Source organism: Clostridium budayi (genome assembly GCF_055396605.1).
The window spans coordinates 1162399-1623771 of the sequence record NZ_AP042456.1; the positions used below are offsets into that span (position 1 = coordinate 1162399).

Genomic DNA, 461373 nt, shown 5'->3' on the forward strand with positions numbered 1-461373 from the left:
AAATGAACGAAAATAGTTTAATACTTAGATTACTTGCAAATAGAGGAATTTCAACTAAAGAAGCAGCTTCTCTTTTTCTTAATGGTACAATTTCTGATATGCACGATAGTTTTTTATTAAAAGACTTAAAAGAAGGTGTAAGTATCATAAAAAATGCCATTGAAAAAGGGAAGAAGATAATAATTTATGGTGACTATGATTGTGATGGGGTTTGTAGTACAACAATTCTTTATAAAGGCTTAAAAAGATTAGGCGCAAATTTTGATTACCATATTCCAAACAGAGAAAGTGAAGGATATGGAATGAGCAAAGATAGAATAAAGATTTTAAAAGAAGAAGGCGCAGAAGTACTACTTACTTGTGATAATGGTATATCTGCCTTTGATGAAGTAAGTTTTGCTAAAGAACTTGGACTAGAAGTTGTATTAACAGATCATCATGATATACCTATAATCGAAGAAGATGGAGAAAAGCATAAATGTTTTCCAAAAGGTGATGCAGTAATAAATCCTAAAAGAGAAGATTGCATGTATCCTTTTAAAAATCTATGTGGTGCAGGGGTTGCATTTAAATTTATTCAAGGACTTTATAGAGAATTTTCAATAGATTTAGATGAAAGTATAGAACTTTTAGAATTTGCAGCAATTGCAACTGTATGTGATGTTGTAGATTTAATAGATGAAAATAGAATAATAGTAAAAAAAGGTTTAGAACTTATAAATAATACTACAAATAAAGGATTAAAAGCACTTATAAAAGTGAAAAATCTAGAAGATAAACCAATATCAGAATATCATTTTGGTTTTGTTATAGGACCTTGTATAAATGCAACTGGAAGACTAGAAATTGCAGATATATCAGTAGAACTTTTAATAACAGAAGATGAAGAAAGAGCAAAAGAATTAGCTTATAAATTAAATGAATTAAATGAAAAAAGACAAGAACTTACAGCTGAAAGTACAGAAAAAGTAATAGATAAGGTTGAAAGGACTCTTGGAAAAGATGAAAGAGTAATAGTAGTTTATGAAGATACTATACATGAAAGTATTGCAGGTATTGTTGCTGGAAGAGTTAGAGAAAGATTTAATCTTCCAAGCATAGTATTAACAGAAGGGAAAGAAATGCCAAAAGGTTCTGGAAGATCAATTGAAGAGTATAATATGTTTTTAGAACTTTCTAAGTGCAAGCATCTTATGAATAAATTTGGGGGGCACCCTATGGCAGCTGGACTTTCTGTATTAAAAGAAAACATACCATTATTAAGAAAAGAATTAAATGAGAGATGTCAATTAAAAGATGAAGATATAATTCCAAAAGTTATAATAGATGCGCCATTAAAGCTTCAGTATATAAATAAAGAACTAGTAAATAAGCTTTCTTTAATGAGACCTTTTGGAAAAGGAAACTGGAGTCCTGTATTTGCAGATAAAGATATAACAGTAAAAAGAGTTATATTTATGGGGAAAGATAAAAATTTCTTAAGATTTAAAATGGAATTTTCAAATGGAATGCAAATAGATGGAGTCAATTTTAATAAATACGAAGAATTTAAAAATCTTTATATTGATAAATATGGAGAAGAAGAGTTTTTAAAATTACAAGATACAGGATATTGTAATTTTAAAATGGATATATTATATTATCCTGAGATAAATGAATTTAAAGGAAATTCTACCATTCAATTATCAATAAAGAGTTTCAGATTATAAATAAGCCTATATAATATATTATATAAATAGATAAAATTGTTATAAAGACATATAAGGAGTGGATATTTTTTGAGTAAATATAAAATAATTATGACTGGAGGGGGAACTGCAGGGCACGTTACCCCAAATTTAGCATTAGTACCATCATTACAAGAAGAAGGATTTGAAATAAAATATATAGGAAGTAAAGATGGGATAGAGAAAGAAATTATAACAAGCAATAATATTCCATACTATGGCATTTCATCAGGTAAACTTAGAAGATACTTTGATATAAAGAATTTTACTGATCCATTTAAAGTTATAAAAGGTATTCATGAAGCTAGAAAAATATTATCAAAAGAAAAACCAGATGTTATATTCTCAAAAGGAGGATTTGTTACAGTTCCAGTTGTTATAGCAGCTTCAATGAAGAAGATACCTGTAATAGCACATGAGTCTGATATTACACCAGGACTTGCTAATAAATTAGCATCACCATTTTGTGATAAATTATGTGTGACATTTAGGGAAAGTTTACAGTTTGTTAAAAATAATAAAGGAGTCTTAACAGGAAGCCCAATAAGAAAAGAAATTTTATCAGGATCAAAGGCGAAAGGTAAGGAAATTTGTGGCTTTAAAAATGATAAAGATATAATTCTTATAATGGGGGGGAGTTTGGGGTCAAAAGTTATAAATGACAACATAAGAAAGAATATAGATAATATTCTGAAAGATAACAATATTATACACATATGTGGTAAAGGTAATATTGATGAGTCTTTAAAGAAGTTAGATGGCTACAAGCAATTTGAATATGTAAGTGATGAACTTAAACATTTAATGCAATCAGCAGATTATATAATTTCAAGAGCTGGAGCTAACTCAATATTCGAATTTTTGGCGCTTAAGAAGCCTACACTTTTAATTCCACTATCTAAAAATGCAAGTAGAGGAGACCAAATTTTAAATGCAAACTCATTTAAAAAGGAAGGTTTCTCATTAGTTATGCAAGAAGAAGAGCTTCAAGAAAAAGGAATCTTAGAAGGAATTAAAATGTTAAAAGAAAGTAAACAAGATCTTATAAAAAATATGAATGAAAGCAAGCTAAATGATGGAGTAAAAGAGATTATAAGTGTGATAAAAAGTAGCATTACAAGATAATAATATAAATCTAAATAATGTAAAAATAAAAATGAATAAATAACAGGATAATTTCAATTGGAAACTTGCAAATTTAAAATAGTGTTATATAATAAAAGAGACGGTTTTTTGTTTAATGTATTGAAACATTATTAAGAAATATTTTAAACAAAAATATCAAAGCGATATTAAATAAAATTGTATTTTATTTGGTTAATGTATAATTTTATTTACTATATATTACTCATTAGGAAGTTTAAAAATGGACTTTTTATTAATTAAAGAGTTTTGTTTTTAATTTTTATAATTGAAAGAGGGGTCACGCGATGAGAAAAATGAAAACTATGGATGGTAATACTGCTGCTGCTCATATATCTTACGCATTCACAGAAGTTGCAGCTATCTATCCTATAACACCATCATCACCAATGGCAGAACACGTTGATGAATGGGTAGCACAAGGAAGAAAGAACATATTCGGTCAACCTGTTAAAGTAATGGAAATGCAATCAGAAGCTGGTGCTGCTGGAGCAGTTCACGGATCATTACAAGCTGGTGCATTAACAACTACTTACACTGCATCACAAGGTTTATTATTAATGATACCTAATATGTACAAAATCTCAGGGGAATTACTTCCAGGAGTATTCCACGTATCAGCTAGAGCATTAGCTACTTCAGCATTAAACATCTTTGGAGATCACCAAGACGTTATGGCTGCAAGACAAACAGGATTCGCTATGCTTGCTGAAGGTTCAGTACAAGAAGTAATGGATTTATCAGCTGTAGCTCACTTATCAGCTATCAAATCAAGAGTTCCATTCTGTAACTTCTTCGATGGATTCAGAACTTCACACGAAATCCAAAAGATTGAAGTTTTAGATCAAGAAGAATTAAAACCATTAGTTGACATGGAAGCTTTACAAGCATTCAGAGATAGAGCTTTAAATCCAAATCACCCAGTGACTAGAGGTACTGCTCAAAATCCTGATATCTACTTCCAAGAAAGAGAAGCTGTTAATAAGTTCTACAATGCTGTTCCAGACATCGTTGAAGGATACATGGCTGAAATCACTAAGTTAACAGGAAGAGAATATCACTGCTTCGATTACTACGGTGCTGCTGATGCAGATAGAGTAATCATCGCAATGGGATCATGTACAGACGTATGTGAAGAAACAATAGATTACTTAAATGCAAACGGACAAAAAGTTGGGGTTGTTAAAGTAAGACTTTACAGACCATTTGACGTTGCTAGATTAAGAAAAGCTATACCAGCTACAGTTAAGAAGATAGCTGTTTTAGATAAGACTAAAGAACCAGGATGTAACGGAGAACCATTATACTTAGACGTTATGAGTGCATTCTACGGTGAAGAAAACGCTCCTGTTATAGTTGGTGGTAGATACGGATTAGGATCAAAAGATCCAAACCCAGGTCACATCGCTGCTGTATATGAAAACTTAGCTAAAGACGAACCAAAGAACGGATTCACAATCGGTATAGTTGATGACGTAACTAACACTTCATTAGAAGTTCACGAAGATATCGATGCTACTCCAGAAGGAACTACAGCTTGTAAGTTCTGGGGACTTGGATCAGACGGTACAGTTGGTGCTAACAAGAGTGCTATCAAGATTATCGGAGACCATACTGACATGTATGCTCAAGGATACTTCTCATATGACTCTAAAAAATCAGGTGGTATAACAGTATCACACTTAAGATTCGGTAAGAAAGCAATCAAATCACCTTACTTAATAAACAAAGCTGATTTCGTAGCTTGTCACAACCAATCATATGTTTACAAATATAACGTTCTAGAAGGATTAAAGAAGAATGGAACATTCTTATTAAACTCAATCTGGAGCCCAGAAGAAGTAGAAGAACATCTACCAGCTTCATACAAGAGATATATCGCTGAAAACAACATTAAGTTCTATACTTTAAATGCTGTTAAGATAGCTCAAGAAATCGGTCTTGGCGGAAGAATCAACATGATAATGCAATCAGCTTTCTTCAAGTTAGCTAACATTATCCCTGTAGAAGACGCTGTTAAATACTTAAAAGATGCTGTTGTAACTTCATACGGTAAGAAGGGACAAAAAGTTGTTGATATGAACAACGCTGCTATCGATAAGGGAATCGAATCAATAGTTGAAATTAATGTTCCTGCATCATGGAAAGATGCTAAAGATGAAGTTGTAGCTGAAACTAAGGAAAGACCAGAATTCGTTAAGAAAATCGTTGACCCAATGAACAGACAAGAAGGATTCGATCTTCCTGTATCAGCATTCGATGGAATGGAAGATGGTACTTTCGAACAAGGTACTGCTGCATTTGAAAAGAGAGGTATCGCTATAAACGTACCTGAATGGGATAAGGAAAAATGTATCCAATGTAACCAATGTGCTTACGTATGTCCACATGCAGTTATAAGACCAATATTATTAAATGAAGAAGAAGCTAAAAATGCTCCAGAAGGATTAAAGATGGTTCCTGCTAAGGGAATTAAGACTGAATCACCAATGAGCTATGCAATGGCTATTTCACCACTAGACTGTACTGGTTGCGGAAACTGTGCTCAAGTATGTCCAGCTCCAGGAAAAGCTTTAGTTATGAAGCCAGCTCATACACAAGAAGGAGAAGCTATAACTTGGGATTACCTAATAGATGAAGTTTCACCAAAAGCTAACCCAATGAACAAGAAAACTGTTAAGGGTAGCCAATTTGAAAAGCCATTATTTGAGTTCTCAGGAGCTTGTGCTGGATGTGGAGAAACTCCATATGCTAAGCTTATAACTCAATTATACGGAGATAGAATGATGATAGCTAATGCTACTGGATGTTCATCAATCTGGGGAGGATCAGCTCCTTCAACTCCATACACAACTAACCATAAAGGATACGGTCCTGCTTGGGCTAACTCATTATTCGAAGATAATGCTGAATTTGGATTAGGTATGTTCTTAGGAGCAAAAGCTATAAGAGAAAGATTAGTTGACTTAGCTAACGAAGCTATCGTTTCATTAGAAGAAGGAGAAGCTAAAGAAGCTCTTAAAGCTTGGGTTGAAAATGTTGAACTTGGAGAAGGAACTAGAGATAGAGCTGATAGAGTAGTAGCTGCTTTAGAAGGATTAGATAATGAATTTGCTAAAGAAATCTTAAAAGAAAAAGACTTCTTAGTAAAACCATCACAATGGATCTTCGGTGGAGACGGATGGTCATATGATATCGGATTCGGTGGAGTAGATCACGTACTTGCATCAGGAGAAGATGTAAACATATTTGTATTCGATACAGAAGTTTACTCAAATACTGGTGGTCAATCATCAAAAGCAACTCCAACTGCTGCAATAGCTAAATTCGCTGCATCAGGTAAGAAGACTAAGAAGAAAGACCTTGGAATGATAGCAATGACTTACGGATACGTATATGTTGCTCAAATTTCAATGGGAGCTGATAAGAACCAAACTCTTAAAGCAATAGCTGAAGCTGAAGCTTACCCAGGTCCATCATTAATAATCGCTTATGCTCCATGTATAAACCATGGTATAAGAATAGGTATGGGTAACAGCCAATTAGAAGCTAAGAAAGCTGTTGAATGCGGATACTGGGGTATGTACAGATACAACCCACAATTAAGAGGAACTGATAAGAACCCATTCGTTCTTGATTCAAAAGAACCAACTGGAGACTTTAAAGAATTCTTAATGGGAGAAGTTAGATACGCTTCACTTGCAAAAGCATTCCCAGAAGCTGCAGAAGCTTTATTCGAAAAGACTCAAAGAGATGCTATGGAAAGATTAGAAGGCTACAAGAAATTAGCTGGAAAATAGTATTTTAATAAAAAGACTTAAGTGAGATTACTCACTTAAGTCTTTTTTTTATAAAAATAATATAGTGATGCTTTAAAAATTTACAAAATAGTTATTAAAATGAAAGAGTTGAAAAGTAGTACTTATACAAAGTATAATTAAATTAAATATTCTAAAAAATTATTAAAAAATAAGGAGAATAATATGCCAAGAAGAATTTTGTATTTAAATGATGTTATAGATATAGAAATTTTTCAAAAAATACAGGATGATATAGCAGAAGCTACAGGCATTTCTATAATAACAGTTGATTATAAAGGTAAACCTGCAACAAAACATAGTAAATGTAGTGAATTTTGCAATCTTATGAGAAAAAATGAGAAATTCTCAGAACTTTGTGAAAAATGTGATTCTAGAGGAGGGTTAGAAGCCGCTAGATTAGAAAGACCATATATATATAGATGTCATAAAGGGCTTGTAGATTTTGCTACACCTATAATAGTAAATGGTCAATATTTAGGATCAGTAATGGCAGGACAAGTTCTTACAGAAGAAGAAAATTTAGATTTAGAAAATATAGTTAATGGAAAAGATGATTTTAAAAACCTAGAAGAAAAAGAAGAACTTTTAAAGGCATATAAAAAATTACCTGTATTTAAATTTGAAAAAGTTCAATCAATTGCAAATATGATGTTCCACATAAGTAATTACATAGTAGAAGAAGCAGTTCTTAAAATGGCTCAAAAAGAATTAAATGATAAAAACATAAAATTTATTGAAGCTAAAAAGGAAAGAGCTGAACTTGAAAAAGAATATGAAGCTTGTAAATTAAAAGCATTACAAGCACAAATAAATCCACATTTTTTATTTAATGTTCTAAATAGTATATCAGCGCTTGCAATAATAGAAGAGGCACCAAAAACTCAAGAAGTCATATATAATTTATCAAATATGCTCAGATATACACTTAAAAAAGCAGATAAAGTAGTATCTATAGAAGAAGAATTAAAATATATAGAATCATATTTAGCTCTTCAAAAAGTTAGATTTGGTGATAGATTAAATTATGGAATAGATGTAAGTGATAATATTAAAAATCAAAAGATTCCATTTATGAGTATACAAACATTCGTTGAAAATTCTATAGTTCATGGATTAGAAGGAAAAGAAGATGGTGGAATAATAAATATATTCTCAAATGAAGATGAAGATAGTTATACTTTATGCATAAAAGATAATGGTACAGGAATAACAGAGAATATATTAAAAGATTTAAAAGATGAATTAGAATATAGATATGGAAAAGATTTAGATAAAATAGGAATAAATAATGTAAATAAAAGAATGGCTAAATACTATGGGGATGATTATAAAATAGAAATAGAAAGTAAAGTTCGTGAAGGTACTTTAGTAAAAATTATCTTTAAAAAAGATAAATAGTTAGGATGGTGCATACATATATGCTTAAAGCAATGATTATTGATGATGAAGAGCTAGAGAGAAGGGCATTAAAGATTATTTTAAAAGACCTAGATAGGTTAGAGGTCGTTGCTGAGGGGAGTAATGGAAGAGAAGCCATAGAACTTGATAAGGAATTTGAACCAGACTTAATAATAATGGATGTAAAGATGCCTGGATTAGATGGATGTAAGGCAGCAGAAATAATTAAAGGGCGAAATGAGAATAAAATAATAATAATGATAACAGCACATGATGATTTTGATTTAGTTAGAAAAGCGTTAGTAGTTGGAGTTAATGACTACATATTAAAACCAGTAAGCCCAAAAGAACTTATAGAAAACATTGAAAAGTTAATTGTTAATTTAAAAATTAACAAGAATGAAACGATAAATTATAAACAATCAAGTTGTAACATAGATGAAATTAAGTCTCCTATTGAAAATGCACTAGAATATATAGAAGATCATGTTGAAGAAAATATTAACTTAGAGAGTATAGCTAGTATATGCAATTTAAGCTCATGTTATTTTAGTAAGCTGTTTAAAAAAGAAGTAGGAGTTAATTTTAAAACGTACATAAATAATAAAAAGCTAGATAAAGCTAAAGAAATGCTTAAAAATACGGATATACCAATACTTAATATAGCATTAGATTTAGGTTTTGATGATTGTGGCTATTTTATAAGAGTATTTAAAAAGAGTGAAGGAGTAACTCCTAAAAAATATAGAGAAATAAATTAAAAAAAGCGAATTTTTTGATGTTAATAAAATAAATTGATGTCAAAAAAATCGCTTTTTTTAGTTGTGAAATAAAAATTTTTCCATTAAATAGACTGAAAATATTAATTAATTTAATAAATAGTGAAAAAATATAACTTTTTGGTCATTTCCCTATATAAAATGACCAAAAAGTAACATTCTATTTTGAATAAAAATAAATATTACTATTAAATTGATAAAAATTAAACAATTTAATTCAAGAAGAAGACAAGATTTTATAATGGAATTTAAAGTGATTTAGATTACAATAAAGACATCGATAAAAAAATAACAAGTTATATTAAATATAAAACTTATGTATAAGGGAGGAAACTTAAAGTGAAATCAAAAAGATTCGAGGCTTTAGCAAAACGTCCTGTAAACCAAGATGGTCTAATTGGTGAATGGCCGGAAGAAGGTTTAATAGCAATGGGAAGTCCAAATGACCCTAAATCTTCTATAAAAATAGAAAATGGTGTAGTTGTAGAACTAGACGGCAAAAAAAGAGAAGACTTTGATATGATAGACAGATTTATAGCAGATTATGCAATAAATCTTGACTATGCAGAAGAAGCTATGAAATTAGACTCAGTAGAAATTGCAAGAAAATTAGTTGATATAAATGTTGGAAGAGATGAAATAGTAGAAATAACAACAGCAATAACTCCAGCAAAAGCTGTAGAAGTTATGGAACATATGAATGTTGTTGAAATGATGATGGCACTTCAAAAGATGAGAGCTAGAAAAACTCCATCAAATCAATGTCACGTAACAAACCTTAAAGATAATCCAGTTCAAATTGCAGCAGATGCAGCAGAAGCTGGAATAAGAGGTTTCTCAGAACAAGAAACTACAGTTGGTATAGTAAGATATGCACCATTTAATGCACTTGCAATACTTATAGGTTCACAAGTTGGAAGAGGTGGAGTTTTAACTCAATGTTCAGTTGAAGAAGCTACAGAACTTGACCTTGGTATGAGAGGACTTACAAGTTATGCAGAAACAGTTTCAGTATACGGAACTGAATCAGTATTCACAGATGGAGATGATACTCCATGGTCAAAAGCATTCTTAGCATCAGCTTATGCTTCAAGAGGACTTAAGATGAGATATACATCAGGAACAGGTTCAGAAGCATTAATGGGATATGCAGAAGGAAAATCAATGCTTTACTTAGAATCAAGATGTATCTTCATAACAAAAGGTGCTGGAGTTCAAGGACTTCAAAACGGTGCAGTTAGTTGTATAGGTATGACAGGTGCAGTTCCATCAGGAATAAGAGCAGTACTTGGAGAAAACTTAATAGCAGCAATGCTTGACATAGAAGTTGCATCAGCTAACGACCAAACTTTTTCACATTCAGATATAAGAAGAACAGCAAGAACATTAATGCAAATGCTTCCAGGAACAGACTTCATATTCTCAGGATATAGTGCAGTTCCAAACTACGATAATATGTTTGCTGGATCAAACTTCGATGCAGAAGATTTTGATGATTACAACATATTACAAAGAGACTTAATGGTAGATGGTGGATTAAGACCAGTATCAGAAGAAGAAACAATTGCAATAAGAAATAAAGCTGCAAGAGCTATTCAAGCTGTATTTAGAGAACTTGGATTCCCTAAAATAACAGATGAAGAAGTAGAAGCTGCAACATATGCACATGGAAGTAAAGATATGCCTGAAAGAAATGTTGTAGAAGACTTAAAAGCAGCAGAAGAAATGCTTAATAAGAGAATAACTGGATTAGATATAGTTAAAGCATTAAGCCAAGGTGGATTTGATGATGTTGCAAACAACATATTAAACATGCTTAAGCAAAGAGTAACAGGAGACTATCTTCAAACATCAGCTATACTTGATAACGACTTTGATGTTATTAGTGCAGTTAATGATGTAAATGACTATAAAGGACCTGGAACTGGATACAGAATAAGCAAAGAAAGATGGGAAGAAATTAAAAATATTCCTAACGTAATAAATCCAGAAGATATCGAATAAGAAAGTGGTGAATAATATGGAGAATAAAGTAAATGAATATGTTATACCAAAGCTTACACTTAAAGAAGTAGGTGAAGCTAAAGTCGGAACAAGATCAGACGAGGTTGTAATAGGACTTGCACCAGCTTTTGAAAAGTTCCAACATAGAACATTAGTTAATGTAGAACATACTGATATATTAAGAGAACTTATCGCAGGTATAGAAGAAGAAGGATTACATGCAAGAGTTGTTAGAATAGTAAGAACTTCAGACGTTTCATTTATAGCAAATGATGCAGCAAAATTAAGTGGTTCAGGAATCGGAATCGGAATACAATCAAAAGGAACTACAGTTATCCACCAAAAGGATTTACTTCCTTTAAACAATTTAGAATTATTCCCTCAAGCACCACTATTAACATTAGAAACTTATAGATTAATAGGTAAAAATGCAGCAAAATATGCAAAGGGAGAATCACCAACACCAGTTCCAACAAAGAATGACCAAATGGCTAGACCTAAATTTATGGCAATAGCAGCGTTATTCCACATAAAAGAAACTAAGCACGTAGAACCAGGTGCAAAACCAATAGAAATAGAAGTTAAATTCTAAATTATAGGGAGGCATAATAAGGATATGGCAAACGAAAAAATGAGTCCTAAGGACTATCCATTAGCAATTAAAAGACCAGAAGATATAAAAACTCCAACAGGAATGAATCTTCAAGATATAACTTTAGAAAATGTTTTAAATGGAGATGTTAAACCAGAAGACGTTAGAATATCACCTGAAACATTAGAAATGCAAGCTCAAATAGCTGAAGGTATGAATAGACATGCAATAGCAAGAAACTTAAGAAGAGCTGCTGAACTTATAAAAGTTCCAGATGACAGAATATTAGAAATGTATAATGCTTTAAGACCATTCCGTTCAACAAAAGAAGATCTTTTAAATATTGCAGATGAACTTGAACATAAATATGGTGCAAAAGTTAACGCTGAATTCGTAAGAGAAGCTGTAGAAGTATACGAAAAGAGAAATAAGTTAAAACAAGAATAAGATACTTCTAACAAAAAGCAGGAGGACACAATGAAAATAATTGCAGGTGTTGACATTGGTAATGCTACTACGGAAGTAGCATTATCAAAGGTCGAAAATGGAAAGATTGAATTCCTTTCAAGTGGAATCGTAGGAACAACTGGAATAAAGGGTACAGAAGATAATATAGAAGGTGTTTTTGATTCATTAAAACAAGCACTAAGAAAAGTATCTTTAACATTAGAGGATTTAGATTTAGTTAGAATAAATGAAGCAGCACCAGTTATTGGTGATGTTGCTATGGAAACTATAACAGAAACTATTATAACTGAGTCAACAATGATAGGACATAATCCTCAAACTCCAGGTGGAATAGGAATTGGTATAGGAAAAACTATATATATTGAAGATTTAGATAATATAGATCTTGAAAATCTTGAAGATGAGAATGAATTTATTCCGATTATATTAAGTAGGGTTAATTTCTTAGAAGCAGCAGCTAGATTAAATGCTGCAACTAGAAGAGGAGTTAATATTACAGCGGCAATCGTTCAAAGAGATGATGGAGTACTTATAAACAATAGATTAGATAAAAAAATACCTATAGTTGATGAAGTTATGTTACTTGAAAAAGTTCCAGTAGGGATGAAAGCTGCAGTTGAAGTTGCAGCACAAGGTGATGTAATTGAAAATCTAGCAAATCCATATGGAATTGCAACAGTATTTAATCTTTCATCAGAAGAAACTAAACTTATAGTTCCTATATCAAGAGCACTAATAGGAAATAGATCTGCTGTAGTTATTAAAACTCCAAAGGGAGACGTAAAAGAAAAGAAAATCCCTGCTGGAAAAATTAATATAGATGGATTAAAACGTAAAGAAAGTGTAGATGTAGAACACGGTGCATCAAAAATAATGGATGCAGTAAAATTATGTGTACCTATACAAGATGTTAAAGGTGAAGCTGGAACTAATGCCGGTGGAATGCTTGAAAGAGTAAGACAGGTAATGGCAAACCTTACAAAACAAAAGATAACAGATATAAAGATACAAGACCTTTTAGCTGTTGATACTTTTATACCTCAAAAGGTTAAAGGTGGACTTGCAGAAGAATTTTCCCTAGAAAATGCAGTCGGAATAGCAGCTATGGTTAAAGCCGATAAACTTCAAATGCAAATGATAGCTGATGAACTTGAAAAAGAGCTTAAAGTGCCAGTTGAAGTTGGTGGTGTAGAAGCTGATATGGCTATTCGTGGAGCACTTACAACTCCTGGAACTAGCACTCCTCTTGCAATACTTGATATGGGGGCTGGATCAACTGATGCTTCAATCATAAATAAGAATAATGAAATATCATCAATTCACTTAGCAGGTGCTGGTAATATGGTAACAATGCTTATCAAGTCAGAACTTGGACTTGAATCATTTAACTTAGCAGAAGAGATTAAAAAATATCCATTAGCTAAAGTTGAAAGTTTATTCCATATAAGACATGAAGATGGAACAGTTGAATTTTTTGAAGAACCATTAGATCCTTCAGTATTTGCTAAAGTAGTAATATTAAAAGATAGAATGCTTGTTCCAATTGATGGACAAACATCTATTGAAAAAATAAGAAATATAAGAAGAAGTGCAAAAGAAAAAGTATTTGTAACTAACTGCTTAAGAGCACTTAGCATAGTTTCACCAACAGGAAGCATAAGAGATATAGAATTCGTTGTTTTAGTTGGAGGATCATCTTTAGACTTTGAGGTACCTCAATTAGTTACTGATGCATTATCACAATATGGTGTAGTAGCTGGTCGTGGAAACATTAGAGGAACAGAAGGTCCAAGAAATGCTGTTGCAACAGGTCTTATATTAGCTTGTGAAGGAATGGAGTAATTATTATGGCAATGGTGATGAAGGCATATGAATACGAAATACCTTGTATATATTTATATTATGAAGAAGGATTAAATGATGAATCTTTATTTAATGAAATATTATGGGGTATAGAGGAAGAAGGTATACCTTTTAAAGTAGAAAGCTTACAAGTAAACAATTCATGGGAGCTTAGTCATTTAGGTGCTACTAAATCTAAGCTAGCAGTTGGAATTGGAATTGATAAGAATGGAATAATAACACTTACACATAATAAATTAAAGAAAGATAAACCATTATTTACTGCAAACTTAAAAGATGATGGAACAGTCTTAAGAAAACTAGGAGCAAATGCTGGTAGGTTAGTTAAAGGTATAGCATTTAAATAAACTTATAGGAGTGATAGTTTATGTCAAAGATATACACTAAAACTGGTGATAAAGGAACAACTTCACTTTTTGGAGGAAGCAGAGTAAACAAAGATAGTTTAAAAGTTGAAGCTTATGGAACAATAGATGAAGCGATCTCTTATATAGGAGTAGCTCATTCTAAAATAGATGTTAAGGAATTAAAGGAAGAATTAAATCATATACAAAAAAGATTATTCACATTAGGTGCTGAACTTGCAAGTGATGAAAAAGGAATGTCTTATTTAAAAGATTTAATTAGTAAAGAAGATATAGAAAACCTTGAAAAATTAACAGATAAATATATGGATATTGCAGGTCCTATGACAGAATTTGTAATACCAGGTAAAAATGAAGCTTCAGCGCACTTACATGTAGCTAGGACTATAGTTAGAAGAGCGGAAAGAAGAATGGTTACACTAAATGCTGAGCAAGGACTTAGAGAAGAGATTAGAAAATATACTAATCGTTTATCAGATACTCTATTTGCTATGGCAAGATACTTAGAAGAAACTAAATAACAGGAGGGATATATACTATGAAAAAGTTAAATGAAGTAAAAGAATTAAGTTTAGAAATAGTAAAAGAAATGGCTAAAGCAGCTGAAGCTAAAGCTACAGAAATAAATGTTCCTGTAATTTTTGCAGCAGTTGATAAAGGAGCTAACTTAATGTTAATGCACAGAATGGAAGATGCATTTATAACAAGCATTGATATAGCTATAAATAAAGCTTATACAGCAGCTTGTTTAAAACAAGGTTCACACGAAATTGCAGAATGTGTACAGCCAGGTGAAAGCCTTTATGGTCTACAACTTACAAACAACCAAAGAATTGTACCATTTGGTGGAGGATTCCCAATAATAGTAGATGAGCAAGTAGTTGGAGCAGTTGGAGTAAGTGGTGGAACTGTAGAAGAAGATATGTCAATAGCTAAAGCTGCAGTTGATGCATTTTACAACTTATAAAAGCTTAAAAGATTCAAAGTTTAATTATTTTGAATGTTAATCAATATAACAACAAAAAACAACTTTTAGGAGGAAAATGAAATGAGAATGTACGATTATCTAGTACCAAGCGTTAACTTCATGGGCGCAAATTCAATATCAGTAGTTGGAGAAAGATGTAAAATATTAGGCGGAAAGAAAGCTTTAATAGTTACAGATAAATTCTTAAGAGGATTAGAAGGTGGAGCAGTTGATTTAACTGTTAAATATTTAAAAGAAGCTGGAATAGAAGTAGCATTCTATGATGGTGTTGAACCAAATCCAAAGGATACAAACGTTAAAGATGGATTAAAAGTATTCCAAGATGAAAACTGTGATATGATCATAACAGTTGGTGGAGGAAGCTCACACGACTGTGGTAAAGGAATAGGTATTGCAGCTACTCATGAAGGAGATCTTTATGACTATGCAGGAATAGAAACTTTAACTAATGCATTACCACCAATCGTAGCAGTTAATACTACAGCAGGTACTGCAAGTGAAGTTACAAGACACTGTGTTATAACAAATACAAAAACTAAAGTTAAATTCGTTATAGTTAGCTGGAGAAACTTACCATTAGTTTCAATCAACGACCCAATGTTAATGGTTGGTAAGCCAGCAGGACTTACAGCTGCAACAGGAATGGATGCTTTAACTCACGCTATCGAAGCATACGTATCAAAAGATGCTAACCCTGTAACAGATGCTGCTGCAATCCAAGCAATCAAATTAATATCAAACAACTTAAGACAAGCAGTTGCCCTAGGAACTAACTTAGAAGCTAGAGAAAACATGGCATACGGTTCATTATTAGCTGGTATGGCATTTAACAATGCAAACTTAGGATATGTTCACGCTATGGCTCACCAATTAGGTGGATTATACGACATGCCACACGGAGTAGCAAACGCTATGCTTCTTCCACATGTTGAAAAATACAACTTAATAGCTAACCCACAAAAATTCGCTGATATAGCTGAATTCATGGGAGAAAACATAGAAGGATTATCAGTTATGGATGCTGCACAAAAAGCTATCGATGCAATGTTCAGATTATCAGCTGATGTAGGAATTCCTGCAAGACTTAGAGATATGGGAGTTAAGGAAGAAGACTTCGAATACATGGCAGAAATGGCATTAAAAGATGGAAATGCTTTCTCAAACCCAAGAAAAGGTAACGAAAAAGATATAGTTAACATATTTAAAGCTGCATTCTAGTTTAAAATATTAAAACAAATAACCCCTTTAGGCTTTAGTTTAAAGGGGTTATTTTAATAAAAAATTCTTCATAAATAAGGAGGACTTATAATGAATATATCAACTTTTATGGCAGAACTTATAGGAACAGCCATCTTAGTTTTACTAGGAGATGGTGTTGTTGCAAACGTAGTACTTAAGAAATCTAAAGGATTTAACTCAGGCTGGATGGTTATAGCATCAGGATGGGCCTTTGCAGTAGGAGTACCAGCATACATATTTGGAAGTATAAGTGGAGCGCATTTTAACCCAGCTGTTACAATAGCTCTTGCAGTAACAGGAAAGTTTGCATGGTCACAAGTACCAATGTATATTTTAGCTCAATTTATAGGTGCAGTATTAGGATCAGCACTAGTACTTTTAACTTATTATCAACATTTTGAAGCTACAGAAGATCAAGCTGCAAAGCTTGGAGTATTTTGTACAGCTCCAGAAATAAGAAGTAATACTTGGAACTTTATAAGTGAATTTATAGGAACATTTATATTAATGTTTGGAATAATTGGTATTACAGCACATCCATTTGCAGATGGTGTACAACCACTTGCAATATCAATACTTATTTGGGCAATTGGACTATGTCTTGGAGGACCAACAGGTTACGCAATAAATCCAATAAGAGATTTTGGTCCAAGATTTGCTCACTTTATTTTACCTGTACCAGGAAAAGGATCTTCAGATTGGGGTTATGCATGGATTCCAGTAGTATCTCCAATATTAGGAGCAATAGCAGGTGCTTTAGTATATGGAATAATATTTTAATTACATTTAAAAGTGACTTTTTAGTCACTTTTTATTTATTTCTTATAAAATTTTTAAAATTTACTTTTAATTTTAATTAAATAAGGGTACAATTAGGATATATTGTTAAGCAATTTTTAAAACCTAAGGAGGAAGAAAGAATGGATAAAGAATTAAATAAATGTGGATGTGGAAATCACGAAGAAAATCACGAATGTGGATGTGGACACGACCACGGACATGATCACGGACATGAGTGTGGATGTGGAGAAGACCATCACGATCACTTTGTAGTAGATTTAGTTGATGATCAAGGAAATACAATTTCATGCCCTATAATAGATGCATTTGAATTTGAAGGAAATGAATATGTATTAGCTAAAAATATGGAAGATGATTCAGTTTATCTTTTCAGAGCTTCAGAAGAAACTGAAGAATTAATAGTTCCAGAAGAAGATGAATTCGAAAGAGTTTCAACTTACTATAACGAAACATTAGTAGAAGAATAGAACTTAAAAAGAGAGTGGATTATCCACTCTCTTTTGTGAATATAGAAAATTAAAAGTAATTTACAAAAAAGTACAAAAATGGTATAGTCATTATAGATTAGGAAGGTGCTAGAATATGAAATATGCAGACTTACATATACATTCTACCTTTTCAGATGGCAATTTAACACCGGAGCAAATCCTAGAGGAAGCTAAACAAAAAGGAGTAAAATGCATTTCTATAACTGACCATGATTCTATCGATTCGCAATATATAATAAAAAATAATAATAGCGATGTAGATATTATACCTGGTATAGAATTAAGTACAGAAATAAATGATTGTGAAATACACATATTAGGTTATTTTATGGATATAGAAGATGAGAATTTAATTAAAACAGTTGAAAGTTTAAAAAATGCACGAATTAATAGGGTAAAAAGTATTTTAAATAAACTTAAAGATGAAGGGATACATTTAGACTTTGAAGATATAGTAAAAGGAAACTCATCTGTAGGAAGAGCTCATATAGCACATGAAATTGTAAGAAAAGGATATGAGGATAATTATAAGACTGCTTTCTCAAAATACTTAATAAAAGGTAAAAGTGCCTATGAAAAAGGTCAAAAATTAAGTTATAAAGAAGCATTAAGAGTAATTGAAGAGAGTAATGGAATTGCAGTACTTGCACATCCAGGGAAAATATATAAAAGTATGGAAGTTGAAAAAATAATTAGGGAACTTAAATGCTATGGTCTTAAAGGGATTGAAGTATATCATCCAAGTCATAGAAAAGACCAAATTAATTTACTTTACAATTTAAGTAGAAAGTATAAACTTCTTATTACAGGTGGAAGTGACCTCCATTATACTGGAAGCAATGAGATTTTTATAGGATCACAAGGTATTAATGAAAGTTTATTAAATAAATTATTATTGTGTAGCAAAAATAGGAAGAAATAAAAAGGGGCGAAAATAAATGAAATTATCTAAGAAAGCAGAGGATATATCACCATCAATAACATTAGCAATAACTGCAAAGGCAAAAGAACTTAAGGAATCAGGGGTTGATGTTATTAGTTTTGGAGCAGGTGAACCAGATTTTAATACTCCTTCTAATATAATAGAAGCAGCTTATAAGGCTATGAAAGAAGGAAAAACTAAGTATACAGCTACTTCAGGTATTAAGGAGTTAAAAGAAGAAATATGTAAAAAGTTTTTAAGAGATAATGGACTTAAATATGATTTAGATCAAATAATAGTATGTACAGGAGCAAAGCAATGCCTTGCAGATGCATTTATGGCTATATTAAATGAGGGGGATGAAGTTATAATTCCTACTCCTTACTGGGTAAGCTATCCAGAACTTGTTAAAATAGCTGGAGGAGTTCCTGTATTTATGGAAGGTTCTATAGAAAATCATTTTAAATATGAAGTAGAAAAGTTAGAAAATATAGTAACTTCAAAAACTAAAGCAATAATAATAAATAGTCCAAATAACCCAACTGGAACTATATATAATAAAGAAGAACTTTTAGGACTTGCAAAGTTTGCTGAAAAACATAATCTTATAATTATAGCAGATGAAATATATGAAAAGCTAATATATGATGGGGAAAGACATATTAGCATTGCTTCATTAACTGATTATGCTTATAATAATACAATTGTTATTAATGGATTATCAAAAGCAGCAGCAATGACTGGTTGGAGAATTGGATATGCAGCAGCAAATAAAGAGATAATAAAACTTATGACTAGTATACAAAGTCATATGACTTCTAATACTAATTCAATTACACAATATGCGGCTATTGAAGCGTTGAGCAATACGGAAGATAGTTTAAATAAAATGGTTAAAGAATTTGATAATAGAAGAAAGTATATGATAAATAGATTAGACTCTATAAAAGGAATAAACTATATACTTCCAAAGGGAGCCTTTTATATAATGGTAAATGTAAGTGAATTTTATGGTAAATCCATAAATGGAGAAAAGATAACAGATTCATTATCATTTTCTAAAGAACTTCTTAAAGAAGAAAATGTAGCCGTAATTCCTGGAATAGGCTTTGGACTTGATGATTATATAAGATTATCATATGCAACATCTATGGAAAATATAGAAAATGGAATAGATAGAATAGAAAAGTTTTTAAATAAGCTTAACTAAATAAAATTTGTTTAAAATAAAGATGAGGCGTTTTATTACGCCTCATTTTTTATACGACATAATTTTCAAAAAAAGTATTTTTTATTTACATATGGATAGAAATTTATAGGAGATATATTATATAATGTATCTAAGTATATTATATTTGGAGGAATTTATGATAAAGTTAGCAATATTTGACGTAGATTTTACAATAACAAAAAAAGAAACATTAATGCAATTTTTTAAATATATGGTACTTAAAGATAAAAAGAATATTAGATTTTTACCAAGGGCTATATTTTCAGGTATTATGTATGGAATAGGAATTTATGATGAAAGAAAGGTTAAAGAAACTTTTCTTAAATTCATAGATGGAATTTCAGAAGAACAATTAAAAGAGCTAGTTAAAGGTTTTTATAACGATGTTTTAAAAGATATTTTGTATGAAGATGCAATAAATATGATTAGAGACTTAAAAAGTAAAGGATTTAAAATTTATTTAATATCAGCTTCACCAGAATTTTATTTAAATGAATTTTATGGAATTGAAGAAGTAGATAAAATAATAGGAACTAGATTTAAATTTAAAGATGGTAAATTTTTAAGACAAATGGATGGAACGAATTGTAAAGGGGAAGAAAAAGTTAGAAGACTTATGGAAGTATTAAAGAAAGACAATATAGAAGTTAACTTTAAGGAATCATATATGTTTTCAGATTCTTTATCTGACAAACCTTTATTAGACTTAGTTGGCCATCCATATTTAGTAAATTATAAAAAGAAACATGAAATAGAAATTCTTAAATGGAAATAGTGTTTTAAATATTGTGTGGTATGGGACCAAAATATATTAGGGGAATATTTTTAAGGAGGAGTTTATGGGGATTTTAAAAATATTAGTTTTTAAAACAAATAATAAAATGCTTGCGGCTGATATAAATGATATAGAAAGAATAATTAAATATGAAGAGGCTACATATATACCAGATATGCCACCATTTGTAGAAGGCGTCATAAATTATGAAGAAAAAGTTATTCCATCTATTAATCTAAATAAAAAACTAGGACTTAATGAAGAAAATCTTGAAAGTAGAAAAATAATAGTTATAAGGAGAGAAGAAAAAAGGTTTGCAGTAGTAGTTGATAATGTATGTGAAGTTTGTGAAATAAAAGAAAAATCGATAGAAGATATACCAATTAATAATTTTAACATAAAAAAAGATTATATAAAGGGTTTAATAAATTTAAATGAAAATATAGTAATTTTATTAAACTTATTTAAGATTCTTACAGAATCAGAAGAAAAAATTATTTTTTTAGGTGATATAACATGATTTTGAAAGATAAAGTAGTTGGACTATCTGAAATATATGTAGGAAAAGACGGAGAAAATATAATAACTGTAGGTCTTGGATCGTGCTTAGGCGTAATAATATATGATTATAAAAACAAAATATTTGGACTTGCACATATAATGCTAAGTGATAGTACCAAATTTAAAAATGTACAAAATATAGGTAAATACGTTGACTTAGCTATACCTGAATTAATTAGACAAGTAATTAGAAAGGGTGCTTTAAGAGAAAATTTAAAATGCAAGTTAATTGGAGGAGCATCTATGTTTAATTTCTCTGATACAAGACTTACAAGTGATATCGGAAAACGCAATGTAATAAAAGCAAGAGAAGTTCTTTTAAAAGAAAAAATAGAAATTATATCAGAGGATGTATTTGGAACAAAGGGGAGAACAATTACTATAAATACTTCAACTGGAGAAACCTTTGTAAGAACTGTTGGAGGAGAAGTTAAGGTAATATAATCTAATAGTATTAAAAAGTCATATTATAGTATATTAAAGGGGTTTATGTATGGAACAAAATATTCTATACAACTGGGCATATAATGAGTTTAAAATAAATTTGTATTGCTATAAGCAAGCTCAAATAATTAGAAGAATAAGCAATCTTATGTCTAGATGTAATTGTGTTACCGAAGAAGAATATTTGAAATTATTAAAAAAAGATTTTAAAGAGAGAGAAAAATTTCGTAACTTTTTAACTATAAATGTAACAGAATTTTATAGAAACCCAGAGCTTTTTTATGAATTAGAAAAAGAATTAAGAGGATATATTAGGAAAAATAAAAGACCTTTAAAAGTATGGAGTGCAGGGTGCTCGTCAGGATGCGAAGCTTATACATTATCAATAATGTTACATGAGATAGATTTTAGAGCAAATTATAGTATTATAGCAAGCGATATTGATAAAGACATCCTAAATAAGGCGAAAATTGGGGTCTATACAGAAAAGGAAGTAAAAAATATACCTAAAAATATAAAAAATAAGTATTTTATTAAAAAAAATGATAAATATTGTATTCATAAATATTTAAAAAGAAGAGTTTTATTTAAAATATTAGATTTAATAAATGATGATTATGAAGGGAATTTTGATTTAATTATATGTAGAAATGTATTAATATATTTTAATTTAGACACGAAAAACAAAATTTTGAAAAAGTTTAGTGAATCCTTAATGCCTGGAGGTTTACTTTTTATTGGAGCAACAGAGAGTCTATATAATTATAAAAATTATGGATTTTCTAAAGTTTCTACATTTATATATAGAAAATTATAGGGGGAGAATTTATGGATGTATCTCAATATATGAGTATTTTTTTAGAAGAGGTTATGGATAATCTTCAAAGCTTAAATGAGTCGTTATTAGAATTAGAAAAAAATCCTCAAAATATAGAAAAGATAAATGAAATATTTAGAATAGCTCATACAATAAAAGGAATGGCAGCAACAATGGGTTTTAATAAAATGACTGAGCTTACACATAAAATGGAAGATGTTTTATCAAAATTAAAAAATGGAGAATTTGCAGCCAATGAAGAGATAGTAACTATATTATTTAGGTGTTTGGACATTTTAGAAAAATCAATAAGTAGTATAAGTGAATCAGGTGAAGAAATAAATGATATTAAAAATATGTTAGATATATTAGAGAAGATAAAATCCGAGAATAATTATAAATCTAGGTCAGAAGAGATTAAAGGGGAGGATTTTGCTTTAAATGAGTATGATATATCAGTAATAAAGCAGGCGTTAGATAGCGGTTATAATGCGTATGAGATAGATATTAATCTTATGCAAGACACTTTATTAAAATCAGCAAGAGCATTTTTAATAGTTAAGGAACTTGAAGAGAGTGGTGAAATAATTAAATCATCTCCAACAACTAGTGATATAGAAAATGAAAATTTTGATTTTAATTTAAAGTTTATATTACTTACCACAAATAATAAAGAAAAAATTAATGGAATAATAAGAAATATATCAGAAATAAAAGCGTTTACTATAGATGAAATTAAAATAGATAATAATTTAGATAATGAAAAAAGTACCAATAAAAATACTAATAATGTTAAAAAGGATTATAATAAGATAGAGAAAAAAAAGGAAAATTATAAGAGAGTATATCAATCTGTACGTGTTGATTTAAATAAAATAGACAATTTAATGAATATGGTATCAGAACTTGTTATATATAAAACTAGATTTAATGAAATTACATCTTCTATAAAATCTCAAGAATTAGATGAACTTATGGAACAGTTAGGGAGAACAACAGGGGATATACAAGATTTAGTTATGAAAATTAGAATGTTACCTTTAGATATTGTATTTAGTAGATTTCCTAGAATGATTAGAGATATAGCTTTAGGCATTAATAAAAAGATAAATTTATACATTGAAGGGGAAGATACAGAATTAGATAGAACTGTAATAGATGAAATAGGAGAGCCTTTAATTCATATATTAAGAAATGCTGCAGATCATGGAATAGAAGATAAAGAAGAACGAATAAAAAAAGGAAAAAGTGCTATTGGTACAATAAAAATTATAGCTTATCAAGAAGATACAAAAGCAATTATAAAAATAACTGATGATGGTAAGGGAATAGATGTAAAAAAAATAAAAGAAAAAAGTGAAAAACTAGGGATATGTACAGAGGGGTTAGATGATAAGAGTATAATAAATCTTATATTTACAGAAGGATTTAGTACAAGTGATTCAGTTACTGATTTATCAGGTAGGGGAGTTGGTATGAGTATTGTAAAAAACAAAATATCATCTCTTGGAGGTAATATTGAAATTTCAAGTATACCTTCTGTTGGAGCAACATTTACAATAACTCTTCCGCTAACACTTCAAATAATAAAGGCATTACTTATTACTGTTGGTGAAGAAAAGTTTGCAATATCTCTAGGTTTTGTAGAAAGAGTAATACAGTTTAATGAGGAGAATGTTAAAACTGTAAATAATAAAGAAGTTATTTTTGATAGGGATAAAATAATACCATTTGTAAGACTAAGCAAGAAACTTAGTATAGATGAAAGTAATAGTAAAAATAAGTTCGTTGTTATAGTTAAAGCACATGAATTAAATTGTGGAATTTTAGTTGATTCTTTAATAGGACAACAAGAAATAGTAATAAAACCTTTAGGAAAAATGTTAAAAAACATGAAAGAATATATAGGAGCAACTATATTAGGAGATGGATGTGTAACGTTGATATTAGATGTTACTTATTTACAAAATGGTTAAATGGGAGGGGTACTATGGAAAATTTGAATTTTACGCCAATTCAATTAGATGCACTTAAAGAAATTTTTAACATAGGAGCTGGTAATGCAGCTACATCACTATCTATATTAATTAATAATAATATAGAGATGTCTGTACCATATGTTAACATAATAGATTTTAATACTATATATAATGGTGAATTAAATAGGGAGGTTTTTGGAGTAGCGGTTAGGGTTTTAGGAGATATACCGGGAAATATATTAATTATTTTTGATTCTAATGCAGTTTTAGAACTTAATAAAATATTACTTGGAGACAATAATAAAGAAGAATTTAATGAATCATTACTTGGGGAAATTGGAAATATTTTATCATCAAGTTATATGAATTCTATATCAGAGTTTACTGGGATTAAGATATTACCATCTGTTCCAGCCGTTACAAATGATTTATTAAGTACTATACTAGGAACTATGTTTTTAGAATCAGGACAATTCTATGACTATGTTCTAGATATAGAAACGATTTTTAAGGGTAAAAAAGAGATTTTTTCAGGGATGAATTTTTATTATATTCCTGAACTTCAATCTTTAGAAAAAATACTAAAATCAATATGTATACAATGAAATTTGGAGGAATTTTTATGATAAATATTTTAATAGTTGATGATGCTGCATTTATGAGAATGATGATTAAAGATATATTAGAGAAGAATGGGTTTAATGTTATAGGAGAAGCAAGTAATGGTTTAGAGGCTGTAGAACTTTATAAGAAAGAGAAACCTGATATTGTTACTATGGATATAACTATGCCAAAGGTTGATGGCATAGAAGCTGTAAAATTAATAAAGGAATATGATAATGAAGCGAAAATAATAATGTGCTCTGCAATGGGGCAGCAAGCTATGGTTATGGACGCAATTAGAGCTGGTGCAAAAGATTTTATAGTTAAGCCATTCCAGGCAGATAGAGTAATAGAGGCAATAAATAAAGTTATATTAGCAAAGAGTGCTCTATAGAGAAGAAAGGGAATTTATAATGCAGGTTGTAGTTTTTTCAATAGAAAAATCGTATTTTGCTATAAATACTAATGTTGTTCAAAGTATAAATAATATAATGAAAGTAACTAAAGTACCAAAATCATCAAAATTTATTAAAGGATTGATAAATATAAGAGGAAGTATTAAAACATTAGTAAACATAAATTTAATATTAGATGTAGCTGAAAATTCACCAAAAGAAAATATAATTATCTTATCACTTAAAGATGAAGATATAGCAATAGAAGCTGATTTTGTAAAAGAAGTTGTAGAAATAGAAGAAAAAGATATTGAAGTTTTAGATGAATGTGATAAAGATTATATGCTTGGAGTTTTAAGAAGGAATAATGATCTTATAACAGCTTTAGATATGGAAAAATTAATAAAAAATATTATTTAAACATAAAACCGTGTAATTTTAAAATTACACGGTTTTTTTATTAGTTATTCATTATAACGTTAGTTAATGGTGGTATAACTTGTTTCTTTCTTGAAAGAACTCCAGGTAAGAATGCCATAGAATCTTCTAAAGTGACATTGAAAGTTTTTTCAACTAAATCTGGTCTCTTTCCTCCAACAAGTATTTGTGAACCTTCGTTTAATATATCTGTTAAAAGTAATAATACCATATCAAATGATGATTCTTCAGCTTTCTTGTTCATGTAAGCTAACATTTCATCTTTTAAAGGCATAAATCCTTCAATATCCATTGTATTTACTTGAGCAACACCTATTTTAATGTCTCCCATAGTAAATGGCTTAAAGTCTTGATTGAATATTTCTTCAACAGTTTTTCCTTGAAGAGAAGTACCTGCTTTAAACATTTCTTTAGCAAATTCTTCTAAATTAATTCCAGCTATCTTAGCAAGCTTTTCGCAGATAACTTTATCTTGAGGAGTACAAGTTGGACTTCTGAATAATAAAGTATCTGATATTATTGCACCGCATAATAAACCAGCAATTTCTCTTGAAGGGTTAATACCATTTTCAAAATAACTTTTTGCAACTATTGATGATGTACTTCCTATTGGTTCATTTCTAAAGAAAATAGGACCGTTAGTTTGTATGTCAGCTACTCTATGGTGGTCTATTATTTCAAGAATTTCGGCATCTTCAAGTCCAGGAACTGATTGACCTCTTTCGTTATGGTCTACTTGAATAACTTTTTTCTTGAAGTTTGAAATAAGATGATATCTTGACATTGTTCCAACAACTTTTCCTTCTGAATCAACAACAGGATAGCTTCTGTATCTAGTTTCAAGCATAGTATCTTTTACTTCATCAACTAAATCATCAGTTGTGAATGAAACTATATCATCCTTAATCATAACATATCTAACAGGGACACTTTGTATTATAAGTCTTGAAGCTGTAAATGAATCGTGTGGAGTTGATATTACAGTTATTCCAGATTCTTTAGCTTTTACTAAAAGTTCATCATTTAATTTAGTTGAACCTGTTAGTACCATTAAAGAAACTTTTTCATTTATTACTTCTTCTTGGATTTCAGGTCTATCTCCAAGTATAACTATATCACCAGCTTCTACATGTTCTTTCATTGAATCTGGTTGCATAGCAGCAACACAAATTTTACCAGGGAACACTTTAACATTTTCATTAATGTATTGTGCTGAAGCTGAAAGAGTATCTATAATATTGTCTATAGAAGTTTTACTTTCGCTTAATATTTTATTATCCCAAATATCCATGTATGATGATGTTAAATTTGATATTGATAAAAGTCCTATTAAATGATCGTTAGAGTCAGCAACAGGAAGAGTTTTAACATTCTTTTCCTTCATTATGCTCCAAGCCATTTTTAAAGATATATCAGCTGAAATTGGGCTAATATTATCTATTTCTAAATCTTCAACCTTTAATTTAACAGTTTCTAAAAACTCTGGTGCTTTTACATTAAAGTAATCTAATATAAATTGAGTTTCACGGTTTACATTTCCAAGTCTAACTGGAACTGCTGGAATTTCACCAGTTTTGTTCTTAAATTCGGCATATGAAATTGCGGCACAGATTGAGTCTGAATCCGGATTTCTATGACCAGTAACATATATTACGTTTTTCAAAGAAACTACCTCCTTTATCTTATGAAATAACAAATATAATTGTAAATCCTAAACAAAAAAATGTAAAGTATAGTAATAGTAAAAATTCTCATAAGTTTAAAACTTTTAAATATATATATATAAGAACGCTAAAAAGGAGGAACTAATAAAGTGGTACAGGAACAAAATATTATTCCCGGACTTACAACGAAAGAAGCAGAAAAAAGATTGAAAAGTTTTGGACTTAATGAATTAGAACATAAAGCTAAGACATCACCAATTAAAATTTTATTAGCACAATTTAATGATTTTATGGTGTGGGTGCTTATAGGAGCAACGATAATATCAGGCTTTATGGGAGATACTGCAGATGCAATAACTATACTTATTATTGTTATAGTGAATGCACTTCTTGGATTTTTCCAAGAGTTTAAAACAGAAAAATCATTAGAGGCACTAAAAGATATGGCAGCGCCAACTTGTAAAGTATATAGAGATGGTAAAATAAGCGTTATTAACTCAAAGTACTTAACAATTGGAGATATAGTAGTATTAGAAGCAGGAGATAGAATACCAGCAGATGGAGAATTTATAGAAGGAACTGGAATTGTAATTGATGAATCTTTATTGACAGGAGAATCGGTTGGAGTTAATAAAGATGTAAACAAAGGAAGTAATACAGGCTTTATGGGTACAAATGTTTTAAAAGGTAAAGGTCTATTTAAAGTTATAGAAATTGGAATGAAAACAGAAATGGGTAAAATTGCAGATCTTCTTCAAAATATAGAAGAAGAAAAATCACCACTTAAAGAAAAGCTAGATTCACTTGGAAAAGTACTCGTTGTTATATGTCTAGTTATATGTGCAGTTGTTACTGTACTTGGCATAATAAGAGGAAATGAAATTGGCGAAATGTTTATGCTTGGTGTATCTTTAGCAGTTGCAGCTATTCCAGAGGGACTTGCAGCTATTGTAACTGTTGCCCTAGCTCTTGGAGTATCTAGAATGCTTAAGAGGAAGGCTTTAGTTAGAAAACTTCCAGCAGTTGAAACATTAGGGTGTACATCTGTAATATGTTCAGATAAAACAGGAACATTAACTCAAAATAAGATGACCGTAAAAGAAATATATATTAATGGGAAGATAGTAGAACTTCAAAATAACAAAATAAAAGATATTAAGGGAATTAATATGTTAAAAAATATATTAGTTCATTGTAATGATTGTAATGTGGATAGTAAAAATAAAAATTTAGAAAAAGCTTTATGTGGAGATCCTACTGAAACTGCATTAGTTAGAATGTTCTTTACTAAAGTAAATGATGTAAAAGAATTTAGAAGTAGAGCTAAAAGGATATTTGAAATACCATTTGATTCAACAAGAAAAATGATGTCTGTAATAGTTAAAGAGGACAATAAAGAAATATGTTATGTTAAAGGGGCACCAGAGAGAATTTTAGAAAGATGTAATTATATATATGAAGATTCTATTGTAAAACCTCTTACATTCCAAAAGAGAAAGTTAATAGAAAACAGTTTAGAAGCTATGTCTTCAAGAGCATTAAGATGTATAGGAGCTGCATATAAAGAAACTGGACTTGCAAATGATGAAAGAATAGAAAAAGATTTAATATTTGTAGGATTTGCAGGAAGTATAGATCCACCAAGAGTTGAAGCTAGAGATGCAGTTTTAAAATGTAAATTAGCAGGAATAAAACCTGTAATGATTACAGGAGATCATAAAAACACTGCCCTTGCAATTGCAAAATCTTTAAACATATGTAAGAATGAAGAGCAAGTTTTAACAGGTAAAGAAATCGAGGCCTTAAGCGATAAGGAATTAATTAAAAAAGTAGCAGATATAAGAGTGTTTGCAAGAGTTTCTCCTAATCATAAATTAAGAATTGTAAAAGCATTTAAAGCTAGAGGTAATATTGTTGCAATGACAGGCGATGGAGTTAATGATGCTCCTGCAATAAAAGAAGCTGATATTGGAATTTCAATGGGGATTTCAGGAACAGATGTAACTAAAGAAGCTTCATCAATGATACTTATGGATGATAATTTCAGTACTATAGTTGCGGCAGTAGAAGAAGGTAGAGTAATTTATGATAATATAAGAAAGTTTATAAGATATCTTCTATCATGTAATTTAGGGGAAGTTTTAACTATGTTTTTAGCATCATTATTTACGCTTCCAAATCCACTTACACCAATACAAATATTATTAGTAAATTTAGCAACAGATGGCCTTCCTGCAATAGCACTTGGAGTAGATCCGGCAGATAGTGATATTATGAGGCAACAACCTAGAGATAAAAAGGAAGGTATCTTTTCTAGAGGATTAACCGAAAAGATAGTAATTAGAGGTGCATTAATTGGTTTATGTACACTTTTAGCATTTATGACAGGTAGATATTATGGAATGAATCTTGAAACCTGTAGAACTATAGCATTATCAACATTAATAATGTCTCAGCTTTTCCACGTTTTTGAATGTAGGTCAGAAAGACATTCAATTTTTGAAATAAAATTATTTACTAACCCATATTTAGTTGGAGCAGTATTAATTTCTATAGGACTTCTTTGTTCAATATTATATATACCATTCTTAGGTGGTATATTCCACACAGTGCCACTAATGCTTAAACATTGGACAATAGTTTTATTCTTCTCAGGAATAATAGCATTTATAAATAGTGTATATTTATTTATAAAAACAAAATAACTATATTTTAAAGGGATCAGTTTTAATATTGATCCCTTATATTGTATAATTAAAATAAAAAGAGGTGATTTTAATGATTAAACATATTGTAATGTGGAAATTAAAAGATGATAACAAAGAAGAAAATGCTAAAAAAATTAAAACTATGCTTGAAGGATTAAAGAGTGAAATTAAGGAAATAGAAGAAATAGAGGTTGGAATAAATATAAATAAAAGCGATGCTTCTATGGATGTTTGTTTAGTATCAGTATTTAAAAATTTAGAGGATTTAGATATTTACCAAAATCACGAAGAGCATGTTAAGGTTGCTACATTTGTTAGAGAAGTTTCTAAAGAAAGAAAAGTAGCAGATTTTGAAATATAAAAAAGAGATAGAATTTTTATTCTATCTCTTTTAATTATCTTTGTCTCATTCTTGTAGCTGATTGTCTTGCTTTTTTTATTTGAGAGTGGTCTATTGGTATTAAATCTCTCTTAGTAGTTAAGTTAAGTATATTTTGAACTTGAATAATTTCTGAATCCTTCTTACCCTTAACACCTTTAAGTCCCATAATCATGACTTTATGTCCTTTATTTACTGGAATAAAATCAGGTTTTTTAAACCATCTATTTTTTTTGTATCTACACTTAACAGCGCCTCTACCAGCATCTGGCTTAATTATCATATTAACTATTAATTTATTAATAATAATATAATTCTTTTCTTCAGTCTTAATTGATATAACAGTACCAGCAGTACTAGTTATTCTATCTCCATATTTTTGGAAGTAAGAATCTCTAAAATATTTATCAAATTTATCTTTTAATCCCATAAACAATTCTCCTTTATAAAAAAATACATAAGTCCATCTTGGATAAATCTATTATAACAAATAGTATTATAACATAAAAAAAAAATTAATAAAATATAAAATTAACATAATGTTAAAGACAGTATATAGTTAGGAAATACTTAATTTAAAAATAAGTAAAATAATTTTTTTGTTAAAAGACATATTATTGTAATAAAAATATTATATAATAAAATAGTGAAATATATTTATAATTTATTATGTAAATTATAATGTTTTTTGGGGAGAGATTTAATGGATAAATTATTATATGGTATTACTAATAAAGTGATAGAAAGCTATAGATTAGCAAAAAATAAATTAAGATATGATGGAGAATATATCAATCATTTTACATCATTAGTGTTTAGAGAAAATGAAAATATAAATATAGATAAAATAAAAGAAATAAGAAAATATATTAAAGCTAATACAAGTAAAATGTCTAGTTTTAGAGGCGATATTTTATATATGCTTTCAATACTTATAAGTAAACAAGAAGATTACTTAAAGTTTTCAGATAAGCTTATATATGCAGGCGAAATTTTGAAAGATAACGATTTCAAAGAAGGTGCATATTTAGCATTATCATCATATGCATTAGCTAAGTATGGTGTATATGAAAATTACAATAAAATAGTATCTTATATAAAGGATATTTATAAAACACTTAAAAAGGAATATAAAAATTTTGTAGGAGAAGATGATTACTTAGTATGTACTTTACTTGCAATAGAAGCTAGTGAAAAGATGAGTAACGTAAATGAAATGGGAGCTTATATTCAAAGTGTATTTAATTATTTTTCAGATTTAGAAGATTACTCTAAAAATGATCTTCAAGGAATTGCAAGTAGTATACTTTTAAATAAAAATGTAATGGCACCTTACAAAGCTAAAAATATAATTAAAATATTTGATAGAAATGATTTAAAAATAGCAGATGAGGTTCTTCCTTTAATAGGTGTAGTATCAAGAGGAGACGATGCATTTAAGTATGTTAAAAAGGTAAAAGATGTAATTGAATGTTTATGTGAAGAAGAAGCAGAATATACATTTTATATGGATAAAACATTTAGAACATTACTTGGTATATTTATAGTTGAAATTTATGAAAAGGAAAAAGAAACTTTTTCAAATAAGTATTTAGAAGAATTATTATGTTTTGTAATATATTCATTTATAGTAAGTAAAAATCAAGGATTATTTGAGGAAGTACTGGCATAAGGAGTACAATTTTTATAATGAAAAAAACTATATTACATGTTGATATGGATGCATTTTTTGCATCCGTTGAACAAAAAGATAATAAAAACCTTAGGGGAAAACCTGTTATTGTTGGTGGCGTAAGTGAAAGAGGAGTTGTTTGTACTTGCTCTTATGAAGCTAGAAAATATGGAGTTCATTCAGCAATGCCAGCATTTTTAGCGAGGCAAAAATGTCCTAATGGAATTTTTGTAAGAGTTAGATATGATAGATATAAGGAGATCTCAAATAGAATATTTAAGATATTTAAAGAAGTTACTCCTTTAGTTGAACCTTTATCAATAGATGAGGCTTATTTAGACCTTTCTTTAAGTAATATAAAAGATGGAAGGGAAGCTGCAAGCTATATAAAAAAAAGAGTTTATAATGAACTTGGTTTAACACTATCTATAGGTATATCTTATAATAAATTTCTAGCAAAACTTGCATCAGATTGGAATAAGCCAAATGGAATTATGGAAATAAATGAAGAGATGATTCCAAATATATTATTTCCACTATCTATATCTAAAATATATGGTCTTGGTAAAAAGTCTGTAACGAAATTAAATAATATGGGATTGTTTAAAATAGAGGATTTATATCCATTATCTAAGGAATTTTTCTATGAATATTTAGGGAAGCAAGGAATAGAAGTTTATGAGAGGATAAGAGGTATTGATAAAAGAGAAGTTAAAGTTTTTAGAGATAGAAAGTCAGTTGGAAAAGAGAGAACTTTAAAAAATGATACAGATAACAAAGAAGAGCTTTTAAAATATTTAGATGAGTTTTCAAAAGAAATATCATCTATACTAAAATCTAGAGATAAATATATTAAAACTATAACATTAAAATATAAAACTAGCTCATTTTGTAATCATACAAGAAGCAAAACTTTAAATGATTATATAAATAATAAAGAAGACATATTTAAAGTTTCAAAAGAACTTTTAAATGAAGAAGTATTTAATGAATCTATAAGACTTATAGGCCTTAGTGTATCTTCTTTTAAAGAAGGATTAGAAGAGCAGATATCGTTATTTTAAATTATAATAAGATATATTTAGATAAAATACGACAAATGCTGTTTGACAACATATACATAATAGTTCTATAATCATCTTAAAGACAGTATGTAAAGGAGTGCAAAAAAATGCAAAAAAATGAATTAGCAAAAATGATAGATCATACTATGTTAAAACCTGATGCAACAAAAGCATCTATAGAAAAATTATGTAAGGAAGCTTTAGATTATAATTTTGCTTCAGTTTGTGTTAATCCATCAAGAGTAGCAGAATGTTATTCAATGCTTAAAGATAGCGATGTAAAGGTATGTACAGTTATAGGATTCCCTTTAGGGGCTACAACTACAGCAGTTAAAGTTTTTGAAACTGAAGATGCTATTAAAAATGGAGCAACTGAAGTTGATATGGTAATAAATATAGGAAAGCTTAAAGATAAAGATTATGACTTTGTAAAGAAAGATATACAAGCTGTTGCAGATGCTGCAAAAGGAAAAGCTTTATCAAAAGTTATAATAGAAACATGTCTTTTAACTAATGAAGAAAAAGTTATAGCTTGTAAATTAGCAAAAGAAGCAGGAGCAGATTTTGTTAAAACTTCAACTGGATTCTCAACAGGTGGAGCTACAGGTGAAGATATAAAGCTTATGAGAGAAACTGTTGGAAACGATATGGGAGTTAAGGCTTCAGGTGGAGTAAGATCAATAGAAGATGCTGAAATTATGATAAAAAATGGAGCATCAAGAATTGGTGCATCAGCTTCAATTGAAATTTGTGAAGGAAAAGTTTCAACTAGCGATTATTAATATATAAATAAAAAACCTAAGGGAGATAAGTCCCTTAGGTTTTTTTATTTTTATATAAATTAAAAAAACTATATCTAAAATGGAGTTATTCGAATATTAATATATTATATAAAATTATGAATAAGGAGGGTTAACTAAGTAAATTTAAAAATAAGCTTAGAGGAGCATTGTATGAAGAGAGAATTAACTTTAAATGAGATAATCTACAATATCGAGTATAGTGATGAAGGTAAAAGTATAAATTATGTTGATATTAAAGAAATGATAAACCCATATAAAGAAATTAAAAGAGCACTTAAAATAAAAAGAAGTGGATATAACTTATATGTTATAGATTCGTTTTCAAATGATAAAATAGATGGGTTAGTTGATCTAGTTAAAAATGAATACAAGTCTTTAAAACCTCCTTCAGATATATGTTATGCAACTCTTGGAGATTGTAAAAAACCGTTTCCTATATTTTTAACTTCAGGAAAAGGTAATCTATTAAAAAAAGGTATAAAAAAATTAAAAGAAGATTATACAATAAGTTTTTTAGACTTTTTAAATGTTTCATCTGATGATGAGAAAGATAATATAATAGAAGAAATACATCTTCAGAGAAATAAATATATAGGAGAACTAGTTGATATGTCAAAAGTCGAAGGGTTTGATGTAAAAGCAACTGGTGGTGGATTTGCATTTATCCCCTTAAAAGAAGGAGAAATAATGACTGAAAAAGAATACGACTGTTTAGAGAGAGAAGATAGAGATGTAATTCTTCAAAAAGCAAATAAACTTAAGAAAAAAGCAGAAGTAATATTAGAGGATTTAAAAGAGTTAGAAGTTAGTTCAATTGAAAAATTAAAGGATATATTAAAAAAATATTTAGAAGAAAGTATGGAAAATACTAAAGATGATTTATTATTAGAATTTATAGCAGATGATGATGCTTATAATTATTTAGAAAATTTATATTTTAATATAGAAAATGATTTAATAGAAAACTACAATATAGATATAGAAGATGAAGAAGCAAAGATAGAAGATATTCTTTCAAAATATGATATTGAAGTTTTAATTGACAATTCTGAAAAAAAATGTCCACCTGTAATTTATGAGGATGATCCAAATAGTATAAATCTTCTTGGAAATATAGAATATGAAAGTCAAAATGGTAATTATATAACTGACCTTTCATTGATTAATCCAGGTTCTCTTTTAGAGGCTAATGGTGGATGCTTAATTATAAGACTATCAAGACTTATATCTAATGTAAATAGCTATTATTATTTAAAGAAGGCACTTATATCAGGTAAAGTTTGTTTTGATAGTAATAGAAATTGTTTAGAACTAGTATCAATAAATGGTTTAAAGCCAGAAGCTATACCTATTGATGTGAAAGTAATACTCATTGGAGACTATGAAAGCTACAATATACTATACTCTAATGATGAAGAGTTTAAAACACTATTCCCATTAAAGTGTGAAGTAAAAGAGGAAATAAGAAAATCTGATGATGTATATAAATTAATGAGAAATTTTATATTAGATAAAATTAAAGATATGAAGCTTTTAAATGTAGAAGAAGACGGAATTAAATCTATAATAAGATTTTTAGTTAGAGAAGTATCAAATAGGGAAAAGATAAGCGTTGATTATAATAAAATAGAAAATATATTAGTTAAAGCAGATATTATAGCAAAAGAAAATAATAGCAATATAGTTACTAAAAAAGATATAGAAGATATACTATACAAAGAAGAAGATATAGAAGATGAATATTTAGGTATGTATAAAGATAATAAAATATTTATAAATACAGAAGGAAAAGTTATAGGTAATATAAATGGTCTTGCGGTTTTAGATACAGGAACGTATAGATTTGGAAAACCACTTAGAATAACTTGTGTAGCTATTAAAGGAAGTGGTGAAGTTATTGATATTCATAAAGAGGCAAAGTTAAGCGGCAAAATACATGAAAAATCAATAAAAATATTAAAGTCTCTTTTAAGTTCTAAAATATCAAAATATACGAGCCTTCCAATAGATCTCCATGTAAGCTTTGAACAAAGCTATGGATTAATTGAAGGTGATAGTGCATCTGTTGCGGAAATGGTCGTTATGTTATCTGCAATAAGCAAAAAGGGAATAAAACAAAATATTGCAGTTACAGGATCACTTAATCAATTTGGTGAAGTACAACCAATAGGTGGAGTAAATGAAAAAATTGAAGGATTTTTCAATGTATGCAAATCAGTTACTAGTTATAAGGGCAAAGGAGTTTTGATACCAGCTACTAATAAAGATGAGCTTATATTGAAACCAGAAATAGAAGATGCAGTAAAAAAAGGTGATTTTCATATTTATGTAATGAGTAACTTAGAAGATGCTATAGAAACTTTAATTTTAGATGAGGATGAAAGTGTAGAGAAATTTTATTCTTTAATTCAAGAAGAGATTAAAAAATACAAAGAGTAATTAGGGAAGGTATTATGTGTATTCATAATACCTTTTTATTATTTATATAATTTGGATTGACTTAAATTATAAATATATGTTAAAATATGGAAGAAAAGAACAGAAAAAATTTAGGGGAGGTGAATTACTCTAAAGGAGCCTTTAGGGTAAACTATATGTATCTTAAGTTTGATAAAAGTTTAGATAGTTTAATTGTACATTTAATTGGCGAATTAGATCATCATAGTGCTGAAGAAGTTAGGGTTAAAATTGATGATAGAATAGAAAGAGATAACATAACAAAAGTTATTTTAGATTTTAGTAAAGTAACGTTTATGGATAGTTCAGGAATTGGTGCTGTAGTTGGTAGGTATAAAAAGGTATCAGCAAAGGGTGGAAAAATTTGTGTTGCAGATGTTAATTGCAGTGTAAATAGGGTTTTTGAATTATCAGGACTATTTAAGATTATAAAAAAATTTGATAATGTGGATGAGGCAGTAAGGTGCATTTAAATGGAGGGGTTTTCATGTATGATAATAAAATAAGTATTGAATTCTTAAGTAAATCTCAAAATGAGGCTTTTGCAAGAGTTGCGATTGCAGCTTTTGTTTCACAGTTAGATCCAACAATTGAGGAAATAACTGATGTTAAAACAGCAGTTTCAGAAGGGGTTACTAATTCAATAATTCATGGTTATGAAAATAGTGAGGATGGAATAGTAAAAATAGATGCTAAAATTAAAGGAAAAGAAGTTGAAATCGTAATATCAGACTTTGGAAAAGGTATAAAAGATATAGAACAAGCAAAAGAACCTTTATATACATCAAGACCTGACCTTGAAAGATCTGGAATGGGCTTTACTGTTATGGAAAGTTTTATGGATAGCCTAGAAGTATATAGTGAAGAAGGAAAAGGTACAAGGGTGGTTATAAAGAAAAATTTTAGTGCAGAGTAAGTTAGGGGAAATAGTATGGATAATGAGAATTTAAAAAGAGAGGAATATAATTATGACCATAATTCTGAACTCTTAACTTTAGCAAAAAAAGGTGATCAGAAAGCATTAGATAGACTTATTGAAATGAATTTGGCTTTAGTATCATCTATAAGCAAAAAGTTTTTAAATAGAGGGTATGAATATGAGGATATTTATCAAATTGGTTCAATTGGATTAGTCAAAGCTATAAATAATTTTGATCCATCATTTAATGTTAAGTTCTCTACTTATGCAGTGCCTATGATTATAGGAGAAATAAAAAGATTTTTAAGAGATGATGGTATGATAAAGGTAAGTCGTAACTTAAAAACTCTTGCAAGAAAAATTCATTACTGTAAGGAAGAACTTACAAAAAAATTAGATAGAGATCCAACAATAGACGAACTTTCAGAGTATTCAGGAGTGAATAAAGAAGACATTTTAATTGCAATTGAATCAGCATCTAGTATGCAATATCTTTATGACACAATTCATCAAGATGATGGTTCGCCAGTATTACTTATAGATAAAATAAGCCAAAAGGGTGGAGAAGATGATAGTGCTATGATAGATAGGATAGCGCTAAAGGAAGCTATAGGTACGTTAGATTTAAAAGCTAGGCAGATTATAATGCTTAGATATTTTAAAGATAAAACACAAGTACAAGTAGCTAAGATGCTTGGAATAAGTCAAGTTCAAGTATCTAGAATAGAGAAGAAAGTACTTCTTAAAATGAGAGAAAAGTTAAAAGAATAATATTCAAAGTTGCTTTAAAGAATACTTTTTAGCAACTTTTTTTAATATAATACTTCTTTGTAACTTTTGTTACAGATTTATATATGAGTAATTTAGTATACTTTGAATTGCGAAAAGGAAAAACGAACTTATACATATATCGTATATAAATTTAAGGAGGAAATTTTAATGGGAATGTTTTGTTTTCAATGTCAAGAAGCAGCAGGATGTAAAGGCTGTACTGTAAGAGGTGTTTGCGGAAAGACTGAAGAAGTAGCAAAAGCACAAGATATTTTACTATACGTTACAAAGGGACTAGCTATAGTAAGCAATGCTGGAAGAAAAGTAGGCGTAATCGACGATTCGGTTGATAAGTATATAATAGAAAATTTATTTACAACAATTACAAATGCAAATTTTGATAAAGAAATGATATTAGATAGAGTTAGAGAAACTTTAAGACTAAGAGAAGCTTTAAAAAATAAAGTTGTAAATAAGGGAGGAAAACTTGGAGAAGTTGTTTTCCACGGAGGATTCTTAAGAAAGTTATTTAACATGCAAAAAGAAGAAGTAATAATAAATGATTCAGTTCTTTTTAGCGCAAGTGAAGAAGTAAAACTTCTTGAAAAAGCATCAAAAGTTGGTGTTTTATCAACAGAAGATGAAGATATAAGAAGTTTAAGAGAGCTTATAATGTATGGATTAAAAGGATTATCAGCATATATGAAGCATGCTATGAACTTAGGATATAACGATAGAGAAATACATGGATTTATAGCAAAGGCTCTAGAAAAGACTTTAGATGATAAATTAACAGTAGATGATTATGTAGGTCTTGCATTAGAAGCTGGTAAATATGGGGTAGATGGAATGGCTTTATTAGATAAAGCTAATACTGAAAGCTATGGACATCCAGAAATTACAAAAGTTGATATTGGAGTTAGAAAAAATCCAGGAATTTTAATATCAGGACACGATCTTAGAGATTTAGAAATGTTATTAAAACAAACAGAAGGAACAGGCGTTGACGTATATACTCACGGAGAAATGCTTGCAGGACAATACTATCCAACATTTAAGAAATATAAACACTTTGCAGGAAACTACGGTAATGCATGGTGGTTACAAGATAAAGAATTTGAATCATTTAATGGACCAATACTTATGACAACTAACTGTGTAGTATTACCTAAAGATTCATATAAAGATAGATTATTTACAACAGGTGCAACTGGAGTTCCAGGATGTAAGCATATAAATGCTAATAAAGATGGAGAAAAAGATTTTAGTGAAATTATAAAGTTAGCTAAAAAATGTAATGCACCAACTGAAATAGAAAAAGGAGAAATAGTTGGAGGATTTGCACATAATCAAGTATTAACATTAGCTGATAAAGTTGTTGATGCAGTAAAAACTGGAGCTATAAAGAGATTCTTCGTTATGGCAGGTTGTGATGGAAGAATGAAATCAAGAAATTACTACACAGATTTTGCAAAGAAACTTCCAAAAGATACTGTAATTTTAACAGCAGGATGTGCTAAATATAAATATAACAAATTAGATTTAGGTGATATTGGTGGAATTCCAAGAGTTTTAGATGCAGGACAATGTAATGACTCATACTCATTAGTAGTAATTGCATTAAAACTTGCTGAAGTATTCAAAGTTGATAGTGTAAATGAATTACCAATAAGCTATAACATTGCATGGTATGAACAAAAAGCTGTAATAGTATTACTTTCATTATTACACTTAGGCGTTAAGAATATTCACTTAGGACCAACACTTCCAGCATTCTTATCACCAAATGTTACTAAAGTATTAGTTGAAAACTTTGGTATCGGTGGAATAACAAATGTTGAAGATGATATGAAAATGTTTATGGAACAATAATTTTATATTTTTAAAAGATAGCTTCTACTCATAGAAGCTATCTTTTTTTTTATTCACTTAGGATATATTTTCCAGTGTTATATTTAAAATTCTACAAATAATAAAAATATTAATAATGAAAGGAGATTTTTATTGTGAGAGTAAAAAAACCAAAAGAAAAATATATAAGACAAAAGTTTGATAATCTTGCAACTGAAAGTGAACCTAAACCACAACTGTTAAAAAATTGTATTAGAGCATTTTTGGTTGGTGGATTAATATGTGATATAGGAGAACTTATATTAAATGTTTTAGCTTCATTTGGAATTGAGCAAAACGAAGCTGGAATAATAACATCAATTATATTAGTATTTTTAGGTGCACTTTTAACTGGCATTGGAATCTACGATAAAATTGCAAATTATGCAGGAGCAGGTACTGTAGTTCCTATAACAGGTTTCTCAAATGCAATAGTTGCACCAGCTATTGAATTTAAAACAGAAGGTTTTGTATTTGGTGTTGCAGCTAAGATGTTTACAATAGCAGGGCCAGTATTAGTATATGGAATAGGAAGTTCTGTAATAGTAGGTATTATTTATTACCTATTTATAATCTAATAAATTTTATATTACTAAGGAATTGGAGTGGAATGCGTTTTGGAAAAGGTAAAAAGAGTAGGTAAACAAACAATAAAGTTAAAAAATCCACCAAGTATAATTGCGACTTATTCAGTAGTAGGTCCAAAAGAAGGAGAAGGACCTTTAAAATCATATTTTGATGAAGTGTTAAGTGATGATACATGTGGTCAAGATAGTTTTGAAAAAGCAGAAAGTGAAATGATGCATACAGCAATAACAAGTTGTATACAAAGAGCAAATTTAACTCCTGCTGATATAAACTATTTATTTGCTGGAGATTTATTAAACCAAATAATCTCATCAGGTTTTGCTGCAAGGCAACTTGAAATACCATTCTTTGGACTATATGGAGCATGTTCTACAATGTCTGAGTCATTAGGGCTTGCAGCACTTATAATGGATGGAGGCTTTGCTAATTATGCAATAGCTTCAACATCATCACATTTTAGTGCAGCAGAGAGACAATTTAGATTTCCATTAGAATATGGGTCTCAAAGAAGTGCTACGGCACAATGGACAGTAACTGGTTCTGGAGCTATGCTTTTAGGATACAAAGAGAATTTTCCAAAGATTACTTATGTTACAACTGGAATTGTAAAAGACTATGGAATTAAAGATGCTAATAATATGGGAGCAGCTATGGCGCCTGCTGCTGTAGATACACTATATAAACATTTTAAAGATACTGGAAGAAATCCAGAATATTACGACATAATTACAACAGGAGACCTTGGTAAAGTTGGTAAGAGTATAACTGATAAGCTTATATTAGAATATGGATATGATATTAAAGCAAATCATGTAGATTGTGGGGATATTATATTTGATAATGAAACTCAAGGAACTGGCTCAGGCGGAAGTGGCTGTGGATGTTCAGCTGTTGTAAGCGCAGGATATGTATATAAGAAGATGATGAGAAAAGAAATAAAAAGTGCCCTTATAATATCAACAGGAGCACTTATGAGTCCTACATCTTCTCTTCAAGGAGAAAGTATACCAGGAATAGCTCATGCTGTAGCAATTGAAATGGAATAGGAGGAGAAGAGAATATGTATATGGAATATATAAGAGCTTTTATAGTTGGAGGGCTTATATGTGTTATTGCACAGATTTTAATGGATAAAACAAATTTAACTCCAGGAAGAATACTAGTTTTATTTGTAACTTTAGGTGTTATACTTGGAGCATTTGGAATTTATGATAAGCTTGTTGAATTTGCAGGTGGAGGTGCAACTGTACCTCTACCAGGCTTTGGAAATTTATTGGCTAAATCAGCAATAAAAGAAGTAAGGGAAACAGGACTTATAGGTGCGTTTACTGGAGGGATAAAAGGAGCCGCTGGAGGAATTACAGCATCTATCTTCTTTGGGTATATAATGGCATTAATTTTTAAACCAAAGACTAAATAATAAGTATATAATAAGGACAATTTTGGCAATACTTTAAGCAATGAGGTGAAAAGTATGTCATTTAGAAATTTAGGAAAAGTTAAATTACCTATTTTATATATAGCAGTAACTTTTCTTATAAGTAGTTTATTTTATAGATATTTAAATAGTGATTTATGGCTAGCTTTTATTATAGCTAGCTTTTTATTTTTATGGGTATTATTAAAAGAAAATATAGAGTTTTTAATATTTATATTTGTAATTTTTATAGTTGGAATATGTATTAATATTAATTTTTATAATATAAAAGTTAATAGTACTGAGAAAGTTTTAATCGAAAGAAAATACTCTTATGGAGGAATAGGAAGCATAAATTCAAGAAAAATATTTTTAAATGGAAATTTAAAAGATTTTAAAGAAGGGGAAGAAGTAATTTTAAAAGGTGAATTTAAGAGAAATGTAGATAAAGAAACTGGAATTATTGGAGAGTATAAAATAAAAGAAGGAAACGTTAATAGTAAAAGTATATACACGAAACTATCTAAAATAAAAGATACCTTTAAAAAGAAGTTAGAAGAAAATATAGGTTTTAGAAAAGCATCGCTAGTCACATCTATTACATTTGGAAGAGATGATGCTCTAGATAGTGAAGATGAATATGATATGAAAAATTTTGGAGTTATACATGCATTAAGCGTATCAGGTCTTCATGTAGGGATAGTATTTTTAATATTTAAAAAGTTATTTAGAGAAAAGGTATCACTATTTATAACGTTTATATATGTAATTATGACAGGGGTAGCTTTCTCAAGTCTTAGGGCATTTATAATGCTGTTTTGTGCTAATCTAGGGGTTATGGTTAAGAAACGGTATAATTCTCTTGGAGGACTATCTTTAAGTGCTATAATCATATTCTTTATTGCGCCATATTCAGTATTTACATTAGGATTTTTATTATCTTTTGGAGCAACTCTTGGAATAATATTATTTAATAAAGAATTAAATAGAAAATTATATAAACTACCTAAATACTTAAGAGAAGGGGTAAGCATATCATTATCAGCTCAAATTTTTACTATACCTTTATTAATAATATTCTTTAATGAATTATCTATAAGTTCTATAATTGGTAATCTAATTTTAATTCCTATTATAAATGCTATATTAGTGCTTGGGATAATACTTATTTTAAGTATTAAGATACAATTTTTATTTGATTTTTTTAGTTTTTTAATATTAAATAGTATAGATTTTTTAGATAATATTATGTATGGTCTAAAAGAATTAACACCATCTTTAATGTATTTAAATGAGAGCTATGGATACTTTTATATAACTTTATTAATTGCATTTTATTTATATAAAAGAGGAGTAAAAAAGGGAGTAATGATTCCTTTAGCCTATATTATTTTTATTATGATTAATTTATATAGTATAAATCCAAAAATAATTTATAAAAAAGAAGGAGCGTTACTTTTATCTTATAGAGGGGATAGGATAGTAGTATCAAACAAAAAAAGTAATATAGAGAATTTAAAAAGTAAAACTAATGCAGATGAAGGTATTAACGAATTTAGAAAGATTAATATTAAAGATGAATGTTATTTAAAAAAAGAAGATAGTGAGTATATTCTTTATTTATACGGAAATAAATATAATTTAAACATAAGTAGTAAATCAAAAAATGAATCAGAATATGGTATAATAAATTTCAAAGATAAGGATGTAAATGAAATTATAATAATAGGTAAAAATCTGTTGTATAAGTAAAACAGAATCGAAAGGTGATTGCTTTGATTAATTATGAAACATTAGAGAAGGACATAAAATTAAAAAAAATTAAAAATTCGTATGTATTTTGTGGCCCAGATGAAGAACTTATAAAAGAAAGTATAGGGAAATTAATAAAGCCTTATATAGATGATAGTCTTATGGATTTAAATTTTATAAAGTTTGATGGGGTACAGTGTACCTTTGATGAGGTTATGAATGCTTGTGAAACATTACCTTTTATGGCAGAAAAGAAGGTAGTTTTAATTTATAGATGTGCATTTTTAAATGATAAATTAGATGCTCAAAGTAAAAGTTTTTATAAGGAAATGAAAGAATATCTAAAAGACATGCCAGAACAAACAATACTTATTATGTATTATGTTTTTAAAGATAAAAGGGATACTGCTAAAAAGAATAAAAATATAATGGGGCTTGATAAGTTAACTACAGTAGTTCAAGTTGATAAATTAAAACGTGATGGATTTTATAAAAGAGTTGAATTAATGTTTAAAGAAAATAATAGAAGTATAAATAAAGTACAACTTAGATATTTTTGTGAAAAACTTCCTATGAATCTTCATATAGCAAGAAAAGAAGTGGAAAAGATATCAGATTATACATTAGGGCGTGAAATAGATAAAAAAGATATAGATCTTTTAATCCCAAATAAAAGTGAAGATGATGTTTTTGATTTAGTAGATCTAATATCACAAAGGAAAATAGAAAAAGCAGTTGATATTTTAAATGAACTTTTATTTAAAGCAGAGCAACACATGTTAATAATAATAACTATAGAAAATCAGTTTAAAAGACTATATGATATAAAAATTGGACTTTTAAAAGGTAAGAATGTACAAGATTTTATGAAAGAATTTAGAATACCACAATTTGTTGTTGAGAAACTAATACAACAAAGTAAGAAATTTTCTTTAAAACAACTAGAAAAAATATTAAGATTATGTATTGAAACAGAAAATAAATTAAAAAGTAGTACTATAGATAAAAAAGGAGAATTAGAAATTTTCCTTCTATCAATTGCAATGGTAAAGAAATAAAGAAAACTCACCTAAATATTTAGGTGAGTTTTATGTTATTTTACAATATTTAAATAAAGTAAATAACCGACCTAAAAAGGTCGGTTTATGTTACTATGCCATAGCATTTAACTTTGCAGCTAATCTTGATTTCTTTCTAGCTACTGTGTTCTTGTGTAGAACTCCCTTAGAAGCAGCCATATCTAGTGACTTAGTAGCTTTAACTAATAAAGCGTTTGCTTCTTCAGCATTTTTAGCTTCAACAGCAGCTTCGAACTTCTTTATAGCAGTTTTTAAAGCTGATTTAACCATTCTATTATTTAAAGTTTTAGTTTGAGTAACTTTAATTCTTTTTTTAGCTGATTTTATGTTTGCCATTACTTTTCACCCCCTCTAAATTTTATAGGGCCTCTCTGCAGTTTCTGGGGAATCTGCGTACGAGTTTACATTCAACAAACCATATTATAGCATTGAAGTTTATTATATTCAAGTATTAAATTTAAACAAAAAGGAAAAATAATTTAGAATACATAAATTTTTAAGAGGTGAGAGTATGTTAAACTTTAGAACAGACCTTGCAATAGAGGCAAAAGAGCATTATGCAAAAGAACATAAAAATGAAATAGATGGAGTAATTGTAGAAGAAGAAATAATTAATGACAGCAAAGTAACTAAAGTAAAAATAGAAAGTGAAGAGGGTGCAAAAAAACTTGGTAAACCTATAGGTAATTATATTACTATAGATATTCCAGAGCATACTGTATATGATGGAGAATTAATGGATGATTTATCAAAGGCAGTTGGAATTAGTTTAAAAGATCTTGTTGGATTAAGTGAAGATAAATTAGTTTTAGTAGTTGGTCTTGGAAATAGAAAAGTAACACCGGATGCATTAGGTCCAAAGGTTGTTGATAAAATAATGATAACAAGACATCTAAAAGAAGTAATGCCAGATACTATTGATGATTCAATAAGACCAGTATGTGCTATAGCACCAGGTGTTCTTGGAATTACAGGAATAGAAACTGGGGAAGTAATAAAAGCTTTAGTAGATAAAATTAAACCTGATATGGTTATATGTATTGATGCATTAGCATCAAGAAGAATTCAAAGAGTAAATAGAACTATACAAATTAGCGATACAGGAATTTCACCAGGTGCTGGAGTTAATAATCATAGAATGAAAATTAATGAAGAAACACTAGGAATTAAAGTTATTGCAATTGGAGTTCCAACAGTGGTTGATGCAGCAACTATTGCAAATGATAGTATAGATTTAGTAATTGATGAATTAATAAGTCAATCAGAAGAAGGATCAGATTTTTATAAAATGATAAAAAATATAGATAAAAATGAAAAGAGTGCACTTATAAAAGAACTTCTTAATCCTTATGTTGGGGATTTAATGGTTACTCCAAAAGAAGTTGATTTAGTTATAGACTCTTTATCAAAGATAATTTCTAATGCAATAAACATTGCAATTCAACCAAATTTAGAAATGGAAGATATAAATAAGTTTATGAATTAAATTTTAAAATATATAATGTAATTTAGATAGAATAAAAAGATCAGAATATAATTCTCGTATTTTTAATTAAAAATTAAATAATAATTATGTAAAACCCCTCATATATATATAATTATAGGAGGGGATTTTTAGTGAGAGGAAATAAGTATAATAGAAATAAAAAGGGAAATATGGATATTGGGATATTTGTAGTACTTGCCCTTATAGTTTTATTTTTTGCAAGGTGTATATATATTTTATCTAATAATGATGAAAGAGGAGGTCTTGCATATGTTCAATTACTTAACTTTACAATGCCAATTGTAGAGAACCAAGTATATAATAAAGATGAATATTATGAAAATAATTTTTCGATAAAAAATATTTGCTTAGAGGCTGTTGGTCTTAAAAATATTAGTCCTTTAAAGATTGTTATGAATGAAGTTCCTATATTTAAAGATGAAGAATTAGAAGGTCATAGTAGCGGAGAACTTGTTGAGTACAAACCATTTGAATTAGATTCAGAGTCTATATCCCGTTATACAGATAGTGAAAGAAAAAATCTTTACAATCCTAAACTAAAAAAAGAATTAGATAAAAGTAAGCCTGAAGTTTTAATCTATAATACTCATACAAGTGAAGGATATGTAGAAAGTTCTAATTTTACTGATAATCCAAATCAAAATGTTGTGGGAGTTGGAAATATAATTGCAAAAGAATTAGAAGAAAAGTATGGAATATCAGTTATATATGATAAAACTAAGCATGATAATTCATATAATGATTCTTATGGAAGGTCAAGAGAAACTGTAAAAAGATATTATGATAAATATGGTGATACATTTAAATTGGTTATAGACCTTCATAGAGATGGTTTAGATAGGAAAAAGGCAAATGATACAACGAAAAAAGCTTTTACAACAACTATAAATGGAGAGAGTTTAGCAAAGATAAGTTATGTTAATTCTAAAAATAGTTCTAAATATGCAGCAAACAGTAAAGTTGAAAAAGAGATGTCTAAAATAACTAACTCACTATATCCAGGACTTGCGAAACCTACAACTATTTATAACAATGGAGTAAAAGCATTTAACCAAGATATTTTTAGTAATTCAATACTTATAGAAGTTGGAGCAAATATAAACACATCACAAGAAGCTATGAATTCAGCTAAATATATAGCTAGAATAATTGCAGAGTATATAAATGGTAAAAAGTGAATAAATATATAAGGTTTTGACCATCATTAAATAATAGAAATATTTAATGAGGTGAATTTATGATAATTAAGAAAAAAAGAATTAAATTAATTACAAGTTTTTTTATAGTAATTTTATTTATAACTATTGTAAGTTTAGTTAATATAAATATGATAAATACAAAATCTCTTTCACCTATAGGAAATACTTATGATAATTTTAAACTTGTAAGTTCAGAATTCGGTGAAGATTTTAATGGATTTATACAAGACAAGTCAAACATTAAAATTTATGAAAATAACGGAGAATTTATAGTATCATTAAATAATAAAAAAATAAAAATAAAAGAAGAGTCAAAAATTATAAATGGTATTAAAAGCATAATTTTAAGTATAGGAAATGGTTTCTCAAAAATTTTTTCGATGATAGAAGAATTTACTACGAAAATTTTATAACAAAAGAAATAAATAAAGAGCAGTTATAAGCCCATAAATTATTGACACTTAAGGTACAAAGTGTGTTATAATTTAGCTTGACTTTAATATATGGGGGTGAAATAACTGCCTTTGTTTTAGAAAGGGTAGTTTTATATATGAAAAATGATAGACAAAAATTTATTAGAAATTTTTCAATAGTAGCACATATAGATCACGGTAAATCAACATTAGCAGATAGATTGTTAGAAATTACAGGTACTTTAACTAAGAGAGAAATGGAAGAACAAGTACTTGACAATATGGAACTTGAAAAGGAAAGAGGAATAACAATTAAGTCTCAAGCTGCAAGACTTATATACAGAAGAGAAAATGGAGACGAATATATATTAAATTTAATAGATACTCCAGGGCATGTAGACTTTACATACGAAGTATCAAGAAGTTTAGCTGCTTGTGAAGGAGCTGTATTAGTTGTTGATGCAACTCAAGGTATTCAAGCTCAAACTTTAGCAAATTGTTATTTAGCACTTGATAATGATTTAGAAATTACTCCTGTTATAAATAAAATAGACCTTCCATCAGCAAGACCTGATGAAATAAAACAAGAAATAGAAGATGTAATAGGAATTCCAGCTGATGAAGCACCTATGATATCAGCTAAAACAGGATTAAATGTAGAAGATGTATTAGAAGCTGTTATACGTGATATTCCAGCACCAAGCGGAGATGAAAATGCACCACTTAAAGCTTTAGTATTTGACTCATATTATGATACTTATAAAGGCGTTGTAAGTTATGTAAGAATTATAGATGGTGTTGTAAAGCCAGGAACAAAAATTAAGTTTATGGCAACAAATAAATCATATGATGTAACAGAAGTTGGGGTATTTACTCCAAAGCTTATGGCAACAAATGAATTAAGAGCTGGAGATGTTGGCTATATAACTGCATCTATTAAAAATGTAAAAGATGCAAGAGTTGGGGATACAATAACAGAATCAGGAAGAGAAACTGAGGAAGCACTTCCAGGATATAAGCCAGCAATTCCTATGGTTTACTCAGGAATTTATCCAGTTGATGGAGCTAAATATGAAGAATTAAAAGAATCATTAGAAAAGCTTCAAATCAATGATGCTGCATTGAATTTTGAACCAGAAACTTCAGTAGCTTTAGGTTTCGGATTTAGATGTGGATTCTTAGGATTATTACATATGGAAATAATCCAAGAAAGAATAGAAAGAGAATTTAATTTAGATATTATAACAACTGCGCCATCTGTTATATATAAAATAAAGAAAACTGATGGAGAAGTTTTAGATATTACAAATCCAACAAATCTTCCAGAAATGAGCGAAATAGATTATATGGAAGAACCAGTTGTTAAAGCTTCAATAATAACTCCAACAGAATATGTAGGAGCAGTTATGGAACTTTGCCAAGAAAGAAGAGGAAAGTATATTGATATGCAATATATGGAGGAAACAAGAGCTGTAATTAATTATGATATTCCTCTAAACGAAATAGTTTATGATTTCTTTGATACTTTAAAATCAAAGACAAGAGGATATGCATCATTAGATTATGAATTCAAAGGATATGAAAAAGCAGATCTTTGTAAGCTTGATATTCTTCTAAATGGTGATATAGTTGATGCGCTTTCAATGATAGTTCCAAGAGAAAGAGCTTACCATAAAGGAAGAGCAATTGCAGAAAAGCTTAAAGAAATAATTCCAAGACAATTATTCGAAGTTCCAATACAAGCTGCAATAGGTGCTAAGATTATAGCTAGAGAAACAGTTAAGGCTATGAGAAAAGACGTACTTGCTAAATGTTATGGTGGAGATATCTCAAGAAAGAGAAAGCTTCTTGAAAAGCAAAAAGAAGGTAAGAAGAGAATGAGACAGGTTGGATCAGTTGAAGTACCACAAGAAGCATTTATGTCAATTTTAAAAGTAGATTAGTTAATTTAAGTAAAGTAAACTCTAAAATTATTTTAGAGTTTACTTTTTTCTTATATAAATGAATATAATTTATATTTAATGTATAATTGAAGTAAGGGGGTAGAAGGATGTTTTTAAAAGAATTTAATAAAGAGGAAGCTAAAGCGTTTATAAATTTAGTAAATCAATTTGCAAATGTAGATGATAATTTCGCAAAAGAAGAAGAAAAACTTATAAAGGAATATAAAAATGAATTAAATATTGAAGAAGATTACGACTTAGTATTAGGTTATGACGATGTAATATCTATATTAAGGAGAAGTTCTGAGAGAATAAAAAAGATAGTTTATTTTGAATTAGTTGGTCTTGCTTTAATAGATGGAAATTATGAGGATATAGAAGTAGATTTTTTAGATAAAATAGCAATAGATCTTGATATAAATAGAGCTATAAAAATAGAATTTGCTAACTTTTTCTATAATTTTAAAGAGTCATCTGAGTTAACATTATCTGAAATAAAAGCAAAGGATATAGACAATTTAGAAGAAAAGGCAAGGGCATTATTATAGAATATTTATTAAAAATAGGATTTTGATGAATAAAAAATTCATTAAAGTCCTATTTCTTTTATACTTAGTAAATAAAATATATATTTTGTTATAATAATAAGAAATGTATTGTAAAGGAGAATTAGTATGAAAAAAGTTTCATTATATGTGCACATACCATTTTGTAAGCAAAAATGTTTTTATTGCGATTTTAAATCATATGCAGGAATAGAAGAATTAGAAAATGATTATATAGATGCATTAATTTTAGAAATAAGAAATAAATGCAAAGGATATTTAATAAAAACTTTATTTATTGGAGGTGGGACACCTTCATATTTAAGTGAAAATAATCTTTCAAAACTTCTTAAAGAATTAAATAAATTATCTTTTTTAGATGATGCAGAGAAAACAATTGAGTGTAATCCAGGAACATTAAGTGATGAAAAGATTAAGATAATAAAAGAAAATAGTATAAACAGAATAAGTATGGGACTTCAAACAACCAAAAATAATTTATTAAAAAATATAGGTAGAATACATACTATAGAAGAATTTAAGGCAAATTATAAAAGGGTTCGTGAACTTGGAATAGAAAATATAAATATAGATATTATGTTTGGACTTCCAAATCAAAGTTTAGAAGATTATAAAGAAACATTAGAAGATATAATTAAATTAAATCCTGAACATATTTCAGCATATAGCTTAATAATTGAAGAAGGGACATATTTTTATAAACTATATGAAGAAAATAAATTAAATGTTCCGAATGAAGATGATGAGAGAAGGATGTATGAAATAACTAAAGAAATTTTAGAAGATAATAATTATAAACAATATGAAATTTCAAATTATGCAAAAGAAGGCAGAGAGTGTAGACACAATAAAGTGTATTGGGAACTAGATGAATATATAGGTGTTGGTGTATCTGCAAGTTCATTTATAGACGAAAAGAGAATAAAAAACATAGACAATATAAAAGAATATATAGAGAGAATAAATAGTAATATAGATGTTTCAGAAAGTATTGTAGCTAATAGTTTAAAAGAAGATATGGAAGAGTTTATGTTTTTAGGGCTTAGAATGATAGAGGGTGTGTCAATAGATAAATTTAAAAATAAATTTTCTAAAGATATAAATGATGTATACGGAGATATTATAAATAAAAATAAAAAAATAGGTCTATTAGATGAGAAGGATGGAAGAATATATTTAACTGATAAAGGGATTGAAGTATCAAATTGGGTTATGAGTGAATTTATATTATAATACTAGAAAACTGAAGCAAATAAAAGAAAAATAAGGATAATTTAAAAATATTGCTATTAATTTCTGTTTAAAGGTAATTATTATAATTGACAAAAATATTCAACGATAATATTATTTAACTATAGTCATTAGCACTCACTACTAACGAGTGCTAACAAATAGAGGTGATTGTATGGTTATTGATGATAGAAAAATTAAAATATTAGAAGCTATTATCAATGATTACATTAAAACTGGAGAACCAGTAGGTTCTAGGACAATTGCAAAAAATCACGACTTAGGAGTAGGTTCTGCAACTATAAGAAATGAGATGTCAGATCTTGAAGAGATGGGATATTTAGAACAGCCTCATACATCAGCAGGAAGGATACCATCAAGTAAAGGATACAGGTTATATGTAGACAGCATGATGGATAAACCAATTCTAAGTAAAGAAGAAGACTTAAAGATAAAAGAATATGTTTTAAACTCAGCAATGCTTGAAGTTAATAAAATAGTTAAAAATGCAAGTGAATTACTTTCAGAATTAACTCATTTAACTTGTGTTGTTAAAACTCCTTCTATGAGCATGAGTACATTAAAATCAATTCAAATAGTAAGGATGGATGATCAAAATCTTTTAGCTGTTATAGTTACTGATGGAGGACTTATTAAAAATCAAATAATAAGAGTTAATGAGGCACCATCTGTAGAAGTTTTAAGTGGTATAAACAAAATATTAAATCAAAGACTTGTACATCTTTCTATTGAAGAAATTAATTTAGAAGTTATAAATAACTTAAAATTAGATTTACATGGATATGATGAAGTATTCAATGCAATGCTACCTGCGCTTTATCAGTGTTTAAAAGAAGATGATACTTCTAGAGTGTTTATGGAGGGTACAACAAATATATTTAATTATCCTGAGTATAATGACATAGAAAAGGCAAAACAAATATTGTCACTTCTTCATAATAAGGATTGTGTCGTTGAACTTATAGAACCAGAAAGTGATATAACTATAAAAATTGGTGATGAAAACTATATTCCAGAAGCTAAGGATTGTAGTGTAATATCAGCAGAATATTCACTAGGTGATAGTGCTAAAGGTACTATTGGTTTAATTGGACCTAGAAGAATTAATTATTCAAAGGTAATTGCAATAATGGCTCAAGTAATGAAAGAATTAAACAACACTTTAAGAGGGTCGTCAAAGAAATAAAAGAGATGAGGTGCTAAAAAGAGATGATGAAAGATAATGAAAATCTAGAGAGTTTAGAGAATCAAGAAAGTAGCATAGAAAATGAAGATGCTAACTCAAATGAAAATGTTGATATAGAAGAAAATACAGAAGACTTAAAAGAAGAGGCTCAAGTTTCAGAAGAGAAGAAAAAAGAAGAGGATGAGTTAAAAATGTTTAAAAAATATAAAGATGAAAACAAAAAATTAACTAACGAACTTGAGACTTTAAAAGATAGACTTTTAAGAGTTTCTGCAGAATATGAAAACTACAGAAAAAGAACTACAAAAGAAAAAGAAGGAATTTATACAGATGCTTGTATAGATGTTTTAAAAGAAATAGTACCAAACCTAGATAACTTAGAAAGAGCTTTAGAAGCAAATGGTAACATAGAAGATATGAAAAAAGGAGTTGAAATGACTCTTAAGGGCTTTAGAACGGCTTTAGAAAAGTTAGGTGTTGAAGAAATAGAAACAAAAGATGGCTTTGATCCAAATTTCCATCAAGCAGTAATGCATATTCAAGATGAAAATTTAGATGAAAACTCAGTCGCTGAAGTATTCATGAAAGGATACAAAAGAGGCGATAAAGTAATAAGACATTCAGTTGTTAAAGTTGCAAACTAAATTATTTAAATTGAATAAATTAAATTGATTATAACAAACACTAATTTGTGTTAAGGAGGAATAGATTATGTCAAAAATAATAGGTATTGATTTAGGAACTACAAATTCATGTGTAGCAGTTATGGAAGGTGGAGAACCAGTTGTTATAACTAACTCAGAAGGTTCAAGAACAACTCCTTCAGTTGTTTCATTCCAAGCAAATGGTGAAAGATTAGTAGGTCAAGTAGCTAAAAGACAAGCGATTACAAACCCAGATAAAACAATAATCTCAATAAAGAGACATATGGGTACTGATTATAAAGTAGATATTGATGGAAAAGGATATACTCCACAAGAAATATCAGCAATGATACTTCAAAAATTAAAGGCTGATGCAGAAAGCTATTTAGGAGAAAAAGTAACTCAAGCAGTTATAACAGTTCCAGCATACTTCAATGATGCTGAAAGACAAGCAACAAAAGATGCTGGTAAGATTGCAGGACTTGAAGTTTTAAGAATAATAAACGAACCAACTGCTGCATCACTTGCATACGGATTAGAAAAAGCAGATCACGAAGAAAAAGTATTAGTATATGACCTAGGTGGTGGTACTTTCGATGTATCTATCTTAGAACTTGGAGATGGAGTATTTGAAGTATTATCAACAAACGGAGATACAAAACTTGGTGGAGATGATTTTGATAACAAAATCATGGATTACATCGCAGATACATTCAAAGCAGAAAACGGAATTGATTTAAGACAAGATAAAATGGCACTTCAAAGATTAAAAGAAGCTGCTGAAAAAGCTAAGATTGAATTATCATCATCAACTCAAACAAACATCAACTTACCATTCATTACAGCTGATGCAACTGGTCCAAAACATATCGATATGAACTTAACTAGAGCTAAATTCAACGAATTAACTCACGACTTAGTTCAAAGATCAATTGAACCAATGAAAAAAGCTATAGCTGATGCTGGAATTTCAGTAGGTGACATAGATAAGATATTATTAGTTGGTGGATCAACAAGAATACCAGCTGTTCAAGAAGCAGTTAAAAACTTCACAGGAAAAGAACCTTCAAAGGGAATAAACCCAGATGAATGTGTTGCAATTGGTGCAGCTATTCAAGCAGGTGTATTAACAGGAGAAGTTAAAGACGTATTATTACTAGACGTTACACCATTAACATTAGGAATTGAAACTTTAGGAGGAGTAGCAACTCCACTTATAGAAAGAAATACAACAATCCCAGCTAAGAAGAGCCAAATCTTCTCAACTGCTGCAGATGGTCAAACATCAGTTGAAATTCACGTAGTTCAAGGTGAAAGACAAATGGCTGCAGATAACAAGACATTAGGAAGATTCACATTATCAGGAATTGCTCCAGCTCCAAGAGGAATCCCTCAAATCGAAGTTACATTTGATATAGATGCTAACGGTATCGTTAAAGTATCAGCAATGGATAAGGGAACTGGTAAAGAAGCAAACATCACAATAACAGCTTCAACTAACTTAAGTGAAGATGAAGTAGATAAGGCTGTTAAAGAAGCTGAAAAGTTCGCTGAAGAAGATAAGAAGAGAAAAGAATCAATAGAAGTTAAGAACAATGCTGATCAAGTTGTATATCAAACTGAAAAGACTTTAGAAGAACTTGGAGATAAAGTTTCAGCTGATGATAAAGCAAAAGTTACAGCTAAATTAGAAGAAGTTAAGAAAATAAAAGATTCAGATGATATAGAAGGAATCAAGAAAGCAATTGATGAATTAACTCAAGAATTCTATGCAATATCATCAAAGATCTACCAAGAAGCAGGAGCACAACCAGGAGCAGAAGGTTTTGATCCAAACAACATGGGTGGAGCACAAGGAACTAACGAAGCACCACACGATGATAATGTTGTAGATGCTGATTTCAAAGTAGAAGATGATAAATAATAAATAAGACTATAAAAAATATATAGTTTCTTATATAATAAGTAGAGGGAAGGCGGAGATAATATTAGTCTTCCCTCTTATAAAGTCTAAAATTGGTGGTGAAAATAGATGGCAAGTAGAGATTATTATGAAATTCTCGGATTAGAAAAGGGCGCAAGTGACGCTGAAATTAAGAAAGCCTTTAGAAAGCTAGCTATAAAATACCATCCTGATAAAAATCAAGGAAATGCTGAAGCAGAAAAAAAGTTTAAAGAAATAAATGAAGCTTATCAAGTACTTTCAGATCCAGATAAAAAAGCTAAGTATGATCAATTCGGAACAGCTGATTTTGATGGAAGCGGATTTGGAGCAGGAGCTGGTGGATTTGGTGGCTTCGATTTCTCAGATATGGGAGGATTCGGAGACATATTTGATACTTTCTTTGGAGGCGGAGGCGGTTCAAGTTCTGCTAGAAGAAATGGACCAAGAAGAGGCGCTGATATAGAATATACTATTAGATTAACTTTTGAAGAGGCTATAAAAGGTGTAGAAAAAGAAATATCAATTACAAGAAATGAAAATTGTGAAACTTGTAATGGATCAGGTGCTAAGCCTGGTACTACACCACAAACTTGTCCAGTATGTCATGGATCAGGTCAAGTTAGAGTACAAAGACAAACTCCACTTGGAAGTTTTGTAAGTACAACTACATGTGATAAATGTCATGGTACAGGTAAAATAATAGAAGAACCATGTTCAACATGTAAAGGAAAAGGTCAAGTTAGAAAGACAAGAAAAATAAAAGTTAATATACCAGCAGGTGTTGATACTGGAAATGTAATACCTCTTAGAGGACAAGGCGAACATGGAACTAATGGTGGTCCAGCAGGAGATCTTTATATAAAGATAGTAGTTGTACCTTCTAAGCAGTTTACAAGAAGAGGGGTTGATATATATGTAGATACACATATATCAATGGCAAAAGCAGCACTTGGAACAGAAATAACTGTTGAAACTGTAGATGGAAATGTTAAATATACAGTGCCAGCTGGAACTCAATCAGGAACATTATTCAGATTAAAAGGAAAAGGTGTTCCAAGAGTTAATGGAAGTGGAAGAGGAGATCAATACGTAAAAGTTATAGTTGATATTCCAAAGAAACTTAATGATAAGCAAAAAGAAGCTTTAATGATGTTTATGGAGGCTTCAGGCGAAAAGGTTGAAGGCGCTAAAGAGGGACATCATAAAAAAGGATTTAAAGATTTATTTAAATAAAAAGAACTGCTAGGTTTCTCTAGCAGTTCTTTTAATATAATTAAAATGAACTAAGAGTATTTTCTGGGAAATATTGGTTTAAAATATAAGTGGTATTTAAATCTACTAACTTGACATTAGTTAGAGAAAAAGGTTAAAATTATTTATTAAGTTCACTAATGAAAGAGAAAGGAATGAATTTTCATGGAAGGAACATGGATAGAAGTTAAAGTACTTACAACAAGTGAGGCTGTTGAGCCTATTTCAGGAATATTTTATACATTAGACTGTAAAGGGGTGTCAATAGAAGACCCAAATGATATATTAGGAAGAGAACAAGGACCATTAACTTGGGATTTTGCAGATATAAATGTTTTAGAACATAAAGGAGAATATGCAGTAGTTAAAGGATATTTCTCTGATGAAGATAATATAGAAGAAGTAGTTACATATGTAAAAGAAAAAGTTAAAGAAATAAAAGACATGGGATTTGACGTTGGACGTGGGGAAGTTTTAGTTGAAAAAACTCACGAAGAAGATTGGGCAAATAACTGGAAAAAGTATTATAAACCTTCAAAGGTTGGTGAAAAGATAGTAGTTAAGCCTATATGGGAAAACTATGAAAAGAAAGATGATGAATTAGTTGTTGAATTAGATCCAGGAATGGCATTTGGTACAGGAGATCACGAAACAACTAGAATGTGTATTCAAGCTTTAGAAAAGTATGTTGAAAAAGATAGTACTGTATTTGATGTAGGAACAGGTTCTGGTATACTTGCAATAGCAGCTGCAAAGCTTGGTGCAAAAAAAGCTGTAGGAGTTGATTTAGACCCAGTTGCAGTAGAATCAGCAAAAGAAAATGTTTCATACAATAATTTAGATAATATAGAAGTTTTATATGGAAATTTAGTTGAGGTTATAGAAGGAAAGGCTGATATAGTTGTTGCAAATATTATCGCTGAAATAATATGTATTCTTATAGATGATGTAAAGAGAGTATTAAAACAAGGCGGAATGTTTATAACATCTGGAATAATCCATGAAAGAGTTAAGATGGTAACAGATAAATTAGAAGAAAGCGGTTTTGAAGTTATTAAAGTTAATAAAGATGGAGAATGGAACTGCATAATAGCAAAAGCTAAATAAAGGTTAGGTGAGGATTAAATGCATAAATTTTTTACCCCATCAGAATATATAGTTGAAGATCTTTATGGGAAAATAGTTGGGGAAGATGTTAAACACATATATAAGGTGTTAAGACTACAAGAAGGAGAAAAAGTAGTTTTAAATGACTGTAATGGAAATGAATATTTAGCTAGAATTAAAGATGTATCTAAAACAGAAGTTAATTTAGATATAATTGAAAAATTAGAATTAAATAATGAAAGTGATATAGAAATAGTACTATTTCAAGGTATGCCAAAAGCACAAAAAATGGATTTAATAGTTCAAAAAGGTACAGAACTTGGAATAAGTAAATTTATCCCTCTTATTACTGAAAGAGTAGATGTTAAGCTTAAAGGTGATTTTAAAAAGTTAGATAGACTAAATAGAATAGCACTTGAGGCTTGTAAGCAAAGTAAAAGAAGTATTATACCAGAGGTTTTAAACCCTATAACTTTAGAAGAATTAATAAAAAATATGAGAGATTTTGATTTGATAATTGTACCTTATGAAAATAAAGAAGATTATGGAATAAAATCTCTTATGAAAGATATAGATAGAGAAAATATAAAGAGAATTGGTATAGTAGTTGGCCCTGAGGGCGGATTTGAGGAAGATGAGATTTCAAAATTGAAGGGAGAAGGAGCATATATAATTACTCTAGGAAAAAGAATTCTTAGAACTGAAACAGCAGGATTTGTTGCAACTTCACTACTTCAATATGAATTAGGAGATCTAGGAGGAATTATTTAATGAAAGTTGCATTTGCTACATTAGGTTGCAGAGTTAATATGTATGAATCAGAAGCTATGACAGAAAAATTCATAAGAGAAGGATATGAAGTAGCTGAATTTACAGATAAATGTGATGTTTATGTTATAAATACATGCTCTGTTACTAATATGGGAGATAAGAAATCAAGACAATATATAAGTAGAGCTAGAAGATTAAATGAAGATGCTATAATTGCAGTTGTTGGATGCTACTCTCAAATAGCACCTAAGGAAGTTGCTACTATAGAAGGAGTAGACGTTGTTTTAGGTACTAGAAATAAGGGAGACATAGTTTATTATGTAAATAAAGCTATGGATGAGAAGAAGCCACAAATTCAAGTTGGAGCTGTTTTAAAGAATAAACAATTTGAACAACTTAAAATAGAAGAATATAGAGATAAAACAAGAGCATTTTTAAAGATACAAGATGGATGTAATAGATTCTGTGCTTACTGTTTAATTCCATACACAAGAGGAGCAGTATGTTCAAAAAGCTTTGAAAATGTTATAGCAGAAGTTAAAGAACTTGCAGCACATGGATTTAAAGAAGTTATATTATCAGGTATACATACAGCGTCATATGGAGTAGATTTAGAAGGTGATATAGACTTAGTTAAAGTCTTAGAAGAAATAGAAAATATAGATGGAATAGAAAGAGTTAGAATTGGTTCAATAGAACCATCATTCTTTACTGATGAAGTAGTAGAAAAGATAAAGAAAATGAAAAAGCTTTGTCCACAATTCCACCTTTCACTTCAAAGTGGATGTAATGCTACTTTAAAGAGAATGAATAGAAGATATACTGCTGAAGAATACGAAAATATTGTTAATGTATTAAGAGATAACTTAGAAGATGTTTCAATAACAACAGATGTTATTGTAGGTTTCCCAGGAGAAACAGATGAAGAGTTCAATGAAACTTATGAATTCTTAAAGAGAAATAAATTAACAAAAACTCATATATTTAAGTTTAGTCCAAGAACTGGAACAAAGGCGGCTCTTATGGAAAATCAAGTAGATGGAAATAAGAAAGAAGAAAGAAGTAAAAAACTTATTGAGTTAAATAATATTAACGAAGGTAACTTTACAAAAGGCCTAGTAGGTAAAACAGTAGGAGTTTTAATAGAACAAGAAGTTAAAGGAAAAGAAGGCGTATTTGAAGGTTATACAAAAAATTACGTTAAAGTTCATGTAGAAGGTGCAACTAAAGATGATATATCAAAAATAATAAAAGTTAAAATTTTATCATCAAATGGTGACTATGCATGCGCAAACGTGGTAAAATAATATAGTAGTATATATAAAAGGAGGTGAACTTATGTCAGATTGTATTTTTTGTAAAATAATAAGTGGAGAAATTCCATCAAAAAAAATATATGAAGATGACATGGTGTATGCTTTCCATGATATAAATAAAGAAGCACCTGTACATTTCCTAGTTATACCTAAGGAACATATAAAGAGTGCTAATTATATTACAGAAGAAAACTCAAAAGTTATTGCACATATATTTGAAGTCATAAATAAAATAGCTAATGAAATGGGTATTGCAAAAGACGGATATAGAATTGTAAATAACTGTGGAGTTTTAGGTGGGCAAACAGTAGATCATTTACACTTCCATATATTAGGTGGAAGGGAATTAAAATGGCCACCAGGTTAAATTTGTTTAATGAAATTGTTGACACAATCAATGTCAATATTGTATAATATAGCTTGTGTTATTAAGCCCGTAGCTGATTGAATTGATAATTTAAGCTAGCGGAGGGAGGGATAATAGATGTCAGAAATAAAAGTTGGAGAAAACGAAACACTTGAAAGTGCGTTAAGAAGATTTAAAAGAAAATGCGCTAGAGCTGGAGTTCTTTCAGAAGTTAGAAAGAGAGAACACTACGAAAAGCCAAGCGTAAAGAAGAAAAAGAAATCAGAAGCTGCAAGAAAGAGAAAGTTCAAGTAGTATTTTGAAAGAAGGTATATGAAGATGCCAACAATTAAAGAGAGACTTCAAGAAGATTGGAAAACTGCTTTAAAGGCAAAAGACAAATTTAAAGCTAATGTATTAAGTACAGCTAAATCTGCAATTTTACTTTGCGAAAAGAATGGTGAAAATGTTGATGATGCAAGAGTAATTGAAATATTAGCTAAAGAAGTCAAGCAAAGAAGAGAAGCTGTGCTTGAGTTTGAAAAAGGTAACAGACAAGATTTAGTAGATGAAGCAAATGCTGAAATAGCTATCTTGCTAGATTACCTTCCTCAGCAATTAAGCGAAGAAGAAATTTTAGAAATCGTTAAGGAATCAGCTATAACAGTGGGTGCAAGTAGCATAAAAGACATGGGAAAAGTTATGGCATTAGTTAGACCTAAAACAGTAGGTAAAGCAGATGGCAAACTTGTAAGTCAATTAGTAAAAAATTATTTAAATAATAATTAAATAATAAATAACAAGAAAGGCTCATAACTTGGGCCTTTTTGTTATATTAAAGAAGATAGGCAAATTTTAGCCTATCTTTTTTTATTTAATAAAGTAATTTTAAAAATACTTAGCTTTAATATAAATATATAGTTTTTTTATGTAAATTTTATTAAATGGAATGAAAAGGAGATAAAAATCATAAATTACAATGATAGAAATAATATTGGAGGGGTATTAGAAGTGAAAGAAAGTTTATTTAATATGCGAAATGAACTTGTAGAAAAATTAGATTTGCCGAAAGATGTGATGCTTAATTTACCTAAAATAACTGTAATAGGAGATGAAGAAATACTTATAGAAAATCATAAGGGAATTGAAAGCTTTGAGAATGAATTTATAAAGATAAAAACAAAATGTGGTGTTGTTGAAATAACTGGGAAGAATTTTGAAATTTTATATATTGCAGCTGAAACAATTGTTATTTCTGGAAAGTTTAAATCAATTAATTATGAGGATAATAAGCTATGAACTTTGATTATAGGAAATTGTCTATAATAACTTTAGAGATAAGTGGAATGAATACAGAACAAATATTAAATAGTTTATGGAAAAATAATATAAGCTTAGATAACATAAGAAAAGTAAATGCAGTTACAATAAACGTTGATATATATGGAGAAGATTATGAAGAGGCAAAAAAGATAATAAAGAGAGCTAAAGGAAAGGTTAAAATAATAAAGAGACGTGGACATATAGTGAAAATATCAAGAGCAAAAAAGAGAATGTCATTTTTAATTGGTGGAATTATTTTTTTATTTATAGTATTTTCATTGTCAACTAGAATTTGGGCGATAGATATACAGACAGAAAAAAATGTTTCGCCATATGATATAAGAAAATGCTTAAATGAATTTGGTATAAGACAAGGTCTTAAAAAATCACAAATTAATGTATATGAACTTGAAAAAAAGCTAGAAGATAGTAGCAAAGAGATATTATGGGTAAGAGCTAGGATGGAAGGGTCTAGTTTAAAGGTTATAGTGGAAGAAAAGGTAAATCCACCAGAACTTTTAAGTCATAAATCAGGAGAAATTGTAGCCTTAAAAGATGGAGAGGTAAAGAGAATTTTCACTGAGTTTGGAACTCCTGCTGTAATACCTGGACAAATAGTTAAAAAAGGTGATACATTAATATATCCATATGAGGGAACAGGAGAACAAAGCTTTGAAGTAAATCCAAGTGGAAGTATTATTGCTAATGTGTTTTATGAAAGAAGTTTAGAGGTTAAGATTTCAGGTAAAACCATGGAGAGAACGGGCGAAAAAGCATCTGATATGTATCTAAATTTATTTGGAAAGAAAATTTACTTAAAAAAAGCTACAAATTCATTTAGCAACTATGATAAAATAGAGAATAAAGATGGAATTTTACAATCGAATACTTATTATGAAATTGAGGAAAAAGATATAAATTTAAATAAAGATGAAGTAGTAAAAGAATCACTTAAAAAACTTGAAGAATTCCTTATAAAGGATTTAACTAATGAAGCTAAAATTGTAGGAAGAGAATATGATGTTCAAGATATTGGTGATGGAAAGATAAAAATTATTGCACAATTTGCAGTGGAAGAAGATATATCATCATAAACAATAAAGCTATATGTTAGTTGATAAGAAGGTGGTAAACTTGATATTAAAAAGAGAAAAAATTAAATTTAGCCCTAAAGAAAAATATATAAGATATTTAGTAAATATAATAACAATAATAATAACTTATTTATTGCTTGTAACAGCTGTTGCACCAAAGCAATATGATTTAAAGGAAGGCGATATAGCAAGGGTTGATATAAAAGCTCCAAGAGATACTGTAAATGAGCTTGCAACTCAAGAGAGAATCAAGGAAGCTACGGAAAAAATTGATAAGCCCTATACATTAAAGGGAGAAGTGCAAAATGAAGCATTAAATAATGTGGATAATATACTTAAAAAGGTTATCAATTTAAATGCTACCTTAGATGATGAAAAAGAAAAGTTAAAGGAATTAGAAAAGTTAAACAATAAGAGTTTAGATAATGAAGATTATTTAATACTTTTAAAATTATCTCAAGAAAAGCTAAATGATATTAAATTTGAACTAAATGGAATAATAAATGAGGTATACCAAAAAAATATAGAGTATGGCAATGAAGAAAGTATAAGTTCTGCGATAAGTTTAGCACAAAAAAGAATAAATGAAATGGATGTTTCAAATAGTGTTAGAAATGTTTTGAAAAAGATTGTAATACCAGAAATAAAGCCAAATTTCTTTTATGATAAAGAAAAAACAGACGAACTTATAAAAGAGGTACAAAAAAGTGTACCAAAAGTAATAGTTAAAAAGAACCAAACTATAGTTAGTGAAGGTGAACCTATAACAGCAGAACAAATAGATGTTCTCAAGGATCTAGGGCTTTTAGATCAAAGTGGAGGTACTAGTTTTTTAATAATATATATTGTCCTTGCAGTATTTGTTGTTGTTGTATTTTTAACTCAGTATATATACATTGCAAAGAATCATAAAAAAGTATTTAAAAACACAAAACTTATAATACTTATAAATATTATAAACATATTTAGTTTTTTACTTGCAAGAATAATTGGAGGTATATATCCTTCAGTAATTCCACTTGCTTGTGCGCCTATGCTTATTGCACTACTAATAGATTATAAAATATCCATGGTTGTTTGTAGTATAAATGTGATTATAATAGGTGCTCTTGTAAACTTTAATCCCCAAATAATATTACTTGGCATACTAAATGCAATACTAGGGGCAACTGGTCTTAGGAAAATGCAACAAAGAAATGATATATTCTACTCATCAATTTCACTTATGGTTATGAGTTTAATACTTTCATTTACAACAGGAGTATTAATTTCTAATAACTTTAGTGAAATAATAGTGTTTAGTTTATTAGCAGCTGTAGGTGTAGCATTTTCTGCTGTACTTACTATTGGATTACTTCCATTTTTAGAATCAAGTTTTGATGTAGTAACAACTTTAAAATTATTAGAATTATCAAATCCTAATAATCCATTACTTAGAAAACTTTTAATGGAAGCGCCAGGCACATATCATCATAGTATGCTTGTTGCTAATTTAGCCGAGATGGCAGCAGAAGAAATTAATGCAAACCCTGTAATTGCAAGGGTAGGGGCATACTTTCATGATGTTGGTAAAACAAAGAGACCATATTTCTTTGGAGAAAATCAAATAGGCAAAGAAAATCCTCATAATAAAATAAATGCAAATCTTAGTACGTTAATAATAATATCTCACGTAAAAGATGGGGTAGAACTTGCTAAGGAATATAACTTGCCAGATGTAATTAAGGATATAATAGAACAGCATCATGGTACTACATTAGTTAAATATTTTTATTATACAATGAAAAATAATGCGGAAAATCCAGAGGATGTAAAAGAAGAAGACTTTAAGTATCCAGGACCTATTCCAAGTAGTAAAGAAGCTGGTATAATAATGCTTGCAGATAGTGTAGAGGCTGCTGTAAGGTCTATATCTGAACCAACTAAAGGTAAGATTGAAGAGATGGTAAATAACATTATAAAAGATAAGCTTTATTCAGGACAGCTTGATAACTGTGATTTAACTTTAAAAGATTTAGAGAAGATAAGAAAATGCTTCCTAAAAACATTAAATGGTATTTATCATCAAAGGATTGAATATCCTACTGAGAAAAAAGTCAAGAATAGTTAATAACATGGGGAAGTTTATAAAGCTTCCCCTGATTTATTTAAATACATATTAAAGAAGGAGAGTAAAAATGATTTACGTAGATAATAGACAAGAAAAAATAAAAATAGATGAAGAATTTCAAAATAAACTTGAAGAGGTTATAAATTTTGCATTAAAGGAAGAAGAAGTTACAGTTAAAGCTGAAATATCAATGTTATTTGTTGATAATGAAGAAATAAGAGAAATAAATAATGATACTAGAGGAATTGATAGAGCAACTGATGTATTATCATTTCCTATGTTAGACTATGAAGATAAAAAAGTATTTAAGGAGATGTATAAAGATAAAGAATTTAATGAAACATTTATGGATGGGGAAGAATTAGTTTTAGGAGATATAGTTCTTTCACTAGAAAGAGCTTTAGAACAAAGTGAAGAATATAATCATTCATTCACTAGAGAGGCTTGCTACTTAGTTGTTCATTCAGTTCTACATTTATTAGGATATGACCACATGGAAGATGAAGATAAAAAGGTAATGAGAAAAAGAGAAGAAGAGATTTTAGGTAAATTAGATATTACAAGATAAAATTAATAAAAGGGTGATAAGTATGAGATTAAAAAAGATGGTCGATAGTTTTAATCATGCTATAGATGGAATTATATATACTGTAAGAACACAAAGAAATATGAGAATTCATATGATAATTACACTATTTATCCTAATGGCATGTCTTTTGTTTGATGTATCTAAAGGGGAATTTTTAATACTTGCTATTACAATAACTATGGTAATTGGAGCAGAACTTTTTAATACTGCAATAGAAGCTACTGTTGATATGACAACTAATTATTATCATCCACTTGCTAAAATAGCAAAAAATGTAGCAGCTGGAGCTGTGCTTTTAACTGCAATAAATGCTGTATGTGTAGGGTATATTATATTTTGGGATAAGTTATCTACAATTTCCCTTGTGCTATTAAATAAAATAAAAGGATCACATCCATATACGATTTTTATTGTTCTTGTTATTGTGTCAATTTTAACTGTAATAATTAAAGCTATATTTGGTGAAGGAACTCCATTAAAAGGAGGTATGCCAAGTGGGCATAGTGCATTATCCTTTTCAATAGCTACAGCAATATCACTAATTACAGAAGAACCTGTATGTATAATGCTTAGTTTTTTAATGGCTTTAATAACAGCACAAAGCAGAGTAGACTCAGAAGTGCATTCTACCTTTGAAGTTATAGTAGGAGCTTTATTTGGTATTTTAATAACACTTCTTATATTTACTATGTTCAAACTGTAAAGCTTTGTTAGAATAACTTTTTTTAATCATGTATTAGTGTTATAATAAATAGCACACAATAAGTATTAGAATACACAATATTTGAAATGAGGGATAGTATATGGCAAACATGAATTTAATAAGAGAGGCAATCAAAGTAAGAGAGAAGGCATATTGTCCTTATTCAAACTTTAAAGTTGGTGCTGCTGTTTTATTTGAAGATGGTAACATCTACACTGGTTGCAATATAGAAAATGCATCATTTGGTGCAACAAACTGTGCTGAACGTACAGCTATATTTAATGGTGTTAGTAATGGTAATAGGGTTATTAAAGAGATTGCATTAATAGGTGACACTAATAGTTATACTTATCCATGTGGTATATGCAGACAAGTAATTACAGAGTTTGCAGAAAACGAAAATATAAAGATTTATATAGTTAAAAACGAAAATGATTTTATAGAAAAAACATTAGAAGAAATAATGCCTGGATCATTTTCAAAGAGAGATCTAGAGTAGACTTAGGAGGAAATATGTTTAAATCAGGATTCATTTCAATAGTAGGAAGACCAAATGTTGGTAAATCAACACTTATGAATTATATAATGGGTGAGAAACTTTCAATAGTTTCAAATAAACCTCAAACTACAAGAAACAATATACAAACAATATTAACTACAGACGATTATCAAATGGTGTTTGTAGATACACCAGGTATTCATAAACCAAAGCATAAATTAGGTGAATACATGGTAAACTCAGCAAAGGATTCAACTAAAGATGTTGATCTTATACTTTTCTTAACTAATCCAGGAGAAGAAATAGGAAGAGGAGATAAATTCATTTTAGAAACATTAAGAGGAAAAAATGTTCCTGTATTTTTAGTTTTAAATAAAATTGATGAATTTACTCAAGAAACAGTTGCTAAAAGCTTAGCTGATTTTTCAAATGAATTTGATTTTAAAGAAATAATTCCAATATCAGCTATGAAAGGTAAGAATGTAGATAAGTTATTAGAACTTATGGCTAATGAATTACCAGAAGGACCTAAGTATTATCCAGAAGATATGATTACAGATGTTCAAGAAAGATTTGTAGTTTCAGAAATAGTTAGAGAAAAGGCTCTTAGAACATTAAGAGATGAAATACCACATGGTATTGCTGTTGATGTAATTCAAATGAAACAAAAAGAAAATGGAACTTATCACATAGAAGTAGATATAATATGTGAGAAAGATTCACACAAAGGAATAATTATAGGTAAAAATGGTCAAACATTAAAAAAGATTGGTGAAACTTCAAGATATGAATTAGAAAGATTCCTTAGAACTAAAGTTAACTTAAAAACTTGGGTTAAAGTTAGAAAAGACTGGAGAGATAATCAAAACTTACTTAAGGAGCTTGGTTATAAGAAATTAAAGTAGTTTTGGGGGGCTGATTTAGTTGTCATTATTTAAGACAAGTGGAGTAATAATTAAGACCCATGATTACAAAGAAAATGATAAACTTATTTGGTTGTACACAGAAAAGCTTGGAAAAATAACAGCTATAGGAAGAGGGGCAAAGAAAAATAAAAGTAAGCTCTTTGCCATAACTCTTCCACTGTGTTATGGGGATTATATGGTCTTTAAAGGGAAGAATTTATTTAATCTTCAAGAAGGTAAAATAATTAATTCATTTCAAGGTCTTATGGGGAACTTAGATAAGCTTACTTATTCATCGTATTTGTGTGAATTAATAGACATAGCACTTATGGATGGGGAAAGTAATAGAAGTTTATATAGAGATTTTGTAACTACATTATACTTGTTAGATACAGATGCTATTGACTATGAACTTTTAATTAGGGCTTTCGAACTTAGATTATTAAGAGCTACTGGATATGGACTTATATTAGACAAATGTGTTGCTTGTAAAAAGAAACTAAAGGTTTCAAATTATATAAGTTTATCAAATTTTGGTGGCGTATGTGATGAATGTCCTAAAACTCATGGTTTACATATATCAAAGGGAGCTTATAATGCACTTAGGTTTTTATTAAATACTAACTTGGAAAAGATATATATGTTAAACTTATCTAAAGAAATAAAAAAAGAAATAGAAAGAGTTACGACATTTATAATTTCATCAAACTATGCTAAAAAACCTAAAAGCTTAGAAATGCTAAATTATTTAAAGGAGTGATAATTTATGAAGGATATAACATTAGAAAAAGTAGACCAAATAAGAGAAAGAACTGGAGTTAGCTATGAAATAGCTAAAGAAGCTTTAACTATTAATAAAGGCGATTTATTAGAAGCATTAATATATATAGAAAATAATGTTGTAGTTCCATTTGCTGAAACAGAAAAAGTTAAAGAAGAAAATCCAGAAATTACGGGGGAAGAAAAAGACGAAACTGTAGAGGAATTTAAGACTTGGCTTAAAAGTGTTATAGAAAAGGGAAATATAAGCAGAATTAAGATTAAAAAAGATGATGCAGTATTAGTTGATGTACCTGTTAATGCAGGAATAGCAGCTGCTGTTATAGCAGTTATTCTTCCACCAGTCTTAGCATTTGGTGTTATAGCGGCTGTTGCAACTAAAATAACAATAGAAATAACAAGATGTGATGGTTCAGTAGAAGTAGTTAATAAATATGTTAAAAAAGCTGCTTCAGAAGCAAAGGGTAAGGCATCAGAATTTGCTGGTATAGTTAAGAATAAAATTAATAATACTAAGTTTGATTTTATAAATAAGAAGTCAAATAAAGTAAAGTCTCATGGTGAAGATGAAACTGTTTATACTTATACTGTGAATTTCAAAGATGAAGAATAAATGGAAGAAAATAGGAGAAAAATAGAGAGATTATAAAGTTAATAAGAATAAATAAGGAATATTCGATAGATTTGTTGGATTTTTCAGAAAATTTAGTATAGTCAAATAATAATTACATGGTATAATTAGTATATGATTAAAAAATTTAACAATTGAATCATTTATCTGAATATTCCTTTTTAGGTTGAAAAGAGGGATATATTTGAAACTGTCAGCTAGACAAGAAGAAATAATTAGATTAGTTAAAGAAGGACAGCCTATAACTAGCGAGGCTTTAGCAGAAAAACTAGGAGTAACTAGGGCTGCACTTAGAGCAGACCTTGCAATTTTAACAATGCTAGGAACATTAGATGCAAGACCAAAGGTTGGTTATGTATATTCAAACAAACCAAAGAGTAGCTTGGTACATGAGTATATAAGTGAGATTAAAGTTTCAGACATTATGTCAAAACCATCAGTAGTCAATGAAAGTACTACAGTGTACGATGCAATCGTATACTTGTTCTTAAATGATGTTGGTACTATATTCGTTGAAAATGAAGGACTTTTGACAGGAGCTGTATCAAGAAAAGATTTTCTAAAGATTGCTATTGGAGGAACTGATATTCATCAAGTTCCAATTGGAGTTATAATGACAAGAATGCCAAATATTATATGCGGTAATGCTGATGATGCGGCGTATGATATAGCAAGAAAAATCATTGATCATGAAATAGACAGTATTCCAATAGTAGAAAAAATTATGGTAGACAATAGGGAACAATACAAAATAGTGGGTAAAGTATCAAAAACTAACGTTACAAAGTTATTTGTCAGATTAGGCGAGAGTAAATAATTTTTATTAAGCAAACTACGGAGCAAATAGAAAAATAGTTCCGTTAGTATATATAACATTAGTATTGAACGGAGGAGTATTGAGATGGAGAAAAAGTACGTTTACCTTTTTAAAGAAGGGAATGCATCAATGAGAAATCTTTTAGGCGGTAAAGGGGCAAATTTAGCTGAAATGTCTATTCTAGGAGTTCCTGTTCCACAAGGATTTACAGTTACAACTGAGGCTTGTAATAAATATTATGAGGACGATAAAGTTATAGCACCTTCAATAATTGAAGAGATTGAAATTGCAATGAAAGAGCTTGAAAAAGAAACAGGAAAAGAATTTGGAAGTACAGAAAATCCATTACTTGTTTCAGTAAGATCAGGAGCAAGAGTTTCAATGCCAGGTATGATGGATACAATATTAAACTTAGGTCTTAATGATGTAGCAGTTGAAGCTATGGCAAAGCTTACTAACAATCCAAGATTCGCTTACGATTCTTACAGAAGATTTATTCAAATGTTCTCAGATGTTGTTATGGGTATAGAAAAGAGATTATTTGAAAATAAAATCGACGAGATAAAAGAAGCTAGAGGAGTTGAATTTGATACAGAATTAACTGCTGATGACTTAAAAGAACTAGTAGATCAATATAAAGTTATATACAAAAAAGAAAAAGGTGAGGATTTCCCACAAGATCCAAAAACTCAATTAATAGAAGCTGTAACAGCTGTATTTAGATCATGGAATAACCCAAGAGCAATAGTATATAGAAGATTAAATGATATTCCAGGTGAATGGGGAACAGCTGTAAACATTCAACAAATGGTATTTGGAAATAAAGGAGAAACATCAGGAACAGGTGTAGTATTCTCAAGAAATCCTGCAAATGGTGAAAAAGAAATATATGGTGAATATTTAATGAATGCACAAGGTGAAGACGTTGTTGCAGGAATTAGAACACCACTTCCAATAAAGAAACTAGAAGAACAAAACCCTGAAATCTATAAACAATTTATAGATATTGTAAATACATTAGAAAACCACTATAAAGATATGCAAGACATGGAAATAACTATAGAAGAAGGTAAACTATACTTCCTTCAAACAAGAAACGGAAAGAGAACAGCTCAAGCTGCACTTAAAATAGCTGTTGATTTAGTAAATGAAGGAATGTTAACTAAAGAAGAAGCAATATTAAAGGTTGAACCAAAACAATTAGATACTTTACTTCATCCAGCATTCTATGATGAAGACTTAAAGAAAGCATCACCAATAGCTAAAGGACTTCCAGCATCACCAGGAGCTGCGTGTGGATTAATAGCATTCACTGCAGAAGAAGCTAAGGAAAGAACTGCAAAAGGTGAACAAGTTGTTTTAGTAAGACTAGAAACTTCTCCAGAAGATATTGAAGGTATGATAGCAGCAGAAGGTATATTAACTGTAAGAGGGGGAATGACTTCTCATGCAGCTGTTGTTGCTAGAGGAATGGGTACATGCTGTGTAGCTGGTTGTGGAGCATTAAAAGTTAATGAAGAAGCGAGAACATTAGAAGTTAATGGAAAGGTTTATACAGATAAAGACTTTATTTCAATAGATGGAACAACAGGAAATATATATGGCGAAAAGATAAAGACTGTTACTCCAGAAATAACAGGACATTTTGCTACATTCATGGAATGGGTAGATAGTATAAGAAAATTAAAAGTAAGAACAAATGCAGATACACCAAGAGATGCAAAACAAGCAGTTGAATTTGGTGCAGAAGGTATAGGTCTTTGTAGAACAGAGCATATGTTCTTTGCAGAAGACAGAATATTAGCAGTTAGAGAAATGATAATTGCTAAAAATGAAGATGATAGAAGAAAAGCACTTGCTAAAATCTTACCAATGCAAAGAGCTGACTTTATTGGAATATATGAAGCACTTAAAGGAATGCCTGCAACTATAAGACTTCTAGATCCACCACTACATGAATTCTTACCTCACACAGAGGAAGATATTTTAGCATTATCTAAAGAATTAGATATTGATGTTGAAAAAATTAAAAATGCAGTAGATGAAAAACATAAATTTAATCCAATGATGGGACATAGAGGATGTCGTCTTGCTGTAACTTATCCAGAAATTGCAGAAATGCAAACTAGAGCTATAATTGAAGCTGCAATTGCAGTTAATGTTGAAAGAGGATATAATGTTGTTCCTGAAATAATGATTCCTTTAATTGGAGAAGTTAAAGAATTAAAATTTGTTAAAGATGTAGTTGTAAAGACTGCAGAAGAAGTAATGAAAGAAAAAGGAACAAACATTGAATATACTGTAGGAACTATGATTGAAATACCAAGAGCTGCACTTACTGCAGATGAAATTGCAAAAGAAGCAGAATTCTTCTCATTTGGAACAAATGATTTAACTCAAATGACATTTGGTTTCTCAAGAGATGATGCAGCTAAGTTCTTATCATCATATTATGATAATGGAATATATGAACAAGATCCATTTGCTAAACTAGACCAAACAGGCGTTGGACAATTAGTTAAAATGGCTGCTGAAAAAGGAAAGAGTACAAGACCTAATATTAAGCTTGGAATATGTGGAGAACATGGAGGTGACCCTTCATCAGTTGAATTCTGCCATAATATAGGATTAAACTATGTATCATGTTCACCATTTAGAGTTCCACTTGCAAGACTTGCAGCAGCACAAGCACAAGTTAAAAATAATAGATAAAAATAAAACAGCTTAGATTAATTTCTAAGCTGTTTTTATTATTAATATAATTTAAATCCATATTCACTTTCTATTCTTGGAATAATTTTTTTCATAAATTTTAAATGGAAGTAAACTGTTTCATTAGATTTCTTTAATAATGTTAAGAAAGAATATTTATTACACTTTCTCATATTCTTATAATAATCTCTAGATACTTTCCAAAATCTTTGAGGAAAAGCTATATAGGATAAAATATATCTAATATCAGATTGAGATAGTGGATGAATTTCATTATATTCTCTTAATATTGATAAAGTAAGTTCAATATTAAATAAAGTAGAATCACGCCTTAATAATCTTCTTAATAAATAGGATAAATCACGTGCAGAATAATCAAGTTTACATTTATCTAAATCTATTACCCAAATATTTTTTTCAAAATCAAATATTATATTTTTATTTACGTAATCTCCATGGCATAAAGATTTAGATAGTTCATTGCAATCTATGTTTGAAGATATTAATAATGAATATTTTGATAGTTTTAAATTATCATCATAATGCTTTAAGAATTCATTAGAAAAGGGGTCTTTAATTTTATTAGCTAACTTATAGTTTTCAATTAATTGTTCATGATGTTTTGATATTGATATGTAATAATCATCAAATCCTTTTCTGTTCTCACTACCTTTAATTGGAAAGAAATTTTTACTGCAAGAATGAATTCCAGCTATTTGTCTAGATGATGTTAAAACATGATTTACATTATCAAAGTCACATTTTACTCCATTAATCCAAATTGTAAGTATAAAGTACATATCATTAAATTTAACATATTTATTTCCATCTAATGAATTTAAAAGTTTTGGAGTTTTAATACCATTTTGCCAAAGCCATTCTAAAGCAGAGTACACAAATAAGAGGTTAGCTTCATCAAAGTAAACCTTTTTTAAGCAGTAACAATTACCTTTATAACAAACTTTATAGACGGCACGTTGCTTATCTGTGTTTTTAAACTTAACAATATTAACTTTAGCATTTTCTAAACCATAATGGATCAGTACATTATCTTTTATACTTTGTTCTGAAAATATATCTATAACATCAAATTTTCTGCTATCTATTACCATAAAAATCATACTCCTTATATAATTGCTTATTATTATTTTATTAATCAAGAATATGAAATAGAATAAGATAAATTTAAATAATAAATTTAAAATTATTGCAAATAATAAATTATAGTAATAATTAAAGGAATTTAAAGATAAATATAGAATGATTGATAAGAGGTGAATTTATATGGATATAAGAGAGAAAATTGAGAGATTTGAAATGTTGACATTAAGAGAGGTTGCAAAACATTCAAAAAATTCGCTAGGTAGAAAAAGACATGAAGAGAATGAGAATGTAAGAACATGTTTTATGATTGATAGAGATAGAATAATACATTCAAAGGCTTTTAGAAGATTAAAAGATAAAACGCAAGTTTATATAAGAACTAAAGGAGATCATTATAGAAATAGATTGACTCATACATTAGAAGTTTCTCAGATTGCAAGAACAATAGGAATAGGAATTGGACTAAATGAATATTTAATAGAAGCAATAGCTTTAGGTCATGATTTAGGTCATGTTGCATTTGCACACAATGGAGAAGAAGTATTAAATGAATTTTTAAACGAAGGGTTTAGACACAATGAGCATAGTGTTAGAGTTGTTGAAAAGTTAGAAAAAGAAGGCAAAGGACTTAATCTAACGAAAGAAGTTATAGATGGGATATTAAAACATAGTGGACTTTCAAAAAGTAAAAGTAGCAATGCAATGACTTTAGAAGGAATAGTTGTTAAATATTCTGATAAAATTGCTTATATAAATCATGATATAGATGATTCTATAAGAGCTAATCTTTTAAAGGAAGAAGATCTTCCAAAAGATATTATTAAAGTTTTAGGAAAAACTCATTCAGAAAGAATAGGGACTTTAGTTTCGGATTTTATAGAGGAATCTAATAAAAATTTAGATAATGGAATATTAAAAGTTTCATTAAGTGATGAAAAGGATGAAGCGATGAGAGAACTTAGAAAGTTCATGTTCAAAAATATTTATTTAGGAGATATTTTAAAGGAAGAAAGAGAAAAGGCTAAATTTATATTAGAGCAAGTTATAAATTATTATGTTAAACATCCAGAAAAAATGCCAAAGCTTTACAGGGATATTGTAAAAGAAGATGGGGTAGATAGAGGAGTAAGTGATTATATAGCGGGCATGAGTGACGATTATTGTCTAAATAAGTTTAACGAAATATATGTTCCAAAGTTAGTAATATACTAAAACAGAGAATAAAATATACAAAATTAGGAAACATAAAATTATCGGATAAAAAGAAGGAATTTCGATATTTAAGAAGAATAAGTATTAAAGACGGAATAAAAAAAATAATTATAAAATTATATGCAAATAAAAGAAGGAATATTGAAAAAAATGTCGAATAAAATATAAGTTGCATAAAAAAGCTTAGGAGGGAGTGAAGCTCCTTGCATATTACAGAAGAAACAATTGAAAGAATTAAGCAAGAAAATGATATTGTCGATATTATCTCAGAGACAGTAAAGTTAAAAAGATCAGGTCGTAATTACATGGGACTTTGTCCATTTCATAATGAAAAATCACCTTCTTTTAGTGTTTCACAAGATAAACAAATATATAAATGTTTTGGATGTGGAGAAGCTGGTAATGTACTTACATTTGTAATGAAAAATAGAAATCTAAATTTTATAGAAGCATGTAAGGTTCTAGCTGAAAAAGCTAATATCAGATTAGATCTTGGTAATGGAGAAGAAAGTAAAGTAGTAAAAAAGAAAGAACTTTTATATAAAGTGAATGTAGAGGCTGCAAGATACTTTTTCTCTAATCTTCAAAGAGATAAAAATTCTAAAGAATACTTCACAAATAGAGGCATAAAAGAAATAACTATAAAACGATTTGGTCTAGGTTATGCAAAAGATGGGTGGCAAAACTTAAGAATTCACCTTAAGAGAAAAGGCTTTAATGATGAGCTTATGCTTGAAGCTGGTCTTGTTTTAAAAAGTCAAAAGGGAACTATTTATGATAGATTTAGAAATAGAGTAATGTTTCCTGTATTTAATAGCAAAGGTAATGTTATTGGTTTTGGTGGTAGGGTTTTAGACGATTCTAAACCTAAGTATTTAAATTCACCAGAAACATTAGTTTTCCAAAAAGGAACTAATCTTTATGGATTAAACTTTGCTATAAAACATAAAAATGAAGAGAGATATTTTATAATTGTTGAAGGATATATGGATTTAATATCACTTCATCAGTATGGAATAACAAACGTAGTTGCATCTTTAGGTACAGCACTTACTACTAATCAAGCAAGATTACTTAAAAGATATGCAGATAAAGTTATAATCTCATACGATGCAGACTTTGCAGGTCAAACAGCAACATTAAGAGGACTTGAAATCTTAAAAGAAGCTGGATTTGATGTTAGAGTTCTACAAATTCCACAAGGTAAAGATCCAGATGAATTTGTAAGAAGTAATGGAAGAGATGCTTTCTTAAAGTTAGTTAATAAAGCAGAAAGTCTTATTTCTTATAGATTAAAAAAAGCAAAGGATGGAATAGACTTTAAAGATAAAAGTTCGCTTATAGAGTATGGAAATAGAGTTACAGAAATTCTGGCAAATTTAAACCCTGTAGAGAAGGATATATACGTAAAAAGTATATCAGAAGACACAGGAATTAAAGAGCAGTCACTATATGACTTAATTTCTATGACAAAAAATACGAAAAGTGAAGATTTTATGAATAAAAAGGAAGAATTTGGAACAAAATTATATGTAGAGCCAGGTTATGTAAAAGCTGAGAAATCATTAATAAAATTAATGTTAGATGAGGATTATTATAATGAAATAATAGAAAATATTTCATCAGATGATTTAAATTCTAAGGCACATGCAAAAATCTTTAACTTAATAAAAGAAAGCAAAGATAAAGGGTTAGAGAATACTAACTTGCATGTAGAAGCCGGTTGTGATGATGTTGAGTCTTCTAAAGAATGGGTAAAGATAAAAGAATTCCAAGTTTTAAAAGCAGAAGATAAACACAGACTAATATTAGATTACATAAAGCAAATTAAAAACTTTAAGTTAACTAAACAGTTAGATCTTCTTAGAAAAAAACTAAAAGAATTAGAAAATAATGGACTTATAGAAGAGTCAATTAAAGTTGCATTAGAATTAAATAAGATAAATGATGCACTTAAAAAGGGAGAGAGGGATTAGTTGGTCATGACGGAAGGAGGTAACAAAATTATGGCAGGAAAAACAAATGTAAAAGGTAAAGAAGATAAGAAGGATAGAAATCAAAGAATGACAATTGTCAAAAACCTTATAGAAAAAGGTAAGAAGAATGGTTCATTAACATACAAAGAAATAATGGATGAAATTGATAATATAGAATTAACTCCAGAACAAATAGAAAAAATCTATGAAGTTTTAGAGTCAATGGGTATAGAAGTTATAGGTGAACCTCATGGTGCAGATAAAGAAGAAGAGGAAGAAGAATTAGATTTAACTGTACCAGAAGGTATTGCAATAGATGATCCAGTTAGAATGTATTTAAAAGAAATAGGTAAAGTTCCACTATTATCTTCTGAAGAAGAAATTGAACTTGCTAATAAGATAGAGCAAGGTAGCCAATATGCTAAGAAAAAATTAGCAGAAGCAAACCTTAGACTTGTTGTAAGTATCGCTAAAAGATATGTTGGAAGAGGTATGTTATTCCTAGATCTTATACAAGAAGGTAATTTAGGTCTTATTAAAGCTGTAGAAAAATTTGATTACAGAAAAGGGTTCAAATTCTCAACTTATGCTACATGGTGGATAAGACAGGCAATAACAAGAGCTATAGCAGACCAAGCAAGAACAATCAGAATACCTGTTCATATGGTTGAAACTATAAACAAACTTATAAGAGTTCAAAGACAATTACTTCAAGAACTTGGAAGAGACCCATTCCCAGAAGAAATATCAAAGGTTATGGATTTACCTGTTGAAAAGGTTCGTGAAATCCAAAAGATAGCACAAGAACCAGTTTCACTTGAAACTCCAATTGGTGAAGAAGAAGATAGTCACTTAGGAGATTTCATTCCAGATGATGATGCATTAGCACCTGCTGAAGCTGCTGCATTTACAATGCTTAAAGAGCAATTAATAAATGTTTTAGATACATTAACTCCAAGAGAAGAGAAAGTTCTAAGATTAAGATTTGGTTTAGATGATGGAAGAGCTAGAACTCTAGAAGAAGTTGGTAAAGAATTCAATGTTACTAGAGAAAGAATAAGACAAATAGAAGCTAAAGCTTTAAGAAAGCTTAGACATCCATCAAGAAGTAAAAAACTTAAAGATTATTTAGATTAATATAGCAAGGCGCTAGAAGGATTTCTAGTGCCTTTTTAGTGAGTTAATAGATTTTTATTTTCTATTTTATATGCTATAATAAATAACTGAAACTAAAGACAAAATATAATAAAAAATCATCAGTTTGAAGTAGGAGAAAAATTATGGAATTAAGTAAAAGATTAGATTTAATAGTAAATCACATAAAGGATTGTGATACATTAGTAGATGTAGGAACAGATCATGGATACATTCCTATATATGTTATAAAAAATGGAATTTGTAAAAGTGCAATTGCATCAGATATAAATAAGGATCCGTTAGATAAGGCAAAGCTTAATGCTATATTTGAAGAAGTTGATGAAAAGATTGATACAAGATTAGGTGGCGGACTTAGCACTGTAGAAGTTAATGAAGTAGATGCTTGTGTAATAGCTGGAATGGGTGGGAATTTAATAAGAGACATTCTTGAAGCTGATAAAGAAAAAGCAAAAGGATTTAAATTTTTAATACTTCAACCAGCTCAAAATCCTGAAGTACTAAGAGAATATCTTTATACAAATGGATATGAAGTTATAGAAGAAGATTTATGTATAGATGAAGATAAATATTATGAATTATTTAAAGTAAGAGTAAAGGAAGGAGAAGAAACTTCACTTGATCCTATTTACTACGAAATAAGTCCAAAGCTATTAAGAGATAGACATCCTTTAATGAAAGATTACATAACTTATAAAAAAGAAAAATATGAAAAGATTTTAGGATTTATAGAAGACGATACAGAAAGTGCAGAAGCTAGAAAAAATGAACTAGAAGCAAAAATAAATATACTAACTAATTTAGAAAATTATTTAAGATAATATAAATTAGGAGGATAAATTTATATGAGTGTGAAAGTTAGAGATATTATGGAGGCTATGGAAAGCCTAGCACCAGAAATTTTAAAAGAAGATTTTGATAATGTAGGTCTTATGGTTGGATCTAAAGATAAGGATGTTAAGAAAATATTACTTGCATTAGATTGTACTAAAAATGTTTTAAATGAAGCTATAGAAAATAAATGCGATATGATAATAACTCATCATCCTTTAATATTTAGAAAGCCAAACAGAATAGTTCCTGATGATTTACTTGGATATAAAATAACTGAACTTATAAAAAATGATATAGCTTTATATTCAAGTCATACTAATTTAGATTCAGCTAAAAATGGCATCAATAAAACTATAGTTGAGATGCTTGGATTTAAATCAAATGAAATTATAGAAAAATCAAAAATTAAATCTTTTGATGAAGCAGGACTTGGAAGAATAGTTAGATTAGAAGAAGAAATTTCTTTAAGTAGTCTTGTAGATAAGGTTAAAAATGTTTTAAATATTGATACTTTAAGAGTAGTAAAAGGAAATGATACTATTAAAACAATAGCTATAATAAATGGAAGTGGTCAAGACTTTATTAGTGAAGCTGTAAGATTAGGTGCTGATTGTATAATAACTGGTGATACAACATATCATTTTGCATCAGATTATAAAGAACTTGGAATCTCTATTATTGATGCTGGTCATTTTAATACTGAGTGGTTAGTATTTTTAAGAGTATTAGATGATATAAGAAATGAGTTTAAAGATATAGAATTTATAGAATCTAAAGAATCGAAAGACCCATATATATTTATTTAGTAACATAAATAAAATAATCGCATATATTAAATAATGATAATAATATTTAATGGGGATGGGATTATGGGTAGAAGAGGCAAAGGTGGACTTGGAGATTTTTTCTTCATATGTAGAAATTTTTTAGGACCGAATTTCTTTAGAGGTTGTAGATTAAATGGTTGGTTTACTCCACTTAGACTTTGCGTATATTGTGCAATACTTATCGCATTGATTTTTATGGGAGTTGGATTTTCAGGAATAATAATCATAGCGCTATTGCTTTTAATTCTACAGCTCATATGTTAAATGGAAAATTTTATATTTGTAAAAAAATAAAATATATGATATCATAAGTACTGCGAGTAAGACGTGCAATCGCTGCTAGCCTTAGAGCTAGGAGAGGAAAGTCGGAGCTCCATAGGGCAGGGTGCTGGCTAACGGCCAGTCGAGGCGACTCGAAGGAAAGTGCAACAGAAATATACCGCCTAAGATTGGATTCTTGGGTAAGGATGGAAAGGCGAGGTAAGAGCTCACCAGCATAATGGAGACATTATGGCTATGTAAACCCCACTTGGAGCAAGACCGAGAAAGAAGCGTTTTGGGGCGGCCCGTCCCGCTTCGTGGTGTGTCGCTTGAGCTTGTTAGCAATAACAAGTCTAGATAGATGATTGCTTAATACAGAACTCCGCTTATGGCTTATCTCGCATGAGTTGAATGTTAAGGTTGAATGAGAGAAACAGATGTTTCACTTATTCAACCTTTTTTAGTTTCATTGTATCTTTTCATATTAAAATTATTATTTTTATTAATTTCTTTTGTAGAATTAGCACAAATACGCCTTATCTTTTCATATATTAAAACTCCTATAATAAAGCCAAATGAATTTAATATAATATCATTTATATCAAAAATACCAAGCTTAGTTATATACTGGATAATTTCTACGATTATACAATATACAATAATTCCTATAAATAACTTTATACTTGAAGTGTTGAAAATATATCTAATATAAATACCAATAGGTATATATAAAAATAGATTTCCAAGTAGCAATAAGATTGTATTACTTGATAATTTAAAATCATTAATTATTTTAAGTGGATTTAAGTTTATACCAGTTGCTCCATCTCCATATATTCCTTTAAAGAAAGTAAAAGCAAAAATACACATTAAATACATTATAAAGACTAGATGTATTTGAGATTTACTTACTTGCTTATTTTTAATTGAAATAATCAAACAATATAGTAGTATAGTTAAAAATACTCTTACAATAAGATAAGAAGATTCTGATGATACCACTCTAACTAATATATCGTCAAAAAATTTCATACATAAAAATATAGAAGATATAAGGCATACTAATAGTAAAAATAAATGCTTTAAAAATTTCATAAATAGTTCTATCCTTTTTCTTTAATTTTAGTGTTAGAAGTTTACAATATAACGAATATTGTAATATATTGGATAATTATATGAGATCATAATTTTAATCAATTTGAAATCAACAAAGTTCAAAATTACTACTATAAGTATAGCTATAGTAATAATGGGAAGTTCTGTGACTGCAAATGTACATTCAGGAAGAACGGATTCAACAATTTTAAGGTTGAATAAGATATAGAAAATTATTTTATTCAACCTTTTGTTTTATATAATTGTATTAGATTTTATTAGTTAATTTTCATAAATAAAATTTTCTGCAATGTAGCGATACATTTGCATAAACTTCCTTTTAGTATTAGGATAGATACAAAAGTAATTCCAAAAATTTCAAGGGGGAATATAAATGGAAAGAGAAGCAATAAATAAAAACCTTGCACAAATGCTAAAAGGCGGAGTAATAATGGATGTAACAAATAAGGAGGAAGCTATAATTGCAGAAAAAGCAGGGGCATGTGCAGTTATGGCGCTTGAAAGAGTACCATCTGATATTAGAAAAGAAGGTGGAGTAGCTAGAATGTCAGATCCTAAAATGATAAAAGAAATTCAAGAAGCTGTATCAATACCTGTTATGGCTAAAGTTAGAATAGGACATTTTGTTGAAGCTAAAATATTAGAAGCTTTAAATATAGACTTTATTGATGAAAGTGAAGTATTAACACCAGCTGATGATAGGTATCATATAAATAAGAGTGAATTTAAAGCTCCTTTTGTGTGTGGAGCAACTAACTTAGGAGAAGCCTTAAGAAGAATTGGAGAAGGAGCTTCAATGATAAGAACTAAGGGGGAAGCTGGTACTGGAGATGTTGTGCAAGCTGTAACTCATATGAGAAAAATAATGGATGAAATTAGAGAAATAAAGAATGCTCCAAAAGAAGAATTAATGACAATTTCAAAAGAATTAAATGCACCATATGACCTAGTAAAATATGTTCATGAAAATGGAAAGTTACCAGTTGTTAATTTCGCAGCGGGAGGAATTGCAACACCAGCAGATGCAGCTCTTATGATGCAACTTGGAAGTGAAGGAGTATTTGTAGGGTCAGGTATATTTAAATCAGAGAATCCAGAAAAAAGAGCTAGAGCTATAGTATTAGCAACAACTTATTATAATGATCCGAATAAACTTGCAGAAGTATCTTATGATCTTGGAGAGGCTATGAGTGGAAATTCAGCTAAGGAAATTGAAGTAAAATATGCTGAAAGAGGATGGTAAAATGAGAATAGGAGTACTAGCACTTCAAGGAGGTATTATTGAGCATATAAAACATATAGAGGCTCTTAATCATGAAGCAGTAGAAGTTAAAGATAAAAAAGATTTAGAGAATATAGATGCAATAATACTTCCAGGTGGAGAAAGTACAACAATTGGCAAGCTCCTTAATATTACTAATTTAATGGAATCAATTAAAGAAAGAATAGTTAATGGATTACCGACATTTGGAACATGTGCAGGAATGATTTTATTAGCTAAAGAGATTGAAAATGATAAAAGAAGACATTTAGCTGTTATGGATATTAAGGTAAAAAGAAATGCCTTTGGAACTCAAATAGATAGCTTTAAGGAATACGGACATATAAAAGGAATAGAAGATAAAGATATAGAATTAGTCTTTATTAGAGCGCCATATATTACTGAAGTAGGAAAAGATGTAGAAGTATTATGTAAGGTTAAAAATAAAATTGTAGCAGCTAGAGAGAAAAATATTTTTGTTACATCCTTTCATCCAGAACTTACAGAGGATTTAACCTTTTTAAAATATTTTTTAGAAAAAATAAAATGATTTAATTAAAAAAGATAGAAGTACTTTAAATTCAAATATTTAAAGTACTTCTATTTTTTTATAAAATTACCTCTAATATAAATTCTATAAGTTTTAATAAGTGATTAAGGCAGTTTAAAATGCAAATACTATGTATAAGGAATAAATAATTTAAAGAATGGAGGATTTATATGAAAGGGCTTATTGAAATAAAAAAAGGTTTAGATTTAGTAAATAAAAGCATTATAAAATTAGAAAATGACATAAATAACATAAGAATTGATGAAGATAATAATATTGATAAAACCGATGTAATGTATAGCTTTGAGAGAATGTCAGATAACTTTGAAAATATTAAAATTGATATTGATAATTTAATAGCAAAAAATGATGATAATAACTTAAATATATATCAAAAAATACAGAAAGCAAGAGTGGAGCTTCAAAAAAGGGATTTAAAGAAAACAGGATATAATAAGTTTGCTCATTATAAATATTTTGAACTTGGTGACTTTCTTCCACACGTTAATGAAATTTGTTTAAGTATAGGGCTATATACAGAATTTAAATACACTAAAGACCAAGCTTGGTTATATATTAAAGATACAGAAAATCCAGATATATTTAGGGAATGGTCAACACCAATTGAAGTTGCAACATTAAAGGGATGTAGTGCAATTCAAAATATCGGAGGAACTCAAAGTTTTGCAAGAAGATATCTTTATATGATGGCTTTTGAAATAGCAGAAACAGATGTTATAGATTCTGGTGCAGTAGATGAAGAGGCAGAAGAGTCAAAAAGAAAGATAAATAAGGCAGGAGTAATGACAATAAACAGTTTAATAGACGAAACAGGAGTTGATAAGAGTAGATTCTTAACATGGGTTGGAGTGGAAAAAGTTGAAGATATACCAAATTCAGCATTAAATACATGCATTCAAATGCTTAATAAAAAGAAAAAGAGTAATGAAAGTAAAAAGAAAGAAGAAATAGAAATTAAAGAAACAAAGATAGAACCTGAAGAAAAAGAAGAAAAACATCTAGAAGATTTTGAGTTTTAGGAGGTTTTAGCTTATGAAAGAGATAGAAGTTAAAAAAAGATTACCCATAATTTTAATGAATTTTAATGAAGTAAAATCATCATTAGAAGATACTATGGATAAATATAGAGGAATTATAGTTACAGAAGAAAATTTAAAAAAATGCAAAACAACTCAAAAGGATTTAGCAAAACTCAGAAGAGGTATTGATGAATATAGAAAAAATGTAAAAAAAGAAATGGAAAAACCAATAAAAGAATTTGAATTTAAATGTAAGGATCTTATAAATTTAATAACAGAAGTAGAAAGACCAATAAAAGACGGAATAAAAATATATGATGATAAAAGAAGAGAAGAAAAGAGACTTATAGCAAAAGAATATATTAAAGAAAGTATAAAAAATTATAATTTAAATGAAGAGTATGCAACAAAATTAACAGTTAAGGATAAGTATTTAAATCTTAGTGGTACATTAAAAAGTATTAAAGAAGACATTGATATGCAAGCAAATATTCTTAAAAACGAACAAGAAAATGAAAAAAATAAAAAAAATATATATAAAATATCTATGAAAAGTGCTATAGATTCAGTAAATAAGAAATTAAATACTAAATTAACTTTAGAAGATTTTAAAGAGTATATAGAACTAGATTGGCCATTAGATAAAATTTTAAAAGAAATAGAAAATAGAGCAGACGCTATATTTAAGGCAGAAAATAAAGCATATGATATGAAAAATGATGTACAAGCGCCTTTAAGTGTAAATAAGAACGTAATAAGTAATTATAAGAATAAATTAACTAAAGAAGATACTAAATATTTTGTTGATATGCATGTATCACATAATTATGAAATGATTAAGGCTTTAAGCCAGTTTTTAAAAGAAAATGGGTATGAATATGAAGTTTATAAAAAAGGAAGGATTAAATCTAAAAAATAAGCGACTTAATTAAAATTAAGTCGCTTTATCTTTTACTTTTAATCAATTTTTACCATATTAAGAGTAGGAAATAATATGAACTGTAACTGTTTGTCTACCAAAAGCTATACATTCTTCTTTTGAATTCATAAATAAATCAATCTTATTACCTAAGATAACACCACCAGTATCTGCTGCAATAGCATATCCATATCCGGGTATGAATACTTTAGAACCTAAAGGTATTACATTAGGGTCTACAGCTATTGTACTAATACCGTTAGGATCTCTAACAGGTTTAGTACCCATTGCAGTAATAGTATGACCTGAATAAGCTGTCGCTTCAACTGTAAGTGTTTTTAAATATGGTCCACTATTTGAACTATTATTGTTTGAATTACTATTAGAGTTATTTTCTTCTTTCTTTTTATCCTCATCCTTTTTCTTTTGATCTATTAAGCTATTTCCTTTAGATACATAAGAATTAGCTTTATTAATTACATTATTTGTAGATAATTGAGGAATTAAATCCTTTAAAGTAGTTACTGCGTTTTGCAGAGCACTTATAGAAGATGATGATGAATCTATAATGCTTATAGGATTTGCAATAAGTTTATTTTCATTTTCTTCAATAACCGATTGAACTTTTGCTTTTTGTTCATCAAATTTTGCTTTTGATTCTTTTAAAGTATTTTGCTTATCTACAAGAGTTTTTAATTTAGAAGTATTTTCTTCGTTAAGTTTTACTATTTGATTTTTATTGTCATTTAGATTCTTGATGTCATTTTGAAGAGCCTGTTCATTACCTTTTAATTCAGTAATCATATCAGTATCTGCTCCAACTATTTTTTGAACTGCATTGATTCTACCAAGTAAATCTGCAAGTCCATTTGATTCAAATATAAAAGCTAAATAATTTGATATTGAATAATTACCGCTTTTATAAATGGCTCTTAGTCTTTCTGATAATACATCTTGTCCATCTTGAATCTGCTTTTTTGTTGATTCTATTTTTCCTTGAGTTGTTTTAATTTCATTTTCAATAGAAGTTATTTTATTTTTATTGTTTTCAATTGTTGAGTTAAGTGAATTAATATCACCATCTAAAGCTTGTATATTACTATCTAAAGTTTTGATTTCATCACTTATTTGATTAAAATGAACTTTATTTTCATCGATTGTTTTTTTTGCATCATCTGCAAAAGCAGGGAAAGCAATATGAAACATTAATGTCGATATGGTAAAAAAAGATATCAAAAATTTCTTCATAAAAAAAGACCTCCTCTTGATATTTATTATAGTATAGCATAATAGCTTATATCATGGGAGGAAAAGTGTGGATTTATAAGAAATCCACAAAATATACTGAAAATTTATAATATTTTAAGAAAAATTAGCAAGAAATTTTGAAGAGAATTTAATGAAAAATAAGTGAATTTCTAAAAAATTACACTGGAATTCATGAAAATATACTCTTGTTAAAAGGAGGAATTAGTAAGTTTTTATAGAATATTAAAGTATAAAGAGGGTTTAACAACAGGAGGAAATATATGAAGTTATTAGTATGGTATGTGGAAAAATGTAAAATAAACAAGGGGTTTAGAATAAAGTCCTCATTATTAGTTGGATTAATAGCGGCATTAATAGCAATGATTGTAAACGCAAATAATGGATTAGATTTTGATGTTTGTATAATATCTGGTGCATTATTAGGTTTAATATGGATTCCATTTTGGCTTTTAATTATTAGGCAGTCAATCAAGTTTAGAGATAAAAGGGAAGAATTTGAAAGACTACAAATAGAGAAAGAAAAAGAAGAAAAAAGAAGAAAGACAGAAGAAAAATTAAAAAATAAAAAGAAGAATAAGAAAAAAAATAAAAAGGACCTTTAAAAGGCCTTTTTTATTTTACTTAAAGATTGCACTGCACCATTCATTTGTTTGGTATTTTTCAATCATTTCAAAATTATTTTGAGTTATCATATCTTTAACTGAATCAAAACTCCAAGATACTAAGCCTGATACTAAAAGTATACCATCTTCTTTTAGGTGTTCTTTTATAAATGGCATAAACATTTCAGTTTCAGCTCCACCTATATTTATATAAATCCAATCAAATTTAGAATATATAGTAATATCTGATGACAGGGCATCACCTACTAAAACTTTGATATTATCTAATCCATTTAAAGAAGCATTTAAAAGAACTTCATCTTCTACATCTCTTATATCAAGTGCAACAACTTCTGAAGCTCCTTTAATAGATGTTGCAATAGATAATATACCAGAACCAGTTCCTATATCTAATACTGATTTATTAGTAAAGTCTTTAGATAATATTATATTTAATAAATCTTTAGTAGTTTCATGTAATCCAGTACCAAAGGCACCTTGTGAAATAAAGTTAATTTTTTTTCTTCCTTCAATATCTTCATCACTTGGATCAGCTAAAACCCATTCATTACCAATTAAAACAGCAGGCATTTTAAATTCTTCATATTCATAATTAATTTCTTCTACATTTAATAATTCTTTATTTACGATTTTATTAACTGTATCTTTAAAATTATCTAATCCTTCAATATCTTCATCATAAGCAACTTTTAATATAATTGGCTCATCATCTTTTTCAACATAACCATAGCCAAATTCATCAGTTGTTATTTCAAGTGGATTTTCATAAAATACATTGAATATATCATTTATTTGTAGCTCATTTATTATTTCATCAACTTCATTGTAGTTTACTTTATATGATAATATGTACATATATTCACCTCTTTAATTTATATCTATTAGATATGGTATTACAAAAGACTTTTAATGTAAAGGCTTAAGAGGTATAATTTAATAATGTAATAATAAACAAAGGAGAATAATATGGATAGATTTAAGCTTAAAATACTTATGACAATTTTTATGATACTTGGAAATATAGCCATATTTTTTAAAGGAGCACCTTTTTGGTTTAATTATGTAGGTCAAATAGCACTTCCAGTATTTTTATATCTTTTAGTGGAAGGTTACTTTAAGACATCTTCAAGAAATAATTATTTAAAAAGATTACTACTAGCTTCAGAAGTTATATTTTTAGGGAATAATATTATGTCATTAATAGGACATAGGGGGATGGACGGAGGAACTTTAGAACTTAGCAGTTTTAATTATATACCTTATATAGTTTTCGTAGGCATTGCAATTCTTGCCATTATCCTTATTGTATTAACTTATAAAACAGATATAATTACTGATAAAAAAGCAATAATATTTATATTTTTAATGGTAATTTCAAACTTTATCTTAAATTATGCATTTAATACAAAGTTATATATTTTACCTAATAATATATTACTTTCAATGTCAGCTGCTTTTGTTATGCTAAATGGTATGGTTCAAATAAGAACAGGTCATACAACAATAGCATTTATAAAAGTATTAGTTGCAGTATCTTTAGGAATATGTACGCAATCACTTATAATAGGACCTGCATTCGTATTTATATTCTATAAATGTTTTAATAATAGAAGAGATATGTATCTTGCAACTATTGTATTTTCAGCATTATTTTTACCAGGTTTTAATATAGAAAGAATGCTACAATATCCTGTTTGGATGATGGTATTTTGTATACCATTTATATATTTCTATAATGGAGAAAAAGGTAAAGATTTTAGAAAATTCTTTTATATATTTTATCCAGTACATATATGGATATTATATTTACTTAGTATAATTTTATAAAATAAAAGATGTCCAACATAAATTGTAGCAAATATCTATGTTGGACATTTTAAATTAGATTTTTAGAGAGGTATTGTTATTTAAATTATACGTTTACAGACAGTTAAATATTCTTTATTATATAATAAGAATAAAAATTTTGTGAGGTTTTGGAGGGAGTATATGAAAAAACTTAGAATTGGAATAATAGGATTTGGTAAAAGTGCTAATAGATATCATCTTCCATATATATTAAATAAAGAAAAGTTTGAAGTAGTAAAAATATTTAGTAGAACAGAAAAGAAAGAATTAGAAGAAAAATATAAAGAGTATGGTATTAAATTTGTTAGAGATGTCAATGAGCTTTTAAATGATAGTACAATAGATCTAGTTACGGTATGTACTCATGTTGATTCACACTATGAATATGCTAAATTAGCTCTTAATCATAATAAAAATGTTTTAATTGAAAAACCTTTTACTAGAACAAGTAAAGAATGCAAAGAATTATATGAAATTGCAAGGGAAAAAAATCTTCTTATAATGCCATATCAAAATAGAAGATATGATAGTGATTTCTTAGCATTAAAGAGTGTTATAGAAAGTAATGTATTAGGTGATTTAGTTGAATTAGAATCACATTTTGATTATTATAGAAAAGATTTAGTTAAGGTAGATGGTTCTCCATACGATGGTGCCTTTTATGGACTTGGAGTACATACTATAGATCAAATAGTATCTATATTTGGTAAACCAGATAAGGTAACTTATGATATAAGAAGTATAAGAGTTAAAGGTAATCCAGATGATTATTATGAAGTATGTATGTTTTATGACAACTTTAAAGCTATTGTGAAAACTAATCACTTAGTAAAAATGGAGTATCCTAAATTTATATTACATGGTTTTAATGGAAGTTTTATTAAATACGGTATTGATAAACAAGAAGAATGTCTGAAAGCTAATATAATGCCTTGGGATAAGGAATTCAAATCGGATATTAAAGAAAACTATGGAAAATTAAATTATATAGATAATGAAGGAAATGATATTACTAAAGTAATAGAAAGCCCAAATGGTGATTATAGTGAAATTTATAATGCAATGTATGATGCCATTATAAATAATAAAGAACTCCCAGTAAAGGAAGAGGAAGTTCTAGAAGTTATGAATATATTAAATAATGGAATAAAAGAATGTTATAAAATATAAAAGATTTATTTAAGGAAAGAAATATAAAAAATATTTATTTTCTTTTTTATTTAGATAAATATACATTACTAGTTGCAATTATATTTACACCAGTATTTAGAATGTTTTCTTTTATTATGTCACCAGATTTAATAGGAGCTGATACTTTTAAATCACGAAGTTCACTTAAAATCTTAAAAATTAAAGATTTAGGAACTACAATTTCACTTTTAACAGGAACAATTTTAGAACTGCCATTTAAAACGGTTATAACAGTTGTAACTGTCATAGATGGAACTATGTATTCCTTTTTAGCATAAGAGATACCTTTTCTGCAAGCATTACCAGTTACTGATGTTATATTATTTTTATCGAAAGAAATATTTAAATTACATGAACGATCACAGGCTAAGCATACTAAATTAATACTTTCCATATTATAACTCCTTTCAAAATGCTAATATAAATATTATTGACATAATTTACAAATTAGATACATTATGAAAAGAAATAGATAAAATATTGTGGTAGAATAATATTTATAAAATAACTTTTTAGGAGTGATATATAATGAAAAAACTAGTAGTTTTAGATGGAAAAACATTAGGTGACGTTGATTATAATTTATTAAATAAATTTGGAGAAGTTAAAGTTTATGATATAACAGAACCAAAGGATGTAGAAAATAGAATTAAAGATGCAAATGTAGTATTAACTAATAAAGTTGTACTTAATGAAGATAATTTAAAAGATGCAAAAAATGTAGAGCTTATATGTGAAATGGCAACAGGATTTAATAATATAGATGTTGAGTATGCAAAAAAAAGAAATATTGCAGTAACAAATGTTGCAGGATATTCAACTAATACAGTAGTTCAACATACATTTGCTACACTATTACACTTATATGATAAGATAAGCTATTACGATAATTATGTAAAATCATTAGAATATTCAAAATCAAAAATATTTACAAACTTAGATAAACCTTATAGAGATTTAAGTGGTAAGACTTGGGGAATAATAGGACTTGGATCAATAGGTAGAGGTGTTGCAAAGGTTTGTGAAGCTTTTGGAGCAAATGTTATTTATTATTCAACATCAGGTAGAAATAATAATCAAGATTATAAGAGAGTTGAACTTGAAGAACTTTTAAAAACTTCTGACATAATATCAATACATGCGCCTTTAAACGAAAAAACTTCAGGTCTTATAAATTATGAAAATCTTAAAAAAATGAAAAAAGAAGCTATAGTAATTAATATGGGAAGAGGTCCTATTGTTGTATTTGAAGATTTAGCTAGAGCCTTAGATGAAGGTATAATAAGTGGAGCTGCATTAGATGTATTTACAGTAGAACCAATTGAAGAAGATAATCCTATTTTAAAAATAAAAGATAAAGAAAACGTAGTATTAACACCTCATATTGCATGGGCAAGTATTGAGGCTAGAGAAAGATTATTTAAAGGTTTATTAGAAAATATACAAGCTTTCTATAATGGAGAAAAGAAAAATAGAGTAGATTTATAACATGAAATAAGGATGGCTTTAAGCCATCCTTATTCTAAATTAATATTACCAATTCCAAGCTTAGTAATTTTAAAGTTTACTGAAACATTTATATTAGATTTTAGAATTTCTTCATCCCAATCTGCAACAGTATTTCTGCCAAACTTAGATGCAGCTAGATTACCAAGATTAAGTAAATCTAATTCATAAGTAGTTTTCATTGAAGCTATAAAGTCTTCTATTCCAGTCTTTATATAATCGCTTATTTTCTTTTCAAGTTCAAGTTTTTGCTCAGGTGTAAAATCTGATGTATTTAAGTAATTATTATTTACTATCTTACCTTTAATATCGAGCTTTATATCAAAAGAAAATATATCTCCAGATTTTTCACACTTAATATGTCTTTTAAATATATTTTCGGTAGAAATAGTGTTGTTATTATCTTCAATATAAGTTAATAGAGCAGTTCCTTGAGGATTTCTTAATAAATTTAAATAAGTAATATTATCAAGATGGACAGAACCAACTAATTTACCTTTATCTAAAACAGAAAGAGAAGTAAGTTGTAGTTTACCATCAACTATATCTATGTTTGGAGCTAAAAATTTACGTCCTTCTCCGGTGTTTTCAATATAAGCATCACGTAAAGTTTCAGGCTTTGAAAAATAAGAAAATGAACTTAATGATTTAATTAAATTTTCTATATAGTGAGAAGAGGATGGATATCCTTCAACTTTAAAAGATAGTATATCTTTTGGATCTTGCGAAGTAGTTAAAACTAATCCTCTACTTGTAACTTGAGTATTATTTAATAATCCATCTAAAGGAACAGCTAAACCTGTTTCGCACAGTCTTCTAGAGAATATATATATTTTTTCTGATCCAAGTGAGAATTTTCTGCCTGAATGAGATTGTCTATCCATTCTTGCTTGTAGTGTTGTTTCTCCTTTAGAATCAATCAAATATGTACTAACAGAATTATCCTTAGTGAAGTTATATATTGACATAGGTACATGGTATATATTTCTATCTAAATCTTTAGTGACATCAAAACCAACACCAACAACAAAATCAACATCTTCAATATTTGTGAAAGAATAACTACTTAAAAATTTAGATACTAAAAAAGTTAATACAAAAAATAGCATTATAATTAAATAACTAAATAGAATCTTTTTTTTCATTAGAATTCCTCCTTAAGGTAACTATGAAAAGCATAATAATGTTGAAGAAGATAACAAGTGTTAAAGGCACAAATATTTTATTTACAAAAGAATCTAAAATAACTATATCTGTTAAAGGTCTTGTAGCAAAATAAAGGGGAACTGGAAGTATTAATAGGACTAAATACTTTAATTTGCCCCTCAATTTTTCTGGAATAAGATATATAAAATTAAAGAAGAAAATAGATGAATTTTTAAATGCATTAACTGATGATAAGACAATAAAAATAAATGAAAAATTATTTATAATAGGAACTTTAATAGATGAAATATAGTTAAGTAATGGGAAATAATATAGTGATAATGTTTCATACCCAAAGTAAGAAATACAAACAAATGTAATCCATGAAGTAATAAAAACTAAAATTAAAATAATACTTATTGCTATTTTTTTATAGTCTTGTTTATTTTTTAAGTAAGGAAGATAAATTGTAAAACATTCAAATCCTGCAAACATAAATATACCTGTATAAGAAGACTTTAATAACAATTTAGGGGAAGTATCCATAAGTATTGGGAATATATTTGATATAGAGGCATCTCTTAAATTTAAAAATAAAAGTAAATATATAAATATAATTATATATAATGAAATCTGACTTACCTTAAGTAGGGGTTCTATATCAAATAATGCAGCACAAATAACTCCTATTGAAGCAATTAAGAAAATCATTTGAAGTATATTATAATACCATACTATAGTGGAATTTATTATTAGAGAAATTGCAGCGTAGTGTATAGCACCATAGCAAAATAAAAATATAGCAAAAATAAAATTAAATATTGTTCCAAGAAACTTTCCAAGTAGTATATTATTTATAGCAAATATATTTTTACTAGGATATTTTTTATATACAAACCAGTATAAAGTAAAAAATATAATAGGATATATTGATGAAAAAAATGGTATAATCCAAGCGTTTTGATTAGTTTTAATTGCCATAACAGAAGGATAACGAATTTCAAGTAATATAAGAGTATATCCTGCAATTAAGCAAATAAATTGATTTGTACTTATTTCAAGCCTTTTTTTCATTATTTTTTTCACCACACTTTTTTATGTTAATAGTATTTAATCTAAGTTTTTCTTTTAACTTAAAAATAATTGGTCTTCTATATTGGCTGTTAAGTTTGGTTCTAATAAATGTATCTTTCATATCTTCGGCCTTAAATAAAATATAATCAACTCCAGAAACTTTAAGATTGCAAAGATAAACTAACAAGAAAAATTCTCCAGAAATTAAACCGAGTATTCCAAAAAAATTACATAGTATTAAAAAAGGAAATTTAATAATCCTAAGTGATAATGCCATTTGATAATTTGGTATTAAAAATGTACAAACTACAGAAATACCAACAACAAAAAGAGCAGGAGGTGAAACGATTCTTGATTGAATAGCAGCATCACCAATTATGATACCACTTACAATACTTAAAGTTTGACCAACCTTACTTGGAAGTCTTAAACCACCTTCTCTTAATAGCTCAATTATTAATTCCACTAAAAATATCTCAAGAAATGGCGAAAGCGGAATTCCTTGTCTAGATCTAGAAATAGGTTCTATATATTTATCTAATAAAAGGTCAGAATTAAATTTTGTAAGTATTATATAAACAGAAGGTAATGTAAGCAATACAAATGCTGCGAGAAATCTAAGAATTCTTGCAAAACATGCAATTATAGTACGCTCATTATAATCATCAGTGTTGTGAAAAAATTCTACAAGTACTGATGGTGTTGATAATGAATATGGACTACCTTCAACTAAAACAACGACTTTACCTTCCATCAATTTACCAACAGTACTCTCTACAGAGTCTGTAATAAAACTTTGAGGTACTATAGAATAAGGATGTTCTTCAGTATATTGTTGAAGACTTCCTATTGATTGAAGAGAATCAATATCTAATGCCGCAATTTTACTTACAACGTCATTATGAACGTTATCATTTGCTAAGTCTTTTATATGTAGTACATTAACATTTGTTTTACTACGTCTACCAATAACAAAATTTTCAACAACTAAGTTTTGATCTTTAACTCTACGTTTAATTGCTGACATATTCATTTCTAAAGATTCATTTAAATCTTCTTTAGCTGATGCTATTGAAGATGTTATAGATGGGGTGGAGGGAGAACGATATGTAAATGATGTTGTATCCATTAAAATAGCTTTATGAGAATCATCAAATATTAATAAAGTTTTACCTCCATCTATAGCTTCAACAATTTTAGGAAATGATGATTCAATAGTAGCGTTACTTACAGGAAGAGCTACTTTTAATAAGTAATCATATTTATCACAGCCTTCAGGAAATTCAACATTAAAGTTATACATTAAAGGAGTTAAAATATCCCTATTTATAATATCTTTATCAACAGTTGCATTTGAATATAATAAAGTAATATTTGTAGATTTAAATTTATCTATAAGTAACTCTTTAACGATAATAGTATCAGGACTTGATGTTATACTATCTATTATGCTTTTTACAAAGGAACTAGTCATTAAAATACCTCCAATATTAATAGTCATTAGAAATATTTTTTGCATAAAATATGATATTTATTCTTTAAAAAAGTAAAGATTCAAGAAAGATGCTATAATGGGATTTTTATAGAATATAAGTTAATAGAAAGGGTAAATATATTAATAGTTTTAAGGGAATAATTTGATTTAAAGTAAAAAATGATTATAATATAATAAGATATAAAAGAATTTAAAAGGGGTTGTTAGAAATTAATAATAGAGTGTTTAAAGTGATTTTACCAAGTATATTAATATTAGCATTTATAATTTTTGATTATATTAACCTTAGTTATAGCAAATATATTTTAGTAGGGTTATATGTATTATTTCCACTTATGTTTATAATTCAAGGAGCAATATATAAAAGTTTTAAAAGAGAACTAGTATTAGGAGTTTTATTATCTTCAATATCAGTTTTACTTTGCGATATTTTATATAATATGGGAACTGTATTGCCTCTTGTTTTAATCTATATAGTATTAGGTACTATAACATTTAATATTACTAAAAAATGTAGTTATAAAAAAGTATCATAGGGGTAGTTAAATCCCTATGATACTTTTTTATTATAATATACTCTTTATTACTTGAAGAACGCCATTTTCTTTATTACTTTTTGCTATAAAGTTTCCATGTGCTTTCATTTCATCTAATGCATCTTCCATAACATAGCTATAGTATGCTTGTCCAAGCATTTCAACATCGTTAAAATAATCCCCAAACACCATAGTTTCTTCTTTTGAAATATTTTTAAGTTTTTGAATTTTTGCAATTGCAGTACCTTTATTTACATCAATATTTGTTATGTCTGTCCAATATTCTCCTGCAACGACCATTTTTATCTTATCTTCAATTTCTAATAAATTTTCATGTATTATAGGATAAGAATGAGTTAAGGCACCATTCATATCACATATAGAAATTTTAAATATATCATCATTTATTTCATCATAAGAATTTACTATAGTTTTATTAAGATAGTATTTATCAATTTCTTTTTGAGTATTTAAATTACAAGGAAGTTGATAGAAGTTTTTAACACCACAAAATATAACACAAATATTTTCTATTTTTAAACAAGCGTTAGCTATTTTTTCTACTATAGTCTTATCCATTATTTCTAGTGAAGTAATCTTACCATCTTCAACTACCATAGCACCGTTATCTGAGATATAAGATATATCATCACAGATTGGTCCAAAATTTTTATATAATGTTTTGTAAGGACGTCCACTTGCAACAACAAATTCAATATTTTTTTCCTTAAGTTTCTCAAAGATATCAAAAAATTCCTCAGGAATCTTGCCTTCAGGTGTAAGTAATGTGCCGTCCATATCAGAAGCTATTAATTTTATCAAAATATCACCTTTTCCTATGTAGTTTAATATATTTTATAATAGCATATAAATATACTAATTAAAAATAAAATTAAATATACTTATAAAAATACTCTTTACTTAAAATATAATTAATGTTAATATATGTAAAAGTGATTAGGGGCTATTATTAAAAATATCACTTTTAAGTTAAATATAATATTTAGTTTGAATCTGTTAAGTTGTTATGAAAAAATAGCTTAATAAATCATAGATTTTCTCGTTCTTTGAAAATTATATAAGTTTGACTATATTTGCGCATGGCAAATAAACCTGCAAAATATAATTTTTCAAGCAGGTTAATCAAAGATATTCTTAATAAATTAAGCAGCTATAAACCAAGATTGCCTAGATAAATTATCACTAGAGAAGCCAGCGACTTCAGCGGGAGTAAGGTTATTTAACGACCCATGAATTCTTATAAAATTATAGTGAAATATAAACATAAAAATAAGATTATTAGCTTTTTCAAATGAGTTAAATCCTTTTTTGGACTTATACCAAGCTTTAAAAGTCTTATTAAAAGATTCTATAAGATTATTATTTATATCACTAGACATTGGCTTAACTGGTACATGTTTTGTTTCCGGTAATAGCGTAGCTATCGCTTCGTTATAAGCTGGCCATCTATCTGTAATTAGGTTAGAGGGTGAACCATATTTTTTAGCTTCATTGATCAGAGAAAAAGCAGAGCTTTCATTTCTATATCTACTTAAATGAAAAGATATTATAAATCGCGTTTCAGAGTCTATAACTAACCATAAATAATGTTTTACTCCGTTAATAAAAACAACAGTCTCATCAGCGTGCCAATCGTCAGATTGCAAATCTACTTGTTGTTTAAAGTTATCTGCTTTGAGTTTAAAGTATGGAGCAAATTTATTGCTCCAGTTAGCGATAGTTACATGAGACACTTTTATATTAAAGGTGTTCATAAGAAATTGAGATATAGCTCTAGTTGATGTATTGTTCAAGTAATATAATGTTAGTGCTGTAATAATAATTTGTAATGGGAATCGCATTCCTTTCATAGAAAGGGCCCCGGTAATAGCTTCGCTAGATGGTGAATCAATATTAAAATTATGATGTTGCACAATAATATGATTACATTTTTTATTATTACATTTATATCTATTATAGTGTTTGTAAGAATGATGTAAATAAGTTCCTTTATCACACTTTGGACACTTAGGATACTTCATTTTAGGAACTCCATCACCATCGCTAGCGATGAATTGGCGCTTACATTTTTTACATTGATATTTTTGATTAGCCTGTTTGTCAAAACCAAATTTATATAGTTTATTAGAGTGACAACGAGGGCATCTAATATTTGTTTTGTTCATTGTTTTCTCTCTCCTTTTCTAGGGGGTAATTTAGTCTTTGCAAACTTATTGTATTTCCTAAGGTTGAGAGAATCAATGTTCATATAACTTAACAGATCGTTTAGTTTAATAAGGGGGCAAAGTTATGAAAAGACAAATATATATATTTGACACAACGTTAAGAGATGGGGAGCAAACCCCAAAGGTAAGTTTAAATCCAGAAGAAAAACTTGAAATTGCAAAGCAGCTTGAAAGCTTAGGTGTTGATGTAATAGAAGCTGGATTTCCAATGGCATCGAATGGTGATTTTGAAGGAGTTAAGCTTATAGCAGAAAACATAAAAAATTCAACAATAAATGCTCTTGCAAGAGCAAATAAAAAAGATATTGATAGAGCCTATGAAGCTATAAAGGCAGCTAATAAAAAAAGGATTCATATTTTTATTGCAACATCTGAATTGCATATGAAGTATAAGCTTAAAATGACTAGAGAAGAAGTTATAGATAAAGTTAAAACTATGGTTAAGTATGCAAAAGGATTAGTAGATGATGTTGAATTTTCACCGGAAGATGGCTCAAGAAGTGACAGGGAATTTTTATACAAAGTTCTAGAAACAGCAATAGAAAATGGAGCAACTGTATTAAATATTCCAGATACAGTTGGATATTCAACTCCAAAAGAATTTGGTGAATTAATTAAGGGAATAAAAGAAAATGTAAAAGGAATAGAAAATGTAATTATAAGTGTACATTGTCATAATGATTTAGGGCTTGCTGTTGCAAATTCACTAGAAGCAGTAGAAAATGGTGCAACACAAGTTGAGTGTGCAATAAATGGTCTTGGTGAAAGAGCAGGTAATACGGCTTTAGAAGAGATTGTAATGGCTCTTAAAACAAGAGGAGATATTTATAATGTTTATACTAATATAAAAACAGAAAATATATATAGAGTATCATCAATAGTGTCACATTTTTCAGGAGTAAATGTTCAACCAAATAAAGCAATAGTAGGAAAGAATGCATTTTTACATGAATCTGGAATACATCAACATGGTGTATTAGAAAATAGGGAAACTTATGAAATTATGACACCAGAATCAGTAGGGTTTAAGACAAGTAATATGATACTTGGTAAACATTCAGGAAGACATGCTTTTGAAGAAAGAGTTAAAGAACTTGGATGTAATTTAGATAATGAAAAGTTAAATGAAGCATTTAAAAAGTTTAAAGATTTAGCTGATAAGAAAAAGGAAGTTTCAGATAAGGACATTGAAGCATTAATTTATCATGGAACTGTAAACGTAGAAGATAAATATAAGCTTATTAACTTTAATGTAACTACTTGCAATAAGATGAGCTCAACTGCAACAGTTAATATAAATTATGATGGAAAGAACATAGAGGAAGCAGCCTGCGGTGATGGTCCTGTAAATGCTCTTTATAATGCAGTAGAGAGAGCTATAAATAAGAAATTAGTATTAAAAGATTATAATATTAATGCAATTACAAGTGGTGCAGATGCATTAGGGGAAGTTATAGTAAAGCTTTCTTATGATGATAAAAATGTAATTGGTAGAAGCGTAAGCACTAATGTAATAGAAGCTAGTATAATGGCATATATGAATGCTATTAACAAAATCGTAAATTAATTGACATAAAAACTTGATTTTAGATAAGTTTATTTGTATAATAAAAAGAAAATTAGATAGTTCGGATGAAGATAGTGGGAGAGTGATTAATTTATTAATCCACCGAAGAGGGAAATCTTTCAGGTATTAGGACCGCTATTGGACGAGCCTCTGGAGAGACCTAAAGAGTTTACTTTAGGCACCGAAGGAGCAAGGCATATAAATTAATTTATATGTTGAAACTCTCAGGTAAAAGGGACAGGGGATTTTTTGAAGCTAATAGTGTAATTTTAGCTTTATTTAATCTCCTCCAAATTATAATATTTAGGAGGATTTTTTTTATGGAAAAATTTTTAACACAACTGGATGCCATTGTATGGGGTCCGCCACTTTTAATTTTACTTTTAGGTACAGGTTTATATTTAACTATTAAACTTAAGTGTCTTCAAGTAACTAAATTACCAAAAGCATTAAGTTTTCTATTTAAGGATGAGGAAGATGGAAAAGGTGATGTTTCAAGCTTTGGTGCATTATGTACAGCATTATCTGCAACTATAGGTACAGGAAATATTGTTGGGGTTGCAACAGCTATTAAAGCTGGTGGTCCTGGTGCATTATTTTGGATGTGGATTGCAGCATTTTTTGGAATGGCAACAAAATACGCAGAAGGTGTACTTGCGATTAAGTATAGAGAGTTTGATGAAAATGGTAGAGTAAAAGGAGGACCTATGTATTATATACAAAATGGTATGAATAACAGGGTTCTTGCAAAAATATTTGCATTATTTGGAGTATTAGTTGCATTATTTGGAATTGGCACCTTTGCTCAAGTTAAATCAATAACAGAAGCGGCAAATACTAGCTTTAATGTTCCTGTAATAGTTACTGCAATTGTAGTTACTATACTAGTTGCAGCGGTAACTTTAGGGGGAATAGAAAGAATATCTAAAGTATCAGAAATGATAGTACCTTTTATGGCAGCTCTTTATATTTTTGGTGTAATTATAGTTATAATATTTAATTTTAAACAAGTTCCAAATGCAATTATGTTAATAATAGAAGGTGCATTTAATCCAAAAGCAGTATTTGGAGGAGCAACTGGAATTACAATTATGATGGTAATTCAAAGAGGAATAAGTAGAGGGGTTTTCTCAAATGAATCTGGACTTGGAAGTGCTCCTATTGCAGCAGCTGCTGCTAAAACAAATGAACCTGTAAGACAAGGTTTAATATCTATGACAGGTACTTTCTTTGATACAATAGTAATATGTACAATGACAGGTATAGTAATAGTTTTAACAGGTTTATATAATTCACCATTAGATGGGTCAGTACTTACAACTGCAGCATTTGAAGTTGGATTCCCAATAGCCATAATTGGAAAATATATAGTTAACATAGGACTTATGTTCTTTGCATTTACAACTATATTAGGATGGAATTACTATGGTGAAAAGTGTATAGAATATTTAATAAATGAAAAAGCAATAATACCATTTAAAATAATTTATATAGTACTTGTAGCAATAGGTGCATTTATATCATTAGATGTAATTTTTATATCAGCAGATATAGTAAATGGACTTATGGCCATACCTAATTTAATTGCAATAATAGCATTAAGGAAGGTAATATTTAATGAAACAAACAATTTCTTTAAAAAATTATAATATAGAAATATATATAAAGATAGGTTTAGTATTTTAACTAATCCTATCTTTTTTGTATTGAAAATAGTTAATTATTTATTATGAAATATCATAAGATGAATGTATTTAAAGAATATGGTCAAAAGTGTAATAAGATGATATAATTAAAAAATATTTTAATAAGTTAAAAATGAAAAGATATATATAGAAAAATAAAAAAAGATAAGGGCAGATGTAAAATGAGAAAAAGGGAGATATTAGTTGCTGTGGCATTAGTAGGAGCAATATTAGTTGGATTAATTGGAATAAATAATATTGAAGATAATAGAACTAAAAATTCTAGAACTAATGCTTTGATTCAAGAGGGTTTAGCAAAAATTGAAGATAATAAGCTTGAAGAGGCTATACAAATATTTGACAGAGTGCTTAAGGTAGATCCTAATAATAAAGAAGCAATGGAACTTAGACAAACTACTCAAAATACAATAAGTTTATTAGATTCTAATGACAAAGAAGAATATAAAATGATAAAGGAATCATTTGGAAATTAAAAATACTTTGAGTGTTTTTGTATGCAAACTGTATAAATTTAAGATTATAAGAATTAAAAAGATAGGTTTAGCATTTTAGCCAAACCTATCTTTTTTAATATTTCATTTTAAATTTATGTTCTGATGGAATTATATCTGCTTTATCTATATTAATACCTAAAACATGTGAAAATCTATTACCTTCTTTTAATAGTATAGTAAACTCTTCTAAGTTTTCCTTAGATCCTTGTGCTTCTAAATAAACATCTCCGTTATCTAAGTTTTTAACAAATCCAGTTAAATTAAATCTTGATGCTAGAGAACAAACAAAGTACCTAAATCCAACCCCCTGAACATGACCATTAATTAAGACTTTAATCCTATACATAAAACTCACCTCTCAAAATAATTATAACATAGGGAATAAAGCAAAAAAATGTAAAACAAAAATAATGTAAATATTCTGAAAATTATTGAAAATGAAAAAAGAGTAGTTTAAAATTATAAAAAAGGGAATATGTGGAGGGTGACATGGAGAAAAGTTTAGTTTTAATAAAACCAGATGGTGTTGAAAAAAGATTAATAGGAAAGATAATCAAAATGTATGAAGAGGATGGGCTTAAAATATCAGAGCTTAAAATGCTTAAAGTTTCAAAGGAATTAGGAATGAAGCATTATGAAGAACATAAAGATAAGGAATTCTTTAATAAGCTTATAAATTATATAACTAGGGGTCCTGTATGTGCAATGATTTTAGAAGGAGAGAATGCCATTAATAGAGTTAGAAAAATTAACGGAGCAACAAATCCAAAAGTAGCAGAGAAAGGAACTATTAGATATCTTTATGCTGATAATATGACAGAAAATTGTGTGCATGCTTCAGATTCAAATGAGAGTGCAATAAGAGAATGTAAGCTATGGTTTGATGAATACAAATAAATTAAAAAATGCTAAGATAGCAATTTATCTTAGCATTTTTATTTATGAAAATATTCTTATCCATTCATCGTTATATAATTTTAATGTTTCCTTATTTAGATCAGTAAACACTTGACATTTACTTAGTTCTTCTTTAGTTGGATATTGTTCTTTTATTTCTTCAGGTAACATTTCAAAAGTTTTTGTATTTGGAGTTTGGTAACCTATATACTCAACATTTTGAAGTGCATTTTCAGGATCACATAAGAAGTTAATAAACATTTCAGCTTCTTTTTTATGTTTAGCTCCTTTTGGAATAACTAATGCATCGAACCATTCATTAGAACCTTCCTTTGGTATTACATATTTAATATCTGGATTTTCACTTGTTATAACAGCTGCATCTCCAGACCATACTGGTGCAACAGCAGCTTCACCACTTACCATAGCATCTTTAACTTCATCAACCATGTAAGCTTGAACTAAAGGTTTTTCTTCAATTAGAGCGTCAGCAGCTTGTTTAATTTGTTCAGGATTTTCTGAATTCATAGAATATCCTAATTTTTTTAGTGCTATTGCCATAGCATCTCTAACTGAGTTAAACATAATTATTTGATCTTTGTAATCTTTATCCCAAAGAATATTCCAGCTATCAACTGGTTTCTTTACCATTTTTGTATTATAAACTATACCAATTGTACCCCACATATATGGAACTGAATATTCATCCTTTGGATCGTATGAAAGATGTTTAAACTCTTTTCCTATATATTTGTAATTTGGTATATTATTAAAATCTATTTTTTCTACTAAGTTTTCTTTAATCATTTTTTCGATCATGTAATCTGATGGAATAACTAAGTCATAATTACTTGAGCCATCTTTAATTTTAGCGTACATAATTTCGTTAGTATCATAAGTACTATAATTAACTTTAATTCCAGTTTCTTTTTCAAATTTATCTATTAGGCTAGGATCTATGTAATCACCCCAGTTATATAAATTTAAAACTTTTGTATTAGGATTGCTAGCTTTAGAGCATCCTGAAAAAAGAGATACTGTTAATACTATTACGATAGATAATGCACTTAATAACCTAAATCTTTTCATATTAGTTCACCTCTTGATTTCTTTTTTTGTTAACTATTAATAGAAGTGATAATACTACAACAAACATTATTGTTGAAAGAGCATTAATCTCTGGTTTAATACCACGTCTTGCCATAGAGTAAATTTCTATAGAAAGATTTGTAACTCCAGGACCTGTTGTAAAGAAACTTATTACAAAGTCATCAATTGACATTGTAAGTGCCATTAAAAATCCTGCAAATATTCCAGGCTTTATTTGAGGTATAACAACCTTTCTTAAAGCATATAAAGGAGTAGCACCAAGGTCCATAGCAGCTTCAATAGTATTATCAGGAAGCTGTCTAAGCTTTGGAAGTACTGAAAGTATTACATATGGAATATCAAATGATATATGAGCTAAAAGCATTGTATTAAAACCAAAAGTGAATTTTAAGAATATGAATAAACTCATTAATGCAATACCTGTAACTATATCAGGGTTTATAATAGGTAAATTATTAACACTTAATAAAAGTGATTTTCTTTTACCTCTCATATTATGAATACCAATAGCTGTTATTGTTCCGATAATAGTAGCTATTATTGATGCTATTAAAGCTATTAATATTGTGTAATATAAAGCTTCCATTAAGGAATCATTTTGAAATAATTCACCATACCACTTTAATGTGAATCCATGCCAACTACCCATTGACTTTGAATCATTAAATGAAAACACTATTAAAGTAACTATTGGAGCATATAAAAATATAAAAATTATCGCTAAATAAAATCTTTTTATAAAATTTTCAAATCTACTTACCATAAACGACCACCACCTTCAGTTTGTTCGCCATCGAATCTTGACATTACAGCCATAGATATTAATATTAAAATCATAAGTATTATAGCTAGTGCTGAACCAAAATGCCAATCACTTAAAGTAGTGAATTGTTGTTCTATAACATTACCAATTAACATATCTTTTCCGCCACCTAGAAGTCTTGGAATTACGAATGTTGATACAGCTGGCATAAATACCATAGTAATTCCTGAAATAACACCAGGTATACTTAATGGAAAAATTACTTTAGCAAATATTTGTTTTTTATTTGCACCAAGGTCAGAAGCTGCATTTATTAAGTTTGTATCTATTTTTGATAAAACAGTATAAATAGGTAATATCATAAATGGTAAGAAGTTATATATCATACCAAGCATTATAGCACCATTTGTATAAAGGAATTGGATTGGCTCTATACCGAAAATTCCAAGGAAGTTATTCACAATACCATTCTTACCTAGTATAGGAAGCCATGCGTATGTTCTTAATAAGAAATTCATCCACATAGGTAGTATAAATAACATAATTACTAAATTACGTTTATTTTCTGGCATCTTTGATACTATATAAGCTACTGGATATCCAATTAAAAGACAAACAACAGTAGATAATATAGCTAAAAGTAAAGAACGTCCAAATATTTTAAAATATAAAGGATGCATAAGTCTTTGGAAATTTTCAAGTGAAAATTTATATCCTGTATCTGTGTCTATAGTTAAACTAAAAAATAATATCATAAGAAGTGGAACAATAATAAATATTGCACTCCAAATTATATAAGGATAAGCTGCTAGGCTTCTTTTATTTTTATTCATCGCAAGTCACCTTATTCATTACATGTATATCTTCAGGATAAATATCAAGTCCAATTATAGAACCAACTTCTGCTGATTTTGTATTATGGATTATCCAATTTTTATTGCAATTTTCTAGTTTAACTTCTATTTCATAATGAACTCCTTTAAAGACAACAGATAAAACCTTTCCGTTTAACATTCCGCTTTCTTTTGAGACCATTTTGATATCTTCAGGTCTTACTACTATATCAACAGGTTCATTTTTATTAAATCCTTTATCAACGCTCTCAAATATATGACCACAGAATTCAGTTTTATAATCTTCAAGCATTATACCATCAACTATATTACTTTCTCCTATAAAATCGGCAACGAAAGCATTTGCAGGTTCATTATATATATCTTGAGGTGATCCCATTTGTTGTATAAGTCCTTTATTCATAACTACGATAGTATCTGACATTGTAAGTGCTTCTTCTTGATCGTGCGTTACAAATATAAAAGTAATACCAAGTCTTTGTTGGATCTTTTTAAGTTCTATTTGCATTTCTTTTCTAAGCTTTAAGTCTAAGGCACCTAAAGGTTCATCAAGAAGTAAAACTTCAGGTTCATTAACTAGAGCTCTAGCTATTGCAACCCTTTGTTGTTGACCACCACTTAAAGAATCTATACTTCTTTTTTCAAAACCACTAAGGGCAACCATTTTAAGCATTTCAGTAACTTTTTTATCAATTTCTTCTTTAGAAACTTTTTTTATTTTTAATCCAAATGCTATATTGTCATAAACGTTCATATGAGGAAATAGAGCATATTTTTGGAATACAGTGTTTACCGGTCTTTTGTGAGAAGGAAGTGTTGCCATATCTTTATCATCAAACATAACCTTTCCGCTATCTGCAGTTTCGAATCCTGCAATTATTTTTAGTGTAGTAGTTTTACCACATCCACTTGGTCCTAAAAGAGTTAAGAACTCATTCTTCTTTATATTAAGATGAAGGTCTTTTAAAACCTCATTATCTCCATACTTCTTACTTATACCTTTTAACATTAGAATGTTATCATTCATAATAAACACCTCTTTCTAGAATTTAAATTTATTAATTAAAATGATGGGGGAGTGCTTATCCATATTATCTTAGCAACTGTCTTTCCGGGATTTGACACATAATGATTGGATCTTGGTTTGAAATAGAAACTTTCACCTTTCTTTACTTTATATACTTCATCTCCAAGATGCAGTAAAATGCTTCCATTTAAAACAAAACCGAATTCTTCTCCCTCGTGAGGTTCTTCCTCTATGTATCTACCATTAGGTTTAAGTGTTAACATAATAGGTTCCATATCATTTTTTTGAGCACTTGGAACTAACCATTTTAAACTATATCTTAATTCCTCATCTTCAGTTTCGAACATATCATCACTTTTATATGTGATCCTTTCTTCACTTTTTTCACTGAAAAATTCAGTTAAATTAGTACCTAATATTTCAAGTATATCTACTAAGGTAGCTATAGATGGAGAAGTTAAATCATTTTCTACTTGTGAAATAAAACCTTTTGATAATTCACATCTATTTGCAAGTTCTTCTTGAGTAAGTCCCTTTGCGACTCTAAGACTTCTAATTTTATCTCCGATTTCCAATATTCACACCACCAATTCTTTTAAAGTGTAATTTTACTAAACATAAAGTTTAAAATTACTAAACAAACAAAACTAATTATAAATAGTATATGCAAAAAAATCAATATATTTCTAAAAAAAAAAATAAAAAAATTATATGTAAGACATTATAGGGTGGGGGGTGTGGAGAAGTTAGATAAAAAAAGTTTAATAAAAAAGGTCAAAAAGTTTAGTAATACTAAATATTAAAAATTAATTAAGAAAATTGAAAAATATTAAATTTCTATAAAATTCCAATTAGATAATATTATAGAAAAATTTTTACTTATATATATAAAATCTTTAAAGTTTGATATAATTAATATAATGTAAATAGAAAGAAAATAGATGGAAGGGTCAAACATAAAACAAGGTGGTTATGATGAAATTAAGTGATGGATTATATAGGAGAAATGGAAAGAAAGTTTATATAAAACAACCTGAATACGAAGAACTTGAATTTGTATCTAGTTTATGGAAAGATGAAGAAACTATGAAAGATATCGGAGGAGTTTTTAATTTTTCGAGAAATAAGTGGGAAATGTTCTATAAAAAGATGGTTAATCCAACAGATGGAAAAAATTTTTACTGCCTAGTATATACTAATAAAGATATTCCAATAGGTGAAGTTAGTTTTCATGGATATGACTCTGCAACAAAAATTGCAAGATTTAATGTAAAGATTCATTCAAAGTATAGAAATAAAGGTTATGGAGAAGAAGCAATTAGACTTTTACTTGAATATTTCTTTTTAGAATTTGGTGGAGATATATTAATGGATAAGGTTTTAACTGAAGCTGGAGAGAGGATTGCTCAAAAAATAGGTTTTGAAGAAGTTAAAACATTTAATAATGATAATACTATGAGAATATCAAAAGAAGATTTTTTAAATTTTGATAAATGTTATAAAGCCAATATAGGAATGCTTATGATAAATGACATGAACGTTTTAGATTTTACTATGGCTAAAGAGTTATTTGAAAAAGCAAATGAAATTTTAGGACAAGATATTTTTAATGTATATGGTATTTCAATTGATAAAAGTATAGAGGTAAGTAGAGGATTAAAGTTAAATATTGAATTAGAAAACAATAATAAAACTCCAAATGTATTAATAATACCTGGCGGAAAAGGAATAATTTCAAGAGACAAGGGTGAGCAAGTTATTAATCATATAATAAATTACTATAATGATTGTGATTTTATTTGTGCTACTAATGAGGGAATATGTTATCTTGCACATTGTAAAAAGCTAGATGGAGTTGTTGTACCAAAAGGTAATTGGATTGATGAGTTAAAAGATAGAAAAGAAGACTTTAGAGTAGTAAAGAGAAATTATACAGATAATGGTAAGCTAATGTTAAGTTCAAATTTAATGGGAAGTCTAGAATTATATTTAAATTTAATTAAGAAAATTGGTGGAAATGATTTAGAAGATAAATTATTTGAAGAAATAGGATTAAAAAAATAAGTGGAGTTTTCTCCACTTATTTTTTTAGAAAAACACTTGAAATTATAGAAGCAATTTCTTTTAAAGTGCTAAGTTGATTTGATAAGTTTTCCTTAACTACAATTGCATCAGCAGTAGCTTCAGTTGCTACATCACTTATATCTTTAACATTTTCTGATATTCCCTTAACATTTGTAAGAGTTGTATCTAAATTATTTTTATTCTCATCTAAAAGGGTATCAACTTTAGTTAAAACATTTAATAATTTTAATAGACAAAGTATTAAAACTACTAAAGCAAATGCACCAAGTAAAGCAACTATAATCCAAAATAAATCAGCTATATTTATATACATTATTTAGTTTCCTCTATTATTTCAGTATTTTTATCTTCTATAGTTAAGTCTTTATTTTCTTCAGCATTTTCGATAATTTTATCTTCTTTTATAGATTTATTTTTATTATCTAAATATTCCTTGATTTTTGATTTAGCTTCTAAGTAGTTATTTCTACAGTTTAAAGTTGCTGTATTTGCTTTAGTTTTAACTTTTTCATTTACATCTTTAGCAACTTCTTTCATATCAGCTCTTAATTCTTTTCCAGCCTTAGGAGCAAATAGTACTGCACATGCTGCACCAACTGTAGCACCAATTGTAAGTCCAGTAGCCACATGTTTTGCTGTTTTTCTCTTACAAGCTCTAGCTTTTGCTTTTCTCTTTTCTTCAATTAATTTTGATAAATTCATACAATAACCTCCTAAAATTCTAAAAATATGATATATTTCTTATGAATAGTATACTAGAATAAAATATAGTAAACAAGCTAATAAATTATAATTATAATAAAGTTTACATAAGGACTATTAAGTTTAAACATATACAATTTGTTAACTTAACTATTCCATAAATATAAGCTGTGGTGTAAAATTGAGGTAGGGAAATTATATTTTTATATAGACATTTAGGAGGGAGTTATGGGAAAAAAGAAAGGAAAGTACATAAGTATTATTACTATAGTAATTTTAATAATACTAATACCTATGGTAGCTTATAATTATTTTGGTCAAGGTAGAAAGGAAATAGGAATAGCAAATAGATTTATAAAAAGCTTAACGAAAAAAGATATTATAGAAGAAAATTCTAAAGAAATTAAATTTAAATTAAAAGAAAAGAGTGGAACAGAAAAGGAAGAGGGGATCTATTCTTTAGTTAGTGATGATTATAGAGTAGATTTAGATAAAAATAAAAACATTATTAGTTTTATATCCAATAATAAAAATAGTAAGAAAATAAATATTACTCCAGAGAAAGCTAAAGAATTAGCAATGAAATATGTAGATGAAATGTTTGAGGGAGAATATAAAATTGATGAAATAAGCAAAGAGGATAAAGATAGCAATTCATATTATTCAGTAGTTTTTTCAAAATATGAAGATGGATATCCATATTATTTAGAAAAATTAATTATCAATATAAACAAAGAAGATGGAAAATTGCAAGGATGCATAAATAAAACTCAAAATTTATCACATAAGAAAATTGATATAAATATATCAGAAAAAGAAGCAGAAGAAATAGCTATTAATTCTTTTAATAAATTGAATAAAGATGGAAAGATAATAAATAAGCCTTATTTAGCTTTTTATAATAATAAAGAAGATGAAGGTGAAAATGAACTTTGTTATATAATTGAAATAGCTAATAAAAGTGAAAAGAATGTATATTTTATTTCTTCAATAAATGGAGATGTAAAAAATTCTTTTAGTAATATAATCGAAAAAACAAAAGTAAAATAAAATTATAAAATTAAATTGGAAGTTTAGATGAAACTATTATAAATAACGGTATGAGAATTATGTAAAGATTATAAATATTGTGGATTAGTTAGGACTTAGAATAAATTAACTTGAGGGCATGATGTTTATTATGTTAAAGAATAAACTAAAAGCAGTTGAAATATAGCTAAGTTTTAAAAAAAGAGGATAATTTAAATTAAAGTGGTCCCTATGTCAAGGACATTTTAAAAAAGAGAGTTAAGATGCTAAAAGCTGATTTCTGTATTGAACAGGAGTCAGCTTTTTTAAATTCCATTGACAACGATCATTATTATAATAATCAATATAATCATCTATAACTAATTGTAATTCTTCTAGGCTAGAGCAACATTTGTAATTAATTTCATCTTTCATGTGTCCAAAAAATGATTCCTGCGGAGCATTATCCCAGCAATTTCCGCGCCTGGACATAGATTGTCCAAGATTTTTAGATTTCAAAAGTTTTTGAAATGTTGGGCTTGTATAATGACTACCTTGATCTGAATGGATAAAGGCATCTTCGACTAATTTTACCTTAGAATTTGTAACAATATCTAAAGTTATCCTATCTGATAAATTATAAGCTAATATCTCATTTGTTGAAGCATCTTTGATGGTAGACAAATAAGCCATATTAGAATTTGAATATGGCAAATATGTAATGTCTGTAAGTAATACCTTACCTGGCACTTTTTGCTTAAAGTTCCTATTGAGTAAATTTAGAACTACAGTATGTTCCTTTGTAGCTTTAGCTATACGCTTATACGGATTAGGTTTTCTAATTGGACAAATTATATTAAATTTTCTCATTATCCTTTGTATACGCTTTCTGCTATAAATAATATTGAATCTTTCTTTTAAGATCATTTTAATAGATCTTGATCCCTTTTTATATACTCTATAATTGAAAGCCTCTAAAACATTATTTTTAATTATTTCATCTTGCTTTTCACGATTTTTACGATTATTTTTAGACTTTAAATAATTATAGTAACCGGAACGTGAAACATTTGCCACATTGCATAATTGTTTAATTAAATTTCCTAAAGGTAATTTGTTAGCTAGTGACTCTATTAGTCTAAATGCTTGTGCTGCTATTACTTTACTTTTTTTCACCTGCCTTTCTTGCAGCTCTAATTTTTTTAATAATTCTATCTCAGCCTTTAGATATTCAATTTCAGCATTTTGTCTTGATATTATTTCATCTTTAGTAATTTTACGCTTACGCGGACGCCCGCAATTATTCCTTCTAGTATCATCTAATCCTAATACTCCATTATCCTTATATGCTTTTCTCCATCTTGATCCTGCACAATCTACGCGACGCATCCCAATAATATCTACATCAAATCCAGCTTCTTCAAAGATAACTCTTGAAGTCTTGCCTTTACTAGATTCAGCAATGAAATGTATTTTAAATTCATTGGTATAGGTTATTGATTTTTCACTTACCTTATTAACATATTTATTCTTTGATAATTTAACTATTTCATCCTTTGAAAATCTTATTTTACTCATAACTAATCCACCTCATAAATTTATTGTACAAAAAAAGAACCTATATAGATAGACTCTTTTTTATAAGTGTCCATCTTATAGGTTCCAGTTTAAAAAGTTATCCTCTTTTTTTATATTTAAAGATAATAATATCGGTAAATTTTTTATCTATATTTCTGATATTTTGTTTAGATAATTTTTTCTCCAATTAGATGGAGATTGATTATATTTTTTCTTAAATGCTACTGAAAAGTTGAATTGACTAGAATACCCAAGTAATTCAGAAATGGAGCTAATGGATAAAGTTTTATCTTTTAGTAAATTACATGCATGCAACATTTTATATTCAATTAAAAATTCTTGTGGTGTTACATTCATATGCTTTTTAAAAATACGAGAAAAATATGATTTGCTTAAATTACATCTTCTAGCAATATCCTCAACGGAAATATTCTGATTATAATTAAGTTCAATAAAATTCAACGCTTCACGAATATAGAATTTGTTTAAATCATCCATTTTATTTAAAGTACTATTTATTGAATATTCGATTAAAGAGTTAACAAATAAATATAGGTATCCTATTATAAAGCTTGGATTTTTTTTAGGATGATTAATGATACACTTCATTTGTTTAATAATTTCAATGGATTGATCTTTTTCTTTAGTTTTAAAGATTGGATTGTCAACATTTAATCCTGCTTCTTTCATATATGTTTTTGCTTTTAAGCCATTAAATTCAATCCATATATAATGCCAAGGATTATGTTCATCAGATTCATAAGAACAAATAGCATTTGGACAAATTAAAAAACCTTCTCCTGAAGAAACTTCATAATACGTTTTTTTCAATGTCTTAGAATCTACTGAAAAAAATTTACCTTTTCCGGATAGTACATAATGAAATAAATAATTATTTCTAACTGTTGGATCTATTGAATGCAATGGATCACATTCTTCTGAGCCAAATTGTATTGGCTTTAAATCAATATAATTTTCATTATTAAAAATGGTTTTGAATTTAGACATAAACTAACCTCGCAACATATGATGAATTTACAAAATATATTGTAATTTGAAAAAAAGTACAAATATTAATATATTTAAGAATAATAATAACATGTTTTAATAACGTTTACAATGTTAATATTATATATATATTAACTAAACTACAAAAAATTTACATTTTATTAATTAAATTGAAGTTATAGAATCTGTTAATTTGTTATAAAAAATATCTTAACCATTCGTAAAATTAGTTGCTTTTTAAAATTATATACAGTTGATAATCCGAGTGATGTAACAGATTGTATAAATAAAAGGAGGGGATCTAGGATAGTATTAATGAGTTAATATAGTGGTTTTAGAAAGTGTTTTCATAGGAGGGAAAAATGAAACAAATAAGTAAAAAAATAATAGTATTTTTTATGTTATCATCATTAATAATATCAAACATAGGTAGTACAACATTTAGAGTATTTGCAGCAGAGGATAGTGATGTAATTATTTATGCAAGTGATTATGGTGTTGATTCAACTGGGAAGAATGATAATGCAAAGGCACTAGTTAAGGTGTTTGAAGCGGTAAAAGAATTAGGTAAGCAGGGAAAAAAGGTTACTTTAAAATTTGATAATGGTATTTATCAGATTCATAAAGAGAATTCTCAAATTCGTGAAATTCATACTTCAAATACTGACAGTGTAAGATTTCCTAATAAATCAATAGGAATATTAATTGAAGGACAAAAAAACTTAACTGTTGATGGGGGAGGAGCAAAGTTTATTATTAATGGTGATATGATGGCTCTTGCAGTCTTGCAGTCTGAAAATATAACGATTAAAAATCTAAGCATAGACTATCAGATACCTACAACATCAGAAATGACAGTACTTGATTATGATATGGAGAACAAGACAGTTGATTACTTTATTCCAGAATATTTAAATTATGAAATTCAAGGTGCAAATATTTTGTGGAAATCAGAGCAAAAATCTGATGGTGAATATTACTGGCAAGAACGTAATGATCACAGAAATTACGGGATTTCAGTTAAATATCCTACAGAATTAATGGGGCGTAGCTATTATTCACATCAAAATCCATTTACAAATGCTAAATCAATTGAAAAATTAGATAATTCAAGGGTACGAATTAAATATAATTCAAATCCAGCATTTGATTTAGTTAAAGGAATGAACTTTCAATTAGTATCTAATGCAGAGCGTCCTACAGCAGGGGCTTTTGTATGGGAAAGCAAAGATATAAATATTATTAATACAAAAATATCATATATGCATGGGTTTGGTTTTTTAGTACAGATGGCGGAAAATGTAACCTTTGATGGTATTCGTATGGAAACAGATATAGAAACTGGACGTAACACATCAAGTTTTGCAGATGGGATACATGTTTCAGGTGCAAAAGGTAAGATTGAAATAAAAAATTCATTTTTTAATAATACACATGATGATCCAATAAATATTCATGGTACATTTACACGAGTAGAAGAGGTTATAAATTCTCATAAGCTTAAACTTAAATATGTTCATGCACAACAAGGCGGATTTAAACAGTATTATAAAGGTGATAAGGTTGTATTCTATACACGTGATACATTAGAGTCTCGTGATAATGAAAAAGAATATACAGTTAAAAGTGTTGAAGGACCAACAAGTGATAATTTAAAAGAGATGATTGTAGAATTTGAAGAAGAAGTACCAGCATTCTTAACTGAGCGTATTGGAAATGAACCAAAATTTGTTGCTGAGAATGCCACATACACTCCTGAAATTTTAATTAAAAATAATGAATTTAAAAATGTATTTACTCGTATGATTCTTGCAACATCACGTAAAAAGATTGTAATTGAAGATAACTATTTTGAGTCACCATCAATGCCAACAATGTTTTTCTCAAATGATTCAGATGAATGGTATGAATCTGGACCTATTCGTGATTTAGAAATTAGAAATAATACGTTTAATATTAGAACACTAGGACGTACATGGTGGAAATATGCACCTGGTATATATATACATCCAGTGACAAAAGGTGGAGGTTTACCGGATGAATCAAATCCAATACACAAAAATATTTTAATTGAGGACAATACATTTTATTTAGAAAGTGACGGAGCTGTACGTGCTGAGAGTGTAGAAAATCTAACATTTAGAAATAATAAAGTATTTAGATTAGATCCAGGTGTAGAGCTAAGTATTGAAGGTAAGAAAGAATTACAAGTTGGCAATCAAAGTAATTTAAAGTTAACGTATGATGGTAATGTAGTAGAAGGACCAAAGACATTACCAGGTGGACCAGAAGGAAATTCAGGAACTGTTGCAAATGTTTTAGAATTTAAAAATAGTAAGAATGTCGTTTTAGAAAATAATTTTTATGATGATGGATTAAAACAAAATGTTTTATTAGAAGGAATGGGTACTGATAATCTTAAAATGACAGATAACTTAAAGGTCTTAACGAAACGCGAAAATACAAAACCTTCTGAGGCAGTAAGTGATGTTCAGTATGCATCTACAAATCCAGAGGTAGTAAGTGTTGACAAAAATGGAAAGATGACAGCTCATAAAGAAGGTAATGCTGAAGTATTTGCATATTATATATGGAACGATACAATTATTGAATCAAATAAACAAGAAATAAAAGTTTTAAAGAAATCAGATAAGCCATCGATAGATTTTGAATTTGAGTCAGATGTAATGAGTATAAATGATGAATCAGGTGTAAGCTACAAAGTTAAAGGTGATATCAATACTGATGAAATTGAATATACAATTCACGATAAAGATATTATTCGATTTGATAATAATAAATTTTACGGATTAAAATCAGGCTTAGCACGAATTACAGCAAATTATAAAGGTGTAGAAAAGAACCTATTTATGGTTGTAAATAAAAATGATGATCAAAAAGTTTTAAATCCTATTATTAAAATTGAAAATAAAGATGCTAATAGTGTAATTAGTGAAGAGAGTATTAAGATAACACGTCAAAGTGGAAATGATCTATGGGGTAATGATAATACACTAAGTAATCTTGTAACTCTTAATTTAGATTCAGTTGATAAAAATAATTTCACAGGAATTGTAACAATTGATGGTCTGCCAGAGCGCTCTAGTTCAAATTGGGATTCAGCGTATCTATTAATTATGAAGGAAAAAGCTGATGGTACAGTTGATCGTGATAATTATTTATCAATAGGAAAACGAGCTCATGCAGATGGAATTGGCACAGTTCATGAAGTGAATGCTAGGGGAACTGAATATTCAACTAATAATACAAGTGAAAATAGTGTTCGTAAAGCAACATTTGCAATAGAAAAACAAGGAACCTTAGTAAATTTATACTCCATAATAGATGGAGTTAAAAATAAAGTTCAAACAGTGGATATTAAAAACTTTGGAGATAATTTAAAACTTGCTATTGCAGGATGGGGTAATGCTCAAGCAAATAAAGATTTAAAGATTACAGATATAAAAATAGGCAATGGTGCAGTCGATGAAGTCATGGAAACTAGATCTTTGTCAGTTATGATATTAGATAAATCAGAATTTATAATTTCAAACTTAAACCATGAAGGTATTAATCATGAATTTATTAATATGACATTTGATTCAAATTATGAAGGTAAGAACTTTACAATTGTTAATGGAAATGGCAATACACATCTTGTAGAAGGAACTAAGGTTATGTTATCACAAGACGGTAATTATAAGATATATGTTGTTTCACAATTACCAAGTGGTAAATTTTCAAATATACTTGATACAACAATTTCTCATAAAGGACAAGAACTTGAAGGGGTTTATGTTAATGGTAAGAAAGTTGTTGATGGAGATACAATTACTATTCCAGCAATGATTACAAAGCTTCATGTTATGGATTATGATAATAAAACTGAAGAAGTTATTGATATTAAAGATAAAGACGTATTAAATGGAAGGTTTGGTAGTGTTAAACTTAATAAAATTAAATCAAATATAACTGGTATTAAATCTATTAATGCAAAAGGATTTGGTAAAATTGATCTTAATGATAAAAATTCATTTATTAATACAGATAAAAAAGATAACACTATAACATTTGAAGTTGAATTAACTGAAGGAACAGATAAGCTTATTGCCAAAAACCACGATCATGGAATTGAGTACGAAGTAAACCAAGTAGGAAATAAAGCAACAGTTACTGCTTCAGTATATAATGGGGTAAATAGTATTGCTTTTGAAGCTATAGCTCATGATGGTATTACAAAGACAAAGCATACTGTACATGTGATGAGATATGCACCAATTGAAAAAGGTATTAAAGAAATAGTTTTAAATAATGATAGTGTAGATCTTGAATCAGATAAAATTGATTTAGAAAATAAGACAAATAAAGTTGTAATTGATGCTAAAGCTAATGATAAGAATGCAAATGTATCACTTATGAAACGAAATGGTGCTAAAGTAGAGACTTTAAAAGGAACAAGTACAGTTGAAGTTGAAAATGGTGATGAGATTGTTGTAAGAATTATTCATGAAAATGGCCGTTCATTTGAATTTAAGACATTTACAGTTCAAAATGCAAAGGAGCAAATAGATATCAAAGATTTAATTACATTAATTGAAAAGGCTGAAAAAATAAATTTAGAAAATATTACAGACGAGACAAAAGACATATTTATATCAGTTCTTAAAGAGGTTAAAGAAGGCGTAAAAAATGGAATTGACTCAGAAGAAGAACGTGATACAATGATTAAAAAACTTCAAGAAGCAATTAATCAACTTAAAGAAAAACCAACAAACCCTAATGAACCAGATGAAGAGAAACCAACAGACCCAGATAAATCAGATGGAGAGAAACCGCAAAATCCAAATAATGATAATAATACTAATGATAATGAAGATGATTTACCTAAAACAGGTATAAGTGATACTTTAGTACAGATAGGAGCCTTGATTATTTTAATTGGACTTGGATTAATTTTCTTAAATCGCAAGAAAAGACAAGCTTAATAAAAAAAGGAAATAGATTTTAAGATATAAATAAAAAGTAGAAATACATAGAAAGTATTTCTACTTTTTTATTAATAAGATTTTTAAAGTGTAGGTTTTTATATTTCTGCAGCTATACTGTATCAGCATGTAATTTTTTTATGAAACATTTAAAACTTTTTAAGGCTGATTTTTTATTCCCATTCCTTTGCATTTTTAAGTCCAGGAATAGATGAAGCTTTAAATACTGGCTCTTTTATACCAGATTTCTTTTGCTTTGTATAATCTTTTAAAGCTAGAAATGCATATTTACTTAACATAAATATTGCAACTAGATTAACAATTGCCATTAATCCCATGAATACATCAGCTAAGTTCCAAACAACATCAACTTTAGCAACAGATCCAAATAGAACCATTAATATAACACATACTCTATAAGCAAATAAGAACCATTTTTTATCATTTAAAAATTCAATGTTAGATTCTCCATAATAGTAGTTACCAACTATTGAACTAAAAGCGAATAAAAGAATACATATTGCTATGAAAGTATTACCAAATGGACCAATTTGAGAACTTAATGCATCTTGTGTAAGCTTTATTCCAGTAGAAGCATTAGGGCCTGAATAATCAACACCTGATAAAAGTATTATAAATGCAGTACAACTACAAATTATTAATGTATCAGTGAAAACTCCAAGAGTTTGAATTAAACCTTGTTTTACAGGGTGTGTAACATTAGCAGTTGCAGCTGCATTTGGGGCACTACCCATACCAGCTTCATTTGAGAAAAGTCCTCTCTTAATTCCAAGAAGAAGAGCTCCACCTAAAGTACCACCTGCAACTTCTTTAAATCCAAATGCATTTTCAACAATTAACTTTAAAACTGAAGGTATTTCAGTAGCATTCATTATTAAAATTATAACTGCAATTCCAATGTAAGCTAGTGCCATTACAGGAACTAGTACTTCAGTAACTTTTGCAATTCTATGTATGCCACCAAATATTATAAGTGCAGTAAGTACAGTAAGTATTATACCTATAACTAATCTATTAACTCCAAAAGCAGTGTTAAAAGATTCTGTAATAGTATTAGATTGAACTGAATTGAATACTAAACCAAATGCTAAAGTAATAAGTACTGAGAATAAAACTCCCATCCATTTTTTATTTAAACCTTTTTGCATATAATAAGCTGGACCACCTCTAAAGGATCCATCTTCATTTTTCTCTTTATAAATTTGAGCAAGAGTTGATTCAACAAAACTTGAACCTGCTCCAATAAGAGCAATTATCCACATCCAAAAAATTGCACCAGGACCACCTACTGAAATTGCAATTGCAATACCAGCTAAATTTCCAGTACCAACTCTTGATGCTGTACTAATACAAAATGCCTGGAAGGATGAAATACTTCCTTTTTCTTTTTTATTAGAAAAACCATCGCCTAGAAGTCTAAACATTTCTTTTAAATATCTAAACTGCACAAAGTTTGTCCTTATAGTAAAGTAGGCGCCTAAAACTAATAAAAGTGCAATTAGAATATAAGTCCATAGAAAATTATTAAACTTCAAAATAATATCGTTTATTATATCCATATTAATCCTCCCGTTAAAAAATTTTTATAAAAGATGTATTTATTTTATAATAAAATATCAATATTTGCAAGAATAAAGTTTAAAAAATTCATAATGAAGGATATAACAAGTAAAAATAATGAAATTAATTATTTAAAAGAAATATAATGCAAGAATGGTATGGTAAAAATTCAAAACTATATAAAAAAAGATTGCTACATAATGTAGCAATCTTAATATTTAAATTAATGTATAAGTGGTTTTATTATAGATGGAGTATTATTCGTTTGATTATTTTCAGTATTAGTTTGGTTATTATTAGAATTTACTTCATCTGGATTTTTGTTTTTATCATCTTCTTCGTCCTTATCCTTATCTTTATCATTGTCCTTATCTGAATTGATACTTGGCATTGATGTCATATCATCTGAAGATGATGGAAGAACATATTTGTAATCAGCTGTTTTACTATTTGGATAAAGCTTCTTTATAAATACTCTTTGAGCTACTAATCCGCTTGGAGTGCTTGAAGTTGCAAGTTTTCCATTTAAAGTGTTAACTGAAGCTGCTACGTGAGTTTCACAATGTTGTTTTGGCTCAGTGCCCTCTATAAACATTTCAGTATATATTCTGTTACCTCTAGGATCATTTTTACAAAGATCAGTTGGAAGCTTACCAGAATCTTTACATACAGCTACTTCAACAATTCCATCTGGTTTTTGGATATCTTCTGTACTTAATCCTTCGTTTGCAACCTTCATGATTTTTCCCCAAAGGTTTGAAGCAGTAGTACCAGAACCTCCGCCTTTAATAGAATTATTTTTATCGTATCCTACCCATACAGCTGCACTTAAATGAGGAGTTAAACCAGCAAACCAATAATCTTTATTATAACTAGTAGTTCCAGTTTTACCTGCAACAGGCATACTACCAAATTGAGCTCTTTGAGCATTGTATTGAATAGGGCCTTTTAACATATCATAAACAATATAAGCTGCTTGCTTTGATAATATCTTTTCTTCTTGAATTTCATTGTCAAGTATAACATTCCCGTTGTTATCAATAACTTTAGTATATAATCTTGGCTTTACATAAACCCCACCATTACCAAAAGTACCCATAGCAGAAGCCATTAGATATGTGTTACCACCATCTGGATCTTTAGGGTCATTAGGGAATTGACCAAGTGCAAGTACAGAAGGTTCCTTTTTCTTTATATCATCTTCAGTGTACTTAAGACCAAATTTTTGACCATAAGATAAAGCTGTATCACTACCAGTTTCTAATAAAGTTAGTGTTGCACCTACGTTACTTGAACGTTTAAGAGATTCTCTAAGTGTAGTTAAACCATAATACTGGTTAGGTGAGTTTGTAGGGTTATATGATGATACTGACTTTGGAATTGGTGCATCATCAATAACTGAAGCTGCAGTTAACTTTTGACTATCAATTGCAGGTCCATAAACAGTAAGTGGTTTTGAAGATGAACCAGTAGGTCTAAGCGAGCTATAGGCTCTATTAAGTGACTGAGCATCTTGATCACCTCTGCCACCAACAAGCGCTAATACTTTACCAGTTTTATAATCAGTAACTGTAGCAGATGCTTGAAGTAGTGGAATACCACTTTCATTAACTTTGTCTGTACCTGGAATGTTAAAGTTACTGTAATTATTTAATATTTTTTGAGTACTATCTTGGATTCTTCTATCCATTGTAGTGTAGACTTTAAGTCCACCAGTTGAAATTAAATTCTCAACTTGTTCATCACTATATTTATATTTAGCTTTTAAATCTTTTTTTACTTGATCTACAGTTGCATAAATGAAATCTTCATAAGGCAATCTGTAATCAGTTTTAGTTCTTTTAAATTTAAGCTTTCCATTATCTAAATCTTTAATTGCTTTATCGTATTCAGCTTTAGTTATATAGTTATGTTCTAGCATTTTTGATAAAACAGTTTTAGTTCTTTTTATATAAGGACTAGGATCCTTTTCATTATTTGGATTATAAGCACTATAAGCTGTAGGGGCTTGAGTTACACCTGCTAAGTAAGCACATTCAATAAGATTTAAATCAGAAACATCTTTACTAAAGTACATACTAGCTCCGGCTTTTGCACCATATGCAATTCCTCCAACAGGGAAATGATTTAAATAGGCTGTTAATATTTCATCCTTAGAAAGCATTTTTTCAAGTTCTAATGCTAGATATATTTCACTAATTTTTCTTTCTGCTGTTTGCTTGTTAGTTAAGATTGTATTTTTAACTAATTGTTGAGTTAAGGTTGAAGCACCTTGAAGTCCACCTTTACGTGTCACAAGATAAACGGCATCGTTTGCAAGTGCACCTAGTATTCTTTTTACATCAACTCCGTTATGTTCATAAAATCTTTCATCTTCTATAGCAACAATAGCATTTTTTAAGTTTTTAGGTATCTCTTCTGATGTAACCTTTTGATAATCTTCTTTACCATGAAGAGATGCTATAAATTTATCATTATCATCATAAGCTGCTAAAGTTTGGTCTACATTTACAACTTGATTTATATCTATAGGTGGTGTATTTTTTACTACTGCAACGATATATCCAACTCCGATAACTGCAATTGCTAAAAATGCAAAAACAATACTTAAAATTGTCCATTTAAAAATCTTTTTACTTTTCTTTGATTTTTTTGAAGAATTTTTTTTAGACGAGTTAGATTTTGACATATTTAATCTTGACGTTTGGCTACTTTTTGTGTTTTTATTCTTTTTTGGAACTTTTTTACCTGCCATCTCATCCTCCTAATCTTTTAAATTAATAGATAATAATATTATCCATTATAGCATAATTATAATATGATTAAATCAATAACTCAATAAAAAGGTGTAGTATGAAACATTATTCAAAGGCCCAAACAAAAAGATATAAGTCCTTTATAGTTATTATTATTGCATTATTTATAGTTTTTAATCTGATCCTTACCCTTTTTGATAAGAAGGTTATGCCATCTGTTTTAAATATTTCTGAAACTATGATGAGATCAGAAGCTATAAAAACTATAAATGCAGTTAGTGTTGAAGTTTTTGATGAAGAAGCTTCTAAAAAAGATATCGTAAAAATTGAAAGAGATAAAAATAATAAAATCAATTCAATAAGTGCAGATACAATAGTACTTAATAAATTATCATCAGAAATAGCAATAAGATGTAATGAAAGGTTAGAAGACCTTGGTGCTAAGGGGATAGAAGTACCACTTGGATGGATGACAGATAAAAGTGTTTATTACAATTTAGGTCCTAAAATAACAATAGAGATGGAACCACTTGGAAATATTGAAAGCAGCTACGAATCGGTTTTTGAAAGTGCAGGAATAAATCAGACAAGGCATAAGATTTATTTAAATGTTAAAGCTAAAATTAAGATAATTATACCTATGTATACAAAAGAGTTTGATGTGGATGCTCAAATACCACTTTCTGAGACAATAATAGTTGGAGAAATTCCAGATGCAGCAATACAACTTAATGATTAAAATATAAAAGAAGGCATAAAGTTTATGCCTTCTTTTATATCAAAAAAGAGTATACTATTTTGTTTCCCAGTTGAAAACATATGGTACATTTCTATAATGATCACCATAGTTTAATCCGTATCCAACTACAAATAAATCTTCGATTTCAAAGCAGCAGTAGTCTGGAGTAAGATCTACCTTTCTTCTTGAAGGTTTATCTAAAAGAACAGAAGTTTTAACAGATTTAGCACCTAATTTTTTTACGTGATTTATAACGAAATCCATAGTAATACCACTATCAACAATATCATCAACTATTAATACGTCGTATCCTTCTATATTATCTGGAATATCATTTACTATTTTAACTACTCCAGAACTTGTTTCGTTATGACCATAGCTTGATGTTGTCATAAATCCTATTTTTGCTTTTGTGTCTATGTGTCTAACTAAGTCAGCTGCATATATAAAGCTACCTCTTAATAAAGATAAAACATAAAGATTTTTGTCTTTATAATCCTCTGTTATTTCTTTACCAAGTTCAGCGATTCTTGTTTGTATTTGTTCTTCTGAAAATAAAATATTACGCTTTTTATCTTCCATGATGAAAACCCTCCCGTGAATATTATTTAAAAATGTTTGTAATAATAAAAATACTGTATTATACCATAAAAATCAAGTATAAATTTCCCATCATACATTTACAATGGTGTTTTTATAGTATAAAATTATAGTCAAATTAAATAATATATATAAAGAAAAAGGTGATTTAATGATACATGGAAATGTTGAAGGAATAAAGAATTCCTACCTTTCAGAGCTTGATGATTTATATAGTGTAAAGACTTTAAAGCAAGAAGCTTGTAATATAGAAATAATTGAAACTATATCTAGAATTTCATCTCAAATAGAAAGAGAAGTAAGTGTTGCAATAGATAGAAGAGGGAAGGTTACATCAATTGCAATAGGAGATTCTACATCAGTAGAGCTTCCAGTACTTGATATAAATGAAAAAAGATTAGCAGGAGTACGTGTTATACATACTCATCCAAATGGATTATGTAATCTTTCAGCCCTAGATTTAACTGCACTTTTAAAACTAAAATTAGATGCAATAATTTCTATTGGTATATATGATGGAAAAATAATAGATTTTTCATTAGCTAATTTAACAGTTTTTAATGATAATCTAGTGTATGAAGAAATGCAAAATCTATCATTAGAAAAACTTATGTCAATAGATATGTTAGAAAAAATAAGATATGCTGAAAGTCTTATAAAAGAAAATGATGTAATAGAAGATGAAGGAGAGAAAGCAATATTAGTAGGATCAGATACTAGAGAAAGCTTAGATGAACTTGCTGAACTTACAAAAGCTTGTGATATACCAGTTTTAGCTAAAGTTTATCAAGGAAGAAGTAAGATAGATCCAGCTTTCTTCATTGGAAGAGGAAAGGTTCTTGAAATAGCTCATTTAAGACAAACAGAAAGAGCAAATGTAATAATATTTGATGATGAACTTTCAGGTTCACAAGTTAGAAATCTTGAAAACGCTATAGGAGCGAAGGTTATAGATAGAACAACTCTTATTCTTGAGATTTTTGCAAGAAGAGCAAAAAGTAAAGAAGCAAACATTCAAGTAGAACTTGCACAACTTAAATATAGATTAAGCAGACTTCAAGGTCTTGGAACTGTTTTATCTAGAACAGGTGGTGGAATAGGTACAAGAGGACCTGGGGAAAAGAAACTTGAAACAGATAGAAGACATATTAGAGAAACTATATATGATTTAAACTCAGAACTTAAAAAGATTAAAAAGATTAGAGAAGTTCAAAGAGAAAAGAGAAATAAAGAAAGTATACCTAAAGTATCTCTTGTTGGATACACAAATGCAGGTAAATCTACTCTTAGAAATGCTCTTTGTAAAATTGCAGCTTCAAAAGATAATAGACATAAAGAAGAAGTATTTGAAGCAGATATGTTATTTGCTACTTTAGATATTACAACAAGAGCTATAATACTTAAAAATAAAGGATTAATTACTTTAACAGATACAGTTGGATTTGTTAGAAAGCTTCCACATGATTTAGTTGAAGCATTCAAATCAACACTTGAAGAAGTTATTTATTCAGATCTTTTATGTCATGTAGTTGATGCTTCAAGTGATGACTGCTTAGATCAAATTAAAGCTGTTGAAGAAGTATTATCAGAACTTGGAGCAATTGATAAAGAAACAATTCTTGTATTAAATAAAGTTGATAAGATAAGTGAAGAAGCTTTAGATGAAATAGAAGAAAAATTATCATACTATGATAATGTAATTAGAATTTCAGCTAAAGAAGAACTAAATTTAGATAAGCTTTTAGAAGAAATAGAAGAAAAGCTTCCTTATAGCTTAAAAAAATGCGAGTATATAATTCCTTATGATAAAGGGGATATAGTCTCTTTCCTTCATAGAAATGGTAGAATATTAAGTGAAGATTACGTTAATGAAGGTACTAAACTAACAGTAGAAGTTGATACAGAAGCTTACAATAAAACAAAAGAATATATAATAAATGAATTAAATTAAAGTAGTTTACTAAATAAAGTATTATAAAGATTTCTATTGTACATAACATACATTAGAAATCTTTATTAATTTGAAATACTATTTTAACAATATACATAGTTTTGTTATAATAAAAGAAAGAATAAAAGGGGGTGTACGGAATATGAAAAATATAATAATAGAATACCAAAAGGCATTTAATGAAATATTAGAGAATTTTAAAAATAATAAAAATGTTATAGCAGTATTTACATTTGGAAGTATAGTTTCAGGAGATATATGGGAAGAATCTGATATAGATTTTTTTGTTATATATAATTTTGAATATGATTTTGTAAGAGATATATATTCAGAAATGTATAAAATACCAGTACATACTAGGATATTAAGTAAAGAAAAGTTCTTAAGTTCTTATAAAGAAGATGGAAGTAAAGGTACTGCAAGAAACATTTTGAAATTTTCTAAGTTAGTTTTCTCAAGAGACAAAGATATAAACAATCTTTATAATAGATCTATTTATGTAGGTGATGAGTTTAACCATATAGATAGTTTAGAATATTTAAGCAGAGTTATTAAAGATGTTGGAATATGTAAAAAATATATACAAAATGACAGAGTATATACGGCTTATGAGATGATAGTTAGAAGTTTAGATAGTTTCTCAAAATTATACTTAAATTTAAATGGATATACTGTAAGTAAAGATGCTATAAGAATGGTTATAAATTTAAATGATGATTTTAAAAAATTAATAGATGAGAAGCTTTTTAATGGAGTAAAGGAAGAAAATATAATAGATATAATAAATTATATAAATATATATGTAGATAAAAATATATTAAAAGCTTCAAAAATAATTACAGATATATTAAGTGATGGAGAAGAATATTTAAGTGCATCAGAAATTAAGAATAAAGATATATTAAGAGGTTCTAATATTAAACTTGAACAAATATTAAAAAGACTTCTTACAAAAGGAGTAATTAAGAAAAAAGATAAAGAAGTTATAGATAGTAATGGTAATGTAATTATAAGTGAAAATGTATATGGAATAGAATAAGGTGATTAAGTTTGGAATTTATAAGAAACATAGTATTTGAAGAAGAGACACCAAAATATATACAAATTGCAAATAAGTTTAAGCATCTTATAGAAACTGGTAAGATAAAAGACGGAGAAAAACTTCCAACTATAAGAGAACTTAGTAGCCTTTTAGGAGTAAATAAAATAACAGCAGTTAACTGTTATAAAAAACTAAAAAATGAAGGCTTTGCTTATCAAAAAGTAGGTAGTGGTACTTTTGCAAAAAAGAAAGAATTAAACATAGCTTTTAGAAATTCTTATTCACAAGCTTTAAAGATGATAAAAAATAATTATAAAAGTAATTACGTTGATTTTACTGGTGAAATAACAGATGAAGTTTTATTTCCAATAAAGGAATTTAAGAAAATAATAAATAAAGTTTTAGATAGGGATGGGGAAGAAATATTATTGTCTCAAAATACTTTAGGTTATGATCCTTTAAGGAAAACAATAAACAATGTATTTTGGAATGGTAATATAGATACAGAGGATATTTTAATAGTTTCAGGGGCGCAACAAGGTATAGATATCGCATCTAAAGCATTACTTAATATTAATGACAACATAATAGTTGAGAAACCAACTTATGGTGGAGCTCTTTCAGTATTTAAGTGGAGAAGAGCAAATATATTTGAAGTACCAATTGAAAAAGATGGTATAAATATAGAAAAGTTTGAAAGAATAGTAAAGAAAAATAAGATAAGATTATTTTATGCTATGAGTTATTTTCAAAATCCAACAGGTGCATCATATAGTTTAGAGAAAAAGAAACGTATACTAGAACTTGCAGAAAAATATGACTTTTATATTATTGAAGATGATTATTTATCTGAGCTTATTTATGAAGAAAATTTTGAATATATTCCATTTAAGCATCTAGATACTTCAGACAGAGTTATATATATAAAGAGTTTTTCTAAAATATTTATTCCAGGTATAAGACTTGGTTATATAGTAACTCCTAAGGTGTTTAGAGAAAACTTTTTAAGAACTAAATTTAATACAGATATTACAACATCAACTCTTATGCAAAGAGCACTTGAATATTATATAGCTAACGAAGACTTTAGAGGTAATATTCATAATCTTTCAGTTGAATTTAAGAAGAGATATGATTTAATGGGAGAACTTATAAAGGATGAGCTTTCAGATTATGTATACTATAATAAGCCAGATGGTGGCTTAAATTATTATTTAGAACTTAAAGATAAAAATATATCATCAAAGGAATTATTTTTTAAACTTGTAAAAAGAGGAGTTTATATAACTCCAGGAGTATTATTTTTTAGAGATGATAAAGAAGGGGACAAGACATTTAGAATAGGTTTTTCTCAAACAGATTGTGATAAAATAAGAAAAGGGCTTAAGATAATCAAGGAGGAATTAAAATCATGGCATATATAACTATAAGAGACTATGGAGAAGATAGCTTTGAAGAGAAAAAATCAGAGTTTATAGGCTATGCAAAAAGAGTTGAAAGTGAAGAAGAGGCTAAAGAATTTATAAATGAGATAAAGAGCATGCATAAGCAGGCTAGACATAATTGTTTTGCATATGTAATTGGAGAAAATTACGGAATTCAAAGATATTCAGATGATGGTGAACCACAAGGAACTGCTGGAATTCCAATACTTGAAGTAATGAAAAAGCAAGGGGTAACGGATTGTGCTATCGTAGTAACAAGATATTTTGGTGGAATACTACTTGGTGCAGGTGGTCTTACTAGAGCTTATACTAAAGGAGCAAGTATTGCACTAAAAGCTGGTGGAGTAGTTGAAAAAGTTGAAGGATGTAAAGTTTCAATTACAATAGATTATGATTTAATAGGTAAAATTCAATATCTTTGTGGCCAAAACAATTGGCATATTGAAGATTCAGAATACACTGATAAGGTTACAATATTTATATATGCAGAAAAAGAAGTAGCTGAAGTAATAGAAAAAGAAGTAATTGAAGCTACAAATGGAAAGGCTATTATAAGTGAGAGTGAAGAGGATATATACTTTAAGGAAAATAATAGATTATTTAAAGCTATATAAAATCATATTTGTAAAGAAAATATAAACAATGCAAATATTGAATAAATTTAAATGTCTATGATATAATTTTAAGGTATAATTTTTATATTAACATATAATAAGGAGGAATAGACATGTCAGGACACTCAAAATGGCATAACATCCAAGCTAAAAAAGGTAAAATGGATGCAAAAAGAGGAAAGATTTTTACGAAAATTGGGAAAGAATTAATGGTTGCAGTTAAAAACGGTGGACCAAGTCCTGAGTCTAATGCTAAACTTAGAGACGTAATTGCAAAAGCAAAGGCAGCAAATATGCCAAATGACACTATACAAAGATCAATAAAGAAAGCAGCTGGAGAAACATCATCAGTAAACTTTGAAAAAAATGTTTACGAAGGTTATGGTCCATCAGGAGTTGCTGTTATAGTAGAAGCTTTAACTGATAATAAAAATAGATCAGCAGGTAATATAAGAAGTGCCTTTACTAAAGGTGGCGGTAACATGGGAACAACAGGTTGTGTTGGATTCATGTTCCAAGAAAAAGGAGAAATCGTTATTGAAAAAGGCGATTTAGATGAAGAAGAAGTTATGATGATGGCATTAGATGCAGGTGCTGAAGATTTCCAAGCAGAAGATGAAGTATTTGTAGTTTATACTGAACCAGATAGCTTCGGAGAAGTTAGAGAAGCATTAGAAGGAAATGGATTAGAATTCTTAGAAGCTGGAGTTAAAATGATACCAGATACTACTTCAGAATTAAATGAAGAAGATGCTAAGAAGTTCCAAAAGATGTTAGACTTACTTGAAGATGATGATGATGTTCAAGAAGTTTACCACAACGCTGAATTCCCAGAAGGATGGGATGAATAAGACTTTTTAAGCACTTTTGAAAATCAAAAAATAATCGATTGTGACATACAAAAGTAAGATAACACACTTTTAATGTCGATATACAATAATCATGTTATATCGGGATTGGAGGTGTGTTTTCTGCTTTTATTTATAAATACAAGTTGTTACCAATAATACAGTGAATAAAATATTTAAATAACATTAGGAAAATATGAATTTTTATGTATATAAAATTTATATAGAGAATATATTTTATCAATAATGAATAAGTAGGAGAGAGTAATGATAGTTAAACCAAATTTAAAGAAAGATAAGTTTATATCTAGAACGGAAGTAAAAATTTTAGTGGAAGGTATGCCAGCTTTTAGCTTTAAAGACGAAGAAATATATAATGATAGTTGTTTACACTATAACGGGGATTTGTATAGAACTAATGATGGAGAAGAATATTATATTTTTAGAGAGTTGGACTATTGTACATTATATATTATGAACTGTAATAAAGAAATATATAATGTATTATCTAAGCAAATAAAATTAACTGATGACATAGCAATTTTCGATAGTATTAAAGAGGAAAATGGCGAAGAAAGATATGTAAATATACCAGTATCTTATAGACATATTGAAGGTTTTAGGGGAAATAATTTTGTATTTATGAAGTAAGTATATAGTGGATATTATTTATGCTACTAGATATGAGTAGCATATTTTCATGAGAATATCTTTTTTATTATTATTTATTAAAGTGGGATATATTGAAAATATTAGCAATTATTGTAGAGGTTAACCTGTATTTTTGATAAAATAATTAATAAGGGGGAGTTGTTATGATAAATAAAAAAAAGAAACCTAAATTAAAGAAATTTTTAATGTATATATTAGAAAAAGTTTTATTGATAAATAGATGGATTTACAAAACAATTTCTAAGTTGAATGAAAAAAATTATAAGTTAAATAATTATGTAGAATTAACGCCGATAGATACATTAAAAAAAGATAGTACATATATAGAGTCATTAAAGTGGGCAATTGATAATGATAAAACAAATAATATTGCCATATCAGGAAAATATGGTGCTGGGAAAAGTAGTATAATTGAAAGTTTTAAAAAGCACTATCCAGAATATGAGTATATAAATGTATCATTAGCTAATTTTATTGACAATTGTGATGGGAATATTGAAGATAAATTAGAAAAAAGGATATTAGAACAATTATTTTATAAAGTTAAATACAAAAAAATACCATTTTCAAGATATAGAAAGATTAGAAATGTTGGAATAGGGGAGGCAATTAGAATTGGCCTAGTGATATTATTAGCAGTTGTAACATCATCAATAATTATTAATCCAGATATTATATCAAATACATATGATAAATTTGATAAAATTAGTAAAAACCTAAATGATATATTCCCTTCATTTTTACAAATTAGCTGGATAAATTACATTGTACTTGGAGTAGCTATTTTATCAGTTAGTTTTTTATCAATACAAGTAATAAAACTTATAAAGAGTAAATTTGTAATAAACAAGGTAACTGGAAAAAATATTAGTGTAGAAGCTACTATGGAACCAATCGATACGATTTTTAATAAGTACATAGATGAAATAGTATATTTTTTTGAAGCTACTAATTATGAGGTAATATTTTTTGAAGATATCGATAGATTTAATAATGTCAATATATTTACAAAATTGAGGGAATTGAACATATTAATAAATAATTCGGAAGCTATTAAGCAAAGGGTTAAATTTATATATGCAGTGAAGGATGAGATATTTGGAGAAATAGTTCAAAAAGAAGTTAAGAAGAATGATAATAAGGAAAAAGGGAATGAGAAAGATAATGATAATAATCAAGGTGATTACTTAAAGTATTATAGTAATATAAGTAAAAATAGGACAAAATTTTTTGATTATATATTACCAGTTATACCTATAGTCAATAATGAAAATTCATATGACAAGCTTTTGGAAATTAATAACAAGCTAGAGGATGAATTAAAGATAGATGAAAAATTACTAAGTGATGTTTCCATTTATTGCGATGATATGAGAGTGCTAAGAAATATAGTTAATGAATATATAACTATGTATAACACTATAAAAGAAAATTATATTTATGAAAAAAATAATACAAAATATGAGATTGAAGATAGTATTAATGAATTTAAATGTGATAAAAATCAATTATTTGCAATGATTGTATATAAGAATTTATATCCAGTAGATTTTTCAAAATTATTAAATGATAGTGGAATATTATATAATATATTTAAAAATAAAAAAGAATATATTGAAGTGCAGAAAGAAAGTTTAAAAAAGGAAATAATAGCAAAGACTAATAGTTTAGAAATATTAAAAAAAGAAATATTCTATGATATTAATGAACTATATTTATGCTATAAAGCTAAATGGAAAGAAAAGTATGATTATGTTTATATTAATGGATCTAACAATTATTTTGATGAAAATTTTAAGAAAAGAGATTATTTAGACTATATTAATAGTTTGGATAAAATTTCAATATATAAAAATTCATGGATGATTTCAAATGAAAGTAAAGTTGAAAAAGACATTTGGTGTATAGGTGGTAGTAGAAATTATTATGAAAGATTTATAGAAATTGAGAAAAGTAAAGGTGATATTGAAAAGAGAATAAAAGAATTAACTAAGGAAATTGATAATTTACATAATAAAATAGATTTATTAGAAAGTCAGAAAATATGTAATTTAATTAATAAGAATATTAGTGAAAGTGTATTATTAGAAAAAAATAAAGATTTAAATAATATACCATATTTAATTAGGATGTTAAAAAAAGGAATTATAAATGAAGGATATAAAAATTCGATATCATATTTTTATGAGGGAAAATTAAGTGCAGATGATTATTTATTTTTACAAAGCGTATTAAATAGAAAGATAAATAAGTTTGATTATCCTTTGATCAATAGTAAAGAAATAATAAAGAAATTATATGTAGAAGATTTTAAGGAAGAGTTTGTACTTAATTATAATCTTGTTGAATTCTTATTAAAATCTGATGAGTATAGAGTCTATAAAGATGCTCTAATTGAAAATATGATAAATTTAGAAGATAAATATGTAAATTTTGTAGAAGGTTTTTCAAGAGAAAGAGATATAGAAAATACAGCATTGTTACTTTATGAATGTTCCATAAGGGATAATGAGTTTATTAGTAAATATATTGAGTTTAATGTTAATGAAAAGCGTAGGTTTGAAATTATAATTGAATATATTAATCAAAATAAAGTAAGGGTTATTAAAGAAAATCTTAATTTTGACATAATTGTAAAGAAGATTATATTTGAGACAAAATTCTTTATAGAGACTGATTTAAAAATTGAATATGAAAAATTTGCAGAATTACTTAATGGTTTAATTATAAATATAGATAAGATTAAAAAAGTAGATATAAGTTTATTAAATAATGATCAAATAGAAATGTATAAAAAATATATAAATATAGTATATGAGAGTTTAAGATATGGATTTAATGAAGAAGTTTTAGATGAAATAATTTTATGGAGGATAAATAATTCAAATTTAGGTAACAAAGGATATTATACATTAGCTAAAGAATATAATTTGAATGATATGGTGGAATACTTAAGTGATTTTGCAGATGATTATGTAGAAAATGTATTATTAAAGACAGAGAAAAAAGAGAGTAATGAAAATATAATAGAATTGATAAATTTAATGGACACTAATAGGGAAAGTATAAAGAAACTTATAGAAAATATTGAATTTAAGGTATTTGATATAAATGAAATTGATAAAGATATATGGGGTATAGCAATTAAAAATAGAAGAATATATAATAAATGGAGTGAAATAATAAAATATTATTTATATAAAAATGAACTTAATGAAATAATAATAGATTACATAAATGATGAATTAGTTTGCATAGAATTGTCAGAATATAAATTTGATGATGAATATGATAATGTAGAAAAAGAAGCTGAAGATAAGATATATGATTTTGAATGGGGAATATTAAGTAATAATAAAATTAATGAAGAAAGTTTAAATATTTTAATGAAATCATTTGGAAATCCATTTACAGATTTAGATATGGGGGATGTTACTGTAGAAAGACTTTTATATTTGATAAATAATTCTAGAATAGCAACAAATAAGAATTCATTTAAAACAATTAATCAAAAGGATAAAAATTTAGCTGTCATATTGCTTAAGAAAGATATTAATAGTTATATTGAAAATTATTCAGAATATGAGATTGATTCTGAACAATTTATTGATATTATAAGTGATAAAAATATAGGTAATAACGCTAGAAAAGAAGTTGTAAAAATAGCTATAAATAATATAGAAGATGAGAAAGAACTAGCAAAAGCAATTGCAGAATATGAACTAGAAAATTCAAAGCCTAATGAATTAGAGCTGAATGTACTAAAATATATAGCGATTTCAGAAATTGATAATAAATTGAAATTTGATATTATTGAGAGAAATATAGATGTATATTTAGAATATGAAAATGAATTTAAAAAAGAAATTGAAGTATTAGATAAACTAATAAATTCAAAGAATATTAGTCAAAGTAGTAAAGATAAACTCATAAGTATAATAATAAAAAATGAACTCAATGATATAAACCTTATAAATTCAGTTTATAAGAATAAAGAAAAAAACTTTGAAGAAGAAATGAATGATGATATTATTGATTATTTTATGGATTCGCAAATAAATGAAAATAATAAGTTGAATTTATTAAAAACTCAAATTAAATTCAAAGAAAATCAGAAAATAGAAAAGTGGCTTGATCTAATTTCACCAAATTTAGGTAAGTTAGTTTGGAGTGAAGAAGATAATATTTTAGTAGAAAATGAGAAATCTATCAGAGAGTTAATAAAGGAATTAAAGGAAAAGGATATTATAAAGGATTACAAAGAAATAGCTAAAAATAAACTTAATATAGAAACTAATAATATTTTTAGCAGTGAACTAAATGATTAGTGTTAATACAAAAAGCCACATAGAAATATGTGGCTTTTTTATAATTATAAAATTTCTTAAGTAAGCTTATACTATAAATATTATTTAAGTATTAAAAAGGGATTCTGAAATAGTGAAGAGGTGAAAATATGTACAAAGAACATAATTCATTTGAAAGTATAGATGATAATAAAAAAATATGGAGATATATGGACTTCACTAAGTTTGTAGATATATTAGAAAATGAGGCATTATTTTTTACAAGATCAGATAGATTTAAAGATAAGTTTGAAGGAACATTGCCAATAGCAAATGAAGTTATTAAAGAGAGAGAAAGTAAGGTAGATTATGAAGATAGAAAATTGAAATTAAAGTTAATAAAAGAAGTAAGAAAACATATGCTTATTAGTTGTTGGCACATAAATGACAGTGAATCAGATGCTATGTGGAAATTATATTCCCAATCAACACAATCAATAGCAATACAAACAAGCTTTGGAAGACTTAAAGAAGCTTTTAAAAAAACAGATGAAACAGTAAATATCGGAAAAGTTAAATATATAGATTATAATCTAGATGTAATTAATGAAGATAGTTTATATAATTTTTGGTTACATAAAAGAAAAGCTTTCTCTCATGAGAATGAATTAAGGGCAATAATATGTAGATGTGATATAAGTAAAATTAAATATACGAATTTAAATATTAAAGACATACCATCAGATTATGGAGAAAATATTGATGTGGACTTAAACATGCTTATAGATTCAGTATATGTATCACCACTTGCTGAGCAGTGGTTTGCAGATTTAGTTGAAAAAGTTATAAGAAGATACGGTTATAATTTTGATGTTAATTACTCAAAGTTAAGTGATAATCCAATATTTTAATTACATAAAATAATATAGTTAAATAAAAATTAAAAGGTTTATTATAATGAATTATTTTGTTTGTGGTAATAAAAAAGAATTACAATAAATTTACAAGGATATATAATCTCCTTCTATTAAATAATATTACTGATAGCTTATTTAATAGAAAGGAGAACTGATTATGTCACATAAAAATAATAAAAATAGTAAAGCCAATAAAAAAGTAAGTCAAAAGACTAAAAAAGAAGTGCAAAAGATGAAAGTAGAAACAGCTAATGAAATTGGTTACTCAAAAGAATCAAGAAAACTTGGAAAAGATAAAGAAAGAAAAGTACCATATAAAAAATAAATTTCCTATTGATTTATTTAAATTTTATGATAGAATAAAATAAATTTAAAAAAAGTTCGTATAATCCTTAAAATACGGTTAAGGAGTTTCTACCAAGAACCAATAATTCTTGATTACGAAGGATATGTTTAAAATAGTAATTTTTAAACAAGTTCTTCGTAGTCAGGAATTTTTTTTATTTTAAATTAATAAGATAGGAGAGATATTATGAAGTTTAAAAATGCACCAAAGATCGAATTACATTGTCACTTAGATGGTTCTTTAAGAGTTGATACTGTTGTAGACTTAATAAAAAAAGAAAATTTAGAATTAAAGAATTTAGGTTATGATGAAATTAAATCAGAGTTAATTGTTCCTGATGATTGTAAGTCATTAAATGATTATTTAAAAAGATTTGATATACCTAATATGCTTATGCAAAGTAAAGAAAACTTAAAAAGAATTGCATATGAATTAATAGAGGATGCTAGCCTTGAAAATGTTAAATATATTGAAGTTAGATTTGCACCACTTTTACATAAAAATGATGGATTATCTGTAGAGGAGATAATAGAAAGTGTTCTAGAAGGTTTAAGAGAAGGGGAAAGAGACTTCAACGTTAAGAGTAATTTAATATTAAGTTTATTAAGACATATGGATGTTGAATCTGCTTATGAAGTTATAGAAGGTGGGAAAAAATTCATAGGACAAGGTGTTGTTGCATTAGATTTAGCAGGCGGAGAAGAAAAAGGATTTGTGCATAAGTTTGTAGAGGCTTTTAAATTAGCTAGGGAGTACGGATATAAAGTTACAATACATGCAGGAGAAACTGGATTTGCAGAAAATGTTAGCGATGCAATTAATTTATTAAAAGCCGAAAGAATAGGACACGGTGTAGCTATATTAAAGGATAAAGATGTTTATAATTTAGTTAAAGATAATAATATAGTATTAGAGATGTGCCCAAAGAGTAATGTTCAAACAAAAGCAGTTCAAGAATACAGTAAACATCCAATTAAGAAATTCTTAGATGACGGATTATGTGTTAATTTAAGTACAGATAATAGAACAGTATCTAATGTAACTTTAACAGAAGAATGTAATACTATAGATTCAATTCATTCTCTAACTGAAAGTGATGTTAAAAAGCTTTATATAAATAGTATAAAAGGTGCTTTTTGCACTAATGAAACTAAAGAGTGGTTAATGGCACAAATATAAATATAATATAAAAAAATTAAATATAAAAATTACTTCAAAACCATATTGAAAAATATATAATATATGGTAAAATTATATAGAATGTAATATATTTTACATTTCAAACTATGGGTGAGAGGGGATTTTTATATGAAAAGCAAATTAGAATTAGAGGTAAGAAGAGATTCCTTAATGAACAAAGGAACTCATAATGCAGCTTTAGTTGCAAAAATAATAAGAAAACTTAGAAGAATTGAAAATTAAACATAAAATAAAACACTCCAAGGAATTGGAGTGTTTTATTTTATATATTAGGATTACTTTCTAATAAATTATTATCTTCTATATCAAGATTTGATTTTAAATAGAATGTTATAGATAAAAATACTGTTAAAAGTTCAGCTACAGGAATAGCAAGCCATATACCATTAACATCTATAAATCTTGGAAGAATTAATATAGCTAAAGTTACAAAAACTAATGAACGGCTAATAGAAATTATTGCTGATACTTGTCCGTTACCTATTGATGTAAAATATCCTGACATAAATACATTAATACCAATCATCAAGAACCCAAATGAGAATAATTTAATACCAGAAGTTGCAATTTCATAAACAGCTATATCTGAAGTAAAGAATGATATTATATACTTTCCAAAGAATATTGATATTAAAAAGATTAATAATGATGATATTCCTATAGATACAAAGCTATGATTTAAACTTTCTTTAATTTTTTCTTTGTTTTTAGCTCCGTAATTATAACTTATTACAGGGGATATACCCACAGTTATACCAAAGTAAACAGCTATAAAGAAGTAATACATATAAGTTATTATAGACATTGCAGCAACTCCATTTTCACCATAATACTTAAGAATACTTATATTAAATAAAAATGTTGTTATTCCAGTTGAAAATTCAGTGAACATTTCAGAACTACCATTATAACAAGAATTCCATAAATCTTTAAAATAAAGTTTTGGTTTACTAAATTCTAAGTTAGAATTTTTACTTAAAAAGTATAAAAGTCCTATTATAGCTGAAACTGTAATTGAGAAAAATGTTCCAAGTGCAGCACCTAAAATTCCAATTTTAAATATTACAATAAATAAATAATCTAAAATTACATTTAAAATTAAACCAACTGAAGACATTATTAGAGATATTTTAGGGTTACCATCTACACGTGCATAGTATTCAAAATATAACTTGAACATCATAGGTAAAGTCATAAGTATTGTTACAAAACCATAAATAGAAGCATAAGGCATTATAGATTCTGTTGTTCCTAAAAAGACTAGTAATGGTTTTAAAAAAATAAGTCCAATTAAGGTTAATATTATTGATATTATAAGAAGAACTAATGTTATAAATGTAAATAGTTTATTAGCACCAACTTTATCTTTTTCACCAAGTTTTATTCCAACTAAAGCACCTGAACCTGTAGCTAACATTACAGATATACCAAAAACTACACAAGTTACTGGTATTACAATATTTATTGATGCTAGAGCGTCTGAATTTACAAATCTAGATACGAAAAATCCATCAATTGTTGTATAGAATGATAAAAAGATCATAGATACAATTGAGGGGAGTACATATTTTATAAATTCGAAGTAAGTTTGTTTTTTACTGAAGTTTTCTTTCATGTTTTTATCCTCCGATTATATTATTGACAATAAGTATTCTAAAGGATATAGTTACTATATAGTCAAGCATATTTTGTAAATAAATTTAATTTTTTCAAGGTGATATAAATGGATGTCAAATTTACAGTAGGAGAACTTGCAAAATTACACAATTTATCAAAACAAACTCTGATTTTTTATGATAAAATTGGCTTATTCAAGCCTAAAATAATAGATTCTAAAAATAATTATAGATACTATACTTCAGAGCAATTAGAAGTCTTAGATAGTATTTTAATATTAAAGGAAATAGGAATTCCTCTAAAAGAAATTAAAACCTTTTTAGAAGATAGAAATATAGATTCTACTTTAGAATTAATGAAAAATCAGAAGAAAGAATTAAAAAAACAAGAACTTCAATTAAAATTAATAATAAAAAGATTAACGAATAAAATTGAAACATTAGAAAATATAAAAAACTATGAAAATAGTGTTTATTTTAAAGAAACTAAAGAAGAATACTTAGTTGCAGAAAAGGTAGAGAAGCCTTACGATTTATTAGCTACAAATATTTCAATTAAAAAGCTATTAAAAAATGTTATGAATGAAAATTATTCATATGATTATCAAGTAGGAGTTATGATAGCTAAAAAAGATTTAAAAAATAAAGATTATACAAAAGCATCATATACTTTTTTCCCTCTTAATAATAAGGTAGATGATAAATGCGTTATAGTAAAGCCTAAAGGATTATATGCAGTGACATATCATAAAGGAAAGTATGAAGATGTAGGAAAGACTTATGAAAAATTATTATCTGAAATTTATAAAAGAGGTTATGATATAGGTGAATATTCTTATGAATACTGTGTTTTAGATAGTTTAACTAGTTTAACTCCAGATGATTATGTAACTGAAATTGGTATAATGGTTAAATAAAAAGAACCTATTATTAGGTTCTTTTTTATTTAACAATAAATCTATTTAAGAATTGTTTAGTTCTATCATGTTTAGGATTATTAAAGATTTCATCTGGAGTGCCTTCTTCAACGACTAATCCATCTGCCATAAATATTATTCTATCTCCAACATCTTTTGCAAAAGACATTTCATGAGTTACTATAATCATAGTTCTATTTTCTTTTGCTAAATCTTTAATTACAGATAATACTTCTGAAACAAGTTCTGGATCTAAAGCAGAAGTAGGTTCATCAAATAAAATAACATTAGGGTTTATGGCCATAGCGCGTGCTATGCTAACTCTTTGCATTTGACCACCTGATAAAGTTCTAGGATATGCATCCTTTTTATCAAGCATACCAACTTTTTTTAGTGCATCTAAAGCAATTTTATTAGCTTCATCTTTATTTAATTTCTTAACTACTATTAAAGCATCAGTTACATTTTGAAGTACTGTTTTATTATTAAAAAGATTATAGTGTTGAAAAACCATTGCAGATTGTTTTCTTAAGTTATGAATATCTTTCTTTGATACTTTAGGTGCTACTATTTTAGCATCTCCAATTTCAATAGTACCACCATCAGGTTTTTCTAAATAATTTAAACATCTTAAAAAAGTAGATTTACCAGATCCTGATGGTCCAAGTATAACAACAACTTCTCCAGGTTTTACATCTATACTAATATCTTTTAAAACATCTATTCCATTAAATTGTTTTTTTAAGTTACTTACCTTTATCATAAAATCACCTCTTAGTAAACTGAAAGCTTTCTTTCTAGTATCTTTTGGATGTAACTAAAGAACTCAATTACTATCCAATACATAATAGCTACAATAATATAACTTTCAAAGAATTTATAACTAGATGAAGCTGCCATTTGTGCTTTAGCAAGAAGTTCAACAACACCTAAAGTAAATGCTAAAGATGATCCTTTAACTGTATCTACAAATATATTTCCAAGTGGTGGAACTGCAATTTTAAAAGCCTGTGGAAGAATTATTCTTCTAAGACCTTCTCCCTTTGTCATGCCAAGAGAAAGGCAAGCTTCCATTTGTCCTCTATCTATTGCATCTATTGAAGATCTTAAAATCTCAGCAATATAAGCTGATGCATTAAGACCAAGTCCAATAAGTGCAGCCATATAAGCACTCATATTTTGAAGTGCTGGTATTACTTGTGGAATACCAAAATATAATAAAAATAATTGTACAAGTAGAGGTGTTCCTCTAAAGAATGATATATATATTTCTGCAATTTGTTTTAAAACAGGAAGTTTATATACTCTTATAATTGCAAGTACTATACCAACAACAAGTCCTAATATCATACCAAAGATTGAAAGAGAAATAGTAACTTTCATTGCATTAAGTAGCATAGGTATTAATTTTAATGAGTACATAAAATCAAATGAAACACCACTAGTATGAGTATTATCTAAATTATTACTATTTTCCACGTTGTTTGGAGTTGTTACATTCATTCCAAGCCATTTTTCAGAGATTTCTTTTAAAGTTCCATCATTTCTCATTGCGTTTAATGCAGAATCTACTTTATCTACAAGTTCTTTTCCGTTTTTATCTTTAACAAAAGGATAAGCATTTTCTATTTTATCTATAGGTTCGCCTGCTAGTTTAAGGTTTAATCCTTTTTCTTTAATAGTAGCAATAGCAGATACTCTATCTATAACAACAGCATCTATCCTTCCAAGTAAAAGTTCATTAAATGCAGCATCTGTATTTTGATAAGTAATTACTTTTACGTTTAAGTCTTTTCCTTTTTCTTTAACTATCTTTTCATAGTTACTTCCAAGGTCTACGCCAACTTTCTTATCTTTTAAATCGTTAAAAGATTTTACTGTATCATTATCTTTTTTTACTATTATTTGAGCACCACTATAAATAGATGGTGTTGAGAAGTAGTATTTCTCTTTTCTTTCATCTGATACAGAGATTTGGTTTGCTATAGTATCAACTTTACCGCTTTCAAGCATTCCAAATAATCCGCTGAAAGAAGCAGGTTTAAATTTAACGTTATAGCCAATTCTTTTGCCTATTTCGTTCCAAGTGTCAATTTCGAATCCTTCTAATTTCCCATTTTCTAAAAATGTAAATGGATAATAAGTTCCAGATGTACCAACAGTTATAGTTTTGTTGTTATTAGATGAATCTACTACAGGATTGTTGTTTTTAGATGAACATCCAATAAAAGATAAGATAATTATAATGAGTGATAAAATTACGAGTGATATCTTTCTTTTCATTTGTTTTCGACTCCTTACAAGATTTTGTATTTTTAATTATATATAATTCCTATCTGAATTGTCAACTTTAAAGTTTGTACAAGATATATGAAAATATACTTAAAATAAGTAAATAATATAAGTTATTTTTATATGTAAAAGAAATATAACAATTATACTTAAATATTAAAATCTATATTTAGAGGATTAATGTATAATGGTATATATATTGTTGTTTATAAAGGGAGGATTAATGTATGGAAAGATTAGATGGAACTTTAGAAAAGTTAGAGAATAACCAAAGTATAATAATTAAATTAAATAGAATTTGTAAAGATGGAAAGCTATATTATAAAGATACAATAAAGGGCGAAAATATATTTTTAATGGATATAAAAAATACAGATACGATTGAATTTAATGATCCAAAACCTAATAATAGAACTTTTTATGAAATAGAAAGTGATGGGGAAAAACTTATTTTAGCAGAAAGATTAGTACCTCTTAAAAACTTTTGTAATTTTAGAGATTTAGGTGGGTATACTACAAAAGATGGAAGAAAAGTAAAGTGGGGACTATTTTATAGATCAGAAGAATTATCTAATCTTACAGGAAAAGATTTAGAATACTTTAAAACATTAGATATAAAATACGTATTAGATTATAGATCAGACAGCGAAGAAGAAAAAGCTAAAGATGTAGAAGTAGATGGAGTAAAAAATATACACATATCAGCTATGAGTTCATTAGATAATGATAATTTAGATATGACACAGTATGTAGGAGATATGCTTTCAGGAAAAAGTTCAAGTATGACTCCTAAAGAAATACTTGAAGAAGGTTATAAAAATATGCCTATAAATAATAAAGCTTACAAAGAACTAATGAATCTTTTTAAAGATCCAAATAATACAGCAATATTACAACATTGTACAGCTGGAAAAGATAGAACAGGTATAGGGTCTGCATTAATTTTATTAGCATTAGGTGTAGATGAAGAGACAGTAATAGACGATTATTTAAAAAGTAATTACTATAGAGCTAAAAGCAATGAAAAACTTTTAGATATGTGTAAAGACCACTTAAAAGATGATAAAATGAAAAACTTAATAAAAGATATTTTAGGTGTAGATAAGGAATTTTTATTATTAAGCATTAAAACTATTAAAGATAAATATAGTTCATTTGATGAATATTTTAAATGTGAATATGGATTAGATGAAGAATTAATGAAAAAATTAAGAAATGAATATTTATACTAATTTTTATAAGCCTTGTTATTATAGCAAGGCTTATTATTTTAAAAATATATAAAAATACTGTATAAAAATATGCATACAGGAAATAATGACCAATAAGGAGTGATGAAGATGAGAGTGAATAAGAAGAAAGTTATTACTATTTCAGCTTTTTTAATTGTTGGTTTATTTTTTTCAACATATTATATAGTAAATAAAAAAATAGAACAAAGAAATTTAAAATATTTAAATACATTAGCTGAAGAAACAAATGCTCGTAAAGCTAATGAAATTTTAAAAAATGATTTAAAGGTAGCTTTTTATACAGAAAATACTAAAGATAAAGTTACAACAATTAAAGCTTTAATAGATGAGTATAAAATAGATAAAAATAATGTGACAGAAAATGAATTAGCTAAAGCAGTTTCTAAAGATGGATATAAATTATCAAGTAGATCAAGTGAAGGTATTATATTTAAAAGAGATTCTAAAGATTCATTAGAAAAAAATACTTATTATATAGGAGAAAAAGACGGATATTTAGCAATTTATAAAACAGATGATAATGGAAACCTTAATATTCACAAGGTTTATTCAGATGACATAAGCATAGACAACTTTATGGAAGTGGATGCTAACAAAATAAAAAATTATAAGTATTTTAATAGCAAAAACTTAAATGAAGTTGAAGAAAAGATAACAGAGCTAACCACTTAAAACCTCTTAATTAATATATATAATACAATTTTTAATTGTAAAAATCATTTATTTTTAAGACCTAACAAAAATTTTTGTTAGGTCTTAAACTATTTATAAAAATACTATGATTTCTTGAAAGATTTCCTTTAAAATGATAAAGTATTAAGTAGACTTGTATGGGAACATACTTTCACCTATATAAAAGTGGAGAGGGGGATTTTAGTAGTGTACGAATACATAAAAGGGAAATATGTTGGAATAGTAAAAGATTACGTAATTATCGAAAATAATGGAATAGGATATAAAATATTTTCTTCAGGAATAACAATGTCTAGTATGCCATCAATTGGTGAAGAAGTAATGCTTTATTTAGTTCAAATTGTAAGAGAAGACTTTATAGGATTATATGGATTTATTTCAAGAGAAGAACTTCAAATGTTTAATATGCTTCTTTCAATAAATGGAGTTGGAGCAAAAGCAGCACTTTCTTTACTATCTATAAGTAGAATAAATAATTTAAAATATGCAATAATGACAGGTGATGAAAAACATATATGTAGAGCACCTGGAATTGGAAAGAAAACTGCAGGAAGAATTATATTAGAACTTAAGGATAAGTTAAAACCAGATGAACTTATTAATGATGAAAATGTTGTAAGTTATGAAGAAAATAGTTTAGAAGATGATTATGCTTTAAAAGTTTCAGAAGTATTAGGTGCTCTTTTAGCCCTTGGATATAGTGAAAAAGAAGCCAATATGGCAATAAAGAATATAGATAAGAGTAATACTGTAGAAATTATGATAAAAGATTCTTTAAGAGTATTAATGGGGTAGGTGAATAAGGTATGGAAAGAATTATTACACCAGATGAACTTAATGAAGACTTTAATAATGAATTAAGTTTAAGACCTCAAAAAATTAATGAATATATAGGTCAAGATAAAGTTAAAGAAAGACTCGATATATTTATAAAAGCAGCAAAAAATAGAGGAGAAGCACTAGATCACGTACTTTTATATGGTCCACCAGGGCTTGGTAAAACAACCCTTGCAAATATAATTGCAATAGAGATGGGTGGAAACTTAAAAGTAACTTCAGGACCTGCAATAGAAAGAGCAGGAGATTTAGCTGCAATACTTACAACACTTCAAGACAATGATGTTTTATTTATTGATGAAATTCATAGATTAAACAGAAACGTAGAAGAAATTCTTTATCCAGCAATGGAGGATTATGCACTTGATATAGTAATTGGGAAAGGTGCAGCTGCAAAATCTATAAGATTAGATCTTCCTAAATTCACATTAATAGGAGCTACAACAAGAATTGGAATGTTAACATCTCCATTAAGAGATAGATTTGGTGTTCTTTGTTCAATGGAATACTATACTGAAGAGCAATTAAGAGATATAATAATTAGAAGTTCTATGGTGCTTGGATCATCAATAACAGTTGAAGGCGCAGATGAAATTGCAAGAAGATCAAGAGGAACTCCAAGAATTGCAAATAGGCTTTTAAAAAGAGTTAGAGATTATTCAGAGGTTAAATCTGATAATATTATAAGCTTTAAAGAGGCAAGAGAAGCTTTAGAGCTTTTAGAAGTAGATAATCAAGGTTTTGATAGAGTTGATAATAAAATTTTAGAAGCTATAATAGATAATTTTAAAGGTGGTCCTGTTGGAATAGAAACTTTATCCTATTTTATAGGAGAGGAACTTGGAACTATAGAAGATGTATATGAACCTTATCTTCTTCAAAGAGGATTTATAGTAAGAACACCAAGAGGAAGAGTTGCAACTGAAAAGGCCTATAAACATTTAGGAAGAAAGTTTGGAGAAAAAAGCAAACATGGAGAACAAAAAAGTTTTTTTAATGAGTAAGGAGAGAATATAATGAAAGTAAGCGATTTTGACTTTTATTTACCAGAAGAATTAATAGCACAGCATCCATTAGAAAAGAGAGATACTTCAAGATTAATGGTACTTGATAAGAAAACTGGAGAAATAGAACATAAAATATTTAAGGATATAATTGATTATTTAAATGAAGGAGATACTTTAGTTTTAAATAATACAAGAGTTATGCCAGCTAGACTTATCGGAGAAAAAGAAAATACTGGTGGAAAAATAGAATTCTTACTTCTAAAGAGATTAGAAGGAGATAAGTGGGAATGTTTAGCAAAACCAGGTAAAACAGCAAAGCCAGGAAGAAGATTTACATTTGGAGATGGAAAACTTAAGTGTGAAGTCTTAGAAGTATTAGAAACTGGTAATAGAGTTATTGAATTTGAATACGATGGAATATTTGAAGAAGTATTAGATTCATTAGGAGAAATGCCACTTCCTCCATATATTCATGAAAGATTAGAAGACAGTGAAAGATACCAAACTGTATATTCAAAAGAAAAGGGATCAGCTGCAGCACCAACTGCTGGACTTCACTTTACAGAAGAATTATTAGAACAAATAAAAGCAAAAGGTGTAAATATAGCATATGTTACTTTACATGTTGGGCTTGGAACATTTAGACCTGTAAAGGCTGAAACTATAGATGAGCATGTTATGCACTCAGAATTCTATCAAGTTTCAGAAGAAACTGCTAGAATAGTAAATGAAACAAAAGATAGAGGTGGAAAGATAATATCAGTTGGAACAACTTCAACTAGAACTCTTGAAACTATAGGCGATGAAAATGGAAGAATTAAAGAGTGTAGTGGATGGACTAATATATTTATATATCCAGGATATAAGTTTAAAGTTGTAGATAGATTAATTACAAATTTCCATCTTCCAGAATCAACTTTAATTATGTTAGTATCCACACTTGCTGGAAAAGATCATGTATTAAATGCTTATAATGAAGCAGTAAAAGAAAGATATAGATTCTTCTCATTTGGAGATGCTATGTTTATAAAATAACATTATGATAAATTAGAGGAGTGAAATTTTTGAGTAAAAGATATACGCTATTAAAAAAAGACGGGAAGGCTAGAAGAGGTAGATTTGTAACACCTCATGGAACAATAGAAACGCCTGTTTTTATGAACGTTGGAAAATTAGCTGCAATTAAAGGTGCAGTTTCAAGTATGGACTTAAAAGATATAGGATGCCAAGTTGAATTATCAAATACTTATCATCTTCACTTAAGACCATCAGATAAAGTAGTTAAAGAACTTGGTGGATTACATGAATTTATGAACTGGGATAGACCGATCCTTACTGATTCAGGTGGATTCCAAGTATTCTCATTAGCTGGAATTAGAAAGATAAAGGAAGAAGGGGTTTACTTTAACTCACATATAGATGGAAAGAAAATCTTTATGGGACCTGAAGAAAGTATGCAAATTCAAAGTAATTTAGCATCAACAATAGCAATGGCTTTTGATGAATGTATAGAAATACCATCACCAAGAGAATACGTTGAAAAGTCAGTTGAAAGAACAACTAGATGGCTTGAAAGATGTAAAAAAGAAATGGATAGATTAAATTCACTTCCAGATACAATAAATAAAGAACAAATGTTATTTGGTATAAACCAAGGAGCAACATTTAAAGATATAAGAATAGAACATGCAAAGACAATCACAAAAATGGATTTAGACGGTTACGCAATTGGAGGTCTTGCTGTTGGAGAAACTCACGAAGAAATGTATGAAGTAATAGATGCAGTTGTGCCATATCTTCCAGAAGATAAGCCAATATATTTAATGGGAGTTGGAACTCCAGCAAATATATTAGAAGCTGTAGATAGAGGTGTAGACTTCTTTGACTGTGTACTTCCTGCAAGAAACGGAAGACATGGACACGTGTTTACTAAAAACGGAAAGATAAACATAATGAACAAAAAATTTGAGCTAGATAAAAGTCCAATAGATGAAGGATGTGAATGTCCTGCATGTAAGCATTATACTAGAGCGTATATAAGACACTTATTTAAGGCTAAGGAAATGCTTGCTATGAGATTATGCGTTCTTCATAACCTTTATTTCTATAATAAACTTATGGAAGATATAAGAAACGCTATAGATGAAGGAAGATTTAAGGAATTTAAAGAACAAAAGCTTAAGGAGTGGAATATTTAAGTTTGTTTAAAATGAATTAACTACAAAGACATAAAGTTTTGTTGACAACAAATTTAAATAAATGTAAACTCAGTTTATGGATAGAATTATATTCCAAAATAATAATACAATTTGAAAGGAAGTAGAATAATGGGAGCAGCTTTATATAATATAATACCATTAGTATTAATATTCGGACTTTTCTTCTTCATGATTATTTTACCAGAAAAGAAAAGAAAGAAACAATATGGAGAAATGATGAACTCATTATCATTAAACGATGATATAATGACAAGAGGCGGAATCGTTGGAAAAATAGTTCAAATGGACGAAGAGCATATAACTATAGAAACAAGTTCAGATAGAACTAAAATAAAATTAGTTAAAAATGCTATAGCTAGTAAAATAGCTAAAGATGAAAATAAATAATATTAATAAAATCCATCAGTTAAATCTAACTGATGGATTTTAAAATTTTATAGCATAAAAATACTAGCTTTACACTTTTTTAGATAAGTTCTTAAAAAAAGGTTATAATAATAGTAGAATACTTTATAATAGCTTTCTTATATGGTATAATTAAAAACGATTTAAATAATAAAATGCCAATAAATGTAAATTAATTTATTTTTAAAGAAAGAAAAATATTTGATTAAAAACTCACAAAGGGGGATAAAGATGAAGGCAAAAGGAAAAAGTACATTTATTTTTACACTTTGCACCCTAGCTATCATAATTCTTACGTTTGTATGCTTTAGAGGAGTAACGATAGGTGGATGGGAGGTTAAATCATTTGACCAAACTATTACAAAGGGATTAGATTTGCAAGGTGGAGTTTCTGTTTTATTAGGAATTCAAGATGAGAATGTAAGTAAAGAAGACTTACAAAAAACAAAAAACTTAATTCAGCTAAGAGTTAATAAGCTTGGAGTAGCTGAAACAGTTGTAACAACAGAAGGGGATAACAGAATAAGAGTTGATATTCCAGGAGAATATAACTCACAAGGAATTGTAGATTCACTAAGTAAAACAGGTAATCTTACATTTAAATCTCCTGATGGAAAGGTTCTTTTAACAGGTAAAGATGTTAAAGAAGCCACAGCAATATTAAGTCAACAATCAAGCAAACCAGAAGTTTCATTAGAATTAAATGATGAAGGAAGTAAGAAATTTGCAGAGGCTACAGGACAATATTTAAATCAAAGAATATCAATCAATATGGACGATGAACAACTTACAAATCCATTAGTTCAAAGTCAAATTACAAATGGGAAAGCAGTAATAACAGGAATGAGCAGTATGGATGAAGCTAAAAATATAGCTGGTCTTATAAATTCAGGTGCACTTCCAGTTACAATAAAAGCGCTTTCACAACAAACAGTTGGTGCACAACTTGGTGCAACAGCTCTTCCAAATGCAGTTAAAGCAGGAGTTGTCGGAGTAGGATTAATATTCTTATTCATGATACTTTATTATAGAGTACCAGGATTTATAGCAAGTATAGCATTAACACTATACATTACACTTGTTTTATTAATATTCGTTGAAATTGGTGCTACTTTAACACTACCAGGTATAGCAGGTTTCTTACTGACAATTGGTATGGCAGTAGATGCTAACGTCTTAATTTTCGAGAGAATAAGGGAAGAATTAAGAAGAGGGGTTTCCTCAAAAGCTGCTGTAAAGAAAGGTTTTGAAAATGCACTATCATCAATAGTAGACTCAAATGTTACTACAATAATTGCTGCATTAGTATTATACTTTATGGGTTCAGGTGCAGTTAAAGGATTTGCAATAACATTATTAATAGGTATTGTTGTAAGTTTATTTACAGCATTAGTAGTTACAAAGTTCTTAATGAATCAAGCTTTAAATATGGGAATATTAAAAAAACCATCTTATTTTAGAGCAAAGGTAAAGAGGGGGTAAAGACATGCTTAGAATAGTAGAAAAATCAAAAATATGGATTTCTTTATCTCTTATATTTATAATAGTTGGATTAGGCTTTATGTTTACAAGAGGTTTAAACTTCGGAATAGACTTTAAAGGTGGTACTCAAGTAGTATTTGATTTTGGAAAGCCTTTTGATAAAGCGGCAGTAGACAAAATAGTAAAAGGTTATGCAGAAGATGCACTTACAAACACTGTAAATGAAGATCAATATGAAATTAAATCTTCAAAGTTAGATTCAAAGAAAGTTAATGAAATATTTGATAAACTTAAAAAAGATTATGGTTTAAAACAAGATGCATTAGTATCTCAAAATGATATTGGATCTTCAATCGGAAAAGAATTAACTAGAAATACTATTTTTGCTATAATAGTAGCATTTGTAGCTATGCTTATATATATAGCAATTAGATTTGAATTTAAATTTGGTGTTTCAGCTATTATTGCATTAATTCATGATATATTAGTTACATTAAGTGTTTATGCAATATTTAATATACCAGTAAATGCACCATTTATTGCTGCGATACTAACAATAATTGGATATTCAATAAATGATACTATAGTAATCTTTGATAGAATAAGAGAAAATTATAAAACTATGAGAACTGCACCTACAATAGAAGTTGCAGATAAGAGTTTAACACAAACAATGTCAAGATCTATTAACACTACACTTACAACATTAATTACTATAATAGCAGTTAATGTATTTGTACCAGCTGTTAGAGATTTTTCATTCCCACTTGTAATTGGTATAGCTACAGGAGCATATTCATCAATATTTATAGCTTCACCAACTTGGGTTTGGCTTAAAAATAAAGCCTCAAAAAAGAAGGGAATAAGAGCATAATTTATAAACAAGACGTAAAAAATATGAACCTTCAAAACTAAGTTTTGAAGGTTTTATATTTTTTTGTCATAAATATTTGTCAAATTACTTGTTTTAAATTATAATATTATTGTTTTCTAATTTTATGGAGGAGATAGTAAGCGATGCGTAAGTTTTGGGAGAGCATATATTGCCCTAATTACATAAGAGGATATAATCCCTTTATATTAAAAGGTATGAACAAGTCAATAGAACGTCTTGTAACTGCTATTAATAATAGGGAAAGAATCATTATATATGGAACAAACACTGTAGATGGTATTTGTGCAATTGCTTCCTTAAGCTTAGTGCTAAGATACTTGAATGCTGATGTAGAGTACATGATACATGACGGAGGGGAAGAATGTAAGGAAGTAGACACTTTTGATATAAAAACAAAAGTTGACTTTTTAGGAGGAGAGCTACTTATTACATTAGGAGTAGATTTAGTTTCGAAGCAAGAGGTAGAACTTTGTGAAAGCCTAGGTATTGATCTTATAGTTCTTGAGAACAAGAAGACAGACGAGAAAAGGGATTATATTTATATAAATCCTAGACAAAAAGGATGTCAATACAGGTATAAGACTTTATCTATAAGTGCATTAACATTTAAATTAATGCAAGCTATAGCTATTTATTATAATATGAAGAGTATTAATAAATATCTAGATTTAATTTTAATTGGTACTAAATGGGCAGGTTCTTCATCTAGAGGTGAAAATGCAGTTTTCTTAAAAGAAGGCAAGAAATTTCTAGATAATACAAATAATATAGGTTTAAGAGCAATTATTAATTTTAATAACGTTGAAGAACTTGATGATGAGAATATAGATAAAATTATAAATTTATTAACACCAACAACGAGTGCTGTTGGTATGATTAGTAATGCAAGAATTGTTTTAGAGTTATTAACCACAGATGATGAGGATAGAGCACAGCAAATTTCTAAGTATCTATATAATACTAGAATACGCCAAAGATAATCTTGTTATATTAGAGAGAGTATGTGGATAAGAGCATTAAAAAAGTTTAATATGAATAATTGGAGGAATTAATATGAATTTAAAGGATAAGATAAGAGTAATTGATAATTTTCCTAAGGAAGGTATAAGCTTTAAGGATATTACTACATTAATAGGTGACGGAGAAGGTTTAAGAGCATCAGTTGATGAAATAGTAAAGCATTTAAAAGATAAGAAGATTGATTTAGTAGTAGGACCAGAAGCTAGAGGATTCATATTTGGTGTTCCTGTTGCATACGCATTAGGCGTTGGATTTGTTCCAGTTAGAAAGCCAGGTAAATTACCAGGAGAAACACTTTCAATGGCTTATGATTTAGAATATGGCACAGATAATTTAGAAATACACAAAGATGCTATAAAAAAAGGACAAAGAGTTGCAATTGTTGATGATTTATTAGCAACAGGTGGTACTATTGAAGCGGTTGCAAAACTTGTAGAACATGCAGGTGGAGAAGTAGTTTCATTAGATTTTGTAATTGAACTTACAGAATTAAATGGAAGAGGCAAGTTAGAAGGTTATGATGTAATGTCATTAACTCAATATGATGTCTAAAATTATTTGAAAAAGATTTGACAATATTATATAATAATAGATAATGGCTGGTTAGAAAACCAGCCTTTGATTTTAAACAATTATACTATTAAAAGGGAGCGTAATCCTAATATGATAGACGAGTTAATTAAAGTAATCAATGAAAATTGTAATAATGTAGACATTGATGTTATAAAAAAAGCTTATGAGGTTGCTAAAGAAGCTCATAAGGATCAAAAAAGAATATCAGGAGAACCTTACATAACACATCCAATCGATGTTGCTTGTATTTTAGCTGAACTTGGAATGGATACTAGTACAATTGCAGCAGGTCTTTTACATGATGTAATCGAAGATACAGATTATACATATGAGGATATGGCTAGAGAATTTAATGAGGAAATTGCAAACCTAGTTGAAGGGGTAACAAAGCTTGGCAAAATACAGTATAAGACTAAGGAAGAACAACAAGCAGATAATGTTAGAAAAATGCTTTTAGCAATGGCAAAGGATATAAGAGTAATTATTATAAAACTTGCTGATAGACTTCATAATCTTAGAACTCTTAAGTTTATGAAGAAAGAAAAGCAAAAGCAAAAAGCGAAAGAAACATTAGATATATATGCACCACTTGCTCATAGACTAGGTATGTCAAAGATTAAGTGGGAGCTTGAAGATCTTGCTTTTAGATATTTGCATGAAGAAGAATATTATGATTTAGTAAAAAAGATTGCTGAAAAAAGAGTTGAAAGAGAAGAGTATATAGATTCTGTAATAAAGGATTTAGATGATAAACTTCAAGATGCTGGAATAGATGCTGATATTGAGGGAAGACCAAAGCATTTCTATAGTATTTATAGAAAAATGGTAAATAAGCATAAAAGTATAGAGCAGATATTTGATTTAACTGCAATAAGAATATTAGTTAATTCAGTAAAAGATTGCTATGGAGTATTAGGTATAGTTCATACAATATATAAACCTATACCTGGAAGATTTAAAGATTATATTGCTATGCCAAAGCCTAATATGTATCAATCCCTTCATACAACTGTAATCGGACCTCAAGGGAAAACTTTTGAGATACAAATAAGAACTTTTGAAATGCATAAAACTGCTGAGTATGGTATAGCTGCCCATTGGAAGTACAAAGAAGGCGGCGAAGATGATAAAGGCGTTGACTTTGAAACTAAGCTTGCATGGCTTAGAGATATTTTAGAGTGGCAAAAAGAAACTTCAGATGCTGAAGAATTTATAGAAGGCTTTAAAATAGATTTATTTTCAGATGAAGTATTCGTATTTACTCCTAAAGGCGTTGTAATTAACTTAGCAAGTGGTTCAACACCAATAGATTTTGCATATAGGATACATACAGATATAGGCAATAGATGTATTGGTGCTAAAGTTAATGGTAAAATAGTTCCACTTGATTATAAGCTTAAAACAGGAGAAATTGTTGAAATAATAACATCAAAAACAGCACAAGGGCCAAAGATGGATTGGCTAAATATTGCTAAAAGTAATCAAGCAAAAAGTAAGATAAGACAATGGTTTAAGAAAATTAAAAAAGTTGAAAATATAGATAAAGGTAAAGAACTTTTAGAAAAGGAACTAAAAAAGCAAGGTGTTATATTTAATGATATAGCTAAAGGTGATGCTTATGAAAAGATGCAAAAAAGATATAACATTCATAGCATGGAAGATCTTTATTCACGTATAGGTGTTGGAATGATATGTGCATCTAATATAGTTTCAAGACTAAAAGAAGAAAGTATAGATGATAAAGAGAAGCATTCTAAAGAACTAGTAGAAAAAAATATTGAAGAGCAAATTCATAAAAATGAAAAGAAACAATCAAATGATAATAATTACGGAGTAACTGTAAAAGGACTTAGTAACATTATGGTTAGATTCGCAAAATGTTGTAATCCTGTTCCAGGAGATGAGGTTCTTGGATACATTACAAAAGGAAGAGGAGTTTCTATTCATAGAAAAGATTGTAACAATATAAAATCTTTAATAAAAAATGAGAAAGATAAAATTGTAGAAGCTAGTTTTGGAAAAGAAAAAGGTGCTGGATACTTAGCAGAAGTTCAAATTAATGCAGAAGACAGAATGGGTATTATTTCTGATGTAATGCAAGTTATTACTGAAAAGAATTTACCTTTAATGGCCTTAAATGCAAATTCTTCAAAAGGGAATGTTGCAGTAATAAATTTAAAGATTAAAATAAATTCAATTGAACAATTAAAAGAATTTATGAAAAATATAAGAAAAATTAAAGGTGTTCATGACGTATATAGAATGAATAATTAAAGGATGTGTAAATTTTGAGGGCTGTAGTTCAAAGAGTATCTTCATCTAATGTAAAAGTAAATGGAGAAGTAATAGGTAGTATAGGAAGAGGATTAAATGTTTTAATTGGTATATCTAATGATGATACAATTGAAGATTTAAAATATATAAAAGATAAAATTATAAATCTTAGAATATTTGAAGATGAAAATGATAAAATGAATTTTTCTGTATTAGATGTAAAAGGGGAACTTTTAATAATTTCTCAGTTCACGCTATACGGTGATTGTAGAAAAGGTAGAAGACCAAATTTCATGAATGCTAAAGGTGGAGAAGAAGCTAAAGTATTATACCTAAAACTTGTAGAAATGTTACAAGAAACAGGGCTAAATGTTCAAACTGGTGAGTTTGGAGCTGATATGAAAGTTGACATTCAAAATGATGGTCCTGTCACGCTGCTTCTAGATAGCACTAAAAAATTTTAATATTAGGAGATGGTTTTTTATGATTATTAAGACAATACCTGCTGGTATATATGATGCAAACTGTTATATAGTAATTGATGAAAAAACAAGAGAAGCTGGAATAATTGATCCAGGTGGAGATGAAGTTAAACTTTTAGAAATAATAAAAGGATTAAATATTAAACCAAAATTCATTTTATTAACTCATGCGCATTTAGATCATGTTGGAGCAGTTGAGTATTTAAGTGATAAACTTAAAATTCCATTTTACGTACATGAAGCAGAACAAAAATATATAGACAATAAGAGTTATGTATATGGAAGTATAAGAAAAGCAGATGGATATTTAACAGAAGACTTAAGTTTATCTATTGGTGATAAAAAGATTAAAGTAATTCATACTCCAGGACACACAGAAGGAGGAGTATCTTTCTTAATAGGAGATTCATTATTCTCAGGAGATACTTTATTTAATGGTGCAATTGGAAGAACAGATTTTGCTGGAGGAGACTTTGGTAAAATAATAACTAGTATAAAGACTAAATTATTACCTTTAGGAGATTATGTTGATGTATATCCAGGACACGGTCCAAAGTCAACAATTGGATTTGAAAGAAAAAATAATCCATTTTTAAATTAAGGAGAAAATATGATAATAAATATAGGGTTAAATGATTTAAAATACAGATATGATGTTTATCAAATGTTTAATATATATTTTCCTTTAGATGATATTAAATTTCCAAAGGAAGATGAAGTAGATAAATATGATTATGTGATAAAGGTATATGATAATGAAGTTATCTTTGAAAAAGAAGACTTTAAACGTGAAGAGAAGATTAAAGATAATATAAAAGATTCAATAAAACTTCTTATATTTAAAGCTTTAAAAGAAATAACTTCTGATGAATATCCTTGGGGAACTTTAGTTGGTATAAGGCCATCAAAGATTGCCTTAAAGCTTTTAGATGAGGGAAAAACAGAGGAAGAAATAGTAGAATATTTCTATAAAAAATATATGGCTATGGAAGAAAAGGCTAAGCTTTGTATTGATGTTGCAAAATTTGAAGAGAAATTTGTAAACAAAGAGAGAAATAAAATTGCTATATATATTGGAATGGCTTTTTGTCCTACTAGATGTTTATATTGTTCCTTTGCATCTAACCCTATTTCTGGAAATAAGAAATTAGTTAGACCTTATTTAGATGCTCTTTCTAAAGAAATAAGCAAAATAAAAGAATATGTGGATTATAAGAACTTAGAGATAGAAACAGTATACTTTGGTGGGGGTACTCCTACGTCAGTTTCAAATGAAGAGTTTGAAGAAATAATGAATAAGGTTTATAATTCTTTTGTAAAGGACAAAAATATTGTAGAATTTACAGTTGAATGTGGAAGACCAGATTCAATAACTGAAGAAAAACTCAAAACAATGAAAAAGTATGAAGTATCTAGAATAAGTATAAATCCTCAAACTATGAACGATGAAACATTAAAATTAATAGGAAGAAATCATTCATCAGAAGATGTTAAAGAAAAATTTAACATGGCAAGAGCTTTAGGATTTAAAGATATAAATATGGATATGATAATAGGACTTCCAGGAGAAGGACTTGAAAATTCAAAAATTACAGCAGAAGAAATTAAAAATCTTAAGCCAGATAGTTTAACAGTTCATGGACTTTCATTAAAGAGAGGGTCAAGACTTTATGAAAACTTCATTCTAAAAAAAGGTCTCGGAATAAAGAGCCAAGATGAAATAAGCAAAATGTATGAAGAGAGTAAAGAGTTAGCTAAAGATTTAGGATTAATTCCATATTATATGTATAGACAAAAGAATATGGTTGGGAATATGGAAAACTTAGGATATGCAAAAGAAGGCAAAGAATGTATTTATAATATGCAAATGATTGAAGATAAGCAAACTATAATTGCACTTGGTGCTGATGCAGTATCTAAAGTGGTATTTTTAGAAGAAAATAGAATAGAAAGATTCCCAAATGTTAAAGATGTTAGAGAATATATTAATAGAATAGATGAAATGATAGAAGGTAAGATTAATTTACTTGATACATTATACAAATAGGAGGCAATTAGATGGAAATACAAGCACCTAAGGGTACTAAAGATATGTTACCAAGTGATGCTTATAAGTGGCATTACGTTGAAAATATATTTAGAGAAATTTCAAAAAACTTTGGAATAAGAGAAATAAGAACACCAATGTTTGAGCACACTGAATTATTCTTAAGAGGAGTTGGAGAAACTACTGATATAGTTCAAAAAGAAATGTACACTTTTAAGGATAAAGGTGATAGAAGTATAACATTAAAGCCAGAAGGAACTGCACCAGCAGTTAGAGCTTTTATTGAAAATAGATTATTTAATGAAGCACAACCAACAAAGCTTTATTATATTACACCATGCTTTAGATATGAAAAAGCACAAAAAGGTAGATTTAGAGAATTCCATCAATATGGAGTTGAAATGTTTGGTTCAAAAGAACCTTCAATGGATGCAGAAGTTATGGCACTTGCAATGTCAATACTTAAAAAGATTGGCCTTAAAGGACTTAGCCTAAATATAAATAATTTAGGATGTCCTAGTTGTAGACCTAAATACAATGAAGCATTAAAGAAATTCTTAGAAGAAAACTATGAAGGATTATGTCCTACATGTAAGTCAAGATTTAATAAAAATCCAATGAGAATATTAGATTGTAAAGAAAAATCTTGTAAAGAAATTACAAAGAATGCTCCAATAATATTAGATTATATTTGTGAAGAGTGTAGTGATCACTTTGAAAAAGTTAAAGAGTACTTAAATATTTTAGGAATAGAATACAATATAGATCCTTCAATAGTTAGAGGTCTTGATTATTATACTAAGACAATATTTGAAATCTTAAATTCAGACTTCACAGTATGTGGAGGAGGAAGATATGATAAGCTTATAGAAGAAATCGGAGGTCCTGAAACTCCAGCTATAGGTTTTGGAATGGGTATCGAAAGACTTATAATGACAATAGAAAATGAAGGTATCGAAATTCCAAATGAACCACTAGTTGAACTTTATTTAGCATCTAGAGGAGAAGAAGGAGCAAAGGAAGCATTTAGATTAGCTCATAAACTTAGAGAAATTGGAGTTAACTCAGAAATAAACCATGCAGGAAGAAGTTTTAAAGCAGAAATGAAGTATGCAAATAAAATAAATGCAAAGTTTAGTGTTGTTTTAGGTGATGATGAACTTTCAAGCAAAACTGCAAGATTTAAGAGAATGAGTGATGGAGAACAATTTGAATTAAGCTTAGAAGATTTAGAAAAGATCAAGGAAGTTATTAAGGCTTAAGAGTAAAATTAATTTGCTAAAATTATATTAAAATAGATATGGAGGAATCACATATGGCAGAAGCGCTTAGCGGTTTAAAAAGAACAATGATGTGTGGTGAACCTAGAGAAGAACATAAGGGTAAGAAAATTACTCTAATGGGATGGGTTCAAAGAAATAGAAAACTTGGGGGATTACAGTTCATTGATTTAAGAGATAGAACTGGAATAATGCAAGTAGTATTCGGTGACGATGTAAAAGAAGAAGTTTTTGAAAAGGCAAAGGGAGTTAGACCTGAATATTGTATCGCTGTAACTGGTGAAGTAGTACTTAGAGAAGCTCCAAATAAAGATCTAGCAACAGGACTTGTAGAATTAAAATGTGAGGATATAAAAATTCTATCAGAATCAGAAACTCCTCCAATATATATCAAAGAAGATTTAGATGCAGCTGAAAATATAAGATTAAAGTATAGATACTTAGACCTTAGAAGACCAGATATGCAAAAAATATTTATGATTAGAAATAGAACATCAAAGGCAATCAGAGATTACCTAGATAATAACGGATTCTTAGAAGTTGAAACTCCAGTACTTACAAAGAGTACTCCAGAAGGAGCAAGAGACTACTTAGTTCCTTCAAGAAATTATCCAGGAATGTTCTATGCACTTCCTCAATCACCACAAATATTTAAACAATTATTAATGGTTTCAGGATTTGATAAGTACTATCAAATAACTAAATGTTTCAGAGATGAAGATTTAAGAGCAAATAGACAACCAGAATTCACTCAAGTTGACTTAGAAATGAGTTTTGTAGATCAAGAAGATGTAATGGCATTAAATGAAGGTTTAATAGCTCATGTATTTAAAGAAGTATTAGGACATGAAGTTAAACTTCCAATTAAGAGAATGACATTTAAAGAAGCTATGGAAAGCTATGGATCAGATAAGCCAGACTTAAGATTTGGAATGAAAATTCAAAACATCACAGAATCAGTAAAAGATGTTGAATTTAAAGTATTTAGCGATGCTATTTCAAACGGAGGATCAGTTAGAGCTCTTGTAGTTGAAGGCGGAGAATCTATGGGAAGAAAAGACATAGATAGACTTGGAGAGTTCGTTAAGACATACAAAGCAAAAGGTCTTGCATGGATTAAAGTTAAAGAAGATGGAATACAATCACCAATAGCTAAGTTCTTAACAGAAGAACAAATGGCAAATCTTTTAGAAACAGCTGGAGCTAAAAAGGGAGATTTAGTTTTAATAGTTGCAGATAAAAACTCAGTAGTATTCCAAAGCTTAGGTGCTTTAAGATTAGAACTTGCTAAGAAGCTTGATTTAATCAAAGATAAGAATGAATTTAACTTTACATGGATTACAGAATTCCCATTATTCGAGTACAGTGAAGAAGAAGGAAGATATACAGCATGTCACCATCCATTCACAGCTCCAATGGAAGAAGACTTAGAATTCTTAGAAACAGATCCAGGAAAAGTTAGATCAATAGCATATGACTTAGTTTTAAATGGAGAAGAATTAGGTGGTGGATCAATTAGAATTCACGATACTAAACTTCAAGAAAGAATGTTTAAAGCTTTAGGATTCACTATGGAAGAAGCTTGGAAGAGATTTGGATTCTTATTAGAAGCATTTAAATTCGGACCACCACCACACGGCGGATTAGCATTTGGATTAGATAGAATGATAATGTTCTTAGCTGGAACTGAAAACATCAAAGATGTTATAGCATTCCCTAAAAACCAAAATGCATATTGCTATTTAAGTGAAGCTCCAAATATAGTAGATGAAAAACAATTAGAAGAGCTTGGAATAGGAATATTACCAAAAGAAGAAAAAGAAGATTAATAAAAAGACACCTATTTTTTAGGTGTCTTTTTTATAAATCTAAAATATACTTAGTATAATTAAAGTTATTCCTGATAACATTAGTTCTAAACTATGAAGTCTTAAATCAAGTATACTACCAGTAAAAGAATTTTTTAATTTTAATAATTCATTTTCCCTTTTAGCTAAAGCAATTTTGGCTTCTGAAAAGTAAGGTGATTTACTTTGACTTAGAGAGTTAAGTTCTATCATTGCACTATGAGCATCATATAATGAGAAACAACCTATAATAGCTGGAACAAGACCAATACAAAGTAATATGTCATTATAGATGAAGCTAGTAACAAGGGAGATAAAAAAGGCTATAACAAGCTCAAGTAAAAGATAAATAAAAAAACTCTTTAATTTTTCTTTTAGTTCAAACCTTTGAAGTTTCATAGATAAGCCTCCAAAAAACTTTTTGTTACTAAATTATATTCAGTAAATCGTTTTAATGAAACAATTTAGGAGAAATTTGTAGAATATTTTTTTAGTTTTAGGAAAAAATAATTTTTGTATTGATAACAAAGGAGGATATTATATATGAAAAACATATTTAAAAAGAGTATTGTTGCAGCAATATTATTTGTAGGATTATTTTCAATTCCAGCATCTGCACATCCAAGAAAAGGTCCAATATTTATGGGGACTATAAAAAAGGTAGAAGAATGTAAGGATTCAAAGGATATTAAATTATTAGTAGATGGATATATGAATGCTTGTGATGTATATAAAGGTGAAATTATTATAAAAGTTAATGAAAAAACTAAGTTACATGGAAGTTGCAATAAGAAAGATTGTAAGGAAGAAATTAAACTTGAAGTTGGGGATCATATATGTGCAATTTTAGATCAAAAGATAACAAAATCAATTCCACCTCAAGCAAGTGCAAAGAAAATAAAAGTAACAAGTAAAAAAGAGAGAGCAGAAAAAGAAACTAGTGTTAATGATGTTTACTCAGAAGAAGAAAAGAAAGAAGATAAGAAAGCAACTAGTGAAGATGTAAAAGAAGAAAAGAAGGAAGACAAGAAAACAACTAGTGAAGATGTAAAAGAAGAAAAGAAGGAAGACAAGAAAGCAACTAGTGAAGATATAAAAGAAGAAAAGAAAGAAGATAAGAAAACAACTAGTGAAGATATAAAAGAAGAAAAGAAGGAAGATAAGAAAACAACTAGTGAAGATGTAAAAGAAGAAAAGAAGGAAGATAAGAAGACAGCTAGCGAAGATGTAAAAGAAGATAAAGAAAATAAATCAGAAAAAGATAAATAATAAAGAAGAGGGAACAAATTATTTTTGTTAACCCTCTTTTATTTTTTATAAATTTATTAAATATTATAATTTTTGTAGTAGAATATAAATTAATAATATATTGATAAATAATTATAATGAGAGTTATATTATAAGTATAAGGTTATTAAATATAAAAGATTAGTGAGCGAAAGAGGAATGAGAAAATGAAAGATATTAATTATATTTTAATGAGATATCCAAGTTATTTTGAAATCATAGATTATAGAAATCAGCATAAAGATAATATTTCAATGGAAAAAGTTTATGATAATTATAATAGTCTTTTAAATATATTATCAGAAGAAAATATAAAATATTATTTTTTAAATACTGAAAAAGGGGTAAGTGAAGTTTTTACAAGAGATATAGGATTTTCTTTAGAAGGAACTTTATTTGTATGCAAATTAAAAAATAAACATAGAAAAACAGAAACAAAAAAGTTATTAGAACATATAAGAAAAAATAGATTAAAGTATTATGAATTTGAAAATGAAATTGAAGGCGGAGATGTAGTAATAGGGGATTCAAAAATATTTGTTGGACTTAGTCAAAGAACAAGTGAAGAAGCTATATCAGAATTAGAACAGTATTTAGAGGATGTAGGAAGCAAATATAAAGTTATTCCTATAAGATTTGATTCAGTAAGTAAGCTTCATTTAGATTGTGTATTTAACATATTAGATAAAAAGTCAGCAATAGTTTGTGATTATATTTATGATATTGAAACGATAGAAAAAGAGTTTAAAAATATTTATTATGTATCAAAGAAAAGTGCTGATAATTTAGGAATTAATATAATTACATTAGATAAAAAGAGGGTTATATGTAGTGATACAGAAGCTACTAGAATACTTAGAAAAAATGGATATAAAGTATTACAATGTGAGTATGATGAAATTATAAAAGCAGGTGGAGGAATAGGATGTAGTACACTTCCAATAAGAATTTAATATAAAATGTTACATAATTGTTACTTTTGGATAAAAAGTTACAAAATGATTAAAAATTCCTTTAAATATATATGAAAGTAGGGTAAAATGTAAAGGTATAGTGTTATAATTTGGGTATATGGGAGTGATATAATGGATAATAAAAAGAAAATTATGGCATTAGTTTTAGCTACATCTGCAGGAACAGGTGCTGTTTTAATACAAGATGGAAAGATAGCTCATGCAGATGACTTACATAAATCAATGCTTTCAGAAAAAATGTCAAATACAGGTGAGGTTATAAATATTTCTAGTTGTTTAAGAGTAAGAGCTAAGTCAAATACTAGTTCAGAAATTATAGGATATTTATATAATGGAAATAAAGTGAACATTAAAGGCAAAGAAGGAAGCTTTTATAAAATAGATTACGAAGGAAAAGAAGGCTTTGTTCATGAGGATTATGTAAAGCTTGGCTCTAATAACTCAAATAACACAAATTCTTCAGGAAAAGGTAAAGTTATAAATATAAGTAGTAGCCTTAGAATGAGGAGTGGAGCGGGTACAAATCACTCTACAATAGGATATTTATATGAAGGAAATACTTTTGATATTTTAGGAAAATCAGGCGATTGGTATAAAATAAAAGCAAATGGAAAAACAGGATACGTATATGGAGAATATGTAGAAGTTATAGGTAGTGGTCATAATAGCAATAATAATAGCAATAATACTAACAATAATAACACTAGCGTTAATAATAAAATGGGACAAGTTAAAAATGTTTCAAGTAGTTTAAGAATAAGAAGTGGTGCTGGTACTAATCATTCCGTTGTTGGTTATCTTTCAAATGGAGATAAATTTAAAATACTAGAGAAAAGTGGCTCATGGTATAAAATAAACGGAAATGGTACTATAGGATACGTTCATAGTGACTATGTTGCTATAGTTGGAGAAAGTAGCAATACTAACAATAGTAGTAATAATAATCATGAAACAAGTGAAAAATCAATTGGAAAGGTTATAAATATATCATCTAATTTAAGAATTAGAAATGCACCGAGTACAAATAGTTCAGTTGTTGGATATTTATTAAATGGACAAACATTTAATATTACTGGTAAATCAGGATCATTCTATAAAATTAATCATAATGGAACGACTGGATACGTTCACCAAGATTATGTACAAATTGTTGGTAGCGGAAATAGTTCAAATAGCGGAAATTCAAACAGTGGAAGCGAAAGTGCTGTTAATCAATATGGTAAGCTAGTTAATGTTTCAACTAGTTTAAGGCTTAGGAAAGAACCAAATACAAGTAGTTCGGTTATTGGATACTTAGTACCAGGAGAAGTATTTAAAATTGAAAGTAAACATGGAAATTGGTATAAAGTAAATTCAAATGGTAAAACAGGCTATGCAAGTGCTGATTATATTAGAATAGTAGATAAAAATTCTGAAACATCTACATCAGCAACTACTGAAAATTTAATTAATATATTAAAGGCACAAATAGGATCACCTTATATGTGGGGTGGTAAGGGTGAGTTTATCACAACAGAAAGTATAAGAATGTTTAAGAATACTTTCCCAAATGAAGCTGCACAAGGAAAATATGATATACCATCTAAATATATAAATAGTGGATATAGAGCTTTCGACTGCTCAGGATTATTTTATTGGGGCTTTAAACAAATTGGAATTAATATTGGAGGATCAACTTATTCTCAAATAAATAATGGTAGAGAAGTAGCAGTAAATGATGCAAGGCCTGGAGATTTATTATTCTATGGAAATTTACAACACGTTGGTATGTATCTTGGAAATGGAAAATGGATTGAAGCTCCAAAGTCACATGATTATGTTAAGATAGCAAATGTACCATGGAGTAGAATAGGAAGAGTTAGAAGAATAATAGACTAGCATTTAGAAGTATCAGTTAAGTATTTAACTGATACTTTTTTTATAAAAAAATATAAAAAGCAATAATCTATGGAAAAGAAATACATTTAATTGTATAATTAGAATTGTATTACAATTGGGGCATTTTATAAAAGGGGGTATAAATTATGAAAAAAGTTAATATTGCATTACTAGGTCTTGGTAATGTTGGACGCGGTGTCTGGATGATATTAAACTCTAATAAAGAAGAAGTTTTTAAACGTTCTGGTTATGAAGTTGTAGTATCAAAAGTCCTTGTAAGAGATGTTGAAAAAGATAGAGGTGTAGAAGTTCCAAAGGAGCTTTTAACAACAGATTTTAATGAAATTTTAAATGATGACTCTATAAAAATAGTAATTGAAGTTATGGGAGGTATTGAACCTGCTAGAGGATACATGCTTAAGTGTATGGAAAGAAAAAAACATATAGTAACTGCAAATAAAATGCTTCTTGCAACAAGAGGAGACGAATTATTTGAAAAGGCTGATGAAGTTGGGGTAATGTTCCAATATGAAGCAAGTGTAGCTGGAGGTATTCCAATTATACAAGGAATAAATGAAAGCTTAACTGCGAACAAAGTGATGGAAATGTACGGCATAATAAATGGAACAACAAATTATATATTAACAAAGATGGAACTAGAAGGGCTAACTTTTGATGAAGCTTTAAAAGGGGCACAAGAAAAAGGATATGCTGAAGCGGATCCAACATCAGATATAGAAGGATTTGATGCTCAGTATAAACTTGCAATACTTTCATCATTAGCGTTTGGAACAAAAATAGATGTTGAGAGCGTATATAGAGAAGGAATAACTAATATAAAGCCTATTGACATTGAATATGCAAAAGTATTTAAAAAGGTTATTAAACTTTTAGCAACAGTAAAAGATAAAAATGGAAAATTAGAGATGAGAGTTCATCCTACAATGATTCCTGAAAATCATCCTCTTGCAAATGTATATGATTCATTTAATGCAGTTTTCGTTAAAGGTAATGCAGTTGGAGACTTAATGTTTTATGGAAGAGGTGCAGGGGATTTACCTACAGGAAGTGCTGTAGTAAGTGATATGATTAATATATTAAAGAATGGATTAAATAATGAGAACTTACAATCTGTGACTAAGAATAACTTATGGGATAAAGAAATAAGAGATATGAGAGGTGTAGAGAGTAAATACTATATAAGAATATGTGTATTAGATGAATCAGGTGTACTTGGAGATATTACAGCTATATTTGGAGAATATGATGTAAGCTTGGGATCAGTAATACAAAGAGGCGAAAATAGAGAACCTAATGAGGTTGATCTAGTTTTAGTAACACATAAATGCAGAGAATCTCAAATTATAAATGCAATAGATGATATATATGAACTTAAAACTGTTAAAAAGATTGAAAATATAATAAGAATTGAAGATTTCAATTAAAAGAATTAAAGTGCTAATCTGTTATCTTAAAATGGATTAGCGCTTATTATTTTTAATTAGTGAAGATAATATGAATAATTTTTGATTTTATATAGTATTTATTATTACATTATGATATAATTTATACAATTTAAAGAATAAGGAGAATGATTATGAATAATAGAGGGGATTTTTCTGAGATTTTTGAATTTATAAATAAGATTAAAAATTCAAAAAGCAAAATAAATAACATAAATAAATGTGGAAAGGCATCTTTTAAAGGATATTTAAAATGGCTTTTAATATCTTATTTAGTTATGGGAGTAATATTATTTTTACAAAATAAACTTATATTTGATTTCTCAATTAGTTTTTTAGCTATAATAATTCCATTTGCTTTATGTAGCATAATTTATGGTGTTACTCATTTTAGTAAAAAGTATATTACTTTAGGTGGAGCTAGTATATTGTTATATGTTGTTATTATGATATTATGCAGTCCACTTGTAAGTTATAAAGCACATAGAGAGTTATTAGGTAATGTAGATGGAGTTGAATTCTCAAGTCAGATAAAGCATATTGACTTAAAGCAATTACCAACTATAGATAAAGAACTGGCGGACAAGCTTGCAGATAAAAAGCTTGGGGAAATTCCAAGCCTGGGTAGCCAAGTTTATATTGGAGATTTAACACTTCAAAGCATAAATGGAGAACTTTATTATGTTGCACCACTTGAACACTCATCTTTATTTAAATGGATAACAAATCATAAAGGAACACCAGGATATGTTAAAGTAAGTGCAACTAACCAAAATGATGTTCAATTAGTAACAGAATTAAATGGTGAACCGTTAAATATTAAATACCTAGAATCATCATACTTATTAACAGATTTAGATAGAGCTGCTTTTTTAAGAGATATGAAAGCTCAACATACTGATTATACATTTGAACTTGATGATGAAGGAAAACCTTACTGGGTTATTACAAGATACGATACTGGAGTTGGTGTAACTGAAAAGAAAGCTATAGGAGCTTTAATAATTGATGCACAAACTGGAGAATCTGAAATTTATGATATTGATAATATGCCAAAATGGGTTGATAGAATACAACCAGATAAATTTATAAAAAATTATATAGATAAATGGGGTACATTAGTTCATGGAGTATTTAACTTTAGTGATAAGGATAAGCTTGTATCAACTGAAGGAATGAACTTAATATATAACAATGATGAATGTTATTACTATACAGGTATAACATCAGTAGGTAATGATGAAGGTTTAGTTGGATTTACATTAACTAATACAAGAGATGGTAAAACTACTATGTATAAGACAGCAGGAGCTACAGAAAGCGCAGCTATGAAATCCGCTGAAGGTAAAGTTCAGCAATACAAATATACAGCTACTTTCCCATATTTAATAAACATTCAAAATGAACCAACTTACTTTATGACATTAAAAGATGCTAATGGACTAGTTAAAAACTATGCTATGGTTAATGTTAAAAATTATAATACAGTAGCAGTAGGAGATTCACTTCAAGCAACACTTAATAAGTATTTAGAAGTATTAACAAATACAAACATTTCACTTGAAGGTAGTGATAGTGCAAAGACTATTGAAGGGGAAATAGAAAGAGTTGGTTTAGTTATAAAAGAAGGATCTAGTATATACGATATTAAACTAAAAAATGATAATAATATATATTCAGTTTCAACTGAAACTGCAAGAGAAGTTTCTTTAAGTAAACCAGGCGATAAAGTTAAGATTGAATATATGAATGTTGGAGATTCTAGATATATAATTGTAAATTCGTTTGAAAATGCAAATACTTCTTCTAAAGATAAAAATGATTCAAAAAAAGAAGAGAAGAAAGTTAACGAAGAGGTAAAAGCTGAATAATTTAAATTAATAATAATCAATAGAGGATAGAAAGTATATTTTATACTTATCTATCCTCTATTTTATTTAAGATAAATTTCAATATTAAATAAATATAAATTATGGGAAAAATAAAAAAATATGATAAAAGGTATTGATTTTATATTTTAGTGTGTATATACTGTATATATAGAATATATACAGTATATACACGGAAGAGGTGAAATAATGAATATAATCATTTCAAATACTTCAGGAGTGCCAATATATGAACAAATATCAAAAGCTATAAGAAATGAGATTATAAGTGGATATTTTAAAGAAGATGATATATTACCATCAATAAGAAGTTTAGCGTCTGAACTTAGAGTGAGTGTAATAACTACTAAAAGGGCATATGAAGAGTTAGAAAAGGAAGGGATCATATATACGGTTAAAGGAAAAGGTTCATATGTAGCAAGGCAAAATAAAGAGATTTTAATGGAAGAAAAACTTAGGGAAATTGAGTGTAAATTAACAGAAGCAATTGAGATAGCAAATAGCATAGGATTAGATTTTGATGAACTTATAGAGATTTTTAAAACTTTAAAAGAATTTTAAATGAAAATAGGGGTGTAATTTATGAAAGATTATAAAAATGCTTTAGAGGTCAATAAGATAACTAAAAACTATAAAGGATTTTCATTAGATAATGTAACTTTTAATTTAAAAAAGGGTTTTATTATGGGACTTGTTGGTCCAAATGGAGCAGGTAAAACAACAACAATAAAAGCTATAATGAATTTAATTAATTTAAATAGCGGAAATATTAAAATATTCGAAGAAGATTTAAAGAAAAATGAAATAGAGATAAAAGATAGAATAGGCTTTGTTTATGATGAATGTAGTTCATTTGAAGATTTTTCAATAGAGTATAACAAAAAAATAATAGCACCATTTTATTCAAGATGGAATGAGAATAAATTTAATGAGTATTTAAAAATGTTTAAGTTAGATAAAAGGAAGAAAGTTAAAGATTTATCTAAAGGGCAAAAGATGAGATTTTCATTAGCTATAGCATTATCTCATGAGGCAGAACTTTTAATATTAGATGAACCAACATCAGGATTAGATCCTGTGTTTAGAAGTGAATTATTAGATTTATTCTTTGAGCTTATAAAAGATGGTGAATTATCAATATTATATTCAACTCATATAACAACAGATTTAGAAAAACTTGATGATTATATTACATTTATAAAAGATGGAAAAGTAGAGTTTTCTAAAGAAAAAGATATTCTTTTAGAAGAATATTCTATTATAAAAGGTTCAGTAGATGATATCACAGAGGAAATTAGAAAAGAGTTAATAGGAGAAAGAGCTTCTAGATATAATTTTGAAGCTTTAATTAAAAATAAAAATGACTTTATAAAGAAATATGGAAGTAACTTTGTATTTGAAAGAGCAAGTATTGATGATATTATTGTGTTTTATTCAAAAAAGGGGAAGGGGTTAATATAATATGATAAATTTGCTTAAAATGGAGTTTTTAGTACAAAAGAAGTTTCTTAAAGGATTAATTTTAATGATTTTATTTACTACCTATATATCTTTAGTAAGTGGGGGAACTCAGAGTATATATTTAATAAGTACTATGATTGTATTTATTTTAGTTTTAACAACTATTGAGGTAGAGAAAAGGAGTAATTTTAATTTATGTATTAACTCAATGCCTATTAAAAGGAGTGATTATATAACAGCAAAATATATAAGTGCCCTTATGTATATAATTTCTGCAAATATGATGTTCTTTATCCTTTTTAAAGGATTGAATATCATATTAAAAAATGAAATGTTCTCTTTAGATATAAACTCTATAATATTAGTTATATCAGTTCAAACACTATATATGAGTATTATTATACCTATCTTTATTTTCTTAAATCCTAAGTATTATAGATTTGCTAATATGCTTATAATAGGAGGAACTACCTCTATTGTTGTAATTTTATCTGAAGAAAATATATTAATGGATCTTTTAAGTAATACAAAGAGTATAACATTTTTATGTATAAGTTCTGCAGTGTTTATTTTATCTTGGATAGTTACTAATTTAATTTATGAAAAAAGGGATGTGAAGTAGTATGTTTAAGTTAGTATTAAGAGATTTAATGATTCAAATGAAAATGTTTTTTGGCTATGTAATATGTCTTATATTTTTAACAGCTATTTTTATTATAGGAATAAAAAATGACTCAATAACATCAGAAGAGATTTACTTACAATTTAATATTTCATATTTATTTATAATAATGATATTCCCTTTAAATAGTATAAATTATATAATAGCTAAAACAACAGGAAAGAGAAACAGTATTAATATGATTTTAAGGTCTCTTCCTATAAGTAGTAAAGATATAGTTAAAAGTAAAATAGGAACTCCACTTGCTATATTCTTTTTATATGGAATTGCATCTATTATACCAATTGGGATTTTATCTATGTATATTGGGGAAAATATAATTACTTTCGAAGCAATATTATTAATTTTTATAGGTTTTTATTGTACTTCAGTTTTTAATATGGTTCTTAATTTATTATATCCAGAAAGTACTATGATTTATTATATTAGGATTATACCTATATTTTTAGTTATAGGATTTGTAACATTGTTAAGAAAGTTATTTTTATCACAAGCAGAATTAACATTAATTTTAGAGAATTTAAATGTTGTTTTAATATTAATGACTATGCTAGTTATAGTAATAAGTATTTTATCAATTAATATAGTTACAAAGAAATACAAAACAATGGAAATATGAGAAAATAGGACACCGAATATAGTTTATAAACTATATTTAGTGTCTTATTTAATTACATAAATAAAAAATTTCCCAACTAATACTGTTTCTCCATAATGGTTTGTACATCTTATTTAATTACATAAATAAAAAATTTCCCTAAAAATTTAATAAAATTGTGGCAAATTTATCTGAAATTAAGATGTAAAAAGTGAAAAATAAATTGTTTTATGATAAAGTTAATTCGGAAATGATTACGTGACTATGGAAAGGATGGACGGGTATGAGTTTACAAAAGAGAATATCAAGTTATAATAAAAATCTTACAAGATTAGAGAGTGACTTATTAGATAAATTGCTTAAAAATAAAGATAAATTTAACTACAAAACATTTACCATAGAGAATATAGCGGAAATTTTTTCAACAAGTACAAGTACAATTCATAGAATATCTAAAAAATTAGAATATAAAAGTTTCATACAATTTAAGGATGATTATTTTGAAAAAAATAGATTTGGGGAAGAGAAAAAAGAAATTTTAGAAAATTCATACATGAATTCAATTATGGAGACTTATAATTTAGTATCTATGGGACTTAAAGAAGAAATACTTGATAAGATGGAAAAATGCAAAAAAATTACGTTATATTCAGTAGGTATTAATAAATATCTTGGAAGAATATTTAAATTAAAACTTCAAAATCTAGGAATACCAGTTGATGCACATGATGATCCAAGATTTATGTCACTTTCAAGTAAAATATTAAGACGTCATGATGATCTTGTATTTATACTCTCAAGAAGTGGTGAAACTAAAGCATTACTTGAAGTTTTAGTTGAAGCTAATTTAAATGGTGTAGATGTTATACTTATAACAGCAAATAAAGGTTCAACATTTGAAAGACTATGTAAGTATGTTATATATACAGGGGTAGATAGCAATATAGATGACGAAGACACAAGGGTAAATTCACACATAGCAATGGATCTTATAATTAGAAGATTTGAAGAGAAGTATAGAAAAACTAACAAATAAAAGCTTAGAAGAATTGTCTCTTCTAAGCTTTTATTTTTAATGAAGTATGTTTATAAACAATGTGATAACAGCAGAGTTTACAAAATCTATAAATAGACATCCGATTATAGGGACTACTAAGTATGGAGTAGGGGCAAATCCAAATTTACTTGTTAATGCATCCATATTTGCTACAGCATTAGGTGTAGCACCCATACCAAATCCACAGTTAGCAGATGCAAATACAGCAGCCTCATAATCTCTTCCCATAACTCTAAATGTTATAAAGTATGCGAATAATCCCATAAGAACAGTTTGTCCAATTAACATAACAATCATAGGTAATGCTAGATCGAAAAGTTCCCATAATTTTAATCCCATAAGAGCCATTGACAAGAAGAAGGAAAGGCTGATTCCACCAATTACTTCAATTTCTTTTTCTTCAATAGTAATTTTCTTAGCATCTAGAACATTTCTTATAATTGCAGCTGCAATCATTGCACCTATATAAGACGGGAATGTTAACCCTAGATCTTGTATAAAGCCTGATATTATAGATCCTATACCCATTGCAATAAAAATCCATGATATACCTTTCATGATCTTTTTATTACATAATATAGCTTGGTTATCTTCATGGAAATCACTTACTGGAATTGAATGATCTTGTGATTCTTTTGGTGTTTTTAGATTTTTTCTCTCAATTAGAGATTTAGCGACAAATCCACCAACTAAACTACCCATTATAAGACCAAATGTTGCAGAAGCAAATGATACTGTTGTTGCACCAGATACACCCATCTCTTCAAGAAGAGGTCCAAAGGAACCTGCTGTACCATGTCCACCTATCATAGGTATTGAAGCAGTACAAAGACCAAGAAGGGGATCTAGATTAAATAGTTTTGCTAAAAATGCTCCTAATGTATCTTGAGATATTACTAATAATATTGATAATACAAGGAATATTAAAACATTAAGTCCACCTTTTTTTAATATTTTAACGCTAGCTGTAAATCCTACACTTGTAAAGAATGCGGTCATAAAAATATTTTGTAGTGTTGTATCTAATGTGATTGTTGCAATATTTGTAATTCTTAAAATAAGAATTAATATTGAAAAAATAAGCCCACCAACAACTGGAGCTGGTATACAGTATTTAGATAAGAATTTAACTTTATCTTTTAAATATTTACCGAAATAAAATACTATTGTTGCTAATGCCATTGTTTGAAATATATCAAATCTAATTTCCATTTATATTCATCTCCTTTTTAAATTTTATGTTGCATATATACGGTGATCAAAAATTCAATATGGAGAATTTTCTGTATATTTTAATGCGGTTAAATATTATTTTACAACATTTTTTAATATTTTTAAAGTTTTTCTTAAATCCATAAATAAAAATAGGGAAACTAAAGATATATTGTAATTCTTATAATTTCTTCTTATTAGTTAACTTTTCTATTGATTTAATTATATGATTATTTCTAGTAACATCTTTTTTTTCTGACGTTATATAATTTATATATTTTTTCTGACAAGAGAAGGAAAGTGTATTAAAAAAATCATTTGCTGAAATATTCTTTTGTAGTTTATTTTAAAACTTTTGCATTCTTAAATTCCTTCAATTAAAAAGGCAACTATCATTCATTGATAATTGCCTGTGCTTAAATTTTTGCAAAAGAAAAGACAATCAATTTCTTAATCGAAATCAACTGTCTTTCATGTTCAATATTCAATTTTCATAGTGATATAATGTGGTTTCCTACAAAATTGGATTTTTCTCTCTTTCTTCTTGATAAACTCCAATTTGTATTGCTTATGTATCTAAAGAAATATCATCCCAATCATATTCCTTTGATATAACCCATTCAAGACCTTTTCTTCTTTCCCAAACTATTTCTCCGTCAAGATTACCAATATTGGTGTTGGGGTTTATTCTTTTTTCTACACAAGCCCAATGATAGCGATAATACAAATCTAACATATCTAAAATATCTTCAATATTTCTAATTTTACATTTTCCTTTAAAATCTTCAAAACTACTGCAATCTTCAACAAGTGCAATAGCTTTCTTACAATCACAAATATCATTTGCAGCTTTAATATCATCAATCAATCCCAATACCCACACTAAACTCCAATATGCTTCGTAATTCCAAACAATATCTGCTGTATCTTGTTTATTATATTTATTATTAAATAATCTTTTTTCTTTTCTTAATAAATTATTTTCAACATCATATTTTTTTAATAATTCAGAAAAATGCTTTTTGGCTTCATCATAATTGTTTTCACTTTCAATTTCAAAAACAAATTGAATTGATAACAAACAGGCAATGGCTCTTTTACATATTGTATCTATATCTTTTAATTTAACAGCATCACTAGATTCAATCACTGGTAAATTTTCACAATAAACAATTCCCGTTTTTTTGATATATTTATTATTTTTTTCTCTTCTTTTTTCTGGCAATTTATTTTTATTTCTTCCAAATATATCTAATATACCCATAATAAAACTTACCTCAAAAAAATTCTAATTTATTCATTTTATAGAAATAATTATATCATGGATAGACATTGGAGTCACTTCTTTTTGCTTTGGTAAGGATACTTATTTTTACATCATAGAAAAAACACTATATTTTTATACGAAAATCATTTTAAGGCAGTCTTTATAAGGATTTTCGTAGTTTTTATGCTATTTTTATTTTAAAAAAGACTTTTTCATTAGCCATGAAAAAGTCTTTAAATATTATTTAATTTCTAATTATTATGTATGATAAATAAACAACATAAAGTAATACTAATAAGGTTCCTTCACCTCTACTTAATTTTTTTATATCATTTCCTCTATTTAAATAAATTAAAAAGCCAATTACAACTGTAGAGAATAATAAAAACATTAAATCTATAGAAAGATTTCCAGTAACAACTATTGGATTTATAGTAGAAGATAAGCCAAGTATCAATAATATATTAAATATATTAGAGCCTAGCACATTACCGATTGCAATTTCTGTTTCTCCTTTAAGAGCTGCAACTATTGATGTTACAAGTTCAGGAAGGGAAGTTCCAACAGCAACGATTGTAAGCCCAACTAATTTTTCACTCATTCCAATTGAATAAGCTATTTTAGTAGCTCCATTTACAACAAGGTTACCACCAAGTATTATTCCGATAATTCCTATTATAATTTTAAATACATTAGGCCAAATTTTAATTTTATCTAGTTCTTCTTTAGAACTTTCTTTAGTATTTTCATCTTTATTACTTTTTGATGCACTCTTTATTAAAATTATTGTATAAACTATACAAATTAATAATAATAAAATTCCTTCTATTCTAGTTAAGATTCCATCATTACCACTTACAGTTATTCCAAATGCCAATATATATATAAGGCATACAATTATTAAGTTAAAGAAAAAATCTCTTTTAATTAACTTTTTATTTATAATAAGTGGCATAGTTATTGCAGTTCCGCCAAGAACAACTAAAGTATTAAATATATTAGATCCAAGGACATTACCAATTGCAATTCCATTGTTACCTTGAAGAGCCGATATTGAACTTACTGCAAGCTCTGGGGCACTTGTTCCAAGAGATACAATAGTTAATCCAACAATAACTGATGGTATTCCAATTTTCTTTGCAATACTAGAAGAACTACCTACAAAAAGATCAGCTCCTTTTATCAAAAAAGTAAAACCAACAATTAAAAAAATAACATTTATAAAATAACTCATTTAGTATCTCTCCTTTAACTCTATTTTACAAAGCTATTTATTTTTTTTACTAGTAATTGAATTTTCTTTTCTTCTTCTGTACCAGCTTCAAAACCTAAACAGTTTATTGCATAATTTTCTATTATAAGACCACCAACATTATTAATAGCAGATCTTATAGCGGATACTTGAACTAATACATCACCACAGCAAGAGTTCTTTTCCATCATTTTTTGGATTCCTTTAACTTGACCTTCTATTCTCTTTAGTCTGTTCATAATATCCTTTCTAAGTTTTTCATTATGCTCATCAAAGCTTAATAGTTCATCATTATTTTCCATTAATTAAACATCCTCCTTATACCTCCAGGTGGTATATATTCATTATTTTATTTTAACCTATTTTATGAATTTTTAAAAGACATTAATATTGTACACTTTTACTTTACAAATTATAATAATATGAATAAACTTATTTGTAGAAATGATTTTTAAGGAGGACATAATTTTTGAGTATAGTTACTGTTAAAGATATGAACCACGGCTTTGGAGATAGAGCGATTTTTGAAGATGTTTCTTTTAGATTACTTAAAGGGGAACACGTTGGATTAATTGGTGCAAATGGAGAAGGTAAATCTACCTTTATGAATATAATTACTGGAAAGCTTATGCCAGATGAAGGAAAAGTTATTTGGTCAAACAATGTTAGAGTAGGATATATGGACCAACATGCTGCATTAACTAAAGGAACTTCAATTAGAGATGCTTTAAGAGATGCATTTAAGTACCTATTTGATATGGAACAAGAAATGAATGGTCTTTATGAAAAAATGGGTGAAATGACAGAAGACGAAATGAATAAAGCATTAGAAAGAACTGCTGTTATTCAAGATATGCTTGATAATAATGGATTCTACTTAATAGATGCAAAGGTTGATGAAGTTGCAAAAGGTCTTGGACTTTTAGATCTTGGTCTTGATAGAGATGTTGATGATTTATCAGGTGGACAAAGAACAAAGATTCTTTTAGGTAAGCTTCTTTTACAAAACCCTGATATTTTACTTCTAGATGAGCCTACGAACTACTTAGATGAAGAACATATAGAATGGCTTAAGAGATATCTACAAAGCTATGAAAATGCATTTATTCTTATATCTCATGATATTCCTTTCTTAAATGATGTAGTTAACTTAATTTATCATGTTGAAGAAAGAAAGCTTACAAGATATGTTGGAGACTATTATGAATTTAAGAGAAAGTATGATGAAAATAAGAAGAGATTAGAAGCTGCTTATGAAAAGCAACAAAAAGAAATTGCAAGACTTGAAGATTTCGTAGCTAGAAATAAAGCTAATGTTGCAACAACAGGTATGGCAAAATCAAGACAAAAGAAACTTGATAAGATGGAAAGAATAGAGCTTACAAAAGAAAAGCCAAAGCCAGAATTTGAATTTAAATATGGAAGAACTTCTGGTAAGGTAATATTTGAAACTGAAGCCTTAGTTATAGGATATGATAAGCCTCTTACAAAACCACTTAACATATCTATGGAAAGAGGACAAAAGGTTGCATTAGTTGGAGCTAATGGTCTTGGAAAGTCAACTCTTTTAAAGAGCTTACTTGGCAAGGTTAAGCCTTTAAGTGGTAAAGTTCATTTAGGAGATTACCAACAAATCGGTTACTTTGAACAAGAAGAGAGAGAAGAAAATAATAACACTTGTATTGAAGAAGTGTGGCAAGAGTTCCCAAGTAAAACTCAATATGAAATAAGATCAGCCCTTGCAAAATGTGGTCTTACAACAAAGCAACTTGAATCTAAGATAAGAGTTTTATCAGGAGGGGAAGCTGCTAAGGTTAGACTTTGTAAGATATTAAATGTTGAAACTAATATACTTATATTCGATGAGCCTACTAACCATTTAGATGTGGATGCTAAGGAAGAGCTTAAGAGAGCTTTAAAGGAATATAAGGGAACAATTCTTTTAGTATCTCACGAACCTGAGTTTTATAGAGATATAGTTACAGAAGTTTGGAACTGTGAAGATTGGACTACTAAAATCGTATAGATATATTAAAAAGAGTTAGTTTAAAAGCTAACTCTTTTTAATTGTATTTGGAAAACCACTTGCTATGCAAGTGTGTTCAGATAAGCTTTAGCGATGTATTACGCAAAAAAACCTCCATTTGTTAAAATAGAATTAGGTTCGCAGCCAAATTCAATAACAAAAGGAGGCATCCATAATGGATAGTAATAGTTTATCACATACAAAATGAAATTGTAAATATCACATAGTTTTTGCGCCAAAATACAGGAGAAAATAGATATATGGAGAAAAGAAAGTTGAGATTGGAAAGATATTAAGACAACTTTGTGAATGGAAGGGTGTTGAGATAATCGAAGCGCATGCTTGCGTTGATCACATACATATGTTGGTTGAGATTCCACCTAAAATTAGTGTATCAAGTTTTGTGGGTTTTCTAAAAGGTAAAAGTAGCTTGATGATTTTTGAGAGATTTTCTAATTTAAAATATAAATATGAAAGCAGGCATTTTTGGTGTAGAGGTTTTTATGTTGATACAGTAGGAAGAAATAAAAAAGCGATTGAAGAATATATAAGAAACCAAGAAAGAGAAGATATGATAGCAGATCAGATAAGTATAAAAGAATATATTGACCCTTTCAAGGGTAGCAAGTAACAGAAAACATGCGGCTGGCGGACCTTTTTAGCGTCTTAAGACGCAATTGCAAGTAAGGTGCCCTTATAGGGCTTAGGAAATACCACCAGCTAAGCTGGTGGATTTTTATTGTAAAATTAAGATTTATTAGAAAATATAAGCTATTAGAATATTATTATAGTAAGTATGTTGCTGGGGGGAATATGAGTGTGTGAAACTATATATAGGTTGCATCAGATAAAGAGCGTATTAAATAAACAGATAAAATTAATTAATATTTCTTATGTTGGAATAAAATCAGATAGCAAAAAAATTGGTATACAAACAATTTATAAAAGGTAATTATAAAGAATTAAAACTAATATATTTTAATGATTTAGATAATATATCATTTGATGGTGAGTATAAAAAATTAATTAGAAAATACTATAAATTAAGTAATTTAAATGAATAGTGATGTAATGATATATATAATAAAAATTAACATTAAAAATGGTATATTGAATGTTAAAGGTTCAATAGAATAAAAAGAAGTACTAAAAGTACTTCTTTTTATTCCAGTATATTATCTAGTATTCTGTACATATTTATTATAATTCATTAAATGTAGTATTTCGCCACACAAAGGACAATAAATTAATGTGTAGTATATAAGTTCTCGATTTGACTCGTCTCAGAAGTTTTCAATAAAAAAGACCTAAAAATAATATAAATGTTTTACCAAAGAAAAGTAAATACACCATTTACAAATAAGAATTTCTTATAATTTATCTTACAGTAAGTTTTATCAGTTTTTTTTATGTAAAGTTCTAGTTTATAGCCTTCTTCAATTCTTCTTATAATATTATCACACCAAGAAAAATTCCTATTTTTATAATCTTCATTACTTCTACATAATATAGCTTTACATTCATTCCATCTTATATCATTAAGTAAAAAACCATTATCATCTTTACGTCCTTCTTCTGGCAATAGAGCAATTCTTTTTTCATTATCAAATGGCTTGTACCATTTTGTGTAATTATAATTTCCGCAAATATCTTCTCTTTTTAAATTTTCTTTAACTATTCCATATTTTATATTATCCATATATATCATCCTTTATTATAAATATTTTTGTATAAATTATAACATTTATACAAAAATATTTGAATAAGATTATGGTTAAGTATATTTATTACAAATGAGTTTGGTATAATTATAAATATGTTAGTATGCTATGTAATTGTAATGGGGGAAGGGGTAATGAATAAGAAAGCACTTTTAGTGGTTGATGTCCAAACAGCATTAGTATTAGAAAAACCTTTTGCTGTAGAAGAAGTAATAAGTAATATAAAAAGCTTATTAAAAATATGTAGAGAAAATGATGTAGAGATAATCTATGTGAGGCATAATGGAGAAGTTGGTACTGAGTTAGAACCAAATACAGATGGATGGTCAATATATAATGAAATAAAGCCAATAGGTAATGAAAAAATAATAAATAAGAATTTTAATTCTGCTTTTAGAGAAACAGAATTAAAAGAGTATTTAGATAAAAAGGGGATAAAGGAACTAATATTAACTGGTATGCAAACGGAATATTGTATAGATGCTACGTGTAAAGTTGCATTTGAATATGGATTTAAGGTTATTATTCCAGAAAAAACTAATATGACTTTCAATAATGAGTATATGTCAGCAGAGTTTTTATATAAATATTATAATTTTAATATCTTTGATAGAAGATTTGCTACAGTAGAAAGTATAGAAGATACAATAGAAAGATTGATTAATCTTTAATACTAAGATTTTTTAGGAAAATATTTTTAGAAATTTAGGGGTGAAAAAAGATATATTATATGGAATTACATATAATTAAATATAAATTAATAAGTAATTATTTTATATTATTCTTTACTTTAGGGGGAAGTAGTATGAAAAAGATAAACACAAAAAAGATAGATTTAGGTTTAATTATAATTTTCACAACAATATTACTAAGAAAATTTCTTGAACTACCTGATTTCATTTATGGGTTAGGTATTAGAATCAGTGCTACACTTGTAGTGATTTGGGTTTATGAATTCAGGCATATGAAGAAATCTATTTTTTAGGGGTGGTAATATGTACTTTGATGAAGTAGCAGAAAAATGGGACACTAAAAGAAGAATAGAGCGTGCAAATGTTTTAGCAAACTCTATATCAGACAAAATAAATAAAAAGAATGATTTAATTGCATTAGAAGTAGGGTGTGGAACAGGATTAATAACATTAAATCTTAAAAATAAATTTAGTGAAATTTATTGTATTGATACATCTAAAGAAATGTTATCTATTTTAAAAAGTAAGATTGAAAAACTTAATATAACTAATATATATCTTCGTGGAATTGAATTAATAAATGATAATAATTTTTATGGAAAATTCGATGTTATATATAGTTCAATGGTTTTTCATCATATTATAGACATTAAAGATGAGCTTAGAAATTTATATAACCTTCTTAATAAAGAAGGTTACTTAATAATTATAGATTTAGATGAGGAAGATGGAAGTTTTCATAAAGATGAAAAAGACTTTTGTGGACATAATGGCTTTAAAAGACAATATTTAAAAGATATATTAGAAGAGTGTAATTTTAAAGAAATTACTTTTGAAACAGTATATGAAGGTAAAAAGCAGCTAAGTGATTGTATTAAGGAGTACTCCTTATTCTTGTGTTTAGCAAAGGTATAATTATTATATTTTTATCAACAAAATAACTAAATAAGAAAATTATCTCAAATAAGATGTATAATTTTTATAGGTAGTTTGATTGGAGATGAAGATAAAATGGAAGAAAATAAAAGAATAGAAGAGATAAAATGTGAAGACAAAGAAGAAGATATTAGAAGAAAACAATATATACAAGATAGAGATAATATGAAATTAAAGTATTATAAAAATTTAAATATAAAATAATTAGTTAAAAAGACTATATAGAGATATAAAGTATATCTCTATATAGTCTTTTTAGAATATAAATAGTCTTTTTAGTATTATTCTTCTTCAATAAAGCTTATTAATTCCTTATTAAATTTATCTTTTTCATCATAAAATAAGCCATGACCGCTTTTTTGGAACTTTATAAGTCTAGAATTTTTAATAAGTTTATTTTGTTCTTCAGAAAGCTCAGGTAAAACTACTTTATCATGAACACCTTGAAGAATTAAAGTTTTAACATAAATTCTTCTTAAATCTTCAAATAAACCTTCCTCATCAAGCCAAGTGTTAGCAATAGATGCTGTGGCCCATCCTGCTGCTTCTAATCCTAATTTTAAAAACCATTGTGAAAAAGGTCTGCTTATCTTCTTATAAAAGAATGTTTTACCAAAATCATCTAGCATTTTAGGTCTGTCTTTATATGTTTCTGCTATAATATTTTCAACAACTTCTCTTTTTAATCCATAAGGGAAGTATGGTCTTTTAATAAGGCTAGGAGCTGCAGCTGCACATAGAACAAGCTTTGATACATTATATTCATCATGTCTTGACATATATCTTATAGCAATTGCTCCTCCAGTAGAATGACCAACTAATGTAATATCTTTTAAATTTAAGCTTTCAATAACACATTTAACATCATCAGAAAGCCTATCATAATCATAGCCATCTATTGGTCTACCAGATTTTCCAAAGCCTCTTTGATCAATTCCAATACATCTATATCCTTTTCTTGCAAGGTAATCAAATTGATATTCAAATAGCTCATGGCTTCCAGGCCAACCATGTAAAAATACAATTGTTGTATCTGCCTTTGAATTAAGGTCTTCTACATAAACTTTAACATTTGGTTCAACTTCAACGTAGTATCCCATTGTTTATCTCCATAAATAATAATTTTCTATTATAAATATACTCATATATATATTTATTTGTGAGATTTATTAATAAAAATAATTGAGAACAGAAGCGTTTGTTTAAGAATATAATATAACAAACTTTTTATGGAGGAAAGATATGATAAGTAGTAAAAAATATGTTATTTTGTCTTTAGAATTACATCTATTTTTTGCACGAATTATGAAGGAGCATTCTTTATTTCTAGAGGCAGGATTTACACCTAAGAATAGTAAACTTGCAAAAGAAGCTAATGATTATAAAGAACAATTTGAAAAAATTCTATTAGATGCAGTTAAATTAAGTGGTGGAAGAGTTAGAGAGTCTGTAATAGAATCTGGAGAAATTTTCACAGAATATACGCTAAGCACAGAAAAGAAGACACAATATTATACTGGAATAGACATAAATACAAAGATAACAGAAATGGAGAAAAAATTAGATTGTATAAATGATAAAGATATCGATAGTAGAACTACAAGATCTGTAAGAGAACTTAATAATAGAACAATGAAAGCTCTTAATGGACTTATAGACTTAAAGAGAAGAATTTTAGATGGAATGTTATGTTGTAAACTATTTACAGTAAATTATCCTTTACTTATTGAACATATAATACGTGAAGCTAAATTATATCGTTCATATATAAGCAACCTTGAAATGAATGAGGATATTAATGATGAAGATATCAGAAATACAGAGCTATTTTGGGATAGAATCATGATGGAACATGCTTTATTTATTAGAGGATTACTTGATCCTAGCGAAGAGAAATTAATAGATACTTCAAATGATCTTGCAAATGAGTTTAAGGATTTAATTAAAAAGGCAAAAAATATGACAGATATGACAATGAATGATATTACAAGAGATACTTTGCTTCAAACAGTTAAAATAAGAGATTTTAAGAAAGCTGGAACAGATGGAATAATTAATTGTAAAATAAAATCTATAATATTACCACTTCTAGCTGACCATGTATTAAGAGAAGCAAATCATTATATAAGAATATTAAATAATTATGATGACTAAATATAGAGTATAATATATTACATTAAAAGATAAACATCTACTTATAAAATTGTTTTTATAAGTAGATGTTTGCTATTTTGTTAAAAAATAGTCCTATTTGTAAATTTATTTTTAATGGAATATATAGAAAAATTATAGAAAAGTAAAAATTTAAAAATATATTACTTTTATTTACATTATATAATATAATAACTCTACAATCTTAATTTAGGGGGAAGAGATGTATACATATAATTTTACCAAAACAGATGAAGTTTGTGCTATTTTTAAAAAAGCTAGAAAAAAATTTTTTGCACGGCCTACTTTAGGGGTAGGAATAGGCCTTAATATAATAATATATGTTTTGCTTTGGTATATATTATGTAATTTGAATAATGTTAGTTTAACTATATATTTTCTTATAATTACTATGTATATTTTATTGCAATTATTGTTATATAATATTTATTCTAACAAGATGTCTAATATGGAATTAAAAGAGACAGAAGAAGAAAAAACAATTATTCATATTAATGAAAATGGTATTAAGTATTGCAAAAAAAATTATGAAAAAGATATAACATGGGATGGAATTGAAAAGATTAATATATACAAAGATTATATTTTTATAAAATATAATCTGCTTATTCCAAGTAATATTATTATATTTAAATGCCTTGATGTAGAAAAAGATATAATAGTATCAGAAATAGAAAAATACAAAAAAGTAAGGTGGTGTTAGATTTGAAATTTGAATTTACACCTTCAAAATATCCAAAGAGTCTTAATGAATTTAATAAGTATTTAGCTAAGAGTTTTAATATAGACAAAACTTTTAATATGAGTATTAAAGTTCCTTACATAATAGGTGCTTGTATAGCATTATTAGCATACTTATGTGCAAATTTTGATATATATTTTTATCTTGTTAAATTTATACTTATATTTGGACCACTAATATTTATTATCATATATTTTTTTGAAAAGAAATTTAGTAAGAGAACAGGTACTAAAATTACCAAAATTATTAAAAAGAATATTTGCGACTATAATAGTACTGTTTATATTACAATTGAAAATGATTATTTAATTAAAGAAAACAAATATAGTAAAATAAAAATAAAATTAAATGAAATAGGAAAAATTGAATTACTATATAGATCTGTTATATTATATTCAAAAGATGAAGCTATTTTAATTTTTATACCAAAGCAATGTTTACCAATTAAATTAGAAGAATTTATAAAATTATTTAAGGAAAAAAACAATAATGTTATAATTAATAATTTTGAAAAAACTTATGAAGGATATTTAAAAAAATTACTTATCTCTATAGTTGTAGCTATGACTTTAACTTTAATTCCTAGTTATTTTGTAGGAAAATATATTGATGAAAATAGTTTTAAGAAATATGATTTAAAATTAGAAAATGAATTAGAGAAAGTAGAGTTTGGAGAATCTTTATATGAAAGTAAAAATATTGGGATAAGAATGTATTTACCAATTAGATGGAATGGTAAGTATGGTGTTGAAGAATTAAATGATAGGGTTAATGTATATTATTTACCGAAAGGAATACAGAGTAAGGAAACTACTTTAATGTTTACACTTACAAAACTACAAGATCTTGATGTAAAAGAAGATATGGTAAAGGCTAGATCAGTAGAAAAGGCCAATGGAATATACACATTCTTTACTCCTAAAGTTATAGATACATTAGGAGCAGATAGTTTTGAATATATAGAATATAGTAATATGATACAAGATATAGCAAGAATGTATATTGAAAGTATTTAGATTATTTTAAAATATATAATTAGTGTTATAAGATAATGTATATATAAAGAAAAATATAAGAAGATATACAAAGTGACAAGAGGTGAGTATATTGAGTAAGAAAAAAACAATAAAGTGCCCTATTTGTGGAGAAGAAATGGAAGAGTATGATTATGCATATGACAATAATCAATATGGTAAAAAGTATTATAAATGTGCAGTATGTGGACATAAGACAAATACAATGGATTAAAATTTAATAATAAATAAAAATAGCTTAAGAATGTTGAATCTTGGCTATTTTTTTATAATTTCTTTTTAATACTTAAATAAACTTTAGAGAATAATAAGATTATTAAAAGAATAAAGAAGAGTTTAAGAAAGAGGGAATATAGATGAAAGGTTATTATTTAATGCCACATCCTCCAATTATGATACCTGAAGTTGGAAAAGGCAAAGAGAAAGAAATAATAAATACAATAAATGCTTGCAAGAAAATAGGAGATGAAATATTAGAAAAGGATATTGATACAATAATTATAATAACTCCTCATGGAAACGTATTTAGAGATGCCATATGTATAGCAGATGAGTATAGAATTAAAGTTGATTTAAGTAATTTTGGAGTATTTGATGTTTCTTATGATTTGGAAATAAATAGAAATATTACAAAGAAAATAATAGAAAATAGTAAAAATAATAATATACCAGTTATTGAACTTTCAAAAGAAAGAGAAGATTTATATAATATAAAACTTGAATTAGATCATGGAGCTTTAGTTCCACTTTATTATATTTTAAGTAAGAAGAAGTATAGAATAGTTCACATAACTTATGGAATGCTTACCCCACTTGAATTATATAAATTTGGAATGTGTATAAAAGAAAGCGTTGATGAAAATAATGAAAGAGCAGTAATTATTGCATCAGGGGATTTATCTCATAAGTTAAAGGAAGAAGGACCTTATAAGTTTAGTCCTTATGGTGAAAAATTTGATAAAGAACTTTTAAGCATTTTAGAAAAAGGTGATGTAGAAAAACTATTTAATATGGAAGAAACTTTAATAGTTGAAGCAGCTCAATGTGGATTACCTTCAATATATATACTTATGGGGACCTTAGATGAAAATAAAGTTAAGGGTGATTTATTAAGTTATGAAGGACCTTTTGGAGTTGGATATGGGGTTATGAGATTTAATGCATCTAGTTATGAATCACTTTATAATAAACTAATATGGAATAAGGAAGAAGAACATAGAAAGAAGATGCAAGAGGGAAATCCTTATACAAAACTTGCAAGAAGTAATTTACATAATTACTTTAAAACGGGGATGTCTCTAAGAATGGATGATATTAAAGATGATGTTCTTCTAAAAGAAAGAAGAGGAGTATTTGTATCATTAAAGATAAATGGAATGTTAAGAGGATGTATTGGAACTATTATACCTACAACTGAATGTATAGGAATTGAAATATTAAAAAATTCACTAAGTGCAGCTTTTAATGATCCAAGATTTCCAAAGCTTAGAGAAGAAGAACTTTTAGAATGTAGTATATCAGTAGACATTTTAGATGAAGCAGAAGAATGTAATATGGAAGATTTAGATCCTAAAAACTATGGAGTTATAGTTTCAAGTGGCGGAAAAAAAGGACTTCTTCTTCCAAATTTAGAAGGAATAGATGATAGTGAAGCACAAGTTGAAATAGCTATGCAAAAAGGAAATATATCACCTTTTGAAGAGTATAAGCTTGAAAGATTTAAAGTTACTAGATATAAAGAAGGTGAGGAATAATTTTGAAAAAAGAAGAATTTTATAAAGAAGCACAATTTTATAAAGAAGAAAATGGAATGATAAGATGTAGTTTATGTCCTCATAATTGTTTAATAAAAGAAAATGAAGTAGGACTTTGTAAGGTTCGTAAAGCTATTTCAACATTTGGTGAATTAAAGTTATATACATTGAACTATGGAAACTTAACAAGTGCACAAATTGATCCTATAGAGAAGAAACCTTTAAGTGAATTTTATCCTGGAAGTAAAATATTATCTGTAGGTTCTTTTGGATGTAATTTTACATGTTCTTTTTGTCAAAACTATTCTATATCACAAGAGAGACCACATACTCAAGAAATAACACCAGAAGAATTAGCTAATATTGTATGTACTACAAAAGATAATTTAGGGGTAGCTTTTACTTATAATGAACCTAGTATTTGGTATGAATTCGTTTATGAAACATCAAAGATTATAAAAGAAATGGATAGTAGTAAAAAAGTTGTTATTGTAACAAATGGATATATAAGTGAAGAACCACTGAAAAAATTATTACCTTTTGTTGATGCAATGAATGTTGATTTAAAAGGCGATGATTACTATTATAAAAGGCTTTGCACTGGAAGAATTAGTCCAGTTAAAAATACAATAAAACTTGCAAAAGAATTTGGAGTTCATGTTGAAGTAACAACTTTATTAGTTCCAGGAGAAAATACAAATGATGAGTTTTTAAAAGATTTATCAGAATTTATCGGAGGCATAGATAAAAATATGCCACTTCATTTATCTAGATATTTTCCAAGATATAAAATGGAAAAAGATTTAACTAGTTTAAGTGAGATGAAGGAAGCTTATAAAAATTTAAGCTTAAATTTAAATAATATATATTTAGGAAATTTAAGTGAAGGTGAGAAAAAATATATATTAAATTAAAAAAAGGAGTCTACAAGTAAATTGTAGACTCTTTTTTAGAAAAGTTTATCAACTAATTTATTAAAAGAATTTTCTTTAAAATATCCAAGAGATTGAATAAAATCAAAACTATCTGAGATACATGAGAAGCTTCCAGTTTTAATTTTGAATAAATTCTTTAAGGGACTACTATTAATATTTACAAGTTGAATTTTCTTATATTGTATAGTAGTTATTGAAATATCAAAAGCTCCCTTAGAAAATGTAAATAGGTTATCTCCTATTATCATATTATTATTTTTAAATTTTAAATAACTATAAGCTATTAAGATTAATAGGACAGGAATAAATATGAAGAAGTATTTAGTAACAAGACTTAAAATTATAAATGGAATTAAAATTAATAGTGAATGTAGCAGTTTAATATAAAAAGAGCTTTTTGGAGCATTTATTAATTCCCCGTCATTTTTAAATTCAGGAAGTAAAGTATTTAAAATTATATCTAATTGTTGTTTATTTACACATAAAGAAAGACAAGGTGACTCACTCTCTTCATCAGATAATCCAGCAACCATACCTTGCAAGGAGTACATTTTAAATATTCTGCATAAAAGAGATCTTTTTATAACAATAGCATTTATTTTATTTACTGAAAATGAATATGCTTTTTTATTAAATAATCCGTAGCTAAGGGAAATAATATTATTATTTCTATTTACTTTAAAATCGTAATATTTTAATATTTTTAAAAAGATTGATACACCTTGGAAAATAATTATTACCACTATAAAATATAAAGTATCTAAAAATGGCTCACTAGTTGACTTGTCAAAAATTTCAAGAGTAAATGGAACTAGTGCAATTAAAGTAAAGAATATTGAAAAAGTAGATAAATTAAATACACTATGCTTTATTACATCAATTAAAGTAAAGTCTATTATAGAGTCAGTATTAACTGAACTATTTATCGAAGAATCAGTATCAATTTGATTATCTATTAAAGGATCAGTTGTATCTTTTACTTTTATTTTAGATATTTTAAGCAGTATTAAATCTTGAAGCTCTTTAGCAACTTCCTTTTTTAAAACTATTTTTATATTACTTGTATCAGAAAATAAACTTGAGTTTAAGTCAAACTTCAATGAAGATGTACCAATAAGTCTTTGAAATATACTTTGATTTATATTAACAGAAGCTATATTTTTAAGTGGAAAGTTCTTTTTACACTTAAATATACTATTACGTTCATAAACAAAATCACTATTATCAAGGTACATAAAAGTTTTACGCCATATTAAATAATTTATAAAAATTTTTATTAAAATAATTAATAATAAAATTATGAATATAAATATTCCTTTTGATAGATTAGTAGTTATTAATAAATATATATTTTTTATATTAATTGAATCTATTTCATTAAAAAAGTCTCGGAATATATTTATAAAAAATAATAAAATAATAAATAAAAAGCTAATACTATTTTCGAATATTATTGAAAAGTGCGATCTAAAAGGATTATCCATCTATTCGGCCTCCATTTCGCGATTGATTATAACTAAATTATTTATTTTATTTTTTAAGTTTTCACTTATTTTATCAGCTTCACTTACATTTAGAAAGTTAATTTCAGCATTACTTCCAGCAGTAGATATTGTAACTTTAGAAAGTCCATAAATTCTATTAATTGGTCCTTGTTTTACAGAAATTTGATGTATTCTTTCTATTGGAATAATAGTTTTTTCTATAAATATTGCACCTTCAATTATCTCAATTTTATCATCAGTTATTAGATATCTATATCTCTTATACCTTAAATTTGGCATAAAAAATAAATTAAATAACAAAAGAATTAAACATATAATTATAGGAATATCAATAAATTTTAAGTAGTTAATTGAAATATTATTTTTAATAATAAAACGTAAAGAGATCAAAATAATAGTCATTATAAAAAATAATATTAAAGCAGTTATTCGCATACATTTTTTTGATTTAATGTCTGGTCTAGTATAATTCATATAAAATCCCCCTTTTTTTTATAGTATACCATATATTTTATACCATAAAATTGATTGAATTCAATTAAAAGTAAAAATGTGATAGAATATATATTGTTATAATTATAGAAATTAAAGGAGATAAATTGTGGAAGGTTTAGAAGAAAGGGAAGAGTTAAGTGAAGTTTTAAAGGTTGAAAGTATAAATGATTTTAAAGATGGATTTAAAAAAGGTATACCAATAGCACTTGGTTATATTTCTGTATCTATAACTTTTGGAATGATTGCTGCAAGGGGAGGTATGGACCCTTTAATGGCTGTAATGATTTCAATGACTAATCTTACATCAGCAGGACAGTTTGCAGGAATAGATTTGATTTTTAATAGTGCTACATTTTTTGAAATAGCATTAACTACTTTTATTATAAACATTAGGTATATGCTTATGTCTTTATCATTATCACAAAAGTTTAAAAAAGGTGTAACTAAAAAAGAAAAATATATAGTTGCTTTTGGAGTAACAGATGAAACTTTTACAGTTGCATCCTTAGAAGAAAAAAAGTTAAGTTTTAAATACATGCTTGGACTAATAATACCACCTTACTTTGGATGGGCACTAGGTACATTTATAGGAGCAATTAGTACAAGCTTTATGGGAGAAAAACTTCAAGATTCATTAGGAATAGCTCTATATGGAATGTTTATAGCACTTATAGTTCCTGAAATGAAGAAGAGTAAACCAATATTAATAGTTGTATTAATAGCAGCTTTTATTAGTGCTTTATTTAAGTATGTAAAATTTCTAAATATAATTTCAGAAGGGTTTGTATTAATTATAGCTTCTTTAGTTGCAGCAGTTATTTGTGCAAAATTATTTCCTATAAAAGAGGAGGATTAGGTTATGTATTTAATTATATGTATACTAGTAATGGCTTTAATAACTTATGGAACAAGAGTTTTCCCATTTGTATTTTTAAAAGATAAAATAGAAAGTAGATTTTTAAAATCTGTTCTTTATTATATGCCTTATTCTGTCCTTGGAGCTATGACATTTCCAAGTGTGTTTTATAGTACAGGGAATATGCTTTATTCAAGTATTGGAACTATTGTAGCTTTAACACTCGCTTATTTTGAAAAATCACTAATAGTTGTTGCTGCATGTTCAGTATTTATTGTGTATGTTATGAATTTTATAAATTAAGTTAGAAGTGATACAATGTTTTCATACAAGATAAAGTAGGAGGAATAATATGAAGACAGTAAGAGAACTATATGATGAGTATATAGAAGAATTAAATATGAATAATGAAGTAGGATTAGATTATGAGGATTATTTATATATGTATTCTTTATATTTAAGAAGAAGTGGATATTATGTAAACAGTGAAGATGAAATAAATGAGGCATTAAAAATGCAATATAAATTATCACATTTAGATTTTTATGATATAAGAGAATCAGGCATATATGTATCACCTATGAGAGATGTTCCAATGTTTAATTTAAAGGAATATTTAAGAGAAAGTGATGTAGAACTTGAAAGATTTAATGTTACATCTATTGAAAATGAAAGAGAGTATATAGAGACTGATTGTGGAATAGTAGAATTTAATATAAATAAGGTATTAGAAGAAAGAAGCAATTTAAGAGTTAAAGATGGATACAAAATAGTATTTTATAAAATACAAAATGGATTTGAGGACAAGTATAAAGTATTTGCTTTTAGGGGATACAATATGATACCAATGCCTTCAGAAAATACTGTAGTAGATACTTTCTTTGAAGGTATTGATTTAGAATTTAGTGATGCACTACCTTTTATGGAAGGAATAAGAGGGGAGAATAATCCAAATACTTATATGGAAGCTCTTTTATTATTTAATGAAATAATGGAACTTCAAACTGGAGAAAAAGGGGACATAATGCTATATGGTGAGAATAAATATATGGATAATTCTTTTGCTATAGAAGATCCAAAACTTTATGATACTAGTTTAGGAAAAGTTATAGAATACTACGGATATGTAGAAGGGAATGGAGGATATTCTTTCTCTAGAAATGTTGTAGCATTTAATGAATATAGTTTTGAACCTTTAATATGTAAGGGTTCAATATAAAGATTAAATAGAAATATTTATATAATAAATTTAAGATTAAAAGGAGTAGGGTGCTTATGAAGAGTATGAAAGGGAAACTAAAGTTTATAACTATTTTAGCTATATTTGCTGTACTTTCTATATCTATAGTCGGATGTAGTAATAGTAAATCTAATGAAAAGTCTAAAGGGGATAATACTCCAAAACAGACTGAAGAAAAAATTGATGAAAAAGATCTTCCAGTGGTAACTATTAAAGTTAAGGATTATGGAACTATGAAAGGTGTATTATATCCAAATAAAGCGCCAAATACGGTTAATAATTTTATAGCTTTAGCTAATAGTGGATTTTATGATAATTTAACTTTCCATAGGGTTATTAAAGACTTTATGATTCAAGGTGGAGATCCAGAAGGAAATGGAACTGGTGGTCCTGGATATAGTATTAAAGGTGAATTTTCATCAAATGCATTTGATAATGATTTAAAACATACAGAAGGTGTTTTATCTATGGCTCGTGCTAGAGATAAAGATTCAGGTGGAAGTCAATTTTTTATAATGACAAAGGATTCACCTCATTTAGATGGTGATTATGCATCCTTTGGGAAGATAACAGAAGGACTTGATGTACTTCATAAGATTGAAGATGTTAAAACTGATTCAAATGATAAGCCTTTAAATGAAGTTAAGATTGAGTCTATTAAGGTTGATACTAAAGGAAAAGAATATAAAGAACCAGAAAAAACTAAATAATAACTTAAAAAAGTGTAGAATTTTCTCTACACTTTTTCTATAAGCTTTTTAACAGCTGGCATATCGGCTGGAGCCCATTTTAATGTCTCTAAATTCTCAATAGGTAACCAGATAAGTTTTGAATGTTCATATGCCTTTGGTGTACCAGAAACTATTTTACATCTTGCAGTTATAAGATTTACAATTACATTTTCGTATTCATGAGTGTTATCATTGAATTCTTCAATAAATTCAATATCGCATTTTAATTCTTCTTTTATTTCACGAACAATAGCTTCAGATATAGTTTCTCCTTCTTCAATCTTTCCACCTGGAAATTCCCAAAGGTTCCCTTGAACCATCTTAGGTGAGCGTAGAGCACATAAAATTTCAGATGAATTATTCTCAATTATTGTGCCTACAACCTTAACTTTCTTTTTCAATAGAATCACCTCAGTGTATATTCTATAATAAATTTTATATATTTCAAAACATATAATAAAAATTAAAAATATTTAAATCCTAAATATAGAATTTACATTAAAATTTTGGTATTATATTATACGTATTAGAAAATACTCGTTTGTGTAAGGGAGTAGTTAGCTCATAAATTGAATGAGTTATTAAGTCAACATATTGAATATATTTTAGATTCTGGCTTAATATTAAATAGCGAGACTTATGCGTAGCCTTTTTTGTGCTACGTGTAAGTCTTTTTTTGTGCAAATGAGTAGGGAAGATGGGAGAAATAATATGACATTTGTAGCAATTTTTTTAACTGGAATTGGACTTTCTATGGATGCATTTGCAGTAGCCATAGCTAAAGGAATGACACTTAAGAAAAACTTATTAAAAAATGCAATAAAGATAGGGGCTTTCTTTGGAATATTCCAAGCTTTAATGCCCTTAATTGGATGGTTTTTTGGAAAATATTTTAGTGGATACATAGAATCATTTGCTAATTATATTGCATTTATACTTCTTACTATAATCGGAGGTAAGATGGTTTATGAATCACTTAAGGAAATTAGAGAAGAGAAAAATGAACAGGAAGAGGATATAAAAGAAGTTTCTGTTGATTTAGAAGAAAATGAAGAATTAAAGAGTAAAGATTTAATAATGCTTGCAATAGCAACAAGTATTGATGCATTAGCTGTTGGAGTAAGTTTTGCATTTCTAAATGTTAGTATAATACCTTCAATTATTATAATTGGAATTACAACATTTATTTTATGTGTAATAGCTACTTTAATAGGTAAAAAAATTGGAGGAATACTTCAAAAATATGCCGAAATTATAGGTGGAGTTATACTAATAATTATAGGTATAAAAATGTTATTTTAATAATTGTAGTTTATTTGTTTAAAATGCGTATAGAAATTTGTTCTATACGCATTTTTTGTAATTATTTATTATAAAAAGAATATAGATTATAAAAGGAGGGGATAAAATGGATTGGATTAATGTAAAATCAGTAGATGATTTAAGGAATTTCAAAACTCTTAAAAATGCTAGAATAGAAATTAATAAGGATATTAAGGAATTTTTTAAGAAAAAGAAGTGTAAAGATAAAAATATAAATGAAATGATAAAAATAACAAGTAATAGTTGGAAGGGGTTATTTGATAAAATTGTAGTATTTAGAGAGTTTTTAAATGAATTCATTGTAAGTAAAAACGAAATAAACAAAATAGAAACTAAGGAGATAAGTGAAGGTGAAAGTAGTAAATATTTTATATGTGATGAGTATGAATATATATTTTATTTACTTGAATTAGACGGAAAAGAAAGGGCAAATAAACTTAAAATAACTAGGGAATGTTATTCTGATAAAAAGGTAGCAAAGAAATGGAGAGATAATATAGCAAAGAAGCTTCATCCAGATAAATGTAAGCATAAAGATGCTGCTTGTGCGGTTGCAAAATTAAATCAATTATATGAGGATATGATTTCGTAATGAAAAAAGAAACATCTATAGTACCTTTTGAAATAGCCGTAAAGGATATGGAATATAATATTCCAGAAGATCCTGAAAATACAACGAAAACAGGTAGAAGTAGTGTGAAAAATTCTTGGAATAATTGTACCTATATAGATAATATGGGGATAATGTGGATTGAGAAAAGTAGAATAGATGGGATACTTAGGACTAATAAAGCAACAGCAAAATATATATTAAAAGATATACCAGATAGTAGTAGGACAAGAATAGCTGGCAAGGAGTATTTTAGAGCCTATGAAATTGGTAAAATACTAGATGAATTTATACAAAAAGAGGGAGTAGGGAGAAGAAAAGAATATTTAAAGTATTCAGAAAAAATATATAAAGCTATAAGAGATTCTGATACAGCAGAAAATATTAGGACAACCTATATAAAACAATTACAAGATAGTAGGAAAAATCTAAAAAGTAGGAGAATACGCAAATATAAAATAGAAAAAGATGAACTGACAGGAGAAAAATTAATTAAAAAAACTGCAGAGTTTTCTCATATAAGAAGCTATGCACTTTTTAAAGATATAGCAGATGATATAGAAAATGGACTTATTGTAAATAAGGGCACTCATGAGATAATCACTAAGAGAGGAATAAATGATGAAGTTGAGCTATATAGTTTATGTGAAGAGATGGATTGGGATACAGAGTGGATTAAAAAATTTAAAAAGTATTTTGATATATAAATAGGACTAAGAGCTGCATTATTAAATTGCAGCTTTTTTATTTTATATATTTTAAGATAAAAGTGTTGACCAAATTATATGGAATATATTACTATTATAACATAAAGTTACTTTTAAGTTAAAGCTAACTTAAAAAGGAGGGTGTTATGAAATTATCAGAATTATGTATTTTAAAAGGTGGATTTCAAGGGAAAATATTAGAGGGGGGAAATACATATAGGTTAATAAAATTAAAAGATGTAAGTAGTTATGGAGATATAAAATATAATGATTTAGCTTATTTTACTTCAGAAAAAGAAATAGATGATAAATATATATTAAAAAAGAATGATGTAATATTTAAAGCGAAAAGCGGTGATAATACTGCAGCGATAATTGATGTAGATGAAGAAAAAGTTGTTGCAACATCCCATTTTATAATATTAACAGTTAAAGATACTAATATTTTAGATCCAGAATATTTAGTAGCATATCTTAATTCGGAACAGGCTGAAGATTATTTTGACAGAAATTCTGAGGGATCTGTATTATCAATAATAAAATTAAAAACATTAGAAGATATGGAAATAAAACTTATAGACATTGAAAAACAGAAAGAAATATCAAAGATATATAAATTAGTTAAAGAAGAAAAAGAGATTATGAGTAAAATGCTGCATAATAGAGAAAAACAATTTAAAGAATATTTTAGAAGAAGTTTAGAGTAAAAGGTAGGATAGATAAATGGTCAATATAGAAAAGTATGTTAATAGCTATATGCGTGGGTTAATTGATATATTTAGAGAGTACTTTAACATAGATGTTGCTAGAAAAGTTGCTTTGGAGATTGTATTTCTAAAGCTAATTAAAAATAATGCAAAAAAAGAAATATTAAAATCTTATAGACATAACTTTTTAGACAAGCTCGAGGATTTTTTAGAAGGAAGTAAAGAAGTACAAGAAGTTATTAATGATTTATTTAGAATGAGAGATTTTGATGATGATATAATGGCAAAAACTTTAGAAGATATGGAAAAGTTTAATGAAGATATACCAAAAGATGAAGAGTTTAGAGCATGTATTAAATTCCTATATAGTGATATTAGATTAAATATAAATACTACAGATAATTTAAATATTTTAATTAAAGAGATTTTAAAAGAAACTAACTTTAAAACAATTTATGATCCAACTATAGGAACAGGAATGATGATAACAGAAGTATGCAAAGGACATAATGATGTAAAAATATATGGACAAGATATTGATACAAATTCAGTGAAAATATGTAAGATGCTTTTAATAATTGAGGGGAAAGGTAGATACGCTAAAAATATATTTGAAGGAGATGTAATAAAGAATCCTCTACATGTATCAAAAAATAAACTAAGAACTTTTGATTGTATAGTTAATAATCATCCATTTTCACTCAGGGAATGGGGACAGAATAAAATAATTCAAAATGATGACTTTAATAGATTTTATAGAGGAATTCCTTCAAAGTTAAGGGGAGATTATGCATTTATAACACATATTGTAGAAAGCCTTAATGAAAAAGGAATAGCAGTTATAATAGAAACTTTGGGAACTTTATTTAGAACAGGTATAGATGGCAATATTAGAATAAGACTTATAGAAGAAAATTTAATTCACTCAGTTATTGCACTTCCAAGTAATATGATGTATGGAACTGCACTTGCTATTAATTTATTAGTTATAAAAAAGGGTAGAGATAGGGACGATATATTATTTATTGATGCAACTGATAAAGGAAAAACATTAAAAAGATTAAAAGTATTAGAGGAAAAAACTATAGAAGAAATATCAGTTACATTTAATGAATTTAAAGAAGAGAAAGGATTTTCAAAATTAATAAATAGGGATGAGATATTAAAAAATTCGGGAAATCTTAACGTTAGAAGGTATGTGGAACGTAATAAGGAAAGGGAAGAAATTGATTTAAATAGTATAAATATTGAGATGAATATGCTTAAAAAGAAATTATATCAGGTTCAAAGTGAACTTGATAAGTATATGAATTAAAAATGGTAAAGGGGATTTTGGGTATGGATAAAAAAGAATTTAGAAAAAAGGAAAGAGAATATAAAATTAATAAAGCTTTACTATATATTGTGTTATATATAGCTGTAACAAGTGTATCTACCTATCTTTTTATGGGGAAAAATATATTAAATAATCAGGTGCTTTTTAATGCAGTAATGTGTATAACTGCACTTATGATTATAGGCATAAAAAATAATGACAAAAATTATATGGAATATCAATTAACATATACTAAGAATAAGCTTGGAAAAGTTATATATAAGAAAAAAGAAAGAAAAATATTTAAAATATACTTACAGTCAATGTCATATAGCTTATTGATTTATGGAATAGCAAGGAGTTTAAGTATTATTTTAAACTTAATAGATGGATCTAGGATTGATTTTATTGAAGTATTTTTTATCCTTGTTATACTTATATGTGCAATATTAGATATTAGAATTTATAAATTTAATTACAAAGATTATAGAAACACTTTATATGAAAATGGACTTATATGTTCAGATGGAAATATTTATCTATATAATGAAGCAATTGATGTTGAAATATATGAAGAAGGCTTATTAGGATGCTCTGTAAGAGTATATGGGAAAGAATATTTTACTAAAAGAGAAGATGTTGTAAGCGTAGATATAGATATTAATGATATTGATGAGGTTGAGAAAATATTTGAAGAGATGTGTGAATATAATTTGGATTAAAGCTTAATAACAAAATGGAAGGACTTTAATAATGAGAATAAATAAACTTTTTAGTAATTATGGAATTTGTTCTAGAAAGGCTGCAAATAAATTAATTGAAGAAAATAGAGTAATAGTAAATGGAGAGCCTTGCATTAAAGGGCAATGGGTTGAAGAAGAAGATATAATATTACTCGATAATGAAAGAATAAAACTTAAAGAGAAAATTTATATTGCTCTTAATAAGCCAACTGGAATAACATGCACTGCATCTAATGAAGTTAAAGACAATATAATAGACTTTATGAATTATAAAGATTATATATTTCCTGTTGGTAGATTAGATAAAGAGTCAGAAGGTCTTATAATTATGACTAATGATGGAGATCTTGCAAATAAAATTTTAGAATCAGAAAATGAGCATGAAAAAGAATATGTTGTTAAATTAGATAAGCCTTTTGATGATGATTTTATAGATAAGATGTCAAATGGAGTTGATATAGGATATAAAGAAAAAACTAGACCTTGTAAAGTTAAAAGATTAAGTGATGATACATTTAATATAGTATTAACTCAAGGATTAAATAGGCAAATAAGAAAAATGAGTGGAGCTTTTGGTTTTAAAGTTATAAAGCTTAAAAGAATTAGAATAATGAATATAAATTTAGATGATTTAGATACTGGGAAATTTAGATATCTTACTCTAGAAGAAGTTCAAAAGCTAAGAGAAAGTTAATTTAAATTTAGGAGAATAACATATGAATAAAGAAAATAAAAAAGAGTGCCTTTATATACTTAATTATCCAGAAGGTGAAGAGGAATTATGTAAGCTTGAAATGAGAAGAATATTTAATGTAAATATAAAAAGTAAATATTTATTTTCAGAATGTATTATAAATCCATCAAGAAGTCCATTCATTAAAGAGTGTGTAGAAATTATTTATAAAAAAGATTCTTTAGAAGAACTAATAGATTGTATAAGAAAAAATTCCTTAGAGTTTCCTGAGTTTAAAGTTAATTTTATAAGGCTTAAGAAAAATGAAGCAAGTTATAGTGAGAGACTTTCTGCAATGAAGGAAATTGGTTTATCTGTTAAAGGAAATGTAGATATACATAATGCAAAAATAGTACTTGGAGTTATAAAAATTGAAGGTAAATGGGTATTTGGCATTTATAGAAAAAATGATTGTATTTGGCATAACCATGATAAAAAGCCACATTCATATTCAAATGCATTAAGTATTAGGGTTGCTAGAGCTTTAGTAAATATTGCAGTTGGTAGGAATATTAATAAGAAAGTAATAGATCCTTGCTGCGGTGTAGGAACTGTTGTAATTGAAGGTCTTTCTATGGGAATAGATATAGAAGGATATGAAATAAACCCACAAATTGCACGTAATGCTAAAGAAAATCTTAAAGCATTAAACTATGATATAAAGATAGTAAAGGGAGATATGAATAATATAGATAGTAAGTATGATGTATCTATAATTGATCTTCCTTATGGATTATTTACTAAAACAACAAGAGAAAAACAAATAAATATAATAAAAAAATCTAGAGATATATCTAAAGAAGCAGTTATTATTAGTTCAGAGAATATGGAAAAAATAATAGAGAATCAAGGATTTAAAATAATAGATAGAGGATATGTTACTAAAAATAATTTTAAAAGATATATAACTGTTTGTAATTAATGTTCAGATATAGGAGGTATCATGAATATGTGTTTAGATAAGGGTTATTTTAAAGAAGGTGCCCTAGATTTAGCAAAAGATTTACTTGGTAAAATATTAGTTAGAGAAGTAGATGGCAAAATAATAAAATGCAAAATAGTAGAAACAGAAAGCTATATAGGAAAAATAGATAAAGCCTCTCATGCATATAACGGAAGAAGAACTAAGAGAACTGAGCCTTTATTTCATGAAGGTGGGATAGCTTACGTTTATCTTATATATGGAATGTATAATTGTATGAATGTAATTTCAGGAGCTAAAGATGAAGGGGAAGGGGTACTTATAAGAGCATTAGAACCACTAAATGAATTTGATTACCTTTCAAATATAAGATTTAATAAAGATTATGAAAGTCTTACAAAAGCACAAAAACTATCACTTACAAATGGACCAGGAAAGCTTTGTAAAGCCTTAAGTATAGATAGAGAATTTAATTATAAAAAGTTATACGAAAAAGGAGATATATACATAACAAATGGGGAAGATGAAGACTTTGAGATAATTGAAACTACAAGAATAGGAATAGATTATGCAGAAGAAGCGAAAGATTTTCCATGGAGATTTTATATAAAAGGAAACAAATATATATCAAAAAAGTAAATTAATAAATTTATAGTTTATTTGTTAACAAAATAGTAACCAATAACTGTATAGTTATTATTATATTAATTGTTGTATAATGTAACCATATGATGGTAGTTATAAAGGAGTGATAGCATGAAGAAAGTTCATGAAAGATTTTTAGAATACGTAAAGGTTGATACTAAATCAGATGAAGAAACAAGAACAACTCCAAGTACAAAAGGACAATTAGAACTTGGAAAGATTTTAGCAGAGGAATTAAAAGCTATAGGTCTTCAAGATGTTAGAATTGATGAATTTGGATATGTGTATGGAACAGTAAAAGGAAATATTGATAAAAAGGTTCCAACAGTAGGATTTATATCTCATATGGATACAGCACCAGATATGAGTGGCCGTAATGTAAAACCTCAAATTGTAGAAAACTATGATGGTGGAATCGTTACATTAAATAAAGAATTAAATATTAAATTAGATCCAAAAGAACTTCCAGAACTTAAAAACTATGTTGGTAAAACATTAATAACAACTGATGGAACAACACTTTTAGGTGCTGATGATAAGGCAGGAGTTTCAGAAATAATAACTGCAATGGAATATTTAATAAATCATCCAGAAATTAAACATGGAGATATAAAGGTAGGATTTACTCCAGATGAAGAAATAGGTGAAGGTGCAGACCACTTTAACGTTAAAGGATTTGATGCAGATTTTGCTTACACTGTAGATGGTGGAGCATTAGGAGAACTTGAATATGAAAACTTTAATGCAGCAGGTGCTAAAGTTGTAATAAAAGGTAAGAATGTTCACCCAGGTAGTGCTAAAAATAAAATGATTAATTCAACATTAGTAGCACATGAATTCTTAAATATGCTTCCTCTAAATGAAGTTCCAGAAAAGACTGAAGGATATGAAGGTTTCTCTCATCTTATGAGTATAAATGGAACTGTAGAAAATACAGAAATGTCATTTATTATTAGAGACTTTGATAGTAAAGAGTTCGATAGAAGAAAAGAAGAATTTATAAATGCTAAAGAAAAGTTAAATAGTATTTATGGAAAAGATACAGTAAATGTTGAAATTAAAGATCAATATAGAAATATGAAAGAAATGATAGAGCCACATATGTATATAGTTGATATTGCTAAAAAGGCTATGGAAATGTCAGATATTACACCTAATATAGTTCCAATAAGAGGAGGAACAGATGGTGCTAGATTATCATTTATGGGACTTTTAACTCCAAATATGTTTACAGGCGGAGAAAACTTCCATGGAAGATATGAATATATAGCAATAGAATCAATGGAAAAAGCTGTAGAAACAATAATTAATATAGTTAAATTATGTGCTGAAAAGTAAAAGAAAAGAAGTGATATAATATATCACTTCTTTTCTTTATGTAATTTAATTATTACACCTTTTGAACGTTTACAGCCATAGGACCTTTTTTACCTTCTTCAATATCAAAGGTAACATTTTCTCCTTCGTGTAAATCTTTATCATTTCCTTGTTCTTTAACTTGTGAATGATGAACAAAGACATCATTACCATTATCACATGATATAAATCCATATCCTTTTTCTTCATTAAACCATTTTACAACACCTGTTGTGCTTGACATACAAATCTCTCCTTAAAATTAATCTCTAACATATTATTAGCAGAAAAAAATTTTTAATACATGTAATTGGTTAAAAGAAGGAAGACTTATCATATTAATACATATAAAGCTATTTTTAATAAATTTAATAAAAAAATTAAATTGTTTTTATAAAATTTTTTATTTTTATCAATTATAAGAAGAGAAAGTATTTTTCAAACTTTGGCTTTTAGTGTATAATAAAGAAACAGTAAGGACAATTTTAGCAATTATTATAAGAATTATATAATAAATTGTTGTAAGGAAAGGAGATATGATTATGGTGAACATAAGAACATTTAGTAAGAAAATCCAATGGGATGGTTTAAACTTAACTTGTGTTATGGAAAGATATTTAGATACAAATAACATGGCATTAGAGTTATACGATGAGTATGGGGAATTCTATAAATGCGTTACGTTAGATTATAAAGAAACATTACCAAAATCAAACAATGCGATAATAAACAATAAAAAAGACTGTGAGGGAATATTAAATGTTCTAACAGCAGCTAATATTGTTAAAGTCGTTTCTAAAATTGATGTTAACCTTGTAATGAGAGATTTAGTTGTAGTTAATAGTAGAGAATTTAAAGAAATAGATGAAGATACATTCTTAGACTTTGCTAAGAGTAATTACCAAGACTTAGAATCATTTATGAATCAACAAGAATTATAATATTTAAAAATAGGCTACATAAATATAAGATTAAAATCTTAACTTATGTAACCTCTTTTTATATTATTTTATAATTCTCTTTTAGGAATTTTATATTCTATAGTTTCTTCTATTTGTTTTAACATATTTAAGTTTTTAGGATCTATAAACAGGCAAGTGTAACCAGATTCTTTAGCTCTTCCAGTTCTTCCTATACGATGTATATATCCTTCAACATTTTCCGGTATATCATAATTATAAACATGAGTAACTCCAGTTACATCTAATCCACGAGCTGCAACGTCTGTAGCTATTAAATATTGAATATCTGCATTTCTAAAAGATTTCATTATTCTTTCACGCTTTGGTTGTGGTATATCACTATGAATCTTTTTGCAGTTATAGCCTTTTTGATATAACTCTTCTTCTAGTTTATCAACTCTTCTTTTGGTTCTACAAAAAATAATCGCCATAAAAGGATTATCCTCATCTAATACCTTACATAGTGAATCAAACTTCCATCTATCTATTGTTTCAACCACTTCTTGTTTTATATTTTCAAGTGTTACTTGTTCTTTTTCTATAGATATAGATACTGGATCATTCATATATCTATAAGCTAATTTTTTAACTTTAGCATCTATAGTTGCAGAAAAACATAAAACTTGATGTTTTTTAGGAGTTTCTTTCATAATAGAGTCAATTTCATTTCTAAATCCCATAAATAGCATTTGATCTGCTTCATCTAAAACTAAAGTTTTAAGTTTTGAAAGATTAATAGTTCCTTTTTTTAAATGGTCTAATAATCTACCAGGGGTAGCAATAACAAGTTGTACTCCACCTTTAAGTTTCTTTAGTTGTTTACTAATATCTTGGCCACCATAAATAGATAAAATATTTATATCTTTACCTTCTTTTAATTTATTAGCTTCTTCTGTTATCTGTATTGCAAGTTCTCTTGTTGGAGAGATAATAAGTCCTTGTACATTCTTATCATTTTCTTTTAGATTTAAAAATAGTGGAAGTAAGAAGGCAAGTGTTTTTCCAGTACCTGTTTGAGCTTCTGCAATAACATCCTTTCCATTTAATATGAAAGGAATACTTTCTTGTTGAATTGGAGTTGGATTTTTAACTCCTATTTTATTTAATACTTTTATTATGTCATCATTTTTAATAAGTTCTTTAAAATTCATTTAATCTAACCTTTCTATTTAAGCATAGTGTCTTTATAATATCATATTGTGTGAGTTTATACTAATTTATTAGACATAAGTAGAGTTTTAATTGAAAAATTTAATATATTATTTCTATTTAATAATTTTGTAAACAAAATTTAGTTAATTTTACATTTTAAAAAGGAATTTTAATAGTATAATGGATACAAATAATGTACAAGCTAAAATATAAGATAAATAACTATGGAGGAATTTGTATGAATAGAGAAACAATAGAGCTTAGAGAAAAATTAATAAATTCATTATTATGGAACGATAATGAAGCTATTTTAAGTAGACTTGAAAAAGAAGCTTTCGAAAATGATATATTTGAACCTGATAATGGTGAAATAATTGCAAGAAGACCTAATGAAAGCTTAGGACAATATATAGATAAATTTACAGTAAAACTTATGAAAAACTTTTCTAAAGAAAAATTTAATACATTAAAGAGATTATATGATGACTACAACAGATTAGGAGATAGCCATTTAGAAAAAGTAGAAGTTAAAAATAGCAAAATAAATAAAAAGAACATAGCATTAGGTGGTGCTGGTTTAGTATTAGGTGCAACTATATTTAATTACTTTATGAGAAAAAATAAGAAGAAATAAATTAATATTTCTTCTTATTAAGACTAAATAAATTATTTGAAAATTGCATTATATACATTCTTCAAATAATTTTTTTATATCATCAAGTCTTTCAATTGCTAGTTTATAGCCATTATTATAAGCTTCTTTTAGCTTATTTACATCTTTCTCAAAACTATCAATTGCTTGACTTTCAGATGGTCTTAAAATAATTGCATTACCAGACTTTTCAAGTTCTTCACAAAAACGAACTGTTTTATTGTAGTGATTATGTCTTGTTAAAAATGCATTTTTTAAGTTAGAATATTTTCTGCAAAGGAGTTTTGATGCTAAAATGTTACCTTTCCCTAATTTTTTTCTGTAACTTTGAGGGCGAGTAAGTATAATTAAATGCTTATCATTTCCATCAGCAATAGCTTTTTTTATTGGAATAGGATCACAAAGTCCACCATCATAATAATACTTATCGTTAACTTTTATTGTAGGGAAAAATAGTGGTATAGCACAAGTTGCTCTAAGCATAGTAGATTTTTCATCTATTTTTTTACCATCTAAATATTCTGTTTTACCAGTCTCAGCATTTGTAACACCAACTAGCAGTTTACCATCATATTTTGAAAGGGTATCCATATCAAATGGATTAAGTTTATTTGGTATTTCATCAAAAACGAAATCTAAACCAAAAAGACTTTTGCATTTTAAAAAGTTTCTAAATCCAATATAACGCTTATCATTTCTGTAATTTTCCATAATTTCTAAATTTCTACCACGTTGTTTAGAAATATAAGAAAAGGCGTTACAAATACCAGCAGAAACTCCAATACAATATGGAAAAATTATATCATTATCTAAGAGCGCATCTAATATACCAGCAGTAAATATTGGTCTAAAGGTGCCTCCTTCTAATATTAAACTAGGCATAAGTCCTCCTTTAAAAAAAGTATATAAAAAAATTATACATTCAATAAATAAAAAAAACAAATGAATAAAAAGAAAATAATGCCTTATTAAATATAATAATTAAGTCTTATAGAAAGGGATTTATAGATTAATATGAATAATAAAATAAAAAAGTGGACAATTAGGGTTTTAGGATTAGTAATTATTTTTTCAATAATTATATGTGGGGCTTCTATATATTCAATAAGTGTAATAAATAAAGAAAGTATGGGTAAAATAGTTAATGATAAAAACTTACCAAAAGATGCTGACGCAATAATTGTACTTGGTGCAGGGGTAGACGATAATGGAATGGCAAGCGACATATTAGTTGATAGGTTAGAAACTGCATTAGAAGTATATAAAAATAGTGGAAGTAGTAAATTTTTATTAAGTGGAGATCATGGTAAAATTGGATACAACGAAGTCGGGGCAATGAAAGATTATATTATGGATCATGGAAATGTAAAAGAAGAAAATATATTTTTAGATCATGCAGGTTTTTCTACTTATGAAACTATGTATAGAGCTAAAGAAATATTTGAAGTAAAAAAGGCGATAATAGTAACTAATGAATATCATCTTCCAAGAGCTTTATATATTGCAGAAAAAATGGGAATAGAAGCTTATGGTGTTAATGCAGACAAAAGAAATTATATATATATTGATAGTTATAAAAAGAGAGAAAATTTAGCAAAGATAAAGGATTTTATGTATACCAATATAATAAAACCTGAGCCAACTTTTTTAGGAGATGCTATACCAATAAGCACATCTGACGGAAGAATAACAGATGATGAGATGTAAAAATAAAAGATATTAGTTGCAATACGTTGAATTTATGATATAATCTCAATATATCATAAAAACTGCTCGTATATAATCGGAAATAGGGTCCGGAAGTTTCTACCTGCTAGCCGTAAATTAGCAGACTACGAGGGAACGAAATTTTAATAACTAGTATTTTCTATTGTTAAAATATCTCACCTCAAATTTTATTTGAGGTGTTTTTTATTTTATTCCTAAATATACATAGCTAGAGCAGATGATAAATATGTCTAGAGGGAATGGTTAAGGATGGGAAAAAACAAACAAAACAATTTAAACTCAGAACTTATGTATGGTATTAATGATAAACCAAGCATAGGTGTGCAAATATTACTAGGGTTTCAGAACATATTTGCAGCATTTGGTGGAATTATAGCAGTACCACTTGTAATATCAAGTGCACTTGGATTTGATGGGATGACTTCAACGGCAGTACTTAGTGCATCAATATTAACATCAGGAATAGCAACAGTAATACAATCAAAAGGAATAGGTCCATTTGGGGCTAGAGTACCATGTATTATGGGTACAGATTTTACTTTCGTTGCACCTGCAATTGCAGTTGGAGGGGTAGCAGGACTTCCAGGAATAATTGGAGCTACAATACTTGGATCAATTTCAGAAGTTGTATTAAGTTATTTTATAAAGCCACTAATGAAATTATTTCCACCACTAGTTACAGGTACAGTTGTATGTCTAATAGGCCTTACTTTACTTCCAGTATCAATGGATTGGGCAGCTGGTGGAACTGGTAGTGCAGACTATGGAAGTTTAAAAAATGTTTCAATAGCAATGATAGTACTTATAATAACACTTCTTTTAAATAGATACGGAAAAGGTATGGTAAGTAGTGCATCTGTATTAATAGGTATGGCAATAGGTTATATATTATGTATTCCACTTGGAATGGTTGACTTTACATTAGTTAGAGAATCAGCATTATTTGCATTCCCTAACATATTTAAATATGGAGTAGAATTTGATATTAAATATGTTTTAACATTTATACCAGCTTATTTTGTTACTACAATTGAAACTGTTGGATGTTTAGCATCAATTTGTGAAGTTTCAAAGGTAGAAGTAAATGATAAGATAGTTGGAAGAGGAGTATTAGCAGATGGTGCTGGCAGTATGATTGCTGGAGTACTTGGAGCTTTTCCAAATACAACTTTTAGTCAAAATGTAGGATTAATACCATTAACTAAAAATGCAAGTAGATCAGTTGCTATAATGGCAGGTGTATTACTTATTGGACTTGGATTTTTCCCTAAATTTGCAGCTCTTATAAATATAATACCTCAACCAGTTTTAGGTGGTGTTGGAATTGTAATGTTTGGAACTATTGCAGCTGCAGGTATTAAAACATTAAGTACAGTTAAGATAAACAATAGAAATTTATTAATAATTGCAACTTCAATTGGATTAGGACTTGGAGTAACATTTAGACCAGAATTCATAGGTCAATTACCAGAAGGATTAAAGATGATATTTTCATCAGGAATCTCAACTGGTACAATAGTTGCACTTATATTAAATAAAATATTAAAAGAAGAAGAAATAATAGATAGCGGTGAAGAAAAATTAAATAAGGATGAAGATATAGAAACTAAGACGGCGTAGTTTTAGTATATAAAAAAAGGGAATACTAAATTGCCAAAAAAAGAGATATATCTATAGATTAGGACACTTAAAAGGTGTCCTTTTCTATTGCAATAAATAAGAGACGATTTCATTCTTAAAGGAAAGAATAAAGTGACTTTAACATATCTTCATGATAAAATATGGATTGATTAAGGTAGATTAATTAAAAATTTATATAGAAAGAAGGTATAAAGTATGGCTTACTTATTTTTAGCTGCTGCTATTATATTAGAATTAGTAGCAACTATGGTTTTGAATTATTCAGAAGGATTTACAAAATTTTATCCTACAATTTCTTGCATTTTATTATATATAGTTTGTTTCTTTTGTCTATCAAGAGCATTGCTAAATTTAAATCTTAGTATAGCATATGCCACATGGTGTGGTATAGGAATAGTTGTATCAACTTTAATCTCTGTATTTATTTTTAAACAAGGAATTACTGGAATGGGGGTTCTAGGTATTATATTAGTAGTAGCTGGATGTGTAATATTAAATTTATATGGTAGTGTCCATTAAATATTCTTATATAAATTACAGTTTGTAAAACTTTTAGTTATGTTAAAAATGAATAGTTATAAAAACGCATAAAGAAATTAAAAGTGTAAAAAAGAGTTAAATGTGTTTTTTATCTTGTAGGCGTAGCAGTAAAGCTATGCCTACTTTAGTTATATTTTTTATTCTTCTAAAATAAAATTTTCATCTAAATTATATAAAAATTCATTTGTATCTAAAACATTTAAACCTTTATTAATAGCAAAGATTATAGCACTATCTCTAAGATTCTTTGCATAAAGTTTACCTACTTTTGCAAGGGCTAGGGCTTTTTCTGTTTCTTCTAAATTTAATTTAGCACTAATACAAAGTTTTATTATTTTATCTCTACTTGGATTTTTATCGCCATTTAAAATTTGATATCCATAAGTTCTATTAATATCAGCATCAGCTATTAATTTACTTTTTTTTATTCCTTTTTCAGCACACTTTTCTAAAATGTATTTCGAAAAATCTGTATATTTAATAGTATCTATTGAGTTTAAATATTCTTCAAATTCCTTAATGTTTTTTGTTTCTTTAAGTATATCTAATAATTCAGAAGTAGTCTTTTCATTCACGTAAGTATTCACTCCTTAATAGTTTTGTTAAATTGTTTAGGGGACAAATTATATGATATAATTCCCTATGTAGAAAATCAATATAAATAAGGGGAAAATATCATGGATAGTTTAATTATGGAATTTAAACTTTCTTGCTATGAAGAATTAACTAAATTAAATGAAAATAAAAAGAGTAAAATATACTTAGTTAGAAATAAAGTAGATAGCAAAATATATATAAAGAAAGTTTTAACTAATTATAATCTTAGAATATATGAGGTATTAAAAGAAAATAATCTAAATAATATACCCAAAATATATGAAATATTTCAAGACGATAATACTTTGACTATTATAGAAGAATATATTAATGGAGATACACTTAAAGAAATTTTAGATAGAGAAGGCATTATAAAGGAAGATGTAGTAATAGATTATATATTAACTTTATGCGATACATTAGACAAGCTACATAACCTAAATCCAAAAGTAATACATAGAGATATAAAACCTTCTAATATAATTATAAGTAATGATAATATTTTAAAATTAATTGATTTTGATGTATCGCGTGAATATAAAGAAAATAAAAGTGAAGATACAGTAATACAAGGAACTGAAGAATATGCACCACCAGAGCAATTTGGATTTATACAAACTGACGAAAGAAGTGATATATATTCTACAGGAATCCTTATAAATGTATTAACAACAGGGGAGTATCCAAAAAATAAATTAAATAAAGGTAAATTAGAAACTATTATTAAAAAATGTATAGAGTTCTCACCAAATGATAGGTATCAAAAGGTAATAGATTTAAAAGAAGATCTTTTGAAAATAAAAAACGGTTCAAATAATGATTTGATAAATAAGATATCATATAGAAATGATATTAAATATGAAAAGAAATTTTCAAAGTCTTTAAAAAATAAAAAAGATTTAGATATAAATAAGAAAATTTCTAATTTAAAAGAAAAAGCAAATAAGATAATAATAAAAGATAAGAAAATTGAAAATGAAAAAGAGAAAGAAAAAATAAGGATTAAAAACTTTTATAAAGTTATTCCAGGCTTTAGAACGGGGAAGAAATGGAAGGCTGCTTTAGCTACTTTAACATACGTATTTTTAATATTAACATTTTTTATAGAAAGAGAAACAGAGGGTGTTAAAAATGAAATATTAGAGAATGCATCTATGGTAACTTTAATTTTATTACTTATTTTTTTATACTCTAATTTTTTAGGTGTAAAAGAAAAGTTACCATTTATAAAAAGTAATAATAGAATAATAAATTTACTTGGATATATATTATATAGTATTTTAATATTTATAATTTTTGGAGTATTAAATGATATGTCAAGAATTTAATTTGTATGCTCTAAGCATACCAATTTCTATTAAATAAAACCTATAATAAAACCATAGCAAATATGAATTGTTTTTAGGAGGAATTTAATATGAAGAAAAGAAGTAAAGTATTAATTATATCAGCTATACTTGGGGTATTATATTCAATATTTTTAATAGTTAATTTTGGCGGAGCTATGTCTAGCGCTTCATCTGACGCAGAGGCAGTTGGAGGAGCTATAGCAACAGCACTTGTTACACCACATATGATTTGCGTAGTACTTGCAGCTATATTTAATTTAATAGGAGCTTTAAATAATAAAGCTGGATTTGCACTGACAGGTGGAATATTATATTCAGTTGCAGGAGTTTTATTCTTAATGTATATACCTTTTGTTATACCAATGATAGTTTTAAGTTTTGTTGGATATTCAAATGTTAAAAAGATATTAAAGGCAAAAGAAGTTTAGTTAATAAATTTTACTTAAGCATAACTTTTATAATGTTAAATTGTATAAGGGATATTTATATAAGTAAGTATTACATAGATAAAGTTTAAGGGAAATATTAAGTAAAATTATATTATAAAAAGGTCAACTTTTACGTTTAGTAAAAATTGACCTTTTTTATTATTTAATGATATAAGGTATAGTTACAATTGCAATGTGCTTTTTTGTAAGTAGTGAAGTCCTCATAATTAAAGTAAGTTGATTATGAAGAAAATTATCATGAATATGACTAGAAATAAGTTGTGGGAAAACAACTGTTATTTTATCATCCTTCCAAGTTTCACTACTCATCTTTTGAAGAAACTTACAAAATGTTGTACGAATTTCTCTATAAGGAGCTGGCAAGAATGTTATTTCCTCATAAATTCCAAAGTCTTTTAAACTTTTTGAAAGCTTAATGTCATTATTAGGATCAGTTGATACGTGAACTATAGTTATATCGCTTTGAAGAGTTTTAGCGTAGTTATAACACTTTACAAAACTCTTATTAAGAGAATCTATAAGTAACACTGTATGATTTTTATGAGGAACTTTTGCATATTCAGTTATATTTTCACAAGAATTAATTTTTAATTGGTTATATGCATAGTCGTAATATTTTTTAACTCTAAGCATACTAAAGACTAGTATAGGAATTATAATACATATAATCCAAGCACCATGAGTAAATTTTGAAACTGTAATTACTATTAAAGTAAATGCACTTACTACAAGTCCAACACCATTTACAAATGCTTTATGCCTCCATCCTTTTGGTCTTAATCTATGCCATTTAACTAACATACCACTTTGAGAAACTGTAAAAGATATAAATACACCTATAGCGTAAAGTGGTAATAATAGCTCTAAATCTCCTTTAAATATAATAACTAACAATATTGAAATTGTTGATAATAAAATAATACCATTTGAGTAACTAAGTCTCCTTCCTACATTACCTAATTGTCTTGGTGCAAATCCATCCTTTGATATTATTGACCAAAGAAGAGGAAGTCCAGAAAATGCAGTATTTGCAGCCATAAGCAATATTATTGCTGTTGTAAACTGAATTATATAATAAAAAATATTATTTCCAAAAATTTCAGTTGCCATTTGAGATATTAAAGTTTGAGATTCATTAGGAATTGTATAATAAAGCGTTGATAAATATGATAGTCCGCCAAGTATTAAAAATACTAATAATCCTAAGAAATATAAAACATGTTTGGCATTCTTTTGTGATGGTTCTTTAAAAGCTGGAACTGCATTACTAACAGCTTCAATTCCAGTTAATGCTGTACAACCTGAAGCAAAAGCTTTTAAAAATAGTAAAGCGGTTATGGATTTAGAGAAACTTGGTAGTTCATATATTGGCTTTGGAGTATATCCTAAAACTTTAACTTTTATAATACCAACTACTATCATAAAGATAATAGAAAATGCGAAAAGATAAGTAGGAATACCAAATAGCTTTGAAGACTCTCTAATTCCACGTAAGTTTCCAATAGTTAAAAATAATATAAGTAATATTGTAATAATAATCTTATATTTAGAAAGAACTGGAAATGCTGATGTTATAGCATCACAACTTGCAGTACTACTAACTGCAACAGTTAGTATATAATCTACTATTAAAGCTGATGCTGCAAGTAAGCTAGCTTTTGTTCCAAAGTTATCTTTGGCAACTATATAAGCACCACCTCCAGTTGGATAGCAATCTATAACTTGTTTATAAGAACATATTAAAAAGAACATTAAAAGCAATATAGCTATTGTAACTAATAACATGTACTTATATGATGCAAGTCCTGCGTAGGGTATTAAAACACCAAGTATTGCAGCTCCTGCATAAGCAACAGAAGATATAGCATCGCTTGATAATATAGGAAGTCCCCACAATGCATTATATTTTTGATTTTTAAGTTCTTTTGTCATTAATGGTTTCCCAATTAATAAATGAGAAATTTTCATAAATTCCACCTCTATAATGATTTTTTTTGAAACGATTTTTAAATTATAAGCTGAACTAGTGAACTTGTTATTAACACTTAATACACTAAGTTTAAAAGAATATAAAGTTTTTTTGAATAAAGAAGTTAATAGGCAGAATCTTACATAATAAGACAAATTTAAAAAATAATTGACAAGTATAAATATTTTTTATACAATTGACTGAGTTAATAAAAAATTAAAATATTATTAATTGATATAAGATAGAGGTCGCAATAATAAAGAGTATTATTAATGAGGTAAGCACGATGATTTAATAAAAAAGGTATTATTGCCGAAATATATACTTAATGCTTTAAGAGTATATGTTGGGTTTGTATATAACATATGCAAAACTGCCACAATACTTATGTGGTGAGCTATCTTTGTGTTTGTAATAAATTTATGCAAGCTCAAAGTTTATAGCTTTAGGGCTTATTTTTTTGCCCGAATTTACTTAGGAGGGGAACATGGAAGAAAGAAACTTAAAAAAAGAAATTAGCTTGTTTATGGCCACTATGCTTGTATGTGGTAACATGATAGGTTCAGGAGTATTTATGCTTCCTGCAACATTAGCACAATTATCAGGACCACTTGCAACGATTATAGCTTGGGTATTAACAACAGCAGGATCAATACTTATTGCAATGTCTTTTGCAAACCTTGGTTCAAAATATCCTACAACTGGAGGAGCATATCAATATACAAAGATAGCATTTGGTGAATTTACGGGATTTTTAAGTGCATGGCTTTATTGGAATGGTTCTTGGATTGGAAATGCAGCTATAATAGTAGCACTTTCAAGTTATAGTGCAGCTGTTATTCCATTTTTAAGAGATCCATTAGCTTCAATAATATATACTAGTGCAATATTATGGATATTTACAATTATAAATATAATAGGTGTAAAAAAAGCAGGAAAGCTTCAAACTATAGCTACAGTATTTAAAATTGCATTTTTTGCAATATTTATTATAGTAGCATTTATTAATTTTGATTCAGCAAACATATTACCTTTAATACCAGAAGGAAAAGGATTAGGAACAGTTTCACTTGCAGCTACATCAACACTTTGGGCTTTTGTTGGTCTTGAAAGTGCAACAGTTACTGCTGGAGAAATAAAAAATCCAGAAAAGAATGTAAAGAAGAGTACAATATATGGAATGATAATTGCTGCTATAGTATATATCTTAATAAGTGTTGCTAGTATGGGAGCAATGTCAAATGCAGAACTTGCAAATAGTCAAGCACCACTTACTGATATATTAACAAAGTTCTTAGGAACAGCAATTGGTAAGCCAATAACTATAGCTGTAGTTGTATGTATACTTGGAACAACAATCGGATGGCTTTTATCAACTGCTCGTGTGGCTTTTGCAGCCGGAGAAGATGGGGTATTCCCTAAATTCTTTGGAAAACTTCATCCAAAATATGAAACTCCAGCAAATGCTTTAATAATGGGATCAGTTTTAGTAAATATTCTTTTAATCATGAACTTCCAAAAGAGCATGGTTTCGGCATTTACTTTTATTACCATATTAGCTACTTTATCATTCTTACCAATATACCTTTTAACATCAGCTGCTGAAATAATGTTAATGTTTAAGGGTGAAAAAGAATTTACGTTTAAAATATTTATAAAAAGAGCTATAGTTCCACTATTAGCATTTATTTATTCAATATGGACTATATATGGTTCTGGAGCTGAAACAGTAATGTGGGGATTCATACTTATGTTAATAGGAATTCCATTCTATATATATAACCATCATAAAAATAAAATAGAAGAAGTTTAAAAGATATTTTAGAGTGTCAAAATGATTGGCACTCTTTATTTTTATTCATATAACCCAATTTAAATAAAAAATAGCTAATTTAATTCATGCATCATTAAATGATGTTATATTTATATTTTTGCTGGAATTATAATCCATATATTATGTACAATAATAATATAAAGAATAATTGCAGTTAAGATTTAGTTATATTGATGAATGAGAATTAGAAAGTGGTGAAAAAATGATAGGATATCAGAATAAACAGGAATTAATTTTAGAAATTTCAAATCGTGCTAAATTATTTATACAAGAATTTGATGATATTGATGAAAAGGATAAAGATATATTACTAGATGAAGTGGATAGAACTCCAAATCAAATGATTGCATATCAATTAGGATGGATGAATTTATTACTTAGCTGGGAAAGAGAAGAACAGGAAGGGAAGATTGTCATAACTCCAACTCCAGAGTATAAATGGAATAATCTTGGTGGTTTATATAATAGTTTTTACGAAGAATATAGCAAATTTACGCTTAAAGAATTATGTGCTGAATTTATAAAGAAGGAAGAAGAAATTATAAAATTAATAAACAATTATACAGATGAAGAACTATTTCATAGAGGAGGAAGGAAATGGTCATCATCAACTCCATCAAATTGGCCAATATGGAGATGGATTCATGTTAATACTGTTGCACCATTTAAATCATTTAGAACAAAGGTTAGAAAATGGAAAAAAGTAAGATATAGATAAATACAGATTGATTTGAAGCTGAGAGCATCTTGTTTAAAATATTTTGTAATATTACATAAGTTTTTTTCATATATATTTTAGAAGAAAAATATAGGAGGAATATATAATGAAAAAGACTTTATTAAGCGTTTGTATAATGGCTAAAAATGATAGCGATAATATACTAGAATTGTTAGATAGTATTAAAGATATAGCAGATGAAATAAATGTTTTAAATATTGGATTGAAAGATAATTTAGAAGCAGTAAGAAGTTTTAATAATACGAATATATATGATTATAAGGAAAACTGTAATTATAAAAATATATTAATTGATAAGTCTAATTCTAAATGGATATTAATTTTAAATAATGAAGAGATTTTATCAGATGATGGAAAAGAAAATATTATTAAAATTTTAAATGAAGCTGATGATTTTAAGGGGCTTTATATTAGAAAAATTTCAATTATAGAAGGAAAAAGAAGAATGTCTTATAACTCATTAAGATTATTTAAAAAAGATTCTAATATAAGGTTTAATGAAAATATTTGTGATGGTATATATGAAAGTATTTATAAAAATTATGGTGGAAAGTCTATAGGATTTACTGATATAGAAATATATAGCTATGAAAATGATAAGTACTCATTTGCTATTTTAGAAAGTACTAAAGAGAAGATAGACACCTTAATTAATTTAGGTGATAGTTTTAAAAATCTTAATTACTATTTTAAATTAGGAAATGAATATGGAAAGATAGGAAATTATAAAGAAGCTATTAAGAGCTATGATAAAGCTCTAACTAAGAGAGACGAAAATAGTGATGAAAATATATATAAAAGATTATTACTAAATAAGATTAAAGCGCTTCATCAAAGGGGACTTTATAGTGAAGAAAGTACTGTTATTAAAGATGTATTAAAAGAATACAGTGATTTTAGGGATTTATACTTTATGGAATGTCTTTTAAGTGTTGAATTATGCGAGTTTTCAAGAGGTAGTAGTGCTTTAAATAAATATATTGAGACTAAAAAAGATATTAAATTCCCTTCAAGTGAGTTTGAAGAAGTTGTTGATATAGAAGAATTAAATAAAAAGTTAAATGGACTAAATAATATTTTAAAATAAATAAAAAAAGCTTGATTAATTTTCAAGCTTTTTCTTATTTTTAAGTTTAAGTTTTACGCTATAATATCTTCTAGTTATTGTTGAAACAAAAATTACTCCAAGTGCTAAAGAGCCTGCACTTGCTAGAGTGTTTAAACCAAGTTCTAGTGCTTTATCAACATCACCAGTTACTACTTGATACATCGTATAGTACATTCCAGAACCAGGCACAAGAGGGATTAAAGCAGTTATAACAAGTGTTGTAACTGGTGTTTTTAATTTTCTTGCAAGTATTTCAGAATATATACTAAAAGCAACAGCGGCAATAAACATAGATGCTGGTACAGATAGAGCAAATTTCAATGAAAGTGCATATACAAACCAACTGATAGCACCACCGATTGAAGCAAATAAAAGATTTTTTCCATGTATATTAAAAATTACACCAAATCCAAATGTTGCTATAAATGAAAGGAGAGTTTCTAAAATTATCATTTAAACACCTCCTAAAACGTTAAGCCAGAAGCTAATAACGCCACCAGTACCAACTGCAATAGCAATTGCAACTAAAAATGCTTCGCTAGTTTTTATAATTCCAGCTAAATAATCTCCAGCTATCATATCTCTAATAGCATTTGTAATAGCAAGACCAGGTACTAAAAGCATAATAGAACCTATTATAGTGTTATCTATATTAGTCACAAAACCTAAATTCAAACACAAAATTGCAGATGTGGCCGCAGCTCCTGCACAAATTGTGTTAATAAAAAATTCGTTTAATGACATTTTCTCGAACTCAATTGCTAAAATTTTTATTAATATTCCAATTAAAAAAGCAGCAATAGAATCATAAATATTACCTCCAAAAAGGTAACAAAAACAGCCAGCTGCAAGCGCTGACGCAAATAACGTAAATGAATAAGAATATCTTGGTGTATTATTTATTTCTCTAAGTTCATCTTCTATTAAATCGAAAGATGGTTTAATAGCGGCTATTCTCCTAGATAAGTCATTTATTCGCTCAATCTTATGTAAGTCTACTCCTCCTACGGTAACCCTTTTTATAAAGGAGTAAGTTTGATTGTTATAGCAAATAGAAACCATAATGCCCGTCGGTGTTACAAAGCTACTTGCTTCATCTATATCATAAGATTCGCATATTTTGCAAATAGTTTCTTCTACCCTATATATTTCTGCACCACTTTGGAGCATTATTTTACCAGCATAAGTAGATAAATGTAGTAATTTATTTATGTCCAAAAGCCATCAACCCCTCATATTAAATTGTAATTGTATTATATCATAAAAAAATTGCTATATAATAAAGATATGAGATTTATATTTTTTAAATGTAGAAAACAATATGAATATAATAAGAATAATAGGAAAATTATTTTAAAAAGATTGAAAAAATATGTATAAATAATTATAATCTTAAATAATAAATAAATTTTGGGGTGATAAAATGAATTTTGATCAAATATCAAAAAATGACAACGAAGTATATTCTCTTATAGAGAAAGAACTTGAAAGACAAGAAAATGGAATTGAACTTATTGCATCAGAGAATTTTGCAAGTGAAGCTGTAATGGAAGCTATGGGATCATATTTAACAAATAAATATGCAGAAGGATATCCAGGAAAGAGATATTATGGCGGTTGCTATGTAGTAGATGAAATAGAAGATATAGCAAGAGAAAGAGCAAAGAGATTATTTGGTGCTGAACATGCAAATGTTCAACCACACTCAGGGTCTCAAGCTAATATGGCAGTATATTTTACAATATTAGAACCAGGAGATACTGTTCTTGGAATGGATTTAAGCCATGGGGGACATTTAACTCATGGATCACCTGTTAATTTTTCAGGTAAATTATTTAACTTTGTATATTATGGAGTATCAAAAGAGACTGAAGTAATTGATTATGATGAAGTTAGAAAAATAGCATTAGAATGCAAACCAAAACTTATTGTTGCAGGAGCAAGTGCATATTCTAGAGAAATAGATTTTAAAAAGTTTAGAGAAATATGTGATGAAGTTGGGGCTTACTTCATGGTAGATATGGCTCATATTGCAGGACTTGTTGCAGCAGGATACCATATGTCACCTGTTGAATATGCAGATTTTGTAACAACAACTACTCATAAGACTTTAAGAGGACCAAGAGGCGGACTTATACTTTGCAAAGAGAAGTATGCTAAGGCATTAGATAAAAATATATTCCCAGGTATGCAAGGTGGACCACTTATGCATATTATTGCAGCTAAGGCTGTATGCTTTAAAGAAGCTTTAGATCCAAGTTTTAAAGATTATATAAAAATGGTTATAAATAACTGTAAGGTGTTAGGTGATGAACTTGTAAAACATGGATTTAAACTTGTATCTGGAGGAACTGATAACCATTTAATATTAGTTGATTTAACTAATAAAAATATAACAGGAAAAGAAGCAGAACATCTTTTAGATTCAATAGGAATTACTTTAAATAAAAATACTGTACCAAATGAAACTAAGAGTCCATTTGTAACATCAGGAGTTAGAATTGGAACTGCAGCAGTTACAACTAAAGGATATGATGAAGAAGATATGAAAGAAATTGCATCTATAATTAATGATGTTATAGAAAGCAGAGAAGAAGGCTCAGAAGAGTTAATAAATAGAGTTAGAAAATTAAGTTCAAAACATAAGATGTATAGATAATTAGATTTTAAGAAGGCAGATTATAAAATTTGCCTTCTTTTTTATAAAAAAGTACTAATGAAAATTATTTAGCACCTAATTTATATAAGAATATATTATAAAAGAAACAATATTTTAGGTGTAAGGGGATATGGGAAAGAAAAAGTTATATAGGATATTAAAAAACAGTGATGTTGTAGATATTGATTCAGATTCAAAGATAGTCTTTATAAGTGATGTTCATAGAGGTGATGGGGGATTTGGAGATTCACTAATAGGTAATAAAAATATTTATAAAGCAGCATTAAATTTTTATTATAGAGAAGAATTTACTTTAATTGAAGTTGGAGATGGAGATGAACTTTGGAAAAATAAAAATTGCCGTGATATTGCTTATAATTATAAAGACATATTTAATATCTATAATAGATTTAATAATGATGAAAGGTTGTACATGATATATGGAAATCACGATAATATAAAAAAGAGAAAAGATTTTAGAGTAAACCAAGAGAGGAATTTTAGAAAGTTTGGTAAGGAATTTGGAGATTCATTTTTAACACTAATAAATAATTTGAAATTTCATGAGGGGTTAGTATTAAATTTTAACCCATATGAGAAGAAAGGTATAGTAACTCATGGACATCAATTAGATTTAATGAATAATGAACTAAGTTTTATTAGTAAATTTTTAGTTAGATATGTATGGAGATTTTTATCTGCTATTGCTGGATTTAAGGAACCAACAAGTCCTGCAAATAGCTATAAAAAGGGCGGAAAAATTGATGAAAAATTAAATGATTGGGCAAATGAGCATAAGATACTTTTAATTTGTGGACATACTCATAGAGCTAAGTTCCCTAAAATAGGAGAAGGGCTATATTTTAATGATGGTTCTTGTGTATTTCCAAATAGTATAACTACTATAGAAATAAACAAGGGGTTAATATCACTTGTTAAATGGAGTGTTGAAGTTTCAAAAGAAAATAATCTTTGTATTAAAAGAAATTTTATTGCAGGACCTGAGAAACTAGAAGCTTATTTGAAATTTGTTAATAAGTAGCTAATATATTATAATTTAGATATATTAAGTAAATTTTATGGAGGAATTAAAATGAAGTACATTGATTTACATTGTGATACTGCATACAGAATGATAAAAGAAGATTTATCACTAAATGATGATAGATGTAAAGTTAATATAGAAAAATTAAAAAAAGGGAGAGCACTTGCACAAACATTTGCTTTTTTTGTTGATTTAGAAGAAGAGAAAGATCCATATGATGCTTTTATTTCTATGTATAATAACTTTATTAAAGAAGTAGATAAAAATAAAGATAAAATAGAAATAGTTAGAAATACGGATGAATTAAAACAATGTAATAGTAATGGCAAAGTTGGAGCGTTTCTTTCAATTGAAGAAGGGGAAGTTTTAAAAGGGGATGTAAGCAAAGTATTAGACGTTTATGAAAAAGGTATAAGAATGCTAACATTAACATGGAATTATGAAAATAGCATTGGATACCCAAATGTAAATTTTAAATATAAAGATAAAGGTTTAAAGGAAAAAGGAATTGAAATAGTTAATGAAATGGAAAGGGTAGGAATAATACCTGACTGTTCACATCTTTCTGATGGAGGATTTTATGATCTATCAAAAATATGTAAAAAACCATTTATAGCAACTCATTCAAATGCTAGAGCTATAAAAGATCATCCAAGAAACTTAACTGATGATATGATAAAAATATTATCAAACAAAGGTGGAGTAATGGGACTTAATTTCTGTAGTGATTTTGTAGCAGAAGATGAAGTTACTAAAGTCTTAAAGATTGCAAAACATGCAAAGCATATTAAAAATGTGGGTGGAATAGATGTTTTATCAATTGGAAGTGACTTTGATGGAATTGAAAATGAAGTTGAAATAAAAGATACAAGTGAAATGGATAAGTTATATTATGGTCTTAAAAAAGAAGGTTTTAGAGATGATGATATAGAGAAAGTATTTTATAAAAACATTATGAGAGTATTAAAAGAATGGAGCATGTAAAAAACAGTATGGATAAATTATTAGGAAAATCAGCTATAGTTACAGGTGCATCTAGAGGGATTGGAAGAGATATTGCAATTAAGCTTAGTGAAAATGGAGCTTTAGTAATTGTAAATTATTCAAAAGATGAAGAAGGTGCAAGTGAAACATGTAATATAATAAAAGAGAAAGGTGGTTTTGCACTTAAGTTTAAAGCAAATGTATCTAATTTTAATGAAGCTAAAGATCTTGTAGACTTTGCAGTAAAGAATACTGGAAGATTAGATATAGTAGTAAATAATGCTGGAATAAGTAATATTGGATTATTTATGGATTCAACTGAAGAGGATATTAAAAACTTAATGGGAATAAACCTTTTTGGAACACTTTATGTAACTAAGCACGCATTAGGTCACATGTTAAGTAGAGGTGGAAATATAGTTAATATATCATCTATGTGGGGCGAAGTTGGAGCATCTTGTGAAGTTTTATATTCTTCATCTAAGGGAGGAATTAATTTATTTACAAAAGCTTTAGCTAAAGAAATGGCACCTTCAAATATAAGAGTAAATGCTATAGCACCAGGAGTTATAGATACTTCTATGAATGCTTTCTTAAATGAAGAGGATAGAAACGATCTAGAAGAAGAAATTCCACTTGGAAGGTTTGGAAAAGGGGAGGAAATAGCAAACGCTGTAGTTTTCTTATGTTCAGATCAATCTTCGTATTTGACTGGTCAAGTAATTAGAATTGATGGCGGAATGATATAAAAATAAAAGCTAGGCACTAGCCTAGCTTTTATAATTTTAATATTATTCTATATCAGAATCTAAATCATTCATTTCTTTAGCCTTCTTTGGATAAAATTCAAACATAACTCCTGCAGGGACATTTCTTAAATTATATCTAAATCCATGTAAATCTAATATATTCTTTACTATAGATAAGCCAAGTCCTGTGCTATTATTATTTCTATTTCTTGATTTATCAACTTTATAAAATTTATCAAATAAATTAATATCCTTGCCTTCAGGGATTGTTGAGCCATAATTTAAAATAGAAATTTTAAATTCATCTTCTGAGTAAGAGTTTATTGTAATAAATATATTGTTATTGTCATCTGTATATTTAATTGCATTAGTAAATACATTAGTTAATACTTGTTCCATTTGGAATATATCTGCTTTAACATAAGAATAATTATTGTGAGGTTCAAAGAAAATTTTAAGATTTCTTTCACCACACTCAGGTTTTAATGTTTTAACTAATTTACTAATTAACCTATTAATATTAAAAACTTCAAAGTGAGGTTTTATAACGCCAGACTCTAGCTTTGAAAGTTCAAGCATATTAGATACCAGCTTACTCATCTTTTGACATTCATTAATTATTGTTTCAAGATACTCTTCTTTATTTTCTCCACATACTATACCATCCTTAATTCCTTCTGCATATCCTTCTATTATTCCAATAGGAGTTTTAAGTTCATGGCTTACATTTGCAACGAAATCTTTTCTCATTATTTCAAGTTTACGTTCTTTTTCTATATCATCTTCAAGCTTTTTATTTTTTTCTTTTAAATCTTTAAGAGAAGTTTGAAGGTTAGCTGATAAAAAGTTTAAAGTTTTTGCAAGGTTACCAATTTCATCATCTCTATTAGTATTACATTTTTCGGAAAAATCCATTTTTGACATTTTATTTGCAATACAATTTATTTTCTTTAGAGGATGAGTAACCAAACTTGCAAATATTGATGAAATAATTAAACATATGAAAAGTATTCCAATAAATATATAAACATAAAATTCATTAATTACATTACTAGCTTCTATTATAGGTTGTATAGAAGAAACTGATAATACAATTGAATCATCCTTTGATCTTATAGACATAGCAGAAGCAACACCAATATTTTTCTTATTTCCACTAGAAAACTCAGTTGCAATAGGCTTGTTTGTAGTAAAAAGCTTAAATAATATGTCATTATTTTTTAAAATTGAAGAGCAAAAGTTAGTCAACATATTTATATCATCTTTATCATTTTCAAGATTGCTTGATATGTATCTAAGCTTACCATCAATAGAGAATATAGCTATTTTAGAATTATTATCATCTTCAAATTCTTTTAATGCAGGATAAAGTGCATTAGGATCTGAAAATTCATATGAATGCTTAGAAGCAAATGTCTCTATTGCATTAGTCAATGAAGTAGTTTTCTTTTTCTCATAAAAATCTTCAAAAATAAACGTTTGAAATATTAAAGTTAAAGCTATAAAGCCTACAAGAAAGACTGATGTAAGTATAAATAATTTTTTTGAAAGAGTGGAACCCATTACTTCACCTCAAATTTATAACCACTGCCTCTTACTGTGACAATATATTTTGATTTATCAAGCAATTTTTCACGAAGTCTTTTAATGTTAGTATCAACAGTTCTAATATCACCATAATAGTCAATTCCCCATACATTATCTAATATTGTATCTCTTGATAGAGCAATCCCTTCATTAGAAATTAAATATAATAAAAGCTCATATTCTTTAGGAGAAAGAGATATTTCTTCATTATCTACTTTAACTTCATGAGATAATTTATTTATTGTAAGTCCATTAAAGTCTTGAGAACTTGAATCTATATCTGTTCTAGCTCTTTTAAGTAAAGCCTTAGCTTTAGCAACTAATACTTTAGGACTAAAAGGTTTAGTCATATAATCATCTGCTCCAAATGCATAACCTTGAAGTTTATCCTCTTCTTCAGCTTTAGCTGTTAAAAGGATTACTGGAACTGATGAAACTTTACGTATCTTTTCTAAGAAAGTAAAGCCATCTATTTTAGGCATCATTACATCTAATATAATTAAATCTATCTTTTCTTTTGAAAATAAATCTAATCCTATTTCTCCATCTGAAGCTTCTAATATATTAAAATTCTCTTTTAAAAAATAATCTCTAATTAAGAAACGAATTTTTATTTCGTCTTCAACAATAAGAATCGTCTTATTCATTTTAAGTATCCCCCCTTTTAAAAAACGTATTAATTACATTATATACAATTATTAAAATATTTAAATAGTTTATAGTCTTTGTATTGTATTATTATTAAAAACATATTATATTAAAGGTTGTAATTAAATTACAAATAGGAGATGGGTATGATAAAATTAAATTTTGATATAAAGAAAACAACTTTAAAAAATGGATTAAAAGTAATAACTGTAAAGAAAGATACAAGGATAGCTTCAATTAATGTTGGAATTGATATTGGTGCTATGTATGAGTCTGAAAATGAAAAGGGAATAAGCCACTTTATAGAACATATGCTATTTAAGGGAACAAAAAGTAGAAGTAATGAGATTTTAAATGAAGAATTAGAAAGCTTAGGGGGAGAGTATAATGCATATACAGATTATGATTGTACTGTATATACAATAAGTTGCCTTGAAGAAGAAATAAAAAAAGGAACAATCTTATTAGCCGATATGATTGTTAATTCAAATTTTCCAGAAGACGAAATCGAAAAAGAGAGAAGTGTAATCTTAGCAGAAATTAGGACTAGCAAAGATGATATAGAAGATTTAAGCTTCAAAAAAACTAATGAATTTGCATTTAAGGAAAGTTATTTAAGATATGACATTATAGGATTTGAAAAAAACGTCAATAATTTTAAGAGAAAAGAACTTGTAGAGTTTTATATGGAAAATTATATACCAAGTAATGCTGTAATTACTATGGTAAGTTCTTTCGAGCATGAAGAAGCATTACAAATAATAGAAGAGAATTTTAAAGATTGGAAAGGTAATAAAAAGAGAGAAAAAAATATTACACTTGAAGATAATATAAAAGGTGAATTTACAAGTTATAAAAATGAAATAGAACAAAGTACTATAGTATACTTATTTACATTTAATGATTTAGTTAAAGAAGATGAGCTTCCACTTAGAATTTTAAATCATAGATTAGGTGAAAGTGCAAATTCTCTTCTTTTTAGAGAAGTTAGAGAAAATAGAGGATTAGCTTATGACATATTTACTCACTTAGATATAAGTAGAGACTCAAAATGTTTATATATTTATACATCTGTTAGTGATGAAGATGTAGAAGAAGCTAAAAAGGCAATTAATAACGTATTAAATGATATTTTAGTACAAAATATTAAATTTAAAGAGCGTGATTTAGAAATAATGAAAAAAGTTCACAAAACTGCTGTAATAGGTACACTTGAAGATTCAGCAGATCTTTGCAATTATGTTCTTCATCAAGAACTAGAAAAAGAAGATTTGTTAGAATTTGTAAATGATATGGAGAGAATTAATAAAATAGAAAAAGAAGAAGTATATGATGTTGCAAGAAAGGTTTTAAAAAATCCAACTATTCATATATTAAGAAGAGAAAATTAAGGTGATATAATTTGAGTAAAATAACAAAAATAGAAACTGGCAAGAGAAATAAAGAAAGAGTCAATGTTTATATAGATGATGAATATGCATTTTCTATAAATATGGAACTTGTATATAAGTTTGGATTAAAAGTTAATGAAGAAGTTGATAAAGAAAAACTTATTGAAATTTCAAAGTCAGAAAATTTATCTAAGTGCAAGGAATCAGCACTTAGAACAATAGAGAGAAGTTATAAAACAGAAAAAGAAATAAGAGATAAATTATTAGCTAAAGAATTTGATATAGAAACAGTAGATAGTACTATAGACTTTTTAATAGAATATGGATTTATTGATGATTCTAAATTTGTTTCTATGTATATTAAAGATAGAATAAGAACTCAAGGTAGAAATAAAATAAGATATTCATTAATAAGTAAGGGTGTGAATAAACTTCTAATAGAAGAAGCTTTTAGTATGCTAGATAGAGATGATGAAATGGAGCGTGCTATTATTCTTTGTGAGAAAAAATATTTAAATATATCAAAAAGAGAAGATGATGATTTTAAGATTAAAAATAAACTAACAAGATATTTATTAGGTAGAGGGTATGATTATGATATTGCAAAAGAGGTAATTAAAGAAGTTTTCATTAAGTATAAAGGAGAATAAAATGAAGCTAAGTTTAGCAGAAATAATTACATTTGGAATAATTATAATTATGGTTATTACAAGCATTAAAGATGGAATGATAAGTAGGAGCATAAGTTATGTATCAAGTGCAATAATTTCAAGTATTGCTAGTGTAATAAGTTTTTTTACTATATTTAAATTTTATGATTATATAGAGGGCAAGATAGAGAAGTTCTTACTCTCCATAAGTTTAGATAGAACATTAAACTTTTTAATAAAAGCATTAATTATAATAATAATATTTTTTATTATAAAATGGATAGCTACATTAGTTTTAAATATGATAAATTCAATAGTAGAAATAGATTTTGATAGAACAATTAGTAGAAATAAGGGGTTATTATTTATAGTAAGTTCTATTCTTGGATTTATAAGAGGATTATTAGTTGTTATATGTATATTTATTGCTATAATAACTTACAATGGCTTTGTAGCACCAAGATATCAAATAAATACTTTTTCTAATTTAAAGGCTTATAATAAATTAGATAATTTAATAGATAAGAAGAAAATAAGTGACATAAAAAGTGCAGTAGCTTTAGATATGTCAAAATCTAAAATAATTTACTATAATGGAGTAACTATAGATGAAGGAATTAGGTCAAATAGTGAAATAAATAGTAAGGCTAAAGAAATTGTAAAGAATGATAAAACAGATAAAGAAAAAGCAAAATCTTTATATGTTTGGGTTGGAAGCAATATAAAGTATGATTTTAAAAAGGCTGAAGAAGTTCTTAGTAACAAAAAAGTAAATAATAGCGGTGCAATACCAGCCTTTGAAGAAAGAAAAGGAATTTGCTTTGATTATGCTTGCCTTTATGCAGCAATGTGTAGAGCAGTTAACCTTAAAGTAAGAATTGTTATGGGTGAAGCTTATAATGGAGAAGAATATATAAATCATGCATGGAATGAAGTTTATTTAGATAGTGAAAAGAGATGGATAAAGGTAGATCCAACATTTTATATTGCAGGAAACTATTTTGATAACAAGAATTTTGATAAAGATCACAGAGAAAAAAGTATTGCAGGCGAGTGGTAAGAAAAAAGATTAACATAGCGCACTATGTTAATCTTTTTTTCTTTGATAAAATTAAATTTATTGCTTTTTCACAATCTGTATCTTTATTATTTAAGGACCAAGACATATTAAAATATATCAATGCTTTATCATTTAAATCTTTCATTGCGTAGCAGTAGCCAAGATTAAAAAAGTATTTACTGTCTCTTTGAAGTTTAATAGCCTCTTTAATCATAAAAATAGCTTCATCATAATTTTTAAGTTTAATAAAACATACTCCAGAGTTATAGTAAGAGCAAGCTTTATTTTCATCTGACTCAACAGCTTTTTTATAATACTCTATTGCTTTTTCGTATTCTTTTGTATTATACAGTTTATTTGCTTCGCTAAAGTAATTCATATATTTTAATCCTCCTTATAAAAGTTTACGAATAAGAAAACAATTGTTTTCGTTATATTTACAGTATGTACATAGTTCTTATATTATATACATATAGTGGTAAAAATATACTAAATAATTAATAAAAGCTTAATTTAATTTTAATTTTTTAGATAATTTGTTTTTAATTATTGATTTGAAATCTAGTTAATATATAATACATATATAACGATATATAAGAGTGTATTAAAATTGTAATAAGTAGGTGTAAATTTAATGAATAATTATAAGTTGGGGTTGGATGTAGGTTCTACTACAGTAAAACTAGTATTACTAAATGATAGTAATTCAATAGTGTTTTCAGAGTATAGAAGGCATTATTCAGATATAAAAAATACAATAATAGGCTTAATGAGAGAATGTTATGACAAGTTTGGAGATAGAAAAATAACAGTAACTATTACAGGATCTGGTGGATTATCTGTTTCAAAATGGTTAGATGTTAAATTTGTCCAAGAAGTTATTGCATGTACAGAAACTATAGAAAATATAATTCCAAAAACAGACGTTGCAATAGAACTTGGTGGAGAAGATGCCAAGATAACATATTTAAATAGTGGAATAGAACAAAGAATGAACGGAACATGTGCTGGGGGAACAGGAGCGTTTATTGATCAGATGGCATCACTTTTAAACACTGATGCTTCAGGATTAAATGAACTTGCAAAGAAACATACTGTTATATATCCAATCGCTTCAAGATGTGGGGTTTTTGCAAAAACGGATGTACAACCACTTATAAATGAAGGAGCTAAAAAAGAAGATATAGCTGCATCTGTTCTTCAAGCGGTTGTTAATCAAACAATTAGTGGACTAGCTTGTGGAAAACCAATTAAAGGTAATGTAGCATTCTTAGGTGGGCCATTATACTTTTTATCAGAACTTAGAAATAGATTTATTGAAACATTAGGTTTAAAAGAAGAAGAGATAATATTCCCTGATAATTCACAGCTTTTCGTTGCAATGGGAGCTGCTCTTTTATCAGAAGAAGAGAAGGAAATTTCATTTAAAGACCTTATTTCAAAAGTAGATAATATAAGCGATGCTAAAGACGATAATATAGAAAGATTAGATCCTTTATTTAAAAACGAAGAAGAATATAAAGAGTTTAAAAATAGACATGATAAAGCAAAAGCTAAAAGAAATAAAATAGAAGATGCAAAAGGTAAAGTATTCTTAGGAATTGATGCAGGTTCTACAACAACAAAAGTTGTTTTAATAAATGAAGATAATGAAATAATATATTCATTCTATGGTAGTAACGAAGGTAATCCATTAAAGACTATAGTTGGAATTATGAATGATTTATATGCTTCTCTTCCAAAAGATGCAAAAATTGCAAAAGCTACAGTAACAGGATATGGAGAAGCTTTAATAAAAGCTGCACTTCACATGGACCTTGGAGAAATTGAAACAATTGCGCACTATAAAGCAGCAGAACATTTCCTTCCAGGTGTAGACTTTATACTTGACATTGGTGGACAAGATATGAAGTGCTTAAGAATAAAAGGTGGAGTAATAGATAGTATTCTTTTAAATGAAGCTTGTTCTTCAGGATGTGGTTCATTTATAGAAACATTCGGTAAATCACTAGGCATGGAAGTTAGTAATTTCGCTAAAGAAGCATTATTCTCAACTTCACCTGTTGATTTAGGTTCAAGATGTACAGTATTTATGAACTCAAGAGTTAAGCAATCTCAAAAAGAAGGTGCAACTGTTGGTGATATCTCAGCAGGACTTTCATACTCAGTTATAAAAAATGCTTTATATAAAGTTATTAAAATTAGAGATGAAAAAGAAATGGGAGAAAAGATAATAGTTCAAGGTGGTACTTTCTACAATGAAGCTGTTTTAAGAAGCTTTGAAAAAATATCAGGAAGAGAAGTTGTAAGACCTGATATAGCTGGTCTTATGGGAGCATTTGGTGCAGCACTTATATCTAAAGAAAGATATGTAGAAGGTGAAGAATCAAGTATACTTCCAAAGGAAAAGATAAAAGACTTTGAAATGACATCAGAATTTAGAAGATGTGGACTTTGCGGAAATAACTGTCTTTTAACTGTAAATACTTTCTCAACTGATGAAAAGTTCATATCAGGAAACAGATGTGAAAGAGGTCTTGGTATACAAATTAAACAAGATAAAATGCCAAACCTTTATAAATATAAATTTAAGAGAACATTTGGTTATAAGCCATTAAAGAAGGAAGAAGCTAAGAGAGGAACAATTGGTATTCCAAGAGTTTTAAATATGTATGAAAATTATCCTTTATGGTTTACTCTATTAACTGATTTAGGATTCAGAGTAGTATCTTCGCCAGTTTCATCTAAAAAGCTTTATGAAAAAGGAATAGAGACAATACCATCAGAATCAGCATGTTATCCAGCTAAGCTTGTTCATGGTCACATAATGGCATTAATAGAAAATGGAGTAGATACTATATTCTATCCATGTGTATCTTATGAAAAGAAAGAGTTTAGTGATTCAAATAACCACTATAACTGTCCAATGGTTACATCATATCCAGAAGTAATAAAAAATAATATGGATGTTTTAGAAGAAAAGAATATTAAATATATTGCGCCATTCTTCTCATTAGATAATGAAAAAGTTCTAGCAAAGAGAATAGTTGAAGAATTTAAAGATTATAATATAACTCATGAAGAAGCAAAAAATGCCGTTAAAAAGGCGTTTGCTGAAAGAGAAAATTATAAAAACGATATTAGAAATAAAGGTTTAGAAGTTATAGAATACTTAAAGAAAAATAATAAAAAAGGTATTGTTTTAACAGGAAGACCATATCATATAGATCCAGAAATAAATCACGGTATTCCAGATGTAATAACTTCATTTGGTATGGCAGTGCTTACAGAAGACAGTGTTGCAGATCTTGGTAAATTAGACTCTCCACTTAGAGTTGTAGACCAATGGACATACCACGCAAGACTTTATAGAGCAGCAGCTTATGTTAGGGACTCAGAAGTCTTAGAGATGATTCAATTAAATTCATTTGGATGTGGATTAGATGCAGTTACAACAGATCAAGTAAATGAAATACTTGAAGAAAAGGGGAAAATTTATACTGTATTAAAAATTGATGAAGGAAATAACTTAGGAGCTGCAAAAATAAGAATAAGATCATTAAAAGCAGCAATAGAAGAAAGAGAAAGAAATAACTACACTCCAGTAGTTAATAAAATAGAATACAAAAACCCTGTATTTACAAAAGAAATGAAAAAAACTCATACTATTTTATGTCCACAAATGTCACCAATACACTTCAATATGCTTGAGGTTGCGGCAAATGCAGCTGGATATAATTTAGAAATATTGCCTGAAAATGATCCAGGTGCTGTTGAAGAAGGATTAAAGTATGTAAATAATGATGCTTGTTATCCATCAATAATAGTAATTGGACAAATTATAAAAGCATTAAAATCAGGTAAGTATGATTTAAATAATACATCAGTTATAATATCTCAAACTGGTGGTGGATGTAGAGCAACTAACTACATTGGATTCTTAAAACTTGCACTTAAAAATGCAGGATTTACAAATGTACCAATACTTTCACTTAATGCAGTTGGACTTGAAAAACAACCAGGATTTAAAATAACATTAAAATTCATAAAGAGAGCTTTAATGGCATTAGTTTATGGTGACTTATTCATGAGAGTTCTATATAAAACAAGACCTTATGAAAAGTTTAAAGGTTCAGCTAATAAGCTTCATGAAAAGTGGAATAAGATTGCAAAAGAAAATCTTAAAAATGGAAGCAAGAGAGAATTTAATAGAAATATTAGAGAAATAATAAGAGAGTTCGATGAATTAGAATTATTAGATATCAAAAAGCCAAGAGTTGGAGTTGTTGGAGAGATATTAGTTAAATATCATCCAACTGCAAATAATGATATAGTAGCTCTTTTAGAAAGTGAAGGGGCAGAAGCTGTTGTTCCTGATCTTTTAGACTTCTTCTTCTACTCAACTTATGATACTGATTTTAAGCATAAATACTTAGGTTTTAGTAGAAAATCAAGAGATTTAAGTATAATTGCTATGAAGTATATGGAAAGCTATAGAACAGAAATGAATAAGGCATTAGAAGAAAGTAATAGATTCGAACCAACAAAGAGAATACAAGAACTTGGAAAGTTAGCATCTAATATACTTTCATTAGGGCATCAAACAGGAGAAGGATGGTTCCTAACTGCTGAGATGATAGAACTTATACAGTCAGGTGCTGATAATATAGTATGTATGCAACCTTTTGCATGTCTTCCTAATCATGTAACTGGTAAGGGTATGATGAAAGCACTTAAAAAGCACTATCCAAATGCGAATATAGTAGCTGTAGATTATGACCCAGGTGCTTCTGTTGTAAACCAAGTAAATAGAATCAAGCTTATGCTTTCAGTTGCATTTAAGAAATTAAACGAAGAAAATTTAACTTCATTTAAAGAAGCAAGTGCAACTTTAAATAATTAAATCATAAATATTGACAAAAAATAATTAATGCTATAACATATATAAGTAAATTAACATAGTAAATAGCTAAGATGAAGAGGAGTAAAAATATTAAGCTTTATAGAGAGAAGGGATTAGGTGGGAGCCCTTTAAGTAAGATGTTTTGAAGGTAGCTTCTGAGCTTCTTTAGTGAAATAGTAGTAGCTAAAGACGGTCTTTAAAGGATCGTTATTTGAATTAAGAGCTTATGATAATTAAATTTTAGTTATTATAAGAATAAAGGTGGTACCACGAGCTTTCGTCCTTTTTAGGATGAAAGCTCTTTTTTTTAATATAAATACATTTAGCTTTAAATAAAATTTAAGCTAAAATTTAAAATATAGAGGAGGAGTTTTAATGTCAGAAGATATAAAAAATATAAGTACGACATATGACCCAAAAGAATTCGAAGAAAGAATTTATAAGACTTGGGAAGAAAACAAATACTTTACACCAGTAGTAGATAAAAATAAGAAACCATATTCAATAGTTATGCCACCACCAAACATAACAGGAAAATTACACTTAGGTCATGCACTTGATAATACACTTCAAGATATGCTTATAAGATTTAAGAGAATGCAAGGATTTGAAACTTTATGGCTTCCAGGACAAGACCACGCTTCAATTGCAACAGAAGTTAAAGTTGAAAATGAACTTTTAAAGCAAGGTTTAAAGAAGAAAGAAATGGGAAGAGAAGCATTCCTTGAAAAAGTTTGGGAATGGACAGATGAATATAGAGAAAGAATAAGAACTCAACTTAAAAAGATGGGTTGTTCAGCTGACTTTACAAGAGAAGCATTCACAATGGATGAACACTTAGATAGAGCAGTTAAACATGTATTCGTTAAATTATACAATGAAGGACTTATATACCAAGGAAACAGAATAACTAACTGGTGTCCTAAGTGTCAAACAGCTTTATCTGATGCTGAAATAGAATACGAAGAACAAAACGGACATTTCTGGCATATAAACTATCCATTAAAAGATGGAAGTGGATTCTTAGAAATCGCTACAACAAGACCAGAAACTTTACTTGGAGATACAGCAGTTGCAGTTAATCCAAATGATGATAGATTTAAGCATCTTATAGGAAAAACTTTAATATTACCATTAGTAGATAGAGAAATTCCTATAGTTGGAGACGAGTACGTTGACATAGAATTTGGAACAGGAGCAGTTAAGATAACACCAGCTCACGATCCAAATGACTTTGAAGTAGGAAAGAGACATAACCTTCCTGAAATAAGAGTTATGGATGATAAAGGATTCATAAATGAAAAAGGCGGAAAATACGCAGGTCTTGAAAGATATGAAGCTAGAAAAGCTATGGTTAAAGATCTTGAAGAACTTGGACTTTTAGTAAAAGTAAAAGATCATACTCATAATGTATCAACACATGATAGATGTGGTACTGTAATAGAACCTATAATATCAAAACAATGGTATGTAAAGATGGATTCTTTAGCAGAACCTGCAATAGAAGTAGTTAAAAATAAAGGAACTAAATTTATACCAGAAAGATTTGAAAAGACATACTTCAACTGGATGGAAAACATTCAAGATTGGTGTATATCAAGACAATTATGGTGGGGTCATAGAATACCAGTATGGTACTGTAATGACTGCGGACACATTAATGTATCAGAAACAGAAGTAACTGAATGTTCAAAGTGTGGAAGTCATAATTTAACTCAAGAAACAGATGTATTAGATACATGGTTTAGTTCAGCGCTTTGGCCTTTCTCAACTCTTGGATGGCCAGAAAAAACAGAAGATTTAGCATACTTCTATCCAACAAACACATTAGTTACTGGATATGATATAATATTCTTCTGGGTAGCTAGAATGATATTTAGTGGAATACATAACATGGGAGAAACTCCATTTGAAAATGTATTAATACACGGAATAATAAGAGACTCAGAAGGAAGAAAGATGAGTAAGTCTTTAGGAAACGGTGTAGATCCATTAGAAGTTATAGACACTTATGGTGCAGATGCTTTAAGATTTATGCTTGTTACTGGTAACGCTCCAGGAAATGATATAAGATACTATCCAGAAAGAGTAGAATCAGCTAGAAACTTCGCAAACAAGATCTGGAATGCTTCAAGATTCGTTATGATGAACTTAGATAGAGAAATAATGGATAAGTATAAAGATTGTAAAGAATATAGCTTAGCTGATAAATGGATTCTTTCAAACTTAAATACATTAGTTAAAGAAGTTACTGAAAATATGGATAACTTCGAACTTGGAATTGCTCTACAAAAAGTATATGACTTTATGTGGACTGAGTTCTGTGACTGGTATATAGAACTTGTTAAACCAGTTTTATATGGAGAAGATGAAAAGGCTAAAGGAATAGTTTATAATGTATTATTTAACGTATTAGAAACTGGACTTAAGCTTCTTCACCCAGTAATGCCATTTATAACAGAAGAAATATTCACTCACTTAAATGATAAAGAAGAAACTATAACATTATCAGCTTGGCCAGAATACAAAGAAGAATTAAATGACAAAAAGGCTGAAAGCGACATGGCATTTGTTATAGAAGCTATTAAGAACCTTAGAAACTTAAGAGCTGAAATGAATGTTAAGCCATCAAGAAAAGCAAATGTTATATGTTATATTTCAGATGAAGCAAAAGATGCATTTACAGCAGGTGCTTCATATATAGAAAAATTAGCATCAGCTTCTAACGTATCATTTATAAGTGATAAAAATGAAGTTCCAGAAAATGCTGTATCATTAGTTGTAAAGGGTGGAGAATTATTCATGCCATTACTTGACTTAGTTGATAGAGAAAAGGAACTTGAAAGATTAGCTAAAGAAGTTAAGAAGTTAGAAGGGGAAATTGAAAGAATTGATAAGAAACTTTCTAATGAAGGATTCGTTGCTAAAGCACCAGAAAAAGTTGTTCTAGGAGAAAAAGAAAAGAGAAATAAATATGTTGAAATGCTAGAAGCTGTTAAAGCTAGAGTAGAAGCATTAAACTAATTTAATAAATTTTAAGCGTTGGTAGTAAAAAGTGCCAACGCTTTTTATAAAACGGGAGATGAGAATATGTATGGAGAAGATAAGTATGAGCTTAAATCTTTTGTTGAAAATGAAGAATTCTTGATTTGGACAGACTTATTGATTAAATATGAATTTGCTATAGAAGAAATAAGCACTAAAATTAATATATTAAATAATGAGTTTAAGTTGTTACATGATTATAATCCTATAGAACATATAAAAACTAGAGTTAAAAAGCCTAAAAGTATAATACAAAAACTTATAAGTAAAGGATTAGAACCTACACCAGAGAATATTACGGATAATATTAAAGACATAGCTGGAGTTAGAATAATATGTTCATTTACAGAAGATATATATTTAATATTTAATATATTATCTAACCAAGATGATGTTAATGTTATTGAGGTTAAGGATTATATAAAGAACCCTAAAGAAAATGGATATAGAAGTCTACATGCTATAATAACAATACCAGTATTTTTATCTACAGGTACAGTAAATGTTCCTGTAGAGATACAAATAAGAACAATAGCTATGGATTTTTGGGCTAGTCTTGAACATAAAATATATTATAAATACAGAAATAAAACTTTTAATCATATATCAGATGAGCTTAAAGAATGTGCAGATATGATAACTATTTTAGATGATAAAATGGTTGATATAAGAAAAGAAATAGAGAAGTTGCCTAAAAATTAATATAATAAGATAAAAAAGATGAGAATTAAAATTCTCATCTTTTTAATATATTATTTAGTAGTTACATTACATGCACCGTGGTCAATATTTCTAAAGTCTATTTCTCCGAACATAGCTTTTGCAAAAGTATCACCAAAGTTTCTAGCTTCTTCTAATTGTTCTTCTGAAGCTCTAAACTTAACACGGAATCCTGGATGAATTAATTTCATTCTTAATTCTTCTAATCTACTTTCTATTCTAGGAACAGCTTCTCCGCTCCATCCGTATGATCCAAATGCAGCAGCATATTTTTGACCGTGAATTACTGGATTTAAGTTAGCTAAAAGCATTCTAACTGGTGGTAGTAATTCATTTACTATAGTAGGTGAACCGAATAATAATCCATCTGAAGATTCAATATCACTTAATATTTCTGCTGTTTCATGTTTTATTATATCGTACATTTTAACTTCAACATTATGATTTCTCTTAATACCTTCTTTAATAGCCTTTGCTAATTCTTCAGTATATCCATAAGCTGATACATAAGAAATAGTTACTTTTTTGTCTGCATTTATATCTGCTTTCTTTGGAGTACTCCATTCTTTATAAGTATTAACAATTTCCCATGGATTTTCTCTTAAGATAGGACCGTGGCCTGGACAAATAACATCGATATTTAAATCTTTAATTTTATCTATAGCTTTTAAAACGAAAGGCTTAAATGGTCCCATTATACAGTCATAGTAATATCTTAAAGCTTCGTAATAACTATCTTTATCAGTTATTAAGTCATTAAACATTTCTTCACTTGAGAAGTGACTTCCAAATGAATCACAAGTTATTAAAACATTATCTTCTACAACATATGTGTACATTGAATCTGGCCAATGTAAAAATGGAGCAGAAATGAATTTTAATGTTTTATTACCAAGAGAAATTTCATCACCATCTTTTACAATTATATGATCGAAATCTCTATTGATAATTTCTTTTAAGAAAGTAATAGCTTGCATTGAACCTACAACTTTAGCATGAGGAGCAAGTTCTAATATCTTTCCAACTGAACCTGCATGATCTGGTTCTGTATGGTCTACGATTATATAATCGATTTCTGCTGGATTAGTCTCTATACTTTCAAGTGTTTTTAAATATTCATCAAAACATCTTTCTTTTACAGTTTCAAATAATGCAGTTTTTTCACTACCTTTTACTACATATGAATTATAAGTAGTTCCGTATGGAGTGTACATTATAATATCGAATACTCTTAGTCCTGGATCTAATGCACCTACCCAGTAAATATCTTTTTTTACTTCTAAATACTTCATCTATAACACCTCTCAAGAATAATTAATTTCAATAAATAACAATTATTATTTCACTATTTATGATAACAAAAAAATTCTCTAAAGTAAATGAATTTCCATAAATAATTAGATAAAATTGCTAAAATATCATATACTTTTATTATAGTCTTTTATTTATAAAATATTTATAGGTAAAGTATTAAAAATATTAAATTTACATTAACTAACAATTAAATTTAATTTAGTTATATAAGGAGAAGTGAAATTTACAATGGGTTACAAAAATGCAATGAAATACATAAAAGAAGTAGGTAATTTCGGATCAAATTATGGATTAGAAAGAACTGAGAGATTATTAGAATTATTAGGAAATCCACATAAGAAGATTAAAGTTATTCATGTTGCAGGAACTAATGGAAAAGGTTCAACTACATCTATGATAGCATCAATGCTTATAAATGAAGGATTTAAAACAGGAATGTATACATCACCTTTCTTAGAAGAATTTGAGGAAAGAATACAAATAGATAGGAAAAATATAAGCAGAGAAGATCTTTCTACATATGTAGAACTTATTAAGGAAGCTGTAGATAAGGTTATTGAAGAAGGGTATACTCATCCTACTGAATTTGAAATTATAACATGTATAATGTTTAAATATTTTTATGATAGAAAAGTAGATTATGCAGTTGTTGAAGTTGGTCTTGGCGGAAGACTAGATTCCACAAATGTAGTAAACCCTGTACTTAGCGTTATAACTTCAATTAGCTTAGATCATACAAATATATTAGGAAACACTATAGAAGAAATAGCAAGAGAAAAGGGTGGAATAATAAAAGAAAATACACCACTTATTTTATATCCACAAGAAAAAAGAGAGGCTAGAGATGTTTTAAGTAAAATATGCCATGAAAAATCATCACAGATTTATGAAGTGAAAAGAGAAAATGCTGAATTAATAGATATAAATAATAAAGAATTTTATCAAAGAATAAAAGTAAATGGATTAAATAAAGAGTATGAAATAAATTTAAAATTACTTGGAGAACATCAAATTATAAATTGCATGGTTGCTTTAACTGCAGTAGAAGTATTATCTAAGATAGAAGGTTTTAAGCTAAATAATATAGAAAAAGGTATAGAAAGGGCTATATGGAAAGGAAGACTAGAAGTTTTAAATAAAAAACCTTTAATAGTTATAGATGGTGCACATAATATACAAGGAATAAAAAGCCTTAAAGAAAATGTAGAAAAATATTTTAACTACAATAATATGCATTTATTAATTGGCATACTTGCAGATAAGCAAGTTGAAGATATGATAAATGAAATAGTACCTCTTAGTAGTGATGTTGTAGCACTTACTCCAAATAGTTATAGAGCTGAGCTTGCAAGTGAACTCGAAAAAGAAATTTATAAAGTGAACAAAGATGTTAAGAGTTTTGAAAGCTATAAAGAAGGATTTTTAAGTGCATATAAAAAGGCAAAAGAAGAGGATATGATTTTAGTTACAGGTTCTTTATATATGATTGGAGAAATGAGAGGAATAATAAATAATATAATAAAAGAAAATATCTAAATAAAAAAGATATCTCTTAATTAAAGTGGTCCCTATGTCAAGGACATTTTAAAAAAGAGAGTCAAGATGCTAAAAGCTGATTTCTGTATTGAACAGGAGTCAGCTTTTTTAAATTCCATTGACAACGATCATTGTTATAATAATCAATATAATCATCTATAACTAATTGTAATTCTTCTAGGCTATAGCAACATTTGTAATTAATTTCATCTTTCATGTGTCCAAAAAATGATTCCTGCGGAGCATTATCCCAGCAATTTCCGCGCCTGGACATAGATTGTCCAAGATTTTTAGATTTCAAAAGTTTTTGAAATGTTGGACTTGTATAATGACTACCTTGATCTGAATGGATAAAGGCATCTTCGGCTAATTTTACCTTAGAATTTGTAATTAACTTATGTATCGTATTTGTAACGATATCTAAAGTTATCCTATCTGATAAATTATAAGCTAATATCTCATTTGTTGAAGCATCTTTGATGGTAGACAAATAAGCCATATTAGAATTTGAATATGGCAAATATGTAATATCTGTAAGTAATACCTTACCTGGCACTTTTTGCTTAAAGTTCCTATTGAGTAAATTTGGAACTACAGTATGTTCCTTTGTAGCTTTAGCTATACGCTTATACGGATTAGGTTTTCTAATTGGACAAATTATATTAAATTTTCTCATTATCCTTTGTATACGCTTTCTGCTATAAATAATATTGAATCTTTCTTTTAAGATCATTTTAATAGATCTTGATCCCTTTTTATATCCTCTATAATTGAAAGCCTTTAAAACATTATTTTTAATTATTTCATCTTGCTTTTCACGATTTTTACGATTATTTTTAGACTTTAAATAATTATAGTAACCGGAACGTGAAACATTTGCCACATTGCATAATTGTTTAATTAAATTTCCTAAAGGTAATTTGTTAGCTAGTGACTCTATTAGTCTAAATGCTTGTGCTGCTATTACTTTACTTTTTTTCACCTGCCTTTCTTGCAGCTCTAATTTTTTTAATAATTCTATCTCAGCCTTTAGATATTCAATTTCAGCATTTTGTCTTGATATTATTTCATCTTTAGTAATTTTACGCTTACGCGGACGCCCGCAATTATTCCTTCTAGTATCATCTAATCCTAATACTCCATTATCCTTATATGCTTTTCTCCATCTTGATCCTGCACAATCTACGCGACGCATCCCAATAATATCTACATCAAATCCAGCTTCTTCAAAGATAACTCTTGAAGTCTTGCCTTTACTAGATTCAGCAATGAAATGTATTTTAAATTCATTGGTATAGGTTATTGATTTTTCACTTACCTTATTAACATATTTATTCTTTGATAATTTAACTATTTCATCCTTTGAAAATCTTATTTTACTCATAACTAATCCACCTCATAAATTTATTGTACAAAAAAGAACCTATATAGATAGACTCTTTTTTATAAGTGTCCATCTTATAGGTTCCAGTTTAAATTAAGAGATATCTTTTATTTTAAGCATTTTTAATTTCTTTTAAAGCTTTAGATAATTGATCAGGACATGATGTATCTTTACTACCACATTTTATTCCTGAAAGTTTTTCTATAGCATCATCTATATTCATACCTTTTACTAATTGAGAAATACCAAAAAGATTTCCAGGACATCCTCTAACAAACTCAACTGATTTTATAGTATCTCCTTCAACATCAATATGTATTTCTGTAGAGCAAACTCCGCTTGTTTTATAAGTATACATAAAAACCTCCAAATAATAAATCATTTTACTACAATTATTATACTTTGAATGTTATAAGAAATAAAGGGAATATTGTCGCTAAAATACTCTTTAATTCATATCATATATGGAGTTATATTCCTAGGAGGTATAATTATGAATAATATTTACGTTTGTAATGGAAAAGATAATTCTATATCAAAAATTAATATTGAAGATATGAGTTTTGAAAAACTATACCTAGGAATGAATGGAAGGTTTAATTCCCCTAAAGAGATAGATATAGAGGGAGAAGTTCTAGTAGTAGCTAATGGCTATGAAAACACAATAAGTGTCCTTAATATGGATGAATTTAAGGAAATCTATTGTGAGTATATAGGTGCTAAGCCAGTTGATGCAAAAATATATAAGAATTATGCTTATATACTATGTAATGAGTCTAATTCTATATTGCTCTATGACTTAAAAAATAGGAGCACTATTTTAACAATTCCTTCAGGAAATTGCCCTCAGAATATAGCTATGGATAAAGAGAGAAAAAAGTTATTTGTAACTAATTTACTTGATAATTCAGTATCTATAATTGACATGAAAGAAAATGTAAATATAGAATCAATACACACTGAAAAATATCCTTTAAGGGTTAAAATATCAAAAGATAAGGGGTTCTTTTTTATTTTAGAGAGTTCTTTAGAAGAGAACGGAGAAGATTATATTAGTATTTATAAATTAGATGATTTTAGTTTAGTTAAAAGACTCAAGTCAGGCTATATACCGATAGATATATATGAGGATACTAATTATTTTTATGTATTAAATATTGGTGATGGTACTATAAATAAAATTAACTTAAAAAATAAATCAGAAGATAAGACTATATTTGTAGGTGGAATACCAGACAAAATAGAAAAAAATAATAATAATTTTTTTATAACTGATTCTATTAATAAAAAAGTATATATTTTAGATGAATATTTAAATAAACAAAAAATCATTACACTAGGAATATAGCCTAATGTAATGATTTTAGTTAATTCAAATCATCAAATAATAAATTAATAATTTGGTTATATATTTCTGAAGGATTTTCTTGCCACTTATTGCAAAGATGAGTGGCTTGTTTTTTTGTAGGAACTGATAATTTAAGTTCTATTAAAGGTGATTCATCTTCAAGTGCCTTAACATCTACAATAAAAGTATCATTTTCTCCTAATGTGTAATCACTATGTATTGTTAACTCTTTTTTTATTAAATCTATGTGAGATTTAATATATTCATTAATAAGTGAAATCTTAGACGGAGATATTCTGTCTTTAAAGAATGATAATACATTATCACCTTTTTGTGTAAGGTGCAATAAATTTTTATCCATTACTTCTGAATACTCAATAAATTGTGCTTCTTCAAGCTCATTTACATATTGTTGCAGAGTGAAGTAATTAATAAAACTATTTTCAAGCACTATTTCAGTGAGTTGTGTATTAGAAATAGGCTGTTTTAATGTTTTTAGAATATATAAAAGTAATAATTTATTTTCTGCTAATTCTAATGAACTCTCTTTGTACATCTTAAAGCCTCCATTTTATTTAGATATATATTAATAATTATAGCATAAAATCAAAAAGAATAAATATAGTGGAATTAAATAAAATGTAAAGGAATATAATTAAATTAGATTAATAATAGGAGTTATGTTTTGAGAAGGAATAGAAAAGGTAGAGTAGTAGTAATATTAAGTTTAGTAGCATTAATGATGGTTTATGTAGTGTTTTCAGCTGTTTTTAGAAGTAAAGATCTACAAACTAGTATAGATAAAAATGAGAAAAGTTTACCTATACATTCTGTAGATACACAAAATAAAGAAGTTGCATTAAGTTTTGATGTTAATTGGGCAGAAAAAGAGTATTTATATGACATATTAAACATATTAGATAAATATAATATAAAGGCAACATTCTTTGTTATGGGAAAATGGATTGCTTTTTCAGATGAAAATGCAGAAAAATTAAAAAAGATAAAGGAAGGTGGTCATGAAATCGGAAATCACAGTTATCTTCATCCAAATTTCTCTAGGATAAGTAATGAAAAAATTGAAGATGAAGTTAAAAAGACAGATGAACTTATAGAAAGCATTACTAAAGAAAAAACAAAACTTTTTAGATTTCCAAGTGGTGATTATAATGAAAGGGCAGCTAAAAAGATATATGAACTTGGATATATACCAATTCAATGGGATGCAGACTCTGTAGATTGGAAAGAAGACGGTGAAAATGTTGAGTATGAAAGAGTAAAGAAAAAAATAAAAAATGGTTCAATAACTTTATTTCATAATAATGCAAAACATACACCTAAAAATCTAGAAAAACTTATAAAAGAACTTAAAAGTGAAGGTTATGAATTCAAAAAAATAGGAGATATGATCTATAAAGAAGATTTTAATATTGACTCTTCAGGTACACAACATAAAAATTTATAATTTATATTGAAAATTGAATAAATTATGTATTATAATGGAAATGTACTTGTGGGGGTCATTCAAATTTATATAAGGTTAGTTTATTACAAAGGGAGAGAGGGGTTACAATGGATAATTTAATGTTAAACAACAAAATTTATCTTGAAGGAAAGGTAGTATCAGAATTAGAGTATAGCCATGAGATGTATGGGGAAGGATTTTACACATTTGGTCTTGAAGTACAAAGGTTAAGTGATTCAGTAGATTTACTTAATGTAACTGTTTCAGAAAGATTAATAGCAGGATTTGATATAAGTATAGGCAAAGAAGTAATAGTAGAAGGCCAACTTAGATCATATAATAAATTCTTAGAAGGTTCAAACAAATTAATCCTTACAGTATTTGCAAGAAATATAGAACCTTGCATCGAGAAGAGTAAAAATCCTAATGAAATATTCTTAGATGGATATATATGTAAAGAGCCTGTTTATAGAACTACACCATTTGGTAGAGAAATTGCAGACGTTTTACTTGCAGTAAACAGAGCTTATAATAAATCTGATTACATTCCAACTATAGCTTGGGGAAGAAACTCAAGATTTTGTAAAACTTTAGAAGTTGGAGATAATATAAAGGTATGGGGTAGACTACAAAGTAGAGAATATCAAAAGAAGATATCAGACACAGAAGTAGTTAAGAAAGTAGCTTACGAAGTATCAATTTCTAAAATGGAAAGATCAAAGAAAGAAGACGACGCTCACACAGAACATGAAGAAGGTGCAGTATAAAATTTAAATATTGTATATAAAAAAGGTATTTGAAAAATTTCAAATACCTTTTTAAATTTATAATTATTTTCTTAAGTCATCAAGTAGTTGAGTTTTATCTTTAGTCTTATCATCAACTGACTTTATTATTTTTGCTGGTGAACCTGCAACAACAACTCCAGCTGGAACATCTTCTGTTACAACAGAACCTGCAGCAACAACTGATCCTTCTCCAACTTTAACACCTTCTAAAATAACAGCATTAGCTCCTATTAATGCATTATCACCAATTTCACAAGGTGACTTGCTAGGTGGTTCTAAAACTCCTGCAACAACAGCTCCAGCACCTAAGTGAACATTTTTACCAAGCTTTCCACGAGCACCTATTACAGCGTTCATATCAACCATTGTTCCTTCACCGATTTCAGCACCTATATTTATAACAGCCCCCATCATTATAACTGCGTTTTTACCAATGGAAACTCTGTCACGAATTATAGCACCTGGCTCAATTCTAGCTTCAACCTCAAGAATGTCAAGCATAGGAATTGCTGAGTTTCTTCTATCATTTTCTATTCTAAAATGTTTTATTAAATGTTTATTATCTAAAATAACTTTAGAAATTAAATCAGATTCCCCGATTAATATGTAGAAACCGTTAGCTCCATACCATTCAATTTCTTCTAAATTTGCATTACTTAAATCACCATTTACATATACTTTAACTGGTGTTGATTTCTTTGATTCTTTAATAAATCTTGCTATTTCATATGGATCTGTAAAATTATATTCCATAGTATCATCCCTTCTGCTTTTAAATATGTAATAATTTTATTATAATAAAAAATGTTCTCAATTAAAAGGGGTTATAATAAAAAGTCTAAAATTTGCTAGTTATATAATATTAATGTAGAATATTTTAAAAGAATTATTTAAATTAATTAGTCATATTTTAATATCTTATAAAAAAGAGAAGGAAAGTGAATAAAAATGAATAATAGAGTGAAATCTGTTGAAATTTCAGGAATAAGAAAGTTTTATAATAAAGTTATAAAGGTAGAGAATGCAATATCTTTAACTTTAGGTCAGCCTGATTTTGATATGCCAGAAGGCGTTAAAGAAGGAATACTAAAAGCATTAGAAGAAAATAAAACAACATATACTCAAAATGCTGGGTTAGTGGAACTTAGAGAAGAGATAAGTAAGTATTTAAAAACACTTTGTGTAAATTATGATAAAGATGAGCTTTGTATAACTGTTGGTGGAAGCGAAGGTATATTTATAACATTTATGGCCTTACTAAATGAAGGAGATAAAGTCTTAATACCATCTCCTGCATATCCAGCTTATGAAAGTATAGTAACTATGCTAGGTGGAGATATAGTAAACTATGAGCTAAATAATGATTTTACAGTTAATGTAGAAAAGATAAAAGAGAAGTTTAATAAAGAAAAATGTAAGTATTTAGTTTTATCATTCCCTACGAATCCAACAGGTGCTATATTAGATAAAAAAGGAAGAGATGAATTAATAGAATTCATAAAAAATGAAGATATAATCGTAATTACAGATGAAATATATGCATCTATTATATATGATGATTATTATTCTGTAGCACAAGATGAAGGTATTAAAGAAAAGGTAATTTATATAAGTGGATTTTCAAAAATGTTTTCTGCAACAGGACTTAGGGTTGGTTATATAGGATGTAGCAAAGAAATAATGAATGAAATAATGAAAGTCCATCAATATGGAGTTTCTTGCGCAACTTCAATAGCTCAATATGGAATGATAAGTGGTCTTAGAAATTCAATGAGTGATGTTAAGAAAATGAAGGAAGAGTTTTATAATAGAAAAATATATGTTTTAGATAGACTTAAAAAAATGGAAGTTGAAGTTGTAGATCCAAAGGGTGCTTTTTATGTATTCCCATCAATAAAGAAGTTTAATATGACTTCAGATGAGTTTTGTGAAAAACTTTTAAATAAAGAGAAAGTTGCTTGCGTACCGGGTAGTGCATTTGGAAAGCTTGGGGAAGGGTATATTAGAATATCTTATTGTTACTCAAAAGAAGAACTTGAACTTGCTTTAGATAAATTAGAAAAATTTATAAAAGAACTATAAAATAAAAAGACAACTTTAAAAGTTGTCTTTTTATTTATACGTGGATGAACAAAAAATGAAAGTGGATTTATATAATCCTTCAAATATGTCTTTAAATGCAATTAATATGTATGTATACCTTCTGAATATAAAATATTATCTTATATATCCTTCAAGATGTATTTGTGAAACGGACAAAATTGGAAAAATGTACAAAATATATTTACATAAATTAACAGAAAAAATAATTGATAGATAAAAAAACACATAAAAAATTTTTATTATATAAAATGTTGATATAAATATTAAATTACCATAAACTGTTTAAAATAGTTTATGTAAACGTATTCTAAAAAGCAATAAATTTTTATTAAATTAATAAAAATATTCAAGAATTAGTTGATATATTATCAAAAAGTAAGCTCCCAGATTAACATTATTCTTTGACAAACGGAATATATATAATATAATTAATAATAAACAATATTGTATATATATGTAAATAGAATGGGGGGTATTAATATGTTAAAGTACATAGGAAAAAGAATTATAACTAGTATAATAACAATTTGGGTAGTAATTACATTAACATTTTTCCTAGTTCGTTTAATGCCTGGTGGACCTTTTGAAGGAGATAAAATAACACCAGAAATTAAAGCAAATCTAGAAGCAAAATATGGATTAGACAAGCCTTTGAGTGAGCAGTACACAATATATCTTAAAAACTTATTAAAAGGTGACCTTGGAGAGTCAATGCAATATAGAGGAAGGCAAGTATCAGATACTATAAAATCAGGTTTTCCAAATTCAGCTAAACTTGGACTTGTTGCAATTATTTTTTCAATGGTAGTAGGAATAGGACTTGGAATAATAGCTGCTCTTAAAGCAAATAAATGGCCTGATAAGGTATGTATGTTTATTGCGACACTTGGAATTACAATACCAAGCTTTGTGTTAAGTGCAATACTTATATACATATTTGCAAGTAAACTAAAAATCTTACCTACAACAGGATTTACAGGATGGAAAAACTATATTATGCCCGTTATAGCTCTTGCAGGTAGTTCAATGGCATTTATAACTAGACTTACAAGAAGTAAGCTTTTAGACGTTTTAAAATCAGATTATATAAGAACAGCAAAAGCAAAAGGACTTTCAAAGAAAACTGTAATTTTAAAACATGCTTTAAGAAATTCACTTATTCCAGTTGTAACTTATTTAGGACCTTTAGTTGCTGGAATAATGACAGGAAGCTTTGTTGTTGAAAAAATATTCGGAATTCCAGGGCTTGGAAATGAATTTGTATCTACAGTTTCAGGTAGAGATTATACAGCTCTTCTTGGAGTTATAGTTTTCTATAGTACTCTTGTAGTTGTTTGTAACTTAATAGTTGATATTTTATATGTAGTTATAGATCCTAGAATAAAACTAGATAATATGGAAGGTTAGGAGGAGAATTTTATGGAAAATGATATGCAATTAAATAAGGACTTATTTACTCCTCTAAGAGAAGATGAGAAAAATTTTAAAGAAGTATTAAGACCAAGTGTTGGTTATTGGAAAGATGCTTGGAGAAGATTAAAAAGCAATAAGGTTGCGTTAATATCATTAATAATAATTATATTAGTAGCTATATTTGCTATAGTTACACCTATAGTTTCTAAATATGCTTATGATCAAACAGATTTAACTATTACTAATGCTAAGCCATCAATGGAACATTGGATGGGAACAGATAAGCTTGGTAGAGATCTTTTTGTAAGACTTGCATATGGAGCTAGATACTCATTAATAATTGGTATAGCAGCTGCAATTATAAATTTAGTTATTGGAGTTGTCTATGGAGGAATTGCAGGGTTCTTTGGAGGAACAATTGATAATATAATGATGAGAATTGTTGATGTATTATATTCAATTCCTTCAATAATATATGTTGTATTACTTATGGCTTTATTTAAGGAAGCAAATATTGGGGGATCAGGGCTTATGCCTATAATACTAGCCCTTTCAATATCTTACTGGGTTGGAATGGCAAGAATAGTTAGAGGTGATATACTTCAGCTTAAACAACAGGAGTTTGTACTTGCAGCAAGAACTTTAGGAGCTTCAAAATTTAGAATTTTATTTAAACATTTAATACCAAACTGCGTTGGATCAATTATAGTTACAATGACACTTTTAGTTCCATCTGCAATATTTACAGAAGCATTTTTAAGCTTTTTAGGACTTGGTATAAATGCTCCACTTGCATCTCTTGGAACTCTTTGCAATGATGCAATGTCAGCTATATATTTATACCCATATCAATTATTCTTCCCATCACTTGCAATATGTTTAATTATACTTTCATTTAATATGCTAGGTGATGGATTAACTGAGGCATTAGATCCAAAACATCAAAAGTAGGAGGGGTTAAAATGAGTAAATTAATAGATGTTAAAAATTTAAGAACCTCCTTTAAAACACATATGGGAGATGTTCAAGCAGTACGTGGAGTTTCATTTTATGTAGATAAAGGAGAGGCTATAGGAGTAGTTGGTGAATCAGGTTGTGGAAAATCAGTAACTATGATGTCAATTATGAGGCTTTTATCAGAAAATGGAAGAGTAGTAGATGGTGAGGTTATATTTGGAGATAGAGATATAACAAAAATATCAGAAAAGGAAATGGAAGGCATAAGGGGAAATGAAATAGGAATGATATTCCAAGATCCTATGACTTCATTAAATCCACTTTTCACAATAGGAGATCAGCTTATAGAACCATTAATTAAACATAGAAAATATACTAAAAAGAAGGCTTGGGAAACAGCAGTTAAAATGTTAGATACAGTAGGTATTCCAAGTCCAGAAAAAAGAATGAAGCAATACCCTCATGAATTTTCAGGCGGTATGAGACAAAGGGCAATGATTGCCATGAGTTTGATATGTGAACCAAACCTTATAATTGCAGATGAGCCTACAACAGCACTAGATGTTACAATACAAGCTCAAATTTTAGATTTAATGAAAGATTTAAAAGAAAAGGTTAATAGTTCAATAATTCTTATAACACATGATTTAGGAGTTGTAGCAGACCTTTGCACTAGAATATATGTAATGTATGGTGGAATTGTTGTTGAAGAAGGTAGTGATAAGGAGATTTTCTATAATCCAAGACATCCATATACGTGGGGACTTTTAAAATCAGTTCCTAATCCTAAAAGTGGAGTTAAAGAAAAATTAATTCCGATTGAAGGACAACCACCAGATTTATTAAATCCACCAGTTGGATGTCCTTTTGCGGCAAGATGTGATTATGCTATGAAGATTTGTCTTGAAAAGCAACCTCCATTATTTAACATAAAAGAAGGTCACAATGCTGCATGTTGGCTTTGTCATGAAAATGCACCGAAAGTAAAAGCACCTGTTGGGAAGGAGGCATAAAAATAGATGAAAGAAAAAGAAGTAGTTTTAGAAGTTAAAAATCTATGTAAGTTTTTCCAAGCAAAAAGAAAATTATTTGGAGATCCAAGTTATGTTAAAGCTGTAGATGATGTATCTTTTACAATAAATAAAGGAGAAACTTTAGGGCTTGTTGGAGAATCAGGTTGTGGTAAGACAACTACAGGAAGAACTATTCTAAAACTTTATAATCCGACAAGTGGACAAATAATTTTTAATGGACAAGATATTACAAAATTAAATGAAAAAGAAATGATTCCTTTAAGAAGAAAGATGCAAATGATTTTCCAAGACCCATATGCATCACTTAATCCAAGAATGACAGTTGGTGATATTATTGGGGAGGCAATTGATATTCATGGATTATATAAAGGCAAAGAAAGAGAAGATAGAATTAGATATCTTTTAGATAAAGTTGGTCTTAATGGAAGCCATATAAATAGATATGCACATGAATTTTCAGGAGGTCAAAGACAAAGAATTGGTATCGCAAGGGCACTTGCAGTTGAGCCTGATTTTATTGTATGTGATGAGCCGATTTCAGCACTTGATGTTTCAATTCAAGCGCAAGTTATAAATATGCTTGAGGAACTGCAAGAAGAACTTGGACTTACTTACTTATTTATAGCTCATGACCTTTCAATGGTTAAACATATTTCAACTCATATTGGGGTAATGTATTTAGGAAAAATGGTTGAAAAAGGACCAAGTGATGATGTTTATTTAAATCCAAAACATCCATATACTAAGGCACTTTTATCAGCAGTTCCAATTCCAGATCCAGACCTTGCAAAATCAAATAAAAGAATAGTTTTAGAAGGGGATATTCCATCTCCTATAGATCCAAAACCTGGATGTAGATTTAAAGGCAGATGCAAATATGCAAAAGAAATATGCCAAAATGTTGATCCAGAAGTTAAAGAGGTTGAGCCAGGACATTTTGTAGCTTGCCATTTATATTAATAGTTATTAATTCATTAATTTGAATTATATATAAAATATTAAGGGGGAAAAGAGATGAAAAATAGCAAAATCAAAAAGATTTGTGCGCTTTTACTAACTGCAGTACTTGGAACATCAGTATTAGCTGGTTGCGGTGGCAGTGATTCAAGCAGCGGAAGTAGTGAGCAGAATTTAATCCATAACCTAGGAACAGAGGTAAAAACAATAGATCCAGCGCTTAATAATGCTGTAGATGGTTCAATTGTAATTGCTAATGCCTTTGAAGGTTTATACAGAATGGATGAAAACTTAAAACCTGCACCAGGTGTTGCAGAAAGCTATACTGTATCTGACGATAAATTAGTTTATACATTTAAACTAAGAAAAGATGCTAAGTGGTCAGATGGAAAGGAAGTAACTGCTGAAGATTTTAAATACTCATGGACTAGAGCATTAGATCCAAAAGTTGCAGCAGATTATGCATTCCAATTATACTATATTAAAGGTGCAGAAGAATTTAATACAGGAAAAGGTAAAGCTGAGGATTTAGGTATAAAGGTTGTAGATCCTCAAACTTTAGAAGTTACACTTAAAAATCCAACACCATATTTCTTAGAACTTACAGCATTCCCAACATATATGCCAGTTAGAAAAGACATTGTTGAAGCAAATAAAGATACATGGACTCAAAAGGCTGATACTTATGTTTCAAATGGACCATTTAAAATGACTAATTATACTATGAAAGATTCATATGAATTTGTTAAAAATGATAACTATTGGAATAAAGATTCAGTAAAATTAGATAAATTAACTTTCAAAATGCTTGCTGATGAAACAGCAGCGTATGCAGCAGTTAAAAATGGGGAAATGCATGTTTCAGATAAAGTTCCTTCTGTAGAAATAGAAAAAGGAAAAGAAGAAGGCTTAGTTCAAATCTTTGATCAATTAGGAACTTACTTCTATGCTATAAATGTAAATAATCATGCTGATAAATTAGATTCAAAAGTTAGAGAAGCATTAAGCAAAAAAGAAGTTAGACAAGCACTTAATTTAGCTATAAATAGAGAACAAATAGTTAAAGAAGTAGCTAAAGGTGGTCAAGTTCCAGCTTGGAGTTTTGTTCCAAAGGGAATAAAGAGTGAAGATGGAAAAGAATTTGCAGATAAAAAATACTGGACTCCAGAAGATAATGATGGAAATATAGCTAAAGCTAAAGAGTTATTAGCAAAAGCAGGTTATAAAGATGGTAAGGGATTACCAGAATTTGAATTAGCTTATAACACAGATGAAGGAAATAAGGCAATCGCAGAAGCTATCCAACAAATGTGGGCTAAAATTGGAGTTAAAGTTAAACTTACTAATCAAGAATGGGCAGTATTCCAAGATGCAAGAAAAAATGGTAACTATCAAATTGCAAGACATGGATGGGTTGGAGATTACTTAGATCCAATGACATTCTTAGATATGTGGATGACTGGTCTTGGTAATAATGACCCTAAATTCTCAAGTAAAGAATATGATGAATTAATAAGAAAAGCTATGAATGAAACAGATGTAGCTAAGAGAAAAGAAGCTTTAAGACAAGCTGAAGATATATTAATGGAAGAAATGCCAATTATCCCAATTTACTACTACACTCAAGTTAAAGCTGTAGATAAGAAAGTAAAAGGATTTGTAGTTTCACCACTAGGTCAAGTATACTACGATAAAGCATATCTTGAATAAAATATAAAAATAAAAAAGAATGGTAGAAAATTTCTACCATTCTTTTTTATTATAGTCCGATTACATCATCCATGTTGTAAAGACCAGGTTTTTTTATATTGCCCATATATTCACATGCTTTTAAAGCACCAACTGCAAATACTTCTCTAGAAATAGCTTTGTGAGAAAGTTCTATAACTTCACCAGTTCCAGCAAATATTACATCGTGATCTCCAACTATAGAGCCACCTCTAACTGCATGGATTCCTATTTCTTCTTTTTCACGCTTGTGTGAACCAGATCTTCCATAAACATATTTAGTTTCATCTTTTAATGAATCTTTAATTGTGTCTGCTAAAAGAAGAGCAGTACCACTTGGAGCATCTACTTTTTGATTGTGATGCTTCTCGATAATTTCTATATCGTAATTTCCATATAAAAGAGGAGCTACTTTCTTAAGTAGAGAATTTATTAAATTAATACCAAGTGACATGTTAGCTGATCTAAATAGTGGAAGAGTTTTGCTCTTTTCATCTATAAGTTTAAGATCTTCATCTGAAAATCCTGTTGAACAAATCACAAGAGGTTTTTTTGTTTTTTCTGTAAGTTCTAATAATCCTTTTAAAGCATCAGCTCTAGAAAAATCAAGTAAAACATCGTAATCTATATCAACATCAGAAGGAGATTTAAAAACTTTATAAGGTGAATTTTCTTTAGGGAATGAATCAATACCAGCTACGATTTCAAGATCTTTAAAATCTTTTGATATATTTGTAATTACAGTTCCCATCTTTCCAGAACATCCATTTAATATAACTTTAATCATCTTTTAATATCTCCTTATATTAATTTATATTTCTTTAGTGTGTTTTCTAAATCTAATTTTAATTTATCATCCATTTCATATAATGGAAGTCTTAAAGGACCAACATTACATCCCATTAAATTAAGAGCTGTCTTAACAGGAATTGGATTAGTTTCTAAAAATAATGCATTTGCAAGTTCTAAAGTATCAATTTGAATTTTAGAAGCTTCTTTGCATTTACCATCTAAATACATTCTAGTCATGCTATGAACTTCTTTTGGAATTACATTTGCAAGAACTGATATAACCCCTTTTCCGCCAAGAGACATTATAGGAATTATTTGATCATCATTTCCTGAATATATATCTATAGAATCACCACATAAAGCTTTCATTTCAGCAATTTGACTTAAGTTTCCACTAGCTTCTTTAATTGCTACAATATTTTTAAGCTTTGAAAGTTCCTTTAAAGTAGAAGGCGTAATATTCATATTTGTTCTACTTGGAACATTATAAAGTATTATTGGAATATTAACTGCATCATTTATAGTTTCAAAATGTTTTAATAATCCTTTGTGATTTGTTTTATTATAGTATGGAGTAATTACAAGTAATGCAGAAACTCCAACACTTTCACAGTATTTAGACATTTCAACAGAAGCTTTTGTATTATTTGAACCACTACCTGCAATTACAGGAATTCTTCCATTTATAACGTCTACTGTGAATTTAATTACAGATTTTTTTTCTTCTAAAGTCATAGTAGTAGCTTCTCCTGTAGTACCACATATAACTATAGCATCGGTTCCTTCTTTTACATGCCATTCTAGAAGTTCTTTTAATTTATCGTAATCTACTGAGTCATTGGTAAATGGTGTAACTATTGCAACACCTGAACCTTCAAATATTGTCATATTTAAAATCCCTCCGTAACTATTTATTGTTAATCATTAATTCGGCAATTTGAACTGCATTAAGTGCAGCACCTTTTCTTATGTTATCAGCAACTACCCAAAGATTTAATCCGTTATCTATACTAAAGTCTCTTCTTATTCTTCCAACATATACATCATCTTTGTCGGTAACTTCAAGTGGAGTTGGATACTGAAGATTTTCTACGTCGTTCCAAACTGTTACTCCAGGTGCTTCTTCTAAAGTTTTTATTACATCTTCAAGTTCAAATGGATTTATAGTTTCTACATTTATACTTTCACTGTGTGAATTTAAAACAGGAACTCTTACTGTTGTAGCAGTTACTTTTAAATCATCAATGTGAAGTATTTTTCTAGTTTCATTTATCATCTTCATTTCTTCTTTAGTGTATCCATTTTCTAAGAATACATCTATATGAGGTAATACATTACCTACAATTGGTTTTGGGAACTTCTTAGGTGCAATACCCTTCATTCCGTCTTCTAAGTCTTTTATAGCTTGTATACCTGCACCAGATACTGCTTGGTAAGTTGAATAAACAACTCTCTTTAAACCGTATTTATCATTAATTACTTTTAAAACTGGCATAGCTTGAATTGTAGAGCAGTTTGGATTAGCTATTATTCCATTATGCCATTTTATATCTTCTGGATTTACTTCTGGAACAACTAAAGGAACTTTAGGGTCCATTCTCCAAGCACTACTATTATCAATAACAACTGCGCCATATTTTGAGAATATAGGTGCAAATTTTAAGCTAGTATCTCCACCAGCTGAAAATAATGCAAAATCTATATCTTTTGATTTAATATTTTCTTCTATAGTTTCTTCAACTATATATTCTTTTCCTTTGAAAGTCATTTTCTTTCCTTTTGATCTTGCTGAAGCAAAAAGGTAAAGATTTTTTACTGGAAATTCTCTTTCTTCTAAAATGCTTAAAAATTTTCTTCCTACATTACCAGTAGCCCCAACTATTGCAACGTTATACAAATTAATCCCTCCAATACTATATATATATTTGTATATACAATAACTATAAGTATTTATTAAATAAATATCAAGTGATATTAGAAAAATATTGGGAAAAACTATTTTTTTAAAAAACTTTTCACAATATTATATTAAATAGCTTCGGGAATAATACAATTTTTTCTGGAAAGAATAAAATTGAAGAATGGAGTGAGAAATTGTGAGTAAAACACCTTTAAAAAAAATAATTAAATCAAAACTTAAATCAAATAAAGAATTAACAGAAGCTGAAAAGCTTAGAGAAAAAATAAAATATGAAATAGCAGAAGAACTTGGCCTAAGTGATAAGATAGATAATGGTGGCTGGGGAGCTTTAACTGCTGAAGAGACAGGAAGAATTGGAGGTATAATGACAAGTAGAAAGAAAAAACTTAATATACCAACTAATGATGTTATATTAGGAAGAAAAAAATTAGATGAAACAAACGGGGATAATGTAAGTAAATAGTTTGACTTAATCTACAAATAATTATAATATAAATGGTAGTATTTTATAAAGAAATGGGGGAGTTTTATGGCATATGAGAAATTTGCTAAAGTTTATGATGAATTAATAAATGAAGATATAGACTATGAAAAAATAGCAAATAGATTAAAAGAGATAATGGATATGCACAATATCAAATACGATGATTATCTTGATTTAGCTTGTGGAACAGGAAATGTTTCATTAAAACTTGCTAATTCCTTTAAAGATTCTTTTGCTGTAGATTTATCAGAAGATATGCTAATTGAAGCTTTTAATAAATTTAAAAAAGAAAAGATAAAAAGTAAGTTAGTGTGCCAAGATATGACTGAGCTAGAATTAAATCATAAATTTGATTTAATAAGTTGTGTTTTAGATTCTACTAATTATATATTAGAAAAAGAAGATTTAAAGAGTTACTTTAATTGTGTCTATAATCATCTAAAAGAAGATGGTATTTTTGTATTTGATATAAACTCTTATTATAAACTATCTAACATTTTAGGAAATAATATATATACTTATAATTCAGAAGATGTATTTTATTCATGGGAAAATGTATTTGAAGATGAGATAGTAAATATGTTCTTAACATTCTTTATAAAGGATGGAGACCTTTATGAAAAATTTGAAGAGGAACATTATGAAAGAGCTTATAAAGAATCTGAAATTGAAAGTATATTAAAAGACTGTAAATTTAAGATATTGGATAAATTTGAAGGTTATGACAATAAAAGTGTATGTGAAACTTCAGAGAGAATATTATATGTAGTAAAAAAAGAGATGGAGGGATAACTTATGAAAGATAAGATTATTAGAGGTACAGCTAAAGATGGAATGGTTAGATTTGTAGGAGGTATAACTACTAATTTAGTTAATGAAGGAGTATCTTTACATGAATGTACACCAGTTGCATCAGCGGCACTTGGAAGAATGCTAACTGCATGTTCATTAATGGGAGTACAATTAAAATCAGATAAAGAAGTAATAACATTAAAAATAAATGGTGGTGGAGAACTTAATGGTGTTACAGTTACTGGACATTCAGATGGCTCAGTAAAAGGATTTGTTGGAAATCCAAATGTAGATCTTCCACTTAAAGAAAATGGTAAGCTTGATGTAAGTGGTGCTGTTGGAACAAATGGATTACTATATGTAATAAAAGATATGGGAATGAAAGATCCATATGTAGGACAGGTACCAATATATACTGGAGAAATTGCAGAAGATTTAGCATACTATTTCACAGTATCAGAACAAACACCATCAGCAGTTTTACTTGGAGTTTTAGTTGATAAGGATCTTTCAATAAAAGCAGCTGGAGGAGTAATAATTCAAATGATGCCAGATGCAGATGAAATGTTAGCTGATCTTATAACTTATAGAATACAAGATTTAAAATCAATAACAACTCTTATAGAAGAAGGAAAAACAATAGAAGATATTATAGGAGAAATATTTGAGGATATGGATCCAAAAATATTAGATACTATTGAACCAGAATATAGATGTGATTGTTCAAAAGAAAGAGTAAATAAAGCTTTAATAAGTATTGGTGAAAAAGAATTACAAGAAATATATGATGATAATAAGTCAGAAGAAATTGTATGCCATTTCTGTAATAAGAAATATGAAATAACTCACGATGAAATTGGAGAATTATTAAAAGAGTGTAGAAAATAGTTTAAAAAGAGTTCATTAATTTGAACTCTTTTTTATTTGTAAACATTTAGTTATATTATAAAAATTTTTATTTACATATTACGCCCAAAATATGACTATTATTTTAATTTTATACATAGTATATTGCTTATTAAGTTTTAAATGTCTACAATTTTTTTAGGGAGAATAGTTTTATATTAGTATATATTTAAATATAAATTAATTTAAAATTATTCTTTACTCTTTATTAATATTAAAAAGGGAGAGATGTTTATGTCAGTATGTGAAAACTTAGAACCAAAGAAAGTATTTCATTATTTTGAAGAGATAACTAAAATTCCACATGGCTCATACAATGAAAAAGAAATAAGCGATTATCTAGTAGATTTTGCAAAGAAGAGAAATTTAGAAGTAATACAAGATGAAGCATTAAATGTAATTATAAGAAAACCAGCTACTAAAGGATATGAAAATATAGCTCCTGTAATAATACAAGGACATATGGATATGGTTTGTGAAAAAACTTCAGGAAGCAATCATGATTTTAAGAAAGATCCTTTAAAATTAAGAATAGACGGAGATTATTTATATGCAACTGATACAACATTAGGTGCAGATGATGGTATTGCAGTAGCATATGCATTATCTATACTTGATTCAGATGATATAGATCATCCAGCTTTAGAAGTAGTATTTACAACTTGCGAAGAAGTTTCAATGAATGGAGCTGAAAAATTAAATACTAAAAATCTAAATGGTAAAATACTTCTTAATATAGATTCAGAAGTAGAAGGTCAATTCTTAACAGGATGTGCTGGAGGAATTAATACTAAAATAAGTTTTGAAAAGGATTTAGAAGATGTTAAAGGAAAATGCATAACATTATCTATAAATGGATTACTTGGAGGACATTCAGGAATTGAAATAAACAAGCAAAGAGGTAATGCTAACAAATTAATGGGAAGAGTATTATATGAAATTAGAAATGATATACCATTTAATTTAGTGAAAATAAATGGCGGTACAAAACATAATGCAATAGCTAAAGAGTGTACTGCTGTAATTTCAGTAAAAGATGAAAAGGATATTAAAAAGATAGAAGAAATAGCTAGTAAAATGGAAAAAGACTTTAAAAATGAATTTAGAGTATCAGATTCAAGTGTTAGCGTAAAAGTTTCAGAATGTACTTGTTCTAATATAAATAAACAACTTACAGATAGTAAAACTAATGATTTAGTTAATTTCTTAATTTCTGTGCCAAATGGAGTACAAAATATGAGCTTGGATATTAAGGGATTAGTTCAAACTAGTTTAAATCTTGCAATAGTAGAGACTAACGATAAAGATATAGAAATAACTACATCAATAAGAAGTTCTATAAAGAGTTTAAAATATGAAGTGTTTGATACTTTAAGTGCTATAGCTTCTATGTCACATGCTACTATAGAAAAGATTTCTGAATATCCAGAATGGCAATATGATCCAAATTCTAAAATAAGAGAATTATGTCTTGATATTTATAAAAAAATGTTTAATAAAGACGCTGAAGTAACAGCTATTCATGCTGGACTTGAATGTGGTTTATTTAAAGAAACAATGGAAGATACAGATATGATAAGCTTTGGACCAGATATATTTGATGCACATAGTGTAAATGAACATTTAGGTATATCATCAGCTAAGAGAATGTATGAATTCCTTTTAGAAGTTTTAAAAGAAATGAAGTAAAAATTAATAAATAGAAGTCACTAAAGTTTTAGTGGCTTCTAAAGTTTTTAAAATTTAAGGAGTGATTAATATGGCAGTAGAAAGAAAAAAACTATCTCAAACAGCTTATGGAGGCTGTAAGGGAGAGGACTACATACCATTTGTTCCGACCTCAGATGTTATGCCAGAAACTACAGGGTATTCAATTATAGTTGGTGTAATTATTGCATGTATATTTGCAGCAGCTAATGCTTACCTTGGATTAAAGGTAGGTATAACAATTGCATCAGCTATACCAGGTGCAATTTTAGCTGTAGGAATATTAAAAGGAACATTTAAAAGGAATAATATATTAGAAGCAAATCTTTCATGTTCATTATCTGGAATGGGTGAAGCAGCAGCTGGATGTTCAGTTTTCGTATTACCTTCACTTATTTTAGCTGGTTTTAACATTAGTTTATTAACTATAATATTAATTATTGTTGTGGGTGGATCAATGGGTGTATTCTTTATTACTCCACTTAGAAGATACTTAATAGTCGAAGAACATGGAAATTTAGTATATCCAGAAGGTATGGCAGCTTCAGAAGTATTAGTAACAGCTAGTCAAGGCGGAAGTTCATTTAAAACAGTTTTAGTTGGTATTGGACTTGGAGGTTTATATAACCTTTTATCTGATGGATTTAAATTATGGGGTGGAAAAACTACTTATACATTTAAAGGATATCAAGGTACAATGATTGGTTTTGATACTTTAGCTCCAGTTCTTGGTGTTGGTTTTATAGTTGGAGTTAGAGTTGGACTTTTAATGTTTGGTGGATCATTAGTAGCATGGTTTGGGCTTATTCCATTAATAAAATTCTTTGGCGCTGGATTAAGTAATGTTATTTTCCCATCAACAAAAGTAATATCTCAAATGTCTGCAATGGAAATATGGTCAAACTATATTAAATATATAGGTGCAGGTGCTGTTGCTATGGGTGGTTTTATATCACTTGCAAAATCTATGCCTACTATAATAAATAGTTTTAAGCAAGCTATAACAGGCCTTATTAAGGAAGAAGAAAACGGAAAAAATGAACCTAAATGTAGAACAACTAAAGAAACACCTATAGTATGGCTTATTGGGGCTGCTTTAGTTGGATTTTTTGCAACATGGCTTTTACCAATGTTTAAAGCTGGAGTATTAGGCGGAATATTAGCTGTAATATTTGCATTTTTCTTTGCTGTTGTATCAGCAAGAATGGTTGGTATAATTGGAGAATCAAATAACCCAGTTTCAGGAATGGCAATTGCATCACTTTTATTTATAGCAATTATATTTAGATTAACAGGTCTTACAGGTAATGTTGGAGTAGAAAAATCACTAATTGTAACTTCAATAGTTGCAGCAGCTGTAGGGGTTGCAGGTGCTACTTCTCAAGGACTTAAGACAACATTTATAATTGGTGGTACTCCAAAAGATAATCATATATGGATGTGGGTTGCAATGGTATTTTCAGCAATTATGGTTGCAATTGTAATCTTTATGCTTAATAAAGCTTATGGACTTGGATCATTAGATGTTCCAGCACCTCAAGCTACATTAATGAAAATGCTAGCAGATGGTATAATAACTGGACAAATCCCATGGACTTTAGTATTTGTTGGAGCATTTATATCAATATTCTGTGAAATGGCAGGAATTCCAATTTTACCAGTTGCACTTGGTGTATATCTTCCTATAACTTTAAATGCAACAATATTAGCAGGTGGAGTTATAAGAGTTTTAGTTGAAAAAAGATTTAAGAAAGATGAAGATAAAGATGCTAAAGGAGAAGCAGTTGAAAAAGGTATTCTTACAGCATCAGGGCTTGTTGCAGGTGGTGCTATTATGGGTATAATAGTTGCAATGCTTACAACATTTGGAGTTAACATTGGATTTGGTGAAAAATTCTTACCATCAATTACACAAAGTAATTGGTTGCCACTTATAATGTTCTTACTTCTTGCTCTATGGTTCTATACTTCATCAGTTAAAGGTGGAAAGGACTTTAAGATAAAACATGAAAAAGAAGGAATGTAATAAAAAAGACAATATTAACAAAAAAGCTAACTATAACTTTTTACTCTACGTTCCTGAAATTAAGTATAATAACTGGAAGGTAGTAGATGATAAAGTCGTTATTTACTTTGAAGTTAAAGATCCAGTTAAAAGATTTATTGGATGGCTTTATAAAACTTCACCTAGTTGTGATATAACTTTTGATGAACTATGTACAAAGGCGTGGCTTCTTATAGATGGTAAAAGATGTGTTTATGATATTGCAGAGATTATGGCAAAAGAATGCAATGAAAGTATAGATAGTTCAATTCATAGAGTTGTTCCTTATATTCATCATATTGCAAAAAAAGGATGGATATCATTTAAGGAAGTCAAAAAAGTTAGTTAAAAATTAAATACAAATAAAAAAGTGGATTGCTTAAAATTAGCAGTCCACTTTTTTTATTGGAGGCGCCACCCAGATTTGAACTGGGGATAAAGGTTTTGCAGACCTCTGCCTTACCGCTTGGCTATAGCGCCTTGTCTTTATAGTTTATTATATACTTAAAATTAAAAAAAGATGACAACTTTTAAAAATGAATTTTAAAAATTTTTTTGGATAAAATAAATTTAGATATGAAAGGAGTGCATATAAAAGATGGATATTAAGATTGAAGAGATAAATAAAATTTTACTAGAAGATAAGACACCATCTAAATATTTTAATAATTTATTAGAAGAAGGTAGATTAGATAAATATCCACTTTCAGAACTAAAGAAGTTAAAGAAAATAGAACAATCAAAAGTACATCATCCAGAAGGCAATGTGTGGAACCATGTAATGCTTGTATTAGATAATGGTGCACATTATAGAGAATATGCTAATGATAAAAAAGCTTTTATGTGGGCACTTCTTATGCATGATATAGGAAAGATAAGTACAACTAAGCTTAGAAAAGGAAGATGGACCTCTTATGATCATGATAGAGTAGGAGCAGATGAATGTATAAAATTAATGCAGGATATGGGAATAAGCGATACAGATTTTTTAAATAGAGTCAGTAATTTAGTAAGATACCATATGCATTTTTTATATATAACAAATAAACTTCCTTTTGGAAATACTAAAGAGATGTTAAAAAAAGTAGATATAAATGATATTACTCTAGTTTTTTTATGCGACAGACTTGGAAGAGGAAATTTAGAGAAAGAAGATAAACTTGAAATAATAGCAGCTATGCATGAGTTCTTAGATAAATATAAAGATTTAGGATATGGAAAGCTTAATTTTATAAAGTAAATAAAAGCTATAAAGTTAAAAATAAACTTTTATAGCTTTTATTAATCTAAATTGAAACATTTTAATAAGTAGTACGTAATATATAGAGAACATTATATTGAAAGAATACTGCCTCTATCTATAAGTTTAGAATCGCTTAAATATATAGGGGTTACCCCATGTTTATATAAAAATGATTTTATAAGATCTCCATATAAATAATTATCAAGACTACCGAAGAAGGCAAGATGATTATCATCAATCATGCCTCCAGTACCACCTATAAATCCATAATCTAGTCCTTCAAGTATTATATCACCGGGCGGGACTAATAAGGTGTCATAACCGCTTCTTTTAAGTTTGTTGGAAATTATTTTATCAGATGTTATAAAAGCATCTTCTTTTACTTTTAAAACAGAACATTTAGTGTAACCTTGTTTTACATCTAAAAGAGTTTTTTTATTACATAAAGATAAAAGATTAGGGTCAGTAAATTTTAAGTTATGCATAAAAAAGTTATCTGATATTAATGCATTTAATATTATGTCGTAAGGATATTTATTTTCTAATGAGTTTTTAGAAAAAGAAAATTTTATATCAAATTCATTCAATATATTAAGAAATGATTTATCTATATCTTTATGAACTAATATATGTTTAGCTTTACTATCAATTATAGATAGTTGAATATCAGGATGACCGTTTATTGCATCATAAACAAGATTTGTCTTTGGGACTTTAATAGGAACAACTCCGTACTTTTTTAAGTTTAGGAATTCTATTTCAGTAATTCTATAATCAACAAAAGAATACATAATTATCCTCCTTAAATATAAATATATATTTAAACTACTATGAATATGCTAAAAAATCAATAAAACTAGGAAGTTTTACAAATTTATATTTAGTATAGTGAAAATGCATTTAATACATACTATTACTAAGAAGGGAGTGAAATTTATGCTTGTATTGAAGTTAGCTTATATGGGAGAATTAGACTTTATAAAAGAGTTACAAGAATTGAAAACCCTACTAAAAAGTAAAGATATAGTAATAGGTTTAGTTGAAAAGATAGAAGGTAAAACTCATATTATAAAAGTTATGTGCGAAGATGAGTGTTATAGTGAAGATGTTTTTGAAAAAATTAAAATATATATAAGTGAAGTACTATATGAAGTTGTAATTAGACATTATAAAGAAAATGAACTGTTTGAATTTTTAACAGACACATATTTCTTTTTAAAACAAGATGAAATTATAGATGTAGAAGTTGAAATAATGAAGACTCTACTTAGAAAAAATAAAATAGAAGATGAAAATTCTATTTACTGCGAAAATAAAATAAATAAGATAATTGGAAAGATAAAAGACTGTTTAGAAGAAAACAATGAGTTAAATATAAATGGATTTATAACATTTAGAATGAGGGAACTTAAAAATGATATAGAAAGAGTTATAGATAAAGTTGTAGAGAAGTACATGGTAGAAAAAGAATATAGAGAATTTATAAAACTACTTAAATATTTTGTTGATATACAAGAAAGTAAAGTAAGTAGAATTGATATTATAATAGATAAAGATGGAAACTATAAAATTGTAGATGATGAAAATAATAACCTGTTTGATGAGTTTATGAATGAACTTACAGAATGTAAAGTTGGAGTAAATGCAAACATTGAAGATATAATAATAAGCGGCTTAATAACTAATGCTCCAAAAAAAATTGTTATACACGAAAAAAAATACTGTACAAATAAAGAATTTATTGATACAATTATAAATGTCTTTGGAGACAGAGTTAAATTTGAAGATGAATATAAAGATGTTATTCATTAAGTTTAAAAAAATGTTGACAAAGAAAAGAAAAAATAGTATTATGTTTTAGGGAAGAAGAAACAGCCGTTTCTCACCTTGCGACTCTTTAAAAAGATGTTAGCATGGTTAGTTTATTTGAGAGATTAAACAGGACGGCTTTATGCCGTCCTTTATTTATATGTATTGTTTTAATTGGTAAAAACATGGAGGTGGAAGCCATTAGTAAAAATTATATAGTTAATGAAGACATCAAAAAGAAGGAAGTAAGATTACTTTCTAAAGATGGAGAACAACTTGGAATATTTTCAAGTAAAGAAGCTTTAAAGCTTGCAGACGAAGCGGAGTTAGATTTAGTGATGATATCACCAAATGCAAACCCACCAGTTTGTAAGATAATGGATTTAGGTAAGTTCATATATGAACAATCTAAAAAAGAAAAAGAAGCTAAGAAAAAACAAAAAGTTATTAATGTCAAAGAAATAAGAGTAAGTCTTACAATAGAAGAAAATGACATTGCAATCAAAGCTAAAAAAGCTAGAAAGTTCCTATTAGATGGTGATAAAGTTAAAGTCACTGTAAGATTCAGAGGAAGAGAGATGGAATTAGGACATATTGCCCAAAAAATTCTTGACAACTTCCAAGGAAAACTTGAGGATGTTTCTATCATCGAAAAGCAACCAAAAAGAGAAGGTAGAAGCATGACAATGATTTTAGGGCCTAAAAAGGCATAAGTTGAGAGGAGGATGTTATCATGCCAAAAATGAAGACACATAGAGGTGCAGCAAAGAGATTTAGAAAGACAGGTACAGGTAAACTTAAGAGAGCTAAAGCTTTCAGAAGCCACATACTAACTAAGAAGAGTGCTAAGACTAAGAGAAAGCTTAGAAAAGGTGGATACGTATCAACTACACAAGAAAAAGCAATGAAGAAATTATTACCATACCTATAAGAGTTTGGATACAGGAGGTTTTGTTAAATGGCAAGAGTTAAAAGAGCAGTTAACGCTCGTAAGAATCATAAAAAAGTATTAAAGCTTGCAAAAGGATACTACGGTGGAAAGAGCAAGTTATTTAAAACAGCTAACGAATCAGTAATCAGAGCATTAAGAAATGCTTATGTTGGAAGAAGATTAAAGAAGAGAGATTACAGAAGACTATGGATAGCTAGAATAAACGCAGCTACAAGAATGAATGGTCTTTCATACTCAAGATTCATGAATGGAATCAAATTAGCTGGAATAGATATAAACAGAAAGATGTTATCAGAAATAGCTATAAACGATCCAAAAGCATTTGCAGAATTAGTTGAAGTAGCTAAGAAGCAAATAAACGCTTAATTATAGATGAAAAATGCGACTTAGGTCGCATTTTCTTTATATGTAGAGAATTTTTCTCTTAATTATTTAATGTTTTTAAAATTTTAATAATTATATAACGAGGATTTAACAATAGAGTAGTAATATCTAGCTGTTAATATTTTATTATAGATAGTATATAATATTATTAAGCGTGGGTTATATAACCTTTGAGGTGGATTAAATGAGAAAAATTTTTATAAAAAAAATAAAATTAGATGCGGTTCAAATATTGGCGCTTGGATTCGGAATTGTAATACTTATAGGAGGTATAATATTAAGTTTACCAATTTCGTCAGCAAGTGGGGAAAGTACAAATTTTCTAGATGCATTATTTACTTCAACATCGGCAGTTTGTGTTACAGGTCTTGTTACATTAGATACAGGGACATATTGGAATCAATTTGGTCAGATAGTAATTATGCTTTTAATTGAGGTAGGTGGGCTTGGATTTATGTCTTTTGCCACATTTATTGCAGTTTTACTAGGAAAGAAAATAACATTAAGAGATAGATTGGTAATGCAAGAAGCTTTAAATACATTTAGTATTCAAGGTCTTGTAAAAATGGTAAGATACGTTCTAGGATTTACTTTTGCAGTACAATTCTTTGGAGCTCTTTTATTATCTACACAATTTATCCCACAGTTTGGGTTAGCAAAAGGTATATATTTTAGTATATTCCATTCAATTTCTGCTTTTTGTAATGCAGGGTTTGATTTGATGGGAGGATTTTCATCAGTTACAGCTTATTCAAGCAATGTTGTAATATTAATAACTATAAGTAGTCTTATAATAATTGGTGGATTAGGTTTTACTGTTTGGCTTGAACTTTATAACTATAGAGGACTTAAAAAATTATCAGTTCATTCAAAGGTAGTATTATTAATAACAGCAATACTACTAATAGGTGGAACAATTTTAATGTTCTTATTTGAAATGAATAATCCAGAAACCATGGGACATATGAGTTTTGGTGATAAAGTTTTAAATTCATATTTTGCATCAGCATCACCTAGAACAGCTGGATTTAATAGTGTATCAACAGATGGTATGACTAATTCAGGAAAATTCTTAACAATTATTTTAATGTTTATTGGAGGATCACCAGGGTCAACAGCAGGTGGACTTAAAACAGCAACATTTGGAGTAATAATTTTAACAGTAATATCTGTTATAAGAGGAAGAGAAGATACTCAAGTATTTGGAAGAAGATTTTCAAAAGATTTAGTATATAAAGCTTTCTCATTACTTATAATTGGAATGTCTCTTGTAATAGGGGTAACATTAATACTTTCAATAACTGAACCAAATGAGTCATTTATAAACATATTATATGAAGCAACTTCAGCCTTTGGTACTGTAGGTCTTACAACAGGAGTTACTCAAAGATTAAGTTCAATTGGTAAAGTTATAATACTTATAACAATGTATTTTGGAAGGGTTGGTCCTATGACAGTAGCATTAGCCTTTTTAAGAAATAAGAAAAAGCAGACTCATAAATATCCAGAAGGTAAGATTTTAATAGGTTAGGAGAGAAAAATATATGGCAAAGAAACAATTTGTTATTATAGGACTTGGAAGATTTGGATCTTCTGTTGCTGAGACTTTATATGGACTTGGAAATGATGTTCTTGTTATAGATAAGGACGAAGATTTAATACAGGATATATCAGATAGCGTAACACATACAGTTCAAATGGATGCTACAGATGAAAATGCATTAAGAACATTAGGTCTTAGAAACTTTGATGTTGCTGTAGTAACTATAGGTTCAAATATACAAGCTAGTGTTATGGTAACTCTTTTAGTTAAAGAACTTGGCGTAAAATATATAATAGCAAAAGGTAATAGTGATTTACATGCTAAAGTTTTATACAAAATAGGAGCTGATAGAGTAATTCTTCCAGAAAAAGATATGGGAGTTAGAGTAGCTCATAATTTAGTTTCAGAAAGTATACTAGATTTTATAGAACTATCACCTGATTATAGCATTATGGAAATAGAGGCTCCAGAAGAGTGGAGAGGTAAATCTATTAGAGAACTTAAACTAAGAAGTAAGTATGGTATAAATGTTATGGCAATTAAAAAAGCAGATAGCATAAATTTATCACCACTTGCAGATGATACTGTAGATGCTAAAGATATATTAGTTGCAATTGGTTCTGCTGAAGATTTAAGTAAGCTTGAAGGAATGATAGTTAAATTAAGCTAACGGGGTGTAAACTTTGATTTATATAGAAAGTAAAGAAAATGCCTTATATAAGGAAACTAAAAAATTAAAAGATAGAAAAGGCAGAACAAAGCTTAAAAAATATTTAATTGAAGGTTTTAGATTAGTTGAAGAAGCGTTAAAAGCAAATGCTAAAATAGAAACTATATTTTTTGTAGAAAATGTCAATACTAAAACTGAAAGCTTAATAAAAGAATATAATTATAAGGGAAAATTATACGGAATAAATAAAAACTTATTTTTAGATATATGTAATACAGAAAACCCACAAGGTATATTAGCAGTTATAGAGATGGAAAGTGATTCTAATACTTTAGATGGTGAGTTCTATCTTTTATGTGACAAGGTTCAAGATCCAGGCAATCTTGGTACTATAATTAGAACTGCTCATGCTTCAGGGGTAGACGGTATTATATTAACAAAAGGTACTGTAGATATATATAATGATAAAACAATAAGATCTACTATGGGATCAATGTTTTATGTTCCAATAATTATTGATAATGATTTAAGTAAGCTTAAAAAGCTAAAAGAAGATGGTTTTTCTATAATTTCAACTTCACTTGAAGGATCTAAGGATTTCTTTGATGAAGATTTAACTGGAAAGACAGTTATGACTGTAGGTAACGAAGGTAATGGTGTATCAGATGAAGTGTATGAAATATCTGATAAAAAAGTTAAAATACCAATGCCAGGTGGTGCAGAATCACTAAATGTAGGTGTTGCTACATCAATTATTCTCTATGAGAGATTAAGACAAAAAATAAGCCTATTGAAATTTAAATAAAATATATGTATAATGATTAATATAATTTTAAATTAATATACTGTGATTGAGAGAGTAGGTATAATTAGCTTATTAAAGGGAGAAGTAATCATAGACTGAAAGTTACTTTATAAGTGTTATATTGAAGTTCACTCAGGAGTTCTAACTATGAAATTTTAGTAGTAGTTAGCGGGTAAAACCGTTAAATTTACGAGTTGGATTTAATACATTTTATTAAATCAATTAGGGTGGTAACGCGGATTATTCCGTCCCTTGTTTTAAGGGACGGTTTTTTTATGCAAAAAATTAATTTGGAATTGTTAGAGAAAGGAGACAATAAAATGCAAGAAAAACTTAAAAAGATTGAAGAATTAGCAATAAATGAAATAGAAAATGCTAAAACTTCTTCAGAAATTGAAGAAATAAGAGTAAAATACCTTGGTAAAAAGGGAGAACTTACAACAATACTAAGAGGTATGAAAGATGTTTCAAAAGAAGAAAGACCTCTAGTTGGTAAGATGGTTAATGAAGTTAAATCATTAGTTGAAGAACATATAGAAAAAGCATCAAAAGCTATAAAAAATAAAGAAAAGCTAGAAAAGTTAGAAAAAGAGGTAATAGATATATCATTACCAGGAAAGAGAAATAGAGTTGGAAAGAAACATCCACTATATTTAACTTTAGAAAATATGAAAAACATATTTGTTTCTATGGGCTTTACAATTGAAGAAGGACCTGAAATAGAACTTGATAGATATAATTTCGAAGCTTTAAATATACCAAAAGATCACCCAGCTAGAAGTGAACAAGATACTTTCTACATAAATGACAATCTTGTTTTAAGAACACAAACTTCACCAGTTCAAGTTAGAACAATGGAAAATCAAAAACCACCAATAAAGATGATTTCACCAGGAAAAGTTTATAGATCAGATGATGTTGATGCAACTCACTCACCTATATTCTATCAAATGGAAGGATTAGTTATTGATAAGGGGGTTACATTTGCAGATCTTAAAGGAACATTAGAATTATTTGCAAAGAAGATGTTTGGTAATTCAGTTAAAACTAAATTTAGACCACATCACTTCCCATTCACAGAACCTTCAGCAGAAATGGATGCAACTTGCTTCGTTTGTGGAGGTAAAGGATGTAAAGTATGCAAAGGAAGCGGTTGGATAGAAATCCTAGGTTGTGGTATGGTTCACCCACAAGTTCTTAGAAACTGTGGAATAGATCCAGAAGAATATTCAGGATTTGCTTTCGGATTCGGTGTTGATAGAATGGTAATGCTTAAATATGGTATTGATGATATAAGATTATTATATGAAAGTGACATGAGATTCTTAGATCAATTCTAAAATTCGATGATTTAATTTAGGAGGTAAGAAAATGAAAGTACCATATAGTTGGTTAAAAGATTATGTTGATATAAATGTTGGTGCACAAGAACTTGGAGATTTATTAACTCTTACAGGTTCAGCATTAGAAGGTGTAATAGTTCAAGGAGATAATATAAATAGAGTTGTAGTTTGTAAATTCTTATCAATAGAAAAACATCCAGATGCAGAAAAATTAAGCGTTTGTATGGTTGATATTGGAGAAGATGAACCACTTCAAATAGTTACTGCTGCAACAAATATGAAAGTTAATGATAAAGTGCCAGTAGCACTGCATAAATCAACTTTAGCAGATGGAACTGAAATTAAAAAAGGAAAGCTTAGAGGAGTAGTATCAAATGGTATGTTCTGTTCTGAAGCTGAACTTGGATTAAAGGGCGAAGATGAAGTAGATGGTTTAATGATACTTCCAGAAGATGCTCCAATTGGAGTAGAAATAAAAGAATACTTAGGCCTTAAGAAAGAAACTTTAGATTTTGATATAACATCAAACAGACCAGATTGCTTAAGTATGATTGGGATGGCAAGAGAAACAGCAGGTACATTAAAAACTACTTATAGAATGCCAAACATGGAGTATAAAGTTACTTCAGATAAAAACATAAATGATGAATTAACAGTAGAAGTTAATGATAAATTATGTAGAAGATATATGGCAAGAGGAGTAAAGAATTTACAAATTAAGCCATCACCACAATGGATGCAAGATAGACTTCTAGAAGCTGGTGTTAGACCAATCAACAATATAGTTGATATAACTAACTTTGTTATGCTTGAAACTGGAGAACCAATGCATGCCTTTGATAGAAGAGAAATAAAGTCTAACAAAATAGTAGTTGAAAGAGCAAATGGTAATGTTAAGTTTACAACATTAGACGAAGTAGGAAGAGAATTAGATAATTCAATACTTTGCATAAAAGATGATAAAGAAATAATAGCTCTTGCAGGAATAATGGGTGGATTAGATTCAGAAGTTAAGAATGATACTACTGAAATAATATTTGAATGTGCATCATTTGAAGGAACTAATATAAGAGTTAACTCAAAGAAACTTGGGATCAGAACTGAAAGCTCAACAAGATTTGAAAAAGATATAGATCCAAACTTAGCAGAAATTGCTTTAAATAGAGCTTGTGCACTTGTGTGTGAATTAGGTGCTGGAGATGTAATGGAAGGCACTATAGATATATATAATGAAGTTAAAGAAGAAGGAAGTATTGAAGTTTCTTCAAGCTGGATTAATAAGTTCCTTGGAACTAATATATTGGTAGAAGAAATGAAGGAATGCTTAGATTCAGTTGATTTAAAGACTGTTATAGATGGAGATACTTTAAAAATCACTATTCCAACATTTAGAATAGATATAGCTATAAAAGAAGATATTGCAGAAGAAGTTGCAAGAATTTATGGATATAATAATATAGAAGGTACTATATTTAAAGTTCAAACAGAAAGAGAACCTAAATATAGAAAAGAAATATTAGATGATAAAGTTGTTGAAATAATGACTGCAAGTGGATTAAATCAATCTATAAGCTACTCATTTATATCAAGAAAAGCTTTCGATAAAATAGGATTAGAGGAAGATAGTGATCTTAGAAAAGTTGTTACTATTAAGAATCCATTAGGAGAAGACTATAGTGTAATGAGAACTACAACAATAGCTTCAATGATGGAATCTTTAGCTAGAAACTATACAAGAAATAATAGTGAAGCTTATCTTTTCGAAATTGGAAAAGTTTATATTCCATCAGAAGATGAAACAGAACTTCCAGTTGAAAAGAATATATTAACTATTGGAATGTATGGAGATGTTGACTACTTAAATCTTAAAGGTGTAGTTGAAAATTTAATTGAAGGTTTAGGTGTTAAAGGTGTTAAATTCCAAAGAGAAAGCGAAAATGTAAGCTTCCATCCTGGAAAGACAGCTAAGCTTATAGTTGGAAGAAAGACATACGCTGGAGTATTTGGTGAAGTTCATCCAGATTTAAATGAAAACTTTGGAATAGATGTACCATGCTATATAGCTGAAATAGATTTAGATGCTGTATATGATAATGCTGAACTTGAAAGAAAATATAAAATGCTTCCAAAATTCCCTGCAGTAACTAGAGATATTGCACTTTTAGTTGATGATAGTATATTAGTTCAAGATATTGAAGATTCAATAAGAAGAGCTGGTGGAAACTTAGTTGAAAAAGTTGAACTTTTCGATATCTATAAGGGAGAACAAATACCAGAAGGTAAAAAGAGTATAGCATATGCTATAGTTTATAGAAATGAAAATAAAACTTTAACTGATAAAGAAGTAAATAAAGTTCATGATAAAATATTAAGAGCTCTTGAACATAAATTAGGTGCAGAAGTAAGATAATTATAAATATAGGGAGAATACAATTGTTTGTATTCTCTCTTTTGTTATATAAGTTTAAATTTAATATAAAACATATACTCTAATTTTATCTAAATAGTTAAAAAAATATCAAAAAAGTTAATAAAGTGTGATAATTGTCACGGAATTTACCTTTATATTGTTATATATTTAACAAGAAGACGGGATGATTTAAGGAGAGCAAATTATGTTTAAGGATGAAGTACAAGCTGTCGTAAAGGCAGGACAAAGCAAGGTTTCTTTACTAAGAAACAACAAAGTGGGATATATGGTTAGTAGTATTTTAGCTGGACTATATATAGGATTGGGTATAATGTTAATATTTTCAATTGGAGGGATTTTAACAAGCTCAGGTTCAGGAAATGCTAAAATTATGATGGGAGCATCTTTTGGAGTTGCACTTAGCTTAGTTATATTTGCAGGAGCAGAACTTTTTACTGGAAATAACTTTGTTATGGCAGTTTCTTCACTAGATGGAAAAGTATCATGGATTGATACGTTAAAAATATGGATAGCAGCATTTATAGGTAATTTAATTGGATCTTTATTAGGGGCAGGGGCTTTCGTTGTTGCAGGACTTGCAAATGGATCTGTTGGAGAATTCATAGCAAAGACAAGCGTAGCTAAAATGTCAGCTGGAGTACCAGAATTATTTATGAGAGGTGTATTATGTAATATACTTGTTTGCTTAGCTGTATGGTGCTCTATAAAGCTTAAAAGCGAAATAGGAAAGCTTGTTATGGTATTTTGGTGTTTATATGTATTTATAACAGCAGGATTTGAACATAGCGTTGCAAACATGACATTACTTGCAATTGGATTATTTTCATCACATAGTGCAGCAATTACTGTTTCAGGATTTATTTATAACATAGGTATAGTTACTTTAGGAAATATAGTAGGCGGAGTCTTACTTGCGGTATCATATCATATAATTAGTAGAAATAAAGAAAAATAATATAAATTTAGAAAAATCCTCGGATGAGGATTTTTTTGTTATTAAAAATTAATTATCTTTTCACTTTACATAATTGTGCATTTTATGAATATCCCATATAATTAATATATAAGGAATTTTTATAATTTAAGAGGTGGATTAAGATGGTAAAAGTCACAGTTAATATAAATGGGGTAGATTATAATCTGAGAGGTAAAGAAAGCGAAGAATATTTAAAAGATATAGCTTCTTATGTAGATGAGAGAATAAAAGAAGTACTTGGTAAGAATCCAGTTCTTAGTATTTCACAAGCATCAGTTTTAGCAGCTGTAAATATTACGGACGAACTATATAAAACAGATTCTGAAATAAGGAATATTGTAGGTCTTAAAAATAATTTAGAAAAAGAAAAAGCAACTCTTTTTAAGACGATAGAAGATTTAAAGAAAGATATTTTATCATTAAAAGAAGAAAATATAAATTTAAAAGAAGGAAAAGATAATAAAATAAAAGGTTTAAAAGAAGATAGGGAAAAGTTCTTAAAAGAAATAGAAGAAATTAAGAAAGAAAGAGAAACTTTAAAAAATAATGTAAGTTCATTTTTAACTACAGTTAAGGAAAAAGAAGCGGAAATTTCAAGATTAAAAGAAGAGAATAGAAAAATTAAAGAAAAAAATAATAATATTCAAAATGAGAATAATAAAAATAATAAAGATATAATTAAATTACAAGAAGAATTAAGAAAAAAAGAAAGTGTACTTACAAAAGAAATAAATGAATTACAAAAAAAGAATATAAATAGCAATAAAGAAGTTGAAAATGCTCTATTTAAAAATAAAATATTAGCTAAAGAAATTGAAGAAGGAAAGAAAAATATAAATGAAGCTTTAAAAGAAATAGAGAAGATAAAAAATAGAAAGAACTCTCTTGAAGTTGAAATGGACATGCTTAGAGGTAAAAATAAAGAGCTTAAAGATGAAATAAGTAAAAAAGATTGTTTAATAGAAGAATATGAAGCTAAGTATGGTAAAACTAAGGATCAGTTAGATAAAACTTTAGAAAATTTAAATAAAGTGCAAAATGAGTATGAAAAAGCTACTTATTTAGTAAAAGAAGAAAAACTTCAAACTGAAAAGAATGAAAAGGCATTAGAAGAAATGTCAATTGAAATAAAAGAATTAGAAGATAAAATTAAAGAAAAGAGTAATAACATAGAAGAAAAAATAAAGGATATAGAAACTCTTAAAGATAAGCTTAAAAAAGCAGAATCTGATAAAAAAATTATTTTAGAGGCAGGAAAGAGCACAAGATTAGCGCTTCAAACTAGCAAGTATAAAGTTTTAGATTTAGAGAAAAAATTAATTGATGCAAATATAGAACTTACAAAAGTAAAAGCAAAAAGTGAACCTGTATTATTAAAAAAGAATAAATAAAAGATAAAGTACTTGGGATATATTAATCCCCAGTACTTTATTTTTAAGTTGTAATAAGGTAAACTAAAGTAATGTAGAAAAACAAATGGTTAAAATTTTAGGAGAGATGTAGATGGAAAGAATCGAAGTACTAGCGCCAGCTGGAAGCATGGAAAGTCTTTATGCAGCTATAAATAATGGTGCAGATGCAATATATTTAGGTGGAGATAAGTTTTCAGCAAGAGCTTATGCTTCAAATTTTGATAATGAAAATATGAAAAAAGCTATAGATTATGCACATAGTTATGGAGTTAAGGTTTATGTAACAATGAATACACTCTTAAAGGAAGATGAGCTTCCTAAAGCTTTAAAATATGCCGGATATCTTTATGAAATAGGAGTAGATGCACTTATAATACAAGATATGGGGCTTTTTAAGGGAATAAAAGAGATGTATAGTGATTTTGAAATGCACGCGTCAACACAAATGACTATACATAACGGTGAAGGTGCAATTTATTTTAAAGAAAAAGGATTTCATAGAATTGTTTTATCAAGAGAATTAACTTTTGAAGAAATTAAATATATTTCAAAAGACCTTAAAATAGAAACTGAAATGTTTGTTCATGGAGCATTATGTGTTTGCTATTCAGGACAATGTCTTATGAGTTCTATGATAGGTGGAAGAAGTGGTAATAGAGGAAGATGTGCTCAACCTTGCAGAATGGAGTATACTTTATTATCAGAAAATAGTGGAGAGAAAAAAGGATATCTTTTATCTCCAAAGGATATTTGTACTATAGAAGATGTTAAAAGTATTATAGATAGTGGAACATATTCATTAAAAATAGAAGGAAGAATGAAAAGACCAGAATATGTAGCTGGAGTTGTTAGAAACTATAGAAAAGCAGTAGATAAGGAATTATTTAATAAAGACTTTGATGTTAAAAAAGGAAAAGATGAACTTCTTCAATTATTTAATAGAGGAGGATTTTCTAAAGCTTATTTAAAGAAAAATGTAGGAAAAGACATGATGAGCTTTTCATTTCCTAAAAACACAGGAGTGCCACTTGGAAAGGTATTAGATAATGGGGAAATGATATTAGAAAGAGATTTAGCACTTGGAGACGGAGTTAGAGTGTTAGATGGAGGATTTACTGCAAGTAAAATACTAAAAGGCAAAAATGAAGTTTCTAAAGCATCTAAAGGTGATAGAGTTAAAGTTTTCCCAACTAATTATAAAAAAGGTGACTATTTATATAAAATGTCAGATAAAAAGTTAACAGAAGAATTAAGCCTTGGAATAAAACCTTATGGAAGAAAAATTCCTCTTAAAGGATATTTAAATTTTAAGGTTAATGAAGAAATAACACTTGGAACACTTTTCTTAGATGAATATTATGAAGTAAAGGGAAGCTTAGTACAAGAAGCAACAAATAGACCTCTTGATAAAGAAAGAATTTTAAAATCTTTATTTAAATCAGGAGATTATCCATATAAATTTAATGATATAGAATTTATAAATTTTGAAAATGGATTTATGAGAGTTGGAGAACTTAATGAACTTAGAAGAGAGTTATTTGAAAAAATAGTAAAAGGTGTATGTTCAAAGTATCGAAGAAAAAGATTTGGAAATGAAAAGTTACAAAATAAGAATGAATATAATAAACAAGCTTTAAATATTCCTTATTTACCTAAAGTAATTTTAAAAGAACAGTTTGATGAGATAAAAGATAAATTTGATTTTATAGCAGTTGATATATTTAATAGACATAAAAATAGTATAAGAATTAATGATTTAAAAGAATATAGTAATGTATGCGATAACTTAATACTTAAAATACCTGAAATTATAAAAGGAGAATTTAATTCAGTTTGTAATATTATAGATAAGAGCCTTCCTTATATTAAAGGATTATTAACAGCAAATATAGGAATAATAAATAAATATAAAGATAAACTTCTTATCTTTGGTGATTATAAACTAAATGTATTTAATAAAGAAGCTTTAAATTTCTATAAAGAAGATATAGATTTAATAAGTATAAGTGAAGAACTTAATAGAAAAGAGCTTAAAGCTACATTAAAAGGATATGTGGGTAATACAAGTAAGCTTATTTATGGTAAGCCAGAACTTATGATAAGTGAATACTGCCCAATTGGTAGTACATTTGGTGGAAAATCATGTACTAAAGATTGTAACAATGCATGCGAAAAAGATGTATTTACTCTTGTAGATAGAATGAATGAAAGATTTAATGTTTTAACAGATATATTCTGTAGAAGTCATATATTAAATCCTGTAGCAATAAATCTATTTGAAGAAATAGAAGATTTAAGAGAAATGGGAATAAGCACTTTAAGATTAGATTTTACAGATGAAACTAGAGAAGAAGTTAAAAGGGTTTTAAATGAATTAAATAAATCATCAGATATAGATAATAAAAACTATACTAAAGGACATTATAGAAGAGGTGTAGAATAAAAAATGAATGAAAGAACGTTTAGAGTTTTAGAATTTCAAAAAGTTAAAGATGAAATAAAGAGATTTTCTAAAACAAATGGTGGAAAAAAGCTTATAGATAAATTAACTCCTTTAGAAACTAAATATGAAATGGAAATGGCACTTAAGGAAACTAAAGAAGCTTTAGATATATTAGTAGCGAAAGGTGCACCTCCATTTGAAGGATTACACGATGTAAATGAAGGAATTGAAAGAGCAGGTAAAGGTGGAGTTTTATCTTGCGAGCAATTACTTAATATAGGAAGTATGCTTAGATGCGCTAGAAGATTTAAAAAATATATGGAAAGAGAAGAAGAGGAGACAGCATATCCTATAATTGAAGATTTAGCATATATTTTAGAACCATTAAAGGGTTTAGAAGAAGAAATTGAAAGATCTATAATTTCTGAAGAAGAAGTAAGTGATAGAGCATCTTCTACTTTAAGAAGTATAAGAAGAAGTTTAAAAGAAAAAAATTCATCTGTTAGAGAAAAGATAAATAGCATAGTTAGAAGTTATTCTAAGTATTTACAAGAAAATCTATATACAATGAGAGGAGAGAGATATGTTTTACCTGTAAAGGTTGAGTATAAAGGTCAAGTTCCTGGAATTGTTCATGACCAAAGTTCAACTGGTGCAACTTTATTTATAGAGCCTATGGGTCTTGTAAATTTAAATAATGAAATAAAAGAACTTATGCTAAAGGAAAAGGCGGAAATTGAAAGAATACTAGCAGAACTTTCAAAGAAAGTTAGTTCAAATGTAGATGTATGTAAAAGTAACAATAAAATTTTAACAGAACTAGATTTTATATTCTCAAAAGGAGCGTATGCATCACACATAGATGGAACTTATCCATCTGTTAGTGATGATGGAAGATTTGATATTATATCAGCAAGACATCCTTTGATAGATAGAAAAACAGTTATAGCATCAGATATATATTTAAAAGAAGGCTATAATTGTATTATGATAACAGGACCTAACACGGGTGGTAAAACTGTTACTTTAAAAACTGTTGGTATAATTCATTTAATGGGTATGTGCGGTCTTTTAATACCTGCAAATGATGGTTCGAAAATAGCATTTTATAATGAAATTTTTGCAGATATAGGTGATGAGCAAAGTATAGAACAGTCTCTTTCAACTTTCTCATCTCATATGACTAATATAGTTAGCATTATGGAAGAGGCAACAGCAAATTCTTTAGTATTATTTGATGAATTAGGGGCTGGAACTGATCCAACAGAAGGTGCAGCACTTGCAGCATCTATAATAAACACATTAAAAGATAGAGGTACAAAGATAGTTTTAACAACTCACTATAGTGAACTTAAAGGATATGCACTTAGAACAGAAGATGTTGAAAATGCATCTGTTGAATTTGATGTTGAAACTTTAAGACCAACATATAGACTTTTAATTGGAGTACCAGGTAAATCAAATGCATTTGAAATTTCTAGAAGACTAGGACTTAAAGATGAAATAATAAAAGGCGCTAAAGAATTTATCAATGAAGATAATCTTAAGTTTGAAGACCTTATAAGAGAATTACAAGAAAAGAGTATAAAAGCTAATAAAGATGCGAGAGAAGCTTTAAATGAGAAACAAGAAGCTTTAAAACTTAGAGAAAAGTACGAAGAAAAAGTAAAAAAATTAGATAAAGCTAGAGATAAAGCTTATATGGATGCTAGAAGAGAAGCTAAGGATATAATAGCTAGAGCAAAAGATGAAGCTGATGAAATATTAAAAGCCATGAGAGAACTTGAAAAGATGGGAATTGAAGGTGGCGGAAGAAGTAGACTTGAAGAAGAAAGAAGAAAGCTTAAAGAAAGTCTAGAGAAGAAAGAAAACTCTCTATATAAACAAAAAGAAGAAAAGGGAGAAAAATTAAAAGATATTACTTTAGGAATGGAAGCATACCTTCCTTCATTAAATCAAAATGTTATAATTGTATCGCTTCCTGACAATAAAGGTGAAGTTCAAGTTGAAGCTGGAATAATGAAAATAAGTGTTAAAGCTAAAGATTTAAGAGCTACATCAAATACAACTTCTAAACCTAAAATTAAGAAAAAGAGAGAAGTTAAACTTAATTTAAGTAATATAGAAAGTAGAATTGACTTAAGAGGATTAGATGCAGAAGAAGCTTGCTTTAGAACAGATAAGTATTTAGATGATGCTTATATGGCAAATCTTTCTGAGGTTACTGTAGTTCATGGAAAAGGAACTGGTGTACTTAGAAAAGCAATAAATGATATGTTAAAAAGACATCCTCACGTTAAAAATTATAGACTTGGAGTTTATGGTGAAGGTGGAGATGGTGTAACTATAGTGACATTAAAATAGTTTTTAACAGTGTATATTTTAAAATATACACTGTTAATCTTTAATTCTTTTTAATTTTAATTGTTTACATTAAGTGTTTTTAAAAAATTCAAGAAAAATTCTTTATTTTTTGCTTTTTGTAACTTATAATTAAAATATATTTTTTATATTAATCTGGGAAATAGAAACGGGAGAGATAGAATGATACAAGAAGATTCATACATACTAGTAATGGGAGCATCAATAGTTGATATACTTGGATTCAGTAGAAATACGTATAAGGAAATGGATTCAAATCCAGGAAATATTAAAATTTCACTTGGTGGAGTTTGTAGAAATATATCAGAAAATCTTGCTAGAGTTGGAGTTAATACAAAGTTTATATCAACAATTGGAGATGACGAAAATGGTAGAAACATACTAGCACATTCAGCAATGATTGGATATGATATGGAAGAGTCATTAATACTTGAAGGTGGATGTACACCAACATACATGGCAATATTAGATCACACAGGTGAAATGGTATCAGCAGTAGTTGATATGGAAAGTTTAGATGAAATGGATACAGATTTCATAGATTCTAAAAAAGAAGTTATTGAAAATTCAGAGTATACTATATTAGATGCGGATAATGGAGAGCTTTTAGAGTACATACTTACAAAATACGCTGGGAAAACAAAGTTTATTTTAGATCCAGTATCAGCTGCAAAAGCAGAAAAGATAAAGCATTTAATAAAATATTTCCATACTATAAAACCAAATAGGTATGAAGCAGAAATACTTTGTGGATTTAAAATAAAGACAAGAGAAGATTTAGATAGAGCTGGTGAATTCTTCTTATCACAAGGTGTTCAGAACATATTTATAAGCTTAGATGAAGATGGAATATACTATGCTAATAAAAATGAAAGTGGTCAAATAAAGGCTAAAAATGTTAAAGTTAAAAATACTACAGGTGCAGGTGATTCATTTGTAGCAGGTGTTGGATATGGATATATGAATAATCTTACAATAAAAGATACTGTTAAGTATGCAATTGCTATGTCAGCTATAACTATATATCATGAAGATACAATAAATCCTAAAATGAGCGAAGAATACGTAGAAGTATATTTAAATAAATTAGAGTGGGAAGAAAATACATATTAATAATAAAGCAGTCATTACATTTAATCGTGTTTATGGCTGCTATTTTATATTAAAAAAAGAAAGTGAGGTAAGTTTATGATAATTATTAGCGCATGTTTATGTGGATGCAACTGCAAATATAATGGAAAGAATAATGAAAATGAAGAGTGTGTTAATTTATTTAAAAAAGGGAAAGCTGTTTTGATATGTCCAGAACAATTAGGGGGAATGACAACTCCAAGACCTCCATCTGAAGTAAAAAAGATAGATGGAAAAGAATATGTTTTTTCAAATAAAAATGAAGATGTAACTAACTATTTTAAAAAAGGGGCTAAAGAATCTTTAAATATTGCAAAACTAGTGGATGCAAAGGTTGCTATACTTAAAAATGGTAGTCCATCTTGTGGAAGTACTCTTATATATAATGGTAATTTTGAAAATAAAAAAATAAAAGGCGAAGGATTTACTGCTAAAATTTTAAGAGAAAATGGAATAAAAGTTTATAGTGAAGAGGATATTAACGAAGAATTTCTTCTGAAACTTTAAAAAAGAAGAATTAAAATAGTTTTAAAAATAGGTTGCTTAAAGTTTAAGTAGCCTATTTTTTATATTAAATTTTGCAAATGTGAATAAAAATTCTCAAATTTAGCCATACTTAAAAAAGAGTATTGTATTAAAGCGAGGAGGATTCGTATGGGCGAATTAAAAATAAAAGAAAGAAATAAAGTAAATCATGGTGGAAGAAAAGCTAGAGCTAAGGGGTTAGTACCGGGAGTACTTTATGGTAAAAATATTAATAATTTTATGTTTGAGATTTCTTCATTAGAACTTGATAGAGAAGTATGTAATGTTGGAGAACACGGCATTTTAAATGTAGAATTTAATGGAGACTCTAAGCAAGTATTAATAAAAGAAGTTCAAAGAGAACCTGTAAATCATGAAATAATTCATATTGATTTAGAGATGATAGCTAAAGGAGAAAAAATAGAGACAGAAGTTCCAATACAATATATAGGCGAAAAGTTATTAACTAAAAAAGGTGCAGTACTTCAAAAAGAAAAAGATTCTGTTAAAGTAAGTTGTGACTCTGCTTCATTACCTAAATCAGTAAAACTTGATGTATCAAGAGGAATTAATGGTTCAGTATATAGATTAGATGATATAGAAGTAGCTAGCGAGATATCAATATTAGAAGATTTAAATTCTGTAGTTGCATCAATATCAAACGAAAAGAAATTAGTAGCAGAATTAGTTGAACAGGAATTAGCACCAGTTCAAAAAATAACTAAAGATAAATATACAAAAAATGATTAATGAGGTCAAAAGGAAATTTAGAGAATTCTAAATTTCCTTTTGTTTTTTTGTTTCAAATTGTAATAAATTAAATATAAGAAAAGTTTGAATTTTTTACCTTATGATGTATAATATATCTGTAGTAAATAAAGGAGGGATATCGATGAATTACAGTGAAAAGTATAAACATTGGTTAGAATCAGATATAATTAATGAAGAAACAAAGAATGAATTAAGAAATATAAAAGATGATAAGGAAATTGAAGATAGATTTTATAAAGATCTTGAATTTGGTACAGGCGGACTTAGAGGAATAATAGGTGCTGGAACAAATAGAATGAATATATATACAGTATCTAAAGCAACACAAGGTTTTGCTAATTATTTAAACGAAGCATTTGAAAATCCTTCAGTTGCAATAGCTTACGATTCAAGAAATATGTCAAAAGAATTTGCAAAGGCAACAGCTTTAACATTAGCTGCAAATAATATAAAGGTTTACTTATATGAAGGACTAAGACCAACACCGGTTCTTTCATTTACAGTTAGACATTTAAATTGTACTGGTGGAGTAGTTATAACAGCTTCACATAATCCTAAAGAATATAATGGATACAAAGTATACGATGAGTTTGGAGGACAAGTAACAGACTTAAAAGCTAAAAAAATCATTGATTTTGTAAATAATATAAACGATTTCGCAGAAATAAAAAATATAACTGAAGAAGAAGCCATAGAAAAAGGATTACTTAACTATATAGGTGAAGATGTTGATAAAGCTTACATTGAAAAAGTTAAAGGGCTTACTATAAGAGAAGATTTAGTTAAAGATAGTGCAAAGGATTTAAAAATTATATATACTCCAATACATGGATCAGGAAACATTCCAGTTAGAAGAGTTTTAAATGAACTTGGGTATGAAAAATTAACTGTTGTAAAAGAACAAGAACTTCCAAATGGAAACTTCCCAACAGCTCCATATCCAAATCCAGAAGATCCTAGAGTATTTGAAATTGCTTTAAATATGGCTAAGGAAGAAAATCCAGATATTATATTTGGAACAGACCCAGACTGTGATAGAATTGGTGTAGTTGTTAAAGATTCAGATGGAGAGTATAAAGTACTTACTGGAAATCAGACAGGATTATTATTAACTGATTATATATTATGCTCATTAAAAGAAACAGGAAAGTTACCTGAAAATGGAGTTGTTATAAAGACAATAGTAACAACTGAAGGTGCAAGAGAAATAGCTAATCACTACGGTGTAGAAATCATGGATGTATTAACTGGATTTAAATATATTGGAGAAAAGATAAGAGAATTTAAAGAAAGCAATGAAAAAACATATCTTTTCGGATTTGAAGAAAGTTATGGATACTTAGCTGGAGACTTTGTTCGTGATAAAGATGCTGTTATAGCAAGTATGTTAATATCAGAAATGACTTTATACTACAAGAAAAAAGGTCTTAGCTTAGCAGAAGGATTAAATGCTTTATATGAAAAGTTTGGATTCTTTAAAGAAGAATTAGTTTCAATAGAGTTAAAAGGAAAAGAAGGCCAAGAAAAAATTGCATCTTGTATAGATTCATTAAGAAATGCCGCTATAACTGAAATAGGAAATGTTAAAGTAAGAATTAAATTAGACTATAAATTAAGCACAGAAGAAAATTTAATAGAAAATACTAAAACAAATATTGAATTACCTAAGTCAAATGTGTTAAAATTTATACTTGAAAATGGTTCATCATTTGTTGTAAGACCTTCAGGAACTGAACCTAAAATGAAAGTCTACCTTGCAGTAAAAGGAAGCAGTTTAGATGGCGCTATAAATGATATGAAAGTATTTAAAGAAAATGTAATGGAATTAATTGAAAGCAAATTAAATTAATTTTATTTATTGATGCTACCATCTCTAAGATGGTAGCAATTATTTTTTTACAGGCGGTGAAAATAAATTGGATTACAAAGCATTATTTAAAGAAAAACTAAGTAAGCTATTATTTTTAGAAATTGATAAAGAAGGATTCAAGAAAGTAGTTAATATTCCTGAGTATATTAATTTTAATAGCAAAGACTTATATATACCAATAAGCTCAGAATATATAACAAGCAATATAGGAGATAAAGTTAAAATAGAAAATTTGCCTATTTACTACTTTATTGAAGGAATGCTTTTAACATTAGGAGCAGATAAAGATATAAGTTATAGTGAAGACTATAAACTTTTATTAATGCAAATTCCTCAAAGTGAAGAATGCGGAAAAAGTCTAGTTGCAGAAAGAGTAAAAGAAGATAGACTTGAAGATGCATATTTAATATTAAAGGGACTATTACAAGTAAATGAAGATGAAGAGTATATGAAAAAGTTACTTTTAATTGGAATATCATTAAGAGAAAAAGATAGTTCTTTTGAGGAAATATTACTTGAAGACATTGAAGAAGCTAAGAAAATGTTTAGCAATATGAAAGAGCCATATCTTTATAAAGGAATAATCTTAAAAGATAAGTTAGATTATGCAGGCGCTAAAGTTGAAATTAATGAGTATTTAAGAAGAGGTGGAGAACAAACTCCAGAAATAGAAATGCTTATGAATGATATAGAAAATGTAACAACTTACGAAAAAGCTATATCATTAATTGAAGAAGCACCAGAAAAGTCTATAGGAATGTTCCTATCATTATTAGAACATTTTGAAGAAAATCCTCTTATATATTATTACTTAGGTGTTTGCTATAGAAGAATTAAGCAATATGAAAAAGCTATATATTATTTACTTGAAAGCTTAAGAATAGAAAGTGGAATACTTGAAGTAGTTAATGAGCTTGGATTAAATTATGCATGTATCGGTGACTATGAAGAAGCTATAAAATATTTTAAGAAAGCATTTGAAGCTTCAAGAGAAGTTGAAATATGTACTAACATAATAATGTGTTACTTAAATACTGGTAACTTAAAAGATGCTAAATTACATCTTGAAATTGCTAAAAAACTTGATAAAGATGATGAAATAGTTAAGAAAATAGAAAAAGTAATAGAAAAAAGAGAAGGCAAATAAAAATCATATATAATAGGAATACTAATCATATATTTTGTGGTTAGGAGTGATTTTTATGGACTTTTATGATGTAATAAAGAAAAGGCAAAGTATTTCTAAGTATAAAGGCGAAGATGTTTATAAAGAAAGTATAATGAAGATGATAGACTCTGCAATGAGAGCTCCTTCATGGAAAAATAAATCATCCTTTAAAATAATAATTGTTGAAGATAAAAAAATAAAAGAAAATGTTGCAAATTCAATAATGAATGATGATGATAAAGCAAAGCTTGCAGTTCTTGAAGCTCCAATTGTAGTTATTATATGTGCAGAGCCATATAATAGTTATAATACTGATGGAAAAAGCTTTTATTTAATAGATGGTGCTATTGCTATGGAACATTTTATATTAGCTGCAACAGCTGAAGGGTATGGAACTATGTGGATAGGTTCTTTAAATGAAGAAAAAATAAAAGAAACTTTAAAAATACCAGATAATATAAAAGTAGTTGGAATTACTCCACTTGGCGTTCCTGCAGAAATAAAGGAACATAATCCTAAAAAAGATATTGATGAATATGTATTTTTAAATGAATATGATACCCCATATATAGATAAAAATAAATGATAGGCTTAAAACTTTAAGCCTATCATTTATTTTGTAGAAGTAAGAAATATATAATGATATAATCATATATAATAAGTTTAGGAGTGATTTTATGAATTTTAAAGAATATAAAATTGAAGGATTTTTAGAAGATTTAGCATCAAGTTCCCCAGCACCAGGTGGGGGAAGCACAGCATCTCTTATTGCTGCTATATCTGGATGTTTAAATAATATGGTTTATTCATTAACTATAGGGAAAAAGGCTTTTGAAAAGTTAAATAATACTGAAAAAGAAAAAATGATATCATTAGAAAAAGAATGCAAAACATTTATTGAAAAATGCATGGAGTTAATGGAAGAAGATAGATCTTCATTTAACAAATTAATGGATTGTTATAAGCTTCCTAAAACTAATGAAGAAGAAATTATCTTTAGAAAATCAGAAATAAAAAATAAAACTTATGAAGCTATGATGGCACCTTTAAATGTTACAAGAGAATGCTTTAAGTTTTATGATAATATAGAATTTGCAGTAGAGTTTGGAAATAGTATGCTAATTTCAGATGCAGGAGTATCTGCAAGTCTTTTAAATGCAGCTATAGAAAGTTCTATAATAAATGTTAAAGTAAACTTAAATTCATTAAGAGACGAAATATATGCAAAAGAAATAGAAGATGAAATTAAATTTATAATGAAAGAATCATTAAAAAGAAAGAATTCAATTTTAGAAAAGGTTAATAAATGTATATATAAATAATATTAATACATAAAAAAAGTGCAAGTTAACTTGCACTTTTTATTATCATTTCTTCTGGTAGTTCATCTAAAGATTTAAATTCATACCCTTCATCTTTTAAAGAAGTTAAAACTTCTTTTAGTATTTTTGTGTTAGTATCTGAGACTGCATGTAATAATAATATTCCTCCAGGGTGAGCTCCATTTTTGATTTTTTCTATTCCATAGCTTTCAGATGGTTGATTATCAACTAACCAATCTCTATAAGCGAAGCTCCAGAAAATGCTCTTATAACCAAGCTCATCGGTCATTTTTAAAGAGTTCTCTGAATATTTTCCCATTGGTGGTCTAAAGTATTTTGGCATATCACTTCCGATTAATTCTTTATAAGCATCTTCTACATCTGTAAATTCTTTTTTAAATTTATCTTTATTAGTAATTGAAGCCATTGATGGATGAGTAGATGAATGATTACAAACTAAGTGTCCTTCTTTAACCATACGCTTTACTGTTTCAGGATGAGAAGTAATGTAAGGTTTAACAACGAAAAAAGCAGCTTTTACATTAACCTCTTTTAAAATATCCAAAATAGCTTCAGTATTTCCTTTTTCATAACCTTCGTCAAATGTTAAATAAAGTTCTTTTTTAGATGTATCACCAACGTAAAATGATTTTGTATCTTTTAAAAAGCTTGCTGATTCTTTTGGTGCCTCTGGTGTTATTCCTTTTCCTCTAAAGACAAAGTACCAGTTTAATTCATTTGAACTATTTAAGTTTGTGGCAAATGCAGTAATACCAAATAAAAAAATAATACATAAAGATAAAAGGATTGGTTTAAAATATTTTTTCTTCATAATAAAACCTCCTAAAATTCTTTCTTAAATTAGTATTAGTTTTAAGGAACAAAATAAACATGGTAATATTTAAATAGTACTTTTTAATAAGTTGAAAATTATGTATATGTAGAGTATAATCTATTAGTATAGTTTAAAATGAGAAAGGAATGTACATAATGAAGTTAGGAATCGTAGGTTTACCAAACGTAGGTAAGAGTACTTTATTTAATGCAATAACAAAAGCTGGAGCTGAATCAGCAAACTATCCTTTTTGTACGATAGAACCAAATGTAGGTGTAGTTAGCGTTCCAGATAAGAGATTAGATGTATTAGAAAAAATGTATAACACTAAGAAAAAAGTGTATACTTCAATAGAATTTTATGATATAGCAGGACTTGTAAAAGGAGCTTCAAAAGGTGAAGGTCTTGGTAATAAGTTCTTATCACACATAAGAGAAGTTGCTGCAATAGTTCACGTTGTAAGATGCTTTGATGACGGAAATGTAGTTCACGTTGAAGGTTCTGTAGATCCTATAAGAGATATAGAAACAATAAACTTAGAACTTATATTCTCAGACCTTGAAGTTTTAGAAAGAAGATTAGAAAAATCAGTTAAACTTGCAAGATCAGGAGATAAAAAAGCTAAAGCTGAATACGAAACAATGCTTAAAGTTAAAGCACACTTAGAAAATAACTTACCAGTCAGAACATTAGAAGCTACAGAAGAAGAAAAAGAATTTATAAAGAGTCTTTTCTTAATAACATCAAAGCCTGTTTTATATGCATGTAACGTTTCAGAAGATGATGTTGTAAGTGGTAATACTCATAATGATTACGTTAAAAAGGTTGAAGAATATGCAAAGGCTGAAAATGCTGGTATAGTAATAGTAAGTGCTAAAATAGAAGAAGAATTATCAGGTCTTGAAGATGATGAAAAAGAAGAAATGCTTGGAGAGTATGGATTAACTGAATCAGGTCTTGATAAGCTTATAAGAGAAGGATATAAATTATTAGGTCTTATAAGTTACTTAACAGCTGGTGTTCAAGAAGTAAGAGCTTGGACTATAAAGAATGGAACAAAAGCACCACAAGCTGCAGGTAAGATTCACTCAGATATAGAAAGAGGATTCATAAGAGCAGAAGTTGTAGGATATGATGATTTAGTAGAATGCGGATCAGAAGCAGCTGCTAAAGAAAAAGGTGTTTATAGATTAGAAGGAAAAGAATACGTTATGAAAGATGGAGATGTAGTTAATTTCAGATTTAACGTATAGAATAAAAAAGTGGAGGATTTCCTCCACTTTTTTTATTTTTAATAATTCATATGGAATTAAAATGGTCTAAAAGCATGCTTATATTTTACATTAAATATAAAATATACAATTAACTTTATATAAGAATAAATATTTTACATAAGAATTTTTAAAAAGTCAAATAAATTTAAGAAAAAGGCCCATGAAAAAAGAGGAATTTAATAATAATTATAGAATAGTATAAATAAGTGGTTAAAAGTGGTGAATAGTGGTTGAAAGTAGAGAAAAATAACTGTAAAGTATAATAGGGGAGAAAAAGAATGTTTATAGGTGAATATCATCATGCATTAGACAGTAAAAACAGAATGATTGTTCCATCAAAACTAAGAGAAGGTTTTAATGGAAAGTTTGTTATTACAAAAGGATTAGATGGTTGCTTATATGCATACCCTATGGAAGAATGGAAGGTTTTAGAGGGAAAAATGAAAACACTACCACTTACTAACAAAGATGCTAGAGCTTTTGTAAGATTCTTTTTTTCAGGTGCTTGTGAAGTGGAATTAGATAAACAAGGAAGAGGGCTGATTCCACAAAATTTAAAAGAATATGCTGGAATAGAAAAGGAAATAGTAAGTATAGGAGTATTAAGCAGAGTAGAAATATGGAGCAGGGAAAAATGGGAAGAATATAATAACTCAAATATTGATTTTGAATCAATTGCAGAAAATATGAGCGATTTAGGAATTTAACAAGAGGAGAAAAAATTATGGAATTTAAACATGTTTCAGTACTTTTAAATGAATGCTTAGAGGGATTAGACATAAAAGAAAACGGAAAATATGTAGATTGTACTTTAGGCGGAGCAGGTCATTCAAGTGAAATAATAAAAAGACTTTCAAAAGAAGGGCTTTTAATTGGAATAGACCAAGATAAAGATGCTTTAAAAGCAGCAGGAAAGAGACTAGAAAAGTATGACAATAAAATATTAGTACATAACAACTTCTATAATATTGGAGAAATAATAGAAAGTTTAGAAGTTGGTAAAGTGGATGGGATTTTAATGGATCTTGGCGTTTCATCATATCAATTAGATGAAGGAGAAAGAGGTTTTAGTTATATGAAAGATGCACCTCTTGATATGAGAATGAATAGGGATAATGATTTCTCAGCATATGATGTTGTTAATGGATATAGTGAAGCGGAATTATTCAAGATTATAAAAGATTATGGAGAAGAAAAGTTTGCAAAAAGGATTGCTAATTTTATAGTAAATAGAAGAGAAGAAAAGCCTATAGAAACTACTTTAGAATTAGTTGACATAATAAAAAGTGCAATACCTGCAAAGGCAAGAAGAGAAGGACCACATCCTGCAAAGAGAACTTTCCAAGCAATTAGAATAGAAGTAAATGGAGAACTTAGAATACTTAATAAGGCTATTGAAGATGGGGTAAGTAAATTAAATAAAGGTGGAAGAATGGCAATAATAACTTTCCACTCATTAGAAGATAGAATAGTTAAATTAAAGTTTAGGGATTTAGCTAATCCTTGTACTTGCCCAAAGGAATTTCCAGTATGTATATGTGGAAAAGAGCCTTTAGTAAAGCTTGTTAAAAGAAAAGCAATAGAGCCAACTAAAGAGGAAGTTTTAGAAAACCCAAGAAGCAGAAGTGCAAAGCTTAGAATAATAGAAAGAATATAATTTTTTGAAATGATGTTATAAATATAAGGGGATGTGAATAAAGTGATAGTAAAGGAATTTAATTATGTAAAAGGTAATACAGCTGTTAAACCTGAAAGAAAATATGATGATATAAAAAGAGATAAACGTTATAAAGATTTAGAAAAGGCTAAAAAAAGAAGAAATAAACTAGCTAAAGAACAAAAAATAAAAAAGAAAACTGCAGCACTACAAATTGCATTAGTTATATTCATACTAGGGGTTGGAACAATATGGAGAGATACTAAAGTGTACAATTTACAGTCTCAAATTGGTGGGTTAAATGATGAGATAAAAACTGTTAATGCTGAAAATGAAGCTTTAAAGGTAGACTTATTAAAAAATTCATCATTAAAAAACATAGAAGCTAATGCTAAAAGTAAGTTAGGAATGATTACTCCAGTTGATGCTGAAAAAGTAGATGTAGATTTATCTAAAAATTATTTAGAAGGTGCAGAAAATAATGGGGTAGAAGAAACTGAAAGTAACAATAATGGATTACTTTCAAAAATAATGGATGTGCTTAAATAATAAGGCACATCCTAAATGTTTTTAAGCAATTATACGGAGGAGTTAGTGTGAGAAAAAAAAGCTTTATAGATAAGGCATTATCAAAAAAAAGAATGCGCTTAGTAATTATTGGATTAACTTTTGTTTTGGCAGTCTTAGCTGTAAGATTATCTTACATAATGATTGTTAAAAGACAAGAATATGCAGCAAGAGCAGAAGAACAATGGACTAGTGAAGTTAAAATTGATGCAAGAAGAGGAAGGATACTAGATAGAAATGGAAACGAACTTGCTGTTTCTGCAAATGTGTATAGAGTAGACTTTGACTTAAATTCAATAAGAGCGTACTTAAAAAATTCTGATAAGAAGACAAATAAAGAAGATAAAACATATGAAGATATAGCACCTAAAATTGCAGATGCTGTAGGAATGAAAAAAGAGGATGTGTTAAAAAAGCTTGAAACAAAACTTCCAAGTGGAGCAGACGCAGGTTCTGCAACATTAGTTAGAAGAATTGAAAAAGAACAAGCAGATAAAGTTAAAGCGTTAAAAATAAGTGGGGTAATAGTTTCTCCAGATACTAAGAGATATTATCCAAATAATAATTTTGCAGCTCATCTTTTAGGAAGTACAAATATTGATGGACAAGGGCTTACAGGGGTAGAACTTCAATATAATAAAGATCTTTCAGGAGTTCCAGGAATGAGAATTGCTGAACTTGATAGTAAAAGTAATGACCTGCCATATACAATTTCTAAATTCGTACAACCTATACAAGGTAAAGATGTAACTTTAACTATTGATGAACATATACAATTCTTTGCAGAAAAAGCAGCAGAACAGGCTCTTAAAGATAATAAAGCTAAAGCAGCATCAGTTCTTGTTATGGATCCAAAAACAGGTGAAATATTAGCTATGGCAAATAAGCCAGATTTTAATCCAAATGATCCATTTAAAGGCGCTGATGAATTTAGTGGTAAAACAGAATATGATAAAGTTCAAAAGATGTGGAGAAATAGATTGGTTAATGATACTTTTGAACCAGGTTCTATATTTAAAGTTATAACTTCTATTGCGGCTATGGAAGAAGGAATAGTTAAACCAACTGATACATTCGTTTGTAATGGATCATTAAAGTTTGGTAATAGTAAGCCAATAAGATGTTGGAAAACTAGTGGACATGGTACATTAACATTCCCTGAAATAATTCAAAATTCATGTAATGTTGGATTTATGAAACTTGGAGAAAAAATAGGTAAAGATAAGTTATATGAATATATAAATAAATTTGGATTTGGTAAAAAGAGTGGAATAGATTTGCCAGGTGAAGCTAATGGTATAATAAAGAATCCAAAAAATATTTCAGTTACAGATCTTGCAACAATTTCATTTGGTCAAACTAATACAGTAAACTCAGTACAATTTATGGCAGCATTTAATGCAGTTGCAAATGGAGGAACTTTAATTCAACCTCATGTAATGAAAGAAGTAACTCACAAAGATGATAGTGGAGTTAGTGTAATAGATAGAAAATTTGAACCTACAGAAAAAACAGTAGCAAGTAAAGAAAAAACAGCAGAGCTTAGACAATATTTAGAGAAGGTTGTTACAGCAGGATCAGCTAAAGGAACATTTATAGAAGGTTATCATATAGGTGGTAAAACAGGAACAGCCCAAAAGGTTAATCCTGAAAATGGAACATATGAATCAAATAAATATATTTCATCATTTGTAGGTATGGCACCTGTAAGTGACCCTAAAGTAACTGTTATGGTAACAATAGATGAACCAAGTAATGGTCAATATTATGCAGGGGTAGTTACATCACCTATTGCTAAAATCTTATTTACAGACATATTCAATTATTTAGAAAGTGATTTCTCTAAAGAAAATGATTCTGCAATAATAAGAGATACAATTATTCCAGAAATCAGAGGAAAAAATATAGAAGAAGCTAAAAAGATTTTAAAAGAAGCAAAATTAGATTATAATATAGAAGGAAACGGGAATACTGTAGAAAGTATTAAACCATATCCAGGCTATTCAGTTAAAGAAGGAACAAAGATTAATCTATATACTGAAGGTTCCGATGCAAGTAAACAGGCAATAGTTATGCCTGACCTTAGTGGATATTCAAAAGAATCTGCGGAAAGTTTATTAAAGAGTCTAGGACTTAGTGTTAAATTTGAAGGTACTGGTAAAGTAAAATCACAAAGTGTACCAAGTGGAGAGCTTATAACTAAGGGAACTAATATTAAGTTGACCTTAAATTCAGATTATAAAGATTAATAGTTTAATTGTTATAGCATGTAAGGTTTTAAAACCTTACATGCTATTTTAAAGAGTAAATGTAATTATAGCTAGATAAACAGCATATTAATTAAGGAGATGGTAGAACAATGAAGCTAGCTAAACTAATGGAAGGACTAGAATATGAAATATTAAAAGGGGACTTAGATGTTTCTATAAATAATATTAATTATGATAGCAGAAAAGTTAAAGATGGAGATATGTTTGTCTGCATCAAAGGATTTAAAAGTGATGGACATAATTTTATAGATGCTGCAATAAATAATGGAGCAAAAGTAATAGTATGCGAAGATGAAGTCTTTGTTAAAGATGGAATAACATTAATTAAATTTAAAGATACAAGAAAAGCACTTGCAAAAATTGGTGCAAAATACTATGATAATCCATGTGATAAACTTAATATAATAGGAGTTACTGGAACTAACGGAAAAACAACAACTGCATTTATGATAAAAAATATACTTGAAAGTTGTAATGAAAAAGTTGGTCTTATAGGAACTATTGCAAATTATATAGGAGATGAAAAGTTAGAAACAGAAAGAACAACTCCAGAATCTTTAGAACTACAAGAACTTTTTAGAAATATGGTAGATAAAGGTGTTAAATATTGCGTTATGGAAGTATCATCACATTCACTAGCATTAGATAGAGTATATGGTGTTGATTTTGAAGTTGGTATATTCACAAATCTTACAAGAGATCATTTAGACTTCCATAAAACTTTTGAAAATTATTATAAAGCTAAATATAAATTATTCCCTAGAAGCAAAACTAGTATAGTAAATATTGATGATAAATATGGAGTTAGAATTACTGAAGATTTACAAAAAGAAAATATAACAAACTTCATAACTTATGGAATAAGAAATAAAGCAGATATAATGGCTAAAAATGAAAAACTTGAAAATATGGATATTCTTTTTGATTTAGTTACAAAGGATAAGACAGAAAGAGTACTTCTTCCAATACCTGGCGAATATAATATATATAATGCATTAGGTGCAATATCAGCTTGTAAGGTTCTTGGAATTAGTTTAGAAGATATAAAAGAAGGATTAAAGCATGTTGTAGTTCCAGGAAGATGTGAAAGAGCTGCAAGAGGTCATAAGTTACCTTATGAAATAATAATTGACTATGCTCATACTCCAGACGGATTAGAAAACATATTAAAAACCGCAAGAGAATTTACAAGAGGAAGATTAATTTCAGTATTTGGATGCGGTGGAGATAGAGATAAAGTTAAAAGACCTCAAATGGGTAAAATAGGAACTGATCTTTCAGATGTTTCAGTAATAACATCAGATAATCCAAGAAGTGAAGAGCCCGATAGTATAATAGACGACATTATAGCTGGAATAGAAAAAGATAACTATATAAGAATAACTAATAGACATGAAGGAATAGAAAAAGCTATGGAAATAGCAGAAGATGGAGATGTAATAGTTATTGCAGGTAAAGGACATGAAACTTATCAAATATTAAATACTGGAACTATACATTTTGATGAAAGAGAAGTTATAGAAGAAATATTAAAGAAAAACTAGAGGTGTATTTTATGGAACTTACATTTAATGAATTACTTAAATACTCAAACGGAGAAGTAATAGTAGATAACGATAATAAAGAATTTAATAAATTATCAACTGATACAAGAAAAATAGAAAAAGGTAATATATTTTTAGCATTAAAGGGTGAAAACTTTAATGGAAATAAATATGTTAAAGAAGCATTTTCAAAAGGTGCATCAATTGCTATAGTAGATGAAGTACTATTTAATGAAGAAGATGTAGATGGAGTAGTTATAAAAGTAGAAAGTGGAAAAGATGCTTTATTACAAATAGCAAAAGGATATAGAGAAAAATTAGGTCTTAAAGTTGTTGGGATTACAGGTTCAACTGGAAAAACTTCAACCAAGGATTTAGTAAGTGCATTTTTAAGCGGAAAGTATAAAGTATTTAAAACAAAAGGAAACTTTAATAATGAAATAGGTCTTCCTCTTATGGTTCTAGAATTAGATAGTAGTATTGATGTTGCTGTGCTTGAAATGGGAATGAGCGACTTTAATGAAATACACAATCTTGTTAACTGTGCAAGACCAGATATTGCTCTAATAACTAATATAGGAGTATCTCATATAGAAAATTTAAAGACAAGAGATAATATATTAAAAGCAAAAATGGAAATAACAGATTACTTTAATAAAAACAATACTCTTGTAATAAATTGTGAAGATGATAAGTTAAGCACAATAGGCGATAAAGAGTATGAAATAGTAAAAATTGGATATAATCATAATTATGATTATTATGCTAGCAATATAAAGCTTACAAATGAAAGTATATCATTTGATCTACACTGTAATGGAGAAGTTCATAATATTAAATTAGATATGGTAGGTAAGCATAATGTTTTAAATGCTTTACTTGGAATAGCTGCTTCATTTAAGCTTGGTCTTACAGTAGATGAAATGAAAGATGGACTTAAAAATATGGAAGCTACATCAATGAGATTAGAATTTATTAGTGGAGATGGAATAGAAATTATAAATGATTGTTATAATGCAAGTCCAGATTCAATGAAAGCTGCCTTAGATGTATTAAATAATAGAGAAGGCAGAAAGATTGCTATTTTAGGAACTATGAGAGAACTTGGTGATGAAAGTAAAAGATGTCACAGAGAAGTTTCAGAATATGCATCAAGCAAAGTAGATATGCTTATCTCATGTGGAGAATTTATTGATGACTTCAAGGAAGGTTTTGAAAAAGAAGAAATAAAATTATATAATACAAAGATAGATTTAATAAACGACTTAGATTCAATAATTAAACCAAATGATGTTATTTTAGTAAAAGCATCAAGAGGTGAAAAGTTTGAAGAAATAGTCGAAGCATTAAAAAATATAAAAAGATAAGAGACAACGAAGGAGGTGAACTCCCAAAGTTTATATATAAACTTTGGAAGTAACAATGGGGGATTTTTTTAGTAGTTTTATAAATCCAGCGACACTTTTAGCATTAGGACTAGGTTTTGTAATTTCAATAATATTAGGACCAATATTTATACCGATATTACACAAATTTAAATTTGGGCAAAATATAAGAAAAGAAGGACCACAAAGTCACTTTAAAAAAGCTGGTACTCCTACAATGGGAGGCGTAATTTTCATTATATCAGTTACAATTGTAATGTTCGTTATGAGATATAAAATATCTGATGAAGGAATGATAATATTATATTCAATGATAGCATTTGGTTTTATAGGATTCCTAGATGACATGCTAAAAATTATACATAAAGATAATTTAGGATTAAGAGCATGGCAAAAGATGGTTTTATTACTTTTATTCTCAGTTGCAATAGCTTATTATAGTTATACAACGTTAGGATCAAGTATTATAATTCCATTCTTTGGAATTAATATTAATTTAGGATTATTATATATCCCTGCTGTAGTAATTTACTATGCAGCAGCAACAAACGCCGTAAACTTAACTGATGGATTAGATGGATTAGCTTCAACTATAACAGTAATAGTTTTAATTTTCTTTAGTATAGCTGCGTTTAATTCAGATGTTCAAGGTAACTATCAAATTCAAGTATTTGCATTAGCACTTGTGGGGGCACTTTTAGGCTTCTTAAAATATAATGCATACCCTGCAAAAGTGTTTATGGGAGATACAGGTTCTTTAGCATTAGGTGGTGCAGTTGCAAGTATTGCATTATTTTTAAAGAATCCAATAATACTTGTTATTGTTGGTGGTATATATGTATTTGAAACATTATCTGTAATTATACAAGTAGTATCATTTAAAACTAGAGGAAAGAGAGTATTTAAAATGGCTCCTGTTCACCATCACTTTGAACAATTAGGATGGTCAGAAACAAAAGTTGTTACAGTATTTTCAATTATTACAGTTATTCTTTGTATTATAGGGGTTATTTCACTTTAGCAATATATAGTGGAGGAGTTTTGTATGAAAAAAAGAAAACCCAATAGTAGAAAAATGGGTGAGATTGATTTTGGAATATTTTGCGTTATAATATTACTACTTGCAGTAGGAGTGGTAATGGTATACTCAGCAAGTTCATATTACTCCATGTTTAAGTATGATGACAGTATGCATTATTTAAAAAGACAACTTATATGGTGTGTATTAGGAGTAATCGCAATGCTGTTTATGATGACTATAGATTATCATAAACTTAAGAGATGGACATTTATTTTACTTATAGCAACAGTTCCTATATTATTAGCCGTTTTCCTTTTCCCAGGGGTTAATGGTGCTCAAAGATGGATTCAGCTTGGACCATTTTCATTCCAACCATCAGAGCTTGCTAAATACGTAATAGTTATATATTTAGCTATGTTTTTAGAAAAGAAAGGTGATGGAATTAAAAACTTCAAAACAGGGGTAATACCTTGCTTTTTAGTAGCTGGAATATATGCAGGAATAGTATTAGCTGAGAAGAATCTAAGTATAGCATCAGTAATAATGATAGTTACATTTATTATGGTTTATGCAGCTGGTGCTAGAAGACTTCATATGTTTGGATTTATAACTCCTACACTTGTTTCAGCAGCCTTAGTTTTTGCACTAGGCGTTGATTATAGAAGAAGAAGAATGCTTAATTTTCTTAATCCATGGAAAGATCCAGCTGGAGATGGATATCAGCTTATCCAATCTTTCTACGCATTAGGAGCAGGTGGAATAACAGGGCTTGGTCTTGGACAGTCAAGACAAAAGATGTTATACATGCCAGAACCACATAATGACTTTATATTTTCTATAATAGGTGAAGAGTTAGGTCTTATAGGTTGCTTAATAATAATTGCATTATTTGTTGTATTTGTTTGGCGAGGAGTTAGAATAGCTATGAGAGCTAAAGATACTTATGGTAGTATGCTTGCTATAGGCATAACTTCAATAATTGCAGTTCAATCAATTATAAACATAGCAGTTGTTACAGGTTCAATGCCAGTTACAGGTGTACCACTTCCATTTATAAGTTATGGGGGAACATCTCTTGTAATTAATCTAATGGCAATGGGTATACTACTTAATATTTCAAGGCAGACAGAAAGAAAAGAAACAAATATAGCTATAAACAAGAATACAAAATAAAAAATTAGAGAGGAAGAAAATTTTAAAATTACTTCCTCTCTAATTTTTTAAATCAAATATAAACAACAATTAATTCCTTATTAAGAAAAAATTAATGAAAAAAATAATCAATAGTGATATTATATAAGATGTAAATAAAATAAGAGTAAGGATAGGTTTCAAGCAGTATGGGAGCGAGTAATAATAAATACATAAGAAAAGCTAGAAGAAAAAGACTTATAAAACGTATCATATTTATTATAATATTATTAGGAATAATAATTTGGCTTTTTATAACTAAATCAAGTGTCTTTTTAATAAAAAATGTAGATGTAACAGGGGAGCATTTAGTTACTAAAGATTTTATTTCTGAAAAAACACAGGAAATTAAGGGTGAAAATATATTTTTCGTAAAGAGTAATGAAGTTCAAAAATTACTTAAATCAGATCCTTATGTAGGAAATGTAGAAATAAAAAGAAAATTCCCATCTACATTAGAAATAAATGTTACAGAAAAGGATGTTGCATATTACATAAAAAGTAACGGTAACTATAATGTTATTAGTAGCGATTTAGTTTTATTAGAAAATGTTAATAAACTTAAAACTGATGGATTAATTGAAATAACAGGATTAAAGAAAGATAGTGGTGAACTTGGACAAAAATATTGTGATACAGGTGATGATACTAGACTAGATACATTTTTTATCACACTGTATAAAATAAAAAAGGCAAATAAAACTTCTCATAAAATAACTAAAGTAGATGTTTCTAATTTAAGTCATATTATAGTATACTTTAATAATGTTCAAGTTAAAGTTGGGAATGGATCAGATTTAATTAAGAAAATTAACAAAGCATTAAATATTTTAGAAGATAAGAAGTTAAACTTCAAAAAAGGGTATATTGATTTAAGTTTTGAAGGAGCACCGGTATTAAAAGAAGAGAAGTAGAGGAGGTTATTTTAATGAAAAAATCCACCGCACAAATTTCAATTGCAATAGTTTGTGCATTACTAGGTTTTTTACTTGCATATCAATTTAAATTACTTAGTAAAAATAATGATGGTAGTACAGAAAATTATAATAAAAGTGATATTATTACAGAAATCGATAGTTTAAAAAAGGAAAAAGAAGAGCTTCAAAATAAAAATAATGCAATTAATGAGGAACTTAAAAAATTAGAGGATGCGGCAGCTAAAGAAGGTAACGTAGGTAAGGAAATTAAAAATCAACTTGATTCTGCAAGAATGCATTTAGGACTTGTAGACGTATCAGGTCCTGGTGTAATAATAAAAATTACACCTAAAACATCAATATTTGGTTCAAGTTCCGATGAAACGGGAAGAAGTATAAGTGAAGAAGAGTTAATTCATATTGTAAATTTACTTTGGTATTCAAAAGCTGAAGCAATATCAATAAATGGATATAGAGTAACCCCACAAACTGGTATTAAAAATTCAAGTAATTATATTTGGATAGGATCTGCTGGTAAAGTAAGTCCAAAAGAACCTATAACAATAAAAGCAATTGGAGATAAAGCAAGATTGAATGTTGGGTTAAATTTCCCAGGATCTTTAGATTTTGGAGCACTTCAAAATTATAATTGTGAAGTAGAACAAAGTGATAACATAGTTATTGAAAAAACAACTCAAACAATTAAAAGTGATTATTTAAAACCAGTTGAAAAGAAGGAGGCTAAGTAATGGTACCATTTATAGGGCTATTAATTGGAGTAATTTTTGGATTTGTATTTGATGTAAATATACCAGAAAAATTTTCTCCTTATATGTCAGTTGCAATACTTGCATGTTTAGATTCTGTCTTTGGTGCAATAAGAGCAAATTTATCAAAAAATTTTAGAGCAGATATATTTATATCAGGATTCTTTGGTAATGCATTACTTGCAGCAGGGCTTGCTTATTTAGGAGATAAGCTTGGAATACCAATATATATTGCAGCAGTTATAGTATTTGGAGGAAGAATATTTGATAACTTCGCAATAATAAGAAGACTTATTTTAGAAAAAATTAAGTCTCGCTAAGAAAGAGAGATAGGAGGGTATATGAAGAAAACTAGTGGAGGATTAATTTTATTTTTTGCCTCAATATTTGTGGGATTATTAATAGCATTTAATATAAATTTTAGTAAAATATTTGAATCACCACTTAGGTTTAATGCCAAAGAATATCAAAATGCGATATCTGAAAGAAATGATTTGTATAAAGAAATAACAAATTTAAAAAATAGAAATAAAGATATACAAGATACGATTAATAAGTATAAGTATGATGACAAAAAACAAGATAAGATTTTAAAAAGCATGAAAAATCAATTTAAAGACTATGGTATGATTACTGGGAATACTGAAGTTCAAGGACCGGGTATTTTACTTAAAATAAATGATGGTAACATAGATTTAAATAAAGATACAGAATTTGAAACAAAATCTAAAATATTTCATGACAATGATATGGCGTTAGTTATAAATGATTTAAGAAAAGCTGGAGCAGAAGCTATAACTATAAATAATCATAGGGTTATGCCAAATTCAGGTGTTATTTGTAACTGGGCTTTTCTAGGGTTTGAAGATGAAACAACAGAGTATGCACCGTTTTATATTTATGCAATAGGTGATCCAGATACGCTTGAGGCATCACTTTATGAAGATGGAAGTCACGTAAGAGAACTTATGATTAGAGAATTATCTGTTAAGGTAGAAAAAAAGGATAATATTTTAATGCCAGCAGCATCTAAAATTAGTTCATCAAATTATATGAAAGAATATACTGAAAAATAATAAAAAATTTTATTTTTTTGGAGGAAATTTAAGATAAATGAAGAATAGTAATTAAGAAGAGTGAAAACTCTTGTAAGGAGGCTTTTATGAGTATTAAAGAGAATATAGACAATATAGTTAAAGAATTACCAGACAATGTTAAGCTCTTAGCTGTTTCTAAAACAAGATCCTTAGAGGAAATGGAGGAAGCTTATGACTATGGATTAAGAGAATTTGCAGAAAATAAGGTTCAAGAGCTTGTTCGTAAGGAAGAAAGTTTTCACAAAGATGTAAAATGGCATCTTATAGGTAAATTACAAACTAATAAAGTGAAATATATAGTTGGTAAGGTAGATTTAATACATTCATTATCTAGCGTTAAATTATTAAATAAGATTGAAGATTTATATAGAAAGGAAAATCTTATAGCAAATACATTAATTCAAATAAATATAGGAAGAGAAGAAAGTAAAAGTGGAGTGCTTCTTGAAGATTTAGAAGAATTAATTGAAAATGTTGAAAAATGTAATAACGTAAAAGTAAAAGGTATAATGGTAATTATTCCTAAAGGTGATGAAGAAAGTAATAGAAATTACTTTAGAAAAACTCATGAGATTTTCTCAGACTTAGGTAAGAGAGAATTTAAAAATATAACTATGGAAGTACTATCCATGGGAATGACACATGATTATAAAATAGCCGTAGAAGAAGGTTCAAATATGGTACGTGTTGGAACTGGCATATTTGGAGAAAGAAATTACAATATTTAGGGGGAGAAAGAATATGGCAAATATGATATCAAAAATGAAAAATATTTTAGGATTTGGAGATTTTGATGAAGATTTCGAAGATGATGAATTCGAAGAAAACTTCCAAGATGGATCAGATGATGAAATGGTAGTAGATGAAAGCATAGAACCAGTCATTTCAGGAAAGAAATCAAATAAAGTTGTTAACATTCACACATCTGCCTCAGCAAAGGTTTTAATAACAAAGCCTACTGCTTATGAAGAAGCAATGGAAATATGTGATGCAGTTAGAAATAGAAGAATAGTTGTTGTAAATACAACAAATTTAGATATTAGAACTGCACAAAGATTATTAGACTTTATTGGTGGTTCATGTTATGCACTTCATGGAGATATTCAAGAAATTGAAAAGAGAGTATATCTTCTATCACCTTCAAATGTAGAAGTAACTAGTGAACTAAAAAGCGAATTAACTTCAAAGGCATTATTTAACTGGTCAAAATAATAGGAGGATTTAAAGATGCTTATATATCTTATTAGTTCATTATTTAGAGTTGTAGAACTTGCTATATTAATAGAATGTATTTTGTCTTGGTTTATTCATGATAGAAATAATACTTTTATGGCAATATTACAAAGCTTTACTGAACCTATATTAAGACCTTTTAGATATATACAAGAAAGATTTATTGGAAATCTTCCTATAGATATATCTCCAATATTTGCATTAGTAGCGTTAGATATATTAAAACCTATTGTTATTCATTTAATAATAGGAGTTGGTTTAATTTAATATGTATAAAGAAGTTATTGAAAAAAAGTTTAAAGATGAAGAAAAGATTACTGCATTAAATTTATATAAAAAGATGATGCTTGCGTACGAAAAAGATATTCCTATGTTTGGTAATGATTTTTATCCGCCAAACATATGGAAATTTTTTGAGGATGAAGTAAAGTTAAAAGGGTTAAAGGTAGAAACTTTTGGAGTATTTAACGATTCTGAAAGACGTATGATATCATTTAATAATTTATATAATATAGAATTTCCTATTAAAGTTTTAAAAATAGATGCATCATCTAAATTTAATGAAGTTACACATAGGAATTATTTAGGTAGTTTATTATCACTTGGGATAGAAAGAGATAAAATTGGTGATTTAATAGTGGATAATAATATTTGTTATGTCGCAGTTTGTGCAGATATTTCTGATTATATTATTATGAGTCTTGAAAGGATTTCAAAAAATCCATGTAAAATTAAAGAAATAACTACAGGGATAGAAGATATAAATCATCAATTTAAAAATGAATTTATTTTGATTCAGTCTATGAGATTAGATTCAGTTGTAGCTAAACTTATAAAAAAGTCTAGGGGGATAGCACAGGAGATTATCGAAGAAGGACTTGTTTTAGTAAACTATACTGTAACTAGAAGTAAAAGTTTTGAAATATCAAAAGGTGACAGAGTTACGATAAGGAGATATGGTAAATTTATCATAGGCGAATGTAGTGGTCAAAGTAAAAGTGGTAAATATAAAATTGAGATTAAAAAATATACATAATAGAGGTGTGAAGTAATGAAATTAACTCCAATGGATATTAATAATAAGGAATTTAAGAAAGGTCTTAGAGGATATCTTCAAGATGAAGTAGACGAATTCTTAGATGACGTTGTAGATAATTATGAGGAATTATATAAGGAAAATGCAAAACTTAAAGAAAAGATAGAAGTTTTAAATGAGCAAGTAGAACATTATGCTAAAATAGAAAGCACAATTCAAAATACATTAGTTTTAGCTCAAAATGCTGCAGACCAAGCTAAGGAAAGCTCACAAAAAGAAGCTGAATTAATAGTTAAAAATGCAAATGAAACTGCACAAAGAATTGTTGATAAAGCACACAATGATGTTATTCAAATAAATGATGAATTTGATAGAGTTAAACAAGAATTTATTAAATTTAGAGCTAAGTTTAGAAATTTTATAAATACTCAATTAGAAACATTTGATGATTTAGAAAAGGATTTAAATAAAAATTATTCTATATCAACTCCTGTTGAAGAAGAAATTGGTATTAAAGATATAGCTTATGAAGAAAGTTATAATGAAGTTAATGAAGAAGTATCTCAAGATGATTTAAAAGAAATAAAAAGTTTCTTTGCAAATAAAGAAGATTAATATTTTCAGCATTACAGGAATTTGTAATGCTGATTTTTTTATATTACCTTTATGTTGAGTAACAGAGAGGAATATATTATAATTGATAGGTAATAAAGAATTAGGAGAACAAAATAATATGGAAGAAATTATTTATAATATAGATACTTGTGATAAAGGGACTAGAATTGATAAATTCCTTTCAGAGAAATTTGAAGGTAAATCAAGAAGTTATATTCAAGGTTTAATAGAGGAAGAAAGCATTTTAGTTAATAATAAAAAAGTTAAGAGTAATTATAAACTTAAAGAAAACGATGAAATAAAAGTTTTTATGAAGGAACCTAAGGAACTTGAAGTTGAAGCTGAAAACATACCAATAGATATTATATATGAAGATAGTGATGTAATAGTAGTTAATAAAGCAAAAGGAATGGTTGTTCATCCAGCACCAGGAAATTATAATGGAACTTTAGTAAATGCTTTATTATATCATTGCACTGATTTATCAAGTATAAATGGAGTAATAAGACCTGGTATCGTACATAGAATCGATAAAGATACAACAGGAATATTAGTTATTGCAAAAAATGATGAAGCACATAATAAATTATCAGATCAACTTAAGGAACACTCTATGAAGAGAGAATATTATGCTTTAGTTGAAGGAAGAATAAAAGCTAATAGTGGAACTATAGATAAACCACTTGCAAGATCAAAAAAAGATAGACTTAAAATTGCAATTGTTGAAGATGGAAAAAGAGCAGTAACTCACTACGAAGTAATTGAAAGATTTAAGAATACTACTTTAGTTAAATGTGTATTAGAAACTGGAAGAACTCATCAAATAAGAGTTCATATGAGTTCAATTGGATATCCTTTAGTTGGAGATCCTGTGTATGGATTTAAAAAAGGAAAGTTTAAATGTGAAGGACAAATGCTACATGCAAAAACTTTAGGATTTATACATCCAAGAACAAATGAGTATGTAGAATTTACATCAGAACTTCCAGAAAATTTTAAAGCTCTAATAGAAAATTTAAGAAAAGATAATATATAGTGAATCTGTTAAGTTGTTATGAAAAAATAGCTTAATAAATCATAGATTTTCTCGTTCTTTGAAAATTATATAAGTTTGACTATATTTGCGCATGGCAAATAAACCTGCAAAATATAATTTTTCAAGCAGGTTAATCAAAGATATTCTTAATAAATTAAGCAGCTATAAACCAAGATTGCCTAGATAAATTATCACTAGAGAAGCCAGCGACTTCAGCGGGAGTAAGGTTATTTAACGACCCATGAATTCTTATAAAATTATAGTGAAATATAAACATAAAAATAAGATTATTAGCTTTTTCAAATGAGTTAAATCCTTTTTTGGACTTATACCAAGCTTTAAAAGTCTTATTAAAAGATTCTATAAGATTATTATTTATATCACTAGACATTGGCTTAACTGGTACATGTTTTGTTTCCGGTAATAGCGTAGCTATCGCTTCGTTATAAGCTGGCCATCTATCTGTAATTAGGTTAGAGGGTGAACCATATTTTTTAGCTTCATTGATCAGAGAAAAAGCAGAGCTTTCATTTCTATATCTACTTAAATGAAAAGATATTATAAATCGCGTTTCAGAGTCTATAACTAACCATAAATAATGTTTTACTCCGTTAATAAAAACAACAGTCTCATCAGCGTGCCAATCGTCAGATTGCAAATCTACTTGTTGTTTAAAGTTATCTGCTTTGAGTTTAAAGTATGGAGCAAATTTATTGCTCCAGTTAGCGATAGTTACATGAGACACTTTTATATTAAAGGTGTTCATAAGAAATTGAGATATAGCTCTAGTTGATGTATTGTTCAAGTAATATAATGTTAGTGCTGTAATAATAATTTGTAATGGGAATCGCATTCCTTTCATAGAAAGGGCCCCGGTAATAGCTTCGCTAGATGGTGAATCAATATTAAAATTATGATGTTGCACAATAATATGATTACATTTTTTATTATTACATTTATATCTATTATAGTGTTTGTAAGAATGATGTAAATAAGTTCCTTTATCACACTTTGGACACTTAGGATACTTCATTTTAGGAACTCCATCACCATCGCTAGCGATGAATTGGCGCTTACATTTTTTACATTGATATTTTTGATTAGCCTGTTTGTCAAAACCAAATTTATATAGTTTATTAGAGTGACAACGAGGGCATCTAATATTTGTTTTGTTCATTGTTTTCTCTCTCCTTTTCTAGGGGGTAATTTAGTCTTTGCAAACTTATTGTATTTCCTAAGGTTGAGAGAATCAATGTTCATATAACTTAACAGATCGTATATAGTTATTAGGAGGTAAAAAATGAAATTAAAAGCAAACCTTTTAGATGATAAAGCCATAAAGAGAAGTTTAATTAGAATATCCCATGAAATAATAGAAAAAAATAAAGGCGTAGAAGATGTAGTACTACTTGGAATTAAAAGAAGAGGATATCCATTAGCTGAGAGAATATCAAAGCAAATAGGAGAGATAGAAGGTATAAAAGTTCCTGTAGGGTCAGTTGACATAACATTATATAGAGATGATTTAACAAAGGCTAATGATATGCCAGAGGTACAAAGCTTAGATTTAGGTGTAGATGTAAAAGGAAAAACAATTATCTTAGTTGATGATGTTTTATATACTTGTAGAACTGTAAGAGCTGCAATTGATGCTATAATTGATGTTGGAAGACCAAATGGAATACAACTTGCAGTACTTATAGATAGAGGACATAAAGAACTTCCTATAAGAGCTGATTATGTAGGAAAAAATATACCAACATCAAGAGATGAGATTGTTGGAGTTAAGATTTTAGAAATAGACGGAGAAGATTCAGTAAAGATATACGAAAATGAATAAGGATAAAGCTTAAAGGAGAGAAATTAGATGGAATATAAGTTAATAGCAACAACTACTTTTGGTATAGAAGGAGTTACTGCAAAAGAGCTTAAAGCTTTAGGATATGAAAACTTACAAACAGAAAATGGTAAGGTTCATTTTGAAGGCGATGAAATGGATATTGCTATTGCAAATATTCATTTAAGAACAGCTGATAGAGTATTAATAAATATGAAAGAATTTGAAGCTAGAAGCTTTGAAGAACTATTCCAAGGAACAAAAAGTGTTAAATGGAGTAATATAATACCTAAAAATGGAGTTATGCACGTTGTTGGTAAATCAATAAAGTCAACTCTTTATAGTGTGCCAGATTGTCAATCAATAGTTAAAAAAGCTATAGTTACTCAAATGAGTGAAGCATATGGAATAGATAAATTTGAAGAAGATGGTCCTGTATATAAAATAGAAGTTGCAATTTTAAAAGATAAAGTAACTTTAACTATTGATACATCAGGAGTAGGACTTCATAAAAGAGGATATAGAGAACTTGCAGGAGCTGCACCACTTAAGGAAACTTTAGCTGCATCAATGGTTTTATTATCAAGATGGAAAGAAGACTATATATTAATTGATCCATTTTGTGGTTCAGGAACTATACTTATAGAGGCTTGTATGATAATGCAAAACATTGCGCCAGGACTTAATAGAGAGTTTGTTTCAGAAACATGGCCAACTATGCCAAAAAATATATATGATCAAGTAAGAGAAGGTGCAAGAAGAGCCATAAAGGATAAAGATTTAAAACTTATAGGTTATGATATTGATCATAGAATATTAAGAGTTGCAAAAGAAAATGCAAAGAAAGCTAATGTAGATAAATATATAGAATTCCAAGAACGTGACTTTAGAAGATTCTCAAATAAGCATAAGTATGGGTTTATAATTTCAAACCCACCATATGGTGAAAGATTAAGTGATAAAAAAGAAGTAAAAGAGCTTTACGGAATATTTGGAAAGTACAAAAAACAATATAAAGATTGGGAATATAATATTTTAACATCATATGAAGATTTCCAAAAGGATTTTGGTATGAAATCATCAAAAAATAGAAAATTATATAATGGTAAATTAAAATGCTATTATTATCAATATTTTGATAACAGTTTAATAAAAAATGCTGGAGATACAGTTCTTCAATGTTTAATGGATTAATAATTAAAAAATAAAATATAAAATAAAAGAACTTTTTCAATAATGAAAAAGTTCTTTTATTTTATTTCATATCTGTAAGCCTAGAGGTCATATATTTATAGTAGAGTGATGAATGAGTAGGTAAAAATGAAAAGTCTGAGACATTTAAAATATTAATTTCATAAGGAAGTTTTGCCTTATCAAACTTGTTACCTAAAATAATTAACTTTTGAAGGTTTGTACACTTACTAACATATTTAGCAAGTTCTTTAGGCTTAATATTTTGGTATGGGTAAACAATTAATATTTCTGTATCTAAAGGTTCTGACTTTAATAGTTTTTTGTCTAGTATATTAAAAAATAGCATATGTTGTTTAATTTTATAAGGAGTATTTAATTTAATTCCAGTTTCAATATTTTTAAAAACTGAATTTAAATATTTTTGATTATCTGAAAGTAAAAATATTTTTTTAGAAGATTCTATTTCTTTAGATAATATATTTAAAAGTAATTTTATAACATCAATCTCATCAATTGTTGTGATGAAAAAACATTTTGAAAAACTATTGATATAATCAATTGTTGACTTTATGAATTCTTTTTTTAATTCCATAATATCATCCCCTTTGTTCATAAAAATTCCATATTAATATTTTACCATAATTTCTTATTATTTGGCAATTTAATATGAATTTTATTATAAAGTTTTTTGGAAAAAATAGTATATAAATTTAATTGTAGGAATATATATATATTGTTACAAAATAGTTAGGAGGTAATTTCTTGGACAACTTTAAAATCTATAAAGATATATCAGAAAGAACCCAAGGTGACATTTACGTAGGGGTTGTTGGTCCAGTTAGAACTGGTAAATCAACTTTTATTAAAAAGTTTATGGACCTTATGGTAATACCAAAGATTGATAATGAATTTAAAAAAGAAAGAGCAAAGGATGAACTACCACAAAGTGGATCAGGAAAAATGATTCATACTACAGAACCAAAGTTTGTGCCAAATGAAGCCATTGAAATAAACATTGATGACGAATTAAAATTTAAAGTAAGAATGGTAGATTGTGTAGGATATATAGTAAAAGAAGCTTTAGGTTATATTGAAGGAGACAATGTTAAAATGGTTAATACTCCTTGGTATGATTATGAAATTCCATTTGAAGATGCAGCTGAAATAGGAACAAGAAAAGTTATAACAGACCATTCAACAATAGGTTTAGTTATAACTACAGATGGAAGTATCACAGGTCTTGAAAGAGAGGATTATGTTGAGGCTGAAGAAAGAGTTATTTCTGAGTTGCAATCTATAAATAAACCATTTGTAGTAGTACTTAATAGCCAAAGAGCAAATTCAAAAGAAACACAACAGATTAAAAAAGAAATGGAAGACAAGTACGATGTTGAAGTTCAAGTTATGGATGTGGCAAATATGACTGAAGAGGATATTGAGGATTTATTTAAGAATGTACTTAAAGAATTCCCAGTAAAAGAAGTTAATATTGATATGCCAGAATGGCTTGAAAAGCTTGAAGCAGAACATTGGCTTAAAAAGGATTTCTTTAACATAATAAGAGGGATTAGCAAAAACATATCAAAAATAAGAGACATTAAAACTTCTTTAGATAATTTAGGAGAAGAGGAGTTTTTAGGAGATGCATTTATAAAAGATATAGACCTTGGGATAGGGACTGCAAATGTTATAATGAAACCTAAAGACGGAATATTCTATAGAGTATTAAGTGAAATTTGTGAGCTTGATGTAAATTCAGAAAATGATCTTCTTTCAATAGTTAAAGAATTAAATGTAGCTAAGAAAGAATATGATAAAGTAAAAGATGCATTAAAAGATGTAAATGAAACTGGATATGGTTTAGTTGCACCACAACTTAAGGAAATGAAATTTGAAGAACCTGAAATTGTAAAACATGGTTCACAATATGGCGTTAAATTAAAGGCAAGTGCACCTTCATTACATTTTATTAAAGCAAATATACAAACAGAAATAAGTCCTATAATGGGATCAGAAAAAGAATCAGAAGAACTTGTAAAATCACTTTTAGAACAATTTGAAAATGATCCAGCAACTTTATGGCAAAGTAATATGTTTGGGAAATCTCTAGAAGTATTAGTTAAAGAAGGTCTTCAAAATAAACTATATAAAATGCCAGAAGATGTACAAGTAAAAATACAAAAAACATTACAAAAAATAATAAATGAAGGTAATGGCGGTTTAATCTGCATAATCTTATAAGATAAAAAGCTAGTATTTTAGAAAGTTCTAAAATACTAGTTTTTTTATTATTTATTGGGCTAATTTTTAAAAGAAGAGTATATAATATAGTGTACAGGTAAAATAATATTACACAAAGGGCATGGTGAGGTATTATGATTGACAAATACAAGGCTTATAAAAAGGTTGGGGTTATAAATGCAGAAGCTGCAACAAAGTTAGGATTTGAATTTTATGGAGATGTATATGCTTCACCAGGAGTTTTAAGGCATATAATAAGAAGACATGGCAAACAATTAACTAGAAATATAAAGGACAATTTAACTATAATAATTGAGAGAATAATATGTAGTCCAGATTATATTGGTATGAATAAAAGAAAAACGGAAATTGGTGCTATTGAGCTAGTTAAGAAGATTGATTCTTATATAATGCTAGTTTTAGAATTTGATATACAAAATAGATATCTTTATGTAGCGAGTATGTATCCTGTAACAAAAAGTAAGATGAAAAATAAATTATATAGTGGAAGTATAAAAGAAGCTGTATAGTAAAATAATATTATTTTCTTGAAAAGTTAGAAGTTAAATATGTATAATTAAGTGGGATAAAATTTTTGAGGTGAGCAAAGGCTCCTCACGCGCTAATTTCTTTAGTAAACAGAGATGTAGGATACGCCGACCTACCAAAAATATTAAAAGACTTTTGGAAAAAAGCCAAAAGTTCTTTTTTGTCCTAAATAAAATACGAAAGAAAATGGAGGGATATACTTTGAAAAAGGTAGCAGTTGTTTTCAATGGTGGAACAATATCAATGAAAGTTGATGATAGAATAAAAGCAGCAGTGCCAAGTTTAAGTGGCGAGCAAATAATGGCAATGGTTACAGGAATAGAGGAATATGCAGAAGTTATAAATTATAATTTTTCATCTCTTCCATCACCACATATGACACCAAAAATAATGCTTGAGTTATCTAAGTTCGTTCAAGAACTTGCAGATAGAGAGGATATTTCGGGGATTGTAATAACTCATGGAACAGATACATTAGAAGAAACAGCATATTTTTTAGATTTAACAGTTAAAACTAAAAAACCAGTTGTCGTAACAGGAGCTATGAGAAGTAGTTCTGAACTTGGATATGATGGACCTTTTAATCTTGCCACTTCAATATGTACAGCAATAGCAGAAGAATCAAGAGGACGTGGCGTAATTGTATGTTTTAATGGAGAACTTAATGATGCAAGAGAAGTTACAAAGGCAAATTCTATGGCTTTGAATGCATTTAGAACCCCAAACTTTGGACCGGTTGGAATAGTTGATAATAATAAGGTTATATTCTATAGAAAAGGACAAAAAGGAGGAAAAGTTGTTCCAGAAAGTATGGACAAGGATGTTGCACTTATAAAATGTGTAGCTGGAATGGATTCTTCTTACATAAATTTTGTTATTAATAACGGATATAAAGGAATAGTTTTAGAAGCTATGGGAAGAGGAAACATACCACCTACAATGGTTGAAGGAGTTAAACGTGCTATTAAAAATAACATACCTGTAGTTGTAGTTTCAAGATGTTTTGAAGGAAGAGTATATGAAAGCTACGGATATGAAGGTGGTGGAAAGCATCTTATGGATCTTGGTGTAATATTTGGAGATACAATGCCAGGACAAAAGGCAAGAATACAATTATTAGTTGCAGTTAATGCAGGTAAAAATACGGACGAAATAAGAGAAATGTTTGAAAAAGGTTTGTATGAACATGAATAATGTGAATCTTAATATGTTATAATTAAATAATATTCGTATATATTAAAAATAATACACTTAAAAATATTGACAATATTCGTTTAATTAAATACAATAGTATTGTAAACGGGAATACTCATATAATCGCAAGAATAAGGCTTGCGAGTTTCTACCAGATACCTTAAATATCTGACTATGAGAGAGGACTTTTTAAAGGATATTATTTTAAGAAAGTCATTATGAGTTATCTTTGTTTAGGTAATTTATAATGACTTTTTTTAGTTGTGGGAGGAAAGTATGAAAGAGAAAAGATTTTTAGACATTTTAAACAATAAAAATGTCGACTACAAAAAGGAAGTTATTGCAGGTATAACTACATTCTTAACGATGGCGTACATAATAGCTGTTAATCCAAGTATTTTAGGACAAACAGGAATGGATCAAGGTGCTTTAGTTACAGCTACGTGTTTAGGAGCAGCTTTTGCAACTATTTTGATGGGTGTATATGCTAACTTGCCATTTGCTCTTGCATCAGGTATGGGACTTAATGCATATTTTGCATTTTCTGTAGTAATAGGTAAAGGAATATCATGGGAAGTTGCGCTTACTGCAGTATTTATTGAAGGTATAATATTTATTCTTATGTCATTATTTAAAGTTAGACAAGCGGTTGTCAATGCAATTCCAATGAATATGAAATTTGCAGTTACAGCAGGTATTGGACTATTTATAGCATTTATCGGACTTACAGGTAGTGGAATTGTTGTATCAAATCCTGATACATTTTTAGCTCTTGGAGAATTTAGAAATCCTACAGTTATCATAGCAGCAATTGGTGTAATTGTTATAGCAGTATTAGATAAAAAGAAGGTTAAAGCATCTATTCTTATAGGTATAGTAGTATCAACTTTAATAGCATGGGGATATGCATTATTTGATCCTGAATATGCAAATGCTCTTGGAATCTTTTTACCAAATGGAATTATTAAATTTGAAAGCATAGCTCCAATAGCTGGTAAATTAGATTTTGAATACATGTTACATCCAGAAACTATATGGAGTTTTATTGCAATTGTTTGTACATTCTTATTTGTTGATTTCTTTGATACTATTGGAACATTAGTTGGGGTATCATCAAGAGCTGGTATGCTTGACGAAAATGGGAATATTCCAAATGCAGGAAAAGCGCTTATGGCAGATGCTGTAGGTACAACAGTTGGAGCTTGTATGGGGGTTTCAACAGTTACAACATTTGTTGAAAGTTCTACAGGTGTTTTAGCTGGAGGAAGAACTGGCTGGACTTCTGTAACTACAGGTTTATTATTCTTAGTTGCAATGTTCTTTTCACCAATTTTTGTAGCTATCCCAGGATGTGCAACAGCACCAGCTTTAATATATGTTGGTTACTTAATGCTTGGTGCAGTTAAAAATATTGACTTTGATGAGATAACAGAAGGGTTCCCAGCTTTCATTACAATAGCTGCAATGCCTTTAACATATAGCATTGGTGATGGATTAACACTTGGAGTATTAGCATATGTTATAATCAATACTTTATACAATATATTCTTTGCGAAAAATAAGGAAGATAAGAAGAATATATCAGTAGTCATGATAGTTCTTGCATTAATATTCTTATTTAAATTATATTTCTTATAAATATAAATAAACTAAAGGCCTTCTTTTGCTCTTAGCAGGAGAAAGCTTTTTTTTATTCAATTGTAAACATTTTGTAAACAAAGTATTGACTTTAAAAGGTGGTTAAAATAATATGTATTTATACTATTTAAACTTTTTATAAAAAGGAGGGGAAATGATGATTAAAAGTATGACTAGTTTCGGTAGAGCTAGAAGTGAAGAGGGTAAAGATAGACTTTTTCAAATAGAAATGAAAAGTGTAAACCACAGGTATTTAGATATGAATATTAGAATGCCAAAGTCAATTTTTCCTTTAGAAGAAAAAATTCGTAAAATAATAAGTGAAAGATTAAATAGAGGCAAGGTAGACGTATTTATAAATTTAAAAAGCTTTGGTAGTGGAGAAAGTGTTTGTGAAGTAAACAGTACTCTTGCAAAAAGTTATTATGATTCTTTAAAGAAAATATCAGAAGAATTAGATGTAGTAAATGATATAACGTCAACTAAAATAGCAAGATTTCCTGATGTTATTTCTGTTGTAGAAAAAGAAGAAAATATTGAAGAAGTGTTTGAAGAAATAAGACAGTTACTTGAAATTTCTCTTGATAATATGATAGAAATGAGAGAAAGAGAAGGAGAAAAGCTTAAAGAAGATATAATAAAAAAATTAGATACAATAGATAATCTTGTGTTAGAAGTAGAAAAGGTTGCTGATTTAGTTCCTAAAAAGTATAAAGAAAAGTTAGAAGAAAGAATAAAAGAACTAACTAAAGGAATGGAAATCGATGAAAATAGAATTGCACTTGAAATTGCAATCTTTGCTGATAAAGCTACTGTAGATGAAGAGATTATAAGACTTAGAAGTCATATATCTCAAATGAAAAACACACTAAATTTAGATGAACCAATAGGAAGAAAACTTGATTTTATTGTTCAAGAAATGAATAGAGAAGCAAATACAATTGCTTCTAAAGCAAATGATATGAAAATGACAAACACAGTCATTGACATAAAAAATCTTATCGAAAAGATTAGAGAACAAGTTCAAAACATAGAATAATAAAGGAGGAAACACATGGGTATTAAATTAATTAATATTGGCTTTGGAAATATCGTATCAGCTAACAGATTAGTTGCAATTGTAAGTCCTGAGTCTGCACCAATAAAAAGAATAATTCAAGAAGCTAGAGATAGAGGAATGCTTATAGATGCGACTTACGGTAGAAGAACAAGAGCCGTAATAATAACAGATAGTGACCATGTAATCTTATCAGCAGTTCAACCAGAAACAGTAGCCCACAGATTATCAAATAAAGATGATCATGAAGATGAGGTAGATGAATAATGAAAAGAGGCGTTTTATTAGTAGTATCAGGTCCTTCAGGAGCTGGTAAAGGAACAATTTGTAAGGCATTATTAGAAAAGCATAAGGAAATTTACTTATCAGTTTCAGCCACAACAAGAGCACCAAGAAAAGGTGAAGTAGAGGGAGTAAATTATTACTTCACTACTAAAGAAGAGTTTGTTAAGAGAGTGGAAGAAGGAGATTTCTTAGAACATGCAGAAGTGTATGGTAATTACTATGGAACACCTAAATCTAGTGTTGAAAAAATGCTAGAGCAAGGAAAGGATGTTATTTTAGAAATTGACATCCAAGGAGCGTTAAAGGTAAAAGAGAATTGTGAAGAGGGTATATTCATATTTATACTTCCTCCTTCAATGGAAGAATTAAAACAAAGAATAATAAAAAGAGGAAGCGAAACACCTGAGTCATTAATGACAAGATTTAAATCAGCATATAAAGAAATAAATTATATTTCAAAATATAATTATGCTGTAGTTAATGATGAAGTAGATTTAGCTGTTAAAAAGCTTGAAGCTATAATAACAGCAGAAAAATGTAGAGTAGATAGAATGAAGCATCATAATATTTTAGATTCTAAGGAGGGTTTTATACATGAACAACTCTATGATTAATCCATCAGTAGTAGATTTATTAAAAAAGGTAGAAGATAGATATTCTCTAGTAATAGTAACTTCTAAAAGAGCAAGACAAATAATAGAAGGTAGCGAACCATTAGTTGATGTTGACTCAAACAAGCCATTAACAATAGCTATAAACGAAGTTAATGAAGGTAAAGTAGGATACGAAACAGTAGATACTGAGGAAAAATAATTACTATGTATAAGGATAAATGTGTTGTACTAGGAGTTTGTGGAGGTATTGCTGTTTATAAAGCTTTAGATGTTGTAAGTTCTTTAAGAAAAAAAGGAATAGAAGTTAGAGTTATAATGACTGAGTCTGCGACTAAGTTTGTAACTCCTCTTACATTCCAATCAATAAGCCAAAACATGGTTGTAACAGATATGTTTGCAGAGCCAAAGGCATGGGAAATTCAACATATAAGCTTAGCTCAAAAAGCTGATGTAATGCTTATTGCACCAGCTACTGCTAATATAATTGGAAAAGTTGCAAATGGTATTGCAGATGATATGTTATCTACAACTATAATGGCAACTAAAGCTAAAGTTATATTTGCACCAGCTATGAATACAAATATGTATGAAAATGTAATAGTTCAAGAAAATATAAAGAAGCTTAAAGCTTTAGGATATGAATTTATTGAACCTGATTCTGGAAGACTTGCTTGTGGAGATATAGGAAAAGGTAAACTTCCAAAACCAGAAGTTATATTTGAACATGTTTTAACTTCACTTCACCCAGTAAAAGATTTATGCGGAAAGAAAGTATTAGTAACCGCAGGTCCTACAAAAGCCAATATTGATCCAGTTAGATTTATTACAAATAGATCAAGTGGTAAAATGGGGTATGCTATTGCAAAAGAAGCTAGAGATAGAGGAGCTGAAGTTACACTTGTAACTGGAGCTAAAGGTATAGAAAAACCAATTGGAATAGAAGTTATTGAAATAGATACTAACAGTGAAATGAAAGAGGAAGTTTCAAAACACTTCGATTCAAGTGATATTGTTATAAAGGCAGCTGCTGTTGCAGATTATAAGCCAAAAAATTATAGCAAAGAAAAGATTAAAAAAGGTGAAGGCTCATTAAATATTGAGCTAACTAGAGACTCCGATATTTTAAAAGAATTAGGAGAAAAGAAAGATAAACAAATTTTAGTTGGATTTGCAGCTGAAAGTAGTAACTTGATAGAAAATGCAAAAGGCAAATTAGAAAGAAAAAATCTTGATTATATTATTGCAAATGATATTACATCACAAGAAACTGGTTTTGGGAGTGACCAAAATAAAGTTTTTGTAATTTCAAGAGACGGTAATGTAAATGAACTTGATATAATGAGCAAGAGAGAAGTTGCTAGTAATTTGTTTGATATTATTGGAGGAAAGCGCTAGATTATGCGCTTTCTTCTATTATTAAAGAGTTTTTATGAAAGGATGGCTTAAAAATGGAACTATATGCAAAAGTTATTTTAAATAATGAAGCTGTAGAAATAGATAGGCCTTTTACATATAAGGTTAAAGAAGAGTTAGTACCTTTAATAAGTGTAGGACATAGAGTAAAAGTTCCATTTGGATTTAAGAATAAGCCTACAGAAGGTTTTGTTATTGAACTTTCAACAGAGTATAATGAAGAATATAAAATAAAAGAAATATCAAAACTTTGTGATGAAGATCCAATACTTACAAAAGAAGATTTATTAATTATAGAATTTTTAGTAAATAAAACATTGTGCAAGCATATAGATGCCATAAGAGTTTTAATTCCAACAGGTCTTATAAAAGGACTGAAAAGTAAGAAAAAGAAAGTAATAGTCTTTAATAAAGATATAGATAGAGAACTTAAAAATAGTGAAAAGTATGAAAATCTAGTTTCTTTCATAAAAAATAATGATGGAATTTACTCAAAAGCAGAACTTTCTAAAGAATTTAATTTTTCTACGTATACGATAAATAAATCAATTGAATTCGGATTTCTAGATATTAATGAGAAAGTAGTTCATAGATTTAATAAGAGAGTATATGATAAAGACTTATCTAAAAACTTAACAGAAGAACAAAGAGAAGCTATTTTTAATATTGAAAATTCAAAAGAAAAAGGAATTCTTTTAAAAGGTGTTACAGGCTCTGGTAAGACAGAAGTTTATATGAATCTTGTAGAGAAAGCTTTAAATGAAGGAAAAGGGGCTATTGTTTTAGTGCCTGAAATAGCTTTAACTCCACAAATGATTGAAAGATTTAAAGGAAGATTTGGAGAAGATGTAGCACTTTTTCATAGTAAACTTTCAGATGGAGAAAGATTTGATGAATGGTACAGGGTAAAATCAGGTGATTGCAGATTAGTAGTTGGAGCAAGAAGTGCAATATTTTTACCTGTTAAAAACTTAGGGCTTATTATAATAGATGAGGAACATGAAGGAACATATAAATCAGAGCACAATCCTAAATATAATACAAAAGATGTAGCAGAATTTTTAAGCTTAATAAAAGGTTGTAAATATATATTAGGTTCTGCAACTCCATCAGTTGAAAGTTTTGCAGATGCTATGGTTTCAAAATTAAAACTAGTTGAACTTAAGAATAGAGTTGATAATAAACCTCTTCCTACTATGGAAATAGTAGATATGAGAGAAGAATTAAGAGTGAAAAATATGTCTTTATTTTCAAGAAAGCTATATAAGGAAATGAAGGAAGCACTAGAAAGAAAAGAACAAATAATTTTATTTTTAAATAGAAGAGGCTTTTCAACATTTATATCATGTAGAAGTTGTGGGTATGTATTTAAATGTCCGAAATGTGATATATCTATGACATATCACAAAAATGGTTATTTAGTATGCCATTATTGTGGAAGAGCTGAAAAACAAGTTAAGATATGCCCTAAATGTAAAAGCAAATATGTTAAGTTTTTTGGTGCTGGAACAGAAAGAGTAGAAAACGAAGTTAGAAAATATTTTAAAGATGCAAGAATATTAAGAATGGATGCTGATACAACAAGAAATAAGGAGTCTTATGAAAAGATATATAATTCTTTTAAAAATAGAGAAGCTGATATTTTAATTGGAACTCAGATGATAACAAAAGGATTAGACTTTAAAGGGATTACTTTAGTTGGAATATTATCAGCAGATATGTCTTTAAATATACCAGATTATAGGTCTGGAGAAAGAACATTTCAGCTTATAACACAAGTTTCTGGAAGAGCAGGTAGGGGAGACAAGGAAGGAAAGGTAATAATACAAAGTTATACTCCAAACCATCCAAGTCTTAAATATGTTATAAATAATAATTATATGGGTATGTTTAAAGAAGAAATAGCTGTAAGAAAGGCTATGAAATATCCGCCTTTTGGCAAAATATTATTAATAAGAGGTATTTCTAAAGATGAAGAAAAACTAAAAGAATTTATGAAAAAATCAAAAGAGATGTTAGATAATATATTAGATGAAAATTTAGATATTTTAGGGCCAACACCATGTATTGTATCAAAAATAAAAGATAAAAATAGGTGGCAGATACTAATTAAAGGCAAAATAAAAGACGAGTTATGTAAAAAAATAAAAGATGCACTTTATGAAATGAATAAGAGTGTATATAATGAAATAAGAATAAGTATTGATATTAATCCAAACAACTTATTATAGGAGGAATTTGAAATGGCAATTAGAAATATAAGATTAAATGGAGATGAAGTATTAAGAAAGAAAAGTAAAGTAGTTGATAAAATAGATAACAGAACTTTAACTTTAATAAATGATATGATAGAAACTATGTATGAAGCAGATGGAGTAGGTCTTGCAGCACCACAAGTTGGAATACTTAAAAGAATATTTGTAATAGACGTTTACGATGGAGAAGGTGCTAGAGTATTTATAAATCCAGAAATAATTAAAACATCAGGAAGTCAAACAGATGAAGAAGGATGTTTAAGTGTACCAGGACAATCAAAAGAAGTTGAAAGACCTTACTTTGTTACAGTAAAAGCTACTAATGAAAAAGGTGAAGAATTTGTTTTAGAAGCTGAAGAGTTACTTGCAAGAGCAGTTTTACATGAAAATGATCACTTAGATGGAGTATTATTTATAGACAAAGCTAAATAGTAATTTAAATTAGTAGACAAAGGAGGAATGTATTTTATGAAGATAGTTTTTATGGGAACTCCAGATTTTGCAGTTCCATCATTAAAAGAATTAATAAATAAATACGGGATAGAAGCTGTATTTACACAACCAGATAGACCAAAGGGTAGAGGAAAAAAATTAGCTTTTTCACCAGTTAAAGAAGAAGCTTTAAAGCATGATATAAAGGTGTATCAACCAGAAAAGCTTAAAGATGAAAAAGAAATGATAGAAATGCTAAAAGAAATGAACCCAGATTTTATAATAGTTGTAGCATTTGGTCAAATATTAACAAAGGAAGTTTTAGATATACCGAAGTATGGATGCATAAACTTACATGGCTCAATTCTTCCTATGTATAGAGGAGCAGCTCCTATAAATTGGGCTATTATGAATGGTGAAAAAGTATCTGGTAATACAACAATGCTTATGGATGTTGGATTAGATACAGGAGATATGCTTTTAAAAGATGAAGTTGAAATAACAGACCATATGACAGCTGGAGAACTTTATGATATTTTAAAAGAAAGAGGAGGAAAACTTCTAGTAGATACTATAGAAGGGTTAGTTAATAATACTATAACTCCAGAAAAACAAAGTGATGAAACTTTCTATGCTAAAATGTTAAATAAAGAAATGGCTAAAATCGATTGGAGTAAAAGTGCAAAAGATATTCATAACATGATAAGAGGTTTAAATCCTTGGCCTGTTGCACATACTTTATATGATGGAAGTACTATGAAAATTTTTGAAAGTGAAGTTATAAATAAAAACTCAAACGAAGAGAATGGAAAAATAATATCAGTTTCAAAAAAAGGAATAGAAGTTTCAACAGGGGAAGGTATTCTTCTAATCAAGAAAATGCAATTCCCAAATTCAAAACCATTAACTGTAGAGCAATATATTAATGGTCATGAAGTTAATAAACAATTTATATTAGGTAGATAAAGAGGTGTTTTTATGTATTATCCATTTTATTTTGATACAACAATGCTTATATTAGTACCAGCTTTAGTCCTTAGTTTTTGGGCGCAAGCTAAAGTTTCTTCAACTTATAATAAATATAGAGGTGTTAGAACTAAAAATGGATATACAGGAGAGCAAGTTGCAAGAATGATGTTAAATGATGCAGGGCTTTCGTATGTAAACATTGAGGTTATAAATAAACAATTAGGAGATCATTACGATCCAACAACTAAAACTTTAAGATTATCACCTGAAGTATATAGTGGAAATAGTATATCTTCTGCTGGAATTGCAGCCCATGAAGTTGGGCATGCGATACAGCATAAAGAAAAGTATGAACCACTTATTATAAGAAATTCAATCGTACCAATTGTTAACTTTAGTACGAATATATCATGGGTATTATTCTTTATAGGTTTGCTTATGGGATATAAGATTTTTGTTAATTTAGGTATTATATTATTTTCAGCTGCGGTAGTTTTCCAACTTATTACCCTTCCAGTTGAATTTAATGCATCAAATAGAGCCATTAAAATATTAGAAAATAGAGGGATACTATATTCAGATGAAGTAAGTGGAGCTAAAAAAGTTTTAGGTGCAGCAGCTATGACATATGTTGCAGCAACACTTATGGCAATTTCTCAACTTATAAGATTAATTGCTATAAGTAATAGAAGAGATGATTAAACTTAAGAAAGAGGTATTTTATGAATAGCAGAAGCATAGCTTTAAAAGTGTTGAATAGAGTATTTAATGAAGGTGCTTATTCAAACTTAGTATTATCACACGAATTAAATAATTCAGCGTTAAATGATAAAGACAAAGCACTAGTTACAGAAATAGTGTATGGAACAATTAGAAGAAAGAGAACATTAGATACTTTAATATCATCTTTTGTTAGAGATATTAAAATAATGGATAAAAGAGTATTAAATATACTTAGAATTGCATTTTACCAATTAAAATTTTTAGATAAGGTTCCAAGCTATGCTGCATGTAATGAAGCTGTAGAACAAGCAAAGAAAATTTCAGATAAATCTTCAAAATTAGTAAATGGAATATTAAGAACTTACGGAAAAAAAGGAGAATCTTCTTTAAAGTTTCAAAATAATATTTACAAATTAGCTTACGAATATTCTTTTGAACCATGGCTTATAAGATTATTCATAAGTCAGTATGGAGAAGAGAAAGCTATAAAAATATTAGAAGGTTTAAATTATACTCCTAAAGTTACAGTTAGAGTAAATTCATTAAAAGGTGATTTTGATGAAGTATTTGAAGAGTTAGAAAAAAGTGGGTATAATGTAGAAGAAGGGTTTATAGCACCAGAGGCCATTTCAATTACAGGTGGAAAGAGCATAGAAAACAATGAACTATTTAATGAAGGTAAAATAACAGTTCAAGATGAAAGTGCAATGCTTGTAGCACCTTTACTTGATTTAAACGAAGGTGAAACTGTATTAGACCTTTGTAGTGCGCCAGGTGGAAAGACAACTCATATAGCAGAAATACTAAATAATACTGGAAAAGTACTTGCTTTTGATTTACATGAGAATAAGCTTGGATTAATTAATGAAAATTGCAAAAGATTAGGAATAGAAAATGTTACATTAAGTGAAATGGATGCAACTAAGCTTGATGTATCACTTATAGGAATAGCAGATAAAATACTTATAGATGTTCCATGTTCAGGAATAGGAATAATAAAAAGAAAACCTGAAATTAAATGGAATAAAAATAGAAATGAGCTTAAAGAAATAGTTAAAATTCAAAGAGAAATCATGGAAACTTCATGGCAATATGTTAAAAATGGAGGAACTATAGTTTATTCAACTTGTACTTTAAATAAAGAAGAAAATGAATCAAACATAGAATGGTTCTTAAATAAACATAAAAATGCTAAATTAGAAGAAGTATTTATAGGTAAAGGAGATAATCTTATATATAATAATGGTATGCTTACAGTATTACCAAATGAATATATGGATGGTTTCTTTATGGCTAAACTTAAGAAGATTTAATAGGAGAAAATATATGAAGAATTTATTAGATTTTACTTTAGATGAGTTTAGTTCTTGGCTAAAGGAAAATGGAGAAAGTGCTTTTAGAGCAAAGCAAGTATATTCTTGGATTTATAAAGAAGTTTGGAATTTTGATGATATGAGAAACCTTCCAAAATCATTAAAAGAAAAACTTAAAGAAAACTTTAAAATAGTTATTCCAGAAATAGTTGAAGAATTTAGATCAAAGGATGATGATACAAGAAAACTACTTTTAGCTCTAGAAGACGGAAATTTAATCGAATGTGTTATTATGAAATATAAACATGGAAATACTATATGTATTTCAACACAAGTAGGATGCAGAATGGGATGTAAATTCTGTGCATCAACAATAGATGGAAGAGTTAGAAATTTAACTTCTGGGGAAATACTTTCAGAAATTATGATAGCTCAAAAAACTCTAGGAGAAAGAATTTCAAATATTGTATTAATGGGAAGTGGAGAACCACTTGATAACTATGATAATGTTGTTAAATTCTTAAAAGAAGTAAATGCAGAATATGGACTAAATATAGGTCAAAGACATATAACTATATCTACATGTGGTTTAGTTCCAAAAATATATGAATTAGCAGATGAAGGACTAACAATAACTCTTGCTATTTCATTACATGCATTTAGTGATGAAAAGAGAAAAGAAATAATGCCAATAGCTAATAAATATTCAATAAAAGAAATTCTTGATGCTTGTGATTATTATATTAAGAAAACAAATAGAAGAGTTACTTTTGAATATGCATTAGTTAAAGATGTCAATGATGGAAATGAAGATGCTAAAGCTTTAGGACAATTATTAAAAGGCATGTTATGTCATGTTAACTTAATACCTGTAAATGAAATAAAAGAAAATTCATTTAAAAGATCTTCTAACAAAAGAATAGAGGAATTTGCTGAAATATTAAAAAGCAAAGGAATTGAGGCTACTGTTAGAAGAGAAATGGGTAGTGATATTAATGCAGCATGCGGCCAACTTAGAAGAAGTTATATTAAGTCCCAAGTTTAGGGGGAGTGTATGTGTATGGTAGGATATAAAAGTGATGTAGGAGTAAGAAGAAAATTTAATGAGGACAATTTAGGATATTTTAAGAATGACTCTTATAGTTTATATATTGTTGCAGATGGCATGGGTGGTCATAATGCAGGAGAAGTTGCAAGTAAAATGGCTGTTGAAACTGTTACTAATTATGTAAACAGGAATATAGAAGACGAAGGTGAAGACACATTAAAAAATGCTATTGAAAATGTTAATCTTAAAATATATAATTATTCAATAAGCAATTTAGATCTTAGAGGAATGGGAACAACTATAACAGCTTGTCTTTGTTATAAAGGTAAAATTATTATTGCAAATGTTGGAGATAGTTCTTGTTTTGGAATAAAAAACGAAAAAATCTATAAGCTAACTAAAGATCATTCTTTAGTGCAACAACTTCTAGATGCAGGTAGTATTTCAGAAGAAGAAGCTAAAAATCATCCAAATAAAAATATAATTACAAGAGCTGTTGGTACTAGTGAGGATGTAGATGTAGATATATTTACATTTGATATAAGTGATTTTGAAAGATACCTTATATGTTCAGATGGACTTACAAATGAAGTAACACTTGAAGAGATAAACAATATATTAAAAAGAGAAAAAAACAATGAATCTGCCTGTGAAATGCTTATTAATGAGGCTAACAAAAATGGAGGTAGAGATAATATTACAGTAATGTTGTTTGGAGGAGAGATTGTATGAATGGGGAAATATTAGGCGATAGATATGAACTTCTTGAAAAAATTGGAGAAGGTGGCATGGCTGTTGTCTATAAAGCTAGATGTAATAAGCTTAATAGATTTGTAGCAGTTAAAATTTTAAAAGATGAATATGCTGATAATGAAGAAATAGTAAAAAAGTTTAAAAAAGAAGCTACAGCTATAGCTAAATTATCTGATACTAACATAGTAAATGTATTAGATGTTGGATCAGAGGGAACAAGAAATTACATTGTAATGGAATTAGTTAATGGTAAAACTTTAAAAGAAGCTATAAGTCAATTTGGAAGTTTAAACTATGAAACTGCAATTACAATTGCTATTCAAGTAGCTAAGGCATTAGAATGTGCACATAAAAATAGCATTATCCATAGAGATATAAAACCTCAAAACATATTAGTAACTGAAGAAGGGTTAGTTAAAGTAACTGATTTTGGAATCGCAAAATCTTCTGATTCAGCAACATTAACAAATACTAGTACTATATTAGGATCAGCTCATTATTTTTCACCAGAACAAGCTAAAGGAGCTTTCATTGATGAAAGAACAGATATATATTCATTAGGAATAGTTATGTATGAAATGGTAACTGGTAAACTTCCATTTGAAGCAGATTCTCCGGTTACTATAGCATTAAAACATCTTCAGGAGCAAGTTGTTCCACCTAAAGAATTAAATAGTAAAGTACCTGGAAGCTTAAATAAGGTAATATTAAAATGTATGGAAAAAGATGCAGATAATAGATACCAAAATGTTAGAGATCTTATATTAGATCTTCAAAAAATAAAAGCTAATCCAGATGCTTTAATTGGAGAGGAAGATTTACAAAATCAACAAACAGCAGAGCACACTATTATTATGAATGCTGTTAAAGAGCCAATTGTAACTAATCCAAAAGAAAATAATAATCTAGAAGACGAATATTATGATGACGATGATTATTATGATGATGACGATGACGATTATTATGATGAAGATGATGATTACGATTATAGAAAAAGTAATAAAAAGAACAAAAAAGGTAAAGGCTTATTTATAGGAATAGGTGCCGCAATTATTATAATACTTTTAGGTGTGGGTGCGTTCTTTATGTTTGGTGGAGGTGGTTCTAAAAATGTAGAAGTGCCAAACTTAATAGGAATGACTATGGATGAAGCAGAAAAAGCAGCAAGTGCAGTAGATTTAAAAGTAGTAAAAGTTAAAGAAGTTAAAAATGAAGCTAAAACTGGAACTATAGTTGAATCTAATCCTACAGCTGGATCTTCAGTTAAAAAAGGAAGTACAATTGAAGTTACAGTAAGTGGCGGAGATAAAATATTTATGGTTGATTTAGTTGAAGATGAACTTTCAGATGCAAAGAGTAAACTTGAAAGTCTTGGACTTAAAAATATAAAAGTAAGATATGAATATAGTGATGAAATACCAGAAGGTAGTGTAATGTCACAAGATCCAAATAGTGGTTCTGAAATTGATAAAAATACTAAGATTACTTTACTTGTAAGTAAAGGTAAAAAGGTTGAAACAGTTAAAGTTCCATCAGTAATTGGTATGTCAGAAAATGAAGCTAAAGATAAACTTATTTCACTTGGATTTAAAGTAAGTGTTGAAACTCAAGCTACAACAGATGAGTCAAAGAACGGCAAAGTTGTAGGTCAAAGCGTAGATGCTAATACATCAGCTAACTTAGGAGATACTATAACACTTAAAGTAGGAAACTATAAAGAAGAAAAAATAAGTATTGGTAGCATTATAAATACTAATATGACTGGCACTCAAGCAGTTGCTGCTTTAGCTGCTAAAGGGATTACTAATGTATCAATTGATGGAAATGGCAGTGATATGGTAGTAAGTTGGACTCCAGATAGTGCAACAAAAGGAACACAAGTTACAATTACAACAAAAGCTGATAGTATTAACATTGGTAGTAAAATATCAAAAGGGATGACTGGAGCTCAAGCTAAGCAAATATTAGAATCAAGTGGATTTGATGTTAATATTAATGGACCAGAAGATGGTATGGTAGTAAGTTGGACTCCAGATAGCGCATCAAAAGGCTCCACTGTAACTATAACAACTAAAAAGGAAGAGACTGCCGCACAAAAAAATCCTGAAAAAGGCGAAAAAACTCAAGCTAAAAAAAATAAATAAAAAAGAGGCCAATAGGTCTCTTTTTTATTTTGTTGATATTTCCATATATTTTCAAAGGCTTGCAAATATATAAAAAAAGTGGTTATATTAATAATAAAGAAAGATTTTTGGAGGGATTATGAAAGGAAAGATAATAAAAGGTATAGGTGGATTCTATTACATAAAAACAGATGAAGGTATAATAGAATGTAAAGCTAGAGGTAAGTTTAGACATAAGTCACTTAAGCCTATAGTAGGAGATAATGTTGAAATTAAAGTAGAAAATGGAAAAGGAACTATTGAAAAAATAGAAGATAGAATTTCTGAACTTAGAAGACCTACAGTTTCAAATGTAACTCAAGCATTTGTTGTATTTGCAATTAAAAATCCAGATTTAAACTTTGATTTATTAAATAGATTTTTAGTTTTATGTGAAAGCAATAATATAAAAGCTGTTGTTGCTTTAAATAAAGTTGATTTAGTAACCGAAGAAGAAAAAAATGAATTAAAAGAAAAAATTAATTCAATAGGATATGAAGTTTTATTTATAAATGCTAAAGAAGGTATAGGAGTTTCTGAACTTAAAAATAGACTTCATGGAAATGTAACAGTTTTATGTGGACCATCTGGTGCAGGTAAATCAACACTTATTAATACTTTAACTAAAAAGGAACATATGGAAACGGGTGAAGTAAGTGAAAAGATAGGAAGAGGTAGACACACTACAAGACATAGTGAGCTTATAGAAGTTTCAGATGGTTTTATAGTAGATACACCAGGTTTCTCAACTCTTGACGTTACTTTTATAGAAAAAGAAAACTTAAAATATTGTTTCCCTGATTTTGAAGAATTTAATGATGCATGTAAATATAGAGGATGTATTCATCATAAAGAACCAGGATGCGCTGTAAAAGAAGCAGTAGAAGAGGGTAAAATAAATAGATATAGATATGATTTTTATATAAGAACATTAGAAGAGATAATAAAGGGGAGGAAATATTAATATGATAAAAATAGCACCATCAATTTTATCAGCAGACTTTTCAAGACTTGGAGAAGAAATTGAACTTTTAGATAAGGGGGGAGCAGATTACATACATATAGATGTAATGGATGGAGCATTTGTTCCAAATATAACACTTGGAGCGCCTATAGTTAAAGCTCTTAGAAATAGAACAGATAAAGTGTTTGATGTTCATTTAATGGTTGAATCACCATCAAGATACATAGATGATTTTGTAGATGCAGGAGCAGACATAATAACAATACATTATGAAGCTGAAAAGCACATAGATAGAGCAATACAATATATTAAATCAAAAGGGGTTAAGGCAGGAGTAGTTTTAAATCCAGGAACACCTACAATAATGATAAAAGATCTAATAAAAGATTTAGATATGGTATTAATTATGAGTGTTAATCCAGGTTTTGGAGGACAAAGCTTCATAGAATATTCATTAGAAAAAGTTAAAGAAGTAGATGAAATGAGAAAAAAATACAATAAGGATCTAATAATAGAAATAGATGGAGGAATCGGTCTTAACAATATTAAAGCTGTAAGAGAAGCTGGCGTGGATGTTGCAGTTGCAGGTTCTGCTGTATATAAAAATGGAGAAGTAATAAAAAATATTAGTGAGTTAAAAGGGAATGCTTAAATTATGAGAAGTATAATAGTAAGTGGTGGAAAAGCTCCTTCTAAGGAACTTTTAAAAGAATATATTAAAGATGATGATTATATAGTTGGCGTAGATAAAGGATGTAATATACTTAGGGAAATTGAAGTTACTCCAAATATTATATTAGGAGACTTTGATTCTATAGATAAAAAGGTTTTAAATTACTATAAAGATAAAGGTGTAAAAATAGAGAAATTTAATGCTGAAAAAGACTATACAGATACGGACCTTGGATATACAAAAGCTTTAGAAGTTAATCCGTCAGAAATTATTCTTTTTGGTGCTACAGGAAGTAGAATTGATCATATGCTTGGTAATATAGGTATAATTTTAAAAGGATTAAGAGAAAATATTAAAGTTACTATAGTAGATGATAATAATAAGATGTATGCAGTTAATAAAAGTTCATTAGTAAAAAAAGAAGAAGGACGTGTTATTTCATTTCATGCATTAAGTGATGTAGTTAAAAATCTTACTATAAAAAATGGCAAATATCCTTTGAATAATTATGATATGACACTTTTAGAGCCAAGGGCTATATGTAATGAATTTTTAGATGATGATATTTATATAGAATTTGACTCTGGAATTATTTTGATTTTATATACGAAAGATTGATAAATTAGGAAAAAAGTTTCTTTTGTTGCATATACTGTAATAAAAGAAACTTTTTCTTTTTAGCAATTATTCTTAGGAGGGCATATGAAAATAGTAGCTATTAAATTACCTAAATGTATATCTAATATAATTAAATTTTTTAGAAGAAAAAAGTAGGATACATAGGAATTTAGAACATAAAAAAAATGCAGTGCTATTGCAATGCATTTTTTTTATTTGAACTATATTGCTCTTTCAACCTTACCAGATCTTAGACATCTTGTACAAACGTGAACTTTCTTAGGAGTTCCGTTAACTAAAGCCTTTACTTTCTTTATGTTAGGAGCCCAAGTTCTCTTTGATTGACGATGTGAATGGCTATATTGAACACCTGCAACAACGCCTTTGTTACAAATTTCGCATCTTCTTGCCATTTGAAAACACCTCCTTGTTAAGTGAAGATATATTTCTCTTCAATAGGACAGAATTCATTGTAACATAATAATAAGCATTTTTGCAAGTAGAAATTTAAAAAAATTTTATAATATTTTCTTATATTAGCATATAAATCTTGAATATTACAGTTTTCTAATATAAAATAGACTTATGATATGTATGAGGAGGAATAGTAATGGTAGGATTTTCAAGAGAAAATGGAAAAATTCATTACTCAGAAGAGGTTTTAGCTAAAATTGTTGGATTATCAACAATGGAATGCTATGGAGTAGTAGGTATGGTTTCAAAGAATGCTACAGAAGGTCTTTGGGAGTTAATAGGAATAGAACACTTTAATAAAGGAGTTAAAATCTCCGTAGATGATGACGACAAATTAGTAATAGAATTATTTGTTATGGTTGAATATGGAACAAAAATATCAGTTATAGCAAGTAATATAATTCAAAAAGTACGTTATAATGTAGAAAACTTTACTGGATTAAAAGTATCATCAATTTCAGTAAATGTTCAAGCGGTAAGAGTTTAGGAGGTAAACCGATGGAATTTAAAAATATAAACGGCCGTGATTTTTACAACATGGTAGTAAACGCAAGTAACAAATTAGCTGAAAATAGCGATTTTGTTAATGCACTTAATGTCTTCCCAGTACCAGATGGAGATACAGGAACAAATATGTCAATGACTTTTAAGGCAGCCGTTAAAGAAATAGAAAACATAGGATCAGATTCTATAGGAGAAGTTTCTAAAAAGCTTGCTAAAGGGGCTTTAATGGGCGCAAGAGGTAACTCAGGAGTTATACTTTCACAAATACTTAGAGGTATCTCAAAAGGTCTTGAAGGACATGACGAGGTTTCAGCTAAAGAATTTGCATTTGCATTAAAAGAAGGTTCAAACTCAGCTTATAAAGCTGTTATGAGACCAACAGAAGGTACTATACTTTCAGTAATTAGAGCAACTGCAGAAGAAGGTGAAAAATCACATGCTAAAGATGTAACAACACTTATGGAAGATGTTACAGTTGCAGCTAAAGTAATGCTTGATAAAACACCAGAAATGTTACCTGCATTAAAGAAAGCAAAAGTTGTAGATTCAGGTGGAATGGGCCTTTATATAATACTTCAAGGAATGCTTGAAGCATTAAAAGATGGAATAGTTGCAGAAGTTAAAGATATAAAGATTGGTGAAGGTGGCACAGGTGCAACTGGAGCTAAGTCAACTACTGATGCTGATATTAAATTCGGATATTGTACTGAATTTATAATACTTGGTGATGCTAAAAAGGCAACTGAATTCCAAAATGAAATTGAACCTTTAGGAGATTCTATGATAGTTGTTGGATATGATGATGTAATTAAAGTTCATATTCATACAAACGATCCAGGAACAGTTTTAGCAAAAGCTGTTAAGCTTGGAGAACTTTCTAAAATTAAGATTGATAACATGAGAGAAGAACATAGAGAACTTCTAGCAAATGAAATTAGAGAAGATAAAGAAAAGATAGAAGAAGCAGTAGAAATAGAAGAAGCTAAAAAATATGGATTTATAACAGTTGCTATGGGAAAAGGTATAACAAATATCTTTAAGGATCTAGGTGTTGATTATGTAATTGAAGGTGGTCAAACTATGAATCCATCAACACAAGATATATTAGAGTGTGTTGATAAACTTAATGCTGAAAATATCTTTATACTTCCAAATAACAAAAACATTATTATGGCGGCTAATCAAGCTAAAGATATTTCAGATAAAAATATAATAGTAATACCAACAACAACTATACCACAAGGTATAACTTGTGTATCAATGTTTAACCGTGATGCTGATGTATCTGAAAATGAAGAAGAATTAAAAGAATTAATGGAAGCTGTTAAGACAGGTTCTGTAACTTACGCTGTAAGAGATACAGAAATTGATGGTATTAACATTGAAGAAGGCGATATGCTAGGCCTTGTAGAAGGTAAGATAAAAGAAGTTGGTAAAGATAAGTTTGAAGTTGCAGAACAAGTGCTTGCAAACATGATAGATGATGATAGTGAACTTATAACAGTATTTTATGGTGAAGACATTAAAGAAGAAGAAGCAAATTCATTTGTTGAAAAATTAGAAGAAAAATATGAAGATTGTGATATCCAATTATATAAAGGAGATCAACCTTTATACTACTTCTTAATGTCAGTAGAATAATTAAAAGTAAAATGGATAGAATAAAAAAGCACCAATAGGTGCTTTTTATTTTTAAGAAGGGAGAGAAATTAATTTGAATATATATACTGAAGTAAGTGGTATTAAAGGGGTTGGCCCAAAGGCTACTGAAAGATTAAATAAAGTCGGTATATTTAGTATATTAGATCTCCTTTTATATTTTCCAAGGGATTATGAATTTATAAATGGAAATAAAAACATAAACGAGATTTCTGAAGATGAAAAACAGATATTAACTTGTAAAATGGTAAGGTTTAAAGGTGACTTTAAAACAAGAACCGGTAAAATACTAACGACTATAGAATTTGATTATTGCGGAACTAAAGTTTCTAGTAAGTGGTTTAATATGCCATATATAAAAACTAAATTTAGAAAAGATGAAAGTTATAATCTTTTAGGAAAGTATAAAAGAGTAGGAAATAGTCTTGAAATAACGAATCCGGTAGTTAGTTCTAATGAATCTTTAAAAAGCGAAATAATACCTAAATATCCCTTAAAAGGAGAACTTACAAACAACTTTCTAGCTAAAATAATTGGAGAAGTTTTAGATAACATAAAGGTTACTGAAAACTTACCTAAAGAAATAATTGATAAATATAAATTAGTATCATTAGATAAGGCCATTAGAGAAATTCATTTTCCAAAAGAAAAAGATAATTTAAAGGGAGCAATTAATAGATTAAAATTCCAGGAATTATTTACATATTCAATGAAGTTACTTTTATTAAAAAAGAAAGCAAGAATAAAAAATGGTATTGGATTTAATTGGAGTGAAGAATTAAATGATTTAAGAGAATCCCTTCCGTTTAGTTTAACTAACGCTCAGGCAAAGGTTGTAAGAGCTATATTAAAAGATCAAAAATCTAAATATCCAATGAATAGATTAGTTCAAGGGGATGTTGGTTCAGGTAAAACTATAGTAGCTTTAATTGCAATTTTTAATGCTTATAAAAATGGATATAAATCAGTTTTTATGGCTCCAACTGAAATATTAGCAAATCAACATTTTAAAGAAGCAAAGAATATATTTAAAAACTTTAATATAGAAATTGAACTTTTAACTGGAAGTACAACTAAAAAAGAAAAGCTAAGAATAAAAGAAAGAATAAAAGAAAAAGAACCATTAGTTGTTATAGGTACGCATGCACTTTTAGAAGATGATGTTAACTTTAATAATTTAGGTCTTGTTATAACAGATGAACAGCATAGGTTTGGAGTTGGGCAAAGAAGTAAACTAATAAACAAAGGAAAAAGAGCCGATGTAATGGTTATGACAGCTACTCCTATTCCAAGAACACTTGCCTTATATGTATATTCGGATTTAGATGTATCTGCAATTGATGAATTACCACCAGGTAGAAAGAAAATAGATACAAGATTTTTTGAAGATAGCAAAAGAGATAAAGCATATAAACTTGCATTAAATGAAATTAATAAAGGAAGACAGGTTTATATAGTTTGCCCACTTATTGAAGAGGATGAAAAGGGAGATTTAAATTCAGTAGAAAGCGTCTATGATAAATTAAATAATGGAATATTTAGAAATATTAAAGTGGAGTATCTTCATGGAAAAATGAAAGGTATAGAAAAAGATGAAATAATAAATAGATTTAAAGAAGGCGAAACTAAAGTTTTAATATCAACAACTGTTATAGAAGTTGGGGTTAATGTTCCAAATGCATCTACAATGATTATTGAAAATGCAGAGAGATTTGGCTTAGCGCAGCTTCATCAATTAAGAGGAAGAGTTGGAAGAGGAGAATATGAATCTTTCTGTATATTAATAGCAAAAGCTAAAAGTGATAATACAAAAAAGAGAATGGAAATATTAACAGAGTCAACAGATGGATTTTATATATCAGAACAAGATTTAAAACTTAGAGGCTCTGGTGAGATGTTTGGTATAAGACAAAGTGGAGATGAAGGTTTATTATTAGCTCACCTTTATGATGACATGAATATATTAATTAGAGCAAGAGAAGAAGCAAATAAAATATTAGAAAGTGAAAATAATGATAGTAAGCTTATAGTTCGTGAAATTGAGAAAAATTTAGAAAAAAGTAGTAAATATATTTGTTTTAATTAAGAATAAATTGTATAAAAAAGTTGATTATGATAAAATGATAATTATATAACACTAAGGAGGATAAAAAAGTGAGAATTATAGCGGGAAAAGCAAGGGGCCGTAAATTAATCCCACCAGCAACATATGAAACAAGACCGACATTAGATAGGGTAAAAGAAGCGATGTTTAGCATGATTCAAGGCTATATACCAGATGCAACTGTAGTTGATGTATTTGCAGGAACAGGAAGCTTAGGGTTAGAAGCTGCAAGTAGAGGAGCTAAAGAGTGTTATCTATTTGATAAAAGTAATACAACTTATCCTCTATTAAAAGAAAACGTAAAAAATCTTAAATTTGAAGATTTTTGTCACCCACTTAACATAGATGCTTATGAAGGTCTAAAAATGCTTGCTAGAAAAGGTAAAAAGTTTGACGTTATATTTATAGACCCACCATATTGCAAAGAAATGATACCAAAAGCAATGCAAATAATAAAAGAAAATGATCTATTATTAGAAGATGGAATAATAGTTACAAAAATAGATACAATAGAAGAAATATATGAAGGATATGAGGATATAGAACTAACTAGAAGTAAAAAGTATGGAAATACTACAGTTTGTTTCTATAAAATAAAGGGAGAAGAGTAATGAAAACTGCAATTTATCCTGGAAGCTTTGATCCTATTACAAATGGTCATTTAGACGTCATAAAAAGAGGAGCAAAAATTTTTGATAGACTTATAATTGCCGTATTAATTAATGTTGATAAAAAAGGACTATTTGAAATAGAAGAGAGAGTAGAGCTTATAAAACGAGTAACTAAAGATATTAAAAATGTTGAAGTTGTAAGTTTTAATGGATTACTTATTGATTTACTTAGAGAAAAGGAAGCTGATGTTATATTAAAAGGTCTAAGAGGCGTTTTAGATTTTGAATATGAAATGCAAATGGCACTTATTAATAATAAATTAGATTCAAATGTTGAAACATTATTTATGATGACAGCAGCAGAAAATTCATATATAAGTTCATCATCAGTAAAACAAATCGCTAAATTTGGCGGAAACATTAATGGATTAGTACCTAATGAAATAATTAATGATATAGAAAAAAAGATAAACAGGGATTAGCAAAAAAGGGGGATTGTCAATGGATAAACAAGAGGTTAATGTTATTGAACTTTTAGAATATTTACAAGATGTTGTAGATAACTCTCCTAAAGTGCCTATGAGTGGTAAGACTATGATAGATAGAAAAGAATTTACAGAAATCATAGATCAAATAATTAATTATTTACCTGACCAATTTAAAAAGGCGCAATGGGTAATGAATGAAAGGGATAGAATATTATCAGAAGCTAAAAAGGAATATGATTCAGTTAAAGAAGAAACTATGCATCTTATGAGACAAAATATAGAAAATCATGACATTGTAAAAGAAGCTAAAATAAGAGGGCAAGAAATTATAGCAGCAGCTAAAAGAGATGCTAAAAATATTAGAGTTGGTTCTAGAGATTATGCAGATGAAATACTTTCAGACCTTGATAAAGAATTAGAGAAAAAGAAAATGGAGCTTATAAAAGCACTTCAAATAAGCTTTGAGGATACTGCAAAAGAAATCGATCAAAATCTTACAAAGGCTTGCTCCATTGTTAAAGAAAATATTAAAGAATTAAGAACTATGAATTAAAGTTTTGCTTATACATATTATTAATGATATTAATAAAAATAATAGTATAGGTAAAAGATATAATAATATATTGTAGCTTGTTGGTGTGTAAACTATATTTGAAGCTTCTGAAGTTTTAAATATGATTGTAGATAGGAAATAACTAACTACAAAACTAAATGCACCTTGGACAAGCTTTAAAAGCATGTATTTTGCAATCGATACATTATGCTTACTGAAAAATGAGGATGCTTGTGCAATTGCAGACATTCCTGAAAATGAACAAATAAAACTTACAATTGCAAGTTTTAAGTGAATTGAAAGTGAACTGTTTGCTATTATACTGCATCCATTTGTCATTTCAATACTACCTAAAAAAGTTCCGTATAATACGTTTTTAGGTAGATTTAGAATACTTTCAAGACTATTAATTGAATTAGAAACAAAATTATTATTTTTAATAATTGATATTATTACTGAAAATGCAATTATATATCCGCATACAGAAAGGGTAGTATTTATTGCATTTTTTATTGCGTTATCTAAAGCAGATCCAAACGTAATATCTTGAAACTTAGAAGACTCCTTCTCATCTATTCTACAAGAAGGGGCCTTTTTTATTGTAATTAATCCTATAAAAAATAATGATAAATAACTACTAATTAATAAAAAGTAACCATACTTTGGTGAACCAAGTAGAGCCGAACCTACGGAGCCAATTACAAAGATAGGGCCAGCGTTAGAAGCTATGTTCAAAAGTCTCTCATATTCTGATTTATTAATATGTCCAAGTTCATATAAATCCGACGAATATTTTGCGCCAAGTGGATAACCAGATAACATACTTGCAACTAGTGGGAAAGAGCAAGCTTTAGAAAGTCTTAACGGTTTACATAAAAGGGGACCTAAAATTTTTGAATAAAGATCTATACCATTATAAGAAATAAGCAAATTACAAATTAGAGAAAAAGAAAAAACTGTAGGAATTACGGCTCTAAAACAAAGCTTACAACCTTCCATTGCTGCATTGATTGAAGTTTCAATATTTGCAACAAAAAGAACTATTAAAAAAGTAATAAAGAAACAAAATATAATGTGTTTTTTTACATTTAAAAGCTTAAGTAATACTAAAAGAAAAACAACGATTAATATAGATAAAACAAAAATACTATTCATGAAATCACTCCCATCAATAGTATTTATATGCGCTAAATCTATTTAAATTCTTTTATCATCATAGGACTTTTTAAATAATCTTCTAAAGGATTAATTGAGGTATTTAAAATTGAATATGCTTTAGTTGATAGAAGATCTAATTTAAGCATATCATCCTCTATATGTCTTGGAACTTTAGTTATTATATTTATATTAGCATTCTTCTTTATATGCTTTAAAATAGAAGCCCCTTTTTCGTTAAAAGCAAGAGGTCTAATATAGTTTATATCGTTTGCTTTTAAAGCTTTAGTATCATAATCTTCAAGACCTATAAAAAATTTAGAAAGTATTCTAGATATTTTAGTATAAGTATATCTTTTGCTTTTAGATTTTAAAATTAAATCATCTAGTGAATTAGAAGATAAGATTTCTTTAAGAATTTTATTATCTAATCCTTCATTAATATCATCTATTTTATTTAAATAGTTTCCTTTTGTAATAATCTTATATTTTAAATAAGGAAATAAATCTTCTTCAAAAACAAAATCATATTTTTCGTTATAAAGTTTATTAAATTCTTTATATGTAGAAAGTGTAATTGAATCTTTAATTTCTTCAAGGTTATTTTTAGATTTAAGTGTTTCCCTAATTGAAGTTGCAGAAGAAAAAGTTGTACTTAAATCTGTATCGTTATAATTACTTCCTTCTCTTTTAAGTGTAAAAGGAATAATACTACTATTAAGTTTAATTAAAGCCTTTATATATTCAATAGCTAAGATATTATTTGAATTTGATAATATATTTTCAACATCTAAATTTTTCATAACATTATTTAAAGCATTAACTCTAGCTTTATGAAATGGTAAACCTAAATCTAAATTTGCTTTTAAGAATTTTTTATATTCGTCTGGCTCATAATATAATGTGTGTGCAATTTCTTTTAAAGTAGATATATCTCCACTTTCGCTTCCAAAATAAATATTATTTATACAATTTAAAGAATTTAATATTTTTACACCACCATATGCAAAGTCTTCAGCAGAAGATAATGAATATATAAGTGGAAGCTCTAATACTAAATCTACACCATTTAAGACTGCAATTTTAGCACGAGTCCATTTATCCATAATAGCAGGGTTTCCTCTTTGCATAAAGTTACCACTCATAACACAAACTATTCCATCGCAGTTAGTATCTTTCTTGGCATTTTTAAGATGAAATTCATGTCCTAAGTGAAATGGATTGTATTCTGTAATAATACCAGTTAAGTTCATGGAAAATCCTCCTATAGTAATATTGTCATTAAAGTATAACATAAAATTTTAAGAAATGGCACTTTTAAAGGGAAGAAGTTAAATATTTTGAAAATTCATATTATTTCAAATCTAACGAATTCAATTTTAGATGTTGAAAATAACTGCAATTTAGGAGTATAGTAGTATATGGAGATACACACGGATCTTTGAAAGGAGAAATGAACATGGAACTTATGAACAAAATATGGGAGGCTGCTAAAGCTGATAAAAAGAAGATAGTACTTCCTGAAGGAAGCGAATCAAGAACAGTTGTTGCAGCTCAAAAAATAGCTGAAGAAGGAATAGCTATGCCAATATTAATTGGTAATGAAGAGGAGATTTTAAAATCTGCTAAGGAACAAGGTGTTGAACTTAAGGGAGTAGAGATAATAGATCCAGAGACTTCAACTAACTTAGATAAATACATAGAAGCTTTTTATGAGCTTAGAAAAAATAAAGGTATGACAATGGAGAAGGCTGAAAGAATAGTTAGAGACCCTCTTTATTTTGGTACTATGATGGTAAAATTAGATGATGCTGATGGAATGGTTTCAGGAGCAGTTCATACAACAGGAGATCTTTTAAGACCAGGTCTTCAAATAATAAAGACTGCACCAGGTGTGTCAGTAGTATCAAGTTTCTTTATAATGCTTGTACCAGGATCAAAATATGGAGAAGAAGGAATGCTTTTATTCTCAGACTGCGCAGTTAACCCAAATCCAAATGCAGAACAATTAGCTGCAATAGCAATAGCTACAGCTGAAACTGCTAAAAATCTTTGCAAAATGGATCCAAAGGTAGCAATGCTTTCATTCTCAACTATGGGAAGTGCAGATCACGAATTAGTTGATAAAGTAAGAACAGCTACTGAAAGAGCTAAAGAATTAAGACCTGACTTACAAATCGATGGAGAATTACAATTAGATGCTGCTATAGTTAAAAAAGTTGCAGATCAAAAAGCTCCAAACAGTAAAGTTGCAGGAAATGCTAACGTATTAGTATTCCCAGACTTACAAGCAGGTAACATTGGATATAAATTAGTTCAAAGATTTGCTAATGCAGAAGCAATCGGACCAGTTTGTCAAGGTTTTGCTAAACCAATAAACGACTTATCAAGAGGATGTAGCTCAGAAGATATCGTAAATGTTGTTGCTTTAACAGCAGTTCAAGCTCAAACTATAAAATAGTTATAAAAGTTAATAAAAAATTCACATGAGGTTTGAAGGGAGTTTTCAAGATGAAAATTTTAGTAATAAATTGCGGAAGTTCTTCATTAAAATATCAATTAATAAACATGGAAAATGAAGGAGTACTAGCTCAAGGTCTAGTTGAAAGAATAGGTATTGAAGGATCAATTCTTACTCAAAAAGTTGAAGGAAGAGATAAGTATATAATAGAACAATCTATGAAAGATCACCAAGATGCAATAAAGCTTGTTTTAGATGCATTAGTTGATGAAACACATGGTGTTATAAAATCAATGGATGAAATTTCAGCTGTTGGACACAGAGTAGTACACGGGGGAGAAAAATATTCAAAATCAGTATTAGTTGATGATGAAGTAATGAACTACTTAGAAGAATGTGTAAAACTTGCACCACTTCACAACCCACCAAATATAATCGGAATAAATGCATGCAAAGCTTTAATGCCAAATACACCAATGGCTGTTGTATTTGATACAGCATTCCACCAAACAATGCCAGCTAAAGCATTTACATATGCTATACCATATGAATTATATCAAAAACACGGTATAAGAAGATATGGATTCCACGGAACTTCACACAAGTACGTTTCAAGAAAAGTTGCTGAAGTTATGGATGAAAATATAGAAGATTTAAAAATAATAACTTGTCACTTAGGTAATGGTGGTTCATTAACTGCTGTAGATGGTGGTAAGTCAGTTGATACTTCAATGGGATTCACTCCACTTGAAGGAATAGTTATGGGTACAAGATCAGGTAACATAGACCCTGCTATTGTGACATACTTAATCAATGAATTAGGATATACTTCAGAAGAAGTTAACACAATGCTTAACAAAAAATCAGGATTACTTGGAATATCAGAATTAAGCTCAGACTTTAGAGATATCCGTGATGCTGCTTTTGATAGAAAAGAAGAAAGAGCTATACTTACTAAAGACGTATTCTTCTATAGCATTAAGAAACAAATAGGAGCTTATGCTGCTGCTATGGGTGGAGTTGATGTTATTGTGTTTACAGCAGGTATAGGAGAAAACTCAATCGAAACTAGAGAAGGAGTTTTAGAAGGTTTAGAATTCCTAGGAGTTAAATTAGACAAAGAAAAGAATGCTATAAGAGCTGATATCAATGAAATATCAACAGATGATTCAAGAGTAAAAGCTTACGTTATAGCTACAAATGAAGAGTTAATGATTGCTAAAGAAACATTAGAATTAATAAATTAGCAAATATTAATAAATTTTCTTGACTTTTTATGTCCCCCTTTATATAATAAATTGTGTTTGTTCAGTAAATATTTAAGCTAAGGGGTGAAAAAAGCGCTTTCGCTCGAGCTATGGCTGTAAACATGGTCATAATGTGTCATATTTTAAGATGACATGAGGAGAATAGATCCAGAGCATGAAGATTATGAAACTACAAATTTCTAGTTTTTTCTCTAGAAGAGAAAGAAGTAAAAGTATTAACTATGAATTTGAAATGAAAGAGTTTCACTTTGAAGGTGACTTAATGAAACCAGTAGAGAAGGTTTCAGTTGATGGTGTAATAACTTCAAAGGAAAGTGAGCTTGTACTTAACTTAAGAGTTAAAACAAAGCTTAAAGTTACTTGTTCAAGATGTTTAGATACCTTTATCTATCCAATAGATTTTGAAATAGAAGAAAGGTTTACGAGTATTGACGAAACTACAGATAGTGATGTAATATTTGTAAAGAGTGATGAATTAGACATCACAGATTTTGTTGAAAGAGAAATAATTTCAACCTTACCAATTAAGAGACTTTGTAGCACTGACTGCAAGGGCTTATGCCACAATTGTGGTAAAAACTTAAACAGAGAGATATGTACATGTGATAATGTAGATGTTGACGTTAGGTTAGCAGGCCTTAAGGCTCTGCTAGAAAATAAGGAGGTGTAAGCATGGGAAATCCAGCAAGAAAAACATATAGAGCAAAGAGAGATTCAAGAAGAGCTCAAACTTTTAAAGCGAGCTTACCAGGAATAATCGAATGTCCACAATGCCACGAAATGAAATTAGCTCACAGAGTGTGCAAGAGCTGCGGATATTATAATGGTAAAGAAGTAGTATCTTCAGAAGAATAAAAGAAAGTCTTATGACTTTCTTTTCTTTATATATAAGGAAAAAAGGGGTGAGTTTAATTTGAAAATAGCGATAGACGGAATGGGTGGCGATAATGCACCTATGGCAGTTGTTGATGGTGCTGTTGAGGCTTTAAAGGAATACAGTGATATTGAAATATATATAACAGGACCAGAAGAGAAAATTTTAAAAGAACTTGCAAAACATGATTATCCAAAAGATAGAGTTAAAGTAATCGATGCTAAAGAAGTTATAGGAACAAATGAACATCCTGTAATGGCACTTAGAAGAAAAAAAGAATCAAGTATAGTTAAAGCTCTTAATTTAGTTAAAAATAAAGAGTGCGATGCTATAATTTCAGGTGGTAGTACAGGAGCATTTTTAGCAGGATGTACACTTATAGTTGGTAGAATAAAAGGTGTTGAAAGACCAGCACTTGCTCCTATTATGCCAGGTAGAAGAGGAAAGTTTATGATTGTTGATGCAGGTGCAAATGTTGATTGTAAACCAAATTACCTTGTTCAATTTGCTAAAATGGGAAAGATTTATTATGAAAGTGTATTTAATAAAGAAAACCCAACAGTAGGACTTATAAATATTGGAGCAGAAGAAGAAAAAGGTAATGATTTAACAAAAGAAACACATAAGCTTTTAAAGGAAGAAGCATTAAATTTTGTTGGAAATGTAGAACCAAGAGAAATTCCAACAGGAGAAGTTGACGTTCTTGTTTGTGATGGATTTGTAGGTAATACTGCACTTAAACTTTATGAAGGTGCTGCTATGAATTTACTTGGCATCATAAAAGATGAGATCATGGGAGCTTCATTCCTTCCAAAACTAGGAGCTATGTTACTAAAACCAGTATTTAAAAGTTTAAAAGTTAAATTTGACTACAAAGAAGTTGGGGGAGCTCCTTTCTTAGGCGTAGATGGTATTTGTATAAAGGCTCATGGAAGTTCTGATGATAGAGCATTTAAAAATGCTATAAAACAAACTAGAATATTCTATGAAGGAAAAGTTATAGATAAAATAAAGAATGAACTAGAAGTAAAATAATTTAATTTTATTATTATAGAATATTGACTGTACATTTAATATATAATATTATCTAAAGGAAGGATATAGGAGGTGATAATATGTTTGAAAAGATTCAAGAAATTATAGCTGAAAAGTTAAGCGTGGATCCAAGCGAAATTACTCAAGATGCATCATTCATTGATGATTTAAATGCAGATTCATTAGATATAGTTGAATTAATCATGGCGCTTGAAGATGAATTAGATATGGAAATTCCAGACGAAGATGTTGAGGGATTCAAAACAGTTGGAGATGTAGTAGAATACGTAAAGAACCATGTTGAAGAATAGTAAAATCCCGCACTAAAGGCGGGATTTTATATTTATTATTATTAAGTAGTTTATTCTTGAATTTGTTTAAAGGAGCAAACTGAAAAATAAACTTAGAGGAGTGTATAAAATGAATAAAGCAAAGCTAAGAGAGTTTGAAGAAGCTCTTAAAGTAAATTTCACAAATCTGAGTTATTTAAAAACAGCCCTAACACATAGCTCATTTGCAAACCAATATAAAGATACAGAATACAATGAAAGACTAGAATTTTTAGGGGATTCAGTACTTCAATTATGTATAACAGAATATTTGTATACTAATTATAAAGATAAAGCAGAAGGAGAACTTACAAAAATAAGAAGTCTTATAGTATGTGAAAATTCTCTTTTTGAAATTGCAAAGTCATTAAATTTAGGATCATATATAAGAATGAGCAAAGGTGAGGAACTTACAGGTGGAAGAAATAGAACATCAATACAAGCTGATGCAGTTGAAGCTGTTATTGCTGCTATTTATTTAGATAAGGGCTTAGAATTTACAAGAGCATTTATATTAGACCATTTTAAAGATATAATAAATAAAGCTATAGAAAATAAAATAGTTCTTGATTTTAAGACTAAATTACAAGAACATCTTCAAAAGGATGGGGAGGTAAGCATAACTTATGAATTAATTAAGTTTGAAGGTCCACCTCATAGAAGAAAATTCTTTACAAAGGTAGTTATAAATAATGAAACTATGGGTGAAGGAGAAGGATTTTCTAAAAAGGAAGCAGAACAAGCTTCAGCTAAACAGGCTCTTAAAAAACTGGAGGTAATCAATGAGTAAAAGTCATTATATAATACCTATATTTGTACCTCATGAAGGTTGTCCTCATAACTGTGTATTTTGTAATCAAGACAGAATAACAGGAGTAAAGGATAAAGTAGATGGAGAAAAGGTAGAAAATATAATAAATGAGTATTATGAGACTATAGAAAATAAAGATGCGACTATAGAAGTTTCTTTCTTTGGAGGAACTTTTACAGCTATAAGAGAAGAAAAACAAAGAGAACTTTTAAAGGTTGCAAAGAAATATAAAGATTTAGGCATTGTACAAAAGATAAGAATGTCTACGAGACCAGACTATATAAATGATTATATATTAACTTATTTAAAAGAGTATGATGTTGATATAATTGAACTTGGAATACAATCACTAGATGATGAAGTTTTAGTTGCAGCAGGAAGAGGTCATACTGCAGAAGATGTAAAAAATGCTTCTAAGCTTATTAAAAAGTATGGAATAACTTTAGGACATCAATTAATGCCTGGACTTCCAAAATCAACAGAAGAAAAGGATATAAAAAGTGCAATTGATTCATTAAGTATGGAACCTGAGTTACTTAGAATATACCCTTCATTAGTTATAAAGGATACTCCTATGGAAATAATGTATAACAGAGGAGAATATACTCCATATACATTAGAAAAAGCTGTAGATGTAAGTAAAAATATATTTACAATGTTTAATGATAAAGGAGTAAATGTTATTAGAATAGGTCTACAACCTACAGAAACTATAAACACAGGAAAAGATATAATAGCAGGACCTTTCCATCCTGCATTTAGAGAATTAGTTCAAGGAAGTTTAATAGCAGATTCTATAAGAGAAAATGCAAATGGTAAAAGTTTTGAGCTTTTAATAAATAATAAAGATTTAAGTAAGCTTTATGCAAACAAAAAAATCTATTTTAATAAACTTAAAAGTGAAGGATACGATATAAAAGTAACTGTAACTAATGAAGTTTCTAGAGGAAAATTAATTCTTAAAGAAGATAAAGAAAAAGAAATACTTATTTAAGACAAAGCGGGAGGAAACTCTCGTTTTGTTGAAATTTAGAAGAATTAATATAAACTTATATTTTAGAGGTGATTGATATGAGAAAGAAAACAAGGGAAAAGATGCAAATCTGTCTTGCAATACTATTAGTTGTAGTATTTCTAGTATCCTTAATACCAATATTTATATAGTGTAAGGAGTGGAATGATTGGTTTTAAAATCGTTAGAATTAAGAGGATTTAAATCCTTTGCAGATAAAACAGAATTAAAGTTTAAAAATGGTGTTACAGCTGTTGTAGGACCAAATGGTAGTGGTAAAAGTAATATATCAGATGCTGTAAGATGGGTACTTGGAGAACAAAGTGTAAAAACTTTAAGAGGAGGTAAGATGGAAGATGTAATTTTTGCTGGAACTCAATATAGAAAACCAGTAGGACTTGCACAAGTTTCACTTACTTTAGATAATTCAGATAACGTACTTCAAACTGATTATAATGAAGTAACTGTAACTAGAAGAATATTTAGATCTGGAGAAACTGAGTATTTATTAAACAACAATAAATGTAGATTAAAGGATATAAATAACCTTTTTATGGACACTGGTATTGGTAAAGAAGGGTATTCATTAATAGGACAAGGTAAAATAGAAGCTATACTAAGCGGAAGACCTGAAGACAGAAGAGCATTGCTTGAAGAGGCTGCAGGTATAGTTAAATATAAATGGAGAAAAAATGAGGCAGAAAAGAAACTTTCTAATACAGATGAAAATTTAGTTAGAATAAGAGACATAATATCTACTTATGAAGAAAGATTAGAGCCTTTAAGAGTTGAAAGAGAGAAAGCATTAAAGTTTAAAGATTTATCAACTGATTTAAAAGAAAAAGAAGTATCATTAATTGTAAGTAATATAAAAATTATTGAAGAAGATTTAAAAGTATTTAATGAAGATCTTAATAAAAGAGAAAAAGAATTATCTTTAAAAAGAGAAGAATTAACATCTAAAAGAGAGGCTTTAAAGAAAATTGAAGCTAAACTTGAGGAGTTAGAACAAAAAACAACTGATGAAAAGTTTGAATACTTTACTAAAAAAGAAGAAATTACAAAAGCAAATAGTGATATAGAATTATTTAATGAAAGAATAAATAATTTAAATAGTATTTTAGAAAAAAATAAGTTTGAAGAGTTTGGTTTAAATAAAAAAATTGTTGACATAAAAAAAGAAAAAGAACTTATAACTAAAGAGTTAGATGAGAAAGAACAAGAAGAAAAACTTTTAGAAGAAGAAGTAATAAGATTAGAAAAAGAAAATGAAAATCTAAACTTAAAAATAAGTGATTTTGAAAAAGAACTTAAAAACTTAAAAAATAGTGAATTAGAACTATTAAGAGGCAATTCAAATATAAAAAATAAGATTACAGAAATAAATAGTAGTATTAAAGCTAAAGAAGAAAGAAAAGAAAAGATAGATGAAATACTTCTTAATATTTCAAATAACATAAATATAAGTAAAGCAAGCATAAATGGACTTTCACTTAAAATAGAATCAGAAGAAAAAGAATTTGAAATTATAAAAAAAGATATTATATTAAGCAAGCAAAAGTTAAATAAACTTAATACAAACCTTTCTAAGAAGGAAGCCGAAGGTAGAGGATGCAATATATCTGTAAGTAAGCTTGAAGCTAATAAATCAATGCTTGAGGATCTAGAAAATCAATACGAAGGATATAATAGATCTCTTAAAAACTTAATGGATAAAGTAGAGAAAAATGAAGCGCCTCATACTAAAGGAATAAAGGTTTTAGGTGAAGTGTTTGAAGTTCCTAAAGGATATGAAATGGCAATTGAAACTGCACTTGGTGCATCAATTTCAAATGTTATAACTGAAACTGAAAAGGTTGCTAAAGATTTAATAAATTATTTAAAGAAAACTAAGCTTGGAAGAGTTACTTTCCTTCCTCTTAACATAATAAATGGAAAAAGACTTTCTTTAAATGATAATGTTAAGAAAATTCCAGGATATTTAGGAATAGCATCTGAAATAATAAGTTTTGATGAAAAATACACAAAAATAATTGACTATTCACTTGGAAGAACGATAATTGCAAAAGATATGGATAGTGCATTTAATATTGCAAAAGTTACAGCTTACAAAAATAGAATAGTTACTTTAGATGGAGAAGTATTAAATGCAGGTGGTGCATTAACTGGTGGTAGTATAAAAGGAAAAACTTCAAACATTTTAAGTAGAAAAAGAGAAATAGAAGACCTTCAAAACAAAATAATAATTGGAAAAGAAAAAATAGAAGAAATTAATAAAGAAATAGAAGATATAAAAAATGAAAGAAAGTCTATTGATGAATTAATTTTAAATAATACAGATAAAGCACATAGTATTAAAATAGAAATAGCAACAGATAAAAATGAACTTTCAAATTTAGAAAATGAGATTAACAAACTTAAAAATTCTAAAGAAATGTCTGAAAAAGAAAGAAATACTATAGATGCTGAAATAAAATCTTTTGATGAAAAACTTAAAATTTATGAAGATGATTTAAATAAACTTTGGGATAAAAATTCATCTAATAAAGAAAGAGAAGTAGAACTTGAAAAGATTTTAGAAGATGAAAAGGAAAAAATAGAAATACTTAAAAATAATTTAACTGAACATAAAATAAAGAAAGCTTCAATGAAAGAATCTATATTGAATAAGGTTAATGATATTAATAGAAAAGATGTTGGACTTAGAGAAAGTGATACTAAGCTTAAAAATATTCATAAAGAGAATTCTGAAAGCTTAGAAGGTATAGAAAAGAGTAAGCTTGACATAAAACTTAGTAAAGAAAAGATTGAAAATAATACAAAAAGAATTGAAGAACTTAAAAATATATTTAAAGAAGATGAAGTTAAAAAAGCATCACTAAAAGAAGAATTTAGAAAAAGTGATAGTTTAATTACAGAAATTAGAGAAATAATAAATAAAGAAGAAGGAGAGCTTAATAGAAGAGAGATCCTTAAAGCAAAAAGTGAAATGGAAATTGAAAATTACTATAAAAAGCTTAATGAAGAGATGGATCTAACTTATGTAGAAGCTCTAGAAATTGCAGTACCTATAAATAATTTAGATAGATTTAAAGAAGAAATAACCTCAATTAAAAGAAGAATAACAGCACTTGGAACAGTAAATCTTGCAGCTATATCTGAATATGAAGAAGTAAGTGAAAAATTCTCTTTTATGACAACTCAAGAGGAAGATTTAGAAAAGGCAAAGGCTGAATTAATTTCTGTTATAGAAGAAATGACTTCTAAGATGAAAGTTTTATTTAAAGATAATTTTAAAGTTTTAAATAAAAACTTTAATGAAACTTTTAAAGAATTATTCAAAGGCGGTAGTGCAGAACTTATATTAGGAGAAGGAGATGAACTTACAGCAAACATTGAAATAAATGTTATGCCACCAGGTAAAAAACTTCAAAATATAAATCTTATGTCTGGTGGAGAAAAAGTTTTATCTGCTATAGCACTTCTTTTTGGTATACTTAAAATGAAGCCTACTCCATTTTGTATATTAGATGAAATAGAAGCCGCACTAGATGATGCTAATGTATATAGATATGCAGAATTTTTAAAGAAATTTTCAGATAATATTCAATTTATAGTAATAACACATAGAAAGGGAACTATGGAAGTTAGTGATGTAATGTATGGTGTTACTATGGAAGAGAAAGGGATATCTAAGGTAGTATCTGTTGATTTAAGTAAATAGATTGAAAGAGTATTTAGGAGGACTTAATATGTTTGGAAAATTATTTGATAAGTTAAAAACAGGATTAACTAAAACAAGAGATGGATTACAAGATAAAATTAATGAAGCGCTTAATCTAGCGGTATCTATTGATGATGATTTATATGAAGAATTAGAAGAAATTCTTATAATATCAGATATAGGTATGGATACAACTGTTGAAATTATAGACAGATTAAAGAAGAAAATAAGAAAAGAAAAAATAAATGATCCTCAAATGGTAAAACCAGCATTAAAAGAAGTAATAAAAGATATGCTTCTTGAAGGTGATGAAGAAAATGAAGAGGAAGAAAACAATCAAAAAGAAGTTTTACTTGTAATTGGTGTTAATGGAGTTGGAAAAACAACATCAATAGGTAAACTTGCAGCTAAAAATAAAAATGAAGGTAAAAAAGTATTACTTGCAGCTGCAGATACATTTAGAGCAGCAGCCATTGACCAATTAGAAGTTTGGAGTAATAGAGCAGATGTTGATATAGTAAAACAAAACGAAGGATCAGATCCAGGAGCTGTAGTGTTTGATGCAGTTCAAGCAGCTAAGGCTAGAGGGGTAGACCTTTTAATATGTGATACTGCAGGTAGACTTCATAATAAGAAAAACTTAATGAATGAGCTTGAAAAAATAAATAGAATAATTGATAGAGAATATAGTGAAGCTAAAAAGCAAACACTTTTAGTATTAGATGGAACAACAGGACAAAATGCTGTTATACAAGCTAAGCAGTTTATGGAAGTATGTCCTATAGACGGAATAATTTTAACTAAATTAGATGGAACAGCAAAAGGTGGAGTTGTAATATCAATAAAGCAAGCATTAAACATACCTGTTAAGTATATAGGGGTTGGAGAAGGTATTGATGATCTTCAAAAATTTGATGCAGAAAGCTTTGCTGAAGCATTATTTTAAAAAGTTTTAAAGGTGTTAAGTAAAAATGCTTGACACCTTTAAAAAATTCTGTTAATATCTCTTTTGTGGGTAAGGTGATTATATGATGGAAGATAGGGTCGAGATTTCATTATTAATGGATTTTTACAAACCATTATTAACTGAAAAGCAAAGAAATATCATGGAATTATATTTTGATGATGATTTATCCTTAGCAGAAATAGCTGAATTAACAAGCACAAGTCGTCAAGCAATTCATGATTTAATTAAAAGATGCTATAAACAACTTTTATCCTATGAAAGTAAATTAAACTTACTTCAAAAGAGTATGAATCGTGAAGAGAAAATTATAAAACTTCTAAAAAAAATTAGCAAAAAGTATTCTATTTCTGATGAAGAGTATGATATGCTAAAGAAAGAACTAGAAGATTTATAATACATTAGGAGGTTTAATATGGCTTTTGAGGGATTATCAGAAAAGCTTCAAAATACCTTTAAGAAATTAAAAGGTAAAGGAAGACTTAATGAAAAAGATATAAAAGAAGCTATGAGGGAAGTAAAACTTGCTTTATTAGAAGCAGATGTTAACTATAAAGTAGTAAAAAAGTTTGTTAAAAGTGTAAGTGAAAAATGTGTCGGAAGTGATGTGTTAGAAAGCTTGACACCAGGGCAACAAGTTATTAAAATAGTTAACGATGAACTTACAGACCTTATGGGAGGAAGCGAAAGCAAAATTAATTATTCAAGCAGTGGATTAACAGTTATAATGCTTGTAGGACTTCAAGGTGCTGGTAAAACAACAATGTGTGGTAAACTAGCTTTAAACCTTAGAAAAAATAACAAGAAACCACTACTTGTAGCATGTGATATTTATAGACCTGCAGCTATTAAACAGTTAGAAGTTGTAGGAAAACAAATAGATATACCAGTATTCTCAATGGGAGACAAGGTTAAAGCAGTTGATATTGCAAAAGCTTCTATACAACATGCAAAAGATAATGGTAATAATGTAGTTATTATAGATACAGCCGGAAGATTACATATAGACGAAGGCTTAATGCAAGAATTAAAAGATGTAAAAGAAATTGCGAATCCATCAGAGATTTTACTTGTAGTAGATTCAATGACTGGTCAAGATGCAGTAAATGTTGCAGAAAGTTTTAATAAGGACCTTGATGTAACAGGAGTTATCTTAACAAAGCTTGATGGTGATACTAGAGGTGGGGCTGCACTTTCAATAAAATCTATAACTGAAAAACCAATAAAATTCATTGGTGTCGGTGAAAAGATGAATGATTTTGAAGTGTTCCATCCAGATAGAATGGCATCAAGAATACTTGGAATGGGAGATGTATTATCTCTTATAGAAAAAGCTCAATCTGCAATTGATGAAGAAGAAGCAGCTGATTTTACAAAGAAAATGTTAAACCAAGGACTTAATTTTGAAGATTATCTTACAGCAATGGAACAAATGAAAAAGCTTGGACCATTAAATAAGATATTAGAAATGATGCCAGGAGTTAATTCAAAAGAATTACAAGGCGTTGACTTTGCACAAGGTCAAAAACAAATGGAAAAAATGAAAGCTATAATTCTTTCAATGACATTAAAAGAAAGAAGAAATCCATCACTTGTAATTGGGAATTCTTCAAGAAAGAAGAGAATAGCAAAAGGTTCAGGTTCAACAATCCAAGATGTTAATAAACTTATCAAAGGATATGAAATGATGAAAAAGAATATGAAACAAATGAAGTCATTTCAAAAAGGAGCTAAAAAAGGTCTCCTAGGAAAATTGCCCTTTATGAGTTAATATAAAAATTATCCTTTAAAGGAGGTGAATTTAAATGGCAGTAAAGATAAGATTAAGAAGAATGGGAGCTAAGAAAGCACCTTTCTACAGAGTAGTAGTTGCTGACTCAAGAAGCCCAAGAGATGGAAGATTCATCGAAGAAATCGGATACTACAATCCAGTTTCAAACCCAGTTGAAATAAAAATCAACGAAGAAAAAGCTAACAAATGGCTACAAAATGGTGCTCAACCAACAGACGTAGTTAAGAAGCTTTTCACAAAGGCAGGCCTAAACAAGTAATTTTAGGAGGTGAATACTGCAAATAGTTATTACTATATGCAGGAATCCTTATGAAAGAATTAGTTGAAATAATAGCAAAATCTCTAGTGGATAAGCCAGAAGATGTAAGTGTAACTGAAGTTTCTAAAGAAGATTCAATTATACTTGAACTTAGGGTTAATCCAGATGACATGGGAAAAGTTATTGGGAAACAGGGAAGAATAGCGAAAGCTATTAGAACCGTAGTAAAGGCTGCAGCAATAAAAGAAGAAAAAAGAGTAGTAGTTGAAATTATTTAAAAGAGTTAGGCCTGTCCTAACTCTTTTTATAATAATTAAGAATAAATAAGAGAACTTTGACAATTATAAAAAAGAGGTGAGAATAATTATGGAATTCTTTAGAGTTGGTAAAATAGTAAACACTCATGGATTAAAAGGTGAAGTTAAGGTTATGCCAGAAACTTCAGATGTTAATAACTACAAAAGATATGGAACTGTATTTATAGATGGAGTAGAAAGAGAAATTCAAAGTGTTAAATTTCAAAAAGATAGAGTTATTTTAAAACTTGAAGGTATAGATTCAATTGAAGAAGCAGAAAAATTCAAAAATAAATTAATCCAAGTACCAAGAGAAAGAGAACCTGAGCTTCCTGAAGATACATTCTATGTTAAAGATCTTATAGGAATACATGTATATGATACAGAAGGTAAGGATTTAGGACCAATATATGATGTTATAGAAACTAAAAATAATGATGTATATTGGATAAGAAAACCTAAGGAATTATTAATCCCTGTATTAAAAGAAATCGTATTAGAAATAAATTTAGATGAAGAAAAGATAATTATAAGACCTGTAGGAGAATGGCAAGATGAAGATTAGTATAATAACTCTTTTCCCAGAAATGTTCTCTATATTTAATCATAGCATAATAGGAAAAGCTAAGGAAAAAGGTATAGTTAATATTGAGTGCTTAAACATAAGAGATTATACAAAAAATAAGCATAATAAAGTAGATGACTATCCATATGGTGGTGGAGCTGGAATGGTTATGTCACCACAACCTGTTATCGATACAATAAGAGAATGTAAGAAAAATAATAAAGGAAAAGTTGTTTTTTTAGGTCCTAGAGGAAAAACATTTAATCATGCTTTAGCAAAAGAACTAGCTAAAGAAGATGAACTTATATTTGTATGCGGCCATTATGAAGGTATTGATGAAAGAGCATACAATTATATTGATATGGAAGTTTCACTTGGTGATTTTATACTTACAGGTGGAGAAATGGCTGCAATTCCAGTAATAGATTCAATATTAAGATTAAATCCAGGAGTGCTTGGAAAAGAAGAAAGCTTTATGGATGAATCTTTTTCAGATGGTCTTTTAGAATATCCACAATATACAAGACCAGAAGAGTTTGAAGGTTTGAAAGTTCCAGAAGTTTTACTTTCAGGTCATCATGAAAACATAAGAAAATGGAGAAGAAAAGAATCGTTACTTATAACTAAAGAGAGAAGACCAGACTTATTTGAAAAAATAGAATTAACAAAAGAAGATAAAAAATTACTAAAATAAATAATTTATTGCAATAATATTTATTTTATGTTAGAATATGCTTTGTGTTAGTACGGGCGCTCCTCTTCTGAATTTTAGCTTCGGAATGAACGTCAAATTATATTTAGGAGGAATACACAATGAACGAAATTTTAAGAGCAATAGAACAAGAACAAATCAGAACTGATTTACCAAGCTTCAACGTTGGGGACAATGTAAAAGTTCACCAATTAATAAAAGAAGGTAACAGAGAAAGAATCCAAGTATTCGAAGGAACTGTTATAAAGAAACAAAACGGTGGTTTAAGAGAAACTTTCACTGTAAGAAGATTAGCTTACGGTACAGGAGTTGAAAAGACTTTCCCAATGAACGCACCAATGATCCAAAAGATCGAAGTTACTAGAAGAGGTAAAGTAAGAAGAGCTAAGTTATTCTACTTAAGAGATAGAGTAGGTAAGGCTGCTAAGGTTAAAGAATTATTAAAATAATTAACCATAAAGAAGAGGCTTGTAACTAAGCCTCTTTTTTTAATTCACATAAATTAAAAGATGTTTATATAATTTGTTTTTAGATAAAAATTATAAGTAAAAGGAGGAATTTTTATGGCAATTAATTGGTTCCCAGGGCATATGAAAAAAACTCAAAGAGAAATTAAAGACAATTTAAAACTTGTAGATGCAGTTATAGAAATTAGAGATGCAAGAATTCCTAGAAGTTCTGCAAACCCAGATATAGAAAAGTTAGTTGGAAACAAACCAAGACTAATACTTTTAAACAAAAGTGATTTAACTGAAAGTAGAGTTACTAAAGAGTGGATGAAATATTTAACTAAAGAAAATGTAAGTGCTATAGAAGTTAATTGTTTAAAAGGTTCAGGACTTCAAAAAATAAAGCCAGCACTTAATGAACTTTTAAAAGAAAAGCATGATAGATTAAAAAATAAAGGTCTAAAGAAGATAGTAACAAGAGTTATGGTAGTTGGAATACCTAACGTAGGTAAATCAACATTTATAAACAAAATGGCTAGAAATAATATAGCTAAAACTGGAGATAGACCTGGGGTTACAAAAAATAAACAATGGATAAAAACAAGCATGGATATAGAACTATTAGATACTCCAGGTGTTTTATGGCCAAAATTCCAAGATGATGAGACTGCTTTAAATCTTGCATTTACAGGAGCTATAAAAGACGAAATAATGGATATAGAAGAGTTAGCTTACAAATTAGTAGAAAGATTACAAGAATTTTATCCAGAAAAATTAATGGAAAGATATAAGATTGATACTGTATTTGAAAATCCATTAGAAACACTTGACGCTATTGCAATAAAAAGAGGTGCAATAATGAAAGGTAGAGAAATAGACTATAACAGAATAGCTGTTATTTTACTAGATGAATTCAGAGGTGGAAAGATAGGTAATATATCACTAGAAAGACCTTAAGGATTATGGAGGGAATTTATGGAGCTTCTACATATGGATTTAAGCAATATGAGTTATAAACTTATAAAAGAAGAATTTGATAAGATAAATATAGATTTAAACAATAAAGATATATTAGCTTTAAGTGAACTTCTTTTAGGTGATAAAAGAAAAAATGTTCAAAGTCTTGGAAATAAAATATTAAAAGAAAAGAAAAAATTAGAAGATGAAATAAAAAGAGTCAGAAAGATGTATGACTTTGACAGAGAATTTGCAAGGGGAAGCCTTCTAGCTGGGGTTGATGAAGTTGGTAGAGGACCTCTTGCAGGACCTATAGTATCAGCAGCTGTAATACTTGATTTAAGCTGTTTAGATGATGAGATGATACTTTACTTAAATGACTCTAAAAAGTTATCGGAAAAGAAAAGAGAAGAACTTTCAGTTATAATAAAAGAAAAAGCTATAGCTTATAAAATTACTGAATGTTCAAATGATGAAATAGATGAAAAAGGCATCGGTTTTTGTAACAATGATGTATTTTTAAAGGCAGTTGATGGTCTTAAAGAATGCCCAAATATTGTTTTATCAGATGGATATAAAGTTAGAGGTATAGAAATTGAAAATAAATGCGTGATAAAAGGTGATACAAAAAGCGCATCTATTGCAGCAGCTTCTATTATAGCAAAGGTATATAGAGATAATTTAATGAAAGAATATGCTAAAAAATATCCAGAGTATGGCTTTGAAAATAATGTTGGATATGGAGCAAAAAAACATGTTGATGCAATAAAGGAACATGGTGCAACAGAAATTCATAGAATGAGTTTTTTAAGAAATATATTATAATTAATTAAAATTTACAAAATAGTAATAGCATTTAAGCTATTACTATTTTTTTTAATAAAAAAATAGATGCTTTATCTAAAAGCATCTTTAGTATGAATAATTTTATTAGATGAATTATTGTAATTTAAATAAACTTCAATTACGTCAAATCTAATAAAATAATCATTGAATTTATTATTTAGTAGAAAATATTTTGTTAATTTTTTTATGTTTTTAACTTTAGAATAAGATATAGAATCAATTCCTAAGCCGAATGTTTTATTATACCTACTTTTAACTTCTACAAAAACAAGTATATCTTCTTTAGAGCATATTATATCTATTTCACCAAATCTATTAGAAAAATTACGATCTATTATTTTATATCCTTTATTAATTAAATAAGAAGAAGCTAAATCTTCTCCATAATACCCAATAGCTTTATTATATTTTTTCATATATATTTTTCACCTCTAATTTAATTATTAACATGTATTAGAAATTTTTTACATAGTAAGTGTGATTAAAAAATTTTTTTATTGTTAATAATGCAATATGAGGTGATTTAAGATGGCTGTAAATATAAAAAGTGCAACTCATATAGGGATAAATAGTTTCCTTATAAATGTAGAGGTAGATATTACAAAAGGTTTACCAAGCTTTGCAATTGTAGGACTTGCAGATGCATCTGTAAGAGAAGCAAAAGAAAGAGTAAGAGCTGCTATTATAAACTCAGGATTTGAATTTCCACTTGGAAGAATAATTATAAATTTAGCTCCAGCAGATATTAAAAAAATAGGAACTTTATTAGATCTTCCAATAGCTATAGGTATTCTTATTGAATCTAAACAAATAAGCAAAAAAGATTTAGAAAACTTTATATTAGTTGGGGAATTATCTTTAAGTGGAAAGCTAAAAAAGAGTAGAGGAATAATACCAATTATTTTAAGTGGAATTGATGAAGGAATAGATAATTTTATTATTCCAGATGAAAATGAAGATGAAGCGTACAAATTATGTAAAGGAAATATTTTCTCGCTAAATAGCTTAAAAGATGCAGTGGATTATATAAATTTTCAAGATTTATTACCATTAGAATTTAAAAATAATAATAATGAAAATGAAATAGAATTTGAATCTAACTTTGATTCTATAATAGGACAATATTCATCAAAAAGAGCTCTTGAAGTAGCAGCTGCAGGTAGGCACAATATTATATTATATGGTAATCCGGGGTCAGGAAAAACTATGCTTGCTAAAGCTTTTACATCAATATTACCACCTCTTAATGAAGAAGAAAAAGTTGAAGTTGCGAAAATATACTCAATAAGTGGAATGATGGATACATATAAAAAAATAAGTATTCCATTTAGGCAACCACATAATACTATAACAAAAGTTGCTTTAATTGGTGGAGGCAAGGATATAAAAGCTGGCGAAATAACACTTGCACATAATGGAGTGCTTTATTTAGATGAAATATTAGAATTTAAAAAAGAGGTTTTAGAAGTTTTAAGAGTGCCTCTAGAAGATGGAATGGTTAGAATAGATAGAATAAATGAAAGAGTGGAACTTCCAAGCAGATTTCAGCTAATTGGTTCATACAATCCGTGTCCATGCGGTCAAAAGTCTATTTTAGGTTATGAAAATGATAAGTGTAAATGTAGTGATTTAGAAGTAAGAAGGTATCAAAAAAGACTTTCTAAAGCATTAAAAGATAGAATTGATATGTTTAATTATGTTCCCCTTTTAAAATTTGATGAATTAAAACAAATAGATAACAGGGGAGAAAGTGAAAAGATAAGAGAAAAAGTTATAGAAGCTAGGAAAATACAAGAAGATAGATTAAAAGGAACATCCTATAAATGTAATTCTGATATAAACGGAAAAGATATATTTAAGCTTTGCACAATATCTAGAGAAGCTAGAAGTTTATTAGAAAATTATTTTGAAACGAATAACCCTTCAATAAGAGGATATGGAAAGGTAATTAAGGTTGCAAGAACTATTGCTGACTTAGAAAAATCAAAGGATATAAATGTTAATCATGTGCTTGAAGCTATAAGCTATAGAAAAGATTCAAATGGTGAAATAATATAAGAGAGGTGGACAAATGAAAAAATATATATTATGGTTAATGTTAGTAGAATGTACTAATTTACAGAAAATAAAATTACTAAGTATTTTTTCTGATGAAAAAGAAATATTTGATAACTTTGAGGAAATTACAAAGGTATATTTAAAAAAGTATAAGACTATAAATGAAGAAAATAAATATACAATTTTAGAGAAGGCTTTAAAGCTTGAAGAAAATTTGAAATTAAATGGAATAGGTTTTATTTCTATAAAAGATAGTAAGTATCCAAGTTCCTTAAGAAAAATATCAGAGCCACCATATGTAATATTTTATAAAGGTAATATAGATTTATTAAATAAAAGAAGAGTAGCGATAGTTGGATCAAGAAAAAACAGTATATATGGGGAACGTGCGACAAGAGTCATAGCTAAAGAATTAGCTAAAAATGATATTTGTGTAGTAAGTGGCGGTGCATTAGGAATAGATACTGTAGCACACGATGAAACATTAAAAAATAGTGGAGATACTATAGCTGTTTTAGGATGTGGAATTGATATAGTTTATCCTTATAGAAATAAAAATTTATTTAAAAATATAGAGGAAAAAGGGCTTATAATTTCAGAGTTTTTACCAGGTACTAAACCATATTCTTATAACTTTCCAAGAAGAAATAGAATAATTAGTGGATTATCAGAAATAATAGTTGTAACAGAAGCAACTAAAAAGAGTGGTTCATTGATAACTGTAAATTGTGCATTAGATCAAGGAAAAGAAGTGATTGTAGTACCACAACCAATCTTTTCTGAATCTGGATATGGAGCAAACCTTTTGATAAAAGATGGAGCTAATTTATATACATCAATGGAAGATTTATATTTGCTATTAGGAATAGATAGTAGTAATGTAGATAATAGTGAAAATAAACCTTATAAAAATAAAATTTTACAAATAATAACTGATGAACCAATGCATATTGATGATATATTTACCAAATCACAGGTTGACAGAAATACTTTATATGGTTTATTATTTGAACTGCAAACTAAAAGTCAAATTATAAGTCTACCTGGCAATTATTATGCCAGAGTAACGTAAGTTTAAGGGGGTGAATAACTCCAGAGTATAAATAATGGAGTTAGTTATGGGCCAAAAATTAGTAATAGTTGAGTCACCAGCAAAAGCAAAAACAATAGGAAAATATTTAGGAAAGAATTATATTGTTGAAGCCTCAATGGGACACGTTAGAGATTTGCCTAAAAGTAAGTTAGGTGTTGATATAGATAATAACTTTGAGCCAAAATATATAACAATAAGGGGTAAAGGCGAACTTCTTAAAAGTCTTAGAAAAGCAGCTAAGAAAGCAGATAAAATTTATCTTGCAACCGACCCTGACCGTGAAGGTGAAGCTATATCATGGCATTTAGCAAATCTATTAAAGATTGATGAAAATGAAGACTGTAGAATAGTTTTTAACGAAATTACAAAAAGTGCAGTTAAAAGTTCAATAAAAAATGCTAGAAAAATAAATCAAGACTTAGTTGATGCACAACAAGCAAGAAGAATATTAGATAGACTTGTTGGTTATGAAATAAGTCCAATTCTTTGGAAAAATGTAAAATGGGGATTAAGTGCAGGTAGAGTACAATCAGCAGCGCTTAAACTTATTTGTGAAAGAGAAGAAGAGATTAAAAAATTTATTCCAGAAGAATATTGGACAGTTGATTGTTATTTAAAAAAAGGAAGAAAAAAATTCCCAATAAAACTTTCAACATATAAAAATAAAAAGATAGAACTTAAAAATGAAGATGAAACAAATAATGTTATAAATGCTTTAGATAAAGATAATTTTTTAATTAAAGAAATTAAAAGTGGAAGCAAGGTAAAGAATCCTATGGCTCCATTTACAACTAGTACACTTCAACAAGAAGCTAGTAAAAAGTTAAACTTTATGACTAAGAAAACAATGTCAGTTGCACAAGGTTTATATGAAGGTGTTGAAGTTAAAGGTTATGGTACAGTCGGCCTTATAACTTATATGAGAACAGATTCAGTTAGAATATCAAAAGAAGCACAAGAAAGTGCTAGAGAATTTATATTAAATAATTATGGAAGTGAGTATGCACCTGAAGAATTTAGAAATTACAAGGGTAAGAAAAATATACAAGATGCCCATGAAGCTATAAGACCTACAAATATTGAAATTACACCAGAAGTTGCAAAGAAAAATCTAACTCCAGAACAATATAAGTTATATACTCTTATATGGAAAAGATTCGTTTCTTCACAAATGGCATCATGTGTATTAAATACAAATTCAATAACTATATTAAATGGAGATTATAAATTCAAAGCTAGTGGATCTACAATAAAATTTGATGGATTTATGAAAATTTATGAATATGCAATAAGTGAAGAAGATGAAACATCTCTTCCAGAACTTTCAGAAGGTGAAGTTTTAAGTGCTGCATCACTAGAAGGTAAACAACATTTTACTCAACCACCTGCAAGATATACAGAAGCATCATTTGTTAAATTATTAGAGGAAAAAGGAATAGGAAGACCAAGTACTTATGTTCCTACAATTTCTACAATATTAAGTAGAGATTATGTTCAAAGAGAAAAGAAAAACTTAGTTCCAACAGAATTAGGGTTTATAGTAAATAACATAATATGTGAATACTTTAAACAAATTGCTGATGTCGATTTCACAGCTAGTATGGAAAGAAATTTAGACCATATTGAAGATGGTGAAATTGAATGGAAAAAAGTTGTTGGAGAATTCTTTGAACCATTAAAACATGACTTAGAAAAAGCTGAAAAAGAAATGGCTAAAGTAGTAATAGAAGATGAAGTAAGTGATGTTCCATGTGATAAGTGTGGAAGAATGATGGTAATAAAAAGAGGACGTTATGGTAAATTCCTTGCATGTCCTGGATATCCAGAATGTAAAAACGCTAAACCAATTGTTGAAGAAATAAAAGCACCTTGTCCTAAGTGTGGTAGCAAAGTTTTAGCAAAGAGAAGTAAAAAAGGAAAGAGATTTTATGGATGTTCAGCTTATCCAGAATGTGACTTTATAAGTTGGAATGAACCTGTTGAAAAGAAATGTCCAGAATGTAATTCTTATATGGTTAAAAAATATTCTAAGAAAAATGGTGATTATTTAGAATGTTCAAATAGTGAATGTAAGCATAGAGAAGAAATTAAGACTGAGAAGGAAGAAAATAAAGAATAGTTTAATTAAGTGGTGATAAATGACATTAAGCAATTCTATTTGTCGAAAAAAATGACAATATTGTTGAAATAGATTATTTAGTATGATAAACTGTACTAGTATTACGGATTTGTTAAAAAATTATAACTATTTTGAATATTATAACAAATGGCAATATGAATCTGAAATTTGTTAGTTATCAGGGAGGATTTTTAATGTCATCACTACTAAATAAGACTAGAAGATTAAATAAAATATTACAAAAATCAGGTACTGAAGCAGTAGCTTTTGAAGATATTTGTGAACTTTTAAGCGATGTACTTCAATGTAATGTGTACATTGTAAGTAGAAGAGGTAAAATTATCGGACATAGTTTTTCAGAGAAATTTGAATGTGCTATTATGAAGCAAAAAGTTCTTGAGGATAAGAAATTCCCAAATGAGTATAATGAAAAACTTTTAAAGGTTACTGAAACTTTATCAAACTTGCCTAATAAAGGAGAATGTGTATTTGAAGGTGTAGGTGTATGTGATACATCAGACAAGCTTTCAACTATAGTTCCTATTATAGGAAATAGAGAAAGAATAGGTACACTTCTTTTAGCTAGATTTAATGAGTCATTTACTGATGATGATTTAGTTTTATGTGAATATAGTGCAACTATAGTAGGAATGGAAATGTTAAGAGCAAAACAAGAAGAATTAGCAGAAGAAACAAGAAAGAAAGCTGTAGTTCAACTTGCAATAGGTACTTTATCATATTCAGAATTAGAAGCTGTAGAGCACATATTTAATGAACTTGATGGAAACGAAGGATTACTTGTAGCATCAAAAATTGCAGATAAGGTTGGTATAACAAGAAGTGTTATAGTAAATGCCTTAAGAAAGTTTGAAAGTGCTGGAGTGATTGAGTCAAGATCTCTTGGAATGAAGGGAACACACATAAGAATATTAAATGATAAGTTAATTGATGAATTAAAGAAAATAAAATAGGCTATAATAACGAGTGATTAGATTTTTAATCACTCGTTATATTTTTTCATAAAAAAATGAAAAAAATATAAAATTATGTTGATAGCCTAAAAAGCTTGTGTTATACTATCATAGGTAACAAAATACACACACTGTTTTGTTTGCAAGATAGGTCCTTAATTTATTAAGGTTTCTTACAAGTATGCAGACAGTGGAGGAAAAAACCAGGAGGTAACAAAATGTCAGTAATATCAATGAAACAATTATTAGAAGCTGGTGTACATTTCGGACACCAAACAAGAAGATGGAACCCTAAAATGGCTCCATACATCTTCACAGAAAGAAATGGAATCTATATAATAGATCTTCAAAAAACAGTTAAAAAGGCTGAAGAAGCTTACAACTTCTTAAGAGAAGTTTCAGAAGAAGGAAAAGACATCCTTTTCGTTGGAACTAAAAAGCAAGCTCAAGAAGCTATAAAAGAAGAAGCTATAAGATCAAACATGCACTTCGTTAACAACAGATGGTTAGGTGGTATGTTAACAAACTTCAAGACTATTAAGACTAGAATTAACAGACTTGAAAACTTAGAAACAATGCAAGAAGACGGAACATTTGACGTTCTTCCTAAGAAAGAAGTTATAAAATTAAAAGGCGAAATGGAAAAGCTTGAAAAGAACCTTGGCGGTATCAAGAACTTAGACGCTTCAAACATCGGAGCTATGTTCGTTGTAGACCCAAGAAAAGAAAAGAATGCTATTTCAGAAGCTAAGATATTAGGAATACCAGTAGTAGCTATCGTAGATACTAACTGTGACCCAGAAGAAGTTGACTACGTAATCCCAGGAAATGACGATGCTATAAGAGCGGTTAAATTAATAGCTGCTAAGATGGCAGACGCTATCATCGAAGGAAGACAAGGTGAACAAATAGCTGAATAATATCAGAGTGAAAAGGTAGGTGAAGGTTAAACTTCATTTACCTTTTACCCTAATGATAAGGGTTACTTTATATAAATAAGGAGGAATTTTAAATGATTACTGCAAAATCAGTTAAGGAATTAAGAGAAAAGACTGGAGCAGGTATGATGGACTGCAAAAAGGCTTTAACAGAAACTAATGGAGATATAGAAAAAGCTATCGAAGTATTAAGAGAAAAGGGATTAGCTGCTGCTGCTAAGAAAGCTGGAAGAATAGCTGCTGAAGGTATAGTTAAGACTTACGTTTCAGAAGATAAGAAAACTGCTTCAATAGTAGAAGTTAACTGCGAAACTGACTTCGTTGCTGCAAATGAAGAATTCGTTTCATTCGCTGAAAAAGTAGCTGAATTAGTAGCTAACACTTCAGTAGAAACTGTAGAAGAATTATTAAACGAAAAAATGGGAGATGCTACTGTACAAGAAACTCTTACAGCTTTAGTTGCTAAGCTTGGAGAAAACATGACAGTTAGAAGATTCGAAAGATTATCATTAGAAAATGGTGCAATCGAAAGCTACATCCACGGTGGCGGAAGAATCGGAGTTTTAGTTGAAGTTTCAACTGAAGGAAACGCTGATGTTGCTTCAGAAGTAGCTAAAGAAGTATGTATGCAAGTTGCTGCTGCAAACCCATTATTCTTAAATAGAGATTCAGTAGATCAAGAAGCTTTAGAAAAAGAAAAAGAAATCTACAGAGTTCAAGCTTTAAATGAAGGAAAACCAGAAAAGATCGTTGAAAAAATGGTTATGGGAAGAATCCAAAAGTACTTCAAAGAAGTTTGCTTAGTTGACCAAGTTTGGGTTAAAGATGGTGACAAGACTATCACTAAATTAGTTGAAGAAAAGTCAAAAGAAGCTGGTGCTCCAATGACTATAACTAAGTTTGTTAGATTCGAAAGAGGCGAAGGAATCGAAAAGAAAGAAGAAAACTTTGCTGAAGAAGTAGCAAGACAAATGGGAAAATAGTGGTTTAACCACATAGTCACAAAAGAGAACACTTTGTGTTCTCTTTTTTTGAAAAAATAGTGAATATTTGGAGGGATTATTAATGGCAGAATGTAAATATAAGAGAGTAATACTAAAATTATCTGGTGAAGCATTAGCTGGAACTAATGGATATGGATTAGATTTTAATGTAGCAAAAAGAATTTCTTTAGAAATAAAACAACTTATTGATGCTGGTGTTGAAGTCGGTTGCGTAGTAGGTGGCGGAAACATCTGGAGAGGTAGAAGCGGTGAAGGAATGGACAGAACAACTGCTGATTACATGGGTATGATGGCTACATGTATAAATGCCTTAGCACTACAAGATTCATTAGAACAAGTAGGTGTAGACACTAGAGTTTTAACTGCTATTGAAATGAAAGAAGTTGCAGAGCCATTTATAAGAAGAAGAGCTATGAGACATTTAGAAAAGGGTAGAGTTGTAATATTTGCAGCTGGTACTGGTAACCCTTATTTCTCAACTGATACTACAGCAGCTTTAAGAGCAGCTGAAATTGAAGCAGACGTAATTCTTTTAGCTAAAAAAGTTGATGGAGTTTATAATAAAGACCCTCATAAGTATTCAGATGCGCAAAAATATGATACACTAACATATATAGAAGTTTTAGAACAAGGATTACAAGTAATGGATTCAACAGCAACTTCTTTATGTATGGATAATGAAATTCCAATATTAGTGTTTGGATTAGATGAAGCAGGAAATATCCAAAAGGCTATTACTGGTGAAAAAATCGGAACATTAGTTTCAAAATAAGGAGGATATTTTATGGTTAAAGACATTTTAAAAAATGCTGAAGAAAAAATGAAAAAAACAATTAATGTTTTACAATCAGATTTATCAACTATGAAAGCTGGAAGAGCTAATCCAACTATGCTTGACAGAATACAAGTTGAATATTATGGAAGTATGTGTCCATTAAATCAAGTAGCTAATATATCAGCTCCAGAACCAAGAGTTCTTCAAATAACTCCTTGGGAAACAACATTATTAAAAGAAATAGAAAAAGCTATTCTTACATCAGATCTAGGATTAAATCCTTCAAATGATGGTGCTATAATAAGATTAATAATACCAGAATTAACAGAAGAAACAAGAAAAAATCTTGTTAAAAATGTTAAAAAAGCTGGAGAAGATTCAAAGATAGCTTTAAGATCAATTAGAAGAGATTCAAATGATAAAGTAAAGGCATTAAAGAAAGATGGAGAATTAACTGAAGACGAAATGAAAAAGTCAGAAGATGATATCCAAAAAGTTGTAGATAAATTTGTTAAAGAAGTAGACAAATTAATAGAAGCAAAAGAAAAAGAGATAATGTCAATCTAATTTAAGTAAAAACCTGCTCTTTGGCAGGTTTTTTATTTAAAGATAAAACGGGGAGGGAAACTCATGCTTAAGTTTTTTAAAGGGGAAAAAACTACTGACAATGAAGAAATAAGCCTTGATATGGAGAATATTCCTAAGCATATAGCAATTATTATGGATGGTAATGGAAGATGGGCTAAGAAAAGAAATCTTCCAAGAAGAATGGGACATAAAGCAGGAGTTGAGACCATTCGTAGAGTATTGAAAGAGGCAGATAAATTAGGCGTAAAATATATGACTCTTTATGCATTCTCAACTGAAAATTGGAAAAGACCTAAAGAAGAAGTTAATGCACTTATGAAACTTCTTATACAATATTTAAGACAAGAAATTAATGAGCTACATAAAAATGGCGTTAAAATAAATGTTTTAGGTGATATAACTAAATTACCAAAAGAGTGCCAAGAAGAAATAGAAAAATCTGTAGATAAAACAAAAAATAATAAAGGAATTACAATGAATATTGCTCTAAATTATGGTGGAAGAGATGAGATTTTAAGAGCAGTAAAATCTATTTCAGAAGAAGTATTAAAGGGCAATATTAATGTAGAGGATATTAATGATGAAGTTATGGAAAACTATCTTTATACAAAAGGTGTACCAGATCCAGATATAATAATAAGACCATCTGGAGAACAAAGATTAAGTAACTTCCTATTATGGCAATGTGCTTATTCAGAATTTTGGTACTCTGATATTTGTTGGCCAGATTTTAAGGAAGAGGATCTTCATAGAGCAATTTATGATTTCCAAAGAAGAGATAGAAGATTTGGTGGAGTAAAATAAATGAAAAAAGAGGTGGTTTTTTGAAATCGAATAGTAGATATTTAGGTGCGCTTATGATAGCTCCTTTTATAATATTTGTATTTTTAGGAGGAGTATGGCTTGAAGCATTTACTATAGTTCTTTCTATATTAGGATTATATGAATTTTATCATGCTTTAAAGCAAAAAGAATTTAATCCTATTTCAATAGTTGGCTATGTTCTTCTGATTGCATATTATTTCATGCATAATAATTTTGAATATATTATGTATTTAGTTGTACTTGCAACATTTGTACTTTTAATTATTCCTGTAATTAACCTAAAGTATACTTTTATAGATGTAGCTATAACTTTACTTGGATTTTTATATGTAGGAATATTCTTTAGTTTTATATACTTAGTAAATATTAAAAATGGCGGACAATTTTTAGTTTGGTTAATATTTATAGGATCTTGGATGACAGATACTGCAGCATACTATGCTGGAAGATTCTTTGGTAAAACTAAACTTTGCCCTAAAGTTAGTCCTAAAAAGACTATCGAAGGTTCAGTTGGTGGTATGATAGGAGCTACATTAGCTTGCGGAATATTTGGTATTATAGTTAATAACTACGTGCAAATAATGCCTATATATAATTACTTTATAATAGGAGCGTTATGTGGAGTATTTAGTCAGTTTGGTGATTTAGTAGCATCATCTGTAAAAAGATATGTTGGATTAAAGGACTATAGTAACTTAATACCAGGACATGGTGGTATATTAGATAGATTTGATAGTATACTTTTCTCAGGCCTTGTAGTATTTTATTATTTAACATTTATCGTATCAATTTAATTATAAAAAGTTCTAGGAATTAATATTTCTAGAACTTTTTTTGTTTAGTAAATTAATAAAGAAAATTCTAAGAGTTTAAATTTGGCATATAAATATAAAATAAGGAGGTTTACAGATGTGAAATTAAAAGATGAGCAAAAAAAACTTTTAGAAGCATTTATATTTTTTATAGCAATAGTAATATTTGTTATAGTTATAAGGGCCTATTTTAAGCCATTTTTATGGATAGTAATAATTTTTTTCTTAAGTAGTCCTATGTATATACTATTTACAAAATTTAATATAAGTAAAAAAATATCGGCAGCATTAGCACTTTTATTACTAAATATTTTTATAGTTTTAATTATATATTATTTAGGGAGAAATATATTTGAACTCGTAGATAGTATGTATGAAAATAATATAAACATAGTTAATGATTTTATTAAAGAACTAAACAATGTATTAGAGAAAATAGTAGGAGAAGTTAATTTTAGCGAGGAAATAATGAGTATTTTTCATCCTAATATGCTAAAGAGAGGAGCTGTTACTACAGGAGAAGGAATACTTAGCTATTTTATAGGGAATATATGTGCATTTTTTATACTTATAGATAAGAATAAATTTATTTTGTATTTTAATAGATTATTACCAGATACAATATATAAAAGAATCCACAAAGGAGGCAAAAATATAAAAAGTATACTATCAATACAAATACTTTTAGTATTTATATCAACTGCAATAATTATATTTGGGTTTAAAATATTTAGAATTGATAAGGCTTTTCTTTTAGGTGTGTTTTGTGGTATTTTAGATATACTTCCATATGTAGGTACAATAATTGTATTTATACCAATTATAATATACAATATTATAGTAAAAGATTATCTTATAGCTTTCGGATTAATATGTCTTTACATTTTAGTTCAATTCGTAAGAGAAATTTTAGAAGCAAAATTACTTAGTAATAAATTTAATATTCATCCTTTAGTAATATTTCTTTCTATCTATATTGGAATGAAGATTTTTGGGGTAATTGGAGTATTTATTGGACCTTTATATAGTATGATGGTAAGAGATATTTTTTGTGATGAATAAGGATATATACGGAGGAAGATAAAATGAAAAATATTTCAATATTAGGGGCAACAGGCTCAATAGGAACACAAACATTAGATGTAATAAGAAAAACAGAAGGAATAAATTTAATAGGAGTAACAGCTAATACTTCAGTTAAAATGATAAAAGAAATAATAGATGAATTTACTCCTAAATATGTTGGTATGATGGATGAAAACTCTAAAAATGAAATAGATACTTATGTTAAAGAAAATAATTTAGACATAGAAGTACTATTTGGTATGGAAGGACTAAAAAAAATAGCATCATTAGAAGAAATTGACACAGTTGTGACATCAATAGTTGGTATGATTGGATTAGAACCAACTATTGAAGCTATAAGACATAAGAAAGATATTGCCCTTGCAAATAAAGAAACATTAGTTGTAGCTGGAGAACTTGTAATGAATGAAGCTAAAAAATATGGAGTTAAAATATTGCCAGTTGATTCAGAACATAGTGCAATCTTTCAATCACTTAGAGGAAATTCATATGACTCAATAAAAAAGATAATTTTAACTGCTTCAGGTGGACCATTTAGAGGTAAAACTATTCATGATTTAAAAAATACTTCTGTAGCTGAAGCTTTAAATCATCCAAATTGGAGCATGGGAAGAAAAATAACAATAGACTCATCAACACTTATGAATAAGGGGCTTGAAGTAATTGAAGCACATTGGTTATTTAATTGCGATTATGACAATATTCAAGTTGTTGTTCATCCTCAAAGTATAGTTCACTCAATGGTGGAATATGTTGATAACAGTATAATAGCACAACTTGGATCAGCAGATATGAGATTACCAATACAATATGCTTTAAATTATGAAGATAGAAAAGAGGCAGTATCTAATGGAATAGATTTCTATGAAATTTCAAAATTAACATTTGAAAAACCTGATATGGATACATTCAAGTGTTTAAAACTTGCATTTGAGGCAGGTAAACATGGAAAGCTTATGCCAACTATATTAAATGGTGCAAATGAAGAAGTAGTTCAATTATTCTTAGATGAAAAAATAGAATATTTAAGTATCGGGGATATAATAGAACAATGTATGGAACACTTTAAAGAAGAAGCAAAAGGTGAAGTGACACTAGAAAATGTTATTTCTCTTGATCAAAAGGTTAAAGAATATGTAAGACAAAATTACAATTAGGAGGAAACTTAATGTATATAATTTATGCTATATTAGCCTTTGGACTACTTATAATAGTTCATGAACTAGGACATTTTATTTTAGCGAAGATAAATGGAGTAAGAGTTGAAGAATTCTCAATTGGAATGGGACCTAAAATATTTTCAGTTGATGGAAAAGAAACTAAATACTCTTTAGGAATACTTCCAATTGGAGGATATGTTAAAATGCTTGGAGAAGAAGAGGATGTTAATGATGAAAGAAGTTTTTCAGCTAAATCACCTCTTAGAAGAATTACAATAATACTTGCAGGAGCTTTTATGAATTTAATATTAGCTATAGTAATATTTACAGCATATTTAAATCATTTTGGATATAGGCTTCCAAAAGTCGCATCAGTTATTGATAAAAGTCCAGCTTATGAAGCAGGAATAAAGCCTGGAGATAAATTTGAAAAAATAAATGGAAGCAAAGTATTTACAGCAGATGATATGACATTTGCAATAGCATTATCAAAAGGAAATCCTGTAAATATAGAAGTAAATAGAGATGGAAAATTACTAGACTTTAATGTAAAACCTTCTTATAATGAAAAAGAAAAGAGAGATATGATTGGATTTAGTTTTGATGCAGTAAAAAATCCAACTATAGTTCAAAGTTTTAAAGAAAGTTTTAATCAAACAGGGTCACTTATTAAACAAACCTTCCAAGGACTTAAAATGATATTCACAGGAAAAGCAGATCTTAAAACAGATGTTGGAGGACCTGTAACTATAATAAAATTATCAGGTCAAGCTGCTAAAGCTGGTATATGGACTCTTTTATATTTTACAGCTTTTATAAGTATAAACCTTGCTGTATTTAATTTATTACCATTTCCGGCATTAGATGGAGGTTGGACTGTTTTACTTTTAATAGAACTAATAACAAGAAGAAAAGTGCCAGATAAAGTGGCAGGTGCATTAAATTTTGTAGGATTTGCACTACTTATGGGACTTATGCTTTTAGTAACAGTTAAAGACATATTATTCCCAATAAAATTCTAGGAGAGAACATATGGAGAGAAAGATAACAAGAGAAGTAAAGGTTAAAGATATTACTATTGGTGGAACATCAGAAGTAATAATACAATCTATGACAAATACAGATACAAGAGATGTAGAAAAGACATTAGATCAAATAAATAAATTAGTAAGTGAAGGGTGCCAAATGGTAAGATGTGCAGTTCCAGATATGGAAGCTTGCGAGGCACTAAAAGAGATAACTAGAAAATCACCAGTTCCAATAGTTGCTGATATACATTTTGACTATAGATTAGCACTTAAAGCAATAGATAATGGAGTAGCTAAACTTAGAATAAATCCAGGTAATATTGGAAGTATAGATAGAGTTAAAGAAGTTGTAGAAAAAGCAAAGGCTAATGGTATTCCTATAAGAATCGGAGTAAATTCAGGTTCATTAGAAAAAGATATATTAGAAAGAGATGGAAGACCAACCGCTAAAGGACTAGTTGAAAGTGCATTAAGACATGTTAAGATATTAGAAGATTTAAATTTTTATGATATGGTTATATCAATTAAATCATCAGATGTTCCTATGATGATAGAAGCATATAGATTAGTGAGTGAAAAATGCAACTATCCTCTTCATCTAGGAGTTACTGAGTCAGGAACTAAATTCAAGGGTACAATAAAATCAAGTATAGGTATAGGAACACTTTTAGCAGAAGGTATAGGTAATACAATAAGAGTTTCTCTTACATCAGATCCTGTTGAAGAAATAAGTGTTGCAAAAGAAATTCTAAAAGCATTAGGATATAGAAAAGAAGGAATAGAATTTGTATCATGTCCTACATGTGGTAGAACAGAAATAAACTTAATAAAGATTGCAGAAGAAGTTGAAAATAGACTTAAAGGTTTAAATAAAAATATTAAAGTTGCTGTTATGGGATGTGTAGTTAATGGTCCTGGAGAAGCAAGAGAGGCCGATATTGGAATAGCTGGTGGCAAAGGTGTTGGCATAATATTTAAAAAAGGCGAGATTATAAAGAAAGTTAAAGAAGAAGATTTAGTTGAGGAACTTATAAAAGAAATAGAATCTTTATAAATGAATTTTAAGATAAGCCCCCAAAAAGCAAGTGAAAACTTATTTTGGGGGTTCGTATTTTGAAGAGGAGGGAATCTTTTGAGCGAAGAGTTCATTAAAAAACTTAATAAAGAAATAACAAAAAATGAAAATTTAGAAGATAAAGAAATAAAGCTTAATAGATTTCAATTTTATAAGAAGAGTAACATTTTAAAGGTTGTTTTAAAGTGTAAAGAAAGCTTAGTTGAAGAAGAAGAAAAATGGCTAGTAGAATTAGTCAAAAGAAATTTAGGATTTAATATTAACGTAGAATTATTAGTTTATAAAGATGTTGAAGGTGCAAGTGTAACAGACATAGTAGATAAGTACTGGTCCAATGTTGTTTTAAATATAGTTAAGAAAAATCCTTTATCAAAAAATGTTTTATATTCAAAACATAAAATTATAGAGGAAGATATAATAACAATAAAATATGGTAGCGAAGCTATTATAAATCATCTTAAAAAGAAAGATATAGAAAGAAAAGTTTCAGCTCAAATAAACGATATATTTGGAAAAAGAATAAGAATTAAATTAGAGTATGATAAAGAATTAGAAGATGATAATTATGAAGAAAAGAAAGCTTTAGAAAATAAGAAAATAGTAGATGATGTGCTTCAAGGAAGAGTTATAAGCGAAGCTCCTAAGGCAGAAAAGAAAGAAAAGAAGGCACCTCAAAAGAAAAATTCAAATGAAGGCTATCAAAAGTATAAGAGAGAGCCTAAAGGTGAAAATACTATTTTAGGAAGAAATATTAGTCAAGAAGCTATAAAGATAAGTGAAATAGATGAAACATCAGGTTATGTTGCAATAATTGGTGAAGTATTTAAAACAGAAATTATTGAAACTAGAACTGGAAAAATGATATTAACTTTCTATATAACTGATTATACAAGCTCTATTACAGTTAAGTGTTTCTTAAAAGATAAAGATAAAGAAGAAGTATTAGAAAATGTTAAAAAGGGACTGTATTGTAAAGTTAGAGGAGAAGCTATATACGATACTTATGCAAGAGAAGTTGTAATAATGGGTAGAGATATAGTTAAGATGAAAAAAATAGAAAGAATGGATGCTGCAGAGGAAAAGAGAGTTGAATTACATCTACATACTAATATGAGTACTATGGATGGAATGGTTTCTGCATCAAGAATGGTTGAAAGAGCAGCTAAATGGGGTCATAGTGCTATTGCAATTACAGACCATGGTGTAGTTCAAGCATTCCCAGACGCTCAAAGTGCAGCTAAAAAACACGGAATAAAAGTTATATATGGAGTAGAAGGATACTTAGTTGATGATGGAGTTCCAATTGCACTACATGAAAAGGGTGAATCCTTAGATGGCTCTTATGTAGTATTTGACCTTGAAACAACAGGATTCTCAGCAAAAAATGATAAAATAATTGAGATTGGTGCAGTTAAAATAGAAGAAGGAAAAATAGTTGATAGATTTAGTGAATTTGTAAATCCTGAAAAGTTAATACCATATAAAATAACAGAACTAACAGGAATAACAGATGAAATGGTTAAAGATAGTGAAACTATTGAAAGTATATTACCTAGATTCCTTGAATTTTGTAAAGGTAGTGTATTAGTTGCACATAATGCAGCCTTTGATACAGGGTTTATAAAAAATAATTGTAATAGAATGAATTTAGAATTTGATTTTACAATTATGGATACAGTACCACTTGCAAGATTTTTATATCCAGAACTAAAAAAAGTTAAGCTTAATATAGTTGCAAAACATTTGGGGATATCTTTAGAAAATCACCATAGAGCAGTTGATGATGCAAAAGCAACATGCGATATTTTAATAAAATGTTTTGAAAAATTAAAAGAAGAAAAAGAAATATTTGATTTAGCAAAATTAAATGAAGAGTTCTTATCAAATGTAGATATTAAAAGACAACCAACATATCACATAATTATACTTGCAAAAACTCAAGCTGGACTTAAAAATCTTTATAAATTAGTGTCAGAAGCACATTTAGAAAACTTCTTTAAGAGTGCAAGAACAAAAAAGAGTAGACTTCAAGAAATGAGAGAAGGACTTATAATTGGATCAGCTTGTGAAGCTGGAGAAGTATATAGAGCTATATTGGATGGTAGAAATGATGGGGAAGTAGAAGAGATAGCAAAATTCTATGATTACTTAGAAATTCAACCAATAGCAAATAATAATTTCTTAATTGAAAAAGGAAATGTAGCTGATGAAGAGGAACTTCAAGATATAAATAGAAGGATTTATAATTTAGGAAAGAAATTAAATAAACCTGTTGTAGCAACAGGGGATGTTCACTTTTTAGAACCTCAAGATGAAGCATTTAGAAAGATAATAATGGCGGGTAAAGGCTTTAAAGATGCAGATAATCAACCACCATTATATTTTAAAACTACAGAAGAAATGCTAAAGGAATTTTCATATTTAGGTGAAGATATTTCAAAGGAAGTTGTTGTTTATAATCCACAAAAAATTGCTGATGAAGTGGATATGATTAAACCAATTCCAGATGAAACTTTCCCACCTAAAATAGAAGGTGCAGAAGATGAAATTAGAGAGATGGTAATGAATAAGGTCCATTCAATTTATGGAGAAAATTTACCAGAAGTTATACAAAAAAGATTAGATAAAGAATTAAATTCAATAATAAATAATGGATATGCCGTTCTTTATCTTATCGCTCAAAAATTAGTTGCAAAATCATTACAAGATGGTTACTTAGTTGGATCTAGAGGATCTGTTGGATCTTCTTTTGTTGCTACTATGTCAGATATAACAGAGGTTAACGGATTACCTCCACACTATGTTTGTCCAAATTGTAAGAAGTCAGAATTCTTCTTAGATGGATCTATAAGTTCTGGTGCAGATCTTCCACCAAAAGATTGTCCAGAATGCGGAGCTCATTATATAAGGGACGGACATGATATACCATTTGAAACTTTCTTAGGATTTGAGGGAGATAAAGAACCAGATATCGACCTTAATTTCTCTGGTGAATACCAAGGGGTAGTTCATAAATACTGTGAAGTTCTATTTGGTAAGGGGTATGTATTTAAGGCTGGAACTATTGGTACAGTTGCAGAAAAAACTGCATATGGATATGTTAGAAAATATTTAGATGAAAGAGGTATAAGAGCAAGTAGTGCTGAAATTGAAAGACTTACAATTGGTTGTACAGGTATAAAGAGAACATCAGGTCAGCATCCAGGTGGAATTATGGTTGTACCAAGTGATAATGAAATATATAATTTCTGTCCAATACAACATCCAGCTGATGATAATGATACAGATATAATAACTACTCACTTTGATTACCACTCAATAAGTGGTAGACTTCTAAAACTAGATATACTAGGACACGATGATCCTACGGTGCTTAGAATGCTTCAAGATTTAACTGGTCTTGATCCAAAAACAATTCCATTAAATGATGAAAAAGTATTAAGCCTTTTCACAAAGCCAGATGCTTTAGGAGTAACCAAAGAAGAACTTGAGTGTGAAGTTGGAAGTTATGGACTTCCTGAGTTTGGTACAAAATTCGTAAGACAGATGTTAGTTGATACTCAGCCTAAAAGTTTTGCTGATTTAGTTAGAATATCAGGACTTTCTCATGGTACAGACGTTTGGCTTAATAACGCCCAGTACTTTATAAAAGAAGGATATACTACACTAAAAGATTGTATAGCTACAAGAGATGACATTATGGTTTACTTAATGTATCAAGGAGTACCACCAAAAACATCATTTACTATCATGGAGAAAGTTAGAAAAGGTAAAGGTCTAACAGAAGATGATGAAAAATTAATGAGAGAAAATAATGTACCTGACTGGTATATTGAATCTTGTAAAAGAATAAAATACATGTTCCCTAAAGGTCACGCTGTTGCTTATGTAATGATGGCAGTTAGAATAGCTTATTATAAAGTTTATTATCCAGAAGCATATTATGCTACATACTTTACAGTTAGAGCAGATGACTTTGATGCAGAATTAATATGTAAAGGTGAAGGTGCAATTCATCAAAAGCTCCATGAATTATATGATCTTGGAAATTCAGTAACAACAAAAGAAAAAGGGCTTATAACATCCCTAGAAATGTCTTTTGAAATGTATAAGAGAGGATTTAAATTTTTAAAGGTAGACTTATATAAATCAGAAGCAACTAAATTTATTATAGAGAAGGATGGATTAAGGCCACCTATAAATGCACTTCAAGGAGTTGGAGATAATGCAGCTAAAGCTATTGTAGAAGCTAGAAAAGACGGTGAATTTATTTCTAAAGAAGATCTTAGAATGAGAGCTAAAATTACAAAAACTGCTGTAGAAACTTTAGATAATCATGGTTGTTTAGAAGGCATGTCAGAGACAAATCAGTTATCATTGTTCTAAAAATTGTATATATTTACAATTTGTCTAAATATACTTGAAAATAATTCATATATATGTTAAAATCAAAACTAAGATATTACTAATAGCTAGATTAAAGGAGTGGGAAAGTAAATTTGCCCGCTCTTTCTGTTTGAAACGCAACTAATTTAGTTGCGTTTTTAATTAAAAAATAGAAATCTATATATTGGGGAATAATATCATTAAAATTGAATATTGAAAAGGAGGGTAACATATGAAAAAAAGTGCCTTAATAGAAAGAGTAGAGGAACTAGTTCTTCCAATAACAGATGAGCTAGGGTATGAATTATATCATACTGAATTTGTTAAAGAAGACGGAGAAAATTATTTAAGAATATATATAGATAATGAAGAAGGTATAACACTTACTGATTGTGAAAAAGTATCAAGAAGAGTTAGCGAAATGTTAGATGAAGAAGACCCAATTCAAAACTCATATTATTTAGAAGTTTCTTCACCAGGAATAAATAGAGGACTATTTAAAGATGAACACTTTAAAAAATTTATTGGTAAAGAAGTATTTGTAAGATTTACAGGTTCATTAAACGGACGTAAAAATATAAAAGGTATATTAGAATCTTGTGATGATGATTTTATTGAAGTTACAGGTGAAATAACTATGAAAATACCAAAAGAAAAAATAAAATCAGCCAATTTAGAAGGGGAATTATAAAAGGAGGATAAAAAGATGAACCAAGAGTTTATAGGAGCTCTTAAAGAGATCGTAAAAGAAAAAGGAATATGTGAAGATTTAATCTTTACAACAATAGAGGATGCAATGGTTGCAGCATATAAGAAAAATTATGCAAACCAATACACTTCAGCACAAAATGTTAAAGTTAGTATAGATAGAGAAACTGGAGAAATCAGAGTATACGCTCAAAAAGTAGTTGTTGATGAAGTTTATGATGAAGTAACAGAAATAAGCTTAGAAGAAGCTAAAGAAATAAATCCAAAGTATGCTGTAGATGATGTAGTTGATATAGAAGTTACACCAAGAAACTTTGGAAGAGTTGCAGCACAACTTGCAAAACAAGTAGTAACTCAAAGAATTAAAGAAGCTGAAAGAAATATAGTTTATAACGAATACAAAGATAAAGAATTCGATATAATAACTGGAACAATCTTAAGAAAAGACAAAGGATTAGTATTTGTTAACTTAGGAAAGCTAGAAGGTGTTATAGGACCTAACGAACAAATGAAAGGTGAAGAATATAATTTCAACGAAAAGTTAAAATTATATATAGTTGAAGTTAAAAATACTTCAAAGGGAGCACAAATTCATGTTTCAAGAACTCATCCAGGTTTAGTTAAGAGACTATTTGAATTAGAAGTTCCAGAAATATATAACGGTGTAGTTGAAATAAAGAGCATTTCAAGAGAAGCAGGATCAAGAAGTAAAATTGCAGTTTATTCAAATGATGAAGCAGTAGATGCAATGGGAGCATGTGTTGGTCCTAAGGGAATAAGAGTTCAAAACATAGTAAATGAACTTAAAAATGAAAAGATAGATATTATAAAATGGAGCAATGACCCAGCTGAATTTATAGCAAATTCATTAAGCCCAGCTAGAGTATTAAGTGTTGAAGTTAATGAAGAAGATAAAACTGCTAAGGTTGTTGTAGATGATAGCCAACTTTCTCTTGCAATAGGTAAAGAAGGTCAAAACGTTAGATTAGCAGCTAAGCTTACTAACTGGAAGATCGACATAAAAAGCAAATCTCAAGCTTTAAAAGAAGAGGAAGAGGAAATAATAGAAGAAGCACAAATAGATAATACAGAGTCACAAGAAATATAAAAGTAAGAGAGGCGTTTTTATGAAAACTAAAAAAATACCTTTAAGAATGTGTACTGGATGTATGGAAATGAAGCCTAAAAAAGAACTTATAAGAGTTGTTAGATCAAAAGAAGGAGAAGTTTCAGTTGATTTAACAGGCAAAAAGTCTGGAAGAGGCGCTTACGTTTGTAAATCTAAAGATTGTTTAGAAAAAGCTTTTAAGACTAAAAGACTAAGTAGAAATCTTGAAGTTCAAATAAGTGAAGAAATATATAATAGACTAAAGGAAGAAATGGATCATGAATAAATTTTTCAATTTTCTAGGTTTAGCTAAAAGATCAGGCAATCTCATTGAAGGTTATAGCAAATGTAATGAGTTAAGAAATAAAAAGAAGATGTACTTATTTGTAATATCAAATGATGCATCAGAATCAACAAAAAACAAATTTATAAAACATTGTAAAGAAAAGAATATACCATATATAGAGGATTTCTCTAAAGAGGATTTAGGAGCTAGCGTAGGAAAAGATGAAATAAAAATTTTATCAATTCAAGAAAAAAATATGGCTGATAAATTAATAGCTCTTTACGAGGAGGAAAATATATGTAGAAATTAATCGGGGGTGACTGTATGTCAAAAATTAGAGTATATGAATTAGCAAAAGAACTTAATATAAGTTCAAAGGATTTAATTGAATTATTAATGGATGAGTTCAACATAGAAGTCAAAAATCACATGAGTGTAATAGAAGATGAAGATGCTGAACTTATAAAAGAACTTTTAGGCAATCAAGATTCAGAAACTAAGAGTGAAGTAGTTGAAGAATATGAAGTTATAGCAGATCAAGAAGCTAATAAAGGTGCTAAAAAGAAAAAGAAAAATAAAAGAGATGCAAAGTCAAATGAAGAGCAAACTGAAGTTGAAACAGTAGTTGAAATTGGTGAAACAATAACAGTTAAAGAACTTGCAGAAAAGTTAAAGAAACCTACAGCAGAAGTTATAAAAACTCTTATATTCACAGGGGTTATGGCTGGAATAAACCAAGAAATAGATTTTGAAACAGCTGAAAAAGTATGTGATAAATATGAAGTTTTAATAGCTAAAAAAGAAGAAACTGCTGAACTTGACGTATTAGAAATGGAAGAAGATAAAGAAGAAAATCTTCAAAAGAGACCTCCAATCGTAACTGTAATGGGTCACGTTGACCACGGAAAGACATCTCTTTTAGATGCTATAAGAAAAGCAAAAGTTACAGCAACAGAAGCTGGTGGAATAACTCAACATATAGGTGCTTATACTGTTAATGTTAATGGAGAAGATATTACATTCTTAGATACTCCAGGACACGAAGCGTTTACTGCAATGAGAGCTAGAGGAGCACAAATAACAGACGTAGTTATATTAGTTGTTGCTGCAGATGATGGTATAATGCCTCAAACAAAAGAAGCTATAAGTCACTGTAAAGCTGCTGATGTACCAATGGTTGTTGCTATAAATAAGATAGATAGACCAGGTGCTAACATAGATAAAGTTAAACAAGAATTAACTGAATATGGTTTAGTAGCAGAAGACTGGGGTGGAGATACTATATGTGTTCCAGTTTCAGCTAAACAAGGTGAAGGAATTAGTACATTACTTGAAATGGTACTTTTAACTGCTGAAATGTTAGAACTTAAAGCTAATCCAGATAGAAAAGCAAAAGGAACTGTTATTGAAGCAAAACTTGATAAAGGTAGAGGTGCTGTTGCAAGTTTATTAGTTCAAAATGGTACATTACATGTTGGAGATTCAATATTAGTTGGATCAACATACGGTAGAATTAGAGCTATGTTTGATGATACAGGTAAGAAGATTAAATCAGCTGGTCCATCAATCCCAGTTGAAATACTTGGTTTATCAGAAGTTCCAGCTGCTGGAGATAGATTCAACCAAGTTAAAGATGAAAAAACAGCTAGAAATATGGCTGAAATCAGAAAGCAAAAAGAAAAGAATGAATCATTAAATGCTAGACATAGAGTATCACTTGAAGATTTATATAGCCAAATAAAAGAAGGTACTGTAAAAGAATTAGATATAATAGTTAAAGCAGACGTTCAAGGTTCTGTTGAAGCTATAAGACAATCTCTTGAAAAGCTATCAACTGATGATGTAAAAGTTAGAGTTATTCATGGTGGAGTTGGAGCTATAACAGAAACTGATATAACTTTAGCAACTGCATCAAATGCAATAGTTATAGGATTTAACGTAAGACCTGATACAAATGCTGTAAATGCTGCAGAAAAAGAAGGCGTAGACGTTAAAACTTATAGAATAATATATGATGCAATAGAAGATGTTAAATCAGCTATGATAGGAATGCTTGAACCTGAATATAAAGAAGTTGTATTAGGTAAAGCAGAAGTTAGAGAAACTTACAAAATATCAAGTGTTGGAACAATTGCAGGTGCATATGTTTTAGATGGTAAAATCACAAGAAACTCAGATGTAAGAATAATTAGAGATGGTATTGTAATATTCGAATCAACTTTAGCATCATTAAAGAGATTTAAAGACGACGCTAAAGAAGTTAGAAGCGGATATGAATGTGGTTTAAGCGTTGAAAAATTCAATGATATCAAAGAAGGAGATATTATAGAAGCTTACACAATGGAAGCCATAGAAAGAAAAGAACTTTAATAATTAAGAGGTGATAGGTATGGCTAATTATAGAAGTGGAAGAATAAATGAAGAAGTTAAGAAAGTAGTAAGTGCTCTTATCCAAAATGAAATTAAAGATCCAAGATTAACTGCTATGATTTCTGTAACTTCAGTTGAAGTAACTAGAGACTTAGGATACGCTAAAGTATTTGTAAGTATATTTGCAAATAGTAAAGAAGAAAAAGAAGAAAATCTAAAAGCATTAAAGAGTGCAAGTGGATTTATAAGAAGAGAAGTAGGTCGTAAAGTTAAATTAAGAGTTACTCCACAAATAATCTTTGAATTAGATGAATCAATTGATTATGGTATGAAAATTGATGGTTTAATAAGAAAGGCTAAGGAACAATAATATGGCACTTAAAGATATTAAGAAATTTATCATTGAGGCTAATAAAATTGGTATTACTTTTCACACATCACCAGATGGTGATGCTATAGGAAGTGCATTAGGTTTACTAAATGGACTTAGAGAACTTGGTAAGGAAGTGTATATAATTTCAAAGGATACACTTCCTGACAATCTTTCTTTTCTGCCTTTCTCAGAAGAGATAAATGGAGAAACTATAGAACCAAAAGAAGGTACAGACTTAGTTATAGTTTTAGATTGTGGAAATGTAGAGAGAATATCAGCTAATCTTTCTGGATTTAAAGGAATGATAATAAATATAGATCATCATATATCTAATGATAAGTATGGTTTTATAAACTATGTAGACATAGAGGCAGCTGCAACTGCTGAAGTAGTTTATTCTTTATTAAAGGAAATAGGATTTGAATTCTCTGTAAAAGAGGATATTTTAAAAAGAATAGGAACATGTCTTTATACATCTTTAATAACTGATACTGGATCTTTTAGACATTCAAATGTAACTAAAAGAACTCATGAAATTGCAGGATCTTTAATTGGAGTTGGAGTTAACAACTCAGAGATATATAATAAACTATTTGATAACAGAAGCATAAATAAGTTAAACCTTATAGGTTATGCATTCCAAAATGCAAAGCTATACTTTGATGGAAAAGTTGTTGCTGTTGCATTAGATAATGATACTCTTAAAAAGTTTGATGGTGAAAAAGAAGATACATCAGATATTATAGGAAACTTATTAAGTATAAAGACTGTAGAAGTTGCAGTTTTACTTAAAGAAGTTTCAGAAGGAGTTAAAGCAAGTCTTAGATCAAAATATGATTTTGATGTAAGAAAAATTGCAGAACAATTTGGTGGTGGTGGACATACAAAAGCCTCTGGACTTATGCAAAGGGGTATACCACTTAAAATTGCAAAAGATAATATTTTAACTGCTATTGAAAGAGAGATTAATCAATGCAAGGAGTAATAAATGTTTTTAAAAATCCTAACATGACATCATTTGATGTCGTTAGGATTATTAAGAAATTAGCAAAAGAAAAAAAGGTTGGGCATACAGGAACTTTAGATCCAGAAGCTTTTGGAGTTTTACCTATTTGCTTAGGAAAAGCAACAAAAATTATAGATTATATAATGATTGCACCAAAAACATATAAAGTTAAATTTGAACTTGGTTTTAAAACAACTACCTATGATTTAGAAGGAGAAGTTTTAGATAGAAAAGACGTAAGTGGTTTAACAGAAGAAGATGTATTAGAAGCTATAAATTCATTTAAAGGAACACATAGTCAAATTCCGCCTATGTATTCTGCCCTTAAGAAAAATGGTGTTAGACTTTATGATTTAGCAAGACAAGGAATAGAAGTAGAACGTGAAGGAAGAGAAATAACTATTTATGATATAGAAGATATAGTTATTAATATACCAGAAGTATCTATGACAGTTACTTGCTCAAAAGGTACATATATAAGAAGTTTATGCTACGATATAGGAGAAAAACTTAATGTATATGGAACTATGGTTAACTTAAGAAGGACAGCAACATCGGTTTTTAAAGAAGAAGATAGTGTTAACATAGATGAATTAACAGAAGATAATATAGAAGAATATATAATACCTATAGATAAAGCTTTAGATGCTTACAAAAAGATAACTATAAATAATAAGTTTAGAAATTTACTTATAAATGGTGCAAAAGTTTATGATAAAAGATTATTAAAAGAAGATGTACAGTTAGATACTTTATATAGAGTATATGATGAGGACAATATATTTATTGGACTTGGTAAAAAAGATAAAGGTGGATTTAAGTTAGAAAAGCTATTAATTTAACTTAGGAGAATACTAAAGGATATGAAGGTAGTGGATGGAAAAGTAACTAAAAAAGATGATCAGTATTATGTTGCGCTTGGAAGTTTTGATGGATTACATAAAGGACATTTGACATTAATTCATAAATGCATTGAACTTGCAAAAGAAAATGAGTGTAAGAGTATGGTTTTTACATTTAAAAATCATCCAAGAACTGTTATTAATCCTAAAAGTGAGCTTAAATATTTAATGGATAATGAAAATAAATTAAATATATTAAAAAAAGAAGGAATAGATAAAGTTATTCTTACAGAGTTTAATGAAGAATTAATGAAATTATCACCTGAAGGATTTATAAAAAAGCTTTGTAGTGACTACAATATTAAAGGAATCGTTGTAGGTTTTAATTATAAATTTGGACATAAAAATTTAGGCGATATAGAACTTTTAAGAGAACTTTCATCAAAGTATAAATATGAAGTGCTTGTAATGAAGCCAATGATGTTTAATGAAAGTGTTATTAGTAGTACTAGAATCAGAAAAAGTTTAAGTGAAGGGGATATATGTGAAAGCAATAAAATGCTCACAAGACCTTACGCTATTAGTGGTATAGTAGAACATGGTAGACAATTAGGGAGAACTATAGGATTTCCTACAGCGAATTTAAAATATGAAAATAATAAAATAATTCCTAAAAACGGTGTATATTATACCAATGTTAAGTGGAAGAATAAAATATATAAAGGTATCACAAATATTGGAAGTAATCCAACTGTAAATGGACAGAAATTAACTGTGGAAACTTTTATATTAGAGTTTGATGAAGATATATATAATGAACAAATAACAATATATTTTATTGAAAGAATAAGAGATGAAGAAAAATTCAACTCATTAGATGAATTAAAAAGTCAGCTAAAAAAAGACGAACAATATGCAAAAATGAAAGAAATTGACGTTATTATATAAATTTTATTTACAATATTATATTGTTTTGTTATAATGATAGCGGAAACCTAGTCCTATGTTATAAGGTTGCCATCTTATTACATGGAACTAAGGGGATATTTTACGGAGGTGTAATTATGGAAAAGGCAAGAAAACAAGAAATAATTAAGGAATTTGGAAGAAGTGAACACGATACAGGATCAGCAGAAGTTCAAATCGCATTATTAAGCGAAAGAATTAATGAATTAACTGAGCACTTAAAAGTTCACAAGAAAGACCACCACTCAAGAAGAGGACTATTAATGATGGTAGGACAAAGAAGAGGTCTTTTAAATTACTTAGCAAAGCAAGATATCGAAAGATATAGAGCTATAATCAAAAAATTAGGTTTAAGAAGATAGCTTAGAGCGGGTAAAACCGCTCTATTATTTTAAAATCACTAGAAAATTTTGTAAACAATTTGAAAGGAGGTTCTTTATGAGGAACACACTTAGTACAGTAATAGCTGGAAGAGAGATGAAAGTTGAATTTGGTGGCTTTGGTATGTTATCAAATGCAGCAATCTTAATGAGCTATGGAGATACTGTAATTTTAACAAATGTAAACAGGTCAGAAGAACCAAGAGATGGTATTGATTTCTTCCCTCTTAGTGTTGAATATGAAGAAAGATTATATTCTGTTGGAAAAATCCCAGGAGGATTTATTAAAAGAGAAGGAAGACCATCAGAAAAAGCTATTCTACATGGAAGAGCAGTTGATAGAACAATAAGACCTTTATTTCCAAAGGGATATAGAAACGATGTTCAAGTGGTTTGTACAGTTGTTTCAGTTGAAAAGGATAACCTACCAGAAATCTTAGCTATAAATGCAGCATCAATGGGGTTATGTTTATCAGGTATACCATTTGATGAACCAGTTGCTGGAGTTCAAGTTGGATTAATAGATGGTAATTTCATATTAAATCCTAACTCAGAAGAAAGAGAAAAGAGTATTTTAGATCTTACTGTTTGTTCAACAAAAGAAAAAGTAATGATGATTGAAGCTGGCGGAAATGAAATCGATGAAGAAACAATGATAAAAGCTATTGAATTCGGATTTGAAGCAGGTCAAAAAATCATTGCATTCCAAGAAGAAGCTATGGCTAAATTCGGAAAAGCTAAAGAAGAACCAGTATTATTTGCAGTTGATGAAGAATTAGAAAAAGATGTTAAAGCTTTTGCAAGTGATATGGTTAAAGAAGCTATGTATATCATGGATAAAGATGAAAGAAATGCTGCTATGGATGAAGTAAATAATAAAGTATTTGCTGAATTCGCAGAAAAGTATGAAGGTAAAGAAGGAGACATAAAAGAAGTTCTTTACACTATGCAAAAAAAAGTAGTAAGAAATATGCTTTTACATGATAAGAGAAGACCAGATGGAAGAGCATTTGATGAAATAAGACCACTTTCATGTGAAGTTTCAATTCTTCCAAGAACACATGGTACTGGATTATTTACAAGAGGGTTAACTCAAGTAATGACAGTTGCAACTTTAGGATCAGTTGGAGATATACAAATATTAGATGGTATAGATGAAGCTGAATCAAAGAGATATATGCATCATTACAATTTCCCAGCATACAGTGTTGGAGAAGTAAGACCACTTAGAGGTCCAGGAAGAAGAGAAATAGGTCATGGTGCTTTAGCAGAAAGAGCGTTAGAACCATTAATACCTTCTGAAGAAGAATTCCCATATACTATTAGATTAGTATCAGAAGTTTTAAGTTCAAATGGATCAACATCACAAGCATCAGTTTGTGGATCAACATTAGCATTACTTGATGCAGGTGTACCAATTAAGAGACCAGCTGCAGGTATTGCAATGGGACTTATAACATCAGAAGATTTAACAGAAGAAGAAGTATTAACAGATATTCAAGGAATAGAAGATTTCTTTGGAGATATGGACTTTAAGGTTGCAGGAACAGAAGTTGGAATAACTTCAATCCAAGTTGATACTAAACTTAAGGGATTAAGCTTTAATGTTGTAAAAACTGCTATTAAAAACGCAAGAAAAGCTAGAATGGTAATTCTAGAAAAAATAAATGAATGTATAGATGCACCAAGAGAAGATGTTTCAAAATACGCACCAAAAACTTCAATAATGAAAATTAACCCAGATAAGATTAGAGATGTAATCGGAGCTGGCGGTAAAGTTATAAATAAGATAATTGAAGACACTGGTGTTAAAATTGATATAAAAGAAGATGGAACTGTATTTGTATCTTCTGTAGATCATGAAGGTGTAGCTAAGGCTATAAAGATAATTGAAGGATTAACAAAAGAAGTAGAAGTTGGTGAAGTTTACTTAGGTAAAGTAACTAAAATAGCTACTTTTGGAGCATTCGTTGAAATTCTTCCAAACAAAGAAGGATTAGTTCATATTTCAAAGCTTGACAAGGAAAGAGTAAACAAAGTTGAAGATATTGTTTCAGTTGGTGATGAAATACTTGTTAAAGTAACAGAAATTGATAATCAAGGTAGAATTAATTTATCAAGAAAAGATGCACTTCAAGAAGATAAAGAAGAAAAACAAGGTAAGTAATAATAAAAGGGCAAGATAATTGCCTTTTTTTTACTAAAGGAGGCTTTATGAATAAAATTTTTACACTAAAAAACGGACTAAGAGTGGTAATGGATAGAATTGATGGGGTTAATTCAGTTAGTGTAGGAGTAATGATTCAAAATGGTTCAAGAAATGAAAGTCTTAAATTAAATGGGATTTCTCATTTTATTGAACATATGTTCTTTAAAGGTACTTATAATAGATCTGCAAAAGAAATTGCAGAAGAAATTGAAAATGTAGGTGGTCAAATAAATGCATTTACAAGCAAGGAGGCTACTTGCTACTACATAAAAGCATTAAGTACACACCTAGATATTTCTTTAGATATATTATCAGATATGTTGTTAAATTCTAAATTTGATGAAGGTGACATAGAAAAAGAAAAAGGGGTAGTTATTGAAGAAATTAATATGAATGAAGATAATCCAGAAGATGTTTTAGATAATATTCACTCAAAAGCATCTTTTGTGGAAAATTCTTTATCATATCCTATCCTTGGAACTATAGAAAAGATAAGAAGTTTAACAAGAAAAGATATAATAGATTTTATAGAAGAAAAATATACTCCATATAATTCTGTTATATCTATTTGTGGAAAGTTCAATGAAGAAGAAGTTATAGAACTTGTAAAAAAATATTTTGGCAAATGGGAAAGTAAGAAAGTATATACACCAGAATATGAAGGAACTGAAATTAAAAGTAATTCAGTATTTATAAAAAAAGAAATTGAACAATTACATATAGGATTAGGAATTCAAGGATTGCCTTTTGAAGACGAAAGAGGATATGCATTAGTACTACTTAATAATATTTTAGGTGGGGGAGCTTCGTCTATCTTATTTCAGAAAGTTAGGGAAGAATTAGGGCTTTGTTATTCAATATACTCATATCCACAACCTTTTAAAAAAGCAGGTATAGTAAATATTTATGTTGGACTTAGTAAAGAGTATGCTGATAAAGCTCTTAAAGTTATAAAAAGAGAGATAGAAAATTTCGTACAAAATGGAATAACAGATGAAGAGCTTAAAATAAATAAAGAAAAAATAAAAGCAAGTTATATACTAGGGCTAGAAAGCACTAGTTCAAAAATGTTTGCTAATGCAAAATCATTATTATTTAGAAATAGAATAAGAACAGAAGAAGATGTTATTAAAAAGGTTGATAATATATCAAAAGAAGATATAGAGTATGTTCTTAAAAATTGTTTTGGAAAAGGAATTATTAATACAGCTTATGTAGGACCAGAAATTGATGTGGATTATTTAGATTCTTGTATATATAAAGATACGGAAGCTTATGATAATTCTAGAAAAACTAATAAATTTAAGTTATAATATTAAAGTAATAATCTCTTCCCTAGATTCATATAATTTACGTATGAATATTAGGGAGGGATTATATAAATGTACGTGCAAGGTGATAAAAACATTAAATATCTAAGTGAACTAGAAAGATACGAACTTATAAATATTAATGATGGAGAAAAGTATGATTATTTACAAAATAATGATCTAGTTATTGATGATGAAGGTAATATAAGATACCTTTTAATTGATGCATCTTCTTCAAAATTTAGTATTTTTGGTGGGGCTAGAGAGATATTAGAAATTGACTGGAGTGCGGTACAAAAAGTTGGGGCAAAGACAATAATACTAGATGCCGATGAAAAAAGTATAAAGAGGGCAAAGGTATGAATTAAAGGGGGAAAACCGATGAAAATTGTAGTGCAAAAATTTGGTGGCACATCTGTATCTACAAAGGAAAGAAGAAGTCGTGTAGTAGAAAAAGTTAAACATGCTATTGAGGAAGGATATTCACCAGTAGTTGTAGTTTCAGCTATGGGAAGAAGTGGAGATCCATATGCAACGGATACTCTATTATCTTTAGTTGAAGAAAAATTTAAGGGAACTAATAAATTAGCTTCTGACCTTTTAATGTGTTGTGGTGAAATAATTAGTTCTGTAGTTATGAGTAATGATCTTTTTGAAGCTGGAATTGATTCTATTCCACTTACAGGAGGACAAGCAGGAATAAAAACTGATAGTGTATTTACAAATGCAGCTCATAAAGATGTTGATCCAAAGCAAATATTAGACTTAGTATCAAAAGGAAGAGTTCCAGTAGTTACAGGATTCCAAGGTGTTACTGAAGATGGATTCTTCACAACTCTAGGAAGAGGTGGAAGCGATACTAGTGCAGCAATACTTGGAGTGGCGTTAAATGCTGAGCAAATTGAAATCTATACAGATGTTGATGGTATAATGACTGCTGATCCAAGAATAGTAAAAGATGCTTCATTAATAAATGTTATTAGTTATAACGAAGTATTCCAATTAGCAGAACAAGGTGCAAAAGTAATACATCCAAGAGCTGTTGATATTGCAATGAAGAGTAATGTACCTTTATTTATTAAAAATACTATGAGTGATGCAAAAGGAACTTTAATAAATAATAATGGTGATGTAAATAATAATAAGATAATAACTGGTATTACTCATCAAAATGATAGAATACAAGTAAGAATTAAAGCTGATGAAAATGAAGGCAATACTAAATATAAAGACATATTAAGTCTACTAGCAGCTAATAAAATAAGTTTAGACTTAATAAATATCTTCCCAGAACAACAAATATTCACAATAGGGGCAGATAAAAAAGAGCAACTTAAAAACATATTAGAAGCTGTAGGAATAAAGTATTCGTTAAGAGAAAATTGTAGCCAAATAGCTATAGTTGGCTCAAGAATGACAGGAATTCCTGGAGTTATAGCTAAAATAGTACAATCTTTAAATGAAAATAACGTAGAAGTTCTACAAACAGCTGATTCACATATGACAATATGGTGCTTAGTAGGTACAGAAAATGTATCTAAGGCTATAAATGCACTTCATAAATCATTTGAATTATCATAAAATTTATATTTAAAATTAATTTAGTATAAAATAATTCCTCTTGTACAAAATAAAACTGTATAGGAGGAATGTTTATGAGTATAGAATTTTTTAATAGCGAAAATGATAATAAAGAAAAAGAAGATAAGAATGTTGATGCAATAAAGGAGTTTGGTAATACTGGAGTAACGAATCCAAATGAAAGAATACGTGTATTACCTATAATTGGCCAAATAGAAGGTCATGTTGTATCACCAGCTCAAAATAAATCTACTAAGTATGAGCATATAATACCTCAATTAATAGATGTTGAACAAAACGAAAATGTAAAAGGGGTTTTAATTGTTTTAAATACTGTAGGAGGAGATGTTGAAGCAGGGCTTGGCATTGCAGAAATGATAAATTCTTTATCTAAACCAACAGTATCTATAGTTATAGGAGGCGGACATTCAATTGGCGTACCTCTTGCAACTTCATCTGATTATTCATTTATAACTCCATCTGCGACTATGATTGTACATCCAATTAGAATGAACGGATTTATAATTGGAGTTTCTCAAACATTTGAGTACTTTAAGAAAATGCAAGAAAGAATTAATGATTTTATAGTAAGGACTTCACATATAAAACATGAAGAACTCGATAAATTATTAAAACAACAAGGTGATTTATTAAATGATGTTGGAACTATATTAATTGGCAATCAAGCAGTTTCATGTGGATTAATAGATGAAGTAGGTGGATTAAAAGAAGCCATATCAAAATTAAATTCTTTAATAGATTCACATGAATAATATTATGAAATCAGCTATAAATTATTTTATGGCTGATTTTATTATGTTCATAAAGGAATTTAATTATGAGTGTAGAAACTAATAAGGTGGGGTGATTATTTTTGAGTAGAACAAAGAAAAAAAGTAATACTAGAAAAAATAAAAAGAATAAAAATGAAGATATATTTGGAATAGTTTATATAGCAATAGGAATACTTTTATCTGTGGCAATATACACAGATTTTGTAGGTATATTATCTACTATATCACAAAGATTATCTCATTTATTAATAGGAATTGGTTCATACATATTACCTTTATATATTTTATATTTAGGATATGAGTATATAAAAACTAAAGGGAATATTGCTCTTAATATAAAATTTTATGGAATAACAGTATATGCAGTTATAACAGTATTAATATTTTCAACTATATATATACAAATGTTACCTAACATAAATTCATTTAGAGATGGAATAAAAGAAATAGTAGATATGAAATCAATACTAAATGGTGGAGTTTTAGGCTACGTTATAGCATATCCATTATATAAATTTTTAGGAATAATTGGATCATACATTATTTATATTGCACTTATAGGAATTGCTACTATTATTACATTTGATATAACTCTTCATGATATAGGAATATGTGTAAAGAAAAATAGTAAAAAAATTAAAAAACCTAAAATTAAGAAGAGAGATTATAATGTAGAAGAAAATGATATAGACGATACATTTATAAAAATGCCTAAAAATAATGAAAAAGAAGATGATAATTATAAAAAGGAATTTTTAAATGGTGTTAATAATAAAATAAAAATTCTTGATTTTATGAAAAATTCATCTTTAGATGATAATGATGACTACTTTAATGAATGTGACATAGAAGAAAGTAAACCAAAGATTAATGAACCTAAATTTAATGAAGATAAGATAGATGATTTCTTAAAGGATTCAAATAAAGTGGACAACACTTACAAGAAAGAAAAACTTGATAACGAAGTTAAAGATGTAGTGCAAAATGAGATAGAAAATAGTATATTAGAAGATAAAGCTATAGAAAATAAAGAAGATTATAGATATCCAGAGTTATCATTACTTAAATTAAATAACGGCACTAAATTAAATAAAAATGATAAGCAAGATTTAATTGAAAGTGCAGGAAAGTTATCTGATACATTAGCAAGTTTTGGTGTAGATGCTAAAGTAAATCAAGTAACAAAGGGACCTTCTGTAACTCGATTTGAGCTTCAACCGAGCCCTGGAGTTAAAGTAAGTAAAATAGTAAATCTTTCAGATGATATAGCACTTGGACTTGCAGCATCAGGAGTTAGAATAGAAGCTCCAATACCAGGAAAAGCAGCTGTAGGTATAGAAGTTCCTAATAAGGAACAAACTCCAGTATTCTTAAGAGAGGTATTAGAATCAGATGAATTTACAAATACAAATAAGAAGTTAGCTTTTGCATTAGGTAAAGATATAGGAGGGCAATGTGTTGTTGGAGATTTAAGTAAAATGCCACATACATTAATTGCAGGAGCTACAGGATCAGGAAAAAGTGTTTGCATAAATACATTAATAGTGAGTTTATTATATAAATACTCACCTGATGAAGTTAAACTTCTTATGGTAGACCCAAAAGTTGTTGAGCTTAGTGTATATAATGGAATACCACATCTTTTAATTCCAGTAGTAACAGACCCTAAAAAAGCAGCTGGTGCATTAAATTGGGCTGTAAATGAAATGACTAGAAGATATAAATTATTCGCAGATTCAGGAGCAAGAAATATTGATTCTTATAATGCACTTTATGAAAATGGAACTATAGAAGAAAAATTACCATTCATAGTTATAATAGTAGATGAGCTTGCAGATCTTATGATGGTTTGTGCAAATGATGTTGAAGATTATATTGGAAGATTAGCTCAAATGGCAAGAGCAGCTGGTATGCACTTAGTTATAGCAACTCAAAGACCATCAGTAGACGTTGTAACTGGTGTAATAAAAGCTAATATACCATCTAGAATTTCATTTGCTGTTTCATCTCAGATTGACTCAAGAACTATACTAGATAGTGGTGGTGCAGAAAAACTTTTAGGTAAAGGTGATATGTTATATTACCCAGTTGGCGAAAGTAAACCGCTTAGAGTTCAAGGATGTTTTATTTCAGAAGAGGAAGTAGAAAAAGTAGTTGATTTTGTAAAGAGTGGAGATCGTGAGGCTGAATATAAAGAAGATATTATTGAACATATAAATAATGAGGCAGAATCATCAAGCATGCAAGGGCAAGATGGTGGAGAAGTTGATGAATTATTGAATGAAGCAATAAAAATAGTAGTTGATTACGGACAAGCTTCAACATCATTTTTACAAAGAAGACTTAGAATTGGATTTAATAGAGCATCTAGAATAATGGATGATTTAGAAAGTCGTGGAATAATATCTGAAAAAGATGGTAGTAGACCAAGACAAGTATTAGTAAGTAAAGAAGAGTTATTAGAGATGGAAGAATAATAAAAATTATTAACAAAACTAAATAAATTTTATCTTGTAATGCCTTGAAAACAGTTATAAAATAGTTAAGTACAAAAGTATTTTTTAGAACGTAGGAGGAAAAAAGTTTGACAAAATATAAAGTGGGAATGGTTAGCTTAGGATGCGATAAAAATAGAGTAGATTCAGAAATAATGCTTGGAGTTATGAATAAAACTTATGAAATAACAAATAATCCTAAAGAAGCTGACATAATTATAGTTAATACATGTGGATTTATAGAGAAAGCAAAACAAGAATCTATTGATACAATATTAGAAATGGCAAATTATAAAACAAAGCATCAATGTAAATTGTTAATTGCTACTGGATGTTTAACTCAAAGATACGGAAAAGAACTTAAAGAGCTTATGCCAGAAATAGACATAATGTTAGGAGTAAATGACTATAATAAAATAGATAAATTAATTGTAGACTTCATAGCTAAAGGAAATATGGAAGATAAGTTTACAGAAGTAAACTATTCAGATGAAAATATAAATGAAGGGGAAAGAGTACTTACTACTGAAAGTAGTACTGCCTATATAAGAATAGCTGAAGGATGTAATAATTTCTGTACTTACTGTATAATTCCTAAGATAAGAGGTAAGTTTAGAAGTAGAGAAATGGATAGCATTATAAAAGAAGCAAAAGGTCTTGCAGCTAAAGGTGTTAAGGAATTAATCTTAATAGCTCAAGATACTACTTTATACGGAAGTGATATTTATGGAAAGAAATCACTTCATATACTTTTAAAAGAGCTTTCAAAAATAGACGAAATAAAATGGATAAGAGTATTATATTGTTATCCAGAAGAAATATATGATGAGCTTATAGATGAAATTGCGGTAAATGATAAAGTGGTAAAATATTTAGATCTTCCAATACAACATATAAGCAATAATATATTAAAGCTTATGGGAAGAAAAACAACAAAGGAAGATATAATAAATAAAATTAACAAATTAAGAGATAGAGTGCAAGGTATAGCATTAAGAACATCTTTAATTGTAGGATTCCCAAATGAAACAGAAGAAGACTTTAAAGAACTTAAGGATTTCCTTTTAGAATATAAAATAGATAAAGTCGGAGTGTTTAAATATTCTAGAGAAGAAGGTACTCCAGCTGCTAAAATGGATGGTCAAGTAGATGAAGAGATAAAAGATATAAGAGAAAATGAACTTATGTTAACTCAAAGAGAAATTTCAAATGAAATAAATAGTTTGAAAGTTGGAAAAATATATGATATTCTTGTTGAAGGATATAATGGAGAATATTACTATGGTAGAAATTATGAAATGGCACCAGAAATAGATGGTAATGTACTATTTACTAGACATTGTGCTATTAATAAGGGAGATTTTACTCAAGTTAGAATAGAAAAAAATACAGAGTATGATTTAATAGGAGTTGGTATGTGTGAATCTTGCAAATAAATTAACGCTACTAAGAATGCTCTTAGTGCCAATTTTTCTAATATTTATAGCTATAAATGAGATTCCTTATGGAACTTTTATTGCAACATTCATATTTGTTATTGCGTCAATAACAGATAAACTTGATGGATATATTGCAAGAAGTAGAAATCAAATAACTAATTTCGGAAAGTTCATGGATCCTTTAGCAGATAAATTATTAGTTACAGCTGCATTGATATCACTTGTTGAATTTAGAGTTGTGCCTAGTTGGGCTGCGGTTATAATAATTGCAAGGGAGTTTGCAGTTTCAGGACTTAGAACAATTGCTGCATCAGAAGGTAAGGTAATAGCTGCAAGCTGGTGGGGTAAAATTAAGACAGTTATTCAAATAGTAGCAATAATTTTACTTTTAATAGAGGTTAATATAGGTCAAAGTAAATACCTATTTGATTTAGTTACAAACAGTAATTTTTTTATGAATTTCTTTGATTATGTACCTAGAATATCTTTAGATATTGCTGTAATTATTACTATAGTATCAGGATATGATTATTTTAGAAAAAATAAAGGTATAATATCTACTAACAAATGATTAAAACCAATTAAATATGGCAATGATTATAAAAGTTCCTACTAAAAGTTGGAACTTTTATCTATATTAGTAGTTGACTATATATTATTATTATTTTATAATTATTATACAGAACATAAGTTCGATGAGAGGATGGTGTATTAATGAATAATATAGATTCAAATAAATTAAAGGCTATAGAAGCTGCAATGGGTCAAATAGAAAAGCAATTTGGTAAAGGTTCAGTTATGAAACTTGGAGAAGATTCAGTACTAAATGTTGATTCAATTCCAACCGGTTGTTTAGATTTAGATATTGGACTTGGTATTGGTGGAGTTCCAAGAGGAAGAATAATCGAAATATACGGTCCAGAAAGTTCAGGTAAGACAACAGTAGCACTTCACATAGTTGCAGAAGCACAAAAAAAAGGTGGAGCGGTAGCGTTTATTGATGCTGAACATGCTTTAGATCCTTCTTATGCTAGAAAAATAGGTGTAGATACTGAAAACCTAATAGTTTCTCAACCTGACACAGGAGAACAAGGTTTAGAAATTGCTGAAGCATTAGTACGTTCAGGTGCAATTGATGCTATAGTTATAGACTCTGTTGCTGCACTAGTACCAAGAGCTGAAATTGAAGGGGAAATGGGAGATTCACACGTTGGGCTTCAAGCAAGATTAATGTCTCAAGCTTTAAGAAAACTTGCTGGAACAATAAACAAAACTAATTGTGTTGCTATATTTATTAACCAATTAAGAGAAAAAGTTGGAGTAATGTTTGGTAACCCAGAAACAACACCTGGTGGTAGAGCTTTAAAGTTCTATGCCTCTGTAAGAATGGATGTTAGAAGAATTGATTCAATAAAACAAGGTGAAAATATTGTAGGTAACAGAACAAGAGTTAAGATAATTAAAAACAAAGTAGCTCCTCCATTTAGACAAGCGGAATTTGATATTATGTATAATGAAGGTATTTCTAGAGAAGGAAATATTGTTGATGTTGGAGTTAAAGAGGAAATAGTACAAAAAAGTGGAGCATGGTTCTCTTATGGAGATATAAGATTAGGTCAAGGTAGAGAAAATGCTAAAGCATATCTTAAGGAAAATCCAGAAATTGCTTTAGAAATTGAAAATAAAATTAGAGGAAAGCACGGATTACCACTTATTACAGAAAATAATGTATCTAATTCAGCAGTAGAAGAAGATAAATAAGAATATAATTAAATTATTGTATAAGAAAATGGTAAGGAATCATCGGAAATAGATTTCTTACCATTTTTTATAAAATAATATAAAAAATCATGAAGTAAACCTTTACTAAAGGTTAGGGTATTAGATTGAAATATTCAGAAAATAAAAGAAAAAGAGAGAAAAATGAAGATAATATTATAATTAAGTGTTTATATAACTCAACTTGACATAATTTTATTTTTACTATACAATAATAACAAATACTGGTTTATCATATTCCAAAAATAACAGTGAGAACACAGTATGACACCTACTAGCTTCATCTAAAAATTAAGCAAGGGGGTGTTAATATGCAACAAATTATAACAATGATAGTTATTGATATAATTGTGCTGTTAATATTAGGAATAGTAGTTTATAAAACAACAAAAACTACATCACAAAATAAAGTTGAGTCTCTTGAAAGGGAAGCCGAAAGACTTGTAGAGGATGCTAAAAAAGATGCTGAAGCTATGAAGAAAGAAGCTATTCTTGAAGCAAAAGAAGAGGTTCATAGATTAAGAAATGATTTAGAAAAAGATTCTCGTGAGAGAAGAAGTGAAATTCAAAGACTTGAAAGAAGAGTTTTACAAAGAGAAGAATCTCTTGATAAAAAGAGTGATTTTCTTGAAAAGAAAGAAGAAATAATCAATGGTAGAATGAATGACATTGAACAGTTAGAAAAAGAAGCCCAAGAACTTCATGAACAAAGAAGAGGAGAACTTGAAAGAGTTGCAAACCTTTCAGGTGAAGAAGCTCGTCAAATAATATTAGATGAAGTTAAGAGAGAAGTTTCTCACGATGCTGCTATTATGATTAAAGAAATCGAAAGCAAGGCTAAAGAAGAAGCTGAAAAGAAAGCAAGGGAAATTATTACTACAGCAATACAAAGATGTGCTGCTGATCACGTTTCAGAAACTACTGTACATGTTGTAGCTTTACCTAACGATGAAATGAAGGGTAGAATAATAGGTAGAGAAGGAAGAAACATTAGAACCCTAGAAACTTTAACAGGAGTAGATTTAATTATAGATGATACTCCAGAGGCAGTAATTTTATCAAGCTTTGATCCTATAAGGAGAGAAGTTGCTAGAATGGCACTTGAAAAGTTAATAGTGGATGGTAGAATACATCCAGCAAGAATCGAAGAGATGGTTGAAAGAGCTCAAAAAGATATCGAAAACGATATTAAAGAAGAAGGAGAACAAGCAACACTAGAAACAGCTGTTCATGGTCTTCACCCTGAGCTTACTAGATTACTTGGAAGATTAAAATACAGAACTAGCTATGGTCAAAATGTATTAAAGCATTCCGTAGAAGTTTCATATTTAGCTGGTTTGATGGCTTCAGAATTAGGTTTAGATGTTACTCTAGCTAGAAGAGCAGGTTTACTACACGATATAGGAAAAGCTGTAGATCAAGAACAGGAAGGACCACATGCACTAATTGGGGCAGATCTTGCTAAGAAATACGGTGAATCTAAAGCTGTAGTAAATGCAATAGGAGCCCATCATGGGGATGTTGAAATGCAATCTTTAGAAGCTATATTGGTTCAAGCAGCAGATGCAATATCAGCAGCTAGACCAGGAGCAAGAAGAGAAACATTGGAGGCATATATAAAGAGATTAGAGAAGTTAGAAGAAATAGCTAACTCATATGAAGGTGTAGAAAAGTCATATGCCATTCAAGCTGGTAGAGAGATTAGAATTATGGTTAAACCAGATCAAATTGATGATGTTGGATCAGTTGAACTTGCTAGAAATCTTGCAAAGAGTATAGAAGAGCAACTAGAATATCCAGGTCAAATAAAAATCAATGTAATTAGAGAAACTAGATCAATTGATTTTGCAAAATAAATAGTTGATATTAAAATACATTTTGTATATACAAAATGTATTTTTTTATTATAAAAATTTGAAAAAATAGAAGGAATTTTGATATAAAAGTAGAATATATAATATATGCAATTATATGGTGCATACTTTATGTAAACGATTAGTAATAAAATGTAGGAGGAAAAATAAAAATGGAAGTATTAAAAGTTTCAACAAAATCAAATCCAAATTCTGTAGCAGGTGCATTAGCTGCAATAATAAAAGAAAAAAATATCGTAGAAATTCAAGCTGTAGGGGCAGGAGCAATAAATCAAGCTATAAAAGCAATAGCAATAGCAAGAGGATTTGTAGCTCCTAGTGGAAAGGATATAATTTGTGTTCCAGCTTTTACAGATATTGAAATAGATGGAGAAGAAAGAACAGCTATAAAACTTATAGTTCAACCTAGATAATATTTTAAAAATTGTTAAATATATAGATAGAAAAAAGTTATAATATGTAATTAAATTTAAAATTAAATTGGCTAATGGTTGAAATTTTCTGTGAAAACATTTATAATGAAATGGTTAGTAGAATATTAACTTATAAAAATTAAGTAAAGAGGTGTATTTACATGGTATCTAAAGAGGTTTTAGTTAAAAACGCTACTGGTTTACACGCTAGACCAGCAACTTTATTAGTTAAAAAAGCTTCATCATTCAAATCAGATGTAAGCATAGAATTCAACGGAAAGAAAGCAAATGTTAAGAGCTTAATCGGTGTTCTTTCATTAGCTGTAACTGCAAATTCAGTAGTAAACGTTATTGCTTCAGGAGATGACGAAGCTTTAGCTTGTGAAGAAATTGCAAAATTAATCGAAAACTTAGAAGATTAATTTAAATAAAGAAGGTTCCTAAAATTTAGGAACCTTCTTTATTTTATTGATATAAAATTACACCTAAATAATAATGCTATTAAGTTTACACTTGAAATAGCTATTAATATATAGATAGCTCTAGTAATCATGCCATAGCCAAAACTTAGAAATGTAACTAAGTTAAAGTTTAATAATCCAATTAATCCCCAATTTATAGATCCTATTATAACTAATAGGAAAGATAGTTTATCAAATATGTTTAATTTGCACATAATAAAATACCCCTTTCGTTTTTACTTATCATATATATATGATTGTTAATAAAAAATAATTACATAATGAAAAGTTTTTTATAAAAAGATGAAAATAGGGAAAAATTATGTTATAATACGAATGATATAAGAACATAATAAAAATATATTCGTGTGGGAGGTAACAAAGTGAGAGATTTATACAGCACACCATTAAATTCAAGATATGCATCAAAAGAAATGAGTTATATATTTTCAGATAATATGAAGTTTACTACATGGAGAAAATTATGGCTTGCATTAGCTGAATGTGAAAAGGAATTAGGATTAAATATAACAGATGAACAAATAAGTGAATTAAGAGAAAATGTAAATAATATAAATTATGAAGATGCAATTAAGAGAGAAAAAGAAGTAAGACATGATGTTATGAGTCATGTATATGCTTATGGATTACAATGTCCAAATGCAAAAGGGATAATACATCTTGGTGCAACTAGTTGTTATGTAGGAGATAATACTGACATAATAATTATGAGAGATGCTTTATTACTTATAAAAAAGAAAATAGTAACTGTATTACATAGATTAAGTAAGTTTGCTATGGAATATAAAGATATGCCAACTTTAGGCTTTACACATTTTCAACCAGCTCAGCTTACTACAGTAGGGAAAAGAGCAACTTTATGGATGCAAGATTTAGTTATGGATATAGAAAATATTGATTTTGTATTAAGCACACTAAAGCTTAGAGGAGTAAAAGGAACTACAGGAACTCAAGCAAGTTTTATGAATCTTTTCGAAGATGATGAGGAAAAAGTTAAGGCTTTAGATAAAAAAGTTGCTGAAAAGATGGGATTCTCAAGTAGCTATGGAGTTACAGGTCAAACATACCCAAGAAAATTAGATTCAATAGTTCTTAATACTTTATCAGAAGTTGCACAAAGCTGTTATAAATTCAGTAATGATTTAAGATTACTTCAAAGTATGAAAGAAATGGAAGAACCGTTTGAAAAACATCAAATAGGATCATCTGCAATGGCATATAAGAGAAATCCAATGAGAAGTGAAAGAATGGGTGCCCTTGCAAGATACGTAATAGTAGATTCATTAAATCCGGCTATTACAGCATCAACTCAATGGTTTGAAAGAACATTAGATGATTCAGCTAATAAAAGAATATCAATAGCTGAAGGATTCTTAGCATTAGATGGAGTTCTTAATTTATATATAAATATTTCTGAAAATATGGTTGTATACGACAAAGTTATAGCAGCACATGTTAACAGAGAGTTACCATTTATGGCTACAGAAAATATAATTATGGAAGCTGTTAAAGGTGGCGGAGATAGACAAGAACTTCATGAATTAATAAGAGAACATTCAATGAAAGCAGCAGCTAGAGTTAAAGGCGAAGGTCTTGATAATGATTTAATTAAGAGAATAATAGAAGACGATAGAATAAAACTTTCAGAAGAGGAAATAAACAACATAATAAATCCAAGTAAGTTTATAGGAAGAGCTCCAAGTCAAGTTGAAGAATTTATTTCTGAATATGTAAAACCAATTATAGATTCAAATAAAGATGCTATAGAAGTTAAAAGTGAAATAAATGTATAATAAATTTTAAAAAACTAGCTCTACATTATTGTAGGGCTAGTTTTTTACTTTATTATAATATAATTCATATGATATAATAAATCGTACTTACGAAAGACGAAAGGAGATACAAATGAACAAAAAAAGTAGAATAATATCTACCATACTAATATATTTAGTTATGGTAATAATGGCAGTTACAGAAGGATTAATAAATATCTTTACTGTACCACTTAAAAATGGTTTTGGTATAAATGATACTATGTTATCAATCATGTTTATGTGCGGATCAATATGCTACTTAATATGTAATTATATAGGTGGTATGGTCTGTGATAAAATAGGTCAGAAAAAATTATTTTTAATTGGTTTAATTGGAGCTGCAATCACAAACATTATACAAGGAATAGCGCCTAATTTTATAGTATTTATTATTGCATTTGCGATGATACAAGGTTTTTTAGGAATTATGGCAATAGCAGCAAATACGATAATACCAATACTTTGGATTACAGGTCAGGCTATAGCAATGAATTTAACTCACTTTGCTTATGGAGTTGGACTTTCAGCATCACAAAAATTATCAGGTATTTTAATAACAGATGGTATTAGCTGGAGAACTATATATATGGGCTCAGCAGCTCTTACATTTATTATATTTGTGTGCTTTATGTTTGTTAAGTTACCTAGAGCAGAGGAAACTGAAAATGTAGATAGAATTCCATTAAAAACAGTTTTACAAGATAAGCTTATATGGGTATTTTTCTTAGGGCTAGGTTTTTACGTAGTAGCAGAACAAGGAACTGGTAGATGGTTACCTACATTTATAAAAACTAATTATTCAAGTTTCACAGATTCTAAAATTGCATCATATGTATCATTATTTTTCTTATTATTTACAATAGGAAGATTAGTTGGTGGATTTATAGTTGAAAAAATAGGATCACAAGTAGCTATTAAAGCATTTTCATTTATTGGAGGAGTATTATTTATAATAGGATTATTAAGTGGAGAAAATGGATTATATATTGTATCTGTATCAGGATTCTTCTTCTCAATAATGTTCCCTACTGTAGTTGTAGTACTTAGTAATACATTTAAGAATAGTACAGCATACATTACGGGTGTTGTAATATCTTTTGCAAATATTATTAATACAATAATGAACTTAGTAATTGGTACTGCATCAGATGCAATTGGAATTAGTAAAGCTGTATTTATAATGCCTATATCAATGCTTATAGCATTTGTATTATTTTGTATTGCATCTAAAATAATAAAGAAAAGATATAACTAATTAAATAAAGAACATGAAAATAATATATAATAAATATATATTAAATTTATGGAGGATAATATGAAAAAATTAAAAGTAACAAAAATAACTTTATTATTTATATCTTTAATTTTTACTTTAGGTTTATTTGTAGGCTGTAGTGATAGCAAACAAAATGTTAAAGATAGAAGTGGCAATGAAATTATTATGCCTAAAAATTTAAATAGGATAATATCAACAGCACCAACTAATACAGAAATATTAGTTGGACTTGGACTTGGAGATAAGATTATTGCAACAGATGAGTATTCAAAAGATGTAAAAGGTGTAAAAAATGATATAACTAGAATAAGTATTGAAAAACCAGATCCAGAAAGAATAATATCATTAAAACCAGATCTTGTAGTTGCATCAGAGCAGAATATTCAAGGTGGAGAAGATCAATTTAAAGCAATAAAAGATATGGGAATACCTGTTGTATACATACCAAGTAGTAAAAGTTTTGAAGAAATATATAAAGATATTGAATTTTTAGGAAAAGTAACTAGAACAGAGAATAAAGCTAATGAAATGATTTCAGGAATGAAATCAGAAGTCGAAAAAATTAAAGAAATAGGAGACAGAATAAAAGATAAGAAATCTGTGTATTTTGAAATAGGGCCAGCTCCAACATTATATAGCTTTGGGTCAGATACGTTTCTAAATGATATGATAGAAATAGTTGGTGCTAAAAATATATTTGCCAAGCAAAAAGGTTGGATTCAACCTAGTGAAGAAGCGGTAGTAGATAAAAATCCAGATATTATTTTAACTAACGTAAATTATGTAAAAGACCCTATAAAAGAAATTAAATCAAGAAAAGGGTGGAGCAAAATAAATGCTGTTAAAGATAATAGAGTATATTCAGTAGATACTAACACATCTTCACGTGCATCACAATTTTCAATAGAAGCATTAAAAGAAATAGCAAAGGAAATATATCCAGATGAATATAAGAATCAATAGAAATATTAAATTATCAGTAATATCTATTCCTATAGCATTTCTAATAATATGTATTGGAACTTCCGTAGGGAGTTCCAATATTAATTTATTAGACATAATATCTATAATAAGCAATAAATTAATTCATACCTCATTAAATGAAGGAATTACAGGGCAAGAGATATCTATAATATTTGATATAAGACTGCCTAGAGTATTATTAGCATTTTTAGTAGGTGGTGCTCTTTCAGTAAGTGGAGCAGTTGTACAATCTATTTTAAAAAATCCTCTTGCATCGCCATATACACTTGGAGTTTCATCAGGGGCAGGACTTGGTGCAGCAATTATGATCATATTTGGAATTAGTATACCAATAATAGATTCAACATTTAGTCTTCCTATTATAGGTTTTATTTTTGGACTATTAACAATAATATTTGTATTGTTATTTTCAAAAAGTGTTGATAGGTTAATGACAAATAATACAATAATATTAGCTGGAATGGTTTTTTCACTTTTTTTAAGTGCAATGATTACAACTATAGGATCAATGCATGGTGATAGTATAAAAGCTATAACCTTATGGCAGATGGGATCATTTGCGATGAAAGGATGGCAATATATTTTAGTATTTATCCCATTTATAATTATAGGGATTGTTGGAATACTTTTAAATACAAGAGAGATGGACATATTGACCTTTGGAGAAGAGAGTGCAAAAGCTATAGGCGTAAATACCAATAAAATAAAAACAAGATTATTTATATTTGCTACAATATTGACAGGAAGTGCTGTATCTCTTAGTGGTATAATAGGGTTTGTAGACCTTATATCTCCACATGTTGTTAGAAAAGTTTTTGGTGCAAAGCATAACTTTGTAATACCAATGTCTTTTATGTTTGGTGGATGTTTAATGGTAATAGCAGATTTAATATCTAGAACTATAATATCACCATCTGAATTACCTGTAGGGGCAATAACAGCAATAATTGGAGCACCATTTTTTATTTATATATACTTTAAAAAAAGTAGGTGAAATAATGATAGAATTAAATAATGTAAGCACTGGATACGATAATATAAAAGTAATAAATGATGTTAGTTTTAATGTGAAAAAGAATGAATTATTTTGTATTATAGGTACAAATGGATGTGGAAAAACTACATTATTAAAAGCAATTGCAAATATAAATAAATATTCTGGAAGTATTAAAATTAATGGTAAGGAAATAAAAAATATAAATAGAAAAGAATTGGCAAAAGAAATTGCATTAATGTCTCAGATTACAGAAGTGTACTTTACATACACAGTTTATGAGACTATATCACTAGGAAGATATCCTCATATGAAAGGATTTCTTGGAGGATTAAGTGAAAAAGATAAAAATATTATTGATAAGATAATAAATGATCTTTCACTTGATAGTATAAAAGACAAATATATAAATGAGCTTTCAGGAGGGCAGTTACAAAGGGTATTATTAGCAAGAACATTTGTACAGGATCCTAAAATTATATTATTAGATGAGCCAACAAATCATCTTGACTTTAAACATCAAATAGAACTTTTGGATATTTTAAAAGAATGGTGTAAAATAGGTGAAAGGGCAGTTATTGGAGTTTTACACGATTTAAATTTAGTTCAAATGTATGGTGAAAGAGTTGCTTTAATAGATAAAGGTAAAATAATAAAAATAGATAGAAGTGACAGTTTATTAAAATCAGAAGATATTAAAAATGTTTATGGAATTAATATTAGAGAATTTATGATTAACGTATTAGAAAAATGGAGATAAAGAGAAGGTGTGAAAATGAAAAAATTTGTTTTATCTTATAGTTGTGGTAAAGATAGTACTTTAGCGTTATATAGAATGATTAAGGATGGAAATAAACCAGTTGGATTAATTGTAACTGTAAATAAAGATAAAAACCAATCATGGTTTCATAGAGTGCCAGAAGAAATATTAGAAAGTGTTTCAAAATCATTAAATATACCATTAATAAAAGTACCTTGTAAAGGTGAAGAATACGAAGATGAATTTGAAAAAGCATTAATTAAGGCAAAAGAAATGGGAGCTGATACATGTGTATTTGGGGATATAGATATATTAGCTCATAGAAAATGGTGTACAGATAGATGTGATAATACAAATATTAATGCACATTTTCCACTATGGCAAGAAAATAGAGAAGATATAACAAATGAAGTTATAGAAAGTGGCTTCAAGGCAATGATAAAATGTTGTAATGATACTCAACTAAATGAGAATTTTTTAGGAAAAGTATTAACTAAAGAATTAATTCAGGATATAAAGGCACGTGGAGCAGATGCTTGTGGAGAAAATGGAGAATATCATACATTTGTATTTGATGGTCCAATATTTAAAGAAGAAATAAAATTTAATAAAGAAGAAAAATTAAAGGTAGATGGGTATAATCATTTAGTTATAAAATAATAGAATTTATAGAGGTGACAAAAGATGAGTAACAGTATTATTATATTAGGAACAGCAGCTTCTGCAGGGAAAAGTACGGTATCAACAGCTCTTTGCAGATTCTTAAAGAAAAATGGATATAATGTAGCTCCATTTAAATCACTTAATATATCTTTAAAATCTAGGGTAACAAAAAAAGGGGAAGAAATAGGTAGATCTCAACTTGTACAAGCAGAAGCTTGTGAAATAGAAGCAGAAGGAATTATGAATCCTATTTTAATAAAACCATCAGTAAAAAATAAAACACAAGTAATTGTAAATGGAAAAGTACATTGTGATATGGAAAATTGTGATATAAAAGAGTTAAGCAATGATTTTAAAGAATTTATAAAAGAATCTTATGATGAACTATCAAATAAATATGAAAATATTATTATTGAAGGTTTAGGAAGTTGTGCTGATATTCAATTTAAAGAAGATGATATTGCAAATTTTTATATTGCTAAAAATACAAATTCAAATGCTATATTAGTTGCTGATTGTGATAAAGGTGGAGTTTTAGCATCTGTATATGGAAGTATTATGTTACTTGAAGAAGATGAAAGAGAATTAATAAAGGGTATAATAATAAACAAATATAAGGAAAATAGCTTAGATAAAGATAGAGAAAAATTCAATCAATCTATTAAGAAAATAGAAGAACTAACAAATATACCTGTTATTGGGGTATTACCATATGAAGATTTAAATATTGAGGAAGAGGAAATAATAACAGAAAAGTTAAGAGAGAAAAAGAGAAGTGGTTTAAATATAGCTATAATAAAACTTCCTCATATATCTAATTTAACAGATTTTTATCCACTTGAATTGGAAAAAAACATAAATATAAGATATGCAAAAACTCCAAAGGAGTTAGAGGGAGCTAACTTGATAATTTTACCAGGTAGCAAAAATACAATATACGATTTAGAATATATTAAAGCAAATAGAGTATTTGATAAAATATTAGAATTACATAAAAGTGGTACAAGTATTATGGGAATATGTGGAGGTTTTCAAATGCTTGGTAGATCTATAATAGATTTATCAAATAATGAAAGTGAAAAGAGAATAATTGATGGATTCGATCTATTACCTATAAGAACCTCTTTTTCATTAAATAAAAAAACGACTATATCAAAAGGAATAGTATGTTCAGTAAATAATGAACTTAGGGAACTATCAAATATAAGAGTATACGGATATGAAATTAATAGTGGTGCTAGCGATATGTTAGATGGGCCAGGAGAGGTTTTAATAATAGATAGTAGTAATAATGTTACTGGAATGTCTAATTCCAAAGGGGACGTACTTGGGACTTATATACACGGAATATTTGAGGGCGTTGAGTTTAGACATAAATTATTAAATCATTTTAAAGAAAAATATAATGTTATAATTGAAAATGGAACAGAAGAAAAAGAAAACTATAGAAGTTATAAATTAAAACAATACGATAAGTTATGTAAGGTTTTTGAAGAAAATGTTGATACTGATAAAATCTTAGAAATAATAGAAACTAAAAAGGAGGAAGAGGAAAAATCCTTAAAAGATTAAAATGGAACACACTATAGAATTAATAACTATTGCAATAGGTTTTTATATAATTGATTTAATATGGAAGAGTAGTTCATTATATAATAAAATAACATCTAAAAAGTTTTTCCATAAAAAACTTAATAAATTGATATTACTACTAATATCAATTGTATTAATCTTTATTTGCATTATTGTAGAAGATAAATTAAGTGGATATTTAATAGCTAATGATAGTTTTGAATTAACAATGAAAGGAATACCATTAGTTATTTTATATATTATTACATCATTTATATTTACTAATAAAATAGACAACAAAAAAAGTAGCAGTATATAATAACCTGCTACTTTTTTTACTATATATATTCTTAAGTAACATCATCGTAAATGATATTTAAAAATAAATTATAAAAACGAAATATAATACAAATTTTAATATATTTGAACTATAAATAAAACTAATATATAATAAATTTAAGTAAATATGTATCATTATTTCTTAAATAGAAGTGAGTAATTATCATTATGTTTTATATTTAAGTAAATCTAATTTCAATGTAGTAAACGTAAACAACAGAAAAGGTGATATAATGAAAAAAATAAATGAAAGTTTAAACAAAGTAGTATATATAAATGATTTTGAAGAAGATGACCCATTTGAAAAAATAATTGGGAATAGTAAAACATTAAAAAAATCTTTATCTATAGCAAAAAAAGCTTCAAAAAGTGATTCATCAGTAGTAATCTATGGAGAAAGTGGTACAGGAAAAGAGCTATTAGCAGAAGCTATTCATTTTTCGAGTAAAAGAAAGGATAAACCTATAATAAGAGTTAATTGTGCATCAATACCTGAGAATCTTATAGAAAGCGAACTTTTTGGACATGAAAAAGGGTCATTTACAGGTGCTATAAAAAGAAAACTTGGTAAATTTGAATTAGCCCAAAATGGAACTATATTCTTAGATGAAATAGGTGAAATGGATAAAAATATTCAAGCTAAAATATTGAGGGCTATTCAAAATAAAGAAATACAAAGAGTTGGTGGGGAAGAGACAATAAAACTAAATATTAGAATAATATCAGCTACAAATAAAAACCTAGAAGAAATGATTAAAAGAAATGAATTTAGAGAAGATTTATTTTATAGATTAAATGTTATCCCAATAGAGTTACCTCCTTTAAGAGAAAGAGAAGGTGATATCGCTCTTTTAATTAAACACTTTTTAAATAAAAAATTAGAAAATACCAAAATAAAAAATATATCAAATGAAGCATTAGTAGCTTTATGTAATTATAAATGGGACGGAAATATAAGAGAACTTGAAAATATAATAGAGAGAATTTTAGTACTTTCAGAAAAAGCTTTAATAGATATAGAAGATATACCATACTTTATAAGACACTATAACAATAATTGCAATATAAAATTAAAAGAAATAACCAATATAGAAGACAATTTATCTAAAATTTTTAATGATGAAAAAATTTATACTTTAAAAGAATATGAAAAATTAATTATTGAAAAAGCACTAAAAAAATATGGAAGTTATAATAAGGCAGGTAAAGCACTTGGAATAACTCATAGAACAGTATCTTTAAAAGCTAAAGAGTATGGACTAGAAAAATTAATTCTTTGGAAATAAAAGGACTAGCTTAAAAGCTAGCCTTTCTATCTAATAATCTTTAGATGTAAAATAATCTATACAAGAAAAAATAAATGCAATAAAGCATATAACCGCAACTACAATATATAATGAGTTCATTCCGTATACAAAGATTTCAGGTTTACCTTTAACTGCTCCAAGTACTTTAAAGCCAGCAGCTTCACTCATTTTGTAATATAAAAATGATGTGGAGGCAGATACACCAAAAGCAAGTCCTAAGTTTCTTATTAATGCATTTGAACCACCTGCTATACCAAGTTTATCTTTTGGAACAGATGACATTATAAGATTTGTATTAGGGGACTGGAATAGTCCATTAGAAAATCCTAAAAGAGATAACATTAAAATAAGAGTTGTTTTTGATGTTGCCTCACCAGTTGTAGAAAGTAAATACATACTTATAGATGTAAGTAATAAACCAGCTAATGTTAATTTTTTACTTCCTATTTTATCGGATAAACTTCCACTTAAAGGAGCAACTATAAATAACACTAATGGATAAAATAACATTACAATTGATATTTGTTCTGCTGAATAATTTAATACATCACTTAAATAAAATGGTTGTATTACATTTATTGTATTAATTGCTGCAAATGATACGAATGCACAAAATAAATTTAAAGAAAAAGTTCTTTTCTTAAATAGTTTTAAATGTAACATTGGTGATACAACTTTTCTTTCAACTAAAATAAATATAATAAATAGTATTATTCCAATTACAAAACCAGATATTATATAAATACTAGTAAATCCTAAATTTTGACCAAGCATTATACATGTGAATACAAGTAATGTTGTTAATGCAAATAAAGTTGCACCTTTTCCGTCAAATTCTTCCCCTTGAGTTTTATTTTCTACAGGTAAATATTTTCTTCCTAAATAATAAGCAACTAATCCTATTGGTATATTAATAAGGAATATAAAATGCCATGATAGGTAAGTAACTATAAATCCACCTAAAGCTGGTCCAAGAAGAGAACCTAAGGCTACAAATGATCCTGAAATCCCAAGAGCACGACCTCTTTCATTTGGTGGGAATACGTCAGTTATAATTCCTTGATTTGTTGCCATAATCATAGCTGCACCTATAGCTTGGATAATTCTAGCTAATACTAATATTTCTATATTAGGTGATAAGGCACAAAGTAATGAACCAAATATAAATCCTAAAATACCATTATTAAATATTAAACTTTTACTCTTAATATCTCCAAGACGACCAAATATTAAAATAGCTGCAGAAATAACGATAAGATATGCACTGATAATCCATTCTGCACTAGACATTTGAATATTTAGTTTATTACTTATTGTAGGTAAAGCAACATTTACAATACTACTATCTAAACAGGCCATAAAAGGCTGAGTAACAAGTATAGCAAGTATAAGCCACTTGTTTTTTAATTTTTCACTCATATAAATCCTCCAATTTATTAAAATTTAACTATATTAGTATAACTAAATATTTTTAATAAAAAATGAACAAATTAATATTTATAAAAAAATATTCCCTAGATAAATCTAGGGAACAGTTAATATACTATTTAACTTTATATATCCATCCTTTTGGAGCTTCAACATCTCCAAATTGAATTCCAACTAAAGTATCATATAATTTTTTTGTTATAGGTCCAACTTCTTTTTCATCATAGAAAACATGAAGTTTGTCATTAAATTGAATTCCTCCAATTGGTGTTATAACAGCAGCAGTACCACATGCACCAGCTTCTTTAAAGTCGTCTATTTTATCAATATAAACATCGCCTTCTATTACTTCCATATTAAAATAGTCTCTTGCAATTTCAAGTAATGAATATTTTGTAATACTAGGTAATATAGAAGGTGATAGAGGTGTTACAAATTTATTATCTTTAGTTATACCAAAGAAGTTTGCAGAACCTACTTCTTCTATTTTTGTATGAGTTGCAGGATCTAAGAAAATTGCATCTGCATAGCCATTTTCTTTTGCAATTTTTTGTGCAATTAAACTTCCTGCATAATTACCTCCAACTTTTTGAGCCCCAGTTCCATTAGGAGCAGCTCTGTCGTAATCTGATATAATAAAGTTTACAGGTTTCATTCCACCTTTAAAGTATGGTCCTACTGGAATACAGAATACTGAAAAAATGAATTTGCTTGCTGGTTTAAGACCAATATTATCTCCAACCCCAATTAAAAATGGTCTTAAATATAAAGTTGCACCAGTTCCATACGGAGGTACAAAATCTTCATTTGCTTTAACAACTTGCATGCAAGCATCAATAAACTTTTCTACAGGTACTTCTGGCATAAGTAATCTTTTACAACTATTATTTAATCTCTCAGCATTTTTATTTGGTCTAAATAGTTGAATATCTCCATTTTTAGTTCTATATGCCTTTAACCCTTCAAAACATTGTTGGCCATAATGTAATGCTGGAGCACCTTCTTCAATAACTAATTTATTGTCTTCAACAAGTTTTCCATCATCCCATTTACCATTTTCCCAAATTGATACATAACGAAGATCAGTTTTAATATAATTAAAACCTAATTCTTCCCAATTGATATTTACTTTACTCATAATTGTCATTACCTTAAGTAGACTTAAAGTAACTGCCTCCCTTCAAAACATTGCTTATTTTTTGTATTATTATATAATAATTCTTATTTTATTATAGTACAAAGAAAATACCAAATAAAGAGTTTATTAGAATATTATGTATCAAATTTTATATAAAATGCAATTTTGTAATAGTAATATTGCAAATTAATCATTATTTATTAATAAATAAAATATATAATAATTACTAAAATAATAGTTAGAAGAGGACATTAAGATGAATTTTGACAAAAAAATAACTAAACTTAAAGATACTATTCCGACAGCACTAGTTTCTTTAACAATACTATTTATAAATTTAAGCTTTTTTGGTCTTAACAATATAATAATAGCACCATATATGACACTTACATTTATAAGAATGAAAAATTATATAATGATAGAAAAAAATATATTTAAACCATTATTTATTCATTTACTTATTGGAATACTAGCTTCAATTGCTAGCTTAAATATTTCAAGTGCAATATTTATTAATTTAATTTCTATATTTTTATTATGTTACTTTTTAACAGATGATTATAATTCAGGAAGCTATTTTCCTTATTTAATGGCATTTGTATTTCTGCAATTATTTACAACTACAGTAAATGAAATACCAAAAAGACTTTTAGCAATAATAGTATCATATATTGTAGTATTTTTATATTTATTATTATTTTCAAGAAAAGGTGTCGGATCTCATATAAAGGTTTTAATAAAAAATGGACGAGAAAATATCTTATTGCAATTAAAATATCTTTATATAGGTGATATAACATCATTAAAAAAAGAACAATTTAATTTATTTGAAATATGCAAGGAATTAAATAGGGTTGTTTATTCAAGTGATAAAAAAGAATATTACCAATTTATAATACTATTTCAACATTTTAATAATTTTATAAATGAGTTTATAGAAAATAAAAAATACCTAAGTGAAAATAGAATATATATAAAGAAATTAAATAAACTTATTTTAAAGTTAGATATAAATAAAAATTATAATTTGGAATTATATTCTGACCTTATAACTAAGTTTTTAAAAGAAAATTCTTTGAATGATAAAAATATAAATAATTATATTATATTTATATTAAATTATTTAATTTCTTCAATGGAAAATATAAAAACATATAAAAGAAATTTTATTAAAAAGATTTTTGATTTTAAATCTTCAAAAGAATACTTTAGTAAATATAGACTATCATTAAATGAATTTAAAATAAGATTTGCTATAAGATTAACATTATTACTAACAACAGCATTTACATTTATAAAAATATTTTATATTCCTAAAGGTTATTGGATACCTATGACTATATTTTTACTTACGCTTCCATTTTATGAAGACAGTAAGATAAGAATAAAAGAACGTTTTATTGGAACAGTAATAGGAATAATAGTTTCATTTATTATTTTTTATATATTTAAAGATAAAGATGCTCATATAATAATTATAATTATTTCAACAGTTCTTATGTACTATTTTACAGATTATAAAGTTATGACTATATATACAACTTGTTATGCACTTGCAATTTCTACAATAACAATGGGCGATGGAGAAGCTGTATTCTTAAGAATTTTTTATACAGGTATATCAGCTATAGTAGTATTATTTGCAAATAATTTTATTTTTCCAAATAAAAATCATATAGAGCTTATAAATATGATTCATAAATTAATTAAATTAGATGAAATTATGTTAGATAAGATATATGATATTATCAATGGAACTTTTGATAAAAATGAAATAAAAAAACTTCTTTTTACTTCATATTTGATAAGTGGTAAATTGCAAATGCATTTTCAAAAGTTAAATAATAAAAGTTTAAAAAACTTTATATTTAAAAATAATCAATTTACAACACTTATAATACATTCAGCTGTTGTCTTATCCCTTGAAGAAGGGTATAATATTGACGAATTATATGTAGAAGAATGTGTAGAAAACATGAAAAATATATTTGAATCTATTTATAATGAAAAAAATAATTGTTGTTTTAATATAAACATTATAAAACATAAGGATGATTATAAAAATTATAAATTATTAGAATGTATTAGAAAAGCTAGTGGGGTATATGATGCTATGATAGAGCTAAAAAAAGAAATATAAATCAAAGTTTCCTAATTTTTAATAATAAATTTTTAAAAGTGTAGGTTTAATTTATATTATAGAAACAAATTTATGTTATTTTATAATAAATTATTAAAATAATAGAAAGAAGATGTCTATATGAATGATGTAATTAAATCTTATTGGGGAATGAACTTAAAGCCAATTATTATTGGAAAGGGAAGTGATACTTTAGCTGTAATTATGCCTGGGATAGGTTATACACTTGATAGGGTATCACTAGAGTATTCTTCTGAGCTTTGTTTAGAACTTGGATATGATGTTTTGAAAATAGAATATGGTTTTCAAATTGGAAGAAGAGAGTTTAATTCAGAAGAGGAATTTAATATTATAGCGGAAGAGTCAGTGGCATTACTAAAATCATCATTAAATAAAAGATATAAACGTATTGTTTTTATTGGAAAGAGCATCGGAACTTGTGTTCAAAATGTTTTAAACAATAGAGTAGATAATATAGATGTTGTGAATATTTATTTGAGTCCTATTAATAAAACAGTAGAAATGGGAATGATAAATAATTCTTTAGTTATAACAGGAAATGAAGATCCGTTAATAACTAGAGAAAATGTCAACCAAATAAGTGATTTAAGCGGAGTTAAACTAATAAGAATTGATGGTGCAAATCATGCATTAAATATAGAAGGTGATGCTGTAAGAAGCCTAGAGGTTCAATTAAATATAATAAAATGCATTAAAAAATATTTAAATCATTATAAATAAAGGGGGTACTTAGATGGATTCTAAGTATTATATAGAAAATTTAAAACTAGAAAAACATCCAGAAGGAGGATATTATAAGGAATCATTTGTAGCGAGTGATAGTATAGTAAGAGATAATGACAAAAAAGATTTATGGACAAGTATATATTTTCTTCTTCATACAGGAGAAGTATCTAACTTTCATAGACTAAAGTCAGATGAAATGTGGTATTTCCATGCAGGTAATGCTCTAACTATATATATGATTTCTCCAAGTGGAGAGCTTATAGAAAAAAAGTTAGGTCTTAATATGTTAGAGGGTGAAGAACCACAAGTATTAGTTGAAAAAGGATATATATTTGGATCAGCTATGAATTCAGAAGGATTTTCATTAGTTGGATGCATGGTATCACCAGGATTTAAATTTGAGGATTTTGAACTTTTTAAAAGAAAAGATTTAATTGAAAAATATCCAAACTATAAAGATATTATAACTAAGTTAACTATAAAATAAAAAAATAGCTGTTTCAGTTTTATGCCTGAAACAGCTATTTTTTTTATTTAGAATTATCTAAATGAACATCCATTTGTGGATAAGGTATTGATATACCTTCTTCATCAAACTTTATCTTAACAGATTCTAATAATGAATAGTAAATTTTCCAATAGTCTTCAGTCTTACCCCAAACTCGTACAACAAAGTTTACAGAACTATCAGCAAGTTCACTTATTGCAACAAAAGGCTCTACGTCTTTTATTATGTTAGGATTACTATTTATTATCTCATTTAAGATATTTTTAACTTTTAAAACATCAGATTCATATCCTACACCAAAAGTTAAATCAACTCTTCTTAAAGGTTTTGATGAATAATTAGTTAAGCTACCGTTTGCTAAAGCTCCATTTGGAATTAAAACTTCTTTATTATCAGGTGTTAATAAAGAAGTGTAGAAGATACTTATCTTTTCTACAGTCCCTTGATAATTTGAGGTTTCTATGTAATCTGAAACTTTAAAAGGTCTAAGTAATAAAATAATAACTCCTCCAGCAAAATTACTAAGACTTCCCTGAATAGCTAGTCCAAGTGCTAAACCTGCTGAAGCTAAAGCTGCTGCAAAGCTTGCCATTGGTATACCAACATAAGATAAGAATGCAACTACTAATAAAATCTTAAGTGAAATATCAACAAGTGCATTTAAAAATGACATTAAAGTCATGTCCACATTTTGTTTTTTCAAGAATTTATGCAAAGTAGTTAGTACTTTATTTACAACTTTCCATCCTATCCAAAGGCCTATTAATCCAAGTAATAATTTTAAACCACTAGTTGTAGCCCATTTTATTACGGTATCATAGATATGTGAAAAATCCATGTATTAAAACTCCTTTCCTTATATAAATTATATTTAATGATTATATAATTTATATGATTTTAAGGCAATGAATAATATTGTATTTAATGTATTAATTTACAATATTATATCTTAATAAATATCCTCGTAAATGATAATTAAATAAAATATAAAAATCAAAGAAAACCATAAAAATAAAATTAAAAGGAAGGTTATATAAATATAACCTAATAAATTAAAATGTTTATGTTAATTAAATTATAGATAAATATAAAAGTGCATTATAAAATGAATTTAGAAGAAAAATGCTTTCATACAGGATATGGTTTTTGTGGAGAGGTAAATTATATTATTAACTAATGTATAATGAATTTAACAGATTATAAAATACATTGAAAATAGATACTTTAGAGAGTATAATAAAAATGCAATATAGAAGACAGTTCGGAAGCCTCCTGTCTTTAAATAAAACTAAGGCATTGTCTAATAAATAGAAATTAGAGGGTGACTTTAAGTCGCCCTTTTTTATTTTTATTAGCTTTGTGCCATTAAAAAGGAGAGATTTAATTAATGGAAATGCAAAGGTATAGTAAGATTTATGGCAAAAACGAAAGAGAGATGGTAATGTTAAAAGGATTCCCATGTAAATGGGGAAAATGTAAGTTCTGTGATTACATATGTGATAATGAGACCAATGAAAAAGAAATTGTAGAATATAATAAAAATATTCTAAAAAACATAACTGGGGAATTTAAAGTATTAGATGTAATAAATTCAGGAAGTATTTTTGAAGTTCCAAAAGAAACATTAAATGATATTAAAGTAATAATAAAAGAAAAAAATATTGAAAAATTATTTGTTGAATGTCATTGGTTATATAAGGATCGTTTAGATGAGATAAGAAACTTTTTTGAAATTCCAATAATATTTAGGTGTGGAGTTGAAACTTTTGATAATGATTTTAGAATAAAAATATTAAATAAGGGAGCAGGATTTAAAGATTATACTGAAGTAAATAGGTATTTTAAATCAATTTGCTTATTAGTTGGGATAAAAGGCCAAACTAAAGAAATGATAGAAAGAGATATTTATATATTAGAAAATCATTTTGAAAGAGGTTGTATAAATGTTTATGTTGAAAATACTACTGATATTAAAAGAGATGAAGAATTAGTAAAGTGGTTTATAAATAAATATAAATATTTAGAAGATAATGAGAATATAGAAGTATTAATAAATAATACAGATTTAGGAGTAGGAAGTGAAATAAATGAATAGTTCTAAATCAATAAATGTATTAGCAAAAATATCTATAGTTGCAGCTTTATATGTAGTTATAACGTATGCTATAGCACCAATAAGCTATGGCCCTGTACAAGTGAGGATATCCGAGGTATTAGTTTTATTAGCTTTCTTTGATAAAAAATATATAATAAGTTTAACGATAGGTTGCTTAATTGCAAATCTTTTAAGTCCACTAGGAATGATTGATGTTGTAGTTGGAACACTTGGAACTTTCTTCTCAGTTTATGCAATAAGCAAAACTAAAAATCTATTTTTAGCAACATTATGGCCAAGCTTTTTTTGTATTCCAGTAGTTTTTATATTACATATATTTGTTGGACTACCATTCATGTTATATTTATTTGGATTTATTGCTGGTGAAATTTTATCAGTAACTATAATAGGTTATCCTCTTGTAAAATTTTTTATGAAAAATGAAACCTTATTAGAGACTATAAAACTAAGTTAAATAGTAGTTACTTATAAATTTATTTCTTTTGTTACTTTATATTGTATAAGATTTCTGATAAAATAAAGTATAAATTTACTATATACAAAGGAGAATACCATATGATACAAGAGGAAAGAGTATTAAATAGATTTTTAGAATATGTTAAAATCCCAAGTGAAAGTAAAAATGAAAAGGATTTTGCAGATAAACTTGAAGAAGATTTAAAGAAATTAGGATTAGAAGTTATAAGAGATAAGGCTTATGAATCTGTTAATGGATCAACTGGTAATATAATTGCAAAGTTAAAAGGGGATAGTACAAAAGAACCTATATTATTTAGTTGCCATATGGATACAGTTACACCTGGTAATGATATAAAACCAGTAATAAAGGATGGGGTTATATATTCAGATGGAACTACTATTCTAGGAGCTGATGATAAAGCGGGAATTGCATCTATAATGGAAGCTATTACTAACATAATAGAAGAAGATATAAATCATCCAACAATAGAAGTAATTTTCACTATATGTGAAGAAATAGGCTTATATGGATCAAAAAATTTAGATTATACTAAAATTGAATCAAAAAGAGGATTTGTATTAGATTCAGGAGATGAAGTTGGAACTATAATTAATAAAGGACCAGCTCAAGATAAAATAGAAGTTGAAATAATAGGAAAAGCTGCACATGCAGGCGTTGCTCCAGAAAATGGAATAAGTGCAATTAATGTTGCAAGTAAAGCTATTTCAAAGATGAATCTATTAAGAATAGATGAAGACACAACAGCAAATATAGGTTCAATTCAAGGTGGAGTAGCAACAAACATAGTTTGTCCAGAAGTTAAAATAGAAGCAGAAGCAAGAAGTACAAATATCAATAGTTTAGATAAGCAAACTAATCATATGGTTGAAACATTTAATGAAGTATGTAAAGCTGAGAATGCTAAATGCAATATAAATGTTAATAGAGTATATGGAGAATTTTCTGTAGACTCTGATGATGAAGTAATAAAACTTGCAAAAAAGGCATTTAATTCATTAGGTTATGACGTAAGTATTAAATCTTCAGGTGGTGGAAGTGATACTAATATATTAAACTGTAATGGAATTAAAGCTGTAAATTTAGCAATTGGTGAAAGAAGTCCACATACTCTTAATGAGCATTATTATATTGAAGATCTTTTAAAAGTAACTAAATCTATTTGTGAAATAATAAAAAATGCTTAAAATATAAACAAAAAAGACTAATTTAAATTAGTCTTTTTTACTTTTATAGATTTGAATATTTAAATATAATTAGTCAATAATTATTAATGAATTTATTCTCTGGAGGTAAATAATAATGACTAAATTATATAGAGACGGCAGTTGTATTTTATGCAAAGGAACAGGAAAGATAACTTGTGAATGCATAGAGTTTTCAGGACAAATTCAAAACTGTCCTGTATGTAGTGGAAAAGGTGAACATGATTGTCCATTATGTAGTGAAGATTTATAATAAAAAGAAGAGGTATTAGCTATTAAATTAATACCTCTTCTTTTTATTATTTACTCTTAATTTCTCCATCCCAAGATAACATTCCACCACGAACATTTATAACATTATTGATATCTAAATCATTTAATAAAGTAATAGCGTGTGAACTTCTATTACCACTTTTACATATAAAATAAACTGGTCTATCTGTTGGAATTTCATCACTATAATCTTCTATATCAGATAAAGGAATATTTTTAGCTGATGGTATATGTCTAAAATCATATTCATCTTTATCTCTAACATCAATTATAAGCGCTTTAGGATCTTCTTTAAGTATAGATTTAAGTTTAGTTGTTGATATTTCCTTCATAATAATTTCTCCTAAGTTTTTTATTTAAATTATATCATATATATAAATATTATACTAAGACATAAAATAAAAGAATTAATCTTAATATTTAGAATTTTTTGTATTTTTATAAATAATTGCATTAGTATATAATTTTATTATAGAATTGTTATGGAAAGACTTTAAATTAAGGAGCTATTAATGTAAATGGAAGAAATTATAATAAGAAAGACTGAACTTAATAAATTAATAGAAGCTTTTATAAAAGAGAATTTAGAAGATAAATTAAAGAATAATTTTTTTAAAGTTAGTGAACTTTTATTCGATAATTATAGTGAAGAGCTTTTAAAGGGTAAATGTGAAGCTTGGGCATGTGGTATAGCTCATAACACTTGTGTTAAAAATCAAATGGATATAAAAATTAGTAATATTTATAAATTTTTCAACGTAAGTAGTAGTACTGGACTTAAAAGATCTAAAGATGTTGAGAAAATGATTAATAATATAAAATCATCTGATTGTAATAATAAAGAATTAAATTTTGAAGTAATTAAGACAATAGCAGACGAAAATTATATACAAGCTCAAGAAATTATAAAAGAAGCTTATAATCAAAAAAATTTCAAGCAGAGAGTAAAGCTTGCAAATAAAGCTTTAGAAATATGTAAAGATTGTTCTGATGCATATATAATACTTGCTAACGATAAAGGTTTAACTGATTCTAAAAAAGAAAATTTACTTAGAAAAGCTGTTAAGGCTTCTATAAATATATTAGGAGTAACTGATATAAATAGATTAAAAAAAGAAGAATTTTTAAAAGAAGAATTAACACCATATTTAGGCGCTCAATATAGATTAGCTAATCATCTATGGTTAACAGAGAATAGAGATGAAGCAACTGAAATATGTATGAATCTTCTTAGAAATAATCCTAAAGATAGATTAATAATAAGAAGCATTTTATTAAGTTGGACTATTATAACTAATAAAGATAATTATACAAATGAAATTTTAAATAAATATAAAAATGATTACTTAACAGCTAGTTACTATAGTAAAGCATTATTCAATATAAAAATTGGAAATATACGAGAAGGAAAAATTGCTTTAAGAAAAGCTATTCAATATAATAAGTTCGTTATTCCATATATACTAAAGATGAAACGTATACCAAAAGAATTACCTATAATTGAAAGATTTAGATCACATGAAGAGGCAATTCATTATATGCTTTATGGGTATGAAGCATGGTATAGTGTTCCAGATGCAATAAATATTTTAAAAGAAATAAAAAAAGAATTTGTAATATAACTAATTAAAATAAAAAGTAGATTCACCTGAATCTACTTTTTATTTATATATAATATTTATAATTCTACACTTTATAACCTAGGAATATATTTATGTAATAAAAAATAAGTTATTGGATAAAATAACATTAATTTCTATATATAGGAGGCATAAATATATGCAGTTTATAAAAGCGAATGATTATAATAATCTAAAAAGAAAACTTTTTCTATTATATTTTCTTAATGTAAGTGATATTGTGTTAACTTTACTATTATTAAAAACAGGTTATTTCATGGAAGCAAATTCAATAATGGTAGATGTAGTATCTAGTCCATTACTTAGTATTTTTCTAAAAGTTTTTGTTGTTTTAATGCTAATATTATTTCTTTGTAGAAGAATGAAACACGCAAATTCAAAACAATTATTCTATTCTAATATAATTATTTGTTTTGCAGTTTTAATATATATCTTTATAAATTTATCTCACATATTATGGATAGTATTATTAATTAGATAAATTTATAAATAAAAATAATAAAAATATAAATATTAAGTTGAAATATTTAAATATTAGTTGTAATATTTAGTATATATTGTACAAAAGGTGGTTTTTATGGATAATAGAGTTAAAAATTTGATTGAATTGATATTATTAAGCATAAATGAAGGAAATTATTTTGAGGATAATAAAAATACTAAAAAAGAAAATCATGATGATATTAATTATGAATTTTTTAAATAATAAAATTAGTTAACTTAAAAAGGGGGATATTATAATGAAAGCAATAATAACAGTTATAGGTAAAGATAAAGTGGGGATTGTGTCTTCTATAAGCTTAGAACTTGCAAAACTTAATATCAATATACTAGATATTAGTCAAACAATAATGGATGAAAATTTTACAATGATTATGTTAGTAGATTTAAACGAATCTACTAGTTCATTTGAACAAATAAAAAATATACTTATAGAAGTAAGTGATAAGCTAAATATAAACATTAGAATTCAAAGAGAAGAAATATTTAAATCAATGCATACAATTTAATTTTGGAGGTGATTTTTTGAATAATAATAACATATTTGAAACGATAAGAATGATTGAAGAGGAAAATTTAGATATAAGAACTATAACTATGGGAATCTCACTATTAGATTGTATTGATTCAGATGAGAAAAGATTACAAGATAAAATTTATGATAAAATAACAAAATCAGCTAAAGATCTTGTTAAAGTTAGTAAAAATATAGAAGATGAATTTGGAATTCCTATAGTAAATAAGAGGGTATCAGTAACTCCTATATCTATTATAGCATCAGCATTAGATTGTAATAGTTATGTTAATATAGCTAAAACTTTAGATAAAGCAGCTGAAAACATAGGTATTGATTTTTTAGGTGGATTTTCTGCATTAGTTCAAAAAGGATATACAAAAGGAGATAAAATACTTATAGAATCTATTCCTGAAAGTTTAGCAGAAACAAATAAAGTATGCGCATCTGTAAATGTAGGATCAAGTAAGACAGGAATAAATATGGAAGCAGTTAAAGAGCTAGGTCACATAATAAAGAAAACGGCACTTTTAACTAAAGACAATAAAGGATTAGGCTGCGCTAAATTAGTTGTATTTGCAAATGCAGTAGAAGATAATCCATTTATGGCTGGAGCCTTTCATGGCGTAGGAGAAGCTGATAAAATAATAAATGTTGGGGTATCTGGTCCAGGTGTAGTTCAAAAGGCATTAGAAAAAGTTAGAAATGAGCCTTTTGATATTGTTTCAGAAACAATTAAAAAAACGGCTTTTAAAATAACAAGAATGGGACAACTAGTAGGAAATGAGGCATCTAAAAGGCTTAATATTCCTTTTGGAATTGTTGATTTATCTTTAGCACCTACTCCTGCTATTGGAGATTCTGTTGCACATATTTTAGAGGAAATGGGACTTGAACGAGTAGGAACACATGGTACAACAGCAGCATTAGCACTTTTAAACGATGCTGTTAAAAAAGGTGGGGTAATGGCTTGCTCACATGTAGGAGGCCTAAGTGGAGCGTTTATACCTGTTTCTGAAGATGCCGGGATGATAGATAGCGTATTAAATGGTTCATTAAATTTAGAAAAGTTAGAAGCAATGACTGCCATATGTTCAGTTGGATTGGATATGATTGCAATTCCAGGGGATACTAATGCATCTACAATATCTGCTATGATTGCAGATGAAGCTGCAATAGGTGTTATAAATAATAAAACTACTGCAGTTAGAATAATACCAGCTCCAGGTTGTAAAGTTGGAGATATGGTTGAATTTGGTGGGCTTTTAGGAAGAGCACCTGTAATGAAAATTAATAATAATTCATCAGAAGAATTTATAAAAAGAGGTGGAAGAATTCCAGCTCCTATACATTCTTTTAAAAATTAAAGAATAGATTAATCTATTCTTTAATTTTTTGTTGTAAAAGATGTAAATTCAAATTTATCATAACGGTGTCTTGAAAATGAATATTCAAAAGGAGAACCGTTTCTTAAATAAGCTATTTGTTCAATTTCAAGGACAGGTTCAATATCTTTTAATAAAAGATATTTTTTATCTAAATCATTACTTATGTCTGCTCTTAATATCTTTTTAGAACCATCAATTTTTAAATTAAGTCTATTTTCTATATAATCATAAATTGATTCTTTTAAAACCTCTTCATTAATACCAGTTATAAGATTTGCATTCATATATGTTTTTTCTATTACATATGGATAATCATTAATATAACGAATTCTTATTATTTCATATACAGGAGTATCTTTAGTTATTGATAGTGCTTTAGCTATATTTTCTTCTGGAAACATAATTTTAAATGATAATACTGTATTTTTAATGTTTGTATTTATAGATTTAGTAAGACCTTTTAGCTTTGTATTATCAAAAGAAAATTTTTCATTACAAACACTTTCTCTAATAAAACTTCCTGCACCACGACGTCTATATATAAGCCCTTCTTTTACTAAAATATCAATGGCTTTTCTTAAAGTCATTCTGCTACAATTGAATTCTTTAGCTAATTCTATTTCATTTGGAATAGGATTAGATGTATTATCATAAAATCCAATTTCTATTCTTTTTAACAACGTATTTGATATTTCTAAATATTTATTCATAAATCCTCCAAGATAAAATCGTTATTTATATGATATCATATAAATGCAAATTGGTATATATTATTTAATAATATGTATAGACAAAGTTCGTCTATTAAGTTATAATACAATTACAAAATTTAGGAGGGTATTATAATATGAGTAAAGTTAGTTTTCCAAAAGAGTTTTGGTGGGGAGCTGCCACATCAGGTCCACAATCAGAAGGAGATTTTAATAAGCTTCATAAAAACGTTTTCGATTATTGGTATGAAATTGAGCCAGATATTTTTTATGATAATGTAGGTCCTAATGTAACTTCAAACTTTTATAATGATTACAAAAAAGATTTAAAGCAAATAGCAAGTATAGGCTTAAATTCTTTTAGAACATCAATTCAATGGACAAGACTTATAAAAGATTTTGAAACAGGAGAAGCGTGTGAAGATGCTATTAGATTTTATAATGATGTTATAGATAATTGTATAGAAAATGGAATGGAGCCTGTAATTAATCTTCATCATTTTGATCTCCCAATAGAACTGTACAATAAGTATGGCGGATGGGAATCAAAACATGTTGTAGATTTATTCGTAAAATTTGCAGAAACAGCATTTAAGCTTTTTAGTGATAGAGTTAAATATTGGACAACTTTTAATGAACCTATAGTTGTAGTAGAAGGTCAATATTTATATAAATTCCATTATCCTAATTTAGTTGATGGTAAAAAAGCTATACAAGTTGCTTTTAATTTAAACTTAGCATCAGCTAAAACAATAAAAGTATTTAAAGAAGGTAATTATAATAAAAATGGCGGTAAAATAGGTACTATTTTAAATCTAACACCTGCCTATCCAAGATCAGAAGATAAAAAAGATATTGAAGCTTCTGAGTTTGTAGAAAATTTCTTTAATAGATTATTTTTAGATCCTGCAGTAAAAGGAACATTCCCAGAAAATCTAATTAAAATCTTTAAAAAAGATAATGTTTTATGGGAATCAACTAGTGAAGAGGAAAATATAATCAAAAATAATACTGTAGACTTTTTAGGAGTAAACTATTATCAACCTTCTAGAGTTAAAGCTAAAGAATCAGAGTTTGATAAAAACTTAGGTTGGATGCCTGATATGTACTTTGATAGATATGATATGCCAAATAAAAGAATGAACCCATATAGAGGATGGGAGATATATCCTAAGTGTCTATATGATATATCAATAAATATAAAGGAAAATTATAACAATATACCTTGGTATGTTTCTGAAAATGGAATGGGAGTTAAAGGTGAAGAAGCATATGTTAATGAGAATGGAATGATTGAAGATGATTATAGAATCGAATTCATACAAGAACATCTTTACTATTTAAGTAAAGGAATAGAAGAAGGGTCAAATTGTTTTGGATATCATTTATGGACTCCTATAGATTGTTGGTCATGGTGTAATGCTTATAGAAATAGATATGGATATATATCACTTGATTTAAATACAGGTAAGAAGACTATAAAAAAATCAGGATTATGGATTAAGGAAGTTTCAAAAGAAAACTCTTTCGATTTAACTGTAGAAATTAAATAGTTAAAAGTTATTAGTATTAATTTATAATTACTTATATAAATTAATGCTATAATAAATATAAACAAAAGAAGGAGGTATATATTTTGAAAAAGTTAATATCTTGGAACGTAAATGGATTAAGAGCTTGCGTAAAAAAAGGATTTTTAGATTATTTTAATGAAGTTAATGCTGATATTTTTTGTATACAAGAAACAAAACTTCAAGAAGGACAAATTGATTTAGATTTAAAAGATTATCATATGTATTGGAATTATGCAGAAAAGAAAGGATATTCAGGAACTGCACTATTTACAAAAGAAGAACCTATTAGTGTAAAATATGGATTAGGAATAGAAGAGCATGATACTGAAGGAAGAGTTATTACAGCAGAATTTGATGATTATTATGTTGTAACTGTATATACTCCAAATTCTCAAGATAAATTAGCTAGAATAGATTATAGGATGGCTTGGGAAGATGTATTTAGAGATTACTTAAAGGAGTTAGAAAAGAATAAACCTGTAATAGTATGCGGAGATTTAAATGTTGCTCATAAAGAGATTGATTTAAAGAATCCAAAGACTAATAGAAAAAATGCTGGATTTAGTGATGAAGAGAGAGAGAAATTTAGTATATTATTAGACTCAGGTTTTATAGACACATTTAGATATTTTTATCCTGAATTAGAAGGAGCATATTCTTGGTGGTCATATAGATTTAATGCAAGAAAAAATAATGCTGGATGGAGAATAGATTACTTTTTAGTTTCTAATTCTTTAAAAGATAAACTTATTAATGCTAAAATACATTCTGAAATTCTAGGATCAGATCATTGTCCTATAGAATTAGAAATAAAATAATTTTTTAAGTAAAGCATTAAATATTTAATGCTTTACTTTTTTTGTAACTTTAGTAAGTATATTTGAATAGTATATAGTGTAGACTATAATTTAGGTAAGATTATTTTTGGGTAAATATATTAAATTAATAAAAAAATATATTTCTATATTTATTATTCTTATTGGTTTATTTATAATTCCCTTTTTGTTTAATCACTTCTCTTTGAGTTATCTTAATAATAAAATTTATTTAGTTGGAATATTTCCATTTATTATAATATTACTAATTTTGTTATATGGGATATATAAGACTAAATAAATTAAAAACACTAGATATTAATATCTAGTGTTTTTAATTTATTTAATTCATCTAATATTTCTTCATGCAAAAGGTTCAATGAGTTAAGCTCGTTATTATAATTGACAATTACTTTATTAGCTATTGTTTCTAAATTATCAAATAAACTTATATAATCATTATTTGATAGGTTTTCTAATTTTACATTTATATTATATGGGAAATTATAATTTTCTTCCATGTCTAATCCAAATAATTCCTCTTCTTTTTTAGCGGAAATAATTTCTTTTATTATTATTATAAGTTCATCAACTGAAAAATTATTCATATAAAAACTCCTTTAAAGTAATAGTAGTATCTATTTTATCATAATATGAATTATAAAGATAATCTAAAATAAAATTATATATAAATTAATATTCATATTAAATATTATGTAAACTAATATTTGTTTTAACCAATATTTTTGTGTAAAGAAAATAAGTAATTAAGGAGTTTTTAATATGTCAGATAATTATGAGCATTTAAGTACTTTAATGAAAAATGATATATATAAATTTGAAAAGCTATTTTTTTATGATGGTTCTTTAGGAGTTAATTATTCAAAAAATAGTAGTAAATTTATAATATGGGCGCCATTAGCTTCTAAAGTATTTTTATTATTATATGGAAAAGAGGGTAAGGATTTAAAACATAAAGAATATGAGATCATAAAAATGAATCCAGGACAAAATGGAATTTTTGAAGTAAAAATAAATAGAGATCTAAATCTTCAATATTATAATTATTTAATTGTAAATGGTGATGTAATACAAGAAGTAGTAGATCCTTATGCTAAATCTGTTTCTATAAATGGTCTTAGGTCTCAAGTTGTTGACTTAAATGAAACTAATCCTAAAGGGTGGAGCAATGATAGAAGACCAGATTTTATATCTTTTCAAGGATCAAGTATATATGAAATTCATATAAGAGATTTCTCTATTGATGCTAACTCAGGAGTTTCCATTAAGAATAAAGGCAAGTTCCTTGGATTTTCTGAAAAAAGTACAAATATAACAGGAAGTAATACAAAAACATGTCTAGAACATTTAAAAGAACTTGGAATAACACATGTTCACTTATTACCCGTATATGATTTTGCATCTATTGATGAAAGTAAAGAAAATCAAAATACCTATAATTGGGGATATGATCCACAAAATTATAATGCATTAGAAGGCTCTTATTCATTAGATCCATTTAACGGTGAAGTAAGAATAAAAGAATTTAAAACTATGGTTAAAACACTTCATGATAATGGAATCAGAGTAATACTTGATGTAGTCTATAATCATACATTTGAAACTGAGAACTCTAATTTAAATAAAATAGTTCCAAATTATTATTATAGACAAAATGAGTTTGGAGGATTTTCAAATGGATCTGGATGTGGCAATGAAATAGCATCTGAAAGAAAAATGGTTAGAAAGTTTATAGTAGATTCAATTAAATATTGGACAAGTGAGTTTCATATTGATGGATTTAGGTTAGATTTAATGGGATTATATGACTTAGACACTATAAATATAATAAGAGATGAATTAGATAAAATAGATACTTCTATAATTTTGTATGGGGAAGGATGGACTGGTGGAGATACAGTATTAGAATATAATACTAGAGCTATAAAGAATAATATAAATAAATTTTCAAATAAACAAATAGCAGCGTTTAGTGATGATATAAGAGATGGAATTAAAGGAAGTACTTTTTATAGGTGTGCAAAAGGATTTGTTAGTGGGAGTGAAGGGCTTGAAGAAACGATAAAATTTGGAGTTGTTGCATCTACATATCATAAAGATATAGATATAAATAAAGTTAATTATTCAAATTCTTTTTGGGCAAATGAACCATATCAAACTATCAATTATGCTTCATCACATGATAATTTAACCCTTTTTGATAAACTTAATTTATCCAACCTAAATGAAAGTATGGCTGATATAATTCTTATGAATAAACTTGCTGCAACTATAATTTTCACATCACAAGGAATACCGTTTATACAAGGTGGGGAAGAGATACTTAGAACAAAATGTGATATAAATGGGAATATAATTGAGAATAGTTATAATTCTTCAGATTATGTAAATAGGATAGAGTGGATAAGAAAAATAGAGTTTAATGAAGTATTTTTGTGTTATAAAAATTTAATTAAAATAAGAAAAGAACATCCTGCATTTAGAATGGAAAGTTCTAAGCTTATACAAGAAAATTTATACTTTCTAAAAAAGGATAATGAGTTTAATGGTGATAAAGTAGTTTCTTTTAGAATAAATGGAAATAAGGTAAATGATAATTATAAGGATATCATAGTTATTTATAACGCTAATAAAGAAAGTATAGATATTACATTACCAGATGGTAAATGGACTCTTGTATATAGTAGCTATAATAATACAATTGATTCTGATAAATACAACATTTTTGAAAGTAAATTTAATGCTCAAAAGATATGCGGATATATTTTAGTTAAATTTAGTTAAAAAATCTACAAATAAAAGAAGGAATTAGTATTTTTTTATCGAATTAGATAAAAAGAAAAATAAATTATTTTACAAAAGTTAAACAGGAGGGTAAAGGCATGGGAAAAGTTATTGGATGTTCAGTAATTCTTCAAGATGATTTCAACAATGTATTAATTATTCAAAAAGGAAAGAAAAAAGAAAAAAGTTTATGGAAATGTGTTGGAAGATTAAAAAAAGGTAAAGAAACAGATGAGAAATGTATAGTTAGTTCAATTAAAGAAGATTTAAATACACTTGTATTTGATTTAGAGCCTTTAACTGAACTTGAAATAAACAAAGATAACAATGAGTCAATTCTTTTATATAGTGGAAAAATAAAAGAATATATGAATCTTGGGAAAAATGTAAAAGCAATAGAATGGATAAACGAGAGAACAATTGACAATTATGAATTTCTAGATGGTGAAAAAGAGATACTTTTAGAATACTTTAAAGAACTTAAGAAATAATTCTAATATATTTAGCTAAATGGCAATTGTCATTTAGCTTTTTTAATATTAGCATATTTCCTTGGAAATATTTGGAAGAGAATGGTGTTAAAATGATAAAAATACGTATAGATAAAAATGGACTAGGAGAGCCAATATTTAAATTAGGAATAAAAGAAGAAGATATACATAAAAATAGATTATTATATAGGGCAATACTTTCTGGTAAGAAAATAAGAGGTATATATAATTATAAAATACCAATGAAATATTTCTTGCCAATATATAACAATTTGGATAAATCTAATATTGAACTAGATACTAGGAGCATATTATCCTATTTAGAATTTGCAGATGAAATAGAGGAAAATTATTATTATTCTGTAATTGCTACACCAAAATATATGAAAAAATGGCGTGAAGAGGCTTGTCAGAATATATATAAAATAACTATAGATAAGGAAAGTAAAAATTTAACTAAATCAATAGCATTTAAGAAAATAGAACTTGCAATTTAAATAAACCTATGGAATATATTTTATTCCATAGGTTTATTTAAATTAATATATGATCCAATTAAAATCCCCTTACTTGAATTACTGTGACCGATTTCTTTTGTTCTTATAAGTGAAAGATTAAATTCTATGCATATATCCTTAAATAGTTCTATTAACTCATCCTCTTCATTATTTAAATCAATTTCTGTAAATTCACCAAGGATTATACCATTTATATCATTAAAGATCCCAAGTTCTCTATATTGGGCTATAAATGTTCTAATTTTTATAATATCTCCACTATTACTTTCTAAAAATAAAATTTTGTTTTTAAAAGATGGCATGTAATCTGTTCCAGATAATTTTAATGTGCAACGTATATTCCCACCTAAAACCTCTCCTGTTATTTTATTTCCACATATCCATTTATATTTCCAGGATTTAAATAAATTATAAGAAGAGTTTTCTTTTATAAACGTATTATAAAAGTTCTGTTTACCTTCATCTGTTAATATAGTTTTTATATTATAATAATATGCTTTCTTATTTGCCTTTTTATATAGAGAATTAAGTAGAACTGATAAATCACTATATCCATAGTACATAGCCTTAGATTTATTTATTAAATCAAAATCTAAATAGGGAAGAATTTCATTACATAAATCTCCACCTGAAACATCAAAAATACATTTTATACTATTATCTTTAAACCCATCCATAAGAGCTTGTGCCCTTTTTAAGCCCCTGGAACATTTGTTCGCCTCTCTGTATAATGCATAAGATAAAACAACATCTAAGCCAAAATCATTTAAAATTTTAGTAATTTCTCTTATATACTTTGAATAACTAAGCGGTAATTCATTTGAACACGCTATTAACATAACTTTATCATTTTCTTTTAAAATCATACTATCACCTCATAAACTATACTTATTATTATATACTAACTTCTTTTATATTACAGTTAAATTTGATAGAATGTATTATAATAGATTACTAATTAATCAACATGAAGGAGCTAGAAAGATGAATTTAGTTACATTAGAAAATATTAATAAAAGCTATAGTGAAAAAACACTTCTTAAAGATGTATTTTTAGGAATTAATGATGGAGATAAAATTGGATTAATAGGAATAAATGGAGCAGGAAAGTCTACCTTTTTAAAAATTATTGCAGGAAAAGAAGATTTTTTTGATGGAACAAGAACTCAGGGTAAAAATATACGTATTGAATATTTATCTCAAGACGTTGAATTTAACAATGACACAACAGTTATAGAACAAATATTTAAAGGTGACACTAAAGAAATGAAATTACTTATGGAATATGAAGATATTCTAAGTAAGATAGAAAGTGGCGATTTATCTTTAAATGATAGATTTATTAAATTACAAAGTGAAATAGATACATTAAATTTATGGAGTCTCGAAAACGAAGCAAAAAGTATTTTAAACAAACTTGGAATAAATAATTATTCTGAAAAAATGGTTAATTTATCAGGTGGACAGAGAAAAAGAGTATTTTTAGCATCTGCATTAATAACTCCGTGTGAACTTTTAATATTAGATGAACCAACTAACCATTTAGATTCAAATTCGATTGAATGGTTAGAAGAGTACTTAAACGGAAGAAAAGGTTCGCTTGTTATGATAACACATGATAGATATTTCTTAGATAGAGTATCAAATAAAATAATTGAATTAGATAGAGGTAATTTATACTCATATGAAGGTAACTATACAAAATATTTAGAAAAAAAAGTTGAAAGAATAGAAATAGAAAAAAATCAAGAGGCAAAAAGACAAGCACTTATAAGAAATGAATTAAAGTGGGTAAAGAGAGGTGCTAAAGCTAGAACAACTAAACAAAAGGCTAGACTAGACAGATTTGAAGAACTAGTTAATAAAGAGTATGTTGAAAATAATACTGATATAAAAATAAATTATGTAGGTAGTAGACTTGGTAAAAAAATTATTGAAATAGAAAATCTAAATAAATCTTTTGATAATAAAGTTATAGTAAATAATTTTAATTATATATTCACTAAAGAAGACAGAATAGGAATTGTTGGAGACAATGGAGCTGGTAAAACAACATTCTTAAAAATGTTAGAAGGAGCTATAAAACAAGATAGTGGAGAAATTAATATTGGAGAAACAGTTAAAATAGGAGTATTTTCTCAAGATGGAAAAGAATTAGATAAAAATCAAAGAGTAATTGACTTTGTAAGAGAAGGTGGAGAGTATATACCTACAGATGATGGAAGTAAAATATCTGCATCAACTTTATGTGAAAGATTTTTATTTGATGGAAGCATGCAATATTCACCTATTGAAAAACTTTCAGGCGGTGAAAAGAGAAGACTTCAATTACTAAGAGTTTTAATGGAGTCACCTAATTTTTTAATTTTCGATGAGCCAACAAATGATTTAGATATAGAAACTTTAAAAATACTTGAAGATTTTTTAGATGACTATGCAGGTGTTGTGGTAGTAGTTTCTCACGATAGATATTTCTTAGATAGAGTTTGTAATAAAATTTTTGCTTTTGAAGGTAATGGTAATGTTAGAATATATCATGGAAATCATAGTGATTACTTAATACAAAAAGAGATTAAAAATAGTACAGGTAACAATACATTAGTAAATGAACCAAAAGTAAAAAAAGAAAAGCCAAAAAGAGAAAATCAAAATAGACAATTAAAGTTTTCATTTAAGGAACAAAAGGAATTTAAAGAAATAGATAAAATAGTATCTGATTTAGAAGAGAAACTTGAAAATATTCAAGAAGAAATTGAACTTAATTCAACAAATTATTCTAAATTAGAGGAGCTTATTTCAGAAAAAGAAGAGACTGAGCTTCTGCTTCTTGAAAAATACGAAAGACAAGAATATCTAAATGAACTAGATAAAAAAATAAAAGAAAATAAAAAGTTTAATAATTAAAATAAAAAACATTGGAAAAATCTGAAAAAGATATATAATTAAAAGTATAGGTTAATTTATATCTTTAAGAGGGGATAGGTCAATTATGAGAGAGAACAAAGTAAATAACAGCTTAGAAACTGTACAAAAGCGCAATGAGATTGAAATGCAAACTACAAAAGAATATATATCTGACTCAAAGGAATTATTAAATGCATTAAAAAAAGTTCAAGACGTTATTTTAAAAGCAGATGGTGAAGAAATTCCATTTTTAATAAAAGTTGCTCAAACAAACTTGACTAAAACAACTATATCTCAATGCAAAAATATGATTATAGAACTTCAACAAAACTTTAATGATGAAGGAATAGCCTTATTTATAGAGAAGACTATTTCGCTTATTACAGCAGCTGAAACAGCAAATTTAATCTATGGAGATTTAATCAAAATTAAAGAAGTTAGAAGTTATCTTTCAAAGAAAACATATAATATCATTTTACTAAGAGCAACTAAGCTTTTAGATCAATTAAAGAATACTAAATATGAAGAGAGTATAAAGCTAAACTTCATAGTGGATAACTTAAATCAATGCAATAAAGTATTTGAATACTGCTGGGACATATATCCTGAAAATATTTTAAGTTTAGAACAAACTATAGTAATACTGAATAGTCTTATAAAACAAAGAGTAAAGCTTGGATTAGATAATTATAATGTAGAATTACTTAAATTAATGATTGATAAGAACAAAGAAAAGATTTCAGATATTAAAAATACAACTATTGAATTAGACTCAAATGGTCAATTATTAAATACTATAAAGAACAATAAACATAATTTAAAAAGTTCTCTAGATGAAAGTTTAATAATTAAGGATAATGAAGTTGTATCAGGGTTAGTCGCATTAGATACTAATACATCTTTAGCTACTATAACTAAAGATGATGCTACAAAACAATTTATAAATATAACTAATAATGTTATACAAGAAGTTAAAGAAAGTGCATCTAATGATTTTATAAATGTAGCGTTCCAAAAATATTATTCAATTATAAGTGCAATTGAAACTGTTAACTATATGAAGGGAATGGTAATAGATAAAAAGAAAATAGCATCTAACATATCGAAAATACTTACTGATATGATTTATTCTAACTATTTAGCAATAACAGATAGTTGGAGCAAAATAGAAGAGAAAAGTGAAGAAGATTATTCAACATATTCAAAAGAAATTTTAAACTATAGTAAGATGTTATTTGAAGCATATAGAATGGATAAAGATAATAAAGAGGCATTATATAGAGCAACTGAAATAGAAATAATTCTTTATAAAAATAGAAATAAATTTAAATTAAAGTACGATTTATATAATAAAATAAAAAACAATATAATTAATAATACACCTACAATAAAGGAAACTTATCCAGAATTTAAAGGATTAGTTGAAAAAACAAAAGATTCAAAAAAGAAAGGCTTTTGGTCTAAAATATTTAATTAAAAATGACACTTTATAGAGAGATTTTTCTTTATAAAGTGTCATTTTATTTGATAAAATATTTTTAGTGATATATAATAAAAAAATAATTTGAAAATAAATTATATAACTACAAGATGATGTTTGGAGTGATATATATGGAATTAAAAATAAGTTTAAAGGGTAGAAGAGATTTTTTAAGAATCTCTGGAGAGCGAATAGATGTACTAGACTTTGAATTAAAAGGTATTCAATATAAACAAATACGTGTATTTAAGAATGGATTTTCTAAATCAGAGTATATAGAGAAATCTTTAATCAACTGGATAAAAGAAGTGAAATAAGAAGAGGTACTATCTTCTTATTTTTTTATAATTTAATGTATTTATTGTATATTTAAAGCATACATATTAATTGTAAAGGTACTTTAAGCAATTAATTATGAAATTATAGTGCCTTGTATAAGTAAAGACACTATAAGCTTATATTTCATTAATTAATGTGTCTTGTAAAGGTAAGAGGTGAATTTTAATTATGCCAATAAGTTTTTTAAATAAACTAAAAGAAGAAATTTTGAATATAGATAATGATATATATGAAGATATTTATGGTGATTCTAAAAGCTTAGAATCTAAAGATAATACGGTTTTAATATCATTATATAAACATCTATTAAATGTAAATTCAAAAAATACAAAATTAAATAAGACTATATTAAAAAATGCTTTAAACCAAGATTTTGAATCTACTATGAAGATATTGCTTTATTCAAGAGATATAAAATTCGGCTTAGGAATGAGGGAAGTATTTAAAGAGTGTTTATTTTATATAGCCTTAAATTATGATAAACCATTAAATAAATATATAAATTTAATTATAAAAATAGGAAGATATGATGATCTTTATTGTTTATTTGATACTAAATACGAAAAAGATGTTATTGACTATTTTAAAATACAAATAGAAGAGGATTGTTTAAGCGATAAACCATCAAATCTTTGTAAATGGTTAAAATCAATTAATACATCATCTAAAGAGAGTAGGAGACTTGGTAGAAAAACTGCAGATGGGTTAGGCTTATCATATGAGGAATATAGAAAGTTGCTTTCGACACTAAGAGGGAAAATTAACTTAACAGAACAAAAAATATCGTTAAATAGATGGAATGAAATTGATTATGAAAAAGTTCCTAAATTGGCCTATAGAAAATATTATAAATCATTTAATAATAAAGATCCTGAACGATTTAACCAGCATAGATCCTCAAGAGTTAATATTACAGAAAATAATATTTTAGAAAAAAAATATATATCAAGATTAAGAAATTTACTTAATGGAAATTATTTGAATAATGATATAGAGGAGTTTGAAAATTCTCTTAAAGAATGTAATGAAAAAACATCTGGAAACTGGGTAGTGGCAACATGTTTAAAAGAAGTAGATTTAAAAAATGAAACCAGGTATCTTTTAGAAATTTTAGTTTTAAATTTATATTTTTTATTTAATAATGTAGGAAGATTTGAAAATTACTTTTTTAAAACAAGTGATATAGTTAATTTTAAAAAAATAAAAACTAATGATTTATTAGAAATAATTAAAGAAGTAATAAAAAATTCTATTTCTAAAAATATAGATATAGAAACTATAATGGACTTAATACTATTTGCAGCTATAAAGAATGACATTAAGGATGAAGAGCTTCCTTCAGGAATTTTGTTCCTTATTCATGATTTAGAGGAAATGAAAATAGGAGATGCGAACATATGTTCAAACTTAGAGAAATGGCACTTTAATTTAGAAAATATAAAAGAAAAATGGGATAATTGCAATTATACGATTCCAGAGATTAAAATATGTATGCTAAATGAAAAAAATAATAATTTTAAGGATCTAGATCATTTAGATGATATAAAATTATTACATGGTTTTAATTATAAAATTTTTAACTCCATAATTAATGATAATATTTCTGACGATGAAGAAAGTTCCTTAAATGACAATTTTGATAAAGATTTAGTTTTTTTAGAAAAGTTGCTTAATAATGAAAGATATAAAATTTAATTACTGTTAATAAATGAGATATAAGTAAATTATATCTCATTTCATTTTTCTACAAAAAAATATTTTCAAAAAAATTTAGAAGTAGTTTTCTATGTTTTTATACAAACTTAAAATAATTTTTACAAGCAAATCGACACTGGCAATATCAGTAAAAGTAACTAGATGAAAAACGCTGTATAAAAATCATATTTTTTATATTTTCACGTATAAAACAAGCTAAAATTATTTCGCTAAATAACCATTTAGCGAAATAATATATAATTTTAAGGTGAATTAAGACGAAGATTAATAGTTTTTAATGAAATTTGATAAAGTGCTTTTAAATTTATAATATTAAAAATTTTATATGTATTTGAATGTTTCTTTATATTTTGAATAATAAATTTATTTTTTATATTAAGAATTATTTTAATATTCAGAATTAATAAAGTCAGTTAAGGTCAGTTATTCTATGCTTCTTAGACTAAAAAATTAAAATGTATTATAAAGAAATAAATACTTTTCTTAATCTTAGGAACGATTGTTCTTTAATCTAGGAAATATCATATTTTTATGGTAAAATGATGTACATAAATATAAATCAAGAAGGTGTTTTAAAATGATATATGATTTTAAAGAACTTAGAAAAAATGACTCATTACCTTCAATTGTTATTGATTTTTTAAATTATTTGGAAACTATAAAAGGTAAATCACAGAATACAATTGACGCATATAGAATAGATCTAACTATGTTTTTTAGATTTTTAAAGCTTTATAGAGGCAATTTAGAAAATGAAAAATGTGAATTTGAAGATATTGATATATCTGACATAAAACAAGATTTTGTTAAAAATATAAAACTGTCAGAATTATATGCTTTTATGAGCTTTTTAGAAAAATATAGAAATAACAGTTCTTATGCAAGAGCAAGAAAAGTTGCAACGTTGAAATCTTTTTTTAAATTTCTTCAAAACAAAGCTAAAATTATAGATGAAAATCCAACATTAGAATTAGAATCACCAAAAATAAATAAAAGACATCCAATTTATTTAAATCTTAATGAAAGTATTCAACTGCTTAAATCCATGGATAAAAATAATAAAAATTATTATCGTGACTATTGTATAATAACATTTTTCTTAAATTGTGGAATGAGATTATCAGAGCTTTGTAATATAAAGCTAGATAAGATTACTGGTGATACGTTAACTATAATAGGTAAAGGTAATAAGGAAAGAACTGTTTATTTAAATGAAGCATGCCTAAAAGCTCTTAATGACTATATGAAAGTTAGGGATACTTCAAAATCAAATACAGAGTCAGCTAAATATTTATTCCTTTCTAATCGTGGAAATCCTATAAATAAAAGAACAGTTGAAATAATGGTAAAAAACTATACTAAAAATGCTGGATTAAAAGATGAGAAATATACTCCTCATAAATTAAGACACACAGCTGCAACATTAATGTATAAACATGGTGATGTAGATATTCGTTCCCTACAAAGTATATTAGGTCATGAAAATATTTCTACAACTCAGATATATACTCATGTTGATGATGAAACATTAAGAGAAGCTGTAAAATCAAATCCTTTAGCAAAAATATAAAAGTGGTTAATTATAATTAACCACTTTTATATTTAATACATTATCCTATAAAAGGACTTCCTAAAATTTCAGATAATGATTTTACAATTTCTTGAGAATTTCCATCATAAACTACTGCTACTCTACCTTTTCTATAGAAATGAGGTGCATTTTTCCAATCTATTTTATTACCATTTATTTTATATCCATTTTCTTGGATCATGTTTACATCTGAATCAAATAAACCTTTTTGATCTTTGTTGTATTCGTATACCCTAATCTCCCCTCCTTTTATTTTAATTAATTCTCCATCAACTGATGCTACTTTTTCTGAGTCCTTCTTTAAAGTTCCTGCACCCTTAGGATCAAATCCTTTTGCTTCTAAGTCTTTCATTAATGCTTTTTTGTCAAATTTACTTTCTTCTTCAGTAAAATCTTTAATTGCATTTTCTGTTTTGTTTTTAACATTTTCTGTAGTATTTTCTACACTATTTTTTGCTTCATTCATACCTGCTTTTGTTTTATCGGCAGCTTCTTTTGCTGTATTACAACCTACAAATGAAGCTGCTGACATAATAACTGTAGCAAATAATATCAATTTGTTTAATTTATTTTTTTTCATTTATATCTCTCCTATCTAAATTATAATTTCATACTTAGTATTTAGATTTATAAACGAATTTATTCATAATAAAAAAAGAAGTGAAAAATTCACTTCTTAATCTATTTTATTCTTTTTTATTATTCTTCTAACACCTGGGAAAATTTCTTCAGTTTGATCTTCTAAATCATCTTCTACAAGATTTACATCATCTAAATAAGTTATGTTATCAAAAGCATCTATATACTCTGAATCTTCATATGATTCATCTACTTTTAAATCATTAAAATTAAGTGCTGAGTATGCTTCTTTTAGAGCTTTTTCTAAATCTTCTGAATCAACTGAAGGATCTATATTTTGAGCTTTAGCAACCATAGCTTTCCATTCTTCTTCTAATATATTATTTTCTTCAACATTCTTTGCTATATCTTCTATTTTTATAGCTCTTATATCAATACCTTCATCTTCTAGGCATTTACCACAGTTGTCACAAATTTTATTTTCATATAAATCACAGTAATCATCATCTGTATACTTCATATTTACTTTACACCACCTTTTTAGTGTATATATTAGAATTTGATTATAACAAATAATTAAATTTAATTCAAATAGAACATATGTTTTAAGAACATAAGTTTGATATATAAAATACCTTATGCTATAATAAATACAAAGAATGCGAGGTGCTATGCCATGTTAGAGGGTAAGGATAAACAAAGTCAAATATACGAATTTTTAAAAAACTTTACTGAAAATAAAGGTTATCCACCATCTGTTAGAGAGATTTGTGAGGCTGTTAGCCTAAAATCAACTTCAACAGTACACGGTCACTTAAAAAGATTAGAAAAAAAAGGTCTTATAAAGAGAGATCCAACTAAGCCTAGAGCGCTTGAAATTGTAGAATTATCTCAACCAAAGCGTGAAATGATAAATATTCCTATAATCGGTGATATTACAGCTGGTACTCCTATATTAGCTACAGAGAACATTCAAGATACTTTTACATTACCAATAGATTATATTAAACATAATAAAGAGCTGTTTATGCTTAAAGTATATGGTAATAGTATGATAAATGCAGGTATTCATGAAAATGATTTAGCTATAATAGAAAAGTGTCAAACTGCAAATAATGGAGATATAGTAGTTGCATTAATTGATGAAAGTGCAACTATAAAAAGATTTTTTAAAGAGAATGATTATATAAGATTACAACCTGAAAATGATGCAATGAATCCTATAATAATAGATGACTGCAAAATTTTAGGCAAGTTAGTTGGTATTTTTAGATCTTATTAAAAGTTATAGAGTCATATAAAGCATGTGACTCTATAACTTTTTTATAAAATACAGATAAATGTTAAAATTAAAGATAATATTATTATAAAAGCTAAAAAAGGATTTACAAACGTAAATCCTTTTTTTATTATTGGCTTTAAGCCTGTTGAGTGCGCAATAGCGTACGAAACATTAAACCACCTGCTATGCGGGTGCGGAAGCGGTTTGTTATACAAAAAAATCACCTTTCCGATATAATGTAGTTGTTCAGGCTACGATATAATGAAAGGAAAGGTGATTTTAATGGCTAATAAAACTAATAGTTTATCTCACACAAAATGGATGTGTAAATATCACATTGTGTTCACTCCAAAGTATAGACGAAAAGTTATATATAATCAATACAAGGCAAGTGTTAGAGATATAATAAAACAACTGTGTGCATACAAAGGAGTAGAAATAATAGAAGGACATTTAATGCCGGACCATGTACATATACTTGTGAGCATCCCTCCAAAGATAAGTGTTTCAAGTTTTATGGGATATTTAAAAGGTAAAAGCGCACTAATGTTGTTTGATAAGCATGCAAATTTAAAGTACAAGTTTGGAAATAGACATTTCTGGGCAGAGGGATACTATGTAAGTACGGTTGGATTAAATGAAGCAACAATAAAGAAATATATTCAAGAGCAAGAAAAACATGATATAGCGATAGATAAGTTAAGTGTAAGAGAGTATGAAGACCCTTTTAAGGGTTAAAAAGTAATACGTCACCCATTTAGGGGTAGCAAAAGTGGCAAAGGCAAGTAGCTTGAACAAAGTGAAAGCTAGCGCCTTTAGACGCTAGCCGGTAACACTTGGGCTTATAGCCCCAGAGCAAACCACCCGTTGGACGGGTGGTTATGATTAACAATTTAAAACTCTATTTAATGCAATTAAAATACCGATTTTAGCATGATCAAATGTTAATCCACCTTGTATATAAGCAATATAAGGTTCTCTTATTGGAGCATCAGCTGATAATTCAATTGATGAACCTTGAATAAAGGCACCTGCAGCCATTATTACTTCATCTTCATAACCTGGCATAGGAGTAGGTATACAATGAACAAATGAATCAATAGGAGATCCAAACTGAATTCCTTTTATAAATTGTATTAGTCTTTCTTTATCTCCAAATATAATAGTTTGTACTATATCTGTTCTTCTTTCATTAGAAGCTGGTTTTGCATTAAATCCAGCAAGCTCCATAACTCTAGCACATAATATTGAACTCTTAACTGCTTCCATGGTTACATGAGGTGCTAGGAAGAATCCTTGGAATAATGTTCTCATAACTCCAAGAGTTGCACCACACTCCCCTCCGATGCCAGGAACAGTTAATCTATAAGATGCATTTTCAACTAAATCTTGTTTACCTACTATGTATCCACCAGTTGGAGATATTCCTCCTCCAATATTTTTAATTAAGGAACCTGCCATTAAATCAGCTCCAAAATCTGTAGGTTCTTTTATATCAACAAATTCTCCATAACAATTATCAACAAATACTATTATGTCTTCTCTTAAGCTTTTAACTAATTTTATAGCCTCTTCAATTTGATCTAAATGAAGAGAATATCTTGTACTATATCCAGTACTTCTTTGAATATGTACCATCTTTATAGTATTATCTTCTAAAATTACAGATTTTATTTTTTCTAAATCAAAATACTTTCCATCTATAAGATCTACTTCTTTATAATTAATTCCATAATCAATTAATGAGCCTGTGCCTTTATTACCATTTAAACCTATTACACCATGTAAAGTATCATAAGGCTGTCCTGATATTGCAACTAAAGTATCTCCAGGTCTTAAATTTCCAAATAAAGCAGTTCCTATTGCATGAGTTCCATTTACAAAATGAGGTCTTACTATTGCAGCTTCAGTATTAAATACTCTTGCATATACTTTATCTAGTCCTTCTCTTCCTAAATCATCATAGGCATATCCAGTTGAGTTTGTAAAATGACTATCACTTATTCTTTCTTCTTGAAAAGCTGTTAATACTTTTAATTGATTAAACTCTCTTATTTCATCTAATCTCTTAAACTCTTCTTGAACATCATTTAATGCTTGTTTATATAGTTTAAAAGCATTTTCCTTAATATTATAATTTTTAATAACTAATTCTTCTGTGGCTTTTAACATCTTATCCTCCTATATTAAATTAAACACAAAAATAAATAGGCAACAATGTGCCTATTTATTAAGCGTTATCTAAATCATTATTTACAAACAAGATAGGCTTTGCAGGTGTTATTGTTGTAACTGCATGTTTATAAACTAGCATTTGCTTTCCATCACAGTCTAACACAACAGTAAAACTATCAAATCCCTTTACAAAACCCTTTAGTTTATATCCATTTGTTAAATATACTTCTACAGGTATTTTGTTCTTTCTTGCGCCATTTAAAAATATATCTTGTAAATTATTTTGTTGTTTATTCATAAGACACCTCCCAATTAACCAATACACCTTAAATACATTATACAACTACTTATTATTAATGTCATTAATTATTTTTCTTATAATTTCTCCATCAGATAATTCATCTTTATTTAAAAAATTAACTCTTGGATCTCTTCTAAACCAAGTAAGTTGACGCTTAGCATAATTACGAGATCCTTTCTTAATCATTTCAATAGCTTCATCTAATGAAATCTTATTATCTAAATAATATAGCATTTCTTTGTAGCCTATTCCTTGCATTGATTGCATAGAAGAAGTATACCCCAATTTTTTCAAAGTTATACACTCATCTTCTAGGCCATTTTCCATCATAATGTCCACTCTCTTATTAATTCTTGAATATAGTTTTTCTCTATCCATATTTAATACATAATAATGTACATTATATTTATAATTATAAAAGTCTTCTCCTGATCCATATGAGCTAAATGGTTTACCAGTTAATTTATATACCTCTAATGCTCTTATAACTCTTTTTCTATTGTTAGCATGTATATTTTTATAACTTTCTTCATCAATATCTTTTAAAAGTTCATGAATATATTCATTTCCATACTTATCAGCCTCTTCTTCTAAAAATTTTCTATATTCATCATCTTTTTGAGCTTCTGTAAAGTTCATATTACATGTTAATGCATTTATATAAAGACCTGTTCCTCCAGCTATTATAGGAAGTTTTTTACGACTTAAGATATCTTCTATTACCTCTTCACCTAGTTCTTTATATTCAGCAACAGAAAATGGCTTATCTGGAGTTACTATATCTATTAAGTGATGCTTAACTCCATCCATTTCTTCTTTTGTTACTTTAGCTGAACCTATATCCATATATTTATATATTTGCATTGAGTCTGCTGATATTATTTCTCCATTAAGTTCTTTTGCAAGTTTTATAGAAAGGTCAGTTTTACCTACAGCTGTAGGACCACCTAATACTAATATATCTTCTTTTATCATTTAATTATCAGTCCTTCAAGTTATTTTAAACAATTCTTCTAAATTTCTTTTCTAAATCGTTATTAGTAAATTTTATTATAGTAGGTCTTCCATGAGGACAATGGAATGGATCTTCTATAAATCTTAAATCCTCTACAAGTTTAATCATTTCACGTTCAGTTAATGTATCATTACCCTTTACAGCTTTTTTACAAGCCATTGTTGCAATTTTATTGTATTTAATATCTATAGTTTTACCATCACCCATTTTTTTAAGATCATCTATTATACTTAAAAATAAATCTTTAGGATCTAGTTTACCTAAAAAGTAAGGTACTTCTTTTAAAGAAATTGTATTGCCACCAAATTCTTCTACAGTAAAGCCTGCATCTTTAAATATCTTTTGATTTTCTATATAAAATATAAAATCATCTGTAGAAAGCTCTATTAATGTTGGTACTAGTAATTGTTGTATAATTATAGATCCTTCACTTATTGATTTTATATATTTTTCAAATAATATTTTTTCATGTGCAGCGTGTTGATCTATTAAGTATAATGTTTCATTAAATTCAGCTATAATATAAGTTTTATTAAATTGTCCTATTATCCTAAGGGGAGGGAATTTAGCAATCCTCTCTTCTATAGTTTCTTTAATAGAGATATTTTTATTTAAATCTTCATCTTCTTTACTATATAATACACCACTATTTATAGCTTCTTTATTAGTATCTACGGATGAATAGCTTAAGTCATTAATATTATCTTTAATATCATTTTTATTTTCATGAATTGAAAAATCTGTATTATTAAGTTTTTCTTTTAACTTTAAAAGTTCATCTTGTTCTTTTTTTATTTGTGCTGAGTAATCAATAGAATTTTCTTTAAAAATCTTATCGTTTTTTTCAAAAGAATTAAACTTAACTTCATCTTCCTCAAATTTAATATTAAGTTCTAAATTCTCTGCTTGATTTTCTTTAGTTATATTCATATATTCTTCAGGTAACTTAAAATCATCAAAAATTGCTTCTTTAAGATACTTATGAACTGAATCAAAGACTATTTTAAACATCATTCTATCATCTTTAAATTTGATTTCTGCTTTAGTTGGATGTATATTAACATCAACAAATTCAGGATATACATCTATAAATAAAACAAAGAATGGGAACTTATTTACAGTACTAAATGATTTAAATGCATTCTCAACTGCTGCAACTAAAGTCTTATTTTTTATATATCTACCATTTACATAAATACTTTGATTATTTCTAGAGCCTCTTGCAATCTCTTCTTTTCCTATATACCCAGATATAGATATCTCTTCTCTAGTACCTTCAAAGTAAACCAAATTCTCACTAATTTTTTTACCATACACAACTCTTAGTACATCTTTTGTATTTCCACTTCCAAATGTATGCAAAACCTTTTTACCATTGTTAAACAATTTAAAGCTAATATCTGGATTTACTATTGAAATTCTATTTATTATATCTGTTATAATAGATCCTTCTCTTGTAAAAGATTTTAAGAATTTTTTTCTAGCTGGAATATTAAAAAATAAGTCTTTAACTTCTATTGTAGTGCCACTATTTACTCCACAATCTTTTTCTTCTAATATTTCTCCGCCTTCTATTATTATTTCTCTACCAAATGAACTATCATGTGGCTTAGTCTTTAAATTTACTTTAGCAACTGATGCAATAGACGCAAGGGCCTCACCCCTAAAGCCTAAAGTATTTATAGAAAATATGTCTTCTGCACATTGTATTTTACTTGTTGCATGAGGAAGAAAAGCTTTCTTTATATCATCTTTATGAATTCCATCTCCATCATCAATAATTTTAATAAATGAACATCCACCATCTTCTATTTCTATAGTTATATTTTTAGAATTTGCATCAATACTATTTTCAACTAATTCTTTTACAACAGAAGAAGGTCTTTCAACAACTTCTCCTGCTGCAATCTTATTTGATGTATTTTCATCTAATAAATTAATTCTTTTCAAAGTACATCAACTCCTAAATTAATTTTTTAGCATCGCTTACTAATTTATATAATTTATTCATTGCTTCCATTGGATTTAAGTTTAATATATCAACTGAAGAAAGTTCTTTAATAAGACTTTCCTTTTCTACAAAAGTAAAATCTATTTGTATATCATCTTGTGTTTTAGAATTCACTTTATTATCATCGATTATTTCTTTAGTATCCTCTTTTACTTCTGCTATTTGTTCCTTATCTATTGATACTTCTTCTTTTAATTGATTATTGACTTCAATCTTTTCTAATTTAGAAGTATTATCTTCTAAATTGTCTAATATATCTTTTGCTCTATTTATTACTTCCTTTGGAAGACCAGCAAGCTTTGCAACTTCTATTCCATAAGATTGATCTGCTCCACCTTTTACAATCTTTCTAAGGAATATAATATTATCATCAACCTCTTTAACAGCTACAGAGTAATTTTTTACTCCTTCTATTTCTCCTTCAAGCTTTGTAAGCTCATGGTAATGGGTTGCAAACAATGTATTACATTTTAAATTTTCATTATTTGATATATGTTCAATAACTGACCATGCAATACTAAGACCATCATATGTAGATGTTCCTCTTCCAACTTCATCTAAAAGAACTAAGCTCTTAGATGTAGCATTCTTTAGGATGTTTGATACTTCCCACATTTCAACCATAAAGGTAGATTTTCCACCTGCTAAGTCGTCAGATGCTCCAATTCTTGTAAATATTCTATCACATACAGAAATATTTGCAGTTTTTGCAGGTACAAATGATCCTAATTGTGCCATTAGTGTAATTAATGCTACTTGTCTCATATATGTAGATTTACCTGCCATATTAGGACCTGTTATAAGAAGTAGTCTATTATCTTTTTTATTTAATAAAGTATCGTTAGATACGAATTCGCCTCTACCTATAACTTTTTCAACTACAGGATGTCTTCCTTCAATAATTTCTATAATTCCACCTTCATTTATATTTGGTCTTACATAATCATTTTCAAGTGCAATAAGTGCTAGAGTAGATATACAATCTAGATTTCCAACTATTCTTGCACTATTTTTTAATCTTGATATTTCTTTAGAAACTAAACCTCTTATTTCTAAGAATAAATTATATTCTAAATTAATAAGCTTTTCTTCAGCTCCTAATATCTTTTCTTCCATTTCCTTAAGTTCTTGAGTTATATATCTTTCAGCATTAGCTAATGTTTGTTTTCTTATATATCTTCCCTCTGGAATAGAATCATAGTTTGCCTTTCTAATTTCTATATAATAACCAAAGACTTTATTATATCCAACTTTAAGTGATTTTATGCCAGTAACTTCTCTTTCACTATTTTCTAAGGCTGCTATCCATTCCTTACCATGAAGTTTTGCTTTTCTTAATTCATCTACTTCTTCTGAATAACCATCTTTTATAATGTTACCTTCTTTAACTCCTATTGCTGGATCATCTAGTATTGAATTTAAAAGAAGATTTTTTATATCATCTAAAGTATCTAGTGAATTAAAGTAATCTTTTAATAATGGTGATTCGCATGTTGATAATAAATCTTTTATTGCTGGAAGTTTAGTTAATGATGTCCTAAGAGATACCATATCTTTACCATTAACATTTCCATTAGCTATTTTACCAACTATTCTTTCTATATCATATATATCTCTAAGAGCTATTCTTATATCTTCATTTAATCCAATAGAAGAGTATAATTCCTCTACACCTTCTAATCTTTTATCTATTTCTGTTTTTGATATAAGAGGTTCATCAATCCATTTTCTAAGTATTCTACCTCCCATTGACGTGGATGTCTTATCCATTACCCAAAGAAGAGATCCTCTTTTACTTTTTTCTCTTATATTTTCAGTAAGTTCTAAATTTCTTCTTGAACTTCCGTCAATAGTCATATAATTTACTATATCGTATTTCTCTAAGTAATTTATGTTTAAAAGACTCATTTTTTGAGTTTCATATATATACTTAAGTAATACCATACAAGAAATTTTACTTTCTTTTGATAAATCTGATATTTCAACTTCACTAAATTGAGAAATTAAATCCTCTTCTTTAACTCTAAAGTCACTTAAATCTTTTTTCGTTAATAAAGCATCACAATTTAATGATATTTCATGCAATAAGCTTTCACTAGTATTTATATCTACTATTATTTCTTTTGGACTTACTTTATTAATTTCATCTAATAAAGTTGTTTGTAATGAATTAAATGAAGTTGTCTTAAATTCTCCTGTACTTATATCTGTAAGTGCTAATCCTATAACACCATTTTCTTCATATATAGCCATAAGATATATATTAGAATTATTTTCATTATTTCCATCTACATATGTACCTGGTGTAATAACTTTTATAACATCTCTTTTTACTATGCCTTTAGCAGCGCTTGGATCTTCAACTTGCTCACATATAGCAACCTTATATCCTTTTGCTACTAATCTTGATATATATCCTGAAGAGGCATGGAATGGAATACCACACATTGGAGCTCTTTCTTCTAAGCCACAATCTCTTCCTGTTAAAACTAATTCTAGCTCTCTAGATGCTGTTTTTGCATCATCAAAGAACATTTCATAGAAATCTCCTAATCTAAAAAATAAAATACAATCTTTATATCTATCTTTTATTTCAAAGTATTGTTTCATCATAGGCGTTAAACCCATTTATTTCCACCTCACTTATTTTTATATAACATCTTTTATACTCTATAATGATTTATTATATATTTAATTAAGGATAAAAATTAAATTTTTATCCTTTTCTAAATTGCTTATAACAAATAAAGTATTAATATATTATTTTAATAAATATAGTTATTTATTTCTATAAGATTATAACACAATGGTGTCTAATTTAAAATTTAAATTAATAATAAAAGAACCTTAATAGGTCCTTTATTATATAAAAAATAGTTTTAAATTTTATTATATTAAAGTATTTATCTATACATTTATTTTTATAAAATTATCTATTTCTTCTATCATTAAACTTCTAATTAATTTACTTATATCGGTATCATTTAATTTTGCATATTTCTTAAATAAAATTTTTTCTCTTGAATTAATCTTAATTTCTAATATATCATCTAGAATATCTTCACTAGTATTTTTATTGAATAACTTATTAAAAAAATTAATCATATAAACTCCTCCCCAATAACATATGTATACTTATATTTTAATTATTATTTTCAATAAATATATTTGGTAGTGGTACTAATCCTTTTAACATATCCTTTACTGTAGCACCTGGATTACTAAATTTGCTTAAATATTGATATAATTTAGCATCATCATCCTTGTTTAAATTAAATTCTAAAATAACTCTATATCTAGCCATATATTTAACCATCCTTTTTTTATTTTGTATTCATATATTATATATGTATTCAATGTATCCTAAAAATATTATCATCTAATTTAAAATATAAAAAAAGAGAAGTCTAAGCCTCTCCTTTTTACATATCTCTATCAAATAATTTTAATATGCTTTCTTTAGATAAATTACTAAATAGAGAGTTATTTAACGAATCTCCACCTATTAAATTATCTATTAGCTCTTTTTTCTTATCTTGTAAATTTAATATTTTCTCTTCAACAGTTCCTTCTGATATTAATTTAATAACTTCTACTACATTTTTTTGCCCTATTCTATGAGCCCTATCAGTTGCCTGTTCTTCAACTGCTGGATTCCACCAAGGATCAAAATGAATTACTACATCAGCGCTAGTTAAATTTAAACCAGTTCCACCAGCTTTTAATGAAATTAAAAATACATTAGTATTGTCATTATTAAATTTATTTACCAGTTCCTGTCTTTTAGATGATTTTACTGATCCATCTAAATAGTAGTAACTTAAATTATTACCGTCTAAGGCTCTTTTTATTTTAGATAATACTGAAGTGAACTGTGAAAACACTAATATTTTACGACCTCTGTCTATCATATCAGTAATAATTTCTGATAAAGCAATTAATTTGCCACTTTCACCATCATATTCATCCATAACAATTGATGGATCTAGTGATATTTGTCTAAGTTTAGTTATATATGATAATATTTCGATTTTACTCGAATTAAATTCATCATTATGAACTTTCTTTTCAATAATATCTTTAACATACTTTGTATAGGATGCGTATACCTTTTTTTGTTCTTTTGTCATATCAACTTTAATTATTTTTTCTATCTTTTCAGGTAATTCATTTAGTACATCTTTCTTTAGTCTTCTAAGTATAAATGGAGATATTAGTGATTTTAATTCTTTTATAATTACTTCATCCTCATCAAGACACCTATTATATCGCGCATTAAATTTTTCTTGGTTGTTTAAAAATCCAGGCATTATAAAATCAAATATAGACCAAAGCTCCATTAAGTTATTTTCAAGTGGAGTTCCTGTAAGGGCAAATCTACTTTTAGCATTTATACATTTGCAAGCTTTTGAATTTTTAGAATTTGGATTTTTTATATATTGTGCTTCATCTAAAAAACAATAATCAAATTCTGTGCCTTCATAACTATTATTATCTATTCTAAATAAATTGTATGTAGTTAATATAACATCATAATCTTTATAGTTTTCTATAATATCTAATCTTTTTCTCTTAGTTTCATTTACAATTGCAATTTTTAAAGAAGGAGCAAATTTTAAAAATTCATCTCTCCAGTTATATATAAGAGATGTAGGTGTAATAATAATTGTTTTCTTTCCTTCATTAGATAATATAAAACTAATAGCTTGAACTGTCTTACCAAGTCCCATTTCGTCACCTAGAATACCACCAAAGCCTAATGATGACAACTCATTAAACCACTTTAAACCATAAATTTGATAATCTCTAAGACTTGCATTTAAATCGCAGGGAATTATATTTTTATTTAGATTATTTAATTTTAATTTGTTAGATATATCATCTAAGTAGTTTTTCCCGCTATAGTCTTTAAATATATTACTTAATTTAGTATTAGCATAAATTGCTTTATTCTTTGAAAATTCAATAGTATTATTAGAAATTCTATCATCTTCTAACGTATTAATAAGATTTAGAATCTCTCTATTTTGAATTTCCTCCAAATCAATATATTCTCCATTTTCTAATTTATAATACTTTTTATTATCTCTAAAGCTCTTTAAAATACTATAAAATTCATCTTCATCTATATTAGATATAGAATATTTAAATTCAAAATAATCATTTTTCCCTTTTCTTACATGAACATTAAAGTTATTACGACTTAAGTTAATAATTCCTTTAAAGTTCTCAGAATAAAACACTTCCCCAATTTCTTGAAGACCATAAATTTCATTTTTGAAAAAATTAAAAATAAAATCATCATCTTTAGTAAAGGTAAATAATTTATCATTTAATTTTTCTAAGCCATAGGTACTTAATTTATTTATAATTGAATTTTCTAAAAATGTATTTCTATATATTATCTTATCTTTAATATCATCAAAAATATTAAATTCATATTCACCATAAACAACATTTAATTTAAGAAAGATATATTTTTCTTTATCAAAATAAAATTTAAATTTTACAGGAGAATTAACTATATTTTTAGATATACTTTTATCTATTATGACTGAGTTTGATAATTCAGTGAGACTTGGAATTAATTCTTTATAAATTCTCTCTTTTTGATTTTCTAAAAATGTTATTTTATCATTTTTAATAAAGGTTTCAATGTATGGAGATAATTTTTCACATTGTTTCATTGATGGTAAATATATAGCGGTATCATAAAGAAAAACATCACCATTTCCGCTTAAATCTTCAGGTATTCCCCTAGGCATACTTAATGTTATACTGTCGTTCTTTTCACTAAGTTCAATAGGAAGAGGTATATCCTCCTCGATCACTTCACTTTGAACAGTTCTTGAATAAAACCCATTATTTAAATAGATCCTATGCTTTTTTATAATTTCAAAAAAGCTCCTAACCATTCCTTTAGGTATCCATATTTCTTTCCCATTTATATGTTTGTCTTGACTTCTTTTGAAATTATTTGAGTTTATATCAATATCTTTTAATAACTCTATAAATTTTAAAAGGCGAATATCTTTATATAAAAATTTTTGCGTTTGTATATCAAATAAAAAATCTTTACCATATTTCATTGGAATAGAGTTATATTTATTAATTAGAAATAAATTAATATCTTTAAGAGTATACATTTTAGAATTTCTATTATTAATACCTATTTTAAACTCTGCCCCAATTTTATTCGACCATTTATTTTTATTTATGTAAACATCAATTCTAAGTTCATCTTTATTATTATTTTGTAGCAAAGAATCTAACACATTTATAGATTTCTTTATTTCTATAAGTTTACTTATATCTTTAATGTTATTATTTTTTAGCTTATTTTGAAGTTCACTATCATCAGATAATTTTTCTAAAAATCTATAAAACATTGCACATATATGTTTACATGCATAGTTTGTTTTTGAAAGTTCATTTTTTTCAAAATCTCTACAGGTGCATTTTGTATTGTTAACTTCAAAGTTATTTGTATTAAATGATATACTACATGAATATTTATTATATAGATCTTCAGATATAACATTAGATTCTATAAAAATTTCATTTACTTTATCTAAGTAAAAATATTCAATGCTTTCTACTAAGTCATTATCAAGTATTCTAATTCCATCTCTTTTTTTTCTAGTGGTAACACTTTTGTTAAATCCTCCAACAAAATTCTCTTTTAGCATTTTACTCACCTTCAATTTCTAATTGTATCCATTTTAGCTATATCCATAGAATAGATTAAATTTACTTCTTATGCAAGTAAATTTAGTTATAAATTAAAAGATAGCTAAATTTAGCTATCTTTTAATTGTAAATTTTATTATTCTACTACTTCGCCTATAAGTGAAAATGGTTGTGCACGGACTATCTTAGTATTAACTAGTGTACCTATTAAAGATTTATCTCCTTCAAAGTTAACTAACTTACCATTTCTTGTTCTACCTGATAGTTTCGTTTCATCATTTTTACTAGTTCCTTCAACTAAAACTTCAACAATTTGTCCTTCATATTTTTTATTGTTTTTAATTACTCCTTCATTAACTGCAGCAACTAGTTCATTAAATCTTTCATGTTTTACTTCATCTGGAACTTGATTTTCCATTTTATCAGCTGGTGTATGATTTCTTCTTGAATATATGAAAGTAAATGCTGAGTCATAGGAAACTTCTTTAACTAGACTTAATGTATCATTAAAATCTTCATCAGTTTCTCCAGGGAATCCAACTATAATATCTGTTGTTATTGCAACGTTTGGAATTTCTTTCTTTATTTTATTTATTAAATACATATAACGTTCTCTATCATAATGTCTATTCATTTCTTTTAAAATTCTATTTGAACCACTTTGTACAGGTAAGTGTATTTGTTCACATAACTTGTCACATTCTTTAATTGCTTCTATAACCTCTTCATTTAGATCTTTTGGGTGAGAAGTCATAAATCTAACTCTTTCAAGTCCTTCTACTTCATTAATCATTCTAAGAAGTTTTGCAAAAGATATTTCCTCTTCTAATCCTTTTCCGTATGAATTAACATTTTGACCAAGTAATGTAACTTCTTTATATCCATTAGAAACAAGTTCTCTTATTTCTTTTATTATTTCTTCTGGTTTTCTACTTCTTTCTCTTCCTCTTACATATGGAACTATGCAATATGTACAGAAATTATTACAGCCATACATTATAGTAACAAATGCTTTAACAGAGCTTTCTCTGTCAACTGGAATTCCTTCTACTATATCTGTTTCTTTGTTTAATATTTCTTTTACTTGTACACCTTCAGTTTTTACTCTATTTAAATATTCAGGGAATTTATAAGCATTATGTGTTCCAAATATAATATTTACAAATGGGAATTTAGATAAAACCTTATCTGCCATTCCTTTTTGTTGCATCATACATCCACAAATTCCAACTATTAAATCTTTATTTTTTTCTTTTAATTTTTTTATTCTTCCTAAATTACCAAAAACTTTATTTTCAGCATTTTCTCTAACGCAACATGTGTTAAATAATATAATTGATGCTTTTTCAATATCTTCTGTTTTTGTATATCCTATTCTTTTAAGCATACCTGAAAGTTTTTCAGAGTCTTCTTCGTTCATCTGACAACCATATGTCATGATTGCAAAATATTTTTCTTTATTTTCCTCTATGTTATTTTCATATTTTTCCATATCAATTCTCATATTATTTCCTCCGTGATCATACGTTTTAAACAAGTACTGTTGTATTATATCATATAAACAAAGTGGATAGTAGATTAACTACTATCCTTTTTATGTTCATTTATATTTTAATTATAACTTTTGAGGCTAAATTTATTCATTAATGTATTTAACATATTAAAAAATTAGCTTTTTATCCATGTAGAAAATTTTCCAACATAATTAAATCCGATACTTTCATATAAATTAAAAGCTTTAAAGTTATTTAAGTCTACCCTTATATATACATCAAGTATTGATTTTTTATATAATTCATTTAATACAGAGCTTAATAAATATTTTCCATACCCATAGCCCCTGAATTTATCTATAATCCCAAAGTTAACGATCATATACATATTTTTATGAAATACTACTTGGCAATATCCTATTTCTTTATTATTCTTAATTAAAAACATACATAAGTCATTAATATAATATTCCTGAGTTTCTTCATATTTTATATCTTTAACTTTAAGAGGTATTCTATCATTATCATTAAAAATATTATTTTGAATGTTGCATCTTATTTTTTCGTCCATATTTTTTCTGAAAATTCTTATGGATAAATTTTCATCAAGTTTCATTGGGATATTTGAAGAAATAGTTTTTTTCATTAACTTTGTTATTTTAACTTTTGAAAAATCATTTTTTTCCAAAATCATTTTTGTCAAAATATCTTCAAACCCTTGATATATAATTATTTTATCTTCAAAATAGCGTATATTATTAATATTTAAATACTTTATAAATGAATCTCTTATGTAGATATCATTTAATAGTATCGTAGCTATGCTTTTTAATTCATACCATATATATCCTATATAATCATTATCTAATTTAATTAATATAATATTTTTTTTAAATAATATCTTCTTAAAAAAGTTTAATTGTGTAAAAAATTCATCTACTCTTTTTTTATAAGAATTATAAATTAAAGACTCTTTTAATAATTCACGAAGATTATAAAAATTATCTTTATTTACCTTCTCATAATGAACCATATAACATTCTCCACCCTATATAATTTATATATTTTAAAATAACCCCTATTTAAGGGGTTATTTATTATTAAACATCTTTCATGCTTAAACTTATTCTCTTTTGTTCTTCATCAACTGATAAAATTTTAGCTTTTATATCTTGACCGACACTTAATACATCAGCAGGATTATTTATTCTATCGTGACTTATTTTTGATATATGAACTAATCCATCAACTCCTGGTTCTAATTCAACAAATGCACCAAAATCATTTATTCTAACTACTTTTCCAAGAACAACTGAACCTTCTGGATATTTGTCTGTCACATTCTTCCATGGTTCTGGAGTAATCTCTTTAATTGATAGAGATAATTTCTTATTTTCTTTATCAAGTTCAATTACTTTTACATCTATTATATCTCCACTTTTTAAGTAATCTTCAGCTCTTTTTACGTGATTCCAAGAAATTTGTGAAAGATGAATTAATCCATCTACACCATTAACTTCTGCAAAAGCACCAAAATTAGTGAATCTTTTAACTTCAGCCTTAACGATATCTCCAACCTTTAAACTACTTAAAACTTTTTCTTCATTAGCCTCTTTAGCTTCTTCTTGAACTTTTCTTCTAGATGCTACGACTCTTGAAGGATTTTCTTTGTTAAAATCTATAAGTTTTACATCTAAAGTTTGACCTTTATAAATTTCTTTATCATTAACAAATTTAATATCTATTTGTGATGCTGGTACAAAAACTCTTATTCTATTGTAGTATCCAACTAATCCTTTTTCTTTAACTTCAGAGATTGTTAATGGGAATATTGTTTGATTTTTAAATAATTCTTCTAAATCATTTAATATTTCGTCTTTTTCATATTCTAATCTTGATAATACAACATTTCCAAGTTTAATGACTTTTGCTTTTATTGTACCACCAACATTTAAAGTTTTAGCATATTCCCTAGGATCCATTTTTGCTGTTAATTCTTCAAAAGGAATTATTCCATCTGATTTATATCCAACTAGTGAAACGCTAACCCCATCTTTAGAAATAGTTAATATTTCACCTTCAATTTCATCTCCAATACGAAATGTTTTATCCATTTCATTCATTAATTTTAATTGTTCATCATTAAAGTTTTTTTCATCTTGCATAATATTAATAACCTCCCTAATTATCCAATCTGGTGTTGAAGCACCAGCTGTAATACCTATTTTTTTAAAATTTTTATTATTAATGTATTCTTTAGGTAATTCATTTGAATTTTCAATATGAATGGTGTTTTCACAATTATGTTTGGCTATTTCATAAAGCTTTGTTGTATTAGAGCTATTTTTCCCTCCAATTACAATCATTGCATCAACTTCTTTTGAAAGATCATCTGCACTTTTTTGTCTAACTTCTGTTGCTGAACATATTGTATTAAATGATAACACTTCACGAGTTCCATCATTTATAGCATCTAAAGTTTTATCCCAATTTTCTTTTTTTTCTGTTGTTTGTGAAACAGCACAAATTTTATTTGATAGTTCTTTATTAAATTCACCATTCTTAGTTATAGTTGCTTTATTATCACACCAACCATTTATACCAATTACTTCTGGATGATTTTTATCACCAACTATTATAATATTATAACCCTCTTTTGAGTATTTTTTAACTTTTTTTTGTATATTTGTTACGAATGGACATGTAGCATCTATTACTTCTAATCCTCTTGATTTTAAATCATTAAATACAGCTTCTGGTATTCCATGAGACCTAATAATAACTACATCGCCTTCTTGTAAATCATTAATATTTTCATAGTCTATTGCATATATATCATTTTGTTCTAAAAATGATACAACATCACTATTATGAATTAATGGTCCTAATGTATATATTTTTTTATTGTATTTCTTTTTTATATCAATAGATGTTTCTACAGCTCTTTGAACACCAAAACAAAATCCAGCGTTTTCTGCTAAAATAACCTTTTTCATAAGTTTATACTCCCATGTTATTTAATATTAATTAAGTTTAGACTTAATATATTCACTAATTTTTTCTGTAACTTGCTCAATATTTAGTCCAGTAGTATCAACTTCTATAGCATCATCTGCTTTTCTTAAAGGATCAGTTTCTCTAGTACTATCTATATGATCTCTTTTTATTATATCTTCTAAGATTTCATTATATGAGCACTCTATATTTCTTGCTTTAAGTTCATTATATCTTCTTTCTGCTCTTTCCTCTGGAGTAGCAGTTAAAAAGATTTTAAATGGTGAATCTTTTAAAACAACCGTTCCTATATCTCTTCCATCCATTATTACATTATACTTTTTTGACATATCTCTTTGAAGTTTAACAAGCATTTTTCTAACTTCTGGAATTGATGCATAAGCTGAAACTATAGAACTTATTTCAGGCATTGTTATTTCTGATTGTATATTAACTCCATCTAATATTAAATCATCGTTTTCAAAATGCATTTCCATATTAGAAATTAAATTGCATATTTCATCTATATTATTAGGATTTAGACCGTTTTTTGTTGCTTTTAGAGCAACGGCTCTGTACATAGCTCCAGTATTTATATACATTAAATCAAAATTTTTAGCTACAAGTTTAGCTATTGTACTTTTACCTGCTCCAGCTGGTCCATCTATCGCTACTGATATTCTCAAATTTATTCCACCTTTCTATATACGACCTATAATTTTAATTATATAATTTAAATCTTGTTATAACAAGTACTATTAGATATTACTTCCAGAAATATATCCAGTAGATAGTGCAATTTGTACATTATATCCACCAGTGAAAGCATCAACATCAATTACTTCACCTGCAAAAGATAAATTATTAATTATTTTACTTCTCATAGTTGATGGATCAATTTCTTTAGTATCTACACCGCCAGCTGTTACTATAGCTTCTTCTATTGGTCTTAATCCTTTAACTGATAAAGTAAATTCTTTTATTAAAGATGTAAGTCTTTTTCTTTCTTCTTTTGTTATTTCGTTTACTTTTTTATCTTCTTTTATCATAGATTTTTTAATTATTATAGGAATTAACTTTTTAGGTAAAAGATCATCCAATGAGTTTTTAAAATCTTTATTTATATATTTTTTAAAATCTTTTTGTATTCTTAAATCAAGTTCTTTTACATCTAAAGCTGGCTTTAAATCTATAGAAACAGTATAATCATTATTATTCTTTATAAATCTGCTACCACTTAATACTAATGGACCTGAGATTCCAAAGTGAGTAAATATCATTTCTCCAAAATCTTTAAATACCTTCTTCTTCCCTTCATATATAGTAAGTTCTATATTTCTAAGAGATAAACCCATCAGTTCTTTAACTAAACTTTCCTTAATTTCTATTGGAACTAAAGAAGGTTTTAATTCTATTATATTATGTCCTAATTCCTTAGCAAATTTCTGACCTTCTCCTTTTGAACCTGTTAGCGGATATGATGCTCCACCAGTTGCTATAATAAAATGATCCCCTTTTATTATATTATTATCTATTTTAACTCCAATTATTTTATTTTCATCTTTAATTAGTCCTATAACTTTGCTATTTAACATAACCTTTATATTAGATCTATCTATAACATTTGATAATCCTTTTATAATATCTGATGATTTATCTGAACTTGGGAATACTCTTCCCCCTCTTTCTACTTTTAATTTAATACCTTCATTTTCGAAAAAATTCATAGTATCCTCATTAGTAAATGTATATAATGAACTATATAAAAAATAAGGATTTCCTGGTATAAAATCAAAAAATTCCGAGATATCTTTGCTATTTGTTACATTACATCTTCCTTTACCAGTAATAAATAATTTTTTACCTAATCTATCATTACCATCAATTAAAATAACTTCATTATTATTTTTACTTGCAGTTATTGCTGCCATCATTCCTGCTGGGCCAGCTCCTATAACTACTACTTTACTCATTAAATCAGCTCCTTAATATTTTGCTAAAACAATTGTACTACACTAATTATAAAAAGTTAACTATATTTTATAAAAAGAAGAGGTAATTAGATACTAATTACCTCTTCTTTTTATTTTAAGCATTATTTTTAATTTACATTTTCTCCGATTGTTTTATTATTAATTTGGTAAATATTATAATCTTGCCAAATTGCCTCTAATGCATTAAATGTATTAGCTATGTTTTCTTTTTCTCTCATACCAACTGATATTATTAGAGCATTAACTAATGATAATGGTGCTACAAGTGAATCAACAAATGATGCCATATTACTTTGGGCAATTAATGTTAAATCAGCTTTTGCTGCTAGTGGAGATATTAAACTATCTGTTAAAGCAACTACAGTTGCACCTTTATTTTTTGAAAAGTCTAGTGCATCTATTGTCTTTGATGCATATCTTGGGAATCCGATTCCTATAACTAAATCTCCTTCTTTTACATTTATCATTTGTTCAAAAATATCTGATATGCCATAGCTTACTGTTCTAACATTTTGTAATATTATATTTAAGTAAAATCCTAAAAATTCAGCTATTGCAGTCGAACTTCTAAGTCCTAATATATATATATTATTCGCTTTAAATATTTCATTTACAACTTCCTCAAATACATTAGGATTTATTTTTTCAAGTGTAGCTCTTATATTTTCCATATCAGCTTTTAAAACACCTTTTAAAGCATCACTATCTGATACATATTCATTAGATAGTTCAAGTCTTTGAACAGTCGTTAGTTTATTTTTAATTAATTCTTGTAATGCCTTTTGAAGCTTAGGATATCCGCTAAATCCAAGTTCGTTTGCGAATCTAACAACTGTTGATTCTGATACACCTACAGATGTTCCAAGTTTAGCTGCAGTCATAAATGCTGCTTTATCATAATTATTTAAGATATATTCAGCAATTAACTTTTGACCTTTGCTTAATCTTTGAAATTTTATTTGAATTAATCGCATTAAATCTTTGTTATCACTAAAATCATTATTCATTATTATCTACCTACTTTACAATCTTTTGCAAAACTTATTTTATCACTTTATGATATTTTTTTCAATAAAAATTTCATATTTATATATATACTAAGTAATTAAAAAACTAATACAATTTATTGCATAAAAGTTATATACAAAAGTATTATGACATTGTCTTTCTTTCGATAACTACAAGCATAGGCGCAACTTCACTTCTGTTTAAAAACTTATGTAACATTACCCCATATTCTTTTTTAGAAAGATTTTTAACGTAATCTAATATGCAAGATTCTTCTTTCTTACCTTCATCATGACCTATATAAATACAAATAGTCATAATTCCACCTTCATTTAGGTAGTCTAATCCCTTTTTTATACTTTCAAGTGATGTATTATGAAGTGTAGTTATATCTTTAGATGCTCCAGGTAAAAAACCAAGATTATACATTATACAATCTACCTTACTATCTACATATTTATCTATTAAATGATGAGAATCTAAAATTACTTTCACATTATCTTTATTTTTTAATAAATAATTTTTACAAGCACTTTCTTGGATATCAAAAGAGTATATTTTATTAAATCTTTCTGATAAAAAATCAGTATCATATCCATTTCCTAGTGTAGCATCAATAGCAATATTTTTATTTTTTATAAAATTATCAATTATATAATGTGATAAATTACTTATATCACCAACATAATTAAACATAGTATTCCTTCTTTCCTTTTATAAAGAATTAATATAATCTAATTCTTCTTTAGTTAATTCTCTATATTCACCTTTCTTTAAATAACCTAGTTTGACGTTACCAATAGATATTCTTTTTAAACTTATCACATGGTGGTTAAATGCAGCGCACATCTTTCTTATTTGTCTATTTTTCCCCTCATGTATTGTAATTTCTACTGTTGATGTATTATCTTTATAAGATATTTCTTTTATCTTTGAAGGTGCAGTTATATATCCTCCAATATCAACACCTTTAGTAAATTTATTAATTTCGTCTTTAGAAAATCTTCCTTTTACAACCGCTATATATTTTTTATCGATTTTAACTCTAGGATGGATTATTTTATTATAAATATCACCATCATTCGTAAGTATAAGTAATCCAGAGCTATCATAGTCTAATCTACCAATTGGAAAAATTCTTTCATTTATATCAATTAAATCTATAACTGTTTTTCTTCCTTTTTCATCACTTAAAGAAGTAATGTATCCTTCAGGCTTATTTAGTAATATGTATCTTTTTTTATCTTCCGGCAAAATTTCTTTTCCATTAAATTCTACTTTATCAACATTTGGAATTACTTTTACTCCAAGTTCTAAAACTATTTTCCCATTTACCTTTACTCTACCTTCAGTTATTAAGCTTTCACATTTTCTTCTTGACGCTACTCCACATTTGGCCATATATTTTTGTAATCTTTCTTCCATAGCTGCCTCCTGATATTTATTCACATATGATTATATATATTAATATATAATATTACAACTTTTCTAATTTATATAGAATAAAAAACTTATAAATATAAAAACTTAGGATAAACCTAAGCTTTTATATTCTTTATTTAATTTTAGAAGAAGAATCCTCCACTTAAAAATAACAACCAAAATAATGGATTATTACCGCAGTTGTTGCAGCCTCTACCGCAATTATTTCTACATCCACAGTTATCTCTGCAACCACATCTGTTTCCTCTACAACAGTTACTCATTCCACATCCGCATCCACAACCTCTGTTTCCGCATCCGAAACCACATTGACCTCTTGACATGAATATCATCTCCTATTCTTTCGTTACTATATAATATGTAATTATTATATTTTTGTGTTATTAATTTATTATCGTTTACGAGTATATTAATTTAGAGTATAATAATATTATAAAATTATCATAGGAGGTACGATTTATGGATAATAGAAATAGAATTGTTGCGCCTAGAAATGTTGTTAATACTAAGATGCTTTATATGCTATATATATTAAAAGAATTATCTAAAGGTGAAGTCGTTTTTGGTAATAAAATTTTAACTGATTTTAAAGAAATGTTTGAATGTACTAGTTTACCTTTTCCAATTTCATCAAGTACAATATATGAAAGTCTTTATGAACTAGAAGAACGTGAATATGTTGTTTCTAAATGGGCTGGGGAGGCTTTTTCAAATAAGAGAAGTAAAAAAATATATAGTATTACTGATAGAGGTCTAGCTTTTCTTAATTCAAATATTACAGAATATATTGAAAATCTTGATAAAACAAAGGCTACATTGGATAAATTAAAAACTATGTTACTTAAATAAAAAGACTAGGAATTCTGCCTAGTCTTTTTATTTAATAAACTTAGAAATGATCTTATTAAATATAATATTTAATATAATTATTAATACTAATTCTGAAAATAATAAAATATATAAATTCCCAGCGTTAGAATCTACATATAAATTGGGATATATATCTAATAAATTTCCTTCTATTACCACACATATAGATGATAGCGCCATTGATACTATAAATACTGATATATATTGAGCAAAATCAAAAACAAAAAAATTAGATACTCTTTCAATATGAACCATATTATTTAACTTTTTTACTAAGTATAATATTATAAACGCAATTATAATTATAAATATACTAATTATATAGAAATCTCTATAATTAGGTTTTATATGTTCCTCATTTACATAAAATCTTAAGTATATAAGAAATTTATTTATAAAACTATTTTGGAATGGAAATTTATTGTAAAAATAAAATAAATCCATATTCATAGCTAGAGATATTATAGTACAAATAGGAATTCCAATAACTCCAATTATAGTTACTATAGAATTTGAAAATAATATATCAATTAAAAGTGTATATGATATAACTAATATTCCCATTACAAATAATTTAATAATATCTAAAAGCAGCATAAAATAATAGTTAGAGCAATATAATAATAACTCTCTATACCTTATTCCTGAGCAAATATATATATACACATATATAACAATAAGTAATACTAAAACACTTAAATTACATATAAGATTATTTAAAAATATATCGTTTCTAGTGTAAGGTCCGCTATTTATAAGCATTATTTTGCTTCTTTTATTTAATCCATTGCTTAATATATATACAAACACCAAAATCATTAAAAAGAATACAAGATCAGTTAATGATATATGATTAATTTTATCTGATGTTAATGATCCAATATTATATTTTAAATAAGAAATTTTATCTTCAACAATAACAAATTTCGAATATAATGCCCATACTATTAATGCTAAAAACACTGCCCATTTTGTAGTGTAGAACCATTGATAAATTAAACTTTTCTTAATACTACTCCTCATAAATCCCACCCTTTTTTATTTGATAAATAAACATATCTTCAAGCGTTAAATCAATTTGCTCTATAAATATTGGATTTAATTTGTTCAGCTTGTCTATGAAAAGTTTATTATATTCTTTTGTTATTATAGTAAACACTCTACCTACTTTAGTTAAACTAAAAATTTCATCAAAACCTAAAAAATCTTCTTCGTAAATTGGTCTATCAAATGCTACTTGTATCTTTTTAACATTTTCACTAAGTTCCTTTATACTTCCATTATATAACTTTACTCCATTATTAATTATAACTATATCATCACATATAGTTTGAAGTTCATTTAAATGATGCGAACTTAATATAGCAATAATATCATTATTTTTAACTTCATCTTTTAATATTGAAAATAACTTCTTTTTAAATATAACATCTAAACCAGATGTAGGCTCATCTAATATCAAATATTTTGCATTTATAGAAAAGGCACATAATATACTAACTCTCATTTTCATACCTTTTGATAGTTGAAATAATCTTTTATCTAATGGTATTTCAAATATTTTTCTTATTCTTTCAAATTTTTCTTCATCAAAATTTTTATAAGCTAATTTATAATACTTTCTTATATCTTTAATTTTAAAATTAGAGAAAAACGTATTTTCATCTTGTACATACCCAATCTTTTCTTTTACATTAGAATTATTAAATACATCCTCTTCATCATATAAAATTTTGCCACTATTAATTTTGTATATACCAGTTAAACATTTTATTAATGTAGTTTTTCCAGCTCCATTAGGTCCTATAAGACCTATTATTCTACCTTTATTACAATTAAAGCTAATATTTTTTATTATTTCTTTGGTCGCGATTTTCATTACAACATCTTTAACTTCTAACATCGTATTCTCCTGCTTCTTTACTTTCCTCATTTGAGTTAGAGTCTATCCATATATAATCAAATACATATGATCCATTCTCTTTAATTACTACAAAATCAATCGTAACTGGCTCTGAATTCTCCTGAATATAATCTGAGTTTCCATCAAAATGATTAAAATAATTTATTCCATCAGCTTTAAATCTATAAGGTATAGCTTCTTCTGATAATCTATAATTTATCATCTTATTAGCTTTATTTTTATAATTTTTTAAAATTTCTTCTTTTTGTTTTTCACTTAACTTATATTCACTTTTTAATATTATTTTATTAAATCTAACATTTGGATCGGATATTCTTTTTCTATTTGAAACAGTATCATATAAAGTTTGAGTAACTTCTCCATTTATATTCTGAGAATATCCAAGTAAAAGTGAATTATTAAAAGTTGATATAAGTTTTTCAGGCGTATTAAATTTTTCTTTAACCTGAAATTTATTTGGATTATTTACTAAAATTGACGTAATAATAATAAATGCTCCTAAAACAATAATTATTTTAGATTTTTTCAATAAACTCTCCCCCCTATATGAAAATTCTACTTATATATAGGAATTCTGTCAATTTATTATTTCTTATATATATCTTAAAAAAATCTTAATTGAAATTATTATTTAATTCACTTTTACTTTAATAAATTTTCTTCCTTACTTGACTTATCTAGCTCTCTTAATATGTATTTATAACCTTCTTTTATATATTCATTTTCAAATAAATCAGTATACCGTACTCTATCTATATCTAATTTTATTATTTTGTCTTTATTATCTCCATAAACTTTTTTTAATATATAATCAAAACCAAAAATTACTTTATCCTTATCTATTAACCCATCATTTTGATATTTTAATATATCTGCATTTAATTTTTCTATAATACCGTATAACTGATAAATATAACTAAGTTCTTTGATTGTATATTTATCACTTAAAGAAGCAACCGCACAAGAATAAGTCTTATTAATTGATATTGGATATACATATTCAATACTATCTTTATTTACTATAAATCTAATACTTTGATATATTGCAGTACATATATCTAGTCTTATTGAATTAGCATTTTTACAAGCTTCCTTTATTTTGTATTTTTCTTCGTATTTTCTATTATCTTTAATAATATTTTGCTCTTCCTTAATTCTTATACTATGCATTTTGTTATTAATAACCCAACTAAACCATGCACCTAATGCGGATCCAGCTAAAATTGAAACTGCTGATATTATTGAAGTTATAACAGGAATTGGCATTACATACACCTCACTTAAATATTTATTAAGCTTATTATTTGTAATCATTTCAATTTTATTAGTATAACATTCAATTGAACAATAAATATTTATATTATAAAATTTATAAAAATAATTATAAAAAATTTGAGTCTAGATAATACTAGACTCAATTCTGAAACTTTTATGAAATTTGGAGAAAACTTCATATAGCTTTATATAACAAAATAAAGTTCCCTAATCTTTATTTTGTTATATTTTGTGTAGATTATAATTATTGCTATTCACATATAATATAACATTTTATATTTAATCCGTGTTAATTTTTGTTCGAAAAGCTTTTTTTTTAGTTTT

At 27.9% G+C, this 461373-nt stretch carries 444 protein-coding genes, 1 tRNA gene, 1 other RNA gene, 1 pseudogene, 6 riboswitches and 2 other annotated features (1 of these 455 only partly in view); of the genes and pseudogenes, 349 read left to right on the forward strand and 98 right to left on the reverse strand.

Annotation, left to right across the window (positions count from 1 at the left end):
* The 25 genes from recJ to ACZ5TJ_RS05530 all read left to right on the forward strand — a co-directional run.
* Window positions 1–1709, forward strand: the 3' portion of a protein-coding gene (recJ, locus tag ACZ5TJ_RS05410) for a single-stranded-DNA-specific exonuclease RecJ (RefSeq protein ID WP_464201801.1). It extends 58 nt beyond the left edge of the window; the window shows 1709 of its 1767 coding nt (coding positions 59–1767); its start codon lies beyond the left edge, outside the window; its stop codon occupies window positions 1707–1709.
* 69 nt (window positions 1710–1778) lie between these two features.
* The gene (locus ACZ5TJ_RS05415) at window positions 1779–2852 is read left to right on the forward strand and encodes an undecaprenyldiphospho-muramoylpentapeptide beta-N-acetylglucosaminyltransferase (RefSeq protein WP_464201803.1); all 1074 of its coding nucleotides are present in this window, start codon (window positions 1779–1781) and stop codon (window positions 2850–2852) included.
* A gap of 305 nt (window positions 2853–3157) precedes the next feature.
* Window positions 3158–6670: a pyruvate:ferredoxin (flavodoxin) oxidoreductase gene (nifJ, locus tag ACZ5TJ_RS05420; protein WP_464201805.1), complete on the forward strand. Its 3513-nt coding sequence runs from the start codon at window positions 3158–3160 to the stop codon at window positions 6668–6670.
* A gap of 183 nt (window positions 6671–6853) precedes the next feature.
* Window positions 6854–8089, forward strand: coding sequence for a sensor histidine kinase (locus ACZ5TJ_RS05425; protein WP_464201807.1), 1236 nt, complete (start codon window positions 6854–6856; stop codon window positions 8087–8089).
* A gap of 20 nt (window positions 8090–8109) precedes the next feature.
* Entirely contained in the window at window positions 8110–8850 is a 741-nt protein-coding gene (locus ACZ5TJ_RS05430) for a response regulator transcription factor (RefSeq protein ID WP_464201809.1), read from the forward strand.
* 357 nt (window positions 8851–9207) lie between these two features.
* On the forward strand, window positions 9208–10872 hold the full coding sequence (locus tag ACZ5TJ_RS05435; protein ID WP_464201810.1) for a propanediol/glycerol family dehydratase large subunit: 1665 nt from the start codon (window positions 9208–9210) through the stop codon (window positions 10870–10872).
* A 16-nt stretch (window positions 10873–10888) separates the two neighbouring features.
* Window positions 10889–11464: a propanediol/glycerol family dehydratase medium subunit gene (locus tag ACZ5TJ_RS05440; RefSeq protein ID WP_039310669.1), complete on the forward strand. Its 576-nt coding sequence runs from the start codon at window positions 10889–10891 to the stop codon at window positions 11462–11464.
* A 24-nt stretch (window positions 11465–11488) separates the two neighbouring features.
* Window positions 11489–11911, forward strand: a complete 423-nt coding sequence (locus ACZ5TJ_RS05445; protein ID WP_464201813.1) for a diol dehydratase small subunit — start codon at window positions 11489–11491, stop codon at window positions 11909–11911.
* A gap of 30 nt (window positions 11912–11941) precedes the next feature.
* Window positions 11942–13774, forward strand: coding sequence for a diol dehydratase reactivase subunit alpha (locus ACZ5TJ_RS05450; RefSeq protein WP_464201815.1), 1833 nt, complete (start codon window positions 11942–11944; stop codon window positions 13772–13774).
* 5 nt (window positions 13775–13779) lie between these two features.
* Entirely contained in the window at window positions 13780–14142 is a 363-nt protein-coding gene (locus ACZ5TJ_RS05455) for a glycerol dehydratase reactivase beta/small subunit family protein (RefSeq protein WP_464201817.1), read from the forward strand.
* A 20-nt stretch (window positions 14143–14162) separates the two neighbouring features.
* A complete protein-coding gene (locus tag ACZ5TJ_RS05460) occupies window positions 14163–14681 on the forward strand; it encodes a cob(I)yrinic acid a,c-diamide adenosyltransferase (protein ID WP_464201819.1) in 519 nt (172 codons plus the stop codon).
* 17 nt (window positions 14682–14698) lie between these two features.
* Window positions 14699–15127, forward strand: coding sequence for a GlcG/HbpS family heme-binding protein (locus tag ACZ5TJ_RS05465; RefSeq protein WP_464201821.1), 429 nt, complete (start codon window positions 14699–14701; stop codon window positions 15125–15127).
* 81 nt (window positions 15128–15208) lie between these two features.
* Window positions 15209–16366 (forward strand): 1,3-propanediol dehydrogenase, encoded by a 1158-nt coding sequence (gene dhaT / locus ACZ5TJ_RS05470; protein WP_464201823.1) that lies wholly within the window; start codon window positions 15209–15211, stop codon window positions 16364–16366.
* A 90-nt stretch (window positions 16367–16456) separates the two neighbouring features.
* A complete protein-coding gene (locus tag ACZ5TJ_RS05475; RefSeq protein WP_464201825.1) occupies window positions 16457–17167 on the forward strand; it encodes an MIP/aquaporin family protein in 711 nt (236 codons plus the stop codon).
* A gap of 140 nt (window positions 17168–17307) precedes the next feature.
* The gene (locus ACZ5TJ_RS05480; RefSeq protein WP_045726075.1) at window positions 17308–17655 is read left to right on the forward strand and encodes a DUF1292 domain-containing protein; all 348 of its coding nucleotides are present in this window, start codon (window positions 17308–17310) and stop codon (window positions 17653–17655) included.
* Between the two features lie 115 nt (window positions 17656–17770).
* Entirely contained in the window at window positions 17771–18598 is an 828-nt protein-coding gene (locus ACZ5TJ_RS05485; RefSeq protein WP_464201828.1) for a PHP domain-containing protein, read from the forward strand.
* A 16-nt stretch (window positions 18599–18614) separates the two neighbouring features.
* Complete coding sequence (locus ACZ5TJ_RS05490; protein ID WP_464201830.1) at window positions 18615–19808, forward strand: pyridoxal phosphate-dependent aminotransferase; 1194 nt, start codon at window positions 18615–18617, stop codon at window positions 19806–19808.
* A 157-nt stretch (window positions 19809–19965) separates the two neighbouring features.
* A complete protein-coding gene (locus ACZ5TJ_RS05495) occupies window positions 19966–20604 on the forward strand; it encodes an HAD-IB family hydrolase (RefSeq protein WP_464201832.1) in 639 nt (212 codons plus the stop codon).
* A gap of 64 nt (window positions 20605–20668) precedes the next feature.
* Window positions 20669–21124, forward strand: a complete 456-nt coding sequence (locus ACZ5TJ_RS05500) for a chemotaxis protein CheW (protein WP_464201834.1) — start codon at window positions 20669–20671, stop codon at window positions 21122–21124.
* Window positions 21121–21609 (forward strand): chemotaxis protein CheD, encoded by a 489-nt coding sequence (locus ACZ5TJ_RS05505; RefSeq protein ID WP_464201836.1) that lies wholly within the window; start codon window positions 21121–21123, stop codon window positions 21607–21609. The genes ACZ5TJ_RS05500 and ACZ5TJ_RS05505 overlap by 4 nt, the downstream gene beginning before the upstream one ends.
* Before the next feature lie 49 nt (window positions 21610–21658).
* Window positions 21659–22426, forward strand: coding sequence for a CheR family methyltransferase (locus ACZ5TJ_RS05510; RefSeq protein WP_464201838.1), 768 nt, complete (start codon window positions 21659–21661; stop codon window positions 22424–22426).
* 11 nt (window positions 22427–22437) lie between these two features.
* The gene (locus ACZ5TJ_RS05515; RefSeq protein WP_464201840.1) at window positions 22438–24402 is read left to right on the forward strand and encodes a chemotaxis protein CheW; all 1965 of its coding nucleotides are present in this window, start codon (window positions 22438–22440) and stop codon (window positions 24400–24402) included.
* A gap of 14 nt (window positions 24403–24416) precedes the next feature.
* On the forward strand, window positions 24417–25010 hold the full coding sequence (locus tag ACZ5TJ_RS05520) for a chemotaxis protein CheC (RefSeq protein ID WP_464201842.1): 594 nt from the start codon (window positions 24417–24419) through the stop codon (window positions 25008–25010).
* Window positions 25011–25027: 17 nt separating this feature from the next.
* A complete protein-coding gene (locus ACZ5TJ_RS05525) occupies window positions 25028–25402 on the forward strand; it encodes a response regulator (protein ID WP_464201844.1) in 375 nt (124 codons plus the stop codon).
* A 19-nt stretch (window positions 25403–25421) separates the two neighbouring features.
* Window positions 25422–25823, forward strand: a complete 402-nt coding sequence (locus tag ACZ5TJ_RS05530) for a chemotaxis protein CheW (RefSeq protein ID WP_464201846.1) — start codon at window positions 25422–25424, stop codon at window positions 25821–25823.
* A gap of 40 nt (window positions 25824–25863) precedes the next feature.
* Here ACZ5TJ_RS05530 and ACZ5TJ_RS05535 read toward each other — a convergent pair whose 3' ends face one another.
* The gene (locus ACZ5TJ_RS05535; protein WP_464201848.1) at window positions 25864–27504 is read right to left on the reverse strand and encodes a putative manganese-dependent inorganic diphosphatase; all 1641 of its coding nucleotides are present in this window, start codon (window positions 27502–27504) and stop codon (window positions 25864–25866) included.
* A gap of 150 nt (window positions 27505–27654) precedes the next feature.
* On the opposite strand from ACZ5TJ_RS05535, the gene ACZ5TJ_RS05540 reads away from it, so the two are divergent.
* Window positions 27655–30210: a calcium-translocating P-type ATPase, PMCA-type gene (locus tag ACZ5TJ_RS05540; protein WP_464201850.1), complete on the forward strand. Its 2556-nt coding sequence runs from the start codon at window positions 27655–27657 to the stop codon at window positions 30208–30210.
* A gap of 73 nt (window positions 30211–30283) precedes the next feature.
* The gene (locus ACZ5TJ_RS05545) at window positions 30284–30574 is read left to right on the forward strand and encodes a Dabb family protein (RefSeq protein WP_464201852.1); all 291 of its coding nucleotides are present in this window, start codon (window positions 30284–30286) and stop codon (window positions 30572–30574) included.
* 34 nt (window positions 30575–30608) lie between these two features.
* Here the strand turns inward: ACZ5TJ_RS05545 and ACZ5TJ_RS05550 are convergent, their stop codons facing one another.
* The gene (locus ACZ5TJ_RS05550; protein WP_039310624.1) at window positions 30609–31022 is read right to left on the reverse strand and encodes a hypothetical protein; all 414 of its coding nucleotides are present in this window, start codon (window positions 31020–31022) and stop codon (window positions 30609–30611) included.
* A 273-nt stretch (window positions 31023–31295) separates the two neighbouring features.
* Between ACZ5TJ_RS05550 and ACZ5TJ_RS05555 the strand changes: the two genes are divergently transcribed.
* From ACZ5TJ_RS05555 to holA, 13 genes are all read left to right on the forward strand, one after another.
* A complete protein-coding gene (locus tag ACZ5TJ_RS05555) occupies window positions 31296–32264 on the forward strand; it encodes a DUF4003 family protein (RefSeq protein ID WP_464201855.1) in 969 nt (322 codons plus the stop codon).
* 17 nt (window positions 32265–32281) lie between these two features.
* Window positions 32282–33328 carry a DNA polymerase IV gene (locus tag ACZ5TJ_RS05560; protein ID WP_464201857.1) on the forward strand — a complete coding sequence of 349 codons (1047 nt, stop codon included), beginning with the start codon at window positions 32282–32284 and terminating at the stop codon, window positions 33326–33328.
* Window positions 33329–33435: 107 nt separating this feature from the next.
* Window positions 33436–34110, forward strand: a complete 675-nt coding sequence (gene deoC / locus ACZ5TJ_RS05565) for a deoxyribose-phosphate aldolase (RefSeq protein WP_464201859.1) — start codon at window positions 33436–33438, stop codon at window positions 34108–34110.
* A 171-nt stretch (window positions 34111–34281) separates the two neighbouring features.
* On the forward strand, window positions 34282–36570 hold the full coding sequence (locus ACZ5TJ_RS05570) for an AAA family ATPase (RefSeq protein ID WP_464201861.1): 2289 nt from the start codon (window positions 34282–34284) through the stop codon (window positions 36568–36570).
* 155 nt (window positions 36571–36725) lie between these two features.
* On the forward strand, window positions 36726–37061 hold the full coding sequence (spoIIAA, locus tag ACZ5TJ_RS05575; protein WP_464201863.1) for an anti-sigma F factor antagonist: 336 nt from the start codon (window positions 36726–36728) through the stop codon (window positions 37059–37061).
* A gap of 14 nt (window positions 37062–37075) precedes the next feature.
* Complete coding sequence (spoIIAB, locus tag ACZ5TJ_RS05580; protein WP_464201865.1) at window positions 37076–37504, forward strand: anti-sigma F factor; 429 nt, start codon at window positions 37076–37078, stop codon at window positions 37502–37504.
* 15 nt (window positions 37505–37519) lie between these two features.
* Window positions 37520–38278 (forward strand): RNA polymerase sporulation sigma factor SigF, encoded by a 759-nt coding sequence (gene sigF / locus ACZ5TJ_RS05585; protein WP_055205940.1) that lies wholly within the window; start codon window positions 37520–37522, stop codon window positions 38276–38278.
* Between the two features lie 168 nt (window positions 38279–38446).
* The gene (gene hcp, locus ACZ5TJ_RS05590) at window positions 38447–40150 is read left to right on the forward strand and encodes a hydroxylamine reductase (protein WP_464201868.1); all 1704 of its coding nucleotides are present in this window, start codon (window positions 38447–38449) and stop codon (window positions 40148–40150) included.
* 131 nt (window positions 40151–40281) lie between these two features.
* Complete coding sequence (gene spoVAC, locus ACZ5TJ_RS05595; RefSeq protein ID WP_464202280.1) at window positions 40282–40746, forward strand: stage V sporulation protein AC; 465 nt, start codon at window positions 40282–40284, stop codon at window positions 40744–40746.
* Between the two features lie 39 nt (window positions 40747–40785).
* Entirely contained in the window at window positions 40786–41802 is a 1017-nt protein-coding gene (gene spoVAD, locus ACZ5TJ_RS05600) for a stage V sporulation protein AD (protein ID WP_464201870.1), read from the forward strand.
* 20 nt (window positions 41803–41822) lie between these two features.
* Entirely contained in the window at window positions 41823–42176 is a 354-nt protein-coding gene (gene spoVAE, locus ACZ5TJ_RS05605) for a stage V sporulation protein AE (protein ID WP_464202281.1), read from the forward strand.
* Window positions 42177–42230: 54 nt separating this feature from the next.
* A complete protein-coding gene (locus ACZ5TJ_RS05610) occupies window positions 42231–43925 on the forward strand; it encodes a ComEC/Rec2 family competence protein (RefSeq protein ID WP_464201872.1) in 1695 nt (564 codons plus the stop codon).
* Between the two features lie 23 nt (window positions 43926–43948).
* Complete coding sequence (holA, locus tag ACZ5TJ_RS05615) at window positions 43949–44983, forward strand: DNA polymerase III subunit delta (protein WP_464201874.1); 1035 nt, start codon at window positions 43949–43951, stop codon at window positions 44981–44983.
* Window positions 44984–45076: 93 nt separating this feature from the next.
* Here the strand turns inward: holA and rpsT are convergent, their stop codons facing one another.
* Window positions 45077–45340 (reverse strand): 30S ribosomal protein S20, encoded by a 264-nt coding sequence (gene rpsT, locus ACZ5TJ_RS05620; RefSeq protein ID WP_039310592.1) that lies wholly within the window; start codon window positions 45338–45340, stop codon window positions 45077–45079.
* Between the two features lie 175 nt (window positions 45341–45515).
* Here rpsT and gpr point away from each other — a divergent pair, with 175 nt between their 5' ends.
* The 27 genes from gpr (at window position 45516) to ppdK (ending at window position 72612) form a co-directional block, all read left to right on the forward strand.
* Entirely contained in the window at window positions 45516–46490 is a 975-nt protein-coding gene (gene gpr / locus ACZ5TJ_RS05625; protein ID WP_464201877.1) for a GPR endopeptidase, read from the forward strand.
* Between the two features lie 131 nt (window positions 46491–46621).
* Window positions 46622–47689 carry a stage II sporulation protein P gene (locus ACZ5TJ_RS05630; RefSeq protein WP_464201879.1) on the forward strand — a complete coding sequence of 356 codons (1068 nt, stop codon included), beginning with the start codon at window positions 46622–46624 and terminating at the stop codon, window positions 47687–47689.
* A 59-nt stretch (window positions 47690–47748) separates the two neighbouring features.
* Window positions 47749–48123, forward strand: coding sequence for a hypothetical protein (locus ACZ5TJ_RS05635; RefSeq protein WP_464201881.1), 375 nt, complete (start codon window positions 47749–47751; stop codon window positions 48121–48123).
* A 137-nt stretch (window positions 48124–48260) separates the two neighbouring features.
* Window positions 48261–50066 (forward strand): translation elongation factor 4, encoded by a 1806-nt coding sequence (gene lepA / locus ACZ5TJ_RS05640; RefSeq protein ID WP_045726220.1) that lies wholly within the window; start codon window positions 48261–48263, stop codon window positions 50064–50066.
* 107 nt (window positions 50067–50173) lie between these two features.
* Window positions 50174–50614, forward strand: a complete 441-nt coding sequence (locus ACZ5TJ_RS05645; RefSeq protein WP_464201884.1) for a hypothetical protein — start codon at window positions 50174–50176, stop codon at window positions 50612–50614.
* Window positions 50615–50740: 126 nt separating this feature from the next.
* Entirely contained in the window at window positions 50741–51865 is a 1125-nt protein-coding gene (gene hemW / locus ACZ5TJ_RS05650) for a radical SAM family heme chaperone HemW (protein ID WP_464201886.1), read from the forward strand.
* A 172-nt stretch (window positions 51866–52037) separates the two neighbouring features.
* Window positions 52038–53069 (forward strand): heat-inducible transcriptional repressor HrcA, encoded by a 1032-nt coding sequence (gene hrcA / locus ACZ5TJ_RS05655; RefSeq protein WP_464201887.1) that lies wholly within the window; start codon window positions 52038–52040, stop codon window positions 53067–53069.
* Between the two features lie 26 nt (window positions 53070–53095).
* Complete coding sequence (gene grpE / locus ACZ5TJ_RS05660; RefSeq protein WP_464202282.1) at window positions 53096–53713, forward strand: nucleotide exchange factor GrpE; 618 nt, start codon at window positions 53096–53098, stop codon at window positions 53711–53713.
* A 67-nt stretch (window positions 53714–53780) separates the two neighbouring features.
* Window positions 53781–55637 carry a molecular chaperone DnaK gene (dnaK, locus tag ACZ5TJ_RS05665; RefSeq protein ID WP_464201888.1) on the forward strand — a complete coding sequence of 619 codons (1857 nt, stop codon included), beginning with the start codon at window positions 53781–53783 and terminating at the stop codon, window positions 55635–55637.
* 108 nt (window positions 55638–55745) lie between these two features.
* On the forward strand, window positions 55746–56891 hold the full coding sequence (gene dnaJ, locus ACZ5TJ_RS05670; protein WP_464201889.1) for a molecular chaperone DnaJ: 1146 nt from the start codon (window positions 55746–55748) through the stop codon (window positions 56889–56891).
* 183 nt (window positions 56892–57074) lie between these two features.
* Window positions 57075–58016, forward strand: coding sequence for a 50S ribosomal protein L11 methyltransferase (prmA, locus tag ACZ5TJ_RS05675; protein WP_464201891.1), 942 nt, complete (start codon window positions 57075–57077; stop codon window positions 58014–58016).
* A gap of 18 nt (window positions 58017–58034) precedes the next feature.
* Complete coding sequence (locus ACZ5TJ_RS05680; protein WP_464201893.1) at window positions 58035–58787, forward strand: 16S rRNA (uracil(1498)-N(3))-methyltransferase; 753 nt, start codon at window positions 58035–58037, stop codon at window positions 58785–58787.
* Window positions 58787–60094, forward strand: a complete 1308-nt coding sequence (gene mtaB, locus ACZ5TJ_RS05685) for a tRNA (N(6)-L-threonylcarbamoyladenosine(37)-C(2))-methylthiotransferase MtaB (protein WP_464201895.1) — start codon at window positions 58787–58789, stop codon at window positions 60092–60094. The genes ACZ5TJ_RS05680 and mtaB overlap by 1 nt, the downstream gene beginning before the upstream one ends.
* 31 nt (window positions 60095–60125) lie before the next feature.
* Window positions 60126–60470, forward strand: a complete 345-nt coding sequence (locus ACZ5TJ_RS05690; RefSeq protein ID WP_045726109.1) for a histidine triad nucleotide-binding protein — start codon at window positions 60126–60128, stop codon at window positions 60468–60470.
* 117 nt (window positions 60471–60587) lie between these two features.
* Window positions 60588–60764, forward strand: coding sequence for a 30S ribosomal protein S21 (gene rpsU, locus ACZ5TJ_RS05695; protein ID WP_008429643.1), 177 nt, complete (start codon window positions 60588–60590; stop codon window positions 60762–60764).
* Window positions 60765–60788: 24 nt separating this feature from the next.
* Window positions 60789–61238 carry a GatB/YqeY domain-containing protein gene (locus ACZ5TJ_RS05700; RefSeq protein WP_039310550.1) on the forward strand — a complete coding sequence of 150 codons (450 nt, stop codon included), beginning with the start codon at window positions 60789–60791 and terminating at the stop codon, window positions 61236–61238.
* A gap of 222 nt (window positions 61239–61460) precedes the next feature.
* A complete protein-coding gene (gene yqfC / locus ACZ5TJ_RS05705; protein WP_464201908.1) occupies window positions 61461–61748 on the forward strand; it encodes a sporulation protein YqfC in 288 nt (95 codons plus the stop codon).
* Window positions 61745–62866 (forward strand): sporulation protein YqfD, encoded by a 1122-nt coding sequence (yqfD, locus tag ACZ5TJ_RS05710; protein ID WP_464201909.1) that lies wholly within the window; start codon window positions 61745–61747, stop codon window positions 62864–62866. Before yqfC ends, yqfD begins: the two co-directional genes overlap by 4 nt.
* Before the next feature lie 43 nt (window positions 62867–62909).
* Window positions 62910–64976, forward strand: coding sequence for an HD family phosphohydrolase (locus tag ACZ5TJ_RS05715; RefSeq protein WP_464202283.1), 2067 nt, complete (start codon window positions 62910–62912; stop codon window positions 64974–64976).
* Between the two features lie 67 nt (window positions 64977–65043).
* Window positions 65044–65544, forward strand: a complete 501-nt coding sequence (gene ybeY, locus ACZ5TJ_RS05720) for an rRNA maturation RNase YbeY (protein ID WP_045726113.1) — start codon at window positions 65044–65046, stop codon at window positions 65542–65544.
* Between the two features lie 22 nt (window positions 65545–65566).
* On the forward strand, window positions 65567–66268 hold the full coding sequence (locus tag ACZ5TJ_RS05725; protein WP_464201910.1) for a diacylglycerol kinase: 702 nt from the start codon (window positions 65567–65569) through the stop codon (window positions 66266–66268).
* Between the two features lie 100 nt (window positions 66269–66368).
* Window positions 66369–66767, forward strand: coding sequence for a cytidine deaminase (locus ACZ5TJ_RS05730; protein WP_464201911.1), 399 nt, complete (start codon window positions 66369–66371; stop codon window positions 66765–66767).
* A gap of 14 nt (window positions 66768–66781) precedes the next feature.
* Window positions 66782–67672, forward strand: a complete 891-nt coding sequence (era, locus tag ACZ5TJ_RS05735; RefSeq protein ID WP_464201913.1) for a GTPase Era — start codon at window positions 66782–66784, stop codon at window positions 67670–67672.
* A gap of 19 nt (window positions 67673–67691) precedes the next feature.
* A complete protein-coding gene (gene recO, locus ACZ5TJ_RS05740) occupies window positions 67692–68432 on the forward strand; it encodes a DNA repair protein RecO (protein ID WP_464201914.1) in 741 nt (246 codons plus the stop codon).
* A 6-nt stretch (window positions 68433–68438) separates the two neighbouring features.
* A complete protein-coding gene (locus ACZ5TJ_RS05745) occupies window positions 68439–69065 on the forward strand; it encodes a DUF4342 domain-containing protein (protein ID WP_464201915.1) in 627 nt (208 codons plus the stop codon).
* 202 nt (window positions 69066–69267) lie between these two features.
* Window positions 69268–69900: a helix-turn-helix transcriptional regulator gene (locus ACZ5TJ_RS05750; RefSeq protein WP_464201916.1), complete on the forward strand. Its 633-nt coding sequence runs from the start codon at window positions 69268–69270 to the stop codon at window positions 69898–69900.
* A gap of 84 nt (window positions 69901–69984) precedes the next feature.
* Window positions 69985–72612 carry a pyruvate, phosphate dikinase gene (gene ppdK, locus ACZ5TJ_RS05755; protein ID WP_464201917.1) on the forward strand — a complete coding sequence of 876 codons (2628 nt, stop codon included), beginning with the start codon at window positions 69985–69987 and terminating at the stop codon, window positions 72610–72612.
* Window positions 72613–72653: 41 nt separating this feature from the next.
* Here the strand turns inward: ppdK and ACZ5TJ_RS05760 are convergent, their stop codons facing one another.
* Window positions 72654–73724 (reverse strand): CotS family spore coat protein, encoded by a 1071-nt coding sequence (locus ACZ5TJ_RS05760; RefSeq protein WP_464201918.1) that lies wholly within the window; start codon window positions 73722–73724, stop codon window positions 72654–72656.
* Window positions 73725–73896: 172 nt separating this feature from the next.
* Between ACZ5TJ_RS05760 and ACZ5TJ_RS05765 the strand changes: the two genes are divergently transcribed.
* The 7 genes from ACZ5TJ_RS05765 (at window position 73897) to rnpB (ending at window position 80386) form a co-directional block, all read left to right on the forward strand.
* Window positions 73897–74928: a deoxyguanosinetriphosphate triphosphohydrolase gene (locus ACZ5TJ_RS05765; protein WP_464201919.1), complete on the forward strand. Its 1032-nt coding sequence runs from the start codon at window positions 73897–73899 to the stop codon at window positions 74926–74928.
* A 203-nt stretch (window positions 74929–75131) separates the two neighbouring features.
* Complete coding sequence (gene dnaG, locus ACZ5TJ_RS05770; protein ID WP_464201920.1) at window positions 75132–76904, forward strand: DNA primase; 1773 nt, start codon at window positions 75132–75134, stop codon at window positions 76902–76904.
* A 6-nt stretch (window positions 76905–76910) separates the two neighbouring features.
* Window positions 76911–78041: an RNA polymerase sigma factor RpoD gene (rpoD, locus tag ACZ5TJ_RS05775; protein WP_039310515.1), complete on the forward strand. Its 1131-nt coding sequence runs from the start codon at window positions 76911–76913 to the stop codon at window positions 78039–78041.
* Between the two features lie 143 nt (window positions 78042–78184).
* Window positions 78185–78880, forward strand: a complete 696-nt coding sequence (locus ACZ5TJ_RS05780) for a tRNA (adenine(22)-N(1))-methyltransferase (protein ID WP_464201921.1) — start codon at window positions 78185–78187, stop codon at window positions 78878–78880.
* 24 nt (window positions 78881–78904) lie between these two features.
* The gene (locus ACZ5TJ_RS05785; RefSeq protein WP_464201922.1) at window positions 78905–79699 is read left to right on the forward strand and encodes a Nif3-like dinuclear metal center hexameric protein; all 795 of its coding nucleotides are present in this window, start codon (window positions 78905–78907) and stop codon (window positions 79697–79699) included.
* Between the two features lie 63 nt (window positions 79700–79762).
* Window positions 79763–79984 carry a hypothetical protein gene (locus tag ACZ5TJ_RS05790; RefSeq protein WP_464201923.1) on the forward strand — a complete coding sequence of 74 codons (222 nt, stop codon included), beginning with the start codon at window positions 79763–79765 and terminating at the stop codon, window positions 79982–79984.
* A gap of 53 nt (window positions 79985–80037) precedes the next feature.
* An RNA gene (gene rnpB / locus ACZ5TJ_RS05795) (RNase P RNA component class A) lies at window positions 80038–80386 on the forward strand.
* A 45-nt stretch (window positions 80387–80431) separates the two neighbouring features.
* Here rnpB and ACZ5TJ_RS05800 read toward each other — a convergent pair.
* Window positions 80432–81076 (reverse strand): VanZ family protein, encoded by a 645-nt coding sequence (locus ACZ5TJ_RS05800; protein ID WP_464201925.1) that lies wholly within the window; start codon window positions 81074–81076, stop codon window positions 80432–80434.
* A 394-nt stretch (window positions 81077–81470) separates the two neighbouring features.
* Here ACZ5TJ_RS05800 and pdxS point away from each other — a divergent pair, with 394 nt between their 5' ends.
* From pdxS to ACZ5TJ_RS05820, 4 genes are all read left to right on the forward strand, one after another.
* Window positions 81471–82340 (forward strand): pyridoxal 5'-phosphate synthase lyase subunit PdxS, encoded by an 870-nt coding sequence (gene pdxS, locus ACZ5TJ_RS05805; protein WP_464201926.1) that lies wholly within the window; start codon window positions 81471–81473, stop codon window positions 82338–82340.
* A gap of 1 nt (window position 82341) precedes the next feature.
* Window positions 82342–82908 carry a pyridoxal 5'-phosphate synthase glutaminase subunit PdxT gene (gene pdxT, locus ACZ5TJ_RS05810; protein WP_464201927.1) on the forward strand — a complete coding sequence of 189 codons (567 nt, stop codon included), beginning with the start codon at window positions 82342–82344 and terminating at the stop codon, window positions 82906–82908.
* 170 nt (window positions 82909–83078) lie between these two features.
* A complete protein-coding gene (locus ACZ5TJ_RS05815) occupies window positions 83079–83948 on the forward strand; it encodes an ERF family protein (protein ID WP_464201928.1) in 870 nt (289 codons plus the stop codon).
* 13 nt (window positions 83949–83961) lie between these two features.
* Complete coding sequence (locus ACZ5TJ_RS05820; RefSeq protein WP_464201930.1) at window positions 83962–84867, forward strand: DUF1351 domain-containing protein; 906 nt, start codon at window positions 83962–83964, stop codon at window positions 84865–84867.
* A gap of 57 nt (window positions 84868–84924) precedes the next feature.
* Here ACZ5TJ_RS05820 and ACZ5TJ_RS05825 read toward each other — a convergent pair whose 3' ends face one another.
* Window positions 84925–86115: a 3D domain-containing protein gene (locus ACZ5TJ_RS05825; protein WP_464201931.1), complete on the reverse strand. Its 1191-nt coding sequence runs from the start codon at window positions 86113–86115 to the stop codon at window positions 84925–84927.
* 281 nt (window positions 86116–86396) lie between these two features.
* Here ACZ5TJ_RS05825 and ACZ5TJ_RS05830 point away from each other — a divergent pair, with 281 nt between their 5' ends.
* Window positions 86397–86738, forward strand: a complete 342-nt coding sequence (locus ACZ5TJ_RS05830) for a hypothetical protein (protein WP_464201932.1) — start codon at window positions 86397–86399, stop codon at window positions 86736–86738.
* 15 nt (window positions 86739–86753) lie between these two features.
* On the opposite strand, the gene ACZ5TJ_RS05835 is transcribed toward ACZ5TJ_RS05830, so the two are convergent.
* Window positions 86754–87614, reverse strand: coding sequence for a 50S ribosomal protein L11 methyltransferase (locus tag ACZ5TJ_RS05835; protein WP_464201933.1), 861 nt, complete (start codon window positions 87612–87614; stop codon window positions 86754–86756).
* 111 nt (window positions 87615–87725) lie between these two features.
* Here ACZ5TJ_RS05835 and ACZ5TJ_RS05840 point away from each other — a divergent pair, with 111 nt between their 5' ends.
* Both ACZ5TJ_RS05840 and ACZ5TJ_RS05845 read left to right on the forward strand, forming a co-directional pair.
* Window positions 87726–88586 carry a TraX family protein gene (locus ACZ5TJ_RS05840; protein WP_464201934.1) on the forward strand — a complete coding sequence of 287 codons (861 nt, stop codon included), beginning with the start codon at window positions 87726–87728 and terminating at the stop codon, window positions 88584–88586.
* Window positions 88587–88748: 162 nt separating this feature from the next.
* A complete protein-coding gene (locus ACZ5TJ_RS05845; RefSeq protein ID WP_464201935.1) occupies window positions 88749–89777 on the forward strand; it encodes an oxidoreductase in 1029 nt (342 codons plus the stop codon).
* Window positions 89778–89823: 46 nt separating this feature from the next.
* On the opposite strand, the gene ACZ5TJ_RS05850 is transcribed toward ACZ5TJ_RS05845, so the two are convergent.
* Window positions 89824–90192 (reverse strand): DUF1667 domain-containing protein, encoded by a 369-nt coding sequence (locus ACZ5TJ_RS05850; RefSeq protein WP_464201937.1) that lies wholly within the window; start codon window positions 90190–90192, stop codon window positions 89824–89826.
* A gap of 134 nt (window positions 90193–90326) precedes the next feature.
* Here ACZ5TJ_RS05850 and ACZ5TJ_RS05855 point away from each other — a divergent pair, with 134 nt between their 5' ends.
* Window positions 90327–91286, forward strand: a complete 960-nt coding sequence (locus ACZ5TJ_RS05855; protein ID WP_464201939.1) for a D-2-hydroxyacid dehydrogenase — start codon at window positions 90327–90329, stop codon at window positions 91284–91286.
* 29 nt (window positions 91287–91315) lie between these two features.
* Here the strand turns inward: ACZ5TJ_RS05855 and ACZ5TJ_RS05860 are convergent, their stop codons facing one another.
* Genes ACZ5TJ_RS05860 through ACZ5TJ_RS05870 form a run of 3 tightly spaced genes read right to left on the reverse strand, consistent with a single transcriptional unit; the run spans window position 91316 to window position 94998 of the window.
* The gene (locus tag ACZ5TJ_RS05860) at window positions 91316–92449 is read right to left on the reverse strand and encodes a Ger(x)C family spore germination protein (RefSeq protein WP_464201941.1); all 1134 of its coding nucleotides are present in this window, start codon (window positions 92447–92449) and stop codon (window positions 91316–91318) included.
* Window positions 92427–93524, reverse strand: a complete 1098-nt coding sequence (locus tag ACZ5TJ_RS05865; protein WP_464201942.1) for a GerAB/ArcD/ProY family transporter — start codon at window positions 93522–93524, stop codon at window positions 92427–92429. Before ACZ5TJ_RS05865 ends, ACZ5TJ_RS05860 begins: the two co-directional genes overlap by 23 nt.
* Window positions 93508–94998, reverse strand: a complete 1491-nt coding sequence (locus ACZ5TJ_RS05870; protein WP_464201943.1) for a spore germination protein — start codon at window positions 94996–94998, stop codon at window positions 93508–93510. The genes ACZ5TJ_RS05865 and ACZ5TJ_RS05870 overlap by 17 nt, the downstream gene beginning before the upstream one ends.
* 251 nt (window positions 94999–95249) lie before the next feature.
* Between ACZ5TJ_RS05870 and ACZ5TJ_RS05875 the strand changes: the two genes are divergently transcribed.
* Window positions 95250–95555, forward strand: coding sequence for a hypothetical protein (locus ACZ5TJ_RS05875; RefSeq protein ID WP_464201944.1), 306 nt, complete (start codon window positions 95250–95252; stop codon window positions 95553–95555).
* Between the two features lie 30 nt (window positions 95556–95585).
* Here ACZ5TJ_RS05875 and ACZ5TJ_RS05880 read toward each other — a convergent pair whose 3' ends face one another.
* The gene (locus tag ACZ5TJ_RS05880; protein ID WP_464201946.1) at window positions 95586–96377 is read right to left on the reverse strand and encodes a Cof-type HAD-IIB family hydrolase; all 792 of its coding nucleotides are present in this window, start codon (window positions 96375–96377) and stop codon (window positions 95586–95588) included.
* 341 nt (window positions 96378–96718) lie between these two features.
* Window positions 96719–97741 carry an IS6 family transposase gene (locus ACZ5TJ_RS05885; protein ID WP_464198879.1) on the reverse strand — a complete coding sequence of 341 codons (1023 nt, stop codon included), beginning with the start codon at window positions 97739–97741 and terminating at the stop codon, window positions 96719–96721.
* 124 nt (window positions 97742–97865) lie between these two features.
* On the opposite strand from ACZ5TJ_RS05885, the gene ACZ5TJ_RS05890 reads away from it, so the two are divergent.
* The 3 genes from ACZ5TJ_RS05890 (at window position 97866) to ACZ5TJ_RS05900 (ending at window position 101547) form a co-directional block, all read left to right on the forward strand.
* Window positions 97866–99368 carry a 2-isopropylmalate synthase gene (locus ACZ5TJ_RS05890; protein ID WP_464201947.1) on the forward strand — a complete coding sequence of 501 codons (1503 nt, stop codon included), beginning with the start codon at window positions 97866–97868 and terminating at the stop codon, window positions 99366–99368.
* Between the two features lie 65 nt (window positions 99369–99433).
* A riboswitch (glycine riboswitch) is annotated at window positions 99434–99513 on the forward strand.
* A 2-nt stretch (window positions 99514–99515) separates the two neighbouring features.
* Window positions 99516–99612: riboswitch (glycine riboswitch) on the forward strand.
* Window positions 99613–99688: 76 nt separating this feature from the next.
* Window positions 99689–101017 (forward strand): alanine/glycine:cation symporter family protein, encoded by a 1329-nt coding sequence (locus ACZ5TJ_RS05895; protein WP_464201948.1) that lies wholly within the window; start codon window positions 99689–99691, stop codon window positions 101015–101017.
* Between the two features lie 218 nt (window positions 101018–101235).
* The gene (locus tag ACZ5TJ_RS05900; RefSeq protein ID WP_464201950.1) at window positions 101236–101547 is read left to right on the forward strand and encodes a tetratricopeptide repeat protein; all 312 of its coding nucleotides are present in this window, start codon (window positions 101236–101238) and stop codon (window positions 101545–101547) included.
* A gap of 94 nt (window positions 101548–101641) precedes the next feature.
* Here the strand turns inward: ACZ5TJ_RS05900 and ACZ5TJ_RS05905 are convergent, their stop codons facing one another.
* Window positions 101642–101914: an acylphosphatase gene (locus tag ACZ5TJ_RS05905; protein WP_464201951.1), complete on the reverse strand. Its 273-nt coding sequence runs from the start codon at window positions 101912–101914 to the stop codon at window positions 101642–101644.
* A 143-nt stretch (window positions 101915–102057) separates the two neighbouring features.
* Between ACZ5TJ_RS05905 and ndk the strand changes: the two genes are divergently transcribed.
* The gene (gene ndk / locus ACZ5TJ_RS05910; protein ID WP_464201952.1) at window positions 102058–102465 is read left to right on the forward strand and encodes a nucleoside-diphosphate kinase; all 408 of its coding nucleotides are present in this window, start codon (window positions 102058–102060) and stop codon (window positions 102463–102465) included.
* Window positions 102466–102507: 42 nt separating this feature from the next.
* Here ndk and ACZ5TJ_RS05915 read toward each other — a convergent pair whose 3' ends face one another.
* Genes ACZ5TJ_RS05915 through ACZ5TJ_RS05935 form a run of 5 tightly spaced genes read right to left on the reverse strand, consistent with a single transcriptional unit; the run spans window position 102508 to window position 106794 of the window.
* Entirely contained in the window at window positions 102508–103554 is a 1047-nt protein-coding gene (locus ACZ5TJ_RS05915; RefSeq protein WP_464201953.1) for an ABC transporter substrate-binding protein, read from the reverse strand.
* A 1-nt stretch (window position 103555) separates the two neighbouring features.
* A complete protein-coding gene (locus ACZ5TJ_RS05920) occupies window positions 103556–104338 on the reverse strand; it encodes an ABC transporter permease (RefSeq protein WP_464201954.1) in 783 nt (260 codons plus the stop codon).
* A complete protein-coding gene (locus ACZ5TJ_RS05925; RefSeq protein ID WP_464201955.1) occupies window positions 104332–105171 on the reverse strand; it encodes an ABC transporter permease in 840 nt (279 codons plus the stop codon). The genes ACZ5TJ_RS05920 and ACZ5TJ_RS05925 overlap by 7 nt, the downstream gene beginning before the upstream one ends.
* Window positions 105164–106219, reverse strand: a complete 1056-nt coding sequence (gene potA / locus ACZ5TJ_RS05930; RefSeq protein WP_464201956.1) for a spermidine/putrescine ABC transporter ATP-binding protein — start codon at window positions 106217–106219, stop codon at window positions 105164–105166. Before potA ends, ACZ5TJ_RS05925 begins: the two co-directional genes overlap by 8 nt.
* Window positions 106220–106254: 35 nt before the next feature.
* Entirely contained in the window at window positions 106255–106794 is a 540-nt protein-coding gene (locus ACZ5TJ_RS05935) for a helix-turn-helix domain-containing protein (protein ID WP_464201957.1), read from the reverse strand.
* A gap of 397 nt (window positions 106795–107191) precedes the next feature.
* Here ACZ5TJ_RS05935 and ACZ5TJ_RS05940 point away from each other — a divergent pair, with 397 nt between their 5' ends.
* Entirely contained in the window at window positions 107192–108283 is a 1092-nt protein-coding gene (locus ACZ5TJ_RS05940) for a GNAT family N-acetyltransferase (RefSeq protein WP_464201958.1), read from the forward strand.
* 16 nt (window positions 108284–108299) lie between these two features.
* Here the strand turns inward: ACZ5TJ_RS05940 and ACZ5TJ_RS05945 are convergent, their stop codons facing one another.
* Window positions 108300–108617 (reverse strand): hypothetical protein, encoded by a 318-nt coding sequence (locus ACZ5TJ_RS05945; RefSeq protein WP_464201959.1) that lies wholly within the window; start codon window positions 108615–108617, stop codon window positions 108300–108302.
* The gene (locus tag ACZ5TJ_RS05950; protein ID WP_464201961.1) at window positions 108617–109006 is read right to left on the reverse strand and encodes a YtxH domain-containing protein; all 390 of its coding nucleotides are present in this window, start codon (window positions 109004–109006) and stop codon (window positions 108617–108619) included. Before ACZ5TJ_RS05950 ends, ACZ5TJ_RS05945 begins: the two co-directional genes overlap by 1 nt.
* A 228-nt stretch (window positions 109007–109234) precedes the next feature.
* Here ACZ5TJ_RS05950 and ACZ5TJ_RS05955 point away from each other — a divergent pair, with 228 nt between their 5' ends.
* Complete coding sequence (locus ACZ5TJ_RS05955; RefSeq protein WP_464201962.1) at window positions 109235–110056, forward strand: hypothetical protein; 822 nt, start codon at window positions 109235–109237, stop codon at window positions 110054–110056.
* A 237-nt stretch (window positions 110057–110293) separates the two neighbouring features.
* Here the strand turns inward: ACZ5TJ_RS05955 and ACZ5TJ_RS05960 are convergent, their stop codons facing one another.
* Both ACZ5TJ_RS05960 and ACZ5TJ_RS05965 read right to left on the reverse strand, forming a co-directional pair.
* Window positions 110294–111592 (reverse strand): IS3 family transposase, encoded by a 1299-nt coding sequence (locus tag ACZ5TJ_RS05960; protein WP_464201963.1) that lies wholly within the window; start codon window positions 111590–111592, stop codon window positions 110294–110296.
* 147 nt (window positions 111593–111739) lie between these two features.
* Complete coding sequence (locus tag ACZ5TJ_RS05965) at window positions 111740–112600, reverse strand: AraC family transcriptional regulator (RefSeq protein WP_464201964.1); 861 nt, start codon at window positions 112598–112600, stop codon at window positions 111740–111742.
* Window positions 112601–112962: 362 nt separating this feature from the next.
* Here ACZ5TJ_RS05965 and ACZ5TJ_RS05970 point away from each other — a divergent pair, with 362 nt between their 5' ends.
* A complete protein-coding gene (locus ACZ5TJ_RS05970; RefSeq protein ID WP_464201965.1) occupies window positions 112963–117585 on the forward strand; it encodes an alpha-1,3-galactosidase-related protein in 4623 nt (1540 codons plus the stop codon).
* Window positions 117586–117758: 173 nt separating this feature from the next.
* On the opposite strand, the gene ACZ5TJ_RS05975 is transcribed toward ACZ5TJ_RS05970, so the two are convergent.
* Together ACZ5TJ_RS05975 and ACZ5TJ_RS05980 are read right to left on the reverse strand one after the other, a co-directional pair.
* Window positions 117759–119165 (reverse strand): alanine/glycine:cation symporter family protein, encoded by a 1407-nt coding sequence (locus tag ACZ5TJ_RS05975; RefSeq protein ID WP_464201966.1) that lies wholly within the window; start codon window positions 119163–119165, stop codon window positions 117759–117761.
* Window positions 119166–119389: 224 nt separating this feature from the next.
* Window positions 119390–121921, reverse strand: a complete 2532-nt coding sequence (locus tag ACZ5TJ_RS05980; RefSeq protein ID WP_464201967.1) for a transglycosylase domain-containing protein — start codon at window positions 121919–121921, stop codon at window positions 119390–119392.
* Between the two features lie 98 nt (window positions 121922–122019).
* Here ACZ5TJ_RS05980 and yunB point away from each other — a divergent pair, with 98 nt between their 5' ends.
* Window positions 122020–122661 (forward strand): sporulation protein YunB, encoded by a 642-nt coding sequence (yunB, locus tag ACZ5TJ_RS05985; protein ID WP_464201969.1) that lies wholly within the window; start codon window positions 122020–122022, stop codon window positions 122659–122661.
* A gap of 54 nt (window positions 122662–122715) precedes the next feature.
* On the opposite strand, the gene hpt is transcribed toward yunB, so the two are convergent.
* Complete coding sequence (gene hpt / locus ACZ5TJ_RS05990; RefSeq protein ID WP_464201971.1) at window positions 122716–123243, reverse strand: hypoxanthine phosphoribosyltransferase; 528 nt, start codon at window positions 123241–123243, stop codon at window positions 122716–122718.
* Between the two features lie 169 nt (window positions 123244–123412).
* Between hpt and hflX the strand changes: the two genes are divergently transcribed.
* The 10 genes from hflX (at window position 123413) to add (ending at window position 136561) form a co-directional block, all read left to right on the forward strand.
* The gene (gene hflX / locus ACZ5TJ_RS05995; protein ID WP_464201972.1) at window positions 123413–125212 is read left to right on the forward strand and encodes a GTPase HflX; all 1800 of its coding nucleotides are present in this window, start codon (window positions 123413–123415) and stop codon (window positions 125210–125212) included.
* A 142-nt stretch (window positions 125213–125354) separates the two neighbouring features.
* A complete protein-coding gene (locus ACZ5TJ_RS06000; protein WP_464201973.1) occupies window positions 125355–126251 on the forward strand; it encodes a nucleotidyltransferase domain-containing protein in 897 nt (298 codons plus the stop codon).
* An 11-nt stretch (window positions 126252–126262) separates the two neighbouring features.
* Window positions 126263–127678, forward strand: a complete 1416-nt coding sequence (pdxR, locus tag ACZ5TJ_RS06005) for a MocR-like pyridoxine biosynthesis transcription factor PdxR (RefSeq protein ID WP_464201975.1) — start codon at window positions 126263–126265, stop codon at window positions 127676–127678.
* Window positions 127666–128313, forward strand: a complete 648-nt coding sequence (locus ACZ5TJ_RS06010; protein ID WP_464201977.1) for a YigZ family protein — start codon at window positions 127666–127668, stop codon at window positions 128311–128313. The genes pdxR and ACZ5TJ_RS06010 overlap by 13 nt, the downstream gene beginning before the upstream one ends.
* Window positions 128314–128426: 113 nt before the next feature.
* On the forward strand, window positions 128427–129164 hold the full coding sequence (locus tag ACZ5TJ_RS06015) for a YebC/PmpR family DNA-binding transcriptional regulator (RefSeq protein ID WP_054199463.1): 738 nt from the start codon (window positions 128427–128429) through the stop codon (window positions 129162–129164).
* 264 nt (window positions 129165–129428) lie between these two features.
* On the forward strand, window positions 129429–129812 hold the full coding sequence (locus tag ACZ5TJ_RS06020; protein WP_077230496.1) for a hypothetical protein: 384 nt from the start codon (window positions 129429–129431) through the stop codon (window positions 129810–129812).
* A 164-nt stretch (window positions 129813–129976) separates the two neighbouring features.
* Window positions 129977–134161 carry a YobI family P-loop NTPase gene (locus ACZ5TJ_RS06025; protein ID WP_464201980.1) on the forward strand — a complete coding sequence of 1395 codons (4185 nt, stop codon included), beginning with the start codon at window positions 129977–129979 and terminating at the stop codon, window positions 134159–134161.
* 128 nt (window positions 134162–134289) lie between these two features.
* Entirely contained in the window at window positions 134290–135030 is a 741-nt protein-coding gene (locus ACZ5TJ_RS06030; protein ID WP_077229005.1) for a hypothetical protein, read from the forward strand.
* A 163-nt stretch (window positions 135031–135193) separates the two neighbouring features.
* Complete coding sequence (locus ACZ5TJ_RS06035; protein WP_070099162.1) at window positions 135194–135361, forward strand: small, acid-soluble spore protein, alpha/beta type; 168 nt, start codon at window positions 135194–135196, stop codon at window positions 135359–135361.
* A 36-nt stretch (window positions 135362–135397) separates the two neighbouring features.
* A riboswitch (purine riboswitch) is annotated at window positions 135398–135497 on the forward strand.
* 71 nt (window positions 135498–135568) lie between these two features.
* On the forward strand, window positions 135569–136561 hold the full coding sequence (add, locus tag ACZ5TJ_RS06040) for an adenosine deaminase (RefSeq protein WP_464201985.1): 993 nt from the start codon (window positions 135569–135571) through the stop codon (window positions 136559–136561).
* A gap of 283 nt (window positions 136562–136844) precedes the next feature.
* Here add and ACZ5TJ_RS06045 read toward each other — a convergent pair whose 3' ends face one another.
* Entirely contained in the window at window positions 136845–138197 is a 1353-nt protein-coding gene (locus tag ACZ5TJ_RS06045; protein ID WP_464201987.1) for an MATE family efflux transporter, read from the reverse strand.
* Window positions 138198–138305: 108 nt separating this feature from the next.
* Here ACZ5TJ_RS06045 and ACZ5TJ_RS06050 point away from each other — a divergent pair, with 108 nt between their 5' ends.
* The gene (locus ACZ5TJ_RS06050; RefSeq protein ID WP_464201989.1) at window positions 138306–139115 is read left to right on the forward strand and encodes a MerR family transcriptional regulator; all 810 of its coding nucleotides are present in this window, start codon (window positions 138306–138308) and stop codon (window positions 139113–139115) included.
* A gap of 25 nt (window positions 139116–139140) precedes the next feature.
* On the opposite strand, the gene ACZ5TJ_RS06055 is transcribed toward ACZ5TJ_RS06050, so the two are convergent.
* Window positions 139141–139878: an amino acid ABC transporter ATP-binding protein gene (locus ACZ5TJ_RS06055; RefSeq protein WP_464201991.1), complete on the reverse strand. Its 738-nt coding sequence runs from the start codon at window positions 139876–139878 to the stop codon at window positions 139141–139143.
* Between the two features lie 11 nt (window positions 139879–139889).
* A complete protein-coding gene (locus ACZ5TJ_RS06060; RefSeq protein WP_464201993.1) occupies window positions 139890–141398 on the reverse strand; it encodes an ABC transporter permease subunit in 1509 nt (502 codons plus the stop codon).
* Window positions 141399–141634: 236 nt separating this feature from the next.
* Here ACZ5TJ_RS06060 and ACZ5TJ_RS06065 point away from each other — a divergent pair, with 236 nt between their 5' ends.
* The 17 genes from ACZ5TJ_RS06065 to aspS all read left to right on the forward strand — a co-directional run bounded on the left by ACZ5TJ_RS06065 (window position 141635) and on the right by aspS (window position 159703).
* A complete protein-coding gene (locus ACZ5TJ_RS06065; protein WP_464201995.1) occupies window positions 141635–142639 on the forward strand; it encodes a tyrosine-protein phosphatase in 1005 nt (334 codons plus the stop codon).
* Between the two features lie 108 nt (window positions 142640–142747).
* The gene (locus ACZ5TJ_RS06070; RefSeq protein ID WP_464201996.1) at window positions 142748–143332 is read left to right on the forward strand and encodes a hypothetical protein; all 585 of its coding nucleotides are present in this window, start codon (window positions 142748–142750) and stop codon (window positions 143330–143332) included.
* Window positions 143333–143539: 207 nt separating this feature from the next.
* Window positions 143540–144148: a Holliday junction branch migration protein RuvA gene (gene ruvA / locus ACZ5TJ_RS06075; protein WP_464201997.1), complete on the forward strand. Its 609-nt coding sequence runs from the start codon at window positions 143540–143542 to the stop codon at window positions 144146–144148.
* Window positions 144149–144159: 11 nt separating this feature from the next.
* Window positions 144160–145194 carry a Holliday junction branch migration DNA helicase RuvB gene (gene ruvB / locus ACZ5TJ_RS06080; protein ID WP_039316428.1) on the forward strand — a complete coding sequence of 345 codons (1035 nt, stop codon included), beginning with the start codon at window positions 144160–144162 and terminating at the stop codon, window positions 145192–145194.
* A gap of 12 nt (window positions 145195–145206) precedes the next feature.
* The gene (gene queA, locus ACZ5TJ_RS06085) at window positions 145207–146232 is read left to right on the forward strand and encodes a tRNA preQ1(34) S-adenosylmethionine ribosyltransferase-isomerase QueA (protein ID WP_045726173.1); all 1026 of its coding nucleotides are present in this window, start codon (window positions 145207–145209) and stop codon (window positions 146230–146232) included.
* Window positions 146233–146261: 29 nt separating this feature from the next.
* Entirely contained in the window at window positions 146262–147395 is a 1134-nt protein-coding gene (gene tgt, locus ACZ5TJ_RS06090; RefSeq protein WP_464201999.1) for a tRNA guanosine(34) transglycosylase Tgt, read from the forward strand.
* Between the two features lie 129 nt (window positions 147396–147524).
* A complete protein-coding gene (yajC, locus tag ACZ5TJ_RS06095) occupies window positions 147525–147803 on the forward strand; it encodes a preprotein translocase subunit YajC (protein WP_464202000.1) in 279 nt (92 codons plus the stop codon).
* Window positions 147804–148052: 249 nt separating this feature from the next.
* Complete coding sequence (gene secD, locus ACZ5TJ_RS06100) at window positions 148053–149303, forward strand: protein translocase subunit SecD (RefSeq protein WP_464202002.1); 1251 nt, start codon at window positions 148053–148055, stop codon at window positions 149301–149303.
* Between the two features lie 4 nt (window positions 149304–149307).
* Complete coding sequence (secF, locus tag ACZ5TJ_RS06105) at window positions 149308–150177, forward strand: protein translocase subunit SecF (protein ID WP_464202003.1); 870 nt, start codon at window positions 149308–149310, stop codon at window positions 150175–150177.
* A 143-nt stretch (window positions 150178–150320) separates the two neighbouring features.
* On the forward strand, window positions 150321–151178 hold the full coding sequence (locus ACZ5TJ_RS06110; protein ID WP_464202005.1) for a DHH family phosphoesterase: 858 nt from the start codon (window positions 150321–150323) through the stop codon (window positions 151176–151178).
* A 73-nt stretch (window positions 151179–151251) separates the two neighbouring features.
* Window positions 151252–151770, forward strand: a complete 519-nt coding sequence (locus ACZ5TJ_RS06115; protein ID WP_464202006.1) for an adenine phosphoribosyltransferase — start codon at window positions 151252–151254, stop codon at window positions 151768–151770.
* Window positions 151771–151881: 111 nt separating this feature from the next.
* Window positions 151882–154065, forward strand: coding sequence for a RelA/SpoT family protein (locus ACZ5TJ_RS06120; protein WP_464202008.1), 2184 nt, complete (start codon window positions 151882–151884; stop codon window positions 154063–154065).
* A gap of 14 nt (window positions 154066–154079) precedes the next feature.
* Window positions 154080–154529: a D-aminoacyl-tRNA deacylase gene (dtd, locus tag ACZ5TJ_RS06125; RefSeq protein WP_464202010.1), complete on the forward strand. Its 450-nt coding sequence runs from the start codon at window positions 154080–154082 to the stop codon at window positions 154527–154529.
* Between the two features lie 19 nt (window positions 154530–154548).
* A complete protein-coding gene (locus ACZ5TJ_RS06130) occupies window positions 154549–155148 on the forward strand; it encodes an MBL fold metallo-hydrolase (protein WP_464202011.1) in 600 nt (199 codons plus the stop codon).
* Between the two features lie 9 nt (window positions 155149–155157).
* Window positions 155158–156594 (forward strand): coproporphyrinogen III oxidase, encoded by a 1437-nt coding sequence (locus ACZ5TJ_RS06135; RefSeq protein ID WP_464202012.1) that lies wholly within the window; start codon window positions 155158–155160, stop codon window positions 156592–156594.
* Between the two features lie 11 nt (window positions 156595–156605).
* Window positions 156606–157856, forward strand: coding sequence for a histidine--tRNA ligase (gene hisS / locus ACZ5TJ_RS06140; protein ID WP_045726183.1), 1251 nt, complete (start codon window positions 156606–156608; stop codon window positions 157854–157856).
* Between the two features lie 53 nt (window positions 157857–157909).
* Complete coding sequence (aspS, locus tag ACZ5TJ_RS06145; RefSeq protein ID WP_464202013.1) at window positions 157910–159703, forward strand: aspartate--tRNA ligase; 1794 nt, start codon at window positions 157910–157912, stop codon at window positions 159701–159703.
* Window positions 159704–159742: 39 nt separating this feature from the next.
* Here the strand turns inward: aspS and ACZ5TJ_RS06150 are convergent, their stop codons facing one another.
* Window positions 159743–160120, reverse strand: coding sequence for a hypothetical protein (locus ACZ5TJ_RS06150; protein ID WP_464202014.1), 378 nt, complete (start codon window positions 160118–160120; stop codon window positions 159743–159745).
* Window positions 160121–160264: 144 nt separating this feature from the next.
* Here ACZ5TJ_RS06150 and ACZ5TJ_RS06155 point away from each other — a divergent pair, with 144 nt between their 5' ends.
* From ACZ5TJ_RS06155 to ACZ5TJ_RS06200, 10 genes are all read left to right on the forward strand, one after another.
* The gene (locus tag ACZ5TJ_RS06155; RefSeq protein ID WP_464202015.1) at window positions 160265–160990 is read left to right on the forward strand and encodes a hypothetical protein; all 726 of its coding nucleotides are present in this window, start codon (window positions 160265–160267) and stop codon (window positions 160988–160990) included.
* Between the two features lie 185 nt (window positions 160991–161175).
* Window positions 161176–161961 carry a dimethylarginine dimethylaminohydrolase family protein gene (locus tag ACZ5TJ_RS06160; protein ID WP_464202016.1) on the forward strand — a complete coding sequence of 262 codons (786 nt, stop codon included), beginning with the start codon at window positions 161176–161178 and terminating at the stop codon, window positions 161959–161961.
* A gap of 132 nt (window positions 161962–162093) precedes the next feature.
* The gene (locus ACZ5TJ_RS06165; RefSeq protein WP_464202018.1) at window positions 162094–163860 is read left to right on the forward strand and encodes a C40 family peptidase; all 1767 of its coding nucleotides are present in this window, start codon (window positions 162094–162096) and stop codon (window positions 163858–163860) included.
* A gap of 146 nt (window positions 163861–164006) precedes the next feature.
* Window positions 164007–165305, forward strand: coding sequence for a homoserine dehydrogenase (locus ACZ5TJ_RS06170; RefSeq protein ID WP_464202019.1), 1299 nt, complete (start codon window positions 164007–164009; stop codon window positions 165303–165305).
* Between the two features lie 296 nt (window positions 165306–165601).
* Window positions 165602–167194: a cell shape-determining protein gene (locus ACZ5TJ_RS06175; RefSeq protein WP_464202284.1), complete on the forward strand. Its 1593-nt coding sequence runs from the start codon at window positions 165602–165604 to the stop codon at window positions 167192–167194.
* Between the two features lie 207 nt (window positions 167195–167401).
* Complete coding sequence (locus ACZ5TJ_RS06180) at window positions 167402–167773, forward strand: GntR family transcriptional regulator (protein ID WP_464202021.1); 372 nt, start codon at window positions 167402–167404, stop codon at window positions 167771–167773.
* A 21-nt stretch (window positions 167774–167794) separates the two neighbouring features.
* Window positions 167795–168673 (forward strand): ABC transporter ATP-binding protein, encoded by an 879-nt coding sequence (locus tag ACZ5TJ_RS06185; RefSeq protein ID WP_464202022.1) that lies wholly within the window; start codon window positions 167795–167797, stop codon window positions 168671–168673.
* Window position 168674: 1 nt separating this feature from the next.
* The gene (locus tag ACZ5TJ_RS06190) at window positions 168675–169295 is read left to right on the forward strand and encodes an ABC-2 transporter permease (protein ID WP_464202024.1); all 621 of its coding nucleotides are present in this window, start codon (window positions 168675–168677) and stop codon (window positions 169293–169295) included.
* 1 nt (window position 169296) lies between these two features.
* On the forward strand, window positions 169297–169974 hold the full coding sequence (locus ACZ5TJ_RS06195; protein WP_464202025.1) for an ABC-2 transporter permease: 678 nt from the start codon (window positions 169297–169299) through the stop codon (window positions 169972–169974).
* 262 nt (window positions 169975–170236) lie between these two features.
* Entirely contained in the window at window positions 170237–170989 is a 753-nt protein-coding gene (locus ACZ5TJ_RS06200; RefSeq protein ID WP_464202026.1) for a MurR/RpiR family transcriptional regulator, read from the forward strand.
* Window positions 170990–171025: 36 nt separating this feature from the next.
* Here the strand turns inward: ACZ5TJ_RS06200 and gltS are convergent, their stop codons facing one another.
* From gltS to ACZ5TJ_RS06225, 5 genes are all read right to left on the reverse strand, one after another.
* Window positions 171026–172222, reverse strand: coding sequence for a sodium/glutamate symporter (gene gltS, locus ACZ5TJ_RS06205; protein WP_464202027.1), 1197 nt, complete (start codon window positions 172220–172222; stop codon window positions 171026–171028).
* Between the two features lie 181 nt (window positions 172223–172403).
* Window positions 172404–172550, reverse strand: coding sequence for a YdeI/OmpD-associated family protein (locus ACZ5TJ_RS06210; RefSeq protein ID WP_464202285.1), 147 nt, complete (start codon window positions 172548–172550; stop codon window positions 172404–172406).
* A 240-nt stretch (window positions 172551–172790) separates the two neighbouring features.
* A complete protein-coding gene (locus ACZ5TJ_RS06215) occupies window positions 172791–173486 on the reverse strand; it encodes a DUF4272 domain-containing protein (RefSeq protein WP_464202028.1) in 696 nt (231 codons plus the stop codon).
* Window positions 173487–173733: 247 nt separating this feature from the next.
* Window positions 173734–174711: a calcium/sodium antiporter gene (locus ACZ5TJ_RS06220; protein ID WP_464202286.1), complete on the reverse strand. Its 978-nt coding sequence runs from the start codon at window positions 174709–174711 to the stop codon at window positions 173734–173736.
* Window positions 174712–174743: 32 nt separating this feature from the next.
* Window positions 174744–175043 (reverse strand): metal-sensitive transcriptional regulator, encoded by a 300-nt coding sequence (locus ACZ5TJ_RS06225; RefSeq protein WP_055206157.1) that lies wholly within the window; start codon window positions 175041–175043, stop codon window positions 174744–174746.
* Between the two features lie 167 nt (window positions 175044–175210).
* Between ACZ5TJ_RS06225 and abc-f the strand changes: the two genes are divergently transcribed.
* The gene (gene abc-f / locus ACZ5TJ_RS06230) at window positions 175211–176767 is read left to right on the forward strand and encodes a ribosomal protection-like ABC-F family protein (RefSeq protein ID WP_464202031.1); all 1557 of its coding nucleotides are present in this window, start codon (window positions 175211–175213) and stop codon (window positions 176765–176767) included.
* A 223-nt stretch (window positions 176768–176990) separates the two neighbouring features.
* Window positions 176991–177398, forward strand: a pseudogene (tnpA, locus tag ACZ5TJ_RS06235) (IS200/IS605 family transposase).
* 696 nt (window positions 177399–178094) lie between these two features.
* On the opposite strand, the gene ACZ5TJ_RS06240 reads toward tnpA (ACZ5TJ_RS06235), so the two are convergent.
* Entirely contained in the window at window positions 178095–178466 is a 372-nt protein-coding gene (locus ACZ5TJ_RS06240; RefSeq protein WP_464202032.1) for a hypothetical protein, read from the reverse strand.
* A 156-nt stretch (window positions 178467–178622) separates the two neighbouring features.
* Between ACZ5TJ_RS06240 and ACZ5TJ_RS06245 the strand changes: the two genes are divergently transcribed.
* The 4 genes from ACZ5TJ_RS06245 to ACZ5TJ_RS06260 all read left to right on the forward strand — a co-directional run bounded on the left by ACZ5TJ_RS06245 (window position 178623) and on the right by ACZ5TJ_RS06260 (window position 180320).
* Window positions 178623–179159, forward strand: a complete 537-nt coding sequence (locus tag ACZ5TJ_RS06245) for a cysteine hydrolase family protein (RefSeq protein WP_464202034.1) — start codon at window positions 178623–178625, stop codon at window positions 179157–179159.
* A gap of 134 nt (window positions 179160–179293) precedes the next feature.
* On the forward strand, window positions 179294–179473 hold the full coding sequence (locus ACZ5TJ_RS06250; protein ID WP_464202035.1) for a hypothetical protein: 180 nt from the start codon (window positions 179294–179296) through the stop codon (window positions 179471–179473).
* Window positions 179474–179483: 10 nt separating this feature from the next.
* Window positions 179484–180095: a class I SAM-dependent DNA methyltransferase gene (locus ACZ5TJ_RS06255; RefSeq protein WP_464202037.1), complete on the forward strand. Its 612-nt coding sequence runs from the start codon at window positions 179484–179486 to the stop codon at window positions 180093–180095.
* A gap of 96 nt (window positions 180096–180191) precedes the next feature.
* Window positions 180192–180320, forward strand: a complete 129-nt coding sequence (locus tag ACZ5TJ_RS06260) for a hypothetical protein (protein WP_276571714.1) — start codon at window positions 180192–180194, stop codon at window positions 180318–180320.
* A gap of 77 nt (window positions 180321–180397) precedes the next feature.
* On the opposite strand, the gene ACZ5TJ_RS06265 is transcribed toward ACZ5TJ_RS06260, so the two are convergent.
* Window positions 180398–181216 (reverse strand): alpha/beta fold hydrolase, encoded by an 819-nt coding sequence (locus tag ACZ5TJ_RS06265; protein WP_464202040.1) that lies wholly within the window; start codon window positions 181214–181216, stop codon window positions 180398–180400.
* 142 nt (window positions 181217–181358) lie between these two features.
* On the opposite strand from ACZ5TJ_RS06265, the gene ACZ5TJ_RS06270 reads away from it, so the two are divergent.
* The 6 genes from ACZ5TJ_RS06270 (at window position 181359) to amrS (ending at window position 186732) form a co-directional block, all read left to right on the forward strand.
* Window positions 181359–182270: a DUF2935 domain-containing protein gene (locus ACZ5TJ_RS06270; protein WP_464202042.1), complete on the forward strand. Its 912-nt coding sequence runs from the start codon at window positions 181359–181361 to the stop codon at window positions 182268–182270.
* Window positions 182271–182736: 466 nt separating this feature from the next.
* Entirely contained in the window at window positions 182737–182991 is a 255-nt protein-coding gene (locus tag ACZ5TJ_RS06275) for a hypothetical protein (RefSeq protein ID WP_217077758.1), read from the forward strand.
* Window positions 182992–182993: 2 nt separating this feature from the next.
* Window positions 182994–184046: a hypothetical protein gene (locus tag ACZ5TJ_RS06280; protein ID WP_464202044.1), complete on the forward strand. Its 1053-nt coding sequence runs from the start codon at window positions 182994–182996 to the stop codon at window positions 184044–184046.
* Window positions 184047–184137: 91 nt separating this feature from the next.
* Window positions 184138–184278, forward strand: coding sequence for a hypothetical protein (locus ACZ5TJ_RS06285; protein ID WP_171991997.1), 141 nt, complete (start codon window positions 184138–184140; stop codon window positions 184276–184278).
* Between the two features lie 142 nt (window positions 184279–184420).
* On the forward strand, window positions 184421–185818 hold the full coding sequence (amrA, locus tag ACZ5TJ_RS06290) for an AmmeMemoRadiSam system protein A (protein ID WP_464202047.1): 1398 nt from the start codon (window positions 184421–184423) through the stop codon (window positions 185816–185818).
* Window positions 185819–185820: 2 nt separating this feature from the next.
* Entirely contained in the window at window positions 185821–186732 is a 912-nt protein-coding gene (gene amrS, locus ACZ5TJ_RS06295; protein WP_464202049.1) for an AmmeMemoRadiSam system radical SAM enzyme, read from the forward strand.
* Between the two features lie 35 nt (window positions 186733–186767).
* Here amrS and ACZ5TJ_RS06300 read toward each other — a convergent pair whose 3' ends face one another.
* Window positions 186768–187988 (reverse strand): PH domain-containing protein, encoded by a 1221-nt coding sequence (locus ACZ5TJ_RS06300; protein ID WP_464202051.1) that lies wholly within the window; start codon window positions 187986–187988, stop codon window positions 186768–186770.
* 249 nt (window positions 187989–188237) lie between these two features.
* Window positions 188238–188732, reverse strand: a complete 495-nt coding sequence (locus ACZ5TJ_RS06305) for a PH domain-containing protein (protein ID WP_464202053.1) — start codon at window positions 188730–188732, stop codon at window positions 188238–188240.
* 127 nt (window positions 188733–188859) lie between these two features.
* Here ACZ5TJ_RS06305 and ACZ5TJ_RS06310 point away from each other — a divergent pair, with 127 nt between their 5' ends.
* The 4 genes from ACZ5TJ_RS06310 to ACZ5TJ_RS06325 all read left to right on the forward strand — a co-directional run bounded on the left by ACZ5TJ_RS06310 (window position 188860) and on the right by ACZ5TJ_RS06325 (window position 191559).
* On the forward strand, window positions 188860–189609 hold the full coding sequence (locus ACZ5TJ_RS06310; protein ID WP_464202055.1) for an AzlC family ABC transporter permease: 750 nt from the start codon (window positions 188860–188862) through the stop codon (window positions 189607–189609).
* 3 nt (window positions 189610–189612) lie between these two features.
* Window positions 189613–189912, forward strand: coding sequence for an AzlD domain-containing protein (locus tag ACZ5TJ_RS06315; protein WP_077229033.1), 300 nt, complete (start codon window positions 189613–189615; stop codon window positions 189910–189912).
* Window positions 189913–189961: 49 nt separating this feature from the next.
* Entirely contained in the window at window positions 189962–190828 is an 867-nt protein-coding gene (locus ACZ5TJ_RS06320; protein WP_464202058.1) for a hypothetical protein, read from the forward strand.
* A 65-nt stretch (window positions 190829–190893) separates the two neighbouring features.
* Window positions 190894–191559, forward strand: coding sequence for a peptidylprolyl isomerase (locus tag ACZ5TJ_RS06325; RefSeq protein ID WP_464202287.1), 666 nt, complete (start codon window positions 190894–190896; stop codon window positions 191557–191559).
* Window positions 191560–191585: 26 nt separating this feature from the next.
* Here the strand turns inward: ACZ5TJ_RS06325 and ACZ5TJ_RS06330 are convergent, their stop codons facing one another.
* On the reverse strand, window positions 191586–191981 hold the full coding sequence (locus ACZ5TJ_RS06330; protein ID WP_464202289.1) for a (deoxy)nucleoside triphosphate pyrophosphohydrolase: 396 nt from the start codon (window positions 191979–191981) through the stop codon (window positions 191586–191588).
* Between the two features lie 310 nt (window positions 191982–192291).
* Between ACZ5TJ_RS06330 and ACZ5TJ_RS06335 the strand changes: the two genes are divergently transcribed.
* From ACZ5TJ_RS06335 to pepT, 10 genes are all read left to right on the forward strand, one after another.
* Window positions 192292–192882: a manganese efflux pump MntP gene (locus ACZ5TJ_RS06335; protein ID WP_464202060.1), complete on the forward strand. Its 591-nt coding sequence runs from the start codon at window positions 192292–192294 to the stop codon at window positions 192880–192882.
* Window positions 192883–192988: 106 nt separating this feature from the next.
* A complete protein-coding gene (locus ACZ5TJ_RS06340; RefSeq protein ID WP_464202062.1) occupies window positions 192989–193495 on the forward strand; it encodes a J domain-containing protein in 507 nt (168 codons plus the stop codon).
* Window positions 193495–194220, forward strand: coding sequence for a hypothetical protein (locus tag ACZ5TJ_RS06345; RefSeq protein WP_464202063.1), 726 nt, complete (start codon window positions 193495–193497; stop codon window positions 194218–194220). The genes ACZ5TJ_RS06340 and ACZ5TJ_RS06345 overlap by 1 nt, the downstream gene beginning before the upstream one ends.
* Before the next feature lie 146 nt (window positions 194221–194366).
* Complete coding sequence (locus ACZ5TJ_RS06350; RefSeq protein WP_464202064.1) at window positions 194367–194927, forward strand: restriction endonuclease subunit S; 561 nt, start codon at window positions 194367–194369, stop codon at window positions 194925–194927.
* Window positions 194928–194943: 16 nt separating this feature from the next.
* The gene (locus tag ACZ5TJ_RS06355; protein ID WP_464202066.1) at window positions 194944–196242 is read left to right on the forward strand and encodes an N-6 DNA methylase; all 1299 of its coding nucleotides are present in this window, start codon (window positions 194944–194946) and stop codon (window positions 196240–196242) included.
* 23 nt (window positions 196243–196265) lie between these two features.
* A complete protein-coding gene (locus ACZ5TJ_RS06360; protein ID WP_464202068.1) occupies window positions 196266–196964 on the forward strand; it encodes a hypothetical protein in 699 nt (232 codons plus the stop codon).
* A 31-nt stretch (window positions 196965–196995) separates the two neighbouring features.
* Complete coding sequence (locus ACZ5TJ_RS06365; protein WP_464202070.1) at window positions 196996–197679, forward strand: pseudouridine synthase; 684 nt, start codon at window positions 196996–196998, stop codon at window positions 197677–197679.
* Window positions 197680–197701: 22 nt separating this feature from the next.
* Window positions 197702–198640: a TRM11 family SAM-dependent methyltransferase gene (locus ACZ5TJ_RS06370; protein ID WP_464202071.1), complete on the forward strand. Its 939-nt coding sequence runs from the start codon at window positions 197702–197704 to the stop codon at window positions 198638–198640.
* 27 nt (window positions 198641–198667) lie between these two features.
* Window positions 198668–199279, forward strand: a complete 612-nt coding sequence (locus ACZ5TJ_RS06375) for a DNA-3-methyladenine glycosylase (protein WP_464202073.1) — start codon at window positions 198668–198670, stop codon at window positions 199277–199279.
* A gap of 117 nt (window positions 199280–199396) precedes the next feature.
* Window positions 199397–200623: a peptidase T gene (gene pepT / locus ACZ5TJ_RS06380; RefSeq protein ID WP_464202075.1), complete on the forward strand. Its 1227-nt coding sequence runs from the start codon at window positions 199397–199399 to the stop codon at window positions 200621–200623.
* Window positions 200624–200675: 52 nt separating this feature from the next.
* On the opposite strand, the gene ACZ5TJ_RS06385 is transcribed toward pepT, so the two are convergent.
* Window positions 200676–200885 (reverse strand): cold-shock protein, encoded by a 210-nt coding sequence (locus tag ACZ5TJ_RS06385; protein ID WP_464202077.1) that lies wholly within the window; start codon window positions 200883–200885, stop codon window positions 200676–200678.
* 298 nt (window positions 200886–201183) lie between these two features.
* Here ACZ5TJ_RS06385 and ACZ5TJ_RS06390 point away from each other — a divergent pair, with 298 nt between their 5' ends.
* Entirely contained in the window at window positions 201184–201582 is a 399-nt protein-coding gene (locus tag ACZ5TJ_RS06390; RefSeq protein WP_045725554.1) for a hypothetical protein, read from the forward strand.
* A gap of 68 nt (window positions 201583–201650) precedes the next feature.
* On the opposite strand, the gene ACZ5TJ_RS06395 is transcribed toward ACZ5TJ_RS06390, so the two are convergent.
* On the reverse strand, window positions 201651–202754 hold the full coding sequence (locus ACZ5TJ_RS06395) for a DEAD/DEAH box helicase (RefSeq protein WP_464202079.1): 1104 nt from the start codon (window positions 202752–202754) through the stop codon (window positions 201651–201653).
* Between the two features lie 239 nt (window positions 202755–202993).
* On the opposite strand from ACZ5TJ_RS06395, the gene ACZ5TJ_RS06400 reads away from it, so the two are divergent.
* Window positions 202994–203389 (forward strand): hypothetical protein, encoded by a 396-nt coding sequence (locus ACZ5TJ_RS06400; RefSeq protein ID WP_464202081.1) that lies wholly within the window; start codon window positions 202994–202996, stop codon window positions 203387–203389.
* Window positions 203390–203437: 48 nt separating this feature from the next.
* Here the strand turns inward: ACZ5TJ_RS06400 and ACZ5TJ_RS06405 are convergent, their stop codons facing one another.
* Window positions 203438–204289, reverse strand: a complete 852-nt coding sequence (locus ACZ5TJ_RS06405; RefSeq protein WP_464202083.1) for a patatin-like phospholipase family protein — start codon at window positions 204287–204289, stop codon at window positions 203438–203440.
* 132 nt (window positions 204290–204421) lie between these two features.
* Here ACZ5TJ_RS06405 and ACZ5TJ_RS06410 point away from each other — a divergent pair, with 132 nt between their 5' ends.
* From ACZ5TJ_RS06410 to ACZ5TJ_RS06420, 3 genes are all read left to right on the forward strand, one after another.
* Window positions 204422–205114: a SanA/YdcF family protein gene (locus tag ACZ5TJ_RS06410; protein ID WP_464202084.1), complete on the forward strand. Its 693-nt coding sequence runs from the start codon at window positions 204422–204424 to the stop codon at window positions 205112–205114.
* Between the two features lie 46 nt (window positions 205115–205160).
* Window positions 205161–205262: riboswitch (purine riboswitch) on the forward strand.
* A 122-nt stretch (window positions 205263–205384) separates the two neighbouring features.
* Entirely contained in the window at window positions 205385–206755 is a 1371-nt protein-coding gene (locus ACZ5TJ_RS06415; protein ID WP_464202086.1) for a uracil-xanthine permease family protein, read from the forward strand.
* Between the two features lie 216 nt (window positions 206756–206971).
* A complete protein-coding gene (locus ACZ5TJ_RS06420) occupies window positions 206972–207295 on the forward strand; it encodes a DMT family transporter (RefSeq protein ID WP_464202088.1) in 324 nt (107 codons plus the stop codon).
* A 158-nt stretch (window positions 207296–207453) separates the two neighbouring features.
* Here the strand turns inward: ACZ5TJ_RS06420 and ACZ5TJ_RS06425 are convergent, their stop codons facing one another.
* Window positions 207454–207891 carry a hypothetical protein gene (locus ACZ5TJ_RS06425; protein WP_464202089.1) on the reverse strand — a complete coding sequence of 146 codons (438 nt, stop codon included), beginning with the start codon at window positions 207889–207891 and terminating at the stop codon, window positions 207454–207456.
* Between the two features lie 102 nt (window positions 207892–207993).
* Here ACZ5TJ_RS06425 and ACZ5TJ_RS06430 point away from each other — a divergent pair, with 102 nt between their 5' ends.
* On the forward strand, window positions 207994–209241 hold the full coding sequence (locus ACZ5TJ_RS06430) for a serine/threonine-protein kinase (RefSeq protein ID WP_464202091.1): 1248 nt from the start codon (window positions 207994–207996) through the stop codon (window positions 209239–209241).
* A gap of 89 nt (window positions 209242–209330) precedes the next feature.
* Window positions 209331–209690 (forward strand): hypothetical protein, encoded by a 360-nt coding sequence (locus tag ACZ5TJ_RS06435; RefSeq protein WP_464202093.1) that lies wholly within the window; start codon window positions 209331–209333, stop codon window positions 209688–209690.
* A gap of 159 nt (window positions 209691–209849) precedes the next feature.
* Here ACZ5TJ_RS06435 and ACZ5TJ_RS06440 read toward each other — a convergent pair whose 3' ends face one another.
* Window positions 209850–211679, reverse strand: a complete 1830-nt coding sequence (locus ACZ5TJ_RS06440; protein WP_464202095.1) for an APC family permease — start codon at window positions 211677–211679, stop codon at window positions 209850–209852.
* A 235-nt stretch (window positions 211680–211914) separates the two neighbouring features.
* Window positions 211915–212088: riboswitch (Lysine riboswitch) on the forward strand.
* 79 nt (window positions 212089–212167) lie between these two features.
* Between ACZ5TJ_RS06440 and ACZ5TJ_RS06445 the strand changes: the two genes are divergently transcribed.
* The 3 genes from ACZ5TJ_RS06445 (at window position 212168) to ACZ5TJ_RS06455 (ending at window position 215340) form a co-directional block, all read left to right on the forward strand.
* Window positions 212168–213493: an APC family permease gene (locus ACZ5TJ_RS06445; protein WP_464202097.1), complete on the forward strand. Its 1326-nt coding sequence runs from the start codon at window positions 212168–212170 to the stop codon at window positions 213491–213493.
* A gap of 223 nt (window positions 213494–213716) precedes the next feature.
* Window positions 213717–214232: a ClbS/DfsB family four-helix bundle protein gene (locus tag ACZ5TJ_RS06450; protein ID WP_464202098.1), complete on the forward strand. Its 516-nt coding sequence runs from the start codon at window positions 213717–213719 to the stop codon at window positions 214230–214232.
* 106 nt (window positions 214233–214338) lie between these two features.
* The gene (locus ACZ5TJ_RS06455) at window positions 214339–215340 is read left to right on the forward strand and encodes a hypothetical protein (RefSeq protein WP_464202100.1); all 1002 of its coding nucleotides are present in this window, start codon (window positions 214339–214341) and stop codon (window positions 215338–215340) included.
* 15 nt (window positions 215341–215355) lie between these two features.
* On the opposite strand, the gene ACZ5TJ_RS06460 is transcribed toward ACZ5TJ_RS06455, so the two are convergent.
* Window positions 215356–215811 carry a threonine/serine exporter family protein gene (locus tag ACZ5TJ_RS06460; protein WP_039317026.1) on the reverse strand — a complete coding sequence of 152 codons (456 nt, stop codon included), beginning with the start codon at window positions 215809–215811 and terminating at the stop codon, window positions 215356–215358.
* A gap of 3 nt (window positions 215812–215814) precedes the next feature.
* Window positions 215815–216579 carry a threonine/serine exporter family protein gene (locus ACZ5TJ_RS06465; RefSeq protein ID WP_464202101.1) on the reverse strand — a complete coding sequence of 255 codons (765 nt, stop codon included), beginning with the start codon at window positions 216577–216579 and terminating at the stop codon, window positions 215815–215817.
* 205 nt (window positions 216580–216784) lie between these two features.
* On the opposite strand from ACZ5TJ_RS06465, the gene ACZ5TJ_RS06470 reads away from it, so the two are divergent.
* The 4 genes from ACZ5TJ_RS06470 (at window position 216785) to ymfI (ending at window position 220798) form a co-directional block, all read left to right on the forward strand.
* The gene (locus ACZ5TJ_RS06470; RefSeq protein ID WP_464202102.1) at window positions 216785–218020 is read left to right on the forward strand and encodes a serine hydroxymethyltransferase; all 1236 of its coding nucleotides are present in this window, start codon (window positions 216785–216787) and stop codon (window positions 218018–218020) included.
* 130 nt (window positions 218021–218150) lie between these two features.
* Complete coding sequence (locus ACZ5TJ_RS06475; RefSeq protein ID WP_464202103.1) at window positions 218151–219062, forward strand: metallophosphoesterase; 912 nt, start codon at window positions 218151–218153, stop codon at window positions 219060–219062.
* A 51-nt stretch (window positions 219063–219113) separates the two neighbouring features.
* Window positions 219114–220049, forward strand: a complete 936-nt coding sequence (locus ACZ5TJ_RS06480) for a dipeptidase (RefSeq protein WP_464202104.1) — start codon at window positions 219114–219116, stop codon at window positions 220047–220049.
* A gap of 8 nt (window positions 220050–220057) precedes the next feature.
* Window positions 220058–220798 carry an elongation factor P 5-aminopentanone reductase gene (gene ymfI / locus ACZ5TJ_RS06485; protein ID WP_464202105.1) on the forward strand — a complete coding sequence of 247 codons (741 nt, stop codon included), beginning with the start codon at window positions 220058–220060 and terminating at the stop codon, window positions 220796–220798.
* Between the two features lie 42 nt (window positions 220799–220840).
* On the opposite strand, the gene ACZ5TJ_RS06490 is transcribed toward ymfI, so the two are convergent.
* Window positions 220841–222361 (reverse strand): HAMP domain-containing sensor histidine kinase, encoded by a 1521-nt coding sequence (locus ACZ5TJ_RS06490; protein ID WP_464202107.1) that lies wholly within the window; start codon window positions 222359–222361, stop codon window positions 220841–220843.
* Window positions 222361–223032: a response regulator transcription factor gene (locus ACZ5TJ_RS06495; RefSeq protein WP_464202108.1), complete on the reverse strand. Its 672-nt coding sequence runs from the start codon at window positions 223030–223032 to the stop codon at window positions 222361–222363. Before ACZ5TJ_RS06495 ends, ACZ5TJ_RS06490 begins: the two co-directional genes overlap by 1 nt.
* A gap of 147 nt (window positions 223033–223179) precedes the next feature.
* On the opposite strand from ACZ5TJ_RS06495, the gene ACZ5TJ_RS06500 reads away from it, so the two are divergent.
* From ACZ5TJ_RS06500 to ACZ5TJ_RS06510, 3 genes are read left to right on the forward strand one after another with little or no spacing between them, the layout of a single operon-like run.
* A complete protein-coding gene (locus ACZ5TJ_RS06500) occupies window positions 223180–224424 on the forward strand; it encodes a M16 family metallopeptidase (RefSeq protein WP_464202109.1) in 1245 nt (414 codons plus the stop codon).
* An 11-nt stretch (window positions 224425–224435) separates the two neighbouring features.
* Window positions 224436–225074 carry a recombination regulator RecX gene (gene recX, locus ACZ5TJ_RS06505; protein ID WP_464202110.1) on the forward strand — a complete coding sequence of 213 codons (639 nt, stop codon included), beginning with the start codon at window positions 224436–224438 and terminating at the stop codon, window positions 225072–225074.
* A 1-nt stretch (window position 225075) separates the two neighbouring features.
* Entirely contained in the window at window positions 225076–226134 is a 1059-nt protein-coding gene (locus ACZ5TJ_RS06510; RefSeq protein ID WP_464202112.1) for a transglutaminase-like domain-containing protein, read from the forward strand.
* 22 nt (window positions 226135–226156) lie between these two features.
* On the opposite strand, the gene ACZ5TJ_RS06515 is transcribed toward ACZ5TJ_RS06510, so the two are convergent.
* Window positions 226157–226513: a tetratricopeptide repeat protein gene (locus ACZ5TJ_RS06515; RefSeq protein ID WP_464202113.1), complete on the reverse strand. Its 357-nt coding sequence runs from the start codon at window positions 226511–226513 to the stop codon at window positions 226157–226159.
* 255 nt (window positions 226514–226768) lie between these two features.
* Here ACZ5TJ_RS06515 and ACZ5TJ_RS06520 point away from each other — a divergent pair, with 255 nt between their 5' ends.
* The 3 genes from ACZ5TJ_RS06520 (at window position 226769) to ACZ5TJ_RS06530 (ending at window position 234784) form a co-directional block, all read left to right on the forward strand.
* Window positions 226769–231037 (forward strand): acyl-CoA dehydratase activase-related protein, encoded by a 4269-nt coding sequence (locus ACZ5TJ_RS06520; protein ID WP_464202115.1) that lies wholly within the window; start codon window positions 226769–226771, stop codon window positions 231035–231037.
* 59 nt (window positions 231038–231096) lie between these two features.
* Window positions 231097–231325 (forward strand) — a binding site (T-box leader).
* 87 nt (window positions 231326–231412) lie between these two features.
* Entirely contained in the window at window positions 231413–234061 is a 2649-nt protein-coding gene (locus ACZ5TJ_RS06525; RefSeq protein WP_464202116.1) for a valine--tRNA ligase, read from the forward strand.
* A gap of 66 nt (window positions 234062–234127) precedes the next feature.
* The gene (locus ACZ5TJ_RS06530) at window positions 234128–234784 is read left to right on the forward strand and encodes a GTP pyrophosphokinase (protein ID WP_464202118.1); all 657 of its coding nucleotides are present in this window, start codon (window positions 234128–234130) and stop codon (window positions 234782–234784) included.
* Between the two features lie 50 nt (window positions 234785–234834).
* On the opposite strand, the gene ACZ5TJ_RS06535 is transcribed toward ACZ5TJ_RS06530, so the two are convergent.
* Window positions 234835–236094: an FprA family A-type flavoprotein gene (locus tag ACZ5TJ_RS06535; protein WP_464202119.1), complete on the reverse strand. Its 1260-nt coding sequence runs from the start codon at window positions 236092–236094 to the stop codon at window positions 234835–234837.
* Between the two features lie 250 nt (window positions 236095–236344).
* Here ACZ5TJ_RS06535 and ACZ5TJ_RS06540 point away from each other — a divergent pair, with 250 nt between their 5' ends.
* Entirely contained in the window at window positions 236345–237652 is a 1308-nt protein-coding gene (locus ACZ5TJ_RS06540; protein ID WP_464202120.1) for a bifunctional folylpolyglutamate synthase/dihydrofolate synthase, read from the forward strand.
* Between the two features lie 61 nt (window positions 237653–237713).
* Here the strand turns inward: ACZ5TJ_RS06540 and ACZ5TJ_RS06545 are convergent, their stop codons facing one another.
* Together ACZ5TJ_RS06545 and ACZ5TJ_RS06550 are read right to left on the reverse strand one after the other, a co-directional pair.
* Window positions 237714–239036 carry an IS3 family transposase gene (locus ACZ5TJ_RS06545; RefSeq protein WP_464202121.1) on the reverse strand — a complete coding sequence of 441 codons (1323 nt, stop codon included), beginning with the start codon at window positions 239034–239036 and terminating at the stop codon, window positions 237714–237716.
* 112 nt (window positions 239037–239148) lie between these two features.
* Window positions 239149–239394: a TIGR03905 family TSCPD domain-containing protein gene (locus ACZ5TJ_RS06550; RefSeq protein WP_464202122.1), complete on the reverse strand. Its 246-nt coding sequence runs from the start codon at window positions 239392–239394 to the stop codon at window positions 239149–239151.
* 135 nt (window positions 239395–239529) lie between these two features.
* On the opposite strand from ACZ5TJ_RS06550, the gene ACZ5TJ_RS06555 reads away from it, so the two are divergent.
* The gene (locus ACZ5TJ_RS06555) at window positions 239530–240384 is read left to right on the forward strand and encodes a YncE family protein (RefSeq protein ID WP_464202123.1); all 855 of its coding nucleotides are present in this window, start codon (window positions 239530–239532) and stop codon (window positions 240382–240384) included.
* A 19-nt stretch (window positions 240385–240403) separates the two neighbouring features.
* Here ACZ5TJ_RS06555 and ACZ5TJ_RS06560 read toward each other — a convergent pair whose 3' ends face one another.
* Window positions 240404–240940 (reverse strand): DUF4364 family protein, encoded by a 537-nt coding sequence (locus tag ACZ5TJ_RS06560; protein WP_464202125.1) that lies wholly within the window; start codon window positions 240938–240940, stop codon window positions 240404–240406.
* 183 nt (window positions 240941–241123) lie between these two features.
* On the opposite strand from ACZ5TJ_RS06560, the gene ACZ5TJ_RS06565 reads away from it, so the two are divergent.
* Window positions 241124–241849 (forward strand): polysaccharide deacetylase family protein, encoded by a 726-nt coding sequence (locus tag ACZ5TJ_RS06565; protein WP_464202291.1) that lies wholly within the window; start codon window positions 241124–241126, stop codon window positions 241847–241849.
* A 107-nt stretch (window positions 241850–241956) separates the two neighbouring features.
* Window positions 241957–242616 (forward strand): single-stranded DNA-binding protein, encoded by a 660-nt coding sequence (locus ACZ5TJ_RS06570; protein ID WP_039316260.1) that lies wholly within the window; start codon window positions 241957–241959, stop codon window positions 242614–242616.
* A 63-nt stretch (window positions 242617–242679) separates the two neighbouring features.
* Here ACZ5TJ_RS06570 and dapD read toward each other — a convergent pair whose 3' ends face one another.
* Window positions 242680–243390: a 2,3,4,5-tetrahydropyridine-2,6-dicarboxylate N-acetyltransferase gene (gene dapD, locus ACZ5TJ_RS06575; RefSeq protein WP_039316258.1), complete on the reverse strand. Its 711-nt coding sequence runs from the start codon at window positions 243388–243390 to the stop codon at window positions 242680–242682.
* Window positions 243391–243585: 195 nt separating this feature from the next.
* Here dapD and ACZ5TJ_RS06580 point away from each other — a divergent pair, with 195 nt between their 5' ends.
* The 6 genes from ACZ5TJ_RS06580 (at window position 243586) to ACZ5TJ_RS06605 (ending at window position 250811) form a co-directional block, all read left to right on the forward strand.
* Complete coding sequence (locus ACZ5TJ_RS06580) at window positions 243586–244719, forward strand: pyridoxal phosphate-dependent aminotransferase (protein ID WP_464202127.1); 1134 nt, start codon at window positions 243586–243588, stop codon at window positions 244717–244719.
* A 501-nt stretch (window positions 244720–245220) separates the two neighbouring features.
* Window positions 245221–246147: an ABC transporter permease gene (locus tag ACZ5TJ_RS06585; protein WP_464202128.1), complete on the forward strand. Its 927-nt coding sequence runs from the start codon at window positions 245221–245223 to the stop codon at window positions 246145–246147.
* A gap of 12 nt (window positions 246148–246159) precedes the next feature.
* A complete protein-coding gene (locus ACZ5TJ_RS06590) occupies window positions 246160–247104 on the forward strand; it encodes an ABC transporter permease (protein WP_464202130.1) in 945 nt (314 codons plus the stop codon).
* Between the two features lie 11 nt (window positions 247105–247115).
* Window positions 247116–248123 (forward strand): ABC transporter ATP-binding protein, encoded by a 1008-nt coding sequence (locus ACZ5TJ_RS06595; RefSeq protein WP_464202131.1) that lies wholly within the window; start codon window positions 247116–247118, stop codon window positions 248121–248123.
* Between the two features lie 6 nt (window positions 248124–248129).
* Window positions 248130–249104 (forward strand): ABC transporter ATP-binding protein, encoded by a 975-nt coding sequence (locus ACZ5TJ_RS06600; protein WP_464202132.1) that lies wholly within the window; start codon window positions 248130–248132, stop codon window positions 249102–249104.
* A gap of 54 nt (window positions 249105–249158) precedes the next feature.
* Complete coding sequence (locus ACZ5TJ_RS06605; protein WP_464202133.1) at window positions 249159–250811, forward strand: peptide ABC transporter substrate-binding protein; 1653 nt, start codon at window positions 249159–249161, stop codon at window positions 250809–250811.
* A gap of 49 nt (window positions 250812–250860) precedes the next feature.
* On the opposite strand, the gene dapB is transcribed toward ACZ5TJ_RS06605, so the two are convergent.
* Genes dapB through ACZ5TJ_RS06620 form a run of 3 tightly spaced genes read right to left on the reverse strand, consistent with a single transcriptional unit; the run spans window position 250861 to window position 253518 of the window.
* Window positions 250861–251616: a 4-hydroxy-tetrahydrodipicolinate reductase gene (gene dapB / locus ACZ5TJ_RS06610; RefSeq protein ID WP_464202135.1), complete on the reverse strand. Its 756-nt coding sequence runs from the start codon at window positions 251614–251616 to the stop codon at window positions 250861–250863.
* 14 nt (window positions 251617–251630) lie between these two features.
* Complete coding sequence (dapA, locus tag ACZ5TJ_RS06615; protein ID WP_464202136.1) at window positions 251631–252509, reverse strand: 4-hydroxy-tetrahydrodipicolinate synthase; 879 nt, start codon at window positions 252507–252509, stop codon at window positions 251631–251633.
* Window positions 252510–252528: 19 nt separating this feature from the next.
* On the reverse strand, window positions 252529–253518 hold the full coding sequence (locus tag ACZ5TJ_RS06620) for an aspartate-semialdehyde dehydrogenase (protein WP_054199544.1): 990 nt from the start codon (window positions 253516–253518) through the stop codon (window positions 252529–252531).
* A 199-nt stretch (window positions 253519–253717) separates the two neighbouring features.
* Between ACZ5TJ_RS06620 and ACZ5TJ_RS06625 the strand changes: the two genes are divergently transcribed.
* The 6 genes from ACZ5TJ_RS06625 to ACZ5TJ_RS06650 all read left to right on the forward strand — a co-directional run bounded on the left by ACZ5TJ_RS06625 (window position 253718) and on the right by ACZ5TJ_RS06650 (window position 259824).
* The gene (locus ACZ5TJ_RS06625; RefSeq protein WP_464202138.1) at window positions 253718–254005 is read left to right on the forward strand and encodes a small, acid-soluble spore protein, alpha/beta type; all 288 of its coding nucleotides are present in this window, start codon (window positions 253718–253720) and stop codon (window positions 254003–254005) included.
* Between the two features lie 66 nt (window positions 254006–254071).
* Window positions 254072–254818 carry a class I SAM-dependent DNA methyltransferase gene (locus ACZ5TJ_RS06630; protein ID WP_464202139.1) on the forward strand — a complete coding sequence of 249 codons (747 nt, stop codon included), beginning with the start codon at window positions 254072–254074 and terminating at the stop codon, window positions 254816–254818.
* Window positions 254819–254821: 3 nt separating this feature from the next.
* Window positions 254822–255706, forward strand: a complete 885-nt coding sequence (gene hslO, locus ACZ5TJ_RS06635) for an Hsp33 family molecular chaperone HslO (protein WP_045725593.1) — start codon at window positions 254822–254824, stop codon at window positions 255704–255706.
* 252 nt (window positions 255707–255958) lie between these two features.
* The gene (locus tag ACZ5TJ_RS06640; protein ID WP_464202141.1) at window positions 255959–257413 is read left to right on the forward strand and encodes an aminoacyl-histidine dipeptidase; all 1455 of its coding nucleotides are present in this window, start codon (window positions 255959–255961) and stop codon (window positions 257411–257413) included.
* 70 nt (window positions 257414–257483) lie between these two features.
* Window positions 257484–259457 carry an OPT family oligopeptide transporter gene (locus ACZ5TJ_RS06645; protein ID WP_464202142.1) on the forward strand — a complete coding sequence of 658 codons (1974 nt, stop codon included), beginning with the start codon at window positions 257484–257486 and terminating at the stop codon, window positions 259455–259457.
* Complete coding sequence (locus ACZ5TJ_RS06650) at window positions 259438–259824, forward strand: PqqD family peptide modification chaperone (protein WP_464202143.1); 387 nt, start codon at window positions 259438–259440, stop codon at window positions 259822–259824. Before ACZ5TJ_RS06645 ends, ACZ5TJ_RS06650 begins: the two co-directional genes overlap by 20 nt.
* Window positions 259825–259881: 57 nt before the next feature.
* Here the strand turns inward: ACZ5TJ_RS06650 and ACZ5TJ_RS06655 are convergent.
* Window positions 259882–259955: transfer RNA gene (locus ACZ5TJ_RS06655), tRNA-Cys, on the reverse strand.
* A gap of 118 nt (window positions 259956–260073) precedes the next feature.
* On the opposite strand from ACZ5TJ_RS06655, the gene ACZ5TJ_RS06660 reads away from it, so the two are divergent.
* Window positions 260074–260715, forward strand: coding sequence for an HD domain-containing protein (locus ACZ5TJ_RS06660; protein ID WP_464202145.1), 642 nt, complete (start codon window positions 260074–260076; stop codon window positions 260713–260715).
* 92 nt (window positions 260716–260807) lie between these two features.
* On the opposite strand, the gene ACZ5TJ_RS06665 is transcribed toward ACZ5TJ_RS06660, so the two are convergent.
* Window positions 260808–261509, reverse strand: a complete 702-nt coding sequence (locus ACZ5TJ_RS06665) for a DUF6873 family GME fold protein (protein ID WP_464202147.1) — start codon at window positions 261507–261509, stop codon at window positions 260808–260810.
* Between the two features lie 145 nt (window positions 261510–261654).
* Here ACZ5TJ_RS06665 and ytxC point away from each other — a divergent pair, with 145 nt between their 5' ends.
* The 20 genes from ytxC to ACZ5TJ_RS06765 all read left to right on the forward strand — a co-directional run bounded on the left by ytxC (window position 261655) and on the right by ACZ5TJ_RS06765 (window position 284655).
* Window positions 261655–262530, forward strand: a complete 876-nt coding sequence (gene ytxC, locus ACZ5TJ_RS06670; protein ID WP_464202148.1) for a putative sporulation protein YtxC — start codon at window positions 261655–261657, stop codon at window positions 262528–262530.
* Window positions 262531–262718: 188 nt separating this feature from the next.
* Window positions 262719–263240, forward strand: coding sequence for a translation initiation factor IF-3 (infC, locus tag ACZ5TJ_RS06675; protein WP_045725695.1), 522 nt, complete (start codon window positions 262719–262721; stop codon window positions 263238–263240).
* Window positions 263241–263260: 20 nt separating this feature from the next.
* Window positions 263261–263458: a 50S ribosomal protein L35 gene (rpmI, locus tag ACZ5TJ_RS06680; protein ID WP_039316227.1), complete on the forward strand. Its 198-nt coding sequence runs from the start codon at window positions 263261–263263 to the stop codon at window positions 263456–263458.
* 27 nt (window positions 263459–263485) lie between these two features.
* Window positions 263486–263845, forward strand: a complete 360-nt coding sequence (gene rplT / locus ACZ5TJ_RS06685) for a 50S ribosomal protein L20 (protein WP_039316225.1) — start codon at window positions 263486–263488, stop codon at window positions 263843–263845.
* Window positions 263846–264047: 202 nt separating this feature from the next.
* The gene (locus ACZ5TJ_RS06690; protein WP_464202149.1) at window positions 264048–265394 is read left to right on the forward strand and encodes a TrkH family potassium uptake protein; all 1347 of its coding nucleotides are present in this window, start codon (window positions 264048–264050) and stop codon (window positions 265392–265394) included.
* 13 nt (window positions 265395–265407) lie between these two features.
* On the forward strand, window positions 265408–266076 hold the full coding sequence (locus ACZ5TJ_RS06695; protein WP_464202151.1) for a potassium channel family protein: 669 nt from the start codon (window positions 265408–265410) through the stop codon (window positions 266074–266076).
* Window positions 266077–266089: 13 nt separating this feature from the next.
* Window positions 266090–266881 (forward strand): TrmH family RNA methyltransferase, encoded by a 792-nt coding sequence (locus tag ACZ5TJ_RS06700; protein WP_464202152.1) that lies wholly within the window; start codon window positions 266090–266092, stop codon window positions 266879–266881.
* Between the two features lie 33 nt (window positions 266882–266914).
* Window positions 266915–267137: a binding site (T-box leader), on the forward strand.
* A 64-nt stretch (window positions 267138–267201) separates the two neighbouring features.
* A complete protein-coding gene (gene pheS, locus ACZ5TJ_RS06705) occupies window positions 267202–268221 on the forward strand; it encodes a phenylalanine--tRNA ligase subunit alpha (RefSeq protein WP_055206302.1) in 1020 nt (339 codons plus the stop codon).
* 31 nt (window positions 268222–268252) lie between these two features.
* Window positions 268253–270634 (forward strand): phenylalanine--tRNA ligase subunit beta, encoded by a 2382-nt coding sequence (pheT, locus tag ACZ5TJ_RS06710; RefSeq protein WP_464202154.1) that lies wholly within the window; start codon window positions 268253–268255, stop codon window positions 270632–270634.
* A gap of 205 nt (window positions 270635–270839) precedes the next feature.
* Window positions 270840–271610 carry a formate/nitrite transporter family protein gene (locus ACZ5TJ_RS06715; RefSeq protein WP_464202156.1) on the forward strand — a complete coding sequence of 257 codons (771 nt, stop codon included), beginning with the start codon at window positions 270840–270842 and terminating at the stop codon, window positions 271608–271610.
* A gap of 143 nt (window positions 271611–271753) precedes the next feature.
* The gene (locus ACZ5TJ_RS06720) at window positions 271754–273022 is read left to right on the forward strand and encodes a cell division protein ZapA (RefSeq protein WP_464202157.1); all 1269 of its coding nucleotides are present in this window, start codon (window positions 271754–271756) and stop codon (window positions 273020–273022) included.
* Between the two features lie 112 nt (window positions 273023–273134).
* Window positions 273135–275486 carry a U32 family peptidase gene (locus ACZ5TJ_RS06725; protein WP_464202159.1) on the forward strand — a complete coding sequence of 784 codons (2352 nt, stop codon included), beginning with the start codon at window positions 273135–273137 and terminating at the stop codon, window positions 275484–275486.
* Between the two features lie 3 nt (window positions 275487–275489).
* Complete coding sequence (locus ACZ5TJ_RS06730) at window positions 275490–277850, forward strand: endonuclease MutS2 (RefSeq protein WP_464202161.1); 2361 nt, start codon at window positions 275490–275492, stop codon at window positions 277848–277850.
* A gap of 180 nt (window positions 277851–278030) precedes the next feature.
* Window positions 278031–278981: a carbohydrate kinase family protein gene (locus ACZ5TJ_RS06735; RefSeq protein ID WP_464202162.1), complete on the forward strand. Its 951-nt coding sequence runs from the start codon at window positions 278031–278033 to the stop codon at window positions 278979–278981.
* Window positions 278982–279056: 75 nt separating this feature from the next.
* Window positions 279057–279506 carry a 2-thiouracil desulfurase family protein gene (locus ACZ5TJ_RS06740; RefSeq protein ID WP_464202163.1) on the forward strand — a complete coding sequence of 150 codons (450 nt, stop codon included), beginning with the start codon at window positions 279057–279059 and terminating at the stop codon, window positions 279504–279506.
* Between the two features lie 147 nt (window positions 279507–279653).
* A complete protein-coding gene (locus tag ACZ5TJ_RS06745; protein ID WP_045725608.1) occupies window positions 279654–280274 on the forward strand; it encodes a 50S ribosomal protein L25 in 621 nt (206 codons plus the stop codon).
* Between the two features lie 142 nt (window positions 280275–280416).
* Window positions 280417–282144, forward strand: coding sequence for a phospho-sugar mutase (locus ACZ5TJ_RS06750; protein WP_464202165.1), 1728 nt, complete (start codon window positions 280417–280419; stop codon window positions 282142–282144).
* 67 nt (window positions 282145–282211) lie between these two features.
* Window positions 282212–283312: a tetratricopeptide repeat protein gene (locus ACZ5TJ_RS06755; protein ID WP_055206322.1), complete on the forward strand. Its 1101-nt coding sequence runs from the start codon at window positions 282212–282214 to the stop codon at window positions 283310–283312.
* 55 nt (window positions 283313–283367) lie between these two features.
* Window positions 283368–283919 carry a nitroreductase family protein gene (locus ACZ5TJ_RS06760; protein WP_464202168.1) on the forward strand — a complete coding sequence of 184 codons (552 nt, stop codon included), beginning with the start codon at window positions 283368–283370 and terminating at the stop codon, window positions 283917–283919.
* A gap of 91 nt (window positions 283920–284010) precedes the next feature.
* Window positions 284011–284655: a cyclodeaminase/cyclohydrolase family protein gene (locus ACZ5TJ_RS06765; RefSeq protein ID WP_464202170.1), complete on the forward strand. Its 645-nt coding sequence runs from the start codon at window positions 284011–284013 to the stop codon at window positions 284653–284655.
* A gap of 25 nt (window positions 284656–284680) precedes the next feature.
* Here the strand turns inward: ACZ5TJ_RS06765 and pdaA are convergent, their stop codons facing one another.
* Window positions 284681–285487 carry a delta-lactam-biosynthetic de-N-acetylase gene (pdaA, locus tag ACZ5TJ_RS06770; protein ID WP_464202171.1) on the reverse strand — a complete coding sequence of 269 codons (807 nt, stop codon included), beginning with the start codon at window positions 285485–285487 and terminating at the stop codon, window positions 284681–284683.
* A gap of 158 nt (window positions 285488–285645) precedes the next feature.
* Between pdaA and ychF the strand changes: the two genes are divergently transcribed.
* From ychF to ACZ5TJ_RS06865, 19 genes are all read left to right on the forward strand, one after another.
* The gene (ychF, locus tag ACZ5TJ_RS06775) at window positions 285646–286743 is read left to right on the forward strand and encodes a redox-regulated ATPase YchF (protein WP_464202172.1); all 1098 of its coding nucleotides are present in this window, start codon (window positions 285646–285648) and stop codon (window positions 286741–286743) included.
* A 299-nt stretch (window positions 286744–287042) separates the two neighbouring features.
* Window positions 287043–287471, forward strand: coding sequence for a division/cell wall cluster transcriptional repressor MraZ (mraZ, locus tag ACZ5TJ_RS06780; protein WP_039316189.1), 429 nt, complete (start codon window positions 287043–287045; stop codon window positions 287469–287471).
* 17 nt (window positions 287472–287488) lie between these two features.
* Window positions 287489–288421, forward strand: coding sequence for a 16S rRNA (cytosine(1402)-N(4))-methyltransferase RsmH (rsmH, locus tag ACZ5TJ_RS06785; RefSeq protein WP_039316186.1), 933 nt, complete (start codon window positions 287489–287491; stop codon window positions 288419–288421).
* 42 nt (window positions 288422–288463) lie between these two features.
* Window positions 288464–288970: an FtsB/FtsL family cell division protein gene (locus tag ACZ5TJ_RS06790; protein WP_464202173.1), complete on the forward strand. Its 507-nt coding sequence runs from the start codon at window positions 288464–288466 to the stop codon at window positions 288968–288970.
* A gap of 47 nt (window positions 288971–289017) precedes the next feature.
* On the forward strand, window positions 289018–291237 hold the full coding sequence (locus tag ACZ5TJ_RS06795) for a stage V sporulation protein D (protein ID WP_464202174.1): 2220 nt from the start codon (window positions 289018–289020) through the stop codon (window positions 291235–291237).
* Window positions 291238–291347: 110 nt separating this feature from the next.
* Window positions 291348–292802 (forward strand): UDP-N-acetylmuramoyl-L-alanyl-D-glutamate--2,6-diaminopimelate ligase, encoded by a 1455-nt coding sequence (locus ACZ5TJ_RS06800; protein WP_464202175.1) that lies wholly within the window; start codon window positions 291348–291350, stop codon window positions 292800–292802.
* A gap of 11 nt (window positions 292803–292813) precedes the next feature.
* Window positions 292814–294169, forward strand: a complete 1356-nt coding sequence (locus tag ACZ5TJ_RS06805; RefSeq protein WP_464202176.1) for a UDP-N-acetylmuramoyl-tripeptide--D-alanyl-D-alanine ligase — start codon at window positions 292814–292816, stop codon at window positions 294167–294169.
* Between the two features lie 55 nt (window positions 294170–294224).
* On the forward strand, window positions 294225–295208 hold the full coding sequence (gene mraY, locus ACZ5TJ_RS06810; RefSeq protein ID WP_464202177.1) for a phospho-N-acetylmuramoyl-pentapeptide-transferase: 984 nt from the start codon (window positions 294225–294227) through the stop codon (window positions 295206–295208).
* Window positions 295209–295232: 24 nt separating this feature from the next.
* The gene (spoVE, locus tag ACZ5TJ_RS06815) at window positions 295233–296381 is read left to right on the forward strand and encodes a stage V sporulation protein E (RefSeq protein WP_464202178.1); all 1149 of its coding nucleotides are present in this window, start codon (window positions 295233–295235) and stop codon (window positions 296379–296381) included.
* 167 nt (window positions 296382–296548) lie between these two features.
* Window positions 296549–297313 carry a cell division protein FtsQ/DivIB gene (locus tag ACZ5TJ_RS06820; RefSeq protein ID WP_464202179.1) on the forward strand — a complete coding sequence of 255 codons (765 nt, stop codon included), beginning with the start codon at window positions 296549–296551 and terminating at the stop codon, window positions 297311–297313.
* A 14-nt stretch (window positions 297314–297327) separates the two neighbouring features.
* On the forward strand, window positions 297328–298065 hold the full coding sequence (locus ACZ5TJ_RS06825; protein ID WP_464202180.1) for a DUF881 domain-containing protein: 738 nt from the start codon (window positions 297328–297330) through the stop codon (window positions 298063–298065).
* The gene (locus ACZ5TJ_RS06830; protein ID WP_464202181.1) at window positions 298065–298403 is read left to right on the forward strand and encodes a small basic family protein; all 339 of its coding nucleotides are present in this window, start codon (window positions 298065–298067) and stop codon (window positions 298401–298403) included. The genes ACZ5TJ_RS06825 and ACZ5TJ_RS06830 overlap by 1 nt, the downstream gene beginning before the upstream one ends.
* 21 nt (window positions 298404–298424) lie before the next feature.
* The gene (locus tag ACZ5TJ_RS06835) at window positions 298425–299159 is read left to right on the forward strand and encodes a DUF881 domain-containing protein (RefSeq protein WP_464202182.1); all 735 of its coding nucleotides are present in this window, start codon (window positions 298425–298427) and stop codon (window positions 299157–299159) included.
* 86 nt (window positions 299160–299245) lie between these two features.
* The gene (locus ACZ5TJ_RS06840) at window positions 299246–299908 is read left to right on the forward strand and encodes a YggS family pyridoxal phosphate-dependent enzyme (RefSeq protein ID WP_464202183.1); all 663 of its coding nucleotides are present in this window, start codon (window positions 299246–299248) and stop codon (window positions 299906–299908) included.
* A 13-nt stretch (window positions 299909–299921) separates the two neighbouring features.
* The gene (locus ACZ5TJ_RS06845; protein WP_039316165.1) at window positions 299922–300392 is read left to right on the forward strand and encodes a cell division protein SepF; all 471 of its coding nucleotides are present in this window, start codon (window positions 299922–299924) and stop codon (window positions 300390–300392) included.
* Between the two features lie 15 nt (window positions 300393–300407).
* Window positions 300408–300680, forward strand: a complete 273-nt coding sequence (locus ACZ5TJ_RS06850; RefSeq protein WP_464202184.1) for a YggT family protein — start codon at window positions 300408–300410, stop codon at window positions 300678–300680.
* Window position 300681: 1 nt separating this feature from the next.
* A complete protein-coding gene (locus tag ACZ5TJ_RS06855; RefSeq protein ID WP_464202185.1) occupies window positions 300682–301449 on the forward strand; it encodes a YlmH family RNA-binding protein in 768 nt (255 codons plus the stop codon).
* A 15-nt stretch (window positions 301450–301464) separates the two neighbouring features.
* Window positions 301465–302064 (forward strand): DivIVA domain-containing protein, encoded by a 600-nt coding sequence (locus ACZ5TJ_RS06860; protein ID WP_464202186.1) that lies wholly within the window; start codon window positions 301465–301467, stop codon window positions 302062–302064.
* A gap of 118 nt (window positions 302065–302182) precedes the next feature.
* Window positions 302183–303100 carry an RluA family pseudouridine synthase gene (locus ACZ5TJ_RS06865; protein ID WP_464202188.1) on the forward strand — a complete coding sequence of 306 codons (918 nt, stop codon included), beginning with the start codon at window positions 302183–302185 and terminating at the stop codon, window positions 303098–303100.
* 154 nt (window positions 303101–303254) lie between these two features.
* Here the strand turns inward: ACZ5TJ_RS06865 and ACZ5TJ_RS06870 are convergent, their stop codons facing one another.
* A complete protein-coding gene (locus ACZ5TJ_RS06870; protein ID WP_464198879.1) occupies window positions 303255–304277 on the reverse strand; it encodes an IS6 family transposase in 1023 nt (340 codons plus the stop codon).
* A gap of 123 nt (window positions 304278–304400) precedes the next feature.
* Between ACZ5TJ_RS06870 and pyrR the strand changes: the two genes are divergently transcribed.
* Both pyrR and ACZ5TJ_RS06880 read left to right on the forward strand, forming a co-directional pair.
* Complete coding sequence (gene pyrR, locus ACZ5TJ_RS06875; RefSeq protein ID WP_055206354.1) at window positions 304401–304940, forward strand: bifunctional pyr operon transcriptional regulator/uracil phosphoribosyltransferase PyrR; 540 nt, start codon at window positions 304401–304403, stop codon at window positions 304938–304940.
* A 27-nt stretch (window positions 304941–304967) separates the two neighbouring features.
* The gene (locus ACZ5TJ_RS06880) at window positions 304968–306131 is read left to right on the forward strand and encodes a THUMP domain-containing class I SAM-dependent RNA methyltransferase (protein WP_055206356.1); all 1164 of its coding nucleotides are present in this window, start codon (window positions 304968–304970) and stop codon (window positions 306129–306131) included.
* Between the two features lie 61 nt (window positions 306132–306192).
* Here the strand turns inward: ACZ5TJ_RS06880 and ACZ5TJ_RS06885 are convergent, their stop codons facing one another.
* A complete protein-coding gene (locus ACZ5TJ_RS06885) occupies window positions 306193–306723 on the reverse strand; it encodes a hypothetical protein (protein WP_464202192.1) in 531 nt (176 codons plus the stop codon).
* A gap of 170 nt (window positions 306724–306893) precedes the next feature.
* Between ACZ5TJ_RS06885 and spoIVA the strand changes: the two genes are divergently transcribed.
* The 20 genes from spoIVA (at window position 306894) to ACZ5TJ_RS06985 (ending at window position 327032) form a co-directional block, all read left to right on the forward strand.
* Complete coding sequence (gene spoIVA, locus ACZ5TJ_RS06890) at window positions 306894–308372, forward strand: stage IV sporulation protein A (protein ID WP_464202193.1); 1479 nt, start codon at window positions 306894–306896, stop codon at window positions 308370–308372.
* Window positions 308373–308506: 134 nt separating this feature from the next.
* Window positions 308507–308902 carry a PBECR3 domain-containing polyvalent protein gene (locus ACZ5TJ_RS06895; protein ID WP_464202195.1) on the forward strand — a complete coding sequence of 132 codons (396 nt, stop codon included), beginning with the start codon at window positions 308507–308509 and terminating at the stop codon, window positions 308900–308902.
* Window positions 308903–309122: 220 nt separating this feature from the next.
* Entirely contained in the window at window positions 309123–310115 is a 993-nt protein-coding gene (locus tag ACZ5TJ_RS06900; RefSeq protein ID WP_464202196.1) for an asparaginase, read from the forward strand.
* 95 nt (window positions 310116–310210) lie between these two features.
* Window positions 310211–310310, forward strand: a riboswitch (purine riboswitch).
* Window positions 310311–310391: 81 nt separating this feature from the next.
* Window positions 310392–311753 carry an NCS2 family permease gene (locus tag ACZ5TJ_RS06905; protein ID WP_464202197.1) on the forward strand — a complete coding sequence of 454 codons (1362 nt, stop codon included), beginning with the start codon at window positions 310392–310394 and terminating at the stop codon, window positions 311751–311753.
* 157 nt (window positions 311754–311910) lie between these two features.
* Window positions 311911–312792 (forward strand): YicC/YloC family endoribonuclease, encoded by an 882-nt coding sequence (locus tag ACZ5TJ_RS06910; RefSeq protein WP_045725629.1) that lies wholly within the window; start codon window positions 311911–311913, stop codon window positions 312790–312792.
* A gap of 15 nt (window positions 312793–312807) precedes the next feature.
* Entirely contained in the window at window positions 312808–313077 is a 270-nt protein-coding gene (gene remA / locus ACZ5TJ_RS06915) for an extracellular matrix/biofilm regulator RemA (protein ID WP_039316141.1), read from the forward strand.
* Window positions 313077–313709, forward strand: a complete 633-nt coding sequence (gmk, locus tag ACZ5TJ_RS06920) for a guanylate kinase (RefSeq protein WP_055206369.1) — start codon at window positions 313077–313079, stop codon at window positions 313707–313709. The genes remA and gmk overlap by 1 nt, the downstream gene beginning before the upstream one ends.
* Window positions 313690–313908 carry a DNA-directed RNA polymerase subunit omega gene (gene rpoZ, locus ACZ5TJ_RS06925; protein ID WP_039316136.1) on the forward strand — a complete coding sequence of 73 codons (219 nt, stop codon included), beginning with the start codon at window positions 313690–313692 and terminating at the stop codon, window positions 313906–313908. Before gmk ends, rpoZ begins: the two co-directional genes overlap by 20 nt.
* 5 nt (window positions 313909–313913) lie before the next feature.
* Entirely contained in the window at window positions 313914–315104 is a 1191-nt protein-coding gene (gene coaBC, locus ACZ5TJ_RS06930) for a bifunctional phosphopantothenoylcysteine decarboxylase/phosphopantothenate--cysteine ligase CoaBC (RefSeq protein WP_464202198.1), read from the forward strand.
* A 53-nt stretch (window positions 315105–315157) separates the two neighbouring features.
* The gene (gene priA, locus ACZ5TJ_RS06935; RefSeq protein WP_464202199.1) at window positions 315158–317353 is read left to right on the forward strand and encodes a primosomal protein N'; all 2196 of its coding nucleotides are present in this window, start codon (window positions 315158–315160) and stop codon (window positions 317351–317353) included.
* A gap of 12 nt (window positions 317354–317365) precedes the next feature.
* Window positions 317366–317809, forward strand: a complete 444-nt coding sequence (def, locus tag ACZ5TJ_RS06940) for a peptide deformylase (protein WP_039316132.1) — start codon at window positions 317366–317368, stop codon at window positions 317807–317809.
* A gap of 36 nt (window positions 317810–317845) precedes the next feature.
* The gene (gene fmt / locus ACZ5TJ_RS06945; RefSeq protein ID WP_464202200.1) at window positions 317846–318775 is read left to right on the forward strand and encodes a methionyl-tRNA formyltransferase; all 930 of its coding nucleotides are present in this window, start codon (window positions 317846–317848) and stop codon (window positions 318773–318775) included.
* A 12-nt stretch (window positions 318776–318787) separates the two neighbouring features.
* Window positions 318788–319480 carry a zinc metallopeptidase gene (locus tag ACZ5TJ_RS06950; protein WP_464202201.1) on the forward strand — a complete coding sequence of 231 codons (693 nt, stop codon included), beginning with the start codon at window positions 318788–318790 and terminating at the stop codon, window positions 319478–319480.
* A gap of 20 nt (window positions 319481–319500) precedes the next feature.
* The gene (rsmB, locus tag ACZ5TJ_RS06955; protein WP_464202202.1) at window positions 319501–320814 is read left to right on the forward strand and encodes a 16S rRNA (cytosine(967)-C(5))-methyltransferase RsmB; all 1314 of its coding nucleotides are present in this window, start codon (window positions 319501–319503) and stop codon (window positions 320812–320814) included.
* A gap of 13 nt (window positions 320815–320827) precedes the next feature.
* Window positions 320828–321859, forward strand: coding sequence for a dual-specificity RNA methyltransferase RlmN (gene rlmN / locus ACZ5TJ_RS06960; protein WP_464202204.1), 1032 nt, complete (start codon window positions 320828–320830; stop codon window positions 321857–321859).
* 15 nt (window positions 321860–321874) lie between these two features.
* Window positions 321875–322594 (forward strand): Stp1/IreP family PP2C-type Ser/Thr phosphatase, encoded by a 720-nt coding sequence (locus ACZ5TJ_RS06965; RefSeq protein WP_464202206.1) that lies wholly within the window; start codon window positions 321875–321877, stop codon window positions 322592–322594.
* The gene (gene pknB / locus ACZ5TJ_RS06970; protein ID WP_464202208.1) at window positions 322591–324759 is read left to right on the forward strand and encodes a Stk1 family PASTA domain-containing Ser/Thr kinase; all 2169 of its coding nucleotides are present in this window, start codon (window positions 322591–322593) and stop codon (window positions 324757–324759) included. The genes ACZ5TJ_RS06965 and pknB overlap by 4 nt, the downstream gene beginning before the upstream one ends.
* Window positions 324760–324877: 118 nt before the next feature.
* On the forward strand, window positions 324878–325741 hold the full coding sequence (gene rsgA, locus ACZ5TJ_RS06975; RefSeq protein ID WP_464202209.1) for a ribosome small subunit-dependent GTPase A: 864 nt from the start codon (window positions 324878–324880) through the stop codon (window positions 325739–325741).
* 1 nt (window position 325742) lies between these two features.
* Window positions 325743–326393: a ribulose-phosphate 3-epimerase gene (gene rpe, locus ACZ5TJ_RS06980; RefSeq protein WP_464202211.1), complete on the forward strand. Its 651-nt coding sequence runs from the start codon at window positions 325743–325745 to the stop codon at window positions 326391–326393.
* A 3-nt stretch (window positions 326394–326396) separates the two neighbouring features.
* A complete protein-coding gene (locus ACZ5TJ_RS06985; RefSeq protein WP_464202213.1) occupies window positions 326397–327032 on the forward strand; it encodes a thiamine diphosphokinase in 636 nt (211 codons plus the stop codon).
* Between the two features lie 221 nt (window positions 327033–327253).
* On the opposite strand, the gene rpmB is transcribed toward ACZ5TJ_RS06985, so the two are convergent.
* Window positions 327254–327445, reverse strand: coding sequence for a 50S ribosomal protein L28 (rpmB, locus tag ACZ5TJ_RS06990; RefSeq protein WP_039316116.1), 192 nt, complete (start codon window positions 327443–327445; stop codon window positions 327254–327256).
* Window positions 327446–327642: 197 nt separating this feature from the next.
* Here rpmB and ACZ5TJ_RS06995 point away from each other — a divergent pair, with 197 nt between their 5' ends.
* From ACZ5TJ_RS06995 to ACZ5TJ_RS07020, 6 genes are all read left to right on the forward strand, one after another.
* A complete protein-coding gene (locus ACZ5TJ_RS06995) occupies window positions 327643–327993 on the forward strand; it encodes an Asp23/Gls24 family envelope stress response protein (RefSeq protein WP_045725638.1) in 351 nt (116 codons plus the stop codon).
* 11 nt (window positions 327994–328004) lie between these two features.
* Complete coding sequence (locus ACZ5TJ_RS07000) at window positions 328005–329651, forward strand: DAK2 domain-containing protein (protein WP_464202216.1); 1647 nt, start codon at window positions 328005–328007, stop codon at window positions 329649–329651.
* Window positions 329652–329724: 73 nt separating this feature from the next.
* Window positions 329725–331755, forward strand: a complete 2031-nt coding sequence (gene recG / locus ACZ5TJ_RS07005) for an ATP-dependent DNA helicase RecG (protein ID WP_464202217.1) — start codon at window positions 329725–329727, stop codon at window positions 331753–331755.
* 68 nt (window positions 331756–331823) lie between these two features.
* Complete coding sequence (rsmD, locus tag ACZ5TJ_RS07010) at window positions 331824–332384, forward strand: 16S rRNA (guanine(966)-N(2))-methyltransferase RsmD (RefSeq protein WP_039316108.1); 561 nt, start codon at window positions 331824–331826, stop codon at window positions 332382–332384.
* Window positions 332384–332866 (forward strand): pantetheine-phosphate adenylyltransferase, encoded by a 483-nt coding sequence (gene coaD, locus ACZ5TJ_RS07015; RefSeq protein WP_039316106.1) that lies wholly within the window; start codon window positions 332384–332386, stop codon window positions 332864–332866. Before rsmD ends, coaD begins: the two co-directional genes overlap by 1 nt.
* A gap of 19 nt (window positions 332867–332885) precedes the next feature.
* Window positions 332886–333425, forward strand: coding sequence for a hypothetical protein (locus ACZ5TJ_RS07020; protein WP_045725642.1), 540 nt, complete (start codon window positions 332886–332888; stop codon window positions 333423–333425).
* On the opposite strand, the gene ylbJ is transcribed toward ACZ5TJ_RS07020, so the two are convergent.
* A complete protein-coding gene (gene ylbJ, locus ACZ5TJ_RS07025; RefSeq protein ID WP_464202220.1) occupies window positions 333408–334580 on the reverse strand; it encodes a sporulation integral membrane protein YlbJ in 1173 nt (390 codons plus the stop codon). The genes ACZ5TJ_RS07020 and ylbJ overlap by 18 nt on opposite strands.
* A gap of 38 nt (window positions 334581–334618) precedes the next feature.
* Complete coding sequence (locus ACZ5TJ_RS07030; protein WP_464202222.1) at window positions 334619–335833, reverse strand: nucleotidyltransferase; 1215 nt, start codon at window positions 335831–335833, stop codon at window positions 334619–334621.
* A gap of 206 nt (window positions 335834–336039) precedes the next feature.
* Between ACZ5TJ_RS07030 and pta the strand changes: the two genes are divergently transcribed.
* The 19 genes from pta to ACZ5TJ_RS07125 all read left to right on the forward strand — a co-directional run bounded on the left by pta (window position 336040) and on the right by ACZ5TJ_RS07125 (window position 352913).
* Window positions 336040–337041, forward strand: a complete 1002-nt coding sequence (gene pta / locus ACZ5TJ_RS07035) for a phosphate acetyltransferase (protein WP_039316098.1) — start codon at window positions 336040–336042, stop codon at window positions 337039–337041.
* Window positions 337042–337091: 50 nt separating this feature from the next.
* Complete coding sequence (locus ACZ5TJ_RS07040; RefSeq protein WP_464202224.1) at window positions 337092–338288, forward strand: acetate/propionate family kinase; 1197 nt, start codon at window positions 337092–337094, stop codon at window positions 338286–338288.
* Window positions 338289–338472: 184 nt separating this feature from the next.
* Window positions 338473–338979, forward strand: a complete 507-nt coding sequence (locus tag ACZ5TJ_RS07045) for a YceD family protein (RefSeq protein WP_464202292.1) — start codon at window positions 338473–338475, stop codon at window positions 338977–338979.
* A 2-nt stretch (window positions 338980–338981) separates the two neighbouring features.
* A complete protein-coding gene (gene rpmF, locus ACZ5TJ_RS07050; protein ID WP_039316094.1) occupies window positions 338982–339164 on the forward strand; it encodes a 50S ribosomal protein L32 in 183 nt (60 codons plus the stop codon).
* A gap of 58 nt (window positions 339165–339222) precedes the next feature.
* A complete protein-coding gene (gene plsX, locus ACZ5TJ_RS07055; protein ID WP_464202226.1) occupies window positions 339223–340218 on the forward strand; it encodes a phosphate acyltransferase PlsX in 996 nt (331 codons plus the stop codon).
* An 80-nt stretch (window positions 340219–340298) separates the two neighbouring features.
* A complete protein-coding gene (gene acpP / locus ACZ5TJ_RS07060; RefSeq protein WP_039316090.1) occupies window positions 340299–340529 on the forward strand; it encodes an acyl carrier protein in 231 nt (76 codons plus the stop codon).
* 109 nt (window positions 340530–340638) lie between these two features.
* Window positions 340639–341337, forward strand: coding sequence for a ribonuclease III (gene rnc / locus ACZ5TJ_RS07065; protein WP_464202227.1), 699 nt, complete (start codon window positions 340639–340641; stop codon window positions 341335–341337).
* The gene (locus ACZ5TJ_RS07070) at window positions 341330–342352 is read left to right on the forward strand and encodes an elongator complex protein 3 (protein ID WP_464202229.1); all 1023 of its coding nucleotides are present in this window, start codon (window positions 341330–341332) and stop codon (window positions 342350–342352) included. Before rnc ends, ACZ5TJ_RS07070 begins: the two co-directional genes overlap by 8 nt.
* Before the next feature lie 187 nt (window positions 342353–342539).
* Entirely contained in the window at window positions 342540–346094 is a 3555-nt protein-coding gene (gene smc / locus ACZ5TJ_RS07075) for a chromosome segregation protein SMC (RefSeq protein ID WP_464202230.1), read from the forward strand.
* A 28-nt stretch (window positions 346095–346122) separates the two neighbouring features.
* The gene (gene ftsY, locus ACZ5TJ_RS07080; RefSeq protein ID WP_464202231.1) at window positions 346123–347040 is read left to right on the forward strand and encodes a signal recognition particle-docking protein FtsY; all 918 of its coding nucleotides are present in this window, start codon (window positions 346123–346125) and stop codon (window positions 347038–347040) included.
* A gap of 85 nt (window positions 347041–347125) precedes the next feature.
* The gene (locus ACZ5TJ_RS07085; protein WP_039316080.1) at window positions 347126–347455 is read left to right on the forward strand and encodes a putative DNA-binding protein; all 330 of its coding nucleotides are present in this window, start codon (window positions 347126–347128) and stop codon (window positions 347453–347455) included.
* 18 nt (window positions 347456–347473) lie between these two features.
* Window positions 347474–348829: a signal recognition particle protein gene (gene ffh, locus ACZ5TJ_RS07090; RefSeq protein ID WP_464202232.1), complete on the forward strand. Its 1356-nt coding sequence runs from the start codon at window positions 347474–347476 to the stop codon at window positions 348827–348829.
* 34 nt (window positions 348830–348863) lie between these two features.
* Complete coding sequence (gene rpsP / locus ACZ5TJ_RS07095; protein WP_039316076.1) at window positions 348864–349109, forward strand: 30S ribosomal protein S16; 246 nt, start codon at window positions 348864–348866, stop codon at window positions 349107–349109.
* Between the two features lie 50 nt (window positions 349110–349159).
* Window positions 349160–349387: a KH domain-containing protein gene (locus ACZ5TJ_RS07100; protein WP_055206416.1), complete on the forward strand. Its 228-nt coding sequence runs from the start codon at window positions 349160–349162 to the stop codon at window positions 349385–349387.
* 85 nt (window positions 349388–349472) lie between these two features.
* Window positions 349473–349970: a ribosome maturation factor RimM gene (gene rimM / locus ACZ5TJ_RS07105; RefSeq protein WP_055207247.1), complete on the forward strand. Its 498-nt coding sequence runs from the start codon at window positions 349473–349475 to the stop codon at window positions 349968–349970.
* Window positions 349960–350664 (forward strand): tRNA (guanosine(37)-N1)-methyltransferase TrmD, encoded by a 705-nt coding sequence (trmD, locus tag ACZ5TJ_RS07110; protein WP_055206418.1) that lies wholly within the window; start codon window positions 349960–349962, stop codon window positions 350662–350664. The genes rimM and trmD overlap by 11 nt, the downstream gene beginning before the upstream one ends.
* A gap of 119 nt (window positions 350665–350783) precedes the next feature.
* Entirely contained in the window at window positions 350784–351131 is a 348-nt protein-coding gene (rplS, locus tag ACZ5TJ_RS07115; RefSeq protein WP_039316070.1) for a 50S ribosomal protein L19, read from the forward strand.
* Between the two features lie 114 nt (window positions 351132–351245).
* Window positions 351246–352088, forward strand: a complete 843-nt coding sequence (ylqF, locus tag ACZ5TJ_RS07120; protein WP_039316068.1) for a ribosome biogenesis GTPase YlqF — start codon at window positions 351246–351248, stop codon at window positions 352086–352088.
* Window positions 352089–352106: 18 nt separating this feature from the next.
* Window positions 352107–352913: a ribonuclease HII gene (locus ACZ5TJ_RS07125; RefSeq protein WP_464198287.1), complete on the forward strand. Its 807-nt coding sequence runs from the start codon at window positions 352107–352109 to the stop codon at window positions 352911–352913.
* A gap of 71 nt (window positions 352914–352984) precedes the next feature.
* Here ACZ5TJ_RS07125 and ACZ5TJ_RS07130 read toward each other — a convergent pair whose 3' ends face one another.
* On the reverse strand, window positions 352985–353350 hold the full coding sequence (locus ACZ5TJ_RS07130) for a YraN family protein (protein WP_464198289.1): 366 nt from the start codon (window positions 353348–353350) through the stop codon (window positions 352985–352987).
* 112 nt (window positions 353351–353462) lie between these two features.
* Here ACZ5TJ_RS07130 and ACZ5TJ_RS07135 point away from each other — a divergent pair, with 112 nt between their 5' ends.
* The 37 genes from ACZ5TJ_RS07135 to ACZ5TJ_RS07315 all read left to right on the forward strand — a co-directional run bounded on the left by ACZ5TJ_RS07135 (window position 353463) and on the right by ACZ5TJ_RS07315 (window position 395207).
* The gene (locus tag ACZ5TJ_RS07135) at window positions 353463–354992 is read left to right on the forward strand and encodes a YifB family Mg chelatase-like AAA ATPase (RefSeq protein ID WP_464198291.1); all 1530 of its coding nucleotides are present in this window, start codon (window positions 353463–353465) and stop codon (window positions 354990–354992) included.
* Window positions 354993–355005: 13 nt separating this feature from the next.
* Window positions 355006–356064, forward strand: a complete 1059-nt coding sequence (gene dprA / locus ACZ5TJ_RS07140; protein WP_464198293.1) for a DNA-processing protein DprA — start codon at window positions 355006–355008, stop codon at window positions 356062–356064.
* A gap of 46 nt (window positions 356065–356110) precedes the next feature.
* Window positions 356111–358204, forward strand: a complete 2094-nt coding sequence (topA, locus tag ACZ5TJ_RS07145; protein WP_464198295.1) for a type I DNA topoisomerase — start codon at window positions 356111–356113, stop codon at window positions 358202–358204.
* Between the two features lie 194 nt (window positions 358205–358398).
* A complete protein-coding gene (gene codY / locus ACZ5TJ_RS07150) occupies window positions 358399–359175 on the forward strand; it encodes a GTP-sensing pleiotropic transcriptional regulator CodY (protein ID WP_039316057.1) in 777 nt (258 codons plus the stop codon).
* Window positions 359176–359393: 218 nt separating this feature from the next.
* On the forward strand, window positions 359394–360095 hold the full coding sequence (gene rpsB / locus ACZ5TJ_RS07155; protein WP_039316055.1) for a 30S ribosomal protein S2: 702 nt from the start codon (window positions 359394–359396) through the stop codon (window positions 360093–360095).
* A 92-nt stretch (window positions 360096–360187) separates the two neighbouring features.
* Window positions 360188–361096, forward strand: a complete 909-nt coding sequence (tsf, locus tag ACZ5TJ_RS07160) for a translation elongation factor Ts (protein ID WP_045725658.1) — start codon at window positions 360188–360190, stop codon at window positions 361094–361096.
* Window positions 361097–361178: 82 nt separating this feature from the next.
* Complete coding sequence (gene pyrH / locus ACZ5TJ_RS07165) at window positions 361179–361889, forward strand: UMP kinase (protein ID WP_039316051.1); 711 nt, start codon at window positions 361179–361181, stop codon at window positions 361887–361889.
* A gap of 12 nt (window positions 361890–361901) precedes the next feature.
* Window positions 361902–362459, forward strand: coding sequence for a ribosome recycling factor (gene frr, locus ACZ5TJ_RS07170; RefSeq protein WP_055206431.1), 558 nt, complete (start codon window positions 361902–361904; stop codon window positions 362457–362459).
* A gap of 63 nt (window positions 362460–362522) precedes the next feature.
* Window positions 362523–363284 carry an isoprenyl transferase gene (locus ACZ5TJ_RS07175; RefSeq protein WP_464198302.1) on the forward strand — a complete coding sequence of 254 codons (762 nt, stop codon included), beginning with the start codon at window positions 362523–362525 and terminating at the stop codon, window positions 363282–363284.
* A gap of 20 nt (window positions 363285–363304) precedes the next feature.
* A complete protein-coding gene (locus ACZ5TJ_RS07180) occupies window positions 363305–364099 on the forward strand; it encodes a phosphatidate cytidylyltransferase (protein ID WP_464198304.1) in 795 nt (264 codons plus the stop codon).
* Window positions 364100–364216: 117 nt separating this feature from the next.
* Window positions 364217–365179, forward strand: a complete 963-nt coding sequence (locus ACZ5TJ_RS07185) for an AI-2E family transporter (protein WP_464198306.1) — start codon at window positions 364217–364219, stop codon at window positions 365177–365179.
* Window positions 365180–365202: 23 nt separating this feature from the next.
* On the forward strand, window positions 365203–366360 hold the full coding sequence (gene dxr / locus ACZ5TJ_RS07190) for a 1-deoxy-D-xylulose-5-phosphate reductoisomerase (protein WP_464198308.1): 1158 nt from the start codon (window positions 365203–365205) through the stop codon (window positions 366358–366360).
* Window positions 366361–366371: 11 nt separating this feature from the next.
* Window positions 366372–367385 (forward strand): RIP metalloprotease RseP, encoded by a 1014-nt coding sequence (gene rseP / locus ACZ5TJ_RS07195; protein WP_464198310.1) that lies wholly within the window; start codon window positions 366372–366374, stop codon window positions 367383–367385.
* A 10-nt stretch (window positions 367386–367395) separates the two neighbouring features.
* Entirely contained in the window at window positions 367396–368445 is a 1050-nt protein-coding gene (gene ispG / locus ACZ5TJ_RS07200) for a flavodoxin-dependent (E)-4-hydroxy-3-methylbut-2-enyl-diphosphate synthase (protein ID WP_464198312.1), read from the forward strand.
* Between the two features lie 78 nt (window positions 368446–368523).
* The gene (locus tag ACZ5TJ_RS07205; protein WP_464198314.1) at window positions 368524–372852 is read left to right on the forward strand and encodes a PolC-type DNA polymerase III; all 4329 of its coding nucleotides are present in this window, start codon (window positions 368524–368526) and stop codon (window positions 372850–372852) included.
* Window positions 372853–373084: 232 nt separating this feature from the next.
* Complete coding sequence (gene rimP, locus ACZ5TJ_RS07210) at window positions 373085–373543, forward strand: ribosome maturation factor RimP (protein WP_045725666.1); 459 nt, start codon at window positions 373085–373087, stop codon at window positions 373541–373543.
* Window positions 373544–373558: 15 nt separating this feature from the next.
* Window positions 373559–374668 (forward strand): transcription termination factor NusA, encoded by a 1110-nt coding sequence (gene nusA / locus ACZ5TJ_RS07215; protein WP_045725667.1) that lies wholly within the window; start codon window positions 373559–373561, stop codon window positions 374666–374668.
* Between the two features lie 19 nt (window positions 374669–374687).
* Window positions 374688–374954, forward strand: coding sequence for an RNase P modulator RnpM (gene rnpM, locus ACZ5TJ_RS07220; RefSeq protein ID WP_039316031.1), 267 nt, complete (start codon window positions 374688–374690; stop codon window positions 374952–374954).
* Window positions 374947–375264, forward strand: a complete 318-nt coding sequence (locus tag ACZ5TJ_RS07225) for a ribosomal L7Ae/L30e/S12e/Gadd45 family protein (RefSeq protein ID WP_054199580.1) — start codon at window positions 374947–374949, stop codon at window positions 375262–375264. The genes rnpM and ACZ5TJ_RS07225 overlap by 8 nt, the downstream gene beginning before the upstream one ends.
* Before the next feature lie 14 nt (window positions 375265–375278).
* Complete coding sequence (gene infB, locus ACZ5TJ_RS07230) at window positions 375279–377324, forward strand: translation initiation factor IF-2 (RefSeq protein ID WP_464198322.1); 2046 nt, start codon at window positions 375279–375281, stop codon at window positions 377322–377324.
* 19 nt (window positions 377325–377343) lie between these two features.
* The gene (rbfA, locus tag ACZ5TJ_RS07235; protein ID WP_464198324.1) at window positions 377344–377694 is read left to right on the forward strand and encodes a 30S ribosome-binding factor RbfA; all 351 of its coding nucleotides are present in this window, start codon (window positions 377344–377346) and stop codon (window positions 377692–377694) included.
* A gap of 1 nt (window position 377695) precedes the next feature.
* On the forward strand, window positions 377696–378682 hold the full coding sequence (locus tag ACZ5TJ_RS07240) for a DHH family phosphoesterase (RefSeq protein ID WP_464198326.1): 987 nt from the start codon (window positions 377696–377698) through the stop codon (window positions 378680–378682).
* Complete coding sequence (gene truB, locus ACZ5TJ_RS07245) at window positions 378670–379545, forward strand: tRNA pseudouridine(55) synthase TruB (protein WP_464198328.1); 876 nt, start codon at window positions 378670–378672, stop codon at window positions 379543–379545. The genes ACZ5TJ_RS07240 and truB overlap by 13 nt, the downstream gene beginning before the upstream one ends.
* A 21-nt stretch (window positions 379546–379566) precedes the next feature.
* Window positions 379567–380493, forward strand: coding sequence for a bifunctional riboflavin kinase/FAD synthetase (locus ACZ5TJ_RS07250; RefSeq protein WP_464198331.1), 927 nt, complete (start codon window positions 379567–379569; stop codon window positions 380491–380493).
* 116 nt (window positions 380494–380609) lie between these two features.
* Window positions 380610–380873: a 30S ribosomal protein S15 gene (gene rpsO / locus ACZ5TJ_RS07255; protein ID WP_039316015.1), complete on the forward strand. Its 264-nt coding sequence runs from the start codon at window positions 380610–380612 to the stop codon at window positions 380871–380873.
* Between the two features lie 76 nt (window positions 380874–380949).
* On the forward strand, window positions 380950–383058 hold the full coding sequence (locus ACZ5TJ_RS07260; protein ID WP_464198334.1) for a polyribonucleotide nucleotidyltransferase: 2109 nt from the start codon (window positions 380950–380952) through the stop codon (window positions 383056–383058).
* 47 nt (window positions 383059–383105) lie between these two features.
* Window positions 383106–384413: a M16 family metallopeptidase gene (locus tag ACZ5TJ_RS07265; protein WP_464198336.1), complete on the forward strand. Its 1308-nt coding sequence runs from the start codon at window positions 383106–383108 to the stop codon at window positions 384411–384413.
* 69 nt (window positions 384414–384482) lie between these two features.
* Window positions 384483–384773, forward strand: coding sequence for a YlmC/YmxH family sporulation protein (locus tag ACZ5TJ_RS07270; protein WP_039316009.1), 291 nt, complete (start codon window positions 384483–384485; stop codon window positions 384771–384773).
* 18 nt (window positions 384774–384791) lie between these two features.
* On the forward strand, window positions 384792–385991 hold the full coding sequence (gene dapG, locus ACZ5TJ_RS07275; protein ID WP_464198339.1) for an aspartate kinase: 1200 nt from the start codon (window positions 384792–384794) through the stop codon (window positions 385989–385991).
* Between the two features lie 68 nt (window positions 385992–386059).
* Window positions 386060–386764 (forward strand): ClpP family protease, encoded by a 705-nt coding sequence (locus ACZ5TJ_RS07280; RefSeq protein WP_464198341.1) that lies wholly within the window; start codon window positions 386060–386062, stop codon window positions 386762–386764.
* Window positions 386765–386865: 101 nt separating this feature from the next.
* Complete coding sequence (locus ACZ5TJ_RS07285; protein ID WP_464198343.1) at window positions 386866–389262, forward strand: DNA translocase FtsK; 2397 nt, start codon at window positions 386866–386868, stop codon at window positions 389260–389262.
* A 107-nt stretch (window positions 389263–389369) separates the two neighbouring features.
* Window positions 389370–390716: a 30S ribosomal protein S12 methylthiotransferase RimO gene (gene rimO / locus ACZ5TJ_RS07290; protein ID WP_464198345.1), complete on the forward strand. Its 1347-nt coding sequence runs from the start codon at window positions 389370–389372 to the stop codon at window positions 390714–390716.
* Window positions 390700–391290, forward strand: a complete 591-nt coding sequence (gene pgsA / locus ACZ5TJ_RS07295) for a CDP-diacylglycerol--glycerol-3-phosphate 3-phosphatidyltransferase (protein WP_055206470.1) — start codon at window positions 390700–390702, stop codon at window positions 391288–391290. Before rimO ends, pgsA begins: the two co-directional genes overlap by 17 nt.
* Before the next feature lie 143 nt (window positions 391291–391433).
* Window positions 391434–392480 carry a recombinase RecA gene (gene recA / locus ACZ5TJ_RS07300; protein WP_464198348.1) on the forward strand — a complete coding sequence of 349 codons (1047 nt, stop codon included), beginning with the start codon at window positions 391434–391436 and terminating at the stop codon, window positions 392478–392480.
* Between the two features lie 329 nt (window positions 392481–392809).
* Entirely contained in the window at window positions 392810–394354 is a 1545-nt protein-coding gene (gene rny / locus ACZ5TJ_RS07305) for a ribonuclease Y (RefSeq protein ID WP_039315998.1), read from the forward strand.
* A gap of 170 nt (window positions 394355–394524) precedes the next feature.
* A complete protein-coding gene (locus ACZ5TJ_RS07310) occupies window positions 394525–394785 on the forward strand; it encodes a stage V sporulation protein S (protein WP_039315996.1) in 261 nt (86 codons plus the stop codon).
* Window positions 394786–394946: 161 nt separating this feature from the next.
* The gene (locus ACZ5TJ_RS07315; RefSeq protein WP_039315994.1) at window positions 394947–395207 is read left to right on the forward strand and encodes an HPr family phosphocarrier protein; all 261 of its coding nucleotides are present in this window, start codon (window positions 394947–394949) and stop codon (window positions 395205–395207) included.
* Window positions 395208–395245: 38 nt separating this feature from the next.
* Here the strand turns inward: ACZ5TJ_RS07315 and ACZ5TJ_RS07320 are convergent, their stop codons facing one another.
* Complete coding sequence (locus tag ACZ5TJ_RS07320; RefSeq protein WP_464198352.1) at window positions 395246–395461, reverse strand: DUF378 domain-containing protein; 216 nt, start codon at window positions 395459–395461, stop codon at window positions 395246–395248.
* Between the two features lie 168 nt (window positions 395462–395629).
* On the opposite strand from ACZ5TJ_RS07320, the gene purB reads away from it, so the two are divergent.
* The 9 genes from purB to ACZ5TJ_RS07365 all read left to right on the forward strand — a co-directional run bounded on the left by purB (window position 395630) and on the right by ACZ5TJ_RS07365 (window position 404955).
* Window positions 395630–397060, forward strand: a complete 1431-nt coding sequence (gene purB, locus ACZ5TJ_RS07325) for an adenylosuccinate lyase (RefSeq protein ID WP_464198354.1) — start codon at window positions 395630–395632, stop codon at window positions 397058–397060.
* Window positions 397061–397172: 112 nt separating this feature from the next.
* The gene (locus ACZ5TJ_RS07330) at window positions 397173–398336 is read left to right on the forward strand and encodes an MFS transporter (RefSeq protein ID WP_055206478.1); all 1164 of its coding nucleotides are present in this window, start codon (window positions 397173–397175) and stop codon (window positions 398334–398336) included.
* Window positions 398337–398396: 60 nt separating this feature from the next.
* A complete protein-coding gene (locus tag ACZ5TJ_RS07335; protein ID WP_464198356.1) occupies window positions 398397–399320 on the forward strand; it encodes an ABC transporter substrate-binding protein in 924 nt (307 codons plus the stop codon).
* A complete protein-coding gene (locus ACZ5TJ_RS07340) occupies window positions 399301–400335 on the forward strand; it encodes a FecCD family ABC transporter permease (RefSeq protein WP_464198358.1) in 1035 nt (344 codons plus the stop codon). Before ACZ5TJ_RS07335 ends, ACZ5TJ_RS07340 begins: the two co-directional genes overlap by 20 nt.
* A gap of 4 nt (window positions 400336–400339) precedes the next feature.
* A complete protein-coding gene (locus ACZ5TJ_RS07345) occupies window positions 400340–401095 on the forward strand; it encodes an ABC transporter ATP-binding protein (RefSeq protein WP_464198360.1) in 756 nt (251 codons plus the stop codon).
* Window positions 401096–401110: 15 nt separating this feature from the next.
* Complete coding sequence (locus ACZ5TJ_RS07350) at window positions 401111–401755, forward strand: Dph6-related ATP pyrophosphatase (protein ID WP_464198362.1); 645 nt, start codon at window positions 401111–401113, stop codon at window positions 401753–401755.
* Between the two features lie 24 nt (window positions 401756–401779).
* Window positions 401780–403330 (forward strand): cobyric acid synthase, encoded by a 1551-nt coding sequence (locus tag ACZ5TJ_RS07355; RefSeq protein WP_464198364.1) that lies wholly within the window; start codon window positions 401780–401782, stop codon window positions 403328–403330.
* 1 nt (window position 403331) lies between these two features.
* Entirely contained in the window at window positions 403332–403649 is a 318-nt protein-coding gene (locus tag ACZ5TJ_RS07360) for a hypothetical protein (RefSeq protein ID WP_464198366.1), read from the forward strand.
* 253 nt (window positions 403650–403902) lie between these two features.
* Complete coding sequence (locus ACZ5TJ_RS07365; RefSeq protein ID WP_464198368.1) at window positions 403903–404955, forward strand: sigma-54 interaction domain-containing protein; 1053 nt, start codon at window positions 403903–403905, stop codon at window positions 404953–404955.
* Between the two features lie 30 nt (window positions 404956–404985).
* Here ACZ5TJ_RS07365 and ACZ5TJ_RS07370 read toward each other — a convergent pair whose 3' ends face one another.
* On the reverse strand, window positions 404986–406395 hold the full coding sequence (locus tag ACZ5TJ_RS07370) for an MFS transporter (protein ID WP_464198370.1): 1410 nt from the start codon (window positions 406393–406395) through the stop codon (window positions 404986–404988).
* 124 nt (window positions 406396–406519) lie between these two features.
* Window positions 406520–407542 carry a branched-chain amino acid aminotransferase gene (locus tag ACZ5TJ_RS07375; RefSeq protein ID WP_464198372.1) on the reverse strand — a complete coding sequence of 341 codons (1023 nt, stop codon included), beginning with the start codon at window positions 407540–407542 and terminating at the stop codon, window positions 406520–406522.
* 256 nt (window positions 407543–407798) lie between these two features.
* Between ACZ5TJ_RS07375 and ACZ5TJ_RS07380 the strand changes: the two genes are divergently transcribed.
* From ACZ5TJ_RS07380 to ACZ5TJ_RS07390, 3 genes are all read left to right on the forward strand, one after another.
* Window positions 407799–409682 (forward strand): FUSC family protein, encoded by a 1884-nt coding sequence (locus ACZ5TJ_RS07380; RefSeq protein WP_464198374.1) that lies wholly within the window; start codon window positions 407799–407801, stop codon window positions 409680–409682.
* 120 nt (window positions 409683–409802) lie between these two features.
* Window positions 409803–410423, forward strand: a complete 621-nt coding sequence (locus ACZ5TJ_RS07385; RefSeq protein WP_464198376.1) for an alpha/beta hydrolase — start codon at window positions 409803–409805, stop codon at window positions 410421–410423.
* Between the two features lie 13 nt (window positions 410424–410436).
* Window positions 410437–410916, forward strand: a complete 480-nt coding sequence (locus tag ACZ5TJ_RS07390; protein ID WP_464198378.1) for a cupin domain-containing protein — start codon at window positions 410437–410439, stop codon at window positions 410914–410916.
* A gap of 43 nt (window positions 410917–410959) precedes the next feature.
* On the opposite strand, the gene ACZ5TJ_RS07395 is transcribed toward ACZ5TJ_RS07390, so the two are convergent.
* Window positions 410960–411775 (reverse strand): mechanosensitive ion channel family protein, encoded by an 816-nt coding sequence (locus tag ACZ5TJ_RS07395; protein WP_464198380.1) that lies wholly within the window; start codon window positions 411773–411775, stop codon window positions 410960–410962.
* 555 nt (window positions 411776–412330) lie between these two features.
* Between ACZ5TJ_RS07395 and ACZ5TJ_RS07400 the strand changes: the two genes are divergently transcribed.
* The 4 genes from ACZ5TJ_RS07400 to ACZ5TJ_RS07415 all read left to right on the forward strand — a co-directional run bounded on the left by ACZ5TJ_RS07400 (window position 412331) and on the right by ACZ5TJ_RS07415 (window position 414989).
* On the forward strand, window positions 412331–413032 hold the full coding sequence (locus ACZ5TJ_RS07400; protein ID WP_464202293.1) for a radical SAM protein: 702 nt from the start codon (window positions 412331–412333) through the stop codon (window positions 413030–413032).
* The gene (locus ACZ5TJ_RS07405) at window positions 413025–413507 is read left to right on the forward strand and encodes a QueT transporter family protein (RefSeq protein ID WP_464198382.1); all 483 of its coding nucleotides are present in this window, start codon (window positions 413025–413027) and stop codon (window positions 413505–413507) included. Before ACZ5TJ_RS07400 ends, ACZ5TJ_RS07405 begins: the two co-directional genes overlap by 8 nt.
* Window positions 413508–413608: 101 nt before the next feature.
* The gene (locus ACZ5TJ_RS07410; RefSeq protein WP_464198385.1) at window positions 413609–414718 is read left to right on the forward strand and encodes a M20/M25/M40 family metallo-hydrolase; all 1110 of its coding nucleotides are present in this window, start codon (window positions 413609–413611) and stop codon (window positions 414716–414718) included.
* A gap of 115 nt (window positions 414719–414833) precedes the next feature.
* On the forward strand, window positions 414834–414989 hold the full coding sequence (locus ACZ5TJ_RS07415; RefSeq protein ID WP_155499114.1) for a hypothetical protein: 156 nt from the start codon (window positions 414834–414836) through the stop codon (window positions 414987–414989).
* A gap of 46 nt (window positions 414990–415035) precedes the next feature.
* Here ACZ5TJ_RS07415 and ACZ5TJ_RS07420 read toward each other — a convergent pair whose 3' ends face one another.
* Window positions 415036–415341: a rhodanese-like domain-containing protein gene (locus ACZ5TJ_RS07420; RefSeq protein WP_052139593.1), complete on the reverse strand. Its 306-nt coding sequence runs from the start codon at window positions 415339–415341 to the stop codon at window positions 415036–415038.
* Between the two features lie 186 nt (window positions 415342–415527).
* On the opposite strand from ACZ5TJ_RS07420, the gene ACZ5TJ_RS07425 reads away from it, so the two are divergent.
* The 5 genes from ACZ5TJ_RS07425 to ACZ5TJ_RS07445 all read left to right on the forward strand — a co-directional run bounded on the left by ACZ5TJ_RS07425 (window position 415528) and on the right by ACZ5TJ_RS07445 (window position 419031).
* Complete coding sequence (locus tag ACZ5TJ_RS07425) at window positions 415528–416631, forward strand: DUF6398 domain-containing protein (RefSeq protein ID WP_464198390.1); 1104 nt, start codon at window positions 415528–415530, stop codon at window positions 416629–416631.
* A 157-nt stretch (window positions 416632–416788) separates the two neighbouring features.
* A complete protein-coding gene (locus tag ACZ5TJ_RS07430) occupies window positions 416789–417130 on the forward strand; it encodes a DUF5658 family protein (RefSeq protein ID WP_464198392.1) in 342 nt (113 codons plus the stop codon).
* A 96-nt stretch (window positions 417131–417226) separates the two neighbouring features.
* Entirely contained in the window at window positions 417227–417355 is a 129-nt protein-coding gene (locus ACZ5TJ_RS07435; protein WP_278321691.1) for a hypothetical protein, read from the forward strand.
* A gap of 34 nt (window positions 417356–417389) precedes the next feature.
* Window positions 417390–417659, forward strand: coding sequence for an ACT domain-containing protein (locus ACZ5TJ_RS07440; protein WP_464198396.1), 270 nt, complete (start codon window positions 417390–417392; stop codon window positions 417657–417659).
* A gap of 16 nt (window positions 417660–417675) precedes the next feature.
* Window positions 417676–419031 carry a DUF711 family protein gene (locus ACZ5TJ_RS07445; RefSeq protein WP_464198398.1) on the forward strand — a complete coding sequence of 452 codons (1356 nt, stop codon included), beginning with the start codon at window positions 417676–417678 and terminating at the stop codon, window positions 419029–419031.
* A gap of 20 nt (window positions 419032–419051) precedes the next feature.
* Here the strand turns inward: ACZ5TJ_RS07445 and ACZ5TJ_RS07450 are convergent, their stop codons facing one another.
* Window positions 419052–419762, reverse strand: coding sequence for a GntR family transcriptional regulator (locus ACZ5TJ_RS07450; RefSeq protein ID WP_464198400.1), 711 nt, complete (start codon window positions 419760–419762; stop codon window positions 419052–419054).
* A 137-nt stretch (window positions 419763–419899) separates the two neighbouring features.
* On the opposite strand from ACZ5TJ_RS07450, the gene ACZ5TJ_RS07455 reads away from it, so the two are divergent.
* Window positions 419900–421315: a glycoside hydrolase family 1 protein gene (locus tag ACZ5TJ_RS07455; protein ID WP_464198402.1), complete on the forward strand. Its 1416-nt coding sequence runs from the start codon at window positions 419900–419902 to the stop codon at window positions 421313–421315.
* Between the two features lie 83 nt (window positions 421316–421398).
* Window positions 421399–422154, forward strand: a complete 756-nt coding sequence (locus ACZ5TJ_RS07460) for an exodeoxyribonuclease III (protein WP_464198404.1) — start codon at window positions 421399–421401, stop codon at window positions 422152–422154.
* Window positions 422155–422462: 308 nt separating this feature from the next.
* Here ACZ5TJ_RS07460 and ACZ5TJ_RS07465 read toward each other — a convergent pair whose 3' ends face one another.
* Window positions 422463–422759: a hypothetical protein gene (locus tag ACZ5TJ_RS07465; RefSeq protein WP_464198406.1), complete on the reverse strand. Its 297-nt coding sequence runs from the start codon at window positions 422757–422759 to the stop codon at window positions 422463–422465.
* 175 nt (window positions 422760–422934) lie between these two features.
* Here ACZ5TJ_RS07465 and pulA point away from each other — a divergent pair, with 175 nt between their 5' ends.
* The 3 genes from pulA to ACZ5TJ_RS07480 all read left to right on the forward strand — a co-directional run bounded on the left by pulA (window position 422935) and on the right by ACZ5TJ_RS07480 (window position 425944).
* On the forward strand, window positions 422935–424956 hold the full coding sequence (gene pulA, locus ACZ5TJ_RS07470; RefSeq protein ID WP_464198408.1) for a type I pullulanase: 2022 nt from the start codon (window positions 422935–422937) through the stop codon (window positions 424954–424956).
* A 98-nt stretch (window positions 424957–425054) separates the two neighbouring features.
* Window positions 425055–425447 carry a hypothetical protein gene (locus ACZ5TJ_RS07475; RefSeq protein WP_054199597.1) on the forward strand — a complete coding sequence of 131 codons (393 nt, stop codon included), beginning with the start codon at window positions 425055–425057 and terminating at the stop codon, window positions 425445–425447.
* A 92-nt stretch (window positions 425448–425539) separates the two neighbouring features.
* A complete protein-coding gene (locus ACZ5TJ_RS07480) occupies window positions 425540–425944 on the forward strand; it encodes a hypothetical protein (RefSeq protein WP_045724630.1) in 405 nt (134 codons plus the stop codon).
* Window positions 425945–425964: 20 nt separating this feature from the next.
* Here the strand turns inward: ACZ5TJ_RS07480 and ACZ5TJ_RS07485 are convergent, their stop codons facing one another.
* Window positions 425965–426831 carry an LD-carboxypeptidase gene (locus tag ACZ5TJ_RS07485; RefSeq protein ID WP_464198411.1) on the reverse strand — a complete coding sequence of 289 codons (867 nt, stop codon included), beginning with the start codon at window positions 426829–426831 and terminating at the stop codon, window positions 425965–425967.
* 118 nt (window positions 426832–426949) lie between these two features.
* On the opposite strand from ACZ5TJ_RS07485, the gene ACZ5TJ_RS07490 reads away from it, so the two are divergent.
* The 5 genes from ACZ5TJ_RS07490 (at window position 426950) to ACZ5TJ_RS07510 (ending at window position 433974) form a co-directional block, all read left to right on the forward strand.
* Window positions 426950–428869, forward strand: coding sequence for an ABC-F family ATP-binding cassette domain-containing protein (locus ACZ5TJ_RS07490; RefSeq protein WP_464198413.1), 1920 nt, complete (start codon window positions 426950–426952; stop codon window positions 428867–428869).
* An 85-nt stretch (window positions 428870–428954) separates the two neighbouring features.
* Window positions 428955–430346, forward strand: coding sequence for a hypothetical protein (locus ACZ5TJ_RS07495; protein WP_464198415.1), 1392 nt, complete (start codon window positions 428955–428957; stop codon window positions 430344–430346).
* 134 nt (window positions 430347–430480) lie between these two features.
* On the forward strand, window positions 430481–430666 hold the full coding sequence (locus ACZ5TJ_RS07500; RefSeq protein WP_039315951.1) for a hypothetical protein: 186 nt from the start codon (window positions 430481–430483) through the stop codon (window positions 430664–430666).
* A 190-nt stretch (window positions 430667–430856) separates the two neighbouring features.
* Window positions 430857–432383 carry a DUF2828 family protein gene (locus ACZ5TJ_RS07505; protein WP_464198418.1) on the forward strand — a complete coding sequence of 509 codons (1527 nt, stop codon included), beginning with the start codon at window positions 430857–430859 and terminating at the stop codon, window positions 432381–432383.
* Between the two features lie 598 nt (window positions 432384–432981).
* Entirely contained in the window at window positions 432982–433974 is a 993-nt protein-coding gene (locus tag ACZ5TJ_RS07510) for a tyrosine recombinase XerC (RefSeq protein WP_464198420.1), read from the forward strand.
* Window positions 433975–434014: 40 nt separating this feature from the next.
* On the opposite strand, the gene ACZ5TJ_RS07515 is transcribed toward ACZ5TJ_RS07510, so the two are convergent.
* Both ACZ5TJ_RS07515 and ACZ5TJ_RS07520 read right to left on the reverse strand, forming a co-directional pair.
* Window positions 434015–434575, reverse strand: a complete 561-nt coding sequence (locus ACZ5TJ_RS07515; protein WP_464198422.1) for a hypothetical protein — start codon at window positions 434573–434575, stop codon at window positions 434015–434017.
* Window positions 434576–434671: 96 nt separating this feature from the next.
* Complete coding sequence (locus ACZ5TJ_RS07520) at window positions 434672–435094, reverse strand: hypothetical protein (RefSeq protein WP_464198424.1); 423 nt, start codon at window positions 435092–435094, stop codon at window positions 434672–434674.
* Window positions 435095–435250: 156 nt separating this feature from the next.
* On the opposite strand from ACZ5TJ_RS07520, the gene lexA reads away from it, so the two are divergent.
* Both lexA and tnpA (ACZ5TJ_RS07530) read left to right on the forward strand, forming a co-directional pair.
* Entirely contained in the window at window positions 435251–435856 is a 606-nt protein-coding gene (gene lexA / locus ACZ5TJ_RS07525) for a transcriptional repressor LexA (RefSeq protein ID WP_039315944.1), read from the forward strand.
* Between the two features lie 282 nt (window positions 435857–436138).
* Window positions 436139–436594: an IS200/IS605 family transposase gene (gene tnpA, locus ACZ5TJ_RS07530; protein WP_464198428.1), complete on the forward strand. Its 456-nt coding sequence runs from the start codon at window positions 436139–436141 to the stop codon at window positions 436592–436594.
* Window positions 436595–436741: 147 nt separating this feature from the next.
* On the opposite strand, the gene ACZ5TJ_RS07535 is transcribed toward tnpA (ACZ5TJ_RS07530), so the two are convergent.
* The 17 genes from ACZ5TJ_RS07535 to ACZ5TJ_RS07615 all read right to left on the reverse strand — a co-directional run bounded on the left by ACZ5TJ_RS07535 (window position 436742) and on the right by ACZ5TJ_RS07615 (window position 457303).
* On the reverse strand, window positions 436742–438028 hold the full coding sequence (locus ACZ5TJ_RS07535) for a methionine gamma-lyase family protein (protein ID WP_464198430.1): 1287 nt from the start codon (window positions 438026–438028) through the stop codon (window positions 436742–436744).
* A gap of 58 nt (window positions 438029–438086) precedes the next feature.
* Window positions 438087–438329, reverse strand: coding sequence for an RNA chaperone Hfq (hfq, locus tag ACZ5TJ_RS07540; RefSeq protein ID WP_039315940.1), 243 nt, complete (start codon window positions 438327–438329; stop codon window positions 438087–438089).
* A gap of 45 nt (window positions 438330–438374) precedes the next feature.
* Window positions 438375–439304, reverse strand: coding sequence for a tRNA (adenosine(37)-N6)-dimethylallyltransferase MiaA (miaA, locus tag ACZ5TJ_RS07545; protein WP_464202294.1), 930 nt, complete (start codon window positions 439302–439304; stop codon window positions 438375–438377).
* A 28-nt stretch (window positions 439305–439332) separates the two neighbouring features.
* Window positions 439333–441297 (reverse strand): DNA mismatch repair endonuclease MutL, encoded by a 1965-nt coding sequence (mutL, locus tag ACZ5TJ_RS07550; protein WP_464198433.1) that lies wholly within the window; start codon window positions 441295–441297, stop codon window positions 439333–439335.
* A 13-nt stretch (window positions 441298–441310) separates the two neighbouring features.
* Window positions 441311–443986, reverse strand: a complete 2676-nt coding sequence (gene mutS / locus ACZ5TJ_RS07555; protein WP_464198435.1) for a DNA mismatch repair protein MutS — start codon at window positions 443984–443986, stop codon at window positions 441311–441313.
* A 279-nt stretch (window positions 443987–444265) separates the two neighbouring features.
* A complete protein-coding gene (locus ACZ5TJ_RS07560) occupies window positions 444266–444463 on the reverse strand; it encodes a DUF6290 family protein (RefSeq protein WP_464198437.1) in 198 nt (65 codons plus the stop codon).
* A gap of 37 nt (window positions 444464–444500) precedes the next feature.
* Window positions 444501–444662 carry a hypothetical protein gene (locus tag ACZ5TJ_RS07565; protein WP_464198439.1) on the reverse strand — a complete coding sequence of 54 codons (162 nt, stop codon included), beginning with the start codon at window positions 444660–444662 and terminating at the stop codon, window positions 444501–444503.
* 118 nt (window positions 444663–444780) lie between these two features.
* Window positions 444781–448047, reverse strand: a complete 3267-nt coding sequence (locus tag ACZ5TJ_RS07570) for a DEAD/DEAH box helicase (RefSeq protein ID WP_464198441.1) — start codon at window positions 448045–448047, stop codon at window positions 444781–444783.
* Window positions 448048–448184: 137 nt separating this feature from the next.
* A complete protein-coding gene (gene miaB / locus ACZ5TJ_RS07575) occupies window positions 448185–449552 on the reverse strand; it encodes a tRNA (N6-isopentenyl adenosine(37)-C2)-methylthiotransferase MiaB (protein ID WP_464198443.1) in 1368 nt (455 codons plus the stop codon).
* 164 nt (window positions 449553–449716) lie between these two features.
* On the reverse strand, window positions 449717–450574 hold the full coding sequence (locus tag ACZ5TJ_RS07580; RefSeq protein WP_464198445.1) for a GNAT family N-acetyltransferase: 858 nt from the start codon (window positions 450572–450574) through the stop codon (window positions 449717–449719).
* A 67-nt stretch (window positions 450575–450641) separates the two neighbouring features.
* A complete protein-coding gene (locus ACZ5TJ_RS07585) occupies window positions 450642–452537 on the reverse strand; it encodes a bifunctional 4-hydroxy-3-methylbut-2-enyl diphosphate reductase/30S ribosomal protein S1 (protein WP_464198447.1) in 1896 nt (631 codons plus the stop codon).
* A gap of 27 nt (window positions 452538–452564) precedes the next feature.
* Window positions 452565–453221, reverse strand: coding sequence for a (d)CMP kinase (cmk, locus tag ACZ5TJ_RS07590; protein ID WP_045724565.1), 657 nt, complete (start codon window positions 453219–453221; stop codon window positions 452565–452567).
* 72 nt (window positions 453222–453293) lie between these two features.
* Window positions 453294–454508, reverse strand: a complete 1215-nt coding sequence (locus ACZ5TJ_RS07595; RefSeq protein WP_464198451.1) for a BaiN/RdsA family NAD(P)/FAD-dependent oxidoreductase — start codon at window positions 454506–454508, stop codon at window positions 453294–453296.
* A gap of 128 nt (window positions 454509–454636) precedes the next feature.
* Window positions 454637–455536: a MurR/RpiR family transcriptional regulator gene (locus ACZ5TJ_RS07600; protein WP_039315925.1), complete on the reverse strand. Its 900-nt coding sequence runs from the start codon at window positions 455534–455536 to the stop codon at window positions 454637–454639.
* Between the two features lie 145 nt (window positions 455537–455681).
* Entirely contained in the window at window positions 455682–456233 is a 552-nt protein-coding gene (gene mnmM, locus ACZ5TJ_RS07605; RefSeq protein WP_464198454.1) for a tRNA 5-(aminomethyl)-2-thiouridylate-methyltransferase MnmM, read from the reverse strand.
* 18 nt (window positions 456234–456251) lie between these two features.
* Window positions 456252–456962, reverse strand: coding sequence for a pseudouridine synthase (locus ACZ5TJ_RS07610; RefSeq protein WP_464198456.1), 711 nt, complete (start codon window positions 456960–456962; stop codon window positions 456252–456254).
* 140 nt (window positions 456963–457102) lie between these two features.
* Entirely contained in the window at window positions 457103–457303 is a 201-nt protein-coding gene (locus ACZ5TJ_RS07615; RefSeq protein WP_464198458.1) for a hypothetical protein, read from the reverse strand.
* Between the two features lie 136 nt (window positions 457304–457439).
* Between ACZ5TJ_RS07615 and ACZ5TJ_RS07620 the strand changes: the two genes are divergently transcribed.
* Window positions 457440–457829 carry a PadR family transcriptional regulator gene (locus tag ACZ5TJ_RS07620; RefSeq protein ID WP_464198460.1) on the forward strand — a complete coding sequence of 130 codons (390 nt, stop codon included), beginning with the start codon at window positions 457440–457442 and terminating at the stop codon, window positions 457827–457829.
* Between the two features lie 27 nt (window positions 457830–457856).
* On the opposite strand, the gene ACZ5TJ_RS07625 is transcribed toward ACZ5TJ_RS07620, so the two are convergent.
* The 4 genes from ACZ5TJ_RS07625 to ACZ5TJ_RS07640 form a co-directional block, all read right to left on the reverse strand.
* Complete coding sequence (locus ACZ5TJ_RS07625) at window positions 457857–458873, reverse strand: hypothetical protein (protein WP_464198462.1); 1017 nt, start codon at window positions 458871–458873, stop codon at window positions 457857–457859.
* Window positions 458863–459753, reverse strand: a complete 891-nt coding sequence (locus ACZ5TJ_RS07630) for an ABC transporter ATP-binding protein (protein WP_464198464.1) — start codon at window positions 459751–459753, stop codon at window positions 458863–458865. The genes ACZ5TJ_RS07625 and ACZ5TJ_RS07630 overlap by 11 nt, the downstream gene beginning before the upstream one ends.
* Window positions 459740–460303, reverse strand: a complete 564-nt coding sequence (locus ACZ5TJ_RS07635; protein WP_464198466.1) for a hypothetical protein — start codon at window positions 460301–460303, stop codon at window positions 459740–459742. The genes ACZ5TJ_RS07630 and ACZ5TJ_RS07635 overlap by 14 nt, the downstream gene beginning before the upstream one ends.
* 113 nt (window positions 460304–460416) lie before the next feature.
* Window positions 460417–461040: a hypothetical protein gene (locus tag ACZ5TJ_RS07640; protein WP_464198468.1), complete on the reverse strand. Its 624-nt coding sequence runs from the start codon at window positions 461038–461040 to the stop codon at window positions 460417–460419.
* Window positions 461041–461373: the final 333 nt, after the last annotated feature.

Excerpts from the sequence above, each read along its gene's own strand:
- nifJ (WP_464201805.1), top strand. The coding sequence starts at position 3,158 with ATGAGAAAAATGAAAACTATGGATGGTAATACTGCTGCTGCTCATATA.
- ACZ5TJ_RS05425 (WP_464201807.1), top strand. The coding sequence starts at position 6,854 with ATGCCAAGAAGAATTTTGTATTTAAATGATGTTATAGATATAGAAATT.
- ACZ5TJ_RS05430 (WP_464201809.1), top strand. The coding sequence starts at position 8,110 with ATGCTTAAAGCAATGATTATTGATGATGAAGAGCTAGAGAGAAGGGCA.
- ACZ5TJ_RS05440 (WP_039310669.1), top strand. The coding sequence starts at position 10,889 with ATGGAGAATAAAGTAAATGAATATGTTATACCAAAGCTTACACTTAAA.
- ACZ5TJ_RS05445 (WP_464201813.1), top strand. The coding sequence starts at position 11,489 with ATGGCAAACGAAAAAATGAGTCCTAAGGACTATCCATTAGCAATTAAA.
- ACZ5TJ_RS05450 (WP_464201815.1), top strand. The coding sequence starts at position 11,942 with ATGAAAATAATTGCAGGTGTTGACATTGGTAATGCTACTACGGAAGTA.
- ACZ5TJ_RS05455 (WP_464201817.1), top strand. The coding sequence starts at position 13,780 with ATGGCAATGGTGATGAAGGCATATGAATACGAAATACCTTGTATATAT.
- ACZ5TJ_RS05460 (WP_464201819.1), top strand. The coding sequence starts at position 14,163 with ATGTCAAAGATATACACTAAAACTGGTGATAAAGGAACAACTTCACTT.
- ACZ5TJ_RS05465 (WP_464201821.1), top strand. The coding sequence starts at position 14,699 with ATGAAAAAGTTAAATGAAGTAAAAGAATTAAGTTTAGAAATAGTAAAA.
- dhaT (WP_464201823.1), top strand. The coding sequence starts at position 15,209 with ATGAGAATGTACGATTATCTAGTACCAAGCGTTAACTTCATGGGCGCA.
- ACZ5TJ_RS05475 (WP_464201825.1), top strand. The coding sequence starts at position 16,457 with ATGAATATATCAACTTTTATGGCAGAACTTATAGGAACAGCCATCTTA.
- ACZ5TJ_RS05480 (WP_045726075.1), top strand. The coding sequence starts at position 17,308 with ATGGATAAAGAATTAAATAAATGTGGATGTGGAAATCACGAAGAAAAT.
- ACZ5TJ_RS05485 (WP_464201828.1), top strand. The coding sequence starts at position 17,771 with ATGAAATATGCAGACTTACATATACATTCTACCTTTTCAGATGGCAAT.
- ACZ5TJ_RS05490 (WP_464201830.1), top strand. The coding sequence starts at position 18,615 with ATGAAATTATCTAAGAAAGCAGAGGATATATCACCATCAATAACATTA.
- ACZ5TJ_RS05495 (WP_464201832.1), top strand. The coding sequence starts at position 19,966 with ATGATAAAGTTAGCAATATTTGACGTAGATTTTACAATAACAAAAAAA.
- ACZ5TJ_RS05500 (WP_464201834.1), top strand. The coding sequence starts at position 20,669 with ATGGGGATTTTAAAAATATTAGTTTTTAAAACAAATAATAAAATGCTT.
- ACZ5TJ_RS05505 (WP_464201836.1), top strand. The coding sequence starts at position 21,121 with ATGATTTTGAAAGATAAAGTAGTTGGACTATCTGAAATATATGTAGGA.
- ACZ5TJ_RS05510 (WP_464201838.1), top strand. The coding sequence starts at position 21,659 with ATGGAACAAAATATTCTATACAACTGGGCATATAATGAGTTTAAAATA.
- ACZ5TJ_RS05515 (WP_464201840.1), top strand. The coding sequence starts at position 22,438 with ATGGATGTATCTCAATATATGAGTATTTTTTTAGAAGAGGTTATGGAT.
- ACZ5TJ_RS05520 (WP_464201842.1), top strand. The coding sequence starts at position 24,417 with ATGGAAAATTTGAATTTTACGCCAATTCAATTAGATGCACTTAAAGAA.
- ACZ5TJ_RS05525 (WP_464201844.1), top strand. The coding sequence starts at position 25,028 with ATGATAAATATTTTAATAGTTGATGATGCTGCATTTATGAGAATGATG.
- ACZ5TJ_RS05530 (WP_464201846.1), top strand. The coding sequence starts at position 25,422 with ATGCAGGTTGTAGTTTTTTCAATAGAAAAATCGTATTTTGCTATAAAT.
- ACZ5TJ_RS05545 (WP_464201852.1), top strand. The coding sequence starts at position 30,284 with ATGATTAAACATATTGTAATGTGGAAATTAAAAGATGATAACAAAGAA.
- ACZ5TJ_RS05550 (WP_039310624.1), bottom strand. The coding sequence starts at position 31,022 with ATGGGATTAAAAGATAAATTTGATAAATATTTTAGAGATTCTTACTTC.
- ACZ5TJ_RS05555 (WP_464201855.1), top strand. The coding sequence starts at position 31,296 with ATGGATAAATTATTATATGGTATTACTAATAAAGTGATAGAAAGCTAT.
- ACZ5TJ_RS05560 (WP_464201857.1), top strand. The coding sequence starts at position 32,282 with ATGAAAAAAACTATATTACATGTTGATATGGATGCATTTTTTGCATCC.
- deoC (WP_464201859.1), top strand. The coding sequence starts at position 33,436 with ATGCAAAAAAATGAATTAGCAAAAATGATAGATCATACTATGTTAAAA.
- ACZ5TJ_RS05570 (WP_464201861.1), top strand. The coding sequence starts at position 34,282 with ATGAAGAGAGAATTAACTTTAAATGAGATAATCTACAATATCGAGTAT.
- spoIIAA (WP_464201863.1), top strand. The coding sequence starts at position 36,726 with ATGTATCTTAAGTTTGATAAAAGTTTAGATAGTTTAATTGTACATTTA.
- spoIIAB (WP_464201865.1), top strand. The coding sequence starts at position 37,076 with ATGTATGATAATAAAATAAGTATTGAATTCTTAAGTAAATCTCAAAAT.
- sigF (WP_055205940.1), top strand. The coding sequence starts at position 37,520 with ATGGATAATGAGAATTTAAAAAGAGAGGAATATAATTATGACCATAAT.
- hcp (WP_464201868.1), top strand. The coding sequence starts at position 38,447 with ATGGGAATGTTTTGTTTTCAATGTCAAGAAGCAGCAGGATGTAAAGGC.
- spoVAE (WP_464202281.1), top strand. The coding sequence starts at position 41,823 with ATGGAATATATAAGAGCTTTTATAGTTGGAGGGCTTATATGTGTTATT.
- ACZ5TJ_RS05610 (WP_464201872.1), top strand. The coding sequence starts at position 42,231 with ATGTCATTTAGAAATTTAGGAAAAGTTAAATTACCTATTTTATATATA.
- rpsT (WP_039310592.1), bottom strand. The coding sequence starts at position 45,340 with ATGGCAAACATAAAATCAGCTAAAAAAAGAATTAAAGTTACTCAAACT.
- gpr (WP_464201877.1), top strand. The coding sequence starts at position 45,516 with ATGTTAAACTTTAGAACAGACCTTGCAATAGAGGCAAAAGAGCATTAT.
- ACZ5TJ_RS05635 (WP_464201881.1), top strand. The coding sequence starts at position 47,749 with ATGATAATTAAGAAAAAAAGAATTAAATTAATTACAAGTTTTTTTATA.
- lepA (WP_045726220.1), top strand. The coding sequence starts at position 48,261 with ATGAAAAATGATAGACAAAAATTTATTAGAAATTTTTCAATAGTAGCA.
- ACZ5TJ_RS05645 (WP_464201884.1), top strand. The coding sequence starts at position 50,174 with ATGTTTTTAAAAGAATTTAATAAAGAGGAAGCTAAAGCGTTTATAAAT.
- hemW (WP_464201886.1), top strand. The coding sequence starts at position 50,741 with ATGAAAAAAGTTTCATTATATGTGCACATACCATTTTGTAAGCAAAAA.
- hrcA (WP_464201887.1), top strand. The coding sequence starts at position 52,038 with ATGGTTATTGATGATAGAAAAATTAAAATATTAGAAGCTATTATCAAT.
- grpE (WP_464202282.1), top strand. The coding sequence starts at position 53,096 with ATGAAAGATAATGAAAATCTAGAGAGTTTAGAGAATCAAGAAAGTAGC.
- dnaK (WP_464201888.1), top strand. The coding sequence starts at position 53,781 with ATGTCAAAAATAATAGGTATTGATTTAGGAACTACAAATTCATGTGTA.
- dnaJ (WP_464201889.1), top strand. The coding sequence starts at position 55,746 with ATGGCAAGTAGAGATTATTATGAAATTCTCGGATTAGAAAAGGGCGCA.
- prmA (WP_464201891.1), top strand. The coding sequence starts at position 57,075 with ATGGAAGGAACATGGATAGAAGTTAAAGTACTTACAACAAGTGAGGCT.
- ACZ5TJ_RS05680 (WP_464201893.1), top strand. The coding sequence starts at position 58,035 with ATGCATAAATTTTTTACCCCATCAGAATATATAGTTGAAGATCTTTAT.
- mtaB (WP_464201895.1), top strand. The coding sequence starts at position 58,787 with ATGAAAGTTGCATTTGCTACATTAGGTTGCAGAGTTAATATGTATGAA.
- ACZ5TJ_RS05690 (WP_045726109.1), top strand. The coding sequence starts at position 60,126 with ATGTCAGATTGTATTTTTTGTAAAATAATAAGTGGAGAAATTCCATCA.
- rpsU (WP_008429643.1), top strand. The coding sequence starts at position 60,588 with ATGTCAGAAATAAAAGTTGGAGAAAACGAAACACTTGAAAGTGCGTTA.
- ACZ5TJ_RS05700 (WP_039310550.1), top strand. The coding sequence starts at position 60,789 with ATGCCAACAATTAAAGAGAGACTTCAAGAAGATTGGAAAACTGCTTTA.
- yqfD (WP_464201909.1), top strand. The coding sequence starts at position 61,745 with ATGAACTTTGATTATAGGAAATTGTCTATAATAACTTTAGAGATAAGT.
- ybeY (WP_045726113.1), top strand. The coding sequence starts at position 65,044 with ATGATTTACGTAGATAATAGACAAGAAAAAATAAAAATAGATGAAGAA.
- ACZ5TJ_RS05725 (WP_464201910.1), top strand. The coding sequence starts at position 65,567 with ATGAGATTAAAAAAGATGGTCGATAGTTTTAATCATGCTATAGATGGA.
- ACZ5TJ_RS05730 (WP_464201911.1), top strand. The coding sequence starts at position 66,369 with ATGGCAAACATGAATTTAATAAGAGAGGCAATCAAAGTAAGAGAGAAG.
- era (WP_464201913.1), top strand. The coding sequence starts at position 66,782 with ATGTTTAAATCAGGATTCATTTCAATAGTAGGAAGACCAAATGTTGGT.
- ACZ5TJ_RS05745 (WP_464201915.1), top strand. The coding sequence starts at position 68,439 with ATGAAGGATATAACATTAGAAAAAGTAGACCAAATAAGAGAAAGAACT.
- ppdK (WP_464201917.1), top strand. The coding sequence starts at position 69,985 with ATGGAGAAAAAGTACGTTTACCTTTTTAAAGAAGGGAATGCATCAATG.
- ACZ5TJ_RS05760 (WP_464201918.1), bottom strand. The coding sequence starts at position 73,724 with ATGGTAATAGATAGCAGAAAATTTGATGTTATAGATATATTTTCAGAA.
- ACZ5TJ_RS05765 (WP_464201919.1), top strand. The coding sequence starts at position 73,897 with ATGGATATAAGAGAGAAAATTGAGAGATTTGAAATGTTGACATTAAGA.
- rpoD (WP_039310515.1), top strand. The coding sequence starts at position 76,911 with ATGACGGAAGGAGGTAACAAAATTATGGCAGGAAAAACAAATGTAAAA.
- ACZ5TJ_RS05780 (WP_464201921.1), top strand. The coding sequence starts at position 78,185 with ATGGAATTAAGTAAAAGATTAGATTTAATAGTAAATCACATAAAGGAT.
- ACZ5TJ_RS05785 (WP_464201922.1), top strand. The coding sequence starts at position 78,905 with ATGAGTGTGAAAGTTAGAGATATTATGGAGGCTATGGAAAGCCTAGCA.
- ACZ5TJ_RS05790 (WP_464201923.1), top strand. The coding sequence starts at position 79,763 with ATGGGTAGAAGAGGCAAAGGTGGACTTGGAGATTTTTTCTTCATATGT.
- ACZ5TJ_RS05800 (WP_464201925.1), bottom strand. The coding sequence starts at position 81,076 with ATGAAATTTTTAAAGCATTTATTTTTACTATTAGTATGCCTTATATCT.
- pdxS (WP_464201926.1), top strand. The coding sequence starts at position 81,471 with ATGGAAAGAGAAGCAATAAATAAAAACCTTGCACAAATGCTAAAAGGC.
- pdxT (WP_464201927.1), top strand. The coding sequence starts at position 82,342 with ATGAGAATAGGAGTACTAGCACTTCAAGGAGGTATTATTGAGCATATA.
- ACZ5TJ_RS05815 (WP_464201928.1), top strand. The coding sequence starts at position 83,079 with ATGAAAGGGCTTATTGAAATAAAAAAAGGTTTAGATTTAGTAAATAAA.
- ACZ5TJ_RS05820 (WP_464201930.1), top strand. The coding sequence starts at position 83,962 with ATGAAAGAGATAGAAGTTAAAAAAAGATTACCCATAATTTTAATGAAT.
- ACZ5TJ_RS05825 (WP_464201931.1), bottom strand. The coding sequence starts at position 86,115 with ATGAAGAAATTTTTGATATCTTTTTTTACCATATCGACATTAATGTTT.
- ACZ5TJ_RS05830 (WP_464201932.1), top strand. The coding sequence starts at position 86,397 with ATGAAGTTATTAGTATGGTATGTGGAAAAATGTAAAATAAACAAGGGG.
- ACZ5TJ_RS05835 (WP_464201933.1), bottom strand. The coding sequence starts at position 87,614 with ATGTACATATTATCATATAAAGTAAACTACAATGAAGTTGATGAAATA.
- ACZ5TJ_RS05840 (WP_464201934.1), top strand. The coding sequence starts at position 87,726 with ATGGATAGATTTAAGCTTAAAATACTTATGACAATTTTTATGATACTT.
- ACZ5TJ_RS05845 (WP_464201935.1), top strand. The coding sequence starts at position 88,749 with ATGAAAAAACTTAGAATTGGAATAATAGGATTTGGTAAAAGTGCTAAT.
- ACZ5TJ_RS05850 (WP_464201937.1), bottom strand. The coding sequence starts at position 90,192 with ATGGAAAGTATTAATTTAGTATGCTTAGCCTGTGATCGTTCATGTAAT.
- ACZ5TJ_RS05855 (WP_464201939.1), top strand. The coding sequence starts at position 90,327 with ATGAAAAAACTAGTAGTTTTAGATGGAAAAACATTAGGTGACGTTGAT.
- ACZ5TJ_RS05860 (WP_464201941.1), bottom strand. The coding sequence starts at position 92,449 with ATGAAAAAAAAGATTCTATTTAGTTATTTAATTATAATGCTATTTTTT.
- ACZ5TJ_RS05865 (WP_464201942.1), bottom strand. The coding sequence starts at position 93,524 with ATGAAAAAAAGGCTTGAAATAAGTACAAATCAATTTATTTGCTTAATT.
- ACZ5TJ_RS05870 (WP_464201943.1), bottom strand. The coding sequence starts at position 94,998 with ATGACTAGTTCCTTTGTAAAAAGCATAATAGATAGTATAACATCAAGT.
- ACZ5TJ_RS05885 (WP_464198879.1), bottom strand. The coding sequence starts at position 97,741 with ATGAACAAAACAAATATTAGATGCCCTCGTTGTCACTCTAATAAACTA.
- ACZ5TJ_RS05890 (WP_464201947.1), top strand. The coding sequence starts at position 97,866 with ATGAAAAGACAAATATATATATTTGACACAACGTTAAGAGATGGGGAG.
- ACZ5TJ_RS05895 (WP_464201948.1), top strand. The coding sequence starts at position 99,689 with ATGGAAAAATTTTTAACACAACTGGATGCCATTGTATGGGGTCCGCCA.
- ACZ5TJ_RS05900 (WP_464201950.1), top strand. The coding sequence starts at position 101,236 with ATGAGAAAAAGGGAGATATTAGTTGCTGTGGCATTAGTAGGAGCAATA.
- ACZ5TJ_RS05905 (WP_464201951.1), bottom strand. The coding sequence starts at position 101,914 with ATGTATAGGATTAAAGTCTTAATTAATGGTCATGTTCAGGGGGTTGGA.
- ndk (WP_464201952.1), top strand. The coding sequence starts at position 102,058 with ATGGAGAAAAGTTTAGTTTTAATAAAACCAGATGGTGTTGAAAAAAGA.
- ACZ5TJ_RS05915 (WP_464201953.1), bottom strand. The coding sequence starts at position 103,554 with ATGAAAAGATTTAGGTTATTAAGTGCATTATCTATCGTAATAGTATTA.
- ACZ5TJ_RS05920 (WP_464201954.1), bottom strand. The coding sequence starts at position 104,338 with ATGGTAAGTAGATTTGAAAATTTTATAAAAAGATTTTATTTAGCGATA.
- ACZ5TJ_RS05925 (WP_464201955.1), bottom strand. The coding sequence starts at position 105,171 with ATGAATAAAAATAAAAGAAGCCTAGCAGCTTATCCTTATATAATTTGG.
- potA (WP_464201956.1), bottom strand. The coding sequence starts at position 106,219 with ATGAATGATAACATTCTAATGTTAAAAGGTATAAGTAAGAAGTATGGA.
- ACZ5TJ_RS05940 (WP_464201958.1), top strand. The coding sequence starts at position 107,192 with ATGATGAAATTAAGTGATGGATTATATAGGAGAAATGGAAAGAAAGTT.
- ACZ5TJ_RS05945 (WP_464201959.1), bottom strand. The coding sequence starts at position 108,617 with ATGTATATAAATATAGCTGATTTATTTTGGATTATAGTTGCTTTACTT.
- ACZ5TJ_RS05950 (WP_464201961.1), bottom strand. The coding sequence starts at position 109,006 with ATGAATTTATCAAAATTAATTGAAGAAAAGAGAAAAGCAAAAGCTAGA.
- ACZ5TJ_RS05955 (WP_464201962.1), top strand. The coding sequence starts at position 109,235 with ATGGGAAAAAAGAAAGGAAAGTACATAAGTATTATTACTATAGTAATT.
- ACZ5TJ_RS05960 (WP_464201963.1), bottom strand. The coding sequence starts at position 111,592 with ATGAGTAAAATAAGATTTTCAAAGGATGAAATAGTTAAATTATCAAAG.
- ACZ5TJ_RS05965 (WP_464201964.1), bottom strand. The coding sequence starts at position 112,600 with ATGTCTAAATTCAAAACCATTTTTAATAATGAAAATTATATTGATTTA.
- ACZ5TJ_RS05970 (WP_464201965.1), top strand. The coding sequence starts at position 112,963 with ATGAAACAAATAAGTAAAAAAATAATAGTATTTTTTATGTTATCATCA.
- ACZ5TJ_RS05975 (WP_464201966.1), bottom strand. The coding sequence starts at position 119,165 with ATGGATATAATAAACGATATTATTTTGAAGTTTAATAATTTTCTATGG.
- ACZ5TJ_RS05980 (WP_464201967.1), bottom strand. The coding sequence starts at position 121,921 with ATGGCAGGTAAAAAAGTTCCAAAAAAGAATAAAAACACAAAAAGTAGC.
- yunB (WP_464201969.1), top strand. The coding sequence starts at position 122,020 with ATGAAACATTATTCAAAGGCCCAAACAAAAAGATATAAGTCCTTTATA.
- hpt (WP_464201971.1), bottom strand. The coding sequence starts at position 123,243 with ATGGAAGATAAAAAGCGTAATATTTTATTTTCAGAAGAACAAATACAA.
- hflX (WP_464201972.1), top strand. The coding sequence starts at position 123,413 with ATGATACATGGAAATGTTGAAGGAATAAAGAATTCCTACCTTTCAGAG.
- ACZ5TJ_RS06000 (WP_464201973.1), top strand. The coding sequence starts at position 125,355 with ATGAAAAATATAATAATAGAATACCAAAAGGCATTTAATGAAATATTA.
- ACZ5TJ_RS06010 (WP_464201977.1), top strand. The coding sequence starts at position 127,666 with ATGGCATATATAACTATAAGAGACTATGGAGAAGATAGCTTTGAAGAG.
- ACZ5TJ_RS06015 (WP_054199463.1), top strand. The coding sequence starts at position 128,427 with ATGTCAGGACACTCAAAATGGCATAACATCCAAGCTAAAAAAGGTAAA.
- ACZ5TJ_RS06020 (WP_077230496.1), top strand. The coding sequence starts at position 129,429 with ATGATAGTTAAACCAAATTTAAAGAAAGATAAGTTTATATCTAGAACG.
- ACZ5TJ_RS06025 (WP_464201980.1), top strand. The coding sequence starts at position 129,977 with ATGATAAATAAAAAAAAGAAACCTAAATTAAAGAAATTTTTAATGTAT.
- ACZ5TJ_RS06030 (WP_077229005.1), top strand. The coding sequence starts at position 134,290 with ATGTACAAAGAACATAATTCATTTGAAAGTATAGATGATAATAAAAAA.
- ACZ5TJ_RS06035 (WP_070099162.1), top strand. The coding sequence starts at position 135,194 with ATGTCACATAAAAATAATAAAAATAGTAAAGCCAATAAAAAAGTAAGT.
- add (WP_464201985.1), top strand. The coding sequence starts at position 135,569 with ATGAAGTTTAAAAATGCACCAAAGATCGAATTACATTGTCACTTAGAT.
- ACZ5TJ_RS06045 (WP_464201987.1), bottom strand. The coding sequence starts at position 138,197 with ATGAAAGAAAACTTCAGTAAAAAACAAACTTACTTCGAATTTATAAAA.
- ACZ5TJ_RS06050 (WP_464201989.1), top strand. The coding sequence starts at position 138,306 with ATGGATGTCAAATTTACAGTAGGAGAACTTGCAAAATTACACAATTTA.
- ACZ5TJ_RS06055 (WP_464201991.1), bottom strand. The coding sequence starts at position 139,878 with ATGATAAAGGTAAGTAACTTAAAAAAACAATTTAATGGAATAGATGTT.
- ACZ5TJ_RS06060 (WP_464201993.1), bottom strand. The coding sequence starts at position 141,398 with ATGAAAAGAAAGATATCACTCGTAATTTTATCACTCATTATAATTATC.
- ACZ5TJ_RS06065 (WP_464201995.1), top strand. The coding sequence starts at position 141,635 with ATGGAAAGATTAGATGGAACTTTAGAAAAGTTAGAGAATAACCAAAGT.
- ACZ5TJ_RS06070 (WP_464201996.1), top strand. The coding sequence starts at position 142,748 with ATGAGAGTGAATAAGAAGAAAGTTATTACTATTTCAGCTTTTTTAATT.
- ruvB (WP_039316428.1), top strand. The coding sequence starts at position 144,160 with ATGGAAAGAATTATTACACCAGATGAACTTAATGAAGACTTTAATAAT.
- queA (WP_045726173.1), top strand. The coding sequence starts at position 145,207 with ATGAAAGTAAGCGATTTTGACTTTTATTTACCAGAAGAATTAATAGCA.
- yajC (WP_464202000.1), top strand. The coding sequence starts at position 147,525 with ATGGGAGCAGCTTTATATAATATAATACCATTAGTATTAATATTCGGA.
- secD (WP_464202002.1), top strand. The coding sequence starts at position 148,053 with ATGAAGGCAAAAGGAAAAAGTACATTTATTTTTACACTTTGCACCCTA.
- secF (WP_464202003.1), top strand. The coding sequence starts at position 149,308 with ATGCTTAGAATAGTAGAAAAATCAAAAATATGGATTTCTTTATCTCTT.
- ACZ5TJ_RS06110 (WP_464202005.1), top strand. The coding sequence starts at position 150,321 with ATGCGTAAGTTTTGGGAGAGCATATATTGCCCTAATTACATAAGAGGA.
- ACZ5TJ_RS06115 (WP_464202006.1), top strand. The coding sequence starts at position 151,252 with ATGAATTTAAAGGATAAGATAAGAGTAATTGATAATTTTCCTAAGGAA.
- ACZ5TJ_RS06120 (WP_464202008.1), top strand. The coding sequence starts at position 151,882 with ATGATAGACGAGTTAATTAAAGTAATCAATGAAAATTGTAATAATGTA.
- ACZ5TJ_RS06130 (WP_464202011.1), top strand. The coding sequence starts at position 154,549 with ATGATTATTAAGACAATACCTGCTGGTATATATGATGCAAACTGTTAT.
- ACZ5TJ_RS06135 (WP_464202012.1), top strand. The coding sequence starts at position 155,158 with ATGATAATAAATATAGGGTTAAATGATTTAAAATACAGATATGATGTT.
- hisS (WP_045726183.1), top strand. The coding sequence starts at position 156,606 with ATGGAAATACAAGCACCTAAGGGTACTAAAGATATGTTACCAAGTGAT.
- aspS (WP_464202013.1), top strand. The coding sequence starts at position 157,910 with ATGGCAGAAGCGCTTAGCGGTTTAAAAAGAACAATGATGTGTGGTGAA.
- ACZ5TJ_RS06150 (WP_464202014.1), bottom strand. The coding sequence starts at position 160,120 with ATGAAACTTCAAAGGTTTGAACTAAAAGAAAAATTAAAGAGTTTTTTT.
- ACZ5TJ_RS06155 (WP_464202015.1), top strand. The coding sequence starts at position 160,265 with ATGAAAAACATATTTAAAAAGAGTATTGTTGCAGCAATATTATTTGTA.
- ACZ5TJ_RS06160 (WP_464202016.1), top strand. The coding sequence starts at position 161,176 with ATGAAAGATATTAATTATATTTTAATGAGATATCCAAGTTATTTTGAA.
- ACZ5TJ_RS06165 (WP_464202018.1), top strand. The coding sequence starts at position 162,094 with ATGGATAATAAAAAGAAAATTATGGCATTAGTTTTAGCTACATCTGCA.
- ACZ5TJ_RS06170 (WP_464202019.1), top strand. The coding sequence starts at position 164,007 with ATGAAAAAAGTTAATATTGCATTACTAGGTCTTGGTAATGTTGGACGC.
- ACZ5TJ_RS06175 (WP_464202284.1), top strand. The coding sequence starts at position 165,602 with ATGGGAGTAATATTATTTTTACAAAATAAACTTATATTTGATTTCTCA.
- ACZ5TJ_RS06180 (WP_464202021.1), top strand. The coding sequence starts at position 167,402 with ATGAATATAATCATTTCAAATACTTCAGGAGTGCCAATATATGAACAA.
- ACZ5TJ_RS06185 (WP_464202022.1), top strand. The coding sequence starts at position 167,795 with ATGAAAGATTATAAAAATGCTTTAGAGGTCAATAAGATAACTAAAAAC.
- ACZ5TJ_RS06190 (WP_464202024.1), top strand. The coding sequence starts at position 168,675 with ATGATAAATTTGCTTAAAATGGAGTTTTTAGTACAAAAGAAGTTTCTT.
- ACZ5TJ_RS06195 (WP_464202025.1), top strand. The coding sequence starts at position 169,297 with ATGTTTAAGTTAGTATTAAGAGATTTAATGATTCAAATGAAAATGTTT.
- ACZ5TJ_RS06200 (WP_464202026.1), top strand. The coding sequence starts at position 170,237 with ATGAGTTTACAAAAGAGAATATCAAGTTATAATAAAAATCTTACAAGA.
- gltS (WP_464202027.1), bottom strand. The coding sequence starts at position 172,222 with ATGGAAATTAGATTTGATATATTTCAAACAATGGCATTAGCAACAATA.
- ACZ5TJ_RS06215 (WP_464202028.1), bottom strand. The coding sequence starts at position 173,486 with ATGGGTATATTAGATATATTTGGAAGAAATAAAAATAAATTGCCAGAA.
- ACZ5TJ_RS06225 (WP_055206157.1), bottom strand. The coding sequence starts at position 175,043 with ATGGAAAATAATGATGAACTATTAAGCTTTGATGAGCATAATGAAAAA.
- ACZ5TJ_RS06240 (WP_464202032.1), bottom strand. The coding sequence starts at position 178,466 with ATGGATAATATAAAATATGGAATAGTTAAAGAAAATTTAAAAAGAGAA.
- ACZ5TJ_RS06245 (WP_464202034.1), top strand. The coding sequence starts at position 178,623 with ATGAATAAGAAAGCACTTTTAGTGGTTGATGTCCAAACAGCATTAGTA.
- ACZ5TJ_RS06250 (WP_464202035.1), top strand. The coding sequence starts at position 179,294 with ATGAAAAAGATAAACACAAAAAAGATAGATTTAGGTTTAATTATAATT.
- ACZ5TJ_RS06255 (WP_464202037.1), top strand. The coding sequence starts at position 179,484 with ATGTACTTTGATGAAGTAGCAGAAAAATGGGACACTAAAAGAAGAATA.
- ACZ5TJ_RS06260 (WP_276571714.1), top strand. The coding sequence starts at position 180,192 with ATGGAAGAAAATAAAAGAATAGAAGAGATAAAATGTGAAGACAAAGAA.
- ACZ5TJ_RS06265 (WP_464202040.1), bottom strand. The coding sequence starts at position 181,216 with ATGGGATACTACGTTGAAGTTGAACCAAATGTTAAAGTTTATGTAGAA.
- ACZ5TJ_RS06270 (WP_464202042.1), top strand. The coding sequence starts at position 181,359 with ATGATAAGTAGTAAAAAATATGTTATTTTGTCTTTAGAATTACATCTA.
- ACZ5TJ_RS06275 (WP_217077758.1), top strand. The coding sequence starts at position 182,737 with ATGGAATTAAAAGAGACAGAAGAAGAAAAAACAATTATTCATATTAAT.
- amrA (WP_464202047.1), top strand. The coding sequence starts at position 184,421 with ATGAAAGGTTATTATTTAATGCCACATCCTCCAATTATGATACCTGAA.
- ACZ5TJ_RS06300 (WP_464202051.1), bottom strand. The coding sequence starts at position 187,988 with ATGTACCTTGATAATAGTGATTTTGTTTATGAACGTAATAGTATATTT.
- ACZ5TJ_RS06305 (WP_464202053.1), bottom strand. The coding sequence starts at position 188,732 with ATGAATTATACTAGACCAGACATTAAATCAAAAAAATGTATGCGAATA.
- ACZ5TJ_RS06315 (WP_077229033.1), top strand. The coding sequence starts at position 189,613 with ATGTATTTAATTATATGTATACTAGTAATGGCTTTAATAACTTATGGA.
- ACZ5TJ_RS06320 (WP_464202058.1), top strand. The coding sequence starts at position 189,962 with ATGAAGACAGTAAGAGAACTATATGATGAGTATATAGAAGAATTAAAT.
- ACZ5TJ_RS06325 (WP_464202287.1), top strand. The coding sequence starts at position 190,894 with ATGAAAGGGAAACTAAAGTTTATAACTATTTTAGCTATATTTGCTGTA.
- ACZ5TJ_RS06335 (WP_464202060.1), top strand. The coding sequence starts at position 192,292 with ATGACATTTGTAGCAATTTTTTTAACTGGAATTGGACTTTCTATGGAT.
- ACZ5TJ_RS06340 (WP_464202062.1), top strand. The coding sequence starts at position 192,989 with ATGGATTGGATTAATGTAAAATCAGTAGATGATTTAAGGAATTTCAAA.
- ACZ5TJ_RS06345 (WP_464202063.1), top strand. The coding sequence starts at position 193,495 with ATGAAAAAAGAAACATCTATAGTACCTTTTGAAATAGCCGTAAAGGAT.
- ACZ5TJ_RS06350 (WP_464202064.1), top strand. The coding sequence starts at position 194,367 with ATGAAATTATCAGAATTATGTATTTTAAAAGGTGGATTTCAAGGGAAA.
- ACZ5TJ_RS06355 (WP_464202066.1), top strand. The coding sequence starts at position 194,944 with ATGGTCAATATAGAAAAGTATGTTAATAGCTATATGCGTGGGTTAATT.
- ACZ5TJ_RS06360 (WP_464202068.1), top strand. The coding sequence starts at position 196,266 with ATGGATAAAAAAGAATTTAGAAAAAAGGAAAGAGAATATAAAATTAAT.
- ACZ5TJ_RS06365 (WP_464202070.1), top strand. The coding sequence starts at position 196,996 with ATGAGAATAAATAAACTTTTTAGTAATTATGGAATTTGTTCTAGAAAG.
- ACZ5TJ_RS06370 (WP_464202071.1), top strand. The coding sequence starts at position 197,702 with ATGAATAAAGAAAATAAAAAAGAGTGCCTTTATATACTTAATTATCCA.
- ACZ5TJ_RS06375 (WP_464202073.1), top strand. The coding sequence starts at position 198,668 with ATGTGTTTAGATAAGGGTTATTTTAAAGAAGGTGCCCTAGATTTAGCA.
- pepT (WP_464202075.1), top strand. The coding sequence starts at position 199,397 with ATGAAGAAAGTTCATGAAAGATTTTTAGAATACGTAAAGGTTGATACT.
- ACZ5TJ_RS06385 (WP_464202077.1), bottom strand. The coding sequence starts at position 200,885 with ATGTCAAGCACAACAGGTGTTGTAAAATGGTTTAATGAAGAAAAAGGA.
- ACZ5TJ_RS06390 (WP_045725554.1), top strand. The coding sequence starts at position 201,184 with ATGGTGAACATAAGAACATTTAGTAAGAAAATCCAATGGGATGGTTTA.
- ACZ5TJ_RS06395 (WP_464202079.1), bottom strand. The coding sequence starts at position 202,754 with ATGAATTTTAAAGAACTTATTAAAAATGATGACATAATAAAAGTATTA.
- ACZ5TJ_RS06400 (WP_464202081.1), top strand. The coding sequence starts at position 202,994 with ATGAATAGAGAAACAATAGAGCTTAGAGAAAAATTAATAAATTCATTA.
- ACZ5TJ_RS06405 (WP_464202083.1), bottom strand. The coding sequence starts at position 204,289 with ATGCCTAGTTTAATATTAGAAGGAGGCACCTTTAGACCAATATTTACT.
- ACZ5TJ_RS06410 (WP_464202084.1), top strand. The coding sequence starts at position 204,422 with ATGAATAATAAAATAAAAAAGTGGACAATTAGGGTTTTAGGATTAGTA.
- ACZ5TJ_RS06415 (WP_464202086.1), top strand. The coding sequence starts at position 205,385 with ATGGGAAAAAACAAACAAAACAATTTAAACTCAGAACTTATGTATGGT.
- ACZ5TJ_RS06420 (WP_464202088.1), top strand. The coding sequence starts at position 206,972 with ATGGCTTACTTATTTTTAGCTGCTGCTATTATATTAGAATTAGTAGCA.
- ACZ5TJ_RS06430 (WP_464202091.1), top strand. The coding sequence starts at position 207,994 with ATGGATAGTTTAATTATGGAATTTAAACTTTCTTGCTATGAAGAATTA.
- ACZ5TJ_RS06435 (WP_464202093.1), top strand. The coding sequence starts at position 209,331 with ATGAAGAAAAGAAGTAAAGTATTAATTATATCAGCTATACTTGGGGTA.
- ACZ5TJ_RS06440 (WP_464202095.1), bottom strand. The coding sequence starts at position 211,679 with ATGAAAATTTCTCATTTATTAATTGGGAAACCATTAATGACAAAAGAA.
- ACZ5TJ_RS06445 (WP_464202097.1), top strand. The coding sequence starts at position 212,168 with ATGGAAGAAAGAAACTTAAAAAAAGAAATTAGCTTGTTTATGGCCACT.
- ACZ5TJ_RS06450 (WP_464202098.1), top strand. The coding sequence starts at position 213,717 with ATGATAGGATATCAGAATAAACAGGAATTAATTTTAGAAATTTCAAAT.
- ACZ5TJ_RS06455 (WP_464202100.1), top strand. The coding sequence starts at position 214,339 with ATGAAAAAGACTTTATTAAGCGTTTGTATAATGGCTAAAAATGATAGC.
- ACZ5TJ_RS06470 (WP_464202102.1), top strand. The coding sequence starts at position 216,785 with ATGAATTTTGATCAAATATCAAAAAATGACAACGAAGTATATTCTCTT.
- ACZ5TJ_RS06475 (WP_464202103.1), top strand. The coding sequence starts at position 218,151 with ATGGGAAAGAAAAAGTTATATAGGATATTAAAAAACAGTGATGTTGTA.
- ACZ5TJ_RS06480 (WP_464202104.1), top strand. The coding sequence starts at position 219,114 with ATGAAGTACATTGATTTACATTGTGATACTGCATACAGAATGATAAAA.
- ymfI (WP_464202105.1), top strand. The coding sequence starts at position 220,058 with ATGGATAAATTATTAGGAAAATCAGCTATAGTTACAGGTGCATCTAGA.
- ACZ5TJ_RS06490 (WP_464202107.1), bottom strand. The coding sequence starts at position 222,361 with ATGGGTTCCACTCTTTCAAAAAAATTATTTATACTTACATCAGTCTTT.
- ACZ5TJ_RS06495 (WP_464202108.1), bottom strand. The coding sequence starts at position 223,032 with ATGAATAAGACGATTCTTATTGTTGAAGACGAAATAAAAATTCGTTTC.
- ACZ5TJ_RS06500 (WP_464202109.1), top strand. The coding sequence starts at position 223,180 with ATGATAAAATTAAATTTTGATATAAAGAAAACAACTTTAAAAAATGGA.
- ACZ5TJ_RS06510 (WP_464202112.1), top strand. The coding sequence starts at position 225,076 with ATGAAGCTAAGTTTAGCAGAAATAATTACATTTGGAATAATTATAATT.
- ACZ5TJ_RS06515 (WP_464202113.1), bottom strand. The coding sequence starts at position 226,513 with ATGAATTACTTTAGCGAAGCAAATAAACTGTATAATACAAAAGAATAC.
- ACZ5TJ_RS06520 (WP_464202115.1), top strand. The coding sequence starts at position 226,769 with ATGAATAATTATAAGTTGGGGTTGGATGTAGGTTCTACTACAGTAAAA.
- ACZ5TJ_RS06525 (WP_464202116.1), top strand. The coding sequence starts at position 231,413 with ATGTCAGAAGATATAAAAAATATAAGTACGACATATGACCCAAAAGAA.
- ACZ5TJ_RS06530 (WP_464202118.1), top strand. The coding sequence starts at position 234,128 with ATGTATGGAGAAGATAAGTATGAGCTTAAATCTTTTGTTGAAAATGAA.
- ACZ5TJ_RS06535 (WP_464202119.1), bottom strand. The coding sequence starts at position 236,094 with ATGAAGTATTTAGAAGTAAAAAAAGATATTTACTGGGTAGGTGCATTA.
- ACZ5TJ_RS06540 (WP_464202120.1), top strand. The coding sequence starts at position 236,345 with ATGGGTTACAAAAATGCAATGAAATACATAAAAGAAGTAGGTAATTTC.
- ACZ5TJ_RS06545 (WP_464202121.1), bottom strand. The coding sequence starts at position 239,036 with ATGAGTAAAATAAGATTTTCAAAGGATGAAATAGTTAAATTATCAAAG.
- ACZ5TJ_RS06550 (WP_464202122.1), bottom strand. The coding sequence starts at position 239,394 with ATGTATACTTATAAAACAAGCGGAGTTTGCTCTACAGAAATACATATT.
- ACZ5TJ_RS06555 (WP_464202123.1), top strand. The coding sequence starts at position 239,530 with ATGAATAATATTTACGTTTGTAATGGAAAAGATAATTCTATATCAAAA.
- ACZ5TJ_RS06560 (WP_464202125.1), bottom strand. The coding sequence starts at position 240,940 with ATGTACAAAGAGAGTTCATTAGAATTAGCAGAAAATAAATTATTACTT.
- ACZ5TJ_RS06565 (WP_464202291.1), top strand. The coding sequence starts at position 241,124 with ATGATGGTTTATGTAGTGTTTTCAGCTGTTTTTAGAAGTAAAGATCTA.
- ACZ5TJ_RS06570 (WP_039316260.1), top strand. The coding sequence starts at position 241,957 with ATGGATAATTTAATGTTAAACAACAAAATTTATCTTGAAGGAAAGGTA.
- dapD (WP_039316258.1), bottom strand. The coding sequence starts at position 243,390 with ATGGAATATAATTTTACAGATCCATATGAAATAGCAAGATTTATTAAA.
- ACZ5TJ_RS06580 (WP_464202127.1), top strand. The coding sequence starts at position 243,586 with ATGAATAATAGAGTGAAATCTGTTGAAATTTCAGGAATAAGAAAGTTT.
- ACZ5TJ_RS06585 (WP_464202128.1), top strand. The coding sequence starts at position 245,221 with ATGTTAAAGTACATAGGAAAAAGAATTATAACTAGTATAATAACAATT.
- ACZ5TJ_RS06590 (WP_464202130.1), top strand. The coding sequence starts at position 246,160 with ATGGAAAATGATATGCAATTAAATAAGGACTTATTTACTCCTCTAAGA.
- ACZ5TJ_RS06595 (WP_464202131.1), top strand. The coding sequence starts at position 247,116 with ATGAGTAAATTAATAGATGTTAAAAATTTAAGAACCTCCTTTAAAACA.
- ACZ5TJ_RS06600 (WP_464202132.1), top strand. The coding sequence starts at position 248,130 with ATGAAAGAAAAAGAAGTAGTTTTAGAAGTTAAAAATCTATGTAAGTTT.
- ACZ5TJ_RS06605 (WP_464202133.1), top strand. The coding sequence starts at position 249,159 with ATGAAAAATAGCAAAATCAAAAAGATTTGTGCGCTTTTACTAACTGCA.
- dapB (WP_464202135.1), bottom strand. The coding sequence starts at position 251,616 with ATGATTAAAGTTATATTAAATGGATGTTCTGGAAAGATGGGAACTGTA.
- dapA (WP_464202136.1), bottom strand. The coding sequence starts at position 252,509 with ATGACAATATTTGAAGGTTCAGGTGTTGCAATAGTTACACCATTTACC.
- ACZ5TJ_RS06630 (WP_464202139.1), top strand. The coding sequence starts at position 254,072 with ATGGCATATGAGAAATTTGCTAAAGTTTATGATGAATTAATAAATGAA.
- hslO (WP_045725593.1), top strand. The coding sequence starts at position 254,822 with ATGAAAGATAAGATTATTAGAGGTACAGCTAAAGATGGAATGGTTAGA.
- ACZ5TJ_RS06640 (WP_464202141.1), top strand. The coding sequence starts at position 255,959 with ATGTCAGTATGTGAAAACTTAGAACCAAAGAAAGTATTTCATTATTTT.
- ACZ5TJ_RS06645 (WP_464202142.1), top strand. The coding sequence starts at position 257,484 with ATGGCAGTAGAAAGAAAAAAACTATCTCAAACAGCTTATGGAGGCTGT.
- ACZ5TJ_RS06650 (WP_464202143.1), top strand. The coding sequence starts at position 259,438 with ATGAAAAAGAAGGAATGTAATAAAAAAGACAATATTAACAAAAAAGCT.
- ACZ5TJ_RS06660 (WP_464202145.1), top strand. The coding sequence starts at position 260,074 with ATGGATATTAAGATTGAAGAGATAAATAAAATTTTACTAGAAGATAAG.
- ACZ5TJ_RS06665 (WP_464202147.1), bottom strand. The coding sequence starts at position 261,509 with ATGTATTCTTTTGTTGATTATAGAATTACTGAAATAGAATTCCTAAAC.
- ytxC (WP_464202148.1), top strand. The coding sequence starts at position 261,655 with ATGCTTGTATTGAAGTTAGCTTATATGGGAGAATTAGACTTTATAAAA.
- rpmI (WP_039316227.1), top strand. The coding sequence starts at position 263,261 with ATGCCAAAAATGAAGACACATAGAGGTGCAGCAAAGAGATTTAGAAAG.
- rplT (WP_039316225.1), top strand. The coding sequence starts at position 263,486 with ATGGCAAGAGTTAAAAGAGCAGTTAACGCTCGTAAGAATCATAAAAAA.
- ACZ5TJ_RS06690 (WP_464202149.1), top strand. The coding sequence starts at position 264,048 with ATGAGAAAAATTTTTATAAAAAAAATAAAATTAGATGCGGTTCAAATA.
- ACZ5TJ_RS06695 (WP_464202151.1), top strand. The coding sequence starts at position 265,408 with ATGGCAAAGAAACAATTTGTTATTATAGGACTTGGAAGATTTGGATCT.
- pheS (WP_055206302.1), top strand. The coding sequence starts at position 267,202 with ATGCAAGAAAAACTTAAAAAGATTGAAGAATTAGCAATAAATGAAATA.
- pheT (WP_464202154.1), top strand. The coding sequence starts at position 268,253 with ATGAAAGTACCATATAGTTGGTTAAAAGATTATGTTGATATAAATGTT.
- ACZ5TJ_RS06715 (WP_464202156.1), top strand. The coding sequence starts at position 270,840 with ATGTTTAAGGATGAAGTACAAGCTGTCGTAAAGGCAGGACAAAGCAAG.
- ACZ5TJ_RS06720 (WP_464202157.1), top strand. The coding sequence starts at position 271,754 with ATGGTAAAAGTCACAGTTAATATAAATGGGGTAGATTATAATCTGAGA.
- ACZ5TJ_RS06725 (WP_464202159.1), top strand. The coding sequence starts at position 273,135 with ATGGAAAGAATCGAAGTACTAGCGCCAGCTGGAAGCATGGAAAGTCTT.
- ACZ5TJ_RS06730 (WP_464202161.1), top strand. The coding sequence starts at position 275,490 with ATGAATGAAAGAACGTTTAGAGTTTTAGAATTTCAAAAAGTTAAAGAT.
- ACZ5TJ_RS06735 (WP_464202162.1), top strand. The coding sequence starts at position 278,031 with ATGATACAAGAAGATTCATACATACTAGTAATGGGAGCATCAATAGTT.
- ACZ5TJ_RS06740 (WP_464202163.1), top strand. The coding sequence starts at position 279,057 with ATGATAATTATTAGCGCATGTTTATGTGGATGCAACTGCAAATATAAT.
- ACZ5TJ_RS06745 (WP_045725608.1), top strand. The coding sequence starts at position 279,654 with ATGGGCGAATTAAAAATAAAAGAAAGAAATAAAGTAAATCATGGTGGA.
- ACZ5TJ_RS06750 (WP_464202165.1), top strand. The coding sequence starts at position 280,417 with ATGAATTACAGTGAAAAGTATAAACATTGGTTAGAATCAGATATAATT.
- ACZ5TJ_RS06760 (WP_464202168.1), top strand. The coding sequence starts at position 283,368 with ATGGACTTTTATGATGTAATAAAGAAAAGGCAAAGTATTTCTAAGTAT.
- ACZ5TJ_RS06765 (WP_464202170.1), top strand. The coding sequence starts at position 284,011 with ATGAATTTTAAAGAATATAAAATTGAAGGATTTTTAGAAGATTTAGCA.
- pdaA (WP_464202171.1), bottom strand. The coding sequence starts at position 285,487 with ATGAAGAAAAAATATTTTAAACCAATCCTTTTATCTTTATGTATTATT.
- ychF (WP_464202172.1), top strand. The coding sequence starts at position 285,646 with ATGAAGTTAGGAATCGTAGGTTTACCAAACGTAGGTAAGAGTACTTTA.
- mraZ (WP_039316189.1), top strand. The coding sequence starts at position 287,043 with ATGTTTATAGGTGAATATCATCATGCATTAGACAGTAAAAACAGAATG.
- rsmH (WP_039316186.1), top strand. The coding sequence starts at position 287,489 with ATGGAATTTAAACATGTTTCAGTACTTTTAAATGAATGCTTAGAGGGA.
- ACZ5TJ_RS06800 (WP_464202175.1), top strand. The coding sequence starts at position 291,348 with ATGAAGCTAGCTAAACTAATGGAAGGACTAGAATATGAAATATTAAAA.
- ACZ5TJ_RS06805 (WP_464202176.1), top strand. The coding sequence starts at position 292,814 with ATGGAACTTACATTTAATGAATTACTTAAATACTCAAACGGAGAAGTA.
- mraY (WP_464202177.1), top strand. The coding sequence starts at position 294,225 with ATGGGGGATTTTTTTAGTAGTTTTATAAATCCAGCGACACTTTTAGCA.
- spoVE (WP_464202178.1), top strand. The coding sequence starts at position 295,233 with ATGAAAAAAAGAAAACCCAATAGTAGAAAAATGGGTGAGATTGATTTT.
- ACZ5TJ_RS06820 (WP_464202179.1), top strand. The coding sequence starts at position 296,549 with ATGGGAGCGAGTAATAATAAATACATAAGAAAAGCTAGAAGAAAAAGA.
- ACZ5TJ_RS06825 (WP_464202180.1), top strand. The coding sequence starts at position 297,328 with ATGAAAAAATCCACCGCACAAATTTCAATTGCAATAGTTTGTGCATTA.
- ACZ5TJ_RS06830 (WP_464202181.1), top strand. The coding sequence starts at position 298,065 with ATGGTACCATTTATAGGGCTATTAATTGGAGTAATTTTTGGATTTGTA.
- ACZ5TJ_RS06835 (WP_464202182.1), top strand. The coding sequence starts at position 298,425 with ATGAAGAAAACTAGTGGAGGATTAATTTTATTTTTTGCCTCAATATTT.
- ACZ5TJ_RS06840 (WP_464202183.1), top strand. The coding sequence starts at position 299,246 with ATGAGTATTAAAGAGAATATAGACAATATAGTTAAAGAATTACCAGAC.
- ACZ5TJ_RS06845 (WP_039316165.1), top strand. The coding sequence starts at position 299,922 with ATGGCAAATATGATATCAAAAATGAAAAATATTTTAGGATTTGGAGAT.
- ACZ5TJ_RS06850 (WP_464202184.1), top strand. The coding sequence starts at position 300,408 with ATGCTTATATATCTTATTAGTTCATTATTTAGAGTTGTAGAACTTGCT.
- ACZ5TJ_RS06855 (WP_464202185.1), top strand. The coding sequence starts at position 300,682 with ATGTATAAAGAAGTTATTGAAAAAAAGTTTAAAGATGAAGAAAAGATT.
- ACZ5TJ_RS06860 (WP_464202186.1), top strand. The coding sequence starts at position 301,465 with ATGAAATTAACTCCAATGGATATTAATAATAAGGAATTTAAGAAAGGT.
- ACZ5TJ_RS06865 (WP_464202188.1), top strand. The coding sequence starts at position 302,183 with ATGGAAGAAATTATTTATAATATAGATACTTGTGATAAAGGGACTAGA.
- ACZ5TJ_RS06870 (WP_464198879.1), bottom strand. The coding sequence starts at position 304,277 with ATGAACAAAACAAATATTAGATGCCCTCGTTGTCACTCTAATAAACTA.
- pyrR (WP_055206354.1), top strand. The coding sequence starts at position 304,401 with ATGAAATTAAAAGCAAACCTTTTAGATGATAAAGCCATAAAGAGAAGT.
- ACZ5TJ_RS06880 (WP_055206356.1), top strand. The coding sequence starts at position 304,968 with ATGGAATATAAGTTAATAGCAACAACTACTTTTGGTATAGAAGGAGTT.
- ACZ5TJ_RS06885 (WP_464202192.1), bottom strand. The coding sequence starts at position 306,723 with ATGGAATTAAAAAAAGAATTCATAAAGTCAACAATTGATTATATCAAT.
- ACZ5TJ_RS06895 (WP_464202195.1), top strand. The coding sequence starts at position 308,507 with ATGATTGACAAATACAAGGCTTATAAAAAGGTTGGGGTTATAAATGCA.
- ACZ5TJ_RS06905 (WP_464202197.1), top strand. The coding sequence starts at position 310,392 with ATGAAAGAGAAAAGATTTTTAGACATTTTAAACAATAAAAATGTCGAC.
- ACZ5TJ_RS06910 (WP_045725629.1), top strand. The coding sequence starts at position 311,911 with ATGATTAAAAGTATGACTAGTTTCGGTAGAGCTAGAAGTGAAGAGGGT.
- remA (WP_039316141.1), top strand. The coding sequence starts at position 312,808 with ATGGGTATTAAATTAATTAATATTGGCTTTGGAAATATCGTATCAGCT.
- gmk (WP_055206369.1), top strand. The coding sequence starts at position 313,077 with ATGAAAAGAGGCGTTTTATTAGTAGTATCAGGTCCTTCAGGAGCTGGT.
- rpoZ (WP_039316136.1), top strand. The coding sequence starts at position 313,690 with ATGAACAACTCTATGATTAATCCATCAGTAGTAGATTTATTAAAAAAG.
- coaBC (WP_464202198.1), top strand. The coding sequence starts at position 313,914 with ATGTATAAGGATAAATGTGTTGTACTAGGAGTTTGTGGAGGTATTGCT.
- priA (WP_464202199.1), top strand. The coding sequence starts at position 315,158 with ATGGAACTATATGCAAAAGTTATTTTAAATAATGAAGCTGTAGAAATA.
- def (WP_039316132.1), top strand. The coding sequence starts at position 317,366 with ATGGCAATTAGAAATATAAGATTAAATGGAGATGAAGTATTAAGAAAG.
- fmt (WP_464202200.1), top strand. The coding sequence starts at position 317,846 with ATGAAGATAGTTTTTATGGGAACTCCAGATTTTGCAGTTCCATCATTA.
- ACZ5TJ_RS06950 (WP_464202201.1), top strand. The coding sequence starts at position 318,788 with ATGTATTATCCATTTTATTTTGATACAACAATGCTTATATTAGTACCA.
- rsmB (WP_464202202.1), top strand. The coding sequence starts at position 319,501 with ATGAATAGCAGAAGCATAGCTTTAAAAGTGTTGAATAGAGTATTTAAT.
- rlmN (WP_464202204.1), top strand. The coding sequence starts at position 320,828 with ATGAAGAATTTATTAGATTTTACTTTAGATGAGTTTAGTTCTTGGCTA.
- ACZ5TJ_RS06965 (WP_464202206.1), top strand. The coding sequence starts at position 321,875 with ATGGTAGGATATAAAAGTGATGTAGGAGTAAGAAGAAAATTTAATGAG.
- pknB (WP_464202208.1), top strand. The coding sequence starts at position 322,591 with ATGAATGGGGAAATATTAGGCGATAGATATGAACTTCTTGAAAAAATT.
- rsgA (WP_464202209.1), top strand. The coding sequence starts at position 324,878 with ATGAAAGGAAAGATAATAAAAGGTATAGGTGGATTCTATTACATAAAA.
- rpe (WP_464202211.1), top strand. The coding sequence starts at position 325,743 with ATGATAAAAATAGCACCATCAATTTTATCAGCAGACTTTTCAAGACTT.
- ACZ5TJ_RS06985 (WP_464202213.1), top strand. The coding sequence starts at position 326,397 with ATGAGAAGTATAATAGTAAGTGGTGGAAAAGCTCCTTCTAAGGAACTT.
- rpmB (WP_039316116.1), bottom strand. The coding sequence starts at position 327,445 with ATGGCAAGAAGATGCGAAATTTGTAACAAAGGCGTTGTTGCAGGTGTT.
- ACZ5TJ_RS06995 (WP_045725638.1), top strand. The coding sequence starts at position 327,643 with ATGGTAGGATTTTCAAGAGAAAATGGAAAAATTCATTACTCAGAAGAG.
- ACZ5TJ_RS07000 (WP_464202216.1), top strand. The coding sequence starts at position 328,005 with ATGGAATTTAAAAATATAAACGGCCGTGATTTTTACAACATGGTAGTA.
- coaD (WP_039316106.1), top strand. The coding sequence starts at position 332,384 with ATGAAAACTGCAATTTATCCTGGAAGCTTTGATCCTATTACAAATGGT.
- ACZ5TJ_RS07020 (WP_045725642.1), top strand. The coding sequence starts at position 332,886 with ATGGATAAACAAGAGGTTAATGTTATTGAACTTTTAGAATATTTACAA.
- ylbJ (WP_464202220.1), bottom strand. The coding sequence starts at position 334,580 with ATGAATAGTATTTTTGTTTTATCTATATTAATCGTTGTTTTTCTTTTA.
- ACZ5TJ_RS07030 (WP_464202222.1), bottom strand. The coding sequence starts at position 335,833 with ATGAACTTAACTGGTATTATTACAGAATACAATCCATTTCACTTAGGA.
- pta (WP_039316098.1), top strand. The coding sequence starts at position 336,040 with ATGGAACTTATGAACAAAATATGGGAGGCTGCTAAAGCTGATAAAAAG.
- ACZ5TJ_RS07040 (WP_464202224.1), top strand. The coding sequence starts at position 337,092 with ATGAAAATTTTAGTAATAAATTGCGGAAGTTCTTCATTAAAATATCAA.
- ACZ5TJ_RS07045 (WP_464202292.1), top strand. The coding sequence starts at position 338,473 with ATGAAACTACAAATTTCTAGTTTTTTCTCTAGAAGAGAAAGAAGTAAA.
- rpmF (WP_039316094.1), top strand. The coding sequence starts at position 338,982 with ATGGGAAATCCAGCAAGAAAAACATATAGAGCAAAGAGAGATTCAAGA.
- acpP (WP_039316090.1), top strand. The coding sequence starts at position 340,299 with ATGTTTGAAAAGATTCAAGAAATTATAGCTGAAAAGTTAAGCGTGGAT.
- rnc (WP_464202227.1), top strand. The coding sequence starts at position 340,639 with ATGAATAAAGCAAAGCTAAGAGAGTTTGAAGAAGCTCTTAAAGTAAAT.
- ACZ5TJ_RS07070 (WP_464202229.1), top strand. The coding sequence starts at position 341,330 with ATGAGTAAAAGTCATTATATAATACCTATATTTGTACCTCATGAAGGT.
- ftsY (WP_464202231.1), top strand. The coding sequence starts at position 346,123 with ATGTTTGGAAAATTATTTGATAAGTTAAAAACAGGATTAACTAAAACA.
- ACZ5TJ_RS07085 (WP_039316080.1), top strand. The coding sequence starts at position 347,126 with ATGGAAGATAGGGTCGAGATTTCATTATTAATGGATTTTTACAAACCA.
- ffh (WP_464202232.1), top strand. The coding sequence starts at position 347,474 with ATGGCTTTTGAGGGATTATCAGAAAAGCTTCAAAATACCTTTAAGAAA.
- rpsP (WP_039316076.1), top strand. The coding sequence starts at position 348,864 with ATGGCAGTAAAGATAAGATTAAGAAGAATGGGAGCTAAGAAAGCACCT.
- ACZ5TJ_RS07100 (WP_055206416.1), top strand. The coding sequence starts at position 349,160 with ATGAAAGAATTAGTTGAAATAATAGCAAAATCTCTAGTGGATAAGCCA.
- trmD (WP_055206418.1), top strand. The coding sequence starts at position 349,960 with ATGAAGATTAGTATAATAACTCTTTTCCCAGAAATGTTCTCTATATTT.
- rplS (WP_039316070.1), top strand. The coding sequence starts at position 350,784 with ATGAACGAAATTTTAAGAGCAATAGAACAAGAACAAATCAGAACTGAT.
- ylqF (WP_039316068.1), top strand. The coding sequence starts at position 351,246 with ATGGCAATTAATTGGTTCCCAGGGCATATGAAAAAAACTCAAAGAGAA.
- ACZ5TJ_RS07125 (WP_464198287.1), top strand. The coding sequence starts at position 352,107 with ATGGAGCTTCTACATATGGATTTAAGCAATATGAGTTATAAACTTATA.
- ACZ5TJ_RS07130 (WP_464198289.1), bottom strand. The coding sequence starts at position 353,350 with ATGAAAAAATATAATAAAGCTATTGGGTATTATGGAGAAGATTTAGCT.
- ACZ5TJ_RS07135 (WP_464198291.1), top strand. The coding sequence starts at position 353,463 with ATGGCTGTAAATATAAAAAGTGCAACTCATATAGGGATAAATAGTTTC.
- dprA (WP_464198293.1), top strand. The coding sequence starts at position 355,006 with ATGAAAAAATATATATTATGGTTAATGTTAGTAGAATGTACTAATTTA.
- topA (WP_464198295.1), top strand. The coding sequence starts at position 356,111 with ATGGGCCAAAAATTAGTAATAGTTGAGTCACCAGCAAAAGCAAAAACA.
- codY (WP_039316057.1), top strand. The coding sequence starts at position 358,399 with ATGTCATCACTACTAAATAAGACTAGAAGATTAAATAAAATATTACAA.
- rpsB (WP_039316055.1), top strand. The coding sequence starts at position 359,394 with ATGTCAGTAATATCAATGAAACAATTATTAGAAGCTGGTGTACATTTC.
- tsf (WP_045725658.1), top strand. The coding sequence starts at position 360,188 with ATGATTACTGCAAAATCAGTTAAGGAATTAAGAGAAAAGACTGGAGCA.
- pyrH (WP_039316051.1), top strand. The coding sequence starts at position 361,179 with ATGGCAGAATGTAAATATAAGAGAGTAATACTAAAATTATCTGGTGAA.
- frr (WP_055206431.1), top strand. The coding sequence starts at position 361,902 with ATGGTTAAAGACATTTTAAAAAATGCTGAAGAAAAAATGAAAAAAACA.
- ACZ5TJ_RS07175 (WP_464198302.1), top strand. The coding sequence starts at position 362,523 with ATGCTTAAGTTTTTTAAAGGGGAAAAAACTACTGACAATGAAGAAATA.
- dxr (WP_464198308.1), top strand. The coding sequence starts at position 365,203 with ATGAAAAATATTTCAATATTAGGGGCAACAGGCTCAATAGGAACACAA.
- rseP (WP_464198310.1), top strand. The coding sequence starts at position 366,372 with ATGTATATAATTTATGCTATATTAGCCTTTGGACTACTTATAATAGTT.
- ispG (WP_464198312.1), top strand. The coding sequence starts at position 367,396 with ATGGAGAGAAAGATAACAAGAGAAGTAAAGGTTAAAGATATTACTATT.
- rimP (WP_045725666.1), top strand. The coding sequence starts at position 373,085 with ATGAAAAAAAGTGCCTTAATAGAAAGAGTAGAGGAACTAGTTCTTCCA.
- nusA (WP_045725667.1), top strand. The coding sequence starts at position 373,559 with ATGAACCAAGAGTTTATAGGAGCTCTTAAAGAGATCGTAAAAGAAAAA.
- rnpM (WP_039316031.1), top strand. The coding sequence starts at position 374,688 with ATGAAAACTAAAAAAATACCTTTAAGAATGTGTACTGGATGTATGGAA.
- ACZ5TJ_RS07225 (WP_054199580.1), top strand. The coding sequence starts at position 374,947 with ATGAATAAATTTTTCAATTTTCTAGGTTTAGCTAAAAGATCAGGCAAT.
- infB (WP_464198322.1), top strand. The coding sequence starts at position 375,279 with ATGTCAAAAATTAGAGTATATGAATTAGCAAAAGAACTTAATATAAGT.
- rbfA (WP_464198324.1), top strand. The coding sequence starts at position 377,344 with ATGGCTAATTATAGAAGTGGAAGAATAAATGAAGAAGTTAAGAAAGTA.
- ACZ5TJ_RS07240 (WP_464198326.1), top strand. The coding sequence starts at position 377,696 with ATGGCACTTAAAGATATTAAGAAATTTATCATTGAGGCTAATAAAATT.
- truB (WP_464198328.1), top strand. The coding sequence starts at position 378,670 with ATGCAAGGAGTAATAAATGTTTTTAAAAATCCTAACATGACATCATTT.
- ACZ5TJ_RS07250 (WP_464198331.1), top strand. The coding sequence starts at position 379,567 with ATGAAGGTAGTGGATGGAAAAGTAACTAAAAAAGATGATCAGTATTAT.
- rpsO (WP_039316015.1), top strand. The coding sequence starts at position 380,610 with ATGGAAAAGGCAAGAAAACAAGAAATAATTAAGGAATTTGGAAGAAGT.
- ACZ5TJ_RS07260 (WP_464198334.1), top strand. The coding sequence starts at position 380,950 with ATGAGGAACACACTTAGTACAGTAATAGCTGGAAGAGAGATGAAAGTT.
- ACZ5TJ_RS07265 (WP_464198336.1), top strand. The coding sequence starts at position 383,106 with ATGAATAAAATTTTTACACTAAAAAACGGACTAAGAGTGGTAATGGAT.
- ACZ5TJ_RS07270 (WP_039316009.1), top strand. The coding sequence starts at position 384,483 with ATGTACGTGCAAGGTGATAAAAACATTAAATATCTAAGTGAACTAGAA.
- dapG (WP_464198339.1), top strand. The coding sequence starts at position 384,792 with ATGAAAATTGTAGTGCAAAAATTTGGTGGCACATCTGTATCTACAAAG.
- ACZ5TJ_RS07280 (WP_464198341.1), top strand. The coding sequence starts at position 386,060 with ATGTTTATGAGTATAGAATTTTTTAATAGCGAAAATGATAATAAAGAA.
- recA (WP_464198348.1), top strand. The coding sequence starts at position 391,434 with ATGAATAATATAGATTCAAATAAATTAAAGGCTATAGAAGCTGCAATG.
- rny (WP_039315998.1), top strand. The coding sequence starts at position 392,810 with ATGCAACAAATTATAACAATGATAGTTATTGATATAATTGTGCTGTTA.
- ACZ5TJ_RS07310 (WP_039315996.1), top strand. The coding sequence starts at position 394,525 with ATGGAAGTATTAAAAGTTTCAACAAAATCAAATCCAAATTCTGTAGCA.
- ACZ5TJ_RS07315 (WP_039315994.1), top strand. The coding sequence starts at position 394,947 with ATGGTATCTAAAGAGGTTTTAGTTAAAAACGCTACTGGTTTACACGCT.
- ACZ5TJ_RS07320 (WP_464198352.1), bottom strand. The coding sequence starts at position 395,461 with ATGTGCAAATTAAACATATTTGATAAACTATCTTTCCTATTAGTTATA.
- ACZ5TJ_RS07330 (WP_055206478.1), top strand. The coding sequence starts at position 397,173 with ATGAACAAAAAAAGTAGAATAATATCTACCATACTAATATATTTAGTT.
- ACZ5TJ_RS07335 (WP_464198356.1), top strand. The coding sequence starts at position 398,397 with ATGAAAAAATTAAAAGTAACAAAAATAACTTTATTATTTATATCTTTA.
- ACZ5TJ_RS07340 (WP_464198358.1), top strand. The coding sequence starts at position 399,301 with ATGAATATAAGAATCAATAGAAATATTAAATTATCAGTAATATCTATT.
- ACZ5TJ_RS07345 (WP_464198360.1), top strand. The coding sequence starts at position 400,340 with ATGATAGAATTAAATAATGTAAGCACTGGATACGATAATATAAAAGTA.
- ACZ5TJ_RS07350 (WP_464198362.1), top strand. The coding sequence starts at position 401,111 with ATGAAAAAATTTGTTTTATCTTATAGTTGTGGTAAAGATAGTACTTTA.
- ACZ5TJ_RS07355 (WP_464198364.1), top strand. The coding sequence starts at position 401,780 with ATGAGTAACAGTATTATTATATTAGGAACAGCAGCTTCTGCAGGGAAA.
- ACZ5TJ_RS07360 (WP_464198366.1), top strand. The coding sequence starts at position 403,332 with ATGGAACACACTATAGAATTAATAACTATTGCAATAGGTTTTTATATA.
- ACZ5TJ_RS07365 (WP_464198368.1), top strand. The coding sequence starts at position 403,903 with ATGAAAAAAATAAATGAAAGTTTAAACAAAGTAGTATATATAAATGAT.
- ACZ5TJ_RS07370 (WP_464198370.1), bottom strand. The coding sequence starts at position 406,395 with ATGAGTGAAAAATTAAAAAACAAGTGGCTTATACTTGCTATACTTGTT.
- ACZ5TJ_RS07375 (WP_464198372.1), bottom strand. The coding sequence starts at position 407,542 with ATGAGTAAAGTAAATATCAATTGGGAAGAATTAGGTTTTAATTATATT.
- ACZ5TJ_RS07380 (WP_464198374.1), top strand. The coding sequence starts at position 407,799 with ATGAATTTTGACAAAAAAATAACTAAACTTAAAGATACTATTCCGACA.
- ACZ5TJ_RS07385 (WP_464198376.1), top strand. The coding sequence starts at position 409,803 with ATGAATGATGTAATTAAATCTTATTGGGGAATGAACTTAAAGCCAATT.
- ACZ5TJ_RS07390 (WP_464198378.1), top strand. The coding sequence starts at position 410,437 with ATGGATTCTAAGTATTATATAGAAAATTTAAAACTAGAAAAACATCCA.
- ACZ5TJ_RS07395 (WP_464198380.1), bottom strand. The coding sequence starts at position 411,775 with ATGGATTTTTCACATATCTATGATACCGTAATAAAATGGGCTACAACT.
- ACZ5TJ_RS07400 (WP_464202293.1), top strand. The coding sequence starts at position 412,331 with ATGCAAAGGTATAGTAAGATTTATGGCAAAAACGAAAGAGAGATGGTA.
- ACZ5TJ_RS07405 (WP_464198382.1), top strand. The coding sequence starts at position 413,025 with ATGAATAGTTCTAAATCAATAAATGTATTAGCAAAAATATCTATAGTT.
- ACZ5TJ_RS07410 (WP_464198385.1), top strand. The coding sequence starts at position 413,609 with ATGATACAAGAGGAAAGAGTATTAAATAGATTTTTAGAATATGTTAAA.
- ACZ5TJ_RS07415 (WP_155499114.1), top strand. The coding sequence starts at position 414,834 with ATGACTAAATTATATAGAGACGGCAGTTGTATTTTATGCAAAGGAACA.
- ACZ5TJ_RS07420 (WP_052139593.1), bottom strand. The coding sequence starts at position 415,341 with ATGAAGGAAATATCAACAACTAAACTTAAATCTATACTTAAAGAAGAT.
- ACZ5TJ_RS07425 (WP_464198390.1), top strand. The coding sequence starts at position 415,528 with ATGGAAGAAATTATAATAAGAAAGACTGAACTTAATAAATTAATAGAA.
- ACZ5TJ_RS07430 (WP_464198392.1), top strand. The coding sequence starts at position 416,789 with ATGCAGTTTATAAAAGCGAATGATTATAATAATCTAAAAAGAAAACTT.
- ACZ5TJ_RS07435 (WP_278321691.1), top strand. The coding sequence starts at position 417,227 with ATGGATAATAGAGTTAAAAATTTGATTGAATTGATATTATTAAGCATA.
- ACZ5TJ_RS07440 (WP_464198396.1), top strand. The coding sequence starts at position 417,390 with ATGAAAGCAATAATAACAGTTATAGGTAAAGATAAAGTGGGGATTGTG.
- ACZ5TJ_RS07450 (WP_464198400.1), bottom strand. The coding sequence starts at position 419,762 with ATGAATAAATATTTAGAAATATCAAATACGTTGTTAAAAAGAATAGAA.
- ACZ5TJ_RS07455 (WP_464198402.1), top strand. The coding sequence starts at position 419,900 with ATGAGTAAAGTTAGTTTTCCAAAAGAGTTTTGGTGGGGAGCTGCCACA.
- ACZ5TJ_RS07465 (WP_464198406.1), bottom strand. The coding sequence starts at position 422,759 with ATGAATAATTTTTCAGTTGATGAACTTATAATAATAATAAAAGAAATT.
- pulA (WP_464198408.1), top strand. The coding sequence starts at position 422,935 with ATGTCAGATAATTATGAGCATTTAAGTACTTTAATGAAAAATGATATA.
- ACZ5TJ_RS07475 (WP_054199597.1), top strand. The coding sequence starts at position 425,055 with ATGGGAAAAGTTATTGGATGTTCAGTAATTCTTCAAGATGATTTCAAC.
- ACZ5TJ_RS07480 (WP_045724630.1), top strand. The coding sequence starts at position 425,540 with ATGATAAAAATACGTATAGATAAAAATGGACTAGGAGAGCCAATATTT.
- ACZ5TJ_RS07485 (WP_464198411.1), bottom strand. The coding sequence starts at position 426,831 with ATGATTTTAAAAGAAAATGATAAAGTTATGTTAATAGCGTGTTCAAAT.
- ACZ5TJ_RS07490 (WP_464198413.1), top strand. The coding sequence starts at position 426,950 with ATGAATTTAGTTACATTAGAAAATATTAATAAAAGCTATAGTGAAAAA.
- ACZ5TJ_RS07495 (WP_464198415.1), top strand. The coding sequence starts at position 428,955 with ATGAGAGAGAACAAAGTAAATAACAGCTTAGAAACTGTACAAAAGCGC.
- ACZ5TJ_RS07500 (WP_039315951.1), top strand. The coding sequence starts at position 430,481 with ATGGAATTAAAAATAAGTTTAAAGGGTAGAAGAGATTTTTTAAGAATC.
- ACZ5TJ_RS07505 (WP_464198418.1), top strand. The coding sequence starts at position 430,857 with ATGCCAATAAGTTTTTTAAATAAACTAAAAGAAGAAATTTTGAATATA.
- ACZ5TJ_RS07510 (WP_464198420.1), top strand. The coding sequence starts at position 432,982 with ATGATATATGATTTTAAAGAACTTAGAAAAAATGACTCATTACCTTCA.
- ACZ5TJ_RS07515 (WP_464198422.1), bottom strand. The coding sequence starts at position 434,575 with ATGAAAAAAAATAAATTAAACAAATTGATATTATTTGCTACAGTTATT.
- ACZ5TJ_RS07520 (WP_464198424.1), bottom strand. The coding sequence starts at position 435,094 with ATGAAGTATACAGATGATGATTACTGTGATTTATATGAAAATAAAATT.
- lexA (WP_039315944.1), top strand. The coding sequence starts at position 435,251 with ATGTTAGAGGGTAAGGATAAACAAAGTCAAATATACGAATTTTTAAAA.
- tnpA (WP_464198428.1), top strand. The coding sequence starts at position 436,139 with ATGGCTAATAAAACTAATAGTTTATCTCACACAAAATGGATGTGTAAA.
- ACZ5TJ_RS07535 (WP_464198430.1), bottom strand. The coding sequence starts at position 438,028 with ATGTTAAAAGCCACAGAAGAATTAGTTATTAAAAATTATAATATTAAG.
- hfq (WP_039315940.1), bottom strand. The coding sequence starts at position 438,329 with ATGAATAAACAACAAAATAATTTACAAGATATATTTTTAAATGGCGCA.
- mutS (WP_464198435.1), bottom strand. The coding sequence starts at position 443,986 with ATGGGTTTAACGCCTATGATGAAACAATACTTTGAAATAAAAGATAGA.
- ACZ5TJ_RS07560 (WP_464198437.1), bottom strand. The coding sequence starts at position 444,463 with ATGATTAATTTTTTTAATAAGTTATTCAATAAAAATACTAGTGAAGAT.
- ACZ5TJ_RS07565 (WP_464198439.1), bottom strand. The coding sequence starts at position 444,662 with ATGGCTAGATATAGAGTTATTTTAGAATTTAATTTAAACAAGGATGAT.
- ACZ5TJ_RS07570 (WP_464198441.1), bottom strand. The coding sequence starts at position 448,047 with ATGCTAAAAGAGAATTTTGTTGGAGGATTTAACAAAAGTGTTACCACT.
- miaB (WP_464198443.1), bottom strand. The coding sequence starts at position 449,552 with ATGAGAATTGATATGGAAAAATATGAAAATAACATAGAGGAAAATAAA.
- ACZ5TJ_RS07580 (WP_464198445.1), bottom strand. The coding sequence starts at position 450,574 with ATGGTTCATTATGAGAAGGTAAATAAAGATAATTTTTATAATCTTCGT.
- ACZ5TJ_RS07585 (WP_464198447.1), bottom strand. The coding sequence starts at position 452,537 with ATGAAAAAGGTTATTTTAGCAGAAAACGCTGGATTTTGTTTTGGTGTT.
- ACZ5TJ_RS07595 (WP_464198451.1), bottom strand. The coding sequence starts at position 454,508 with ATGAGTAAAGTAGTAGTTATAGGAGCTGGCCCAGCAGGAATGATGGCA.
- ACZ5TJ_RS07600 (WP_039315925.1), bottom strand. The coding sequence starts at position 455,536 with ATGAATAATGATTTTAGTGATAACAAAGATTTAATGCGATTAATTCAA.
- mnmM (WP_464198454.1), bottom strand. The coding sequence starts at position 456,233 with ATGTTTAATTATGTTGGTGATATAAGTAATTTATCACATTATATAATT.
- ACZ5TJ_RS07610 (WP_464198456.1), bottom strand. The coding sequence starts at position 456,962 with ATGGAAGAAAGATTACAAAAATATATGGCCAAATGTGGAGTAGCGTCA.
- ACZ5TJ_RS07615 (WP_464198458.1), bottom strand. The coding sequence starts at position 457,303 with ATGTCAAGAGGTCAATGTGGTTTCGGATGCGGAAACAGAGGTTGTGGA.
- ACZ5TJ_RS07620 (WP_464198460.1), top strand. The coding sequence starts at position 457,440 with ATGGATAATAGAAATAGAATTGTTGCGCCTAGAAATGTTGTTAATACT.
- ACZ5TJ_RS07625 (WP_464198462.1), bottom strand. The coding sequence starts at position 458,873 with ATGAGGAGTAGTATTAAGAAAAGTTTAATTTATCAATGGTTCTACACT.
- ACZ5TJ_RS07630 (WP_464198464.1), bottom strand. The coding sequence starts at position 459,753 with ATGTTAGAAGTTAAAGATGTTGTAATGAAAATCGCGACCAAAGAAATA.
- ACZ5TJ_RS07640 (WP_464198468.1), bottom strand. The coding sequence starts at position 461,040 with ATGCCAATTCCTGTTATAACTTCAATAATATCAGCAGTTTCAATTTTA.